Annotated in this window: 428 protein-coding genes, 7 tRNA genes and 1 pseudogene (2 of these 436 only partly in view); 226 read left to right on the forward strand and 210 right to left on the reverse strand. The window is 34.9% G+C overall.

Annotation, left to right across the window (positions count from 1 at the left end):
* The 9 genes from K0U91_RS05930 to hflX form a co-directional block, all read right to left on the reverse strand.
* Positions 1-922 carry the 5' portion of a calcium:proton antiporter gene (locus tag K0U91_RS05930; protein ID WP_220178752.1) on the reverse strand. It extends 152 nt beyond the left edge of the window, so 922 of the gene's 1,074 nt are visible here — the first part of the coding sequence; the start codon lies at positions 920-922; the stop codon falls past the left edge of the window.
* Between the two features lie 63 nt (positions 923-985).
* Positions 986-1,324 carry a DUF6122 family protein gene (locus tag K0U91_RS05935; RefSeq protein WP_219969961.1) on the reverse strand — a complete coding sequence of 113 codons (339 nt, stop codon included), beginning with the start codon at positions 1,322-1,324 and terminating at the stop codon, positions 986-988.
* A 16-nt stretch (positions 1,325-1,340) separates the two neighbouring features.
* Positions 1,341-2,576, reverse strand: coding sequence for a hypothetical protein (locus K0U91_RS05940; RefSeq protein ID WP_220178753.1), 1,236 nt, complete (start codon positions 2,574-2,576; stop codon positions 1,341-1,343).
* Positions 2,577-2,617: 41 nt separating this feature from the next.
* Positions 2,618-4,615, reverse strand: a complete 1,998-nt coding sequence (locus tag K0U91_RS05945) for a hypothetical protein (RefSeq protein ID WP_258561817.1) — start codon at positions 4,613-4,615, stop codon at positions 2,618-2,620.
* A gap of 92 nt (positions 4,616-4,707) precedes the next feature.
* On the reverse strand, positions 4,708-5,376 hold the full coding sequence (locus K0U91_RS05950) for a hypothetical protein (RefSeq protein ID WP_220178755.1): 669 nt from the start codon (positions 5,374-5,376) through the stop codon (positions 4,708-4,710).
* Between the two features lie 69 nt (positions 5,377-5,445).
* Positions 5,446-6,165 (reverse strand): DNA alkylation repair protein, encoded by a 720-nt coding sequence (locus K0U91_RS05955; protein ID WP_220178756.1) that lies wholly within the window; start codon positions 6,163-6,165, stop codon positions 5,446-5,448.
* Positions 6,162-7,466 carry a cation:proton antiporter gene (locus K0U91_RS05960; RefSeq protein WP_219969956.1) on the reverse strand — a complete coding sequence of 435 codons (1,305 nt, stop codon included), beginning with the start codon at positions 7,464-7,466 and terminating at the stop codon, positions 6,162-6,164. The genes K0U91_RS05955 and K0U91_RS05960 overlap by 4 nt, the downstream gene beginning before the upstream one ends.
* An 11-nt stretch (positions 7,467-7,477) precedes the next feature.
* Positions 7,478-8,113 (reverse strand): DUF4919 domain-containing protein, encoded by a 636-nt coding sequence (locus K0U91_RS05965; protein ID WP_220178757.1) that lies wholly within the window; start codon positions 8,111-8,113, stop codon positions 7,478-7,480.
* Positions 8,113-9,342, reverse strand: coding sequence for a GTPase HflX (gene hflX / locus K0U91_RS05970; protein ID WP_219969954.1), 1,230 nt, complete (start codon positions 9,340-9,342; stop codon positions 8,113-8,115). The genes K0U91_RS05965 and hflX overlap by 1 nt, the downstream gene beginning before the upstream one ends.
* A 203-nt stretch (positions 9,343-9,545) precedes the next feature.
* Between hflX and K0U91_RS05975 the strand changes: the two genes are divergently transcribed.
* Genes K0U91_RS05975 through K0U91_RS05985 form a run of 3 tightly spaced genes read left to right on the forward strand, consistent with a single transcriptional unit; the run spans position 9,546 to position 12,986 of the window.
* Positions 9,546-10,019, forward strand: coding sequence for a T9SS type A sorting domain-containing protein (locus tag K0U91_RS05975; protein WP_220178758.1), 474 nt, complete (start codon positions 9,546-9,548; stop codon positions 10,017-10,019).
* Between the two features lie 5 nt (positions 10,020-10,024).
* Complete coding sequence (locus K0U91_RS05980; protein ID WP_220178759.1) at positions 10,025-12,574, forward strand: beta strand repeat-containing protein; 2,550 nt, start codon at positions 10,025-10,027, stop codon at positions 12,572-12,574.
* A 7-nt stretch (positions 12,575-12,581) separates the two neighbouring features.
* On the forward strand, positions 12,582-12,986 hold the full coding sequence (locus tag K0U91_RS05985; protein WP_220178760.1) for a hypothetical protein: 405 nt from the start codon (positions 12,582-12,584) through the stop codon (positions 12,984-12,986).
* A gap of 67 nt (positions 12,987-13,053) precedes the next feature.
* Here K0U91_RS05985 and K0U91_RS05990 read toward each other — a convergent pair whose 3' ends face one another.
* The gene (locus K0U91_RS05990) at positions 13,054-13,488 is read right to left on the reverse strand and encodes an META domain-containing protein (protein WP_258561818.1); all 435 of its coding nucleotides are present in this window, start codon (positions 13,486-13,488) and stop codon (positions 13,054-13,056) included.
* An 86-nt stretch (positions 13,489-13,574) separates the two neighbouring features.
* Here K0U91_RS05990 and K0U91_RS05995 point away from each other — a divergent pair, with 86 nt between their 5' ends.
* From K0U91_RS05995 to K0U91_RS16230, 3 genes are all read left to right on the forward strand, one after another.
* Positions 13,575-15,776, forward strand: a complete 2,202-nt coding sequence (locus K0U91_RS05995) for a S46 family peptidase (RefSeq protein WP_220178761.1) — start codon at positions 13,575-13,577, stop codon at positions 15,774-15,776.
* A 79-nt stretch (positions 15,777-15,855) separates the two neighbouring features.
* Complete coding sequence (locus tag K0U91_RS16225) at positions 15,856-16,050, forward strand: DUF1905 domain-containing protein (protein WP_258561819.1); 195 nt, start codon at positions 15,856-15,858, stop codon at positions 16,048-16,050.
* Between the two features lie 59 nt (positions 16,051-16,109).
* Entirely contained in the window at positions 16,110-16,331 is a 222-nt protein-coding gene (locus K0U91_RS16230) for a YdeI/OmpD-associated family protein (RefSeq protein WP_258561820.1), read from the forward strand.
* 47 nt (positions 16,332-16,378) lie between these two features.
* Here the strand turns inward: K0U91_RS16230 and K0U91_RS06005 are convergent, their stop codons facing one another.
* Positions 16,379-17,914 (reverse strand): YifB family Mg chelatase-like AAA ATPase, encoded by a 1,536-nt coding sequence (locus tag K0U91_RS06005; protein WP_220178762.1) that lies wholly within the window; start codon positions 17,912-17,914, stop codon positions 16,379-16,381.
* A gap of 128 nt (positions 17,915-18,042) precedes the next feature.
* Here K0U91_RS06005 and K0U91_RS06010 point away from each other — a divergent pair, with 128 nt between their 5' ends.
* Genes K0U91_RS06010 through K0U91_RS06020 form a run of 3 tightly spaced genes read left to right on the forward strand, consistent with a single transcriptional unit; the run spans position 18,043 to position 19,449 of the window.
* Positions 18,043-18,390 carry a tRNA-binding protein gene (locus tag K0U91_RS06010; RefSeq protein WP_219969943.1) on the forward strand — a complete coding sequence of 116 codons (348 nt, stop codon included), beginning with the start codon at positions 18,043-18,045 and terminating at the stop codon, positions 18,388-18,390.
* A gap of 28 nt (positions 18,391-18,418) precedes the next feature.
* Positions 18,419-19,114 carry a 3'-5' exonuclease gene (locus tag K0U91_RS06015; RefSeq protein WP_220178763.1) on the forward strand — a complete coding sequence of 232 codons (696 nt, stop codon included), beginning with the start codon at positions 18,419-18,421 and terminating at the stop codon, positions 19,112-19,114.
* Between the two features lie 8 nt (positions 19,115-19,122).
* Positions 19,123-19,449: an SUF system Fe-S cluster assembly protein gene (locus K0U91_RS06020; protein ID WP_047443270.1), complete on the forward strand. Its 327-nt coding sequence runs from the start codon at positions 19,123-19,125 to the stop codon at positions 19,447-19,449.
* A gap of 78 nt (positions 19,450-19,527) precedes the next feature.
* Here K0U91_RS06020 and K0U91_RS06025 read toward each other — a convergent pair whose 3' ends face one another.
* Positions 19,528-19,929: an OsmC family protein gene (locus K0U91_RS06025; protein ID WP_220178764.1), complete on the reverse strand. Its 402-nt coding sequence runs from the start codon at positions 19,927-19,929 to the stop codon at positions 19,528-19,530.
* Positions 19,930-19,956: 27 nt separating this feature from the next.
* Positions 19,957-20,805 (reverse strand): hydroxymethylglutaryl-CoA lyase, encoded by an 849-nt coding sequence (locus tag K0U91_RS06030; protein ID WP_220178765.1) that lies wholly within the window; start codon positions 20,803-20,805, stop codon positions 19,957-19,959.
* Between the two features lie 186 nt (positions 20,806-20,991).
* Here K0U91_RS06030 and pepT point away from each other — a divergent pair, with 186 nt between their 5' ends.
* Positions 20,992-22,239, forward strand: coding sequence for a peptidase T (pepT, locus tag K0U91_RS06035; RefSeq protein ID WP_220178766.1), 1,248 nt, complete (start codon positions 20,992-20,994; stop codon positions 22,237-22,239).
* Between the two features lie 45 nt (positions 22,240-22,284).
* Here the strand turns inward: pepT and K0U91_RS06040 are convergent, their stop codons facing one another.
* The 3 genes from K0U91_RS06040 to K0U91_RS06050 all read right to left on the reverse strand — a co-directional run bounded on the left by K0U91_RS06040 (position 22,285) and on the right by K0U91_RS06050 (position 24,904).
* Complete coding sequence (locus K0U91_RS06040; RefSeq protein WP_220178767.1) at positions 22,285-23,286, reverse strand: hypothetical protein; 1,002 nt, start codon at positions 23,284-23,286, stop codon at positions 22,285-22,287.
* Positions 23,286-24,347 carry a thiamine-phosphate kinase gene (thiL, locus tag K0U91_RS06045; RefSeq protein WP_220178768.1) on the reverse strand — a complete coding sequence of 354 codons (1,062 nt, stop codon included), beginning with the start codon at positions 24,345-24,347 and terminating at the stop codon, positions 23,286-23,288. The genes K0U91_RS06040 and thiL overlap by 1 nt, the downstream gene beginning before the upstream one ends.
* Before the next feature lie 62 nt (positions 24,348-24,409).
* Positions 24,410-24,904: an acyl-CoA thioesterase gene (locus tag K0U91_RS06050; RefSeq protein ID WP_219969936.1), complete on the reverse strand. Its 495-nt coding sequence runs from the start codon at positions 24,902-24,904 to the stop codon at positions 24,410-24,412.
* A gap of 280 nt (positions 24,905-25,184) precedes the next feature.
* Here K0U91_RS06050 and K0U91_RS06055 point away from each other — a divergent pair, with 280 nt between their 5' ends.
* From K0U91_RS06055 to K0U91_RS06070, 4 genes are read left to right on the forward strand one after another with little or no spacing between them, the layout of a single operon-like run.
* Positions 25,185-26,390 (forward strand): BaiN/RdsA family NAD(P)/FAD-dependent oxidoreductase, encoded by a 1,206-nt coding sequence (locus tag K0U91_RS06055; protein WP_220178769.1) that lies wholly within the window; start codon positions 25,185-25,187, stop codon positions 26,388-26,390.
* Between the two features lie 6 nt (positions 26,391-26,396).
* Positions 26,397-26,810, forward strand: coding sequence for an energy transducer TonB (locus tag K0U91_RS06060; protein WP_220178770.1), 414 nt, complete (start codon positions 26,397-26,399; stop codon positions 26,808-26,810).
* Positions 26,811-27,449, forward strand: coding sequence for a DUF2306 domain-containing protein (locus K0U91_RS06065; protein ID WP_408912589.1), 639 nt, complete (start codon positions 26,811-26,813; stop codon positions 27,447-27,449).
* 6 nt (positions 27,450-27,455) lie between these two features.
* A complete protein-coding gene (locus tag K0U91_RS06070) occupies positions 27,456-28,376 on the forward strand; it encodes a YARHG domain-containing protein (protein WP_220178772.1) in 921 nt (306 codons plus the stop codon).
* A 12-nt stretch (positions 28,377-28,388) separates the two neighbouring features.
* On the opposite strand, the gene K0U91_RS06075 is transcribed toward K0U91_RS06070, so the two are convergent.
* From K0U91_RS06075 to K0U91_RS06085, 3 genes are all read right to left on the reverse strand, one after another.
* A complete protein-coding gene (locus K0U91_RS06075) occupies positions 28,389-28,787 on the reverse strand; it encodes a ribosomal maturation YjgA family protein (RefSeq protein ID WP_220178773.1) in 399 nt (132 codons plus the stop codon).
* Positions 28,788-28,882: 95 nt separating this feature from the next.
* Positions 28,883-29,539 (reverse strand): thioredoxin family protein, encoded by a 657-nt coding sequence (locus tag K0U91_RS06080; RefSeq protein WP_220178774.1) that lies wholly within the window; start codon positions 29,537-29,539, stop codon positions 28,883-28,885.
* A 16-nt stretch (positions 29,540-29,555) separates the two neighbouring features.
* Entirely contained in the window at positions 29,556-30,056 is a 501-nt protein-coding gene (locus K0U91_RS06085; RefSeq protein ID WP_220178775.1) for a TlpA family protein disulfide reductase, read from the reverse strand.
* A 198-nt stretch (positions 30,057-30,254) separates the two neighbouring features.
* Here K0U91_RS06085 and K0U91_RS06090 point away from each other — a divergent pair, with 198 nt between their 5' ends.
* The gene (locus K0U91_RS06090; protein WP_219969928.1) at positions 30,255-30,701 is read left to right on the forward strand and encodes an energy transducer TonB; all 447 of its coding nucleotides are present in this window, start codon (positions 30,255-30,257) and stop codon (positions 30,699-30,701) included.
* 3 nt (positions 30,702-30,704) lie between these two features.
* Here K0U91_RS06090 and mutS read toward each other — a convergent pair whose 3' ends face one another.
* From mutS to K0U91_RS06105, 3 genes are all read right to left on the reverse strand, one after another.
* Positions 30,705-33,293, reverse strand: coding sequence for a DNA mismatch repair protein MutS (gene mutS / locus K0U91_RS06095; protein ID WP_220178776.1), 2,589 nt, complete (start codon positions 33,291-33,293; stop codon positions 30,705-30,707).
* A gap of 90 nt (positions 33,294-33,383) precedes the next feature.
* Positions 33,384-33,803, reverse strand: a complete 420-nt coding sequence (locus tag K0U91_RS06100) for a hypothetical protein (protein WP_220178777.1) — start codon at positions 33,801-33,803, stop codon at positions 33,384-33,386.
* Between the two features lie 60 nt (positions 33,804-33,863).
* Positions 33,864-34,745, reverse strand: a complete 882-nt coding sequence (locus tag K0U91_RS06105; RefSeq protein WP_220178778.1) for a cupin-like domain-containing protein — start codon at positions 34,743-34,745, stop codon at positions 33,864-33,866.
* A gap of 144 nt (positions 34,746-34,889) precedes the next feature.
* On the opposite strand from K0U91_RS06105, the gene K0U91_RS06110 reads away from it, so the two are divergent.
* The 9 genes from K0U91_RS06110 (at position 34,890) to K0U91_RS06150 (ending at position 42,679) form a co-directional block, all read left to right on the forward strand.
* The gene (locus tag K0U91_RS06110) at positions 34,890-35,708 is read left to right on the forward strand and encodes a bestrophin family protein (RefSeq protein ID WP_259429451.1); all 819 of its coding nucleotides are present in this window, start codon (positions 34,890-34,892) and stop codon (positions 35,706-35,708) included.
* Between the two features lie 70 nt (positions 35,709-35,778).
* Positions 35,779-36,315, forward strand: a complete 537-nt coding sequence (locus tag K0U91_RS06115) for an RNA methyltransferase (RefSeq protein ID WP_220178779.1) — start codon at positions 35,779-35,781, stop codon at positions 36,313-36,315.
* Between the two features lie 226 nt (positions 36,316-36,541).
* Entirely contained in the window at positions 36,542-37,192 is a 651-nt protein-coding gene (locus K0U91_RS06120) for a CBS domain-containing protein (RefSeq protein ID WP_219969923.1), read from the forward strand.
* Position 37,193: 1 nt separating this feature from the next.
* Positions 37,194-38,060: an NAD kinase gene (locus K0U91_RS06125; protein WP_220178780.1), complete on the forward strand. Its 867-nt coding sequence runs from the start codon at positions 37,194-37,196 to the stop codon at positions 38,058-38,060.
* 71 nt (positions 38,061-38,131) lie between these two features.
* On the forward strand, positions 38,132-39,202 hold the full coding sequence (gene fbaA / locus K0U91_RS06130; RefSeq protein WP_220178781.1) for a class II fructose-bisphosphate aldolase: 1,071 nt from the start codon (positions 38,132-38,134) through the stop codon (positions 39,200-39,202).
* Positions 39,203-39,275: 73 nt separating this feature from the next.
* The gene (gene accD, locus K0U91_RS06135; RefSeq protein WP_219969920.1) at positions 39,276-40,130 is read left to right on the forward strand and encodes an acetyl-CoA carboxylase, carboxyltransferase subunit beta; all 855 of its coding nucleotides are present in this window, start codon (positions 39,276-39,278) and stop codon (positions 40,128-40,130) included.
* Positions 40,131-40,183: 53 nt separating this feature from the next.
* Positions 40,184-40,696, forward strand: coding sequence for a DUF6973 domain-containing protein (locus tag K0U91_RS06140; RefSeq protein ID WP_219969919.1), 513 nt, complete (start codon positions 40,184-40,186; stop codon positions 40,694-40,696).
* Positions 40,697-40,871: 175 nt separating this feature from the next.
* The gene (locus K0U91_RS06145; RefSeq protein WP_220178782.1) at positions 40,872-42,275 is read left to right on the forward strand and encodes a nucleoside recognition domain-containing protein; all 1,404 of its coding nucleotides are present in this window, start codon (positions 40,872-40,874) and stop codon (positions 42,273-42,275) included.
* A 17-nt stretch (positions 42,276-42,292) separates the two neighbouring features.
* A complete protein-coding gene (locus K0U91_RS06150) occupies positions 42,293-42,679 on the forward strand; it encodes a hypothetical protein (RefSeq protein WP_220178783.1) in 387 nt (128 codons plus the stop codon).
* 109 nt (positions 42,680-42,788) lie between these two features.
* On the opposite strand, the gene K0U91_RS06155 is transcribed toward K0U91_RS06150, so the two are convergent.
* The 4 genes from K0U91_RS06155 to K0U91_RS06170 form a co-directional block, all read right to left on the reverse strand.
* Positions 42,789-43,667 carry a ferric siderophore ABC transporter substrate-binding protein gene (locus tag K0U91_RS06155; protein WP_220178784.1) on the reverse strand — a complete coding sequence of 293 codons (879 nt, stop codon included), beginning with the start codon at positions 43,665-43,667 and terminating at the stop codon, positions 42,789-42,791.
* Positions 43,668-43,672: 5 nt separating this feature from the next.
* Positions 43,673-44,068 (reverse strand): ExbD/TolR family protein, encoded by a 396-nt coding sequence (locus tag K0U91_RS06160; protein WP_220178785.1) that lies wholly within the window; start codon positions 44,066-44,068, stop codon positions 43,673-43,675.
* Positions 44,069-44,077: 9 nt separating this feature from the next.
* On the reverse strand, positions 44,078-44,782 hold the full coding sequence (locus tag K0U91_RS06165; RefSeq protein ID WP_220178786.1) for a MotA/TolQ/ExbB proton channel family protein: 705 nt from the start codon (positions 44,780-44,782) through the stop codon (positions 44,078-44,080).
* Positions 44,783-44,954: 172 nt separating this feature from the next.
* On the reverse strand, positions 44,955-45,416 hold the full coding sequence (locus tag K0U91_RS06170) for a hypothetical protein (protein WP_219969913.1): 462 nt from the start codon (positions 45,414-45,416) through the stop codon (positions 44,955-44,957).
* A gap of 166 nt (positions 45,417-45,582) precedes the next feature.
* Between K0U91_RS06170 and K0U91_RS06175 the strand changes: the two genes are divergently transcribed.
* The 3 genes from K0U91_RS06175 to K0U91_RS06185 are packed head-to-tail and all read left to right on the forward strand — an operon-like array spanning position 45,583 to position 48,414.
* Positions 45,583-47,379 (forward strand): DUF885 domain-containing protein, encoded by a 1,797-nt coding sequence (locus K0U91_RS06175; RefSeq protein WP_220178787.1) that lies wholly within the window; start codon positions 45,583-45,585, stop codon positions 47,377-47,379.
* A gap of 1 nt (position 47,380) precedes the next feature.
* Positions 47,381-47,917 (forward strand): hypothetical protein, encoded by a 537-nt coding sequence (locus K0U91_RS06180; RefSeq protein WP_220178788.1) that lies wholly within the window; start codon positions 47,381-47,383, stop codon positions 47,915-47,917.
* A gap of 50 nt (positions 47,918-47,967) precedes the next feature.
* Positions 47,968-48,414 carry a DinB family protein gene (locus tag K0U91_RS06185; RefSeq protein WP_220178789.1) on the forward strand — a complete coding sequence of 149 codons (447 nt, stop codon included), beginning with the start codon at positions 47,968-47,970 and terminating at the stop codon, positions 48,412-48,414.
* An 87-nt stretch (positions 48,415-48,501) separates the two neighbouring features.
* Here the strand turns inward: K0U91_RS06185 and K0U91_RS06190 are convergent, their stop codons facing one another.
* Entirely contained in the window at positions 48,502-49,122 is a 621-nt protein-coding gene (locus tag K0U91_RS06190; RefSeq protein WP_220178790.1) for an endonuclease III domain-containing protein, read from the reverse strand.
* 33 nt (positions 49,123-49,155) lie between these two features.
* Here K0U91_RS06190 and bcp point away from each other — a divergent pair, with 33 nt between their 5' ends.
* On the forward strand, positions 49,156-49,605 hold the full coding sequence (gene bcp, locus K0U91_RS06195) for a thioredoxin-dependent thiol peroxidase (protein ID WP_219969908.1): 450 nt from the start codon (positions 49,156-49,158) through the stop codon (positions 49,603-49,605).
* Positions 49,606-49,696: 91 nt separating this feature from the next.
* Here the strand turns inward: bcp and K0U91_RS06200 are convergent, their stop codons facing one another.
* Genes K0U91_RS06200 through K0U91_RS06220 form a run of 5 tightly spaced genes read right to left on the reverse strand, consistent with a single transcriptional unit; the run spans position 49,697 to position 53,910 of the window.
* Complete coding sequence (locus K0U91_RS06200) at positions 49,697-50,236, reverse strand: GNAT family N-acetyltransferase (RefSeq protein WP_220178791.1); 540 nt, start codon at positions 50,234-50,236, stop codon at positions 49,697-49,699.
* Positions 50,199-50,840 (reverse strand): hypothetical protein, encoded by a 642-nt coding sequence (locus K0U91_RS06205; protein ID WP_259429452.1) that lies wholly within the window; start codon positions 50,838-50,840, stop codon positions 50,199-50,201. Before K0U91_RS06205 ends, K0U91_RS06200 begins: the two co-directional genes overlap by 38 nt.
* A 58-nt stretch (positions 50,841-50,898) precedes the next feature.
* Positions 50,899-51,981: a mannose-1-phosphate guanylyltransferase gene (locus K0U91_RS06210; RefSeq protein WP_258319595.1), complete on the reverse strand. Its 1,083-nt coding sequence runs from the start codon at positions 51,979-51,981 to the stop codon at positions 50,899-50,901.
* A gap of 2 nt (positions 51,982-51,983) precedes the next feature.
* On the reverse strand, positions 51,984-52,574 hold the full coding sequence (locus K0U91_RS06215; protein WP_220178793.1) for a SprT-like domain-containing protein: 591 nt from the start codon (positions 52,572-52,574) through the stop codon (positions 51,984-51,986).
* A gap of 1 nt (position 52,575) precedes the next feature.
* Entirely contained in the window at positions 52,576-53,910 is a 1,335-nt protein-coding gene (locus K0U91_RS06220; RefSeq protein WP_220179056.1) for a TolC family protein, read from the reverse strand.
* A gap of 179 nt (positions 53,911-54,089) precedes the next feature.
* Here K0U91_RS06220 and K0U91_RS06225 point away from each other — a divergent pair, with 179 nt between their 5' ends.
* The 3 genes from K0U91_RS06225 (at position 54,090) to K0U91_RS06235 (ending at position 55,556) form a co-directional block, all read left to right on the forward strand.
* Entirely contained in the window at positions 54,090-55,334 is a 1,245-nt protein-coding gene (locus tag K0U91_RS06225) for a bifunctional folylpolyglutamate synthase/dihydrofolate synthase (RefSeq protein ID WP_220178794.1), read from the forward strand.
* A 39-nt stretch (positions 55,335-55,373) separates the two neighbouring features.
* A tRNA-Val gene (locus tag K0U91_RS06230) sits at positions 55,374-55,448 on the forward strand.
* A gap of 33 nt (positions 55,449-55,481) precedes the next feature.
* Positions 55,482-55,556: transfer RNA gene (locus tag K0U91_RS06235), tRNA-Val, on the forward strand.
* Between the two features lie 75 nt (positions 55,557-55,631).
* Here the strand turns inward: K0U91_RS06235 and K0U91_RS06240 are convergent.
* The 5 genes from K0U91_RS06240 to K0U91_RS06260 all read right to left on the reverse strand — a co-directional run bounded on the left by K0U91_RS06240 (position 55,632) and on the right by K0U91_RS06260 (position 59,485).
* Complete coding sequence (locus K0U91_RS06240; RefSeq protein ID WP_220178795.1) at positions 55,632-56,534, reverse strand: glycosyltransferase family 2 protein; 903 nt, start codon at positions 56,532-56,534, stop codon at positions 55,632-55,634.
* Between the two features lie 4 nt (positions 56,535-56,538).
* Complete coding sequence (locus K0U91_RS06245) at positions 56,539-57,501, reverse strand: glycosyltransferase family 9 protein (protein WP_220179057.1); 963 nt, start codon at positions 57,499-57,501, stop codon at positions 56,539-56,541.
* 5 nt (positions 57,502-57,506) lie between these two features.
* Positions 57,507-57,926: a SufE family protein gene (locus tag K0U91_RS06250; protein WP_220178796.1), complete on the reverse strand. Its 420-nt coding sequence runs from the start codon at positions 57,924-57,926 to the stop codon at positions 57,507-57,509.
* A 231-nt stretch (positions 57,927-58,157) separates the two neighbouring features.
* Positions 58,158-59,261 (reverse strand): glycosyltransferase, encoded by a 1,104-nt coding sequence (locus tag K0U91_RS06255; RefSeq protein WP_220178797.1) that lies wholly within the window; start codon positions 59,259-59,261, stop codon positions 58,158-58,160.
* Positions 59,261-59,485, reverse strand: a complete 225-nt coding sequence (locus tag K0U91_RS06260) for a uroporphyrinogen decarboxylase (RefSeq protein ID WP_220178798.1) — start codon at positions 59,483-59,485, stop codon at positions 59,261-59,263. The genes K0U91_RS06255 and K0U91_RS06260 overlap by 1 nt, the downstream gene beginning before the upstream one ends.
* Before the next feature lie 158 nt (positions 59,486-59,643).
* Between K0U91_RS06260 and K0U91_RS06265 the strand changes: the two genes are divergently transcribed.
* Positions 59,644-62,175, forward strand: a complete 2,532-nt coding sequence (locus K0U91_RS06265) for an ATP-dependent Clp protease ATP-binding subunit (protein ID WP_219969898.1) — start codon at positions 59,644-59,646, stop codon at positions 62,173-62,175.
* Positions 62,176-62,250: 75 nt separating this feature from the next.
* Here K0U91_RS06265 and K0U91_RS06270 read toward each other — a convergent pair whose 3' ends face one another.
* Complete coding sequence (locus K0U91_RS06270; RefSeq protein ID WP_220178799.1) at positions 62,251-62,778, reverse strand: hypothetical protein; 528 nt, start codon at positions 62,776-62,778, stop codon at positions 62,251-62,253.
* Between the two features lie 150 nt (positions 62,779-62,928).
* On the opposite strand from K0U91_RS06270, the gene mnmA reads away from it, so the two are divergent.
* Positions 62,929-64,116, forward strand: coding sequence for a tRNA 2-thiouridine(34) synthase MnmA (gene mnmA, locus K0U91_RS06275; protein ID WP_220178800.1), 1,188 nt, complete (start codon positions 62,929-62,931; stop codon positions 64,114-64,116).
* Between the two features lie 46 nt (positions 64,117-64,162).
* On the opposite strand, the gene K0U91_RS06280 is transcribed toward mnmA, so the two are convergent.
* A complete protein-coding gene (locus K0U91_RS06280; protein WP_258561823.1) occupies positions 64,163-64,573 on the reverse strand; it encodes a winged helix-turn-helix transcriptional regulator in 411 nt (136 codons plus the stop codon).
* Between the two features lie 120 nt (positions 64,574-64,693).
* Here K0U91_RS06280 and K0U91_RS06285 point away from each other — a divergent pair, with 120 nt between their 5' ends.
* Together K0U91_RS06285 and K0U91_RS06290 are read left to right on the forward strand one after the other, a co-directional pair.
* On the forward strand, positions 64,694-65,449 hold the full coding sequence (locus K0U91_RS06285) for an SDR family NAD(P)-dependent oxidoreductase (RefSeq protein ID WP_220178801.1): 756 nt from the start codon (positions 64,694-64,696) through the stop codon (positions 65,447-65,449).
* 16 nt (positions 65,450-65,465) lie between these two features.
* The gene (locus K0U91_RS06290) at positions 65,466-66,236 is read left to right on the forward strand and encodes an SDR family oxidoreductase (RefSeq protein ID WP_220178802.1); all 771 of its coding nucleotides are present in this window, start codon (positions 65,466-65,468) and stop codon (positions 66,234-66,236) included.
* Between the two features lie 61 nt (positions 66,237-66,297).
* On the opposite strand, the gene K0U91_RS06295 is transcribed toward K0U91_RS06290, so the two are convergent.
* The 8 genes from K0U91_RS06295 to K0U91_RS06330 all read right to left on the reverse strand — a co-directional run bounded on the left by K0U91_RS06295 (position 66,298) and on the right by K0U91_RS06330 (position 74,880).
* The gene (locus K0U91_RS06295) at positions 66,298-67,041 is read right to left on the reverse strand and encodes a LytR/AlgR family response regulator transcription factor (RefSeq protein ID WP_220178803.1); all 744 of its coding nucleotides are present in this window, start codon (positions 67,039-67,041) and stop codon (positions 66,298-66,300) included.
* Positions 67,042-67,092: 51 nt separating this feature from the next.
* Positions 67,093-67,365, reverse strand: coding sequence for a 2TM domain-containing protein (locus K0U91_RS06300; RefSeq protein WP_220178804.1), 273 nt, complete (start codon positions 67,363-67,365; stop codon positions 67,093-67,095).
* A 22-nt stretch (positions 67,366-67,387) separates the two neighbouring features.
* Complete coding sequence (locus K0U91_RS06305; RefSeq protein ID WP_219969891.1) at positions 67,388-67,684, reverse strand: 2TM domain-containing protein; 297 nt, start codon at positions 67,682-67,684, stop codon at positions 67,388-67,390.
* 172 nt (positions 67,685-67,856) lie between these two features.
* Entirely contained in the window at positions 67,857-68,156 is a 300-nt protein-coding gene (locus K0U91_RS06310) for a 2TM domain-containing protein (protein WP_220178805.1), read from the reverse strand.
* Entirely contained in the window at positions 68,146-69,471 is a 1,326-nt protein-coding gene (locus K0U91_RS06315; RefSeq protein ID WP_219969889.1) for a 2TM domain-containing protein, read from the reverse strand. Before K0U91_RS06315 ends, K0U91_RS06310 begins: the two co-directional genes overlap by 11 nt.
* 138 nt (positions 69,472-69,609) lie before the next feature.
* Positions 69,610-70,263, reverse strand: coding sequence for a hypothetical protein (locus K0U91_RS06320; protein ID WP_220178806.1), 654 nt, complete (start codon positions 70,261-70,263; stop codon positions 69,610-69,612).
* A gap of 52 nt (positions 70,264-70,315) precedes the next feature.
* On the reverse strand, positions 70,316-72,559 hold the full coding sequence (locus K0U91_RS06325; protein WP_220178807.1) for a TonB-dependent receptor: 2,244 nt from the start codon (positions 72,557-72,559) through the stop codon (positions 70,316-70,318).
* Between the two features lie 191 nt (positions 72,560-72,750).
* A complete protein-coding gene (locus K0U91_RS06330; RefSeq protein WP_219969886.1) occupies positions 72,751-74,880 on the reverse strand; it encodes a carboxy terminal-processing peptidase in 2,130 nt (709 codons plus the stop codon).
* A 146-nt stretch (positions 74,881-75,026) separates the two neighbouring features.
* Here K0U91_RS06330 and surE point away from each other — a divergent pair, with 146 nt between their 5' ends.
* The gene (gene surE, locus K0U91_RS06335; RefSeq protein WP_220178808.1) at positions 75,027-75,797 is read left to right on the forward strand and encodes a 5'/3'-nucleotidase SurE; all 771 of its coding nucleotides are present in this window, start codon (positions 75,027-75,029) and stop codon (positions 75,795-75,797) included.
* 289 nt (positions 75,798-76,086) lie between these two features.
* On the opposite strand, the gene K0U91_RS06340 is transcribed toward surE, so the two are convergent.
* From K0U91_RS06340 to K0U91_RS06350, 3 genes are read right to left on the reverse strand one after another with little or no spacing between them, the layout of a single operon-like run.
* On the reverse strand, positions 76,087-77,490 hold the full coding sequence (locus K0U91_RS06340; RefSeq protein ID WP_219969884.1) for a radical SAM protein: 1,404 nt from the start codon (positions 77,488-77,490) through the stop codon (positions 76,087-76,089).
* Between the two features lie 12 nt (positions 77,491-77,502).
* Positions 77,503-77,730, reverse strand: a complete 228-nt coding sequence (locus tag K0U91_RS06345) for a hypothetical protein (protein ID WP_258319591.1) — start codon at positions 77,728-77,730, stop codon at positions 77,503-77,505.
* Positions 77,731-77,732: 2 nt separating this feature from the next.
* Positions 77,733-78,500, reverse strand: a complete 768-nt coding sequence (locus tag K0U91_RS06350; protein WP_220178809.1) for a prolipoprotein diacylglyceryl transferase — start codon at positions 78,498-78,500, stop codon at positions 77,733-77,735.
* Between the two features lie 65 nt (positions 78,501-78,565).
* On the opposite strand from K0U91_RS06350, the gene K0U91_RS06355 reads away from it, so the two are divergent.
* Positions 78,566-79,606, forward strand: coding sequence for a GMP reductase (locus K0U91_RS06355; protein ID WP_219969881.1), 1,041 nt, complete (start codon positions 78,566-78,568; stop codon positions 79,604-79,606).
* Positions 79,607-79,667: 61 nt separating this feature from the next.
* On the opposite strand, the gene fabG (K0U91_RS06360) is transcribed toward K0U91_RS06355, so the two are convergent.
* The 3 genes from fabG (K0U91_RS06360) to K0U91_RS06370 form a co-directional block, all read right to left on the reverse strand.
* Positions 79,668-80,411: a 3-oxoacyl-[acyl-carrier-protein] reductase gene (fabG, locus tag K0U91_RS06360; protein ID WP_219969880.1), complete on the reverse strand. Its 744-nt coding sequence runs from the start codon at positions 80,409-80,411 to the stop codon at positions 79,668-79,670.
* Positions 80,412-80,504: 93 nt separating this feature from the next.
* Positions 80,505-81,182, reverse strand: coding sequence for a 16S rRNA (cytidine(1402)-2'-O)-methyltransferase (gene rsmI, locus K0U91_RS06365; protein WP_219969879.1), 678 nt, complete (start codon positions 81,180-81,182; stop codon positions 80,505-80,507).
* A 2-nt stretch (positions 81,183-81,184) separates the two neighbouring features.
* Entirely contained in the window at positions 81,185-82,693 is a 1,509-nt protein-coding gene (locus tag K0U91_RS06370) for a ring-infected erythrocyte surface antigen domain-containing protein (RefSeq protein WP_220178810.1), read from the reverse strand.
* 60 nt (positions 82,694-82,753) lie between these two features.
* On the opposite strand from K0U91_RS06370, the gene K0U91_RS06375 reads away from it, so the two are divergent.
* The 6 genes from K0U91_RS06375 to K0U91_RS06400 all read left to right on the forward strand — a co-directional run bounded on the left by K0U91_RS06375 (position 82,754) and on the right by K0U91_RS06400 (position 91,375).
* Positions 82,754-83,341, forward strand: a complete 588-nt coding sequence (locus K0U91_RS06375; RefSeq protein WP_219969877.1) for a thymidine kinase — start codon at positions 82,754-82,756, stop codon at positions 83,339-83,341.
* A 54-nt stretch (positions 83,342-83,395) separates the two neighbouring features.
* The gene (locus K0U91_RS06380) at positions 83,396-85,843 is read left to right on the forward strand and encodes a bifunctional UDP-N-acetylmuramoyl-tripeptide:D-alanyl-D-alanine ligase/alanine racemase (protein WP_220178811.1); all 2,448 of its coding nucleotides are present in this window, start codon (positions 83,396-83,398) and stop codon (positions 85,841-85,843) included.
* 2 nt (positions 85,844-85,845) lie between these two features.
* The gene (locus K0U91_RS06385) at positions 85,846-88,002 is read left to right on the forward strand and encodes a patatin-like phospholipase family protein (RefSeq protein WP_219969875.1); all 2,157 of its coding nucleotides are present in this window, start codon (positions 85,846-85,848) and stop codon (positions 88,000-88,002) included.
* A gap of 4 nt (positions 88,003-88,006) precedes the next feature.
* On the forward strand, positions 88,007-88,414 hold the full coding sequence (ybeY, locus tag K0U91_RS06390; RefSeq protein WP_220178812.1) for an rRNA maturation RNase YbeY: 408 nt from the start codon (positions 88,007-88,009) through the stop codon (positions 88,412-88,414).
* Between the two features lie 177 nt (positions 88,415-88,591).
* Complete coding sequence (gene mnmG / locus K0U91_RS06395) at positions 88,592-90,454, forward strand: tRNA uridine-5-carboxymethylaminomethyl(34) synthesis enzyme MnmG (RefSeq protein ID WP_220178813.1); 1,863 nt, start codon at positions 88,592-88,594, stop codon at positions 90,452-90,454.
* Between the two features lie 99 nt (positions 90,455-90,553).
* A complete protein-coding gene (locus tag K0U91_RS06400) occupies positions 90,554-91,375 on the forward strand; it encodes a class I SAM-dependent methyltransferase (RefSeq protein WP_220178814.1) in 822 nt (273 codons plus the stop codon).
* A gap of 183 nt (positions 91,376-91,558) precedes the next feature.
* Here the strand turns inward: K0U91_RS06400 and K0U91_RS06405 are convergent, their stop codons facing one another.
* Complete coding sequence (locus K0U91_RS06405; protein WP_220178815.1) at positions 91,559-92,749, reverse strand: phosphoglycerate kinase; 1,191 nt, start codon at positions 92,747-92,749, stop codon at positions 91,559-91,561.
* 708 nt (positions 92,750-93,457) lie between these two features.
* On the opposite strand from K0U91_RS06405, the gene rpiB reads away from it, so the two are divergent.
* From rpiB to tsaB, 11 genes are all read left to right on the forward strand, one after another.
* A complete protein-coding gene (gene rpiB, locus K0U91_RS06410) occupies positions 93,458-93,892 on the forward strand; it encodes a ribose 5-phosphate isomerase B (protein WP_220178816.1) in 435 nt (144 codons plus the stop codon).
* 232 nt (positions 93,893-94,124) lie between these two features.
* Positions 94,125-95,096 carry a hypothetical protein gene (locus K0U91_RS16365; protein ID WP_375336400.1) on the forward strand — a complete coding sequence of 324 codons (972 nt, stop codon included), beginning with the start codon at positions 94,125-94,127 and terminating at the stop codon, positions 95,094-95,096.
* Between the two features lie 4 nt (positions 95,097-95,100).
* The gene (rnr, locus tag K0U91_RS06420) at positions 95,101-97,251 is read left to right on the forward strand and encodes a ribonuclease R (RefSeq protein WP_220178817.1); all 2,151 of its coding nucleotides are present in this window, start codon (positions 95,101-95,103) and stop codon (positions 97,249-97,251) included.
* Positions 97,251-97,766 (forward strand): hypothetical protein, encoded by a 516-nt coding sequence (locus K0U91_RS06425; protein ID WP_220178818.1) that lies wholly within the window; start codon positions 97,251-97,253, stop codon positions 97,764-97,766. The genes rnr and K0U91_RS06425 overlap by 1 nt, the downstream gene beginning before the upstream one ends.
* A gap of 160 nt (positions 97,767-97,926) precedes the next feature.
* On the forward strand, positions 97,927-98,613 hold the full coding sequence (locus tag K0U91_RS06430) for a LysE family translocator (RefSeq protein WP_219969863.1): 687 nt from the start codon (positions 97,927-97,929) through the stop codon (positions 98,611-98,613).
* Positions 98,610-99,542 carry a S66 peptidase family protein gene (locus K0U91_RS06435; protein ID WP_220178819.1) on the forward strand — a complete coding sequence of 311 codons (933 nt, stop codon included), beginning with the start codon at positions 98,610-98,612 and terminating at the stop codon, positions 99,540-99,542. Before K0U91_RS06430 ends, K0U91_RS06435 begins: the two co-directional genes overlap by 4 nt.
* Before the next feature lie 50 nt (positions 99,543-99,592).
* Entirely contained in the window at positions 99,593-99,892 is a 300-nt protein-coding gene (locus tag K0U91_RS06440) for a DoxX family protein (protein WP_259429455.1), read from the forward strand.
* A complete protein-coding gene (locus tag K0U91_RS06445) occupies positions 99,892-100,263 on the forward strand; it encodes a YraN family protein (RefSeq protein ID WP_220178821.1) in 372 nt (123 codons plus the stop codon). The genes K0U91_RS06440 and K0U91_RS06445 overlap by 1 nt, the downstream gene beginning before the upstream one ends.
* Before the next feature lie 54 nt (positions 100,264-100,317).
* Positions 100,318-101,067, forward strand: coding sequence for an SDR family NAD(P)-dependent oxidoreductase (locus K0U91_RS06450; RefSeq protein WP_220178822.1), 750 nt, complete (start codon positions 100,318-100,320; stop codon positions 101,065-101,067).
* A 120-nt stretch (positions 101,068-101,187) separates the two neighbouring features.
* Entirely contained in the window at positions 101,188-101,508 is a 321-nt protein-coding gene (locus K0U91_RS06455; RefSeq protein ID WP_219969858.1) for a hypothetical protein, read from the forward strand.
* Positions 101,509-101,529: 21 nt separating this feature from the next.
* On the forward strand, positions 101,530-102,210 hold the full coding sequence (tsaB, locus tag K0U91_RS06460; RefSeq protein ID WP_220178824.1) for a tRNA (adenosine(37)-N6)-threonylcarbamoyltransferase complex dimerization subunit type 1 TsaB: 681 nt from the start codon (positions 101,530-101,532) through the stop codon (positions 102,208-102,210).
* 15 nt (positions 102,211-102,225) lie between these two features.
* Here tsaB and porW read toward each other — a convergent pair whose 3' ends face one another.
* The 4 genes from porW to K0U91_RS06480 all read right to left on the reverse strand — a co-directional run bounded on the left by porW (position 102,226) and on the right by K0U91_RS06480 (position 106,742).
* On the reverse strand, positions 102,226-104,835 hold the full coding sequence (porW, locus tag K0U91_RS06465; RefSeq protein ID WP_220178825.1) for a type IX secretion system periplasmic lipoprotein PorW/SprE: 2,610 nt from the start codon (positions 104,833-104,835) through the stop codon (positions 102,226-102,228).
* Positions 104,836-104,922: 87 nt separating this feature from the next.
* The gene (locus K0U91_RS06470; protein ID WP_220178826.1) at positions 104,923-105,477 is read right to left on the reverse strand and encodes a Maf family protein; all 555 of its coding nucleotides are present in this window, start codon (positions 105,475-105,477) and stop codon (positions 104,923-104,925) included.
* A gap of 7 nt (positions 105,478-105,484) precedes the next feature.
* Complete coding sequence (locus K0U91_RS06475) at positions 105,485-106,003, reverse strand: KdsC family phosphatase (protein WP_219969854.1); 519 nt, start codon at positions 106,001-106,003, stop codon at positions 105,485-105,487.
* Positions 105,993-106,742, reverse strand: coding sequence for a Rossmann-like and DUF2520 domain-containing protein (locus tag K0U91_RS06480; RefSeq protein WP_219969853.1), 750 nt, complete (start codon positions 106,740-106,742; stop codon positions 105,993-105,995). Before K0U91_RS06480 ends, K0U91_RS06475 begins: the two co-directional genes overlap by 11 nt.
* Before the next feature lie 185 nt (positions 106,743-106,927).
* On the opposite strand from K0U91_RS06480, the gene K0U91_RS06485 reads away from it, so the two are divergent.
* The 5 genes from K0U91_RS06485 to lepA all read left to right on the forward strand — a co-directional run bounded on the left by K0U91_RS06485 (position 106,928) and on the right by lepA (position 111,755).
* A complete protein-coding gene (locus K0U91_RS06485; RefSeq protein WP_220178827.1) occupies positions 106,928-107,479 on the forward strand; it encodes an RNA polymerase sigma factor in 552 nt (183 codons plus the stop codon).
* Positions 107,480-107,490: 11 nt separating this feature from the next.
* On the forward strand, positions 107,491-108,117 hold the full coding sequence (locus K0U91_RS06490) for a hypothetical protein (protein ID WP_258561825.1): 627 nt from the start codon (positions 107,491-107,493) through the stop codon (positions 108,115-108,117).
* Between the two features lie 7 nt (positions 108,118-108,124).
* On the forward strand, positions 108,125-108,637 hold the full coding sequence (locus tag K0U91_RS06495; RefSeq protein WP_220178828.1) for a hypothetical protein: 513 nt from the start codon (positions 108,125-108,127) through the stop codon (positions 108,635-108,637).
* Positions 108,638-108,815: 178 nt separating this feature from the next.
* Positions 108,816-109,847: a hypothetical protein gene (locus tag K0U91_RS06500; RefSeq protein ID WP_219969850.1), complete on the forward strand. Its 1,032-nt coding sequence runs from the start codon at positions 108,816-108,818 to the stop codon at positions 109,845-109,847.
* Between the two features lie 111 nt (positions 109,848-109,958).
* Entirely contained in the window at positions 109,959-111,755 is a 1,797-nt protein-coding gene (gene lepA / locus K0U91_RS06505) for a translation elongation factor 4 (RefSeq protein ID WP_219969849.1), read from the forward strand.
* 61 nt (positions 111,756-111,816) lie between these two features.
* Here the strand turns inward: lepA and K0U91_RS06510 are convergent, their stop codons facing one another.
* The gene (locus K0U91_RS06510) at positions 111,817-112,605 is read right to left on the reverse strand and encodes a hypothetical protein (protein ID WP_220178829.1); all 789 of its coding nucleotides are present in this window, start codon (positions 112,603-112,605) and stop codon (positions 111,817-111,819) included.
* A 63-nt stretch (positions 112,606-112,668) separates the two neighbouring features.
* Positions 112,669-113,304 (reverse strand): DUF1579 domain-containing protein, encoded by a 636-nt coding sequence (locus tag K0U91_RS06515; protein ID WP_220178830.1) that lies wholly within the window; start codon positions 113,302-113,304, stop codon positions 112,669-112,671.
* A 111-nt stretch (positions 113,305-113,415) separates the two neighbouring features.
* Here K0U91_RS06515 and K0U91_RS06520 point away from each other — a divergent pair, with 111 nt between their 5' ends.
* From K0U91_RS06520 to K0U91_RS06540, 5 genes and pseudogenes are all read left to right on the forward strand, one after another.
* Positions 113,416-113,928 (forward strand): O-acetyl-ADP-ribose deacetylase, encoded by a 513-nt coding sequence (locus tag K0U91_RS06520; RefSeq protein ID WP_220178831.1) that lies wholly within the window; start codon positions 113,416-113,418, stop codon positions 113,926-113,928.
* 146 nt (positions 113,929-114,074) lie between these two features.
* The gene (locus K0U91_RS06525; protein ID WP_220178832.1) at positions 114,075-114,761 is read left to right on the forward strand and encodes an SIR2 family NAD-dependent protein deacylase; all 687 of its coding nucleotides are present in this window, start codon (positions 114,075-114,077) and stop codon (positions 114,759-114,761) included.
* A 214-nt stretch (positions 114,762-114,975) separates the two neighbouring features.
* Positions 114,976-115,319, forward strand: a pseudogene (locus K0U91_RS16240) (RNA 2'-phosphotransferase).
* Between the two features lie 142 nt (positions 115,320-115,461).
* The gene (locus K0U91_RS06535) at positions 115,462-115,743 is read left to right on the forward strand and encodes a hypothetical protein (protein ID WP_219969845.1); all 282 of its coding nucleotides are present in this window, start codon (positions 115,462-115,464) and stop codon (positions 115,741-115,743) included.
* Complete coding sequence (locus K0U91_RS06540; protein ID WP_220178833.1) at positions 115,733-116,137, forward strand: hypothetical protein; 405 nt, start codon at positions 115,733-115,735, stop codon at positions 116,135-116,137. The genes K0U91_RS06535 and K0U91_RS06540 overlap by 11 nt, the downstream gene beginning before the upstream one ends.
* A gap of 78 nt (positions 116,138-116,215) precedes the next feature.
* Here K0U91_RS06540 and K0U91_RS06545 read toward each other — a convergent pair whose 3' ends face one another.
* Complete coding sequence (locus tag K0U91_RS06545) at positions 116,216-120,994, reverse strand: T9SS type A sorting domain-containing protein (protein ID WP_220178834.1); 4,779 nt, start codon at positions 120,992-120,994, stop codon at positions 116,216-116,218.
* Positions 120,995-121,180: 186 nt separating this feature from the next.
* Between K0U91_RS06545 and K0U91_RS06550 the strand changes: the two genes are divergently transcribed.
* Positions 121,181-121,492 (forward strand): winged helix-turn-helix transcriptional regulator, encoded by a 312-nt coding sequence (locus tag K0U91_RS06550; protein ID WP_220178835.1) that lies wholly within the window; start codon positions 121,181-121,183, stop codon positions 121,490-121,492.
* A gap of 77 nt (positions 121,493-121,569) precedes the next feature.
* Here the strand turns inward: K0U91_RS06550 and K0U91_RS06555 are convergent, their stop codons facing one another.
* Entirely contained in the window at positions 121,570-122,451 is an 882-nt protein-coding gene (locus K0U91_RS06555; RefSeq protein ID WP_219969841.1) for a cupin-like domain-containing protein, read from the reverse strand.
* 433 nt (positions 122,452-122,884) lie between these two features.
* On the opposite strand from K0U91_RS06555, the gene K0U91_RS06560 reads away from it, so the two are divergent.
* On the forward strand, positions 122,885-125,587 hold the full coding sequence (locus K0U91_RS06560; RefSeq protein WP_220178836.1) for a hypothetical protein: 2,703 nt from the start codon (positions 122,885-122,887) through the stop codon (positions 125,585-125,587).
* 159 nt (positions 125,588-125,746) lie between these two features.
* A complete protein-coding gene (locus tag K0U91_RS06565; RefSeq protein WP_220178837.1) occupies positions 125,747-126,511 on the forward strand; it encodes an FkbM family methyltransferase in 765 nt (254 codons plus the stop codon).
* 58 nt (positions 126,512-126,569) lie between these two features.
* Here the strand turns inward: K0U91_RS06565 and K0U91_RS06570 are convergent, their stop codons facing one another.
* A complete protein-coding gene (locus K0U91_RS06570; RefSeq protein ID WP_219969838.1) occupies positions 126,570-127,067 on the reverse strand; it encodes a DinB family protein in 498 nt (165 codons plus the stop codon).
* Positions 127,068-127,192: 125 nt separating this feature from the next.
* Between K0U91_RS06570 and K0U91_RS06575 the strand changes: the two genes are divergently transcribed.
* The 5 genes from K0U91_RS06575 (at position 127,193) to K0U91_RS06595 (ending at position 133,730) form a co-directional block, all read left to right on the forward strand.
* Positions 127,193-128,110, forward strand: coding sequence for a GLPGLI family protein (locus tag K0U91_RS06575; protein WP_220178838.1), 918 nt, complete (start codon positions 127,193-127,195; stop codon positions 128,108-128,110).
* Positions 128,111-128,262: 152 nt separating this feature from the next.
* Complete coding sequence (locus tag K0U91_RS06580) at positions 128,263-128,517, forward strand: FeoA family protein (protein WP_220178839.1); 255 nt, start codon at positions 128,263-128,265, stop codon at positions 128,515-128,517.
* Complete coding sequence (gene feoB, locus K0U91_RS06585) at positions 128,517-130,550, forward strand: ferrous iron transport protein B (RefSeq protein WP_220178840.1); 2,034 nt, start codon at positions 128,517-128,519, stop codon at positions 130,548-130,550. Before K0U91_RS06580 ends, feoB begins: the two co-directional genes overlap by 1 nt.
* 291 nt (positions 130,551-130,841) lie before the next feature.
* A complete protein-coding gene (glmM, locus tag K0U91_RS06590) occupies positions 130,842-132,224 on the forward strand; it encodes a phosphoglucosamine mutase (RefSeq protein ID WP_220178841.1) in 1,383 nt (460 codons plus the stop codon).
* 126 nt (positions 132,225-132,350) lie between these two features.
* A complete protein-coding gene (locus tag K0U91_RS06595; protein WP_220178842.1) occupies positions 132,351-133,730 on the forward strand; it encodes a tetratricopeptide repeat protein in 1,380 nt (459 codons plus the stop codon).
* Between the two features lie 83 nt (positions 133,731-133,813).
* Here the strand turns inward: K0U91_RS06595 and K0U91_RS06600 are convergent, their stop codons facing one another.
* From K0U91_RS06600 to K0U91_RS06610, 3 genes are read right to left on the reverse strand one after another with little or no spacing between them, the layout of a single operon-like run.
* On the reverse strand, positions 133,814-134,698 hold the full coding sequence (locus K0U91_RS06600; protein ID WP_219969832.1) for a DMT family transporter: 885 nt from the start codon (positions 134,696-134,698) through the stop codon (positions 133,814-133,816).
* Positions 134,685-135,338: a leucyl/phenylalanyl-tRNA--protein transferase gene (gene aat / locus K0U91_RS06605; RefSeq protein ID WP_220178843.1), complete on the reverse strand. Its 654-nt coding sequence runs from the start codon at positions 135,336-135,338 to the stop codon at positions 134,685-134,687. The genes K0U91_RS06600 and aat overlap by 14 nt, the downstream gene beginning before the upstream one ends.
* Positions 135,339-135,393: 55 nt before the next feature.
* Positions 135,394-135,777 (reverse strand): DUF3127 domain-containing protein, encoded by a 384-nt coding sequence (locus K0U91_RS06610; RefSeq protein WP_219969830.1) that lies wholly within the window; start codon positions 135,775-135,777, stop codon positions 135,394-135,396.
* A gap of 175 nt (positions 135,778-135,952) precedes the next feature.
* Between K0U91_RS06610 and K0U91_RS06615 the strand changes: the two genes are divergently transcribed.
* The 3 genes from K0U91_RS06615 (at position 135,953) to K0U91_RS06625 (ending at position 136,208) form a co-directional block, all read left to right on the forward strand.
* Positions 135,953-136,034: transfer RNA gene (locus K0U91_RS06615), tRNA-Leu, on the forward strand.
* Between the two features lie 8 nt (positions 136,035-136,042).
* A tRNA-Gly gene (locus K0U91_RS06620) sits at positions 136,043-136,118 on the forward strand.
* A gap of 6 nt (positions 136,119-136,124) precedes the next feature.
* Positions 136,125-136,208, forward strand: a tRNA-Leu gene (locus K0U91_RS06625).
* Positions 136,209-136,365: 157 nt separating this feature from the next.
* On the opposite strand, the gene K0U91_RS06630 is transcribed toward K0U91_RS06625, so the two are convergent.
* The 4 genes from K0U91_RS06630 to dinB form a co-directional block, all read right to left on the reverse strand.
* Positions 136,366-138,837, reverse strand: coding sequence for a S8 family peptidase (locus K0U91_RS06630; RefSeq protein ID WP_220178844.1), 2,472 nt, complete (start codon positions 138,835-138,837; stop codon positions 136,366-136,368).
* A 7-nt stretch (positions 138,838-138,844) separates the two neighbouring features.
* A complete protein-coding gene (locus tag K0U91_RS06635; RefSeq protein WP_220178845.1) occupies positions 138,845-139,840 on the reverse strand; it encodes an AAA family ATPase in 996 nt (331 codons plus the stop codon).
* Between the two features lie 135 nt (positions 139,841-139,975).
* Positions 139,976-143,029, reverse strand: a complete 3,054-nt coding sequence (locus K0U91_RS06640; protein WP_220178846.1) for a DNA polymerase III subunit alpha — start codon at positions 143,027-143,029, stop codon at positions 139,976-139,978.
* Between the two features lie 8 nt (positions 143,030-143,037).
* Positions 143,038-144,180: a DNA polymerase IV gene (gene dinB, locus K0U91_RS06645; protein WP_220178847.1), complete on the reverse strand. Its 1,143-nt coding sequence runs from the start codon at positions 144,178-144,180 to the stop codon at positions 143,038-143,040.
* 61 nt (positions 144,181-144,241) lie between these two features.
* Between dinB and K0U91_RS06650 the strand changes: the two genes are divergently transcribed.
* Positions 144,242-145,003 (forward strand): XRE family transcriptional regulator, encoded by a 762-nt coding sequence (locus tag K0U91_RS06650; protein WP_220178848.1) that lies wholly within the window; start codon positions 144,242-144,244, stop codon positions 145,001-145,003.
* 232 nt (positions 145,004-145,235) lie between these two features.
* Here K0U91_RS06650 and K0U91_RS06655 read toward each other — a convergent pair whose 3' ends face one another.
* Positions 145,236-145,832 (reverse strand): Crp/Fnr family transcriptional regulator, encoded by a 597-nt coding sequence (locus K0U91_RS06655; RefSeq protein ID WP_220178849.1) that lies wholly within the window; start codon positions 145,830-145,832, stop codon positions 145,236-145,238.
* Positions 145,833-146,462: 630 nt separating this feature from the next.
* On the opposite strand from K0U91_RS06655, the gene K0U91_RS06660 reads away from it, so the two are divergent.
* On the forward strand, positions 146,463-147,041 hold the full coding sequence (locus K0U91_RS06660; RefSeq protein WP_220178850.1) for a Crp/Fnr family transcriptional regulator: 579 nt from the start codon (positions 146,463-146,465) through the stop codon (positions 147,039-147,041).
* A 252-nt stretch (positions 147,042-147,293) separates the two neighbouring features.
* Positions 147,294-147,941, forward strand: coding sequence for a hydrolase (locus K0U91_RS06665; RefSeq protein WP_219970186.1), 648 nt, complete (start codon positions 147,294-147,296; stop codon positions 147,939-147,941).
* A 299-nt stretch (positions 147,942-148,240) separates the two neighbouring features.
* On the opposite strand, the gene K0U91_RS06670 is transcribed toward K0U91_RS06665, so the two are convergent.
* From K0U91_RS06670 to K0U91_RS06725, 12 genes are all read right to left on the reverse strand, one after another.
* Positions 148,241-148,726 carry a lipocalin family protein gene (locus tag K0U91_RS06670; protein ID WP_220178851.1) on the reverse strand — a complete coding sequence of 162 codons (486 nt, stop codon included), beginning with the start codon at positions 148,724-148,726 and terminating at the stop codon, positions 148,241-148,243.
* Positions 148,727-148,738: 12 nt separating this feature from the next.
* Complete coding sequence (locus K0U91_RS06675; RefSeq protein ID WP_220178852.1) at positions 148,739-149,434, reverse strand: hypothetical protein; 696 nt, start codon at positions 149,432-149,434, stop codon at positions 148,739-148,741.
* Positions 149,435-149,789: 355 nt separating this feature from the next.
* Positions 149,790-150,431, reverse strand: coding sequence for a hypothetical protein (locus K0U91_RS06680; protein ID WP_220178853.1), 642 nt, complete (start codon positions 150,429-150,431; stop codon positions 149,790-149,792).
* Between the two features lie 705 nt (positions 150,432-151,136).
* Positions 151,137-153,833 carry a PAS domain-containing protein gene (locus K0U91_RS06685; protein ID WP_220178854.1) on the reverse strand — a complete coding sequence of 899 codons (2,697 nt, stop codon included), beginning with the start codon at positions 153,831-153,833 and terminating at the stop codon, positions 151,137-151,139.
* Between the two features lie 371 nt (positions 153,834-154,204).
* Positions 154,205-155,296: a sensor histidine kinase gene (locus K0U91_RS06690; protein WP_220178855.1), complete on the reverse strand. Its 1,092-nt coding sequence runs from the start codon at positions 155,294-155,296 to the stop codon at positions 154,205-154,207.
* 1,058 nt (positions 155,297-156,354) lie between these two features.
* Positions 156,355-157,236, reverse strand: a complete 882-nt coding sequence (locus K0U91_RS06695) for a hypothetical protein (RefSeq protein ID WP_220178856.1) — start codon at positions 157,234-157,236, stop codon at positions 156,355-156,357.
* Between the two features lie 80 nt (positions 157,237-157,316).
* On the reverse strand, positions 157,317-157,661 hold the full coding sequence (locus K0U91_RS06700; protein ID WP_220178857.1) for a hypothetical protein: 345 nt from the start codon (positions 157,659-157,661) through the stop codon (positions 157,317-157,319).
* Positions 157,658-157,930 carry a helix-turn-helix domain-containing protein gene (locus K0U91_RS06705; protein WP_220178858.1) on the reverse strand — a complete coding sequence of 91 codons (273 nt, stop codon included), beginning with the start codon at positions 157,928-157,930 and terminating at the stop codon, positions 157,658-157,660. The genes K0U91_RS06700 and K0U91_RS06705 overlap by 4 nt, the downstream gene beginning before the upstream one ends.
* 107 nt (positions 157,931-158,037) lie before the next feature.
* Entirely contained in the window at positions 158,038-159,099 is a 1,062-nt protein-coding gene (locus tag K0U91_RS06710; RefSeq protein ID WP_220178859.1) for a site-specific integrase, read from the reverse strand.
* A 281-nt stretch (positions 159,100-159,380) separates the two neighbouring features.
* Positions 159,381-160,094 carry a hypothetical protein gene (locus K0U91_RS06715; protein WP_220178860.1) on the reverse strand — a complete coding sequence of 238 codons (714 nt, stop codon included), beginning with the start codon at positions 160,092-160,094 and terminating at the stop codon, positions 159,381-159,383.
* Complete coding sequence (locus K0U91_RS06720; RefSeq protein WP_258561827.1) at positions 160,091-163,225, reverse strand: Eco57I restriction-modification methylase domain-containing protein; 3,135 nt, start codon at positions 163,223-163,225, stop codon at positions 160,091-160,093. Before K0U91_RS06720 ends, K0U91_RS06715 begins: the two co-directional genes overlap by 4 nt.
* A gap of 25 nt (positions 163,226-163,250) precedes the next feature.
* The gene (locus K0U91_RS06725) at positions 163,251-163,529 is read right to left on the reverse strand and encodes a DUF6150 family protein (protein WP_220178861.1); all 279 of its coding nucleotides are present in this window, start codon (positions 163,527-163,529) and stop codon (positions 163,251-163,253) included.
* 504 nt (positions 163,530-164,033) lie between these two features.
* Between K0U91_RS06725 and K0U91_RS06730 the strand changes: the two genes are divergently transcribed.
* Both K0U91_RS06730 and K0U91_RS06735 read left to right on the forward strand, forming a co-directional pair.
* Positions 164,034-165,032: a hypothetical protein gene (locus K0U91_RS06730; protein WP_220178862.1), complete on the forward strand. Its 999-nt coding sequence runs from the start codon at positions 164,034-164,036 to the stop codon at positions 165,030-165,032.
* Between the two features lie 8 nt (positions 165,033-165,040).
* Positions 165,041-165,445, forward strand: a complete 405-nt coding sequence (locus K0U91_RS06735) for a hypothetical protein (RefSeq protein WP_220178863.1) — start codon at positions 165,041-165,043, stop codon at positions 165,443-165,445.
* A gap of 310 nt (positions 165,446-165,755) precedes the next feature.
* Here K0U91_RS06735 and K0U91_RS06740 read toward each other — a convergent pair whose 3' ends face one another.
* From K0U91_RS06740 to K0U91_RS06760, 5 genes are all read right to left on the reverse strand, one after another.
* Entirely contained in the window at positions 165,756-166,157 is a 402-nt protein-coding gene (locus K0U91_RS06740) for a hypothetical protein (RefSeq protein ID WP_220178864.1), read from the reverse strand.
* A gap of 2 nt (positions 166,158-166,159) precedes the next feature.
* A complete protein-coding gene (locus tag K0U91_RS06745) occupies positions 166,160-166,567 on the reverse strand; it encodes a hypothetical protein (protein WP_220178865.1) in 408 nt (135 codons plus the stop codon).
* Positions 166,568-166,571: 4 nt separating this feature from the next.
* The gene (locus K0U91_RS06750; protein WP_220178866.1) at positions 166,572-166,889 is read right to left on the reverse strand and encodes a helix-turn-helix domain-containing protein; all 318 of its coding nucleotides are present in this window, start codon (positions 166,887-166,889) and stop codon (positions 166,572-166,574) included.
* A 172-nt stretch (positions 166,890-167,061) separates the two neighbouring features.
* Entirely contained in the window at positions 167,062-167,706 is a 645-nt protein-coding gene (locus tag K0U91_RS06755) for a site-specific integrase (RefSeq protein WP_220178867.1), read from the reverse strand.
* Positions 167,703-168,368, reverse strand: coding sequence for a phage integrase SAM-like domain-containing protein (locus tag K0U91_RS06760; protein WP_220178868.1), 666 nt, complete (start codon positions 168,366-168,368; stop codon positions 167,703-167,705). The genes K0U91_RS06755 and K0U91_RS06760 overlap by 4 nt, the downstream gene beginning before the upstream one ends.
* A gap of 395 nt (positions 168,369-168,763) precedes the next feature.
* Here K0U91_RS06760 and K0U91_RS06765 point away from each other — a divergent pair, with 395 nt between their 5' ends.
* From K0U91_RS06765 to K0U91_RS06780, 4 genes are read left to right on the forward strand one after another with little or no spacing between them, the layout of a single operon-like run.
* Positions 168,764-169,324, forward strand: a complete 561-nt coding sequence (locus K0U91_RS06765) for a hypothetical protein (protein ID WP_219969829.1) — start codon at positions 168,764-168,766, stop codon at positions 169,322-169,324.
* Positions 169,325-169,326: 2 nt separating this feature from the next.
* Complete coding sequence (locus K0U91_RS06770) at positions 169,327-169,983, forward strand: hypothetical protein (protein WP_220178869.1); 657 nt, start codon at positions 169,327-169,329, stop codon at positions 169,981-169,983.
* The gene (locus K0U91_RS06775) at positions 169,980-170,756 is read left to right on the forward strand and encodes a sensor histidine kinase (protein WP_220178870.1); all 777 of its coding nucleotides are present in this window, start codon (positions 169,980-169,982) and stop codon (positions 170,754-170,756) included. Before K0U91_RS06770 ends, K0U91_RS06775 begins: the two co-directional genes overlap by 4 nt.
* Positions 170,753-171,397 carry a response regulator transcription factor gene (locus K0U91_RS06780; RefSeq protein ID WP_219969826.1) on the forward strand — a complete coding sequence of 215 codons (645 nt, stop codon included), beginning with the start codon at positions 170,753-170,755 and terminating at the stop codon, positions 171,395-171,397. Before K0U91_RS06775 ends, K0U91_RS06780 begins: the two co-directional genes overlap by 4 nt.
* Positions 171,398-171,512: 115 nt before the next feature.
* Here K0U91_RS06780 and K0U91_RS16245 read toward each other — a convergent pair whose 3' ends face one another.
* A complete protein-coding gene (locus K0U91_RS16245) occupies positions 171,513-171,635 on the reverse strand; it encodes a hypothetical protein (protein WP_258561828.1) in 123 nt (40 codons plus the stop codon).
* Between the two features lie 92 nt (positions 171,636-171,727).
* Here K0U91_RS16245 and K0U91_RS06785 point away from each other — a divergent pair, with 92 nt between their 5' ends.
* Complete coding sequence (locus K0U91_RS06785) at positions 171,728-172,573, forward strand: caspase family protein (RefSeq protein ID WP_220178871.1); 846 nt, start codon at positions 171,728-171,730, stop codon at positions 172,571-172,573.
* Between the two features lie 69 nt (positions 172,574-172,642).
* Positions 172,643-173,650 carry a trypsin-like serine peptidase gene (locus K0U91_RS06790; RefSeq protein ID WP_220178872.1) on the forward strand — a complete coding sequence of 336 codons (1,008 nt, stop codon included), beginning with the start codon at positions 172,643-172,645 and terminating at the stop codon, positions 173,648-173,650.
* 338 nt (positions 173,651-173,988) lie between these two features.
* Here K0U91_RS06790 and K0U91_RS06795 read toward each other — a convergent pair whose 3' ends face one another.
* The 3 genes from K0U91_RS06795 to K0U91_RS06805 are packed head-to-tail and all read right to left on the reverse strand — an operon-like array spanning position 173,989 to position 175,876.
* Complete coding sequence (locus K0U91_RS06795; RefSeq protein ID WP_220178873.1) at positions 173,989-174,438, reverse strand: GNAT family N-acetyltransferase; 450 nt, start codon at positions 174,436-174,438, stop codon at positions 173,989-173,991.
* Positions 174,431-175,054 carry a ribosome biogenesis GTP-binding protein YihA/YsxC gene (gene yihA / locus K0U91_RS06800; RefSeq protein ID WP_219969822.1) on the reverse strand — a complete coding sequence of 208 codons (624 nt, stop codon included), beginning with the start codon at positions 175,052-175,054 and terminating at the stop codon, positions 174,431-174,433. Before yihA ends, K0U91_RS06795 begins: the two co-directional genes overlap by 8 nt.
* Before the next feature lie 60 nt (positions 175,055-175,114).
* A complete protein-coding gene (locus K0U91_RS06805) occupies positions 175,115-175,876 on the reverse strand; it encodes an alpha/beta fold hydrolase (protein WP_220178874.1) in 762 nt (253 codons plus the stop codon).
* Positions 175,877-176,149: 273 nt separating this feature from the next.
* Here K0U91_RS06805 and mraZ point away from each other — a divergent pair, with 273 nt between their 5' ends.
* The 17 genes from mraZ to K0U91_RS06890 all read left to right on the forward strand — a co-directional run bounded on the left by mraZ (position 176,150) and on the right by K0U91_RS06890 (position 195,773).
* A complete protein-coding gene (gene mraZ, locus K0U91_RS06810) occupies positions 176,150-176,608 on the forward strand; it encodes a division/cell wall cluster transcriptional repressor MraZ (protein ID WP_220178875.1) in 459 nt (152 codons plus the stop codon).
* Positions 176,609-176,628: 20 nt separating this feature from the next.
* Positions 176,629-177,522 carry a 16S rRNA (cytosine(1402)-N(4))-methyltransferase RsmH gene (gene rsmH, locus K0U91_RS06815; RefSeq protein WP_220179061.1) on the forward strand — a complete coding sequence of 298 codons (894 nt, stop codon included), beginning with the start codon at positions 176,629-176,631 and terminating at the stop codon, positions 177,520-177,522.
* Positions 177,523-177,588: 66 nt separating this feature from the next.
* Positions 177,589-177,954: an FtsL-like putative cell division protein gene (locus tag K0U91_RS06820; protein WP_219969819.1), complete on the forward strand. Its 366-nt coding sequence runs from the start codon at positions 177,589-177,591 to the stop codon at positions 177,952-177,954.
* The gene (locus K0U91_RS06825) at positions 177,938-179,929 is read left to right on the forward strand and encodes a penicillin-binding transpeptidase domain-containing protein (protein WP_219969818.1); all 1,992 of its coding nucleotides are present in this window, start codon (positions 177,938-177,940) and stop codon (positions 179,927-179,929) included. Before K0U91_RS06820 ends, K0U91_RS06825 begins: the two co-directional genes overlap by 17 nt.
* Before the next feature lie 19 nt (positions 179,930-179,948).
* A complete protein-coding gene (locus K0U91_RS06830; protein WP_219969817.1) occupies positions 179,949-181,409 on the forward strand; it encodes a UDP-N-acetylmuramoyl-L-alanyl-D-glutamate--2,6-diaminopimelate ligase in 1,461 nt (486 codons plus the stop codon).
* A 39-nt stretch (positions 181,410-181,448) separates the two neighbouring features.
* Positions 181,449-182,690 carry a phospho-N-acetylmuramoyl-pentapeptide-transferase gene (mraY, locus tag K0U91_RS06835; protein ID WP_220178876.1) on the forward strand — a complete coding sequence of 414 codons (1,242 nt, stop codon included), beginning with the start codon at positions 181,449-181,451 and terminating at the stop codon, positions 182,688-182,690.
* A 56-nt stretch (positions 182,691-182,746) separates the two neighbouring features.
* Positions 182,747-184,093, forward strand: coding sequence for a UDP-N-acetylmuramoyl-L-alanine--D-glutamate ligase (gene murD, locus K0U91_RS06840; protein WP_220178877.1), 1,347 nt, complete (start codon positions 182,747-182,749; stop codon positions 184,091-184,093).
* A 10-nt stretch (positions 184,094-184,103) separates the two neighbouring features.
* Positions 184,104-185,342: an FtsW/RodA/SpoVE family cell cycle protein gene (locus tag K0U91_RS06845; protein WP_219969813.1), complete on the forward strand. Its 1,239-nt coding sequence runs from the start codon at positions 184,104-184,106 to the stop codon at positions 185,340-185,342.
* Between the two features lie 11 nt (positions 185,343-185,353).
* Positions 185,354-185,596, forward strand: a complete 243-nt coding sequence (locus tag K0U91_RS06850; protein WP_220178878.1) for a hypothetical protein — start codon at positions 185,354-185,356, stop codon at positions 185,594-185,596.
* 10 nt (positions 185,597-185,606) lie between these two features.
* Complete coding sequence (gene murG / locus K0U91_RS06855) at positions 185,607-186,710, forward strand: undecaprenyldiphospho-muramoylpentapeptide beta-N-acetylglucosaminyltransferase (RefSeq protein ID WP_220178879.1); 1,104 nt, start codon at positions 185,607-185,609, stop codon at positions 186,708-186,710.
* Between the two features lie 104 nt (positions 186,711-186,814).
* The gene (murC, locus tag K0U91_RS06860) at positions 186,815-188,173 is read left to right on the forward strand and encodes a UDP-N-acetylmuramate--L-alanine ligase (protein WP_220178880.1); all 1,359 of its coding nucleotides are present in this window, start codon (positions 186,815-186,817) and stop codon (positions 188,171-188,173) included.
* 65 nt (positions 188,174-188,238) lie between these two features.
* A complete protein-coding gene (locus tag K0U91_RS06865; protein WP_220178881.1) occupies positions 188,239-189,210 on the forward strand; it encodes a cell division protein FtsQ/DivIB in 972 nt (323 codons plus the stop codon).
* Between the two features lie 105 nt (positions 189,211-189,315).
* A complete protein-coding gene (gene ftsA, locus K0U91_RS06870) occupies positions 189,316-190,704 on the forward strand; it encodes a cell division protein FtsA (protein WP_219969808.1) in 1,389 nt (462 codons plus the stop codon).
* Positions 190,705-190,810: 106 nt separating this feature from the next.
* Positions 190,811-192,721: a cell division protein FtsZ gene (gene ftsZ, locus K0U91_RS06875; RefSeq protein WP_220178882.1), complete on the forward strand. Its 1,911-nt coding sequence runs from the start codon at positions 190,811-190,813 to the stop codon at positions 192,719-192,721.
* 91 nt (positions 192,722-192,812) lie between these two features.
* On the forward strand, positions 192,813-193,259 hold the full coding sequence (locus K0U91_RS06880) for a GatB/YqeY domain-containing protein (RefSeq protein ID WP_220178883.1): 447 nt from the start codon (positions 192,813-192,815) through the stop codon (positions 193,257-193,259).
* Positions 193,260-193,738: 479 nt separating this feature from the next.
* Positions 193,739-194,149 (forward strand): BrxA/BrxB family bacilliredoxin, encoded by a 411-nt coding sequence (locus tag K0U91_RS06885; protein WP_220178884.1) that lies wholly within the window; start codon positions 193,739-193,741, stop codon positions 194,147-194,149.
* A 103-nt stretch (positions 194,150-194,252) separates the two neighbouring features.
* Positions 194,253-195,773 (forward strand): GH3 auxin-responsive promoter family protein, encoded by a 1,521-nt coding sequence (locus K0U91_RS06890; protein WP_220179062.1) that lies wholly within the window; start codon positions 194,253-194,255, stop codon positions 195,771-195,773.
* Positions 195,774-195,816: 43 nt separating this feature from the next.
* On the opposite strand, the gene K0U91_RS06895 is transcribed toward K0U91_RS06890, so the two are convergent.
* The 17 genes from K0U91_RS06895 to K0U91_RS06975 all read right to left on the reverse strand — a co-directional run bounded on the left by K0U91_RS06895 (position 195,817) and on the right by K0U91_RS06975 (position 214,469).
* On the reverse strand, positions 195,817-195,984 hold the full coding sequence (locus tag K0U91_RS06895) for a hypothetical protein (RefSeq protein ID WP_219969804.1): 168 nt from the start codon (positions 195,982-195,984) through the stop codon (positions 195,817-195,819).
* 84 nt (positions 195,985-196,068) lie between these two features.
* Positions 196,069-196,443, reverse strand: a complete 375-nt coding sequence (locus K0U91_RS06900) for a hypothetical protein (RefSeq protein ID WP_220178885.1) — start codon at positions 196,441-196,443, stop codon at positions 196,069-196,071.
* A gap of 22 nt (positions 196,444-196,465) precedes the next feature.
* Positions 196,466-196,807 carry a hypothetical protein gene (locus tag K0U91_RS06905; protein ID WP_220178886.1) on the reverse strand — a complete coding sequence of 114 codons (342 nt, stop codon included), beginning with the start codon at positions 196,805-196,807 and terminating at the stop codon, positions 196,466-196,468.
* Between the two features lie 152 nt (positions 196,808-196,959).
* Positions 196,960-197,895: an endonuclease/exonuclease/phosphatase family protein gene (locus K0U91_RS06910; protein ID WP_258561830.1), complete on the reverse strand. Its 936-nt coding sequence runs from the start codon at positions 197,893-197,895 to the stop codon at positions 196,960-196,962.
* A 63-nt stretch (positions 197,896-197,958) separates the two neighbouring features.
* The gene (locus tag K0U91_RS06915; RefSeq protein WP_220178888.1) at positions 197,959-198,693 is read right to left on the reverse strand and encodes a rhomboid family intramembrane serine protease; all 735 of its coding nucleotides are present in this window, start codon (positions 198,691-198,693) and stop codon (positions 197,959-197,961) included.
* A gap of 5 nt (positions 198,694-198,698) precedes the next feature.
* A complete protein-coding gene (mutL, locus tag K0U91_RS06920; protein ID WP_219969799.1) occupies positions 198,699-200,477 on the reverse strand; it encodes a DNA mismatch repair endonuclease MutL in 1,779 nt (592 codons plus the stop codon).
* 171 nt (positions 200,478-200,648) lie between these two features.
* On the reverse strand, positions 200,649-201,497 hold the full coding sequence (locus K0U91_RS06925) for a YoaK family protein (RefSeq protein ID WP_220178889.1): 849 nt from the start codon (positions 201,495-201,497) through the stop codon (positions 200,649-200,651).
* 30 nt (positions 201,498-201,527) lie between these two features.
* Positions 201,528-202,025, reverse strand: a complete 498-nt coding sequence (locus tag K0U91_RS06930) for a hypothetical protein (protein ID WP_219969797.1) — start codon at positions 202,023-202,025, stop codon at positions 201,528-201,530.
* Between the two features lie 143 nt (positions 202,026-202,168).
* The gene (locus K0U91_RS06935; RefSeq protein WP_220178890.1) at positions 202,169-203,578 is read right to left on the reverse strand and encodes a sensor histidine kinase; all 1,410 of its coding nucleotides are present in this window, start codon (positions 203,576-203,578) and stop codon (positions 202,169-202,171) included.
* Positions 203,579-203,580: 2 nt separating this feature from the next.
* On the reverse strand, positions 203,581-204,285 hold the full coding sequence (locus K0U91_RS06940) for a response regulator transcription factor (RefSeq protein WP_219969795.1): 705 nt from the start codon (positions 204,283-204,285) through the stop codon (positions 203,581-203,583).
* A 152-nt stretch (positions 204,286-204,437) separates the two neighbouring features.
* Positions 204,438-204,995: a peptide-methionine (S)-S-oxide reductase MsrA gene (gene msrA / locus K0U91_RS06945; protein ID WP_220178891.1), complete on the reverse strand. Its 558-nt coding sequence runs from the start codon at positions 204,993-204,995 to the stop codon at positions 204,438-204,440.
* Between the two features lie 210 nt (positions 204,996-205,205).
* Positions 205,206-206,174, reverse strand: a complete 969-nt coding sequence (locus K0U91_RS06950) for an ROK family protein (protein WP_219969793.1) — start codon at positions 206,172-206,174, stop codon at positions 205,206-205,208.
* 82 nt (positions 206,175-206,256) lie between these two features.
* Positions 206,257-207,468: a PepSY-associated TM helix domain-containing protein gene (locus K0U91_RS06955; RefSeq protein WP_220178892.1), complete on the reverse strand. Its 1,212-nt coding sequence runs from the start codon at positions 207,466-207,468 to the stop codon at positions 206,257-206,259.
* A gap of 128 nt (positions 207,469-207,596) precedes the next feature.
* On the reverse strand, positions 207,597-209,747 hold the full coding sequence (locus K0U91_RS06960; RefSeq protein WP_220178893.1) for a TonB-dependent siderophore receptor: 2,151 nt from the start codon (positions 209,745-209,747) through the stop codon (positions 207,597-207,599).
* Between the two features lie 153 nt (positions 209,748-209,900).
* Entirely contained in the window at positions 209,901-212,972 is a 3,072-nt protein-coding gene (gene secA / locus K0U91_RS06965; protein ID WP_219969790.1) for a preprotein translocase subunit SecA, read from the reverse strand.
* Between the two features lie 114 nt (positions 212,973-213,086).
* A complete protein-coding gene (locus K0U91_RS06970; RefSeq protein WP_034709134.1) occupies positions 213,087-213,308 on the reverse strand; it encodes a DUF2795 domain-containing protein in 222 nt (73 codons plus the stop codon).
* Between the two features lie 138 nt (positions 213,309-213,446).
* On the reverse strand, positions 213,447-214,469 hold the full coding sequence (locus K0U91_RS06975; protein WP_220178894.1) for a GDP-mannose 4,6-dehydratase: 1,023 nt from the start codon (positions 214,467-214,469) through the stop codon (positions 213,447-213,449).
* Positions 214,470-214,556: 87 nt separating this feature from the next.
* On the opposite strand from K0U91_RS06975, the gene K0U91_RS06980 reads away from it, so the two are divergent.
* Together K0U91_RS06980 and K0U91_RS06985 are read left to right on the forward strand one after the other, a co-directional pair.
* Positions 214,557-215,354 carry a DUF2797 domain-containing protein gene (locus K0U91_RS06980; RefSeq protein WP_219969788.1) on the forward strand — a complete coding sequence of 266 codons (798 nt, stop codon included), beginning with the start codon at positions 214,557-214,559 and terminating at the stop codon, positions 215,352-215,354.
* Between the two features lie 7 nt (positions 215,355-215,361).
* The gene (locus K0U91_RS06985) at positions 215,362-218,001 is read left to right on the forward strand and encodes a hypothetical protein (protein WP_220178895.1); all 2,640 of its coding nucleotides are present in this window, start codon (positions 215,362-215,364) and stop codon (positions 217,999-218,001) included.
* A gap of 34 nt (positions 218,002-218,035) precedes the next feature.
* On the opposite strand, the gene K0U91_RS06990 is transcribed toward K0U91_RS06985, so the two are convergent.
* The gene (locus K0U91_RS06990) at positions 218,036-218,386 is read right to left on the reverse strand and encodes a hypothetical protein (protein ID WP_219969786.1); all 351 of its coding nucleotides are present in this window, start codon (positions 218,384-218,386) and stop codon (positions 218,036-218,038) included.
* Between the two features lie 159 nt (positions 218,387-218,545).
* On the opposite strand from K0U91_RS06990, the gene K0U91_RS06995 reads away from it, so the two are divergent.
* Together K0U91_RS06995 and K0U91_RS07000 are read left to right on the forward strand one after the other, a co-directional pair.
* A complete protein-coding gene (locus K0U91_RS06995) occupies positions 218,546-218,737 on the forward strand; it encodes a hypothetical protein (protein ID WP_219969785.1) in 192 nt (63 codons plus the stop codon).
* A 127-nt stretch (positions 218,738-218,864) separates the two neighbouring features.
* Complete coding sequence (locus K0U91_RS07000) at positions 218,865-219,908, forward strand: PA0069 family radical SAM protein (RefSeq protein WP_220178896.1); 1,044 nt, start codon at positions 218,865-218,867, stop codon at positions 219,906-219,908.
* A gap of 52 nt (positions 219,909-219,960) precedes the next feature.
* Here K0U91_RS07000 and K0U91_RS07005 read toward each other — a convergent pair whose 3' ends face one another.
* From K0U91_RS07005 to K0U91_RS07030, 6 genes are all read right to left on the reverse strand, one after another.
* Positions 219,961-220,125 carry a bacteriocin-like protein gene (locus K0U91_RS07005; protein WP_220178897.1) on the reverse strand — a complete coding sequence of 55 codons (165 nt, stop codon included), beginning with the start codon at positions 220,123-220,125 and terminating at the stop codon, positions 219,961-219,963.
* Between the two features lie 126 nt (positions 220,126-220,251).
* Positions 220,252-221,109 carry a thiopeptide-type bacteriocin biosynthesis protein gene (locus K0U91_RS07010; RefSeq protein WP_220178898.1) on the reverse strand — a complete coding sequence of 286 codons (858 nt, stop codon included), beginning with the start codon at positions 221,107-221,109 and terminating at the stop codon, positions 220,252-220,254.
* Positions 221,103-223,346 (reverse strand): lantibiotic dehydratase family protein, encoded by a 2,244-nt coding sequence (locus K0U91_RS07015; RefSeq protein WP_220178899.1) that lies wholly within the window; start codon positions 223,344-223,346, stop codon positions 221,103-221,105. Before K0U91_RS07015 ends, K0U91_RS07010 begins: the two co-directional genes overlap by 7 nt.
* A gap of 3 nt (positions 223,347-223,349) precedes the next feature.
* Positions 223,350-225,449 carry a CocE/NonD family hydrolase gene (locus K0U91_RS07020; protein WP_220178900.1) on the reverse strand — a complete coding sequence of 700 codons (2,100 nt, stop codon included), beginning with the start codon at positions 225,447-225,449 and terminating at the stop codon, positions 223,350-223,352.
* A 164-nt stretch (positions 225,450-225,613) separates the two neighbouring features.
* Positions 225,614-225,802, reverse strand: coding sequence for a hypothetical protein (locus tag K0U91_RS07025; protein WP_220178901.1), 189 nt, complete (start codon positions 225,800-225,802; stop codon positions 225,614-225,616).
* A gap of 120 nt (positions 225,803-225,922) precedes the next feature.
* On the reverse strand, positions 225,923-227,656 hold the full coding sequence (locus tag K0U91_RS07030) for a helix-turn-helix domain-containing protein (RefSeq protein ID WP_220178902.1): 1,734 nt from the start codon (positions 227,654-227,656) through the stop codon (positions 225,923-225,925).
* 331 nt (positions 227,657-227,987) lie between these two features.
* On the opposite strand from K0U91_RS07030, the gene K0U91_RS07035 reads away from it, so the two are divergent.
* The 7 genes from K0U91_RS07035 to K0U91_RS07060 all read left to right on the forward strand — a co-directional run bounded on the left by K0U91_RS07035 (position 227,988) and on the right by K0U91_RS07060 (position 232,120).
* A complete protein-coding gene (locus tag K0U91_RS07035) occupies positions 227,988-228,437 on the forward strand; it encodes a hypothetical protein (protein ID WP_220178903.1) in 450 nt (149 codons plus the stop codon).
* A gap of 1 nt (position 228,438) precedes the next feature.
* Positions 228,439-229,266, forward strand: coding sequence for a GLPGLI family protein (locus tag K0U91_RS07040; RefSeq protein ID WP_220178904.1), 828 nt, complete (start codon positions 228,439-228,441; stop codon positions 229,264-229,266).
* Between the two features lie 12 nt (positions 229,267-229,278).
* Positions 229,279-229,761, forward strand: coding sequence for a hypothetical protein (locus K0U91_RS07045; RefSeq protein ID WP_220179066.1), 483 nt, complete (start codon positions 229,279-229,281; stop codon positions 229,759-229,761).
* Positions 229,762-230,009: 248 nt separating this feature from the next.
* A complete protein-coding gene (locus K0U91_RS07050; protein WP_220178905.1) occupies positions 230,010-231,518 on the forward strand; it encodes a vitamin K epoxide reductase family protein in 1,509 nt (502 codons plus the stop codon).
* Positions 231,519-231,617: 99 nt separating this feature from the next.
* Positions 231,618-231,761 (forward strand): bacteriocin-like protein, encoded by a 144-nt coding sequence (locus K0U91_RS07055; protein ID WP_220178906.1) that lies wholly within the window; start codon positions 231,618-231,620, stop codon positions 231,759-231,761.
* A gap of 42 nt (positions 231,762-231,803) precedes the next feature.
* Positions 231,804-231,950 (forward strand): bacteriocin-like protein, encoded by a 147-nt coding sequence (locus K0U91_RS16370; RefSeq protein ID WP_408912590.1) that lies wholly within the window; start codon positions 231,804-231,806, stop codon positions 231,948-231,950.
* A gap of 11 nt (positions 231,951-231,961) precedes the next feature.
* Positions 231,962-232,120, forward strand: coding sequence for a bacteriocin-like protein (locus K0U91_RS07060; RefSeq protein WP_220178907.1), 159 nt, complete (start codon positions 231,962-231,964; stop codon positions 232,118-232,120).
* Between the two features lie 93 nt (positions 232,121-232,213).
* On the opposite strand, the gene K0U91_RS07065 is transcribed toward K0U91_RS07060, so the two are convergent.
* Positions 232,214-232,489, reverse strand: coding sequence for a helix-turn-helix transcriptional regulator (locus tag K0U91_RS07065; protein WP_220178908.1), 276 nt, complete (start codon positions 232,487-232,489; stop codon positions 232,214-232,216).
* A gap of 467 nt (positions 232,490-232,956) precedes the next feature.
* On the opposite strand from K0U91_RS07065, the gene K0U91_RS07070 reads away from it, so the two are divergent.
* The 7 genes from K0U91_RS07070 (at position 232,957) to K0U91_RS07100 (ending at position 239,917) form a co-directional block, all read left to right on the forward strand.
* Positions 232,957-233,616: a DUF6624 domain-containing protein gene (locus tag K0U91_RS07070; RefSeq protein ID WP_220178909.1), complete on the forward strand. Its 660-nt coding sequence runs from the start codon at positions 232,957-232,959 to the stop codon at positions 233,614-233,616.
* A gap of 122 nt (positions 233,617-233,738) precedes the next feature.
* Complete coding sequence (locus K0U91_RS07075) at positions 233,739-233,921, forward strand: hypothetical protein (RefSeq protein WP_220178910.1); 183 nt, start codon at positions 233,739-233,741, stop codon at positions 233,919-233,921.
* A gap of 18 nt (positions 233,922-233,939) precedes the next feature.
* Entirely contained in the window at positions 233,940-234,131 is a 192-nt protein-coding gene (locus K0U91_RS07080) for a hypothetical protein (protein WP_220178911.1), read from the forward strand.
* A 77-nt stretch (positions 234,132-234,208) separates the two neighbouring features.
* Positions 234,209-235,210, forward strand: coding sequence for an ATP-grasp domain-containing protein (locus K0U91_RS07085; protein WP_220178912.1), 1,002 nt, complete (start codon positions 234,209-234,211; stop codon positions 235,208-235,210).
* Positions 235,211-235,315: 105 nt separating this feature from the next.
* Positions 235,316-236,416 (forward strand): grasp-with-spasm system SPASM domain peptide maturase, encoded by a 1,101-nt coding sequence (gene gwsS, locus K0U91_RS07090; RefSeq protein WP_220178913.1) that lies wholly within the window; start codon positions 235,316-235,318, stop codon positions 236,414-236,416.
* A gap of 11 nt (positions 236,417-236,427) precedes the next feature.
* Positions 236,428-238,623: a peptidase domain-containing ABC transporter gene (locus K0U91_RS07095; protein WP_220178914.1), complete on the forward strand. Its 2,196-nt coding sequence runs from the start codon at positions 236,428-236,430 to the stop codon at positions 238,621-238,623.
* Positions 238,613-239,917: an HlyD family secretion protein gene (locus K0U91_RS07100; RefSeq protein ID WP_220178915.1), complete on the forward strand. Its 1,305-nt coding sequence runs from the start codon at positions 238,613-238,615 to the stop codon at positions 239,915-239,917. Before K0U91_RS07095 ends, K0U91_RS07100 begins: the two co-directional genes overlap by 11 nt.
* 126 nt (positions 239,918-240,043) lie before the next feature.
* On the opposite strand, the gene K0U91_RS07105 is transcribed toward K0U91_RS07100, so the two are convergent.
* The 3 genes from K0U91_RS07105 to K0U91_RS07115 are packed head-to-tail and all read right to left on the reverse strand — an operon-like array spanning position 240,044 to position 243,557.
* Positions 240,044-240,994 carry an isopenicillin N synthase family dioxygenase gene (locus tag K0U91_RS07105; protein ID WP_220178916.1) on the reverse strand — a complete coding sequence of 317 codons (951 nt, stop codon included), beginning with the start codon at positions 240,992-240,994 and terminating at the stop codon, positions 240,044-240,046.
* 41 nt (positions 240,995-241,035) lie between these two features.
* Positions 241,036-241,512, reverse strand: a complete 477-nt coding sequence (locus K0U91_RS07110) for a hypothetical protein (protein ID WP_220178917.1) — start codon at positions 241,510-241,512, stop codon at positions 241,036-241,038.
* A 14-nt stretch (positions 241,513-241,526) separates the two neighbouring features.
* Positions 241,527-243,557, reverse strand: coding sequence for a hypothetical protein (locus K0U91_RS07115; protein ID WP_220178918.1), 2,031 nt, complete (start codon positions 243,555-243,557; stop codon positions 241,527-241,529).
* Between the two features lie 124 nt (positions 243,558-243,681).
* On the opposite strand from K0U91_RS07115, the gene menD reads away from it, so the two are divergent.
* Positions 243,682-245,358, forward strand: coding sequence for a 2-succinyl-5-enolpyruvyl-6-hydroxy-3-cyclohexene-1-carboxylic-acid synthase (gene menD, locus K0U91_RS07120; RefSeq protein WP_220178919.1), 1,677 nt, complete (start codon positions 243,682-243,684; stop codon positions 245,356-245,358).
* Between the two features lie 170 nt (positions 245,359-245,528).
* Here the strand turns inward: menD and K0U91_RS07125 are convergent, their stop codons facing one another.
* Positions 245,529-246,155 carry an aminotransferase class IV gene (locus K0U91_RS07125; RefSeq protein WP_219969757.1) on the reverse strand — a complete coding sequence of 209 codons (627 nt, stop codon included), beginning with the start codon at positions 246,153-246,155 and terminating at the stop codon, positions 245,529-245,531.
* Positions 246,139-247,116: an aminodeoxychorismate synthase component I gene (locus K0U91_RS07130; RefSeq protein ID WP_220179063.1), complete on the reverse strand. Its 978-nt coding sequence runs from the start codon at positions 247,114-247,116 to the stop codon at positions 246,139-246,141. The genes K0U91_RS07125 and K0U91_RS07130 overlap by 17 nt, the downstream gene beginning before the upstream one ends.
* 47 nt (positions 247,117-247,163) lie before the next feature.
* On the opposite strand from K0U91_RS07130, the gene K0U91_RS07135 reads away from it, so the two are divergent.
* The 4 genes from K0U91_RS07135 to K0U91_RS07150 all read left to right on the forward strand — a co-directional run bounded on the left by K0U91_RS07135 (position 247,164) and on the right by K0U91_RS07150 (position 250,048).
* Complete coding sequence (locus K0U91_RS07135) at positions 247,164-247,886, forward strand: DUF2189 domain-containing protein (protein WP_220178920.1); 723 nt, start codon at positions 247,164-247,166, stop codon at positions 247,884-247,886.
* Positions 247,887-247,953: 67 nt separating this feature from the next.
* Positions 247,954-248,685: a beta-carotene 15,15'-monooxygenase gene (locus K0U91_RS07140; RefSeq protein WP_220178921.1), complete on the forward strand. Its 732-nt coding sequence runs from the start codon at positions 247,954-247,956 to the stop codon at positions 248,683-248,685.
* Positions 248,685-249,779 (forward strand): AI-2E family transporter, encoded by a 1,095-nt coding sequence (locus tag K0U91_RS07145; RefSeq protein ID WP_220178922.1) that lies wholly within the window; start codon positions 248,685-248,687, stop codon positions 249,777-249,779. The genes K0U91_RS07140 and K0U91_RS07145 overlap by 1 nt, the downstream gene beginning before the upstream one ends.
* A gap of 14 nt (positions 249,780-249,793) precedes the next feature.
* Positions 249,794-250,048 (forward strand): DUF3820 family protein, encoded by a 255-nt coding sequence (locus K0U91_RS07150; RefSeq protein WP_220179064.1) that lies wholly within the window; start codon positions 249,794-249,796, stop codon positions 250,046-250,048.
* Positions 250,049-250,111: 63 nt separating this feature from the next.
* Here K0U91_RS07150 and uvrB read toward each other — a convergent pair whose 3' ends face one another.
* Positions 250,112-252,103 carry an excinuclease ABC subunit UvrB gene (gene uvrB / locus K0U91_RS07155; RefSeq protein ID WP_220178923.1) on the reverse strand — a complete coding sequence of 664 codons (1,992 nt, stop codon included), beginning with the start codon at positions 252,101-252,103 and terminating at the stop codon, positions 250,112-250,114.
* A gap of 268 nt (positions 252,104-252,371) precedes the next feature.
* Here uvrB and K0U91_RS07160 point away from each other — a divergent pair, with 268 nt between their 5' ends.
* Positions 252,372-253,571 carry a PQQ-dependent sugar dehydrogenase gene (locus K0U91_RS07160; RefSeq protein ID WP_219969752.1) on the forward strand — a complete coding sequence of 400 codons (1,200 nt, stop codon included), beginning with the start codon at positions 252,372-252,374 and terminating at the stop codon, positions 253,569-253,571.
* Positions 253,572-253,605: 34 nt separating this feature from the next.
* On the opposite strand, the gene K0U91_RS07165 is transcribed toward K0U91_RS07160, so the two are convergent.
* The 5 genes from K0U91_RS07165 to miaE all read right to left on the reverse strand — a co-directional run bounded on the left by K0U91_RS07165 (position 253,606) and on the right by miaE (position 258,124).
* Complete coding sequence (locus K0U91_RS07165) at positions 253,606-254,763, reverse strand: pyridoxal phosphate-dependent aminotransferase (RefSeq protein ID WP_220178924.1); 1,158 nt, start codon at positions 254,761-254,763, stop codon at positions 253,606-253,608.
* A gap of 1 nt (position 254,764) precedes the next feature.
* Positions 254,765-255,850 (reverse strand): FAD-dependent monooxygenase, encoded by a 1,086-nt coding sequence (locus tag K0U91_RS07170; protein WP_219969750.1) that lies wholly within the window; start codon positions 255,848-255,850, stop codon positions 254,765-254,767.
* 4 nt (positions 255,851-255,854) lie between these two features.
* A complete protein-coding gene (locus K0U91_RS07175; protein ID WP_220178925.1) occupies positions 255,855-256,781 on the reverse strand; it encodes a DsbA family protein in 927 nt (308 codons plus the stop codon).
* 134 nt (positions 256,782-256,915) lie between these two features.
* Positions 256,916-257,533 carry a DUF502 domain-containing protein gene (locus tag K0U91_RS07180; RefSeq protein ID WP_220178926.1) on the reverse strand — a complete coding sequence of 206 codons (618 nt, stop codon included), beginning with the start codon at positions 257,531-257,533 and terminating at the stop codon, positions 256,916-256,918.
* Positions 257,534-257,542: 9 nt separating this feature from the next.
* Positions 257,543-258,124 carry a tRNA-(ms[2]io[6]A)-hydroxylase gene (gene miaE, locus K0U91_RS07185; RefSeq protein WP_220178927.1) on the reverse strand — a complete coding sequence of 194 codons (582 nt, stop codon included), beginning with the start codon at positions 258,122-258,124 and terminating at the stop codon, positions 257,543-257,545.
* Between the two features lie 131 nt (positions 258,125-258,255).
* Between miaE and K0U91_RS07190 the strand changes: the two genes are divergently transcribed.
* Positions 258,256-258,498 carry a hypothetical protein gene (locus tag K0U91_RS07190; protein ID WP_219969746.1) on the forward strand — a complete coding sequence of 81 codons (243 nt, stop codon included), beginning with the start codon at positions 258,256-258,258 and terminating at the stop codon, positions 258,496-258,498.
* A gap of 32 nt (positions 258,499-258,530) precedes the next feature.
* Here the strand turns inward: K0U91_RS07190 and K0U91_RS07195 are convergent, their stop codons facing one another.
* Positions 258,531-259,619, reverse strand: a complete 1,089-nt coding sequence (locus K0U91_RS07195; protein ID WP_220179065.1) for an acyltransferase family protein — start codon at positions 259,617-259,619, stop codon at positions 258,531-258,533.
* A gap of 126 nt (positions 259,620-259,745) precedes the next feature.
* On the opposite strand from K0U91_RS07195, the gene rplU reads away from it, so the two are divergent.
* Complete coding sequence (gene rplU, locus K0U91_RS07200; RefSeq protein WP_219969744.1) at positions 259,746-260,123, forward strand: 50S ribosomal protein L21; 378 nt, start codon at positions 259,746-259,748, stop codon at positions 260,121-260,123.
* 28 nt (positions 260,124-260,151) lie between these two features.
* A complete protein-coding gene (rpmA, locus tag K0U91_RS07205; protein ID WP_162087950.1) occupies positions 260,152-260,409 on the forward strand; it encodes a 50S ribosomal protein L27 in 258 nt (85 codons plus the stop codon).
* A gap of 458 nt (positions 260,410-260,867) precedes the next feature.
* Here the strand turns inward: rpmA and K0U91_RS07210 are convergent, their stop codons facing one another.
* From K0U91_RS07210 to K0U91_RS07230, 5 genes are all read right to left on the reverse strand, one after another.
* On the reverse strand, positions 260,868-263,393 hold the full coding sequence (locus tag K0U91_RS07210) for a DUF5686 family protein (RefSeq protein WP_220178928.1): 2,526 nt from the start codon (positions 263,391-263,393) through the stop codon (positions 260,868-260,870).
* Between the two features lie 594 nt (positions 263,394-263,987).
* Positions 263,988-264,061 (reverse strand) — tRNA-Asn (locus K0U91_RS07215).
* Between the two features lie 181 nt (positions 264,062-264,242).
* Positions 264,243-264,316 (reverse strand) — tRNA-Asn (locus tag K0U91_RS07220).
* 79 nt (positions 264,317-264,395) lie between these two features.
* Positions 264,396-265,742 (reverse strand): RIP metalloprotease RseP, encoded by a 1,347-nt coding sequence (rseP, locus tag K0U91_RS07225; RefSeq protein ID WP_220178930.1) that lies wholly within the window; start codon positions 265,740-265,742, stop codon positions 264,396-264,398.
* A 104-nt stretch (positions 265,743-265,846) separates the two neighbouring features.
* Positions 265,847-266,287 carry a DUF6646 family protein gene (locus K0U91_RS07230; protein ID WP_219969741.1) on the reverse strand — a complete coding sequence of 147 codons (441 nt, stop codon included), beginning with the start codon at positions 266,285-266,287 and terminating at the stop codon, positions 265,847-265,849.
* A 98-nt stretch (positions 266,288-266,385) separates the two neighbouring features.
* Here K0U91_RS07230 and K0U91_RS07235 point away from each other — a divergent pair, with 98 nt between their 5' ends.
* Positions 266,386-267,141, forward strand: coding sequence for a nitrilase-related carbon-nitrogen hydrolase (locus K0U91_RS07235; RefSeq protein ID WP_220178931.1), 756 nt, complete (start codon positions 266,386-266,388; stop codon positions 267,139-267,141).
* A 7-nt stretch (positions 267,142-267,148) separates the two neighbouring features.
* On the opposite strand, the gene K0U91_RS07240 is transcribed toward K0U91_RS07235, so the two are convergent.
* Positions 267,149-267,448, reverse strand: a complete 300-nt coding sequence (locus K0U91_RS07240) for a thioredoxin family protein (RefSeq protein ID WP_219969739.1) — start codon at positions 267,446-267,448, stop codon at positions 267,149-267,151.
* 52 nt (positions 267,449-267,500) lie between these two features.
* A complete protein-coding gene (locus K0U91_RS07245) occupies positions 267,501-268,910 on the reverse strand; it encodes an MBL fold metallo-hydrolase (RefSeq protein ID WP_220178932.1) in 1,410 nt (469 codons plus the stop codon).
* A 286-nt stretch (positions 268,911-269,196) separates the two neighbouring features.
* Between K0U91_RS07245 and K0U91_RS07250 the strand changes: the two genes are divergently transcribed.
* Together K0U91_RS07250 and K0U91_RS07255 are read left to right on the forward strand one after the other, a co-directional pair.
* Complete coding sequence (locus K0U91_RS07250; protein ID WP_220178933.1) at positions 269,197-270,723, forward strand: helicase HerA-like domain-containing protein; 1,527 nt, start codon at positions 269,197-269,199, stop codon at positions 270,721-270,723.
* Between the two features lie 107 nt (positions 270,724-270,830).
* Positions 270,831-272,054, forward strand: a complete 1,224-nt coding sequence (locus K0U91_RS07255) for a 3'-5' exonuclease (RefSeq protein ID WP_219969736.1) — start codon at positions 270,831-270,833, stop codon at positions 272,052-272,054.
* A 3-nt stretch (positions 272,055-272,057) separates the two neighbouring features.
* On the opposite strand, the gene K0U91_RS07260 is transcribed toward K0U91_RS07255, so the two are convergent.
* Positions 272,058-273,827 (reverse strand): T9SS type A sorting domain-containing protein, encoded by a 1,770-nt coding sequence (locus tag K0U91_RS07260; protein WP_219969735.1) that lies wholly within the window; start codon positions 273,825-273,827, stop codon positions 272,058-272,060.
* 380 nt (positions 273,828-274,207) lie between these two features.
* Between K0U91_RS07260 and lysA the strand changes: the two genes are divergently transcribed.
* The 10 genes from lysA to K0U91_RS07310 all read left to right on the forward strand — a co-directional run bounded on the left by lysA (position 274,208) and on the right by K0U91_RS07310 (position 283,752).
* Entirely contained in the window at positions 274,208-275,407 is a 1,200-nt protein-coding gene (gene lysA, locus K0U91_RS07265) for a diaminopimelate decarboxylase (protein WP_220178934.1), read from the forward strand.
* Between the two features lie 83 nt (positions 275,408-275,490).
* Positions 275,491-275,979, forward strand: coding sequence for a hypothetical protein (locus K0U91_RS07270; RefSeq protein WP_220178935.1), 489 nt, complete (start codon positions 275,491-275,493; stop codon positions 275,977-275,979).
* Between the two features lie 50 nt (positions 275,980-276,029).
* On the forward strand, positions 276,030-276,818 hold the full coding sequence (locus K0U91_RS07275; protein ID WP_220178936.1) for a hypothetical protein: 789 nt from the start codon (positions 276,030-276,032) through the stop codon (positions 276,816-276,818).
* A gap of 87 nt (positions 276,819-276,905) precedes the next feature.
* On the forward strand, positions 276,906-278,345 hold the full coding sequence (miaB, locus tag K0U91_RS07280) for a tRNA (N6-isopentenyl adenosine(37)-C2)-methylthiotransferase MiaB (protein WP_220178937.1): 1,440 nt from the start codon (positions 276,906-276,908) through the stop codon (positions 278,343-278,345).
* A 3-nt stretch (positions 278,346-278,348) separates the two neighbouring features.
* On the forward strand, positions 278,349-278,507 hold the full coding sequence (locus K0U91_RS07285) for a hypothetical protein (protein ID WP_220178938.1): 159 nt from the start codon (positions 278,349-278,351) through the stop codon (positions 278,505-278,507).
* 9 nt (positions 278,508-278,516) lie between these two features.
* On the forward strand, positions 278,517-278,948 hold the full coding sequence (locus K0U91_RS07290; RefSeq protein WP_220178939.1) for a hypothetical protein: 432 nt from the start codon (positions 278,517-278,519) through the stop codon (positions 278,946-278,948).
* An 87-nt stretch (positions 278,949-279,035) separates the two neighbouring features.
* On the forward strand, positions 279,036-280,319 hold the full coding sequence (locus K0U91_RS07295; RefSeq protein WP_220178940.1) for a sigma-54 interaction domain-containing protein: 1,284 nt from the start codon (positions 279,036-279,038) through the stop codon (positions 280,317-280,319).
* Between the two features lie 26 nt (positions 280,320-280,345).
* Positions 280,346-281,047, forward strand: a complete 702-nt coding sequence (locus K0U91_RS07300; RefSeq protein WP_219969727.1) for a hypothetical protein — start codon at positions 280,346-280,348, stop codon at positions 281,045-281,047.
* Positions 281,048-281,063: 16 nt separating this feature from the next.
* Entirely contained in the window at positions 281,064-281,585 is a 522-nt protein-coding gene (gene lptE / locus K0U91_RS07305; protein WP_219969726.1) for an LPS assembly lipoprotein LptE, read from the forward strand.
* Between the two features lies 1 nt (position 281,586).
* A complete protein-coding gene (locus K0U91_RS07310; protein ID WP_220178941.1) occupies positions 281,587-283,752 on the forward strand; it encodes a hypothetical protein in 2,166 nt (721 codons plus the stop codon).
* A gap of 44 nt (positions 283,753-283,796) precedes the next feature.
* On the opposite strand, the gene K0U91_RS07315 is transcribed toward K0U91_RS07310, so the two are convergent.
* From K0U91_RS07315 to K0U91_RS07330, 4 genes are all read right to left on the reverse strand, one after another.
* Positions 283,797-284,405 (reverse strand): DUF4126 domain-containing protein, encoded by a 609-nt coding sequence (locus K0U91_RS07315; RefSeq protein WP_220178942.1) that lies wholly within the window; start codon positions 284,403-284,405, stop codon positions 283,797-283,799.
* 183 nt (positions 284,406-284,588) lie between these two features.
* On the reverse strand, positions 284,589-284,963 hold the full coding sequence (gene rnpA, locus K0U91_RS07320; RefSeq protein WP_219969723.1) for a ribonuclease P protein component: 375 nt from the start codon (positions 284,961-284,963) through the stop codon (positions 284,589-284,591).
* On the reverse strand, positions 284,950-285,687 hold the full coding sequence (locus K0U91_RS07325) for a tRNA threonylcarbamoyladenosine dehydratase (protein WP_219969722.1): 738 nt from the start codon (positions 285,685-285,687) through the stop codon (positions 284,950-284,952). The genes rnpA and K0U91_RS07325 overlap by 14 nt, the downstream gene beginning before the upstream one ends.
* On the reverse strand, positions 285,680-286,306 hold the full coding sequence (locus K0U91_RS07330; RefSeq protein WP_219969721.1) for a TatD family hydrolase: 627 nt from the start codon (positions 286,304-286,306) through the stop codon (positions 285,680-285,682). The genes K0U91_RS07325 and K0U91_RS07330 overlap by 8 nt, the downstream gene beginning before the upstream one ends.
* A 90-nt stretch (positions 286,307-286,396) precedes the next feature.
* Between K0U91_RS07330 and K0U91_RS07335 the strand changes: the two genes are divergently transcribed.
* From K0U91_RS07335 to K0U91_RS07375, 9 genes are all read left to right on the forward strand, one after another.
* Positions 286,397-287,026: a TetR/AcrR family transcriptional regulator gene (locus K0U91_RS07335; RefSeq protein ID WP_219969720.1), complete on the forward strand. Its 630-nt coding sequence runs from the start codon at positions 286,397-286,399 to the stop codon at positions 287,024-287,026.
* Between the two features lie 97 nt (positions 287,027-287,123).
* Positions 287,124-288,119: an outer membrane protein assembly factor BamD gene (locus K0U91_RS07340; RefSeq protein WP_220178943.1), complete on the forward strand. Its 996-nt coding sequence runs from the start codon at positions 287,124-287,126 to the stop codon at positions 288,117-288,119.
* Between the two features lie 42 nt (positions 288,120-288,161).
* Positions 288,162-288,485, forward strand: coding sequence for a DNA-directed RNA polymerase subunit omega (locus tag K0U91_RS07345; protein ID WP_129535667.1), 324 nt, complete (start codon positions 288,162-288,164; stop codon positions 288,483-288,485).
* Positions 288,486-288,608: 123 nt separating this feature from the next.
* On the forward strand, positions 288,609-289,811 hold the full coding sequence (gene coaBC, locus K0U91_RS07350) for a bifunctional phosphopantothenoylcysteine decarboxylase/phosphopantothenate--cysteine ligase CoaBC (protein ID WP_220178944.1): 1,203 nt from the start codon (positions 288,609-288,611) through the stop codon (positions 289,809-289,811).
* A 72-nt stretch (positions 289,812-289,883) separates the two neighbouring features.
* Positions 289,884-290,786: a type IX secretion system protein PorD gene (gene porD, locus K0U91_RS07355; protein WP_220178945.1), complete on the forward strand. Its 903-nt coding sequence runs from the start codon at positions 289,884-289,886 to the stop codon at positions 290,784-290,786.
* Positions 290,787-290,857: 71 nt separating this feature from the next.
* Positions 290,858-292,507 (forward strand): DNA repair protein RecN, encoded by a 1,650-nt coding sequence (locus K0U91_RS07360; protein ID WP_220178946.1) that lies wholly within the window; start codon positions 290,858-290,860, stop codon positions 292,505-292,507.
* A 595-nt stretch (positions 292,508-293,102) separates the two neighbouring features.
* A complete protein-coding gene (locus K0U91_RS07365) occupies positions 293,103-294,695 on the forward strand; it encodes a hypothetical protein (RefSeq protein ID WP_220178947.1) in 1,593 nt (530 codons plus the stop codon).
* Positions 294,696-295,060: 365 nt separating this feature from the next.
* The gene (locus K0U91_RS07370) at positions 295,061-296,527 is read left to right on the forward strand and encodes a DUF5687 family protein (protein WP_220178948.1); all 1,467 of its coding nucleotides are present in this window, start codon (positions 295,061-295,063) and stop codon (positions 296,525-296,527) included.
* Positions 296,528-296,531: 4 nt separating this feature from the next.
* Positions 296,532-297,263 (forward strand): ABC transporter ATP-binding protein, encoded by a 732-nt coding sequence (locus K0U91_RS07375; protein ID WP_219969714.1) that lies wholly within the window; start codon positions 296,532-296,534, stop codon positions 297,261-297,263.
* A gap of 57 nt (positions 297,264-297,320) precedes the next feature.
* Here K0U91_RS07375 and fumC read toward each other — a convergent pair whose 3' ends face one another.
* Both fumC and K0U91_RS07385 read right to left on the reverse strand, forming a co-directional pair.
* Positions 297,321-298,715, reverse strand: a complete 1,395-nt coding sequence (fumC, locus tag K0U91_RS07380) for a class II fumarate hydratase (RefSeq protein ID WP_220178949.1) — start codon at positions 298,713-298,715, stop codon at positions 297,321-297,323.
* A 1-nt stretch (position 298,716) separates the two neighbouring features.
* Entirely contained in the window at positions 298,717-299,160 is a 444-nt protein-coding gene (locus tag K0U91_RS07385; protein ID WP_220178950.1) for a hypothetical protein, read from the reverse strand.
* Positions 299,161-299,315: 155 nt separating this feature from the next.
* Between K0U91_RS07385 and K0U91_RS07390 the strand changes: the two genes are divergently transcribed.
* The 12 genes from K0U91_RS07390 (at position 299,316) to K0U91_RS07445 (ending at position 315,353) form a co-directional block, all read left to right on the forward strand.
* A complete protein-coding gene (locus K0U91_RS07390) occupies positions 299,316-300,923 on the forward strand; it encodes a fumarate hydratase (RefSeq protein ID WP_220178951.1) in 1,608 nt (535 codons plus the stop codon).
* A 93-nt stretch (positions 300,924-301,016) separates the two neighbouring features.
* Entirely contained in the window at positions 301,017-301,307 is a 291-nt protein-coding gene (locus K0U91_RS07395; protein ID WP_219969710.1) for a hypothetical protein, read from the forward strand.
* A gap of 243 nt (positions 301,308-301,550) precedes the next feature.
* Positions 301,551-304,388: an alpha-amylase family glycosyl hydrolase gene (locus K0U91_RS07400; protein WP_220178952.1), complete on the forward strand. Its 2,838-nt coding sequence runs from the start codon at positions 301,551-301,553 to the stop codon at positions 304,386-304,388.
* Positions 304,389-304,472: 84 nt separating this feature from the next.
* Entirely contained in the window at positions 304,473-305,558 is a 1,086-nt protein-coding gene (prfA, locus tag K0U91_RS07405) for a peptide chain release factor 1 (RefSeq protein ID WP_219969708.1), read from the forward strand.
* A 93-nt stretch (positions 305,559-305,651) separates the two neighbouring features.
* Positions 305,652-307,763, forward strand: a complete 2,112-nt coding sequence (locus tag K0U91_RS07410; protein ID WP_220178953.1) for a prolyl oligopeptidase family serine peptidase — start codon at positions 305,652-305,654, stop codon at positions 307,761-307,763.
* A 121-nt stretch (positions 307,764-307,884) separates the two neighbouring features.
* The gene (gene scpA, locus K0U91_RS07415; protein ID WP_220178954.1) at positions 307,885-310,008 is read left to right on the forward strand and encodes a methylmalonyl-CoA mutase; all 2,124 of its coding nucleotides are present in this window, start codon (positions 307,885-307,887) and stop codon (positions 310,006-310,008) included.
* 67 nt (positions 310,009-310,075) lie between these two features.
* Positions 310,076-310,582: a hypothetical protein gene (locus K0U91_RS07420; RefSeq protein ID WP_220178955.1), complete on the forward strand. Its 507-nt coding sequence runs from the start codon at positions 310,076-310,078 to the stop codon at positions 310,580-310,582.
* Between the two features lie 532 nt (positions 310,583-311,114).
* The gene (locus K0U91_RS07425) at positions 311,115-312,506 is read left to right on the forward strand and encodes an RtcB family protein (RefSeq protein ID WP_220178956.1); all 1,392 of its coding nucleotides are present in this window, start codon (positions 311,115-311,117) and stop codon (positions 312,504-312,506) included.
* An 86-nt stretch (positions 312,507-312,592) separates the two neighbouring features.
* Positions 312,593-313,138: a nucleotidyltransferase domain-containing protein gene (locus K0U91_RS07430; RefSeq protein WP_220178957.1), complete on the forward strand. Its 546-nt coding sequence runs from the start codon at positions 312,593-312,595 to the stop codon at positions 313,136-313,138.
* 2 nt (positions 313,139-313,140) lie between these two features.
* Positions 313,141-313,839 (forward strand): peptide chain release factor H, encoded by a 699-nt coding sequence (gene prfH / locus K0U91_RS07435; RefSeq protein ID WP_220178958.1) that lies wholly within the window; start codon positions 313,141-313,143, stop codon positions 313,837-313,839.
* Complete coding sequence (locus tag K0U91_RS07440; protein WP_220178959.1) at positions 313,826-314,335, forward strand: tetratricopeptide repeat protein; 510 nt, start codon at positions 313,826-313,828, stop codon at positions 314,333-314,335. The genes prfH and K0U91_RS07440 overlap by 14 nt, the downstream gene beginning before the upstream one ends.
* A 25-nt stretch (positions 314,336-314,360) precedes the next feature.
* A complete protein-coding gene (locus K0U91_RS07445) occupies positions 314,361-315,353 on the forward strand; it encodes an enolase C-terminal domain-like protein (RefSeq protein WP_220178960.1) in 993 nt (330 codons plus the stop codon).
* Between the two features lie 20 nt (positions 315,354-315,373).
* On the opposite strand, the gene K0U91_RS07450 is transcribed toward K0U91_RS07445, so the two are convergent.
* Entirely contained in the window at positions 315,374-315,661 is a 288-nt protein-coding gene (locus tag K0U91_RS07450; protein ID WP_220178961.1) for a c-type cytochrome, read from the reverse strand.
* A gap of 22 nt (positions 315,662-315,683) precedes the next feature.
* Positions 315,684-315,977 (reverse strand): c-type cytochrome, encoded by a 294-nt coding sequence (locus tag K0U91_RS07455; RefSeq protein WP_219969698.1) that lies wholly within the window; start codon positions 315,975-315,977, stop codon positions 315,684-315,686.
* A 180-nt stretch (positions 315,978-316,157) separates the two neighbouring features.
* On the opposite strand from K0U91_RS07455, the gene meaB reads away from it, so the two are divergent.
* Positions 316,158-317,141: a methylmalonyl Co-A mutase-associated GTPase MeaB gene (gene meaB / locus K0U91_RS07460; RefSeq protein WP_220178962.1), complete on the forward strand. Its 984-nt coding sequence runs from the start codon at positions 316,158-316,160 to the stop codon at positions 317,139-317,141.
* 2 nt (positions 317,142-317,143) lie between these two features.
* Here meaB and K0U91_RS07465 read toward each other — a convergent pair whose 3' ends face one another.
* Positions 317,144-317,692, reverse strand: coding sequence for a DUF4251 domain-containing protein (locus tag K0U91_RS07465; protein WP_219969696.1), 549 nt, complete (start codon positions 317,690-317,692; stop codon positions 317,144-317,146).
* Positions 317,693-317,796: 104 nt separating this feature from the next.
* Here K0U91_RS07465 and K0U91_RS07470 point away from each other — a divergent pair, with 104 nt between their 5' ends.
* Together K0U91_RS07470 and K0U91_RS07475 are read left to right on the forward strand one after the other, a co-directional pair.
* On the forward strand, positions 317,797-318,600 hold the full coding sequence (locus K0U91_RS07470; RefSeq protein WP_219969695.1) for a M48 family metallopeptidase: 804 nt from the start codon (positions 317,797-317,799) through the stop codon (positions 318,598-318,600).
* Between the two features lie 38 nt (positions 318,601-318,638).
* On the forward strand, positions 318,639-318,950 hold the full coding sequence (locus tag K0U91_RS07475; protein ID WP_219969694.1) for a hypothetical protein: 312 nt from the start codon (positions 318,639-318,641) through the stop codon (positions 318,948-318,950).
* A gap of 37 nt (positions 318,951-318,987) precedes the next feature.
* Here the strand turns inward: K0U91_RS07475 and K0U91_RS07480 are convergent, their stop codons facing one another.
* From K0U91_RS07480 to K0U91_RS07520, 9 genes are all read right to left on the reverse strand, one after another.
* Complete coding sequence (locus K0U91_RS07480) at positions 318,988-319,626, reverse strand: outer membrane beta-barrel protein (RefSeq protein ID WP_219969693.1); 639 nt, start codon at positions 319,624-319,626, stop codon at positions 318,988-318,990.
* Entirely contained in the window at positions 319,610-320,428 is an 819-nt protein-coding gene (locus K0U91_RS07485) for an ABC transporter ATP-binding protein (RefSeq protein WP_219969692.1), read from the reverse strand. Before K0U91_RS07485 ends, K0U91_RS07480 begins: the two co-directional genes overlap by 17 nt.
* Positions 320,428-321,180 (reverse strand): MlaE family ABC transporter permease, encoded by a 753-nt coding sequence (locus K0U91_RS07490; protein WP_219969691.1) that lies wholly within the window; start codon positions 321,178-321,180, stop codon positions 320,428-320,430. Before K0U91_RS07490 ends, K0U91_RS07485 begins: the two co-directional genes overlap by 1 nt.
* Before the next feature lie 28 nt (positions 321,181-321,208).
* On the reverse strand, positions 321,209-322,579 hold the full coding sequence (locus tag K0U91_RS07495) for an exopolysaccharide biosynthesis polyprenyl glycosylphosphotransferase (RefSeq protein WP_220178963.1): 1,371 nt from the start codon (positions 322,577-322,579) through the stop codon (positions 321,209-321,211).
* A 39-nt stretch (positions 322,580-322,618) separates the two neighbouring features.
* The gene (locus K0U91_RS07500; protein WP_219969689.1) at positions 322,619-323,248 is read right to left on the reverse strand and encodes a 7-carboxy-7-deazaguanine synthase QueE; all 630 of its coding nucleotides are present in this window, start codon (positions 323,246-323,248) and stop codon (positions 322,619-322,621) included.
* A gap of 6 nt (positions 323,249-323,254) precedes the next feature.
* Positions 323,255-324,139, reverse strand: a complete 885-nt coding sequence (locus K0U91_RS07505; RefSeq protein WP_219969688.1) for a bifunctional 5,10-methylenetetrahydrofolate dehydrogenase/5,10-methenyltetrahydrofolate cyclohydrolase — start codon at positions 324,137-324,139, stop codon at positions 323,255-323,257.
* Positions 324,140-324,156: 17 nt separating this feature from the next.
* Positions 324,157-324,993, reverse strand: coding sequence for a class I SAM-dependent methyltransferase (locus tag K0U91_RS07510; protein ID WP_220178964.1), 837 nt, complete (start codon positions 324,991-324,993; stop codon positions 324,157-324,159).
* 5 nt (positions 324,994-324,998) lie between these two features.
* Positions 324,999-326,639, reverse strand: coding sequence for a glucose-6-phosphate isomerase (gene pgi / locus K0U91_RS07515; RefSeq protein ID WP_220178965.1), 1,641 nt, complete (start codon positions 326,637-326,639; stop codon positions 324,999-325,001).
* 247 nt (positions 326,640-326,886) lie between these two features.
* On the reverse strand, positions 326,887-327,795 hold the full coding sequence (locus K0U91_RS07520; protein WP_220178966.1) for a DUF4349 domain-containing protein: 909 nt from the start codon (positions 327,793-327,795) through the stop codon (positions 326,887-326,889).
* 201 nt (positions 327,796-327,996) lie between these two features.
* Here K0U91_RS07520 and K0U91_RS07525 point away from each other — a divergent pair, with 201 nt between their 5' ends.
* Positions 327,997-329,355, forward strand: coding sequence for an acyl-CoA dehydrogenase family protein (locus tag K0U91_RS07525; RefSeq protein WP_220178967.1), 1,359 nt, complete (start codon positions 327,997-327,999; stop codon positions 329,353-329,355).
* A gap of 85 nt (positions 329,356-329,440) precedes the next feature.
* Here the strand turns inward: K0U91_RS07525 and K0U91_RS07530 are convergent, their stop codons facing one another.
* The 3 genes from K0U91_RS07530 to lon form a co-directional block, all read right to left on the reverse strand.
* Positions 329,441-329,818 carry a DoxX family protein gene (locus tag K0U91_RS07530; RefSeq protein WP_219969683.1) on the reverse strand — a complete coding sequence of 126 codons (378 nt, stop codon included), beginning with the start codon at positions 329,816-329,818 and terminating at the stop codon, positions 329,441-329,443.
* A 91-nt stretch (positions 329,819-329,909) separates the two neighbouring features.
* Complete coding sequence (locus tag K0U91_RS07535; RefSeq protein WP_219969682.1) at positions 329,910-331,022, reverse strand: AI-2E family transporter; 1,113 nt, start codon at positions 331,020-331,022, stop codon at positions 329,910-329,912.
* Between the two features lie 77 nt (positions 331,023-331,099).
* Entirely contained in the window at positions 331,100-333,505 is a 2,406-nt protein-coding gene (lon, locus tag K0U91_RS07540; protein ID WP_220178968.1) for an endopeptidase La, read from the reverse strand.
* A 256-nt stretch (positions 333,506-333,761) separates the two neighbouring features.
* Here lon and K0U91_RS07545 point away from each other — a divergent pair, with 256 nt between their 5' ends.
* The 11 genes from K0U91_RS07545 (at position 333,762) to serS (ending at position 347,184) form a co-directional block, all read left to right on the forward strand.
* Entirely contained in the window at positions 333,762-335,903 is a 2,142-nt protein-coding gene (locus K0U91_RS07545) for a peptidylprolyl isomerase (protein WP_220178969.1), read from the forward strand.
* A 126-nt stretch (positions 335,904-336,029) separates the two neighbouring features.
* On the forward strand, positions 336,030-336,980 hold the full coding sequence (locus K0U91_RS07550; protein ID WP_220178970.1) for an MlaD family protein: 951 nt from the start codon (positions 336,030-336,032) through the stop codon (positions 336,978-336,980).
* Positions 336,981-336,988: 8 nt separating this feature from the next.
* A complete protein-coding gene (locus tag K0U91_RS07555; RefSeq protein ID WP_220178971.1) occupies positions 336,989-338,317 on the forward strand; it encodes a (Fe-S)-binding protein in 1,329 nt (442 codons plus the stop codon).
* 64 nt (positions 338,318-338,381) lie between these two features.
* On the forward strand, positions 338,382-339,167 hold the full coding sequence (locus tag K0U91_RS07560; RefSeq protein ID WP_220178972.1) for a (Fe-S)-binding protein: 786 nt from the start codon (positions 338,382-338,384) through the stop codon (positions 339,165-339,167).
* A gap of 31 nt (positions 339,168-339,198) precedes the next feature.
* Positions 339,199-340,338: a hypothetical protein gene (locus K0U91_RS07565; protein ID WP_220178973.1), complete on the forward strand. Its 1,140-nt coding sequence runs from the start codon at positions 339,199-339,201 to the stop codon at positions 340,336-340,338.
* 25 nt (positions 340,339-340,363) lie between these two features.
* Complete coding sequence (locus K0U91_RS07570; protein WP_219969675.1) at positions 340,364-340,852, forward strand: hypothetical protein; 489 nt, start codon at positions 340,364-340,366, stop codon at positions 340,850-340,852.
* 47 nt (positions 340,853-340,899) lie between these two features.
* On the forward strand, positions 340,900-342,042 hold the full coding sequence (locus tag K0U91_RS07575; protein WP_220178974.1) for a glycosyltransferase: 1,143 nt from the start codon (positions 340,900-340,902) through the stop codon (positions 342,040-342,042).
* The gene (locus K0U91_RS07580) at positions 342,039-343,295 is read left to right on the forward strand and encodes an MATE family efflux transporter (RefSeq protein ID WP_220178975.1); all 1,257 of its coding nucleotides are present in this window, start codon (positions 342,039-342,041) and stop codon (positions 343,293-343,295) included. The genes K0U91_RS07575 and K0U91_RS07580 overlap by 4 nt, the downstream gene beginning before the upstream one ends.
* 83 nt (positions 343,296-343,378) lie before the next feature.
* Positions 343,379-345,277: an asparagine synthase (glutamine-hydrolyzing) gene (gene asnB / locus K0U91_RS07585; RefSeq protein ID WP_220178976.1), complete on the forward strand. Its 1,899-nt coding sequence runs from the start codon at positions 343,379-343,381 to the stop codon at positions 345,275-345,277.
* 34 nt (positions 345,278-345,311) lie between these two features.
* Positions 345,312-345,818: a hypothetical protein gene (locus tag K0U91_RS07590; RefSeq protein ID WP_220178977.1), complete on the forward strand. Its 507-nt coding sequence runs from the start codon at positions 345,312-345,314 to the stop codon at positions 345,816-345,818.
* Positions 345,819-345,915: 97 nt separating this feature from the next.
* Positions 345,916-347,184 (forward strand): serine--tRNA ligase, encoded by a 1,269-nt coding sequence (gene serS / locus K0U91_RS07595; protein WP_220178978.1) that lies wholly within the window; start codon positions 345,916-345,918, stop codon positions 347,182-347,184.
* Between the two features lie 267 nt (positions 347,185-347,451).
* Here the strand turns inward: serS and K0U91_RS07600 are convergent, their stop codons facing one another.
* The 8 genes from K0U91_RS07600 to K0U91_RS07635 form a co-directional block, all read right to left on the reverse strand.
* Positions 347,452-348,216 carry a sulfite exporter TauE/SafE family protein gene (locus K0U91_RS07600; RefSeq protein WP_220178979.1) on the reverse strand — a complete coding sequence of 255 codons (765 nt, stop codon included), beginning with the start codon at positions 348,214-348,216 and terminating at the stop codon, positions 347,452-347,454.
* Complete coding sequence (locus K0U91_RS07605) at positions 348,207-348,659, reverse strand: FixH family protein (RefSeq protein ID WP_220178980.1); 453 nt, start codon at positions 348,657-348,659, stop codon at positions 348,207-348,209. Before K0U91_RS07605 ends, K0U91_RS07600 begins: the two co-directional genes overlap by 10 nt.
* Positions 348,660-348,670: 11 nt before the next feature.
* Positions 348,671-350,125 carry a cytochrome c oxidase accessory protein CcoG gene (gene ccoG, locus K0U91_RS07610; RefSeq protein ID WP_220178981.1) on the reverse strand — a complete coding sequence of 485 codons (1,455 nt, stop codon included), beginning with the start codon at positions 350,123-350,125 and terminating at the stop codon, positions 348,671-348,673.
* A gap of 95 nt (positions 350,126-350,220) precedes the next feature.
* Positions 350,221-351,099: a c-type cytochrome gene (locus tag K0U91_RS07615; protein ID WP_219969662.1), complete on the reverse strand. Its 879-nt coding sequence runs from the start codon at positions 351,097-351,099 to the stop codon at positions 350,221-350,223.
* Between the two features lie 94 nt (positions 351,100-351,193).
* On the reverse strand, positions 351,194-351,391 hold the full coding sequence (locus K0U91_RS07620; protein ID WP_219969661.1) for a cbb3-type cytochrome oxidase subunit 3: 198 nt from the start codon (positions 351,389-351,391) through the stop codon (positions 351,194-351,196).
* Positions 351,392-351,401: 10 nt separating this feature from the next.
* Complete coding sequence (ccoN, locus tag K0U91_RS07625) at positions 351,402-353,663, reverse strand: cytochrome-c oxidase, cbb3-type subunit I (protein WP_219969660.1); 2,262 nt, start codon at positions 353,661-353,663, stop codon at positions 351,402-351,404.
* A 5-nt stretch (positions 353,664-353,668) separates the two neighbouring features.
* Complete coding sequence (gene ccoS, locus K0U91_RS07630; RefSeq protein WP_219969659.1) at positions 353,669-353,893, reverse strand: cbb3-type cytochrome oxidase assembly protein CcoS; 225 nt, start codon at positions 353,891-353,893, stop codon at positions 353,669-353,671.
* 109 nt (positions 353,894-354,002) lie between these two features.
* The gene (locus K0U91_RS07635) at positions 354,003-356,381 is read right to left on the reverse strand and encodes a heavy metal translocating P-type ATPase (protein WP_219969658.1); all 2,379 of its coding nucleotides are present in this window, start codon (positions 356,379-356,381) and stop codon (positions 354,003-354,005) included.
* Between the two features lie 90 nt (positions 356,382-356,471).
* On the opposite strand from K0U91_RS07635, the gene K0U91_RS07640 reads away from it, so the two are divergent.
* The 7 genes from K0U91_RS07640 to K0U91_RS07670 all read left to right on the forward strand — a co-directional run bounded on the left by K0U91_RS07640 (position 356,472) and on the right by K0U91_RS07670 (position 365,610).
* Positions 356,472-357,185, forward strand: coding sequence for a Crp/Fnr family transcriptional regulator (locus K0U91_RS07640; protein ID WP_219969657.1), 714 nt, complete (start codon positions 356,472-356,474; stop codon positions 357,183-357,185).
* A 59-nt stretch (positions 357,186-357,244) separates the two neighbouring features.
* Positions 357,245-358,060 (forward strand): 3-methyl-2-oxobutanoate hydroxymethyltransferase, encoded by an 816-nt coding sequence (gene panB, locus K0U91_RS07645; RefSeq protein ID WP_219969656.1) that lies wholly within the window; start codon positions 357,245-357,247, stop codon positions 358,058-358,060.
* Positions 358,060-358,386 (forward strand): hypothetical protein, encoded by a 327-nt coding sequence (locus K0U91_RS07650; protein WP_219969655.1) that lies wholly within the window; start codon positions 358,060-358,062, stop codon positions 358,384-358,386. Before panB ends, K0U91_RS07650 begins: the two co-directional genes overlap by 1 nt.
* 2 nt (positions 358,387-358,388) lie before the next feature.
* A complete protein-coding gene (locus tag K0U91_RS07655; RefSeq protein WP_220178982.1) occupies positions 358,389-359,078 on the forward strand; it encodes an RluA family pseudouridine synthase in 690 nt (229 codons plus the stop codon).
* A gap of 139 nt (positions 359,079-359,217) precedes the next feature.
* Positions 359,218-361,254 carry an Ig-like domain-containing protein gene (locus K0U91_RS07660; RefSeq protein ID WP_220178983.1) on the forward strand — a complete coding sequence of 679 codons (2,037 nt, stop codon included), beginning with the start codon at positions 359,218-359,220 and terminating at the stop codon, positions 361,252-361,254.
* Positions 361,255-361,422: 168 nt separating this feature from the next.
* Positions 361,423-363,519: a T9SS type A sorting domain-containing protein gene (locus tag K0U91_RS07665; protein ID WP_220178984.1), complete on the forward strand. Its 2,097-nt coding sequence runs from the start codon at positions 361,423-361,425 to the stop codon at positions 363,517-363,519.
* A gap of 246 nt (positions 363,520-363,765) precedes the next feature.
* Positions 363,766-365,610 carry a T9SS type A sorting domain-containing protein gene (locus K0U91_RS07670; RefSeq protein WP_220178985.1) on the forward strand — a complete coding sequence of 615 codons (1,845 nt, stop codon included), beginning with the start codon at positions 363,766-363,768 and terminating at the stop codon, positions 365,608-365,610.
* 103 nt (positions 365,611-365,713) lie between these two features.
* Here K0U91_RS07670 and K0U91_RS07675 read toward each other — a convergent pair whose 3' ends face one another.
* The 3 genes from K0U91_RS07675 to K0U91_RS07685 form a co-directional block, all read right to left on the reverse strand.
* On the reverse strand, positions 365,714-367,930 hold the full coding sequence (locus K0U91_RS07675) for an outer membrane beta-barrel family protein (RefSeq protein WP_220178986.1): 2,217 nt from the start codon (positions 367,928-367,930) through the stop codon (positions 365,714-365,716).
* 194 nt (positions 367,931-368,124) lie between these two features.
* Positions 368,125-370,392 (reverse strand): aconitate hydratase, encoded by a 2,268-nt coding sequence (locus K0U91_RS07680; protein WP_220178987.1) that lies wholly within the window; start codon positions 370,390-370,392, stop codon positions 368,125-368,127.
* Between the two features lie 315 nt (positions 370,393-370,707).
* Complete coding sequence (locus K0U91_RS07685; protein ID WP_220178988.1) at positions 370,708-373,488, reverse strand: bifunctional aconitate hydratase 2/2-methylisocitrate dehydratase; 2,781 nt, start codon at positions 373,486-373,488, stop codon at positions 370,708-370,710.
* A gap of 375 nt (positions 373,489-373,863) precedes the next feature.
* Here K0U91_RS07685 and K0U91_RS07690 point away from each other — a divergent pair, with 375 nt between their 5' ends.
* From K0U91_RS07690 to K0U91_RS07725, 8 genes are all read left to right on the forward strand, one after another.
* On the forward strand, positions 373,864-374,625 hold the full coding sequence (locus tag K0U91_RS07690) for a WG repeat-containing protein (RefSeq protein WP_220178989.1): 762 nt from the start codon (positions 373,864-373,866) through the stop codon (positions 374,623-374,625).
* A gap of 231 nt (positions 374,626-374,856) precedes the next feature.
* Complete coding sequence (locus K0U91_RS07695) at positions 374,857-376,959, forward strand: TonB-dependent receptor (protein WP_220178990.1); 2,103 nt, start codon at positions 374,857-374,859, stop codon at positions 376,957-376,959.
* Positions 376,960-377,149: 190 nt separating this feature from the next.
* Entirely contained in the window at positions 377,150-377,914 is a 765-nt protein-coding gene (locus tag K0U91_RS07700; protein ID WP_220178991.1) for an HU domain-containing protein, read from the forward strand.
* Positions 377,902-378,423 (forward strand): acyl-CoA thioesterase, encoded by a 522-nt coding sequence (locus K0U91_RS07705; protein ID WP_219969645.1) that lies wholly within the window; start codon positions 377,902-377,904, stop codon positions 378,421-378,423. The genes K0U91_RS07700 and K0U91_RS07705 overlap by 13 nt, the downstream gene beginning before the upstream one ends.
* Before the next feature lie 24 nt (positions 378,424-378,447).
* A complete protein-coding gene (locus K0U91_RS07710) occupies positions 378,448-379,401 on the forward strand; it encodes a 2-hydroxyacid dehydrogenase (protein WP_220178992.1) in 954 nt (317 codons plus the stop codon).
* A 93-nt stretch (positions 379,402-379,494) separates the two neighbouring features.
* A complete protein-coding gene (locus K0U91_RS07715; protein ID WP_220178993.1) occupies positions 379,495-380,757 on the forward strand; it encodes a serine hydrolase domain-containing protein in 1,263 nt (420 codons plus the stop codon).
* Between the two features lie 25 nt (positions 380,758-380,782).
* On the forward strand, positions 380,783-382,543 hold the full coding sequence (locus tag K0U91_RS07720) for an Ig-like domain-containing domain (protein WP_220178994.1): 1,761 nt from the start codon (positions 380,783-380,785) through the stop codon (positions 382,541-382,543).
* Positions 382,543-383,001 carry a heme-binding domain-containing protein gene (locus tag K0U91_RS07725; RefSeq protein WP_220178995.1) on the forward strand — a complete coding sequence of 153 codons (459 nt, stop codon included), beginning with the start codon at positions 382,543-382,545 and terminating at the stop codon, positions 382,999-383,001. Before K0U91_RS07720 ends, K0U91_RS07725 begins: the two co-directional genes overlap by 1 nt.
* Before the next feature lie 53 nt (positions 383,002-383,054).
* Here the strand turns inward: K0U91_RS07725 and K0U91_RS07730 are convergent, their stop codons facing one another.
* From K0U91_RS07730 to K0U91_RS07750, 5 genes are all read right to left on the reverse strand, one after another.
* A complete protein-coding gene (locus K0U91_RS07730; RefSeq protein WP_219969640.1) occupies positions 383,055-383,570 on the reverse strand; it encodes an NUDIX hydrolase in 516 nt (171 codons plus the stop codon).
* A complete protein-coding gene (gene xerD, locus K0U91_RS07735; RefSeq protein WP_220178996.1) occupies positions 383,567-384,484 on the reverse strand; it encodes a site-specific tyrosine recombinase XerD in 918 nt (305 codons plus the stop codon). The genes K0U91_RS07730 and xerD overlap by 4 nt, the downstream gene beginning before the upstream one ends.
* A gap of 16 nt (positions 384,485-384,500) precedes the next feature.
* Entirely contained in the window at positions 384,501-384,932 is a 432-nt protein-coding gene (locus K0U91_RS07740) for a deoxycytidylate deaminase (RefSeq protein WP_219969638.1), read from the reverse strand.
* Positions 384,933-384,964: 32 nt separating this feature from the next.
* On the reverse strand, positions 384,965-385,732 hold the full coding sequence (locus tag K0U91_RS07745; protein ID WP_219969637.1) for an enoyl-CoA hydratase-related protein: 768 nt from the start codon (positions 385,730-385,732) through the stop codon (positions 384,965-384,967).
* 100 nt (positions 385,733-385,832) lie between these two features.
* Complete coding sequence (locus K0U91_RS07750; protein ID WP_220178997.1) at positions 385,833-387,320, reverse strand: catalase; 1,488 nt, start codon at positions 387,318-387,320, stop codon at positions 385,833-385,835.
* Between the two features lie 128 nt (positions 387,321-387,448).
* On the opposite strand from K0U91_RS07750, the gene K0U91_RS07755 reads away from it, so the two are divergent.
* The 6 genes from K0U91_RS07755 (at position 387,449) to K0U91_RS07780 (ending at position 392,617) form a co-directional block, all read left to right on the forward strand.
* Positions 387,449-388,399 (forward strand): LysR substrate-binding domain-containing protein, encoded by a 951-nt coding sequence (locus tag K0U91_RS07755; RefSeq protein WP_219969635.1) that lies wholly within the window; start codon positions 387,449-387,451, stop codon positions 388,397-388,399.
* A 231-nt stretch (positions 388,400-388,630) separates the two neighbouring features.
* Positions 388,631-389,911, forward strand: a complete 1,281-nt coding sequence (gene metK, locus K0U91_RS07760) for a methionine adenosyltransferase (protein WP_219969634.1) — start codon at positions 388,631-388,633, stop codon at positions 389,909-389,911.
* Positions 389,912-389,992: 81 nt separating this feature from the next.
* Positions 389,993-390,484, forward strand: a complete 492-nt coding sequence (locus K0U91_RS07765) for a hypothetical protein (RefSeq protein WP_220178998.1) — start codon at positions 389,993-389,995, stop codon at positions 390,482-390,484.
* Between the two features lie 187 nt (positions 390,485-390,671).
* Positions 390,672-391,259, forward strand: a complete 588-nt coding sequence (locus tag K0U91_RS07770) for an RNA polymerase sigma factor (RefSeq protein ID WP_219969632.1) — start codon at positions 390,672-390,674, stop codon at positions 391,257-391,259.
* A 198-nt stretch (positions 391,260-391,457) separates the two neighbouring features.
* Positions 391,458-392,153 (forward strand): YjjG family noncanonical pyrimidine nucleotidase, encoded by a 696-nt coding sequence (locus tag K0U91_RS07775; protein ID WP_220178999.1) that lies wholly within the window; start codon positions 391,458-391,460, stop codon positions 392,151-392,153.
* Positions 392,153-392,617: a hypothetical protein gene (locus K0U91_RS07780; protein ID WP_220179000.1), complete on the forward strand. Its 465-nt coding sequence runs from the start codon at positions 392,153-392,155 to the stop codon at positions 392,615-392,617. The genes K0U91_RS07775 and K0U91_RS07780 overlap by 1 nt, the downstream gene beginning before the upstream one ends.
* Before the next feature lie 101 nt (positions 392,618-392,718).
* On the opposite strand, the gene trpS is transcribed toward K0U91_RS07780, so the two are convergent.
* From trpS to ileS, 7 genes are all read right to left on the reverse strand, one after another.
* Positions 392,719-393,687 (reverse strand): tryptophan--tRNA ligase, encoded by a 969-nt coding sequence (gene trpS, locus K0U91_RS07785; protein WP_220179001.1) that lies wholly within the window; start codon positions 393,685-393,687, stop codon positions 392,719-392,721.
* 97 nt (positions 393,688-393,784) lie between these two features.
* Positions 393,785-394,429, reverse strand: a complete 645-nt coding sequence (locus K0U91_RS07790; RefSeq protein WP_220179002.1) for a SanA/YdcF family protein — start codon at positions 394,427-394,429, stop codon at positions 393,785-393,787.
* A gap of 42 nt (positions 394,430-394,471) precedes the next feature.
* Complete coding sequence (locus K0U91_RS07795) at positions 394,472-395,110, reverse strand: lipoprotein signal peptidase (RefSeq protein WP_220179003.1); 639 nt, start codon at positions 395,108-395,110, stop codon at positions 394,472-394,474.
* Entirely contained in the window at positions 395,110-395,307 is a 198-nt protein-coding gene (locus K0U91_RS07800; protein ID WP_219969626.1) for a DUF2683 family protein, read from the reverse strand. Before K0U91_RS07800 ends, K0U91_RS07795 begins: the two co-directional genes overlap by 1 nt.
* A gap of 58 nt (positions 395,308-395,365) precedes the next feature.
* Entirely contained in the window at positions 395,366-395,611 is a 246-nt protein-coding gene (locus K0U91_RS07805) for a DUF6576 domain-containing protein (protein WP_219969625.1), read from the reverse strand.
* 85 nt (positions 395,612-395,696) lie between these two features.
* Positions 395,697-396,077, reverse strand: a complete 381-nt coding sequence (locus tag K0U91_RS07810; RefSeq protein ID WP_219969624.1) for a TraR/DksA family transcriptional regulator — start codon at positions 396,075-396,077, stop codon at positions 395,697-395,699.
* 59 nt (positions 396,078-396,136) lie between these two features.
* Entirely contained in the window at positions 396,137-399,535 is a 3,399-nt protein-coding gene (gene ileS / locus K0U91_RS07815) for an isoleucine--tRNA ligase (RefSeq protein ID WP_220179004.1), read from the reverse strand.
* A 384-nt stretch (positions 399,536-399,919) separates the two neighbouring features.
* On the opposite strand from ileS, the gene K0U91_RS07820 reads away from it, so the two are divergent.
* Positions 399,920-401,212: a phenylacetate--CoA ligase family protein gene (locus K0U91_RS07820; RefSeq protein WP_220179005.1), complete on the forward strand. Its 1,293-nt coding sequence runs from the start codon at positions 399,920-399,922 to the stop codon at positions 401,210-401,212.
* Between the two features lie 87 nt (positions 401,213-401,299).
* Positions 401,300-401,917: a hypothetical protein gene (locus tag K0U91_RS07825; RefSeq protein ID WP_220179006.1), complete on the forward strand. Its 618-nt coding sequence runs from the start codon at positions 401,300-401,302 to the stop codon at positions 401,915-401,917.
* A 92-nt stretch (positions 401,918-402,009) separates the two neighbouring features.
* Here the strand turns inward: K0U91_RS07825 and K0U91_RS07830 are convergent, their stop codons facing one another.
* Positions 402,010-403,254, reverse strand: coding sequence for an NAD(P)/FAD-dependent oxidoreductase (locus K0U91_RS07830; protein WP_220179007.1), 1,245 nt, complete (start codon positions 403,252-403,254; stop codon positions 402,010-402,012).
* Between the two features lie 97 nt (positions 403,255-403,351).
* Between K0U91_RS07830 and K0U91_RS07835 the strand changes: the two genes are divergently transcribed.
* The 7 genes from K0U91_RS07835 to K0U91_RS07865 all read left to right on the forward strand — a co-directional run bounded on the left by K0U91_RS07835 (position 403,352) and on the right by K0U91_RS07865 (position 411,731).
* Entirely contained in the window at positions 403,352-404,872 is a 1,521-nt protein-coding gene (locus K0U91_RS07835) for an HAL/PAL/TAL family ammonia-lyase (protein WP_220179008.1), read from the forward strand.
* A 48-nt stretch (positions 404,873-404,920) separates the two neighbouring features.
* Positions 404,921-405,652, forward strand: coding sequence for a 3-oxoacyl-ACP reductase FabG (gene fabG, locus K0U91_RS07840; RefSeq protein ID WP_219969618.1), 732 nt, complete (start codon positions 404,921-404,923; stop codon positions 405,650-405,652).
* 67 nt (positions 405,653-405,719) lie between these two features.
* Positions 405,720-406,940 carry a beta-ketoacyl-[acyl-carrier-protein] synthase family protein gene (locus K0U91_RS07845; protein WP_220179009.1) on the forward strand — a complete coding sequence of 407 codons (1,221 nt, stop codon included), beginning with the start codon at positions 405,720-405,722 and terminating at the stop codon, positions 406,938-406,940.
* A gap of 4 nt (positions 406,941-406,944) precedes the next feature.
* The gene (locus K0U91_RS07850) at positions 406,945-407,199 is read left to right on the forward strand and encodes an acyl carrier protein (RefSeq protein ID WP_219969616.1); all 255 of its coding nucleotides are present in this window, start codon (positions 406,945-406,947) and stop codon (positions 407,197-407,199) included.
* Between the two features lie 103 nt (positions 407,200-407,302).
* Complete coding sequence (locus K0U91_RS07855) at positions 407,303-408,187, forward strand: LpxL/LpxP family acyltransferase (protein WP_220179010.1); 885 nt, start codon at positions 407,303-407,305, stop codon at positions 408,185-408,187.
* A gap of 246 nt (positions 408,188-408,433) precedes the next feature.
* Entirely contained in the window at positions 408,434-409,978 is a 1,545-nt protein-coding gene (locus tag K0U91_RS07860; protein ID WP_220179011.1) for a phytoene desaturase family protein, read from the forward strand.
* Positions 409,959-411,731, forward strand: a complete 1,773-nt coding sequence (locus tag K0U91_RS07865) for a C45 family autoproteolytic acyltransferase/hydolase (protein ID WP_220179012.1) — start codon at positions 409,959-409,961, stop codon at positions 411,729-411,731. Before K0U91_RS07860 ends, K0U91_RS07865 begins: the two co-directional genes overlap by 20 nt.
* 121 nt (positions 411,732-411,852) lie before the next feature.
* Here K0U91_RS07865 and K0U91_RS07870 read toward each other — a convergent pair whose 3' ends face one another.
* The 18 genes from K0U91_RS07870 to K0U91_RS07955 all read right to left on the reverse strand — a co-directional run bounded on the left by K0U91_RS07870 (position 411,853) and on the right by K0U91_RS07955 (position 425,279).
* The gene (locus K0U91_RS07870) at positions 411,853-413,025 is read right to left on the reverse strand and encodes a DUF2062 domain-containing protein (protein ID WP_220179013.1); all 1,173 of its coding nucleotides are present in this window, start codon (positions 413,023-413,025) and stop codon (positions 411,853-411,855) included.
* Positions 413,026-413,028: 3 nt separating this feature from the next.
* The gene (locus K0U91_RS07875) at positions 413,029-413,514 is read right to left on the reverse strand and encodes a hypothetical protein (protein ID WP_220179014.1); all 486 of its coding nucleotides are present in this window, start codon (positions 413,512-413,514) and stop codon (positions 413,029-413,031) included.
* A complete protein-coding gene (locus tag K0U91_RS07880) occupies positions 413,511-413,888 on the reverse strand; it encodes a 3-hydroxyacyl-ACP dehydratase (RefSeq protein WP_219971699.1) in 378 nt (125 codons plus the stop codon). Before K0U91_RS07880 ends, K0U91_RS07875 begins: the two co-directional genes overlap by 4 nt.
* A gap of 3 nt (positions 413,889-413,891) precedes the next feature.
* A complete protein-coding gene (locus K0U91_RS07885; RefSeq protein WP_258561834.1) occupies positions 413,892-414,362 on the reverse strand; it encodes a hypothetical protein in 471 nt (156 codons plus the stop codon).
* Between the two features lie 130 nt (positions 414,363-414,492).
* Positions 414,493-415,116: a LolA family protein gene (locus K0U91_RS07890; RefSeq protein WP_220179016.1), complete on the reverse strand. Its 624-nt coding sequence runs from the start codon at positions 415,114-415,116 to the stop codon at positions 414,493-414,495.
* Entirely contained in the window at positions 415,109-415,861 is a 753-nt protein-coding gene (locus K0U91_RS07895; protein ID WP_220179017.1) for a polysaccharide deacetylase family protein, read from the reverse strand. The genes K0U91_RS07890 and K0U91_RS07895 overlap by 8 nt, the downstream gene beginning before the upstream one ends.
* A 156-nt stretch (positions 415,862-416,017) precedes the next feature.
* Positions 416,018-417,079: a beta-ketoacyl synthase N-terminal-like domain-containing protein gene (locus tag K0U91_RS07900; RefSeq protein ID WP_220179018.1), complete on the reverse strand. Its 1,062-nt coding sequence runs from the start codon at positions 417,077-417,079 to the stop codon at positions 416,018-416,020.
* Positions 417,079-418,275 (reverse strand): beta-ketoacyl-[acyl-carrier-protein] synthase family protein, encoded by a 1,197-nt coding sequence (locus K0U91_RS07905; protein ID WP_220179019.1) that lies wholly within the window; start codon positions 418,273-418,275, stop codon positions 417,079-417,081. Before K0U91_RS07905 ends, K0U91_RS07900 begins: the two co-directional genes overlap by 1 nt.
* Positions 418,276-418,357: 82 nt before the next feature.
* Positions 418,358-418,615, reverse strand: coding sequence for a phosphopantetheine-binding protein (locus tag K0U91_RS07910; protein ID WP_220179020.1), 258 nt, complete (start codon positions 418,613-418,615; stop codon positions 418,358-418,360).
* Positions 418,616-418,659: 44 nt separating this feature from the next.
* The gene (locus K0U91_RS07915) at positions 418,660-419,220 is read right to left on the reverse strand and encodes a hypothetical protein (protein WP_220179021.1); all 561 of its coding nucleotides are present in this window, start codon (positions 419,218-419,220) and stop codon (positions 418,660-418,662) included.
* Between the two features lie 14 nt (positions 419,221-419,234).
* Positions 419,235-419,774, reverse strand: coding sequence for a 3-oxoacyl-ACP synthase (locus tag K0U91_RS07920; RefSeq protein WP_220179022.1), 540 nt, complete (start codon positions 419,772-419,774; stop codon positions 419,235-419,237).
* Positions 419,775-419,785: 11 nt separating this feature from the next.
* Positions 419,786-420,919, reverse strand: a complete 1,134-nt coding sequence (locus K0U91_RS07925; RefSeq protein WP_220179023.1) for a beta-ketoacyl synthase N-terminal-like domain-containing protein — start codon at positions 420,917-420,919, stop codon at positions 419,786-419,788.
* Entirely contained in the window at positions 420,916-421,335 is a 420-nt protein-coding gene (locus tag K0U91_RS07930) for an acyl-CoA thioesterase (protein ID WP_220179024.1), read from the reverse strand. The genes K0U91_RS07925 and K0U91_RS07930 overlap by 4 nt, the downstream gene beginning before the upstream one ends.
* Complete coding sequence (locus K0U91_RS07935; protein ID WP_220179025.1) at positions 421,325-422,587, reverse strand: ABC transporter permease; 1,263 nt, start codon at positions 422,585-422,587, stop codon at positions 421,325-421,327. The genes K0U91_RS07930 and K0U91_RS07935 overlap by 11 nt, the downstream gene beginning before the upstream one ends.
* Positions 422,577-423,329: an ABC transporter ATP-binding protein gene (locus K0U91_RS07940; protein WP_220179026.1), complete on the reverse strand. Its 753-nt coding sequence runs from the start codon at positions 423,327-423,329 to the stop codon at positions 422,577-422,579. Before K0U91_RS07940 ends, K0U91_RS07935 begins: the two co-directional genes overlap by 11 nt.
* 1 nt (position 423,330) lies before the next feature.
* Positions 423,331-424,326, reverse strand: a complete 996-nt coding sequence (locus tag K0U91_RS07945; RefSeq protein ID WP_219971715.1) for a BtrH N-terminal domain-containing protein — start codon at positions 424,324-424,326, stop codon at positions 423,331-423,333.
* A complete protein-coding gene (locus K0U91_RS07950) occupies positions 424,326-424,730 on the reverse strand; it encodes a hypothetical protein (RefSeq protein ID WP_220179027.1) in 405 nt (134 codons plus the stop codon). Before K0U91_RS07950 ends, K0U91_RS07945 begins: the two co-directional genes overlap by 1 nt.
* 162 nt (positions 424,731-424,892) lie before the next feature.
* Positions 424,893-425,279: a VOC family protein gene (locus K0U91_RS07955; protein ID WP_220179028.1), complete on the reverse strand. Its 387-nt coding sequence runs from the start codon at positions 425,277-425,279 to the stop codon at positions 424,893-424,895.
* Positions 425,280-425,588: 309 nt separating this feature from the next.
* On the opposite strand from K0U91_RS07955, the gene K0U91_RS07960 reads away from it, so the two are divergent.
* Together K0U91_RS07960 and K0U91_RS07965 are read left to right on the forward strand one after the other, a co-directional pair.
* Entirely contained in the window at positions 425,589-428,501 is a 2,913-nt protein-coding gene (locus tag K0U91_RS07960) for a M16 family metallopeptidase (protein ID WP_220179029.1), read from the forward strand.
* Positions 428,502-428,636: 135 nt separating this feature from the next.
* On the forward strand, positions 428,637-429,290 hold the full coding sequence (locus K0U91_RS07965) for a hypothetical protein (protein WP_220179030.1): 654 nt from the start codon (positions 428,637-428,639) through the stop codon (positions 429,288-429,290).
* A 246-nt stretch (positions 429,291-429,536) separates the two neighbouring features.
* Here the strand turns inward: K0U91_RS07965 and K0U91_RS07970 are convergent, their stop codons facing one another.
* The 6 genes from K0U91_RS07970 to K0U91_RS07995 form a co-directional block, all read right to left on the reverse strand.
* Complete coding sequence (locus tag K0U91_RS07970) at positions 429,537-429,806, reverse strand: hypothetical protein (RefSeq protein WP_220179031.1); 270 nt, start codon at positions 429,804-429,806, stop codon at positions 429,537-429,539.
* A gap of 241 nt (positions 429,807-430,047) precedes the next feature.
* Positions 430,048-430,491: an ABC transporter permease gene (locus tag K0U91_RS07975; protein ID WP_219971722.1), complete on the reverse strand. Its 444-nt coding sequence runs from the start codon at positions 430,489-430,491 to the stop codon at positions 430,048-430,050.
* Positions 430,492-430,551: 60 nt separating this feature from the next.
* Positions 430,552-430,983: a hypothetical protein gene (locus K0U91_RS07980; protein ID WP_219971723.1), complete on the reverse strand. Its 432-nt coding sequence runs from the start codon at positions 430,981-430,983 to the stop codon at positions 430,552-430,554.
* The gene (locus tag K0U91_RS07985; RefSeq protein ID WP_220179032.1) at positions 430,983-432,122 is read right to left on the reverse strand and encodes a beta-ketoacyl-ACP synthase III; all 1,140 of its coding nucleotides are present in this window, start codon (positions 432,120-432,122) and stop codon (positions 430,983-430,985) included. The genes K0U91_RS07980 and K0U91_RS07985 overlap by 1 nt, the downstream gene beginning before the upstream one ends.
* A 2-nt stretch (positions 432,123-432,124) precedes the next feature.
* The gene (locus K0U91_RS07990) at positions 432,125-433,039 is read right to left on the reverse strand and encodes a dialkylrecorsinol condensing enzyme DarA (protein ID WP_220179033.1); all 915 of its coding nucleotides are present in this window, start codon (positions 433,037-433,039) and stop codon (positions 432,125-432,127) included.
* Between the two features lie 42 nt (positions 433,040-433,081).
* Positions 433,082-436,735: an MMPL family transporter gene (locus K0U91_RS07995; RefSeq protein ID WP_220179034.1), complete on the reverse strand. Its 3,654-nt coding sequence runs from the start codon at positions 436,733-436,735 to the stop codon at positions 433,082-433,084.
* 190 nt (positions 436,736-436,925) lie between these two features.
* Between K0U91_RS07995 and K0U91_RS08000 the strand changes: the two genes are divergently transcribed.
* The 5 genes from K0U91_RS08000 (at position 436,926) to topA (ending at position 446,821) form a co-directional block, all read left to right on the forward strand.
* Positions 436,926-437,930, forward strand: coding sequence for a hypothetical protein (locus K0U91_RS08000; RefSeq protein ID WP_220179035.1), 1,005 nt, complete (start codon positions 436,926-436,928; stop codon positions 437,928-437,930).
* Positions 437,931-437,933: 3 nt separating this feature from the next.
* Complete coding sequence (locus tag K0U91_RS08005) at positions 437,934-439,073, forward strand: EpsG family protein (RefSeq protein ID WP_219971729.1); 1,140 nt, start codon at positions 437,934-437,936, stop codon at positions 439,071-439,073.
* Between the two features lie 12 nt (positions 439,074-439,085).
* A complete protein-coding gene (locus K0U91_RS08010; protein ID WP_220179036.1) occupies positions 439,086-440,132 on the forward strand; it encodes an acyltransferase family protein in 1,047 nt (348 codons plus the stop codon).
* A gap of 379 nt (positions 440,133-440,511) precedes the next feature.
* On the forward strand, positions 440,512-443,961 hold the full coding sequence (locus tag K0U91_RS08015; RefSeq protein ID WP_220571818.1) for a T9SS type A sorting domain-containing protein: 3,450 nt from the start codon (positions 440,512-440,514) through the stop codon (positions 443,959-443,961).
* A gap of 289 nt (positions 443,962-444,250) precedes the next feature.
* Entirely contained in the window at positions 444,251-446,821 is a 2,571-nt protein-coding gene (gene topA, locus K0U91_RS08020) for a type I DNA topoisomerase (protein WP_220179038.1), read from the forward strand.
* 87 nt (positions 446,822-446,908) lie between these two features.
* Here topA and K0U91_RS08025 read toward each other — a convergent pair whose 3' ends face one another.
* The 3 genes from K0U91_RS08025 to K0U91_RS08035 all read right to left on the reverse strand — a co-directional run bounded on the left by K0U91_RS08025 (position 446,909) and on the right by K0U91_RS08035 (position 448,408).
* Complete coding sequence (locus K0U91_RS08025; protein ID WP_220179039.1) at positions 446,909-447,427, reverse strand: hypothetical protein; 519 nt, start codon at positions 447,425-447,427, stop codon at positions 446,909-446,911.
* 91 nt (positions 447,428-447,518) lie between these two features.
* Positions 447,519-447,899, reverse strand: coding sequence for a hypothetical protein (locus K0U91_RS08030; RefSeq protein ID WP_219971734.1), 381 nt, complete (start codon positions 447,897-447,899; stop codon positions 447,519-447,521).
* A gap of 65 nt (positions 447,900-447,964) precedes the next feature.
* Positions 447,965-448,408: a hypothetical protein gene (locus tag K0U91_RS08035; protein WP_219971735.1), complete on the reverse strand. Its 444-nt coding sequence runs from the start codon at positions 448,406-448,408 to the stop codon at positions 447,965-447,967.
* 610 nt (positions 448,409-449,018) lie between these two features.
* On the opposite strand from K0U91_RS08035, the gene K0U91_RS08040 reads away from it, so the two are divergent.
* Both K0U91_RS08040 and K0U91_RS08045 read left to right on the forward strand, forming a co-directional pair.
* Entirely contained in the window at positions 449,019-450,167 is a 1,149-nt protein-coding gene (locus K0U91_RS08040; RefSeq protein ID WP_220179040.1) for an alpha/beta hydrolase, read from the forward strand.
* Between the two features lie 221 nt (positions 450,168-450,388).
* Complete coding sequence (locus tag K0U91_RS08045; RefSeq protein WP_220179041.1) at positions 450,389-451,471, forward strand: family 43 glycosylhydrolase; 1,083 nt, start codon at positions 450,389-450,391, stop codon at positions 451,469-451,471.
* An 11-nt stretch (positions 451,472-451,482) separates the two neighbouring features.
* Here the strand turns inward: K0U91_RS08045 and K0U91_RS08050 are convergent, their stop codons facing one another.
* Positions 451,483-452,103 carry a hypothetical protein gene (locus tag K0U91_RS08050; RefSeq protein ID WP_220179042.1) on the reverse strand — a complete coding sequence of 207 codons (621 nt, stop codon included), beginning with the start codon at positions 452,101-452,103 and terminating at the stop codon, positions 451,483-451,485.
* Between the two features lie 116 nt (positions 452,104-452,219).
* On the opposite strand from K0U91_RS08050, the gene K0U91_RS08055 reads away from it, so the two are divergent.
* From K0U91_RS08055 to bamA, 8 genes are all read left to right on the forward strand, one after another.
* Positions 452,220-453,290: a formimidoylglutamase gene (locus K0U91_RS08055; protein ID WP_219971739.1), complete on the forward strand. Its 1,071-nt coding sequence runs from the start codon at positions 452,220-452,222 to the stop codon at positions 453,288-453,290.
* 3 nt (positions 453,291-453,293) lie between these two features.
* The gene (locus tag K0U91_RS08060; protein ID WP_220179043.1) at positions 453,294-454,295 is read left to right on the forward strand and encodes a glycosyltransferase family 2 protein; all 1,002 of its coding nucleotides are present in this window, start codon (positions 453,294-453,296) and stop codon (positions 454,293-454,295) included.
* A 104-nt stretch (positions 454,296-454,399) separates the two neighbouring features.
* Entirely contained in the window at positions 454,400-455,530 is a 1,131-nt protein-coding gene (locus K0U91_RS08065; protein WP_219971741.1) for a glycosyltransferase family 4 protein, read from the forward strand.
* Positions 455,531-455,563: 33 nt separating this feature from the next.
* Complete coding sequence (locus K0U91_RS08070) at positions 455,564-456,406, forward strand: polysaccharide biosynthesis/export family protein (protein ID WP_219971742.1); 843 nt, start codon at positions 455,564-455,566, stop codon at positions 456,404-456,406.
* Between the two features lie 2 nt (positions 456,407-456,408).
* A complete protein-coding gene (locus K0U91_RS08075; protein WP_220179044.1) occupies positions 456,409-458,919 on the forward strand; it encodes an exopolysaccharide transport family protein in 2,511 nt (836 codons plus the stop codon).
* A gap of 258 nt (positions 458,920-459,177) precedes the next feature.
* The gene (gene porG, locus K0U91_RS08080; RefSeq protein WP_259429325.1) at positions 459,178-460,026 is read left to right on the forward strand and encodes a type IX secretion system protein PorG; all 849 of its coding nucleotides are present in this window, start codon (positions 459,178-459,180) and stop codon (positions 460,024-460,026) included.
* Positions 460,027-460,033: 7 nt separating this feature from the next.
* The gene (gene uppS / locus K0U91_RS08085; protein ID WP_219971747.1) at positions 460,034-460,783 is read left to right on the forward strand and encodes a polyprenyl diphosphate synthase; all 750 of its coding nucleotides are present in this window, start codon (positions 460,034-460,036) and stop codon (positions 460,781-460,783) included.
* A gap of 26 nt (positions 460,784-460,809) precedes the next feature.
* Positions 460,810-461,373 carry the beginning of an outer membrane protein assembly factor BamA gene (bamA, locus tag K0U91_RS08090; protein WP_220179045.1) on the forward strand. It continues 1,977 nt past the right edge of the window, so the window shows 564 of its 2,541 coding nt (coding positions 1-564); its start codon is at positions 460,810-460,812; the stop codon falls past the right edge of the window.

A 461,373-nucleotide genomic window follows, 5' to 3' on the forward strand; every position in this document is an offset into this window, starting at 1 on the left:
CCAGGGGAATATCATATATAATACTTACAATAGAAATTGCGGGAATACTTAGCCCAATGCTTGCCAACGCCGATCCCAAAGCCAGATTTAAGCTCGACTGAATCTGATTATTCCTCGCAGCACGAATTGCTGCAAGACCCTCCGGAAGCAGTATAACGGCTGCAATAATCACGCCTACCAAAGATTTTGGCGCACCCATACTTTGTACCATATCTTCAATCGTCCCCGATAGACCTTTAGCCATGAAAACAACAATGACAAGACATATAACTAAAAAGAAAAAGCTTATAAGTGCCTGTATTTTGTTTGGGATAAAATGTTCTTCTGCGTTACCTTCTGCAGGTACAAAGTAACTTCTGTGTCTTACGGTCTGCACCATCAGAAAAACCCCGTAAATCACGAGACAGGCAATTGAGACAAATATCAGTTGGGCATTGTTATAAAACGGTCCGTTGACGCTTGATGTAAAATTGGGAAGCACTAAAGTAATCACCAGAATAGAAACGATACTTACCAGATAAGTCGTTGCGGATGTACGTGCAAAATACTGCTCAAAATATTTTACACCGCCAACCAGAATACAGATACCAATAATCCCGTTGAGAATAATCATTACAGCAGCAAATACCGTATCTCGTGCTAGAGTAATTGCCTGCTCACCGCCTGCAACCATCAGTGAAACAATCAATGCAACTTCAATGATTGTAATGCAAAGCGCTAATATAATCGTTCCGTAAGGTTCGCCCACTTTATGTGCGACTACTTCTGCGTGATGTACGGCAGACAATACACTTCCTGTCAACAAAACGCCGGCAATAACATCAAAGACAACTGTAGTAGTTCCCATCAAGCCACTGAAGTAATAAATTACCGCAACAATCGGGAAGATATATGTATAATTTAAAAATTCTCTAAGCTTCATAAGTCTGTAAAATACAAAAAAACTAAGGAATTTTAATTACAAAAAGATGAAATTAATCTTATTTTAATGATTCCAGAGCTCGAAATCCTGAAAATCAGTGAGCATATGAAAGAGCAGGCCAATCCCAATGATTCTAAGATTACCTTTAAAAAATAAGAGCAAAAAATACACCGCTATCGCATAATAAGAATGCAGGAAATGGAAACCCACACTCATTCTGTTGGGATTAAAAATAGGATCTGCAATCAGATGGTCGACATCCACAAACATTGTAGCCAAAAGAATTAGATATACTTTCTTCCAGTTTTCTCTGTAAAACACATAAGCAAAAGCCGCTGGGAAAACCAGATGCAAAAAATAATGAATAAACGATTTTAATAGAATAATATCAGACGGATTCATCAGTATTTGGCTGGATTTATCTTAAAATTAACGGAAGATCTCGTTTCACAAATTTTATCTCACCATAATAATCTTTATTTTTACTGGTATAAAAAAGATATTCGATGTCTTTTAAAAAGTTGATGTTAGAACCGAATAAAGGTTTTAAAGATAAATATAATAATGGATGATTTTTCACAAAGATATAATTCTTCTTTAAGACTGCATTTTCTTTAATTCTTTTCCTTTTAGATTCTATTATAATTCTATTTTTATTCTGACTGATTGAATTGGGCTGAAACGGAATAGCTGTAAACTGATTCTGAGCATTGATCCACTTTTTATTCTGGAAATGTTGCCGGGTTATTGCAGGATTAGAACTTTGCAGCACAATTTCGTAAGCCGGCTGAATGATTTTCTGATAGCTTACTTTTTCAATTTCATTAAAATTATCGTCATAGCCATAACTCATGATCGTGTCATTTTCCTCTGTAAGATTTGCCGACATTTTTAAGTAATTGATATTTGCAGAATCATTCAAATTTATATTCAGTAGCTGGCTGAATTTTTTGATATTTTCTCTGTCCAATTCTGCTTCTAGAAATTGAGTCTCTTTTTTTAAATCAGAAATCAATATGGCAAAATTTTCAAGATTCGAATTACTTTTGATCTCTATCTCATCATCATTCAGATCAATAGAAAAATTTTGATTATGCGGTTGCGTTATCAGTGAAATGCTTCCTAAACCACCATCCATAAAAGAATCTGCATTTAAAGTTTGTTTCCTGACATTCTGCAAAAGTAGATTTTTAATGTCAATAAAAACCTTATTCGATGTACCTACAGTACATTTTTCGCCAAAAATTTTTATATAAACCTGATCTTTTTTAAATAGGTCTTTGCCGTTACTTATAAATTTGCTGTCTTTTAGAAATGCCAAAAATTCCTGCTTATCATTTATTTCAAATATGGTGTACCATTCGGTAATTTTAGTATTTTTCAGATGAGAAATCTGTACATAATCTGGAATTTTTATCCCGGAATCTCTGAATTTAATTCTACGGGCGTCTGACTTTCCTTTTTTAAACCATTCAGACGGATGCTGAAGTAAGCTTGTAATATATTTTCTCGTGACCTTTTTGGTATCAATCAATACAATAACATCGGCATTTTCAGGAATATATCTTAAGCTTTTATCTTTACGGAAGATCAAAAACCAGACTGCCGCCGAAAAAAGAAAAATGGCAATGAGAATAATATATTTTTTCTTCATTAAGAATTTAAATAAAAACTATTATGAATTATGCCTTCATTTTAAAGCGTCTGCAGCTTTTTGTCGGATTCCATACTTTTAAAAATCTCGTCAAACAGATCAAAGAAATACATCAGGCTGTTTTCCGAAGAATTTTTAATATTGTAATTCATTTCAGACTGAATGCTTTCTCCTTTTACTTCAGTTTTAAAATAGACATCACCCACATTTTCCCTTAATGAATTCAATGTTTTTCTTTCAGAAACGCTCTTAAATTCCGATTCAAGGCCCACTAATAATTTTTGAAGATCCAATCTCCCTGATAACGGATATTTCGCAGAATCTTTCATCCACTTTTCTGAAACTGATGATTGTTTTTTGATTGTCAAATTTTCTTTAGAAGTCGTCAGATAAACAGTTCTATCTTTTACCGCGAAAAATAACTGGTCGAGATATCCGTTGCTTTTACCTTCTTTAAAAGTATAAAAATCTCCGTTTTTTGTAAATTTTTTAGCTAAATCTTTATTGGTAGTCATCGCATCAAAAATACGCTTCCAGTATCCTTCATTTTCTGTAGCAAAAGCAAAAACGAAATCCGGAACCATCACATCTTTGGTCTTTTTTATTTCTTTCTCGTTGTAGTCATCATCGTAATCATAATCAGTGTACTCTACTTTTTTAGATTTCAATTCGTTTAAAACTAAGATTCCGTTTCCGGGTGCTATTTTGGCAATGGCCTCTTCATCCAGTACAATTTTCATGGTTTCGATCATCAGCTCAAGCTCTTTCTGATATTCTCCTTCACCAGCATCCTGAAAGAAGCTGTACATCATGTCAAAAGTCTTATAACCATCGATATTGATGGCATAATACCCAATACTTTTATCGTTGATTAACGAATTAAGCTTCTTGTTTTTCTTCCCTTTAAAAATGTTAGAAATATTCTTCTGCATATCAGAATTTTTGTGCTGATAATTATTAATCAGCCTTACTTTGTCTTTATCAAAATACAGATTATACGAAGAATTTGAATTGTACATTTTACCTAAAAACTTTGTGAAATCGTAACGACTATACAAATTTTTGTACGGTCCTTCGTTGATAATTTTACCATAATCTGCAAATACGAAAACATCTGAATCTGAATCCCGGAAACTCAGCATTTCTGCAGGAGTCTCAATTTCAAGATTAGAATCGAAGTATCTGTCAAAATTACTTTCTGCAATCCCTTTTATAATTTTGAATTTTATTGCCCTTAAAGAATCCATTTCTTTCTGATATTCGGAATCAACTGGGTAAACTTCAGTTTCTATGTAATCGTCACCAGAAGTCGGAGGCATCACTTCTACAGTCTCTTCAGAATATACAGAATCTGTTATAGGTTCCGGCTGTTTTTTTTCTTCCGGATATTGGTGATGCTTCTCAAGATATTTGATGTCTTTCTGATGTTTGGCAATATCTTCATTATTTGATTTGATGCTAGATTTCAGATATTTTATTTCATCCTTCAGGTATTGTATTTCCTCTTTATAATCAAAAGGCTTTTCTGTATCGTAAACAGTGGCGGCACTATCAACATCTACATATACACTGTCTACAACCGCAGTTGCAGTGCTGTCGACTGCATACACCCTATCATTCCAAATATTTTTAGACGGTTTTTGATAGTTTATCATTGTAATCACCGCATGCTGATCATTCCATGCCACGAAAAGATCTTCGTCAAGGTCAACATATGAGTAATTGTTTTTCTTAGAAATTTCCAGCCCTTTTTTCTTAGTCGAATTGATAAATTCCTGAAACTTCTCTTTGTTATCTATTATTAAATGAGCGTTATACGTCTGTAGAGAATCATTTAAAGTAGCATAATGATATTGCGTGGCATCATACTTTATCCCTGTTTTAGAATAATCCATCCAAGACGGTTTTTTATCCTTGTCTTTGCCTTTATCTTTACTGATCTCCTGTAAAAACGGATTGAATTTCTCCCAGTTGACTTTTTTATTCAGCTGTTTGCCATTGATTTCCATATAGAATAATGTATTCTGAGGAATTTTCATACTGTTTTGGGCAAAGGCAAGTGTAAAGCAAAAAAACAGGAAAGCGAACTTTTGTATTTTTAGTAAAATTGATTTCATATGTAATCTGGTAATTATTGTAATATGATGTTGTTTTGAACCTGTTTTTTCTCAAAGATAAAGTCTAAAATATTTCCTTCAAGCTTCATCGCTTTTTTGTTAGGCGAAAGCTGGTAAAAGGTATTTGATTGAGATTTTACCCTATTTTCGAACTGGAGTACAGAAATATATTTTGCGTTATTAAAAACTTCTTTATCAGCGGCACTCAGTTTGTCGTAATCACTTTTGAAGGTATTGATTTTGTTTCTGGTAAAAGTTTTTTTGACAGGATTATGACTATAAATATGAGTAGGTGTCATCTTCCCGAGAATATTTTTGGCTTTCAACTGTTCTAATCCCGCATTGATATTTTCAATTTTTTTGAAATTGCAGCTCAGTTTGATGATGTAATTATCAAAATCCATCGAAGTTTTCACATTGGAAATTCCGGGAACGCCTTTAAAAATTCTTGCCCCTTCGTTGATTTTGGATTCAATTTCAGATTTTTTTGGAACTTTCTTGCCGTTGATGGTTTCCATTTTTGAGATGGAGGCTAATCGTGTCTTGCTTTTGCTTGCGTTGAGAATAATTGAGTACTCACCGCTTCCGTCAGCTTTAACGTTGACTTTATCTAAAATATCAAAACAACTTGTAAGAAATAATAAGGGAAGCAGTATTAGTAACCGCTTTAGAGTAATTTTCATGATTCTGTTTTATAGATGACAAACTTACTGAATTTAGCCGTAAATATTCATGTTGTAAGCAAAATGACTTTAAATTCTGCCTTTCAGATAGTCCTGTCTCAGACTTTCGTCTAATTTTTCAATTGCATAACGGAGACACGTTCTTGGCATCACTTTGTAATATTGATTGAGAAAACTGATCAATTCTGTTTCGTTTTTATTTCCCATCTCTCTCAAAAGCCAGCCGTTTGCTTTATGCATTAAATCGTGTGGATGATGCAAGTTGTGCGTTACAAATTCTTTAGTTAATTCAAAAAAACCATTTTTTACGTAATACATCGTTCCTACAACAGCAATTCTTTTGTGCCACATATTTTCTGAATCAGTAAGCTTCCTCAGAAGGTTTTCGTTCTGATTTTCAAAAGCATATCGTCCCAGAATCTTATAGCAGCTTGTATCAACCAAATCCCAATTATTGACGTATTGAATATGATTCAGATAAAATTCCACAATCTCATCATTTACCGTTTGATCTTTGGATTTTTCAAATTTAAGGATCAGCATAAATAATGCAGTCAGTCTGTGCTCATGAATTTCTGAAGAAAGAAGTTCACTTAACTCCCCTAAATCGATTTTCGAAAAATATTCTTTGGCAACTTTTCTCTGTTCCGGAACAACCACGCCAATAAACTGATCACCTTCGCCATATTCTCCTTTTCCGGTTTTGAAAAATTTAGGCAAAAAAACGGCCTTTTCAGGAATGGAAAGAAGGCTGAGTGCTGCTTTTATTTCTTTTAAAATATAATTCATTGTCTATCAGGTGTATATTTTGCATGATCTAAAGCGACACTTCCCAGCTTCTGCTCTTCCTCTTCAATCCTCTTCGGATTGGCTACTTTTGCAATGGTAAGTCCCTGAACAATAATTGAAAAAACAACCACACAGTAAGTAATGCTTAAAATAGCATTGCTGTATTCATTTTTCGGGATAGACATTGCCAAAGCGATAGAAACACCACCCCGAATTCCACCCCAAAATAAAACTTTTATGGTTTGCGGACTAAATCTTGTTCTGAATGACATAAATTTTGTAGGTCCCCAAATTGATATAAATCTTGCAATCAATACTACTGCAATTGCCAAAAGACCCGGAATGATATAGTGATTCAGATCTTTGATCATCAACAATTCGAAACCGATGAAGAGAAATAAAACCGCATTGAGGATTTCATCAATAAGCTCCCAGAATTTAATTAAATAATCCTGCGTAATTGATTTCATTTTAAATTTCACATTGAAATTACCCATAAAAAGACCTGCCGCAACCATCGTCAAAGGTCCGGAAACGTGCATTTGTCTTGCTATTAGATAACCGCCCATTACAACTGCCAATGTAACTAAAACTGAGATAATATAATCATCAACTTCCCTCATTAATCTTGAAGTGACCCAACCCAAAAGAATACCCAAAAGCAATCCTCCACCAGCTTCTTTAATCAATAAGATCGTGATATTTTCTATGCCCAAATCTACTTCGCTACCGATTGCAAGCTGCAATACAACGGTGAAAACTACAACTGCCATACCGTCGTTAAACAAAGACTCTCCGGCGATTTTTGTTTCGAGAGATTTTGAAATGTTGGCTTGTTTCAAAACGCTTAAAACAGCTACCGGATCGGTGGGTGAGATCAATGCTCCAAACACCAGACAATAGATAAACGGTATTTGCAACCCAACAAGAGGTAAGAAATAGAACATTCCAAAACCCACGATAAAAGTTGAAATAATCACTCCGGCCGTCGAAAATATCAAAACGGGACGGAACTGTTCCTTTAAATCATTGATATTAATGTGGATTCCGCCTGCAAAAAGAAGGAAATTCAACATGGCTCCCATCAGAACTTCAGTGAAATCAATACTGTTCATGAGATCATTCAGATGCCCGAATGTTTTAGGAAGAAAATTTTCACCAAAGAAGACCAGGATGATCGATACCACAATGGCAATGACCATTATTCCGATGGTGTTCGGAAGCTTCAAAAATCTGTAGTTGATATATGCGAATATGGATGCTAAAACGATAAGAGCCGAAAATGAATAATATAATTCCAATGAATTGTTTTTTAAAAAATTAAGTCCAAATAAAGTACTTTAATATAAATTCTGCTTTCTTCTTTCTCCCAAACGTCGAGCATTCCATCTCTAAGAGTTTTGGAATCTCTATTATAATCCTGCCCGATATTCATCACATTCAGGAAAATGTATTCGTCGCCGACATTATTTACTTTGTACGCTGTCTTTTCAGATTTCCCGTCACCTGAATTTTTGATTGCGTCGGTAAGCAGTCTCAATTGAGAAAGATGGTGGGTAAAATTGCTTACATCTTTGGTCTGATCGTAGGCACGAAGCAGAATAAGAATAATATCAAGATTGCTAGGATCTTTACTGTAAAGAATTTTCCCGAGTCTGATGCAATCTGCAAAATTATTGTTTTTGAAAGCTTCTGCCAGACTTTTGAACTCATCGCCGGTCTGGGAAACTTTATCTTTTATGAAATTTCTTCCGTAGTACAGATGCTGTGCTTCTACACTGTCAAGAGATTTTGGAAGACCTTTGAATTTGAAAATAAGCTTTTCATGATTGTAAAGTGAATTGGGATTGCTGAGATTTTTCTCTATACTTTTCAAATCAAGCTTTGCCTTTTGGCTATATCCAAAAAACGGAAGAAAAAGCAGAAGAACGAGTATTCTGTAATTCATTAATCTTCTTTTTCAGACTCTTCTTCGTCATTATCAAAATATTCAAAAAGAAAATCGTTATAAGGAAATCTTGAGATATGAATTTTCATCACTTCATCGTAGATCAGCCTTTTCATTTCAGGGAAATTTTCTTTCGTCAATGCAGAAATAAAAACTGCGGGATGTTTAGATTTGTTCATCCATGTTTTTTTCCATTCTTCAAGAGAAACATTTTTGTTTGAACCCGGGGTAAGATCGTCTTCGTCTTTTTTCTCGTAGCTGAAATCATCAATTTTATTAAAAACCATAATCATCGGTTTCTGATGCGCATTGATTTCCATTAAAATCTGATTCACAGATTCGATATGATCTTCAAAACTTTCGTGCGAAATATCGACTACATGAATCAGCAGATCAGCCTCTCGCACTTCATCCAATGTAGATTTGAAAGATTCTACCAGCTGAGTCGGCAATTTTCTGATAAATCCTACCGTATCCGTCAAAAGGAAAGGTAAATTTCCAATTACTACTTTCCTTACTGTGGTATCCAGTGTTGCAAAGAGTTTATTTTCAGCAAAGACATCAGATTTAGAAATCGCATTCATCAATGTTGATTTTCCAACGTTGGTATAACCTACCAAAGCAGCACGCACTACTTTTCCACGGTTGTTACGTTGGGTAGCCATCTGCTTATCGATGATTTTGAGTTTGTCTTTTAGTAATGATATTCTGTCACGGATGATCCTTCTATCGGTTTCAATCTCCGTTTCACCGGGACCTCGCATTCCGATTCCCCCTTTTTGCTTATCTAAGTGAGACCACATTTTGCTTAATCTTGGCAGCAAATATTGGTATTGCGCCAATTCTACCTGCGTTCTTGCATAAGAAGTCTGTGCTCTCTGTGCGAAGATATCGAGGATGAGGTTGGTTCTATCAAGAATTTTTACTTCAATTTCTTTTTCAAGGTTTTTGAGCTGTGATGGAGAGAGTTCATCATCAAAAATAATGGTTCCTATCTCGTTTTCTTTTACATATTCTTTTATTTCCTGAGCTTTTCCGCTTCCTACAAAAGTTTTGGAATCTGGCTGGGTTAAATTCTGTGTAAAACGTCTATCAATTGTGGCGCCCGCTGTGAGAGCTAAAAACTCCAGCTCGTCCATATATTCCTGTAACTTATCAGCATCTTGGTTTTGAGTGACAACCCCTACCAAAACCGCTCTTTCATAATTATGTTGTTTCTTTTCTAACATTAAGTCTGCAATTTATTAAGATTACAAGATAACATTTTTAATTAATAAATACAAACCGGTCTACGAAACAGGTGTTTTCCCCTTTTTTATTCTAGTTCTTTTCCTCTGGTTTACTACTGTCGTCCCGATATACCTTTACACCGTAAAAATCTCAATAACAGATCATAACATAAAACATTTATTAACCAGAAATTTATCTTAATATGAAAAGAATTTTTTTCTACAGCTTCTTTTTGATTTTTTGCTCGGTATCTGAAATCAATGCACAAAAAGCACTTCTCGCGACAGGATCAAACGCTGCAGGTGGCAACGGTTCTGTTTCCTATAGTGTAGGACAGATTGATTTTACCACCAAAGGAAATCAGATCATGGAAGGTGTGCAGCAAGCTTACGAAATCACTACTCTTTCTACAACAGAAACAGCAGGCTCAGACAAGAAAGACATTTTATTGTATCCGAATCCATTCAAAGATTTTTTGTTTGTGGATTTTACTACAAACGACCATCGAAATTCTGAATTCCAACTATTCGATTCTTCCGGAAAACTTTTAAAAGAAGATAAAATAAAAGAATCAAAATCAGAATTTAATTTTTCAGCGCTTCCTTCTGCGATGTACATCATCCGGATCAATCAGAATGGAAAAAACATTAAAACATTTAAAATCATTAAAAAATAATCAACATGAAAAAAATTTTACTCACCGTAGGAATGATGCTTGGCTGCCATTTAGTTTCAGCACAGGCACCTGAAAAAATGAGTTATCAGGCTGTAATGAGAAATACATCCGGACAATTGCTTACCAATCAGAACATAGGAGTTAAAGTAAGTGTTCTTCAGGGCTCACCCGCAGGAACCGTTGTATATTCTGAAAGACTGACAGGAACAACGAATGTAAACGGACTTATCAGTCTGGAAATCGGAACGGGAACCGTACTTTCCGGAACTTTTGCAACCATCAACTGGCCATCTGGCAATTATTATTTAAAAACTGAAACTGACCCTACAGGCGGAACGAGTTATACAATTGCAGGAACAAGTCAATTATTAAGCGTTCCTTATGCCATGTATGCAAAAACTTCCGGTAGTTCCGGAGGTGGTGGTTTTACTTTGCCTTATACAGCAACAGTTAATAATGCCAACAATCTTTTCTCAATAACAAATGATGGCGACGGAACTTCTTTAGAAGGAAACAACAATACTACAACATCAAGCATTGCAGCCGTAAGAGGAACTGTTACCAATGTTGCTCCAGGAGGTTTTTCTTCAGGTGTAAGAGGAATTAACAATGGTACCGGCGGTTTAGGTGTAGGTGTTTGGGGAAGCCAGAACGGAAGCGGATGGGGAGTTTACGGAGTTACACCTTCAGGATTGGGAGTTTATGGAAATTCTTCAGGCGCAGGGTACGGAGTGTATGCCAACAGCAATACAGGAACCGGACTTAACGCAACAAGTACAAATGGTCCTGCAGCTAATATTTCAATTTCAAATAACGCAAATAATAGCGCTGTTCTTACCGCAAATACCCTAGGAAACGGAACTGTAATTAATGTTTCGACTACTGGATCAGGTACAGGTGTTCTGAGTAATACAGGAAACGGATTTGCTGTTCATGGGATTACGACCGCGCAGAGCTCAGCCGGAGTTATCGCTGATAATAATGGAGCCGGAGAAGCAGTAGTAGGAAGAACCACTAGTGACATTGCAGGAGCCGTAGTGGGGAGAAATGATGGCGGAGGTTATGGATTACATGGTTTTGTATCTACAAACACTTCAGGTACAGGAATTGGGGTTTATGGGCGAGTGGGACTCAATAACAGCAAAGGACGGGCAGGAAGGTTTCAAAACTTCTTGGCAACCAATGACAGAAACACTTTCGAAGTAGAATCTAACAGTACGGGAAATATCCCAGACAATACTCAGGGTAATGTTTCTTCTTTTCTTGCCAGTAACACAAACAGTGTAAGTGCAGCAGTGCGAGGTGAAGTAAAAACAATCTTCGGAAACTTTGGAGCAGCCGGGATTTTCGGAGTCTCTTCCGGAACGGGAGGTTTTGGCGGATTATTTTATTCTTCAAATGTCACCGGAAACGGACGTGCTTTAGTTGCATTAAATGACGGTAATGGTGACGCAATCGTTGCCAACGTAGGGAAAGATGGTGATGCAATCGAGGCCAATGTTGACGGAACAGGACGAGCAATTTACGGTTGGGTTCCTACATTCAGTACAGGAAAAGCCGCGGAATTTAAAAATTTCAATACTTCAAATACATCTACAGCACTGTCTTCCACAACATTAGGAAACGGTATCGCAGGAGATTTCTTCGTAGACAATACCAATGGCACTTCTCCGGCGGTTAAAGGAAAAGTAAATTCTCAGTTTGCTAACTTCGGAACCGCCGGTGTTTATGGCGAATCCGCAGGAACAGGAGGTTTCGGAGGTTTATTTTACGCAAGTAATGCTTCAGGTAACGGACCTGCATTAATTGCTCTTGCCAACGGAAACGGAAACGGGATCACCGCCAATGCAAAAAATTCCGGTGATGGTATAGAAGCAACGGTAGACGGAACCGGAAGTGCAATTTACGGTTGGGTTCCTAATTTTGGAACTGGTAAAGCTGCTTATTTCAGAAACTTTAATACCGCAAATTCTCAGGCAGTAGTATCTGTAACCAACGTAGGAACAGGAACAGGGATTTTTGTAAATCATACCGGAGCTTCAGGAAACCTTGCAGTTTTTCAAAGTGGATCAGCCAATGTCGCCAGAATCAATAAAACAGGAACAGGATTTTTCAACGGCGGTACCCAAAATAGCGGTGCCGATTTAGCCGAGGCATTTGATGTTGAAGGAAATATTTCCGAATACGAAATGGGTGATGTTTTGGTCATCTCCACTTCAAGTGACAGAGCGGTAGAAAAATCATCAAAACCTTACTCTACTTTAGTTTCAGGAGTTTACGCTACAAAACCTGGAGTTCTTTTAACTGAAGAAAATGTAGATGCAGATCTTTCGGGTAAAGTTCCGATGGGAGTGATTGGTGTGATCCCTACTAAAGTTTGCCTTGAAGGAGGAAAAATAAAAAGAGGCGATCTTCTGGTAACCTCATCAAAACCTGGAGTCGCCATGAAAGCTAATCCTAAGAAAGTAAAAATAGGACAAGTGCTCGGAAAAGCTCTTCAGGATTATGACCAAAACTCAATCGGAAAAATAAAAGTATTCGTTAACATTAAATAAAACTATTATGAAATCATTATATATCATCCCCTTTTTACTTCTAAGTGTTACTTTTTATGCTCAAGAAAAAAAAGCAGCCGAACTTCAGGATCAGGAACAGGTTTTGAAAGATGCAAAAGCATTCAAACAAAAAATGCAGAAGCAAAACGAAGCCAATTCTACAAAAAAAGAAAAACAAACCGTTTTAGCTTCTGAACAAGGGCTCGAAGCGAAGCAGGAAACTCAACAAATGCAAAATGAAAATAATCCGGGAAAATTATTACCGAATACCGCAAGCTTTGAAGAGGTTTTGGCAACCATTCCCAACAGAAAGGTAGCAGGAAAAACGATGAGCTCAAAAAGTGCTATCGTACAAGGTTTGCCTAATACAGCGACTCTTGAGGAAATTAAAAAAACGATTCCAAAAAACTAACTAACCTTTTTTACTAAAGAAGTCCGCAAATTATATTTGCGGACTTCCTGCTTTTTATGTAAGAAATCTAATCCCAATCTGCAGCGATAAATTGCATCTCATTTCCATCATGATCGGAAAGTATTAATTGATGGCCTTCAATTTTATAATTGGTCATACTTTCAAATTTTTTCGTAAAAGCATTTTCAAGTTCCATGTTTTTACACGCTGTCATGGTACTCCCTACTTCTGAAATACTTATTTTGCCATTATTTTTTAATTCAGCTAAGAAAAATATGCTGTTGCAACCCATTGTTGCAGTTCCTTTTACTTTATTTCGTGATTTTTCACCGGTTAAATTAATTTCTGCTTTATTTTCGATCATCTGCTGCTTTGTAAATTGATCAAACGAAACCATCATCCATTCTCTCTGGTAGTGCTGATTATTCATCTGTGAAGCCGAACAATTCAAAACAGATAGGAAGATAAAAAATATAAAAGGACCAGATAAAATGTTTTTCATACCACCCAGGCTGCCATTTTTGTACCAATTACCAATAGATTATCGTAAAAATTACTAAATTAGCCCCACAAAAATTATTTAATAAAATGAAAAGAATATTTTTACTATTCACTTTCTTGTTAGGTTTTGCCCAAATGAGGGCAGACGAAGGGATGTGGCTTCTGATGCTTATTAAAAGACTGAACGGCGTTGATATGCAGAAAGAAGGTCTGCACCTTACTCCGGAAGAAATTTATTCTGTAAACAATTCGAGTTTAAAAGATGCCATCGTAAGCTTTGGCGGGTTTTGTACAGGAGAAATTGTATCAGACAAAGGTTTGATTTTCACCAATCACCACTGTGGTTATGGTGCAGTTGCAGCGGCTTCTACACCGTCAAAAGATTATTTGAAAAATGGTTTTTGGGCGGCGAAAGAAAAAGATGAGTTTAATGCAAAAGATCTTTATGTAAGATTTTTGGTAAGAATGGATGATGCATCGCAGAGAATCAATTCAAAATTAAACAATAACATGACTGCAGCTGAAAGAAAAGCTGTGATCGATGCTGAAACAAAAGCAATACAGACAGAAAATTCTGAAAACGGAAAATATACTGTTGTAGTTAGAGATTTCTTTAACGGAAATGAATTTTATTTCTTTGTTTATCAGGATTATAAAGATATCAGATTAGTAGGTGCACCACCATCAGCATTAGGAAAATACGGTGGAGATACAGATAACTGGGAATGGCCAAGACATACTGCAGACTTCACGGTTTTCAGAGTATATGCAGATGCAGCGGGAAATCCTGCAGAATTTAAGCCAACCAACGTTCCTTTGAAGCCTAAGCATTTCTTACCGGTTTCTCTTAAAGGAATAAAGCCTGGTGATTTCTCAATGATTCTAGGGTACCCGGGAAGAACAAACCGTTACCTGACTTCTTACGGTATCAACCAAATGGTATCAAAAGACTATCCGGCGTGGGTAGAAACTTCTAAACTGGCAATGGACGTCATGAAGAAGTATATGGATAAAGACAAAACAACTCAGTTAAGTTATGCTTCTCAATATGCTTCCGTAGCCAATTATTGGAAAAACAGACAGGGAACAATTGACGCTGTTGAGAAAAATGGAACAATTGCCGATAAACAAAATATAGAAAGTACTTTCAGAACATGGGCTGCACAGCCGGGTAACGAAATGTATGACGGTGTTCTTGAACAAATCGCTACTTATTACAAGCAGGTTACAGACAGAAATGTTGAAAGAAATTATGCTTCTCTTTTGACAAGAAACGCAAAATATATTGCTTTAGCTTATCAATTGGCTCCAACTCTTGATGCTTACGCAAAACAGGATATGGCAGGAAGACTGGCTATGAAGCCTAAAGTAGAAGCAGCGATCAAAGATGCTTACGACAACATCAATCCTGAATTGGAAGGCGAAATGCTTAATTCTTTAGTTAACCTTTACAAAACTAGAGTAAAAGAAGATGTTGCTTCACCAACGATTATGGCTTTGGATGCTAACAATTTGTCAACCGTTGCGTTTTCTTCATTATTTGCAAACAAAACCTCTGTAACCAACTATATTTTAAACCCAGACCGTTTGAAATTAGATGCAGATCCATTGTTGAAAATTGCAAAAGGTATTGCAGAAGATCAGAGAGTTTCTGGTGAAAGATTTGTAAAAATCGATGACAATTTTGCTAAAAACAACCGTCTTTTCTTAGCCGGATTAATGAAAGCAATGCCAGAGAAAAAATTCTATCCGGATGCAAACTCTACCATGAGATTAACGTACGGCCAGATTGCTACTTTACCGGTAAGAACAGACAGAAACTATTTTGGTGTTACAGATAATTATTACACAACAATGGAAGGTTTGGTAGGTAAATACAAAGCCGGTGACGAAGAATTTGATCTTCCACAAAGAGTGTTGGCGCTTCAGGGAGCAAAAGACTATGGTCAGTATGCAGATAAAGCAGGTTATCTTCCGGTAAACTTCCTTTCAGATAACGATATCACAGGAGGAAACTCTGGATCTCCGGTAATCGATGGGGACGGAAACCTGATCGGTATCGCATTCGACGGAAACAGCGAAGCACTTAGTGGTGACATCGTTTTTGAAGACAAATGGCAGAAAACCATCAGTGTAGACATCCGTTTTGTTCTTTGGACGATCGATAAATACGCTGGTGCAAGAAGATTGGTAGATGAGTTGAAATTAGTAAGAGACGAAAATACTCCTGCTGATACAGGCGCATCTAAAATCAAAACTGCAGTTCCTGCAAAAAAGAAAAAGAAATAATTTTTTCTAAAAAATATTTTAAAAACCGTGGAATTTTTTTCACGGTTTTTTTATTTTTGATGATTCAATTTTAATTAAAATGAAAACACAAAAGATCAATTTTAAAGCAATCATCCAACAAAATGGAACGATGAATGCTGCCTTTGTAGAATTTCCGTTTTCTGTGGAAGAACTTTTCGGGAAGAAAGGTCAGGTAAAAATCAAAGCTTTATTTGATGAAACAGTTGAATATCGTGGAAGTTTGGCTAAAATGAATCTGACTGCCATATTTTAGGTTTAACACAGGAAATCCGAAACAAGCTTGGAAAAACTTTCGGTGATGAGGTTTCTGTTTTGCTCATAGAAGATAAAGAAGAAAGAACCGTTGAAATTTCAGAAGATATTCTTGAAGTTTTTAGTGAAAATCTTGACGCTAAAGTCTTGTTTGACAAAATGAGTTATACCCACAGAAAAGAATACATTCGTTGGATTCAAGAAGCCAAAAAACCTGAAACAAGAGAGAACAGAAAAACAAAAATGATTCAAATGATTTTGGACGGTAAAAAAGGAATTTAAATAGTTAATAAAAGCTCTGAAAACTTGAATTCAGAGCTTTTTTAGATTTAAACATTCCAAAACTCACGATCCAAACTTCTGTACTGTATTGCCTCAGAAATATGATGTGACAAAATATTTTCAGATTCTTTAAGATCAGCAATTGTTCTGGCAACTTTCAAAATTCTGTCATATGCTCTGGCTGAAAGATTCAGTTTTTCCATGGCCATTTTGATGAGGTTAAAAGATGCATCATCTAATTCACAAAACCGTTCCAACTCACGAGAACCAATTTGAGCATTATAACTGATAGACAAATCCTTATATCGTTCATTCTGAATCTCACGCGCAATCAAAACACGTTTTCTTATATCTTCACTTTTTTCGCCTTTTCTTTTTTCAGCCAATTGCTCAAACTCAACTTTCTGAACTTCCACATGAATATCAATACGATCTAAAAGCGGTCCCGAAAGTTTATTCATGTACCGCTGCATCTCAAAAACTGACGAAGTGTTATTCGGATCATCCGGAAAATATCCGCTGGGACTTGGATTCATCGAAGCCACTAGCATAAAGCTCGAAGGATAATTAACCGTGAATCTTGCCCTGGAAATCGTCACTTCACGATCTTCCAAAGGTTGTCGCATGACTTCCAAGACGGTTCTTTTAAATTCGGGCATTTCATCTAAAAATAAAACGCCATTATGCGCAAGAGAAATTTCTCCGGGTTGAGGATAACTCCCTCCACCAACGAGTGCGACATCGGAAATAGTATGATGAGGTGATCTAAAAGGACGAACTGTCATTAGAGAAGTTTCCGTTCCCATTTTTCCCGCAACAGAATGTATTTTTGTGGTTTCTAAAGCTTCCTTCAGCGTAAGCGGCGGCAAAATACTAGGAACTCTTTTTGCCAGCATTGTTTTCCCACTTCCGGGAGGTCCAATGAGGATAATATTATGGCCGCCTGCAGCAGCAACTTCCATTGCTCTTTTTGCGGTTTCCTGACCTTTCACTTCAGAAAAATCAAAAGGGAAACTGTTTATTTTATCCTGAAACTCTTTCCGGGTATCTAGAACTACTTTTTCCAGAGGTTTTCCTTCATTAAAAAAATCGATAACTTCTTTAATATTTTCTACACCGTAAACATCAAGATTATTAACAATGGCTGCTTCTCTTGTGTTTTGTTTCGGCAAAATTATTCCTTTAAAACCTTCTTCACGAGCCTGAATAGCAATCGGCAACACCCCGCGGATCGGCTGCAGACTTCCATCAAGAGAAAGCTCACCCATGATGATATAGTCTTTTACGTTTTCTGCGAAAATCTGGTCTGAAGCAACCAGGATACCAATCGCAATACTTAAATCATATGCAGCCCCTTCTTTTCTGAGATCTGCGGGAGCCATATTAATCGTAATTTTTTTACCTGGAATTTTGAAGCCTACATTTTTTAAAGCAGCGGAAATTCTATAACTGCTTTCCTTAATAGCATTATCCGGCAGACCTACGAGATGATAGCCAACACCTCCCGTATCAACATTAACTTCAATGGTTATGGTTTGTGCAGAAACACCAAAGATGGCACTGCCGTAGATTTTAATCAACATTATATGTGTGTTTTAAGTAAAAATAAGCTTTTTTTCTTTTTTTAAAGAAAATCTTCAACTTTTTTAAATATATTTTTTAATACTTTTGCTTGAAGCAGATCAAATTATATTTAAAAATCAAATTGACGATGAGCTTAAAACCTGAAATATCTTGGAAAGATTTCGAAAAGATTGACATCCGATGTGGCACTATTATTTCTATAAATGAATTTGAAAAAGCCAGAAATCCTTCTTATCAGCTGGAAATTGATTTTGGAGATTTAGGCATTAAAAAATCTGCGGCTCAGATTACTACTTTATACAAAAAAGAAGATTTAGTCGGTAAACAAATTGTCGCAGTAGTTAATTTTCCGAAAAAACAGATTGCCAATTTTTTCAGTGAATGTCTGGTTTTAGGAATTTACGGTGAAGATGTAAAAGACGTGACCATTCTCACACCCTCTTTAACTACAAAAAATGGGTTGCAGGTTGGATAATAAATTTAAACAAAGTTGAAGCACAAAGATGATACAGAACATTCCATTAGAAAAAGTCTTATTTCTAGATATAGAAACGGTTCCGAATTCAGGTTCGTGGGAAGCACTATCTGAAACCGAACAAATCCTTTGGGATAAGAAAACAAAATATCAGCGAAAAGATGAAATTTCAGCAGAAGATTTTTATGAAAGAGCAGGAATTATGGCTGAATTTGGCAAAATCATCTGCCTTACCATTGGAATGCTTGAGAAAAATGAAACTTTAAAAATAAAGAGCTTTGCTAATGATGATGAGAGAAAATTGCTGTTGGAATTTGGAGAACTCTTTAACAGCCCTAGACTTCGCGACGTGATATTATGTGCTCATAACGGAAAAGAATTCGACTTTCCGTGGATTGCAAGACGTTTTCTGATCAACGGGATGCAGCCCCCTACTCCGTTTCAGATGTTCGGGAAAAAGCCGTGGGAAATTCCGCATCTTGATACAATGGAACTTTGGAAATTCGGTGACTACAAAAGCTTTATTTCTCTGGAGCTTTTGGCTCATGTTTTTGGTATTCCGACCCCGAAAGACGACATCGACGGCTCAATGGTTTCATCAATTTACTACATAGAAAAAGACTTGCAGCGAATAGTTGACTATTGTGAAAAAGATGTCTTAACTTTGGCAAACATTTTCCGACGTATGCGTCAGGAAGACTTATTGCAGAGAAATATCAATTAGATTTACAAATGAACTTTACAGACGATCAAATTGCCGACATCGGTGAAGAAATTATAAGAGTACTGAAAACCGTTTATGATCCGGAAATTCCGGTAGATATTTACGAATTGGGATTGATTTACGACGTTCAGATTTCGGAAGAAGCCGATGTTAAAATCATCATGACCTTAACAAGCCCTAACTGTCCAGTTGCGGAAAGTCTTCCGCAAGAGGTTAAGGACAAAGTAAAAGAGGTAGAAAATGTGAACGAAGTAGAGCTGGAACTTACTTTCGAACCAACTTGGAACAAAGATATGATGAGTGAAGAGGCAAAATTTGAGCTGGGAATGCTTTAATACCCTATTAAAATTTTTGAAGATAAATTCAAATTTAAAATAAAAATAACCGCAGAAATTTCTGCGGTTATTTTATTATCATTGGTAGATAAAAATCATAGTCTGTATCAATTCCGGATGAAGGCTTCTAGCTACCGGACAATTGTGTGCGGTTTCTTCAATGAAAGCTTTTTCTTTGTCTGAATAGGTATCTGCAAAAACAAAATTACATACAATTTCCCCGATTCTTCTGGGTTCCGTTTTCATAATTTTCTGCAGTGTACAGTACGCTCCGTCGATATTAATATTTTTTTCTTTGCCTAAAATGGCTATTGTTGTAAGCACACATTCTGCTAAAGAAGTCGCACAAAGATCGGTTGGTGAAAACTTCTCACCTTTTCCATGGTTATCGGTTGGCGCATCACTTTCGATGAAGGTTCCTGACTGTAAATGTTCTGCTGAACATCTGAGTCCTCCGATGTATGTTATTTTTGATGTCATAATACTTTGAATAAAAAAGACGATCTCTTAGAAATGAAAAATATCTTTCGCTATGTTATAAGAACTTTCGAAATTCAATAAGTTCAATTTGTGTTCCGCTTTTTCTACGCTCATAAAATTGATTACCTGTTCGGTCGGCATATTTCCTACCAGATCATCTTTCGCCATCGGACAACCACCAATTCCTTTGATGGCAGAATCAAATCTACGGCAACCTTTGTCGTAAGACACTTTCAGTTTTGAATAAGAATCTTCGTAACGATTATGAAAATGCGCTCCAAAATCAATATTTGGATATTTTGAAGGAATCTTTTCGAATAAAACAGAGATCGTTTCCGTCGTTGCAACTCCTGTAGTATCAGACAATAAGATATTTTTAATTCCGATTTCAGAAAAACGGTTTGTCCAGAAATCTACATCTTCCCATTTCCACATTTCGCCGTAAGGATTTCCAAATGCCATCGAGAAATAAAGATTCAGGTCTTTGTTTTCACTTTTCGTCAATTCAAGCATTTTAACAACATCATCAAAAGCTTCTTCCTGATTTTTATTGGTATTTCTGTGCTGAAAAGTTTCAGAAATAGAAAACGGAAAACCTAAAATATCCACAGATGGATGCGCCAAAGCTTTTTCGGCACCTCTATAATTTCCAATAATGGCAGAAACTTTGGTGTTGGATAAAGATTTGTCTATGTTTTCGGCGACCTCAGCAGAATCAGCCATTTGCGGAATTGCTTTTGGGGAAACAAAGCTCAGGCAATCTAAGACATCAAAGCCAACCTCCATTAATGAGTTGATATAATCTATCTTTTTGGCAGTCGGGATAAATTCTCCCCAACCTTGCATGGCATCTCTGGGACATTCTGTAAGAAACATGTTCACTTTTGATTTTCTCAAATATAATAAAACTAAAACAATTAGTTCTTTGTACAAAACAAAGCTAAGATTCTTTTGATAACCAATAATTTATATGTGATTTATAATTTCGATACCTCATATTCAATTACAAAAAACTGTTCTCAGCATCAAATTTGCTAACTTTGTTAAAATTTTATACATCTAATGAGTACAATTGAATTCAACGAAATGTGGAGAGAAAAATTACTGAACCGTTTTCTCAGCTATGTAAAAATATATTCAACAAGTGACGCAGAAAGCGAATCGACACCTTCTACGGAACGACAGTGGGATATCGCCAATTACATTGTAGAAGAACTAAAAACAATTGGCCTGGAAGATGTCACTATTGACGATCATGGGTATATCATGGCGTATGTGCCTTCTAATCTGGAGAATGGCAGCCAGCCAACGATCGGATTTATTTCCCATTACGACACGTCACCAGATTTCAGTGGTGAAAATGTAAAACCACAGGTTTGGGAAAATTATCAGGGAGAAGATTTAATTTTAAATAAAGAAAGCAATTTTACTTTATCGCCTTCAAAATTTGAAAGCTTAAAACAATATATCGGACAGACGATTATTACCACTGACGGAAACACGCTTCTCGGAGCAGACGACAAAGCCGGCTGTGCAGAAATCGTAACCGCCGCGGAATATCTGATCGCGCATCCTGAGATTAAACATGGAAGAATGGCAATCGGATTTACTCCGGATGAAGAAATAGGAAGAGGTGCACATAAATTTGATGTTGCAAAATTCGGGGCAGAATTCGCCTATACAATGGATGGAAGCGAAGTTGGTGAATTGGAATATGAAAACTTCAACGCAGCCGGAGCTGTGGTGAAAATCCACGGATTGAGTGTACATCCAGGTTATGCGTTTGGAAAAATGGTGAATGCAAGTCTTTTGGCTGCAGAATTTATTCAGTCTTTACCCGCAAACGAAACTCCTTCTACCACAAAAGGTTTTGATGGTTTTTATCATTTGATGGATGTAACTTCTGATGTTTCAGAATGTAAACTTCAATACATCATCCGTGATCATGACGATGAAAAATTTGAGGCAAGAAAAAAATTCATGGAAGAAAAAGTAGCCGAATTTAATCAAAAACACGGTGAAAAAACCGCTGAAGTGGAGATTAAAGAGCAATACAGAAACATGAAGCAGCAATTCGAAGGCAAAATGCACATCGTAGATCTTGCTGCAAAAGCCATGAAGGACGCAGGAATTGAGCCTAAAATCAAAGCCATCAGAGGCGGAACGGACGGAGCGCAATTATCTTACATGGGATTACCTTGTCCGAATATTTTTGCCGGCGGAATGAATTTTCACGGGCCTTATGAATATGTCGCGCTTGAAAGTATGAAGAAAGCTGTTGAGGTGATTGTGAATATTGTGAAGGAGTAATTTTTTTTATATAAATTGAAATCCAACTCAAAAGAGTTGGATTTTTTAATCATTATCTGGAATTAACCCTGTTGACATTCCACTATTTCTTTCCGACTCAGAAACAGACTTCATTTTTTTCTTTTCGATAAATTCTCCAGTCCAAGGATTAAATACGTAAACATTGAATTTATAAACTTTTCCCGTTCTATTAAATTTCTTATAATTTTCAATCTTAATAAGTTCAGTTATAGAAAATATAAAACGACCACTGTAAAAATCTTTTGAATTAATCTTCTCCCAATCTAAAAAATGATTTAATTTGTTTCTCTTATTAAGACCTTTTGTTATAGCAATATTATAAGATTCTGAATTGTTTATTTTGAATTTTTTATCTTTTAATTTAACATCTTCAAAGCCATAAATACCTACTAAATCATTATTAACTACGTAATTCCCCAAAGAATCCAATTCAATTCCAATCATATCACTTTTCCAATCTGAATCAGAAACTTTAACGGCATACTTAAAATTAAATTGGTCTGGTTTAGCTTTTAAGGGTTCCGTCCAAGAACCCACATATTTTGATGAGTAGAATTTTGTTCCATCATTCCATTCAATCAGTTGTTTTTTATATGCATTCCCATCACATTCAAACCTGACATAATTAGCCAAAAATTCAGTGCCATAAGCCTTTTCAATCAATTCATCAGCCTTTCGCTTCATAGTTTCAAACAGCTGATGATAAGGATAAAGAGATTTGTTGATTATGCACTTTCCATTCTTATAATCACGAGAATAAAGCCAATCACCATTTTCATTATATTCCTTCCAAGAGATTGTTCGATGATATTTATCCATTATTCCTTCAGAACTAACTTTAGTTGTATCATTTATAAACCAAGATTTATGAATGATATAATCTTTATCGTTAAGTTTTTCTTCCCAAATTTTATATTTTGAATTTTTAATAATTTGAATTTCAGAAGAATCGGTTTTAATTTTCCTCTCCGAATATTGTGAAAAGAAAGCCTGACTAATGAAGATAAAAAAACAAAGAAATTTCATTATGAAATCTGATTGCCTAAAAAAGCATCCCAACCTTGCGCCGTCAACGCAACCAATTGGTTAGAACCTCTTGCCACCATAAAATTGCCTTCTTCTTTTTCAACCGCATGACCGATAATCGTAAAATCCGGATGATTTCTCATCTTTTCAAAATCGTTTGGCGAAATCGTAAATAACAATTCATAATCTTCACCGCCGCTTAACGCTGTCATGACAGGATTTAAATTCAAATCATCCGCTGTTGTAATCGTCAGATTATCCATCGGAATTTTCTCTTCATACAATCTGAAACCAACTTTCGACTGGTCTGAAAGATGCAGGATTTCCGAAGCCAGACCGTCTGAAATATCAATCATAGATGTTGGTTTAATATCCAATTGCTCTAAAATTCCTTTGACGTCGGTTCTTGCTTCCGGCTTCAACTGTCTTTCCAAAATATAATCAAAACCTTCCATTTCAGGCTGCATATTTGGGTCTGCTAAGAAAATAGCATGTTCTCTTTCCAAAATCTGAAGTCCCATGTAAGCACCACCTAGATCTCCGCTTACAACAAGCAAATCGTTTGGTTTTGCGCCGCTCCTTTTCACAATATTTTCTTCATCTTCAATTCCGACTGCAGTGATGCTCATCACCAAACCTGCGTTAGAACTCGTCGTATCACCACCGATTAAATCGACATTATATCTTCCACAAGCCGCCTGAATTCCTGAATACAGTTCTTCCAAAGCTTCTACCGGAAAACGGTTCGAAACCGCCAAAGAAACCAAAATCTGTGTAGGTGTTGCATTCATTGCTGCGATATCGCTGAGATTCACCACAACGGCTTTGTAGCCTAAATGTTTCAACGGCACATATCCTAAATTGAAATGCACTCCTTCAGCCAAAACATCAGTCGTTAAAACCACTTTTTTATTTCCAGGGTTGATAACCGCGGCATCATCCCCTACTCCAAGTTCCGAAGATTTGTTGGATAAAGGAAAAAATTCCGTTAAGTGTTTTATCAGTCCAAACTCTCCTAATTTAGAAATGGGCGTCAATTCTGGTTCTTTATCTTCAAACATATTTATTTTTATAAGTAATGGGTAATTGGCAATGAATAATATTAAACTTTGAATTCAAAACTTTAAATACTAAAAATTGCCGGGTCTATATTTTCCGGACGGAAAGGAAGTTTTTTAAAATCTTCTCGCGTCATCAATATGGTTTCAGCCGTTTTGTATTTATTCATTGCTTCAACAACATCATCCGGCGGCGAAGTCATTTTTCTCAGCATTGTATCAATCCAAACACCTGTTGCTTCTGAAGTCGCACAGTGTGAACCATCAGGAAGATAAAACTTATGCACAAAACGATAGATTGCAGCATCTTCCGCGCATCCGTCAATTTCAAGACTCACAATGACTTTTTGGTCTGCAAAAATTTCTTTAAAGAAAGAAAATCTTTCATGCATAATTACCGGTCCGATTCCCCAACGGCTCATTTGGGTAACGCCCATTTTTTCTTTTTTCATAAAAGCCATTCGGGTTTGCGCGCAATAGGCTACGTAAGATGAGTTGGCAAGATGTTTATTAGCGTCAAGGTCGCTCCAGCGAACTTCAAATGTATGGTAGAAAGTCATTTAATAATAGTTTTTATATGAACATCTTTTTTTTAAAAAACAAAATAAAATTGAATCTCGTGTTTATCATTCGTGGGAATCTAAACAGTCAATTCAAAACTTAACTTAGATTAACTAATTGAATATTGATGCTCAAGGGTTAAAAAAAGTAAGTTGTTTTTTGGTGGTTATATTTTGAGTTTAAAGTTCAAAAATTATAATCCTCAAAATTACTCAAATAAGATGGTTTATAAAAATTGTAGTTTTGCAAAAATAATCTTCAGCATAAGATTACATAGTTATGAAGCAAATTATTATTATCGGAGGCGGAGCAGCGGGTTTTTTCTGTGCAGCAAATCTTGACGAAAAGAAATATAAAATTAAGATTTTAGAACAAAATTCTGACGTTCTGCAAAAAGTAAAAATCTCGGGAGGCGGAAGATGCAATGTTTCTCACGCTTGTTTTGACCCAAAAGATCTGGTTCAGTATTATCCTCGCGGAAACAAGGAATTGTTGAGTGTTTTTACTAAATTTCAACCTGGTGACACGATGGATTGGTTTGAAAAACGAAAAATTTCGTTGAAGATAGAAAATGATAATAGAATTTTTCCCGAAAGTAATTCTTCACAAACCATTATCAATGCTTTTCAGCAGGAAATTCAGCAAAAAAATGTTGAAGTGAAAACAAAATGCTCAGTAAGAGAAATCACTAAAAAGGATGATCAATACTTAGTTTTGACAAGTTTGGGAGATTTTCTGGCAGATTATGTCATTTACACTACTGGAAGTTCGCCGAAATCTTTAAAGATGATTGAAAATTTGGGTCATAAAATCATAGATTTGGTTCCTTCTCTTTTTACATTTAATATCAAAGATGATTTGCTGAAAGATCTTTTGGGAACGAGTTTTGAAATGGCAGAAACGTCAATCCCGAAATTAAAAACCGAAGAAAGCGGACCATTATTAATTACACATTGGGGACTTTCGGGTCCGGCAATTTTAAAAATTTCAGCTTGGGAAGCTATTAATCTGGCAAAAGTAAAATACAATTTTGAAATTCAGGTCAATTTTATTTCTAAAAATATTGATGATGCTGAGGAATTATTTCAGAATTTTAAAATTTCAAATCCCAAAAAGGTAATTGGATCGTCGAAAATATTTGAGGTGACGAATCGTTTTTGGCAGAGAATTCTGGAGGTTTCAAAAGTTGATCTAAATAAACAGATTGCCAATATTTCCGGAAAAGAAATGCAGACGATTTTGGAAAATTTATGTAAAAAGAAGTTTCAGGTCAGCGGAAAATCGACTTTTAAGGATGAATTTGTCACGGCAGGTGGCGTAGATTTGAAAGAAATTAACTTTAAAAACATGTCTTCAAAACTTCTTCCAAATTTTTATATCGCAGGTGAAGTATTAAATATTGATGCGGTGACTGGCGGATTTAATTTTCAGGCATGCTGGAGTGAGGCTTGGCTGATTGCGCAGGATTTGAATAATTTAAACTAATATATTATGAAAAAACTATTTGTTTTTGTTTTATTAATTGTTTCAGTACAAATTTTCTCCCAAGAAAAATCTTCAGCAAATCAAGAAAATGCAATCGCAGATTCTTCCATTTATGAGGATATTCCAGATAAAGCAGAATATCCGGGAGGAATTAATGCATTTCGAAATAATTTCTCAAAGACGTTTAAAGCAGGAAAAGTTTCTGGGCGAGGTAAAATAAAGTCTGAAATAAGATTTGTAGTTGATCAGCAAGGTATGATCACTGATATCATTACCATTGGCGATAATAAATCAATGAATAAAGAAATGGAACGTACAATAAAAGCAATGTCTAAAACAAAATGGGTTCCCGCAAAAATTGATGGGGAACCTGTAAAATTCAGGTTTAAACTTCCTATTACAATTAATATCGAAAACTAATTGCTTTCAGCCAAAAGAAATATCTCAACTTTTATAAAAATCCTTTTAATCATAGGATTTGGATATTTTTTTTGGTTAATGCTCACCATTACTTTAGAATACATTCCTTTTGATCCCAACGCCAGCTTTTTAATGATCAAACAAACGGAAGTTCATAATAAATCAGAATATATTTGGTTTTTCTATACTCACGTTTATACAAGCATATTTGTTTTGTTGGCTGGTTTTTTAGCGATTTTAAGAAGAAATTTCGGTATAAGAAACTTTCATAAAAATGCAGGTAAAATTTATATTTTTCTGATTCTACTTCTCGCGGCACCATCAGGAATTTATATGGGAATTTTTGCCAATGGCGGATTTTTATCTAAACTTTCTTTTGTGATTTTGGGCTGTTTATGGTGGTTTTCAACATTTAAAGCGTATCTATTAGCACGACAGAAAAATTTTAAGAAGCATAAACATTGGATGTGGAGAAGTTTTGCACTTACAATTTCAGCCATCACTTTAAGAATGTGGAAGGTAATTATTGTATATTTATTCCAGCCAAATCCGATGGATGTTTACCAAATCATTGCCTGGCTGGGTTGGGTTCCCAACATTATTTTAATAGAATATTTAATAATGAAAAAACACTTGTAAACAGATATGAAAATTTTAAAATTAACTTTTGCCTCACTATTGATTGCTTTTCTTTCAGGTTGCAAAAAAGACGGAACAGTTACCGAAAACTCAAAAGATTCTTTGATAACAAAAAAAGATTCAGTGGTTGTGCCGGAAGTTCATCAGGAATTTTACGGAATTTATACCGGAGAATTTTCGGGAAAAGAGATGATGCATGATAATGAAGTAGACGAAGATTATGAAGGTGTCAATATCAAAAAACTGTCATTAAAAATCAACAGAATCACCCAAGATTCTGTGTATGGACAAAGTATTGTAAACGGAACTCAAAGGCCTTTTAGAGGCGTTTTCAATGAAGGTACTCAATCTTTTATTTTAGACGAGCCAGGAAATGATAAAACCGACGGAAGATTTGAAATTAAGCTTAAAAACGACAGCGTCATTGGAAAATGGACTGCTTTCAATAAATCTGCGGTAAAAGCTCCTTTAAAAAATTTAAAACTGATAAAAAAAGATTTCGTCTACAATCCAAATTTTATGATGGATGAAAACTCGGATTTGATTGATTGGGAAAATCCTAAAGATTTTAAAGAAAAATACACTGACGAAGAAACAGGAAAAACGGAAACTTATACTGCATCAAAAAACAGAATTGCTTCTGATGCCGTTTTTAAAATTAACGCATCCAAACAAAAACTGAGCGAAAAAGATCTTAAAAATCTTAGAAAGCTCGATATGGAAATTATTAAAAATGCAGTTTTCGCAAGACATGGTTATTCATTTAAAAAACAAACGTACAGAAACTTTTTTGAGCAGACCGATTGGTACATTCCGGTTTCTAACAATGTCGAAAGTGAGCTTACTCCTTTGGAAAAAGATAATGTGGCTTTGCTGAACCGTTTCATCAAATATGCCGAGGATAAATATGATTCTTTCGGAAGATAGTTTTTATGGGGGTTAAACGGGTTTTTTAGATTTTTTATGATTCGATTTAATTTTAGTCAGAAGATAAATGATCAAACATCCCACTCCGTAGCATACAATATCAATCCACGAGAAAGAATTTCCTACGATAATATACATTAGGCTTCCAGGTTGGAAGTCTAATTTTTCTGCAATATTGAAAAACTGGGCAAACTCTATCAAGCAGGAAAAAGCAAAAATTCCTAAAATTAACTTTGTGTCGTTGGTTACGAAAAAACTTTTTACAAGAGTATACAATAGTATCACAACGATGACATCTCCCAAATAAGCTCTAATAAAGAATTGGTCTTTCAAAACTGTTGCAATTAAAACTTCAACAAGGAAAATGAGGGTGGTTAGAAGGAAATATTTCAGGTTAATTTTAAATTTCATCATGATTAATTTTTGTTAAAAGACTTGATTTGTGTTTATAAAAAGAGCGGACAAAAGCCCGCCACAATATCTGTATTTTATTCAGATATCCAAAATTATTTTTTCACTTTTATGGTACATCCGATAGCAACGGTCTTATTCATTTTTATCGGTTGATTTTTGACTAATGCATCCACAGCATCTTCTACATAACGTTCTGAAACATCGTTTGGATCTTCATAATTGTTGTCGACCGCTCCAATATATTTCACAATATTTTTACCATTTTCTTTCTGAAGAACAAAAACATGCGGTGTTTTTGTCGCACCGTATTGAGGGTAAATTTTCTGGCCTTCATCCAACAAATACGGAAATGTAAAACCTTTTTCTTTGGCTCTGGTAATCATTTGCTGATAACCATCTTCAGGCTGTACATTTGGGTCATTTGGGTTGATGGCAATCACTGGATATCCCTGAGATTCGTATCTTTTATCGAGTGCTACAATTCTGTCTTCATATTTTTTTGCGTATGGACAATGATTGCAGGTAAAAACAATAATGAATCCTTTGGCTTTTTTAAAATCGCTCAGTGAAACCATCTTTCCATCGATGTTTTTTAGTTTAAAATCTGCTGCTTCATCTCCAACTTCATATCCTTTTGCAGAAGAACTTTCCCGCTTGGGATTTTCATTTTTATCGCGGTTGGTTTTCGTAAAACTCAATAATCCGAGAGCGATAACAAATGCTGTCATTATAATTTTAAGGCTTTTCATAGTATTTCGATTTTGTTTAATTTAAATTTTTCACGATGATGTTTTCTAAATCTTCCCGGCTCATTTCGCCGTCGTTGAAATGTATTTTCTCATTATTTTTGTAGAAAATCGTCACCGGTATATTTCCTTCCCAGCTTTTCTCAAATTTCGGAATCCAAGTATTCATTCTCTTAATATCGTCCAATAAAAGCACTTCTGCAGTAAGTTTTTTATTTTTAATAAACTGAATTACTTTTTCCTGATCTTTTACGCGGTCCAGAGAAACCAAAAGCATTTTAAATTTTGGATTGTCTTTAAACTTTTCATTTACTTTCATAAAATCCGGAAGCTCTTTGACACAAGGTGCACAGGTTGTAGACCAGAAATTGACCACCAATAAAACATTTTTGTTTGTCTGAATTTCTTGCTCTAGCTGCTCATATTTGACTACAGAAAGATCATTCACAATATTTTTCTGCTGTGAATAATAAAATGAAACACAGAAAAGGAATGCAATTAAGCCAAAAAATTTCTTCATTCTCAAATTTAGCAAAACCATTCGTAACTTAATGAAAAACAGTTTGTTAAACTTTGTTAATAAATTTAATTCCGTGAATAAAATATTACGTGATTTTACAATGAATCAATTCAATGGTATCTTATTTGCTGAATTTTTAAAATTATCTACAAGTTTAATAGGAATTTTTATAGTCAATATTTATTAAAATAAAATTTAATGAAAAAAACGGTTTTTTTCCTCTTGTTTTTCACTACATTATTTTCTGCACAAACTTCAGGATCAAAAACTGTAGTTCAGAAAAACGGACCTGCAATTCCTGACTATGCGATTTTACAGACAAAAATGAGCCTGAAGGATGTTGTCACCAACGCAGATACTGCTCCGGAATTTCCAGGTGGACTTAAAGTTTTTAAAAGAAAATATTTTGAAAGCATTGAAACTTTAGATGTCAAGATCAAAGAAAAGGTAGATACCCGTCTTTATTTTATTATAGAAAAAAGCGGGTATGTGCGAAACGTAACAGCCATTGGCAGTAATAAAAAACATACAGAAGCCGCTGAATTGGGCTTAAGAAGAATTTTTGCCCGATGGAAACCGGCAACAATAAAAGGCGAACCTGTACGTTACCTGATGTATTTTCCTTTGACGAGTAAAGAATTTTAATCTCTATTTCCCAATCATTTTTTTAATAAAATTCAGCTTCATTAAAGCTTCAATTGGTGTCAAAGTATTGATGTCAATCTTCGTCAGTTCTTCTCTGATGTTTTCCAGAACAGGGTCGTCAAGCTGAAAGAAAGACAGCTGCATATTTTCTTCGGTCACTCTTTTGATGCTTTCAGATGAACTACTTTGCGAACGACCTGCTTCCAGAGTTTTCAGAATATCATTGGCTCTGTTGACTACTTTTGAAGGCATTCCAGCTAATTTTGCCACGTGAATACCGAAACTATGCTCACTACCTCCTGGAATTAGTTTTCTTAAAAAGATGATATTTCCTTTATTCTCCTGAATCGAAACATGGAAATTTTTTATTCTCTCAAAATTGACGGTCATCTCATTCAACTCATGATAATGCGTTGCAAATAGAGTTTTTGCCTGCGTAGGATGCTGGTGAAGATATTCTGCAATCGCCCATGCAATAGAAACCCCGTCATAAGTGGAGGTTCCGCGACCAATTTCGTCTAGTAAAATCAAACTCCGGTCTGAAATATTATTTAAAATATAAGCCGCTTCGTTCATTTCCACCATAAAAGTTGATTCGCCAGCAGAAATATTATCTGAAGCTCCGACTCTTGTAAAAATCTTATCTAAAACTCCTATTTCAGCGTGTTTAGCAGGAACAAAACTTCCGATTTGAGCCATCAGACAAACAATCGCAGTCTGACGAAGAATTGCCGATTTACCCGCCATGTTGGGACCGGTTACCATAATGATCTGCTGAGAATCTCTGTCTAAAAAGATGTCATTCGGAATGTATTTTTCACCTAAAGGAAGAGCATTTTCAATAATCGGATGTCTTGCTTCCTTTAAATCAATTGAAAAACCCTCATTTAAGACAGGTTTTGTATAGCTTTCAGAAACCGCCAGTTCCGATAAACCGACTGCAACATCAAGCTGTGCTATGATATTTGAATTCTCCTGAATTCGGTCCATGTAAATCATCGTATCCGAACATACTTTTCGGTACAGTTGATTTTCCAGAACACTTATTTTTTCTTCAGCACCTAAAATCTGGCTTTCATATTCCTTTAATTCTTCTGTAATATAGCGTTCAGCGTTTACCAAAGTCTGCTTTCTGATCCAATCACCAGGAACTTTATCTTTATGGGTATTTCTTACTTCAATAAAATATCCGAAAACATTATTAAAATCAATTTTCAGACTGGTAATTCCTGTTCTTGTCACTTCTCTTTGGCACATCTCATCCAGAAAACCTCTTCCTTTGTTTTGTAAACCTCTCAAATAATCGAGTTCTTCTGAGATGTTTTGTTTGATGACATTTCCTTTAGCAAGATTCACAGGAAGTTCTTCATTTAAATGATTTTCAAGCAACTGAATTAATTCATCTAAAGAATTTAACGGCTCCAACCATGCCAAAACATCGGCGTGAGGATGAAGCAGACCTTTAATTTTCTGTATATTAATAAGGCTTTGACGTAAATAGCCTAATTCTTTCGGGCAGATTTTTTCTGACGCCAGTTTTCCCATTAACCGTTCTAAATCTGAAATAGCTCTCAATAACTGTGAAATTTCATATTTCAGCTGATCGTTTTCGTTTAAAAAATCGATTAACGAGAGGCGTCTTCCAATTTCTTCAACAGACTTTAATGGTAGGATGATTCTTCTTCTCAATAATCTTCCGCCCATTGGTGTAGAAGTTTTATCAATAATATCCAGTAAAGATTTTCCCTTCGTATTGCTTGGGTAAACAATTTCGAGATTTCTCAGCGTAAAATGATCCATCATCAGGTAATCTTCCTGCGGAATGATCTGAATTTTGGTGATGTGTGCCAGTAATTTGTGATGGGTATCTTCCACTAAATAAGCGAAAATAGCTCCTGCAGCAGTAATTGCTAAAGGCAAATCTTCGACCCCAAAGCCTTTTAAAGAATTAGTTCTGAATTGATTTGTCAGTTTTTCGTAAGCAAAATTATATTGATAGGCCCAGTCTTCAAGTTTAAAAGCATTCCTATTTTTTAGCTGATCCGGGATCTGAACACTTCTTTGGTAGATAATTTCACTTGGATCAAAAGTATTGATGATGTGTAAAATTTTATCTAAATTTCCTTCACTTACCAAAAATTCTCCGGTAGAAACGTCAACCATAGCGATGCCGTATTTTTCTTTTTCTTTGTGAAGCGAAAGAAGGAAATTATTTTTTTTAGAAGTCAAAACCTGATCATTGAACGTCACTCCCGGCGTAACCAATTCTGTAACCCCTCGTTTTACAATTCCTTTGACGGTTTTCGGATCTTCCAATTGGTCACAAATGGCCACACGAATTCCGGCTCTGACCAATTTAGGCAAATAAGAATCCACCGAATGATGCGGAAAACCAGCTAACTCAATATGGCCGTCACCGTTGGCTCTTTTAGTTAGAACAATTCCTAAAATCTGGGAAGTTCTCACAGCGTCCTGCCCGAAGGTTTCATAGAAATCTCCCACCCTGAAAAGCAAAAGCGCATCAGGATATTTCGCCTTGATGGTATTGTACTGCGTCATTAACGGGGTTTCTTTCTTCGTCGCCTTTGCCATTAAAAATTGTCTTAAAATTGGGATGTAAAAGTATGAAATAAAAAAGAAGGATTAAAGTGCAGATTTTAGTTTCATCCAAAAGTTCTGTCATCAATTAAAATCAAATAGTCCAGATTTTTCAATAAATGGTCTGAGACTTTTGATAGCATTTTCGCCTTTGTACCATAGTATGAATGTATAATCCCAATCTTCAGATAAAACACAGTCTAGTTCAGGAATAATATAAATTGAAAATTCATTGGAGTTTTTATTCCCCGAATCCTCGTAATCGCAAAGCAAGTCTTCAATATTTTTGACGTTAATCAATCTTCTTTTTTTAAAATCAACGACTTGCAGTCTATAATGCTTAAAAATAATTTTTATTAAAGAATTAAATTTAGACCAATCAGCTTCAGTCACTTCGTCCAATAAATGATCGTTTTCTTTACCGAGCCAGCCTGGCCAAAGTGAAATGAACTTTTTTTTATATTCATTTTTGATTTCATCATCTTTAAAATATTTTTCGAACATGTAGATTTGAAAATTGTTTAAACAACATTATAATATTTTATCTGTGAAAATCTGAGAGAATTAAATCTGATTCTTACTCGAATATTTATCCAACGCTTCCGTTGCTTTCTCATACGCCCATTTCTGCTTATAATCAACCCATTGAGCTTTAAATAACTTTCGCAAAATCTTATCTGTGTATCTCATGATGAAAACATGGTACAACATATTGGCAAAAACTTTGGGTTTACCGGGTAAGGCTCTTAATGACATTGAAAAGCCCGGTTCTAAATATCTGTTGAAATGCCAAAAAGCTCCGGGAATGAAAAGTGCGTCACCATGTTCCATAAAAATCTCAATGCCTTTTGCATATTTCAATGCAGGAAATTTCTCGTAATCCGGGTTTTCGTAATCTATATCGTAAACCGTGTGAACCGAAAGCGGAACTTTATATAAAAACTTCGACTGTTTTTGGTCAAACAACAAAATTCTCTTCTTGCCTTCAAAATGAAAATGCATAAAATCTCCTAAGTCAACATCATAATGCATTAAAACATGCGCATCACTTCCGCCAAAAAATAGAGTCGGTAATCTTTTGAAAAACTTAATTCCCAAATCGGGATAAGTAAAATTTTTAAGCAATTCTGGAAGACGGTCGGTGATGATATAGAAGAAAATTCTCAGATCCGAAGGTCTAGATTTTATCGTGTCTATATAATCTTTCATTTTCATCGTTGTCACAGGAGCATCTGAGCTTTTAGAAGCACTTGCCGGTTTGTTGTCATATAAAGGAACTTCTTGTTCACCCGCTTTTTCTTTAATAAAATCAAAATTCCATTTATCGAAAGCTTCCCAGCGGCTCGCATAGTTTTTGATCAGAAGGGGTTTCTGTTTTTTGAAATAGTTTTCCTGAAAATCTTCTTTACTGATATCAGTGACAACATCTACGTTTTCGAGAATCATGGGATTGTAATTTAATGCGAAATAAAAATAGTGTTTTTTTGAAGTTTATAAAAATTTATCTTTGCAATACAGACATTCAATATGAGAGTTTACAATACCAAAAATTTCCTGAAAATATTGGTCAGCTTACACAAAAGCGACACTTTGAAAATTCTTTTTCCAACAATGGTTTTAATGGCAATTTACTCCTATGGAATTCAGTATCTGGAAGTTGAGTATCTGCATTTGACAGTAAAATCTAAAATCAGTAATGTCGGACTGATTCACTCGTTATTGGGATTTGTGTTGTCTTTGCTTTTGGTTTTCAGAACGAATACCGCGTACGACAGATGGTGGGAAGGCAGAAAACTTTGGGGAAAACTCGTGAATGACACAAGAAATTTTGCAGTAAAAATTAATATTATTCTTACAGACGACCGAAAATCTGCTGATCAGATTTCGAGATACCTGAAATATTTTCCTCATTTTTTGGCAAAACATCTTTCTCAGGAATCGACGAGACTGGCTTTGGACGAAGATTATTCTGAGATTGAACAATCACTGAAACATCACGGACCAACAGAACTAATCACCCTTCTTACCCATAAACTGTATAAGCTAAAAAAAGAAAGCAAGATTTCTGATGTCGAAATGCTTTATTTGGATACCCAATTAACAGGTTTTCTGGATGTCTGCGGTGGCTGTGAGAGAATAAAAAATACGCCTATTCCCTATTCTTACTCTTCATTTATAAAGAAATTCATCATTTTATATGTATTGGCTCTACCGGTTGCCTACGTTATCAATCTGGGTCTCTTCATGATTCCGCTGACGGTTTTTGTCTATTATGTTTTGATGAGTCTGGAATTGATCGCAGAAGAAATAGAAGATCCTTTTAACAATGATGAAAATGATATCCCAATGGAAGCAATTGCACAGAATATTGAGAAAAATGTGCACCAGATTATGAGTGTAAAAAGATAGAAACAAAACGGAATTTTTAAATCCGTTATGAAAGAAGAAATCGTAAGTTATAAATAGAAATAAATAAATTTTGATAAACAAATTAAAACTTGAAGAACTCAACAGAATTGATGTAGAAGCTTTTAAAAAAGCAAAAAAAATTCCGTTGGTGGTTGTTTTAGATAATATAAGAAGTATGCACAATGTGGGCGCGACTTTCAGAACGGCAGATGCTTTTTTGGTTCAGAAAATTATTTTATGTGGCATCACACCACAGCCGCCACACCGTGAAATTCACAAAGCAGCACTGGGAGCCACCGAAAGTGTAGATTGGTCGCATGAAAAAGATATCAATGTCACCATAAATGATTTAAAGAGTCAGGGGTTTGAAGTTGTAGGTATTGAACAGACAACCAATAGCCAAATGATTACCGATTTTATGATTGACAATACAAAAAAATATGCTATGATTCTGGGTAATGAAGTGGAAGGCATCAGCGACGAAGCTTTACAGAATATAGATTCATTTATTGAAATTCCACAACTCGGTACAAAGCATTCTTTAAATGTAAGTGTCTGTGGTGGAATTGTAATGTGGGAGTTTGCAAAAGTTTTAGGAATTCAGTAATTTTTTTTCAAAGTTAATGAGTTGCAAAAGCTCTAAAATAAAAAACTGCGGCTGTCTAAAAAGACAGTGCAGTTTGAAATAAATCTAATAAAAAGTAAAAATGAAAGGCGACAAAGATAATTTATTATCATTTACCAACAAAATATTTTTTCGTTTTTTTTATTTTTATGAAAAAAAACTGCAATAAAGCAGGAAGGTTTCGTTTAAAATTTTATAAATTAGCACAATGTTTATCAAGGACTATATCTCAAAAGATTTTCCGTGTTTTCATCTGACTGACTCTATCGAATCGGCTAGAGAAACTCTAGAAGCTTTCGGATATACACATATTTTCATCAAAAAATCACATCACTTTTACGGGGCCATCGCCAAAGATTTTTTATACGAAGACGAAGGCACGCTAAAAAATCTCGAACATCAGATTGAGCGATTTGCGATCTTGGAGGATAACAATATTATGGACAGCATCCGTTTGTTTTACACATTCAACGCCAACGTGATTCCCGTGATCAATAAAAGTGAAAAATATCTGGGATACATCTGTTGTGATGATGTTTTTCAGACCTTTTCAAAATACCCTCTGTTTTCAGAAACCGGAGCTATTCTTACCGTTGAAACGCCGGCAAGAAAATACTCTATGACGGAAATTGCGAATATCGTAGAAAGCAACAATTCTAAATTCTACGGCGGGTTTATTACGTTCATGTCTGATGATGTCATTCATATTACCATCAAAATAAGCAATGAAAATTTAGCATCAATCGACGCTACTTTTGATCGTTATGATTACAGAATTGTTGAAAAATATTATTCTGATGAAAAATCAGATCTTTTCAAAGACCGTTTAGGTTTTTTACAAAAATTTATCGAAATATAATATGAAGGCAGCCATATATTCTCAGAAAAAAGATCTTGATACTTTTTTATATTTAAGCAAATTTATTTCTGAATTGGAAAGCAGAGGCGTAAAATCTGTTTTGTTTGACGAAATGGCTGAAGCGTTACAGTTTTCTAAAATTTTTGAAACTTTTTCCAAAAAGCAAGATCTTATTGATAAAGAGGTCGATCTTTTCTTCACTTTTGGTGGTGACGGAACGATTGTAAATTCACTGACTTTCATTGAAGACCTGGAAATTCCTGTTGTAGGTGTCAACACCGGAAGACTTGGGTTTCTGGCAAGCTTTACTAAAGAAGAAGCCTTTAAAGAACTGGATTCTATATTAAAAGGTGATGTGAAAACCAGCCGAAGATCAGTGATTGAAGTCGTTTCACCAAAATCTGGCGAATTTTTTCCATATGCCTTAAATGATGTAACGATTTCCAGAAAAGAAACTACATCAATGGTGACGGTAGATTCTTATATCAATAATGAATTTCTAAATGTTTTCTGGGGCGACGGCGTGATTGTTTCTACTCCTACAGGATCTACAGCTTACTCTTTAAGTTGTGGCGGACCCATCATTTCTCCAAACAACGAAAACTTTGTGATTACTCCGATTGCTCCACATAATTTAAATGTAAGACCTTTGGTTGTGAATGATAAAGTAGAAATTAAATTTAAAGTAGAAAGCAGAGTTCCTCAATATTCCCTTTCATTGGATTCAAGATTAATTCATATCGAAACCGATAAAGAAATTGTGATCAGAAAGGCGAGCTTCCAGTTGTTATTGGTACAGCCCAATAATTTAAGTTTCTACGAAACCATTCGTCAAAAGCTACTTTGGGGACGAGATAAAAGAAATTAGTAATTTCTCAAAATTGATTATCTTTACAAGAATTTTCAAAAATTACCCTAATATTTTATAAAAAGTAAAACATGAGCAGAATTTTCCCGGCAGGAGTTGCCACAGGTCAGTTAGTTACAGATATTTTTCAGTATGCTAAAGAAAACAAATTTGCATTACCAGCAGTAAATGTAATCGGATCAAGCAACGTAAACGCAGTAATGGAAACTGCAGCAAAATTAAACTCACCTGTAATCATTCAGTTTTCTAACGGTGGAGCATCTTTCAACGCCGGAAAAGGTTTGAGCAACGACGCTCAGAAATCAGCTATTTTAGGTGGTATCGCAGGAGCAAGACACATCCACACCCTTGCTGAAGCTTATGGAGCAACAGTAATTTTACATACCGATCATGCTGCAAAAAAATTATTGCCTTGGATCGATGGTTTGATGGATGCTAATGAAGAATTCTTCAAGCAGACCGGAAAATCGCTGTACTCTTCTCACATGCTGGATCTTTCTGAAGAATCTTTAGAAGAAAACCTTGAGGTTTCTGCTGAGTATTTCGAAAGAATGGCAAAAATGCAGATGACTCTTGAAGTTGAAATCGGAGTAACAGGGGGTGAAGAAGACGGTGTTGACAATTCTGATGTTGACAATTCTAAATTATATACTCAGCCTGAAGATGTAGCTTATACTTACGAAAAATTAAAGGCAATTTCAGACAACTTCACAATTGCAGCAGCTTTCGGAAATGTACACGGAGTTTACAAGCCAGGAAATGTGGTGTTGACACCAAAAATCCTGGATAACTCTCAGAAATTTGTTCAGGAGAAATTCGGAACGGCAGACAAACCGATTAATTTCGTTTTCCACGGTGGTTCAGGTTCTACTTTAGAAGAGATCAGAGAAGCAATTGATTACGGAGTTATTAAGATGAATATCGACACTGATCTTCAATTCGCTTACACAGAAGGAATCAGAGATTATATGTTAGAAAACGTAGAATATTTAAGAACTCAGATCGGAAATCCTGAAGGAGAAGAAAAGCCTAACAAAAAATTCTATGACCCAAGAGGATGGATCAGAAAAGGAGAAGAAACTTTCTCTAAAAGATTAGTTAGAGCATTTGAAGATTTAAATAACGTAAATACGCTTAAATAAATTATAAATTTTGAATGATAGATTTTAAATTGTTTAATCTATCATTCAAAATCTAAAATCTAAAATTTCATAAATGGCATTTGACTGGTTTAAAAGAAAAGCACAAAATATTACCACTTCTACCGACGAGAAAAAAGATGTTCCGAAAGGACTTTGGCATCAGACTCCCTCAGGTAAAGTTGTGGAACATGAGGAACTGAAAAAAAACAACTACGTTTCCCCTGAAGACGGGTTTCATGTAAGAATTGGAAGTGCAGAGTTTTTCAGCATTCTTTTTGACGAAGGTAAATTTACAGAACTGGATGCGAATGTTGAAAGTATAGACATGCTTCAGTTTAAAGATACAAAATCTTATACCGACCGTCTGAAAGAGGTGAAAGCCAAAACAAAACTTACTGATTCTATCAGAAACGGAGTTGGAACTGTCAACGGAACCGAAATGGTGGTTTCCTGTATGGATTTTGCTTTTATCGGCGGGTCTTTAGGCTCTGTGATGGGTGAAAAGATCAGAAGAGCGGTTGATTACTGTATTGCAAAAAAACTTCCTTATATGATTATTTGTCAGTCCGGAGGTGCAAGAATGCAGGAAGCAACGTATTCTTTGATGCAGCTTGCAAAAGTTCAGGCGAAACTGGCTCAGCTTTCCGAAGCCGGACTTTTATATATTGCTTACCTCTGTGATCCCACTTTTGGTGGAATTACCGCCTCCTTCGCCATGACGGCAGACATCATTATGGCTGAACCGAAAGCATTGATCGGATTTGCCGGACCAAGAGTAATTCGTGAAACAATAGGCAGAGATTTACCGGAAGGTTTCCAAACTTCAGAATTCCTTCAGGAAAAAGGTTTTGTAGACTTTATTGTGAAAAGAACTGAAATTAAAGAAACCGTTTCTAAAACAGTGAATTTATTAACCGTAAAGGCTTAAGATTAAACTAAAATTTATCAGTCTCTCTCTTTTTCGGGAGAGATTTTTATTTTATGCGAACTTTTAAAGTAATTTTCAATACAGTCAAAAGCATGAGTTTTAAGAAAATTCTTAAACTCTTATTGGCTGTTGTGCCTCATCCTCTGTTTTCTATGTTAAGTTTTTACGCCACGGTAAAGGCTTTTTCGATTGCGCAGAAATTATATCCGGAAACTGCATCTAAGAACGGTGAAGGCAATGCATTTCGTCATGCATTTTGGTGCTGCCTGATTATGATGTACTGCAGTAAAATTTCTTCTCCGGAAAAGGCATTGGTTTTTTGTAAGAAAATTACAGATCTGCACGAAGATTTATTCCCCAATGAGCCTCTGGAAACAAAAATGGATCTGCATAACAATAAAGTAGGTATGGATTATTTCATGGAACTTTTACCCGGAATTCACCGCCAGTTTTTTGAGAAAAATTTCTTTATTGAAGAATTGAAGAAGAAAACAGCTGCTGCAAAAGTTTTGAAAAATTTAGATGATGATTTTAAAGGAGAGTTGGTTTATTTAGACGAAAAGTAGAAATATTTAATTTATATTTTAAGTTTGTTGTTCCGTAGGAATCTCAGACATTTTTCCTTTAAGATAATAGTTTAGATTTCTACGGAATGACGAACAATGTGCTTATTTACTCTTCCTTTTTAATTATTGCAGTTTATAGTAATTTTAACTAAGTTTAATCAATTAATTTAATCAAATGGTTCTCAGCAGAATTTGGTCGGCTTTCATTATCATCGCCATTGCCATTGCCAGTATAAAATACATTTCGTCAAGTCACTACAAAACCATTTTTAATGATATGGTTGTTGGAAAAGGTGGTGATACGGTGCAGATTGCCACAAAAAAAATCACTACACTTTCTCCTATTGTAAGAGACAGTTTGATAAAAAAAAATGATTTTGCAGACAGCAGAATTCACTATAAAACCGATTCTTTAAAACAAAATGTAAAAGTTTATCGAGTTCAGGAGGCAGATGGCGTCATAGGAACTTCAGAAACAGCCGTAAAAATCTGTCTGGGTTTGATAGGAATTATGGCATTGTTCATGGGATTTATGAGTATTGCTGAAAAAGCAGGCGGAATCAATTTATTAAGCCGATTAATTCAACCATTTTTTTCAAAATTATTTCCTGAAATTCCAAAAAATCATCCTGCTTTCGGGCACATGCTGATGAATTTCAGTGCTAATCTTTTAGGATTGGATAATGCTGCCACTCCGTTTGGATTAAAAGCGATGGAAAGTTTACAGACTTTAAATCCCAATAAAGATACTGCAAGCAATTCTCAGATTATGTTTCTTTGCCTTCACGCAGGTGGAATGACGCTGATTCCTGTTTCTATCATCGCATTAAGAGCAACAAATGGATCAAAAAGTCCTACTGATATTTTTCTCTACTGCATGATTGCAACTTTTGCGGCAACATTAGCGGCAATGATTATCGTTTCTATTTACCAAAAAATAAATCTTTTACAGCCTGTACTTTTAGCCTACGTTGGAGGGATTTCTATATTGGTTGGACTTCTTGTTTATTATCTTACAGGACTTAGCAAAGATAATTTAGACATATTCAGTCAGGTTTTAAGTAATGGATTGATCCTTTTTATCTTCTTAGCAATTGTTCTTGGAGCTGTTTATAAAAAAATTAATGTTTTTGATGCATTCGTTGACGGGGCAAAAGAAGGTTTTACAACCTGTGTAAAAATTATTCCATATTTGGTAGGTATGCTGATTGCAATTTCGCTTTTAAGAACTTCAGGAGTTTTTGAAGTGATTATCGACGGTATGAAATGGCTTGCTAATTTTTCCGGCTTGGATGCTAGATTTGTTGACGGACTGCCTACTGCTTTAATCAAACCTTTATCCGGTTCCGGAGCGCGAGGAATGATGGTTGATACAATGAGAACTTTTGGAGCAGATAGTTTTCAAGGGAAATTGGCGGCGGTTCTTCAGGGAAGCTCAGATACCACATTTTATGTGATTGCAGTTTATTTTGGAGCAGTTGCTGTAAAGAATACAAGATATACGGTTATTGCTATGCTTTTGGCTGATTTGGTGGGTGTGATTACTGCGATTGGATTGGCATATTTGTTTTTTGCTTAAATTTAATAATATAAAAAATGATACACGATAAAGATTACATTCTTCGCATTGTAAGACAGTTTTCTGAATTTCTTACAAAAAGAATTTTAGGTGAAAATGAAGAAAGTATTTCTGATCAGCAAAGGATTTTCGACACCAATATGAACGACACCTTTAAAATGAGCTTTGATGAACTTTCTTCAAAATCTGCTGAAGAAATTACACAATCGATTCATGAAAAAGAAAGCAATCACCATATTCCGTATTTTGAACTTTTAGGTCATCTTTTTTATGCGAAAGCAAAAGAAACTGACATTAAAGATTTTTCAGAAAAAGCCATCGTTTTTTACCAATTATATCTCCAGACCAGCGGAATTTTTTCTCTTCCTATAATCAATAGGATTAACGAAATCGCCAAAAACTAACGTTCCAACAAAAACCAATAAAGATTAGGCGATTATATATGACAATTAAAAAGAATACATATTTACATATAAAATAAAAAAAGCACTTGAATAAAGTGCTTTTGTATTTTTAGAATGAAATTTTATAACTTCCGGTGGAAGAAACACTGGCTTTCTCAGCTTTCACATATTTTTTAACCCAAGAAACTGAGGTAGAAACTACACAAGGATCTGAAACTCCGCCTGATCGTCTTGCAGAAACTACGTTTCCAGCCTTGTCTACAGTATAAGAAATTGTGATGGATCCTCCTGCAGAACAGCTGTGACTCGGTTGTGCGCCTCCTCTTCCCATCGTTCCGGGAATGTAGCCTACCAATCTTCTGTCGATCCCTATTTTGCTGTCACCGTTTCCATCACCTCCTAAAGGATCACCATTATTTCCGATTCCGTCTCCTGTTCCCTGGCTCCCTGCTTTTGTTCCACGGCCTTTGATTAAATTTCCAATTGCGGCAGTTCCTTTTCCATCACCATTTCCTGTTTTTGAATTGGCTGTTGTTGCAGAACTTTTAGCTTTGTTTTTTGTGGTAGAACTGGCTGTTGATTTTTTATTGGTTTTTGAATCTTCTTTTTTCGGAGCTGTAACTTTAGAATTGTTTCCGTTAATAATTTTATCTTTTACTTCCGTCTTTTTTGTTTCAGGTTTTGGCTCGGGAGTGATTACTGTTTTAGGTTCAGAAATAGTATTTACCGGTTCTGGTTCGTTCTCTTCAGCTTTTGCAGCCAGACTTCCTTCCTGATTGGCCGGTTCGTCAATTCCTGCTCCATTCCTGTTATCTCCAAAATTGACAAGCATTGTGGTAACAACTTCTGTTTCCTTAGGACGCTCTGTGGGTTTCATTTTATAGATGAAAACGAACAACAAAATAGCAGACCAGATCATCACAGAAAGTATTGCACTTTTTGCTTTGTCTTTATTTTCTTCGGCTCTGTTTATCGTGTAACCTCTCATTTGCTTTATTCTTTTACCGTGGCAATGGCAATATTTAATTTATGCTTTTCTGCAATTTCCATTAAAAAAACTACATCTTTATGCATAGTGCTTTCATCTGCTCGTATGGTAAATGATTTTGAAGATTTACTATTAAGATCATTCACAATGGTTTGTTCTACCAATTCTCTTGCAACCGGTTTATCATTCACATAATATGAACCGTCTGGCTTTACGCTCACGGTCATCGGATTCGGGATATTATCTTCCACACTTCCTGTTTGAGGAAGTTTAACGTCAATAGCACTCTGATTAGCTGCCGAAGAAGTGATCATAAAAAAGATCAGCATCAGCAAAATAACGTCTGTCATCGCCGCTAAGCTGAATTCCGGATGTGCTTTATTTCTTCTCTGAATTTTCATACTCGAATATTACAAAGGTTTATTAATAAGATCTAAAAATTCGCCGGAGACATTCTGTGTTCTCAAAACAAACTTATCGATTCTAGTCAGCAAAATATTATAGAAAAAATTCGCAGGAATTGCCACCGCCAAACCAACAGCTGTCTGTCCTAATGCCGTATAAATACCTTCAGACAAAGTTTTTGGTGAGAAAGCTCCTTCAGCATGAGACAAATCAAAAAAAGCAATAATCATCCCGATAACAGTTCCTAAAAGCCCCAACATCGGCGCAATACTTGGTACAACTGCCAAAAGATTCAGGTTTTTTTCCATATTGGCAACTTCTATCTGCGCTTGAGATTCCATGGCGCTTACAATGTCTGAAACCGGTCTTCCTAATCTTGAAATTCCTTTTTCTAAAATCCTTGATTCCGGAGAATTCTGGGTTTTGCAGTAATCTGCCGCTGCCTCTATTTTTCCGTCTCTTATAAAATCTTCAATATTATTCATGAAGTTTGAATCAGTCTTTGTAGTCATTCTTTTGATGTAGAAAAATCTTTCAAAAAAAAGATAGACCGAGAATACTCCTAAGGCCAAAACAATCGCCATTACTATTTTAGCAAAAGCACCCCCATGAAATAGGATATCCCAAAATGAAAATTCAAGTTTATTGGCTACCACAGCGGGAGCAGCAGCCTGTGCGATTAAAATCTGAGTAAGTTCCGTTAACAGCATCAATTAGTTTATTTATAATGGTTTGAACGACAAAAATAAAGGATTATTATTAATACTTATCTTAAAATAAGCTTAAAATATAGGTCTACAATAATATTCCGCCTAAAAACAGCAAATTTCTTTCCAAAAATATATTTGAAAAGAAATTTAGACGTGTTTTTTTGTTAAAAAGTTAGTCTTCGTCTACGATAATTTCATCGGGTGTAAACTCACATTTAAGCCTGAATGGAAGCGGATTATCAGATCCTGTGTAGAAATCGTCAATATTCCCTTTCCAGACTACCTGAAGTTCACCTTCTTCATTTTTATCAAACAAAAGCTCGTTGTCGTAAATGAAAGCATCTTCATCATCAAACAAATCAACTTCAGTATAAATTTCGTCTTCAGTATCATTAATCATAAGAGATTTGCCCTCAATTTCAGGTGAATCAATTGGAAAATCATTGACCTGCAGCAAAAGCTGAGGAAAATTATACTGCAGAGAATCATCATCCACATGATCCAAACTGTCATCTGTAATGATCTCGACTTCCAGAAAATGCTTTTGATTGCTATAAACAGCCTTACAGTAAGTGCTTTTTATGTCGTACTTCAATGTTTCGTCCGGATGGTAAATTTTTAAAATCCCTTTCATTATATCTTAAAAAAGAACTGTAATACTATGATTGTTAAACGCTTTAGGCAAAGATAAAAAATTGTATGAATGTTTAAAATATTTTCAAAATTATTTTTTTATAAATAGCAATTCTACAAATGTACCTTATTCTAATATTCTCTATTTTTGTGTTAAAGATTTTAAAATGAAAAATAGTATATCAAATGCTGTACTGGGATTAGGTTTAATCCTAAGTCTGGCTTCATGCAGAAAGACAGATTCTCCGTTAACTAAAATTACACCTACCAATCTGGATTCTATTGCTGCAAATTATTATGAACAATATTTAAAACTGTATCCCTTGGAAGCTACCTCTCAAGGAGATTTGAGATATAATGATCAATTACCTATTAACATTGATAAAGATTTTATTTCCGGCGAAATTGCTTTCTACCATTCTGTACAGACGCAGCTGGAAAACGTTGATTACAAAGACCTTTCAGACGACGACAAGGTAGTCTATGATGTTTTGGATTATACTTTGAAAGATAAAATTGAAGCATACGCTTATCATCCGGAATATATTCCGTTTAACCAGTTTAACGGTTTACCGCTGAATTTTCCTTTATACGGGAGCGGACAGGGAAGCCAGCCTTTTAACACTGAAAAAGATTATGAAGACTGGCTGAAAAGAATGGAAAAATTTCCGGAATGGATGAACGCTGCAACAGACAACTTCCGTGAAGGAATGACTAATAAAGTGGTACTACCAAGAAAATTGGTTCTGAAAATGATTCCGCAGATGAAAGCCGAAGAATTGATCACATCAGATTTTGATAAAAATATTTTTTCGGGTCCGGTAAAAAATTTCCCTAAAAACTTTACTGCTGCACAGAGAGAAAAATTTACTAAGCTCTACCAAGATGCGGTTTCACAAAATATCATTCCTGCCTACACCAAAATGGGAGAATTCTTAGAGAAAGAATATTTGCCTAAATCCAGAGAAACAGACGGTTACAACAGCCTTCCAAAAGGAGACAACATTTATAAATATTACGTAAAAAGCTGGACGACCACCAATAAATCTCCTGAAGAAATCAATAAAATCGGGCAGCAGCAGGTTGCAATGCTTCGTGCCGAAATGGAAAAAGTAAAAGAGCAGGTTGGTTTTACCGGAACACTTGAAGAATTTATTACTTCAGTAACAACAGATCAAAAAGCAATGCCTTACACAACCTCGAAAGAAGTTTTAACTGGTTTTAACGGAATTCTGGCTAAAATTACTCCGAAGTTAAAAACAATGTTCAGCGTAACACCAAAAACTAAATTTGAGATCAGACAGACCGAAAAATTCAGAGAAGCAAGTGCAAGTGCAGAATATATACAGGGAACTCCGGACGGAAAAAGACCGGGAATTTTCTATATGCCGATTCCTGACCCTTCAAAATTTAACGTCACTTCCGGTATGGAATCATTGTTTTTGCATGAAGCCATTCCGGGACATCATTATCAGGTTTCTCTGCAGCAGGAAAACACAAAACTTCCAAAATTTATGCGGTTTGGCTGGTTTGGTGCTTATGGTGAAGGCTGGGCACATTATTGTGAAACTTTAGGACCGGAATTCGGATTGTACACCGATCCTTATCAAAAAATGGGATATTTAAGCGATCAAATGTTGAGAGCTGTTCGTTTGGTTGTTGATACCGGAATTCACAGCGGAAAAATGACGAGAGAAGAAGCTATTACTTATTTCCTAAACAACATCGCTTACGACGAAGCCGGAGCAACGGCCGAAGTAGAAAGATATATGGCAATGCCCGGACAAGCTTTGGGGTACAAAATCGGCTCATTAAGAATCCGGGAACTGAGGGACCAGTATCAGAAACAATTGGGTAAGAAATTCAGTCTGGCGAAATTTCATGATGAGCTTTTGAATCAGGGATGCCTTCCATTGGACGTTTTGAATAGAAAAATGGAGCTTTGGGCGAAAAAGCAGAAGTAAATTGATAAAAAATTATTTAATCTTATTTGTTTTAACAATGATAATCAGCTGTAAAACTGATGAAAAGAAGTCTTACGATAAATTTATTGTTGATCAAAATATAATTAATAATGATACGATTAAACTCCTTTCAAAATATCCCGAATTAAAATTATTTGAAGACGAAATATTCGAAAGTAAAACAAGAACAGCTTATATTATAGAAACAACTAATCTTTTTAAGATCGATAATTATAAGTGTGAGACTTTCTATAAAAATGACACACTTAATATTTTGCTAAATAATAGTAACGAGTATTTTGGAAATGGTATTTTAATTAAGGTTTTTGACGGTGAGTTTTTCATTAAGGATATTGATCCAAAAACATTACATAGAGAAAGAAAATTTATAAAAACCAGCCTTGTTTATCAAAAATTAATTTTAAATAAAAATAATTTTCAGAAAAACGACTCCATTTATGGTTTTATACATTACAATACAAAAGTAGAATCGTTTACAAAAGATTTCAGAGGATATTTTAAAGCAGTTATTAAATAAGACTTATCTAAAATATTAATTTTTATATACAGAAGGTACAATCTAAAATTATGACACAATCTTTAAAATCACTATACACCAGAGATTTAAATAAATTAAAAACAGAAATTGAATCTTATCAAAACGAAGAAGCACTGTGGAAAATTGATAAAGACATTTTAAATTCCGGAGGAAATCTTTGCCTTCATTTGGTGGGAAATCTTAAACATTTCTTTGGAGCAATCCTTGGAAATTCAGGATATGTAAGAAATCGTGAAGAAGAATTTTCATTAAAAAACATTCCAAAATCTGAATTGATTCAACAAGTTGAAGAAACTTTAAATGTTGTTATTTCGACACTTGATCAACTTTCTAAAGAAGATTTGGCAAAAGAATATCCTATTGAGCCATTAGGTTACAAAATGACGACAGAGTATTTTCTGATTCATTTGTTTGGGCATTTGAGTTATCATTTGGGACAGATTAATTACCATAGAAGGTTGTTGGATGTGAATTAATTTAAATTATTTATTCTGAAACCACCCCGTCAAAAATTCTTTGAATTTTCGCCACCCCTCCAAAGGAGGGGAATTTTGCGACTTTTTTTATTTCTCAAACAACATTTTAGTCAGAAAATCTTTCTCTCCCTTTCCTCTTGCGGGAGAATATTCTCTTCCGTAAAAAATAATCTGAAGGTGAAGTTTATTCCAGACTTCTTCTTTCCAAATATTTTTTGCGTCTCTTTCCGTTTCTACGACGTTTTTTCCTGATGTCAGCTTCCATTGCGTCATTAATCTGTGAATGTGCGTATCGACGGGAAAAGCTGGAAATCCAAAGCCCTGACTCATGACTACAGAAGCAGTTTTATGACCAACTCCGGGCAAAGCTTCCAATTCTTCATAAGTTTGAGGGACGATTCCATTATGTTTTTCCAAAAGAAGTTCTGCCATCCTTTTTAGATTCTTGGCTTTTGTATTTGAAAGTCCGATTTCTTTAATGAGTTCTTTGATTTGAAATTCTTCAAGTTTTGCCATTCTTTGCGGAGTTCCCGCCACAGCGAAAAGATTTGGTGTCACCTGATTCACCTTTTTATCTGTAGTTTGTGCAGAAAGCGCAACCGCAACCATCAAAGTAAACGGATCTGTGTGCTCCAAAGGGATGGGAACGGTAGGATATAATTTCTCTAATTCTATCTGAATAAGCTCTGCTCTTTGCTTTTTTGTCATGTAACCCTTAAATTTGAGCAAAAATAAATCATTATGCTGAAAGTAGGAGATAAATTACCGAGTTTTGAAGGAACCAATCAAGATGGAGAAACCGTAAATTCAGAAAAATTACTTGGGAAGAAACTGATTATTTTCTTTTACCCACAAGCAAACACACCCACTTGTACGGTGGAAGCCTGTAACCTCAGCGACAATTATTCTCGGTTAGAAAAAGCGGGTTTTCAATTGTTGGGAATCAGTGGAGATTCGGTAAAAAAGCAAAAGAACTTTCATAACAAATTTGCTTTTCCTTATGATCTGATTGCGGATGAAGACCTTGACATCATCGAGAAATTTGGGGTTTGGCAGGAAAAGAAAACGTTCGGAAAAACCTATATGGGCATCGTAAGAACGACTTTCCTTTTTGATGAAAAAGGAACCTGCACCCGGGTGATTGAGAAAGTAACTTCAAAAACGGCCGCCGAACAAATTTTAGAAGGATAGTTTTTGAAGGACCAACTCACCAATGTTTTCAAAAATAACACGAATATTACAGTGTCAATCCGTTTAAAACATTTGAGTAATTCGCAGTTAACTAATCCGTTTCATAATACATCAATTCTTCATCTTCATTAGGAAGCGTGACGTATTTCTGAAATTTCAAACCTAATTTTTCGATTAATTTCTGAGAAGAAAAATTGTCTTTTGTAGTGATTGCTGAAATTTTAGTCAGACCGAAGTCATCCATGCCGATTGATTTGATTTTCTGAGCTGCCTCATACATATATCCTTTTCCTTCAAATCTTTCCAGAACTGAGAAGCCAATGTCTGTAATATCTAAACCTTCCCTTTCAAATATTCCGACTCCGCCTATTTTTTGGTTTCCTTCTTTTAGAACAATAAGATAATTTCCAAAACCTGATTTTTCAAACTGAGGGAGAAATTTTTCTTTAATATAATTTTCAGCATCAGAAAGAGTCTTGATGTTTCGGTTGCCAATAAATTTGATAAAATTCGGCATATTATAAAGCTCCAGAATAAGATCTGCATCATCCGTAGACATCGGACGAATGATCAGCCTTTCGGTTTCGTAGTTATTATTTTCTTTTTCTGACAGGTTTTTTCTTTGGCTCATCTTTCGGTTCTTCTTTCTTTTCGATTTTTAAAAGACGTGGATTGTTCGGGCACTTTTTGGTATACAATTCAATATAAGTTCCGTTTTCTTTCACTTCAGAAATCTGTGATGTTGCTTTATTTACGGTCACTGTAAAATGCTTTTTCTCATAAGGACACTCCTTTGACGTAACTTTTCCCAGATCCAGATAATAATTGGCCTTATCTTCATAGTAGTTTCCGGCAACGTGAGCGAACTGCTCATCAATAACATAACCTTCCAAAACCTGTGCAAGAGCAGCTTCTTCTACATTATCAACCTTGCCGATAAAATCTTTTAGACCAGCGATTTCGGTGATATAATTTAATTTTCCTGCTTCTGAATAGACTATGTAATAAAAACTATCTTCAGTAGGCGTGATATTAAAACCAGAAGACTGAGGTGCGTAATCTTTTTTGGCACCGGAAGTCTTGATTTCTTCATTTTTTCCGTAGTTATTCTGAACTAAAGTCCAAAAATCAATTTTATCGTTGGGTATAATTCTCGCCAAAACATTCTGAGTGCTGAAATTTTTCTTTTTCTCCTGAGAAAATATAAAAGTTCCTATAGCTAAAAAAAAGATCATGCTAAGTCGAGGTGTATGTATCATAATTCAGAATGCGGCAGATATTATGCCAATATTTTTACATGAATTTATCTCCTTTTTTTATGCTTTTTAAGTCTAAAACATATTCTTTAATCAGCTGATCATGATCTCTGGGACAAATTAAAAGAACTTTCTCAGTATCTACTACAATGTAATCCTTCAACCCGTCAATAACGATTGCTTTACTGTTATTTTTTATATGAATAATATTTCCTTCAGCCTCGTAAGTCATCGAATTTTTTGTGTTGATCGAGTTTTGAAATTCATCTTTTTCACTGTTTTCAAAAACTGAAGTCCACGTTCCCAGATCGCTCCAGCCCAAATCTGCAGGAATTACATACACATTTTTTGCTTTTTCTAAAATTCCGTTGTCGATTGAAATTTTCTGCACTTTAGGATAAATGAGCTCAATACAGTTTTTTTCTGCTTCTGAATTATATTCACAAGCTGTAAAATGCTGGGTCATCTCCGGAAGATATATTTCAAAAGCTTTTTGTATGGATTTTACATTCCAGATGAAAATTCCTGCATTCCATAGAAAATCACCGCTCTCTAAAAAGCTTTTTGCCAATTCAAGGATTGGTTTTTCGGTAAATGTCTTAACTTTAAAGTAGTCTGAATCTTTTTTATCAACAAACTGAATATATCCGTATCCGGTGTCGGGACGGGTCGGGGTAATTCCTAAAGTCACCAGATAATCGTTGGCAGCGGCCTGTTGAAACGCCAATTTTAATTTTTCTATAAAAATATCTTCCTTTAGGATTAAATGATCAGCGGGCAACACCACCATCGTAGCATCAGGATTGATTGCTGCAATTTTATTTGCCATGTAAAGATTGCACGCCGCAGTGTTTTTCATCAAGGGCTCACCGACAATATTATCTTCCGGAATTTCCGGCAGTTGCTGGTGAGACAGACTCACATATTCTTTATTGGTGATGACAAATATATTTTCGTCAGGAATCATTTTACTTATTCTGTCATAAGTCTGCTGAATCATCGTTCTGCCTGTTCCTAATATATCCTGAAACTGTTTTGGGAATTTTTGTGTGCTCAGAGGCCAGAATCTGCTGCCGATTCCTCCCGCCATAATCACACAGTATGTATCTGATTTTGACATATTTAACTACATTTTTTCACTCTAGCCAAAGGTTTGAAAGCATACTTCCTTCCTGTTGCCAGATTGAGACAAAGATAGTTTTTTTTAATCAGACCCTCCAATAAATACTTTTCTGAACGATAGATAAAGTAATCACCTTTCGAAAGCTGCTCAACGTAAATTTCATCATCCTGATGATTTTTAATATGAAAATATTTTACCAGATCCGGACTTGCCATAAAATTGGCTTTCGGAGATTTTGAAAATTTAATGATGATTGGTTTAAAATCATCTTCATATACATCTAAGCTTTCCAGCAGCATGATCCTGAACGTATTTTTCCATTCCTGTCCATGGGAAGAAATTCTTCTGCCGAATTTTTCAAAAGCGATAAGATGCGCCAGTTCGTGGGTCAAAACAAAGAAAAAAAGCTGTGGCGCCAATGTTGAATTGATTGTTATCTCATGTGAGAGATCCCGGAGCTTTCTGTAATCTCCAAGTTTAGAATTGCGATTTCTTGTAATTTTAATATGAACTGAATGATCTGAAAACCAATTCTTTAAATACGGAAGTGTATTCTGTGGTAAAAATTTTTCTAATGAATGAATAGACATTTTACAAACTTAATGGAATTTCTGCATAGAAATTCAATAATTTCAGGCTGAAAAGATAATTATATTTTGCCTGCTCTACCGACCCCTGTGCATTTGCATAATTATTTCTGGCAATATTTAAATCATAAATCGTTCCTCTTCCTGCAACGTAGCTTTTGTCTGCAAAATCCATTGCCAGTTTTGTACTTTTTTCGGCTTCTACAGCAGCAAGGTAGACTTCGTAATTAGCATCCACATCAAACTGGGCCTTTTGTACATTTTGTTTTACAGCTTGTTTTTGTTGGTCTAAAGAATTTTTGGCAATGCTTTCGTTAATTTTTGACTGTTCTACCTGCAGCTTGGTAATTCCTTTGTTAAAAATAGGAATATTCACAGAAACTCCCCCCTGCTGACCAAAATTATCTTTGTACTGACTGAAAAATGTAGGATCAATAATTGAATTACCAAATTGATCAGTTCGCGGTAAAATATTATTGTAAAAACTTCCTATACCGATGCTTGCAGTTACTGTTGGCCAAAATGCTGTTCTGGTCACTTCTGTCTGTGCAATGGCAGATTTTATTCTGCTTTCTGCTGCTTTTACCTGTGGCTGATTTTCGTATGCTGTATTTAAAACCTCATCAACAGAGATTAGCTGCGGACTTAGCTGCTCACCGATTTCAACATTTTCAACATCAAAATCTTTATAATCCTGCAGTTGTAACAACTGAGCTAAAGCAAATAAGCTTCTTCCTACATTAATTTCGGCGGTTTTCAGGTTTTGTTTTTCTCTTGCCCATGCCGCTTCGGCTTCCGCCACAATGGTTTGAGCAGTCGTTCCTACTTCTGTTGTAATTTTTGCTCTATCAAACTGTTTTTTTGCGTTTTCGGTAGCGCTTTGTGCAATTTTTACAATCTCCTTATTCAATAAAGTAGTTAAGTATTGCTGAGCAATCTGAAGGGAAATATCATTTTTAATTGTTTCAATATCATATTGGCTTGCTTCTACATCAAACTGTGTTTTTCTGATGGTCTTCTCTAATCTTCCATAGTTAAAGATCAAAACATCAGCTCCGATATTGATATTATTGCTGAATCTGTCGTTTCTGATACTTCCTGTTCCTAAAGACGCTTGCCCGAAACTTACATTGTTCCCTAAATTTGCAGAGACTGACGGAAGATAGTTATTCTGAGCAATTTTAAGATTGGCATCCTGAATTTGTTTTGAATATTGATTTTGGATCACCTGAAGATTATGCTCAACTGCATAATCTACACATTCTCTTAAAGACCATTTCTTCTGAGCGCTTAGGCCCAGACCAGATAATCCTAAAATAATCACCAAAACTTTTTTCATCTGTAGATATTTATTTTTAAGGTTACATTCTTTCGCATTTCCAAGTATTTTCATTTACAAAACAGATTGAATGCGATTTCGTATCAGCTTTTTATCCATTAGACGTAAAGAATGTAAAAAAGTTACAATTATGAAAAATTATTGTTTCATTTTAATGAAAGTTTTGAGAATTTTGCATTATGACAAACGAAGAATATAAGGAAGCTGTTGATTGGCTTTTCGTTCAGGCTCCGAATTATCAGACCGATGGTGAAAAGGCTTATAAACCCGGACTTGAAAATATCATCCGGCTTTGCGCATTCTTTGGCAATCCGCAGGAAAATATAAAATGCATTCATATTGGAGGTACCAACGGGAAAGGTTCTACGAGTAATATGCTCGCTTCGGTACTGCAGGAGTCGGGTTATAAAATTGGTCTGTACAATTCTCCTCATTTAATTGATTTTACAGAAAGAATCAAAATTAATGGTGTAAACTGTGATAAAGAGTTTGTTTTTCAGTTTATTCAGAAGCTCAAAACACTTCCGGAGGATATTTTTCCTTCCTTCTTTGAGTTCACAACGATTATGGCATTTGAATATTTTTATCAGAAAAACGTAGATTTTGCGATTATTGAAGTCGGGTTGGGCGGAAGGTTGGATTCTACGAATATTATTACCCCTTTGGTGTCTGCGATTACCAATGTTCAGCTTGACCATCAGAATATTTTAGGAAATACCATTGAAGAAATTGCTTTTGAAAAAGCCGGAATTATTAAGCGCAGTGTTTCAATAGTTTTTGGAGACGATGATAAGGTGGTGCAAAATATTATTAAAGCTAAAGCCGAAAATGAGAATGCCAATTTAATTGACGCCACTTTAATACAGACAAATCTACAATCAGATTTAAAAGGAAATTACCAGGAAAAAAATATTAAGGTAGTTCTTGGCTTGGTTGACGAGCTTAAAAAATTAGGGTCAAAAATTTCTGAATTAGATGTAGAAAACGGGTTGCTAAACGTGCATCAAAATACCGGTTTTATCGGCCGCTGGTTTGAGTTTTCACAAGATCCGCTGACAATCTGTGATACGGCACATAATCAGGCAGGTTTAGAACAGGTTTTTTCACAGCTTAATTCGATGCCGATGCACAAACATGTAGTTTTAGGATTCGTAAATGATAAAAATATAGATGAAGTAATGGCCTTACTCCCTAAAAATTCTGTTTTTTATTTTGCTAAGCCATCCATCAACAGAGGGCGTCATCCCAATGATTATGCTGATTTGTTAGCTAAAGCTAAAATTATTTACAAAATTTTTAACTCTGTACAGGAAGCCTATCTTTCTGCAAAACAACAGGCTACACCAGAAGAAATGATTTTTATTGGAGGAAGCAATTTTGTCGTAGGAGAATTTTTAGAAAAAAATTTGATTCATAAAGAATAAGTGTGTATATTTGCACCACTCAAAACGAGAAATCGTCTAGGGCTCTTAGCTCAGTTGGTTCAGAGCATCTGGTTTACACCCAGAGGGTCGGGGGTTCGAATCCCTCAGGGCCCACAAAGGTTTACTGAAACCTTTCAAAAAAATTCAGGGCTCTTAGCTCAGTTGGTTCAGAGCATCTGGTTTACACCCAGAGGGTCGGGGGTTCGAATCCCTCAGGGCCCACAAAAACTCTCGGATTATTTTGAGAGTTTTTTTATTTTAAAAAGGTCATTATAATTTAGGTCCTTTCTTTTAAAATTAATTTTTCATTTTCCCAAGCAGCAACCCTAGTTTATACATATCTAAATTCCGAAGATTAGGATTCCCAGATAGCAGATTTTTTTTTATTCTGCTATTTATTAAATTAAATACTGCAAGAAATAAAAATTCAGAATGTGTTTTTTTTATAAAATGATAGGCACGAACCAATTTGATCTCCGATAACTTATCTTTGATAAAAGTATTTTTGAGCATTCTTGCCAGACTTTCTATAGATTCATTTACCTTTTTAATATAGACCTTGCTTGTCTCAATATCATTATTAAAAACAGGATTTTCAATATGATTTATTTTAATGGTTTTGGATTTCAGTTCCATGGCGAAAAGTAGATCTTCATAACCGTATTTTTCAAATTCAGAATTAAAATTGATCTTTCTGAGTGTCTCTTTTTGAATAACAAAGTTATTAGTCTGAAAAGACAGATACGCCTTACGAGCGCGCTCTGACACGGCAAGATTTTCACGTTTTACGGCAAATTTCCATCGAAGAATATAATCATCTTCAGGTAGGTTTTTACAAACCGTTCTGCCACCATAAATTACGTAGGCATTAGGATTTTGTTCTATAAATTGTATGTATTTTTTCAAAAAATCAGGATCAATTATTTTGCCGTCACAGTCGAGAAAAAGAAAATACTCTCCCACTGCATACTCTAAAAAAAGATTACGGATTTTAGATCTGCCAATATTTTTTTCTAGGAAAATAAAGTCTCTTACTTGATTTTTAAGCGTCTCGTTGATCGATTTAAACTGACTTTCAGAAGCATCATCAATTAAAATGATTTCAGCATTGATTTTGTTTCTTTTAATTTCGTCGTTCAGGTTGTAAACAAGTTGCCGAACATCAAAATTATAAACCGGAATACATACAGATAGCTTCACCGGATTATATTTTATTAATGATTTGCTGCACGCTGATTTCTCCCAAACAAGCCCAGTCACCACGATAACATTCTTTATCTCCAAAAACTGAACAAGGTCTGCAGGTAAGATCATTAATTTGTACAACGTCTTTCTCACTTTGACCAAAACCGAGAAATCCTGCGTATGGATGAGTGGAACCCCAAATAGAAACACAACGTGTGCCTACAATGCTTGCCAGATGCATATTCGCAGAATCCATAGAAATCATTACTTCAAGCTGAGAAATTTTGTCTAATTCTTCTGAAAGAGTGAGTTTTCCTGCCAAACTTTTGGTATTTGGAATTTGTTTTTCCCAATTTTCAAGTGTTTCAGTTTCATTTTTTCCACCTCCGAAAAAGTAAATAGTATGTTTTTCGGCTAATATTTTTACCAGTTCGAAAGATTTTTCCAAAGGAAGCATTTTTCCCTTATGCTGGGCAAATGGTGCAAAACCAACTCCGGATTTTTGATTGCAGATTGGTCTTAATTGGTGGGAAAGTTCAACTTTAAAACCCATTTCACGAAAAACATCGGCATACCTTTCGACCGTAAGCTTGAGTTTTTTTTTATCTAAATTCCAGACATCGGTAAGCTCTTCTTTTTCCTCTTTGCCTTTGTTGATTTTAAAAACCTTTAATCCTTTTCGTACATAAATTTTATCCAAAATTTTTGAACGGATAACATCGTGAAGATCAGCAACATAATCAGGCTTAAGGTCTTTCAGAAGTTCTTTTGCCAACCTGCGGATTCCTAAGAAACCTTTATAATCATCAAAATCAATTCCTTTAAATATAACATTCGGAATATCAGCAAATAAGCTCTCAAAATTCTTTCTGGAAACCATTACAATTTCAACATTGGGATTTTGTTCCAAAAACTCACGGAATACAGGTGCCGTCATGGCGACATCACCGAAAGCGGAAAAACGATATGCTAAAATTCTGATCAAAACTAAGATTTCAGTTGGTATGCGACCGCATAGAATTTAATTTGTTTAGTCATTGCCATAAGACCGTTGGCGCGGGATGGAGATAAAAATTCCTGCAACCCGATTTTAGAAATAAAATCAAAATCCGAATCGAGAATTTCCTGCGTAGAATGGCCACTGTAGATGCTTACCAACAAAGAAACGATCCCTTTTGGAAGAATTCCGTCAGAATCTGCGTTGAAAAAAAGTTTTCCATCTTTAAATTCAGCATCAATCCATACCTTACTCTGACAACCTTTGATGAGATTGTCATCTATCTTACGCTCTTCAGGAAGGCCTTTCAATTCTTTACCCAAATCTATGATATACTCATATTTCTGCTCCCAGTCTTCAAGAAACGCAAATTCATCAATAAGCTCCTGCTGATTTTCTTTAATGGTCATTTTTACATTCTTTCTGCAAAGATAACCAATTTTAAAAAGATAAATTATGGCAGATTTAAGCTGGAAAAAAATATTACTTGTACTTGAAACGCAAGGTTAGACTTATGTTTTTTGAGAGTTTTGGAAATATTTAAGATAAATAAGGCCACTTCGCTTATTTTCGAAATACAATTTTAAATCTTAAGCAAAGCTAATCTTATTAATTTTTTTTTCCATTAATTCTCTTAATGGTTAAAATCGAGTTGATGCTTTTTCAAAAACCCCCAACAATTTTACTTCTTCGTTTTCCCAGCAAAGAATATTTGAAGCTTTCTGCAATTCAGGCTGATAATTTTTTCTTCCTTTATTCAGAATTAAATTAATTGAGGAGGCAATGTTTTCAGGTTGATGATTTTCGATAATCTCGCCTACATTAAATTGTTTTTTGATATTAATCATTTCAGGAAGCGGTGATAAAATTAATGGAACTCGTGCCTGAATACAATCTAAAACCTTATTTGGAAGTGAAAATTCATAACTTTCACCGCCATTTTCCTCGATGCTCATTCCAACATCAGCGGTTAAAGTGATTTTTCTTAAATCTTCCGGAAGCAATTTTCCTAAAAACACCACTTTATTCTGAAGGCTTTCTTTTAAAACCAAATCTTGATATTCCTTCTTCTTTGGTCCGTCTCCTGCAATTTTAAAAATAACATTTTCAACGTGATGCATTGCCAAAACGGCCTTATCAATTCCTCTAAAAGGGTTGATTGCACCTTGATATAAAAGTATTTTCGGATTGTTGTTCGGAATTTCAAATGAAAAATTAATCTTTCTAGGAGCATTTTGAACGACAACAGGTTTGACTCCATATTTATTCTGAAACCATTTTGCATAGCTTCCGCTTGCGGTAATCATAAATTTCAGATGCGGAACAATTTTATTTTGCAGATAACGCCATAATTTCTGAGACATTTTCCCTTGAACTGCGGGCATTTCTGAGAAAATTTCGTGACTGTCGAATACCAAAGGAATATTTAATTTTTTAGATAAAAGATAATTTGGCAGCAACGCATCCAGGTCATTCGCATGAAGTATGGTGTTTTTGTCAGCTTTTTTCTTCAGTTCTTGGTATAACTTCCAATTAAATTCAAAGTAAGCCGTTTTTAAAGTTTTGGAGACCATTCTTATTCTTACAAATTGATAAGGACGTTGCATTTGCTCTTCACCTCCCCAATTATTGCCGATTAATTCAACCTCATAGCCATTTTCATGCAGGGTTTGGCAAACTTTTTCAATTCTCTGGTCCGTGTAAAGGTTACTGAAAGCGGAAGTCAAAATTTTTTTTCTTACCATTACTTTTTCTTAGCTGTCAATAAATGATAAATCTGTACAAAGCAAATAATTGCGTTTGGAATAATAACCGGCCAGAGCATCCCGCTGAAAATTCCATAAACGACAAAACAGATACATCCAATCAAATTGACAATTCTGATTTTTCTTAAATCTTTAAGTATAAAACTCAATATGGTAAAAAGTGATGCGGCATAGCCAATGTAGATAGCAATCTCGGGAGTCATGAGAATAATTTGAGAGTAACAAACTTAATCATTTTCAATAAGATAAAAAACTTTTCTCTGCCATAAAGTCATTAATTGCTTTTTGGTAAAATATTTGTAATTTAGATTAAGAGTAAACGATAAATGTTATCGTTATTCCAAATTTGAGATACAATATTATGGATTATAAGTTTTCACAAGGTTTGAGCCAAGTGTTCAAACAAAGCAAAAATGAAGCTAAGCGGCTGAAGAGTGAATTTCTTAATACAGAACATCTACTTTTAGGTATTATAAAAACAGAAAACTCTGCAAAAGAAATCCTTCAGGGGCTGAATGCCGATTTAACACAGATCAGAAGAAAAATTGAAACTTTAAATACAGCAAGTCTTAATCCTATTTCTGAAGAGGTTACCAATATTTCTTTCACCAAAATGGCAGATCATTCCATTAAACGTGCGGAATTAGAATGCAGACAATATAAGAGCAACGAGATCAATACCGTTCACTTGCTTTTGGGCATTTTATACAAATATGAGGATCCAACTTCAAGTATTTTAGGAGCTTATGATATTGATTATGAAGGAGTTTCAAGAGAATATCAAACCATGCTAAAAAATTCCGGTCAATCTGCACCTCAAAACTCTGCGTATGACGATGACGATGACAGAGAAGAATTTGAGCAAATGAGAAAACCTACAGGAAATTTAGGTTCTGCAAAAAGTAAAACTCCGACTCTGGATAACTTTGGTAGAGACTTGACTTCATTGGCTAGAGACGGAAAATTAGACCCGGTTATCGGTCGTGAGAAAGAGATCGAGAGAGTTTCTCAAATCTTATCAAGAAGAAAGAAAAATAATCCGTTGTTGATTGGTGAGCCTGGAGTTGGTAAATCTGCCATAGCTGAAGGTTTGGCTTTAAGAATTCAACAGAAGAAAGTTTCAAGAGTTCTTTTTGGTAAAAGAGTTATCACTTTGGATTTGGCAAGTCTAGTTGCCGGAACAAAGTACCGTGGTCAGTTTGAGGAAAGAATGAAAGCGATTATGACGGAACTTGAAAAGAACCGTGACGTAATCTTATTCATCGATGAGTTGCACACAATTGTAGGAGCAGGAAGTTCTACCGGAAGTTTAGATGCATCCAATATGTTTAAACCGGCTTTGGCAAGAGGTGAAATTCAATGTATTGGTGCTACAACTCTTGATGAGTACCGTCAGTATATTGAGAAAGATGGTGCTTTGGAAAGAAGATTCCAAAAAGTAATGGTAGAGCCTACCAATATTGAGGAAACGATTCAGATTTTGAATCAGATTAAAGATAAGTATGAAGAGCATCACAATGTAGTATACACAGATGAAGCAATTCTGGCTTGTGTCAATTTGACATCAAGATACATTACCGACCGATTCTTACCGGACAAAGCGATTGATGCGATGGACGAAGCAGGATCTCGTGTTTATATTAAAAACATGAAAGTTCCTACCGAAATTATTGATTTTGAAAAGAAAATCGAAGATATCAAAGAACTGAAACAAAAAGCCGTAAAAGCTCAGGATTATCTGGAAGCAAGAAAGCTGAAAGATGAAGAAGAGCGTTTGCAGATGGAGTTGAATTCTGCTCAGGATCAGTGGGATAAAGATGTCAAAGAGAAAAAAGAAACCGTTTCTGAAGAAAGTGTTGCAGAAGTAGTATCAATGATGAGCGGAGTTCCGGTAACGAAAGTAGGTAAAAATGAGTTGGATAAATTGGCCGGAATGGACAGTAATCTTAACGGAAAAGTGGTCGGTCAGGAAGACGCTGTGAAAAAGGTAGTGAAAGCAATCCAAAGAAACAGAGCGGGATTGAAAGATCCAAATCGTCCTATTGGAACATTTATTTTCTTAGGAACAACGGGTGTTGGTAAGACTGAGCTTGCAAAAGTCATGGCGAGAGAACTCTTCGATTCTGACGAAGCTCTGATTAGAATTGACATGAGTGAGTATATGGAGAAATTCGCAGTTTCAAGATTAGTTGGTGCGCCTCCGGGATACGTCGGATACGAAGAAGGTGGACAGTTAACTGAAGCGGTAAGAAGAAAACCTTATGCAGTAGTTCTTTTGGATGAGATAGAAAAGGCACATCCTGATGTATTCAACATCTTGTTACAAATCTTAGATGAAGGTCACGTTACGGATAGTTTAGGAAGAAAAATTGACTTTAGAAATACAATTATCATCCTTACTTCAAACATCGGAACCAGAGATATCAAAGACTTCGGTGATGGCGTAGGATTTGGAACAAATGCTAAAAAATCGAACTCAGATTCAAGGACTAGAAGTACGATAGAAAATGCCCTTAAAAAAGCATTTGCTCCGGAATTCTTAAATAGAATTGATGATATCGTGATTTTCAACTCTCTTGAGAGAACAGATATTTCTAAAATTATCGATATCGAATTAGGTAAACTGTATTCAAGACTTGAAAAATTAGGGTATAAAGTTGATTTAACCACTGAAGCCAAAGATTTCATTTCAGAAAAAGGTTGGGATAAAGATTTTGGTGCAAGACCATTGAAGCGAGCCATTCAGAAATACATTGAAGATTTATTGGCTGAAATGCTGGTCAACAAGCAATTAACTGAAGGCGAAACGGTCACTTTAGATGTCAATGAAGCTAAAGACGGACTGGAAGGAAAAACTCACAAGACTAAAAAGTCTGCAGAGAAATCTTCTTAAAATCAATTTTAAATAATATAATGAAAGCATCGGGAAATTCTCGATGCTTTTTGTTTTACAGAATTGTTGCAGTTATTAAAGTCCAACCACAAAGCCAACACTAGGAATCAATCCACCAGAAAAAACACTGCTGTTTTCTTTATACAGAACATTGTACATCAAGCCAATTTGCATAAAAGAATTATTCCCTATCTGTTGCATATAACCCCCTCCTAAATACAGTGCAGTTTCCTGTTGATTACTTTTAAAATCATAAAGCTTATCTTCATAATTGACGAAAAAGTGCTGCAGATTTCCACTTACATAGAAAGATCTTGCGAAATAATAATTGACAAAGGGTCCGAAACCAAACAGCTTTGACTTATAGAAATCAGAAGTCTGCCACGAAACACTTCCCATCAAACCAGCTTCCAAATCATTAGTCAGTCGATAACCTACCCTCGGTGAAACCTGAAGATTGAAATAAGAATTGCTTCCAAAGCCAACACCCAAACCTCCACCGAAAGTCCATTTATTGGTTTCAGCTGCTGGTGTTCCTAAAGAAACCTGAGAAAATGATAATCCCGAGATAAAGATGAATGAGAAAATAAATAATTTTTTCATATCTAATGTTTTTGGTGAAATTAAAGTTGCGACTTTTGATACTATCGTTTTTATCAATGCATAAAATTATCATTTTTTTTGTGAATAGGATTATCGTAATTTTGCCGCTCAACTAAGAACTCCCGTTAAGAGTTTCGTAAAATTGAATACATGAAAGTAGTAGTAGGCCTCTCCGGAGGCGTAGATTCGAGCGTTACAGCGTATTTGCTGCAGCAGCAAGGTCATGAAGTCGTGGCTTTATTTATGAGAAACTGGAACGATGCTTCCGTAACTTTGGAAGATGAATGTCCATGGATTGAGGATAGCAATGATGCTTTAATGGTAGCTCAAAAATTAGGAATTCCGTTTCAGGTGATCGATATGAGCGAGCTTTACAAAGAAAGAATCGTCGATTATATGTTTGATGAATATCAAAGAGGAAGAACTCCAAATCCCGATGTTTTGTGCAACAGAGAGGTGAAATTCGATGTTTTCATGAAGACTGCAATGTCGCTTGGTGCAGAAAAGGTGGCAACAGGGCATTATGCACGAGTAGATTCCACAATTGATGAAAACGGAAAAGAAATCTTTCATTTATTAGCCGGAAAAGACAATAATAAAGATCAGTCCTATTTTTTATGTCAGCTGAATCAGGATCAATTGTCAAAAGCATTGTTTCCCATTGGTGAGCTGACAAAGCCACAGGTAAGAGAAATTGCCAAAGAAATTGGCTTGGTAACTGCCGACAAAAAAGATTCACAAGGATTATGTTTTATCGGAAAAGTAAGTTTGCCTCAGTTTTTACAGCAACAGTTGGTTCCGAAAGAAGGTGAAATCGTAGAGATTTTTAAAGATTCGCCTTTGTTTTCTGAAGAAATTCCAACATTTTCATCTAAAGAAGAAGAGCTTGAATTTCTAAGCCGAAAAATTAATTATAAAAAATCTGACGGTAAAATTATAGGAAAACATCAGGGCGCTCAGTTTTTCACGATCGGACAAAGCAAAGGCTTAGGAATCGGCGGCCATAAAGAATCATGTTTTATTGTTTCCAGAGATATGGAAAACAATATCATTTTTGTCGGAGAAGGTCATAGTTTCCCGGGTTTACACAAAAAAGCCTTAAAAGTTGATAATACCGAATTACATTGGGTGCGTGAAGATTTAAGACTAAAAAACGGAGAATCGATGGATGTTTTAGCAAGATTCCGTTATAGACAAGATTTGCAGAAAGCAAAAATTTATCAGTTTGAAAATGTTTTCTTTGTGGAATTTGTTGAACCGCAATCAGCCATCGCAGAAGGACAGTTTGCAGCTTGGTACATTGATGATGAATTGATTGGAAGCGGAGTCATTTCGTAAATATAAAAGACCTTCAGAGAAGGTCTTTTTTTCTTTTAGAACCTCATTACATTATATCTGCGGTTACCGTTTTTTGTAATTCGAAATTACTTTGTTCTTCAGAAATATTCCCAATAATCTCTTTTCTATGCTTAATTCCCCAATCTGTCAGGTTATTGATAATCGTTTGAAGAGATTTACCGTGTTGTGTAAGTTCATACTGAACAGTTATCGGCTGAGTATTTAAAACCGTCCGTTTAATTAATTTATTGATTTCCAATTCCTTCAGCTCTTTACTCAGCATTTTATTCGAAATACCGACAACATCATTCAAGATATCCGAAAATCTTCTTTTGTTGTAATAACAAATAGACGAAATAATAGCTATTTTCCATTTGCCGCTCAATACATCCATTGAATCCTGAACAGCCATCATTTCTTTTTTGTGCTCTTCTGTTTTTAGGGGTTGACAACTCATAAGGTGGTTACTTTTATGTTACAACGTAACTCGGTTGTTACTGTTACTTTTCGTTACAAAGTTACCAAAATAAATTTAAGAGTCATAATTTTGTCCTTCAATTTTATAACAAACAAATCAATGGACAAGTTAAAAGACAAGGTAGCTATAGTTACAGGTGCTTCAAAAGGAATTGGAGCATCAATTGCAAAATATTTTGCGGCAGAAGGAGCAAAAGTGGTAGTGAACTACGCATCAAGTAAAGAAGATGCCGATAAAGTAGTAAATGAAATTACCAGAATCGGTGGAATTGCAATTGCAGTACAGGCCGATGTTTCAAAAGAAAATGAAGTCATCAGAATGTTTGATGAAACTAAAAATGCTTTCGGAACACTAGATGTTCTGGTAAACAACGCCGGAATTTACAACTACGAACCCATCGAGCAAGTATCTGCAGAAACATTTCATCAGCAATTCAACATCAATGTTTTAGGATCAATTTTTGCCATCCAGTCTGCTTTAAAATTATTTGGAGAAAAAGGGGGAAACATCATCAATATCAGTTCCGGAGCAAGCAGGTCACCCTTGCCGACAGGTGCTGTTTATTCTGCAACAAAAACAGCATTAGACGCTTTTACTAGTGCTCTGTCAAAAGAATTTTCTGGCAGAAACATTCGAATTAATTCTATATTGCCTGGAATTGTAGAAACAGAAGGTTCTCATAGTGCCGGATTTATCGGTAGCGAAGCCGAAACTAAATTTGTTTCTAACACACCACTTGGACGTACGGGACAACCGGAAGATATCGCAAAGGTTGCCGTGTTTATTGCCTCTGACGATGCAGGATGGATTACTGGTGAACAGATTGCCGTTTCCGGTGGAATTTATGGTTTTTAATTATTAAAATTTAAAGATGAACAGACTTAAAAATAAGGTATCCGTCATTACAGGCGGAAACAGCGGTATCGGTTTGGGTATTGCAGAAGCTTTTAAAAATGAAGGAGCTGTAGGAACCATTACCGGGAGAAATGAAAAAACGCTAAACAATTCTTTAGAAATTTTAGGCAAAGAATTTATTGCTATTCCGGGAGATGTGACCAATCTTGACGATTTAGAAAATATTTTCAAGAAAACAGCAGAAAAATTTGGCAAAATTGATGCATTGGTCGTGAATGCGGGAGGAGTTGTTGATGGTATTGCAATGGGTACTGTAGACAATGTGAACGAAGAAAGCTATGATAAATACATGGATCTCAATTTGAAAAGCGCCTATTTTACAGTACAAAAATCACTTCCGTATCTAAATGATGGAGCATCAATCATCCTCATCGGATCAAGCGCAGCGCACCGTGCTGCACCGGGAATGGCCATTTATTCAGCGGCAAAAGCTGCAGTTATTTCCTTAGCCAAAGGCTTATCTCTTGACTTACTGCCTAGAAAAATAAGAGTAAACGCACTTTCACCAGGTTCGATCGATACGCCTGTTTTTGGAAAACTTGTTCCACAAGAACAGTTGGATCAGGTAAAGCAAATGTGGATAGATATTACTCCTGTCGGAAGACAGGGACTTCCATCGGATATGGGAAATGCAGCAGTGTTTCTGGCTTCGGATGAATCATCTTTTATAGTAGGAACGGAAATACTTTCAGATGGCGGATTGACGAATATCAGCCTGATGAAATAAATTAATTTCATCATATAAAACTTTAAACTAAAAAGTTCGGGATAATATATTCCGGACTTTTTTAACCAACCAACCAGTCTTTAAAATCTTTTACACGATCTCTGCTTACCGTAATTTCTCCCACAGGCTGAAAGTCGAGCTCCACTTTATAGTTTGGCGATGTGTGAATGTTTTTGATATATTCAGAATTAATAATAAACTGCCGGTTGACACGGAAAAATTTCTTTTCATCCAAGACATCTTCCAGTTCATCCAAAGTAAAATCTGATGGGTAATGACGGTCCGGAGTCTGGAGATAAACAATTTTATTTTCGCTGAAAAAACAGCTGATCTCATCTGTCTGAATAATTTTCAGATTATACCCTATTTTAACCAAAACTCTCGAAAGTGTAGATTTCTCTTTTTTAATTAACTGCTTAATATTCTCTGAGTTAACAGACTGATCCGATGGTAGAAATGATTTGAACTTTTCAATGGCTCCTGCAAGATCGTCGTTCATAATCGGTTTCAAAAGATAATCGATGCTGTTGAGCTTAAAAGCTTTTAAAGTATACTGATCAAAAGCAGTCGTATAAATGATAAAAGCTTTTGTAGAAATTTTCTCGAAAATATCAAACGAAAGGCCGTCACCCAAAACAATATCAGAAAAAATCAGCTGCGGATGATCGTTTTCTGAAAACCATTTTACAGCATCTTCCACAGATTCTAGGTTTGCAACCAGCTGTAATTCAGGAAACAAGCTCAACATTCTTTCCAGTTTTCTTGCGGCGGGTTTCTCGTCTTCGATGATAACCGTTGTAATCATTGGGTTGGTTTTAGTTTAATCTGAAATAAAAATAATTAAATCTTTTCAGCTTTAAAAATTAATCGGTCTTTTCTCCTTGTTAAGTTCTTCTTGCAGGATTTTATTTTCCCAATCTGCATTCAGAAAAAATAATTTTATCGCTTTTATCGTCAAAATAATTCCCCAGACAGCCAATACAATTGATCCGCGAAAAGAATGATCTGTCTCAGCATATTTCACAAAATTTCTGATCAAAATAATTGATGCTACAATGGCAAAACACATGCAGTTTTTATAGAATGATTTTAAATCTTTTACTTTTTTTTGCGCGATGTTGTAATCCATTTTTTTAGTTTTATGATTCTAATTAAAGTGATTTTGTGTTTTTCATTTCCTCTTCCATCAATTCTCTTATTTTCTTCTCTTCCCAGTTTTTTCCGATTCCGAAAGTTCCTACTGCATGAAGTATAATTCCTAATCCCCAACCTAACATAGGCCAGTAAAACCAAAGATGTTCCGGAGATGTTAAAAGATTCAGAATCAATAAAAACGGAATGACGAGGCAGTATGATGTAAGATTTCCATAAAATCCTTTCAGATCTTTTACTCTTTTGGCGGCTTTTTCGTAGGCTCTGTTTTCTTTGTTGAATGATAGATTTTCCATGATGTTTTATTTTTTAAGTTTTAATATTTTTATTTTTTCCTGAGTCAAATGTAGGATAAGAACCATAGATGATTCAACTTTATATCACCGAACGGTTGTTTTTTGCACCTGAACAGGAAAAATCCCGATTCAATGGAATCAGGACTTTTTTTTAGATGAAACTTTTTAAAATTTACTTATCTTTTTCCATCAGTTCTCTAATTTTTTTCTCTTCCCAGCTTTTGCCAAGGATCAATGTGGGAAAGAAAACGCTCACTCCGTGGGCTGCAAGACCAATACCCCAAAATAAAGGAAGTTTAAGATATTCCCAGCTCCAAAAATTTTCTTCCGGGTATAGCTTGGTCATTTTTAATACAAGAATGAGTACATTCACAAAGACAAACACAATAGAATGAATGTAAAATCCTTTGAGTTTTTTCACTCTTTTTTCTGCTGCCCGATAACGGATTCTCTGCTCTATATTATTTTCCATAACGATTATTTTCTTTTTCTAAAATTTCCTTGATTTTTTTCTGTTCCCAGTTGGTTCCAACAGCAAAAGTACTCATCCCATGAGCAGCAAGACCAATTCCCCAACCCAGCATTGGCCAGTAAAACCAATAGTTATTCGGATTGGTAATTAAATTGACGATAATCAAAAACGGAATCACAATGCAGTACGAAATCAAATTCCCATAGAAACTCTTCATTTCCTGCACCCGCTTTTTAGCTCTTAAGTAAGCCTGATCATCCTCCGCAATCAAATCAGTGATTACTTTTGGTTGATGATTGAGAACCGGAAGTTTAACTTTAAAATAATCTTTCGATTTTTCTATGAACACATTTTTATCTGTAAGTAATGAGTAACGCTGTACAATATTGGCTAAACCAATACCGGCGCTTTCTTTAATCTGCTCCCTAATCTGCAAATTATTTTCGACGCATAAAGTATCGCCTTCTGTGAAGATTCTGATTAGTAATGGTTTTGATGATGTGGCTAAATTATGCTTGATGCAATTTTCTAACAGCAGCTGCAGCGAGAGAGGAACAACAAATCTTTTTAAATCCTGATCTTTCACTTCAAATACAAAATCTACACTATTTTCAAAACGGGTTTTTAGTAGATCGCAGTAGGTTTTCGCAAATTCCATTTCATCTTCTACAGTTACAAGCTCTTTATCTTTCTGCTCCAAAACATACCTGTAAATCTTTGACATTGAGGCAGTAAAATCCTGAGCCTTATGTGGATCTTCATCAATTAATGAGCTCAAAACATTTAAAGAATTAAAAAGGAAATGTGGATCTAACTGGTTTTTTAAACTTTCAAACTGGGCGTTCGCAGATTTTGCAATCAGTTTCTGCTCTACAACTTCTTTTCTTGACGTTTTTTTCAGCTCTTCCATAAAGCCTTTTGCATGCAGAAAAGCCGAGATCAGCAATGCGATATTCACCATAAACCAATTGATGAAATTATATTTTCCTCTAAAAAACTCCTCTGTTGTTGCGCTTTTTTGAAATACAACAAAATTGATGTAATTGCAAAAGTAAACCAGGATAAAATTGGCAATAAGAATCGAAATAATACTTAAAACTGCTCTCTTTTGCGTAGCTTCAGACCAAGGAAGGCGTTTGTTGAGAAAATCGTTGATCAGCCCATTTCCCGCACCGATCAAAAAAGAATACATCAATGAAATAAGAAGACTCAATAAAAAATTACTGATGGTTTTCTCATCTGTGAAAAATATAAAGAAGAATAACGCTGTTGCCAGAGAAACCCAAAGTAAGATGATGTTATTTTTTCGTTTCATGATCTATTTTCTGATTCAAAATTAGTCGATTTTCTAGGCAACAAAAATTATTTCCTGCCGAATGGTATTTTTTGCTATCTGAAGGGCATTAAAAAAAACCTTCCGGATCTGGTGGAAGGTTGAGGTTATTCGTTAAAACTATTTTGTGGGAGCAGACATTCCTATAAAATATTCAGCTTCAGATTTGCCCCAATTAGGATCTAAAGCGGTTTTTGGTTGAAAAGAATTGAACTGTTCCAAAGCCTTTTTGAATTGTTCCATTCCTTTTGTTTTGCTTCCTCCATATTGTTCGGGTGTGAAGTAGGTATCTTCTGCTTTGATCAATGTTACTCTCGGATTGTTGGGATTCAGTTTTTCGGCAATAGTCATTTCTTCCTGAGCCTTCATTCCAAAAGTCATGTATCTTTCCTGAGGGTTGACCATCATTTTTAGAGAATAAGCCATCTTTTGAAGCAGATGGATTTCAGAATTTTCCTTTTCTATACTCGCAGCTGCCTCAATATATTTCTGGGCCTGATCAGCAATAGCATCGAGTTCCTGCAATTTTCCTTCCTGCATCAAAGCTCTTCCTTTCTGGATGTATGACAATGCGGTGTAATAATTTGGCTGCCATTTTTTCTGTTCCTTTTCGGCAATTCTTTGAAAATCATTTGCTAAAGCCTGAAAATCTTGTGGGGTTTTTGCAGCTTCAACTTTCGATATTTTTTCAGTCATTATTTTTTCGTAATTAGCCTGAGCAAATGATAATAAGCTCACACATACTAAAGCAAAACTTAAGAAGATTTTTTTCATAATTTCTAAATTTAAGGTTGTTTTTATTAAAGGTAATTGTTTTATTTAAATTTTATAGATTGTTATTGACAGCATCCTCCGTCTTATCGACCCCAAAACTGATAAACATTCCGACAAAAACAAATGTGTTAACCGGCGGAACAACTGCTGAGCTGTAACTTCCGTTTTGTGAGAAATTATAACCGTAAATATTCTTATTTCCCAATACATTTGAGATACTCAAAACGAATATTGTAAAAGCTTTAGCATCTTTCTTGCCTAAGTTTGGCAAATAATTGAAGCTTAGATTAAGCGAACTGTAATCTTTTAATTTTCCTTCGTTTCTGATATAATTAAAAGTTTCCCCATTCATTTCCTGAGTAGCAATATCATAGTACGGCCGTCCTTTTGCGAAAGTGTAAGATAGATTCACCCCCGTTTTCCACTTGGGAATAAATCTTTTAGCAACTAAAGAAAGCGTATGTTCGGAGGCAAAATTAGGTTTTAAACTGACTGGATAATTCAGAAAATCTCTTTTAGAATCTAAAAATGAATAACTTACCCAGTAATCTATATTTTCAAATGTTTTTTTATCTCTCCAGAATAGTTCGAGGCCTTTTGCAAAACCATTTCCGTTATTATTAAAAGCAGTCTGTACTTGTTGATTCTGGTTTGTATCCTGGAAAATATTCTGAGTTTTGATTAGTTCATCATATTTTTTGTAAAATGCTTCAAATCTCAAACTTCTTCCTTCTGTAGATCTTTGAACCTGAAAAATATAATGCTGTGACCGCTGGAAATCTAACTTTGCGGACGAGTTAATGTATTTACTCTCAGGGTTTTGGTAGAATAATCCATAAGCGAAAGAGGTAGTCCAGTCTTTTGTTAAGCGGTAAGCTATCGCAACACGAGGTGCAATGTTGGCTTTACTCAAATAGGAAGAATTTTCTGCTCTGACACCAATTTTTGCTGATAAATTATTGCTGAAGCCCAAATCTGTTTCTACAAAAGCAGATGAAATAAGATCGCGGTAATTTTTTGTTATCTCGCCAAACTTCAGCTTTTCATCAGCACTGTTGAGTTCAAAACCAGCTCGAAGCGCACTGATTTTATTGATTTTTCTTTCTAAAACTGTTTTAAAATTGATGTAATTTCCATCGTTCGAGAGTTGTGATCTGTCTGATTCGATATCATTTTTTTCTGTTGAAAAATTTAAATCCGACTTATTGTAAGAGTAAGAAGTTCCTGCATTCAGGAGATATCTCCCAAATTTTTGTCTGAAAGATAAATTATGATAGGTATTTCTACCTTTTAACCGTACCAGTGCGAAATCTGAATCGGGTTCTAAACTTTCGGTTTTCACACCCATCTTGTTGGTATCAAACATTCCGTAATATTTAAAGAATCCGCCGGATTTTGTTTTAATCCTGAAGTTTGCATCTCCATTAAGCCCTTGTGGAGCATCAATAAAATCGGTGTTAAAATTAAAAATTTCTTTCATCAGATTAAGATTAGAATATCCTGCTGTTGCTCCGAAAGAATAATTTTTATTATCGCTTAATTTCTGGAAACCTCCATTTAAAAAGATCGGTGCAACACCAAAATCGTATGAACTCTGATCGGGAAGATCTACGCTTTCGAGCATCAAAGCTCCAGAAAGCGCCTGACCGTACAAAGCAGAATATCCACCGCTCGAAAAAATATTTCCTTTGAAAAGAGACGTGTTAAAACGATCTCTTCCAGCAATTCCAGGAACTGAGCTGGAGAAATAATTGTTGATCAGACTGCCATCCATAAAAATTTTAGATTCCGTTCCTGTCCCTCCGCGAACGAATAATCCTTCCGTCTCACCTACCTTCTGAACTCCCGGAAGATAATTTAATGCTGATGAAATCTGCCCATCTGCTCCTGCGGTGGTGTAAATATCAATCGGCGTAAGTAATGCTGTAGCTCTTTTTTTGTCGCTTGCTTCGATAGAACCTGCGGAAACTACAACTGCGTCTATTTCGTTGATCTGTTCTTTTAATTCTGCGTTTAACGAAATGTCTTTATCTTCTATGAGAATAGATTTTTCAATGTCATTGTATTTCGGATGTACGAAAGTAAGAGTGTGTGTTCCTCTTTCTGAGGTTTCAAAAGAGAAATTTCCGCCCGAATCGGTGGTTGCGCCATCATAAGTGTCTTTTAATGTTACATTCACCTCAGCAATTCCTTTATTTTTAAAAGTGACTTTCCCGGAAATTTTAAGTTGAGAATAACTCATGAAAAAGCTAAAGAAGGAAATGATGATGATTAATTTTTTATAATTCGTCTTCATGTATATTTGTTTGACAGCAAAATTATATCGAATTGATTGAATGATTGCTTTTTTTTCTACTGAATGGTTATTTTTTTGGACTGAACAGTTCTTATTGTTGTACAAAATTTAGAATTTGTAAGAATTATTTTTCAAAAAGAGGCGGCGCAAATCTTCGATTTGCGCCGCCTTTCAATATAATTATAATTGTTTTACCCTTTCATTTTCATTTCAGCAATGATGTTCATTGCTTCTTGAAGGTAAGTATCTTTCTTAAGGTTTTTGATCCACATTTCAGATTTCTTCTTGAAAGCTTCATCCTTTTTTTCTCTTTCGATTTCTGCAGGATACATTGAGAATTTTAGTCCGTTTTCAAATTTAGTTAGTGCTTTAAATTTTTCGATCTGAGCTTTTCTCTGCTTCATCAAGTCATTGAATTTATTGATATTCAACGTAATGGTTTCTTCTTTATCCAATTGCTCTCTCCATTTTGCAGATTCAAGCAGCAGCTGATAATTTTGATTTTTTGCCATTCTGTCATTGCTTGATTTTTCTAGGGCTTTCACATCAAAATAGCTAAGCTTCTGATAATTTGAACTAGGAATTTTATCCCAAGCCAAAGCGAAGTCGTCATATCTTTCGCCAACCTCTGCATACGTAAAGAAGTCTTCCATTCGTACATCAGAAACAATTCCCTTTCTCTGATTAGACTCTCCACTGATTCTGTAGAATTTCTGAATTGTCAGTTTTAATGAACCGAAATCATCTTCAGTATTTAAGAACCTGTTTAGATCAACAAAAGTCTGTACGGTACCTTTTCCGAAAGATTGTGGCGAACCAACAATGATTCCTCTTCCGTAATCCTGCATCGCTCCTGCCAAAATTTCAGATGCAGAAGCTGAAAGTTCGTTCTGCATGATTACCAAGGGACCCGTCCAGATCGGAGTTTCCTGTTTGTTTTTTAAAGTCTGAATTTTTCCGTTTCCGTCTTTCACCTGAACATAAGGTCCTGCATTCATAAACAATCCCATGATATCACCAACTTCCGTCAGTGAACCACCGCCGTTATTTCTAAGATCTAAAACGATTCCTTCAATTCCCTGAGCTTTTAGTTTTACGATTTCGTTTTTGATATCATCAGAAGCATTTCTGCCTTTTTCATCTTCAAAATCGGCATTGAAACTTGGTAGATTGATAATTCCGTATTTTTTTCCGTTTGGTGAGTTGACAATAATACTTCTTGCAAAGGTATCTTCAATAGCCACTTCTTCACGAATCATCGTCACTTCTACGATGGTTTTATCTTTTTTCTGAACTGTCAAAGTCACTGGAGTTCCTTTTTCACCTCTGATCAGTCTTACAGCTTCGTCAGAAAGCATTCCCACCACATTAACGTGATCTTCTTTTGGTTTAGACCGTACTTTCAAAATTTTATCCCCCTCGGAAAGTTTTTTAGATTTCCATGCAGGCGCACCGATTGTTAATGCTCCCAAATAAAGATTTCCTTTTTTCTCCTGAATGATGGCACCGATTCCTATTACTTTTCCCTTAAACTGAGTATCAAAATCTTCTTTGTCCTTCGGAGAATAGTAGTTTGTATGCGGATCAAAAACTTCTGTATAGGCGTTCATATAAACTGTAAACCAATCCATTTTCTTTCTCTTTTTAAATCTCGTAAAGGTTTCTTTTACCAGATCTTTTACCTCGTCAGTTGCTTTTGTCAGTTTTTGCTGAGGAGAAAGCATTTCAAGCTTTATGGTATCTTTCAGATTAAATTTCTGCACAGAATCTTTCTTTTCTTTCTGAGATTCTTCTTTACTATTCATCGACTCAATCTCCTGAAGAATGTTGTATTTAATGAATTTTTTCCACTCATTATATTGTTCCTGCTTGTCTTTAGGAACATTTTTGAGCTTTGATTCTAAGGTCAAGGTTTCATCTTCTTCTAAGTTAATAGGTTTACTGAAAATATCCTGGGTGATCTTATCGATTTCGTCGACCCTTTGGTATAATCTGTCAACCGTAAGCTTATAGAAAGAAAGATCACCCAAGTTCAGATAATCATCAAGCTTGGTTTCATGCTTTCCAAATTCTGCCATATCCGATTGCAGGAAATATCTCTTTCCAGGATCGATCATTTCAAAATAATGCTTGTACACATCTTTTGAATAGGCATCATTGATGGGCTTCGGGCTATAATGTAAGTATGAAAGAGTGTTTTTAACGCTCACCATTATCGTCTGCATCTTCTCATCGTCATTCTTTGGCGAATTGAAACAAAACATAAGACTGGTTAATGGAATAAGGAGTAGAAATTTATTTAGTTTAAAATTTTTCCACATAAATCTGTATTGTATATTTTATTAAATTAAAAAAAAGCATTCAATAAGTAGCATTTATTAAATGACTGTTACAAACTATCAAATTTAATACCTTATTTATAATTATCAATTAGTTTTAAGTATTTTTGTTAAAATTTAAATCTTTTATGGAAAAGCCGCTTATTCTGGTAACCAATGATGATGGAATTACTGCTCCGGGTATCAGAAATCTTATAGAATTTATGAACGAAATCGGAGAGGTGATTGTGGTTGCCCCGAATTCTCCGCAAAGTGGAAAAGGTCACGCCATTACCATTAACTCAACATTGAGTTATGAGGAAGTTCATCTCGAAGGTCCTCAAAAAGATTTTTCGTGCAGTGGAACGCCTGTAGACTGTGTAAAAATGGCTTTGGATAAAATTCTTCCGAGAAGACCGGATCTTGTGGTTTCAGGAATCAATCACGGTGCCAATTCTTCTATCAATGTTATTTATTCGGGAACAATGTCTGCAGCTGTAGAAGGCGGTGTAGAGGGTCTACCTTCGATTGGATTTTCTTTACAGGATTTTAGCTGGGAAGCAGATTTTACACAGGCGAAAGAATATATTCAGAATATTGTAAGAAAAACTTTGGAAAACCCGATGCCTAAAGGTGTTGTTTTAAACGTCAATATTCCAAAGCTTTTAAAAGAAGAGATTAAAGGTGTTAAAATCTGCAAACAGGCCAATGCAAAATGGGAAGAAAGTTTTGACGAGAGAGTCAACCCGCACGGGAAAAAATATTACTGGCTTACTGGTTATTTCAACAATATGGATGAATCTGAAGATGCTGATGAAACGGCTTTGGCAAACGGATATATTTCAATTGTTCCGGTGAAGTTTGATATGACGGCTTATGAGTATATGAATACGCTGAATGAGGTGATGAAGTTTGATTAAATAAATATTCTTTTGTCTTGAAACAAAATAATCAAAAATTCAAGACTTGGAATCTGAAGGCTAAAAATTAAAATTTAATCCTAAAATCCCCAAAACTTGCGCGAATTCGCTATTTGTTCTTCGATTCAAAATTTGTCTCGCACTTCGAACAGTGGAAATTTTCAACGGATTAAATTTTAATTTTCTTTACGCTTCAGCTTCCTATGTCATAATTGATTCATTACAGTAAAAAATCTGTACAAATCTTGGGAACTCTTATTTTACTTTTAAGCTCTATTTCTGTGAGAATTTAAAACAAAACCTTATCATCCCTTCTCAATTCCTCCAAATACTTCATTTTATCATCTCTGTAAAACAAATTCATGGTTTCGAACGGGATCATTTTCAGATCTTTATTCACAATATGAACGCATGATTTTTTTACTGCTCGAACATCAAAATCGTGTGCATCCATAAAATTCATAATGATAATCCTAAACAAATTGTCGTAATCTAAATTCGGGGCCGAAACTTCCGGGAGACAACACAATAACTGATTGACCTTCGGCTGAACCTGATCTACAGAAATTCCGGTACTGAAAATATCTAATAGCTGCATTTGCAAACCGGCATCCTGTTCGTAGACGATCGTATTTTTCGTTTCATTATTCAGCAAATCAGCAGGATTGATATATCGCGTCAAAGGTATCGTTTCACCTTCCAGCTTTAGAATATACCCCATTGCCAAAGAATCCGGATTACACGGAACAGGAATTATATCATCACCGTTCAACAGCGGAAACTGGTTTAAAATTTCCTGTCTTACTTCTGTCAATGTAATTTTTTCGTGAACTGAATCTTCACGGTTTCTTCCTGCAACTTCAACAGGCTGAAAAGTGATTCCACGAACGCATTTTTGTTTTAAAGCAAACTCAATCAGCTTTCCGATCTCGTCAATATTTTTTCCTTTCTGAAGGACAATAACCAATGTTGTGGAAAGATTTAATTCATTTAATTTTTCTAAAGCTTTCATACGGACATTCGTCAGATCTTTCCCCCTGAAATCTTCCAAAACTTCAGGCTTAAAAGAATCAAACTGAAGATAAATTTCAAATTCCGGAGCATAAGTTGCGAGCTTTTCTGCAAAACCGGGATCATTGGCAATTCGAATTCCGTTGGTATTGAGCATTAAATGTTTAATAGGCTTCGACTTGGCAATATCCATGATTTTAAAAAATTCAGGATGAATTGTAGGTTCTCCACCACTGATCTGAACGACATCGGGTTCGCCTTCGTTTTTAACAATGGTATCAAACATTGCCTCAATTTGCTCCAAACTTCTGTGACTACCGTAATGCGGTGATGACATTGCATAACACGTGGGACAGGTCAGGTTACAGCGGTCGGTCACTTCCACAATAGAAAGACAGCTATGTTGCTCATGATCAACACACAAGCCACAATCATAAGGACAGCCAAATTCTACATCTGTCCCAAAATGAACAGGCATTTCCGATGCTTTATTATAGTTTCTAATATTTTTGTAATACTGAACGTCTGCAGCAATCATCGTTTTAAAGAAACCGTGATCAGGGCATCTTTTGGTCATAAAAACCGCTTCATCTTCAATGATGATCTTTGCGCCTACTCTTTTCAGGCATTCTGGACAAAGGCTGATTGTATAATCGTAATAGGTATAATTTCTTACCGGCATAATTTTAATTTTTTACATTCCTCCACATACAACCCCGCTTATCAATCCACAGATTAACATAGAAATAAGCATCGTCATCCAAAACTGTTTTTTAGAAAATTTTCGACCGTCTTTACTTTCATAAATCAATTTTACAAAAACGGTAACAAATAATGATACAAAGGCAGCTACACCAAGAATCATCAGAATAATGATGGCGACCAAACCTTCTAACCCACCAACTTCCAAGAGTGTAAGCATTTTCATAATTTAATTATTTTTTTAGGTTGAATTAAATTTCTCTCGCTTTTTAATACATAAATATAATAAATAATCATTGAAAGACAGACTAGTTGAATGGTTCCCAAATTCCCGATCATATCAATTTTAGGTTTAATAAAATCTAAAAGAAATCTGAATGAAAAATAACTCAGCATAAAAAGTTTAAACAAAAATCCGGAAACATATTTATTCTTCCGAGCAATCATTTTCAGTTCAAACCACATGAAAAGTAAAAATGCAATCTCATATAATGCGACAGGATGTCTGAGATATTCATCACCAAGATGCATTCCGAAAATAGATTCTGTGGGTAATCCGTAAGTTTCTTCATGAACTCCCATGAAAAAACAACCTATCCGTCCGATAATGATCGCTAAAATTAAAGGAAAAACGATCAAATCTCCTGTACTTTCTTTGTGACCGACAACTTTCTTGGCTATTTCTACACCGATTAATCCGAAAGTTAATCCGCCAACAATGGTATTATTCGTCCAAAATCTTTTAAAGCTAAAATTTTCAAACAAAACATACGGGTTTTCGAGATTTCCGATCAATTTTGAACCGATCAAAGCTCCTGCTGTTGCACCAATGAGTACGGCAGCCGAAGTATTAAAAGACATTTTTTCAGTAGATTTTCTTTTTAAATAAAAATAATAACGCATTGCTACGAATATCCCTAGTGTTTCAAACACAGGGTGCGCAAGAATCGTTTTTCCAAAAATTTGAAATGTAACAGGAAAATCCATCATTTCAAAAGTAGTATATTTAAGATAAATTTCTAATTTTAATTTTTAAACATTAATCAAATTATAAAATGCGGATAGAAAATGATATAAAGCTGGGCTTTAAAGATGTGATGTTCAGACCAAAACGTTCAACTTTAAAATCAAGATCAGAAGTTGACCTGGAAAGAGAGTTTACCTTCCTTCACACTCAAAAAAAATGGAAAGGCACCCCCATTATTGCAGCCAATATGGACACCGTGGGAACTTTTGAAATGGCTGTTCAACTGGCAAAAGATAAAATTATCACCGCAGTACACAAACATTACACCGTTGAAGAATGGTCAGAATTCCTTGAAAATCAAGACAAAAGCATTCATCAATACATCGCTCTGAGTACCGGAACAGGAAAGGCTGACGAAGAAAAAATTAAAGTAATTCTTGATCAACATCCTCAGATTGAATTTCTGTGTATTGATGTAGCTAATGGCTATTCTGAACATTTTGTGCAGTTTGTAAAAAAAGCAAGAGCCAATTTTCCTGATAAAATAATTATTGCCGGAAATGTGGTAACCGGAGAAATGGTAGAAGAACTTCTTTTGGTGGGTGCAGACATTATCAAAGTGGGAATTGGTCCAGGATCGGTATGCACAACGAGAGTAAAAACCGGTGTTGGTTATCCTCAGCTTTCCGCCATTATCGAATGTTCAGATGCGGCCCATGGATTAAAAGGTCATATCATTGCAGACGGCGGGTGTAAGGTTCCGGGAGATGTTGCGAAAGCCTTTGGCGGTGGAGCAGATTTTGTAATGCTCGGCGGAATGTTTGCCGGTCACGATGAAAGCGGTGGCGAAATGATAGAAGAAAATGGTAAAAAGTTTAAACTGTTCTACGGAATGAGTTCTAAAACCGCAATGGATAAACATGCAGGCGGCGTTGCTGAGTACAGAGCTTCGGAAGGAAAAACAGTAAAAATAAAATACAAAGGTCCGGTATCCGAAACTGTGAAAGATATCCTGGGCGGAGTGCGCTCTACCTGTACATATGTTGGCGCTTCTACACTCAGAGAATTATCAAAAAGAACAACTTTTATAAGAGTCCAGGAGCAGGAAAACCAAATTTTTAATGATTAAACAAAAAAAATCCCTTTCATTGCTTTTATGAAAGGGATCATATTTTAGATTAAAATCTTCATTAAGTAAGCATTCCGCCGTCTACATTCAATACCTGTCCGGAAATATAAGACGACATTTCGCTTCCAAAAAATACACACGCATTGGCTACGTCTTCCGGTTGTCCTCCTCTTTTCAAAGGAATACCTTCTCTCCATCCCTGAACTGTTTTTTCATCTAAAGCGGCTGTCATTTCGGTTTCAATAAATCCCGGAGCAATAGCGTTGCAACGGATATTTCTTGAACCTAATTCAAGCGCTATAGATTTTGTAAAACCAATAACTCCAGCTTTAGAAGCAGCATAGTTTGCCTGTCCGGCATTTCCTTTTACACCAACCACAGAGGTCATATTGATGATAGAGCCCGATTTTGCCTTCATCATTGGCTTAATTACAGCCTTGGTAAGGTTGAATACAGAATCTAAATTGACTTTGATGATGGTATCCCAGTCGTCTTTTGACATTCTCATCAATAGGTTATCTTTTGTAATTCCAGCATTGTTGACCAAAATATCAATCTTGCCGAACTCAGCCATTACTTCTTCTACTAACTTTTGAGCGGCATCATAATCTGAAGCATCAGACTGATATCCCTTAATTTGAGTTACAGAACTTAAAGCAGTTTCTAATTCTTTTGCCTTTTCCACAGAACCGGCATAAGTAAAAGCTACTTTAGCACCCTGTTGAGCGAAAATTTCAGCAATTCCTTTTCCGATACCTCTTGTAGCTCCGGTAATTAGCGCTACTTTTCCTTCTAATAATTTCATATATTTTGATAGTTATTTAAATTTGATATTCTTGTCGGCAAAGATATTATTTATCTTAAAATATTGTACTGTTTATGAATTCAAAATCCTCAATTACTTGATTGAATTATTCACAATGAGGACAATTTCGCCTTTTAAAGTTTTACTTTTAGAAAATTCAATTAACTCATCAATTGTACCTCTTTTTGTTTCTTCAAATTTTTTTGAAATTTCCCGGCTCAAACTTGCTCTTGTTTCTTCCCCGAAAAATTCTTTGATCTGTTCTAAAGTCGTGTTGATCTTATGCGGACTTTCGTATAAAACAATGGTTTTTTTCTCTTCTGCTAATTGTTTCAGTTTTGTTTGTCTTCCTTTTTTTGGAGGAAGGAAACCTGCAAACAAAAATTCATTATTTGGTAATCCGGAAACCACCAGCGCCGGAATCAAAGCGGTTGCTCCTGGAAGACAGATCATTTCAATACTGTTATCCGAACCGGCTTTTGCCAATAAATAGCCGGGGTCAGAAATTCCCGGAGTTCCTGCATCGGTAATGATGGCGATATTTTGACCGCTTCTAAGGTCTGTAATTATTTTTTCAGTAGCTTGATGCTCATTGTGCAAATGATATGATTTTAAAGGCTTTGAAATCTCGTAATGTTTCAAAAGCACTCCCGAAGTCCGCGTATCTTCGCATAAAATATAATCTACTTCTTTCAGCACTTTTATCGCTCTGAAAGTCATGTCTTCTAAGTTCCCGACAGGTGTTGGAACAAAATATAGGATTCCGCTCAAAATTATAAGAATTTATTTTCTACCAATATCCAAAGTCTCTGAGCATATTCATCTACTTTATTCCATTTTCGGTCATAATAAAGTTCGCTCAGATATTCTTTAGCCTCTTCCAGATTCTTGCATTTGTTCAGTTCCGAAACAGCGTGATTAAGATCTGTCTGGCTTCCTCCGAAAAGCAATTTTGTGAAAGCCATTCTGTCGTTCAGATCTAGTCTGAACTCTGGCTTTTGCTTTTCAGCTTCCATATATTCTGTTGGAATATTGGTTTTCAGTATACTTCCTGTATCTTCTTTAGATATCGAATCCTGCTTTTCCTGCGGAATTTCTCTTGAAAGAGGATCGTCATCAAATAAGGTCTGAATTGTTTTCAACCCTTTTATATTTGCCAACCTTATTTTTTTCTCCCGCTGATAGGCCTCAAGGTTTTCAAAGCTTTCATCAGATGCCGGTTTTTCTTTTTCTGCTTCTGGCAAAGGTCTGTCTATATCAACGATTTTTCTCCTGTCAGTTTCTTCAGCTTTTAATACCGAACTTTCGTTATCCGATTCAGTATCTCTCTTTATTTCTGTAAGAATGCTTTCTACATTAGAATTTTCTGTGATCATTTCATCTTCATCATATTTAAAATCGTCTGAAACAGAGTCATTTTCAGACTCTTCAATCAAAATTTCATCTTCGAGCTGCTCAGACTCAAACATATTAGGAATTTTTTCAGCTGAATTTTCATTTGTTCTCAGAGACTCATGATTTTCCTGAATTTTTTCTTCCTCTTCAAATAAATCTGAAACGCTTTCATCTGAAATTTCATTTTCAAACTCATCAATTTCGTTTAACTGATTATTAAAAATAGCCTCTTCTTCTGTCACTTTCTGGTCAAATGTTTCCTCATCACTGGAATCATCTTCTGGAACAGAATTTTCAAGAATTCTTTCTTCATCCACAAAGCTTAAAACTTTTGAAGTTTCTTCAGATACATCTTCTTCGATTTCATTCATCTGATGGTCAAAAATTGATTCTTCTCTAGCACTTTCTATATTTAAATCTTCCTGAATTGTATCTTCTTCATTCAAAATTTCAGAATCTTCTGCAATATTCTCCTCTTCTGCAATACTGACCAGATTTTCATGGTATTCATTTTCAACAATTTCATTGAGTTGATTATTGAAAATGGCCTCTTCTTCCATCACATTGCTGGGGAGATTGCTTTCACTTACTCCAATCTCATTCAGTTCGTTGTTAAAAATAGCTTCCTCTTCCATGATCCCGTGTAAAAAATCCTGAGACTCTGCTTTCATTTCAACTGTTTGATTATCTGAAAACTGTAAATCATTATTTTGGTAATACTCCACTTTAGAATTCAGCAGTTTTAAAAATGAAATTCTGTCTGCAAGCTCATCGATAAGATTTTGCTTAGAAAGTAGCTCGTCAATATGGTTTATTTTGTCAAGAATACTAATGATATTCTTAGATTCAAAAAAAATTTTTTCCTGTAAATCTTGGATGTTCTGCATAGAAGAATCTTATTAAAATTGCTTACTTTTGATCTTAAAATATTACGGCTAAAATAACAAATGTTTTTAGAAAATACAATTAATCATTCCAAACAAAGCGGTTGGATGGAAGTTATTTGTGGTTCGATGTTTTCCGGAAAAACCGAAGAGTTGATCCGAAGACTCAGAAGGGCTGAAATGGCGGGGCAGAATGTGGAAATTTTCAAACCCAAAACAGACACAAGATATTCTGATGAAGATGTTGTTTCGCACAATAAAAATAAAATCCGAAGTACTGCAGTAGAAAATCCTAACGAAATTATTCTTTTGGGGTCAAATTGCGATGTAGTGGGAATTGATGAAGCGCAATTCTTTGACGAAAGCATCGTTGAGGTAGCTAATCAATTGGCTAACAACGGTATTCGCGTGGTAATCGCCGGCTTGGATATGGATTTTCTCGGGCGTCCTTTCGGACCAATCCCTAATCTGATGGCAACTGCAGAATATGTGACCAAGGTGCACGCTATTTGTAAAAGAACAGGAAATCTGGCAAATTATTCAATGAGGATCTCCCAGGGGAATGATCTGGTAGAATTAGGAGAAACTGAAAGTTATGAAGCGGTGAGCCGTCGTGTTTTTATTGAAGAAGTGCTTTCTAAGAAGAAATAATGATTAAATTAGATTGAATTTAAATCATCAACTACACAACAAGTTCGGAGGCTAATGAATTATACAATACAGCAAATTGCAGACATTACTGATACGGAAGTTATTGGAGATAAATATTTATCAATCAAAAACATAGCTTTTGACAGCAGAATTATTTACTCAACTAAACATACTGCGTTTGTTGCAATCAATACAAAAAAAAATTCTGGTGAAAAGTTTATAGAATCGGCTATAGACCGAGGAATTAATGTGATTATTTCTGAACACCATTATCCGCAATTTGAAAATGTAACATGGATTATTGTTAAAAATTCTATTGAATTTCTTCAAAAGTTAGCTCAATTTCATTTCGAACACTCAAAAATACAATCCATCGGAATTACCGGTAGCAATGGTAAAACAATTCTTAAAGAATGGCTCTATCAATGCTTATGGAACGAATTTCCAACGGTAAAAAGCCCGAAAAGCTTTAATTCGCAGATTGGTCTTCCTCTTTCTTTGCTGCAAATAAATTCAGCTCACCAGCTAGGAATTTTTGAAGTAGGTATTTCAATGCCTGATGAAATGCAGAGATTGGAAAATATTTTTCATCCACAAATTGGATTGCTGACTCATATTGGTACCGCTCATGCAGCCAATTTCACATCTGAAGAAGATTTAATTGATGAAAAATTGAAGCTTTTTAAAGATTCTGAGGTCATTATTTTTAATGGAGACAATCAAATAGTTTTCAATAAAATAAACAGCCTGTATTCAGGTAAAAAATTAATCTCATACGGATTTGATGAAGCTAACGATGTTCGTATTAAAAACAATAATTCAAAAAACGAAAATGTCGTTGTACAATATCTGGGTGAAGAGATCATATTCCCTGTTCATCAAAGAGATGAAGCCACTTTGATCAATGCTTTGGCACTGATAACGGTTTTGAAACAGCTGAAAATCAGCAATGAAAAAATTGTGGATAAAATCAATTCTTTGAAAGCTGTAGAGATGCGCTTGGAAGCCATTGAAGGAATTAAAAACAATATCATTATCAATGATTCCTTTAATTTAGATCTGGATTCTTTAAAGACCTCCTTACAATTTCTTAATGAATATAAAAAAGCGAAAAAATCTCTGGTGTTAACTGATATTATTGGCGTCAATGCCAATTCTAAGGAGTTGTATGGAGAAGTTTCAGAATTAGTCAATGACCAAAATTTTGACACTGTCTTTCTAATTGGTGAGAAAATTACTCAATTTAAGTATTTGTTTAAATCTAAAACATTTACTTTTATTGATGCCCAGGAATTGATTGATAATAAACATCTTACAGAAATTGAAAATCAAATCATTCTTTTAAAAGGTGCAAGAAAGTTTCAGATTGAAAAACTGAAGGATCTGCTCGAACTCAGAAAACATGATACGGTTTTAGAGGTCAATTTAAACGCTATACTTCATAATATTAATTATCATAAATCTTTGCTGAAACCTACAACCAAAATGATGGCAATGGTAAAAGCAAATGCTTACGGATTAGGAAGCTATGAAATATCTGAGTTTTTACAGCATCACCATATTGATTATCTGGGAGTTGCTTATGCAGATGAAGGGGTTGAGCTTCGGAAAAAAGGAATCACCACCCCCATTGTGGTGATGAATCCTGAACAGCATAGTTATGACGCAATTATCCAGTACAATCTTGAGCCGGAAATTTACAGTTTAAGAGTTTTGGAATTGTTTTATGATTCAGTACAGAAATCAGGATTTGATAAGAAATACCCGATTCATATCAAACTTGAAACCGGAATGCATCGCCTTGGGTTTAAAGAATATGAGCTGGATCAGCTGATCCAAAGTTTAGTACATAAAAACTTGACAATTCAGAGTGTTTTCAGTCATCTATCTTCCTCGGATATTCCGGATGAGAAGGAATTTACAATGAAACAGCTAAAGATATTTGAAAAAAACTCAAGTTATTTAATTGAAAAATTAAATAATCGCCCGTTCCGCCATATTTTAAATTCCTCAGGAATCACTAATTATACTGATTATCAGTATGACTTGGTAAGAATTGGAATTGGAATGCTAGGAGAATCATCCGATTTTGAAATTCAGAAGCAGCTGCAGTCAACAGTCAGCTTTAAAACGGTTATTTCGCAGATTTCTTTAGTAGAGAACGGAGAATCTGTAGGTTACAGCCGAAAATATAAAACAGATCATTTAACAAAAATTGCAACTATTCCTGTAGGTTATGCAGACGGAATACCAAGATTAATCGGAAATGAGGTTGGAAATGTAGGAATTCATAAAACTCTTGTTCCAATCGTTGGAAATATTTGTATGGATATGATGATGATTAATGTCGACAGTGTCTCAAACGTAAAAGAAGGTGATACCGTCACGGTTTTTAATTCAAAACCAAGTCTCAAAGAATTTGCAGGGTACTGCAAAACAATCACCTATGAAGTTTTAACCTCAATTTCTCCTCGTGTGAAACGGATTTATATAAAAGATTAATTATGAAGAAACTCCTTGTTTTTTTATTCGCATTTCAATTGCTATTTGTCCAGTCGCAGGTGAAAAAAGGTTTGGTCATTCCAAAAAATCCAAAAATTGGACTTTCTCTTGCGGGTGGTGGTGCAAAAGGTTTTGCACATGTCGGAGTTTTGAAGGTATTGGATTCCTTAGGAGTAAAAGTTGACTATATCTCAGGAACCAGCATGGGAGCGATCGTTGGAGGCTTATATGCAGCAGGCTATACGGGCAAAGATATTGAGAAAATTATAACTGATACAGACTTCTACTCTTTAATCAGAGACCCAAAATCACGTACTGAGAGCACATTTTTCAATAAATCGGTTGATAAATATCTGCTTTCTATTCCTTTAAAAAACGGAAAGATCAATCTTCCATCTTCAATCAGCTCAGGACAGAAAAATGTGTATTTGCTGAAAGAATTATTTAAAAATGTATCCACAATCGAGGATTTCTCTAAACTTCCCATTCCCTTTTTATGCGTTGCCACTAATTTAGAAAGCGGTAATATGCAAATTTTTGAAAAAGGAGATCTGGTGCAGTCAATCATGGCAAGCTCTGCTTTTCCCTCATTGATGGATCCGGTAAAGATTGGCGATAGCATCTATATTGATGGAGCAATGACCGTCAATTATCCTTCAAAACCTCTAAAAGATAAGGGAATCGACATCGTGATAGGGGTAGATTTAAATCAGGACCTTTCAAGAAGAGAAGATTTAAATAACATCATTTCAATTTTAAATCAGGTAATTGATTTTGGAATCCAAAAAGATACTCGACGTCAGTATAAATTTACCGATATCAATATAAAACCGAATCTTAAAGGAATGACCGCTACTAGCTACGATGACAAGAAAAAAATTCTTGACAGCGGTTTTGTAGAAGGATTAAAATATGCAGACATCTTAGATCAGCTTCCAAAAAGAGATTTTGACCGTTTGAGACAAGCCGTAAATCCTATCTATTCTAACGTTTATAAGATAGATAGCATTGATATCGTAGGAAGCAGAATATATGGTAAAAACTACGTTCTAGGTAAGATGAATCTCAGGCTCCCATCATTACAAACGTATGGCAGTGTAAATAGAGGAATTGATAAGTTAGTAGCCACAAATAATTATCGTTTTATCAATTATGATATCGTAACAGAAGATGATATCAGTTATCTGAAATTATATGTTACAGAAGATGATGCGAGACATTTTCTAAAATTTGGATTGCATTATGACGAAATTTTCAAAACCGGGTTGCTTCTGAACTATTCTGCGAAAAGATTACTCTTCAAAAACTCTAATCTTTCTTTAGACATTGTAGTTGGGGATAAACCTAGATATTACCTCAATTATTTCGTTGATAACGGCTATATTCCGGGATTTGGGCTTTACTCTTCCGGGATGAGTTTTGATTTAAAAGGAGACAATAATATCAATGTTGACAAATGGGAGTGGCTAAGAAATGAAGTGTATATACAATCTATCTGGAAAGACAAATACGCCATCGGAACTGGATTAAGCCATGATTATTTCGAAGCGGAAATGAATGGTACCAACAAAAGATACAATCGTTTTTTGAATCCCTATGTATTTCTGAAAAGTGATACCCAGGACGATAAAGATTTCCCACGAAGAGGATTTTATTTAAATGCTGAAGGCAAAGTCATTGATTTGTTAAAATCTGAAGTTGAAAAAAGAGTTGTACAGGTAAAAGCAGATATCAGAGTAAATGTTCCAATATCAAAACAGTTCAGCTATCACCTTAATTTATACGGAGGGATTACCATTGGCGATAATCTTCCACAATTTTATCAATACAGATTAGGTGGAATATTTGAACAAAATGTTGTGAATTTTAAAACATTCAATGGTTTTTATTTTGCACAGTTAAACAGCAGCAACGTTGCCATGATTTCAAACGATATTCAGTTTAAATTTTATAAAAACTTTTTCCTGAGCGGAAATTTTTCTTTTGCCAATCTTTCAGATGATATCAGTTTTGAAGATGCCGTAAAAGTGAATTACAGCTCATTAGGCATCATGGCTGGCTACAAGTCTCCTTTTGGGCAGATCAAATTCAATTTCAGCCATTCACTTAAAAATAATCAAAAAGGTATATTCAGTGTTATTCTAGGACATTGGTTTTAAAATTATGATACAATTCTTTTACGAAAGCTTACCGGATTCTGTGAATACAGATTACAAAAAATGGCTGGAAGAAATTATTCTTTCGGAAGAAAAAAAAGTAGGTGATATCAACTATATATTCTCCGATGATGAGTATTTACTCAAAATCAATCAGGATTATTTACAGCATGACTATTATACCGACATCATTACTTTCGATTCTGTGAAAGGCAAAACAATTAGCGGAGAGATTTTCGTATCTTTGCAACGCATTTCAGACAACGCCTCTACCCTATCCAAAAACTACGATGAAGAATTAAGAAGAGTCTTAGCTCACGGTATTCTTCATTTATGCGGTTATAAAGATAAATCAGAAGCCGAAGAACAGGAGATGCGGAGCAAAGAAGATTTTTATATTGCAAGATATAATTAAGAGCTATTTCCCGCTGTCCGCACTTGCTTTTTTCTTTTTCAAAGAAAAAAGGCCAAACAAATGCTATCATCGGGGCTAGAAATACAAAGTACAGGCGCTTGTAAGCCTCATTCAGCATAATGTTTCACGTGAAACATTTATACAGATTTTAAAATTAAAGCTTAAGAAGCGATTGAAATGATTTCAGAAATATATGATGTAATTGTAGTAGGTGCAGGTCACGCAGGTTGTGAAGCTGCTGCTGCTGCTGCCAATTTAGGTTCTAAAACCTTATTGATTACCATGAACATGCAGACCATCGGACAGATGAGCTGTAACCCTGCAATGGGAGGTATTGCAAAAGGACAAATCGTAAGAGAAATTGATGCAATGGGCGGTTACTCCGGAATTATTGCGGACAAATCTGCAATACAATTTAAAATGCTTAACCTATCAAAAGGTCCTGCAATGTGGTCTCCTAGAACACAAAATGATCGAATGCTTTTCGCAGAAGAATGGCGTTATGCATTAGAAAATACTCCGAATCTTGATTTCTTTCAGGATATGGTGAAAAGTTTATTGATTGAAAATAATCAAGCTGTAGGCGTAGTTACTTCTCTTGGAATTAAGATCAGATCAAAATCTATAGTTCTTACAAACGGAACCTTTCTTAATGGATTAATCCACGTAGGTGATAAACAATTAGGAGGAGGAAGGATGGGTGAACCGAGAGCTTTTGGTATTACAGAACAATTGGTTTCTTTAGGATTTGAAGCAGGAAGAATGAAGACAGGAACTCCACCTAGGATTGATGGTAGAAGTCTAGATTACTCTAAGATGGAAGAACAGAAAGGAGATGAAAATCCAGGTAAATTCAGCTATTTAGATAGTCCGAAACTGACTAAGCAATTAAGTTGTCATATCGTTTATACCAATGAAACTGTACATGACGTTTTGCGTGAAGGATTTGACAGAAGCCCCATGTTTAACGGTACGATACAGAGTTTAGGGCCAAGATATTGCCCAAGTATTGAAGACAAAATTAATCGTTTTGCAGAACGTACCAGACATCAGCTTTTTGTAGAGCCGGAAGGCTGGAAAACCGTAGAAATCTATCTGAATGGTTTCAGTTCTTCGCTTCCTGAGGATGTTCAGATCAAAGCCATGAAACATATTCCGGGATTTGAAAATGTAAAAGTATTCAGACCTGGCTATGCTATTGAATATGACTATTTCCCTCCTACCCAACTGAAGCATACTTTAGAAACAAAACTGATTGATAATTTATATTTTGCCGGTCAGATTAACGGAACTACAGGATATGAAGAAGCTGCCGGACAAGGTCTGATGGCGGGTATTAATTCTCATAATAAAGTTCATGAAAAGGATGAATATATTCTTAACAGGGATGAGGCTTATATAGGCGTTTTAATCGATGATTTAATTACAAAAGGCACCGAAGAACCTTATAGAATGTTTACCTCCAGAGCTGAATACAGACTGCTGCTAAGACAGGATAATGCAGATATCAGATTGACCGAAAAAGCGTATCAGCTAGGTTTGGCAAAAGAAGAAAGATTGTACAGAGTTGAAGAAAAAATTGCTAAAAGCCAGGAACTGGAATCCTATCTTAAAGAAACCTCTTTAAAACCAGGATTGATCAATCCCATATTAGAAGGCATTGAAAGTAACCCAGTAGATCAAGCTTACAGAGCATCTCAGTTTCTTACAAGACCTAATATAACTTTAGATAAATTAGATGAGATCGATTCTATCAGAGAATTTACTTCTCAATATAGCGATGAAGTAAGAGAACAGGCTGAAGTCAATATCAAATATAAAGGCTACATTGAAAAAGAAAAAGAAAATGTAGCAAAACTAAATAGACTCGAAAATGTGAAAATTCCCGAAGATTTCGACTATATTAAAATATCAAGTCTTTCTGCAGAAGCTAAGCAAAAAATGACGAAAGTGAGACCTAAAACATTAGCTCAAGCCGGCAGAATCAGTGGTGTTTCACCGTCTGATGTCAACGTTTTAATGGTATATCTAGGTAGATAGTCAATTATGTTTCACGTGAAACATTAAAATATATTAAGGTATTAGAAAGCTTTACATGCTTTTCTGAATGCCTTTTATTGTTAAAATTCAATACTTAAAATGAAAATAAAAGATCATTTTCTTTCTCAGGAAATATTTGAAATCAAAGAAACTGAAACAGAAGGAGTTTTTAAAACCTCTCCTATCCCATCAAATATTTCTAAATATTACGAAAGTGAAGATTACATTTCTCATCATCAGGACTCCGGAAGCCTGAAAGAAAAACTTTATAAATTTTTACAATCTTTCAATCTGCAATACAAGAAAACGATTTTGATTGACAGAATAAAAAAGAATTCTAAAGTTTTAGATTACGGTTGCGGAGCCGGAGAATTTGTGAAATATATAGAGAATGATTTTCAAACTTTGGGTTTTGAACCCGATGCAGATGCGAGAAAAGCAGCTCAAAATAAATTGTCGAAAGCAAAAATTTTAGATGATATTCAATTGATCAAAGATGAAAGTTTAGATGCAATTACACTATGGCATGTATTTGAACATGTAGAAAATCAGAGCGAGATGCTTTCTACTTTTCATTCAAAATTAAAGGAAAAAGGACTTTTGATTATTGCGGTTCCCAACCCTACTTCATATGATGCAAAACACTACAGAGAGTTTTGGGCAGCTTACGATGTACCTCGACACATCTTTCATTTTTCGAAAAAAGGTATGGAAAATCTAATTGCTAAAAATCATAATTGGAAAATGAGAAAAATAAAACCTCTGATTTTGGATTCGTATTATATTTCCATGCTAAGCGAAAAATATAAAAAATCACCTCTTCTTTGGCTAAAAGCAATCATCTACGGAACAATTTCTAACGTAAAAGCACTTTTTTCGGACGAATATTCAAGTTTGATATATATTATCGAAAAAAAGTAGAAAATCGATTTTCGGCGTATTACTGTAAGTCAATTTCAACCATATTCTCACTAAAAATAAAAAACTCAAGATATATCTTGAGTTTTTTATTTTATTACATCGTGCAGTAAATTTTTAAATTTATTTATTAATAAAAAAATCTGTTGTAAAAATCTGCAGACTAAAAATATTTAAAATGATGAATTATTTATTAATCGCAGCAATACCCGGAAGTTCTAAACCTTCTAAACTTTCCAACATTGCTCCACCTCCGGTTGAAACATAACTTACCTTATCTGCATAACCGAACTGTTTGACAAAAGCAACACTATCGCCCCCTCCTACTAATGAAAAAGCACCTAATTTTGTTGCTTCAGCAATACTTTCTCCTAAAGCTTCTGTACCGGCTGAGAAATTTGACATTTCAAAAACTCCGATAGGTCCGTTCCAAAGAATCGTTCTTGAATTTAATAAGACATCATTGAATTGCTCTCGAGATTTTGGTCCTGCATCCATTCCCATCCATCCCTCAGGAATATGATAGATATCAGAATCTTTTTTATCAGCGTCATTACTGAAACTTTCAGCAATAACAGCATCTGAAGGAAGATATACTTTTACATTATGTTCTTTCGCTTTTCCTAAAATTTCCAAAGCCAAAGCCAATTTATCTTCTTCAACCAAAGAATTTCCTATTTTTCCACCAAGAGCTTTAATAAAGGTGAATGCCATACCTCCACCGATAATTAAATTATCAACTGCCGGAAGAATATTTTCTATAATGGTAATTTTAGTTGAAACTTTAGAACCACCTAATATAGCTGTAATCGGTTTTTCGCCACTCTTTAACACTTTATCAATCGCTTTTAATTCGTCTGCCATCAGCAAACCGAAAAATTTAGTTGATTCAAAATAATTCGCTATTACTGCTGTAGAAGCGTGAGCCCTATGTGCTGTTCCAAAGGCATCATTTACATAGGCATCACCTAATTTTGACAGCTTTTTCGCAAAGGCATCATCTCCTTTTTCTTCTTCTTTATGAAAACGTAGATTTTCTAACAATAAAATTTCTCCGGATTGAAGCTCAGACGCCGCTTTTTCAGCTTTCTCCCCTACCGACTCTTCAGAAAACTTTATTTCATGACCCAATACTTTTGAGACTTCATCTACAATATTTTTCAAAGAAAACTCAGCTTTTACTTCGCCTTTAGGTCTTCCAAGATGAGTCATTAAAATTACAGAACCTCCGTCTTTAAGAATCTTCTCTACAGTAGGCTTTACTGCAGTAATTCTCGTGTTATCAGTAATTTTAAGCTGATCGTCCTGTGGAACATTGAAATCGACACGTACTAATGCTTTTTTATCTTTAAAATTGAAATCATTGATTGTTTTCATATGTAGATATATTATTTATTAATGGTCATATGGAATCGCCTTTTGAATTATATTTAAATTTTAAAACTTATTCGATTTCATAATTACCTTTGATTTTTTGTTTCACAAATGTAAGATTTTAAACTTTCGGAAGAGATTCAAAAAGATAAAAGTTTTCAAAAAAATTCCCACAAACTAATCATTCATTAATCAACATAATTTCTTTATTTATAAAAGAAAGAATGATGGTTGTTGTTGAGTGTTGTGAGTTTCGGGGATAACTTTTTGGTTAAAATTTCATAACATACAGTTCTAATTCAATTCATATTTCATTAACAGTGTAAAATACTGAAAATCTGAATTATCTGATACTTATTAACAGATATTAATAACTTTGAAAAATACAAAGTATCAGTTAAACAACTATTGAAAACCTAAAGATTAGTCCTCCGAAAGATCTTGAAAGTTTTCTATTGATTTTTTCAAACTTTAGTTCATTAACAAATTTTCGTATTCAAAAATATTTTAGTTCAGAAAAGTTTTCCACAGTTATTCACAGTTCTTTTCACATTTTATAAGCGTGTAAATAACAATTTATATTTTAATACTTAAATTTGTAGAATTATGTAAGCAGATGTATTGCAGAACAAAGAACATCAGTATTTTAAATATTAAACATCTGACTATTAAATAATTACATATTGTCTTTAGATAAACTTAAATCTATATATGAAAAGAAAAATTGCTATTGCCGGAGATCATGCAGGTTTTGAATATAAAGAAATCCTGAAAAAACATCTTGAAGAGAACTTTGAAGTACAGGATTTCGGAACTTTTTCTACCGATAGCGTAGATTACCCGGATTTTGTGCATCCTGCAGCAACCTCTGTTGAAAATGGAGAGAACGAATTAGGAATTTTAATCTGCGGAAGCGGAAACGGGGTTCAGATTACGGCCAACAAGCACCAGAAAATCCGTTGTGCATTATGTTGGATGCCGGAAATTGCAGCATTGGCGAGACAGCACAATGATGCAAATATGATTTCGATTCCTGCAAGATTTATTTCTAAAGAAGTTGCGATAGAAATTGCGAACAGATTTCTTTCTACCGATTTTGAAGGTGGAAGGCATCAGACAAGAGTTGATAAAATAGCATTCTGCTAAAGTATAAAGGCTTGTAATTCAGTTTGCAAGCCTTATTTATTTTTTATTTCTTATATTTGCATCATCATACAGAAATTACCAATCTGTTTATTCCATCCAAAGCCTGAAAATAATTTAGATATTTATTGAAAGGTTTTCCTCCCACTTCTCCTTTTTTATATTAAATTTATACGGACTAAAGTCTTAGATAAAAGAAAATTGATCGATTTCAATATTAGTTAAACATTAAAAAATGAAAAGTAAAGCAGCTTTTATTTTATTATTTACTCTCAGTATTTTCTATGCTCAGGAAATACAAGATAAAAATGCTTTTAAAAAATGTAGAAAGGAATTCAGTAAGAAGATATGTCTTTCAGATGACGATAAAGACCGCATCTTATTTTATTTAGACAATTGTCCAAAAATTGTAGGAGCAATTGAAAATGATGGCTGTCCATGGCTGGATATTGATGGAGATGAGATATTTGATAAAGATGACGCGTGCCCAACTGTTGCAGGTCCTCAACAAAATAATGGTTGCCCTTGGCCTGATACAGATGAAGATGAAATTTTAGATAAGGATGATGCGTGTCCAACTATTTATGGAATAAAAGAAAGAAATGGATGTCCTGATCCGAGAATAAGGTGTTTAGAAATTTCTAAAAAAGATAGTATTTCCTATAAAAATTTTAAAATAGAAAATCGGAATTTATCCAAAAATTATGAAAATCTTGGAGATTTAATTGTAAAGAAAATTTCCGAACAGAAAGATATTGGTTTAGTTTACATAAAGTTATTTGATATAGGACCTGGATGTTATTATGAGCCTTCAGGAATTAATCCACAGTGCAGTAGTACGTTAAGATCGGATAAATATAATTTTTTAATAAGTAGGCTATTCTCAAAGTATGTTTTTGAAAATATAAAGAATAAATTAAGTTTATCAATACTAACATCAAATTTTTTTCTAGCAAGTCAACAAGAAATGAATAATTATATCGATATGTCATCTGAACAATATAATTATTTCGCAAAAAATTTCAATAATACTAGAATCAAAATAAATGGACCAAAAACCGACATTTCTCCACAACATCTGGAAGTGAATGTTTCTTTTGTGGAAGAAAACCCTTATGATGTCATACTTGATTTGAATAACAAAAAATATAATTACCAATTTGTAAATAATCAATGGAAATTGATTGAAACAACAAAGCAAAATTAAAAAAATGCCAAAAAAAAATAAATACATAAGTCAGAAAAATGACTCAAAACTCTTGGAAATCGGAAGGCTGATTCTCCGTTTCATGAATCAGAACCAAACCAAAATATACAATTACAAACAGATTTCAGACGGAATTGACTATAAAAATCCGAGACAACGTGAGTTAGTGATTCAATCTTTGCATAAGCTCTTAGCGAATCAAAGAATCAAAGAAACTGAAAAAGGAAAATTCAGCATCAATCTAAACATTGAAGGTACTTTAACCGGAATTATAGACTTTAATCAAAGTGGAAATGCTTACGTAACAGTCGAGAATTTAAAAGATGATGTTTTCGTTCACGCAAAGAATGTAAAAGATGCATTGCAAGGCGATAAAGTTCTTATCGTTACTTACAATTTTAAAGGAAAGAAAATGGAAGGCTCTGTGCTTGAAGTTTTAGAAAGAAGCCGCACAGAATTTGTAGGAACTTTCCAGCTCGTTCAGCATAAAGAATTCGGGTTTGTCGTTTGCGATAAAAAAACGATTAACACGGATATTTTTATACCAAAAGGTAAAATTAACGGTGCAGAAAACGGCGATAAAGTCGTAGTAAAAATGCTGGAATGGAAACCTGGAGATAAAAATCCTGATGGTGAAATTATTAAAGTTCTTGGAGCTCCAGGAGAACACGAAACAGAAATTCACTCTATTTTAGCTGAATACGGTTTGCCGTACAGCTTTCCTGAAGAAGTAGAGTCGGATGCCGATAAAATTGACAGAAGAGTGACCGATGAAGAGGTTGCGAAGCGTAGAGATATGCGTAAAATCTGTACGTTCACGATTGACCCGAAAGATGCAAAAGACTTTGATGATGCCTTATCGATCCAAAAATTAGACAATGGAAATTGGGAAATCGGAGTACACATTGCCGACGTTTCTCATTACGTAGTTCCTGGAACAATGTTGGATGATGAAGCTTATGAAAGAGCAACTTCAGTCTATTTGGTTGACCGAGTTGTACCGATGTTGCCCGAAGTTTTAAGTAATGATGTTTGTTCGTTACGTCCGAATGAAGATAAATTTACATTCTCAGCGGTTTTTGAGATGAATGATAAAGCTGAAGTGGTGAAAGAATGGTTCGGAAGAACTGCTATTCATTCAGACAGAAGATTCACTTATGAAGAAGCTCAGGAAAGAATTGAGACTCAGGAAGGCGATTTAACGGAAGAAATTCTGACGCTCGACAGACTCGCAAAAATCATGCGTGATCAGAGAATTAAAAATGGTGCGATTACCTTTGACAGAAGCGAAGTTCGATTTAATTTAAATGAAAAAAGCGAACCGATTGGAGTTTACTTTAAAGTCAGCAAAGATTCAAACCATTTGATTGAAGAATTCATGCTTTTAGCAAACAGAAAAGTTTCTGAATTTGTTTCACTTAAAAAAGGAAGACCAAACGGAAATACCTTTATTTACAGAGTTCACGACGATCCTGATCCAGCGAAATTAGAAGCTTTAAGAGATTTCGTTTCGACTTTCGGATATAAAATGGATCTGGCAAACACCAAAAAAGTTGCAGAATCTCTGAATAATTTACTTTCTGAAGTAAAAGGGAAAGGCGAAGAAAATATGATCGAAACTCTGGCTATGCGAAGCATGAGCAAAGCGGTCTACTCTACCGAACCAATCGGTCATTACGGTCTTGGGTTTGATTATTACTCACACTTCACCTCTCCTATCCGTCGTTACCCCGATTTGCTTGCTCATCGTTTGCTTCAGCATTATTTAGATGGCGGAAAATCTCCCGATAAAAATGAACTGGAAGAAAAATCTAAACATTGCAGTGCAAGAGAACGTTTGGCTGCCGATGCAGAAAGAGATTCCATCAAATTTATGCAGGTTAAATTCATGGAAAAACATTTGGGAGAAACCTTTACCGGAGTGATTTCTGGAGTGGCTGAATTTGGTTTCTGGGTACAGATTCCTGAAAACGGCGCGGAAGGTTTGATTAAATTACGCGATTTGATGGATGATTCTTACACGTATGATAAGTCTACACATGCTGTTTACGGCTCAAGAACAGGTAGAAAGTTTCAGCTGGGCGAAGAAGTTCAGATTAAGGTAGTGAAAGCCAATTTAATTCAGAAACAACTGGATTTTAAGATTGTTGACTGATGACAAAAGTTGATAAATACATTGTTTTTAGTATTTTGAATGTAGTTTTATCAGCAACCATGATGTTTAAAACTGTCCTTAACTTTTATTTCTTTGTTCTTATTATCAGCATAATTTGCATCATTACAAATAAGTTAATCAATAAAAACATTATTAAGATTAAAGACGGAGATAAAAAGTACTTTTTTGGAGTCGTATTTCCTTTAATTGTAAATTGTTTTTTTCTTATAAATTATTTTACAGGAATGAATCCAAAAAAAGAAACATATTGTTTTAAAAGCAAGATTGCTGTAGTTGGAGGTAGGAATAGCCACCAAAAAGGAAAAACTACTTACATTTATTTGAGTGGGGATGCCTACAAATATTCTTATATGACAAGAAGTTTTTTTATTGATTATAAGAAAATGTGGGGTAATAATCAAATTATTTACACTTTTGAAAGAGGTATATTTGGTTTAAAAGTCAGAAAAGATTACAAATTTGTCTACAGTGAGTCTTGTCCAGATAACTACTAAATTTTAAGCGAAACATTTCAACTTAACAATGAAGACTGTCACATTTGCACAGTCTTCATTGTTTAAAAAGTTTTTAAAAATACAATTTATGCTTAAAAAAATCATTTTTAAACTCAAATAAAAATATAATCTTTAAATTTGAATTTGAAACAAATTGTAAATGTTTGAACTTGTATTGTCGGCCGTTGGTCTGGGTTTTATGTTGAGCCTGGTTTTCATTGGTCCTATTTTTTTTCTCTTGATAGAAACCAGCTTTACAAGAGGCCCGAGACATGCTTTAGCGCTGGATTTCGGTGTTATTACAGCAGATTTGTTGTGTATCATTGCAGCGTATTATGCCAGTGCAGACATTGTGAGTCTCATCGATAAACATCCCGGGTTTTATAGAATTACATCAATTTTAATTCTTTCATACGGTATTATTATGTTGGTTACCAAAACCAAAATGCATTTGCCGGGAGAAGAAAAAATCATCAGTCAAAATTACATTAAAACGTTCCTGAATGGCTTCCTTTTAAATTTACTGAACGTAGGAGTTGTGCTTTTTTGGTTGGTGACTGTGATAGGCGTCAGAAATCAGTATCCCGATACAGGAAATATGATTCTTTACTTAGGTTTAGTCCTTACAACTTATCTGATAATTGATTTCCTTAAGATTTTTCTGGCAAAACAATTCCACGACAGGCTGACTCAGAGGCTGGCGAATAACATACGGAGAGGCGTTGGTGTAGTTTTAATCCTGTTCAGCTTTTTTATTTTCCTGCAAAGTTTCAAAAAGTTTAATCAGTTTGATAAAAAACTGGAAGAAGCTGAAAAGAAAGAATTAATCTACAAAAAATACAGATGAAAAAAATATTCCCAAATCCTATCAAAAAAGGTAATTATATCGCCATCATATCTCCTGCCGGTGCTGTAGATCCTTCACAGCTCGAAAAAGGAATTGAAATGATCAGGAAGAAAGGTTTTGAGCCTATTTTAGGTGAAAATCTTTACAGTAAGTATTCTAAAGGGTACAATTACGCCGGAACCGAAGAGCAAAGATTGAAAGATATCAACTGGGCATTAAACGATCCTGAAATTTCCGCAATATGGGCTTCCCGTGGCGGTTATGGTTGCCAGCATTTGATTGAAAAACTGAATTTAAAAGGCTTCGCTAAAACTCCTAAATGGTACATCGGCTATTCTGATAACACAGTCATACAAAGTTATTTGCTGAAAAAAGGATTTGCTTCGATTCACGGACAGACTATTAAAACTTCCAGTTTCGGTGTGACCGATGAAAGCTATGATTTGACCTTTGAAATATTAAAAGGAAAACCTTTAAAATATGCATTAAAATCAAATCAATTTAATAAAGAAGGAATCATTGAAGGTGAATTGGTTGGCGGCAATTTAGCCCTTATTTATGCGCTTTTAGGAACTAAATATTCTTTTGAATTTAAAGATAAAATTTTATTCATTGAAGATATTGGTGAAAACTTTTATGCTCTCGACAGAATGATCATGAGTTTGGAGCTCGCAGGAGTTTTCAGAAAAATAAAAGGACTTATTGTTGGCGGAATGACCAATATGGGTGACGAAAAAGAAAATAAACAATATGAAGAAAGTTTTGATGATTTTGCCTATCAATTGATCTCAAAGAAAATTTCAAAATACGATTTCCCTGCAGCTTTCGGCTTTCCGAATGGTCATATTCACGATAACAGGCCATTGATTATTGGGGCAGAAGTTTCATTGACAGTCGGTAAAACAGTTTCGTTAAATTTTAAAAATTAATGTTTCACTCAAAATTTATACTTGCATTTCTTTTAGTTGTAGCTGGAATTATGCACTTTATAAGACCGCATTTTTTTATGAAAATAATGCCCGATTACATACCTTTTCATTTGAGAATGGTTTACATCAGCGGTGCAGTAGAAATTTTGTGTGGCATACTTCTGCTCTTTCCGGAAACGCAAAAATTGGGAGCTTATCTTTGCATAGCCTTATTTATCGCGGTTTTTCCTGCAAATATTGAGATGACGAAAAAGTTTTATCAGATTCATCATAAATATTTTTGGCTGACTGTTGTACGGCTACCTCTGCAGTTTGTGTTAATTTGGTGGGCGTATCAATTTAGAAGGTAATGGCAGATCACAACGAACTTGGTAAGAAAGCAGAAGATTTGGCCGCCGAATATCTTATAAAAAATGGGCACAGAATTCTTATGCGGAACTTTCGTTACCAAAAAGCCGAAATTGATATTATTTCAGAAAAAGACAACTTAATTATAGTCACAGAAGTGAAGGCGAGATCGACCGATTTTTTTATCCTTCCCCAAGAAGCCGTTACAAAAGGGAAAATCAAATCGATTGTTACTGCAGCCAATCACTTTATGGAGGAATTTAATAAAACTCAGGAAGTAAGATTTGATATTATATCAGTGCTTCCAGACTACAACGGAAAACTGACCATAGAACATATCAACGACGCATTCGAAGCTTTCGATGCCAATTAATCTCGCTGCGGGTATAGCTTTTTGCCAATTGCCAACAGCCAAACGCTAAAGAACATGAAAACAATACTCATCACCGGAGCGACGTCCGGAATAGGAAAATCTACCGCAGAACTTTTCGCAAAACAAGGAAACAGGATCATTATCTGTGGAAGGAGAGCAAACGTTTTAGAATCTATAAAAAAAGAATTATCAGCTTTCACTGAAGTTTTTAGTTTAAACTTTGATGTTAGAAATCTTGAAAAAGTTGAAAACGCCATCAAATCTCTCCCGGAAGAATGGAAATATATCGATGTGCTCATCAACAATGCAGGAAATGCACACGGTTTAGATCCCCTCTCCGGCGGGAAAACAGAGGACTGGGATTCTATGATCGATGGAAATGTAAAAGGACTTTTATATGTCTCAAAAACGTTGATTCCGATGATGAAAGAAAGAGGTTTTGGGCATATTATCAACATCAGTTCGGTCGCTGCAAGACAGACATACGCAAATGGCGTTGTATATTGCGCTACCAAAAAAGCGGTGGATGTTATTTCTGAAGGAATGCGTATTGAGCTCACAGAATTCGGGGTACGGGTGACCAATATTCAGCCGGGAGCGGTAGAGACAGATTTTTCTCTAGTAAGATTTAAAGGAGATCAGGAAAGAGCAGCAACGGTTTATGCAGGTTATGAGGCGTTGAAAGCCCATGATATTGCTGATGCCATTGCTTATTGTGTGAATGCTCCGCAACATGTAACGGTTTCCGATATGACGATTTATCCGAGTGCTCAAAGCGAACCACGAACCATCTACAGGAAGTAGTAGTTGAAAATGAAATTCCTCCACTGTTTTTTTTTATTTTTCTTTGTGTTTGGATATTCTCAAAGCTATTCAAATGAGGCACGGTCCGTTTTATTACAGGCAAAAACACTCGATTCTCTGATGAAAAACAACGACTCTGAAATTGTGAATCTGCTATGTTCAGATGTATCTTTTGGGCATTCAAACGGATGGATTCAAAGCTTAGAAGATTTTAAGAAAGATTTTACTTCGAAAAAAGTCATTTATAATGAAATTTCACAACTTGAACTGTTAGAATTAAAGCAAAATAGAAATAGGATCAGCCTAAGAAGAACTGTGAAAGTCAGTGGTCTTTACAAAAACCAAAATTTTGAAATGAAACTGGCTTTACTTGAAATATGGATCAGGAAGAAATTTATATGGAAATTGTGGAGCAGACAAAGTGTGGAAATAAAGCCATAAATTTGCACAAATTAGCTTAGAATGAAAATCCTATACCTTGAAACCTCTTCCAAAAACTGCTCGGTCGCAATTTCTGACGATGATAAGCTTTTGTGTATCTGTGAAGAAGTTTCAGAAAATTATAAACAGTCTGAAAGTCTACATTCATTTGTAGAATGGGCTTTAGAAGGAGCCGAACTGTCAATGAAAGATATTGAAGCAATTTCTTTAGGTAAAGGTCCGGGTTCTTATACCGGATTAAGAATAGGTGCTGCTTCGGCAAAAGGATTTTGCTATGGGTTGAAGATTCCATTGATCGCGGTTAATTCTTTAGAAAGCATGATAGAGCCTTTTTTAGGGCAAAACTACGATTTGGTTGTTCCTTTGGTTGACGCAAGGCGAATGGAGGTTTATACTGCCCTTTATGATGGTGAAACAGGGCAAGAACTCTTTCCTACCGAAGCAAAAGTTTTAAACGAAACATCTTTTCAGGAATTTAAAGATAAAAAAGTGTTGTTTGTAGGTGATGGAGCGAAGAAAGCAAAAGAAATTCTCCAACTGCCGAATGCAAATTTTAATGAAGACCTCTACCCTTCTGCACAGTACTTGGTCAAGAAAACATTAGAGAAAATTAACAATAAGGATTTTGAAGATATTGCGTACTTCGAACCTTTTTACTTAAAAGAGTTTCACGGTGTTAAAAAGAAAAAAAGCGAAGATTAGCCTTCGCTTTTTTATTTATTTTTTTTGTGCCGGAATCGGAGCTGTCATTTCTGATTGCGGAGCATTCATTACTGGTTTTTTAGGAAGACCACTTTGTATCGCATTATTCACTGGTTGTGAACTGTTTGGCAACGGGTTATTCTGATTTCCTGGTGCTGTAATATTCTGAGATTGTTGCATATTCTGCGTCGGCTGACCATAACCAGCAGGATTTTGAGGCATATTGTTGTTTGGATTTTGAGGAACTGTATTTCCCTTGTTGTCTGTTGACTGAAATGCAATATCACTTTTCAGATAATTAAGCATTTCTTTAGCCTTTTCACCCTCCGGGGTTTTACCGTAGTTGAGAACAATCTGCTCAAGCTGTAAAATCATCACTTCCTTTCCGCTGGATTTTCCTGCATTAAAAGCATTTAGGAGATAAAGCTTAGGAACGAGTGCATCTTTAGGATTTTTCTGAATTGACTGATCAATAATATTCTGGCTTTCTGAGAACTTTTCAGATTCAAATAAAGCATAGGCCGTTTTGTAAGCCGTTTCTGTTTCCGGAGAGGATTTTACGAACGTATTGTTTTTAGGATTTCTGGCAAATTCTGCATAAGATGTGTAAGCATAATCTGTCAGCAAAATCTGTTTTGCTTTCGCAGCAGCCTGTGAATTTTTCTCATAATTCATCGCAAAAATTTCATACAAAGCTTGTAGCATTACCTTTTCTTCGGGTTTTGCATCTACCAGATCATATAAAGTTTTTGTGGCTAACGGAGTATTGGTAAAATAATTCTGATACATGATTCCCAAGCCCAGCGAAGCGGTATCTCTGTCTTTTTTCAGTTGTGACAACTTTCCTGCATCACTAGGGATCTGCTCAATGTAATATGCAGGCTCAAAACGTCTTGGGTTGGGTGCACTATTTACTCCTAAAGCTTCATTTTTCAGATCTTCAATAGAAGCCATTTTTTTAGAATAGCGCCAGTTATCTACCAACGCTCTGTCTCCCCAGACTTGCTTAAAGGTCGAGGTTCCTTTACTTACTGTACCAGTATTTCCGAAGTAAAAGCCTTTCGTAGCCGTTCCAAAGTCTTCAAAAGAGGTTGAGCTGTTGGCAAAAATCGAATTCGAATTATAATCTCCCGTATCAAATCCTTTGTTTCGTTCTGCACGCAGTCTTTCAAGTTCTTCTTTCTCTTCTTTGATTTTAAGCTTCTGTATGTATTTGGCAAAATATTCTGTTTTCTGAGCTTCTGGCATTCTCGCGATTGAAAGAATACTGTCATTTTTCTTGATGAAATAATAATTTCTGGAGATCTTTTTAATATTTTCTGACTGATCTTTTAAGAGAATTTTTGAGGGCTCATACGTCATCGTTGCCAAAGCAGAATCGTAATAGGCACCGGCACCGATGTAGTCGTTTTTATCTAAATAACTTCTTCCGATCTCATAATAAGTCAAGCCGCGCACCTGTGGATCTGAAACTTTTTCTAAAAGGGATTTTCTGAAAAATTCTTGTCCTTCATCAGATTTTCCGGCTTTGCTGGCCATTAATCCTAGTGCATAGTAAAATTCGTTCTTTCTAGAGCCATAGGTACCTTTTTTACTAATATCCTCCAAATATTTTTTTGCACCTGCGTAATCACCTTTTCCATTGAATGTTTTGGCAATCTCGATTTGAGATTTAACTTCAAATTCAAAATCATTCGCATATTTGTAAGCGGCTGCGAAGCTTTCACGTGCAGGCTCATTTCTCCCTAATTCTGAAAGAACCTGACCGCGCAAAAATGCGATTCTGCTTTTCAGTTTTCTGTTTCCATTAAGTTCAAAAGCACGATCCAGCTCTTTTACGGCCTCTTCTTTTTTTCCTGCATCCAGTAGTAATTCTGAATAATAAATACTCAAAAGCTTATCATGGTCTTTGCTGATTCCTTCACTTTTTAATTGGGAAAAAATCTGGTCAGATTTAAAATAATCTTTAAGCTGCGCATATGCTAAACCTTCATAAACTTTTGCCAAAGGAAGCCTTTTGTCTTCTTTCATGTGGGTGAAAACATAATTCAGCGCATCCAGAGCCTGCCGTGATTTTCCCTGATAAATTCGTGATTGTGCAAGGATGATATACGCATCAAAAATTGTATTATTTTGCTCCTCTCCTTTTCTTATTACAGAATACTTTCCGATAGCCTTCAGTGCCTTTGCTTCGGCAATTTCTAATGTAGTTGCGCCTTTATTGTCTGCTTGTTGATTAGGATCCTGTGGCATTCCCGGAACCTTATTTGGAGAGTTCGGTGGCATTCCGGGTGCGCTCCTTCCATTAGAATTTGATGGAGCTGGTCTGTTAATCTCAGCCATTTTACTCGAGTTTTCTGCAAACGCAGAAGATTGTCCCAAATCACTTCCTATAGGCTGTTCTTCGTAAGTAAGAATAGGAATATAAGGTGCATAGAAATTATCTTTATGTGCCTTATCTCTACCTTCAAATTCACTGTTTAATGCATCTTTGGCATTAAACAATGTATTGTAGTATGTTGAAAATCCTTTTAAAAACTTTGATCGGGCTTCCGGTTTTTTCACTTTGGTACTACAGGAAACAACGATGATCGCCGTCAAAAGGAGTAAAATATTCTTTTTCATTATTCAATATAACTCGCTAATCTGCTTTTTATTATCAAAACAGGTTGATGATTCTGTAAAAATAATAAAAATTTATGGGGAAATTATTTATATTTCTTTTAAAATTTTGTAAATCAAATGGGTAGGCAGTCCCATAATGGTATAAAAGCTGCCGCTCATCTTTTTAATTTTTGCCATTCCGAGCCATTCCTGGATGCCATAGCTGCCTGCTTTATCAAAAGGTTTGTAGTTTTTTACATAAAAATCAATTTCCTCCTCTGAAATTTCTTCAAATTCCACATCAGCAACATCAGTTTCGGTAATGGTTTTGTTTATAGTTTTAATGGAAATTCCGGTGTATACTTGATGTGTTTTGCCGGAAAGTTTCTGCAGCATGCTTTTGGCGTCGGCTTCATCTTTTGGTTTTCCTAAAATCTGATTATCAAAGGCAACAACGGTATCAGCAGTAAGTAAAACTTCATCGTGTTCTAGTTTTCTGAACGCATCGGCTTTTAATTCAGATAGATAAGTGGCTGCATTTTCAATGTTAATATTTCCGGGTAAAATTTCTTCACAGTCAATTTTCACCACTTCGAAATCAAATCCTAAACTGGCCAGTAATTCTTTTCTTCTCGGAGATTGCGATGCTAAAAGTATTTTCATATTCAATTTAAACTGATTGTGTATTGTCATCATGCCATTTTCCCTGAACTTTCATCACCTGTTCAATCACATCTCGTACAGCTCCGCTCCCACCCTGCTTTGGCGAAATATAATCTGCAATATTTTTTATCTCAGGAACGGCATTTTCGGGGCAGGTAGAAATTGCAGAATTCTGCATCATATGAATATCCGGAAGATCATCGCCCATAGTAAGAATTTCTTCGTTTTTAAGATTATATTTTGTTTTAAAATCCTCGTAATCAATCATTTTATCATGTGATTTTGCATAATAATCTTCAATTCCGAGATAATTGATACGATGCCTTACCATTTCATCGTTGCCACCGGTAATCACACCTATTAAATAATTGTTTTTTAATGCTTTAACAACGGCATAACCATCCAGAACATTCATCACTCTGCTCATGTTTCCTCCGGGCATCAGATAAACGCTTCCGTCTGTGAAAACTCCATCTACATCAAATACGAAGGCTTTTACATCTTTCAACTTCTTTTTATAGCTCATACATTTTTTTAATCGAGTGATTCATTGTTTTATAGATTTCGAGACTTTCATCTGTCAATAGCTGCTCATGTAATTGTAAAACTTTTATATCGTTTCTTACTGCGGGTCCGGTCTGGGCTGATCTGGGCTCGATTTCATGGATCTTTTTTACCGTCTCATCTATTAACGGCAGAAAATAATTAAACGGTATTTCCTGACCGTCCGAAATTTCTTTAGCCCTTGAAAAAAGATGATTCACAAAGTTACAGGCAAAAACGGCGGTAAGATGAATGTATTTTCTCTTTTCGTGACTGCTTTCTATGACGTTTTCTGAAATCTGAGAAGCCAATTTAAAAAGCAAGTTTTTGTCTTCTTTGTTTTCAGTTTCTATGAAGAAAGGAATTTTTGAATAATCCAATTCTTTAGATTTTGAAAATGTCTGTAAAGGATAAAGGCTTGACTTTCTGTATTTTCCGGATAAGATTTCTTTAGGTAAAGAGCCGGAAGTATGTGCAACCAGACAGTCTTTTTTAGTTATCAGACGAGAAACATCTTCTACCGAACCGTCATTTACACAGATGATGTACAAATCTGCATTTTCTAAAATGTCAGTAGAAAAAGGAACGTGGAATTCCTGTGATATTTTGTTTAAATCATCAACATTTCTTCCAAAAACCTGAGCTAATGGAATGCTATTCTGTGTGAAAGCTTTTGCCAAATGATAAGCAACATTTCCGGAACCGATGATTACAATTTGCATAAAACAAAGATAGGATTTTAGGTTGATTACCGAAACAAGCTAAAAAGGAGCATAAGACATTTTATGGGATTTATTTATTTTAATAATTGTTTTAAATTTAATAAATTGCTAACGAATGGACTCAAAATTGAATAAGTAATTTAACTTTTAAATACTTTTGTAATCCAAAACAATGAAAGCATCTTATGAAGATTAAAGACGCAGAGATTATTGCGCTGATGCAAAACCCTCGAACTCAGGAAAAAGGAGTTCGTATGATGATGGATGCTTATCAGAGTAGATTGTATTGGCATATCAGAAGAATTATTGTTGATGGAGACCTTGCTCAGGACACTTTGCAGGAGACTTTCATCAAAGCATATCAGAATTTTCATCAGTTTAAAAATGACAGTCAGCTTTATACCTGGCTATACAGAATTGCGACCAACGAATCTTTACAGCAGATCAATAAGCTGAAGAGAATGCAGAAAACTGACGAAGACCCTGAGTATTATATGCAGAATCTTGTAGCAGACAATACACACAGCGATGCAGAAGAGATACAGATCTTCTTGCAGAGAGCCATACAAAGCCTGCCTGAAAAACAGAAACTGGTATTTATGATGCGGTATTATGATGATTTACCTTATGAAGAAATATCTAAAATTGTAGATATGTCAGTAGGTACTTTGAAAACAAATTATCACTACGCCAAGCAGAAAATAGAAGAATTTATTAAAGAAAATTACGAAAGATAATTTTTAGCGACATGAAAGATTTTGATCTAGATAAATTAGAACGGAAGAACATTTACAAAGTTCCTGAGAATATGTTTGAAAATATTCAGGATAGAGTATTGGGAAAGATGAATGATTTTGATCTGGAATTACTGGAACGTAAAAACATTTACAAACTATCGGATGATGTGTTTGAAAATGTTCAAAAAAGGGTATTTAATGAGATTAACGCAGATAAAAAAGCACCGATCTTTAAATTAAACTGGGGATATGCAGCTGCGGCTTCACTAGCACTGATCTTTGGCTCAGCTTTTTTATATAATTCTTACTCTGATCCGAGTTCGGATAAGAATTCAACGAAAAATTATGCAGATAATCCTGCACCGAAAAAGGAAAGTGAAATTGCTTACGAAACTTTAAAATCTGATTTAACTTCTGTTGAAAATAATAATCAAACATTTGACAATCAGCAGGTAAAAGCAGTGGCTTATGTTCCTGATCATTCAAAAAACAATGAAGAACCGGCCAGGAAGCCAAAAACTGTTTCGAAACAGACTGAAGCTCATGTGGCAGAATATTTGGATTCATTCTCAAATTCTGAAATCGCTGAGTTAGCCAATAATTCCACTCAGGATGTTTATTTAGATTTATATAATTAAAAGAGAGATGAAAAAGATATTATTTACACTTCTTATTATTTGCGGTTTTGGCTTAAATGCTCAAAGGACAGACTATGACTGGAAAAAAATGGACCCTAAACAAAGAAAAGAAGTTATAAATAATCTTTCTCCTGAAGAAAGAAAAACGCTTCTGACACAGTTTAGAAATAATATGGTGCTGGATAATCTTAACGTCGATCCAAAAGATAAAAACGAATTTACAGCAATGTATAACGAGTATCTGGATAATCAGAAAAAGATAAAGAGTCAGTTTGATTCTAATTTCAATCCGGAAACTTTGTCAGAAGAAGAAGCAAAAGCAAAACTTCAACAGAGCTTTGATGTAGGTCAGAAGTTGCTGGATAACAGAAAAAAATATGCGGAAAAGATGCAGACCGTCATTCCGTGTCAGAAAGTTTTGAAGTTGTTTCAGTCAGAAGGCATGATGAGAGATAAAATGAATGAAAGAAAGCCTCGAGAAGGGAATACTAAGGGCTCAAAACCCAGACAAAACCCATAATAGTTTATTTTTTTAATGTTGGACGACCCTTGCAATTTATTGTGAGGGTCGTTTAATTTTAAAGAGGTATAAAAATGTTTAATTCCAATATATCATAGCTAATTATTATTTTTGTGAAATAATTAATTAAATTCTGAGTTTTTACTTACAGCGAATCTCTTTTTATAAAATCATCGGTATGAAAAAAATATTTTTCTTTCTAATACTTTCTGGTTTATTATCCGCCCAGAAAACGGAAGTTATTGACTTGTCGAAATCTATAAAAGACAGCAAAAACACGTATAAAAGTTTCAGGGTAATCGATCAGCGTCCCAATAAAGACATTGGAAGCATATTATTTCATAAAAATCAAGTGAATATTATTTTCGAAAATGATGCAAGTAAAGATCTTTCAGACTGGTTTTATAAATACAATATAGTTAAAGGCAGTGATGACTTGGTGCTTTTATTGGAAAATTTAAATATTTCTGAAGACATTAAAGAGAAATATTCTATCGGAAAACTTGAGCTGCGAGCAAGCATTTTTAAAAAGAGAGAAGATGGTTATCATTTTGTCAACAAAATTGATACTGTTGCAACGCTTTCATCACGCGATACACCCTATTTAGCTCAGAGTTTGGCAAAGAAGATTACATTATCTTTAGCAGATTTATTGAAAGATTCATACACTAAAACGACTTGGGAATTTGGTATTTCAGAAAATGATCTGACCAATTATAATTCTGTTTTAATAGATAAACTTGACATTTTGAAATCAGGCACATTAAAAGAAGGAGTTTATAAAGATTCTTACAGTTTTTTTACCCATAATCCCGAAACAGGGTATACAATTGAAACCAACAGTAAGGGTGTTGCGACAAAAGCAGTGAAAGGCGATGACAAAAAGCCAATCAGAAATTTTTATGCATTTGTTCATAATGGAGTTCCTTATAAAGTAATTCCGGTCGGTTATGTTGAAATATTCAGAGATGATATGGGGCTTTTCATTGAAGTAAAAAAAGAAGAACTATTTCCTGAATCTAATTCTACGATGGTAATGTTAGGAGGCGGTATAGGAGGTTTGATAGGCAGTGTTGTAGCCAATGTAGCCTTTGTAGCAATCGACGCCAGTATAGCGAAGAAAAGAAGAGCAATGGCAGGAACTGAAGTTTCACTTGATCCTTTAACCGGAAATTATATATTGCCGGAAAATTTTGGTAAATCTAAATAAAATATTATATATGACCTGCCTTACTTTTTATTGAAAGATCAGCATTTGTCGCTAAAATTAAAAATGAATTTCTCCTGCATTTTTTTATCTTTGCAGATTACAAGTTCTTAAATGAAAAACATACGAAATTTTTGCATAATCGCCCATATTGACCACGGTAAAAGTACTTTGGCAGACCGTCTTCTTGAGTATACCAATACGGTAACTCAGAGAGAACTGCAATCTCAGACGCTTGATGATATGGATCTGGAGAAAGAACGCGGGATCACGATAAAATCTCACGCCATCCAGATGGATTATGAGCTGAATGGCGAAAAATATATTTTGAATTTAATTGACACACCAGGACATGTAGATTTTTCTTACGAAGTTTCCCGTTCTATTGCTGCCTGTGAAGGAGCGCTTCTTATAGTAGATGCTGCACAAAGTATTCAGGCACAAACGATTAGCAATTTATATTTAGCTTTAGAAAATGATCTGGAAATTATTCCGATTCTGAATAAAATAGATCTTCCTTCTGCAAATCCGGAAGAAGTTACCGACGAAATTATGGGGCTTATCGGTTGTAAATATGAAGACGTTCTACGTGTTTCCGGGAAAACAGGCGAAGGTGTACATCATTTGTTAGAGCAGATCGTTGCGAGAATTCCAGCTCCCGTAGGAGACCCGAAAGCACCACTACAGGCATTGATTTTCGACTCCGTGTATAATCCTTTCAGAGGAATTGAAGCTTATTTCAAAGTGGTAAACGGAAGCATTTCTAAAAACGAAAAAATTAAATTTTTCGCAACTGGAAAAGAATACGGCGCAGATGAGGTGGGAACATTAAAATTAAAACAGCTTCCTAAAAAAACGATTGAATGTGGCGATGTAGGCTACATTATTTCCGGAATCAAAGATGCCCGTGAAGTAAAAGTGGGAGATACGATTACCTCTTTCGTGAATCCTGCTTCAGAAGCGATTGACGGTTTTGAAGAAGTAAAGCCAATGGTTTTTGCCGGAATTTATCCGATAGAATCTGAAGATTTTGAAGAACTGAGATTTTCATTGGAAAAATTAAGACTGAATGATGCCTCTCTTGTTTTCGAACCGGAAAGTTCAGCAGCTTTAGGTTTTGGTTTCCGTTGCGGATTTCTGGGAATGCTTCACATGGAAATCGTTCAGGAACGTCTGGACAGAGAATTCAACATGGATGTCATCACGACGGTTCCCAACGTGTCGTACCACGGGTATTCTAAAAAAGATCCTGAAACTACAATTTTAATCAACAACCCATCTGAAATGATTGATCCCAATCTTTTAGACAGGGTTGAAGAGCCATATATAAAAGCATCCATCATTACTAAATCTGATTTTGTAGGATCTGTAATGACGCTCTGTATTGAAAAAAGAGGTGAAATCGTTAATCAGAGTTATCTTACTGCAGATAGGGTAGAACTAACGTTTAATATGCCTCTTGCTGAAGTTGTTTTCGATTTCTACGACCGTCTGAAATCTATTTCTAAAGGATACGCATCTTTTGATTATTCCCCAATCGGAATGCGTTCTTCTAAATTGGTAAAAATGGATATTCTGATCAATGGAGATATGGTAGATGCGCTTTCTTCATTAATTCACGATTCTAATGCATATTACATCGGTAAAAAGATGTGTGAAAAACTTCGCGAACTGATCCCGAGACAGCAGTTTGACATCGCTGTTCAGGCCGCTTTGGGAGCGAAAGTTATCGCAAGGGAAACCATTAAAGCATTAAGAAAAGACGTTACTGCAAAATGTTACGGAGGTGATATTTCCAGAAAACGTAAGTTATTAGAAAAACAGAAAGAAGGAAAAAAGAAAATGAAGCAGATTGGTAGAGTAGAAGTCCCGCAATCGGCGTTCATGGCTGTTTTGAAACTGAATGATTAGAAATAGCTGATAAAAAGGCTAAACATAAAATTGAAATCCGCAGATATTTTCTGCGGATTTTTTATTTCAGATAGTGAGTTGATCTTTGATTTTTAATGATTTTTTCATCAATCGAAATTTCAAATTCTTTCGAAAAGGCTTTAAAGAATACAATTTTCGCTTTTCTTTTGCTCCCATTTTCAAGATGTGGAAAAGAATAAATCAATATTTCATTAGGTTTTAATTCAAAATATGGGTTTAAGTTGGTTTCCATTCCGCATATTATATAGTTGCTATTTCTAATAAATTGAAACTGAATATCATTTGTAATATACAAAGCCACACCAGAAGCATCAATCGGAATTTTTAAAATTTTAGTTGAAATGTTTTTAATATAAATAGGATAAGCTTTATAGGCCTGTATTTTTTTTGTACCATAGTCCATTTTATAGAGTGGTATTGTGTCTTTTTCTTTTATAATAATTAAAAGATTTCTGTTCGATAAGAAATCCGTCAAATCCTCTTCTGTATCTAAAATTTTAAGCCGTTCGTTTCTAAAATAAAAATTTTTAATATTATCTATTGAATCATTTAATTTCTTTATTCTTTCATTATGATCTATTTGTGTTTCATTGTATTTTGGCGGGGGTAGAGGTTCAGGATAAATATTTTTAAAATATTTCACGTTAATATCAGTTTTAAATTTACCTTTATACATTAAGTTTTCTCCTTCTTCATTTGCATCCTCATTGAATCTCTGAATTTTCATCATTGTATGATTCGGAAAGCTCAAAACAATATCATCCGCAAAAGTTTTTTCTTCTTCGCAACTCACCAATAAAACCATTAAAATCAAAAGATATTTTTTCATTCAGATCTTTCTAAGAATTATGAATTTACAAAAAAACCGTTTCAACTGAAACGGTTCCTGTTTTTATTTTTTAGTAAATTTTATCTCCATCGTTTTAAATTCTTTTCCCGTTTTAGAATCGGGACCATACATTTCTAAAGTTTGATGGCCGTCATCATTAAAAGTATAGACTTCCCTCACATCACAGTCTTTTCCGGGTCTTGAAGGATCGGTCATTTTTCCTTTAAAATCTATTGATTTTTTAGAAGGATTCCAATCGCCCTCCATATGCATGATTCCTGTTCCCATATTGTCAATCCAGGTGCTTACAAATTTTTTCTTACTGTTGTCGTATGCAGTAATGCTCATTCCTTCAAAAGGCATTCCCATAAAATTCCCTTTATGATTGCTCACTTGATAGCGGCCGTCAAACATCATTTTATTGGTTGCTTCAGACTTACTCATCATAGGTTGTCCTCCATTTTCCATCCACATTGTGGTTTCGCCGGACCACGTTCCGTCAGATTTTGCCAGCATTTTGTGCATTTCTCCCGGAGTAGCATATTCCATCCATGCCTTTGTTGCAGCTGCAGAATCAACAGGTTTCCACTCTTCTTTGGCTGTAGAATCCGCCTTATCATTATTTTTCACATCAACTTTTACCTTATCACAGGCAAAAAATAAGAAAGCAGTACAGGTTCCGAATAATAAATTTTTCATAATAGTTTAATTTTAAGTTGATTATAAAATTACTAAAATTTATTATCACTAAATTTAATATTTTAATGTCTAATTAAAAAAACCTAGAAATATATAATTTAAAACATAAAAATGGAACCTACAATTGAATTAATAAGCGGAGACATCACCAGGATAAAATCAGATGCCATTGTCAACGCAGCTAATTCATCTTTATTAGGAGGAGGTGGAGTTGACGGCGCAATTCATCGGGCCGGAGGTCCAAAAATTTTGGAAGAATGTAAAGAAATAAGAGACCGACAAGGAAAATGCAAAACAGGAGAAGCAGTGATAACGACAGCCGGAAACCTTCCCGCAAAATATGTCATCCATACCGTCGGTCCAATTTGGAATAATGATGAAGAAAAATGTTCTCAACTTTTGGCAAACTGTTACAGGAATTCTTTAAAATTAGCCGAAGGTTTAGATGTAAAAACAATTACTTTTCCAAATATCAGTACGGGAGTTTACAGATTTCCAAAAGATCTGGCTGCGAAAATTGCTATTCAGGAAGTTAAGAATTTTAACTCTGAAATCATTGAGAAAGTTATTTTTGTATGCTTTGATGATGAAAATGAAGAAATCTATAAGAAACTATTAAATTAAAATCCTGTGGTTTGAAACTTTTAAAACGTTGTGCTCTTTGCTAGTGAAACGCCTTTGTGACCTTTAAACGGGGGAATAATAAAATTCTCTGTAAACTTTGCATTAAAAAAGATGATGAAAAACAATAAGAACTCAAAATTAAAACAATGGAAAAACTCACCATCCTCAGCGGCGCCGGGATCAGTGCCGAAAGCGGAATAAAAACTTTCAGAGACGGTGATGGTCTTTGGGAAAATCACAATATAACCGATGTCGCAAGTCCGGAAGGCTGGAGAAAAGATAGAGAATTGGTTCTCGAATTTTACAATCAAAGACGCCGACAGCTTCATGAAGTTGAACCTAATGATGCACACAGATTAATTGCAGAACTAGAAAAGTATTTTGAAGTTCAAATCATTACCCAAAATATTGATGACCTCCACGAAAGAGCGGGTTCAAAAAATATCATACATCTTCACGGAGAATTGTTTAAATCTTGTTCATGCAACAATAAATCTTTGATCTACGAACAAAAAGAGGATATCAATATAGGCGACAAAGCAGAGGACGGAGCGCAGTTACGGCCATTTATCGTCTGGTTCGGAGAAGACGTTCCATTGATGAAAGAAGCTGCGGAAAAAGCAAGAGAAGCAGATATTTTCCTGGTCATCGGAACTTCGCTGCAGGTGTATCCGGCTGCAGGATTGATTCACGAGATTAAAGATGATTGTTTACTGATTGTTATTAATCCCAACGAAACAGGTTTTGGATACGGCGAAAGGGCTGTAGTAATAAAAGAAACCGCAACAAAAGGAATGAAATTGCTGTTTGATAAATTGATTAATATGAAATAAAATTAAAACTTATGAACGAAACACAAAAGAAAAAGACAAGCAAATGCCTGAGCTATATGCTCAGAACATTAACCTGAGTTTATCGATTTTGAGTCTGGATGAAAAATGGATGGGCGAATGTTGATAAACCGATTTTAAAATCAACAAATGATTCTCAAAATTCACCTTTGAAGAATTAGATGAAATCGTACAAACCAATGATAAAAAACGGGTTATTTTTAATGAAGATAAAACCAGAATCAGAGCCAATCAAGGGCATTGATTAATATTAATTTGGCTTTAAAACGACAAAAACCACCGGAATTTTTTTATCACGGAACGCCGCAAAATAGTATTGATTCTATTTTAGAAAAAGGTATTGAAAAAAGAAACCGACAACATGTTCATTTAAGTCAGGATAAAGAAACCGCAACCAAAGTCGGAATGCGTCACGGAAAACCATTTATTTTAATTATCAACACAAAAAAAATGTCCGACGACGGAATTGAATTTTATCTTTCTGAGAATGATGTTTGGCTCACGGATTTTGTGGATGCTAAATATATTTATCAAAATTGATTTTTATTTCAGTCAATTAATATTTAACTTTTTAATTAAAATAAATCCAGTCTTTTTCCTTCTTGATTCGGGTGTTTTTCCTTTAAGTTTTATGTTTTTATAAAGCGAAATTTGTTCTGTTAAACCATTAAAACCAAAAATCATGGCAACTAAAAAACATTTTTTCGTTTCATTAGAAGGAGTAGATCTTAGCGATGAACAATTGAAAAACATCGACAAAGGAATTCAGAATGTAGTACTTTCTGAGCTGTCAAAAGTTGATAACACGCATTCCTTTTCTGCTCAACGAGATTTCAGAGCAATTACAAAACCCCTTCGCATCAAAGACTGGTTTCCCTATGGAATCATCATCTTCAAACCGCAGATTGATATTCAGAGTCAGTTGAAAGACATACAGTCTCAAATCAAAGCTTATGGAGGCTAAAAATAGCTCATCAAAAAAGATGTGTCCCAGTTACTTAGGAAAAACCGGGGCACAGCTTTTTGGAGTTTTAGGAAAAAACGGCAAAGTGAATTTTATTACGCCGCTTACCGTCACAGAAGAATTTCTTGAGCTTAATAGAGAGAAAAATAATCTTGAACAACGGTTTCGTTTTACCGGGAAATGTGTAGAAAAAGGTTGTTTACAATGGAACCATGGAGAATCAAAATGTTCGCTCTCAAAAAAAGTTCAGGATTTTGCTACAGATATAGTAGAAGAATTATCCTTTTGCCCGATTCGTTCGCGATGCAGATGGTTTTTTCAGGATGGTGAAAATGCCTGTTACTCATGTAACGAAGTCACACGGAATATGGAAGAACTATTAGTAAGTGAATAAATTATGAACAAATATATTTCACAAAAAACCACGCCCGAAAGCGTGGTTAAATTTATTTATTCTAATACTGAAATAAGGCTATTGTTTTATTATTTTAACAATAGTTTCAGAATTATTTATTCGAATTAAGTAAACTCCACTGACTAAAGAAGAAACATTGGTTTGTTTGCTGTCAAATTTTCCTTCCTTTACAAGCTGACCAGACATATTATAAATCTGATAATAGTAATCTTTATCATCTTTTGCATCAATATGCAGAATATCTTTTACAGGATTAGGGAAAACTGTTAATTTTTCTGCTCTTTCTTTTACTTCTGTTTTATCCAATGTATTGCTTGCTTTTCTATTTGCATTTGGAGGTACCGGGATCGCATCAGGATTGTACCTTCCGATCTCATTACCATTTGCGTCATATTCTATTTTTGCGCAACGGCAAGACATGGCTGCTTGTGGCTTGAATACATATGAAGGGGTTAAAAAATATAGGCTGGATTCACTTTGTGTAGTAGATGATACATCAGCGTTGAAAAACATACCAAAAGAATTTCCACTTCCGTGATTGGCAGCTGTCCAGATTCCGGATTTCATAAAGGTAGGATTGCTTCCCCCTTTTGTTGCGTCCAAAGTATTTCCTCCATTTAATCCTCTGATTCCATTATTTGGAAACAAACCGATATTAAAGTTAGGCTTATTCAATACGAATCCATATCTGAATGATCCGTATCCAGATGCATTTCCGTAAACAAAACTACCGGGATATTTCATTTTAGTCATGTCAAATGGCTCATTACTTACCATTGCATTCATATTACCTGGATCCATTCCATATGCATTTGTAAATTTGGCATTATAGAACCAAGGTGTGTTTCCTTTCGAAATAAGATTTCCTAAAACGGCACCTAAAGATAAACTATGAACATCTACAATTCTCCAACCAGCAGGACAAGGGTCATATGGTGATTTCTCGGAGGCATGTCCCCATCTCTCCGGCATATTTCCATTTTCTTCAGATAACCAGTCAAATTTTGCTGTGTCAGTCTGATATAAAAAGTTGAATGGATTGGAAACCGAATACTTTAATACTTTTTTCAATTTGTCTATTTTTGAATCAGATGCTGATACATTTGCAGCGGCAGAATATGTTGCAAAAGATTGAGTATTTGAATTTAAATATTCAGTTTCTGTCATATTGGCGGTGTATAAAGCTGCTGTCATAAGACCTGTAGCTGGTGTTGCCGACTTCTGTCTATAAACATAATAGATATTGAATGGTCTCCCATTGTTGATGAAATAATTGTAAAAAATCCCTGGGTTGTAGAATACTGGTAATGGATCCTTCCTTCCCCATTGAAAATGCAATCCTCCACTATCCCTTATTTGCTCTAATCTTGCTACAGCAGACGGGTTATTATTATTGTATGACCCCAATGGACCTGTAAAGGTTGCATTGTCAAAACCGAAAAAATGTTCGTTGATAAATGGCATTCTGGCTCCTAAGTCCCGATCCATAAAAGTAGTCTTCATAGGTGCTCCGTATCCACTTGTGGTAGGATTTAAAAACTGTTCATTTGCTGGTTTTATTCCTCCATTGTCAATAGTTTCAGGATCAACAGAATAGGCTGTTATTACAGATTTAGGCGCCCAAATGTGCCAACTCCAGACTACTGGGTCATTATGTTTACCATTGGACCAAGCACCACTTCCTACATGGAAAGCAACTACCGCATTTCCTATTTGATTTTGATTAAGAGTGATTTTTAGTAAGGCAGTTTCAATAGAACCATCTATAATCTCCATTTTTTGAATTAAACTTGTATTGCTTGTCCAAACAACAGATGAAGACTTAGTACTTTCTGCAGGGAAAGAAAAATCTGTGTTTAAATAAAGTTTATTCATTGCATATGCCTTCTTCAAAGGAATCTCAATAATTCTGTCATTATCTTTGTTTGTATCTATACTGTTTCCGTTGGGATTTGGTGTTACTAAAGCAGGATTAGTATATTCTACATAACTATTTGGTAATTTTGTCCACGATTTTAAAAGATCAAGCGAATAAAGTTCTGAAGATGAAGTAATGTATTCCGTTTCAAATTCCTGCGGAGTTGATGCACTATTTGGATCATATATACAACGTACACCTGTGCTTGGATATCCATAAGCAGTTTCTCTAAAACTATTCCATCCTATAGAAGTATGATAACTTAAAGGGTCTGAATATAGTAATAAACCGTTTGCACCAAATGTCGGATAACGTTGTCCATCAATAACTTCCGTAGCAGTAGTAAATGTTGAGGTAAATAATCCTCCATCTGCACTAGAGTCTTGATATGCAAGCTCTGGAGTTGCCCAACCGGTGCCATTCCTTGTAGGAGAGGTATTATTTGGATACGCTTCATAATTTCCATTGATTGGAAACTTACCTAAGTTCATACCAGGAACAGCTGAAAAGTCAAACCCGAATTGAGGATATATTTTAATATTAGGATAGTCGGTATTTAAAACATCTGGTTTAAATTCGGGCTCTACAGTTTCTCCTGTATGTTTTCCCCATGGGCTGTATCTATTCTGATTAGGCATTGCTGTACTAGAGTTTCTTCCTCCAGAAAAATATTTGGAAGGAACTCTCCAATTGCATGGACACGGATCATATGGCGATTTTAAAGCATAACGACTGCTTTGATTAGCAATTGCTGCCTTCGAATCATCAATGTCCGAATAGAATCCACTACGTGTATCTCCCCACAAATCCCATGCAACAATATTCTCACGATATGGCGGATTATATACTTTATACTTGTTTTTTGAGAACCATGTAGTCATACTTACAAGAGGCATCCAACTGTTATCGTCTCTTTGCTTTAAAAAATCTTCACCATCGTTTAACAAAGGTTGACCTTTTGTTGCTACATATATGGGAGTGGTAATAATATTAATAGGATTATGTATTGAAAATCTTATATTCCCGTTTGGTGTATCAGTACCGGTGTTGAGCTGTGCAGAGTATTTATTCCCTCTTATTCTTAAAAATTTATTTCTAAAATCGGAATCGGTTGGCTTTAAATTTACCTCCCCACTAATTCCATAAGTGTCTAAATCCTTGTGAGAAAATGAAGGGATTGGATCTTTTCTTCCCCATTGGTATTGCAATCCTGCGGATTTATGCCAATCATTTCCTACAAAATTTACATTTGTTGCTCCAAGGTTTCTGTCCATCCATTTCCAATTAGCTACAACATTTCCGTCCTTATCTTTTTCAAAGCCATGATGATAGGTACTGCCGTTAGTGGGATCATCTGTAGCCCAAATGTGCCATGTCCAATATATAATACTATTTATTCTATATGAAATCACAGCATTTCCTTCCTTCAATTTATTTACAAGCACTTTTATCTTTGCATTTTCACCTGTTCCCTCTAATGCCACCGATTTTACTAATCCTACTTCATCTTCCCAGTACAGTCCCGCTGTAGCAGCTCCGGATGGAATAGGAGTGTAATTTCCATTATCATTTCGCATGAATTCGCCTCCGTTTTTCCACATTTCGTAGGCTTTTTTCACAGGAATATATAGTCCGTCTACATTGTTGCCATTCTTGTCTTTGCCTGTGAAAATATAACTGTTAGGCGCTTTTGTCCAATCAACAGCATCGGGCTGTGCTCCCGGATTAATTGTGATACAGGCCGCTGTATCGGGATTAATTGTATTGCCAAAAATACCTACATAATTAATAAATTTATTAATTTCTGTTTCTATCTCTGCTAAAGGTCGCGAAGTTCCGTTCCAACCTGGAGTGACTTGCCTGTTTCTGATAGCTCCGACTCCATATATAGATGCTTTTGAAGTGTTGCTCAGAAAGAAGTTTTCAGATCCTGGTCCTCTGTCTTTATCATACAAAGGAGGATAACCGTAATCATTCGTGGTATTATAATTACTTAAGGCATTAATGGTAACATAGCTTCCATTAGCCTTATATATCCTTAAACCTGTTACTTTACTGATAATAATTACTACAGGTTCCTGATTTGTGATTACATCAGTCAATTTTTCATTGATATAATTGTAAAGGTTATAATATCTATTGACTAAAGCATTCGGATTTTTAAAATCTAAATAACCTCTTCCCCAATCTTCTCCTCCTTCTTCTGGAGGCAAAAACCAGTTACTGAAATTGATGAAAAAACCGGCACTTGAAAATTTACCTGCAAACATATAAACAGGATCATGATAAGAATATTCCCATGGACTTGTATCGCTTCCCTGATAAATAAATTTTTGAGAACTTGCTATAGTTGCAAGATTATTAGGGTTTTCGATATTGATAACAGGTGCTTCGGGGTTTGAATTGTCTAATGTACCGTTGGCATTGATTGATAAAGCAATATTGTCTAGCTTTTTGGGTAATTGCAGAGATGTTACTCTGTCTTTCACGCTTTGTACAGTTCCGTCCGGATTCAACACAACGGTTCCGCTTGTTTTTGGTGTAAACAAATAAGTATATTCATTTTCGTCTAATTGACATTTTCCTGTGGTATAATCCGATTGTTTGTAATGAGCTACCGTTTTTTGCCAAATAATAGACTGCCAGTTTGAAAGGCTGGAATTAGAACTTAATTCAATTTTAATATTTTGTATACCAACACTAGAAGCAGGTAATTCAAAAGTTGCGGTCAAAATTTGACTAAATTCATTAGCGGCAATAAATGTTCTGTGCCATACGGAAATCCAATTTCCCAAGTCGTTTTTGTACTTGATTATAAGAACTACATGATCAGAGGTTACAGGTTTGCTAAAATTACCTTTTATCACAACAGCTCCTTTCTGGTTTACTGTTTGGGTAATTTCAATATTCGGGTCCATATCCACTATATTTTGAGAATATATAGGGTTATACATGAGACCCAAAAATAAAAACAGAAACTTTAAAAAATATTTCTTTTCCATTTCATTAATGTGTTTTTAAGTTAATTGTTTCTTTGTTTTTTGTAAAAAAAATTCATACAAATATGATTTTTTTAGAATAACTTTACAATAAGTAAAAAAAATATGATTATTAAAAACACAAATGATAAGTCTCATATTTGCCCGGTACAAAGCTTTCTGAAGCTGTTTTCAGGTAAATTGAAACCAGAAATTTTTCTTCTGGCTACCAAGTCTTTCCTTCGGTTTAACACTCTTTTGCGTGAAATAGAAGGTGCGAATAAACAATCTTTAGCCATCGCATTAAGAGATTTGACAGAAGCAGAAATATTAAAAAAAGTTGTAATTAAAAATAAGCCATTGCATATAGAATATCACCTTACAGAAAAAGGCAAATCAATAGCACCTATTTTTGAGAAATTGGAACAGTTCTTATAAAAAGTAATATCCCGATTATTGTATGCAAAATATTTGTCCTAAAAAAATACGCTCCAATTTTGAAGCGTATTTTGTTATTATTTAGGCAAACCTTTTTTCAGAGCATAATGAGCTCTTTCAACTGCTTTTTTCTCCTTCCAGTCCATATATCTTTTTTTGTAGCGACCTTTCATAAAATTGTCAAAATTTCTCTGAACTGTCAGATTCCACAAAGAGTTTGCTTTCACTGCCCAGGATTTATCCCATGCGCGAAGCGAAATAGAGAAGCTTCCGTCAAGATATTTCATCCAGTGCCACCATCCGGTCGGCATAAATAGAGTGTCGCCATGCTCAAGAAAGCATTCTATTCCTTCGATCCCATTTAGGGCAGGAAATTTTTCAAAATCAGGGTTTTCGATATCAAAATCTTCCAAAGCATACGTTGCATAAGGTAATTTATATAATCGGTCTCTCCATTTCTGCTCAAAAAGCAGCACATGCTTTCTTCCGTTAAAATGAGTATGGAAAATATGAGCTAAATCGATATCGTAATGTAAAAATGTGACAGATCCCTTACCACCGAAAAACATTCCCGGATATTTATCCAAAAAGCCTCCCATCAGTTCTTTTGGCGGAATATATTCGTCAAGCAGTTTTGAAGCGTGCTTTATTGGATCGAAAAAGAAAATTCTAAGATCAGTAGGTTCCCGCTGAATAAGATCTATGTAATCTGCGAATTTCATTTCTGTTGTTGGCGCATTGATGGGCGCAGCGGGGTCGGCTTTAGCGCTGTCATACAAAGGAACTGTAATGTCACCCACCACCTCTTTCACATATTCCATCGTCCATTTTTGATAGGCTGGCCATTTTTTAGCCATATTTTTTATCACTACCGGTCTTCTCGGTTTAAGATATTTTTCGAAAAACTCTTCTTTGCCAATATCATCAACAATATCTATAGGTCTTAGAATAACCCCCATTATGTATAATTTTTTATGTTACAAAATTATTAAATAAATAATAACCACAAATGATTTAAGATTTTTTTAATCTATTGTCTTTATGACTATTTAATCGCTAAAGGTGAGCGTTGTTCAAAATTTAATATTTTACGACGTCATTAATAGAATTTTAATTGTTTTTTATTACCTGTGATCTTACGGATGTATATATTTTATATTTAAAAATGTATCCAAAATAAAAGAGTAATATAATTAAATAAAAAATATAACTAATTTTGTAGTGATAAAATAATGCTTTAACTTTTCTTGATAAAAATCATCTTTAACTAAGTGTAACAAAAACCAAAGAGCCATTACTAATTAATCAAATAATAAACAACGAATCTGTGTGATTGGTAAAATACCAACATCATTTTCGAGTCATAAGACCTTAAAAAAATAAACATTGTATATGAAAAATAAAATCTCCTTATTTCTCATGGTTTTTTTCTCTATAATTGCTTTCTCTCAGAAAACAATTTCGGGTAAAATTACTGATGAAGACGGCATTGCGATTCCAAGCGCAAGTGTAACGGTTGAAGAACCAGGAAAAGATGCTATCCTTGCATACGGAATTACAAATTCTAAAGGAGAATATAAAATAACGTTTACTTCTGCAGAATCTTTTGTTGATCTGAAGGTGAAAGCTTTTAATCAGAAGCCTTTAACAAAACAAATCAGCAATATTGATCAGACAATGACATTCCAATTACAGTCTGAAGCAACAGAAATAAAAGAAGTTCAGCTGAAAACCAAAATGATTACCGCTAGAGGCGATACCATAGCTTACGATTTGAAAGCATTCGACAGCAAGAACGACCGGACTTTAGCAGATGTTATGAAAAAAATTCCCGGAATTGAAGTCAATGCAGATGGCTCAATTCTTTATCAGGGAAATGCAATCAACAAATTTTACGTCAACGGCAAAGATTTAATGGAAGGCGGTTACGGTACCATCAACAACTCGCTTCCAAAAGATGCTGTACAAAAAGTTGAAGTTCTAGAAAATCACCAGCCGGTAAAAATGCTTCAGGGTAAAATACCTTCAGATGCAGCAGCAATCAACATCAAGCTGAAAAATTCTGTGACCATGACAGGTCGAGGTGAAGTAGGAACCGGTTTTGGAGACCCGTGGCTTTGGAATGTAAAATTAACACCGATGTTTTTTGGTCAGAAAAGCCAGTGGGTCGTTAATTACAAAACAAATAATGTAGGTGAGCAAGTAGAAAATGAAGGGAATATTTTAGGATTTGGAAGCAGGTATGAAGGAAGAAGAGTCAATGCTTCTCAAAATGACTGGCTGAATGTAGAAAATGCAATGAGCCCAAATCTGCCTGTTAGGAGATATTTATTTAATAATGTACATTACTTGTCAGCAAACTATTTGACTAATATTGATGCGAAGAAAGAGTGGGAGCTAAAAGCTAGTGCAAATTATACAAATAATGCCGTTGAAAGAGAAGCGTACAGCCAGACAGACTTCTTCGCAACATCGGATATTCCTGCATCTAGGGTAACTACGAATATTCTTAATAACTTTTATACCGATAAGGTAAAAGGTGAATTGATTTTTACTAAAAATGCAAAAAAAGGCTTCTTCAAAAACACCACCAGTTTTTCACAATTCTGGAATGCTGACAGAGCTGTAGTTGACAGAACAGATCCTATTGCAAACAGAAACGGAAGTCAGGCTATTGAATCTCCAACTTCTTCTTTTCAGAACTCATTGAGCACAATCATTCCGTGGAAAGAAAAAATGGTGAATGTGCTTTCATTTGTAAGTTATCAGAACGACAGTCAGAAATTAGATATTACACCTGCAACATATCTTAATATACCAGGATTTAATCCCGGAGGTGCTGCAGAATCAGTGAGACAAAATCTACAGTTGAAAACTTTTGAGGCTAATCACTCTGCAAATATTGGTTTTTCTACGAAGGGATGGACCTTTACACCAGAATTAGGTTTCAATTATAAAATGACCAATCTAAGATCTGCTCTTACGAATTATCAGGATGGTGAAGCTTTCGGATATGGGTTTGATTTTGACAATGATCTTAAATATACTACAGCAACACCATATGCGAGTGTAGGAATTAATTTTAAAAGTGATTCTTGGATGTTGTACGCAAATGTTCCGGTAAATTCAAATATTATACAGGCTGAAGATCCTTTAAGAAATGTTTCAAAATCTGTCAATAAAGTGACTTTTGAGCCTAATCTTTTTGCTCAGTATAGCTTTGCATCATTCTTCAAAGCATCTTTGAATGGAAACATCAGCAATAATTTTGGAGAAGTAAATACGGCTTATTCAGGATATCTGATGACTTCACCGAGCGGATTAAATGCAATGGCAGCCGAAAATCCAATACCGGAAAACAATACAAAGTCAGCAGGCGCAAGATTAGAATACAGAAACCCATTGAATAATTTGTTTTTTAACGTAAACTACCGTTTATCGGATAATAGACGTAACCTTATTTCTTCTCCGACAAGAAACGCGGCAGGTTATACCGTAATTGAATATCTGGAACAAGAAAACAATACTACAAACAGTGGTTATAGCGCTGAAATAGGAAAGTATTTCCCTAAATTTAAAACCAATGCATCAGTAAGCTATAGTAACAATACCTCTACGCAAGATGCTTATCTAAACTCGGATGAATATAAAAGTAAAAATAACTCACAATCCGTAGGAGTTAAATTTAATAACACCTATTTTTCTTGGATGAGTATCGATTATACTTTAAACTTTTCTAGAACCAATCAGAAAAACACAAGTTTTGTATCTCAACTGAATAGTGAAAATTCCAGATCAGGATTTAATCATAATTTGGCTGCGTTTTTCTATCCTTTAGAAAATCACACTTTAGGTTTTAGCTGGGATCAGGTAAATACAAATGCAGCCAGCCAAAAATACAATAACGGATTTTATGATCTTTCATACCAATTCACCTGGTCAAAAAAGAAAATTGATTTTGAATTGAAATGGATGAATATAGCAAACAAAAAAGTATTCGAAACGTATGATATTAATACAACAAATATTACATACACCAGAGTTTTACTTCGCCCAAGCCAAGTCATGTTCACTGTAAAATTCAATTTTAAATAAACAAGACACAAATAAAATTAAAAACCAATCTCGATGAGGTTGGTTTTTTTGTGATATCAATAAAGGCAATTATCATAAAATTAATCGTAGTGCACATGTAAATTTACTTAAAAGGTTTAAAAAGGAAAAATTGTATTATTTTAGCAAAAAATTCAATAGATGAGAAAAAATTTATACCATAAAATTAAAAAATTTTTACCCTATTATAATGAATATGGATTCAAAGAAGGATATAAAATTTTTAATAAACTATCATCTTCAAACTGGGATAACATACACATTTATGGTGTAAAACATCCGGTTCATCTTCGAATAAATGAAAAATCTGATTTAGACGTTTTTAATCAGGTCTTTATAGAAAAACAATATGACCCGAATTTTTATAAAAGTCCGAAGATTATCATTGATGCAGGAGGCAACGTGGGGCTTTTTACAGTTTTGATGAAGAATACCTTTCCCGACGCAGAAATTATAACCATTGAGCCAGATCCGGATAATTTTCTGATGGCAAAAAAGAACCTTCAAAACTATCCGAATATTAAAGTATTGAATAAAGGGCTTTGGAGTAATGACGTTAGATTAAAAATTCTTGACGAAGATGTTGCAAAATGGGGGATTCAGGTGGTAGAGGATAATGAAAATGGTAAAATTGAGGCAATTTGTATTAACACTATTTTTAAAGAAAATAATTTTGACAGAATAGATTTATTAAAAATGGATATAGAAGGCAGCGAAAAAGAAGTATTCTCCAAAAATTATGAAGATTGGTTGCCAAAAGTAAAGATGTTGATTGTTGAGCTTCACGATTCTATGCAAAAAGACTCTTCAAGGACGTTTTTTGAAGCTTTGAATAAAACTTGGCCCCATTACCGTCTCTTTGTAAGCGGAGAAAACCTGGTGGTAGAAAATCTTTCTTTTAAATAATTTTTAAGATTTAAATTAAAAAACCAATCTCAATGAGGTTGGTTTTCTGTTTTTAAAACTAAAAGCTTTGCAAATCTGCTGTCGGGCCATAACTTCCGGGGAGGTCAATATCATTCAATCTGTAATAAACACCAAGCTGAGCTCTGTGATGAGTTATTTGACTTAAGCTGTGCCGTATAGCTCCATATTTAGTCCATGAAGCTAAAGTATGACCATCATTTTTTAATGCCCAGCTCGGATTAAGATCTTCTTCATTGGCTTTATTTAATGCTTCTTTGCTCGCCAGATAGTTTTCTTCAAATACTTTAAGAAGATCTTCTTTAGTAGTGAGAAGTTTTGGCCTCAAATCGTTCTTCGCAAAATCAAGCTCTGAACTGTTGAGCATAAATCCTGCCCAGCCAAAAATTTCTGCAATGTGAGTAACAAGATGTGCCATTTTCATGCTTTTTGGATGCGGAGAATAATCATTTTTATCTTCAGGATAAATTTCAAAAAACCTTTTTGTTGTCTGATATTCGGCTTCCAGTTCGTCTCTGAGTTGTTTTAAAGTGTCCATACATATTTGTTTTTTAGGTTATTTAAATTTAAAACTTTAGAAAATATAAATGAAAGAAATATTAATTAAAAAATTCTGTAACAAAATTATAGAACAGCTAACTAATTATGTAAACGTTATTAAAAATGAAAAATTTATTTTCAATATTATTTATCGCAGTTTTTACAATTGCTAATGCACAGGAAAGTGCAAACAGATTCTTTTATGAACTGACTTTCAAACCTAAAAAAGATTCTACAAAAATCGATAAGGTGATTTCAATATTAGATATTACAGGCAAAAAGTCGATTTATCAGGATTATACTGTTCCTGCACAAGATTCTATTATTAAAATTGCAGTAGAAGAGATGGAAAAAACGAAGTCTTGGAAAGACATGTCGAAGATGATAAGAATGCCAAAATTCTCGTATAAGATTATTAAAACATATCCTGAAATGAAGCAGCAGTATGTTGACAGAATAAGTATGAATATGTTTGGTTATGAGGATGATATTAAATTTAAGTGGAACATTCTTCCAGAAAAAGAGAAAGTGGGTGAATATAATACTCAAAAAGCAACGACAGAATTTGGTGGACGAACTTGGAATGCATGGTTCAGCACAGATATTCCGTTTCAGGATGGGCCATACAAGTTTTATGGACTTCCGGGATTGATTGTTAAAATTGAAGATACCGATAAACATTACTCGTGGAAGCTTAGCGGAAACAAGAAAATTGCCGACTACGCGGAGTTGTCTTACTCTGAGCAGATTAATGCCAAGTACGGAATGTCAAATACAGTAACACCAACTACGAAAGAAAAATTTGAAAAAGCGTACGCAACTTTCAAAAAAGATCCTATGGGTGAGTTTCGCCAGAGAATTACGCCGGAAATGTCTAGTATGAAAATGCCGGGATCTGATATTACAATTGGTGAAATGATGAAAAAACAAGAAAAAATAGCGAAAGATTTTTTCAACTCTAATGATAACCCGATAGAAAAAACTGCACAGGTAAGTGTAGGTAAACTTGAAAAAGTAGGAGTAGAGAAAAACAAAAAGTAACATTCATATTTAACTCGACTATATTGAAATAAACCCAGATGCAGCAATTTGTCTGGGTTTATTGTTTATGATAGTTTCTATAAATCTCTAAAACCATACTTATTTAGATTAAATTTAAATAGAGTATCTTTGCAGATACAAAATTATAGGTATTGAAAGATAACTATTTACAAACATTAAGCAGATTTCCTAAGAATAGACTTGGGAAAATTTTGGGCTATGATAATGATCATCTGAAAATGCCCAATAAAATAATAGAAATGGGGCTTCTACCTGAAACTGTTTTCAGAATTCTGTATCAGGCTCCTTTCAATGGTCCTTTGTATGTAGAATTTGGCGATGAAAAAAGCCGCATTGCCTTGCGGAAGGAAGAAGGAGAGTATATTATGGTAGAAGACTGGAATTAATGCAGGGAAATAATAAAAAACAGATACTTTTAGTCGGGAATCCCAATGTAGGAAAGTCAACGGTTTTTAACGCACTTTGCAACAAAAAACAGAAAACCGGGAACTATGCAGGTGTTACCGTTTCTAGCCATTCCGGAACTTATACGTATAAAAACGAAGAGGTGGAGGTGGTAGATCTCCCGGGATCATACAGCATTTATCCAAGTTCAGAAGATGAGGCAATTTTTTCTAAATTCCTTCTGGAAGGTCAAAAAGATTTTGCCGGGGTCGTTTATATTTTAGAAGCATTGAGCTTAAAAAGAGGATTGCTTTTATTCCAGCAGATTCAGGATCTGGGAGTGCCGATGATTTTGGTCATTAATCAGGTCGATCAGGCAGAAAGAAGAGGAATCAGCATCGATATCGGAAAGTTTTCCAAAGCATTGAATATCAAAATTATCCAGACGAATGCAAAAGAGCAGTTAGGAATCGAAGCAATTCAGGAAGCTGTTTTAAATAATGATTTTGCTAAAATACATAAACCTTCATTTGAAATTCCTGCTGAGCATAAAGACTTTTTAAATAAAGTTTCTTTGTACAATCAGTTTGATAACGAATATAAAGCCTGGATGAGTCTTTCGACAGGAGCGGATTTAAATAAATTAGATTCCGCAGCAGACTTAATTTATAATTCCGAAGCTAAAAGCTTAGTGCCGAAAAGATTGCAGGTTCAGGAAGTAGTAAGGAGATATCAGAATATTGATAAGATTTTAGCTAATGTAATTTCTAAAAAACCTCAGTTCAAAGAATTATTAACAGAAAAATTAGATAAAGTTCTCGTTCATCCGATTTTAGGCTACCTTGTTTTTATTGGAATTTTGCTGATCATTTTCAACAGCGTTTTTTTTATTGCCGAATATCCGATGAACTGGATCGATGAGTTTTTCGCCTGGCTTTCAGCATTTAGTAAAGAAAATTTACCGGAAGGCCCGATCAATTCACTGATTTCTGACGGAATCGTACCCGGATTAGGCGGAATCATCATTTTTGCACCACAGATAGGTATTTTATTATATTTTCTTTATCTTTTGGAAGATTCGGGATATATGGCAAGAGTTATTTTCCTGATGGACAGGTTTTTACGTCCGTTTGGATTGAATGGAAAAAGTATTGTGCCTTTGGTTTCAGGAACGGCCTGTGCAATTCCCGCAGTGATTTCAACAAGAAATATCGAGAATTTCAGAGAAAGATTGCTGACGATTTTGGTGACACCTTTTATGACGTGCTCGGCAAGGCTTCCTGTATACAGCATTATCATCGGGTTGATTATTTCAGATAAAACATTCTTTGGGATTCAGTACAAAGCTTTAGTCCTTTTGGCGATGTATCTTTTAGGTTTTTTTGTAGCGCTACTTTCAGCAGCAATTCTAAAAGGTTTCATCAAAAATAAAGGCAAAACTTATTTAGTTATGGATTTGCCAACTTACAAAAAACCGCTTTTTGGCTATGATCTGAAAATGGTTTTGGGTAAAGTCTGGGATTTTATTACAGGAGCCGGAAAGATTATTTTTATTGTAAGCATCATTATTTGGTTTTTAAGTTATTTCGGTCCAAAACAAAATCCACAGGAAATGGTTGCTACCAATGTAGAGCTTGACCATTCTTACCTTGCTAAAATGGGGAAAGCAATTGAACCGGCCATTGCACCTTTGGGTTATGACTGGAAAATGGGCGTGGGAATTCTCACAAGCTTTGTGGCAAGAGAGGTTTTCGTAGGAACGATGTCTACCTTGTATAGTTTGGATGATGACGCGCCGGAAGGAAAAGTAATCGATAAAATGAGAAAGGATGTAAAACCAAACGGAGAAAAAGTATTCAGTTTTGCAACGGGTATTTCAATACTTTTGTTTTATGCATTCGCTATGCAGTGTATTTCTACTGTTGCAGTGGTTTATAGGGAAACAAAAAGCTGGAAATGGACCGGCTTTCAAATGGTCATGATGACCGGTTTGGCATATTTTGTGTCGATGATAGTGTATCAAGTTTTAAAATAAAATGGATTCTTCGTTAATTTTTCAATACATAATTGTCGCACTTTTGGTGCTTTTTGCCTGTTATTCTTTATTTAGATTGATCAGGAAAAATTTTGCACCGAAGAAATTCGATTCTAAAAGATCGGATTGCGATAAAGATTGCGGTTGCTCTTAGCACTTTGCCATAGTTAAAAACCTTTGACAAAATTAGAATAGCTTCTTTTACACAAAACAATAACTTACTAACGTTAAGCATATTTCATTATTCAATCTTTGTTTTATTCGTATTTTTGCAAAAACATTTTTAATAGTATGTCATTAATAAAAAGTATCTCCGGAATCAGAGGAACGATTGGCGGAAAAGTAAATGATAACTTGACACCGCTTGATGTTGTAAAATTTGCATCAGCTTTCGGAACATGGCTTCAGAATAATAAAAATAAAAAGGATTTAACCTTAATTATCGGTCGTGATGCAAGAATCTCGGGTTCAATGGTCAATTCTCTGGTTTGCGCAACTTTGCAAGGTTTGGGAATTCACGTTGTAGATTTAGGGCTTTCTACCACACCAACTGTCGAGATTATGGTTCCTGAATTAAATGCTGATGGTGGAATTATTTTAACAGCGTCTCACAATCCAAAACAATGGAATGCATTGAAATTGTTAAACGAAAAGGGTGAATTTATCAACGGGGAAAACGGTGCCGAGGTTTTAGCATTGGCCGAAAATGAAGATTTCGATTATGCCGAAGTGGATAACTTAGGAAAATACGAAACAAGAGATGATGCTTTTGATATTCATATTCAGCAGATTCTTGATTTGCCGATGGTGGACGTAGAAGCGATTAAAGCCAAAAACTATAAAATCGTTTTAGATGCCGTAAATTCTACAGGCGGAATTGCAATTCCTATGCTTCTAGATAAATTAGGCTGCGAAACAATAAAATTGTACTGCGAACCCAACGGACAGTTCCCGCACAATCCTGAGCCTTTGAAAGAGCATTTAGGAGACATCTGCGAATTGGTTATCAAAGAAAAAGCAGATTTTGGTGTTGTAGTAGATCCGGATGTTGACAGATTGGCTCTGGTAGACGAAAACGGAGAAATGTTTGGTGAAGAATATACGTTAGTTGCCGTTGCAGATTATTTGCTGAAGAACAAAAATGGAGTGGCGATTTCAAATCTCTCATCGAGCCGTGCTTTGAGAGATGTTGCGAAAACACATAATTCAGAATATTTTGCCAGTGCGGTAGGAGAAGTGAATGTGGTAAATTTAATGAAAGAAAAAAATGCCATAATCGGTGGTGAAGGGAACGGTGGAATTATCTATCCTGAACTTCATTACGGAAGAGATTCTTTGGTGGGTGTAGCCTTGTTTTTAACACATTTGGCTAAAGAAAACAAAACGGTCTCAGAATTGAGAGCCGACTACCCTGGTTATTTTATGGGGAAAAAGAAAATTGAACTGACTCCTGAAATAAATGTGGATGATCTTTTAACTAAAATGGAAAAAGAATATCAAAATGAAGAGGTTTCTACGGTAGACGGCGTAAAGATAGATTTTGAAGACAACTGGGTTCACTTAAGAAAATCAAACACAGAACCTATTATCAGGATTTATACGGAGGCAAAATCTCAGGAAGAAGCCGACAGATTAGGTGATGATATGATTGCAAAAATCAGAAGTTTTATTTAAAAAATTTAACATCTCTTTTCATCATTTTAATCGTAATTATTATTAACTTTAAAGTAATAAGATTTTCAGAAACGAGTATTTGTACATCTCATATCTCTGGTCTTAAATCTTAAAACTCTTTTTATATTGGAAGAATATTTTGGAAATGAACTTGTAAAAAAGTTCGAGGAAATGATGGAGAATAATGATGAATTCTACTTCGATACAGAAGAATTAGATGATATCATTGTCTATTATCTGGAGCTGGGAGATTTTAATTACGCCGATATGGCGGTAACTTATGGTCTCAAGCTTCATCCCAATTCTTTGGATATCAAGATAAAAAAACTTGAGGTACTCTTAGAATGGGAAGATTATAATACAGCGAAGGAAATGATCGATGAGTTAAAAGGTTCTTCTATGGAGAATACAGACTTTTTGGTATGCTACGCAAAGTATTATTCGAATTTAGGAAATCCTAAAAAAGCAATTGACATCTGTAAGAAAGCTTTAGAATTAAATGAGGAAGAAAACTTTCTTAATAATTTTATTGCAGACGAATATGTCAATTTAGGAGATCCTTTTAACGCTCTTAAACATTATCAGCAGGCATTAAAAGATGATCCTACGGATGAATATTCCCTGGAAAATGCGATGATCTGCTTTAGTGATCTGAATAAGAGCGAGGAAGCAATAGTTTTTCTGAACGATTATCTCGATAATTTTGCATATTCAGAGGTGGCTTGGAGCGAATACGGACAGTTTTATTTTAACAGGAAAAACTATGAAGAAGCCATTAAAGGGTTTGATTATCTGTTAGCAATTAATTCCAGCGCTGTCGGTGTTTATGCAAGTAAAGCCGCCTGTTATGAAGCCCTGAATCAGTACAAAAAAGCAGTCGAAATTTATGAAGAAATGCTTGAGCTGGAATATACAAAAGCATTTACGTTTTATAAAATAGGATTGTGCTATAAAGCTTTAAAGCAGCCTACAATAGCATTAAGTTATTTTCAGAAATCACTACGGGAAGATCCTCAGTTTTATCTGGCAATGATGGAGCAGTCTTACTTATATGAAGAAATGGGTGGAATGCCGGAAGCGCTGCATTTTGCAAAAGAAGCTACATTGTTGAATGACAGCAACCTGGATTATCAGAAAAGACTGGCGTTTTTATTCATTGATTCAGGAAAGTTTGAGGAAAGTCTTTCTTGCCTGAAAAAATTGGTAGATGCAGAGCCTTCAAGATTTTATAATTGGTATGCTTATACAGAAGTTTTGATGCTTTTAGGTGAATATGAAGAATCTATAAGTGTTCTGATTGCTGCTTTAGAACACCACAACCGTGCAGAATTGTATTATCAGATGAGCAATTGTTATTTTAATTTAAAAGATAGCAACAAAGGCGCAGAATCATTGCAAAAAGCATTGAAACTGGATCCGTCATTAATTACTGATATGCAGAAAAAATATCCTTACATCAAAGATGAGGTAAGAAAGGTGAAAGCTAAAGTGAAGAAAAAAAATTAAGCTGAAAAACTGAAACGTAAATTTTAAATATTTAAATAAGAGAAATTTAAAATCAAATAAATAATCCTGCAGCAATGTGGGATTTATTTTTTTGCAACGGCTTTGGCTCTTAAAAAGATCAACCCAGCAATAATAATACTTGCGCCAGCAAATTGTAAAACCGTCAGCTTTTCACCATCTAAAATTCCCCAAATGATTGCAACAATCGGCATTAGCAATGTAACGGTCGATGCGAAAAGCGGAGTAGAGACTTTTAATAACCGATAATTCATCATCATCGCCAAGCCGGTTCCGAAAACAGATAATAAGCTTACAAACAGCAATCCGATCATGTTTTCTTTTGAAAAAGTAAATGTAGAAGCAAAACCTGTCGATAATAAAGAAACAAGTGAAGGGAGAAATAAGATAAAAGAAAATACAAAAGCTGACAAAACTGTTGAAGATACATCCATCAGTTTAGATTTTACAGTTGTTGTACTGATCGCATAGCATAACGTGGCTAAAAGCAGAAGTAGGATGGGAAATATTTTAAATTTTGAATCATCGCCGCCACCGAAAGCAAGCAAACAAACCCCAGTAAAGCTGATGAAAATGCCGGTCATTTGTCTTTTGGTGGTTTCAAATTTCCAGAATAATGTTCCGACGATAATGACAAAAATGGGCATCATCGAATTGATAATTCCTGCAATGCTGCTGCTGACTTCTGTCTCAGCAATAGGAAATAAGAACATCGGAATAAAGTTACCCGTAAACGCTGCCAAAATAAGCCATTTTAAATGTTTTTTGGGAAACAGCTTGTATTTTGAAATGGCAATAGGCATCAAAATGATTCCGGCAATCAAAACTCTTAGTGCACCGACCTGATAGGGAGTGAAATGATCCAGCGATTTTTTGATCAAAATAAATGATGATCCCCAAATGATGCTGAGAATAACCAGAAGAATCCACTTTTCTTTATCTGCGTTCATTATTTTCGTGTAAAGTTTTTAAAAATTTTTTTTTGGAAATCATGGTAGCGCCTAAGCTTTCAAGATGCTCGGTGTGAGATTGGCAGTCGATTAATGCAAGCTGATCTTTGTGGGTTTCTACAAAATGGATAAAACCTGCTTTTGAAGCATTGCTCACTTTTGCAAACATACTTTCTCCGCAAAATACTTTCCCAACCAGTAAGCCATAAAATCCACCAACCAACTGGTCTTTTTGCCAGACCTCAATACTTTTAGCAAAACCAAAGTCGTGAAGTTTAACAAACGATTCTATCAGTTCATCAGAAAGCCATGTACCGTCTTGCCCCTTTCGATCAACTTCCCGACAGTTTTTGATAACGTCCCTGAAATTTTTATTTTCCGTAAAAGTAAAAAGATTGCTTTTTAAAATTTTTCTCATCGATTTGGAAACTTTCAGGTCATTCGGGTAAAGTACAAATCTTGGATCCGGGCACCACCAAAGAATTTCCTCATCGGGATTAAACCATGGAAAAATACCGTTCTGATATGCAAACCAGATTCTTTCTACAGACAAATCTCCACCGAAAGCAATTATGCCTTCATGTCCGTCGTAATGCTGAGGATTGGGGAATGAGATTTCGTTGGGGTCTAATCGGATCATAGGTGAAAAAAATCCCACTTTAAAAAGCGGGATTGTATTTGATTGTATGCTTTAATTAAAAAGGTAAATCATCGTCATCGTCTCCGGCAAAAGGATTCTCATTAGAAACCGGTGTTGCTGCTTGCTGCGATGAAGCCTGAGTAGGTTCTGAACCCGTTGCGTTTTCAAAAACTTTTTCAACTTTCCATCCTGTAATAGAATTGAAGTATTTGGTTTCTCCCTGTGGTGAAACCCATTCTCTTCCTCTTATGTTGATTGCCACCTTCACATTTTCACCTTCAGTTACATTATCCAGTAAATTTATTTTATCAGATAAAAACTCAATGTTAATAGGCTGAGGATACTGCTCCTGAGTTAAAATAACCATTTCTCTTTTCTGAAAACCACTTGTAAATGTTTGAACTTCAGAGATTTTCTTTACCGTTCCTTGTAATTCCATATCGTAAATATTAACTTTGTAAAAGTAGTAAATTGAAATGTAATAAAAATGCCTCGCAGATAAATTTTGCAAAAAAATATTTTTTTTCCTGAAAACTCTTGCAAATAAAAATAATTGCCCTATATTTGCACTCACAAAAACGAAAGAAGTTCTTTAAAATAAACTCAATAATAATGCGGATGTGGTGTAATTGGTAGCCACGCCAGACTTAGGATCTGGTGCCGTGAGGCGTGGGGGTTCGAGTCCCTTCATCCGCACAAATTATGCGAAAATAGCTCAGCTGGTAGAGCACAACCTTGCCAAGGTTGGGGTCGCGGGTTCGAGTCCCGTTTTTCGCTCCACACCATGCCCTGGTGGTGGAACTGGTAGACACGCAGGACTTAAAATCCTGTGTCCGCAAGGACGTACGGGTTCAAGTCCCGTCTGGGGTACTTTAAAAGCCTGATAATCGTTTGATTGTCAGGCTTTTTTGTTTTAGCGTGCAGTAAATGTGCAGTAATTTTATTTTTACTTGGCTTCCTCAATAGCATAAAAGTATGATTAAAGGATCTAGATATTTTTAAAATTCTAGAAAAGTTGCAGAATCAATTATATCTCAGATTCTATTTCAATCTCATTTTCTATTCTAATCAGTTCGTAAATCGGAATATTAGAGCCTAATATCTCCAATGAAACGGTTAAGGCATACGGAATCTCCTCCTTATCTAGATCCCAGCCCTGATGACCTAAAACAGCAATATGAATCTCTTCAGGTAATTCATATGACTTTATAATTGCCCAATCTTTTTGCAAAGAACTTCGATTCCTATTAATATCTTTAACTGCACCCCAGTTTGATTGTTCTCGGATTTTGAATTGTATTACCTCACTAGAAAAATTCTCATCTGATTCTCCATCATGTACAAAATCACTTAAAGTACGCTTTCTAAAGTCGTCGTAAGTATCATTTAAATTTGAGCATTTCCATTCTAACCAAGTTGATAGATATGATTTAGTCTTTTGCCTAGTTCTTCTATTTTTGGCTGTAAATCCTAACGTGATCTCTAATAAGACATCATATGAATCTCCAGGATCTCGAAGCTCGGCAGGAATTTTTAGCGAATAAATTTGTGCTTCCTTGGCTTTAACAAAATTAGTATTGTATAATGTTATTCTATGTTCAGTGTTATTAGTTACTCTTTCTAGTGAAGGTATGCCGTAACCAAAATGTTTTATGCTAACGGTAGTAGGATTATAGAAATGGTCATTTGGCAATCTTGCCCCCTGTACTAGTAGAGCCCTTATTAAATTAACATTTTCGTCTTTATACAGTTTAGAAAGTTCCGCAGCAATGTGAGTAACCTTCGGCGTGGCATAAGATGTCCCGACACTCTCTTGATTAAAGGCACTCCCTCCATCTGTAGTTGTTCGCAAAAGCTCCGATGATGTATCCTTATAACTTATTGTAAATAAACCATTTTTAGATACTTGCATCCCTCCACCATATTCAACAACATCTGGCTTAATGTGTCCCCAAATGCCAGTTCCTATTCGAGAGTAAGGAGCGACCTCATTTTCGTTACCTATTGAAGCCCAATCAACATTGTCTAACGAAAGATGGTTAATTGATCCTACAGAAATGGAGAAGCTACTTTGAGCAGGGTTTGCAAGCCTACAATAATTTCGTTCTAAATAATGTGGATATGGATATTTATTCAAAGAAAGATAGTGTTTTATTACATGTGAGTTTATATTGCCAACAGCATTAATAAATAATACATTTCTTTCGTAAATCAATTTATCAAGCATTGCCGCCCAATTGCTCATATGTTTAGTCCTGAAAGATGCTGTCGAAGAAATCGAAAGATTAAAGATTTTACAATCATCATTTTCTTCAACAATTCTTTTCATTAACTCCGCAGGGAAATGGTGTTCAAAATTATTGTTATGATCGAGAACTCTCAGGTTACGTACAAAAAATGGTAATTTGTACTCAGAAGTTAAATTAGACAATCCTTTTGGATATAATGCTGCTCCAGCGACTTTTGTACCATGTCCCCCTCTACTTACTTTATCAGCTGTAGAGCTATCACTTGTTAAATATGATCGTGAATTTTCAGGCTTAATTGCTGAACTTAAATATTTATGTCCTTCCATAATACCACTATCAATAATGCCTATTTCAGGAGAATCTTCTTCTGGTGGCAATATCTCCGCATTACAATCCAATGTTTTAGCTTCAATTCCTAAGTCAGAATTAATTGATTCAATTTCTCCGACTTCGAAAACAAAAGGATAATTTATTACAAGATCTTTCAATCCCCTTCCCGAGAGAGAGATATGGCAACCAAAACTATCCTCAAGATCAATCAATCCACTGTGTAGTTCGGCGTTATAAAAACGTATGAATTTAAGAAAATGTGCTTCTCTTTCATCATACTTTAACATCCTATCATCATATTGCTGGTAGTACTTCGCTAACCTTTTTTTACCACCATGCTTAGTTGCATCAGGCATCGCACCTAATGGCATATCGAAGGCGATAGAAACTTCTAATTTGTATATTTCTTCATCATTAATCGTTTCCCATTTTTTCTGAAGCTCTGGAGTTAGAATGTGCTGAGGTTTCCAAATTTTTCTATCTCCAGTTATTATTTGCCAAAATTCGGCAATCTTTTCACCACCTCTTTCTTGTGAGAAAAAAAGTGAAATTTTTTCCTGTAAACTTCTTAGACTATCAGTGGATGCTCCAATTATAAAACCGTCATTTTCTTCGGATATAATTTCAATGCCAAATTTATGTAAATCAAAATTTGCATCAGAAAACAATGAGGGATTTAATTGCAGATAAACAGGGAAAACATCTGCTGCCAATGGTGCAAGATTCAATTCTTCTCTCTGCACAATGTACCCAGTCCATTCCTTGTTCAAAATGGTTGTTTTCCGTAATAATTCTATACTATACTCTTTCCTATTACTTTTATTTTTTAATGTTTTAGGGTTTATAGGAATTATACTTCTATCAAATTTTGCTGTACCAACTATCTTTTCCGAAAATTTTAGATGAGGGAATTTATTCATTTGTATCTTATCTGTTTAAGGCGAGGTTCTCTTCCAAAGCATTGTCTAAATCTTGTACCGAAATGTCTTTTTGAGAGTTTATGACTGCTTTCTTAGCAGCATCATTAGCAATTTTCACGATAATCGCATAAGACAAGCCTAACATGCTAGTTGCATATTCACTGAGATCTATTTCGGAACTTAAATTTAGTGCTGAAAAAGACATCCTCAGCAATTCAATGATTTCTTTGTCCGTTGGTCTTGGAAATTCTATAAAGTCATCAAATCTCCTGAAAAGTGCTTTGTCTAAACTCCCTTCTAGATTTGTGGTTGCAATAAGAATTCCTTCTCCATCATATTCTTCTAAAAGTCCTAAAAGAATATTAACAATTCTATGAATTTCACCTACATCATTTGACTTAGTATCTCTTTGCTTTCCAATTATGTCAAATTCGTCTAGTAATAAAACACATGGGTAATCTTCCATACTTTCAAATAGACTTTGTAGATTTGAAGCAGATTCGCCTAAATATGAGGATATAATCGAATCGAATCGTACCTTATAAAAAGGTAATCCTAATTCCCATGCAATTCTTTCGGCAGCCATACTTTTACCACAACCGGAAGAACCATAAAGCAATATTTTTTTTCGTGGTTTCAAGCCGTGATGCGCCAATCTTTCTCTGCCTAGATATTCTTTTTCAATTCGTAAAATTTTGGTTTCAACATCCGGTGTTAAGATCATTTGATGTCGCAGTTTGTCATGATCCAAATGTGAAGCTAATGGTAATTTATAGCGTCTATCAACGGGTACTTTGTAAATTTCTTTTGCTAGCTTTAAGACAGGTTGGTTAAATTCAATCTTTGATTGATTAGTGATCAAAATAGAATTTAGTTTTTCAGCTAATTTTACATGTCCTTTTTTCCTTTCTTCTTCAATAATACTATATGCAACTTTCATCAAAGAAGTATTTTTGTCTCCTTCGATAGTTTTAAAAAGTCGTGTTAGTAATTCCTGATTCATTAGATTTTATTATTTTGCAAAATTACAAATAAGCTTTAAGTACTTGATAAATAAATTCATAAATAAAAAATAATATTAGTGAAAATTTCGCTAATACTCTAATTTAATTTTCCAAATTATTTGGCAGCTATATTGTTAAAGCATTTTTTGCCTAGGTAGCCCAATTTCATGTTCCTGTGGATAAGGTTTTCTAAACGTCATGCTTACATCTTCCTTTAAGCTTCTTGCTGCTTCTCCAGATTTTTCCTTGTCCATTGAATATCGAGGGTCAGGAATAAACGGCATCTTTGCCATCTTATGAATTGTAATCGTTGGAAAATGAAAATCAACTTCCACAGTTCCGAGAAGTAAATAACAACCACCTCCCTGAAAAGGATATTGCTCTAAACAGTTGGGAAAATGTGCTGTATCGAAGTATTCTCCTTCAGCATCAATCCATGTTCCGAAAAACATTGTCCCTCGTTTAGTAGGCACATGCTTTCGAGAGATTAAGTACGCCAACATTTTAACTTGCCGTTTATGGTGCTTTACAAGATCCTTTGCCATCACACTACCACGGTATTTAGTTTGAAGAAGATCAAAAGGCGAATGGGAAACCGGAAAACCAAGAATTTCAATTTCGTCAAAATCATCTTCAAAAGGAAGTCTCTTTATTTCCGGAAGCTTGTATTCCCGTTGTGGCTCTTCAAGCAAAGTTAAATGCCTATATTCAGGCTTAGAATTAGTCAGCAGAAATCTAGCTTGTATAAGTAATTCGTGCTTTTGTTTTCCTGTAAACCTGAATGCTCCAACAAAGATCAAAGTTTGTATGGTTTCAATACCAATGGGGATTCTTTTTATTAAATTTTCTAGCGATGTGTATTCCCCATTTTTCTTTCTTTCAGTAGGAATCATTTCAGCAAGACGAACTTCCAGACTTTCGATGTGCATCAATCCTAAATAAACATCTTTATCATAAACAGTAGTTTGAAACTCACTGCGGTTTACACAAGGATTGTTTATTATTGCCCCTGACATTTTAGCTTCATGTACATAGACTTCTGTTCGATAGAAACCACCACCATTATTAATAGCACACACCATAAACTCAATAGGATAATAAACTTTGAGATATAAACTCTGATAACTTTCAACCGCATAAGAAGCCGAATGAGCCTTACAAAAAGAATACCCGGCAAAAGATTCGATCTGTCTGTACACTTCTTTGGAAAGCTGTTCAGGATGTCCAAGTTGCTTGCAGGATTCGAAGAAGTGATCTTTTACTTTTTGCAATGCTGTCAAAGACCGTCCTTTTCCGCTCATAGCTCTTCTTAAAACGTCACCATCAGGAGCGGAAAGACCTCCGAAGTGGAGAGCGATTTTAATTACATCTTCCTGATAAACCATAATTCCATAAGTCTCTCCAAGCTCTTTTTTAAAAACATCATGAAAGTATTCAAATTTCGTAGGATTATTATGCCTGAAAATGTATTCTTTCATCATTCCACTCTGTGCTACACCCGGACGGATGATCGATGATGCAGCAACCAATACTTTATAATTCTCACACTTTAATCTTCTTAGAAGACCACGCATCGCCGGACTTTCGATATAAAAGCATCCAATTGTTTTTCCGATGCTCAAGAATTCATTACATCTTGCTTCATTTTTAGAGATCGTTGTATCTTTAATGTCAACTGTAATCCCTTTTTTTTCTTTTATAAGATCAACAGTATCTTTGATTGTCCCCAACCCTCTTTGAGAGAGAATGTCAAATTTTTCGAATCCTATATTTTCAGCAACGTGCATGTCAAACTGAACAATGGGAAATCCTTTTGGTGGCATTTCCAGAGCCGTAAAATTTGTGATTGGTTCTTCAGAAATAAGAATACCACAAGAGTGCATACTTCTTTGATTAGGAAATTTTTCAAGTAGTTTTCCATATTTATGAACAAACCTGAATACGGAATTATCATCATGCTCACTCATAGGTCTTGTTGCAAGAGAATCAAGTTCTTCTTTCGGTAAACCAAAAGCTTTTCCTACTTCCCTGAAAATGGAACGGTACTTAAATTCTACATTTGTTCCACAAAAAGCAACGTGATCTTTACCGTATTTTTGAAAGATGTATTCTAAGATGATGTCTCTCGTCTGCCAACTCCAGTCAATGTCGAAATCCGGTGGCGTTTTCCTATTAAGATTCAGGAATCTTTCAAAATATAAATCAAGCTCCAACGGACAGATGTCTGTAATTCCTAAACAGTAGCTTACAATAGAATTTGCACCGCTTCCCCTGCCAACATGCATAAATCCCATTTTGCTGCTGTACTGCACGATATCCCAAGTGATAAGAAAATAGCCGCTAAATTTTAATTCGTCAATTACCGCCAATTCTTTCTCTACTCTCGCTTTAGCTTCAGCATTGTCACAGGAGTATCTTTTTTCTAAACCTTCGTACGCGAGTTTTGTAAGAAGTTTAAAATCGTTCTCACGGCTGTCAGTAAAGAATCTTTTGTTCTTAGGTGTTGAAAAATCAAATTTAAAACTGCACTTTTCAATCAATTTAGCTGTATTGGCAATTATTTCCGGAAGATTTTCAAACGCTTTCAAAATCTTCTTCTTCGGTAAAAATGTTTCCGTTTTTCCACAACAGTCTTTTTCGGTAAGCATTGAGATAAGTGTATTGTTATCTATAGCCCTGAGAATACAGTGCAGATTATATTCCTGCTTTGTTTTAAAAGTAACAGGTTGTAAGATGACCATTTTTCCAACCAGTTTTTTCAGTTCAGGTTTGAAGATAAGATTAATTTCTTCAGATCGTATTCCAATGTATTCATCTTCTGAAAGTTCTTCTGGAATATTATGGATGGGGTAAATAATGATGGTGTTCTTAAGTTTTGGGTTATGTTTAGGAATTTCAACCTCATCACAATTGTAAGCAGTGAGCATTCTGTTGATCTCACCAATTGCTGTTTGATTCTTTGCAAGGCAAATGTATAATTGCTCATCTTGTACCCTGACATCAACTCCAACAATAGGTTTTATTGAATGTTCTTTACATAGATTGTAAAAATCATAGATTCCGGTAATGGTGTTGATGTCGGTTAAAGCTAATGCTTTAAGCTTGAACTCTAGTGCCTGCTGAACCAATTCTTCGATAGAAATAGTTCCATATCGCAGGCTGTGATATGAATGACAATTTAGAAACATAATAAAATTTATTTTAGTAATCCTGAAGCCCGACCGACACTAGCAGTGCCGAACCTGTTTTTGATATTGTCCATTGTCTGATACAATGAGATCAATTCTTCAGTATCTTCGAACAGATTCATTTGATGACAACCGTGAACCAGTCCGGTAAACTTAACTCCTATCAACCGAATTCTTATTCGTCTTGTATATAGTTTCCTAAAAAGCTCAAGTACATATTTCAAAATTGAATGATCTGCTGATGTGTACGGAATTTTGCACTGCTTCGTTTCGGTATCGAAATTACTGTACCTGATCTTCACGACAATCACTGACGTAAGCCATTTTTCTGCTCTCAGTTGGTAGCATAATTTTTCTACCATGCCGGACAATATACTTCTCACATTAACAATATCTATGGTGTCCTGAGAAAATGTGTCTTCAGTAGAAATCGATTTTCTCTCTGAATACTGAACAACAGGCGTATCATCAATGCCATTAGCTTTCTTCCATAGATCACTTCCGCTTTTTCCGATGAGCCTATGCAAGACATCAACAGGCATTGCGGATAAAGTCTCTATTGTCCTAACTCCTAATCTTGATAAAAGTTGGTACGTTACATTACCGACCATTGGAATCTTCTTAACGGAAAGAGGATTTAAAAATGATTGAATGTTCTGTTCTTTGATCTCGAATCTTCCTGTAGGCTTTGATTCGCCTGTCCCTATTTTTGAAACAGTTTTGTTTGCTGACAAGGCAAAGCTGATTGGTAAACCGGTGTTTTTTTTAACGGCTTCAGCAATCTCAGTCGTCCATTTGTAACATCCAAAAAACTGATCCATTCCAGAGAGGTCAATGTAAAATTCGTCAATGCTAGCTTTCTCTAAAACGGGCACTCGCTCCTGAATAACATCAGTTACCATATGAGACATATTCGAATACATTTCCATGTCCCCTTTGATCACCCTTGCTTCCGGACATAATCTTAAAGCCATCTTAATAGGCATTGCGCTTCTAACCCCAAAGTATCTCGTTTCGTAAGAACAGGATGCTACTACACCACGATCTCCACCGCCGATAATTACAGGCTTATTCTCAAGTTCTGAGTTCTTCAGTCTTTCACATGACACAAAAAAAGTGTCTAAGTCCATATGTACAATCGAGCGATTCATTTGTCAAAATTAGATACTAATTATCTCAAAATAGTTATATTTGCTGGTATAAATTATACCAATGTCAATTTTTTCAGATAACATCAGGTTTCTAAGGGGTCAGAAAAATCTCTCTCAAGCAAAAACAGCAGAAGAACTTTTAATTACAAGAGAGCGGTATGCTAAGTATGAGGACGGTCGATCTGAACCGCCCATTGAAATCCTTTTGCGGATCTCTAAATACCATAAAGTGAGTATTGATTTGCTGGTTGCTATTGATATACAGAAATATCCGCTTGATGATATTGTTAAACTACCGGAAAACAGGATTGTCCTTCCAATCAAGGTTGACAAGACAGGAGAGAATAAAATTGAATTGGTAACTCAGAAAGCGAAAATGGGCTATGTAAATGGTTACGATGATCCTGAATTTATCGAAGCTCTTCAACATATTTCACTTCCGTTTTTGAGAAATGGGAAATTCCGGGCGTTTCCCGCTGAAGGTGATTCGATGCCACCGTATAATGACGGGACATATTTCGTTGGGAAATACATTGAAAGCCGGGATGATTTAAAGAAGGGAAATACTTACATTTTTGTTACAAAGGATGGAATCGTTTACAAGCGTTATTCAGCTCAAAACGATAAAGGAAACTTTGTAAAATCAGACAATCAATTTTACGAACCGTATGAAATTGAATGGGCAGAGGTTAGAGAAATTTGGCAGTTTGCTGCAAGCATTAATACTAAAGAGCTGACCGTTGAAAATTTTGAATTTCAGACAGTGAAAAATATGTTCGAAGAAATTAATGCAGGAATTAAATACTTAAAAACATATTCATAAATCTATTACTATCTCTAATTTCAATTTCCGCAGTAGTTCTGTCACAAAGAAAAATAGTCATTTGCAAAGGGATACTAAATGATCTTTCAATAATATAATTTAGTTTAGTTTATGAATTCATGCTAAAATCAAGCTATATCAGTGCGACTATAAAATTTATCTAATAGTTGTGATGAAATCATGTGGCAAGAAATTGAAATTCTAATATAGCTACCCAAAATAAGGTTCTACTTTAAAACATTATCTTACGGTTTTTGATATGAAGTATTTTATCTCGCTCCATCTTTTTGATTGTTCTGATGGTTGTTTCTATGCACAGACCCGTAAGTGAAGCCAATTGTTGTCTTGTAAGGGGAACTTCAAATGTATACCGTTCTTGATTTTCCTGTTCTTTCTTCATCATTTCTATGACTTCCTTTAATCTCTCGGCCGCATTATGACTTGATATTTTTTGCATTAAAACAAACTTTCTGTATAGTCGCTCTGAAAGAGATTTACAGACTTCGATGTAAATGTCAGGATGTAAAGCTAAATAAGAAAATAGAGTAGTTTTGCAAACCTTCATGATGGTACATTTAGTCAAAGCAATAGCATTTATAGGATATGGCTTTTCCGTAAAAAGCATCGATTCTCCTACTGCATCTTCATTGGTTAAAATGTTTTGAATGAATTCTTTTCCGTCAGTGTTATAATTGTTTAGTTTCACATCGCCTTTTACTACCTGATAGTAGAACTGCGGGCTGCCGCTCTCACGGAAGATATAATCTCCGGGGTTATAATCTTCTTCTGTCGCTCCCATGGAGTGCAGAAGTTCTTCTTTGATAGACATAATATAATTTTTATGGTTGGTGTAGGAATATTGCCGTATACGATGTTCAGCGGAGTACGAACATCGTCATCCTGTATGTTACCAAATTTTTATGGCAACAATTTAAAGAGAAAGTATAAAGCGTGTCATGAAGATCAGGTGTATTGTCTCTTGCATTTTTATGTACGAGACGACTTCGCTTCTAAAGATTGCCATTGCTCCTTAGTTAGATCGGAGACGAGATATTAAATCGTTAACAATAAGTATTTTAGAAAGATACAATAATAAATTAGACATAACGTAATATTTCGAATCATAATATTAATTATTAATATCGACCGTTTTTTCTGATAGTTTCGTAAATTAGTAGGTACGGTTTTCACAATCAGTTTACTGTAATTTATAATCGACATTAAGTTAAATTAGCAGAAAGAATGTCTCAAAAAACGATTAAATAAGTTAGATAACTAATAGTTTAATTTGTTTACATCAGCTCTGATTCAGAAGGGGCTGCAGCACGATTTAAGTGCAACTAAAGATTCCCTTACCTGCAACCACATTAGATAGGGTTTTGTTTTAGAGTAAGCAGATGTAAAACTCAGATTTTCTCAATATCCAAAAAATGCGTAATTTTATCGTGAGGAGAAAAAAATGAAAAAATTATTTGACTACATAAATAGTCATTCGACAGAAGGGATTTCAGAGCAAGATTTCGAACTTGTTAAAAAGTACTTTATCCCTAAACGACTACGAAAAAAGCAATACTTTTTACAAGAAGGTGAAGTATGTAAATATTTTGGCTTCATTTTGAGTGGTGCAATGCGTCAGTATACCCTTGATGAAAAGGGATCTGAGCATATTTTACAATTGGCTGTCGAAGACTGGTGGGTCGGAGACCGTGAAAGTTGGACTTTGTCCAAACCATCTATTTACAACATCGATGCTTGGGAAGATACAGAATTATTACTGATGTCACACGCTAATTTGTTAGAGTTGGTTCAACGTTTTCCTGCTTTTGCTGCTACTAAGAAAATGATGGACGACAGGAATAATATTGCCAGCCAAAGGAGAATTACATCAACTATAAGTTCAACGGCCGAAAAACGCTACACAACTTTTCTTGATTGTTATCCGGAGTTGGCAGAACGATTTCCCCAGCAACAAATAGCATCGTATTTAGGCATGACGAAAGATACTCTAAGCCGCATAAAGGGTAAGCTTATGAGGTAAGAATAAGACCACAGTTGTTAAAAAGTAGATCTACATCTACTTTTTTTTTAGTTATATGTCATTTTTATTTTAAGGGATATGGTTGAATTTTGTAAAGAGAGATCCAAGGGTTATTGACTTATTGTTTCAATTCATGACATCTTAGTTGTTCAATTATATTTTTAGTTATAGATAGCTAATTACAAATGTCGTCACTTGAAAAGGTATAGTCAAGCAATTCCTTGTCTCATCATTAACTTAAATTAAATATCTATGAGCAGTTTACCAATTCGTGACAAAGAAAAAGATCATTTGCTTACAGCAGAAAATGCGCTATTGATCGTAATTGATTACCAACCACCACAAGTTAATTCTATTGGTTCGATGGACAGACAAACATTAGTGAACAACATATGTGGTACGGTAGAAGCGGCTAAATTATATGGGATGCCTATCGTAGTATCCTCTGTAAATGTAGCGACAGGACTAAATAAACCAATAATTCCCCAGTTGCAAAAGCGTTTGGAAGGTATTACACCTATCGACAGAACTGGCGTTAATGCGTGGGAAGACAAAGAATTTGTAGAAGCTGTAAGGGCAACAGGCAGAAAGAAGCTAATTATTGCCGCATTATGGACGGAGGTTTGCCTTGCATTTCCAGCTTTGGATGCCTTGAAAGAAGGCTTTGAAGTTTATGTGCCAGTAGATGCTGTTGGCGGCACTTCGGTGGTTGCCCATGATGCGGCAATCCGACGCATGGAACAAGCAGGTGCAGTATCTATCAGCACGGCACAATTGTTTTGCGAATTACAGAGAGATTGGAGCAGGACAGAAACTGTTACAGGCTTCATAAAGCTATACATTGAAACTGGTGGCAACGCAGGTATTCAGTTTTCAAATGACACCGCAGAAAAAAAGTAAAAACAAAAAGGAGCCTTCTTCATTGAAGGCTCCTTTTTGTTTCTTTATAAATAATAGTTATTTTGACGCTTTCCACCAAAAGGGTTAATCAATTTAATACTTATCTCCAATTATCGTAATACGTAGTTTTTATTATTGTCGAATAGTTGCTTTTTACTTAGATTCTACTGTAAAGTTTAGCAGTTGTGCGATATTAAACTCAAGGATAAGGTTTATGTTCAGTGATGATCTTCGGTAAAGGATTTTAGAAAAAATACCCGCAATAATATCGTGGGCATTTTACAAGTATTCCAACAGTTTTATTTTGTTAGAACGGTTACAACTTTATCTATGACACCATCATTATTGTAATCTTTATCAAAATAATCCACGTAGCCTTCATCAAAACTCTCTATCTCTAATTGCGTATTGCTAACCGATTTCACCTTATAATCAGCATCACCGTAAAATGTGATCATTTTAGAACCTGAATTGTAAGTCCATTGACCATCATCATTAGTCGGCGTATCTAAACACGCGCCATTCTGCGTACTTTTATACATCCTAATGTTCAGGAAATTGTTTGCCTTCAATTGATATAAATTTTTGCCGGAACAATCAGGATTTGCAGAACCTATCTGCTGACCATTTAGGTTATTGATGAAGAGATATTTCGATATTTTCCAGTCTCCGATTAACGCATTAGCACCTGGTGTTTCTTCCGGAGTGTTATCATCATTGCTGCTGCAAGAGAAATTAAAAACTGAAGCCGTTATAAGGCTGAGAATAAAAATTGTTTTTTTCATGTAAAAGATTGTTTATGTATTTATGACTTTATAGATTTGCTTCTGAGCTATTGACTTAATCCACTCTTGATAGATTGAGATGTCATAATCAGAAGAAAAAATATCTCCTGACCTTGCGTGATTAAAAATACCTCGATTGGCTTTAGACACGATTGTTGGTACTTCGTAATTGAGTGTATAGTGCTTAACCATTATGTCGTAATTAGATTTATCTATCGATTTACGTCCACCATAATATTTTATAGCATAAAATAAATCCGCAAATAAGTTTGATAAGTAAGTGAAAATATTAATTGGAACAAATCTTCTTGCGAAAAGTAAATTATGAAGTTCTTGATCAGACAAATCCTGCGGTGAATATTGTAATCCAAAGGAATATGATTTTTTCTGAATCTCATTCAAGCTGTGGATTATTATCTTCGCATAGCTTTCATTGTAACACTTGGTTAAGTTTAAAATTTCGCTGTTATCTAAATGCAGCTGCAAAAATTTTATGATCTTATTTTCGTAAAAGGCTACTGCAAGTTCTGGATGCAATATTTCTTCACCTTGTCCACACTTTAAATATAGATTATAAAATTCTTTATCTAAAGGAAGCTTTTTCTCTTCGGTTGAAGGTATTTCAAAACTATCAAAAAGAAAGTCGTTTAATAGTTTCTCTATCACATGATAATGTTCATCAACATTTTCAGGAAGTAAAGATGTCATAGATATCTGTTTTCAGGCACAGTCCCAATGCCATTATTAGAATGCAAAAAGCGTGGAACTACAGCTTAATTTGCAAGGAGAGGTTCTGGTTAACCTAATACTACAAACAAGTGTAGCCCACGCCATTACAGGCGAGGGCATTAACTCGTTCCGCAGTATTATTTGAAATGTACCAGATTTCTCCTTGCAGAATGAAACTAACGCTTCGTTATTTTTCGATAAATTTTAGGATGTAAATTTAACACTCTTAAAACATAAAAACGCACTATTATTTTATTTTTTTAAAAGAAAATGTTTCTATCATTGAGATATAGTAGAAAAACTATTAGATTTCGATGATCAGAATTTGGCTCCATTAAGAAGCAGATGTTAAGAAGGCAATAGTGTCCCCCGTTAATAAAATAATTTCTTTCGGTTCTCTCTTATATCTTTCCAGATTTTCGCTTTCCAAAATGATGTACGAGCCATCCAAATAAGATCTTAATGTTTTACCTTCGAGCGTTTTTGATTTTTCAAGTAGGTTTCTTAAATTGATGAGATCCTCCTGAATCTTTTCATCGGAAAAAATTGTAAGTAGGAGTTTTAGAGATAAATAATTGTATTCAGACCGGGGAATCTTTACTTGATCCTCTATTTGGTTGAAAAAATTTGAGTGTATAATCATATCACCTTGGTAGTTATGATGCTGTATTTTGCGTGAGAACTCTGGACTGTAAAAAAAGTTTTCGGAAACTGTACCATTATGCTCATTGATTAAATCCGCAGCAAGTCCGGCTAAGAATGATAGGCATAGCAAATCTATTTCAAACTGATTAAGATTTTCTGGATTTATTAGGTGTTTAAATAGCACCCCACCGTCTGAATGTATGTCGAAAGTTTTACTGTACTCAGGATCGATTGTAACATGGTGTATTTCGATAATATCACTGAATAGGTAACTGAGAAGGGCGTGTCCTGCTTCATAAAAAGCAACATCGTTTAATTTTGTTAGAGCCATCGGTTAAAGTTTCGCTCATAGTAAATATAAAAATTTTTTAGTAATCCTGATTACTGATCAAAAAAATGGTAGTTAAATTACTTTTTACACGCTCTCCTGTCGGCTTTTGCGGTTTCATCTTTGAACACGAAAATCATTTATATCTGGTGCTCATCATTTACTTGTGATTTGGTTCTTTCATCGGTTCACAAAATTTACCTAAATAATATTCATACGAAATTGATACGGTCGTAATTAAAAGATGGAAGGCGGGAAATAACCACGTAAAAGAAGTATTCAATTCTATAACTCTATACACAAGATAACATGTGCTAATTAAGATGCAAAAGCAAAACACTACCATTAATGATGGATAACACATACAGATTTTTCTATTTTTCATAATATAAAGATAAACAGCATGTACAAAAATCTACTTTTGCTTAATTTAATAGAGTACTACTAATTCAAATATTACTAGAATATATCTGGAAAAAGGCAACCATGATGATATATTCTGATAGTCTAGTTGTGTTAAAATAAAATGGTAACAGCAAAAGCTGTTACCATCTTCTAAACAAATTAGAGTATAGATAATTTGTGCGGCTAAATATACAAATAATAATTATACTGGTAAGGGATTTAAGCTCCTGCTAAATGTAGGAATGAAATAATAAAAGTGGCAGCAATATTAGTGGTTAGTATGCATAAAAGTTTATTAAATTGCTATAGAAGAGGTAATTCAAAATATAAAACAGATCCTTTTCCAAATTCACTCGTAGCCCACATTGTACCTCCATGTGCCTTAACAATTTCAGCACTCAAATAAAGTCCTATCCCAAAGCCTGCAATCTGGCTGTTATTTTTAACTCTATAGTATTGTTCAAAAAGCTTCTTTAGATTTTCAGCTTTTATTCCCATTCCCTGATCTTTAACAATAACTCGAATTCGGTCTTCAAAAGTTTCATAAGAAATTATTACATCAGTACCATTTTCAGAATATTTAACAGCATTACCGACTAAATTATTCATTACCTGTGCTATTTTGAGACGATCTGCATTTACAATAATAGATTCAGCTGGTAAAAAAATAAAATGATGGGTTGAATAAAGCAATTTATAATCGATACATACTTCTTCAATGAGTTCAGAAAAGTCGAACTCTGATTTCTCTATTTGTAATTTTGCAGATTCTAATCGTGACACGTCAAGAAAACCGTTAATCATATCAGTCATATGCTTAATCTGTTTCAGCGATTGTATATAAGCTCTCTTTAAAAATTCGTCATCCGTTTTTTCTGCTTTCCGAAGTAGCAGCTGCAAATATGTGTTGACGGAAGTTAGCGGTGTTTTAAGCTCATGCGAAACCATTCCAATAAAATCATTTTTTCGCTGTTCTTCTTCCTTCAACCATTGAATATCAGTGGTTGATCCGATCCACATTGTAAGATTGCCTTGCTCATCGAAAATAGGAGTAGCTATATTCAAATGCCAAATATATTCTCCATCTGTGTTTTTAAAACGCATTTCAGATACATAAGCAGTTTTACTAGAAGATGCATCTGCTAAACCTTTGTGAAATTTAGAGATTTCGTCAGGATGCATCATTTGATAATATCCAAAATCACGAAGGTCTTCAAAACTCATCCCCGCAAATTCCAGCCACCTTTTATTGAAAAATGTCACCTCACCGGTTGGGAGCGCATTAGAGATTTTTGCAGGTACTAAATCAGCGAGCATTTTAAAATAAGCTTCACTTTTTTCTACTATTAGACGTGCTTTAACCTGTTCTGTAACATCAGCAGCAACTACTAAAATATCGGCAATATTTCCTTCAGCATTTGCGATGGGTTGGTAAACAACATTAAAAAATAATTCTTTAAGCTCATCATCATGCATTAACATTGCCTTTATTTCATTAGCATAAAATGGCTTTCCTGTAGCATATACTTTGTCCAAAAAAGCGATAAACGGCTGATCTTTTATCTCGGGAAGAGCTTCCGCTAATGTCAGACCAACGATATTTTCTGTCTTACCCCAAACCTCTAGAATCTTTTTGTTAGCAGATTCGATAATGAAATCTTTCCCTCTTAATAAACCAATGGCAACAGGAGCTTTCTGAAATACAAGCTTAAATCGTGATTCACTCTTTGACAATTTATTGATCAAAATAGATAATTGATCATTAGCCTGCGATATCATATTGGCAGATTGCTCCAATTGTCTTTGGGCGAGTACTCGATCTGTAATTTCAAATGACATTACAAGTACACCATCCCGCTTTCCGTCCACTCCTGTTAAAGGTTGATATGTATAATCTACAAAGGTTTCTCTAACCGTACCATCTGATTCGATAAATAGAACAGGACTTTCCTTCACGTCAATAATCTCACCGGTCTCCATCACTCTTCGTAATTGACCGGCAAATGGCTGATCAGAGAGATCAGGTAAAATTTCAAGGAAAGGTTTTCCAATAACTTCATCTCTGGTCTTTTTCCAATATGCCAGATTAGCATCATTAATCATCTCAACGATCAGGTTATCATACCTGATAATTACAACAGATGCAGGAAGCATATTGATGATTTGGTTTAAATTATTACTCGTACGTTCCAGATTCACCTTATCGTCAATCGCATGTGTAACTTCAGACGTGAATATAAAAATACCGTCAACTATTTTTTCGTTATTAAAACGTGGTATTAGTCGGTACGTAAAATAACGTTGTTCCAGTGCATCCAATTCCGTATTGGATAGTGGCACAAGGTCATCACTGAAATTTAAGGCAATACCTTCAGTATAAACTTTCTTAAGCGAGCGCTCAAGATCTGATCCGACTAACTCGGGCAATGCTTCCAAGAAAGGTTTTCCTAACAGTTCTCTTCCTGGCACTAAATTCTGATAGGTTGAATTAATAAACTCGAATATGAGATCCTTTCCTGATAATATAGCAAACGCAGAAGGTATTTCCTTTAATAAAGAATTGGCATGCTCATTTTCTAAGTCAATAGCTGCTTTTTCTACATTTCCATTTTGAACATCGACTGAAGCAAAATCATTTTCAACAATCCAGATAGCAACTTTTTTTATCTCTCCCTCATTATTTAAAACGGGCGAATAAATTACTGAGATATTTACTCCCTGCTGATCTTTTAACGGAACAAAATTTAAATAGACAGGAGCAGTTTTAATCGTTTTTTTATAGAGAATTACATCAGATACAATTTTCTTATCTAAATGATGTCCTTTCGCAATAAGATAATCCACGGATTCTCCGAGAAGAAATTCTGTAGATTCGCCATAAATTTCGACGTATCTGTTATTAAGCATCTCAACTGTCAAAAGATCAGTATTAACAATGCATATTCCAAAAGGTGATGATTCGATAATGGTGCTTAGAAGCGGGGTATCAGTAAATTTCATTCCTAAAAAAATGCTAATATAAGATAAAGATACATATTAATTTGATTGGTTTGTTATGGAAAATGATGCGTTTTTTTTAAAATGAATATTTGCAAACTAACCTAATTGGGACTTGTTGAGAAGACTTAGTCATCTAGTGTTAGTCACTATCTGTATATAGATACCATAAAAAAGTCAGGTATTTTAAAAACATTTTAACACGCGCCCCCGGTTTGCTCGGTTCCGTTTTCAAAAAAAATATCTACAGTATATCAACTGAAGATTTATTTAAAACTGACATCTTTAATTGCCGGCAACGCATAATCACGGGACGGTCTAGATCAAATACGCTGCATACTTTTGAAATAGTTCCTGTAAACGACTGAATATATCTAAATTGATGACGACCCCATCTTTATAAATATCTTAAAAATAGAGCCTTTCCCCGGTTCGCTTTCCAATTCAATTCTGCCCCCTGCTGCATCGACCATTGTTTTTACTAAGTATAAACCAACGCCAGAACCTTCATTCGTATTCTTTACCCTTTGGAACTTCTCAAAAATAAGTTTGCATTCCTCTTCGTTCATGCCTATTCCCTTATCAGCAACACTAAATACAGTATATTCTTTTTCTCTGACACTTGTGATCGTAATTTCAGGATTATGGTCTGTGCTTGTATATTTGATTGCATTACTCACCAGATTATAGACAATACTGCGAAGCTTTCGTCTGACAAATGTGACTTCTGAGCATTCGAGGTTCACATTAATAACGGCTTTTGATTCCTGAATTTGTGGGGCAAGGGTTAACCTTACATCTTCCAGTATACTCTCCAAGTCAATCAATTCTTCTGCTGCCACTTTGCTATGTTCCTTCCAACGGGAATCCATCAAATCACTAATTACTTTCTTCATAGATTCCAAACTATTCTCTATATTATTAAGTAATACCGGAAGTTTTTCCATGTTTTTCTTTTCCTGCAATCTTCGCAGAAGCTCAGTTACCATCCCAATTCCATGAATAGGATTTTTTAAATCATGGGCAACGGTATCGAGTAACAGTTCGTGTTCAGTAATCATACTTTCCTGCTCTTTCAGATCACGTATGCGGGAGGTGATGTCAACAAAAGTGATAATAACACCATTCATTTTATTTTCTTTACGAACGATATAAGGCAGAATGTTCATCTGATACCAGCGAAGATCCGTTGTCTGTATCTCCTTTTCTAAAATTTTCCTTGTAGCAATAACTACTTTGATATTATCAATGATCGAGTGGTAACGAAAATTTTCTTCTACTTCTTCCAGTGGCTTTCCGATAAACTCATTTTTCAGGTTAAAATGCTTCATCGCCGGAGGGGTAAATTTTCGTAGTATCAAATTGGCATCTACGAAAAGCTGGGGGATGATCGTATTGCTAAAATAGTTTTCCAGCTCTTCATTGAGTTCGATTAATGAGACTATTTGTTGACTTTTATTCTGCATAGGAAAAGTTGGTATTTGGCGTTTACATTACTAAAGTACAAAATTAAGGTGATGTTATATAATTCCAATGAGATTAATGCAGTGATTTAAAAACCAGCACTATACTTATAGCTCAATTTCTCACAGTGTTGCTAGTTAGCAGAGACCATAACTTTATCTTTGTAAAAGACCCTATCTTCCTGCTAAGCAGCAATAACCTACGATACGACATTCCCCACTTCCTTGCGATTCATCGTGTAGTAAAGCAAATTCACCACAATTGCCGTGGATTTGCGTGGTATAATGGTGCGTTATTATTAATTAACGCTAAAATTTTTGTTCGGTAAAAATCGAGAGTGGAGAGTTGTTAGGTTAAGTATATATATACATAGTACAATAAAAATCAACCAAATTGAAAATCCACTTTAGCCCGCCCCCCTTCGATTTGCTTGGCTTCATTTCAAAAATGAAAGTCGATTTATCTAGGGGCTTGCCGTGTGCGCTGTGGATCTGTTTAGTAGTTTCGTTTTCTACTTGGAAACGAAACGAACCTTAAAGAAATCAGGAGAAAAAATAAATTTCTAATACCCCCCCGTATAGAAAAAAATATTTCTATACGGGCTAAGCCGATCAGCATGAGTTCTACAAATCCACACTGTTTTCACATGTATAAAACTAAATCTTTAGTTTAGTGACGTTTTAAAGTATGCAAGTATTACTAGAAGGCATCGTAGCTATAAGTTTTCTTAACATGATAATTAAATCTCTTACTTATATTATTTAACGCACCTCCCGCTTTAACTACCAGCTATATAATAAAAATGTAATTCTCATGCAGTCGTATGCGCATGTTACTGTATGGTCACGCCATACTATTTAAAAGTATTTTGTAAATGAACATCTATCTTCCTACTGTTATAACTTCGAACCATTAACGGTAAATTCTATTGACGTTCGAATTATAATGTAGAAGCTGGATTTTTATCATTGTTCGCCGTAAACATATTTTCATGCCCTCGACTTCTATATCCCTCCATTTTTACATAAGTTGGAATTTGTTAGATTAAAATTTAATAAAATTAGAGCTGAACATAGTTCAGGTTAGATAAAACTGTGGAAAACGTAACATGATTGAAATCTTGCACCTTTTTCAATATTTGCCTGAATGTTTTAGAATGTATACTATTACGTCCAAGCAACTGATAATATCTTTTTTTCTTTCTACTAAAAGTTTCTCTACAGCTGTTGTCCAAGATATTAAGCCAGAATTCAGTATAGAAGTATTCTTTTCCTGATTTAAGTGAATCAAAAATTATTAAATCATTCCATTTCTTAAGGATAATCTCGGAGCATTTTATGTAGGTTTCAGGGTTTAGTAGGTCGTCTAATGTAAATATTTTATTACTGTTCAAAAATTTTGATTCTTTAGTCGTCCATTCTATACGCAACAGATTAGGAGGTGTGAACTTTGGAAACTGGATTGATTTATTATAAATTTTTAAGCCGAAATATGATGTTCCTACAAAATATGCATCATCATAAACTTTATCTCTTCTAAATTGTTTCCTCCCCAAAAATCGTAGGTGGCTAAGAAAATCCTTAATATTCATTGGGAGCTCAATATTTAAACCAAATTCTAGTGCTGTAATTTTACAAAGCTCTGGGGTAATGCCGAATAAATTGCAGAAGGAAATAATTGTGTTAATACAGTCCAAAGGTGTGAAGTCATCACAATTGTGAACACCATCATTTTTAAGGTAATGTAAGCTGCCGGAAATTTCGAGCCTGTTTTCAAACTTTTTAAACATCATATTTTTGTACATTTTTGTAAAAATAGTTTTCCATTCTCCAGTTTCTTCGACACCGTATGAATACTCTGTTAATTTTGTTAATTTAGGATTACTCCATATCAAGTCTATTAGCTTAATGTTCATTAAGCAAATCTTTATGTAATCAGCCATATAGGTATATTTGTCTTCGACAAAATAATTGTCGAAAAGAATTAATGTAATTTAGTAGGCTAGTAGAATAGCCTTTTAGTTTAAAATGTAAAGCCTGTATTGAATGGTCGTGTCCTATGACGATTAAGGGAATGGCTACGAAGTACTTCTCTAAGGTTTTTTTTCAGCAAATACATTATAGCAGTTGCCACATTACACGTGGTAACTTTTTGTTTACTGTAATCCACCAAAGCTTCGTTTTTTAGTAAGGCATACTTCGCAATGAGGTATGAAGTTGGTGAAAAATGTAACTTTACAGAAAATTTGAAAGAAGTTTCGATATCTGGAAGCCTATTTACGGTATGCTCCAAATCTTTTGCAAATTTGTGAGCTTTGTAAATTTCTTGTATTCCGTGATCGATCAAAGATGCAGGAATTGCAATCATCTTCTTAAATTTTTCTTTTTAAGTAAAAACTTCGATGCTTCCGTTTCAATTTCATCGTTAGAGCTGATTCTGTTTTTAAATAAATAATCATCAACGTCTTCTTTTTTAAAGTAAATAACTTTACCTCCGGGCTTATAGTGCGGTATTTTCCTATTAAATATTAGTTTGTAAATATGCTTTTCAGATAATCCTGTGTAAAGTGATAGCTGTTTCACAGTCATTATATTCCGTAAAAACTCGAGATTTATCATATCTGTTATATCTGTCATTGTGTAAAATTACTCACTTTTTTACGCAATGTTTTCTTTTTTTATTAACATAAACTGCAGTATTAAATGTTATATCGCTATAAATGAGAGGTTTATGTATTTGATAACTAATCTAAATTCGAAGTCGCGGCATCTTTTATTGAATTCACGTAATTAAGATATTTTACAGTATTTTGTATAGACTTATGACCAAGACACTGTGAAACAGTCTTTAAATCTGCCCCTTTTATCAAAAGTCTTGTCGCAAATGTATGACGCCCGCAATAAAATGTAATGTGCTTATCAATGCGGGCTTTTTTTAGCCAATTGCTAAGGGTTTTATTGATACTTGTTTCGGATATGTGCTTCCCTTGGAAAGTTATATCGAAAATTTTTTCATCTGTGGAATTTGGTGTACCGAGTAAACTTAATGCTTTTTTGCTAAGAGCAATGTTTATTTCGGTTCCTGTTTTTATACGCTTAATAATAAGCCTATCATTAGTAACATGGTGCTTCCAACTAAATGTTTTGATTTCTGCGTAGCCTAATCCTGAATAACATGCAAATAGAAAAGCTCTTTTTATTTCATTGTTTCCGCATTCTGTTTCAAAAAGTGTTTGCAGTTCTTCTTCCGTAAGAACTTGCTTGGTAAGCATTGTATCACTTAGATCACCTCGTTTTTTAAAGTGAACTTTTCTATAAACAGATTCGTCAATGAGTTTATCTCTATTTGCCTGTGTAATTATCTTTTTAAACCTTTTCCAGTAAGAGTGGGGGCTATCACCTTTAAGCTTTGGGTCATTATTAAGAAAGTGACCAAACTTTAAAAAATGCGTTTCTGTTAAATCTTTAATTTTAAAATTAGGGTTTTTTATAAATTCTTTTAATTTATTGGATGCACTTTTTATCATCCTAATATCAGCTTTATCATATGTTTCGATATAATTATCTATATAGTCGAAGAGAGAGATCTTGTCCAGATGCTTAGGTTTGAAAATAGTATCATTTGACAATATTTCAAGCTCTCGTTGATTCCTTATAGATTCAGCGATTAGCTTTTTTTCTTTGAGATTTTCCGGCTTAACAGTAAAAAGGGTTTCATTTTTTTTACCTTCGGTTGGGGAGTAGATCGCGAGATAAAACTGAATGTTTCCGCTCGGAAGCTTTCTTTTACATAAAGTTACGCTCATATTTTTTCAAGATTAAAAGATGATCTGCGTGGCGTGCAGTAAATATGCAGTAAAAATATGAAAAAAAAGAGTAACAAAAGATAATAAAAAGTATAACAAATCGTTTATTTATGAGGGTTTGTGTAGTAGAGTATATATGTGCTATAGTTATATGAATACCCGTCTGGGGTACTTTAAAAATCCGTAACTGTTTAGAAATAAATAAGTTACGGATTTTTTTGTTTAAACAATCCCGGCATAATCCCGATTATTTGTTTCCGTATTGAAAAATACAGATATTCTTAATTTATAATTATCTTGGAATAGTCAAAGAATATATGGAAAACTGAGAAATTTGATTTGTCTTTTTTTCTATGACTAGAAATGTAAGATCCGTCATATTTGTCTATCAAAATATGAGGCTGTAAAGATTTTGTTGTTTCTATCTTTGTATTTGAGGAAAGATTTTTATTTATTTTTTGGTAAACTAATTCATAAGAGTAAGAAGAGTTTTCTATAAACCCTAATTGCCCTTCAAAAGGCAATCGTAACTTCGGATAATTTCTTTCTGTAAACTTTTGAGTATCTTCTATATATTCGCTAAATCCTGAATTTATTCTTTTGCATTCAATAGCAAAATATGGCTTAGTGTTTTTTCCCCAAGAGTCTTTTTGTGCCTTATCTACTATATGAATATCAATAGGGTCATTATGCAATTTTTCATCTACCAAACTCCTGTATTCTTCTGCTGTTTCTTTATTAATTGTAAATCGATCAGTTCCATCTTCCAAAATTGATAACTCATTCTGTAAATAATCATCAACTAAACGATTTCTTAAATAATCCTCTTTTTTAATACTTCCAATGTTTTTTTGGGATAAATCGAAAACGACTTTGTCAGCAATTATTTTATCATAACTATTAATAACACAAATCAAAATATCATTAATCCTTTTTTGAGTTAATGCAATTTTGTCACGCCTGTTTCTAATAAATTTTGATGCATTGATATTCATTCGGCAGATTCGTTTTTTAGTTCGTTTAATTCTGCTTCTTGCATAATCTCTTTAAATTCTGCTACATCATACCATGCCATTGCTCTATGCCAGCATTTATATTCATTTGGCTTTATAATGTAAAATGAATGATCCTCAAATCCTTTTATATCTTTTTGTATGAATAGATTTTTCTCTGGGTCGTTTGTGCTTATAATTTCTGAAACACTTAAAGTATTTGCTAAAGTTTTTAAAACACTTTCAATGTTTTTATTTTTAGAATAAATAATTGGTTCTTCTGGTTTTTCATTTTTCATTACAAAATTCATTGCAATAAATTGATTTAAAGGATAAACCTCAACTTGTATATATTCTTCGATGTAGATTTTAGAAAACTCTTCTAAATAGACATTTGCATATTTTTTGAGAAAAGTAATATCATTATTTACTTCTTTCGTATATAAATCTTGTTTACTTTCTTGAAATTGGTATCTCGAAACATTTAAAACATAGTCTATTAAATCTTCTTCATAATCTTTAACATCGTACAAACTATTAATTATATCATTAATTTGTTTTAGTGTGTTTTGATTTATTGGCGGAATGTCAGAATTTTTAGTAAAATTTGTAGGGATTAACTCAAATTCTTCAACTTCATTATTTGATTGATATTCGTAAAATTGTTTTATTGGTTCTAAAAAATCATTTACCAAAGAAACTAATTTATTGTTCGTATTATCAGCTTTAATTATCGGGAATGAAAGATATTCGTCGTTCCATCTTATTTGAGGTCTCGTTGAGGTTCCCCAAGAACCTGAAATTAAGAATATATAATAAGTATAAAGATTGGTTATTAGATATGAATAAACTTCATATAATTGTTCCTTATTTTCAAAACTTATTCCAAAAATTCCTTTTTTGAAAATCAAAGAATTTGAAATTGATGTTATAATCTCTGATTCTTCTTCTGCTTGTTCCTTAAATAAGATCTGATAATTACTGTATAAACCGTCAATTTTACCACTTTTTAAATAACATTTTTTCTCATTTAATTTCTGATTATCCACTTTTAAAGTGAAATATTTTTCTATTTGAGAGTTTTCAATATATTCTTTATCAACAATGCTTTTATAAAGAGGAAATCTCTTTTCCTCACCAGATAAAATACCCGCCCCCTTAATATTATTTTTTAAAATACTTTTTAATGATTCATTGTCGTTAAAAAGTTTTTTCAAAAAATGAAAATCTAAAGTATTACCATATAATGCAACTTTAAACATCCAATCATTTTCAATAAAATGTTTTTGAAGTATTTCTTTTTGATCAAATTTTTCAATTACTAGAATTTTAAAATTTTTAAGAAATACATTTGATTTTACAGATTGGTGTTTTACAATATTAGAACGATAACTTTTATCCTTTGACAAACTAAAATTAACAACAGTTGCAGGGCTAATTTTCTTTTCAAAAATTAATTTTCTTACTGGAGACAAATCAAAGAATTTATTGAGATTATATGATTTAAGAAAATCTGACTTAAACTCTTTTGCTGTTGTAGAAACATTATAAAAAACGGTACTGGTAACAACCAAAGAACAAGTCGTATCTTCTTGCATAAATTCTTTTGCTCTTAATAAAAAAGATTGAGCAATTTCTAATTCCCCGTCAATTTTTTTACTATACGTTTTAGTCGAATTTACCCAACTTAAATGTTCTTTTGATTTGTCTTTTTTCCAAGGTGGATTTCCGAGAATGAATTTTGGTTTTATCTTTTTAATGACTTCTTCAAAATCAGCAGGTTCTAATCCATCTATTTCATTTAATTTCCCAAAAAAATTAGATTTAAAAAGATTCGTTTCTAAAAGTTTTGGAAATAAATATTGATTAATATCCGCTGGATCCAAATAATCTAATAATGCAATATAAATTGAAAAACACGTTACTTTTAATGCCTGTGGATTTATATCAATTCCGTAAAGATTGTTTTCTGCAAAATTTTTTATTTTTTCACTGAATGATTTTTTATCTTCGTTACCGTTCAGTTCAATTTCTTTTTCGATCATTCTTCTTAAAGATTGAACGAGAAATATTCCTGAACCAACTGCAACTTCAAAAATCGTACAGTCTTCAGGTTTATTATTTTTCAAAAATTCATCAACCGTATCTTTTAGAATATAATCTACCAAGAAGGACGGTGTATAAACCGCAGAATCTAATTTTCTTTTTTCTTCATCAATTAGAGACTCATAAATTCCTGAAATTACTTCTACTGGAATAATTGAGAAATCAAAAATTTCAAAATAAAATTCTTTATAATTACTATACAAAGAGTTTTCTCCATCAAATTCCCCTGTAAAAACATAAGATAGAAATTCTGATTGATTTTCGGTTAAAATAAAATCTTCTTCGTTAAATAAAACACCATTGAAACGGTCATTGAGTAATCTAAATAATTGATTTAGTCTTTCGGGTTCTCTAATAAGTTGGATGAAATTTTTACGTCTTTCATTCGTATTCTCAACATCTCCGGGAATTAATTGATCGTCAATTTTAACCTTTCTATCTATCAAGTAACGAACGAAAATCAATCTTAAAATCAAAGAATTAGCCTCATTGTCATTTAATAAATTATCACTTGTTAAATAGCTTCTAACATCCTTAATATTGCTAAATAACCTTTCATTTACTCTTTTTTTGTGGTTTTTTCCTCTCTGGTTATCTATGTATTTTTTTTGAAACCAATTCCATGTTTTTCCACTTTCTAATTCCCAAATATTGAAAAGTCTTTTTATTTCTTTTTCAGATAAATCAATTTTTTCGAGAGTGTTTTGTTTATTTTCTTTAACATAATGCAGGGCATTGAAAATTTCAATTCCTGAATTTTTTAATATAAATATGATAGAAGTATTATCAAACGACCATACTTTTTTATATAAATCATCTAATTCTCTATTTTCTTCTGTAAGGTCAAAAAATAAAATTAGAGGTTGGGAATTAAAGATGTAAACAGCATCTGGTAAAATAGATTCTATTTTTTGTTGAATATCTTTATGAAAATCAATAGCATAACTATTATTATCTCTATTTTTAAAGATAACCTTCTCTTCCAAATTTAATTGAGATAAGAAATTATGTAATTGAGTTTTTTTCAAGAAAAATTTTTACAAATTTAATATATTAAAACTTTACCTCATCCCCAAATTTTGTAAAATAAACTTTTTTAATATCGGTTGTATTCTGTTTGGAGATAAAGACAATTAATTCTGCATCGGCTTCCAGCTTTGCCTCTTTCCAGAATCCCGGTTTTACCTCATCATTATGAGAAACTTTTTTTACAATTAGATCTGCTTTGCTCTTATCTTTCGTAATGTAAATAACCAAGTCAGCATCATTTTTAAATTTGGTATAGTAGACTTTTTGAGCGGAAATTTTTGAACTCCCAAATATTAGGATCAAGAAAGTAATTTGAATAATTTTTCTCACAATTCTTATTTTAATCAAATCTAATAATTAAAGTCTGATTTGCATTTTATAATTCAATTGCAATTAAATTATATTATTGCAGATGAGATTACTGTGATTTTCAAAAAATGGCTGGCGGAAAATATGTTATTTAATTTTTCAGTGTTACTGTTCTTTTTCTCATCTATTAAAATTTAATTTCAATCAAATTATATTCTGCGAATTGTTATATTTGTGATTGAAAATAAAAACCATTCGTTTGGTTAAATAATATTCGTACTAAAATAGTCTTGTAAGTAGAAATCGGCAAAATTTCAATTATAGAACAAGACGGATTTGTTAGTACGCCTGTAAAGGCGTATTCGTTCCGTTGTTCTATATGGCTTTGCCGAGCCTCTACTTACAGCGTGATATGGATACGCTGTTTTTTATTCTAAAATACGGTTTCCCTCAAAGATTGTTTTAGGCGTTTCAATAGCTTTGAAAATTAAAACAAATATGGGAACAAATGATTCACAGACTCAATCTAAGGCATGGTATGACAATAAAGTATTGTTGATTATCCTCTTTTTTATTTTACCTCCGGTAGGCATTTATGCAATAGCGAAACACAAAACGGATATTTGGAAAAAGATTGTTTATATCATTCCTGCTTCTCTTTCTATTTTTTTGCTTTTTATGATAATCATTGTTACTATAACTACGGATGATTACAAAACCGCTATGACTTTTTACAAAAGTAAAAACTATATGGAGGCGTATAAATATTTTAATAAAGTATCTCCAGAAGATGAAAATTACAATGATGCTGTAGCAAGATTGAAAGAATTACAACCGAAATTTGATAGTATAATTTTGGAAAACAGTAAAAAGGAATTAGCTGAATCTTCTAAAAAAGAAATTAATCTCCAAAAATTAACTGTAGATGAAATTGAAATTCTTAAAGATTTCCAACAGAAGTGGGCGGATAGTCTAATACAAATTGAGAATACTCCGATTAATGGAAATCATCTAGTTAATAATAAAGTTTTATCTCCAGATAGTATTTTGTTAGAATATTCCAAAGGAGTTACTAAAGAGGGGTTTGATGTTAATATTGAGCAGGACAAAGAATTGTATATGAAATTTTATAAAGAGGCTATTTCTAAAAAGCTGGGTCAAAAATATGCTGATTATCCAGTTTATATTTCTCCTACTGCCAATAAAGAATTTCTTTCTAAAATGGATCGTAATATTAAATATACTCATCCGGTACTTGCTTTCCGTGGAATTGATATTTATAGAGGTAACAGTGTCTACAAAGAAAAGATCGGATACATTGAATGTGTATTTGATGATCCGGACAAAGACAGATTTGATATGTATAATGAAATCGTAATCGTGCGGAGTAAAAATGGTATTATAAAAATTCCTTCTGCAAAACTCAGGAAGAATTATTGGACTACAGTTAAAGAAAATGATGTTACAAAGACCGTTCAAAAATGTATTAATTTTTAATCTATAATATGAAAACAACAGTTACAATTTTTTTAGTTCTACTTTCCTCGTTTGCCTCATCTCTCTTTTGTCAGAGTACAAGTACAAAAGAATATTTAAAGGCTACAAATAACCTTTGGAATATCTGTTATGATTTTAGAATTATAAAAGACTCTGAGGAATCAAATACGGATCGAAATTCTGCTCTACCTACGATTAAAAGGAATGTTGAAAATGCAAAAAAAGAATATGGTTTGTTGAGTTCTAAATTTCCAAATGATCCAGATGTGAAAAAATTAGACACATGGATTAAAACGGTTGAGAGCTGTTATGTAAGTTTGAAAGGGGAGAAGTGGCAAACTGAGCCTGTTTGGCAATTAGGTTTTTCTCTAATAGAAATGGATCTCAAAGATTTCGTAAATGATAATCTTTAAAAGCTGACATTAAATATTAACTTTTAAATCCGGAAAAATTTCAGCAATATGTACTTTACCTAGTTAAGGGATTGAGGTGTCTTTTTATGTTTAAAGGGTGGGGTGTAAAATATTACTGTACTTTTTAGATTTTCAAAAAATAAAAATTCATTGATTTCACCTAGTGTAATTTAAAAATCTCATAGACAAGAGTGTCTTTTTCTATCAGTAATATGCTCTTGTCCTAGGTAATTAGCTGATTAACATTGAAAGGTATAAAAAAGAGGTTTACTAAAATGTAAACCTCTTCTTTTGTGCTTGTCCCACCCCTTTAAGGTTTAGGCTTCCTTTTATTAATGGTAGTTGCAATGTTGTTTTGCTGTGTAGATGTAAGATTCAGGGTTTTTACAAAAGATAGTAAAATTGTTGCTTTTTTATCCATTGGAATTACATTTAGGTAAGAAGTTAATTTTTTAAATTCTGGATATATCTTTTCATAAATAAGATTTTGTATTTCGCTCTCTTCTTGTGTTAGATTTGCTTTAGGTAATACATAGGGTAGAATGCCTATCAATAATCTCATTCTCTTCTCATAATCCATAACAGGGAAGTTTCTTACTTCTTTAGTAAAATGTTCCATAAATAACTCTGTGAGTTCCTTTCTCAGTTCTTGTCTGATGATGTTTTTGGATCCCGGTTTTCTGCCGGAATTTCTTGAATTTTTTGCGCTCATTTTTAAATGTTGTTTGGCAGTTTTCCTATATGCCCCAAATGGTAGACAAAATCATTTGCAAAATCAGCTTTTTTTCTTGGACTTCGATTTTCAAAAATGTATAAGTGAATAACACTTCTTATACTGTTGTAATAAATAACCAGAAAATCTTTCTTATTGTTTGGTTTTACATTGTCACCATAGTAATAATTATGTCCTATAGGAATCAAACCTGTAAATAATATTTTCTTCCGGTTTTTAAAACTTTGAATTACGAACTTTGCCCGCTGTTTTTTCAAAAAATCCTCGTTAGGGGTTTCAACTCTGATAAAAGGAATATCAGATACTATCTTGTCTCCTACAATATCATAGGTATTCAAGATTTTACTTTTTTTGTATTGGCAATGTACATATACAATACTTTTACTCATTTGATTAATGTTTAGAGTTAACTTCTTGCTTTAACATTGCTTTCTCCACATCTTTAGCATTGTAGAGAATCCTTTTTCCAATTTTTAAAGGAATAAGAATTTTGTTTTTTTGCCAATTGTTTAATGTAACTAAAGATACTTTTAACTTTTGGCTGACTTCTTTTCTTGTTAGAAATTCGTCTTCAATTGATTTAACGCAGGTGGAAAAATTTTCTTTTTGGGAATCAACCTCTGTTGTTTTTTCCATTATTTCCTGTACTACTTCCCTGATAGCAGATTTGAGTAATTCTTTACCCTCATCTGTCAGAAGTAAAGAAAACATATTACTTTACTTCTTTAGATTAGAATTGTTTTCATTGTGGGATAAAATTAATCTAAAAAAAATTAAATGCCAAAATTTTTTAATCTTATTTTATTTGCAATTATCTGATAGTTATGTACTTGTCCTAGGATAAGTATTTGGAGATACGTATAAACAAAGAGTTTTTAAAATATTAAAAATTTACACTTTTTAATATTGGTTTTGCGTTTTTAAGTTCCTCTTGTTGTTCCCAAAGTTTAGCAACTTTCTCTATATGTTCTTTGTCAGTGGTCTTTATATATTTCAAAAATTGAGTATGACTTTTATGTCCTGTTATAGACATTATTGCTTTGTCTGATAGTTCTGTGCCGTACAAATTTGTAGCAAAACTTCTTCTGGCTGTATGGCTAGTAATTAATAGATATTTAGGATAATGTCCCTTTTCTTTTCTATTCGTTTTAGGGTTTTTAATATTGCCTAAAGTTATTTCTGTAATTCCGGCTAATCTGCATACTTCTTTTATATAATCATTAAATTTTTGGGTTGATATGTTTTTGGGCAACTCATTATTTCTTTTAGTGAGGGTATTTCTTACTTGATGATGAATTGGAATTTCAACCTTAATTCCTGTTTTTTGTGTTTCTGAAATTACTATTGTTTTCTTCGTAAATAAAAACTGATTAATCCTTTTTAAATCACTTATTCTTAAACCTGTCCATAATCCAATAATAAATAAGTCTCTTACATTATCTAAACTGTTATCATTAGTCAGATCAAGATTGTAGATGAGGTCAATTTCCGAAGGGTTTAGATAGGTATCTACAGTTTCATCGGTCAAGTAAGTGAATTTTTACTTTCAATATCCGGATTTGTTTCTAGTCTTTTTTCCTTTGCTTCTCGTACAAACAGTTTCACTTGACTAATAACTTTAGCAATAAAAGTATTAGAATATTTAAGGTCTTCTTTTAAATAATGAGTTATTTTATTGTGAAAATCAAGATTTACGTCTGTAATTTTTAGTTTTATATCGGCAACTTTCTCAAATTCCTTTATCTTATTTAAAGTTGTTATATATTTTTTAATTGTATTTTCTGCGATCTTTTTTCCCGATACGGGATTTCTTCTTGCTTTAGAATCTTCTATAAATTTTTCTATAAACGAAACAAAGTAAATTTTAAATTCTTCTATTCCTTCCGGTCTTTTATGAAAATCTTGAATTATTTTTTTGAGCCATTTAGAGTTTATGATTACACCATTACTATATTCAATATTGAATTTTCCCAATATTTCTTTTTTAAGATCCTCTATTAGAGGGTTGTACTTGCTTTTGATTGTAATATCCGTGTTCGGTTTAAAATTTTGCATTTTCTCGCTCCAGTCACTTGGGTTTATTAAAATATGAGACTGAGCATTACAATCAATATTTCTACCGTGATAAAAACGAATATTGAGATTAGAGGGGTTGCTCTTTTTAATGCAAGAAAATTTAAAATTAGCCATCCTTAAAAATTAGATATATCAAATATAAATAAATCCCGACATAATCCCGACATTTTTATTTGCTTTAGTTAATTTAAGTTTTTCTAATTTACTTTTTTATCCTCTAAAATGCCTATAAATGAGGCGTTTTGAAAATGGAAACAAAAACTATGAAAAATTTAAGAAAACCAAATATAGTCCCGTCTGGGGTACTTAAAACGCTGTTAATTTTCTGATTAGCAGCGTTTTTTTTGTCTTGTATATTTGAGCACCTAAATTTCTTGGCTCTTCAAATACTCTTATTCTTTCTTCTTTCTTACAATTATTTCCCCGATATTTAATAAATAGTGTTTTTCCCCTTTTGTATATATCAGGAGTTAACTACTTTTGTTACATAACCTTATAAACTTTTATCTATGAAAACTCCTTTTTTATTTAAAAATGTAAATTCGTTTTTAAGCGTATTTATTTTAAGTGTTGTATTGCTCTGTTGCATACAATGTACGCCGCCGCCTGTTGAAACTCCTATAGATGATAGTTATAAAAAGAAACTGATCACGCATGAGGAAGCGCAGGTTCTTTTTGATGAATATACAAATACCAATAACAAAATTCTTACAGAATCAAGAAATGGAGAACCCGATTCAAGGTGGTATTCATTTTCTATTGAGGAGATGGAAGGTTACATTAAATATGTAAAAGAACAAGCTAAAGAAAAAAACCTGAAAAACGTGGGAATCAAAATTTATCTGGGGAAATATCCGGTAAATCATCCCGCCAATAAAATGGCAAAGCCAGAATTCGCAGGTTATCAGACCATTTTTTTAATGCCAACTGCAAAACGGGAAGAATCTCAATTAATGCGTCGTGGAACAACCAGTGAAGACGAAAATATACAGTCTATTCAGCCGATGAATATGACCAATCTGTCACCACCACCCAATCATATATCTGCAAATTCTTTGAACGGAAACTAATTATGATGGCTTGGAATGTAGAATTAGGGAAACAGATATCGATGGCCATTTTGGTCATCATGATGATTTTGATTATAGCAAAATATAAAAAAATCGAAAAAGTGAATCTGTTTTTCTTTTTAGGATATATGATGTTATCACTAAACGATTTCTTTTTCTACTTTTTCGCTAAGCTGACGAATTCGATGACCGAAAAGTACTACAGCATTTGTATTGCAATTGTTTTTTTTATGTATTTAGTTTATTATTATAAATTACTGTATATACCTTTGCTTAAAAAAATACAATCGATACTTTTACTTTTGTATTTTATAAATGTTTTTGGAATATCTTTTATAGAAGAAAGTTTCTTTCAGCACTTATCTTTTAATATTCTTTACATTAATATCCTTTTATTAATATTTTCAATTATTTTATTTTTGTATCAGACGTTCAATTCAGATAAAATATTTGAGATAAAAAATTATTTCCCGTTCTGGATTTCCGTCGGGTCACTTATTTTTTATGTTGGGATTATTCCACTTTTTTTCTTTAGGACAAAAGTTTCATATGACATTTTTGCCATCATCATATTTATATTAAATCTGATCAACAATGGAGTAATTGTCTTTGGATTATTTTGGAACAAACCAGATATTGCTAAGCCGGAAGAATTATGAATGACGATCAGAATAATTTGGTGATAATTTTTACAGTTACACTGCTGATAATTGTTTTAACGATGATTTTCGTTTATATGATTTTCATCCGGAAAAAGACAACACTTTTGATCGAGCAAAAGGAAAAAGACATGCGCTTTGAAAAAGAGTTGGCCACTTCACAGATCGAAATGAAAGAGCAGACTCTGAATTATATCGGTCAGGAACTTCACGATGATTTAGGACAAAAACTTTCAGTGGTGAGATTACGTCAAAATCAGCTTATTCCAAAATTAATTGGTGCCGAAAAAGAAGAATTATCCGAGCTTAATGAATTATTGGGCGAATGTATTCAAGATATCAGAAATTTGTCTAAAACATTAATTACCGAACAAATCATTCATTTCGGCTTGGTAGAATCCATAGAAAGAGAAATTAAAAGAATCCAAAAATTAAAATTGCTTGAAATTGAATTGATCACGTTAAAAGAAGACATCGATATTACCCCAAAACACGGTTTGATTTTATTCAGAATCATTCAGGAAAGCATCAATAATATTTTAAAGCATTCCAGAGCCAAAAATGTCACTATAGAATTGAAAGATAATCATGCGCAATTGCAGATTACCATTACAGATAACGGAAAAGGATTCAATACAAACAGCATAAATGATGGTTCCGGACTAAAAAATATGGAGTTGAGAGCAAAGCTTATTCACACAGAGTTTTCTATACAGTCAAAGCTTGAGGAGGGTACAAAAACATCAATCACCTATCACAAAAATTTATCATGAAAACAATTCCTATTGCAATTGTCGACGATCACACCTTAATGTCCAAGGCATTAGAAAATATGATCATGGAAAATCCTAAATATCGGGTCGTCATGAATCAATCCAACGGAGAAGATTTTATTTCCGGTTTAGAAAATGCACCAGAACTACCTGCTGTTGTTCTGATGGATATCAATATGCCTTACAAAAACGGGATCGAAACCACAGAATGGCTTACCGAGCATCACCCGCACATCAAAGTCATTGCACTTACTATGGAAGATGACGAAAATGTGCTCATCAGAATGCTAAAAGCCGGTGCAAAAGGTTATTTACTGAAAGATATGCAGCCTTCGATACTTTTTCAGGCAATTGATACAGTGTTTGACAAAGGAAGTTTCTATACCGATTTCGTAGCCCAAAAACTGTTAAAGGTGAAAACAGAAGACGCCAAAAATGCGTCACTTCTTTCAGATTTGAAGGAGCGTGAAAAAGAATTTATTAAATGGGCGTGCAGCGAGCTTACCTATAAAGAGATCGCAGATAAGATGTTTCTCAGCCCCAAAACGATTGATGGATACAGAGATTCTGTTTTCGTTAAATTAGAAATAAAAAACAGGGTAGGTCTTGTTCTTTTTGCTCTGAAACATAATTTGTGTTGAGGTAATAATAGAGTAATAAACTATATATTCTTGCTCCGTAGGAGCAGTACGTTTGTAGCAAAATTTAACCTGTCAGAGTGAGTTCCGTAGGAACGGCACATTATCCCACCCTGTTTTATAAATAATAATCCTTACCAATTTTCTGGTGAGGATTTTTTTGTACCAAATCCGACAATTTAAATTTTAAAGGTGCTTTTCCTGTAACAATTAAGGCATTCTCCTCTGTTTTTGTGCTCATGAATATCAGAATTTTGTCATGTAAAATTAAAGTTACAGGCAGATCCCGAAAAGCCAAAAAAAAATAGTAGGGAAATTAAAAAAAACAAGACAATGAAAAAAGCACTAATCGTAGGAATCAATGACTACGCACCCATCGGAATGGGTGGTCCGGATTTAAACGGATGCATCAATGATGCAAGAGACATGGCAAACACGCTGGTAATTTGTGGTTTTCTACCTTCACAAATCAGAATTTTGACCAACCAAAATGCTACTAGAGCCAATATTTTAAATTACCTGAAAACCCTTGTTAACAACAGTGTGAAAGGCGATTCTCTAGTATTCTATTACTCCGGTCACGGGACCCGGGTTGCCAATATAAGTGTGGATTTGGAAATTGATGGTCTGGACGAAGCTATTTGTCCACATGATTACGCAACTGCAGGGGTTATTCGTGATGATGATTTTAAAGCGGTTCTCAGCAAACTGAAAGCGGGAGTAAATTTGGAAGTCATTTTCGACTGCTGCCATTCTGGAACAGGTACCAGAAAAATGGATTTGGGATTGGATATGGATTTCTCTTATGAAGCCGCACGCTTTATCCCTCCCATGCTGGAAGATGAGTTCTACATGACGTATGCAAGCGAAATTCCATCAGCAAAAAGTTCTAAAAAAGCAGAAATTACAACGAAAGCCCTAGTTCCGGTTGCCGGATTGAATCATACGTTGTGGGCAGCTTCCAAAGACAACCAGGTATCTATGGAAGGTAATATGAGTGGCCAGGTAAGAGGCTATTTTACCTATCACTTCTGCAAAATACTGCGTGCAACCAACGGAAGTATTGTCAGAAAAACACTCGACAAGCAGATTGCTATCGCATTGGCGGCGATGGGAGCAGCTCAAATGAATCAGACGGAAAGTATGACTGCAGAATTTTCTCAAAAAATATTTTCATAAGAATAAATTGGCGGAATCCGAAAAGCCATCCAAAGAGTAGGAAAAAACTGATTAAAACACCAAATAATCATGTCTAATATCGAAAACAACAACCCGATGACAGCCGAAGAAGTTTCAAGACTTAAAACTGTCAAAGCAAAATCAACGGAAAAATTAGTTAACGACAAATTGAATGACCGGGAGCCTGAAATGGAAGTCATTGACGGCAGATCTTATCCAAAAGGAATGAAATCTGTGGCCATCACAATGAACGAAAAATCAGCTGATGACAAACTTGTGGAAACTGATTTCTTCTATCCGACTCACGCAGATTTTGAGTATCAACCAAGATTGGAACCGAAAAAAGACCGTAAGCCAAAATTTATTGAAAGAGAAAACTTCCTTACCATGGATGGTGCAAGAACTATTTTTGGAGTTGATCAAAGAAAGGTATTTAATTCTACAGCTTACCCATGGCGTTGTGTGGGAAGAGTAGAAAGTTCACTGGGTATTGCAAGCGGAGTAATGATAGGTCCACGACATCTTTTGACCTGCGCCCATATCATAGACTGGAAGCCAAACAACCAGACAGGCTGGTTAAAATTTACACCGATGTATTACAACGGAAGCGCACCTTACGGAAGTGCTTGGGGAATACAAACCTACTACAAACATAAAGTTGCCGGGCCTACGATTGATGGTACAGAAGTACAGTTTGACTACGTGGTAGTAGTTCTTGACAGACCTATTGGAAACAGCACAGGTTGGCTAGGTTCCAAATCTTATTCTGATTCTTGGGACGGACAAGCTTCTTTTACACACGCCGGTTATCCTGCAGATTTGACGGGAACCCAGAGACCGACTTATCAGACAGGAATTGCTTTAGATGGCGATTTCTGGAGCCCCGATGATAATCAAAGTATTCAGCATAAAGCTGATATCTGGCCCGGACAAAGCGGAGGTCCGTTTTGGGGATATTGGAACGGTTCACCGTATGCGGTTGCCACTCAAAGTGCACACAACTCAAGCATTAATTTTGCGAGTGGAGGTTCAGACTTAGTAGGTCTCGTGACGAGAGCAAGAAATGAGTATCCTTAAACATTTTTGTTTTATAAATGGAGAGTCTGGTTTTTAATCGGGCTCTTTTTGTTCTTATAATCTATGGTGTATTTTCAATTTTTGTATTTCGAAACTAATTGAAACGGCTTTGTTTCAATTAGTTTATTAATGAAGTGTTTAATATTCTTTGTATACCTTGCGTTTTAATCGCAATGAAAGACAAAGTTTTTGTAATAATGCTGCTTTATTAAGATATACAAAGGCATTTTAAAAGTGAAATACAAAGATTAAAGGTTTATAGTATTCTAAATAATAATTGGTTTTTCTAAATGTAAAAAACAGCATCTTGAAAAAGCACTGTTCTTATTTAAATAAAATTATTTTCTAAACATTTCTGTATGCGGAATATTGTCTTCCAGATATTTTTTTCCGGTATCTTTAAATCCAAATCCTGAATAAAATCTCAAAAGATAATCCTGTGCAGAAATTCGTACTTCGCTTGTATGAAAACGATTTTCGATGGTTTCAACGGCATATTGTATCAATTGTTTGCCTAAACTTTTACCTCTTGCCTTTTCTGTAGTTAAAACCCTACCAATAGAGGTTTCTGTATATTTTATTCCTTTGTTGAAAATTCTGCAGTACGCTAAAACATTGTTATCTTCTTCAGCCCATATGTGAATAGCCTGTTGATCATATCCATCAAGATCATGATAAGGACAGTTTTGTTCAACTACAAAAACATCGACCCTAGCTTTGATGATCGCATAAAGTTCGGAAGTAGTAATTTCTTCAAAACTTTTGATTTTCCAGATCAAATTACTCATTGAAAGTCACGCTGTTATTAGCCAGAAATTCATTGGTTTTTTGAATGAAACTTAAAATCTCATCAGTTCCCGTTTTCTTTTCTGCAGAGGTTACATAGATTTCAGGCAGATCTTCCCACGTTTTGTGAAGTTCAGCTTTGTAATCTTCAACGTTTTTAATGACGATGTTTGGTTTAAGCTTATCAGCTTTCGTAAATACAATTGAAAACGGAACACCACTTTCTCCACACCACTGGATAAATTCCAGATCAATATTCTGAGGGGTATGACGAGAATCAATCAGAACAAAAAGATTCACCAGATTGTTTCGGTTTAAAATATAATTGTTGATAAGCTTTTCAAAATCTCTTCTCATCACTTTTGAAACCTTTGCGTATCCATAACCCGGTAAGTCGGTAAGATACCAGCTTTCATTTATAATGAAATGATTGATCAGCTGAGTTTTTCCTGGAGTTCCTGAAGTTTTTGCTAAATCTTTCCTGTTGAGCATTCCGTTGATCAATGAAGATTTTCCTACGTTTGAGCGTCCGATAAAAGCATATTCCGGGATGGTTCCTTCAGGGCATTCCTGCCATTTTCCGCTGCTTTTTACAAACTCTGCTGTTTTTATAATCATTTTGTCTTGATTTTATTTAGAAATAAACCATTAAGAAATTCTTAATGGCTTACTGTCAATTTATATTTTATCTTTTACCCAACTGTATAGAATCTCGTTGAATTCATCGGGCTTTTCCATCATTGCAGCATGTCCGCATTTATCAATCCAGAAAAGATCTGAATTCGGGATAAATTTATGCATATCGATCGCTACTTCAGGAGGTGTTACATTATCTTGCTTCCCCCAGATTAAGCAGGTCGGGCGCTCAATTTTTGGAAGGTCATTCAGCATATTGTGTTTAATGGCGCTTCTTGCAAGCATCACCGTTTTTATTCCCTTCATTCTGTCGTTCACCACACTGAAAACTTCATTAACTAAATCTTCAGTAGCTACCGCAGGATCGTAAAAAACCTCTTCAGCCTTCTTTCTGATATAAGAACGATCGTTTTTTCTTGGGAAGCTGTCACCAAAAGCTCTCTCATATAAGCCTGAGCTTCCTGTAAGAACTAAATTTTGTACGAGATCTGGTCTTGCCAAAGTCAAAATAAGCCCCACATGACCACCCATAGAATTTCCTACAATGGTTACGGGTTTACCAATTTCACTTTCGATAAATTTAATTACATATTTGGCAATTGTTGTAAGATTGGTATTCAGTACCGGCAGATCGTAAATTGGTAATTGAGGCACAAAAACCTTAAAACCTTTGCCTGAAAAAAAATTCACCATCTTGTCAAAATTGCTCAACCCACCCATCAAACCGTGCAATAGCACCAATGGATGTCCTTCCCCAGCTTCAATGAAGGTATATTTCTTATCTTTTTTTGTACTAAATATCATAAAATCGCTTTAATAAAGCATTGCAAAAATACAAATTATACACCAAAAATTTTTTGATATCTCTAATTTAAAATAAAAATAATATAATAAGCATTTTCACCTTACTTTTTTTAAAATTCTTTTTATTATTCGATGAATAGTAGCATGTGTAACTGTTTTCATATCAAATATTTAAAGGCTTTCTGATGAGTGTAGTGTAAAACTTATTAACATTAAGTCAAAAAGTGGGAAAAAGTGGGAGGTTTTGGAAATTTTTGTATAATTTTGTCCCAAATGAGAAATTTCATTGGAACATATGAGTGCAAAATAGACGACAAAGGTCGCCTGAAAGTACCTTCATCGCTTACCAAGCAGATGGAGAACTTTGACGATAAGACCTTTGTAGTAAAGCGTTCTGTGTTTCAACCTTGTCTCGAAGTTTATCCTATGAAAGCGTGGGATAGAATGATGGAAAAAATTAACAAACTCAACAGGTTTATTAAAAAGAATGCTGATTTTATCAGGATGTTTACTGCAGGCGTAAAAACTGTGGAACTGGACAGCGCGGGTAGATTGCAAATCTCAAAAGATCTTACTCACTATGCGGGTCTTACGAAAGATATTGTCGTGACAAGCGCAGGTGAACTTTTTGAAATTTGGGACAAAGATGCATACGAAGAGGTAATTGCAACCAACGAAGAAGATTTTGCAAGTCTGGCAGAAGACGTAATGGGCGCATTCGGCGAAGAATAAATAAATAATCACAAATGAGCATATATCACAACCCGGTTTTATTGAAGCAAAGTGTGGATGATTTGGTAACGAATCCGGACGGAATATTTGTAGACTGCACATTTGGAGGTGGAGGGCATTCACAGGAAATTTTAGACAGGCTTTCTGAAAAAGGGAAACTGTATGCATTTGACCAGGATTTGGATGCGCTTAAAAACACCTTAGATGATCCGAAATTTACATTAATCAACCAGAATTTCAGATTCTTGGAAAATTCTCTTTTAGCGTACGGTATTTCACAGGTTGATGGTGTTTTGGCTGATCTGGGGGTTTCTTCTCATCAGTTTGACGAAGCAGAAAGAGGCTTTTCGACAAGAAATAATGCTCCACTCGATATGAGAATGAATGTGATGCAGAGTCTTGATGCTAAAAAAGTCATCAATGAATATGAAGAAGATGCTCTTGCAGATGTTTTTTATTACTATGGAGAATTGCGAGAGGCTAGAAAATTAGCAAGAGATATCGTTCATCACAGAAAAATCAAGAGTATCAATACAACAGAAGATCTGAAAAAATTGTTCAGTTTTCTTCCGCCGCATAAAGTGAATAAATTTTATGCCCAGCTTTTTCAGGCGGTAAGAATTGAAGTCAATCAGGAATTAGAAGTTTTAAAGGAAATGTTGGTTCAGGCTTACAATATTTTAAAACCGGGCGGAAGATTGGTAGTGATCTCTTATCATTCTTTAGAAGACCGTTTGGTCAAAAGATTTCTGAAAAACGGAATGTTTGAAGGTGAGCCGCAGCGCGATATTTACGGAAACTATGCAAAAGCATTTGAGCTCGTGAAAAGCAAGGCTATTATTCCTGACGATAAAGAAATTGAAGAAAACTCTAGAGCACGCAGTGCTAAAATGAGAACAGGAATAAAATTATAAATGATGAGCAATGGGTAAGCAATTATAATATTACACATCACTAATTACCTATGACTAATAAATAAAGTGGCAAAAAAACCAACATATCGCCCTCAGAAAAAACTCACTTTTATAGATATTATAAAAGGAAATTTCCTGAATCGGGATGAGCTGAAGGATCATTATAAATTTTTCTTGTTGATTTTTGTCCTGATGATGGGAATGATTTATTCTAACCATCTGGTCAATAAAAAAATAAAAATTGTAAACGCACTAAAAGAACAGACAGAAGAATTCAAATCAAGAAATGCTTACGCTCAAAGTAAGCTGATTAAAGTAAAAATGGAATCTGAATTGGGGAAGCAAGTCGCAGCAGACTCTTTAATGACTTTAGAAAGTCACCCGCATAAATTGTTAATAAAACTAGACAGTACAGATGCAAAAGCAAAGTGAATACGACAACAAACGTAAAAAGACGTTAAGATGGGGCTACCTCTTTGCAGTGGGAGTTTTGTGCGTATTTGTGCTTTTCATCACCAGAATTATCATTCTTCAAAACACCAATGTTCAGGAGATCAAAGACGATTATATCAACAATAATTACCGTACTGCAACCTTAAAAGCGGCCCGCGGAAACTTATACGCTTCAGACGGTTCCATTCTAGCCACAACCGTAATGCGATACGATGTTTTTCTTGATTTTAAAACTATTAAAGACACGGTATATACCAATAATATTGGCCCACTCACAGATTCTTTAAGTAAAATGTTTGGCAAGCCGAGAGCTGATTTCAGAAAGAGATTTGATGAGCAGAGAAAAAAGAAAAACCAGTATTATTCTTTAGTAAAAGGTTTGGATTTCGATCAATATGACAGAATTAGAAAATTCCCAATCTTTAAAAGAGGAAAAAATAAGGGTGGTTTTATCATCGACAGAAACTATAAAAGAGAACTGGCAACTTCTGAAATTGGTTCTGGGACGATAGGGATGGATCAAGGTGGCTTAAAATCTGGTTTGGAAGGTGCTTTTTCAAAATATCTTACGGGAAGCGATGGCGAGAGATTAGAACAAAGAGTCAATTCATCACAATGGAAACCTATTGATTTCTGGAAAGTGAAAGAGCCGATAGATGGACAGGATGTTTACACCACTTTGGATCTTAGAATTCAGGATATTGCCCATTCAGCTTTAGAAAAGCAACTCATCAATTTTGAAGCAAAACACGGAACCGTAATTGTGATGGAAGTGGCAACGGGGAAAGTTCGGGCTATGGTAAATCTAAGAGAAACCGAGCCTGGAGTTTATGAAGATGCATATAATTACGGATTAAAAGATAATATCGAGCCGGGATCTACATTCAAAACCATCTCGCTTCTGGCAGCAATGGATGACGGTTTTATCGACGAAAATACGACTGTCAACGTAGGAAATGGCATCTGGACGTATGCAAAGCAAAGAATTTCTGATGGTCATGGTGGCGGAACTTACGAAATTAGCGATGTTCTGGCAAAATCAAGCAACGTAGGAACTGCTAAATTGATTACCAAATTTTACGCAGATAAGCCGCAGATCTTTCTTGATCATCTAAGAAGATGGAAATTGTTTGATAAAATGGATATCGAACTTCCGGGAATTACAAAACCCAGAATTTTAACTCCAAAAAGCAAATCATGGAACGCAGCAACCTTAGCTTCAATATCTTACGGCTATGCGACAAACATCAATTTACTACAGTTAACCACATTTTACAACGGAATTGCCAATAAAGGTAAAATGCTGAAGCCGCTTTTCATTGACAAAATAATGAAAGACGGGAAAACGGTTTTCGAGGCAAAAGAAGAAGTGATTGTAAAGAAAATGGCATCAGAAAAAGCCATTCAGATGATGACGAGTGCCTTGACAAAAGCTGTAGAAAAAGGTACTGGTAGAAGTATTTTTACACCCAACCTAAAAATGGCGGGAAAAACAGGAACGGCAAGATTCGAATATTGGTTGCCGGGTCCGATGAAATATAGAGCATCATTTGCAGGGTTTTATCCGGCAGATAATCCGAAATATACTTGCTACGTGATGATCAGTGAGCCAAATGTATCAAAAGGATTTTATGGAGGAACAGTTTCCGCACCGGTTTTTAAGGAAATCGCCGGAAAAACTTTTCTGAAAACACCTCAGAATGTAGAAAAAGAAATGCTTGTCGACAGAAAGGTCAATTTGAACAAAATGGTTGAGCCCAATGTGAAAATAGCAGTTAATAATAAACAAATGCCAAGTGTAGTAGGATTGATTGGTAAAAACGCAATCCCACAATTGGAAAATTTAGGATACCGTGTAGATTTCAAAGGAGTTGGAAGAATTAAAGAACAATTTCCTTTGGAAGGAACAACAATAAGCAGAAATCAAAGAATTTATTTGACTCTGCAGAATTAAAAGATAAAGCATCAAAGCAATGCAATTAGTTGAATTATTAAACAGAATTCCGGTAATAGAAATTCAAGGCGAAAATAGCCGTGAGGTTTCTGAGTTGGTATTCGACAGCAGAAAGGTTTCCAAAAACTCTTTGTATATCGCACTGAGAGGAACAGTTGTGGACGGACATTCATTTATTGCAGCTTCTATTCAAAAAGGAGCGACGACGATTGTTTGTGAAGAACTTCCTGAAAATTTAGATGAAAATATTACTTACGTTAAAGTAAAAGATGCGTCTAAAACTTTAGGACATTTAGCTTCCAATTTCTACGGAAATCCGTCTGAGAAATTAAAACTAATCGGAGTTACCGGAACCAACGGAAAAACTTCTGTTTCGACTTTGCTTTTTGATGTATTTAAAAATTTAGGCTACGATTCGGCTTTATTGTCAACGGTAGAAATCAGGATTGGTGAAGAAATTATTCCGGCCACACATACGACTCCGGATGTGATTACTATCAATAAAATCTTAGCAAAAGCTGTCGATCAGGGTTGCGAATTTGCCTTTATGGAAGTAAGTTCTCACGGAATTGCCCAAAACAGGATTGAAGGTCTTACTTTCAAAATTGCCGGCTTTACCAACCTTACCCACGACCATTTAGATTATCATAAAACGTTTGATGAATATTTGAAAATCAAGAAAAGATTTTTTGATGAATTAAACGAAAATGCAATCGCTATCACGAATGTTGATGACAGAAACGGAAGCGTGATGCTGCAGAATACAAAAGCTGCAAAAAGGTCTTATGCTTTGAAAACGATGGCAGATTACCACGGTAGAACTCTGGAAGTTGATTTCAACGGAATGCTGTTGAATTTTAACGGAAAAGAATTCTGGACGACTTTAACAGGAAAATTCAATGTCTATAATTTGCTTCTGGTCTTCGGAATTGCTTCCGAATTAGGTTTCGAGCAAGACGAAATTCTTCAGGCGATAAGTATTTTAAAAAGAGTTTCCGGAAGATTTGAAACTTTTAAGTCTGATGGTGGAATTTTCTTCATTGTTGATTATGCTCACACTCCGGATGCATTAGAAAATGTGTTGGACAGCATCAACGATATCAGAACAAAAAATGAAAGACTGATCACTGTTTTCGGTTGTGGAGGTGATAGAGACCACTCCAAAAGACCTGAAATGGGAAACATTGCTTCAAAGAAATCGACTTTGGCAATCATCACTTCAGACAATCCAAGAACGGAAGACCCGAACCAGATTATAAAAGAAATTGAAGCAGGCGTTGAACCTCAAAACTTCAGCAAATACACTTCAATTCCGGACAGAAGAGAAGCCATAAAAATGGCCATTAAATTCTCAGAACCGAAAGATATTGTTCTTGTAGCCGGAAAAGGTCATGAAAACTATCAGGAAATCAATGGTGTGAAACATCATTTTGATGACAAGGAAGTAATTAATGAGCTTTGGAAGCTGATGAGTAAGTAATAATTTAAGCTTTAAACCATAAACCAAAATTTGAACTAAATGTTATACTACTTATACGAATACTTAACGAGTCACGGCATTCACATACCAGGAATGAATTTGTTGAGGTACATTTCGTTCCGTGCAGGAATGGCAGTTTTGTTGTCTCTCACGATTGCTCTTATTTATGGAAAAAGCATCATCAATTATCTGAGAGGCAAACAAATGGGCGAGCTGGTTCGTGATTTAGGTTTAGACGGGCAAAAGCAAAAAGAAGGAACACCTACAATGGGTGGTTTTATTATCATTATTGCCACATTGATTCCTGTTTTGCTGTTTACGAGAATTACCAATGTGTATATTGTGCTTTTAATGGTTACAGTTGTTTGGATGGGCGCGATAGGTTTTATAGACGATTATTTAAAGAAAATTAAAAAAAATAAAGACGGATTAAGCGGAAAATTTAAAATCGTCGGGCAGGTAGGTTTAGGGCTAATTATAGGAGTGACAATGTATTTCCATCCCGATATTACGGTTAAAAGAAAATATGCAGATACAAAAGGGGTCAATAGAAACAATGTAGAGCAGAATTTCATGCCTGCCGAGAAAATCACGGTTTCTACGGTTCCTTTTGCTAAAAATAATGAATTTGACTATAGTGGAATTCTTTTCTGGATGAATGATAAAGATGCTCACGAATGGGCTTGGATTGTATTTATCCCTATTGTAATATTCATCATAACAGCCGTGTCAAACGGAGCCAATATTACAGATGGAATTGATGGTCTCGCCGCCGGAACCAGTACAGTTATTCTTTTGACGCTGGCGTTTTTCACCTACGTTTCCGGAAACATCATCTTTGCAGATTATCTCAACATCATGTTCCTCCCAAATATGGGTGAAACCACGATTTTTGTCGTCGCCATGGTGGGCGCAGTTATCGGATTTTTCTGGTACAATACTTATCCGGCACAGGTTTTTATGGGCGACACAGGAAGCTTAATGTTGGGAGGAGTAATTGCCGTTTTAGCGGTTATTTTAAGAAAAGAATTAATGATTCCTGTGCTTTGCGGAATTTTCCTGATAGAAAATGTTTCGGTAATGCTTCAAGTCGTAGTTTTTAAATACAGAAAAAGAAAATTTGGGTTAGAATACGCCCAGAATAATAGATTGTTTAAAATGTCTCCATTGCATCATCATTATCAGAAAGATGGTTTTCACGAAAGTAAAATTGTCAACAGAATGATTATTATTGGTGTAATGTTAGCGATTGTATGTCTCATCACATTGAAGATGAGATAAAATTAGCAGTAAGCGATAAGCTTTAAGCTTAAAGCCTAATGCATAAAGCAAATTATATGAAAATAGTTGTTTTAGGAGGTGGAGAAAGTGGTTGTGGTGCTGCTTATTTGGCTAAAAAGAAAGGTTTGGAGGTGTTTCTTTCAGACAAGGGAGCCATTAAGGATAGCTACAGGCAATTTCTTATCGATAATGAAATTGAATTTGAAGAAGGAAACCACGATGAAGCAAGAATCTTAAGCGCAGACTGGATCGTAAAAAGCCCGGGAATCCCGAAAAAGGCAGATATGATTTACAAAATTCATTTGAAAGGAATCAGAATTTCTTCGGAAATAGAATTTGCTTCAGAATTTACCAACGCCAAGATCATTGCCATCACCGGGAGCAATGGGAAAACGACGACAACCTCTTTGATCTATTACATTCTTAAAAAAGACGGAATGAATGTAGGTTTAGGCGGAAATATCGGATACAGCTTTGCAAAGCAGGTTGCTGATGAAAACCATGAATATTATGTTTTGGAGGTAAGCTCTTTCCAGTTAGATGATATTCAGAATTTCAGACCGTATATTTCTTTGTTGCTGAATCTGTCTAAAGATCATTTAGATCAGTATAATTACAACTACGAAGAATATGCTTTGGCAAAATTCAGGATCGCTGAAAATCAAGAGAATGACAATTTTTTCATCTATAATAAAGATGACGAAATGAGCAAAAATATTCTGGAAAAATTTGAGATTAAAGCAAAAATGATCCCTTTTTCAACCAAAGAAAAGCTGAATGAAGGGGGTTTTATTGATGATGAAGAATTAATTGTACGGCTAAAAGATAAATTCTCGATGAAAATAGAAGAATTGTCTTTAATGGGAACCCACAATGTTGCCAACAGCTTAGCAGCGTCAATCGCCGGTAAAATATTGGACATTAATAATGAAAGCATCAGAAATTCATTAATGACCTTTCAGGCAGTTGAACACAGACTAGAATTAGTTACTGAGGTTGACGGAGTAAAATTCATCAACGACAGCAAAGCAACCAATGTAAATGCAACATATTACGCTTTAGAAAGTATGAAAACCCCAACCGTTTGGATTGTTGGTGGACAGGATAAAGGAAATGACTACTCAGAAATTGAAGATTTAGTCAAAAGAAAAGTAAAAGCAATTGTTTGTTTAGGAATTGACAATCAGAAAATCATAGACTTCTTTAAAGATAAAAAAGAATTTATTTATAATACTTCCAGCATGGAAGAAGCGGTGACCATTTCAAAATCATTGGCCAAAAACGGCGATACGGTTTTATTATCACCTTGCTGTGCAAGCTTCGATTTATTTAAGAATTATGAAGACCGCGGTAATCAGTTTAAAGAACAGGTTTTAAAAGCAACAGCTCATAGCAATAGCTAAAGCAAAGATTATGAACGAACAGTACACAGAAAACAAATTTGAATATCTGAAAGGCGATAAAGTGCTTTGGATGGTCATTATTGTGATCTCCATTTTCTCGATTTTCCCTGTGTATTCTGCAAGTTCAAATCTAGAATACATTGTCAATAACGGAACGACAACAGGTCACGTTATGAAGCACATGTTTTTCGTAGTCCTTGGTTTGGGGATTATGAGATTGGCAGGAACGGTAAAATATGAGTACATCGGAAAGCTGAGCAGTATTTTACTGGGTTTAATGGTCGTTCTATTGATTGTGACCATGTTTACAGGCCAGACTATCGACGGCGCGAGTGCTTCAAGATGGCTGAAAATTCCGGGAACGCCGATTTCGTTTCAGCCGTCCTCATTTGCTTTCTTAATGTTGATCATTTATCTGTGCAGATATTTAACGAAGAAAATAACAAGAGAAAGGCTGCCGATCGAGAACATTATGTACATTTTCGGGCCGATTTTATTAGTTTTTGTACTTGTTGCTAAAGATAACGGCTCTACAGCTCTGATGATTTTAATGGTTTCAGTAATCGTTTTGATTATCGGGCAGCTTCACTGGAAGTATATTGCAGGATTTATTTCAGCATCATTTGTTGCGATTGCTTTGTTTTTGTTAATTGCTTTAAATACCAATATGATCGGCGGAAACCGTGTACATACATGGATGAGCCGTATAGAAACATTTACTTCAAGCAAAGCAAAAACGGCTGATGTAGATGATGAAAGCGTAAAAGCAAAAAACTATCAGGTTATGCAGGCGAAAGCCGCAATTGTTCATGGTGGAGTTACCGGAATGGGTCCCGGAAAAAGTGCTTTAAAACAAATGCTTCCGCAGTCTGCATCCGACTTTATTTTTGCAGTAATCGTAGAAGAATATGGAGTGATTGGTGCTGTGTTTTTAATCAGTATGTATCTGATAATGATTATTAGAATCGTGATGATTGCCAGCAAAATGCCCGCATTTTTCGGATCGTTGCTGGTCCTCAGTCTCGGGGTGATGATTTTTATACAATTGGCAGTTAATATTGCTGTTGCGGTCAACTTGATTCCAGTAACGGGACAGCCATTACCACTAATAAGTTACGGAGGAACCTCAATGCTGGTAACCTATTTACAGCTGGGAATTATTTTAAATATCAGCTCAAGAATCCAGATATATGATGAAGAAGGAATGGGAAAAAAACAAAGTATAGTTGAAATAAACGACATCGCTTAAAACAAAACAAAATGGAAGTAAGAAAAATTACGTTTACCGACAATAAAAATTCAAATAGTAAGATAGTTATTGAAACAAACGAAAATATCGTCAGTTTTCTTGAAACTTTCAGATTGGAAGTTGGTGAAGTTATAGAACTCAACAATGCGATGTATACCGTGAAAACGATATCGGAAAAACAGGTTGACGGAAAAAATGAATTTTTGGTCGATGTAGAATTTATTGATTTGATTGAAAATCAACCTACCGCTTAAAATTGATATGATGAGCAAAAAACTAAAAATATTATTGAGCGGTGGCGGAACAGGTGGACATATCTTTCCGGCAATTGCTATTGCAGACGAAATCAGAAAAAGGTTTCCTGATGCAGAATTTTTGTTCATCGGAGCCAATGGGAAAATGGAAATGGAAAAAGTTCCACAGGCAGGCTACAAAATAGAAGGAATTGACATCGCAGGAATCGACAGAGGAAATATGTTATCCAATTTAGGTCTGCCTTTCAAAATTTGGAAAAGCTTGTCTAAATCTAAAAGAATCATTAAAAGTTTCGCTCCGGATTTTGCGGTAGGAACAGGTGGTTTCGCAAGCGGACCCGCTTTATATGAAGCAAGCAAAATGGGTATTCCAATTTTTATCCAGGAGCAGAATGCACATGCAGGAGTAACGAATAAAATATTAAGTAAAAAGGCAAAAGCAGTTTTTACCGCTTATCCTAGAGTAGATGGTTTTCCGAATGAAAAAATCAAGTTCCTGGGAAATCCTATCCGTGAGAATATCATTTCAGGAATGCAGGAAACTTCTGAGGCAAAAGAAAAAATGGGTTTAAATAAAGATAAACTCACGATTCTTTCAGTTGGTGGTTCTTTGGGTTCAAGAACTTTAAACAACGGCTGGAAAGACAATTTAGATAAATTAAAAGAAAAAGGCTACCAGTTAATCTGGCAAACCGGAAAATTGGATTATAGCGAATTGAGCAGCGAATCTCGAATCTCGAATCTCAAATCTCAAATCCAGTTAAAGGAATTCATCAAAGACATGGAAACTGCCTATTCAGCAGCTGATATCATTGTTTCAAGAGCGGGTGCAATTGCCATTTCTGAGCTGGCGGTAGCGCAAAAGCCGGTTTTATTGGTTCCGTTTCCATTTGCTGCGGAAGATCATCAAACCAAAAATGCGATGACTCTCGTTGAAAAAAACGCAGCTAAAATGGTAAAGGACTCTGAAATGCAAGACAAATTCTGGAGTGCATTATCAGAAATCTGCGAAAACGAAAATGTCAGAAAAGAAATGTCAGACAATCTGAAATATTTTGCTAAACCCAATGCCGCAAAAGAGATTGTGGATGAAATTTTTAAAGTGATAAAATAGATAAAGCGTTTGTCATTCTGAATGAAACGCAGTGAATGAAGAATCTATCATATTGACATTCTTTATTCCTCAGAATGACAAAGTGAATTTTTTTAATTAAATAAATGAACAATTTAGAAACATATCAAAATTTTTACTTCGTCGGAATCGGAGGTATCGGAATGAGTGCTTTGGCGCGCTATTTCCACGCTTCGGGCAAGAATGTTTTGGGATACGATAAAACCAATACAAAACTGACTCAACTTTTAATGAGCGAAGGAATTGATATTGTTTTTGAAGATGTTATTGATGAGGAAATTACTTCTCTCGAGAAAGAAAAGACATTGGTCATCTATACTCCGGCAATCAAAAAGCTTGGAATTTTAGATTATTTTAATGACAATCGGTTTCAAGTTTTAAAAAGAGCAAAAGTTTTAGGTTTAATCACCGACAATACAGACTGCATCGCAGTTGCAGGAACTCACGGAAAGACAACAACATCCACTTTGGTTTCGCATTTATGCAAAGAAGCAGATCTGCCATTTTCATGTTTTTTAGGTGGAATTTCTGAGAATTTTAAATCAAATTTCCTGTATAACGGAAATCAATATTCTGTAGTGGAAGCCGATGAATATGACAGAAGTTTTCTCAGCCTTTCTCCGGATTGGGCAGTCATTACTTCTACAGATGCAGATCATCTAGACATTTATGGCGATAAAAATACCATTGAGGAAGGTTTTAGACAATTTGCGGCATTAGTTCCTCAAGACAAGCAACTTTTTGTAAAAAAAGGAATCGAGATTGGGAGAGATCATAAAACTTACGCTGTAAATGAAGTTGCAGACTATTATTCAGATAACCTTCGTATGGATTATGATAAAATCTATTTCGATTTTCATACGCCAACAGAAACGGTAAAAGATTTCGTCTGGGATGTTCCGGGAATTCATAATGTTGAAAATGCCACGGTTGCCTTGGCAATTTTATACAATTTAGGAGTCAGTTTTGAAACTTTAAAGAAAGCGATTGCCAATTTTAAAGGCATAAAAAGAAGATATACAAAACATATTTATCCAAGCGGGAAAATTTATATTGATGATTATGCACACCATCCGACAGAAATCAATGCGGTAGTGGGTTCTATTAAAACATTTTATCCGGATAAAAAACTGCTTGTTGTGTTTCAGCCGCACTTGTTCAGTAGAACAAGAGATTTTGCAGATGGTTTTGCTGAGAGTTTAAGCAATTCTGAAGAGTTGATTTTGCTTGATATCTATCCCGCAAGAGAACTTCAGGAAAATTTTGAAGGAATTACTTCAGATTGGCTTTTAGAAAAAGTGACTTTAGATAAAAAAGAAATTTCAGATTTGTCTGAAGCTTTTAATAAAATAAAAGAAAAAGAATTTGACATTTTGCTCACGGTGGGTGCAGGAAATATAGACACACTGTATGACCCGATTTGTGAGTGGCTTTCAAATAATTAGTAATAAAGAAATTAAACAGTTTGAATGTCTGAAATCTGACGTCTGCAATCTGTTATCAAGATAAAATGAAAAACAAATACAGAATTTTAAAAATTGCCATCACAGTGATCATTCTTGGATTCCTGCTGAGTTTCTCATTGAAGAGATTCAGCGCCCAGAAGATTACAGACAGCAAGATTTCTGTGAAATTGAATGAAAAAACTCCGGTATACTTTATTGACGAAAAAGATATTAAACAAATCGTCCTTAAAGAAAACCCTTCAGGACAAATAGGAAAATTGAATATTCCGGAACTGGAAAAGAAAATCAATGCACTTCCCGCGGTTGACAGCGCCAATGTGTATTTAAATTTAAATGGAAAACTCAATTTAGATATCAAGCAGAGAGTTCCGGTTTTCAGATTAAATAATGACGGAAAAGATTTTTATGTAGACGAAAAGGGAACAGAATTCCCGATTTCCAGAACCTACTCTCATCCTTGCATGTTGGTGACGGGAGATGTAAAAAAAGATGAGTATGAAAAGCTGGCTGAGCTGGTTGATAAAATCAACAAAGATGATTTCAGTAAAAAATATTTTATTGGAATTTCAAAATATAAAGACAGCTACAATCTGCTGACAAGCGAAGGAAATTATAAGGTGGAGATTGGAGATTTAGAAAATATTGAATTAAAGGTAAAAGGTTTTAAAACTTTTGTTGAGAAATATTTAGTTTTTCAGGATCCTGAGAAATACAATATGGTTTCGGTAAAATATCAGAATCAGATTGTAACGACTTTAAATCCTTATTTTAAAGAAAACGACAGTATTTTAAAAACCGGGCATAAAGATTTAGCAAAAACACCAATGACGGTTGCTCCTGCAAAAAAAGCAGAGGTTAATCTGAAACCTAAGGTAAAAAAGGCCAGTTCAGTTTCTTTAAAACCAAAAGAAACCACTACGCCAAAAGCTGTGGTCAAACCAAAGGAAAAGAAAAAAGCTCCTGAAAAGAAACCGGCAGCAAAACCAAAGACAAAAGCGAAGGTTAAAATAGAATAGGAAAAAAGAGTCCTGAAAAGACTACTTAAAAAGGATAAGAGAATCCTATCAAAGAAAATAATAGGCTATAAAATAAATAAGTAACAAATCAAATCGATATACACAATGGAAAATCAAGAGTATTCAGTAGGTCTTGACATCGGGACGACCAAGATTGTCGCCATTGTCGGAAGGAGGAATGCACACGGGAAAATAGAAATCCTCGGTGTTGGTAAGGCCAAAAGTCTTGGAGTACATAAGGGTATTGTGAATAATATTTCACAAACCATCAACTCTATCAAAGCAGCTGTGGCAGAAGCGCAGTCAAGCGCAGGTGTACCTATTCATAAGGTCACCGTGGGTATAGCCGGCAAACACATCCGTTCGCTGCAGCACTCAGATTACATTATGCGTGAGAATCCCGACAGATTCATCACAGATGATGACATCGAAGCGCTGAAAGACCAGGTGAAAAAGCTTGTAATGCTGCCTGGTGAGGAAATTATTCACGTTTTACCACAGGAATATAAGGTTGATTCTGAAGGTGAAATTCAGGAACCTGTAGGAATGCACGGAAAGCGCCTGGAAGCCAATTTTCATGTGGTTGTAGGGCAAATGGGAAGTATCAGAAATATTGCAAGATGCGTAAGAGAAGCTGGTCTGGAGATGGAAGCACTTACTTTAGAGCCTTTAGCATCTTCTGAAGCAGTTTTAACTAAAGAAGAAAAAGAAGCAGGTGTAGCAATCGTAGACATCGGTGGTGGTACTACAGATATTGCTATTTTTAAAGATAATATCATCCGTCATACGTGCGTCATTCCTTACGGTGGCGGAATTATTACAGATGATATCAAAGAAGGCTGTTCAATTATAGAAAAACATGCGGAGCAATTGAAGGTAAAATTCGGTTCTGCAGTTCCGGAACTGGAAAAAGACAGCACATTTGTAACCATTCCGGGACTTCACGGAAGACCCGATAAAGAAATTTCATTAAAAACTCTGGCACAAATCATCAATGCGAGAGTGGAAGAAATTTTGGAAATGGTCAACACAGAATTAAAAGCTTACGGAGCATTTGAACAAAAGAAAAAGCTGATTGCCGGAATTGTTCTTACAGGTGGTGGTTCCAATCTGAAACATCTTCGTCAGCTGGCAAATTATACCACAGGATTTGACAGCAGAATTGGTTTTGCTAATGAATATATTGCAAACGATAAAAACCAATATCTGAAAGGTCCTGAATTTGCAACATCTATCGGTTTGCTGATGGAAAGCTTAAAGATCAGAGATAAAAAAATGGTCTCCGTAGAAGATGAAGCCGAAATTGAGATCGAAAATAAGACCGAACAAACTGAGCAGCAAACAGTTTCTGCTGTTGAATCTCAAAGTCAGGCTCTTCAGCAGGTTGTGCAGGAATATGAAACTCCGGCTCAGCAGCAGCAAAGAAAAGTTAGATTGACCTTCGGACAGTCTCTGATGGAAAAAGTAAAAAAATTCTTTGAAGAAGTAGAATAATAAATATAAACGATAAAAGATCAATGATAATAGATAATCACAAATATAGATTATGAGTCATTCATCAGTTATCATTCATCAATTATCAATTATTAAAAATATAAGCATGGAAAATATAGGTACACAAGGGTTTTCATTTGATCTGCCAAAAGGAAATTCTTCAATCATCAAGGTTATTGGTGTAGGAGGCGGCGGAAACAACGCGCTAAAGCACATGTATGAAAAAGGAATTCACGGAGTAGATTTCGTCATCTGCAATACAGATGCGCAGACTTTGGATAACAATCCTGTTTCAAACAAGGTTCAGCTAGGAATTACTATTACAGAAGGTCTTGGAGCGGGCGCAGATCCTGAAGTAGGTGAAAAGGCAGCAATCGAAAGTATTGAAGAAATCAAGGCAGCAATGGGGCAAAACACCAAAATGGTTTTTATCACCGCAGGAATGGGTGGTGGTACCGGTACAGGTGCGGCTCCCGTGATTGCTAAAGTGGCAAAAGATATGGGAATTCTTACAGTAGGTATCGTTACCGTTCCATTCAGTTTTGAAGGAAAAAGAAGGCTCGATCAGGCAGAATTAGGACTTGATAAACTAAGAAATAATGTTGATTCATTAATTGTTATCAACAACGATAAATTGAGACAGCAATTCGGAAACCTTGGTTTCAAACAAGGGTTTTCTAAGGCCGATGAAGTTTTAACCAATGCGGCAAAAGGAATGGCAGAGGTTATTACGGGTTACTTTGATGTGAACATTGACTTTAGAGATGCTAAATCTGTGCTTCAAAATTCCGGTACGGCATTAATGTCTACAGGAACTGCTTCAGGTGAAAACAAAGCCGAAGAAGCCGTGAGAAAAGCATTAGATTCCCCATTATTAAACGATAACAAAATCACAGGGGCTAGAAACGTATTATTGCTGATCAGAAGTGGTGTAGAAGAAGCAACCATGGATGAAATCGGGATTATTATGGATTATATCCAGAAGGAAGCGGGCCACACAGCAGACATCATTTTTGGTGTCGGTGCTGATGAAGAGCTTGGAGATGCAGTAAGTGTATTGGTGATTGCTACAGGTTTTTCAAACGATAACCAGAAGTTTGCAGGACCTACTGAAAAAATCAGAATCGGTCTGAATGATGCTTTGGAAACACCAAAATCTTCGCCTTTCAAAACCAGAGACGAGAGAGAGGTTACTCCTGAACAAGGATATGATTTTGGAGGAAAAAATCTTTTCAGATTAGATGACGAAGATCAGTCTACGCCACAATTTAGATCGTCTGTTGAAAAAAAAATGATGATCGACGATGAAGATGTTAAAACTCAGGTAAAATTCTCTGATAGAGAGGAAGATACATTACAAAGCCCCGTTCAGAGCTGGAGAAATGAAGAATCAAATGCAGAAGAGAATGTCAATTTATTTTCTCTTGAAGATGACAATGATCCAAACGATCTCGAGATTCAGTCTTTCTCTTTCGATTTTGAAAATAAGAAAGAAGAGTCAAAAAATGAATCATTCAATAGTTTTTCTGATGAAAAATCTGTTGAATTCAGCTTTACGGTAAACGAACCGATCATTGAACAAAAATCTGATTTCGGACAGCCAAAATACGAGTTTGAAAGTTCAGGGATTATTGAGAAAAAAACAGAAGAAACAACTCATAAAGTTGAAACATTCTATCAGACACAAGAACAGCCGAAAGCAGAAGAGCAATCTGTTATTGAAAAAAGAATAGAAACAGAAACTACGAGACATACAGAATCTGAATTTACTTTCGTCAATAAGCCTGCAGATCAGGAAAGAGTGGTAGAAAGAAGAAACAAACTGAAAGAATTCAACTCTCGTTACCAGAATTTCGATCATGTAAATGAGTTTGAATCTGTACCTGCTTTCAAGAGAAAAAACATTTCAATTGACGGTGCCAATGCATCAGACCAAAATATCAGTACGTATCTGTCTGATAACAACGGAAATATGCAGGTCAGAGAAAACAGATTTTTAAATAAAGATGTAGATTAAATTGCTGCATGCAATAAACATTAAGCAATAAGCTTTCAAATTCGAAAGTTTGTAGCCTACTGCTTATCGCCTAAAGCTTAAAGCCAAAACAATGAGTTTAGAATTTACCATAAGTGAAGCAATAAAAACGGCGATGAGAGCAAAAGACAGAGTAGCTTTGGATTCTCTTCGCGCTGTAAAATCGCAGATATTGTTGCTGAAAACCGAAGCCTTAGGAGCTGAAGTTTCATCCGAACAGGAAATTGCAATTTTGCAGAGAATGATCAAGCAGCGTAAAGATTCATATGAGCAGTTTACCGCTCAGGGAAGAAACGATTTGGCAGACGTGGAAGACGCTCAGATGAAAGTCATTGAGAAGTTTTTACCTGCACAATTATCTTCCGAAGAATTGGAAGCTGAAATGAGGCAGATTATTTCAGAAACCGGTGCCGAATCAATGAAAGATTTAGGCAAAGTAATGGGATTAGCCTCTAAAAATTTAGCTGGAAGATCTGACGGAAAAAGCATCTCAGAGATGGCTAAGAGATTGCTCTCATAGTTGATTATTGGCAGTTAAAGATTGATAATTATAATCAACCGACAACCAAAAATCCTCAACCAATTTTAAAAAACGGATATTCAATTTCTACATATCGATTTGATTGACGAAGCCCGAAACATTAAGTTTCGGGCTTCATTTTTTAATACTTATAAGAGTTACCATAAGATATTCTAAAAACTGATGAATGGCAACCTTATACAAATGGGAACTCATTCCATATCCTATCACTAAAAGATGGTATCAATATGAATTTTATTAATAATGTTTTCTCACGGGTATTAGTTTTTAGAATCATTTCAAAATTAATAAAAAAATATCAATATTGGAGATATGTTTATAAAAATAATTAACAAACAATGCGATTTATATATGTGATTACCATTTTTCATTTTGTTTTGCGAACTAATCAATAGTTTTTATAAATTGACTGATCAGCGAGAATGTTGTAAATTTGTAAATAATTAAAATAATAAGAAATGTATCCATCAGATTTAGTAATGCCAATGAAGGCTGAGCTTACAAATAAAGGTTTTCAGGATTTAGAAACTCCGGCACAGGTAGAAGATGCTTTGAAGCAATCAGGTACTACGCTTTTAGTAATCAACTCAGTTTGCGGATGTGCGGCAGGAGCTGCAAGACCGGGAGTAGTTTATTCTTTGACAGGAGAGAAAAAACCAGATCATTTGACCACTGTATTTGCAGGTTTTGATAAAGAAGCTGTTGATGCAGCCAGAAAACACTTAGCTCCATTTCCTCCGAGCTCGCCATGTGTGGCTCTTTTCAAAGACGGTGAATTGGTTCACATGTTAGAAAGACATCACATTGAAGGTAATCCTGCAGGAGCAATCGCTGCAAATCTTCAGGCCGCTTATGATGAATATTGCTAATAGTTAGTAATTAAAGGCTTTATACAGAAACCGTTACAAATTTGTGACGGTTTTTTTATTTAAATCATTCGCAGGAAATTCAAATATGATTATATTTGTTGAAATGGCAACGAAAGCACTTTTCAATACGGTAGTCAATTGGTTTATCCGCCAAAGGATAGATCAGATACAGAATTTTATGGATCATCCTATCGAAACGCAAAACGGAATTCTGTTTTCACAGTTGTTTCATGCAGAAGATACGGAATATGGTAAGAGATACGGTTTTAATTCGATCTCAAGCTATCAGGATTTTAAAAACAAAGTTCCTGTAGTAACCTACGAAGATTTTGAACCTTATATTGAAAAAGCCAGACAAGGGCATAAAGATGTTAGCTGGCCGGGATATATCAAACATTTTGCTAAATCTTCCGGGACGACCAATGCTAAGAGTAAATTTATCCCAATTTCTGCCGAAAGTTTGGAGTACTGCCATATGAAAGCGGGAAAGGATATGGTTTCCATTTATGCTAATAATCATCCTGAAAATCAGCTTTTTACAAATAAAAATCTTCGTCTGGGCGGAAGTTCAGAATTGTACGCAGATTTTAATACCAAATTTGGAGATCTATCTGCAATTCTGATTGACAATCTTCCTTTTTGGGTGGAAATTACCACTACTCCGAGTAAAAAAGTTTCCTTAATGGGTGAATGGGAAAGTAAATTGAAAGCTATTACTTCTGAAGTGAAAAATGAAGATGTAGGAAGCATACTTGGAGTACCGAGCTGGATGATGGTACTTTTGCAGCGAGTTATCAAAGAAACTGATGTCGAAAATATTTCAGAACTCTGGCCAAATCTGGAAGTCTTTTTTCATGGCGGAATCAGCTTTAAACCATATAAAGATCAGTTCAAAAAGATTATCGGTAAAAATATCAACTACTACGAAATTTATAATGCTTCTGAAGGTTTCTTTGGAATTCAAGACAGGCCAAACAATGATGAAATGCTTCTGATGCTCGATTATGGAATTTTCTATGAATTTATTCCGATGGATCAGTTCCACTGTTCAAATCCGAAAGTTGTAAGTCTGGAAGAGGTGGAGATCGGAAAAAATTATGCTATGGTCATCACAACAAACGGTGGATTGTGGAGATATCTTATTGGAGATACCGTCATTTTTACGTCAAACAATCCTTTCAGAATAAAAATTACCGGCAGAACAAAACACTACATCAATGCATTTGGTGAAGAACTGATGATCACCAATGTAGAATCTGCACTGGCAAGAGCATGTGAAGCCACAAAATCTGCTGTAAAAGACTTTACCGGAGCCCCCATTTTTATGAAAGAAAATGAAAGTGGCGCTCATGAATGGATTTTTGAATTCAGCGAAAAGCCTGAAAGTCTGGAAGAATTCACAGATGTTTTTGATCAGCATCTGAAGGCGATCAATTCTGATTATGAAGCCAAAAGGTACAATAATATTACTTTGAAAAAGCCGGTTATTCATGTTGCAAAACCCAATCTTTTCTACTGCTGGCTGGAATCTAAAGGAAAGCTCGGAGGTCAAAATAAAGTGCCCCGTTTGAGCAATGACAGAGAATACATCGATCCATTATTACAACTGAATAATCAATCATAAGAAAGACTCACTGTTAAGGTGAGTCTTTCTTATTTAAATTTGATTAAATAGATCCTGGACATGCAAAAACGGAACATCTTCCGAATGCGTTTCTGCACATATTCCATGCACATCCATCATCTTCATCTTTCGGAACGTAAATTCCTCCGGCTACAGTTTTCAAAGTTTCTCTGGTTAGCTTTTTAGCTTTAAGTGTGGCTAATTTTTTCATAATAATTGTTTTGATAATTTAGTACTCTAATATACAATTATTATGCGAATAATGTTATGTTTTGGCCAGAAACTTGTGAAGTATTTATTTTTTTAAATCTTCTTTCAGTTTTTTTGCGCCTTCCTCTATTTTAGCAGCTCCTTTTGCGGCGGCATTCTTTACATCTTTACCGACTTCTTGCGCTCCTGCTTTAATATCTTTTCCCGCTTCATTCAGATTTTCTTTTGTTTTTTGGGCGGTTTGATCTATTTTTTCTCCCGTTCTGTCTACTGTCGATTTTACATCAGACTTTGCTTTGTCTACTTTTGCGGTATCTACCAAGCCGGTGTGGCTTTCAGTTACGGTAGTCGTTATTGATGATCCGTCCGGATTTTCTATCTTTTCTGTTTTGGTGGTAGATTGTGTGCAGCTTACAATAAGTGTTGAGACAGCGATCGCCGCTAAGATTTGTTTTTTCATTATGTATATTTTTTGTTGAATTTTAATTTATCGCCGCCGCAGGAATGGCAGCATTTTCTTTAGCTTTCTGTTTTTTTTCTTCGTCCTGCTTCTTTTTGTTCTCTTTTTCAAGTTCTTCTGTGATGCGTTTTTCCTCTTTTTCTAATTGTATCGCTTCTTTTAAAGAATCCTGATATTTTTGAGAAGACATTCTTATCTGGCGTACGATGTCTACGGTAGTTGCTCCTGCTGAAAAAGAGTCTATAGCTGTTGTGTCATACTGAGGCTGTACTGCCTGAATCTGATCAGCATTTGCTGGTTCACGTTTCGAACAGGCAACTAAAAAAAAGGAAATGATATATCTTCCAGCCAATACTTTTTTCATAGAACTAATTTAAAAAGAAATTCTGCAATTATAGGATAGTGTTCAGATAATTTTACAAAACACATAACATTTCCTGTTTTTACGTTTGGCATCCAGTGCTGTATTGGTTGGGTATCTAAATACTGTTGCGCAGCAAGTTTTAAATCATACAATCACTCAATGTTAAATGTAGCAATTACCGGAAAATGATCAGAAAGCTTTACCGAACGGTCAACTTGGTAGCTTACAGGCTGTATCGTAGGTGACGTAAATATAAAATCTATTCTGATAGGAAATTTGTAATCATGAAAACTGGTTCCGCTACCTTTCCCTACTTCAAAAAAGGCATCTTTTAGACCGCTTCCTAAATGATAATATTCATAGGAATTCGGAACTGAATTAAAATCTCCAGCCAAAATAACGGGATAGGGAGATTCATCAATACTTTTTCTTATGATATTCACTTGCTCTTGATGCATTTTAAAAGTGGGGATCAATCTCCGGACAACATTTTTTATTTTCCGTTCATCTTCGTCGGTGTTGCCGTTAAGTTTCACCATATTTTTTTCAAACTTGAAAGGCTGGAGGTATATGTTGATGATACGATATGTTTTCCCTTTGATTTGTATATCGCTCTGCTCTGCATAGGCATTAAATTCTTCATTATACATTCCCGCAAACAGTTCTTTATATCCTGTGGCATTATATCTTGAGTAAGTGGAAACGATAGGTGCTGTATGATTTTTTTCAAGATTTTTAAATATGTAGCCTGATCCGGCATCTTCCTGCAGCAAGACGATGTCTGCATTCTGTCGATTGATAAACTCTTGGATGTTTTCAATTCCTAACTTTCCTCCTTTTACATTTAAACTCACAATCTTTAAGTTAGCGGTTGCTTTACTGTCTGAGGAATAATTAATCCATCTTTTAACAGGATTCAGAAAAAACAAACCTAAAAACATAAAGACAAACGCCCGCTTTTTCCATGAAAAGATCCAGAAAAAAGTAAATACGCCATATCCTATCATTAATACAGGGAATCCTAATGACAGCAGATTAAACCATGGGAAAACCTTTGGCGGAATATAGGCATTTAATAAAACGGCCATCAATAAAAATAATATTCCCAGATGCAGAATGAGAAAAAAGAGTCGAAAGATTTTCACAATATTTTAATTAAATCTATATAAATGTTTCCTCCAAATCCTTGCGAGAATAAAACCGACAATCGCTCCTCCAACGTGTGCGAGATGGGCAATATTTCCACCACCACCGAAAATTCCCAAATAAATTGATCCTACGATAACGATAGGAAGTACATATTTTACTTTTACTGGGATGGGAATAAATAGAATTCCGATTTTTGAGTCCGGATATAGGGTTGCAAATGCAGCAATGACTCCGAAAATGGCTCCTGATGCTCCAACCATTGGAGTTCTGAGAGCTACATATAGAGTTTGTGATAATTCTTGACCTTTTGCGGTAGTTGCATTAATTTTTAAATCTCCTACATAATTAATATCTGCTTTGGTGAAAATTTCAGAAGGGTTTAAACCTAACAGTTCCATATCACTAATAATCTTTTGAACTTCTACAAAATTCCATAAATTAAATAGAAAAAATGCTCCTAAACCACTTACGAAATAAAGAATTATATATTTTTTATCTCCAAGTGATTGCTCCAGAATAGGTCCGAAACTGTATAGAGTAAACATATTGAAGAGGATATGCATAAAACTGCCATGCATAAACATATGAGTAACAATCTGCCATGATTTGAAATTTGGAGAAAATGGATAATAGGCAGCAAATATATCGTTGAGCTGAGGTAATAGAAATGACGCTATAAAAACAACAACATTTAAAATAATTATATTTCGTGTAATCGGCGGTATATTGTTAAACATCTCTCTTAAAATTTATTTTTAAAATCATTAAACGGAACTTCATAAAAACATCTTTTTCCGGTGGGTAAAAACTCGGGAAAGCCCAATGCCGTGAAGTCTTTGATCACCTGCTCTGCATCGGCCTTGTAAATAAAATCAAACCGTGATTTCGACTGCATTTTTGCCCATTGATTGTGGTAAAACTGCATAAATTCGTCTTCGGTTCGATATTCCAGAATGTCAAAAAGATTTTCGAGAAACTTCATGACCTGGGTTTCTTTCAAACCTTCGGGAACGGCGTCTATTCTGAGCACGTTTTCGTGTGCAATTTTCATGTCAAAACCCAATTCCGGGAGAAATTTTTTGATTGATTTATATTTATTTTTCTCAATTTCATTCATGTGATATTCTAAGGAGAACAATAGAGCGTGGCTTACATTGCCTTTTTTCTGAGTTTTATTGTTTTCTGCAATCACCAATCGATGCATTCTGCCCAAATCAAGCATCAATGTTCTGTCTCCTTTGTTAAACAACCAGTATCCGTTTGGAAGCCGCATCAGATCTTCGTCAAAATCTTCGTCTTCAAAAAGATTGATCTTTGAAGGCTCGGCAGAAATATTCTGATGGTACATCTCTGTGAGATTCTGAATTTCGTTTTTTGTAACGCTGCGTTCTTCCAAAAAAGGATTATAGTCCCGGTCTACCGTAATCTCGGGTATTTTGAGATTTCCGGCATTATTGCTTTTACTTGGGAAGCTTTTCTGCATCATCTCATCGAGATGCGGATCTCTCTCAAAATCTAAACTTGGCGCAATATTGTAAATTCCGAGTGATCTTTTGATTGTAGAGCGAATCAATGCAAAAATAAGGTGCTCATCTTCGAATTTCACTTCCGTTTTCTGAGGATGAATATTTACATCGATTTTTTCAGGATCTAGTTCCAGGAAAAGAAAAAACGTAGGAATATATCCGGGTAAAAGCAACCCTTCAAAAGCTTCCTGAACCGCTTTGTTGAAATACGGACTTTTAAAGAATCTTCCGTTGACGAAAAGAAACTGTTCGCCACGGGTTTTTTTTGCGCCTTCCGGTTTGGCAACAAACCCATGAAGTTTACACCAGAGAATGTCTTCTTTAATAGGAATCAGCTGCGGATGTAATTTTCTTCCGAAAACATCGACAATACGCTGCATCTGTGTTCCTTTTCGCAATCTGAAAACAGGGTCGTCATCATGAAACATAGAAAATTCTATATTCTCATGAGCTAAAGCAACACGCTGAAATTCATCAATAACATGTCTGAATTCTATATTGTTATTTTTCAGGAATTTTCTTCTTGCAGGAACATTGTAGAAAAGATTTTTTACTAAAAAATTAGATCCCTCTGCAGTTTGCACAGGCTCCTGAAACTGGAAAGTTCCGCCTTCTATATAAATATTGGTACCTAGCGGCGATTCCGGCTTTCTTGTTTTAAGCTCTACCTGAGAAACGGCAGCAATAGATGCTAAAGCCTCCCCACGAAAACCTTTGGTAGAAATTCTAAATATATCGTCTGTAGCTCTTATTTTTGAGGTGGCATGTCTTTCAAAAGCCATTCTGGCATCGGTATCAGACATTCCTTTTCCGTCGTCAACCACCTGAATAAGGTTTTTCCCGGCATCTCTTATGATCAGTTCTACTTTTGAAGCTCCTGCATCAATGGCGTTTTCCAAAAGTTCTTTTACAATCGAAGCGGGGCGCTGCACCACTTCACCTGCTGCAATTTGGTTGGCTACATGATCCGGTAAAAGCTGAATAATATCTGACATAAAAGGTAAATGAACTTACAAAAATAGTCAAAGGAAATAAGAATTAAAATAATTAAGGGATGAATTAAAAATTAAGTCTGCTCATCAGCCGGTTAGAATAATAAAAGCCCCCATTTGCAAAGCAAATAGAGGCACAAAACTAAAGTATATACGATTTGTGTTGTAATTGATTTAAGTCTTTTCCAAGATAAGCTTAGACTTCTTTTTAGGACTGGTGTTGATAAAGACTTCACCATTACCGTGAATCTTATCATACATAAATGCCATAAAATTTGGCTTGTTATACATTTTCGCATAACGGTAGTTGGTTCTGAAATGTCTGATATTAATCTTATAAAAGTCATATCCTATTACAACCAATAAACATAAACTTATGATGTAAAACACGCTAAATTCCAATGAGTAATAAACCAATCCTGAGAAGATCGCACCTAAAACATATGCAAACATAACGCTTGATAAAAGCTTTGCTCTTGCAATCAACTCAGGATTTTTTCTGTATTTTTTATGGGTAAACATAGACATCAAAATTCCTAAATCGGTAGTTGTTCCGGTAAGGTGGGTAGTTTTTACCAAAAAGTTGGATATACTTGCTGTCAAACCATTTTGTAAGCCAGTTGCAAAAAGCATTAAGGCTACCAGAACTTCGGCTTCTTCAAGAGTTTTTTGGTAATAAAACTGTCCATAAAAACCAACCCCGACGAGACACAGAATCTCTAAAACAATTGGCATTGCGTGTGCGAAATATTTACTTTTCTTGTTAAAATTGATGACGAAAAAGTTTGCTGTAAAACTCCCGAAAAAAAACAGTAAAATCCATGCGCCAACGATGGCAACCTGCGACCAGTTTCCTTTACTGATCTCTGCTGCAAAAACAGCGTAGTGTCCCGTTACATTTGTGGTGAAGGAAAGGAATATCAATAGAGATGCAATATTTATAGTTCCTGCCGTAAAAGCAGTCAGCGTGCCCAGTCTTATATTGTCTCCCAATGTCCTGCTGTTACTATAATTTCTTAACATTTTTCTAATTTTAAATAGTTATTATTCAATTTAAACTTCAACAAAAACTTCTGCCAACCTTCCTCTTTCAGGCATGGATTCAGGAACTTCAAGTGGTATTTCCTTTACCTGAATGTTCTTTGCCTTTTTGATGTAAGGAGCTAGATCAAATCTGCCATTAGCATTTTTATTTTTTAAAAAAAGTGTGTAATATGCCTCCTGAATATTTTCGGCTTTTAGATAATTATCAAATGCTTTTTGGAAGCTTCCCGAGAATACATCGCAAAATATTTTGTTAACCAGATGTGGGTATTTGTTTTTGATAATGCCGTATGCATCGCAGAATTCTTTTGATCTGATTTTACTGAAAACTGTTCCTTTGGTATTAAATAAAAGATCTCTGATAGAATCTCCCATGTCGTAACCCGTTACAAGCAAAATGTTGTATCGCGTGTCCAGTTCTTCAGTGTTTTTTTGTTTTAAAACTTTCTTTAGAATATTTAGAGATTCTAGGGAAAAGTCTGTTGCAATTAAAATAGTCCTGATCATATCTTTAGATTTAGTGATTATCGATTTTGATAATACAAAACTATATCTGTAAGATTAGAAAATCTTTGGAACCGAATTAAAATGTGATTAAAGAGATTAAAATGAGATTAGAATTTTCATTTCGAAATTGCTTCGTTCTGAAGCTAAGATTGGTTTTCTGTATGCTGAGTTGCATCAATAGTAGGAAAACGAAGCTGTACGGTGGTTCCCTGATTTTCCTGTGAACTCACTATTAGTTCGCCGTTATGCATTCTCACGATGTTTCTGGCGAGCGGAAGACCAATGCCGTAGCCTTCATAATTTTTGGTATTTGAAGCCCTGAAAAAAGGATCGTAAATTTTGTCCATTTCCATTTCCGGGATACCGATTCCGGTGTCTTTTACGATGATGTAAACATCTGTATCTGTTGCGCCTAGTGAAACTTTTACTTGCTGAAAATTGGAGTATTTGCAGCCATTATTCACAATATTTGCAACCGCGAGGTGAAGAAGTTGTTCATTTCCCTGCACTTTCAGTTTTTTAGGATTGTCGGGCAGCATGCTGATGTCGAGATAAATATTATTTCGGGAATCTATTTTTCTGATGGTTTCAATAACATCCCAAAGCAACTGATCAATTCTCACTTTATCAATTTTCTGAATTTTCCCGTCAAAACCGGTTTGGGCAATAATAAGTAAAGCTTTGATTTTTTTATCCAACTTTTCGGCTTCATCGAGGATAATTTCCAAAGTCTCCTTATATTCATCAGCAGTTCGGTTGATAGATAAGGCAACATCAGCTTCTCCCATGATTGAAGTTAACGGCGTTCTGAGCTCATGAGAAACATTCCCGATGAGGTGATTTTGAGTTTCGAAGGAAGTTTCAATTCTTGTCAACATGGTATTGAAGGTATCTACCAACTCATTTAGTTCTCTGTTGTCCGGTTGAGGCTCCAGCCTTAAGTGTAAATTTTCAGAGCTGATCTGCTTTACTTTTCCGGTGATTTTAAGAATAGGTTTAAATAAAGTTTTAGACAAATAAAAGGAGAAAATCATACTGAAAAAGATAGAGAGTACCATGCAGGTAATGATTGTTCTCTTCAAAAAGCCTAGATAATAAACGACATAATGATTTTTTGCAGAGGCAATGGCTATGTATTCTTTCTGATTAAATTTAAAGGATTGGCCGATATAATAGAACTCTTTATCATTGTAATTAGCTTCTCCTTTTCTGATGATATTTTTAAAAAATGTATCGGGAATATGGACTTCCTTAGAAATATTTTTGAAATTTGAATCTGCAGGAACTGCAAAAACATAATCGCGTTCCATAGGAAGTTCTTCGTCATTCAGGCCGTTGAGAATATGATTCTCCGGAAGATCAAGGCGCTGTTTACTTTTCTCAATCTGAACGATCGTCGTTGTACGGATTTTCAGTAATTCATAAAACCTCTGGTGCGAAAAATTAACAATAGAAAAATAGACCAAGCCGCCAAACAGCGAAATGACAGTTATAAAAACAACCATCAAAAGCACCATCGTTTTGGTCTGATTTGTCATCACTTTATTAGGCATTTCTACGGTTTTTTCAAAACATAACCCATTCCGATCACGGTGTGAATGAGCTTTTTATCATCCTGATTATCAATTTTCTTTCGTAAATAATTCACATAGACATCTACTACATTGGTTCCCAATTCATAATTGACGCCCCAAACTGCATCCAGAATTTCGGCTCTTGAGATCACTTTTTCGGGATTGTTGAGGAAATACATCAACAGTTTGTATTCGGTGGTTGTTAGAGAAATTTCTTCTCCTGCGCGAGTTACTTTTTTTGTGTAATCGTTTACTGTTAAGTCTGAGAATTTAAAAAGATATTCATTATAATCTTCTTCCTCTTCTTCCTGTGCAGCAATAGGAACGCTTCTTCTTAATAATGATTTGATTCGTGCAACTAGTTCAATAAACTTAAACGGTTTTACCAAATAATCGTCACCACCGCTTTCTAAGCCAAGAACTATGTTTTCCGAACTTCCTAAAGCCGTTAAAAAAAGAATAGGAACGTGTTTGTTAGTTTTTCTGATCTCTTTACAGACATCCAAACCGTTCATTTCGGGAAGCATGATGTCTAAAATCACCAGGTCAAAATCATTTTCCTGCACGAGACTGACTCCCGTGCGACCATCAAAAGCCACAGAAACTTCATATCCTTTTTCCTGAAGTCCTTTTTTAATAAAAGAAACTACGCTGGTTTCATCTTCGATGAGAACAATTTTTTTCATAATGCAACGAGTTTCACAAAAATAGGGAAAAGAGAATTAATGCGGAAAAAGACGAAGCAAGATTCGCCTTGAAATAAATAATATGTGGAAGAGTGTGAGTGTGGATGGCGAAGGGTAAAAACAAAAAAAGCGAAGAGAAATCTTCGCTTTCCTTATTCTGAATCCTTCAACATTCCGAGTTCTCCAAAATGTTTTTTGAATTTCTGAATTTTTGGACCAACCACCGCGCTGCAGTAGGGTTGATTAGGATTCACATTATAATATCCTTGATGATATTGCTCTGCTGCCCAGAATTTTTCAAATGGTGCCAATTCTGTTACGTATTCTCCTGACCATTTTCCTGTCGCTTCAGATGCTTTGATGGCGTTTTCAGCTCTTTGCTTTTCTGCATCATCTTTGTAGAAAATTACAGAACGATATTGAGTTCCGATGTCATTTCCCTGTCTGTTAAGTTGGGTAGGATCATGAAGGAAGAAAAAGACATCCATCAGTTGATCATAAGAAATGATTGCCGGATCGTAAGTAATCTGCACAACTTCAGCATGTCCCGTTTCTCCGGTACAAATCTCTTCATAGGTCGGATTGTCCTTATGGCCACCCGAATATCCGGAAATTGCAGATTCTACACCTTTCAACATATTAAAACAGCTTTCCACACACCAGAAACATCCTCCTCCGAATGTGATTTGCTGTAAATTATTTTTATCCATTTTGTATTGATTTTAAGTATAAATAGATCTTTTAAGAACTTTTTTAGGTTGATTTTAAACTTTTTAAAAATAAGAAAAAATTGAGCCAAACAAAGGTTTAAACACAAATTGCAATGATAGATTTGGCAAATAATCTAAATGAATTAATTAATAACAACAACAAAAAAAGCATCCTCAAAAAGAATGCTCATATATTTTTATTTGATTAAATTATTTTTCCCAAACCAAAGCACTTGCTCCTAAAATTGCAGCGTCTGCTTCGTCCAGTTCACTGAAAACCAATCTCACCTTATTCCGGAAAATAGGTAAAAGATTTCTTTCCATGTGAAGTTTTGCAGGTTTTAAAATGAAATCTCCCGCTTTGATCACACCTCCGAACAGCAAAATAGCTTCCGGAGAGGAAAACATTACAAAATTGGCTAAAGCCTCACCTAATTTCTGACCGGTATACCTGAAAACTTCAATAGCCACAGGATCTTCTTTCACAGCACATTCATGCACAGTTTTAGAATTGATGGCATCTTCAGGATATAGATTGAGCATAGAATCAGGAAATTCTGCCCTCATCTTCTTGGCCGTAATGGTAATTCCGGTTGCAGAGGCATAAGCCTCGAGACTTCCTTCAGAACCTGTGCTCCAGTGTTTTCTACCACCCGGTTTTACGATGGTGTGCCCGAGTTCTCCGGCAAACCCATCGTGTCCATAGATTAAATGTCCGCTGGAAACAATTCCGCTTCCTACACCTGTGCCTAAAGTAATCATGATAAAATCTTTCATGCCTCTTGCGGCACCATACATCATTTCACCAAGAGCAGCGGCATTGGCATCATTGGTCATTTTGCAGGGTTGTCCGAATTTTTCAGTCATTAAATCTGCAAACTGAATTATACCTTTCCATGGGAGATTAGGCGCCTGCTCGATGGTTCCTCTGTAGTAGTTTGCGTTGGGCGCCCCTACTCCGATTCCTTCCATCATTTTTCCTTCTGCATGCTCATCAATTAATGGCTGAATATTCTCATGCAGCGCATCAATAAATGCTTCCGGAGTTGCATATTCATCCGTTGAAATAGAACCTTTTGCTAAAATCTGGCCTCGGTGATTCACTAAACCAAATTTAGTATTGGTTCCACCGATATCGATACCTAATGCAACCTGTTTTGACAAATCTACTACTGACATTTTCTTATTGTATAATTTCGAGGCAATAAATTTATAAAAAAGATTGTATTAACAATGATTAATATAGAATATTATTAAAAAATTATGAGATCGCTTTTTTTGTCTTTTTCCTCCGTCCCCACCAGATCATGAAGCCTGTAACCGGAAGTGAAGCACAGATAATGCTGACCACGAATGCGATAATTTTTGTAGGTAAACCTAAAACAGATCCTACATGAATATCATAATTGGCTGCAACCGCTTTCTCTCCTAAGTCTTTATCTTCATGGTCATGCGTGTGTAATAGTTCACCAGAATTTTCGTCAAAAATCAAACTGCTGTTTTTATGATAAGAATAAGATAAATGTTTTACAAAAACCGAAAAATTAGGATGCTCATGATCGTCCATATGAGGATGTCCCAAATCTACTGAGAAACCATAAGAATGAGGATATTTTTCTTGTACGGTATGGATTACTTTATCTAAGGTGGTTGCCGTTCTTGTCTCGATAGGAGCTTTGGTAGTAATGTGTGAAAAATCCGGATATGCAGTATTTCCTCCCGAAAAAACAACGTAGATCATCGCCTGAACAACAAAGAAGGCATAGAATAAACCTGTGACGGAAAAAATTAATGCAAATATCGAAGCGTAAAACCCTAAAATATTGTGAAGGTCATAGTTTTTTCTCTTCCAGCTTTTGATATTGTTCCATTTAAATGAAAATCTTTGTTTTCGCGCTGCTTTATTTTTTGGCCACCACAGGATAATTCCTGAAATAAGCATAAAAATAAAAATGATGACCGGAATTCCTACAACATATTTCCCCCAGTCTTGTTTTAGTAAAAAGCTCCAGTGAATTGACTTTACAATCTGAAAAAAACCATTTTTTTCGTCATATGTTCTTAATACTTTTCCGGTATAGGGATTGACGTAGGCAACCTTGTATATAGGAAATTCGTCAAAATAATTCCATGCTGTGGTATTGTGCTCGTACCAATAAAACTGGTAAGACATTGTTTTGTCTATAGGAACGTTAACCCAATGGATTTTATATTTTTCCTTAAGTTGAGCGTCTACTTTTTTTTCTAGGACACGAATCGGTAAAATCTGTTTCTGATTAATATTTACTTCATGATGATAAATGACATCTTTACGGGTGAAGTTTTCGATTTCGTCTTTAAATACAAATAAAGTTCCCGTTACAGAAACAATAAATATGATCAAACCGATTGAAAGCCCTAACCAAAGGTGCAATCGGCCCATCCATTTTTTTAAAAGGCTTGGTCTCTTTTTATGGTGATGTTTTTTCTTCATTAATTCCTGGAGTTGTCAAATATATCAGTTCTGCTTTTATTTAGATTAAATACAATTTACGAAAGCTGTGAGTTTTAATCTGAATAAATCTGCCAAACTTATTTGCTGAGTTTGGCAGATGGATTTAATTAAAATTTGTAAGCGATTGTTCCTAAGAAGTTCGCTAAAATTTGCGGGTTAGCGGTTGAGTATCCTGTCCAATAGTGCTCACTGGTAATGTTGTCTACTTTAACTCCAATTCTGAATTTCTTGGCATCGTAAAATGCGTTGGCATTCAAAACGAAGTATTTTGGTAAAATGAAATCTCCTGTTACATTATTGTCACTGGCATAATTTCCACCAAATCCGAATCCAAGACCTTTTGCTTTTCCATCAACAAATTGATAGGCTAGGTTGAAATTTGCATTCCAGAAAGAACCCGCTGTTGTTGGTCTAAAATCTGTTGATTCATCCACCGTATCGTTGTAAGCCAAACCGCCGACCAGTGAAAAACCTTTTACAAGGTATGCATTAACTTCCAATTCAAATCCTTTACTGAGTGTAGATGCGGCCTGCTGTTGTACTGAAACAAAGTTCGGAGCATACTCTCCCGTGTACAGGAGTTGATTTTTCACTTTAATATTATAGTAAGAAACCGTTGCATTGAATCTATTTTTGAATAAACTCGCTTTGAAACCACCTTCAAACTGATTTCCTGTTTCAGGATCAGAAAGTGATGTATTGCCAATTACATCAGAAGTATAGTATCCGTTAGACTTGAAAGAGTTTTGATAGTTTCCGAAAACAGAGAAGGTACCTTTCACTATTTCGTAAACAATTCCTGCTTTTGGTGAAAATGCGGATTGGTTGAATGCTTTCTCAGCATTTGGTCCGGCCGTTCCTCCCAGATAATCGTTATTTTCATAACGAAGGCCTGCCATAATGTGCAAATTTGCGATCGGAGTAAATAAGTTGGAAACATATCCTGAATAAGTATTCAAATCTCTTAAATAATCATAAGTAGAAAAATTTGCAGAATTTGCATAAAGTGCAGACAAAGCGTCGGCATTCATTCCGGAATAATCTGCACCTGAAGCTGCTACAGCATCAAAATTAGAGTTCAAATATTTGTAACGTAATCTTTCTGTTGTTCTCATATAATCAAAACCAACAACGGTTTTGTTTTTCATCCCATTTGAAAAATCATAATTGAAGTTGAAGTTTTGTTGAATTTGGAACCAAGATTTTTTACTGTCGTTTGTAGATTGGTCGGCTCTTGCAACATTATATGAAGAAGATGCAACATCATAAGCAATCGAAAAATAAGGGTTGTAACCGTCAGAATAAGAATCAGAATTATTGATGTAAGTATTTGAGGTGATATTGTCGGTAATCTTCCATTTTACATTTCCGAAAATATTAGAATTTCTTGCAGTCATATACAAATCTTTTCCTGTATAAGATTCTTTATAATCTAAACCTGCAACTTTTTCCAAATCTTTCATATTATCAATTCCGTTCAAAGATTTCGGCGAAAGATAGAAGAAATAAGGATTTGCCGTTACTCGGTTTCGAAACAACTCATAATCAACATTCAGCTGAACTTTGTCGGAAACATTCCATGTCAAACTTGGAGCAAACGTTGTGTACTGATTTCCTGCATTAGGTTTCGTGAAATTCCCTTCGTTGGTATAAGCTGTATTTACGCGGAAAAGTAAGTCTTTTGTAATCGGAGCGTTGATATCTGCTGTTGCTCTGTAGGTGTTATAACTTCCTGCAGAAGCAGAGACTGCACCAAAGAAATTTTGCTGAGGCTTTTTTGTCACTCTATTAATAAGGCCCCCATAAGAGGCTACCGTACTTCCGTATAGTGTTCCTACAGGACCTTTTAAAAATTCCAGAGTTTCTACATTGATAGCATCAATTGTAGAAGTAACGGGAGCAACTACGCCATTTCTTGTAGAAGCCTGAGAAGGAAAACCTCTCAAAACAAAAAATGAACCACCGTCTCCGGCTCTTCCTGTTGGATTCCACATTTTCTGCAAACCAGTTACATTTCTATAAGCATCATCTACAGTGAAAATATTCTGATTTTCCAAAATTCCTTTGTCAATAGAAGAATAAACTTGCGGGTTTTCGATGAAACTTATCGGCATTTTGTTAGAAGACTCGGTATCAAGTTTTTTTACCATCTTATTGATGATTACTTCTTCTATATTTTTTAAATTGACAGAATCTTTTTCTTGTGCAAACGATATCATTGAACCTAACAGCGATGCGCAAACCAATAGTTTTTTCATGAAGGTTATTTTTTTGCAAATATATAGTTTTTAATTATTCTAAATAAAATATAGTATTGATATTTGTCATAATATTTGTAAAGTTGTATTTACTGAATAACAAAAAACCGCTTCAACTGAAGCGGTTTTTTGTTATATTTTATAATTGATCTCTTATGCTGGAATTTCTCCTCTGTATAAGAATGAAATTATTTCTTTATTCATTTTGTCAACCATTTCGCTGAACAAATGGAAAGATTCCTGCTTGTAGATTACTAATGGATCTTTTTGCTCGTACACCGCTCCCTGGGAAGATTTTCTCAAATCATCCATTTCACGAAGGTGTAGTTTCCAGTTTTCATCGATGATTGATAAAGTGATGTTCTTTTCGAAATCATTGATTAAGCTGTCACAATTGGTGTCGTGAGCTTCTTTCAAATCTGTAACAATCGTTAAAGTTTTCACTCCGTCTGTGAAAGGAACCTGAATCATTTTAAACATTGAACCCTGGTTCTGATACACATTCTCAATAATAGGGAATGATTTTTCTTTCAGAAGATTCAGCTTCATATCGTAGTCAGCCTGAGCTGCTTTAAAAAGAAGATCTGTCAGTTCAGGAATCTGTTTAGATTTAAAATCGTTTTCAGAAACAGGAGATTCCATCGTGAAGTTTTTAATCACTTCAAATTCAAAATCTTTAAAGTTTCCGGTTGCTTTTCCTTTTGCTACAATAGAATTTGAAACGTCAAAAATCATGTTGGTAATATCGTACTTCAAGTGATCTCCGAATAAAGCGTTCTTTCTTCTCTTATAGATTACGTCACGTTGCTTATTCATTACATCATCGTACTCAAGAAGTCTTTTTCTTGTTCCGAAGTTGTTTTCTTCCACTTTTTTCTGAGCTCTTTCGATAGATTTAGAAATCATAGAATGCTGAATAACCTCACCATCTTTATGACCCATTCTGTCCATCATTTTAGCAATTCTTTCAGAACCGAATAAACGCATTAAGTTGTCTTCCAAAGAAACATAAAACTGAGAACTTCCAGGATCTCCCTGACGTCCTGCTCTACCTCTTAACTGTCTGTCAACACGTCTTGAATCGTGTCTTTCTGTTCCGATGATCGCTAAACCTCCAGATTCCTTTACTTCTTTGGAAAGCTTGATATCGGTACCACGACCAGCCATGTTGGTTGCAATCGTCACAACTCCCGGCTGACCTGCTCCCGCAACAATTTCTGCTTCTTTCTTGTGAAGCTTAGCATTCAACACCTGGTGCTGAATTTTTCTTAATTGAAGTGCCTTTGAAAGCAATTGTGAAATCTCAACTGACGTAGTACCTACTAAAACAGGTCTTCCTGCTGATGTTAGGTTCTCGATTTCTTCAATTACCGCGTTATATTTTTCTCTGTTGGTTTTGAAAACCAAATCCTGCTTGTCATTTCTTTGGATCGGACGGTTGGTAGGAATTACCACAACGTCCAGCTTATAAATCTGCCAAAGTTCACCGGCTTCCGTTTCTGCTGTACCCGTCATTCCCGCAAGTTTGTTGTACATACGGAAATAGTTTTGAAGGGTTACCGTTGCAAAAGTTTGAGTTGCTGCTTCGATTTTTACGCTTTCTTTCGCTTCAATCGCCTGGTGAAGACCGTCTGAATAACGTCTTCCTTCCATGATACGACCGGTTTGCTCATCAACGATTTTCACTTCACCGTCAATCACGACATATTCGTCATCTTTTTCAAACAACGTATATGCTTTCAATAATTGACTCATCGTGTGAACACGCTCAGATTTTTCTGCAAATTCGGAAAACAGTTTTTCTTTAGCTTCAAATTCCTCTTCTTTAGATAAATTTTTAGCTTCTACTTCTGCGATTTCTGTTCCGATATCCGGAAGAACAAAGAAATTGTTGTCTGAATTTCCTTGAGACATGTATTCAACGCCCTTATCCGTAAGATCTACCTGGTTGTTTTTCTCTTCGATAACGAAATAAAGATCTTTATCAACAATTGGCATATCACGGTTGTTATCAGCCATGTATTGAGCTTCAGTCTTCTGAAGCAATGCACGGTTTCCGCTTTCGGATAAGAATTTAATCAATTGTCTGTTTTTGGGCAAACCTCTGTAAGCCTGAAGTAATTTGAATCCTCCTTCTTTCGTGTTACCTGCAGCAATTAATTTTTTAGCTTCATTAAAAATTGCAGAAACTGTTTTTTTCTGAACCTCAACAATTCTGTCGATAGATGGTTTAAGAACATCAAATTCCTGTCTGTCTCCTTGAGGAACCGGACCAGAAATGATCAAAGGTGTTCTTGCGTCATCTACCAATACAGAGTCAACCTCATCCACAATGGCAAAGTTTAATTCTCTTTGTACCAGTTCGGTAGGTGAAGCCACCATATTGTCTCTCAGATAATCGAAACCAAATTCATTATTGGTTCCGTATGTAATATCTGAATTGTATGCTTTTCTTCGTCCGTCTGAGTTGGGTTGATGGTTATCAATACAGTCGATTGATAATCCATGGAATTGGTATAATGGTCCCATCCACGCGGAGTCTCTTTTTGCCAAATAGTCATTCACGGTTACTACGTGAACACCTCTTCCGGGAAGTGCATTCAGATAAATAGGAAGTGTACCAACCAAAGTTTTACCTTCACCGGTTGCCATTTCGGCAATTTTACCACTGTGAAGAATCACCCCGCCGATAAATTGAGTGTCGTAATGCACCATATCCCATAAGATTGGGGTTCCGGCTGCATTCCATGAGTTTTTCCAGACTGCTTGATCCCCCTGAATTTCAACGAAATCTTTAGTTGCAGCAAGTTCTTTGTCCCAATCTGTAGCCGTTACGCGAATTTCTCCGTTCTGAGCCCATCTTCTGGATGTTTCTTTGATCAACGCAAAAGCTTCCGGAAGTACCTGTAAAAGAACTTTTTCTTCAATCTCATAAGATTCTTTTTTCAAAGTTTCTATTTTAGAGAAAAGAGCTTCTTTTTCATCAACATTTTTTGAGTTTTTGATCTGCTCTTTAATTTCTTCTATTTGAGTTGTAATCGTGTTGGTTGCTGTTTTTATTTTATCTTTAAATTCAGCGGTCTTTTCTCTCAAACCGTCATCAGACAATTGCTCAATGCTCGGCTCAATCGCTTTAATTTTTGTTACAACTTTTTTTACTTCTTTTAGGTCCTGCGCTTTTTTATCTCCCAAAAACCCTTTAAGAACTTTATTTAAAAAACTCATAGAATTTGTTTTTAGCTCAAAACCTCAGGTTTCAAGCATATTAAAATTACACTCGCTGGTGTATGTTTGTATTGAAAAAGCTTTAAGCGTATTGCCTAAAGCCTGATGCTTTTATTAATATTCGTCTTCGTTCCAAAGATAATCTTCGTCTGTAGGATAATCGCTCCAGATCTCATCAATAGCATCGTAAACTTCTCCTTCATCCTCAATCGCCTGAAGGTTTTCTACAACTTCCATCGGTGCACCAGTTCTGATTGCATAGTCGATAAGTTCTGCCTTCGTCATTGGCCAAGGTGCGTCACTTAGGTATGAAGCTAATTCTAATGTCCAGTACATAATTTTTTATTTTTGCAAAAGTATAAAAATAGGTTATATTATAAACTTTTTTTATGACTTGATTTTCAATTCTTTTATTAAATTTTATCTATACTTAACAACAAGTGCTTCTGCAAGCAAGATTGCGATAGATTGAAGTCATTTTCTCAAAAACCATTCCATAAATTTTTTTATGCCATTTTGGAAGTTTGTTGTTGGATGGTAGCCGATTAAATTTTTTGCCTTGGTGATATCTGCATTCGTTTTTTTTACATCTCCGGGTTGTAATGGGAGAAATTTTCTATGTGCGGTCTTATTAAGGTTTTTCTCAATTTCAGAAAGCATTTGAGAGAGTGTGATGACTTCGCTTTCACCAAGATTAATGATTTCATAGATGTTTGCGTGCTTTTCTAAATATAGAATTGATTTTAAAACTCCATCAATAATGTCATCAATATAAGTGTAATCTCTGGCTGTATTACCGTCCCCGTAGAAAGGAATTTCCTGATCCTCAAAAATGAGTTTTGCAAACTTATGTATCGCTAAATCAGGTCGCTGTCTTGGGCCGTAAACAGTAAAAAACCTCAACTGTATCATATCAATCTGATAAAGGCTATGATAAACGTGGCCTAAAATTTCACCACATTTTTTGGTAGCAGCATAGGGCGAAATGGGTTTGTCTACATTGTCAGATTCTGAAAAAGGTATTTTTGTATTGTTTCCGTAAACGCTTGATGATGAAGCGCAAATAAACTTTTTAATTCCAAACTGATTGCACAATTCCCAGAGATTTATTGTACCTCGAATGTTAACTTCTTCGTATTCTAAAGGTCTTTCAATGGATGGGCGTACCCCGGCAAGTGCAGCCAAATGGATAACTAAGTCAATTTTATGATTTGCAAAGATTTCTTCTAAATTTTTTTTGTCTCTGATGTCTGTATGATATAAAGTGTAATACTCTGATTTAGAGCTGGAAATTAGATTTGTAATATCACTTTGTTTATCAGAAAATTTAAAATCAGTATTTTTTTTTATGGAATGTAGAGAATTTTTAATTTTTATTTTATAATCGTAAAAATCATCGAAATTGTCAATGTTTATGACAGAATGTCCATTTTCTAATAATTTTTCAACTAGATGGGAACCAATAAATCCACTTCCTCCGGTTACAAGATAAGTCATCAATGTTTTTTAATATGCAAAAGTATAAATTTAAACCATTTAAATAGATAATTGATTAATTTTACTTCAAATAGTAATATATATAGCATGCAGTTTCGAGGACAAATTTTAAAAATGACAAGCTTCAACGATCAGCCGATTCAATATTATCTTAATCTTTCGGGCGATTTAATTCACATGAATGAATTATTAGGAAAAGAACTGAATGTCAGACATACCGGTTTCCAATGTGTGCATTGTGGGAATGACAGGCCTATTTACCGAATGGGCTTTTGTAAAAGCTGCTTTTTTGAAAGTCCGTACGCAAGTGATACCATCATTCGGCCGGAGCTTTCTACTGCTCATCTGGGAATTGGGGAACGTGATCTTGACGTGGAGAGGCAAATCCAATTGCAGCCTCATACCGTATATTTAGCATATACCGGTGATGTAAAAGTGGGAGTGACCAGAAATACGCAGATTCCGACACGATGGATCGATCAGGGCGCGACATTTGCTCTACCGATTGCCAGAACTGAAAACCGATACGAAGCAGGAATGATCGAAGTCGCTTTGAAAGAACATCTTGCCGATAAAACCAACTGGAGAAAAATGCTGCAAGATGATTTCGAAGATGATATTGATTTGGCAGATTTTCAGCAAAAAATAAAAGAATATTTTCCTGATGATTTCCAAAAGTTTTATTCTGAAGGAGAAAATATGTGGAAGTTTGATTATCCTTTTTCAAAACCAGAAAAGGTAACTTCTTTTACTCTTGATAAAAAGCCTGAATTTACAGGAAGACTTACGGGAATTAAAGGACAGTATTTAGGCTTTGATGGTGGAAATTTTATGAATGTGAGAGGACATGAAGGATATGTGATTGAACTTGATATAAAGAATTAAATATAATATGAAAAAACCCTGGGTTAAAAAGCTTTTAATAGGTATAGCAATTTTGTTCGGCATTATTTTGCTTGCAAACTTCGGACTCAATATCTGGCTAAAAACCCAGCTTCCTGATTATATTAAAAAAAATACTGATTACAAGGTTTCTTATAAATCTTTGAATGTTGATTTGGCAACAGGCAATATTTATGCTTATGGTATTACCGTTAATAATAAAAACCCACAGAATGTAAGTGTCATTGGGCTACAGGGCACCATTGACACCTTAAAAATAAGCCGTTTTGGGATTTATGATGCGGTTTTTAATAAAGTAATTGCATCAGACGATCTGCTTTTGGCTCACCCCAATCTCAATATTGTTTTAGCAAAGCCGGTTGATAAAAAAACCGGAAAGAAAACCAATCCTGTACGCTTTGAAAACATTAGGATCAATAGAGGTACTATTAATATTTTTAAGCACACCAAGCAAAAGTTCTTAGGGGTTACAGATTTAGATATGTATGTAGAAAATCTCCAGCTGACAGAAAAATCTGTTGAAGATCAGCTTCCGGTAGTTTTTGATCACTACAGCATCAAAGGAAAAGACTTTTTCTTTCAGCCCGATAATGTGTACACCATCAGAATCAATAAAATAACAACTAAAAACGGTCAGATGTCGGTTGAAGATTTCAGGTTGACGCCATTGATCGAGTTTAATCTTTTTAAAAAATTATATCCGAAAAAGCCTCAATTGTATCAGTTTAAAATTCAGAAAATGGATTTTAAAGATGTTGTCCTGAAAAAAAATAAGGTGTCACTTGCAAATGCTACTTTCCAAAATCCTGATATTTTGGTATACACCACCAACGCAATTCCGGATAAACTAAAGAAACCGTTTAATTTTGAATTGAATCTTGATGGTATTAGATTAAACAACGCAAAAATTCAGATTAATAAACCAGACGGAGAAAAACTTTTGTCAGCAAAAGAAGTCAATTTGAAGATTGATCATTTTGAATTTGACAAAGATATTTCAAAGGAGATTATTCCTGTAAAATACAAAGATTTCAGCTTTTCCGGAAAAGATATTCAATATTATAACCATCAGGATATTAACATTGGAAGTATCGCTATAAATCCCAAAAAAGGGAACATACAAAATGTTTCAATAGTTCCTAACGGCTCAGTCACAGATAAGTCAACGATGAATCTAAAGGCGCGTCAGATCGCTTTTAACATTAATAAATGGGAAATTGTCGATAAAAAACTCAATCTTGATGTGAAAGATGTCCTTGTAAATGAAGTTAACGGAACAATAAAATCTGGATCGCCAAAAAAAACAAATAAGAAAGCAGATTTCAACGGAATTCAGTTTCCTGTTCTGGTAAGAAATGTTACGCTTAAAAATTCAAATATTACGTATGATAAAGACAACCAACCTTTATCTTTTAATAGTCTCAACGCTACAATAAAAAATATCGAACTTACTCAAAATACGAAGAGTGGAGGATTAGCAGTCAACATAAAAGATTACCGATTTGCGACAAAGAATTTTGCATACAAAACAAAGTTTTATAACATGACGGGCGGACTGTTGACATTTGATAAAAATAAAATCAGGATCGATCAGTTTGCAATGAAACCTCTTGTTTCCAGAGCTCAGTTTATCAGGATGATTCCGGTGGAAAGTGATTTGTATGATCTGAAAGCCAGCCAGATAACGGCAGTTGGCAATTGGGAATTGTTTTCAGAGGATAAGTTTTTCCATGCAAACAATGCAACGATTATATCTGCGAACGCTAATATTTTCAGAAGTAAAATCCCGGCAGATGACCCGAAAGAAAAGCTGCTGTATTCAAAACTTTTAAGATCGATTAAGATACCGATGTTCATTGACCAGTTTCAGTTGAAAAATTCAGTTTTAGAATACGAAGAAGATACACCGAAGAGCAGCGGACCAGGAAAACTGACGTTTACCAACTTTAATATGAATGTGAAAAACCTGAATTCTGCAAAGATGAAAGGAAAACCTACGCAGGTAGATATCAGAATTGACTGTACGTTTATGAAAACTTCAAAACTTTTTGTAAGCTGGGGATTCAATACCGCAGATCAAAGTGACCGGTTTTCTATAGCCGGGAAGCTGAATAATATTCCTGCAGCAGCACTCAACGCCTTTGTTGTTCCTTATATGAGCATTACAGCAACAGGAACAATTCAGGAAATGTTATTCAATTTTAAAGGAGATCCCCGCGGAATTGGTGGAACATTTAATTTAAAACATCAAGATCTTAAAGTTTCAATACTAGATAAAAAGAGCAAAGAGAAAAAGGGAGTGTTGAGCGCAGTAGCCAATATTTTCATTAAATCTGATTCAGGAAAATTCCCGGAGTCGGTCGTGGTTGAGGACGTGAAAAGAGATCCCACCAAATCGTTTTTTAATCTTTTCTGGAAAGGTATTGAAGACGGTCTTAAGAAAACTCTGATCGGAATCAATGTAGAAAAAACCGAAAAGGCTGTGAAAGGTACCGTTAATACGGTAAAGGAAGTAAAAGGTGCAGTAATAGAAACGAAAAAAGAAGTGTCTGATGAAATAAAAGATGAAAAGAAGAAAGGCATCTTCAGAAAAATGTTTAATAAAAAAGAAAATCCTAAAACTCAATAGGTTTCGGGATTTTTATTATTCCTTTAAAAATCAGTTAAAAGTTGTATTCGTCACTTTCATTAATAGGAATATCTCTCAAAAACTTATCGAATTCTTCACCTTCATAATTGCTGTCTGCTCCGTAAGAATCTATGATGATCCCTTTGTTTCCAGTATTGTCTTCAAGAAGATATAAAACCGCATTGTCATCAGGATTGCTGTCACCTTCAAAACGATATGTTTTCAAAATTGTCAATTCATTAGGTTGATAGTTTTTTTCAGAATCTTCATATTTCATTTCGCAAGATTCATTCATTCTGAATTCTCTGTGAATTCCTCTCTTTCTCAATGTTTCCATGACCTGGCTTAGTGTAGTCATTCTGTCGATGTTTTCCGGATTTTCCATAATAATATTTTTTTAAGTAAGTACAATTATTAAACCACAATGACATCTGAAATATATTTGAAGAGGAGTTTAACCGACTATAGATTAACAAATATTATCATTTCGGTGGTGAAGAAAGGTATACTATTTGCTTGATGAGTTTACAAAATTGTACTAGATATGAAAAGAGAGGTAGGAGTTTTACTGGCAGGTGGAGTTGGTCTGCTGGCAGTGCTTAGCTTTTTAAGCGTTAAAAAAATATTGAGTAAAAAACATAAGAGGTATAGCGATTATTATGTAGATCATCACAGACATTTTGATAAAAATTTCGATGATGACGATCATGGTATAGAATATTATGCATTCAAATAAAAGGAAAAGAATATAAATTTTTCAAAATCCGGCATCCCATTTATTGGGTGCCGGATTTTTTTTGTGGAAAACTTTAGTGTTAAAACTCATTATTTTCTGATGAAAGCTTTATAATTTTACATCAGAAATGCAAAACGAAAATATCATAAAAGGTCAGGGAGCTCAGCGAAATGTTACCAACCGTTTCGACAGATTTACCTTTGAGCCTGAAGATGAAGATTTCGAAACGGTAAAAACGTCTTTTACAGAAGTTTTCCCTAAAAGTATTGTCAATCAGGTGAAAAGCGAAGATTTACCGATGCAATATTCTATGAACCCTTATCAGGGCTGTGAACATGGATGTTCTTATTGTTTTGCCAGACCCACCCACGAATATTGGGGATACAGCGCAGGAATTGATTTTGAAAGAAAAATCATGGTCAAAAAAAATGCTCCGGAATTGCTGGAGAAATTTTTCAAAAAAAGAGGTTATAAACCGGAGCCAATTCTACTTTCCGGCAATACCGACTGCTATCAGCCGGCCGAAAGACAGTTTGAAATTACCAGACAGTTGCTGCAGGTCTGTCTTGATTACAGACATCCTGTCAATATTCTGACAAAAAATGCAATGGTTTTAAGAGATCTCGATATTTTACAACCAATGGCAGAGCAGAATTTGGTTTCCGTTTCGTTAAGTATTCCGACTATTAATGAAGATCTGCGTAGAAAGATGGAGCCCCGTACAAGCTCTTCCAAGAATAAACTGAAAGCAGTAGAAATTCTCTCTGAAAATAAAATTCCTGTCCATATAATGGTTGCACCGGTAATTCCGGGATTAAACAGTGACGAACCTTTGGCAATTTTAAAATCAATTTCAGATGCAGGGGCTTTAAGTTTCGGTTATACTTTGGTGAGGCTCAATGATACGGTAGAGCCGGTTTTTGTGAAATGGATTGAATCTAGTTTCCCGGACAGGGCACAAAAAGTTTTAAACCTGATTAAATCAATGCGTGGCGGAAAATTAGGCGAAAAAAGGTATTTTGAAAGACAAAAAGGTGAAGGAAATATTGCAGAAATGATTCATAATACTTTTAAAATAGGGAAGAAGAAATATTTTGAGGGTAAAGAATTTCCTATGCTTTCAGTTCAGAATTTTACGGGAACGAGAGAACAGCAGCTTCGGTTGTTCTAAAATAAAAAACCGCTCCAAGTCGGAACGGTCTCATTTTTTTGATGATGATTGCTTACATCGAATCATCCGGACATTTAAAATCTTCGCTACAGGTTGCACATATTACAACGCCGTTGCAATAATACATACAGAAATCTGGTTCTGGTAAACCTTTGATTCCACCTGCTCCGGTAATAGATTTTAACTGATCTTTGTTTAGTTTTTTTAGATTTTTCATAACGTTTTGTTTTAAAATTTGATGATAAAGTAAAGATAATTAAAATATTTAAACGCTGTTTACTTTTAAAATAAATTATTTTAAACATTTTCAGGACAATCAAACTTCCATTCAAAAGTTATTTGCCTAATTGTAAGCTTGGCTTGAATTTATATGGCACTTCATCTTATAATATCTCTGCATGTAATCGTAAATAATCATTTCGAATAATCGTTGATTGGAAACAAAAAGACGGTTGATATTCATGTGGAATATGCTTTGGAAAAAGCTTTGTAGATAAATTTCTAATAAACCATTTTCACTAAATTGAATAATACTTTTCAGGACCGACGCATTTTCTTCAACATGAGAAGCGATGGCTTGTCTTTCGTCTGAAAACGCATCTTTTTGAATAAAGCTCATCAGTTTTGGCTTAAATTCTCGGTATTTCTTATCCAACTGACTGTTGAGCTTTTTATCAGCATTAAATTCTTCTTTGAATAAATGATTAAAGCCTTCAATCCAATTTAGCTTTTGCTGATCCGAAAGATTGAGCTGATCTAATGTCTGATCGATATAAAATATAGTAAATAAGATTTTTTCTTCGTCAGCATATTGCAGACACTGCAGAGTGAAATCACTGTTTTTATAAAATAACGTTTCTGCTTCTTCGATTGTGCTTTGTCCGTATCGCTCAATTTCTCTGCTGTAGGTGTCAATGATTAGAGATGAAATTTCTCCGCTTTGTATAAATTCCTGAAGGTTATTATGGATTTCGCGCAAGACATTATTGTAATATTCAGTATTGCTTAAACAAAATCTGATCCGCAAATGAGGTTTCGGATCATGATAACGTATAAAAAACCATTTTGAGATGTAATTATTTTTCTGAAAATATTCTGCTGAAGGTTTTATCAGGTCTTCTAATATCAGATCTGAAGTTTTGATGCCGGTATAGATTTTCAAATACAGCCATTCTGTTCCGGGAATAAATTTTCTTACCATGAGTTTCTATCTTTATGCATTAAGAAGATGAATTCTTTTTTGAAATCATCATTTTCATTGTATAAAAACTCTTCAATCGTAATTGATTGTTCATTTTTAAGCGTTTGTATAAAGAGTACAGCCATGTCATAGTTTTCAAGATTCATCGGTAGGGTATTGTCAGATTTTGTCCACTGTATCCACTGTGGAATGTGTCTTTTATTTCGCCAGACTTTTAAAGAAGATAAAAATTGGCCTTTATCGTTGATTACTGATGCTAATGCTGAAATATCTTTTTCTGTAATATTCCATTGGGCTTTAGATAAAATGATGTTTTTATATTCTATCCTCGGGAGAAATTTGTGAATATGACTTAGGCCTCCCCAACTGAAATACAATCCGGTACGTGAATTTTGTGAGTGCAGATCAGACAGAAAGTGATAGACAGGCAATGAGTTAGCGTGGTAATTATGGGCGTTGGTTAGATAAGGTTTGATCTCTCTGTTCAATTTTTTAGAACGTAGCACAATTCGGTTATTTTTTACTGAAATAAATAAGTCTTCAACAGCAATTTGATTTTTGTTTGATACAACAGATTGTGCCAGATAAGGAATTTCATATGGACGTAATGTTGGTCTCCTAATGATATTACCTATCCTTGCTTCGGGCAGATGTATAATTTCGGCTAAAATTTCACTGTTGTCCTTCTGACTTGAGTTTATCCTGATCTTGTCGAAGGAAAGCGTCTCTTCCTTTTCTGTAATCTGTTGTGCTAAATTTTTCACTTTAGACTTTTCTGAACAGAATCTTCCCAGGAGATTGGCGGCACTGCTACCTCCAACACTCCCGATACATAGTTTCTTATCACCGTTTTCGGCAGCTATTTCTGCCATGACGGATATCGTATCGGGAATGTCATTCCAGTTTTCTTCAAGATCTTTTACATCTTCATCACATAATTCGATAATGAAATGATTTTCGATCAGGGATTCCTGTACCTTCTCATTAAGAATTTTCTGAAAAGGTGTCAATTCAATCATAAGATTTTGCGTGTTCTTACGAGCAGGAAGCTGCAGATTTTCTAAATAAGGATGAATTCCTTTAGCAGTTTGATCCTGTAGATAACCAATTCCGATTTCTGTATCTAAAACATAGAATAAGGGCATTTCCTGAGTTTCAAACCGTTCAGAAAACGCTTTTTTGAATTTTTCAGTTGGAGTATCTCTGTGTGATGAGGTGATTTTATTCAGAAAACTTAAAGCCTTTCTTATTTCTTTTTTCCACTGAACGGGCAGAGTGAATTCATCTTCAAAATACAGATCAGTCTGAAAAAGGTATTTTTGCTCGTAATCTGCATTGAAAGACTTTATCAAATCCTCAATTTCGGCATATAAGGAAACCGGGTTTCCGATCTGTACATCCAAGTGATTGAGTTTTAGTTTTATCGAAATTAAAATATCAGCTTCTTTTTTTGCTTCAATTTTAATTAAAACAGAAATTATCCTGTCTAAAAAATCAATTCCCGAAACTGTAGGCTCCAGCTCACTGACCAAAACCTGATTATCAATCAATTCTTCAACAAATTCTACTGTCTCATCCTTTGTAATTTCATCATTGATAAGAATATCTGCAATCTGACTAATCGTTCTGCCGTGTTTTGTAAAATCCAGAACTTGCTCTAGCTCTTCAGACAGTGGAGCCGATGAAATAATGTAGTCTCTTTTCCCAGCATTATATTCATACTCTACATACCGGATTTTTTTGCCTACTTTATAGATACTGTTATTAGGAAAATATAAAAGCTTTGCTGCAATTTCGGGTGTTTTTTCAAAACTTTTTGCTAAAGAAACCAAGAAGTGCATATCTAGTTTTGTATCCCGACATATTAATGGGTGCTCATCTGATCTTTTTGGGATTTCTGGTTCTGCATGAAATTTCCCCAGGCCAACTCCTGAAAATAATCCGAAAGGAGTACATCGGGTACTCATTCTGGTATAGTATTTCAAAATTGTGTTTTTAAGCCTTTGGTTTTGACCTGAGGATAATTTTTTTTCTGAATGCAACCATTGACTGATCTCCCAATGCAGATCGGGTGAAGCCAGGTAAATTGCTTCCTGAAAAGTCTCATCACTGCAAATTTCTTTGAAATCTGCATCTGAAATTCCATCAGCATTTAATTTTTGTCTGAAATTTTTATGCGGAAATAGCGGAGTACGAACGACATACTCTTCAAAAAATTGATAAGGGAACCGGGGCATTTTTTATTTTTCTGAGATAGGAATTTCAATGTAACTGTCGTTGTACCACTTTATCTCCAAAGGTTCTTTTGCATCTGCGATGGTTTCTTCACTTACGTCTTTTCCGGTGCCGTAGTTTATTTGATCATAAGGAGTTTTATTTACTCCTAAAACTATTACTAATTTACTTCCCACATTTATTTTTTTGCTCACAAAATAGGTGTTCTGAATTGGGATCTTTTCTCTTTTGCCAGGAGTAAGAAGCTGCCTTTTTTCTTTGTCTTTTGCATAGCTTGCTCGCCCTAAATAACTTGATAGTAAAAAATATTTTCCATTAGACATTGATTCATAAAGTTTTATTGTAATGTCTATATCTTTTTTATTTATTGATGCTATAATATTTCCAATAAAACTTCCATTTATTTCAAAGGACTTATCAAACTTTTCACTTTCAAAGACCAATTTATCTTTTAATATTCGAGGATCAATTACATTATCCACTATTTTGTATCTATCAAAATTTTGTAGAGTATCATCTCTTTTTGAAAAGTCAATTCTCTGAAAAGTAAAATCTGAATCAGGTTTAGATGTTTGCAATTTCTTCTTACTCAAAAATAATTTCATCTTTTTATTGCTGATTTTATCAATGCTGGCTGCGCTTTTCCATTGATTAGAACCAATGACAAGATAATTTACTTTATTTTTTAAAAAATCTGGTTTTTCTTTTCCTTTCAATATATAATCAAACCACTGATAAGATAATGCATCTATATCTATTTTAGCAGCAGAATCTAATATATATCCTCTTAGATCATTTTTTATATTGCCTTGAGCGCCAAAATGATCATAAGGACCAATAACTAAATAATGATTGGCTTTTTTGTTATATTTATGGTGCTCATTATAGTAGTAAAAAGCACCTCGTTGGTCGTCATCAAAATATCCTGTGAATGTTAAAACCGGAATGTCAATTTTTGCAAAATCTTTTTTGTATGGTATTTTGGATTGCCAAAATATATCGAAAGTGGGGTGTTGCAACCATTTTTGAAAAATAGGATTGGTATTTCCATTTAAATTATCTAATTTTTTAAATGGGTCGCCTTTTGCATATAACTTATTAACAAGAGTTTTCCATTTTTCTGAATTAGAATCATCATAATCGATATATCTACTATTTATCACATATTCTGCCCATCTTATCATATAAGTGTTAAAAACATTATTTTCCATTGGAAAATCTATTCCAAATCCCACAGATACTGCTGGGATAATTGTTTTTAAAGCAGGATGTAAATTTTTTGTAGCTGCCCATTGGCTAAAACCGTTATAACTTCCACCTATCATTCCGACTTTTCCATTGCTCCAGGGTTGTTTTATAATCCAATTTATAACTTCGTTTATATCTTCTGTTTCATATTCAAAAGGTGCAATTTCATCTTTACTTAAATAAACACCTCTACTAAATGCATTAATGATTGCATATCCCCTTATTGAGTTGAGTTTTTCAGTAGAATTAAACTTTTCTGCTTTATAAATACCGAAATTTAATATTGCTGGAATTTTAGCTTCTTCTTTTTTATATTTTAGGAAACACAATGAAATTTCATTTCCTTTTTTGGTTCTGATAATAAGACTGTCTTGAATTACAAATTCGTCTCTCTCTAATTTTTTTAATAAAGGAATAGCTGTAGAAAAAGTTTCTTTAATAATAGTATGATAGTTATAATTTCTACATAATAAAATGGCATTATTTAAAGAAATACTATCAGATGTAATACTGTCTTTTAGAATTTTATTTATTTCATTTTTATTATAACCCTCTTTAAAATTAAATGAATCGCGAATTAAATTTCTGGATTGTACAGATAGTTCATTATATTTTTTTTCTAGAATCTTTTTATAAGCTAACCGAATATCCTCATTCGACTTGGATTCTTTTTTAGCTAAAATAAAAAGTTCAAACTGAATACCTGCTATTTTTGCATAATCCGGATATGAATCTTTATAAGAATTTCGTATCTTATTTAATGTTTTTAAAGCTCCATCATAATCTGTGCTAAGTACTTGGAATCTAAGGTAGTTATTATTGTATTGGAGAGAATCATTGTCTCTATATACTTTCATAACCTCCTTATTTAGTATAAGAATCTTATTTTCAAATTCGGAATTTTCAAATTCTATTTTCTTAAAATATAGTTTTTGGGAAAAACAACAAGAAAAAAAGATTAGAAAAAAGAAACAAAAGAAAATTTTATTATTATTATTCATTTTTAAATAATAATATCTATTTATATGAGTGAATAATCAGTCATAATTATACTAACTGTTGGTTTTTGTGGCTTTGGCGGACAATATCTGCTGGTTGTATCTCCATTTGTAGTATCACTAATTCCATCACCACCTCTGATAGAATCTAATTTTGTGATTTGTAATTTTTTCAGAGATAATTTTTTTTCAAATTTGGTTTCTTTTTTCATTGTAATTAATTTTAGTTAATGCGGCAAAATAACAATCTTTTAAAAAAGAAAGAAAGAAGTTGATGTCTAAATTTATCAATATCGTATTATTAAAAATATTAACTATTGATTTTCAGACAATTATATTCTGTTCTTTTCTTGTAATAATTTAATGTAATAGGATGGAAGTGTTCCTGTAATTTTTTTAAAAGCATTAGAAAAGGATTCAGAATTATTAAAACCTACATCTTCGGCAATGGCAGAAATTGTATACTTTCTAATTCTCTCATTATTATTTAATTCTATTACAATATGGTTAATACGTAATTCGTTTAAATATTGTGAGAAATTCTTCCCTTTAAGTTCATTAACCGATTTTGAAAGATAATCCCGGTTTGTTCCTAATTCTTTTGCTAAACTGTCTACAGTAATGCTTTTACGCAAAAAGGACTTGTTTTTTTCAAATTCATCAAGCTTTATTTTTATATCCTGCAACCTTTTATCGGGTATTACAATTCTAGCTTTTTCTTGATGAATGTTTTCTTTTATAATGTTATCATCTTGAGAAGGTAAACCTAATTCACGTTCTTTCGATTTTTCTATTAAAAGTTCTGCCTGTCTTTGATACTCTTTTATCTTCTTTTTATTTACCAAATAGATGTAACTAAGAGTAATGATGATTATAAAACCAACGGATAAACACCAAAATAATAATAAATTCTTATTGTCCAACTCAGCTATTAATTCTTCTTTCTTTTCCAGCAATATGGGAGTATCGTATTTTTTGTAAATTTCTTTGGAGAGATATTGTTTACTGTTATTAATGATGCTGTCTGCGTAAAATAATTTATCAATATATTTCAGTTGTCTTTCCTTATCTCCAGTTTTTTTATAATAATCTATAAGTACTTCGTATCCATCACGTGTGATTGGATAAAAGTCCTTTGAAAGAACTAAGACTGAATCTGCTTTGACAAAATATTTCACAGCGGTTTCTTGCTTATGAGTATCATAATTGATTTTGCCTAAAAAATAGTAGGTAATTGCCAGATTGCCATAATCATTGTTTTTGATGAAACTTTTTTCTGCATCTAAGTGACCTTCAGCAGCTTTTTGATAATTCTTCAAATAATAATTAGCAATCCCAGTAGCAGAGACAAAGTAAGGATAGTGTGTATAATCTTTAAACTTATTGCATTCTTTAATTCCAATATCAATAAAATGTAGAGCATTTTTATATTGTTTGTTTTTACTGTATGAATTTGCTACAGAAAATATAGAACCTATATAGCTTTTAATATCTTTATCTGGTGTATTGATTTTCTGTTTCTGGTAACTGTAATATTCTAAAAAAAGAGGAAGTGCCTCTTTATTTTCATCAGTTGCAGTTTTTAAAATCCCTAGAAGCTTCTTTATATAATATAATTGATCGGGATTTTTATCTTTTGATAATTTTTGTGCAATGATATAATGATCCAGCGCTTCACTATATCTCCAATCGTAATTAAATAGAATGCCTTTTATAATATGTGCTTTTGCAGGATAGTCTTTTGTGTTTACATTTTTAGTAAGATTTAATAATGTATCTGCATAGATTTGTCCGTTTTCGTTCTCTAAACCTTTTGTATGAGCAATCTTGTAATAGCCATCATATATAAGATCATTATTTTTCTCTTTTTTTCCTTTAATTAAAATTGAATTTGCATATAATTCTGCTTTAGTATTGTCAATTCTAAAAACTTTGTCATAAGCTTTCTGTAATTGCTCACTATTTTTATTTTTTAGAGAATCTGGAACACGGAAATGCTTTATACTTTGAGAAAAAAATAAATTAAGACAAAAAAGTAAAAATAATATGGAGTAAAACCTGAACATCTGTGTTTTTCAATGCAAAAGTACATTTTTTTCAGTATTAAATTTTATTTTTTCAATTTTATATAAATGTTGTATTGCCAATATCTTATGTGTTTTAATTTTAGGGTATTGGTAAATTTCGATTCCTTAAAATCCGAAATTGATCAATTCCGATATGCTTGATTTGTAATATTTAAAAATCTCCTGCATCTTTGCTTCAACAAAAAACACAAATGTTTATTTTTTGTATGTGTACAGTACAAAGTATAAATTAGATGCGCTGATCAGCAAAACCCCTGTCAAGGTTTGTGTGACAAAACTTATCAAAAAAAAACAATTAACAATTAAAATTATGAAAAAACAATTCTTTTTATTCGTAGCATTATTAGCTTTCAGTTTTCACTACTGTAACGATAATATTCTTTTTTATAAAAATGATCTTAAAGAGACTAAAATCAATACTATAATCATTCAGAAAAAATACAATGAAAAAGTATATGATTTGAAAGTTTCTATAGGAGAAAACTTTTTAGGGAAAATAACATCTTTCTCTGTTGAAGTTTTAGGCAATGATAATTCTTTAGAAAAAATATTATTATTTAACAAAGAAAATATAAAGAAGAATATTATAACTATTATTTCAAATAAAAATTCTGCAAGAGGAGGCTCAATAGGACCTGTATCAACAGTAGGAAATTGTATTTCAAATTGCACAGGTACATGGCATTGTTATGATCAGCCTACAGAAACAGGTACAGCACTATGTGCATTAGATTGTGTATTAGAATGTAGCGGAGCATAAGATGAAGAACAATATTATACTTTTTCTATTAAGCCTTTCTTTCTCATATCTTGCAAAAGCACAATCATTTGTTGTACAGTATATCTATTCCAAGCATATCATGAAAGACAGTACAAGAATTGTTTCACAGAGTACTTTTTTGAATTTTGAAAAAGATCATTCTACATTTTTTAGTGAAGCACCATATTTAGCTGATTCAATTATAGCAGCAGACGAAAAGTTAGGTAGAAAAATTAATTTTAAAGCTTTGCCCGGCGATTTGCTTGGTTGTTATATTCAAAAAGAACTTTCATCTAAAAAAGTAATTTATTACTCCGATGAGTTTGATGAACACGAGTATAAATACAGCGAGGAACCTAAGCTTATATGGAAAGTAAGCAAAGTAAATAAAGAAATATTGGGATACAAGGTGTTTCTTGCTTACACAAAATATGCAGGAAGAAAATATGAGGCATATTTTACTCCGGAAATCCCTGTTCAGGACGGGCCATATAAATTTTTTGGACTGCCCGGTTTAATTCTCGAGATCTATGATGAAAAAAAAGATCACCATTTTTTGGCGACAGGTATCTCAAAGAAAAAGAAAATTTCTATAAATGATCGGATCTCAAAGAAAAAGTATATTGAAACTTCAAAACCAAAATTCATCGAAATGAGAAAAACCCATATTGAGACACCTCTAAAACGGATGTTTGAGTTGATGGATAATACTCAAACTTATGAAAAAAAAGATGCAAGCGGAAACATCATTGATCTGAGGAAAACATTAAATGAAACACAGAAAAAAATGATTGAAGAATACAAAAATGAAAACAAAATTGAATTTTAAAAACAAAACATTATGAAAAATAACTTTTTAATAGCATTAGCATTTTTATTATTAGGCTTCACTCTGAGTAAAGCAAACAGCAACTATACAGATAGAGATGACAAAGAATATTTCAGCTCTTTTAGGAAAAATGAAGAACCAAAGCATAAGAAATTCAATATTTTGAATAAGAAATCTGAAGTTGCTGGTGAAAATTTTTATGTGATTTACAAAGAAAATTCGCTAGGTGAAGGCTTTTATTTTAAAATTGTATTAGATAAAAACGAAAAACCAATAGCTACTTATTATGCGAATGAAAGTGACAATAAGATTTCAGATTCAACCATTAAAAACCTTCAAAAAGTGATATTTGGACCTGAAAAAGCAACAGATGCTATAGGAGAGACAACTACTCAATGTGTAACAAAATGTCACAGAGCAAATGGATGTTACAGCAAACCAACTTCAACAGGAGTTTTATTATGCTCTGCTGAATGTGGTATTGAGTGTGCTTAGAGAATATAAAAGAAAGTATACTTTATTTATCGAAAAATGTCTATATAGAAGTTTTAATTTCAAATAAACAGACATAATCAGAGGTTTAATATAAAGTTTCAGAAGAATCTTTAATGACGATAAATCGTTAATGAATAATATTAATCGCTCTCTGTACGAGAGCGATTTTCTTTTGAGATTATTCTGGCAATACAGATGAACTTAAAAATTATTTATTATCTTCATAAAGTAATAAACCAAATCACCACATGAATTTCGACAAACTCATAGACCACTTCAGACTCGATAGGCAGGAATTCTATTTCCAGTTCAATTCTCATCCCAATTATCCTTCGGCACTGGCTTTCAGTGACACCCTGAATTTTTTAGGGATAAAAAATGATGCGTATGAATTAGACAAGGAATATTGGGAAGAATTGCCGGATGAATTTATGGCTTTGGTTAATGACTCATTTTCTCTGGTAAAAAAGAAAGGAAATGATTTTACCATTTATTCAGATAAAATCAGGAATCTGAGCAAGAAAGAATTGTATGAAAATTCCGGTGATTTTGTGTTGCTTTTTGAGAAAACAGAACATGTAAAAACTACAGCGTTTTTCAATTTTAAGCCGTTTATTTATTTGATTTTCGGGATTGTCATCCTTTTTTCATTGATTCAGCTTACGTGGTACGAGAGTCTTTTTAATATTTTGTCTTTGGCCGGTGTTTATATTTCAATAGAACTTTTTAATCAGAAATTCGGTCAGGAATCTGCTGTCGTCAGCAATATTTGTGGCGGAGGATCAGGTAACATCTCTCAAAGCGCATGTTCGAAGATTTTTTCTTCAGATAAAACAGATGTTTTAGGGTTAAAGCTTTCAGATCTTAGCTTAATTTATTTCCTCGGAATCAGTTTTATAGGACTTCTGTTCCCGGATGCTCAGTTCGTTTTACGAGTTTTGGCTCTGATCTCTGTTCTGGTGATTGTATATTCATTTTATATTCAGGCTTTTGTGGAAAAATCATTGTGCCGGATTTGCCTGGTCATTATTTTTATTTTGCTGGCTCAGATCACGATCAGCACTTTATTTTTTACCTGGGGAATGTCTTTAGCAATTATTTTTGTTGTAGCGATATTATTCATTTCTTTATTTATTACTGTTGCTTATTTAAGTAATCTTCTGAAGCAGAAAGAAGAACTCAAAAAATCCAATGCAAAAAATCTCAGGTTTAAAAGAAATTATGATCTGTTCAAAAGAGAACTTTTAGACAAAGAAAAAATTGAGTTTACAGACAAGCAAACGTTTTTCTTAGGAAACAGGGATGCCAAACTTCATATTGCGGTCGTTTCTAATCCGTATTGCGGCTTCTGCAAAGATGCGCATAAGATTGTAGAAGATCTGCTGGCACAATATCCGGAAGATATTTCTGCGCAGATGAGGTTTAATTATTCAGGCGAAAGAGCTGACGAAAAATACACCCGGCTGATCTTAGATTTTTTGAGCATTTACCAAAACAAATCACAAAAAGAATTTTTAAATTCTGTTGATACATGGTTTAAAAATAAGGATGAGAGTGAAATCAGGAGAAAATCGGGAACAGAAAATACTGAAGATCTTACAGAAATTACTCAGATGACTGCAGAAAACAGTGCTGCCGGAATTACTTTCACACCCGTCTTTATCATCAATGGTTATCAGTTTCCTGATAAATATGACCGTGAAGATATTCATTATTTTATAAGTGAAATGATTGAAGATGAAGATTTTCTGTCCTGATCATTTTCCATTTAATTTAAATTGATTAATTTTAAATTGATTAAAAAAGCGTGATCCGAAAAGCTTAAAAAGAGTAGGAAATTACCAAATTCAATTTTTATGAAAAATTTAAAGAAAATCAACCGACAGGAAATGAAAACGATTCAGGGTGGTCTCACTTGCAAAGGTAGTCAACTTTGCCTGATCGACGGAAAATGGAAATGCACCGCTTACGACGGATGTGGCGGAGGAAATCAGCCATAATTTAATCATCAAATCAAACTAAATCAAATCAAAATCATTATTATGAAAAATTTAAAAAAAGTATCAAGAAATCAGATGAAAGACATTAATGGTGGAGCTATAGGCTGCTCTCAGGCATGCTGTCCTCCTCCGGGAATAAAACGATGCCCTAATGTTATTTGTATTGTACCATGTCCCGTAGAATCTTAAAAAATAGTTTTATGAAAAATTTGAAAAAATTAGCAAGAAACGAAATGAAAGATATTTCGGGATCAGGACCAATCCGCATCGGTTGCTCAACAGCTTGCTGTCCTACAGATGGCAGACCGAGATGTCCGAAAATTTACTGTACGGATGTTGTTTGTCCGCAGTATGTGTAGAGGATTTTAGCAACAATTCATTTTTCGTCTAATATCTGAAAAATTATTTACAAAAAAAGAGACTGTTTATCAGTCTCTTTTTTTGTAATAATATTATGCTAATTTTTGTTCTAGAATTTTAATTTTTTCTTTCAAGATTTTTAATTCTTCTTTTAAGCTGATAACATTTATATCGATATGATCCTCATAGATTTCATCAACTTCAACATCTAAAAGTTTTGAAATTCTTTGCCATTCCAGATCAGTCATTTTTATCTTTCCAGATTCTCTTTTTTGATATTGGGTTTGGCTTATTTTAAGATAGATGGCAATATCATTTTGTGAAATTTTCTTTGCTTTACGGGCAATGATTAGTTTTTCTTTCTTCATTTGGATGTTTGTGTTCTTACAACGAATTTATGAATAATTTTCTTATGTCCAAAAATATAGGCTATAAAAAACAATAATTTCTATTCTTTTTGGTGAATTATGTTCTGTAGATTTGTCAAGTCAATAGTGATGAAAAATTTTTTAAAAAATGTTAAGTTAAAATTTTTTAAAAACTTAAAAAATGAAAACTGTTCAGCTGGAAGCTTAAATTCTGCACTTACCTTTTTTATTTTTCTAAAGTTATACTTTCGATATACTTAAAAAGAAATTGAAAAATTGAACAACTCAAGATTCATATAAATAATCTAAGTAACCGTTTTATTCAATTTAAAATTAATGAATTTAGAAGATGGCTACTTATATTTTTATTTTAAATTTTTCATATCTATTTCAGATAAATATATTTTTTATCGAACAAAAGTCATAAAGATAATTATAGATTTAAACTGATTAATAATAATATAATTATGAATAATAAATTAATTAATTTGATATTAATCATATTGGTGAATATGGTAGTAAGTTGTAAGAATAATATTACAGATCATGAAAAAAAAGATATTAAAAATGATTTAGATCGAATGTATAAGATAGATCAAATTGCCGCCTTTATCCCTGAAGGAAAATATAAAAATTATACTCAGCAGCAATGGGAAACTTTTAAGGATAGCGTTTTTACAAAGAATACACTACAAGCAAAAAAAATATTTGACAAATATGGCTATCCTGGTTTCAGCTTATTAGATAAAGAAAAAGAAGCTAAATTTTGGGCAATAATACAACATTCTGATAAGTTTCCACGTTTTCAAGAAAAAGTTTTAAGATCGTTGAAAAAACAGATTAAGAAAAATAATGCGTCTCCTGAGCATTATGCATTATTATATGATCGAATTAAAGTGAAAAAAAATGAAAAGCAACTTTTTGGAACACAGTTAGATTATAAATCGAATGGACAAGCTATTCCGAAAATTGGTTTGATGGATAGTGTAAATATAGATAAGCTAAGGAAACAATACCATTTAGAGCCTCTTAAAGAATATTTAAATTTCATGACTGAAAGACATTTTCAAATGAATAAAAATATTTTTGCAAAAGAAGGTATCATAGAGCCTATACTCTATAAGTAGATCACAATCTTATAATCCCAAGGACAATTAATTGAAAGTTTTGAAAGAGTAATTTTCTTTTGACAGCCGTTTTGTGCTCAAAAATAAAAAAACAGAATCTTCCATAATAAAAAAAGAAATTTATGAAAAAATTAGAAAAGTTACAAAGCAAAGCCATTAATAAGGCAAGTTTGAAGTTTTTTTCTGGTGCTTTAGCGGCAATAACCTCGCTTGAAGCAGATGGAAAAACTTACGTAAGTACGGGATGTGTTAGTACAGGTAATACAGGTGTATATGATTGTCCCGATCATAACTGGGATAAATAATAAATAAAAATTATTGTTATGAAAAAATTAGAAAACTTACAAAGTAAAAGTATCAAAAAATCAAATCTTAAACATTTCGTAGGTGCATTAAGAGCTATAACAGAGTTAACAGATGCAACATTAACATTTGTTGATACAAATTGTACAACCACAGGAAAGAATGGTTCAATCGACTGTGAAGATTCTGGAGGAAAAGACGCAGATAAATAATAAAATAATCCTTGGAAGATTCTGTAACTGGAGTATGAAAATACTCCAGTTTTTAAAATAATTTAATTATATATGTAATGATTTTAATTTTTAGCCAAGCCGAATTTGAATATACTACCGATGTAATTTACGAATGGATTGTACATTTAGGAGGAAACGTAAGAAGAGTTAATGGAAGAAGCTTAATGGAAAGTAAAAACTTCAAAATATCTTTTTCTTCTTCAGACAGAGACTTAACTTTAAATGACATAAATCCTGATGATGTAAGTATTATATGGTATAGACGATGGATGGGACAATATTCATTCGATAAGAAGAATGATGTAAATATCTTTTTAAAAAGAGAGTTTCACTCTCTGTCACAATACTTTTTTTCCTGCTTCAGTACAGATAAATGGTACAATAAAGATAGTTACCAAAAAGATTACGCTTCAAAATCTGAGCAATTATTTTTCGCAAATAAAAATGGGTTCAAAATTCCTACAACCATTATCACTACAAGTAAAAAAGAATTATTAAAGTTTATTGAACAACATAATTCTGTTATTATGAAGCCAATTGGTGATATTGATACTTTCCATGACAAAGTTCAAAAGAAAAATTTAGCTCCATTTACGGAACGAGTTGACAAATGCATACTTAGTGAACTAAAAGATACCTTTTTTCCTACTCTTTTTCAGAGAGAGATAAAAAAGAAACTTGAAATTAGAGTGTTTTTTGACAAGGGAGATATTTACAGCATGGCTATATTTTCCGCGGCAAACAAGGAAACAGAAATTGATTTCCGTCAATATGATAATCAACTACCTAACCGAAATGTTCCCTTTCGTCTTACTACTAAAGAAGAAAAAAAAATAAAAAAATTCATGAAAGATGTAGACCTCCAAACTGGATCATTAGATTTGATTTTTGATTTAAATAATGAATTGTATTTCTTAGAAGTTAATCCACTTGGACAATTTGGAATGGTGTCATCTCCATGCAATTACAATATAGAAAAAGCAATTGCAGAAAAATTAATACTAATAGATAATGAAAAAAATAAAAATACCACTTTTAAAAAAAATGAAGCCCGTTAAAGGGGGAAGTGCAATTATTATAAAATCAGACAGACATAATTCTTTACAGACGTTTAGTCTATTATTTTATAAACCCATAAGTAAATTTAAAATAAAAGACCCAAAGTGAAAAAGTATATATATTTATTTTCTTCTTGCGTACCTGTTAAAGGAGCTTCCCAAAGTTTAATTTGTGATTTACAAAGAAAAGACTTTGAATTTATACCTAATAGTCTTTTTGATATATTAACTGATTTAAATAATGGAAGAGAGTTAAACACAATCAGATCAAAATATAAGGACAAGGACGATATTGAAACTTTTGATTCATATATTGAATTCTTATTAGAGAAAGAGTTTATTTTTATTGATAATTCTCTACTAATAGATCGATTCCCCAAAATTAATTTTGATTTTAAAATTCCAGCTGTTATTAGCAATTCAATTCTTGATATTCCAGCTGAATATAATCTTAATAATATAAAAAATACAGTTAAACAGCTTGACCAATTGGGTTGTGAATCAATTGAAATACGATTTTTGGGTGACTTCTATCAAAGCTATACTGATATTTTAAGATTATTTGAGACTTCAGGTATTAGATCTATAAAAATTATGCTGAATTATTTTGATTTTAGTGATGATTTCTTTTTAATGATTGAAGAAAAATATAGCAGAATTCGAGAAGTATATATATATAATTCTCCAGATGAAATGCTCGAAATTGAAACAAGAATGATGCTGATTTATTTTCTACAGGATACTACATTTTCTATAAAATCTTGTGGTTTTATTTCTGATTTTTATTTTTCTGTAAATATTAAAACATTTAGTGAGAGTAGTAAATACAATTCGTGTCTCCATAAAAAGATTTCAATAGATTCTGAAGGTAACATTAAAAACTGCCCTTCGATGCCACAAAGCTTTGGTAATATAAAAGATACAACCTTAGAAGAAGCGTTAAACCATGAAGATTTCAAAAAATATTGGAATCTTACAAAGGACAAAATAGAAGTTTGCAAAGATTGTGAGTTTCGTTATATTTGTACAGATTGCAGAGCTTATACTGAGAGAACACATGAAGATAAAGAAGGATTAGACACTTCAAAGCCTTTAAAATGTGGCTATAATCCTTACACCGGAGATTGGGAAGAATGGAGTACCAACCCACTTAAAGAGAAAGCGATAAAGTATTATGGGATGCAAGACTTAGTTAAGAAAAATTAAATCACGATTAATTGGCAAAAAAATTCCCTTTTTACCTTCAACCGGATTCCAAAGATTGCGGTCCCACATGCCTCAGAATAGTCAGCAAACATTACGGAAAAAGTATTTCGTTACAGCAAATCCGTAACCTTTCAGAAACGACAAGAGAGGGAAGTAGTCTGCTTGGTTTAAGTGATGCTGCAGAAGATTTGGGCTTCCGTTCTTTGGGTGTACAGATAGACTTTAATACGTTGGCTGAAGAAGTCCCGTTCCCGTGTATTGTACACTGGAACAAGAATCATTTTGTAGTTGTTTATAAAATTGATAAAAATAACATTGTTTACATTTCAGATCCGAGTTATGGTTTGATTACCTACACAAGAGAAGAATTTATTAAACGATGGATTGGCGAAAATGCCAACGAAAACACAGAAGAAGGAATCGTATTGATCCTTGAGACGACTCCCGCATTTTTTCAAACTGAATTTGACGATCAGGAAAGTAAAGCCAGTTTTTCTTTTCTTTCAAAATATTTGTTGAAATACAAATCACTTATCGTTCAGTTGGCGGTGGGTTTATTAGCGGGAAGTTTACTTTCTTTGATTCTTCCTTTCCTTACCCAAAGTATTGTAGATGTGGGAATTCAAAATCAGGATCTGAATTTCATTTACCTTGTCTTATTGGCTCAAATAATGCTTTTCTTAGGAAGAATGGGAATTGAGGTTATCCGAAGCTGGATTTTACTGCACCTGTCCACCAGAATCAATATCTCGATCATCTCCGATTTCTTTATCAAATTAATGAAGCTTCCGATCAGCTTTTTTGATACGAGAATGACTGGAGACATCATGCAGAGAATCAATGATCATCACAGAATCGAGCAGCTTCTGACGAATTCTTCTTTAAACACCTTGTTTTCACTCGTCAATCTGATCATTTTCAGCATCGTTTTACTGTTTTATGATTACAGATTATTTGTTGTTTATCTTGTCGGAGCGATTTTATATATCGGATGGATCACTTTTTTCCTCGGAAAACGAAAAGAACTCGATTATAAAAGATTTTCACAGGTTTCCCAGGAACAAAGCAAAGTGATTGAATTAATCAACGGGATGCAGGAAATCAAAATGTACAACGCCGAAAAACAGAAACGCTGGGATTGGGAGTTTCTTCAGGTTAAATTGTTTAAACTCAGAATCAAATCTCTATCACTGGAGCAATGGCAATCTGTCGGCGGAAATTTTATCAATCAGATGAAAGATATTTTGGTAAGCTTTCTTTCTGCTAAACTTGTGTTGGAAGGAAAACTTACTTTGGGGATGATGCTTTCCGTACAGTATATTATCGGACAATTAAACAGCCCTTTATTACAGCTCATTGACTTTATCAAGCAAACTCAGGATGCCAAAATTTCTTTGGAAAGATTGGGCGAAATTCATGATAAGGAAGATGAAGAAAGCAAAGATGAGCAATATGCCACCGAAGTTCCGGAAAAAGATATTGAAATCAATAATATGTCTTTCAGATACATCGGTTCGGATGTTCCGGTTTTTGAAAATTTAAGCTTAAATATTCCTTATCAAAAAACTACAGCAATCGTCGGAGCCAGCGGAAGCGGAAAAACAACCCTTCTAAAATTATTAATGAAATTTTATGAACCCAATGAGGGCGAAATAAAAATTGGAAATACCCAGATGAAAAATATTTCGCCAAGATTCTGGAGAGATCAGTGCGGTGTTGTGATGCAGGAAGGATATGTTTTCAATGACACAATTGCCAATAATATTGCTGTAGGTGAAGATTATGTAGATAAAACAAAACTGAGAAAAGCAGTAGAAATCGCTAATATCAAAGATTTTATTGAAGGGTTGCCATTAAGTTATAATACAAAAATAGGTAATGAAGGTCTGGGCGTAAGTGGCGGACAAAAACAAAGGCTTTTTATCGCAAGAGCAGTTTACAAGTCCCCGGAATATATTTTCTTTGACGAAGCTACCAGTGCTTTAGATGCAAATAATGAAAAAATAATCATGGAAAATCTCGAGCAGTTTTTTGAAGGTAAAACGGCCATTGTGATTGCTCACAGATTGTCAACCGTAAAACATGCCGATAAAATTATCGTTTTAGATAAAGGTAAAGTTGTCGAAGAAGGAAATCATGCGGAATTGGTATCTTTAAAAGGTGAATATTACAGACTCGTTAAAAATCAGTTGGAACTTGGAAACTAAAAAAGATATCTTAGATAATATTGAACTCCGCTCAGAAAGCGTACAGGATATTCTTACAGAACCGCCACATTGGATGTTCCGTTGGGGAAACACGATTATACTAATCATTTTATTAATGATTCTTGCAATGAGCTATATTATCAAGTATCCGGAATTTGTTCCGGCGCCTATTGTGGTAACTTCAAAAAATCCTCCTGAAAAAATTGAAGCCAGAAGCAGCTCAAAGATTGAGAAAATATTCATTAAAGATCATCAGAAAGTCAAAAAAGGAGATGTATTGCTGGTATTACAGTCTACAGCCAATTATCAGGATGTTTTAAAACTAAAAAAACTCGTAGATTCCATCGCTTCGGATCAGCTGCTTTCTTTTCCCGTGAACGAAGCTTCTCATTATAAGCTAGGCGAGCTTCAGGGCGATTATAATAGTTTTGCCAAAGCTTTTCAGGACGAGAATTTATTTACCAGGCTGCAGCCTTATGCCCCGGAAAGCATTGCGGCCAATCAAAGTATTTTCGAATCAAGAAACAGGATAACCACCTTACGACAGCAAAGAAATCTTGAAGCGGCAAAAACTGAGTTGACACGCAAGAATTATCAGCGGTCTCAAGAATTATTCAATCAGGGAGTGATTGCAGCTGTCGAACTGGAGGGTGAAAAATTAAAATATCTTCAGGCTCAGCAGAATTTAGAAAATATCAATATTTCTATGTCTCAATTACAGGAAAGCATTTCAAATTTCAACAAAACAAAAAGCGGAACAGCAATCAACACTGAAAAAGATAAAATTAATTATTCTTCTCAGACTCTGCAGTTGTTTGAACAGCTGAGAAAATCTCTCAAACAGTGGGAACAAAACTACCTTATTATTTCTTCTACCGATGGAATGGCGAGTTTTCAGCAGTTTTACGGTGAAAATCAATTCGTAAAAGCAGGAGATCCTATATTGTCAATATTACCTGATCATACGGATGAATTGGTTGGAAGAATGTCTGTTCCGACAGTTAATTCGGGGAAAATTATTCAAGGAGAAAAAGTATTGATCAAGTTAGATAATTACCGTTTCCAGGAATACGGAATCATTGAAGGAAAAGTGCAGAATATCTCACTGATTCCCGATGACAAAGGAAATTATTATGTAGATGTTGTGCTGCCTAAAGGTTTAAAAACCTCTTACAATAAAACCCTGAAGTTTGATAAAGAACTAAGAGGAAATGCGGAAATCGTTACTCAGGATCTTAGATTGATTGAGCGGTTTTTCTACCAGATCAGAAAATTGCTGGGATATCAGTCATAAATTCGAATAATAGGTCAAAAAAATTTGTGAAAATCTATGGGAAGATTTACTCTCCGTAGATTTCACAGATTTTCACAGATGATATTTTGAAAATAAAAAACCGAACTCAAAAGTCCGGTTTTAAAATTATTTTTTAATCAATCCCAATTCAATTAATCTTTCGTGTAAAAACTCTCCTGCGGTTGTATCTTCATACAATTTCGGATGATTTTCATCTACACAGTTTTCAAGTGCATTTAGCGACATTTCGCTTACCGGATGCATAAAGAAAGGAATAGAATATCTTGAAGTTCCCCACATTTCTCTTGGCGGATTGACTACCCTGTGAATCGTAGATTTCAATTTGTTGTTGGTATGTCTCGAAAGCATATCTCCCACGTTGATCATCAATTCGTCAGGTTCTGCAATCGCATCGATCCATTCGCCTTTATGATTTTGAACCTGAAGACCTTTCCCTTGAGAGCCCATCAAAAGAGTGATCAGGTTGATGTCTCCATGAGCTGCTGCTCTTACCGCATCATCAGGTTCCTGAGTGATCGGCGGATAATGGATGGGCCTTAAAATAGAGTTTCCTTCTGCAATTTTATTATCAAAATAAAATTCATCCAGACCCAGATACAACGCCAAAGCTCTCAAAACATATTTCCCTGTTTTTTCAAGCATTTGATACGTTTCCTTACCTACTTCATTAAACTTTGGAAGCTCTTCTACGATAACATTGTCGGGATACTGGCTTTTGTATTTTGAGTCATCCGAAACATACTGTCCGAAATGCCAAAACTCTTTCAAATCACCTTTTTTAAATCCTTTTGCGGTTTCTTTTCCGAAACCTACATAGCCTCTCTGTCCTCCAATTCCCGAGATCTCGTACTTTTGTTTGGTTTCTGTGGGAAGTTCAAAGAAGTTTTTTACTTCTCCATAAAGATCATCTACGAGTTTGTCATCCAGGAAATGTCCTTTTAAGGCAACAAAACCAATTTCTTCGTAAGCTTTTCCGATTTCATTTACAAATTTCTGTTTGCGTTCCGGGTCACCCGAAAGGAAATCACGCAGGTCTACACTAGGTATTTTATCCATTTTATAGAAATTTTACGTGGGGCTAATTTACAGATTTTTGTTTATTGATCTACTGCATTTTCCAATTCTTCTATTATTTTATCCATTACCTCTTGAGTGGTTAAATATAAAATATCATTATTTGCATCATTGTAATTCTCATTTTTATCTTGAACTAACAATTTTGTCATATCTGGAACTTCATCTTTAAAATTCAAACGAATACAACCTCCGTAACCTTTTGGAATAATTCCTATATTATCATTCTTTTTTAATGATAAAAAGTCTATTTCACAATCTGTCTTTTGATAATTTTTAGGTTCTTTTCTATTATAAATAACGTTATATTTTGTTCCCAAAATTATATCATTATCATTGCTGTAATTTTCCACATAAATAGAAGTGTTTCTATTTATTGGATTTAACTCATATTTAGAAATATCATTGTTAGAATACATCCTATGAAACGCAAGAAATGGATATTTATTGATGAAATCTTCACGAATATTGTCGTATAAATCATTTGTAATTGCTGTCATATTAATTTAAGTTTTTATTTAATAGCTTTTTTATAAAATTCTAATGCTTCTTTGGGAGTTAGTTTTTTTGTGTTTTCTAACAAAAATAAGCTATTTGGAAATCCATCTTTGGTGATTTTAGCAGGAATATCTAATCCATACATTTCATTCAATAATTTTCTTGCATCTTCAATAGGAATCTCTTTTACAGCAAAAGTAGATAAATTTTCTGGCGAAGTGTTGACAATAGCTTCTAATTCTAAATCAAATCTGTACTGATTTGCTGATTGTAAATTTAAACCTTTTAAATTTTTTGGTACATAAACTTGTAAAACTCCCTTTGTTCCTGGTTTGGATGATGATTCTATACCAAAAATAACAGCTCTTATCGGATCTGTAGAAGTTGAAGCCCCATATTCTATTGAGTTAAGATTTCCTGTAAAGATTTCTCCATTTATACTTTTAGTTGTTCCTCTGAAAAGTGCCTGTATTCCTACTTTTTCCAAATCTTCTGCCATTACATTCTGATCTACTTTTCCTAAGAATTCTATAAGTTCTTCTACGGTTTTTATTTTTCTACCACTTAAAATCCTTGATAAAATAGTTGCTCCTCTTGCAATTCCTGCTCCTACTTCTGGTAGTAACCCTGAAGCAATATTATTAAGAATTATCCAAAATTCTTCGTCTATTTTTTTATTAGTAAAATATTCAGCAACAAAGCATGGGATATGTAAATCTTTTCCATCTAATACAATTTTTATAGGACTAAAAGGCAACTCAATTTTATTTCCGATTTCCTTTTCATTATATGGCATTACAATAGAAGTGTTATCATACCCAAATAACGCTGTTCCGACTCTATATTTTTTTTCTTTTTCCAGATAATATGCAAAACCAGTATACCTTATATATGGATCATTAACATCATCAGAAGGTTTATAATCTTTATAATCAATATCAAATTTCCATGCTTGTTCAAGTTCTTTAATTGCCCAGTTTTTATAGCCAATTCTCGAAAAAGTAGTAATTAATTCCTCAATATATTTATTATTAAATTTTTCAAATACTTTACGGACAGGTTCAGGATTTTTATTAATTTGATTGTACCACCAGTTTGGATTTTTTACTCCCTTCAGTAAGTTAATAACTGAAAGATTTTCATTTGTCCCAGATGCATTAATAGCTTTTTCAGAAAGGGAAACAAAATCTTTCCAAAGCATTTCATCAGTAAGAACTTCCAAAACAAAATCAGGAATATTTTCATATAAACCATCAATAATATCAGGATTGTTTTTGGCGGTTGCAAAAAAATCAAGATAATAACGAATAATAGATTTTTTCACTGATTCCACATTAGAATCTCCCTTGACAATTCGTAAAAACTCTATAAATGTGTCGACATTTGACGTAAAGAGTTTAATCGCTACATATTCATCGTTTAGCTTAAAATCTGTGGGATTGGATGTTTGCTTAGTTTCTGTATCTTGAAATTTTTTATCTTCTCCATCTTTATAGATGAAATTTAGATTATAACTTACCTTATAATTGTCAAAATAGATCCCAAACGTGTAAGAATTGCTTAATAAATTCTTTCTGGTATTCAATTTGGCTAAGTCAAAAGTTGCCTGAACTTCTTGCTCTCCTTTTTTATAAACAAAAGGATTGTTGTTTTTAATACTACTGAATACAGGAATACCCATTGAAGACGAACCTGAATAAATAGTTTTGTCTCCTAAAAAGTAAATTTCTGGATCAAATAAAAATGCTTCTATCAACCCTAATTTCCCTTTTAAATGTTCTGCAAGAAGGTCATAATTAATTCCACCTGTATAAAAATCTTCGGATAATGCATCGTAATCTTCAGTAGTAGGTTTGTAAAAAGCACTTTTCTTTCCAAAAGGTGTATTTAATGCATATTCATTAGAAATTTCATCAAATGTTTTGCTGGTTCTTATTTCTGCAAAAGGGTCTTTTCCTTTGCCTAATATTCCTCTGTTTAAATCTTCAAAGGAGATGATTTTAAACTCTGAGAGATCATCACTCCATTCATCATCAAATAGTTTCATATGTTATTTTTGAAATTAATATTTTTCTAATATTTCTAAAAACAAAACTAATTCTAGAATACGACAAAACTCGTCGTAATAAAATTTACTTTAAGAACTCAACAAAAACCACTAATTTTGTCGCATGAAAAAATATTCCTCCAAGAGAAGTATTCAGGTACTTGCCAATCTTTTTCAGCAATACAATATTTTAGACTTTGTCATATCTCCGGGATCTCGAAACGCTCCTTTGGCGATTCATTTTTCGGAAGTGGATGATTTCAACTGTTTCAGTATTGTTGACGAAAGAAGTGCGGCATTTGTAGCTCTTGGAATGGCAAAAAGTGAGAAAAAACCGGTTGCAATTACATGTACAAGCGGTTCTGCTGCGGCAAATTATTATCCCGCAGTGACCGAAGCTTTTTATTCAAACGTTCCGATGTTGATTTTGACGGCAGACCGACCTACGGATTATGTTGATTTGTTTGACGGACAAACCATCAGGCAGAAAAATCTGTATCATCAGCATTCGTACGGCGACTTTGAATTGGTGGAAGACAGTAAAGATGATGCGGAAAACATCAATTCTGATATTATAAAGAAAGCGATTGAGCTTTGTTTTGAAAAACAGGGTCCAGTGCATATCAATATTCCCTTGGAGGAACCTTTGTATGACCTCGTTTCTGAATTACCGACTTTTCCGGAGGTTGAAAAAACAATTAAGAAAAAAGAATACGAGATTCCGTCAAATTTAGTAGCCGACTGGAATACTTCCCAGAGAATCATGATTCTCATAGGAACCAGAGATTACAGCCCAGAATTGGAAAATCAGCTGACGCAGCTTGTAAAAAATCATTCTGTTGTCGTTTTGAGTGAGGCAAATTCAAATGTATATCATGAAAAGTTTTTCAGACATATCGACCGTTACATTTTTGGTTTTTCTGAAGAAGATTTTAAAACTTATGCTCCGGATTTGCTGATTACCATCGGGCAAAACGTGGTTTCAAAAAAAGTAAAGCAGTTTTTGAGAAATGCACATCCGAAACAACATTGGCATTTGGATGAGGTTTGGCAGCCCGATACTTATTTTTCTTTGACACAAAAAATAGAAATTAAGCCGGAGGTTTTCTTTTCAAAATTATTAAATTTCATCAACTTAGAACCAAAACCTTACTTTAATTTATGGGATGTTTTAAGGGATAAAAAAGATAAAAAGCATCATGATTTTTTAAATCTGGTAGAGTTTTCAGATTTTTATTTTTTCAATAAAGCTTCACAGAGCATTCCTGAAAACTATAATATTCATTTTAGCAACAGCTCGGCGATCCGTTATGCGCAGCTATTTGATTTCGGGAAGCGAAAAATGTACTGCAACCGAGGAACCAGCGGAATCGACGGCTCAACTTCCACCGCTATGGGTTTTGCAATTAAAAATGCAAATCCGACTGTGTTGATTACGGGAGATTTGAGCTTTTTCTACGATATAAATGGGCTTTGGAATCAATATATTCCGCCTTTTACAAGAATCATTATTTTTAATAATGGGGAAGGGAATATTTTTAAGATTATTCCCGGGCCGGGAAATGCCAATTCAAATGCAGTAGATGAATTTATCTCAACAAAACATCATAAAAATGGAGAGTTTTTAGCCAAACATTTCGGATTTACTTATGTAAAAGTTGACGACGACGGAGCGCTCGACAGGGTTTTTGATAATTTCTTTAAGCCTGATGTACAGCCAAAAATAATGGAAGTCAACACCCAAGGGAAGAATAACGCAGATACACAGAAGGCTTATTTTAATTTTTTAAAGGATAGCTGAGAAATATTGAACCATTAAGAAAGTTAACCAGTTAAGATTGGTTAAGAAAAATCTATAGATTTCTAAGTATGAATCTTCTAAACTCTTTAAAAATCTTAATGATAAAAAAAAGCAGGTTTATTTAAAATTATAAATCTGCTTAATTCGTTTAATCTGCGAGAATATTTAATTTACATATCCAAATAATCATCATTCCCCGGAAGATTGGTAATTTTCGAAATCGGATAAATAAACATATCGTCAAAGTCATTCAACGCATTAATCAACTGAAAATGTGAGAATTCCTTGATGTTTTGTAAAGTGATTTCTGCTTCTTTGATTTTCTTTTTCTTTAAAAGGTGCTGTCTTTGAACTCCGTTTAAAAGATAAGTTGAAGGCGTAAACCAATCTTTTCCTTTTTGGAATAAAAGATTGGAAAAAGAAGTGTCTGTGATGTGGTTGTTTTTCACGATGATGATTTCCTCAGCTTTAGATTTCATCTTCATTTTTTCCAGCTCTTTACGATCTTCAAACTTAAAGGAATAGTCGTAAATATTGTTCTCAACCAATTGAAAGTCATTGATTTCAGGAATGGCATAAGGAATCATCATGGTTCTGAATTTCTTGTCCAGATCATAGGTGAGCCTTAGTTTATACAATCCGTCTTCATCATGATTCAGGTTTTTGAAGATTTTTTCCAAATCGATAGAACCTTCTTTCCCAAAATGGGCAAAAGTATCATTGACACGTTTTTGGTGAAATTCCAGCAGGAACAATTCCTGATCTTCTACTTTAATACTTTCAATGAATTGGGACATAGATTTTGTTTTTCATTTCCTGATACTCGTCTTCTAATTTGCTCATGTGTGTAATTCCGCCGCCACTTTTGAAATAAAGATGATCGCCCTCTTTTTCTATAAAGCGGATCATCACACAACTATCTAGATTTTCACCATCAAACCATCCGCAGACTCCGGTGTAAAAACCTCTGTCAAAATCTTCAGCTTCTAAGATGATTTCTAAAGTTTTAGGTTTTGGCGCACCTAAAATAGATCCTGCAGGCAAAAGTTTTTGCATAATGCTTCCCACTTTTCCTTTAAATTCAGTTTTTAAACTTCCCGAAATCTCAGAACTCATGGCGTACAAATCTTTTTGGTGAGTCTTTAGAAAATCAATATACTGAAATTTATCAACTTTCACATCATCTGCTACCATGCTGAGATCATTTCTAAGTAAATCTACCACAGTGTAATGTTCGGCTTTTTCTTTTTTGTCATTCTTCAAAACATCTGCTGCATTCTCTAGAGATGCATCAATAGTGCCTTTCATGGGATACGTGAAGATTGTATCACTGATTATCTTGACGAAAGTTTCAGGAGAAAAAAATACGAAAAAATCTTTATATAAAACCTTGTATTTTGCCTTAGAATGATGAAAGATTTCTTCTAAACTCAGATTGGTGTCAATTTTTGTTTTTCGCGTATAATTGGTAAGATACGAATTTCCTAGACGAATATTTTTCTGTACATGGTCAAAGCCTTTTTTAAAGCTTTCGAGTGATTCAGGATAAGATTTTAATTCTGCTTTTTTAGTTAACGCTTCCTGTATATTAGTGTTTGAAAAAGACTGAAAATCAATTAAAAGGCTGTTTTTTTTAATTTCATGCTCTTTGAAAATTTCAACATTGTCAACTAAGAAATCTATCATAAAGAAAAAGGGAACTTTCTTGATTGAAAGTTCGTCCATTTGAATAAATTTTTGATGATTCGCAGAAAACATTTCGCAAAAGTAGTTATTGATGATTACTTTTGCACAAAATATTTTCAATGCAGGAGAAATATCCACAAAAACCGGGGCTCGACTTTATCTTAAAACAGGCATTTTATTACTGGAACAGAACATTGCTCTTTCAGGTAATGTTTTCAATTATCTATTTTGCAGTATTTTTTACAGCATTTTTTTTCTTTTTAGATTATTATGAGATTTCTTCATACAATGCCGAACTTATAGATGCATTTAGACAAGGTCAGGAGGCTTATCTTGAGCAGATTCAAAAAATGAGTACGACAGAAAATGTTATTTATTTTGACTACGCATTTTCAGGAATTTTAATATTTCTTTATCCTTTAAATTTAGGATTTTTTCAAATTTATAGAAAGATAGATTTAAAGGAACCAATAAGTTTAGGTGATTTATTTGCGGGATACAATGGTTTAAACTTTTTCCGGTATGTCAGCTATTTTCTTTTTTGGTTTATGTTTTTCAGATTAACTACGGTTACGGTGATTGTTCCTATTTTTTGGGTAATGGTAACACTTTTTGTCGCTCCACTAATGTTTTTCCAGAACAAAACAATATTTGAAGCCGTTTCTATGAACTGGAAAATATTAAAAACAAATTTCCTAGAAATGTTGATCTGCGTGATTGTTGCTTTTATTTTCAGATACATTGGTTTTGCACTTTTCTTCGTTGGAATACTATTTACTTTTCCTTTTTGGAATGCAATGATTTACTCACTTTACAAGACAATTTTTAAAGAAGAAAATTAAAGTTTTGAATGGTAATGCTTTTGTTCTCAAAAAAAATTAAATTTGAGAAACATTAAAAAACAATACCATGTCCGACTTTAACGAATTTGACCAGCAGGGTTCCGTTCCAAACAGAGATACGGGATCTATTATTTCGCACGCATTTGAAATGTATAAAGGCGTTATTCTCTATGCATTAGTAGTTTCCATTCTTTTTTTTATTGGAGATTTGATTATACAAGCTGTATCAAAATACAATATGTGGGGTTCCTTTCGTGATTTCAGAGATCTTGACGGTGATTACTCAAATTATAGCTGGAATAGACCGGGATTGTCACTGTATTATACATTTTCAGGCATTTTGGGAATTTTTCTTTCACCTTTATACGTTGGCTTAATCTATATAACCAATAAATTTAATACTAAAGTTCATATTGAGTTTTCAGACCTTTTTATAGGCTATCGTCAGAATCTGGGAAATATTCTTTTATATAGTTTGCTCACAAATATCATTTTGTGGATTTCACTTGCCATGTGCATTATTCCTGTTTTCTTTGTATTTCCGCTGTTTTTGATTGGTTATCCAATTTTATTATTTGAAAATTTGTCTGCAGTTGATGCCCTGAGCAAAACCTATCATATTGCTAAAGAAAATTACGGAGTATTTTTAGGATCAGCTATTTTAGGAGGACTTATCAGCATCGCCGGATTTCTGTTATGTTGTGTTGGTATAATTTTTACTATACCGTTTATCTCTATCGTAATGTACTCCGCATACTGCGCATATCAAGGTAAACCAAGACAAATAACATATAAATAATGTCACACAACGAAAAACAAATTAGCAGCACGATCATCAAGCAGGTTGCTTTGCTTGCTATCATTCTGATTTTAGCAGCATTGATCTGTTTTAATCTTGCGCTTTTCATTCCCTCTCTTTTAGGAGCAATTACGATCTATGTCTTGTGCAGAAAATATAATTTTTATCTACAGGAAGAAAAAAAATGGAAACCATGGGCTGCAGCATTAACTTTAATGTTGGCAAGTTTAGTCATTATTATATTACCGATCTACTTTATCGCTGATCTTATGATTGAAAAGCTTGGGAATGCACAAGCCTATATGGAAAAATTTAATGTTTTTATAGATAAAATTCATGATTTTGTTTACAGTAAAACTAAATTTGACATTTTGAGCAAAGAAAATATGGCGAAGCTAAAAGGTTTTGCCGGCAGATTTTCAACCACAGCATTGAGCGGTACTTTCAATACTTTGACTGTTATCATGTCGATGTATTTCATTCTATATTTTATGTTTGAAAAGCCAAGATTATTCGAGAGAATTCTTGCTTCATCAGCACCTCTAAAAAGAGCCAACGTTTCTCTAATTGGTGAAAAAATGAGAAAACTCATTATGGCAAATGCGATAGGAATTCCTGTTGTTGCGCTGGGACAGGGGATTATCGCTTTAATAGGATATTTTATCTTCGGTGCGCCGAGTCCAATTTTGCTTTTTGCGCTGACTTCTGTTGCATCCATGATTCCTATCGTGGGAGCGGCAATTATTTATGTTCCTATATGTATTTTTATGATTGCTGAAGGGCAAACAGGACCGGGTATTGGTTTAGGAGTGTATTGTTTAATCGTTGTAGGATTGACGGATAATATTCTACGCTTCACTTTGCTGAAAAGACTTGAAGATATTCACCCTCTTAATACTGTCTTTGGGATTATCATGGGAATGAAGCTGTTTGGTTTTATGGGGCTTATTTTTGGACCCATTCTCGTATCTTTTACTCTTTTATTGATTCATGTTTACAGAAATGAGTTTTCTGATGATGACACCCCCGAATTGGAACTGTCAAGCAAAGACAAAAATGAAGAACTTGAAAATAAAATTGATTTAATCGTTTAAAGATGGAGCAGGGTATAAATCCGGAAATACTAAAGGAAATTTGCATAGCAAAAATGCCTTTCGGAAAACATCAGAATACGATTTTAGCAGATCTGCCCATCAGTTATCTTGAATGGTTTCATCGACAAGGGATGCCAAAAGGAAAATTAGGGATGCAGCTTTCAACGGTTTATGAAATAAAATTAAATGGACTGATGGATTTGCTTACTCCTCTTCGTGGCGGGAAAACAGAGTATGAAAAACCTAAAACGAAAATTTATAAGTTTTAATAGAATTAATTTTAGCTATTTTCGGGCGGCACCTCCGGTGCCGCCCGAAAATAGCTAAAAGAATTACCCTTTCAAAGCTGCAATTTCATCTCTTAGCTGGGCTGCTTTTATAAAATCAAGATTTTTCGCAGCACTTTCCATTTCTTTCTGTTTTTGTACCACCAGTTTTTCTACATCTTCTGTTGCATACGTAGCTTTCACGTCCGCAACTTTTTGAAGAATCTGTTTCTGAGTATATTTTTCGTCGGGGAAATCCTTACTTCTTCCAACCAGATTTTCTGAAATCTTTTTATTCAAAGCCATCGGAACTTTACCGTGCTCAACATTATAGGCAATCTGTTTTTCACGGCGGTATTCGGTTTCATCAAGAGTTGCCTGCATTGATTTGGTCATCTTATCGGCATATAAAATAGCTCTCCCATTCAGGTTTCTCGCTGCACGACCCACTGTTTGTATCATTGATCTTCTGCTTCTCAGCATTCCCTCCTTATCAGCGTCTAAAATCGCTACCAAAGAAACTTCCGGCAAATCTAAACCTTCTCTCAATAAGTTGACTCCAATCAAAACATCAAAAATTCCAAGACGCAGATCCTGCATGATCTGTATACGTTCCAGAGTTTCAACATCTGAGTGGATATATCTTGTTCTGATTCCGAATTTTACAAAGTATTTAGTCAGTTCCTCTGCCATTTTTTTGGTTAATGTGGTGACCAAAACCCTTTCGTCGATTTCTGCTCTTTTCCTGATTTCTTCCATTAAATCATCAATCTGATTCAACGAAGGTCTTATTTCAATGATCGGATCAAGTAATCCTGTTGGTCTTATAATCTGCTCAATATATTCACCTCCTGTTTTTTCCAGTTCATAATCTGCAGGTGTTGCAGAAACATAGATGACCTGATTTTGTATACCTTCAAATTCTTCAAATTTAAGAGGTCTGTTATCCATCGCAGCGGGAAGCCTGAATCCGTATTCCACCAAAGCTTCCTTACGGCTTCTGTCACCGCCGTACATCGCATGAACCTGCGGAACAGTAACGTGGCTTTCGTCAATGACCATTAGATAATCTCTGGGAAAATAGTCTAAAAGACAGAAAGGTCTGGAACCGGGTAGTCTCCCATCAAGGTAACGTGAATAATTTTCAATTCCTGAGCAGTATCCCAGTTCTTTAATCATTTCAAGGTCAAGCTCAGTTCTTTCCTGAAGTCTTTTTGATTCTAAAGGTTTTCCGATTTCCGAGAAAAAATCGACCTGCTTCACCATATCATCCTGAATATTTCTGATAGCGCCATTCAGGGTTTCTTTGGATGTTACAAAAAGATTGGCAGGATAAATCTGAATATGTTCAAAATTAGAAGTCACGTTTCCAGACACAGGATCAAAGCTCTGTATCTTCTCAATTTCGTCACCGAAAAATTGAATTCTAACACCATTATCAGCATACGCTGGGAAGATATCAATAACATCACCTTTTACCCGGAATGTACCTCTGGAAAAGTCTGCTAATGTTCTGGAATATAAAGCATTAACTAAAGAATGGAGAAGTGCTGTTCTCGTAGTTTTTTCTCCAATCGTCAGTGAGATCAACGACTTGTGAAACTCCGCCGGATTTCCGACACCGTAAATACAGGATACTGAGGCTACAATCAATACATCTCTTCTTCCTGAAAGCAAGCTTGCAATCGCTGAAAGACGAAGTTTTTCGACTTCTTCGTTGATGCTCAGATCTTTTTCAATATAAGTTCCTGAACTTGCGATATAGGCTTCAGGCTGATAATAGTCGTAATAGCTGACAAAATATTCAACAGCATTTTCAGGAAAGAATTCTTTAAATTCCATAAAAAGCTGAGCAGCTAATGTTTTGTTATGAGCCAGAACCAAGGTAGGCTTTTGGGTATTGTGAATGACATTGGCGACTGTAAATGTTTTCCCTGAACCCGTCACCCCAAGCAAAGTCTGATATTTTTCACCGATTTCTATACCTTCAGTCAATTTTTCTATGGCTGTCGGCTGATCTCCGGTTGGTTTATATTCTGATTGCAGATTAAATTTCATCTGATGATAATTATTTTATGTTCGGTTAATGAAACACCTCTCTATCATTGCCATTTAAAAGATAATCTTACCGGGCGTTTCATACGATCAAATTTATGAAATAAAAAAGAGCCCTAAAAGGGTTTGATAACTATTTTGAATGAGTAAATTCAAAACTTCCATACTCCAACTATTTGTTATTTAATAATATATTTTCAATAAACTTTTCTGTATAATTTTTATGGCATTATTTTTACACTCACAGTCACAACCACTTTAAATAATTATTATGAACAAAATTCTCATACCCATTTTATTGGTCTCAGCTACCATGATTGTCTCATGTCAGGGAAAAGGAAAGCCCAGCAAGCCATCCGCAAGTGTAGAAAAAGCAAATACGGACTACAAACCCGCATTTGAAGGACAAACCCGGATTGCAACCATAAAAACTGAAACTCCATATAAAGTTGACATTTTAAATGCATCTCTCGGAAAACCGTGGGGAATCATCAATTTGCCGGATGGAAGATTTTTAATTACAGAAAAATCAGGATTTATTAACGTCGTTTCAGCCGACGGAAAGCAGGTTTCTAAAATTGAAGGCTTTCCTAAAGTTGATGCTAAAGGTCAGGGCGGAATGTTGGATGTTGCATTAGATCCTGATTTTAAAACAAATAATATGATCTTTTTTGTTTTTTCTGAACCTTTCGGAGATGGAAATTTAACTTCAGTTGCAAAAGGAAAACTATCCGATGATTTGAAAAGTATTTCTGACGTAAAAGTGATTTTCCGTGCGACACCTTCTTATGATGGCGACAAACATTATGGCAGCCGTTTGCAATTTGACAAAGACGGAAGTCTGTTTGTAAGTACCGGAGAAAGATCTGATAAAGAAACCCGAGTGTATGCTCAGAAAACCGATAATTATCTGGGAAAGATTTTAAAGATTACCAAAGACGGAAAACCGGCGCCCGGAAACCCTTTTATTGGAAAAGACGGATATAAGCCTGAAATTTTCGCATACGGAATCCGAAGTCCTCAAGGCTTGGCAATGGACGAAAAAGGTCAGCTTTGGGATATCGAAATGGGACCGAGAGGCGGGGACGAAATCAATTTGATCCAGCCCGGAAAAAATTACGGTTGGGGTGATGTAACGTATGGAATCGAGTATTCAGGTGAAAAAATCAACAATGGAACCACACAAAAAGCTGGAACCGAACAGCCAGTATATTATTGGGATCCCGTAGTTTCACCGAGTGGGGTTACTTTCTACACCGGAAACATTGAAGAGTGGAAAAATAATTTATTCATTGCATGCCTCAGCGGTCAGCACATCAACAGAATTGTAATGAAAAATAATAAAGTGGTAGGAGAAGAACGATTACTTCTCGACCAGAAAGAAAGATTTCGTGACGTTTTGAACGGAATGGATGGAAATCTCTACGGAATTACCGATAGCGGAAAACTCTATAGAATTTCAAAAAAATAAAACAATGCCTGAAAAATTTTTCAGGCATTGTTTTTTAAAAACTTTTAATGATTCTGTTTAGACCTTCAGTCAAGAGTTCCTGTGAAGTGGAAAAACAAATTCTGATATGTCCTTCTGCGCCTTTTCCGAACCATCGTTCAGACCCGGGAACTACAGCAACTTTACCTTGTTTTAAAACATGTTGTGCGAAATCATCACTAGACATTCCGTTTTCTATTTTAGGAAAAATCACAAACGTGGCTTCTGGAGAGTTCGGTGTCAAAATACCGGAATTGCTCAGCATATTAAACGCAAGATCTCTGTTTTGCTGGAGGTGCGCCAGAAAATCATTAAACCACGGCTTTCCTTTTTCGATACCTACGCTTGCCGCAATTTGTGATAGTGTAGAAACCCCTTCAATGGTAGAATTGAATTGAGATTTTTCTGTAAAATCATCCAGAAGTTCCTGATCATTGCACAAAACCGCTCCGATTCTTAAACCTGCAATACCATAAGATTTCGAGAAACCAAAAACGGTAAAGCTTTTATTTTTTGCTTCTTCAGAAACAGAAGAATATGTGTTAAATTCAATATTATCGTAAATAATGTCACTCCAGATTTCGTCACTCATCACCCATAAATCATGTGCAGCGGCAATTTCGGAAATCTTTTTTAAAACTTCCTTTGAATACACTCTTCCAACCGGATTGTGAGGGTTGCAGATACTGATCAGTTTAGTTTTTGGACCAATTAGAGAAATCAGCGTCTCAAAATCAATATCGCCGGTTTTAGAATCAACAGGACATAATTTCAAAACCCCACCTACGGCATCGACAGTTTTTTTGAAAAGAAAATCTACAGGATCAAAAATGATGGCTTCATCACCGGGATTTAATACATATTTTGCAACCATAAACATCCCCATTGCAGCACTGTTAACAGCTAGAACATTCTCAGGTGTAAAGTTTCCGTTTTTTTCTGTATTAAAATGTTTCGCAACACTTTTTTTAAATTCCGGAAGCCCGGAAAAAGGGCCGTAGCTCAAATAACCGTCTTTTATATAGTCGATAATTCCCTTTTCGATCTCATGTGACATTCTGAAATCTGGATCTGCAGCCGTTAACGGAATAATTCCTTCTTCCAGCGTTGCCCATCTGCCGTTGTAGGCTTTTCTTTTCAGGGCTTCGAAATTGATATCTTTATTTGTAAACATATTATTTGTAAGAGATTGGTAAGGTGTCTTTTGGCTGTTGATCTAAAGGTAAAAGAAACTGATTGAGTAATATTCTTCCGTTTTTTATATGAGTTTCTATTTCAGGTTTTCTTTCTTCCTCATATTTTTTGAACGCCGTGTTGATATTATTTTCTTCCAAAATCAGATTTGTCAGAATATAAGAATCCTTAAGAGCAGAGGTAACGCCCTGGCTGGTAAAAGGAATCAGAGGATGCGCTGCATCACCAATAAACGCTATATTTTTGTAATAAAAATCATTCAGCTTTTCCAGCTCATACACTCTCCAGATATGAGCGTTTTCGTAGCTTGACTGGTTAATTATAGAAGAAACCAACGGGTTCCAGTTTCCAAAATTATCCATCATAAATTGTCTGATGCAATCCGGAGTGTAATCTTCATTAATGAAAAATTTAGAAATATCAAACTGGCAGTACCAAAGAATTTTTGTGGAAGAAAGCTTTAATACGCCGAATGTTAAACCACCGTCTTCATGATGAAATTTAAGAAAATTGTGCTCGATTTGATTGGCAAGTTCTTCATTTTCAATTATATTGACCACTTCATTTTCAAGAACAGCTTTCATCACTTCGTCCTGAAAGATTTGTCTTCTGATCCTGCTTCGTGAACCATCCGAGGCAATTACGATATCTGCCTGCAAAGATGAATAATCTTCAAACTGCATAGTCGCTTTACCGTCAGAAAACCCCGAAAGAGCAAGGGTGTTTTCGTAAGAAATCTTTTGAAGCGGAATATTTTTACTCAAAACTTCAATCAATGTACTTCTGGAAATCACGAAAACGTTATCCAGATCTTTTTCTGAAATCACATCTCCTTTATGACCATAATGCACATACTTTTTTAAAAAGCTTCCTTTCGTGTAAAGCTCATCAATATTGATGATCTGTGAAAGATACTCTATGCCCTCTTTTGGGAGAATAAAGCCGTGACCTTTTAAATCATCCTTGGTTCTACGTTCATAAATATGGTAATCGACATTATTTTTTTCTAAATAATTTGCCATGCTTAAACCCGAAACTCCGGCTCCTATAATTGCAACTGTGCTCATTTCTTTAATTGCTTGTTTTAGTTAGCCAAAGATCTCCATTCTTAATTTTTTTACGAGAGATTTTTGATTCATCAGAGAGGTTCAGTAAAAATTCCTGGGCTTTTTCAAAAGAAATATCGGCTAAAACTGCAAATTCCTGAGTCGTCAATGTAGGATAAGCGGCGAATAAATTTTGCCATTCTTTCGAGTATTCTTTTTTCTGAACTTCAGGATTGATTTTCTTCAGTCTTTTTTCAAAATCCTCATAAGGCTTGAAACCGTACAAAATATCGGTCATTTCGTTGTCTTTTACAAAAATTAAAGTGGGGAAACCTCTTACGCCTAGCTGTCTGCCCAGATCAAGGTCTTTTTTAAACTCAATCTGAGCAGCTGATTCATAATCTTCTTTCCATTGAGTTACGTCCAATCTAGCTGCTTCAGCTGCTTTTTCTAAATGTTCTGTGTTGGTAATATTTAATTTATCAAGAAATACCATTTCCCTTATGATTCTCATAAACACAACAGCTTTCTTTTTATCCTGCATTTGTGCTGCTTTGACTGCTATAGAAGGAGGATATGAAGAGTTAAGCGGGTCTTCCATCCAGACACCGCCGTCGATAGGCATTCTGTAGTGAGGGCTTACTTCTTCCCAGTGACCGGCAACATCACTCGGTTTACTGATTCCTCCGGAATTGTAAATGTCCCATGATGGCAATAACCCGCCCATACGATAATCTATGTCAATAGCTTCTCCGTATTCTAGTTTCAGCTTTCTCAGCTGAGGTTCTATTCCCCAGCAAGATGAGCAGATAGGATCCGTATAATAAATGATGCTTATTTTATCTGTATTTGTCTGTTCCAATTGATTAGAAGAAGATTCTGCACCAGGTGTTTCTAAAATTTCGCACACACCTTTTTCGGCATCGCAATTAAGGAGAGGATTATTATTCATATGATTAGAATTTATTAGATTAAAAAATAAAGTTAAAAATGTCACTAAAGTAATATCCACGGTAAGATGAATTTTGATTTAACATAATATTTAAGAAAGTAAAGATAATAACAGGAAGTTATTGTGAAAGAATTTTACTCCGGAGCCTTAAATACGTTGTCATCAGAATGAAAACCTGCCACACCGCCGCTTACCGCAAATTTCATTGCTGTAGCAGCTGTCATTCCTAAGACAGGCTTTATGTTTTTTTCTTCAGTTACAATAACCCAGCCCGAAATAGCATACGAATGCGGAAGATATACTGCTACAAAATTGTGTTTATCAACATCAGCCATTTCTTTTTGAGTAAGAAAGCCAATTCTCCATATTTCCGGAGTTTCATTAGTTTTTACCCATACAGGATCATTGAATTTTTTCTTATCACCCACAAATGACGACATTACGTCTTTTGTTGGCGAATAAATATGCTTTATACCCGGCGTTCTTTCTAAAACCAGGTCAATGGCATCCACGAAAAATCTGCCGACTACAAATTTGTTTCCGAGATAGCCTAAAAGAGCTGTGAAAAACAAAGTTGAGATAAAAACTAACCCAGGAATGTGCTTTGCGATGGATGGGATGATATTATCAATTGAAGAAATCACGTACCATATCACAAAGATCGTCAACCCGATTGGCCCGATAATTAATAGTCCCTGAAAGAAATTTTTCAGGAAAAAATTGGTGATATTTTCAAAAGTCAGTTTTTTCAATTGATTTTTTTAGCCGTGTATGGTTTCTTTATTTCCGTAAGATTTTATGATTTTGGCCTCATATTCTAGCCATTCTTCCCAACGTTTATTTACTTTTTCGGGATCACCCAATTCTCTTGCAAAGCCAATAAAAGTTGTATAATGATTGGCTTCAGAAATCATGAGTTCTTTATAAAATGTTTTTAGCTCTTCGTCTTTGATGTTTTCTGTTAAAACTTTAAACCTCTCACAGCTTCTCGCTTCAATCATCGCGGCAAAAAGCATTTTATCAACAATTAAAGTGTCTCTGTGGCCTCCTTTTTGGATAAAATTGACCAATTCGTTGACATAATCGTCTTTTCTGGTACGGCCAAAAGTGTAATCGCGTTTTTTGATGATCTCAAGCACCTGACCAAAATGTTCAAGCTCTTCCTGAGCAATTGCCAAAAGCTCTGTAACGATATCGGGACGCTCCGGAAGCATAGTAATAAGTCCGATCGCGTTAGTGGCGGCTTTTTGCTCGCACCAGGCGTGATCAGTTAAAATTTCCTGAATGTTGTCTTCTGCAATGTTTGCCCACCTTGGGTCAGTAGGAAGTTTCAACTTAAACATGATTTAAAAATTTCTGTAAATTTAATTAATAAAATCTACATTTAATAATGCTATTTTTATTTGTAAAATTCCTCATTTTTTAATTGTGGCATAAAGTTGGTTTGCAATATTTAACATTAAATTTATATACTATGGAAATTAGACAAATTACTAAGAAAATGCAGAATTTTGCATTAACGATGATCACATTACTATTTGGTATCGTAGCATCAGCTCAGGAAGCAGTAACTGACTCAAAAGTGAGTTCTTCTACAACTACTACCACCACAGAAGAATGGTATACAAATCCTACTTACATTATTATCGGAGCAATTCTTTTTATTGTTTTGGTAGCAGTTCTTGTAAGAAGTGGAAACAACAGAAAGGATATTTAATAACTTTCTGAAAAAAGCTAGCCGCTCAATAGTTATTGAGCGGTTTTTTTACGCAGAAATTCTAAAATTTTCCAGCCAAAAGCATCAAATTTCTTTAGGCCTGTTGCGATAAAGAAGGCTAAAACAATGTTGATAGTATAAATTAAAATCATTAAAACCCACCAAGGCATCAATTCTTTCATCGGAACTACCAGAAAATAAACCAGAGAGGAGCTGAGTCCCTGTCCGAAATAAAAGAAGATCGCGTTTTTACCGATATGGGTGACGAAATTTTCTTTCGTAATTTTTAGCCTGTTGTACAAAACAAATAGAGTGGTTAATGAAAACAAAGTCCAGATAATATACGGAGTCTGCGGTGGGAATTTCTGTTTATTGATTTTGAAAAATATCTCATTTCCATAATGCCAGAACATCCAAAATAATGCAGCTGCGACCAATCCGTAAAGTACCGGAATCATCTTTGTAGGTATTTTTTTGTCTCTCAATCTGTTACCAACTAAGAAAACCGTCATGTAAAATGCAACATAACCTACCTGTCCTGTAGGATATATTTCCGGGAAAATATTAAATATTAAAGTTAAGGCAATACAGATTCCGATAAACCAATTGACGTGTTTCGGAAAGAATTTTAAGATTAAAACTCCAAAAACCGTCAGGATAAAATAAACTTTGAGATACCAGAAACTTCCCATCACAACAGGAAATGTATCTGCGTTTGAATACTCGTGAAGATACCAATTTCCCAAATTCTGCCATTGCGGGACTGATGAAATGCTTGTCGCAGCATATTTTGAACCGAAAGTGGAGTAGAAGCTTTGCAGCCACTCGAGTGAGAAAAAAGCAAGCCCGAAAATTTTGAAGAAATAATCTAAAAAGAACAGAAGGGTTACAAAAATCATGTACGTAATCTGCAGTTTTAATAATCGATACAGAGTTTTTTCTAGATTGTTGCCAGAAGTAATTCCACTCAAAGCATAGAAAAGTGCGACATCAAAAACCAACGAAAATACCCGGATTTCAGGAATTATATAAAACTGGCCGGACCAAAATGCCGTGTGAATAAAAATAATGGAAAGTGTGGCTAAACCTTTCGCAAAATCAATGTAGAGATCTCTGTTCATTTTAGGTGTGTAATAATCTCTCAAATGTAAATATTTTAGATTAACGAAAAAATTTAAAATTTGTATTATATAATCTAAAAATAATCAGTACATTTGCACCTCGAATTAACTAAAAATTTATAGACAATGTTTGCAATTGTAGAAATAGCAGGGCTTCAATATAAAGTTGAGCAAGACCAGAAGTTGTTTGTGAACCGTTTGAAAGGAGACAAAGGAGGAAAAGTATCTTTTGATAAAATTCTTCTTACTGTAAACGGAGCAATCACTGTAGGCGCCCCAGCTGTAAGCGGTATCACTGTAGAGGCAGAGATCTTAGACCACGTAAAAGCTGATAAAGTAATCATCTTCAAAAAGAAAAGAAGAAAAGGTTATGAAGTGAAAAACGGTCACAGACAATCTTTAACTCAAATCAAAATTACTGGTATTACAGGTTTTGAAGGTAAGAAAGAAGAAAAACCTGCGAAAAAAACAACTAAAAAAGCTGACGCTGAAAGCGCAGAATAATTGTTAAACCAAAAAACCTTAAAATAAAATGGCACACAAGAAAGGAGTTGGTAGTTCCAAAAACGGTAGAGAATCTCATTCTAAAAGATTAGGTGTAAAGATTTTCGGTGGACAAGAAGCTATTGCTGGTAACATCATTATCAGACAAAGAGGCACTCAACATCACCCAGGTAACAATGTGGGTATGGGTAAAGATCACACTTTGCACGCACTTGTTGACGGTAAAGTAGTTTTCAGAAAGAAAGCAAACAACAGATCTTACGTATCTATTGAACCAAACGCATAATTAAGTAAGCGTTTTATAAAATAAAAAATCCTCAGCATTTTTGTTGAGGTTTTTTTGTGTCCTGCTGTGTTGTGTTTAGTTTTGGGTTTTGGCGGCGGGCGGAGCCCGCCGCCAAAACCCAAAACTAAACTAGCTGTTATAAAAAAGTTTGTCCTAAAATTTTAGATAAAAAAGAATTTTTAAAACTCCAATATATCAGGTCAGAATTTAAAAATGGGGTATAAAGACTAAAACCATTTGTAATTTGAAATATTATATAAAGCTCTATCTCATTTGAAATATAAAGTGTTGAAATAAAAAACGATAAAAAAAACTAAAGCCTTGGAATTATGTTAGTTTATCTTGTCGTTTTTAATGTAATAAAATAAGTGATATTGTACTGAAAAAATATGATTTCCGATAGGTAAAGCATGTGAAAAGTTCAGCTGTCTCATCATTAAAGAATAAAATGCTAACCTTTAAAAATTAAACTGGAAACCCGCTTTAATTCCAAATTTCGAAGCATCCGGTCTGTCTAAATAATTTCCTCGCCAGTTAAAATCTACACGGAAAATTCGGATATTTCCGAAACCGATATTCTCAATACCAAATCCGTATTCATAGTAAATCTGCTCATCGGGTGCAGAATATTTCAGATTTTCTACATTGATGTTTTTTGATGCATCACTTAAAGATCCGTAAGCACCTCTTATGAATGCAACCTCTCTCAATTTTAACTTCTTAATAAGAGGGATGAAAGAAAGTATTTTACCATTAAAGTGATGCTCTACGTGAAGCGTAGAATAGGTGTCAGCCACAAATTCATAATAATTGAGCTGTGCAAAAGTATTTGCAACCAATCCATATGACTGGTTTCCTGGTATCACGTTTTGTAATGCCAATGGAACAGTATCAAAGTTTTTCCCGGCTTCAAAATTAAGCAATGTTTTACCCCAGCTTCCCAGAAGAATAGGCTTATAAAACATAAACTGCAATTTATTATAATTAAAATCTGCATTAAACAAACCTTCAATACCTCTAGTATATTTTAAAACAATCGTTGGCGCTAACGTTCCATGTTCGTATCGGTCAACTCCGGTTTGTGAGAATTTTGCTCCAGGTCTTGCAATTAAACTGATGGTTACATGAGAATCATTGGTCGTTTTTCTCAAATCGCCGTTTCGATAATACATCAAACTGAAGGCTGATGGATTGGCAGATTTAATGCTTTGCAAGGTTCCGTCAATTCTTACCTGAAAGTTTTTCCAGGGCTCAATAGAAGTAAAAATGCTCGTCTGATTCACAGAACTTAGAGAAGCGTTTTCTCCTCTTGCAAAAACGGTCGAGGAAGCAAATGAACGGGACATAATACCATCTTCGGTTGTCAACTGTACACCTAACTGGGTAATGTCTCTCTTGGTTCCTGCTCCTACCATAAAGCGATTGACCCTATTGAACATATATCGTCCTTCAACGCCGTATTTGAATTGGTGATCTTTAAAACCATAAGCATTGTAAAATTGAATTCTCCACGGATCGTTCTGTCCGAAATACGTTCTTGCACCCAATCTTATTCTATCGCCTTCTACTTCATTCTTTCCATAAATCGAAAAGATAGGACCAATGTCAATGCCTTTTGTAATGTTATAATGTTGTGAGGCAAGGGTTTCGTAGAGTTTTACAATACGTGTAAATTTTGGGGTTTGTTGTAGCTTATCGAGCATTTCATACACACCCTGTTCTGTTTTTGAAAGTGAATCTGGTCGTGCTTTTACCCAATAGGCATCATCTTTATCTACAAATTTGGGGTCGTATTCTTCTTCTTTTCTAGTGAAAACTGAGTCATCAAGAGGTTTATTAAAGTCATATTCAGAAAAATCAACGGTCCGTTTGGCAACCAGACCTTTTGCTGTTTTCTTTTTTGAAAACGGAGTCATTTCGATTTCTGTAATAAATTTTTTAGGCAAAAAAGTTTCATCGTCAGGATTATCATATTCCAGTTCAGTAGATATAGAATTGATAAAGTTGACATTAATTTTATTAGTAGATTTTAAAGTTGCCCCTAAAACTGCATAAGAATCAGTATCAATATAAAGATATCCCTGAAAAGCCAACACTTCAGTTCTTCTTGGCAGATACCGTATTTTGTATGCCTGTTCGCCCCGTACAGAGATCGTATCAACCAAATTATAGTCGTATGTGCTAAAACCATCAGTCCCCACCGGACTAGGAAATCCGATATCGAAATAATTTAAAGTATTATCATAAATATTAATATCACGATAAAGGTTTTTCGCTGTAATGGCAATCACCTGATTATCTTGAAACCCGGATGTTTTTTGTGCTATGAGAAGCTTTTTAGTTTTCTTGCCGGGCTTATTTTGTCCGAAATTGGTATAGATAGATTCATTTAAAAAAATAGGAAGCGCCATTTTTCCTCTTGCAGTAGAATCGGCATAATCAAAGATGAAATCTAGTTTGTTAAATATTTTTCGATGCATAAAAGCACTGTCGAGATTATTGGCATCAAACTGAATCTTTTCGTACTCTTTATAGGTGTACGTATCAAATTTATCAAGTCCATTGTTTCTTTTACGTTTCCAGACTTCCTGCATAATTCGGTATGCCGGATTTTCTTTTTTGTTTTTGAATTTTGTTTTTTCGTTGTGAATAACGACTTCTTCTATGCTGCTTACCTTTTCAGAAGATAGCTTGATGATAAGATTGCTACTTTTTTCAGGAGTAATTTCTATACTTTCGGGAGCATAGTTTTTTTTCTGAAATTTAAGTTTGTAAATGATGCTGTCAGACTGTATGATAAAACTTCCTGACTTGGTAGTGAGAACCGGAACATTACTGTCGTTGATAAAGATCTCAACTGCGATGATTTCTTTATTATTTTTTGCATCTACAATCTTTCCGTTTGCTGTATTTTGAGCATGAAAAAGACTGGTGATAAAAAGAGAAATATATAAAAAACTGTATTTAAGTTGATTGGTTGACATCATTCGTATCTTCGAGCATTTAGCTAAACAAAAACTGTGCTGTTTATGATTAAAATTTAAAGTTTTTTAAAGACGTTTACAAAACTGCAAATGTAACAAAAATTAAACTACGAATAATGCACTCAGGTAAAGCTTAAAGGCGATATTTAATAAATAGAAGAAGTGTTGCTGTATGAAAGTATTATATCAAAAAAGATATACATTCCTGTAAGTCCTTTGCGCCTCCTCTTGGGCTCCGTAACAGCGGGAGACCTCTGAATAATCCCAAAGGTTCCAGGGCTCTTACCAACTGAGCTAAAATTCCAGACAAACGAGAATCTTTGTCACAAAGCACTTCTCTAAATTTTCTGGATTTTTGTTTTTTATAAAACTTTCAATCTGCATCGCATAGTTTATCATCGGAAACCTCAAAAGTGCGGCTGTTTTCCACGGAAGGAATTTCGTGTGAATGTATTAAGTTTTCCTGCTGGTTATCTTTCATAAGTCGTTCCTTCGAAGATTGTATATCCGATGTAGAATTTATCATCAGTTTCTGAGAATAGACTGTAAGGGCAATACATAAAAAAACCACAATCATTGTAGATTGTGGTTTTGCTCCTCCTCTTGGGCTCGAACCAAGGACCCTCTGATTAACAGTCAGATGCTCTAACCAGCTGAGCTAAGGAGGAATTTCCCTCTTTTAAGGTGATGCAAATATAATATGAAAAATAATATCAAACAAATATTTTTTCATCAAAATTACCTGAAATAGGCTATCAGATTATTTTTCAGGAATTTAAATTTAAAAATAAATTGAAACAGGAAAGTATTGAAATCAAAAAAGACCTACATTGCTGTAAGTCTTTTCTGCTCCTCCTCTTGGGCTCGAACCAAGGACCCTCTGATTAACAGTCAGATGCTCTAACCAACTGAGCTAAGGAGGAATGTCCCTATTTTTAGGTGGTGCAAATATAGGACTGATATTTATACCACACAAGTTTTTTATTTATTTTTTAAAAAAAATTAGAATTTATCTGTTACTATCTTGAAGATATCACTTCCGAAAATCAGTAACATCAATCCTAACAGGAAGATAACTCCAACCATTTGTGCATTTTCTAATATCTTTTGTGGAACCGGTTTACCGACAATCATTTCGTATAAGGTAAAAATAACATGTCCTCCGTCCAATCCCGGGATAGGAATCAAGTTCAAAAATGCCAACCAAACCGAAAACATTGCTGTAAAACTCCAGAAAGCTGCCCAATCTACAGAAACGCTACCGTCTTTTGCTTTGTCAACAGGCATATTTTTGATGATTGCCAAAGGACCGCCTACTTTTTTGTAGCCCTGAACTTTTTTGTTGAAGATGAGTTTAAACTGTTTTACCTGATACGTCAAACTTTCAATACTTCTCGTGAAGCCTCTTCCGATTGATTCTCCGAAAGTAAAATGTTTTGTTTCGTAATACTTTTGGATCTGTTTATAAGATGAAACTCCTAACGTCCCTTCTTTTGAAACAGGAAGCGTCAATGGCTGAACTACACCATTTCTTACAACTTCAACATTAAGATTTTTATTGGCATTTTTTGTAATTACGGCTTGCAATTCATCGTAATAATTAATTTTCTGATTGTTGACAGATACCACCTGATCTCCAACCTTCAAACCTGCTGCGGCTGTTTTAGGATTGATAATCGTGTCGATTACCGCAGAAAAGCGTGGTGTAAGAAATGCTTTGGGATTTTCGTCTCTGAAAGCCATTGCTTTACCATCATCATTGGTTGGAAAAGTAATTTCTTTACCGTTTCTCAAAACAGTAATTTCGTCGCTCAATAAGACGTCTAAAGCTAGTTTGTCAAGGTTATTCTGAGTTTTGCCGTCAACTTTTAAAATTTTATCTCCATCCTGAAAACCCATTCCCTTGGCAACACTTGTATAGTTCATCGGAGCATCAACTTTCGCCGTGTCAAATGAAGTCTCACCATTGAAAAATGAAAGACATCCGTAAATTATCCAGGCCAGGAAAAAGTTTACTGTAACCCCGCCCATCATAATGATCAGTCTTTGCCAAGCCGGTTTTGCTCTGAATTCCCAAGGCTGAGCAGGTTGCTTCAATTGCTCGGTATCCATGCTTTCGTCTACCATTCCGGCAATTTTTACGTAGCCTCCGAAAGGAAGCCAGCCGATACCATATTCTGTTTCACCAATTTTCTTTTTTACTACAGAAAACCATGGATCAAAGAACAGATAAAATTTTTCTACTTTGGTTTTGAAATATTTGGCGGGTAAGAAATGCCCAAGCTCGTGAAGAATGACTAAGATAGATATGCTTAATATAAATTGAAAGATCTTAATTGCTAATTCCATTAATTGTTTTTAGATTTTAATTGCAAAGGTAATAATTATCAAAAGGATGCCAAATAAAAAAACTCCTCTAAATGAGAAGCTTTGTCACATATTATATTTAATTTTTAGAAATTGAAAGAAACTCCAAGGCTTCCATTGTTTCCTACCTCTGCAAAAACGCCCACTCTTTCTGTAAAGAAATATCTTGCGCCGATATGAGCACCGATTCCGAAGTCACGTCCGAGAACTCCTAAATCAATTCCGGGATAGATATCCAGCTTTTCAGGAAGATCTAAAGCTTCTTTTAAATGAAAATTAACTCTTCCGAAAATAAACACTCTATTATCTTTATTGTTGTCTTTGTAGCCGTCAAAATACGCATTTGCTCCTGCTCCAACAGATAAAAACTGATTCAGACCGTAATCGTATGTAGCGGTAATTCCTGTTCCGTAACCCCATGCGTTAAGACCCAAATTTACTTTCTGATCTCCTTTTCCTGTCCAGGCTTGTGCGTTGACTGTTGCTCCCGAAAGCATAAGCATCAACATAAAAACCAATTTCTTCATAGATTTTATTTTAAATTATTACTAATGACAATTTGCAGCAAAAATAAAACCGAAACCAATTAAAAGCTGTAATTTTATACAAGTTTTGAAATCGAAATATGAAAATTACAGGATTAAATCAGGATATTATCTGGAAAGATAAGGCAGAAAACTTTAAATTAATTGAAAATCAGTTTCAAAATCAAGAAGCGGATTTATTTCTTCTTCCTGAAATGTTTTCTACTGGTTTTTGTATGGATGCAGCCGAAGTTTCGGATAAAAATGAAGAATCTCTTGAATTTCTAAAAAAGATTTCAAAAGAGAAAAATACTGCTTTTTGTGGAAGTGCTTCTGTAGAATCTGGCGGAAAATTTTATAATAGAATGTATTTTGTAAAACCAAATTCTGAAGTTACTTTCTACGATAAACGACATTTATTTTCTTTTTCTGGCGAGGATAAAATTTACACTCCCGGAAAAGAAAGAGTGATTGTGGAATATCTTGGAATTCGTTTTCTGCTGCAGGTTTGCTATGATTTAAGATTTCCTGTTTTTGCAAGAAATAATGATGATTATGATGCAATTTTATATGTTGCAAACTGGCCGGAGAAAAGAGTGGAAGCTTGGGAACATCTTTTAAAAGCGAGAGCGATTGAAAATTTATCTTATGTTTTTGGTTTAAACAGAATCGGAACAGACGGGAATGATCTTTTTTACAGAGAAAGTTCGCACTGCTTTTTCGCTGACGGAAAAGAAATCGGTGAAAAAAGTGGAAATTTAGTCTCTGCGGAATTGAATTTAGAAAAATTAAAAAATGTCAGAAATCATTTTCAGTTTTTGAATGACAGGGATGATTTTGAAATTAAGATTGATTAGCTAAATCCTAAATATACTGCTCCAAAAGCTGTGTCAATCGGTTTACATCATGCACGCCGCTTTCTTTATACAGCAATTCTCCTTTTTTGAAAACTGCCAAAGTCGGAACCCCTCGCACACCGTACTGAGATGCGATTGCAGGGTACTGATCGACATCTATTTTCACAATTCTTGCACCTTCACCTATCTTTTCTTTTACAGTCGTTAAAACTGATGACTGCACTTTGCAAGGTTGGCACCATGTTGCGAAAAAGTCGATCAATACGGGTCTTTCCGAATCTATCAGTTCCTGAAATTTTTGTGACATAACAAATTTTAAAATATTTTGTGCAAAAATAATTCCAAATAATCTTTCTTACTTATAATGTTTTAGACTGACATACAAAGTCAGAAGTAGTAAGTTTACCTGTTTTCTTAATTCCGTTAAATCCACCTTCTATTTCAGTAAAGTTTCTGATTCCGTGTGAGTTAAGAACGCTTGCCGCAATCATGCTTCTGTAACCGCCTGCGCAATGCACGAAGAAATGTTCAGAATCATCAATCGTTGAAACCCAATCGCTGATTTCATCTAAAGGTTTATTGTATGCATTATCAATATGTTCTGAGAAATATTCTGTAGGTTTTCTGACGTCGATAATTTTTGAATTTTCATTAAATTTTTCAGCAAATTCGTCTGGGGAAATTCTTCTTACTTCGTCAATTTCTTTTGTAGAGTTTTTCCATGACTGAAAGCCACCTTTTAGATATCCTAAAACATTATCAAAACCAACTCTGCTTAGTCTTGTGATAACTTCTTCTTCTGTTCCTTCATCTACAACCAAAAGTAACGGGTATTTAACATCTACGATGAGGTTTCCGACCCATGGCGCAAAATCCCCCTTTAATCCAATATTAATAGAGTTCGGAATAAATCCTTTATGAAAGTCTGAAGGACCTCTTGTGTCTAGAATCAAAGCTCCGGTTTCTTCGGCAAAACTTTCAAAATCTTCTACAGAAACAGGATTTAATCCCTTGGTCATCACATCATCAAGACTTTCGTAGCCGCCTTTATTCATTGCGACATTCATTCCGAAATATTTCGGTGGAGCTGTCAAGCCATCAAGGACTTCTTTGATAAAAGATTCTTTATCCGGCTGATTGAGGGCATAATTGGTTTTTCTTTGGTTGCCCAGAATGTCAACGGTTTCTTTCTGCATATTTTTACCACAAGCCGAACCTGCACCATGAGCCGGATAAACTGTAATGCTGTCGTCCAGCGGTAAAATTTTGCTATGTAAACTTTCGTATAAAATTCCTGCAAGATCCTCCTGGGTCAGAGTTCCTGCTTTTTGAGCAAGGTCCGGACGTCCCACATCACCCAAAAATAAAGTATCTCCTGTGAAAATTGCGGTTTCTACACCATTTTCGTCGATCAGAAGGTAAGTCGTACTTTCCATTGTGTGACCGGGAGTGTGGAGTACTTTTATCTTTATTTTTCCGATTTCAAAAATCTGGTTGTCTTCTGCAATAATTGCTTCAAAATCTGGTTCTGCAGTTGGACCATAAACGATGGGAGCATCAGTTTTTTTGCTTAAATCTAAATGTCCCGAAACAAAATCTGCATGAAAATGAGTTTCAAATATATATTTTAAGGTAACATGATCTTTTGCAAGACGATCAAGATAAGGTTTTACTTCTCTCAGTGGATCTATAATTGCAGCTTCGTTTCCTGATACAATATAATACGCACCTTGTGCCAAACAGCCTGTATATATTTGTTCAATTTTCATTGAGTCTAATTTAAAATAATTATAAAGATACAAAGTAATGGATTTATTATAAAGAAATGATAATTCTGATTGATAGTTTCTTTCAATATTAAAATTCCCATTTTTTCAATCTATATGGAAGTTGTTAAATGTCAGACAGAAAGAAATAAATTATAACTATATTATAATGACAGACTGTATTTATCATATTTAACTAGATTCATTTAAATTTAGTGACTAAGAAATTCATAAGATTGAAACTCCAGATTTTGAAAAAATAATTACCTTTAAAATCTAAAAATATCAAATGGCAGAAAAAACAAAATTTATTGACGAGCTTACACAAAGATATACTCCCAAAGGAGAACACATCATTTTAGGAAAAGGAATGTTGGATGGTGATGTAATTACAGAAGTCAACGTTACGATTCCTTTAAAAACCATCAACCGTCACGGTCTGATTGCCGGAGCTACCGGAACCGGAAAAACCAAAACGCTTCAGGTTTTCGCAGAACAGCTTTCTCATGCAGGAATTCCATCTTTGGTTTTAGATATTAAAGGAGATTTTTCAGGCATTGCAGTATCTGGGCAAATGAATTCGATTATTGAGGAGCGCTATGCAAAAACACAGCTTCCGTATAATCCGCAGGCTTTTCCTGTTGAATTGATGAGCATCTCCGGTGAAAAAGGGGTGAAATTGCGTGCTACCGTCACCGAATTCGGGCCTGTTTTATTAAGTAAAATTTTAGAGCTGAATGATACCCAGCAAAGCATCATGTCAATTGTCTTTAAATATTGTGATGACAAAGGTTTGCCTTTAATCGATCTGAACGATTTAAAAAAAGTCCTTCAATATGTAACGGATAATCCGCAAGGGAAAGCCGAATTGTCAGCTAATTACGGATCTATCGCTTCTGCATCTCTGGGAACAATTTTAAGATCAATTGTGGCTTTGGAACAACAGGGAGCTGCAGATTTTTTTGGAGAATTAAGTTTTGATGTTCATGATTTGCTTGAAACAAGAGACGGAAAGGGGGTGGTCAATATTTTAAGAGTTGCTGATATTCAGAGCAAACCGCAGCTATTTTCAACATTTATGCTTTCTCTTTTTGCTGAAATTTATATGACTTTTCCTGAAGAAGGTGACCGTGGAAAGCCAAAGTTAGTCTTGTTCATCGATGAAGCGCATTTGATCTTTGATGAAGCTTCAAAAGCTTTGGCTTCCCAAATAGAAACAATGGTAAAGCTTATTCGTTCTAAAGGAGTCGGAATTTATTTTATCACCCAAATTCCAGGTGATGTTCCAGAAAATGTGCTTTCTCAATTAGGCTTAAAAATTCAACATGCGCTGAGAGGCTTTACGGCAAAAGATAAAAAAGAAATTTCTAAAGCTGTTGAGAACTATCCCACGACAGATTTTTACAATGCTTCCGAATTAATTCAGAATTTAGGTATCGGCGAAGCTTTCATCACCGCCTTGGATGAAAAAGGCATACCAACACCTTTAGTTCATACCTATCTTATTTCTCCGGAGTCAAGAATGGATGTTTTGAATGATGCTGAAATTTCAGATTTGACATCAAGATCTGCACTGGTTTCTAAATACGAAAAACGAATTGACAGCGATTCTGCATACGAAATTTTAATAAAGAGAATGGAGCAGGCAGTTGAAAATTCTGCGCCTGCGCAAAAAACAAAGCCCATTAAAGAAGAACCCGGAATGTTTGAACAGGTACTGAAAAGCCGCGCAGGACGAACCTTCGCCAATACGTTGATGCGCGAAGGTGCAAAAGCAATTCTAGGAATGTTTGGATTAGGCGGGAGAAAGAGATAATCATTCATCTTTTGCAATATTTAATGTATTTTGATTATTTTAGCAGAATATGATTGTATGCTGGGATTGTATGCTTCAGGTTTTTATTAGTTAGATAAGGAAAATAAATGTATTCAATAATAGATATAGAAAGTAATGGTGCAGGTTTTAGAAAAGAATGCATCATCGATATCGCCATTTTTAAATATGATGGTCATAAAATTGTTGATCAGTTTATTTCTCTTGTCAATCCTGAAAGTGATATTACGCCTTTTGTGCAAAAATTAACCAATATCAGCCCAAAAATGGTAAAAACTGCCCCAAAATTTCATGAATTGGCTAAAAGGGTCATAGAAATTACGGAAGGCACAACCTTGGTGGGTCATAATATAGATTTTGATTTCAGAATGCTGCGCCAGTCGTTTCAGCGTCTTGGTTATGATTTCAAAATCAATACTTTAGATACGATTCCTTTGGCTAAAAAACTGATTCCGGATGAGGTAAGCTATTCATTGGGGAAATTAGTGCGGTCATTGGGAATTCCTCTTGTCAATGCCCATCGTGCAGAAGGTGATGCAAGAGCGACTTTGGAATTGTTTAAACTTTTGGTTTCAAAAGACACTGAAAATGAAATTATCCAGGAGCAACACGATGAGACCAATGCAAAAAGTTATATCAACAAAATCAAGCTTTTAACCCAAGATTTACCAAGCGAAAAAGGATTTGTATATTTTCAGAACGAATCTGGGAAAATAATTTTTTCTGATCATGTGCAGGATATTAATAAGTTTTCTAAAAAGCTCTTTAATTCTAAATCAAAAAAGTTTGAAGAAATACAGCAGGAAGTTGAGCAGATTAATTTTGAACTGACGGGCACCAACATCATTGCAAAACTGATACAAAATTCTAAATACATCAAAAAACGGGAAATTCTTCCATTTGGCTTATACTTCAGAAATCACAAATACATTGTAGAAAAAAATACGCTCAATAAGCAGGAAAAGCCAATTTTGAAATTCAGCTCTTTTACACAAGGTTCGAAAGCCGTTCAGTTTATCGGAAAAATTGACGAATTTGCTGATGTCGAAATATTTAAAAAGAAAATCGATTTCAGAAGGAGGAATGAACTTTGGCTTGGGCCGGGAAGAAAATTAGGTGAAAAATTATTCCTGATTATAGAAAACGGGAAGGTTGTTTCTTATGGTTTTTATGATTTATTTACCCAAATACAGTCATGGAGCAAAATATCAAAATTGAAGGTAGATCTACCCTTGTCTTCTTCTGATCTCACTAATGAATTGCAATTAGGATTACTTCGCGGTGATTTTGAAACTTTACCTTTGCCGAAATAATCTTTATTTCACGATCATTTTAAAATTTTTGATCATATTATTATTCGAATTTAGGACCGACAAAACATAATTTCCTGTTTTTAAAACAGTCTGATAATTAAACTGCTGTATCTCACTATTAGATAATTTTTCTTCTGCAACAAATCTACCAGACATATCATAAATTTTGAAACTGCAGTTTTCCTTTTTAAGAACATTCCCTTTCAGTGAGAATCTTCCGTTGTTGGGATTATCAAATAGTATTAAATCTCCTGCTAATGAAGTTTCGGAAGTAGATAAAGACTTAGCTGAAAATTTTGTAATAAACGCTGAAATACCTGCATTACCTGCATTTGGAAAAATTATGTTTTGCTGTAAAGCTCCGGGTGTGGTGTGCCCAGACTGAGCGTTGGTGGTTCCGAAAAGATAAAAAGCATCTTCTGTCTCAGAGAATTCTGCACGTACTGCCCAGCTGATGTTGTTGTTCGGGGGAGGAGGTCCACCATAATAAGAGGTTACAAGTCTGTTTCCGTTTGTATTAAACATTGTAAAAGTGATATCGGGTGCATTGCTTGGTTTTGTATTGAGATATGCTCCTGGTGTAGAATGGTTATAAGTTCCGGATTGTAAATACGCATATAGTAATTTATCACCCGAAAGGCAGAGATTTCCTGTCGCTCCGTAAAAATATTCATCAGTAGGAGTTCCATAATAGGTTCCCCAAACTCTGTTTCCCGACTGGTCAAATTTAGCTAAGAAGTAATCTGAGTTTCCATTAATCTGAGCTTGAAATGCTCCCTGTGTAGCAAAATACGAACCTGGATTTCCGTATGTCGTGCTGGTTGTTCCCAAAACAAAGACAGCATCTTCCGAAGCTACTAATCGATCTACGGTTGAGCCATTTGAAAATCCGTAATAGGTTCCCCAAGTTCTGGCGCCGGTAATAGCATTGAGTTTGGTAATCGCCCCTCTGACTTTTGTTTGCTGAAAAGTTCCTGCTGTAGCAAGATTGGCATCACTTGCATTAATTTCATCATTGGTGATTACAAATACATTTTCACTATTCACGTCAAAACCAGCGTAATTTTGTGACGGAATGTAGGTTGACCAAATTTTTTCACCCTGAGCATTGAGTTTTGTCACATACACATTAGATTTTACAATATTTCCTGCAACATTTGGTAAAGTGAAAGAGGGAAATGCGGTTCCCGGATCGCCCAAATTCTGCCATAAAGTACTCCCTGAAAGATATATATTTCCCGCATTGTCTGTTTTTATCTCACTTATTGCAGGTATATAGGTCTTCCACTGTAAAACATCGCTTGCATTATATTTGGCTAAGATAATCTGGTTGTTTCCGGGTTCGACATTAGATGTTAACCAGACATTTGAATTTACAGTAACCGGTGAAGTATAAAATTCTCTCTGATAATAGTTGCCGTTTTTTTCGCGATGATATATTTTTTTCACCGGAGGATTATAAGAATAACTTAAAATAGCAGTTGCGCCGGATGATATTTTGGCAGAAAAATTATTGGTAGTGCCCGGAGTAAAATTCTGTAATCCCGGACTTACAAATTGATTGTAATACGATACCGGGACAGAAGAGTTCCCGTTGGTAAAATTATAAGCAATGCCTTCAAGATATATATTGTTTTGAGTATCAAAAAAAATTCTGTCAATAATTGAATCTACAGGACCTATGTGAGTTGCCCATGTTCTCTCATAATTAAATGTTTGTGCGGCGATTGTAACAGAACAAAAAAAGACCAGGACTTTAAAAATTTTTTCCATATAATTTTGTTGATGAGATGAAACACGAAAATAATAAAATATCTTCATTCAATTTTATCCAAATATAGTGAATAACAATTCTTAATCTTGACACGAATATGTTTTTTAAGCTTTTATTATAAAATAGTTTGACTTTTAATGCAAGATTTGTACTTAATTAAACAAGAAAATCCATTTCAAATACGATTTCTCAAAATAAATAGTATTTTTGCAAAAGAATAAAATAGCAATGCAAAATTTTAAACAAAAACAAACCGGAAAAAAGGGAGCTGTAAAGTTTTCAAAGGTTTGGAATACCTAAGAGTTGCGTTGCATAAAAAATAATTAATGTGGCAGACTCTTTTCGAAGAATCTGTCTTTTTTTATGCTAAATTAAAATTATGAACCCAAAAGAATTATTAAAGATTGCCAATGAATTTGGAACACCGTTGTATGTTTACGACGCAGAATCTATTAAAAATCAATACGAAAAGCTTACATCCTCTTTTTTAAAGCACACCAAGTTCTTTTATGCTGCAAAAGCTCTAACGAACATCAATATTTTAAAATACATAAAGAATCTAGGCGCTTCTTTGGATTGCGTATCGATCAGTGAAGTGAAATTGGGTTTAAAGGCAGGTTTTACTAAGGAAAAAATACTTTTTACACCCAATTGTGTTGATCTGGCTGAAATTGAAGAAGCGATGCAACATGGAGTTCACATTAATATCGACAATATCTCGATTCTTGAGCAGTTCGGGAACAAGTACGGAAATACCTATCCCATTTTTGTAAGAATCAATCCACATATTTACGCTGGTGGAAATCATAAAATCTCCACCGGACATATCGATTCAAAATTCGGAATTTCAATTCACCAGATGCGTCACATCGAAAGACTCATGAAAAGTACAAATCTGAATGTGGAAGGGCTTCATATGCATACGGGAAGCGAAATCAAAGATCCTGAAGTGTTTCTGCAGGCTCTTGAAATTATGCTTGAATTATCTGAGCATTTCCCGAATCTGAAATATCTGGATATGGGGAGCGGTTTTAAGATCCCATATCAGGAAAGCGACATGGAAACTGATGTGAAGGCGTTAGGAAAGAAGGTTGAAAAAGCAATTTCAGATTTTTCTAAAGAGACCGGAAAAAAGTTTGAGCTTTGGTTTGAGCCGGGGAAATTTCTTGTAGGAAAGTGCGGATATTTATTGGTAAAAGCAAATGTGATCAAGCAGACTACAGCGACAGTTTTTGTGGGCGTGAATTCAGGATTTAATCATTTGATCCGTCCGATGTTCTATGATTCTTACCACACCATTGAAAATTTATCAAATCCAAAAGGTGCTGAAAGAATCTATACGGTAGTCGGAAACATCTGTGAAACTGATACTTTTGCCTGGGACAGGAAACTTAATGAAGTGAGAGAAGGTGATGTTTTGGCTTTCCACACAGCAGGAGCATACGGTTTTGAAATGAGTACCAACTTCAATTCAAGATTAAAGCCAGCCGAAGTTCTTTTCTTAGAAGGAAAAGCGCATCTGATTAGAAAAAGAGACGAATTTGAAGATCTTTTGAGAAATCAGATTGAAGTACTATAATCCACGTTAAAAATATTTTATAAGAAACTTTACAAGTCTGTGAGGTTTCTTTTTTTGCCGTAATTTTGTTTTAAAATAATCTTATGAAAACACTTGCATTATTTTTAGGAATTTTCATATCAAATCTTGCATTGGCACAGTATGATGTTGAAGAAAGAGACGATCATAATATGATGACCGAAAACAATAAGAGTATTTTAAAAATAGACATTCGGGAGCCTCTTTTGCAGGTTGCAGTGAAAAAGTGTAATGATTTTAAAGCGCTTCATATAGAAGGAGGAATTCCGGCTTATAAAGAAATACTGAAAAATTACATGTATGATTATCTCAATTCTGAATTTTATGTACTGAACGGAGATTTTACATTCACATTAATCATTGACGAAAACGGAAAATTGACTCATATGGAAGGTTATCCAAAAGTTTCAAATAGTGAGATTTTTTTTGACGATATGAAATATATATTGAGAAGAATCAAAAAAAACTGGATTCCGGCAAGCTGTAATGGGAAATCGGTCACCTCACAGATTAAAATTAAAATGAATTTAACTTCTATAACTACAGATTTATAACATTGATAAGCGTTCAATAGTTGTGAAATTTTGAAGAAACATATTATAAAATGAGTACAATGATATATCGTGTTATATTATTTATTAGTATTCTTTCAGGCAATCAAGTATTTGCCCAAAGAGATGTTTTAGATCAATATCCCATTGGTCAGGATTTTTATGCAGGCGGAATAAATGAATTGAATAAAGAGTTGGTAAAAATTGTTAAAGAACATAAATTTCTACCTTGTGAAAACATTTCTGAAGAATACACAGTTCAGATTCTTGTAAATGAAAATTCGACCATTAATTATGTGAAAGATTTTGACAGTGTAAATATTCAAAGAAATAAATGTGCTTTTGATTTCAGTCGTAAATTGATTCCTTATCTGAAAAGATGGATGCCGGCAAAAAAACAAGATAAATTTGTTGCAGCCATTGCAAAAATTGGAATAAAACCGTTCTATTTATATTATTCAAAAGATGATCCGCGTAAAAATGAAACAAAAAATCCGGTTTACTCAAAAGGAATGGAAGATTTTGGAAGTGAAGTAAGTTCTATTTTTCAGGCTAAAATAAATAAAAACGAAGATAAACGTACTGTACTTACATTTGTAGTGAATGAAAAAGGTGAAATGGAAGATTTCAAAATTGATGGTGATTATACTGCAAGTGACAAAAATAGTATGATAAAAGCACTGTCCAGAATAAAAGGAAAATGGCAACCCGCTACTTTTAATGGTATACCGTTTAAGACGAGACTTAGACAGCCATTGCGTCAAAATTTTGATATCCAGACCCAAGTTGAAGGACTGAGTACATCTACAAATCAAAATAAGTACAATAATGGATACCGATAATCTTCTGCCATTCTGTCACAAGATTTTGTATCTTTGCAAATAATTTGAATTTATAATTTAAATTCAAAAATTTTAAATTTTACAATAGTGCAGGAAAAATATATAGACGAAACAAAACAAGGCGAAGCTTTTGCCATTGCAGAGAAAACCGGAAATTCTAAAAAATTATTTTTAGAAAGTTATGGCTGTCAGATGAATTTCTCTGATTCTGAAATTGTTGCCTCTATTCTTAATGATCAGGGTTACAATACCACATTGAAAGTTGAGGAAGCAGATTTGATTTTATTAAATACCTGTTCCATTCGCGAAAAAGCTGAGCAGACCGTAAGAATGCGTCTTGCACAGTTTAAAAATCTTAAAAAAGAAAGACCCAACATGACCGTTGGCGTCTTAGGTTGTATGGCTGAAAGGCTTAAAACTAAATTTTTAGAAGAAGAACAGCTTGTGGATTTAGTAGTCGGTCCCGATGCATACAGAGATCTGCCCAATCTTTTAAAGGAAACCGAAGACGGAAGAGATGCCATCAATGTAATTCTTTCTAAAGAAGAAACTTACGCGGATATTAATCCTGTTCGTTTGGGAGGAAATGGTGTTACCGCTTTTGTAACGATTACCCGTGGTTGCGATAATATGTGTACATTTTGTGTCGTTCCTTTTACAAGAGGTAGAGAAAGAAGCCGTGATCCACACTCAATTTTAGAAGAATGCAAAAGTCTTTGGGAAAGCGGTTATAAAGAAATTACCCTTCTCGGACAAAACGTAGATTCTTACCTTTGGTACGGAGGCGGTCCCAAAAAAGATTTTTCAAAAGCATCAGAAATGCAAAAAGCCACCGCGGTTGACTTTTCAAAACTTTTAGATTCTGTTGCGAAAGCTGTTCCTCAGATGAGAATCAGATTTTCTACATCAAATCCTCAGGATATGAGCCTCGATGTTTTCAGAACAATGGCAAAACATGACAACATCTGTAATTATTGCCATTTGCCGGTTCAGAGCGGGAGCAACAGAATGCTGGAAGCTATGAACAGGCAACACACCCGTGAAGAATATTTAGAATTAGTAAGAAAAGCAAAAGAAATCGTTCCTGATATTTCGTTTTCTCAGGATATGATCATCGGTTTTTGTGGAGAAACGGAAGAAGATCATCAGGATACTTTAAGTCTGATGAGAGAAGTAGAATATGACTACGGCTATATGTTCTCTTATTCTGAAAGACCGGGAACTCCGGCCCATAAAAAAATGGAAGACAATATTCCTGCAGACATTAAACAAAGCCGTTTGGCAGAAGTAATTGCTTTACAAGGCGAATTATCAAGAAAGAGAATGGAAGGCTACGTAGGAAGAGTTCACAGCGTTTTGATCGAAGGAGTCTCAAAGAAAAATAAAAACCAGTGGAAAGGCAGGAATTCCCAAAATGCTGTTTGTGTTTTTGATATGCTGGAGGGTCAGAAATTGGGTGACATTGTGGATGTTTTTGTGTTTAATAATACACAGGGCACACTTTTAGGGGAAACGGTTACAAAGTAAAATATGGATAAAGATTTAACTAAAAAACAAATTTTTAAAAATATTTCTGCATTATCGAAAAATGCAAGAAATAAAACTGTTTTTGGTTTAGATCAAAAAAGACAGACACTGTCTTACCTTTTTATGTTGTTGCTTAATAAGAAGATTTTATTAATATTTTAAACTCAGACAATGGAAAAATTTCATAAATATTGCCTGAGTGTATTACTGGTCATAGTTTACAGTAATATTTCGGCACATACAAACAACGAATCTATAAAAAATATTGACTTTAAACAGTTTCAAGAAATTTATAGTCAGTTTTTGAATTACGAGTTTGATGATTCACAAGAGTTTTGTTTAAATGAGGAATCTGCATGCAGTTTTGCAATACATAACAAAAAGAATGCGGCCGATCTTATTGGAAACTCTATTTTAGAGAAACAACAAAACAATCCTTATTATAAAAAGTGGGGAGGAGATTTTTCTTCAAAAGAAAAGCATCAGAATATCCTGATAAACTTTGAAAAACAAAATAAGCGGAACGATTTTGCTGATCACATTGATCTTAAAAGTAAAGTTGCTAAAATTAGAAATAAGGATGATTTAAATATTAAAAAATAATACTTAGAAAACAGCAAGATGAAAAATCACAAAGCGATTACTCATCAATTTCAAAAATCATTATTTTTTAATATTTAAATCAAGAAAATGGCAGACTTACAATCTATAAAAGCACGTTTTGGTATCATCGGAAATTTTCCGGCTCTGAACCGTGCTTTAGAAAAATCTATACAAGTTGCACCTACCGATATTTCAGTTTTGGTTATCGGGGAAAGTGGTGTAGGAAAAGAATTTATCCCCAAAATCATTCATTCAGAGTCAAAAAGAAAACATCAGCCTTATATCGTTGTCAACTGCGGTGCAATTCCTGAAGGAACCATCGATTCTGAACTTTTCGGACATGAAAAAGGAGCTTTTACAGGCGCAACAGCAACCCGTAAAGGGTATTTTGAAGTTGCAGATGGCGGTACAATTTTCTTAGATGAGGTAGGCGAATTACCTTTGCAGACGCAGGTTCGTTTATTGAGAGTTTTAGAAAGCGGTGAATTTATGAAAGTAGGTTCTTCGCAAGTACAGAAAACCAATGTGAGAATTGTTGCGGCTACCAATGTCAATATGATGAAAGCGATTCAGGACAGCAGATTCCGGGAAGATCTGTTTTACCGATTGAATACGGTGCAGATTGATATGCCGGCTTTAAGAGAGAGAAAAGGTGACATTCACTTGCTTTTCAGAAAATTTGCGATTGATTTTGCCGAAAAATACAGAATGCCTGAATTACAGCTTGAGGCAAGTGCAGTTCATTATATCGAAAATTACACATTTCCCGGAAATGTGCGACAACTCAGAAATCTAGTTGAGCAAATGACGGTGGTAGAAACAGATCGGAGTGTGACTGTCGCAAAATTAGCAGAATATATCCCGATGGATTCTCATCTGCCAATGGTTGTCAATCATCCGAATTCGCAAAAACAAACTGATTTTGGAAACGAAAGGGAAATCATGTACAAAATTCTCTTTGATATGCGGAATGATATTAATGATTTAAAATCCTTAACTTCGGAATTGATAAAAAATAGAGGTGTAAATGACCTGAGCAATCAGGAAAAGAATTTAATTAATCGAATTTATACGCCTGAGCCACAGCAGAATACAAGTCCGAATTCTTTATTGTTTTTTGAAAATAATAACGTTCAGAATATTCAGAATCCAACGATTGTGTCAAACACAGAAGATAGTTATGAAGATTTCGAAGACATTGAGATAGAAGAAAACAGACCAGAATCTTTGTCGCTTCAAAATAATGAAAAAGATTTGATTATCAAGGCGTTAGAAAAGCATAACGGACGAAGAAACAGAGCTGCAGATGAGCTCGGAATTTCGCAGAGAACCTTATACAGAAAAATAAAACAATATAACTTAGAAGACTAAACCATTAAATATTAAAATCAAAAATTATGAACGTAAACTTTACCGCAAAACCAATCAATTTTAAATTAGGAGAATACCTGAGTAAAGGTTTTGAACTTTTGAAAAAAGATTTCGGAAACATTTTCGTAGCATTTTTATGCTGTCTTGTGATGGGAATCATTCCCTTCTGTGGAATGTTGGGAGCAGGAAATTTCTATGAGTATTTAAGAAAAGTGAATAGAGGTCAACAGGCAAGCCCGAGTGATGTTTTTAATTTTGATAAATTTATGCCTTACTTTATACTTCAATTGATTTTGATAGGCGGATTCATGTTAATTTATATTCCGTTTATGATTTTGATGCCGGTCATAGCCTATTCACAAGGTGATGATCCGTCACCGTGGATTATGTTTATAATGATGCCCATTTTTGCAATTATTTACATAGCGTTTATTTATATTATGTTAAAAGGCTTTTACATTCCGGCTTTGATCTCTTTGAAAGATGTAACAGATATTAAAACTGCTTGGAACACTTCAAAGGTTATGACTAAAGGTAATTTGCTCTCCATATTTTTGTTTTCACTTTTATTGGTGATCATCATGTATGCAGGTATTCTTGCTTGTGGTATTGGTTTATTTGCTACTATGCCTTTCGTATATGTGGCCAACTATTTTGCTTATGAAGATGCAATGAGTCAGATTGAGCACGACGAGATTTCAGAAATTGGAATTCAGGAAAAATATTAAGTTTTAAAAATTTATGATGAGTCAGTTGAAAAGCTTCTTTCTATTAATTATTTGTGTCGGATTTTTAAATTCCTGCTACAGTTTTACAGGCTCATCGCTCGTTGATGAAAAAACAGTGCAGATCAATGAATTTCCCAATAACTCACCATTGGTAAATCCTACCTTATCACAGCAGTTTTCAACGGATATTCAGAATAGGTTTTTGCAGAGAACGACTCTCAAAGGAACAAAAGAAAATCCGGATATTCTGATTGAAGGTGAAATCACTGATTATACGATTACGCCTACAACAATCAGTTCTACCACGCAGAATACAGCTGCAGGTGTTATTCAGGATTCACAGAATAAACTGACAATTACGGTTAAAGTTCATTACGAAAATAAGCTGCATCCAGATCTGAGTTTTGATAGAACGTACTCTGATGAAGCGGTTTTCAACAGTAACTTATCACAAAATGACATTGAGGTTTCGCAGGTGAAAATTGCAACAGACCGGATTATCAACAAAATTTTTAACGACATCGTAGCGAATTGGTAAGATGATACATACTAGAGTTTTAGAATTATTAAAAAATCCGAAAAATATTCAATCAGAAGATCTCCATCTTTTGAAAGAGGAAATTAGTTCTTTCCCCTATGTTCAAAACATCAGAGCATTGCATTTATACGGGGTTCATTTGTATGATAAAGAAAATTATCAGAAAGCACTTTCTGCGACTGCTGCTTATACCACAGACAAAAAAATACTGTATCAGCTGATTAACGGTAAAATCCATCAGATGAGTCCTGAAATTGTCGGAGAAAAACAGGAAAAAGTTTTTGAAAATCCAGTCGAAGCTCCTCTTGAAGACAATAAGACATCTTTAGAAAATAAAAATAAGCAGGAAGAGATTTCCATAAAGAGAGAAGCCATAAGTTTCTCAAATCACGACTATGAAGCTGCTTCTGAAGGTTTGATCGCCCAAAAGCCTGAAATCAAACATTTGGTTGTAAGAGGCGAAAGAAACAGGATTTTATTTGATGGCGAAGAAAATTTCTTAGATGAAGTCAACAACGAAACCATCGATCTTGAATCCACTTTAGAATCAGGGGTTATTGTCACTCACAAACCAGTCACTAATCAAGATAATCTGACTAAAACGGATGACGAACAAGCAATTGTTGCCGAAGAATTAGCCGGAACATCTTCTGGAGCAGAAGTTAAAACTCCAATTAAAACAGAAATTCAGGCTGAAGAAATTACAGATAATGCTGAATTAAATTTAGAGGAAATTTTACCTGAATCAGATGTAAATTTAGCAGAAAAGATTGCTGAAGCTCCGAAATCTGAACTCATTGTTAATGAAAACAAGATTGAATCTGAAAATGTTTCTAAAAAATTAAGCAATGAAAACGAGTTAAGTTTTCAATCAATCCAATCTTTAGAAACTCAAATAAAAACCGAAATTTCAGGAGAAGAAACTCATCAGTCTCAGCCAAATCAGACCGAAGAAACTACAGAAATTTTAAATCCTGAATTGATTGTTGAAGAAGAAAAACTTGAATCTGAAAAAGTTGCAGGTAAAATTAATGATAATGCCGAATTGAGCTTTCACGGAACAGATTCTTTCTTCCCGGAAGTTACCATAAGGTCAAATAAAAGCCAGGAAACCGCACAGCCAAAGTCTGAAGCTCCAAAATCAAACATTAACAAGCATGAGGACGAAATGCGCCGTCTGATAGAGGAAGTGGAGAAGAGAATGAAAGCGAAAAAAGAAAGTGTACCGGAAAAGAAGGAAATTGTTGATGAGGAGACAGGCCACGACATCAGCTTTGCAGAAACACAGGCATTTCATGTAGGTGAAGAGCAAAAAGCGGCGGAAGAAGTGGTTGTAAAAGAAGCTGAGCTGATTGTAGAAGAAAAGCTTGAAGAAGAAAAACCTGAGGAAATTAGTAAAGTAAAAGATGAAGTTTTAGAGTTAGAATCAAATACAGAACCCGTTTCCGCTTGGAAACCAATGAGTTTTGAAACAAGTTGTCCGGATTCTTTGCTAAATAATCCTATTGAAGCTTTTCAACCCAAAGAAATTCAGAAATCTGAGGAAAGCCTTACCTCTGAAACAGTAATCGAAGAAAAAACAACAGAAATTCTGGAAGAAACTCATTCTGGAACTGTTGGCTCTGAAATTCCTGATGAATCGAAGAACACCGGAACAGCAGAAGCCCCGGAAAAAAAGGACGGTGAAGCTCCTGTAATGAATGTTTCATTTTTCGGATCAGATATTGCAAGCTTAGGTCTTTCTTATAAATCTGACCAAAAAGCAAAAGAAGAAGCCAAGCAAGAAGAAAAAAAGGCTGCTCAACAAAAGATCGACGAAAGCAATGTTCCAGGATTTATTAATACCTGGCAAAGCTGGCTGAAAATCGATCGTGCACAGGAGGCCCCAATTGATAAAACTGAGATCAAAAATAAAGTCATTGAATCATTCATTGAAAACAATCCGAAAATCAGTCAGTTAAAAGATGAGGTCAACTTTGTTGTAAAAGAAAAGACCGATGATATCTCTCATCTGATGACAGAGACTTTGGCCAATCTGTATATCGAGCAGAAACTGTACTCGAAAGCGGTAAATGCATTTTTGGTTCTGGCCAGTAAATTTCCAGACAGAAAAGAATATTTTGAAGCAAAAATTCAGGAAATTAAAGATAACAGAGGTAAAAGCTAAACCCTAATAAAAGCAAAAGTCAGAATCAATTTCTGCCTTTTTATTCAGTTCATAGAATTCGATTGTCTTCTGTTTCTTAATTTTCGCCACGCTTTTCGGCCTAAAATAATCACTATAATTAATATGGCTATTGTTAATACAGCAGCAATAATGGGTGCAGTCATTGCCAAAACAGACATCAATCCTGCTCCTGCTGTTTCAGTAGTTCCCACAACAGAGTTTCCAAGTCCGCCGGTTGTTGCCGTAGAAGCTGCTCTGAGTCCTGCAAACCCGGAACTTATTGTAGCAGCAGTTCCGCCACCTGCAATCAGCGCTAATGCCCACTGCGGAAAAGTGCCCAATTCTGTAAACTGACTTGCAAATAATAAAGATCCGGCAACGGTCGCCATCGGTACAGAGATTGTATCCAGTAAGTGATCGACAAAAGGAATATAATAGGCAAGAATTTCTGCAATCATCGCAATTCCGGTGGTGATTAAAGCAGGCAGGCTCGACAGCCATTCAAAACTTTCACTCATCGGAATCCAATGAAAATAAGAGGCTACACTTACTGCAAACATCGGTAAAAATACCCTGAAACCAGATGCAGCAGCCAAACCGATACCTATAAAAGCACTTAAGATATAAGGTAAATAAGGAATTTGATCTAGCATTTTAATTCGTCAATTGTTTGCTTAAAGCTACAAAATTATAAAATGTCAATCGGGATTTATTTTTTGTTAAGATTTCGGTGTAAAAAAATAAAAATTTGCGTTATCAGCTCAATCTGCGAGATATAAATAGTATAGCTCAGCTTCAGTACAAAAAAATCTCTGAAAATTTATAATCAATTGAACTTAATCTTTCTTCTGAGACTGACACAATTTTACAAACTGTTCTTCAACTTCCTGAAATTTCTCAGGCAATTCAGGAGAAACCCAAAACAGCATAGCCACCGTTTTGTCTCCGAAATATTCTTTAAACAAATCTTTATTTAAACGATAGCATTCTCTCAAAAGTCTTTTGATACGGTTTCTGTGAACCGCTTTCTTGAAATATCTTTTTGAAACTGACACGCCCAGTTTCACATTTTCTGTTGCAATGTCGGGATGGTTTTTCAGGATAATGATTCTCAGATTCCCATTGTTTTTCCATTTGCCTTTTTCGAAAAGCAAAGTAATGTCATCTTTTTTTTTAAGTTTCTCCTCTTTAGGATATTTAAAGTTCTGCATCAGTCTTTTTCACTAAATGATTGATGACTTCCGCAGCCGCGTACAATCCGAAAATTGCAGGAATATAACTGATGGTTCCGTAGAATGATCTTTTGTAATTGCTTCCGTCGGTCATTTTCAGGCTGTCTTCATCCTGAATTTCACTTGAAAAAACACATCTGATGCCCTTATCTATTTTTTCTTTTTTCAATCGTTTTCTTACTTGTTTTGCAAGATGGCATTCAGCAGTTTTGTGGATATCTCTCACCATCACCTTTGAAGGGTCAGATTTTCCACCGGCTCCCATTGAGCTTACAATTTTTATTCTTCTTCTTTTCGCGGCAATGATCAGGCTCACTTTGGGTGTGATGCTGTCGATGCAGTCTAGTATATAATCGAACTTACCGGCATCTAAAACTTCACCCATTCTTTCAGGGTTCAGAAATTCATTGATTTTTACCAGTTCAAGCTGCGGATTAATATCCATCAGTCTTTCTGCAACCACTTCCACTTTATGTTTGCCAACTGTTGAATGTAATGCAGGAAGCTGTCGGTTGATGTTTGTAATATCTACTGTATCGCCGTCTATAATGGTCATTTTTCCGATCCCGGCTCTTGCCAGAAATTCGGCAGCAAAAGATCCTACACCGCCCAAACCTACTACGAGAACACTCGCACTATTTAATATATTTATGCCTTCTTCTTTGATCAGAAGTTCCGTTCTTTCCAGCCAAAACTTATCCATTTTTTATCGTTTCTAAATTTTCTATAATCTTTTTTTGAAGTTGTTCTATTGAGATTTTCTTAATTTCCGAGACTTTCTGATACAATTCTTTGATATCAAAATCGTCGTTATCAGTCTCTAAAAATAGCTTATCTAAAGGAACAGTTTTCAAAGTGTCTTGCAAAGATAGATGATACAAAACGGCTTTCCCAAAACTCAGATAAAAATTATTTCTCAGGAGATCATTTGCAACGCTTTGTTTTTTATTAAAACCATGAATGATCATTGCTTGTTCAGACTTTTTCCTGAAAGAAATGACCTCATAAAATTTCTTTACACAATGAATGATCAAAGGTTTTTTGAATTCATTAGCTATTTTGATCTGCCTTAGGAATACGTCTTCCTGAATTTTCATATCAAGAGAAATCAATCCATCCAAACCGCATTCTCCAATAGCGAAACAGTTGTCAGTTATAACAGATTGTAGCCAATCAAATTGATTTTTAATATTTTCTTGTTGAATATCTTGCGGATGAATGCCTGCGGAAAAAGAAACTGCTGAAGGTTGGCTTCCTGTTTGCAGATTATAAATTCCACCAGGAATATTTTTTTTGTGATGATGAAAATCAAAAAAATCCATATTCAAAAATACAATAAATAAATTTTAATAAATTATTAAACGTTCGTTTATAATCATATTAAAAATTTCTTAACTTTACTAAAACAGCACATGGGAAAAAAATTTACAGATAAACAAATCCATATTTTAGATATTGCAGAAGAGTTGATTGCTAAAAAAGGATATGAAGGGACTTCCGTACGTGATATTTGTTCTAAAGCCAACATCAATGTGGCGATGATTTCATATTATTTTGGGTCCAAAGAAAAGATGATGTCGTATCTTTATCAGTATCGTGTTTTGAAAACGAGAGAAAATTTTTCTGAATTTGCAGACACTATTAAAGATGGAAAACCGGAAATGCAGATGAAAGAAATGATTAAATATATCGTTGGACAGCTATTTAAATACAATTATTTCCATGGTTTTGTCACTCAGGAATTGCGCCATACCGAAAACCTGAAAGATGAACTTCTAGATTTTTATCAGTTATTTGTCAGAAAACTGGATGACGTCATAAAAAAAGGAGTTACTTCCGGAGTTTTTACTTTTACGCCAAAACCGGAAGACATCTTGACTACTATTATAGGTTCTACGCTATTCGTGATTCGCAATAAAAACTTTTACGAGCTGTATGTTCCTCATAAGGATGATGAAAATTATACCAAAGAGGCTGAAAAAAAGGTGAGAATGAATCTGTTGATGAATGTTTTTGCCGTTTTGGGATACGCAGCCGACTAATTTTGCGTTAAATAATCATAAAAAAAAATCTTTTAGCAAAAAAGTTATATTTTTGCAAATTAATAGATCGGTAAAACCGAAAACTGTTGAATTTTATATGAAGAAATATATTTTAGGTATTTTTGCCATAGCTGTCATCTCGGCATGCACAAGTCAGCAAGATAAAGCGATGAAAAGCGCGGATAAAAATTTTATCCTGAAAGCCGCTAATGAAAATTTCGCTAAAAAGAAATGGAAAAATGCTTTGGCTCTCTACGACAGACTTCCTAATCTGGTTGCTGGTACTGATGATGCCCCGAATGTGGTTTTCAATTCTGCATATGCCAATTATTATGATAAAAACTATAAGCTTGCAGGTCACCAATTCAAAAACTTTGCAGTAAGTTTTCCTCAGGATAACAGAAAAGAAGAAGCATCTTATATGTCAGCTTTATGTTACTACAATGGGTCGATGGATTATAATCTTGATCAGACGAGTACAGAGTTGGCCATCAATGAACTTCAGGATTTCCTTACCAATTACCCGAATTCTGAAAGATCAAAAAATATCAATACCCTGATTGAAGAACTGTCGTATAAATTAGAATTTAAGGCCTACGAAAATGCTAAACAGTATTACAAAATGGCTAATTACAAATCTACAGACGCAGCATTTGAGAATGTTTTAGGAGATTTCCCAAGTACAAAACTTCGTCCACAGATTTATGATTACATGATGAAGTCAAGATATCTTCTTGCGCAAAACTCTGTTTATGAGTTGAAGGATGAGCGTATAGAAAGTGCATTGTCATTTACAAGATTAGTTGAAAAAGAACTGCCGAATACAGAATACTCTAAAACAGCTGTAGATATAAGACAGAAGCTTGAAAAAGAGAAAAAGGATTTTGTAATTGTAAAGAAACTGAACGAAGAGAGAATTGCAATACTTACGGCCAAGCAAAAGAAATTAGCTGATAAATTAGCACAAGACTCTAAAACCGAGCAGCAGATCAAGGATCAAGTGTCTAATGAAAAGCAGGCAATGCAGATCCAGAGGGATAGCGCAGCGTTGCAGACACCTCCTCCGGCAGCGACTTTCAAAATCCAAAGATAATTCGTAAATTTGCCATCTTATAAATAAAATAATTTTCTGAAAATGAGCGTAAAAGATACAAAAGCAGAAGTAAATACTATTACTTACGATAAAGATAAGATTGAAGAAAAAGTAGGTTCAATCTATGAAGCTATTGTTATCATGGGGAAAAGAGCAGAGCAGATCAATGCAGAAATCCGTACTGAGTTACACAATAAGTTAGACGAGTTTGCGGTTCACAATTCCACATTGGAAGAAGTTTTTGAAAACAGAGAGCAAATCGAGATCTCTAAACATTACGAAAAACTTCCAAAACCAACTTCTATCGCTATCCAAGAATGGCTAGACGGTGAAGTGTACTTTAGAAAGACTGAAGAGAGAAACTAATCACTCAGGTGATTTTTATACATGAAGGTCATAAAGAAATTATTTTCTTTATGACCTTTGCTGTTGCTATAGGTTTCTATTCTTAGAAAAAAGAAGTATTTTAGTGCTTTAAAAATAATCTACATGGATATTTCCGGGAAAAAGATTCTCATTGCCGTTTCTGGTGGAATTGCTGCCTACAAAATTCATTTTCTCATCAGGGATTTTGTAAAAAAAGGAGCAGAAGTTCAGGTGATCATGTCTCCTGATGCAGAAAATTTTGTAACGAAACTGAGTCTTTCCACTTTATCTAAAAATCCGGTTTATACAGATTTCTATGGCGATAACGGAGCGTGGAACAGTCATGTAGAATTGGCACTATGGTCAGACGTGATGATCATGGCTCCTTGCACAGCCAATACTTTAGCCAAAATGGTTCATGGGATTTGTGATAATTTAATGATTGCAACCTATATGTCTGCAAAATGTCCAGTTTTCATCGCTCCAGCAATGGATTTGGATATGTATCAGCACCCTTCTACGAAACAAAATTTAGAATTGGCAAAAGATTATGGCCATATTGTAATTCCAGCGGAAAGTGGAGAACTGGCAAGCGGATTGATCGGTCAGGGGAGAATGTCCGAGCCGGAAACTATTTCAAAAGCAGTGGAAGATTTTTTTAGTCTCAATGAAAATAAATCTCTGCTGGGAAAAACAATTTTAATCACAGCGGGACCAACGTATGAAGCAATCGATCCTGTGCGGTTTATCGGCAATCACTCTTCAGGCAAAATGGGATTTTCTTTAGCTGAAGAAGCCGCAAAACGTGGTGCGAAAGTAATTTTGATTTCCGGACCGAGTTCTTTAAACTCAAAACATGAAAACATTCAGCTTTATAAAGTGACTTCTGCAAAGCAGATGTTCGATAAAGTGTTTGAGTTTTATGATGAAATTGATATTGGGATTGCGAGCGCAGCAGTTGCTGATTACGCTCCAAGAGAGGTTGCTTCAGAAAAGATTAAGAAAAATGAAGATACTTTCACTATCGAATTGATTAAAAATCCCGACATCCTTAAAACGATGGGTGAGAAAAAAACAAATCAGTTTTTGGTTGGTTTTGCACTTGAAACCCAAAATGAAGAAGAAAACGCAAAAGGTAAGCTGGAAAAGAAAAATCTTGATATGATTGTTCTCAATTCGCTTCGTGATGAAGGCGCAGGATTTAGAAACGATACCAATAAAATAAAAATATTCACCAAAACAGATACAACAGAATTTGATCTAAAATCAAAAGAAAATGTGGCAAAAGACATTCTCGATTGTATTGAAGATCAGCTTTTAAAATAATTTTTATAAATTTCCGTTCTCAACAATTAAATTATACTTGGTTTGGCTTACAAACATTTAAGATAGATACACATGAAAAAATATACGATACTTTTATTTTTACTTCTGTTTTGCAACTTTGGTTTCGCTCAGGAGCTTCTAGCAACGGTTCAGGTAAATGCACAGCAATTGGGGGGCAGTAATCAGCAGGCTTTTAAAGCTTTGGAAAAAAGCCTTAGAGACTTTGTAAATAATACAAGCTGGACTGGGAAAAAGCTTCAGAATTTCGAAAAAATAAAATCTAATTTTTCTATTGTTCTCAGCGAAAGAGATGGGAACAAATATAAAGGGAGTATTGTTATTCAGGCAGTTCGTCCGGTTTTCAGCTCATCTTATGAATCGCCGCTAATCAACCTTCAGGATACAAAATTTGGTTTTGACTACGTTGAAAACGAAAATCTGATCTTCAATGAAAGACAGTTTTCAGGAAAAAACTTAATTGATGTCATCAGCTTTTATGTGTATCTCATTTTAGGCTACGATGCCGACAGTTTTCAGGCTTCCGGCGGAACACAATGGTTTACCAAAGCGCAACAGATTGCACAAAATTCCCAAAATCGTGGCTATGATGGGTGGGGACAAATCAATGATCCGAGAAGCCGTTCTATTTTGATCGGAGAAATTTTAAATCCAAACATGAGCCAGCTTCGCCAGTCGATGTACACGTATCACAGAGCCGGATTAGATGGATTATTTAATCAGGATCAGACCCAACCCAAAAAGATTATTTTTGATGCATTGATGCAGCTAAGAACATACGAAAACTCTTTCCAGCAGAATTATTTCTTCAATACATTTATCAACACCAAGTATGATGAGATTTTCAATATATTTAATTCAGGAAACAACGGCGGAATTGTAATGAATGACTTAAAGCAGCTGATGATCACTTTTGCACCCAAGTATGCCGATACGAGATGGAATAAGTGGAGGTAAAAACACCTTATTCTTGAATTCTGAATTCTAAAATTTTATATTTGCAGTAATAAAGTAATCTGCTACTGATCATGCTTTCGAGAATATACATTAAAAATTTCGCCCTTATAGATGCATTAGATGTGTCTTTAAAAAATGGTTTACAGGTGATTACTGGGGAAACAGGTGCCGGAAAATCGATTATTTTGGGTGCGCTTCGGTTGATATTGGGCGAAAGGGCAGACTTAAAATCAATTTCCAAAACTGAAGAGAAGAGTATTGTAGAAACAGAGTTTGATCTAAACGATCAGTTTAAAAAATTCTTTATTGAAAATGATCTCGATTATGAGCATCAGACGATTATAAGACGTGAAATTTTGCCTTCAGGGAAATCCAGAGCATTTATCAATGATGTTCCGGTGACATTGGATGTGCTGAAAGAATTGACTTCACAGTTAATTGATATTCATTCACAGTTTGAAACGTCAAATCTTTTTACCGCAGATTATCAGTTTAAAATTATCGACGGACTGTCGGAAAATAAAAAATTCATTGAAGACTATCAGCAGGATTTTTTAGAATTTCAAAATTTAAAATTACAGCTTAAAAAACTACAGACTCAGCTTTCTGAAAACACAAAAGAGAGCGACTATAAACAGTTTTTACTGAACGAACTGGAAGATCTGAAGCTGGATGATGTAGATTATGATGATTTGCAGAATCATCTTTCCGTACAGGAAAATGCGGAAATGATTTCTGAAAATATAGCCCAGATTCTGGCAAGATTTCACCAGGAAGAAATCGGGATTCTGTCTTTCTTTAATGAAGCTAAAAATAAACTGTCGAAAATTGCCGAAGTTTCTCATTCTTTTTCTGAATTGGATGAAAGATTGGAAGGCACTTTTGTTGAATTAAAAGATATTCTTCAGGAGTTGGAAGACGAAGCGGAAAAAATAGAGATCAATCCTGAAAATTTAGCTTTACTTTCTGAGCTGAATAATAAAATTAATACCTTATTTTTAAAACATAACGTTTCAGATCTTAATGAGTTAAAAGAAATCAGAGATCAGTTATCAGGCGAACAAAAAGGAACAGCGGAAATTGAGGCAAACATTTCTGAAATCGAATTGAATATTTCAAAAAAGGGAAAATCGCTTCAGTCTTTGGCTGAAAAACTTTCAAAAAACAGAAAGAAAAGCGTTCCTGTTTTCATTAAAAAAGCAGAAGATCTGTTGAAAAAATTAGGTCTCGAAAAAGCAAAAGTAGACATAGAATTAACTGAAATTCCGGAATTTAATCAATTTGGAAGAGAAAATATTCAGCTACTGTTTCAGGCAAATTCAGGTTTTCCTTTAAAACCTATTCAAACTGCCATTTCCGGGGGTGAAAGATCGCGTGTCATGTTGGCAGTGAAGAAAATTATTGCTGAAAGCGATATGCTTCCGACTCTTATTTTAGACGAAATCGACACAGGAGTTTCAGGAAAAGTTGCTGAAGAAATCGGGAATCTGATGCGTGAAATGTCTCAGGATATGCAGCTGATCGTTATTTCTCACCTTGCGCAGGTTGCCGCAAAAGGAAATGATAATTATAAAGTTGTCAAAGAAGATATCAACGGCAAAACACAGTCGACCATCATCACTTTAGGCGAAGAAGAAAAACTGAATGAGATTGCACAATTGCTTTCCGGAAGTAAGATTACGGATGCTGCTTTGGCGCAGGCTAAAGAGTTGATTGGATAATTTTTTTGAGAAATTTAAATGTTTTAGTATTAGAGATGTCATCCTGAGCTTGTCGAAGGAACTCATTTTATTTTTCTAATTCTTCAATTCTTTTCTTCAACAAATCGATTTCTATGCTTTTTTGCTGATTCTCTTTCAACATCTCCATCAATTCTTTTTAGTTTTCTAAAAGAAACTCAGGGACATTGCAATAATAATTTCCGCTAATACTTCCATTATTACTCGTAATAGTATTTTAAAAATAATTGTAATATTTTGATTTTCATTACTTTCTTTTATTTCTTCAATATTACTTTCCAGTAATTTTGAAATCCTTTCCTATTCTTCTTCAGAAATTTCGACTTCCCCTTTTTCTTTTGGCTGGATTGGGTTTGGCTGATGTTCAAATATTCTGCAAAATCTCCTGTATAAAATATTTTCGCTTATTTAATTAATTTTTACTTCACCATAAAGAATTTTTTTAAAAATATAGAAATTATTCAAGTATATCCGAATATAGTGGAGTAAAAAATATGTTTGAATTATTATGAAAATTGTTTTATTATTGCAGTGTTAAAAAATTAAAAACAACAAAGATGAAAAAACTAGTTCCCTGATGCTTTTGGCATTGGCATTCTTATTAAGCTGTAGGACAGATCAATTCCCGGAAAAAGAAACCTACAACAACACAAGTGCATTTCAGCTCACTTCCAAAAGAATTTCTTTAAATGAATCTAAGCACAAAGCAAAGCTTCTTCCAGAACTTGAAAAGGTTGAGACTAAGTTTAAGACTTTTGCCAAAAACAATGCACAAGGCAAGCTTGTGAATTATTCGGACGGAGTTTCTATAGATACAGAAAGCGTGATCTATATTGAAAATGGACCCAATTACTACACCTACACTTTTTATATCATCAGAGAAAACGCTCCTGCTGATGCGCCCATAGAAAATTTAGTCTTAAGCCCGCTTTCAGATGGTACTTATAGGGAAATGCTGATAACATACGATCTTATTGCCCAGGAGAAGCAAATTATACAATCAGGTGGCGGAGTTGATCTTTCAGGAAAAATAGGTTATACCCCTTTACAAAGCGGAACCTATTCATCGGGGATTATGCAGAAATCAAATGATAATTGTTATTGGGTAGTAGATTATTCTTTTACAACTTGCAGTGAAGGGGTTCATAATCACGGTGAGATGGCTGATGAAAATGGCGGAACATGCGAGGCTGATGTGCAGTCTGTAATAGTTGTGAACTCTGCAGATTATGTATGTCCTACTCCCGGAGGATCAGATCCTGGAACTATATATAATCCGGGCAATACGACATATCCCGGAACTAATCCGAGTACAGAACCGGGAGCTCCTACCGGAGGTTCTGCAGGTTCTTCAGGAATATCTAATCCGTGTGAAGGAAATGGGGTGCCTGTACAGCCGCAAGATCCTAGTGCTACATTAGAAACCCAAGAAGGCTGTAATACCGGAACACCTACATTGCCCAATTTATCAATTTCATTTTCAATGATTGTCAGAAGCTTACCAATTGAAGTTAAAACGCTTATCAATTCTAATACAGAATATTATAATGGTCTAAATGCTTATTATACTGCAAACCAAACTACGGAAGGAGGAAATTTTGTAAAATGGGCAGCGCAGTTTAGCTGGGAAAATCAAAGTGTTACTTGGACTCAATTTAAAAAGTGGTTTATAAAGGCTGATGGAAATTCGAAAATTATTATTAATACAATTAGCAATAGCAATGCGTTAACATTTAATAATATGGAAGAATTTAAAAATTATATTGTAGATTTTAAAAATTCTTTTACGACAGATAATTTAAGTTTGGAAAATAGTGCAAATAACACTAAAATAACAAAATTTAAAGCTAAATTTGATATTGTAGTACCTGTTTATTTAAACGTTCATGCAAAATCAGTATTAGATGATATTAATACGTATACAAATGAATTTGATTTGTTAGAAGTAAATTCTTTTAAATCTGGAATTTCAACATTTTTAACCTGGAATCAAGACTCATACGGTCATACTGTAGATGGTCATGTTGTAGAAATTAATTTGAATGGACATTTTGATATTGGTGTAAAAATTGGAGATTTGGATTTTACATATGCAGATAGCTACCTTATAAAGACAAAGTATAATAATATTACAGGAAATGCTATGAGTATTAGCGGAACACCTGATTAATAAAGAGTAATTATGGATATAATACAGAGTGGAAGCGGCTTGATTATTTGGCAGAGTTTTTTAATACTTTGTTTAGTATTGTTAATATTTTTACTTTTCAAGATATATAAAGACTTGAAAAGTAACAAATAGTAAGTAGTAAACCGCAGAAAATTTCTGCGGTTTTTTATTGCTGTAATGCTTCTGCAAAACTCCTCTAAAGGATTTTGCCAAAAGCTCTCGACGGTTTACACAAATCCTCGAGAGCTTTTCAAAAAAGCAGGCTTACAATTTCTAAAAGCACGCCTGCTTTTTATTTTTGCTTACTTAGCTTTATAATCTGTAACAAAAACTACATTCCATTTACTAATGTAAAAAAGTAAACAATGTTTGTACAATTTCTGAGGTTAGAAATCAAAAGTTTTTTTAGAGGCACTTCGGTCGGAGTCAATCTGGCGATGAAGATCTTCCGGTTTCTCGGGATTCTCTCTTTTATCGCTTATTGTATTGGTGCAGCTTTCCTGGCTTTTTTCTATGTAAGAGAAGAGATGGAGCAAGACCCAATCAAGATCGTCTCGAGATTTATGATTCTTTTATGTGTTGCAGATCTGGTTTTCAAATATCTTCTGCAGCAAATGTCTACACAGAATATCAAGCCGTTTCTTACGCTCAATATTCCAAAGAAAACACTGGTCAATTATACATTGATCAAAACTTTTCTCTCACCATTCAGCTGGATGAATTCTTTTTTCCTGGTAACATTTGCCATCATCTGTCTGTTCAATGGTTTTGGCTTTATAGGAATTGTATGTTGGTTTATTTCGCTATCTCTGCTTTTTTACCTTAATAATTTCATTAATGTTCTCGTCAACAACAGGGAAAATGTCGCCATAGCGTTAGGAATTGTTTTTGCCATCATCGGAGGTTTGGGATATTACAACATCATCCCTCTTCTTGATTATGCTGAGAAATTTTTCTATTCATTTTATTCAAAGCCTTATCTGGTTCTGCTACCAATAGCTTTATTTGCAGGATTATGGTGGATCTGTTTCAGATATATTTACAAAGAATTTTATCTTGATCAGGGTCTTGAGGCTAAAAAAACTTTCGGGAAAACAGAAAACATCGCTTTCCTTAATAAATATGGAGCAATCGGAAGTTTTATCAACAATGATATCAAAATGTTAAGACGAAATAAGGTCACCAAAGGTGTTCTGATCGGGAGTTTCATGTTTATTTTTTATGGTTTACTGATGTTTACTTCGCCCATTTACAAAACACCTTATATGATGATGTTGATGGGATTGTTTGTGACAGGCGGTTTTCAGTTTCTGTTTGGGCAGAGAGTGCCTTCTTTCGATAGTTCCTATTATCCGCTGATGATGACGCTCAATGTTCCTTACAAAGAATATCTGAAAGCGAAATGGTGGCTGATGAATATTGTAACAGCGGTTTCTATCCTAGTTGCTCTTTTTTATGCAATCATCAGTTGGGAAGTGTATTTCAGTTTCTTTGCTGCCGGATTGTACAACATTGGTGTAAATTCTCAGTTTACGCTGTGGTCAGGAGCTTTTACCAAAACTCAGATTGATCTCAACTCTAAAGAAAAAGTAATGGGACAAAAAAATAGTTTCAATTTAAAAAGCCTTCTCCTGCTTATTCCTAAAATGTTGTTACCTATTGCTGTTTTCGGAGCTACAAAATACTTCTACGGGATGACTCCCGCCGTAATGAGTATTGCAGTTCTGGGATTAATAGGATTTTTATTCCGGGAAAAAATATTCGACATTATTGTAAAACAGTACAAAAGAGAAAAATACAGCACATTAGACGCATTCAAATCAAAAAATTAATTCCATGATCACTATACAAAATTTATCTAAAACATACGGAAAAGCTACCGTTCTCAATATTGAAAATCTTGAAATTCCAAATGGAGAAACATTCGGTTTGGTTGGCAACAACGGAGCAGGAAAAACTACATTATTCAGCTTAATGCTCGATTTAATACAGCCTACAAGTGGTTTTGTAAGTATCGACGGGATCAAAGTGAATGAATCTGAAGCCTGGAAATCAAAAGTTGCCGCTTTCGTAGACGATACTTTTTTGATCGGATATCTCACACCTGAAGAATATTTTTACTTTATCGGAGAATTGAGAGGTCAGAATAAAGCGTCCGTTGATGAGTTCCTAAAGCAGTTTCATGATCTTTTTAATGGCGAAATTGTCAATTCAGGAAAATACGTGCGTGATCTTTCAAAAGGCAACCAAAAGAAAGTAGGAATTGTGGGTGCGATCATCGGAAATCCCGAAATCGTTATTTTGGACGAGCCTTTTGCAAACCTCGATCCTTCCACACAGATTAAGCTTAAAAACCTGATTAAAGAATTAGCAAAACAAAGTGGAGTAACATTCCTCATTTCGAGCCACGATCTTTCTCATACGACCGAAGTTTGTAACCGGATTGTTGTAGTGAATAAAGGACAATTGGTAAAAGACATTAAAACTAATCCCGAAACACTGAAAGAATTAGAACAGTATTTTGAAGATCAGGTCAACAAACCACAAGAAGAGACTTCTATTGAATAATAAAAAATCCTCGAAATTTTCGAGGATTTTATTTTATAAACTTTAGTTCGAAAATGATTATTTCAAACTTCCCACCATATCTTCAGGCTTCACCCATTGGTCAAATTGTTCAGAAGTCACAAAACCTAGATTGATCGCTTCTTCTTTCAACGTTGTGCCGTTTTTGTGGGCTGTTTTTGCAATTTTTGCAGCATTTTCATAACCAATATGTGTGTTTAAAGCCGTTACCAGCATCAAAGATTTATCTACCAGTTCTTTAATTCTCTCGTGATTAGGTTCTATTCCCACTGCGCAGTGATCATTAAATGAGATACAGGCATCGGCAATCAATTGTGCAGATTGCAGGAAGTTATAAGCCATAACGGGTTTGAAAACATTCAGTTCGTAATTTCCCTGAGTTCCTGCAAAAGAAATCGTAGTATCATTTCCTAAAACCTGCGCACAAACCATCGTTAAAGCTTCATTTTGTGTAGGATTTACTTTTCCGGGCATGATGGATGAGCCCGGCTCATTTTCCGGAATGTGAATTTCACCAATCCCCGAACGAGGCCCTGAAGCCAATAATCTGATGTCCTGAGCAATTTTATATAAAGAAACAGCCAGCTGCTTCAATGCGCCATGAGATTCTACAATCGCATCATGAGCTGCCAGAGCTTCAAACTTATTTTCTGCCGTTACAAAAGGAAGATTGGTGAATTTTGCGATATATTCTGCCACTTTTACATCATAACCTTGAGGAGTATTCAATCCAGTTCCTACAGCAGTTCCGCCTAAAGCAAGTTCAGAAAGATGGGGTAGAGTGTTTTTTAAAGCTTTAATTCCGTAATTCAACTGAGCAACATAACCCGAAAATTCCTGTCCTAAAGTCAAAGGAGTGGCATCCATCAAATGTGTTCTTCCGATCTTTACGATATTTTTAAAAGCTTCTGTTTTTTCAGCTAAAGTGTCTCTCAGTTTTTCAACCGCAGGAATTGTGGTTTCAACAACCTTTTTATACGCTGCGATGTGCATTGCTGTAGGGTACGTATCGTTTGAAGACTGAGATTTGTTGACATCATCATTCGGATGAACGTCTGTTTTATCTCCAAGATTTCCTCCTACATTGACGTGCGAACGATTGGCAATTACCTCATTAACATTCATATTCGACTGCGTTCCAGAACCAGTCTGCCAAATCACTAACGGGAATTGATCGTTTAATTTCCCTTCCAAGATTTCTTCACAAACTTTTGCGATCATATCTCTCTTTTCAGCAGAAAGAACTCCTAAATCGGTGTTAGTAAATGCAGCAGCTTTTTTTAAATAAGCAAAAGCTTCAATTATTTCATGAGGCATAGAACCTTCCGGGCCGATCTTAAAATTGTTTCTTGAACGCTCTGTTTGTGCACCCCAAAATTTTTCTGCAGGTACCTGCACTTCACCCATGGTGTCTTTTTCTATTCTGTAATTCATTTTATTTTTCTTTAGTCAATTTTAAATTATTAATATCTGGCATATTCATTATAACATCGTAACTCAGAAAACAGTTTGGTCCCACTGATTTTAGATCTAATTTCATATTAGTTTGGGTTACGTCTGAAATAGTTAGAATACCTTGGTTATATACACATTTCTCATAGTTTGGATCAGAAAATTTTGCATTTTTAATATTAATGACAAACTCGTTTTTTTTATTTGCAGAGATGTCAGATTTAAGAATGCTGAACTTTTCATTTTGGAAATTAGTGAATATCAATATAGTCGAATTTTTTTTGTCTTGAATAATTTCAAGCCTTATTGGATGCTTTTCAACCTCTCCCATCCAAATTCCTGACAGTTGAGTTTCGTTGTCATGCAAATTTTGAGCAATACTTTTATTAATGAACAGAATAAAAATGATTAATAAAATATTTTTCATTGGCATAGAAAGATAATTAGATTGTTGATCTATAAATTTAATCAATAATTGAATAACCCGCAATTTATAATGATTATAAATACAATGTAAAATTGTTGATTTTGCTCATGCTTTTTTCTCGATGTTTTATTTTTGCACCGAAAATAGAAAGTAAAATGGATTTTAGATATCAGGATCCGTATCCAATTTTGAAAGATGATACGGTTTATAAAAAATTGACTTCAGATTATGTGAAAGTTGAGCAGCATGGTGAAAGAGAAATTTTAACCATCGATCCGAAGGGTCTTGAGCTATTGGCTGAAGAAGCGATGGCAGATGTTTCTTTTATGCTTCGTTCTTCACACTTGGCAAGCTTAAAAAGAATTATTGACGATCCTGAAGCTACGGATAATGACAGATTTGTTGCTTATAACTTACTGCAAAATGCTGCGGTTGCAGTAGAAGGAGCTTTACCTTCTTGTCAGGATACCGGAACTGCAATTGTGATGGGAAAGAAAGGTGAAAACGTTTACACCGGAGTTGAAGACGGCGAATATTTAAGTAAAGGAATTTACAATACATATCAAAAAAGAAATTTAAGATATTCTCAGGTTGTACCTTTGACGATGTTTGATGAAAAAAATTCTGGTTCAAACCTTCCGGCGCAGATTGATATTTATGCTAAAAAAGGAAATTCTTACGATTTCTTATTTTTAACGAAAGGTGGAGGTTCTGCCAACAAAACTTTCCTTTATCAAAAAACGAAATCTTTATTAAACGAGAAATCTCTTGAAGCTTTTGTAAAAGAGAGAATTTCAGACTTGGGAACAGCGGCTTGCCCACCTTACCACTTAGCTTTAGTAATTGGGGGAACTTCTGCAGAAGCCAATTTGGCTGCAGTAAAAAAAGCATCTGCAAAATATTATGATCATCTTCCTACAGAAGGTAATGAAGCTGGTCAGGCTTTCAGAGATCTGGAATGGGAGGCGAAAGTTCAGAAAATCTGCCAGGAAAGCGCAATCGGGGCTCAGTTTGGAGGTAAATATTTAACGCACGATGTTCGTGTAATCAGATTGCCTCGTCACGCGGCTTCTTGCCCAGTCGGAATGGGAGTTTCTTGTTCGGCAGACAGAAATATCAAAGGAAAAATTACCAAAGAAGGAATTTTCTTAGAGCAATTGGAACAAGATCCGAAAAGATTTTTACCTGCAACATCTCCACATTTAGAAGCAGCAGTTGATATTGATTTAAATAAACCAATGCCTGAAATTCTGGCTGAGCTTTCAAAATATCCGATCAAAACAAGATTAAAATTAAACGGAACTTTAATTGTTGCAAGAGATATTGCTCACGCAAAAATCAAAGAACTCTTAGATTCCGGAAAGCCCATGCCTGACTATTTTAAAAATCACCCGATTTATTACGCAGGACCGGCGAAAACTCCAGAGGGAATGGCATCAGGAAGTTTCGGGCCTACGACTGCGGGAAGAATGGATGTTTATGTGGATGAATTCCAAAGTCATGGCGGAAGTATGGTGATGCTGGCAAAAGGAAACAGAACAACTGATGTAACCAATGCCTGTCATAAGTACGGAGGCTTCTACATCGGTTCAGTTGGCGGGCCGGCTGCAATTCTGGCAAAAGAAAATATTTTGTCAGTCGAAGTGGTCGATTTCCCGGAATTGGGAATGGAAGCAGTAAGAAAAATCGAGGTAAAAGATTTCCCTGCATTCATTATTACCGACGATAAAGGAAATGATTTCTTCGCCAATCTTGCGCATTAATCGTTTAAATAAAAATAAATTGCGAAATTTACGTTCTATATCTTTTGATAAAAAAGAAAAAAGTTCTATTTTTGCCTTAAATATATAAGAAAAATGATGTTATCAGCATTTTGGCCGTTTTATCAGTTCCTTTGGACAATCTATTTTGTTACAATGTTCCTAGTGGGATTCTGGTGTATTTTTATGTTTTTCGGATTTGTTATCCCATTATGGTTGACGGAAGGTTTGAAGGAATATTTCGGAAAGATAAAGCCTTTTGATCCTGAAGATATCAGAAGAAAATTAATTTACGAACAAGAAGGTGTAGAGGTAATTTTCAACGAGCCTAAAGGTCACGGCCCTTTCTTACACGATAATCATATACACGATAAAGGACATCATTAATGAATGTCATCGCTTTTTCACCATAATTCTGAAAAAGTGATATCATAGCAAAACAACATATATAAAACCACTGATTTATCGGTGGTTTTTCTGGTTTTGAGTCTAATCATTGTGTTTATTTTTTACATCTAAATCTGATTCTTTGTAATCTTTTTTATATTAATGGTTTTTATAGAATAACAAAATTCAAACTTTATCAATACATTTAAGAAATTTATTTTATTTTTATAAAAAATATGCAATATGAAAAAAATGTATTCGTTTATTTATCTTTTCATTACAGGAATTGTATTCGGACAGATAAGTTACACTATTAATCCTAATCCATTTAATGAAACCGACCCAATAACACTATCGGTTCCGGGAAATCAAATTGATGAATCCGCTTGGGGCGTTGCAAACAATGCTATTTATATCTGGACGTGGTCTTTAGATTTAAACTATACCAACAGCCAGGATTGCCCTACCAACGGAGCATGGACAAATTCTAATGAATTGAATAAGTTATCTTACAATTCAGTTACAGATATTTACTCTTTAACCTTTACCCCAACTACATTTTATAACAGAACAGGAATTGGCAGGATCGGATTTTTGCTAAAAACCAAAACAGGCAGTCATCAGACTTCGCCCGACATTTTTGTGAATGTAGGTACATTAAGCCTAAGCTTAACAAATCCTTTGGTTAATAGTTTAACTTCAGTTCCTGTGGGAAATTCGGTGAACGTAAATGCAAATACCAATACAGGAGCTACTTTTCAGTTAAAGGCAAACGGAACAATTGTAAATTCTACTTCAATACCATCTACTTCGTACAACTACAGCTATACAGTGGCAGCAGATGCAGACATGGAATTGATTGCAACAGCCGGTTCAACTATTAAAAACGCAAATTTCACTTTACAGGTTCCAAGGAATGTTGTATCGCAGGCAATTCCAAGTTGGATAAGACAGGGAATAAATTACCACCCTACAGATAATACAAAAGTGGGTCTGGCTTTGTATGCGCCGTTTAAAAATTTCGTTCATGTTATTGGAAGTTTTAATAACTGGATGGTAAATGATGCTTATTTAATGAAAAGAGACACTGCAAATCCTGATTTATATTGGATTGAGCTGAACGGAGTAACCCCACAGCAGCTCTATACTTTCCAATACAGAACCAATGATCTGAAGAAGGTAGCCGATCCTTATTCACCGCAGATTTTATCGTCCTATGATGATCAGTATATTTCGGCAGCAACATATCCTAATTTACCGGCATTTCCTGCAGGACAGGGCTTTGAAGTTTCTACGTTCAAAACCGGACAAACGCCATATAATTGGCAGGTCACTAATTTTACAAGACCAAACAAAGAAAATTTAATTATCTATGAACTCTTGTTAAGAGATTTCACCCAGGAAAAAAACTGGCAGTCTTTAATCAATAAAATCAATTATTTAAAAGATCTAAAAATTAATGCTATTGAATTGATGCCGATCATGGAATTTGAAGGCAATCTTTCATGGGGTTACAATACGTCATTCCATTATGCATTAGATAAAGCCTACGGAACTCCCGAAAAATTCAAAGAATTTGTTGATCTCTGCCACCAAAACGGAATTGCTGTTATTTTAGATGTTGCTTTCAATCATGCAACGGGAAGATCTCCATTAGCGAGACTTTGGAATGTAGATCCGGACGGAGACGGGTATGGAGATATTGCGGCTAATAACCCTTATTTTAATACCGTTCCGAAGCATTCTTATAATGTTTTCAACGATTTTAATCATTCAACAACTGCTACAAGATATTATGTTGAAAGAACTTTACAGCAATGGCTTACAGAATATAAAGTGGATGGCTTCCGTTGGGATTTGACGAAAGGATTTACCCAAAACTGTTCTGCTAATGATGAACCGTGTACTAATGCTTATCAGCAGGACAGAGTAGATGTTTTAAAGTATTATGCGGACAAGCAGTGGGCACTCGATCCGAATTCTTATATGATTTTTGAGCATTTGGGCACCGATGCCGAAGAACAACAGTGGGCAAATTACAAAGTGGCTGAAGGAAAAGGTGTTATGATGTGGAATAATCAGAACGGTCCGTACAATCAAAATACTATGGGCTATAAAGACAACAGCAACTTTGACCGTATGGATCACGAACTTCATGGTTTTAGCAATATGCATGGAGTTGGGTATGGTGAAAGCCATGACGAAGAAAGATTAATGTTTAAAAATCTTTCTTATGGAGCTGTAAATGGAGCATATAATGTGACCAATCTCAATACCGCATTAGAAAGGATGAAAGCCTTCGGAGCTACATTTTTTACAATTCCCGGCCCTAAAATGATCTGGCAGTTTGGTGAATTAGGTTATGAATTCAGCATCAACAGATGTGCAGACGGAACAATTAACAATAATTGCCGTACAGATGAGAAACCTGTTGCTTTTACATTAGGTTATGATACCAATACCAACAGAAAAGCTATTTATAATACTTGGGCTCAAATCATTAATGTCAGAAATGCGCATCCTGTTTTCAGATCAAAAACCTATACCGTAGAATCTAATAATCTGACCAATGATCCGAATGGTTTGATTACAAGAATTTATATTAATGATCCTTTACTGACAGGAGGAGTGAAAAATGTAGTTGTTTTGGTAAATTATGATACTTCGGCTAAAAACGTAGTTCCTTATTTTCCTTTTACAGGACAATGGCAAAACTTGATGGATAATACTGCGTTTAATGTGACTTCAACTACCGCTCCGATCACGCTTCAACCTGGGGAATTCAGAATTTTCGGAAATCCTTTCACTACTTTGTCGACTGCTGAAGAAAATTTAGATAAAAGATTATCGCTTCAGATTGCAGATAATCCTGTGAAAAATGGTTTGGCTAAATTGATTTATCATAAAGCTAAAAACGGAGAAATCGCAATTTACGACATGAGCGGAAAAAAAATGGATTCATTTAAACTAAAAGATGAAGACGGAACTTATCAATTAAGAACAAATTATCCTGCAGGAACCTATCTGGTTCACCTGAAGACCGATAACGGAGTTGCCATTCAGAAAATGATCGTTCAATAAAATCAAAACAATAGGTAAAGCTCATGAAAATGAGCTTTTTTTATTAATCATCAAATCCGTATCTTTGCCTACTAAATTTTTAATATGTCTAAGTCATTAATTCCAAAATTAGAAGCGATAAAACAGAGATATAATGAGGTGGCAGATCTTATTATACAGCCAGACGTAATTTCGGATCAGAAAAAATATTCTTCATTAAACAAAGAATACAGCGATTTAGGGAAAATTGTACACGTTTACAATCAATATAAAGGTGCTTTAGACAATATCGCGGAGTCTGAAGAAATCATTGCCGATGGTTCAGACAGAGACTTGGTCGATATGGCTAAGGAAGAAAAAGTAGAAGCACAAGGCAAGCTTCCAGGCTTGGAAGAAGAATTGAAAGTTCTTTTGATACCGAAAGATCCTACTGATGATAAAAACGTGATTGTAGAACTTCGCGCCGGAACCGGTGGTGATGAAGCTGCCATTTTCGTGGAAGATGTGTACAGAGCTTATGCGATGTTTTTCAAAACTAAAGGCTGGAAACACGAGATTACAGATTCTAGTGAAGCTGCAAAAGGATATAAAGAATTAATTCTAAAAATTGAAGGAGACGGCGTCTACGGAATCATGAAATTCGAATCCGGAGTTCACCGTGTACAGCGTGTTCCTGAAACTGAATCTCAAGGTAGAGTACATACTTCAGCAATTACAGTTGCTGTTTTACCGGAAGCTGAAGAAATTGATTTTGAATTAAATCCTGCAGATATCGAAATGCAGACTTCACGTTCAGGAGGAGCAGGTGGACAAAACGTAAACAAGGTTGAAACCAAAGTACAGTTGACCCACAAACCTTCAGGAATGGTGGTTGTTTGTCAGCAGGCTCGTTCTCAGTTGGCCAACAGAGAATTGGCAATGGAAATGCTTCGTACCAAATTATACGATATTGAAGTTCAGAAATCTGTGGGAGATATTGCTGCACAGCGTAAATCGATGGTTTCTACCGGTGACCGTTCTGCTAAAATCAAAACCTACAACTATCCACAAGGAAGAGTGACTGATCACAGAATCAACAAATCAATGTACAATCTTGATGCCTACATGAATGGTGACATCGGAGAAATGATCGATGCTGTTATCATGGCAGAAAATGCCGAGAAAATGAAAGGGGAGGAAGAGAATTATTAATTTTTTTTCTTTTAAAATATGTAAAGCTTCCGAGAAATCGGGAGTTTTTTTTTATTCCCACAACTTTCCGTATTTTTGGTAAAATCCATCACAATGAATTTCAAATTAATCTTATTAACAGCCGGAGTATTGTTTTCAGCAACTTTTTATTCTCAGAAAATGAATTATCCTAAAGCAGTAAAAGGAAATCAGACCGATACTTATTTTGGAACTGCCGTGGCAGATCCGTACAGAGATTTAGAAAATGATTCTGAACCAACAAGAAAATGGGTAGATGAAGAAGTGGTGTACAGTCAGAATTATCTTTCAAAAATACCTTTCAGAGAACAGATCAAAAGTCAGCTGACCGATATCTGGAACTACGAAAAAATATCTGCACCCTTTAAAGAAGGAGATTATACCTATTACTATAAAAATAACGGACTTCAGGCACAATCGGTTTTATATAGAACCGACAATAAAACAAAAACAACAGAAGTATTTTTAGATCCAAATAAATTTTCAGAAAAAGGAACCACTTCATTATCCAGTTTGTCATTCAACAAAAAAGGAAATTTAGCAGCATACTCAATCTCAGAAGGTGGAAGTGACTGGAATAAAATTATCATCCTCGATGCCATTACAAAAAAACAAATCGACGAAACAATCGTTGATGTAAAATTCAGCGGAATTTCCTGGCAAGGCGATGAAGGTTTCTACTATTCAAGCTACGACAAACCAAAAGAAGGAACAGTTTTGTCTGGAATGACAGATAAACATAAAGTGTTCTTCCACAAATTAGGTACAAAACAATCAGCTGATCAGCTCATTTTTGGAGGAGATAAAACTCCAAGAAGATATTTGGGAGCGGTTGTTTCTGAAGACCAAAGATATTTAATTATTTCTGCAGCGAATGCAACCAACGGAAATGAATTATACATTAAAGATTTAAAGAAAGGCGGGGATTTCGTTCAAATCAACAAAGGTTTTGATATCAACGTAAATCTGGTGGATACAGAAGGCGACAATCTTTTCATTTTTACGGATAAAGATGCTCCCAACATGCGTTTGGTAAAAACAACCATCCAAAACCCGTCTCCCGAAACCTGGAAAGATGTTATCCCTGAAACAGAAAATGTGTTAGGAATCTCTTCTGGTGGCGGTTATTTCTTCGCAACCTATATGGTTGATGCGATTGATAAAGTAAAACAGTTTGACAAAACCGGAAAACTGATCAGAGAAATATCTTTGCCAGGGAAAGGTAATGTCGGAGGATTTGGAGGTAAAGAAAAAGAGAAGGAAATGTACTATTCTTTCAGCAACTACATTACGCCTGGAACGACATATAAATTCAATGCAGATACCGGAAAATCTGAGGTCTATCAAAAACCTAAAGTAAAATTTGACCCTGAAAATTATATCTCAGAACAGGTTTTCTACACGTCAAAGGATGGAACAAAAGTTCCGATGATGATTAGCTATAAAAAAGGAACAAAGCTCGACGGGAAAAACCCTACGATGCTTTATTCTTACGGAGGTTTCAACATCAGTTTACAGCCATCGTTCTCAGTCGTTAATGCCATCTGGATGGAAAATGGTGGGATTTATGCCGTTCCAAACATTCGTGGTGGTGGTGAATACGGTAAAAAATGGCACGATGCAGGAACCAAAATGCAGAAGAAAAACGTCTTTGATGATTTCATCGCTGCCGGAGAATACCTACAAAATAAAGGGTATACTTCAAAAGAATATATGGCACTTTCAGGAAGATCCAACGGTGGGCTTTTGGTTGGTGCAACCATGACCATGCGTCCGGATTTGGCTAGAGTTGCTTTCCCTGGAGTTGGAGTTTTAGATATGCTGAGGTACAATAAATTTACAGCCGGAGCAGGCTGGTCTTACGATTATGGAACAGCAGAAGACAACAAGGAAATGTTTGATTATCTTAAATCATACTCACCCGTTCACAATGTAAAAGCAGGAACTTGTTATCCGTCAACAATGATTATCACGAGCGATCATGATGACAGAGTAGTTCCGGCACACTCATTTAAATTCGGTGCTGAACTGCAGGAAAAACAAAAATGTGGCAATCCAATTTTGGTAAGAATCGAAAAAAACGCGGGCCACGGAGCGGGAAGAGCCACTGATCAGGTCATCAGCGAAAATGCAGATTTGATTTCTTTTGCCTTGTTTGAAATGGGAATTAAAAAGCTTGGTAAATAATTAAAAATTAAGATTTAAAAAAATGTTTTTGCAACATTGTAATTTCACTTTTTCTTAATGTGAAGTGGTTTTAAAATTATTCTCCCAAAAATGCTTACTTTTAAATCTTAAATTTGAAATCATGAGAAGGGAAATTCAGAATAAAAATCCCCAATTTACCATATCAGAAAAACACCTGGAAGTCTATCAATTTGAAAAAGACGGTCTCGAGCTAAAGTCTAAATATACCGTAGAAGATATTAAAGATGAAACTATCAGTCAGGTTTCACCCGGAATTGAACCTTTTTTAAGAGGCCCTTATTCTACAATGTATGTTCAGAAACCATGGACGGTACGTCAATATGCAGGATTTTCTACGGCTGAAGAATCCAATGCTTTTTACAGAAGAAATTTAGCGGCCGGACAGAAAGGACTTTCAGTAGCATTTGATTTGGCAACGCATAGAGGATATGATTCTGATCATCCGAGGGTCGTTGGTGATGTGGGAAAAGCAGGCGTTGCCATTGATTCGGTTGAGGATATGAAGATTTTATTCAATGAAATTCCTTTAGATGAAATTTCGGTTTCCATGACGATGAATGGTGCAGTATTGCCAATCTTATCTTTTTATATTGTCGCAGCTGAAGAACAAGGAGTTTCTCAGGATTTACTTTCCGGAACTATTCAGAATGATATTTTAAAGGAATTTATGGTGAGAAATACTTACATTTATCCGCCGACCCCTTCCATGAAAATCATTGCAGATATTTTTGAATATACTTCTAAAAATATCCCGAAATTTAATTCTATTTCTATATCAGGCTATCACATGCAGGAAGCGGGAGCAACACCGGTTCTGGAAATGGCCTATACTTTAGCGGACGGTTTGGAATATGTAAGAACTGGGATAAAAGCGGGAATGAAAGTAGACGATTTTGCCCCGAGATTATCATTTTTCTGGGCGATCGGCATGAATCATTTCATGGAAATTGCAAAAATGCGTGCCGCAAGATACATTTGGGCAACGCTTTTAAAGCAGTTCAATCCTCAGAATCCAAAATCTTTAGCATTAAGAACACATTCTCAAACTTCTGGCTGGTCTTTAACCGAGCAGGAACCGTTTAACAATATCACAAGAACTGCCATCGAAGCTTTATCTTCAGCATTAGGCGGAACACAATCTCTACATACAAACGCATTAGACGAAGCAATTGCTCTTCCAACAGATTATTCAGCGAAAATTGCAAGGAATACGCAGATTATTCTCCAGCAGGAAAGCGGAATCTGTGATGTTGTAGATCCTATGGGCGGAAGTAATCTGGTAGAAGCTTTAACGCAGCAGATGATCGAAGAAGCAATGAAATTCATCGACGAAGTTGAAAAAGAAGGAGGAATGACAAAAGCAATAGAAGCAGGAATTCCGAAAATGAGAATTGAAGAAGCTGCTGCCAAAAAACAGGCAAAAATCGATAGCGGTGAAGAATTTATCATCGGTGTCAATTCTTTCAAATCAAGTTTAAAGCAAATGGAATTGGAGATTTTGGATATTGATAATTCCGAGGTTCGCAGAAAACAGATTGAGAGATTAGAATCAATTAAATCAAATAGGAATTCTGAAGCCGTAAAAGAAATTTTAAATCAAATCCGAGAATCTGCAAAGACAGGAAACGGCAATCTCTTGGCGTTATGCATCGAAGCAGCTCGCAGAAGAGTTACTTTAGGCGAAATGAGCGATGCGATGGAAGAAACGTACGGACGTTACAAAGCAAATATCAGAACCATACAGGGAGTTTACGCAATGAATGCAGGTAAAAACGAATATTTTAGTCAGGCACTTCAGCTTACCCAGCAATTTGAAGGAGAAGAAGGGCGTCGCCCGAGAATCATGGTAGCCAAGATGGGTCAGGATGGTCATGACCGAGGTGCGAAGGTAGTAGCGACAGCCTTTGCCGATATGGGTTTTGATGTTGATGTAGCTCCGTTATTCCAGACGCCGGAAGAGGTGGCAAAACAGGCTGTGGAAAATGACATTCATATCTTGGGAGTATCTTCATTGGCTGCAGGACACAAAACTTTGGTGCCGCAGGTTGTCGAAGAGCTTAAAAAGCTTGGTGCAGAAGATATTACCATTGTTGTAGGCGGTGTGATTCCGCAACAGGATTATGAATTTTTATACGCAAATGGGGCAGATTTCATTTTCGGTCCGGGAACCAATCTTCCAAAATGTGCGGTGGATATTCTGAACAGATTTTTAAAAAATAGTTAATAAACTTATAATTATATTTTTTTGCATAGGATTTGTACTGTAGTCCATAACCACAAAATAAAATAATATGGCTTATACAGTAATTTCCGTATTTCCTGCGACAGCAGATACAGAAGAGATCAAATCAGAATTAAAAAATCAGGGATTCAGCGAAGAAGATATCATTGTTTCAAAATCTAAATTTGAAAACGAGTCCATAGATGATGATTATCAAACTGACGAAAGAACAGCAGGCTTTTGGAATCATATTTTCGCAAATGAAAATGAAATGCTGGATGCGTACAGCAGAGAAAGTGTAGGCAAAATTAATGTCGTGGTCTATGCCCCAAATATTGATGCAGCTCAACGTGCAAAGGCTGCGTTAAATGATAAAGGCGCCATTGAAGTTCAACGAAGACAGGCAGAAGATCAACAAAATACTCAAGCTGGCACTTCCGGCCTGTCTGAAGATGCTTATAACGGCATCATTGCCAAAGCAAAACACAATCTCTATTTCTTAGGCTCTGAAAGAACGTACAGTTCCCCAACTAAAGGAATGAATGATGAAATGGATAGTTTGGGATCCAAAGATTAATCTCAAAATAAATAAAAACTGGATAAGAAATTGTTCAGTTTTTTTTGTTAAAATTTGTATATTCAAAAAAATGTATATATTTGCATCACAAATTAACGTTTAACCAACTAAAAAAAACGAAGCAATGTTCAAATACAATCAACATTCATCAGTAGGATTGCCTTTTGCAAAGGCGAGGCTTCGTGGTTTGGTACATTCTTAGAACAATAGTATAATGAAATATCAAAACCCGAAGTCGTAAGATTTCGGGTTTTTTGCGCAATATTTCAAACTCAAACGTTTCCCCGGAATCAAAATTTTTATCAGGAGCTATTTCCCGCTGTCCACTGTATCTTTTTTTGCCAACGCTTTTTTTCAAGCCCACGCAAAAAAAGGATGCCGTTTCCATCGGGGCTAAAACAAACTCTTGCCATAAAACCTAAAGGGTTTTTAAAACCCGTCAGGTTACTAAACAAATCAACTATAAATTTAGTTGAAAACATTCGATGCTGGAAATCTATCATCCCACATCTATTATCTAAAATCTAAAAAGATGGGAAATTTAAAACTAAAAGGAAAAGATATACTAAAGCTAGGCTATCCAAACAACCAGAGTGTCAACATCGCTTTGGAAGTGATGAAAAGAAATTTTGCAACCAAAAATATTCATTATGTAAAATCTCTTCTAAAGGAAATCCAACAAAATCCGGAGAACTTCGAAAAAGATTTAACATTCGGACAAATTGCAGAAGCCTTGCTTTCATCCAAGAAAACAGAAAAAAGAACGCTCCATACAAACCGAGCTTCATTTCAAATTTTTGGAAACAACATTTCAGATGAAGCAAAAAACCAATTGTACACCGCACTGAAACTGCCGATTGCAACACAAGGAGCTTTAATGCCCGATGCACACAGCGGTTACGGACTTCCAATCGGAGGAGTTCTCGCCGTAGAAAATGCCGTGATTCCGTACGGAGTCGGGATGGATATTGGCTGCAGAATGTCGCTCAGTATTTTGGATACACCAATTTCATATCTGGACGGTGCAAGAGATAAATATGAAAAAGCGCTTGCCGAGCACACCAAATTCGGAATGTACGAAACGCACAAATCTCACGTTGACCACGAAATTTTCGATAGAGAAACGTTCGATTTAATTCCGATTTTGAGAAGATTAAAAGGAAAAGCCATCAAACAAATGGGAAGTTCCGGCGGTGGAAATCACTTTGTGGAATTTGGGGAAGTGGAAATTACGGAAGAAGACCAACAAATCAATCTTCCGAAAGGAAAGTACCTTGGAATACTTTCACATAGCGGTTCGCGTGGTTTGGGAGCAGAAATCGCTCAGTATTATTCGAGAGTGGCAACCGAACAATGTCCGTTACCAAAAGAAGCACAAAACTTTGCCTGGCTGGATTTGAACACGCATCTTGGACTAGAATATTGGACGGCAATGAATCTCGCAGGAGATTACGCTTCAGCTTGTCACGATGACATTCACAGAAGATTGGTGAAAGCAGTTGGGGGAAGAGTGAAAGCCAGAATCGAAAACCATCACAACTTCGCATGGAGAGAAATTCACAATGGAAAAGAAGTGATTGTTCACAGAAAAGGTGCCACTCCAGCCAATGAAAACGAATTGGGAATGATTCCCGGTTCTATGACGGCAAAAGGTTTCATTGTTCGTGGAAAAGGAAATCCTGATTCGCTGAATTCAGCTTCACACGGAGCGGGAAGAGCATATTCGAGAGGAGAATGCAGAAGTCTTTTCACTCAAAATGACATCAAAAAAGAATTACAACTAAAGAATGTTACTTTGATGGGCGGAAATACGGAAGAAGCACCGATGGCGTACAAAGACATCAACGAAGTCATGAATGCACAAAGCAAATTGGTTGATATTCTCGGAACTTTCCAGCCAAGAATTGTGAGAATGGATAAGTAAAATGGTTGTTAGTCTGTAGTTGATGGTTGTTAGAATTTTTAACGCCATCAACTGACAACCATCAATAAAAAACAAAAATTAGTAAAATGGGAGCACCACATAACATAAAAAGATACGGTGAGGTCTGGCCGGAATTTAGAATTCAACACGGACTAAAAATATTAGAAAAATTAAAAAATAAAGTCATTTTATCAGGAGGTTGGGCGTGGCATTTTATGTCTGAAGTAGGGCATACGGAATACAAACATGCACATGATCATAAGGATATTGATGTTTTTGTAAATAAAGAAAATGTGGCTGAAGTGGTTATGATTCTTCATCAGGAAGGTTTTCAGAAAGTCTGGACAAGATATGATCATCTTCCAAGCGAAGAAAATTTTCGCAGATATGAGAAAACAATCGAAATGGAAAACGGAAAATTTCACAGAATTACAATTGATTTCTTTGAAAGAAATGATTTGGAAACTGTCGAAGCAAACGGATTCACTGTTGTGAAACCTGATGTTTTGCTTTCATTTTACAGAAACATTCATTCCAGCGATAAATGTTGGGCGGTAATGGCTGCAAAAGATTTATTGGAAAAAGGAATTGATCCTGTCGGTCATCCAAGATTAAGTGAAATACCAAAATAACAATGGACAAAATAATACAAATCACTTCGGGAAGAGGACCTTTGGAATGTCAATGGGTAGTTGCCAAAGTTCTGAAGGTCTTTCTTGAGGAAGCAAAACAAAATAAAATCGATTACGAAATCATCCACCGTGAGAATGGCGATGAAAATCTGACATTGAAATCTGCGACCTTACTTTTAAAAGGAAAAAATTTAAATGAATTTCTTAAAAGTTGGCTTGGAAGCATTCTTTGGATTGGGAAAAGCACTTTCAGAAAATTCCATAAAAGGAGCAACTGGTTTATCGGGGTTTTCGAACTGGAAGGTTTGGAGAAAATTGAATTTAATGAAAAAGAAATTCAGTTTCAGACAACGAGAAGTCAGGGGAATGGCGGACAAAACGTGAATAAAGTAGAAACTGCGGTTCGTGCAACCTATCCGAAAACCGGGCAAAGTGTTTTGGTTCAGGATTCCCGTTCGCAACTGGAGAATAAGAAACTTTCGATCATCAGATTAAAAGAAAAAGTAATGGAATTTCATATTCAGCAATTGGAAAAACAAATGCAGGATACCTGGAACAATCATTTGAATGTTCAGAGAGGAAACCCGATCCGAACATTTGCGGGAAACGATTTTAAAAAGAATCATCAGGAGAAATCTTTTAAAAAAGAAAGACATCAACTGAAAAACGAATTGAAAAACTACAGAAATGACCTTAATTAAAAGCAAATATTATTTTGAAGCGCTGGATAATTATCCTTACAGCTTGCCGGATTGTCTGGAAGCGTTGAATTATGCGCTTTCTTACGACCCTGAAGATGCAGATTCTCTTTGTCTGATGGGAAGAATCTACAGCGAAATGCTCAACGATTATGAAAAAGCAAAACTCTATTTTGAGGAAGCGATGCAATGTGATGTGACCAATCTGAATACGCCAAAATACTACATCAAATGTCTTTTGGATAACGAAGATTTTCAGGAAGCTGAAAAACTGATCAATTATTCTTTGAAAATAAAAGGAATTGATAAAGCAACTTTATGGTTTTATAGATCAATGCTTTCAGAAAAAAGAGGAAGTTTAACAAATGCTTTAAAGTTCTTAACTGAATCTGCAAAGTATTGCTTCTCATCACAAAGTCTTGATGTAGTAAAAGATCGTAAAAAATTCATCAAGTCAAAAATGCCTAAAAAATCTAAAAACAGGGAGGAGACGAAATAAGTCTCCTTTTTTTGTAAATTTAATAATGGAATTACGCTTTGAACTTAAAAAACTTCATTTAAAAGAAACATTCTCCATCGCTTACGGAAACTACAATCATCGTGATGCATTACTCATTGAATTATCTCACCAAAATTGCAAAGGTTACGGCGAATGCGTTGCGATTGATTATTATCAAATTGATCTTCAAAGTTTTGTTTTAAAATTAAAAGAAATTCAATCTAAAATTGCGTTACAGAAAATCATTCATCCGAAGGAGTTTTTCAAGTTTTTGTTCAATTTAAAGCTTCATCCATTTTTACTTTCTGCATTAGATTGCGCTTATTGGGATCTTTTCGGAAAGCTGGAAAACAAAAGTTTTATTGAATTAAATCAACTTCCTTCCGAAAATTTAGTCGAAAGTTCAATTACCATTTCTGTCGCAGATATTGATAAACAGATTCAAAAAATTGAGAAAAACAGTTGGAATAAATTCAAAGTAAAATGCAAAGGTTTAAATAAAACTCATGTTGGAAAACTGTTACAATTAAATCGAAATATCGCATTAGATTCCAACGCAAGCTTTACCGATGAAGATTGTATCTGGCTTCAGGAAAGCGTTGAAGTTCAGAAGTTCTCGTATTTAGAACAGCCAAGACCGATTGATCAATATAAAATTCTTAAAAAAAAGGGCTTTGCCAATTGGATGGCGGATGAAGATTGTCAAAATTTAGCTTCTTTGGACAAATTAATTCCTTATTACAAAAGCATCAATATCAAGTTAATGAAATGTGGCGGATTAACACCTGCTTTGGCCATGATAAAAAAAGCTAAAGAGCTCAATTACGAAATCATGATTGGTTGTATGACAGAATCAACTGTTGGAATTTCCGCAGGATGTGTTTTTGCAGGACTTGTTGATTACATAGATTTAGACGGAGCCAATCTTATTTCCAACGATTATGCAACGGGAAATTATGTAGAAAACGGTAAAATAATCTTATCCCCAAAATCAGGTTTAGGAATAGAATTAAAATAAAAATAGACTTTAAAAGATATCTATTTTTTGTTTATAGAAATCAGATAATCATACACCATTTGGTGCTGATCATCATTTAGTTTTGCTCTAGGAGCCATTCTGCTTAGGGTGTTAATCCAGCCTTGGTCGTCATGCTTTTCCGGATTTGGCAATCCGTGGCATTTATTACATGAGTTTTCAAAAATGGTTTTCCCTTGGGCTAATTGTTCAGATGACTTATATTTGGGCCCTGTCACCGCTATACTTTTTGGTCCGCAGGAAACCATCAAAGCGGAAAATGCGATTGTTGCTAAAATTACCTTTTTCATACAATTTATTTTGGTGTTAAAATTATTTTTTCACAGAAACTACATAATCATATACCCATTGATGCTGCTCGTCCGTCAGTTTTGCTTTTGGCGCCATTGCATTCATAATTCCTACCCATTGTACTGATGTAAACTGAGTTGGTTCGTACAATTTGTGGCATCTGTTGCAGGAGTTTTCAAATATTGTTTTTCCTTGTGCAATCTGCTCTGCGGTACTGGCTGCAGATTTTGGAGCCTCAGCAACCGGGGTAGATTTTGGTGTACAAGATGTAAATAAAACAGATGCAAAAACTGCGGCAACAAATATATTTTTCATGAAGTTTATTTTTGATTATAACAAAAGTAAGCAATTCCTGAAAGGCTTTTATATCGTAAAGTTTAATTTGGACCCAATAAAATTAATACTGCATTTTTGAGGAATTTGATGGTTATTTTTATATTTTTGAATCAATGAACCAAAGGCTGTATGTGACCTTTGATAAACAGAAGCAATCTGATGAGATTTTCTACAGAAGATTTAATAGAAGGAATACAGTCGGGCAATAAACGCCTGATTGCGAAAGCTATTACCTTAGTCGAAAGCAAAAAGCCTGAACATCGGGAACAGGCAGAAGATCTGCTCAAAAAAATTATGCCTCTTACCGGAAATTCAATCCGGGTGGGGATTACAGGCGTTCCGGGAGCTGGGAAATCAACTTTTATAGAAAATTTCGGAAGGTTGGCTATTGTAAATGGAAAAAAAGTGGCGGTTCTTGCTATTGATCCCAGTTCGGCAATTAACAAAGGAAGTATCTTGGGTGATAAGACCCGAATGGAAGAATTGGCAAAAGAAGAAAATGCCTTCATTCGTCCTTCGCCAAGTTCTGGCTTTTTAGGTGGAGTAGCCAACACTACTTTTGAAACGATGCTGATCTGTGAAGCTGCCGGTTATGATTATATTTTAATTGAAACCGTGGGAGTAGGACAATCGGAAGTTTTGGTTTCCGATATTACTGATGTTTTTTTATTTCTGAAAATTGTCGGCGGTGGCGATGAGCTTCAAGGCATTAAACGTGGCATCATGGAAATGGTAGATGTCATTTTCATCAACAAGGTGGAAGAAAGCAATCTGCAAAAATCAAAAAATACAAGACTTGAGCTGAAGCGTGCTCTAGATTTTCTTCCCTCTAAAGAAAAAGACTGGAAGGTTCCTGTATTATTAGGTTCAGCACTTAATAATGAAGGTCTGGAAGAGGTTTTCCGTAAAATCAATGACTTTATAGATTTAAAAAAGAAAAAGGAACGTTTTGAGCTTGTACGAACTCAGCAATCTGAAAAACGCTTTGAATACTGGGTTCAGGAATATATTTTAAATATGATGAAGCGGAATGAATCTTTAGAGGAAGCTTATATTCAGCACAAAAAAAATGCTTCAGCATTGGTTTCAAACCCAAGTACTGAAGCAAAATTATTTGTTGAAAAATTTCTTAATAATAAATAACATTATTTACTATTTGTGGGCTTAATCTCTTCGTTTTTAGAAATATATCCGTCATAAGTAATAGGCTGTCTGTCGTTACTCCTTATCGAGGTAAATGCTTTACCGTTTTTATACACTTCAATATTGATATCTGAAACATTATTCACGTCGTTGGGTTTAATTTTAAAAATCCAATTTCCTTTTTTACTCTGAGATTTTGTAACTGTATAATCTTTTGAGGTAAATCTATAGCTGTTATCAGAACGCCCATAGGTGGAATTAAAAGCGCGTCCAAAATAAGGTAATACAACTTCCATTTTTTCCTTTTTTAATTCGATCGAATAACTTCCTGCATCCAACTGAAGAATTCTTGTCGACGGATTGTTGGGCATAGAACCAAGAGCATTGATCACATCATAATTCATCGGATTGGCCCTTTCTGCATGAAAGGTAAACTCCTCTGAACTCACTAGTGAGTTGACGATCTGAGAATCTGCTGTATTTTGTGCAGAGCAGCTTTGAAGCGATAATATTAATGTGAAGATTGATAATATGGTAAGATACTTTTTCATAATTGTTATATTGTTTGAATAAGATAGCAAAATGTATGCAAATCTAATATTTAAATTTATTTTGGAATAGATATTGTAAGGTTGAAACTATAATACGCAATACAATGAAAATTACACATCTTTTAGGAATAGGAGCAACAGCATTAGCAGTTGCAGCATGTACGACAAATCCTATAACGGGGCGATCTTCTTTACAGATTGCGAATAATTCTGAAATTGAAGCCATGGCTTTACAGCAATACAGACAAACTCTGACTGAATCTAAAGTTGTTACAGGATCACAGGCCCAGAGTGTGAAAAATGTTGGAAACAGAATTAAGAATGCTGCCGAAAAATATTACGCAAGTATAGGGCGAAGTGCCGATTTGGCAAACTATAAATGGGAATTTAACCTTTTGCAGGATAAGCAAATTAACGCCTGGTGTATGCCTGGTGGAAAAGTTGCCGTATATTCAGGTATTTTACCTATTACCAAAGACGATACAGGATTAGCCGTGGTGATGGGTCATGAAGTTTCTCATGCTCTGGCTGGGCATGGTAACGAAAGAATTTCTCAGGCAATGGTGGCACAAGGGTTGGGTACAGCATCTGGCTTGGCGATAAAAAATCAAAAAGCTGCAGCGATTTTCCAGACTGTATATCCTATTGGCTCGCAGGTAGCATTGTTGAAATATGGCAGAAATCAAGAATCTGAGGCCGACAAAATGGGCTTATATCTAATGTCAATGGCGGGTTATGACCCAAGACAGGCTATACCTTTCTGGAATAGAATGGAAGCATCATCGTCAGGAGCAAGACAGCCGGAGTTTTTATCTACCCACCCAAGTCCGGGAACTAGAGTACAAGGAATTCAGAATGATTTGCCACAGGCTTTGGCATATTATAAAGCTGCCGGAGGAAAAATTTAATTGAAATAGTTTAAGACTCATCACCAAAATACAATCTTATGAAAGGCATTTCAATAACAGGACTTATACTTTTAGCAGTATCAGCCTTGCTCTTTTATCTGACAACGGATTTTACTGTTAATAGAATTGAAATTTCTCACGTAATGGGAGTAATGGCAGGAATCGGAATTGGTCTTATCATTGGTGGAATGATTGGTTATGTAAGCAAAGGCTCGGCGATTAAAGCTGAACAGCAGAGAAAAGAATTTAAGCAACTTCAGAAAGATAAAGAAGAACTAGAAAAACAAGCGGCAATTATTGCACAACGCGAAGCAGAGCTTGAATATCAAAATAAAAATCCTCAAATTTAATTTGAGGATTTTTATTTGTATTTATGTAAGATTAGAATTAAAACTTATATCCTACACCAAGCATAAAAAGACTTGATCTGTTGTCGTAGTCAATCTCCTGACTCGATCCTGCAATATTATTGATGAATTTTCTCTGATCTTTTGAAAATGCACCTTCATATTTTGCAGAAAGAATTACTTTTTTAATTTCACTTTGGAAACCCAGCTGATAACCAACCGTAAACTCTTTAGCATCTACCTTTTGTACAAAATCTCCGAAGTTATCGCCTTTTGCCAGATTAAAGCTTCCTACGGGACCAGCATAAGCACTTAGCAAATCTCCTAAAACATTCACACCCACCAACACAGGAATATCTATTCTGCTGCTTTTTGCTTTGATGGTAGTCTGAGCTGAATTTACGTCATTCGCTACTGTAAACTCATTGCTGAAATTGGTGTAGTAAATCTCAGGCATAACATATAATGCTGTTGGTAAATCGATTTTTAAAGATAAACCTGCATTAAAGCCGGTAATATTTTTTCCTTCCTGTTCTACAGCATTGGTAGCAGCAGTTTTAAGATTTTTCCATGATGCTGAGCTTGTCGGGATCAGAACATTTGCCTTTGCTGCCAAAGAAATCTGCGCTGATGCAAAAACTGAAAAGCTTACTAATGCGATACTAATTATCTTGTTCATTGTCGTCAATTTTAGTGATTGTATTATCTAATGAAGTCTTATTGTTGTCAAGTAAATACTCTCTTAATTCTTTAAATAATTCGGATGAATAAACGAAATCAATCAGATTTTTATTTCCTGCAGTGATCAGAATATCTTTATTACCCTCCCATTCTTTAATCCCTAATCTTAAATAAACAATTTTCTCGCCAATTGTCATTACCGAGTTCATATCGTGAGTGTTGATAATGGTGGTAGTATTGTATTCTTTAGTGATTTCAAGTAGCAAATCATCAATTACATTTGATGTATACGGGTCTAGGCCTGAATTGGGCTCATCACAAAACAGGTATTTTGGGTGGTTTACAATTGCTCTCGCAATGGCAACACGTTTCTGCATACCTCCTGAAATTTCAGACGGAAATTTTCTGTTGGCTTTATCTAAATGTACTCTTCCGATTACTTCAAAAACTCTTCTTTTCTTTTCTCTAAAGGTCAGGTTAGTAAACATATCCAGAGGAAACATGATGTTTTCTTCCACGGTTAATGAGTCAAACAATGCACTTCCCTGAAATAACGTTCCGATTTCTGATCTCAGCTGCTGCTTTTCTTCACGATTCATCACATTGATATCCCTCCCGTCAAATAAGATTTCTCCGGATGAAGGCTGATAAACATTCAATAAACTTTTAAGGAAAACTGTTTTTCCGGAACCACTTTGCCCAATAATAAGGTTGGTTTTTCCTTTTTCAAATGTAGTCGAGATTCCTTTAAGCACTTCGACATCACCAAAACTCTTTTTAAGATCTTTTACCTCAATCATCAGCTTAATATTAATTGTGTTAAAATTAATTCGGAAATAATGATAAAAACCATTGTCCAAACCACGGCCTGTGTACTTGCTCTACCTACTTCGAGTGAACCACCTTTTACGAAATATCCGAAATAAGATGGCACTGTAGCAATAACGAATGCAAATACAGTTGTTTTTGTAAAAGCATAAATGACAAACAGATTGGGCATATACATCTGTATACCGGAAACATAATCTGCTGTCGTCCAATTACCCGTAAGAATACCTGCTAAATAACCACCGGCAATACCAAAAACAATACTGATTGCAATCAGTAGGGGGTTAAAAATCATACAGGCTAAAATTTTCGGAAGGATCAAAAAGTTCGGTGAATTTACTCCCATAATATCCAAAGCGTCAATCTGCTCAGAAACACGCATGGTACCAATAGTTGAAGCGATGTATGAACCTACTTTTCCTGCTAAAATTAAACTGATAATGGTTGGTGCGAACTCAAGTACCAAAACTGCTTTTGTGGCATATCCTACAAATGAAGGCGGAATCGGGAATGATGATGCATCAAAATTGTTAAACATCTGGATGGCAACAACTGCTCCTACGAATATTGACGTGAAAATCACCAACCCAAATGAGTTGACTCCCAAATCATTAATCTCTCTCATAAAAAGCTTCCAAAAAACCCTCATTTTTTGAGGTTTCTGAAGAGATTTACCAATGAGGATCATATATTCTCCGATGGCTGTAAAAAACTTTTTTAACATTCTGCTAAATTAGACTATTTTTTATTATTTATCTGGCGTTTTTGTCTCCTCTAATTACCAATATAATGGTTTTCAAAATGATAACCAAATCCAGCACAAAGCTCCAGTTTCTGACGTAAAACGCATCTGCGAGTATCCGTTTATTCATTTCTACCTCCACATTTCCCGAATCTCCACGTAAACCACTTACCTGTGCTAAACCCGTAATCCCGGGGTTGGCTAAACTTCTTAGAGTGTACCTTCCAATTTTCGGTTTGTAATAATTGTCAACCGCCAACATATGGGGTCTTGGCCCTACAACAGACATTTCACCTTTCAAAACATTGATAAACTGAGGCATCTCGTCAAGACTTGTTCTTCTCAAAAACTTTCCAAGTTTGGTAATTCTTGAATCATTATTGCCCGTCGTTTTTGTGGCCGACTCATCATTCACAATCATTGTTCTAAATTTAATACAATTGAAAACCTCTTCATGAAAGCCATATCTTTTCTGAACAAAAAAAACAGGACCCTTGGAGTCTTTTTTAATTAAAAAAGCAATGATAGGAAACAGCCATGAACAAATCAAAACTAAGACCAATATTGAAAATACAATGTCAAAAGTTCTCTTCAGCAGAAATGTAGAATAAAAATCCAAAGGATATTTGGCCTGATTAAGAACAGGCTGTGTCTCAATATATTCTAAGTCAAAAAACAGATAATCGTTTTGCGAAATATTGGGAATAAGAGATATATGTACTTTGTTAGCTTCTGCCAACCTGAAAATTTCATCTCTTGTATCGTCTGAAAAAGTATTTGTTGTGGGAAGGAATAATGTATGTATGCCGTTTGACTTCCAAAATTTTATAAGGCTGTCAGAATCGATTTCCGAAGAATTATAATTAAAAATTTTATAACCGTAATCTTTTCTCTCTTTGATGATTTTTTTGAGAACTTCCATTGTACCGTCGTCGTAGAGGAACATTACATTTCTATGATTGATTCCCAATGAGCGAAGATATTTTATTCCAAAATAAACCAATGATTTTGTTAAGACGATGAAAAAGAAGAAATAGAGTGAGAGCCATGTAAGTTCTGAACTGAAAAACTGATTGTTGCTGACTTTTCTGATGAGCACCAGACCAATCATAAATATCAAAAAATGGATGATTAATCGTTCTATAAAAACAATATAGGTGAGATTTCTGCCAATATTGTAAATTTTTGTTCTTCCGCTTAAAAGTATCCAGAAAGAAACCAGGAGCAAAAGGGAAAATAAGTTTTGCGACCACAGATCTTGGTCATGAATCAGATCTTGATTTCTGCTTAAAAAGAAGAATATAAATACGCATGCAATCACCAAAAGGTCAAGCAATATGATAATCGATTTTAAATATCTGGAGTATCTGATTCTTTGCATCTACTTTTTTTAGGATACAGAGGCTAATCTAAGAAAATTTTATGGAATATTAAGATATTTATGGGTCTGAACTGATGCCTGCCAGCGCGGGTTAGCAAGAATAAAGTCTGTGATTTTCGGATATATTTCTTCACGCTTGCTCCATTCACTCTGAAGATAGAGCCTGCAGCTTTCTGAGACTTTTGCAGCCTGCTCCTGAGCAAATTTTAAATCATTATTGTTAAAAATAATCATTTTCAGTTCGTGTGCTTTAGCATAGATTTCTTCTTTTGGAAGTCCTGTTTTCTTAGGAGAAAGTGTGATCCAATCCAACTGTCCGCTCATGGGATATGCTCCGGAAGTCTCAATATGTACAGTACATCCTAATTCTTTTAGTTTTGAAGTTAAAATATCTAAATTCCACATCAATGGTTCACCTCCCGTCAAAACAACGATTTTACAATGTCTTGCGGCGGTTTCTGCAATTTCTTCAGCATTAATAAGGGGATGTAATGCAGGATCCCAGCTTTCTTTCACATCACACCAATGGCAGCCGACATCACAACCTCCCAATCTGATAAAATACGCTGCTTTTCCGGTATGAGCACCTTCGCCCTGAATGGTGTAAAAATGCTCCATCACCGGGAGCATTTTACCTTCTTTTAATAATATATCTTCTACTAAATCCATTTCCAATTAGTCGTTATAGACTGAAGTTTTGTAGGCAATGATGGTATTCTTCATCAACATTGCTCTTGTCATAGGACCCACTCCTCCAGGTACCGGCGTTATCCAGCTTGCTTTTGCTGCGCAGCTGTCAAAATCTACGTCACCAGCCAGATAGTATCCTTTAGGAGAATCGTCGTCTACTCTTGTAATACCTACATCCACAATTACTGCTCCGTCTTTGATCATTTCACCTTTTAAGAAGTGAGGATCGCCTAAAGCGGTAATTACAATGTCTGCTTTCTTTGTGTATTCTTCGATATCTTTGGTGTAAGAGTGTGTAAGAGTAACCGTTGAGTTTCCCGGGAAATCTTTTCTTCCCATTAAAATACTCATGGGTCTTCCGACAATTTTACTTCTTCCTATGATGACACAGTCTTTACCTTTTGTCTCAATATTATATCTTTCAAGTAAAGTTAAAATTCCAAACGGAGTGGCTGGTAAAAACGTGTCCATTTCCAAAGCCATTTTCCCAAAATTTTCCGGGTGAAAACCATCAACATCTTTTCTGGGATCGATCGCCAAAATAATTTTTTCCTGATCAATCTGTTCTGGTAAAGGCAGCTGTACGATAAAGCCGTCTACAGATTTATCTTTATTAAGCTCCTCAATTTTCTCAAGCAATTCAGATTCTGAAACCGTACTTGGAAATTTAACCAAGCTCGACTGAAATCCTACTTCCTCACAGTCTTTTACTTTAGCATTTACATAAGCCTTACTGGCCCCATTATTTCCTACAAGGATTGCAACCAAATGGGGTGCTCTTCTCTTGTTTTCAAGGATTCTTTCTACTTCAACCTTGATTTCTGCTTTTATTTCTTTGGAAACTTTTAGTCCGTCAAGAATTTCTGCCATTTTACTTTTATTAGATATTATTTACTTTTTTTCTGTAATATAATGATATCCTGAAAATCTCTGTCAGGATGTTTTCTGGAAAAATCACTCCAAAAGCCTTTTATTTCATCTACTTTCTCCAGTCCGCTTGCATGTATCATTTCCAAAAGTTTTTCATTTTCAATGGCAATGTTTGCTTCTTCAAGATTTTCATCCAAAAGACGGTATCCTTCCCGTAAAAAAGGGAATTTAAAGCCGGGAAAATTTTCTAAATTATCACTTTTATCGTAGGTGAAAAATGTGGCGCAACACCATCCGTCGTCTTTAAGAACTCTGTGGATTTCGTTTAAATAATTCTGAATATCTTCAATTTTCATGTGTGTAAAAACAGAAAAAAGAAATGCTTTGTAAAAACTATCATCATTATAGGGGAATTTAAAATTTCCCGATTTTGTCTGGTACGAGTTATATAAAGAATTATTGAGAGGAATATATTTAAAATTAAAATTCGGAAATCTTTTATGTATGTTTTTGTTGCACCATTCAACACCTTTTTTTACTACGTCAAAACCTTCATATTTTCCGTGGTGGTTTAAAAACTTAGTGAGAGGTACTGCTGTTCTGCCGATTCCGCTTCCAATATCTAAAACACTGTCGCCTGGCTGTAGATGGATATATTTTTTAAGCAAATGCAACTGGTTTTCTCCTTGTTTTTTAAAATCTCCGGAACCAATAAAAATATCTCCTTTGGGTGGAGTCAGCTTATCCCTATTTCCAATAATCTTCTCAAAAATATCTACAGGAAAATAATACATTTTCCTGGCATAAAACCTAAATTCCGGAGAAAGCTTATAATAAAGATTTCGTTTAATCATTTTAATTATTTGAAATTTTTATAATAATTAATCAATCCATTGGTAGAACTGTCATGAGTACTGATGGTCTCAGTATTTTCTAATTCCGGTAAGATCTTATTGGCTAAGACCTTTCCTAATTCAACACCGAATTGGTCAAAGCTGAAAATATTCCAGATTATACCCTGTACAAAAATTTTGTGCTCATACAAAGCTATGAGCTGACCTAGTGAAAATGGAGTTAATTCATTGAACATAATTGAATTAGTAGGTGTATTTCCGTGGAAGACTTTATAATTTATCAAGAAATCAATTTCGTCATCAGATTTTCCTGCAGCTTTTAATTCTGCCTCCACTTCTTCTTCCGTTTTTCCGAAGGCCAATGCTTCAGTCTGAGCGAAAAAGTTAGCTAAAAGCTTATCCTGATGATCAGAAAGCTTGTTAGGACTTTTCGCGTACGCAATAAAATCAGCAGGAATCAGTTCTGTACCCTGATGAATCAGCTGATAGAAAGCGTGTTGTCCGTTGGTTCCAGGTTCACCCCAGATGATAGGTCCGGTTTCATATTCGACAAACTCGCCGTTTCGGTCTACACATTTACCGTTACTTTCCATATCACCTTGCTGAAGATATGCTGCAAACCGGTCTAAATATTGAGAATAAGGTAAAATGGCATATGTTGTTGCCGCATAAAAATTACGGTACCAGATTCCTAACAATCCCATTAAAACAGGAACGTTTTCTGAGAAATCTGTATTTTTAAAATGCTGGTCTGTATTTTCAGCACCTTTCAATAGTTGTTCGAAATTTTCATACCCAACAGAAAGCACAATGCTTAAGCCAATTGCGCTCCAGAGAGAATATCTTCCGCCAACCCAATCCCAGAATTCGAAGATATTTTCTTCTGCAATTCCAAACTCTTTAACTTCTTTTATATTAGTAGATAAGGCTACGAAATGCTTTGCTACGTCTTCCTGTTTCCCGGCTTGTAAGAACCAGTCTTTGGCAGAGCGGGCATTGGTCATCGTTTCCTGTGTCGTAAACGTTTTGGATGCAATGATGAATAAAGTGGTTTCAGGATTTAAGTTCTTTAAAACTTCAGCAATATGATTACCGTCTACATTGGATACAAAATGAACATCTAGTCTTGTTTTGAAATGTTTCAGAGCCGAAACTACCATTACGGGTCCCAAATCTGAACCTCCGATTCCGATATTTACAACATCAGTAATTTGTTTCCCGCTAAACCCTTTGTGATCTCCTGAAATAATGCTTTCAGAAAAAGATTTCATATGATCAAGCACCCTTTTTATCTGAGGTTTAATATTTTCGCCGTCAACCAAAATTTCGTTATCGGAAAAATCCCTTAAAGCGGTATGTAAAACTGCTCTTCCTTCTGTTTCATTGATCTTATCTCCCGAAAACATTTTAGAAATAGCATCTTTCAGCTGACATTCTTCTGCTAAATTCAGTAAAAGCTGTTTTGTTTTTAAGTCAATCAGATTTTTAGAATAATCAAACAGATAGTTTTCTTTTTTAACTGAAAACTCTTCAAAACGGTTTGTGTTGTATTGAAAAAGGCTTCTCAATTCAAAATCAGTGTTTTCAAAGTGCTCGTCAAGTGCTTTCCAGCTATCGGTTTGTGTAGGATTTGTTTTTGATAACATATAACAGAAGTGATTATAGGATTAAGAATTATTTTGAAACTAATTCTCTAAATCATATTTATTTAAATTCAATCAGCAAATTTACGGATTTTTCGTACAATGAGGTGAAATTGATGGTTAAAAATCCATCTGCAATTAAAAGAATCGCGGAATTCTTTCAATTTAAATAAATTAAAAGAAAACCTCTACAAGGTGCAGAGGTTCAATAATTATATATATGAATAACCAAAAGGTTAGGATGCCGGATTTAGTCTTTGCTAATGGATAATGATTTCTTGTTAGATTTATTTTTTCGGTAAAAGTAAAAGGTGAGACCTGCGATAATTACAATAGGCCAAATAGTAACCAACCCCACAAGAATTTTCTGAATTAAATAAAAGCCCTCCACAAAAGCGTTTTTAATGTCATATACAAAATTGAATTTATATTTGTTGTCAATACTTTGAGAATTGCTCACTGCAATTTCTGCAATTCTAAGTTTCGGTTCTTTGATGTAGATATCGACAGTGCTGTATTTCAGATGATCAGTCACATCCATATTAGCCAATTGTTGTTGGTTTTCTTCTGACATATTTTCGTTGCTCATATTCACTTTGTCTTTATTAGTTTTGAGCTGAGAAATATTTTCGCTGGTTTTTTTGATCCTTTTTCCTTCCAGCTCTGCGTATTTGATGTCTGCGGTCACATCTTCAGCATTGATCATTCGGGAATTCAGGAAAAGTTTTTTATTGTTGATTAGAATCAGAAGTTCACCAAGTTTTTGTGTGGGAACCCTTACCTGCATGGTGTTCTCCGTCTGATATTTTTTCACAAGCATTGCTTCTTCGCCCGACGTATTAAAAGTTTCTTCAGAAATAATATTGGTGTGCAAATTGCTGTGTGTAACAAACCCGCCCAATTCCTGAACAGATTTTTCCATCGAAATTGTGGCATCATACACATCTTTTACTTCCATGTTGACGTTTGCGGTTTTGACAAATTGCTTGTCTTCTACTTTCATTGTTGCTACTGAAGAAACACTGTCGGATATAGTCGCTACGGAATCTGTTGTAGCATAAGCTTCAAGATCGGATGAAGAAACTTCTCCTTTTTTACATGAATAAATACCCATTAAAAGTGTTGCTGCAATTGATAATCTGACGTAAGAGGTTTTCATAATATTGATTTTTAAATGTTTGCTTACTTCAAAGTTCTGTCTGAACCGTTTGTAATGTTTGAAAAACTCACGTAAAAAAATTGTAAATAAAATAACGGCGTATGTATCTTTAAATCAAATACTTGTAAAATTGGGTTTGTGTTTGGTGTGGTATTTCGGATTGATTTTTGCTTAAATTTTACAAATAAAAACCATTTCATTATGTCTAAAACTTTTTCAAAAATCAGAAATGCCATAGAATTATTTAAAGCAATCGATTTTGATCAACTGGGCGAGATCTCACAAAAGGTTAATCTACCAAAACTCATGGAGAATTTTTCTAAGCTGGATGATAAACAGCTCAGTGGAATGATGAAAATGCTTGACCCGAACAAAAAGAAAAAAGAGCTCCCGCCGGTTGATGGAGATTTTTACGACATTTATCATACACTGACGCCTGAACAAAGAGAAATTCAGCAGAAAGTGAGAGAATTTATGGAAAAAGAAGTGAAACCTCTGGTTAATCATTATTGGTTGCGGGATGAGTTTCCTCATGAATTGATTTCAAAATTTCAAAAGCTTGATATTTGTGGAGTAACGTATGAAGGATATGGCTGTAAAGGAATGCCCTTTCTCATGGAAGGAGTGATTGCTATGGAAATGGCTAGAATTGATGCGTCGATTGCCACCTTTTTCGGAGTGCAATCTGGTTTGGCGATGGGCTCCATATATATTTGTGGTTCTGAAGAACAGAAACAAAAATGGCTTCCTCAAATGCAGAAATTTGAAAGAATAGGAGCTTTTGGTTTGACAGAGCCTGAAGTAGGTTCCGGAGCAGCAGGCGGCTTGACGGTGACCTGCAGAAAAACTCCCGAAGGCTGGTTTTTGAACGGACAAAAAAAGTGGATTGGTAATGCTACATTCGCAGATGTCATCATTATCTGGGCAAGAGATTTAGACGATGGTGAAGTGAAGGGTTTTATTGTAGAAAAAGACAATCCGGGATATTCTGTAGAAAAAATAAGAGGAAAAATGGCATTGAGAATCGTTCAGAACGGTTTGATAACATTAAAGGATTGTTTGGTACCTGAAGAAGACAGATTGCAATACGCAAATTCATTTAAAGATACCGCAAAAGTTTTAAGAATGACAAGAGCCGGCGTTGCATGGATGGCGACCGGATGCGCAAGAGGTGCCTATGAAAGCGCTTTGGATTACACCCGGAAAAGAGAACAGTTCGGAAAACCTATTGCTTCTTTTCAAATGATTCAGGGACATCTGGTTGAGATGCTTTCTAATCTCACCGCCATGCAGACGATGGTTTTCAGATTGTCTGAAATGCAGGATGAAGGAATTTTGCTTGATGAGCATGCGTCTCTGGCGAAAGTTTTCTGTACCATGAGAACACGCGATATTGTTTCAAGAGCAAGAGAAGTCCTCGGCGGAAACGGGATTTTACTTGAATATGATGTCGCCAGATTTGTAGCTGACGCAGAGGCAATTTATTCTTACGAAGGAACGAAAGAAATCAACTCACTGATTGTCGGAAGATCCATTACGGGTTTCAGTGCATTTGTATAAAAGTTAGTGGTGAATTGTGGATTTTACTTTGCATATGAATTTAAATTTGACGTGCAAAGCAGATTGACAATTCACCACTCATTTTTTATTTCACTAAAGCGCTGTATTTTTCTTTATTGTCTATAATCATCCAAAGATTGATAAGGAATAAAATTCCCGCAATTGCCATTCCCTGTGTAGATTTATCAATAGTAACCATATGGAGAACAATTCCTACCATGACCGGTAAAATCACAATAGCTCCCAGAGCACGAGTTTTCGGAAAGATGAATAACAGTCCGCCGATAATTTCCACCGCTCCCACTAAAGGCATTAACCAACTGATCTCTTCAAATGCCGCAAAAAGCTTCATTTGTTCAGGTGTTGGTTTCGGCATCGGCATGTAATTAAAAAATTTGTTTAATCCGGAGTTGATAAACATTAATCCGAAAAGCAAGCTAAGAATAAATTTTACAATTTTCATGATATCGATTTTTTTTCAAATTTAAATAAAAATTTGACCCGCTGATAAAATTGCAATAAATTTTCATTTTAAATTATTGATTATCTACATTCTAATCGATTTCTTTTAAAGTGATATTCTTTGAAATTTTGTAACTCTTTTTCTTTTTGTTTGGCTTTTCATCCTCACCCAGAAGGTTTCCCCATGGTCGTAATCCTTCTACTCTTTCAAAAATAATTTTTATAATCGCAATGGCAGGGATACAGAGAAACATTCCGGAAATTCCCCATAAATGTTCACCTAAAAGAATTCCGATAAAAGAAAATAAAGCATTGATTTTTACTTTCGAACCTACAACGAACGGAAGAATAATATTTCCGTCTATCACATGTACGATAACATACCCTATTGCTACATAAACGCATGTAGAAACTGTTCCGGTAGCAAATGCAATGAAGCACGAAATCAAAAGTGAAATGCAGATTCCGATGTAGGGAATTACATTTAATAATCCGGTCAGAACACCTAAAAGTATCGCATATTTAACCCCTAAAATGGTAAGTACCGTTGTAGATAAAACAGATACAATTAATACCTGAAGACATAGACCGATAATGTATCTTTTTGTCATCACTCTTACTTCAGAGACGACTTCCTGAACGCTTGTTTTATGCTTTTCATTGAATACATTGACGATGAAGTTATTTAAGATCCTTCTGTAATTTAAAATAAAGATGAAAAATAAAATGAAGAATGCTAAAAATCCTAAACTTGAAGAAAATATTCCTAAAGTAAATCCTAAAATTATTCCTGAAGAAGACAAAAGTTTGTTCAAACCCTGATCGAGATAATCAAGCTGCTCATCAATTTTCACATTAAAAGTATGCGAAACCCAACTTTGGAGGTTATGAAATACCATATTAAACTGTTTCGTCAGATGAGGCAGATCTCTGCTGAAGCTCGAAATTTGGGAACCGAAGAAAAAGATGAGCCCCGTAAGCATTACCAGCATCATCGTTACAGAAATAATGGTAGAAAATGACCTTGGAAATTTCATTTTTTTTTCCAGAAAATTTGCGATAGGCAAAAAAAGCATGGCCATCAAAAAAGCAAGGAAAAAAGGAGCCAGGATACTCTGTCCTAATTTTATAAGATACCCTATTCCGATGATTGAGACGACTGCAAGCGCAAGTTTAAGCAGGAAAGGAAGTTTAAAAAAATTCATAATTAAAATATGTGATGGATAAAAATAATAAAACCTCACCGTTTATCGGTGAGGTTTTTAGATATATTCTTAAATAATTATTTTTCGATGGCCAGTTCCAAAACTTCGGTCATCCAATTAACGTAATTGACTTGTAAATTTTTCAGATAATCCTGTTTTATTTCTTCGACGTCTTTTCTGTTGGCTTCACAAAGGATCACCTCTTTTATTCCGGCTCTAGTTGCGGCAAGCAGTTTTTCTTTAATTCCGCCTACAGGAAGCACTTTTCCTCTTAGAGTAATCTCGCCGGTCATTGCAAGATGAGGTCTTACTTTTTTATTTCTGAATGTAGAAACCATCGAGGTTAGCATAGCTATTCCAGCAGAAGGACCGTCTTTCGGGGTTGCGCCTTCAGGGACGTGTACATGGATGTTTTTCTTTTCAAGATCATCTTCCGTAATTCCTAAATCTTCATGTTTGGCTTTAATATATTCCAGAGCAATCGTTGCAGATTCTTTCATTACTGTTCCCAGATTTCCGGTCATCGTAAGGTTGCCTTTTCCGTTGCTGATGATGCTTTCGATAAATAAAATATCGCCGCCAACGCTCGTCCATGCTAATCCGGTTACTACTCCGGGAACATCTGTCAATTCAGATAAACTTTTCGGTCTCGGAACTCCCAGAATTTCGTCTACTTTTTCAACAGAAATTTTAGCATCATATTCTCTCACCAAAGCAGTTTGCAGAGCTACCCATCTTGCAATTCCTGCAATTCTTTTTTCTAAAGTTCTCACACCGCTTTCAGAAGTGTGGGCTTCAATGATGTGTTTTAGTTCAGCGTTTCCTAGTTTGAAAGATTTTGCCGTTAAACCGTTTTCTTCCTGCTGTTTTTTAATTAAATGTCTTTTAGCGATCTCTATCTTTTCCTCCAAAGTATATCCTGCAATCTGAATGATCTCCATTCTGTCCAAAAGCGGAGTCTGAATTGTTGATAACGAGTTTGCGGTTGCCAGAAACATCACTTTAGACAAATCATAACCCATTTCAAGGAAATTATCGTAGAAAGCATTGTTTTGTTCAGGATCAAGAACTTCAAGAAGAGCCGAACTAGGATCGCCATGCATTCCTTTTCCTACCTTGTCGATTTCGTCTAAAACAATCACAGGATTTGATGTTCCCGATTTTTTAATGGACTGAAGAATTCTTCCGGCCATCGCACCGATGTACGTTTTTCTGTGACCACGGATTTCACTTTCATCATGCAGCCCGCCCAGAGAGACGCGAACATATTTTCTTCCCAATGCATCGGCAACAGATTTACCTAGAGAAGTTTTACCAACTCCCGGAGGTCCTACCAATAATAAAATAGGGGATTTCATGTTGTTTTTAAGTTTCAGAACAGCCATGTGCTCTAAAATTCTTTTTTTGATATCTTCCAAACCGAAATGTGCTTTGTCTAAAACTTTTTCAGCTTTTTCTATATCGAAAACGTCTTTGGTAAATGTTTCCCACGGAAGGTCAGTGAAAAAATCAAGATAGTTTCTCTGAACATTATAATCCGGAGAATTCGGGTTTTGTCTTTGTAGCCTGCCGATTTCTTTCTGGAAATGTTCTTCCACTTCGGGTTTCCACTTTTTTTCGCTGCCTTTTTTTAATAAATCTTCTACATCACTTTCCGGACCGCCACCCAATTCATCCTGAATAGTTCTGATCTGTTGGTTCAGAAAATATTCTCTTTGCTGCTTGTCAAGATCTTTTGATGTTTTTTGATGGATCTGATTTCTCAGCTCGAGCTTTCTGAAATCTTCGTGCATCATTTCGTAGCACTTTTTGGCTCTTTCAAGCAAACTTTTTTCTTCCAGGAGTTTTTGTTTCTCCAGATAAGGAAAACTAGCATTCGTACAGATAAAATTCAGTAAATCATCATTATTGTTGATGTTTTTGATTGCAAAATTAGCTGCATTCGGAATGTTTGGATCTAGATCAATTATTTTTAAGGCTAAATCTTTTACATTTTCCAGTAAAGCCTCATATTCCTCCTTATTTTTTGCCTTAGTATCTTTGAGTCTTGTGATTTCTGCTTTAAAATAAGGCTGGCTGTCGGTAATTTTTTTTATTTTAAATCGATGAAAGCCCTTGGTAATTGCTGTAACGTTTCCTTCAGGAAGTTTAATAATCTTTATAATCTTGGCTAAGGTACCGATCTGGTAAAAATCTTTTTCTGCCGGTTGCTCAATATCAGAGTTTTTCTGGCTTACTATTCCAATGAAATCGCCGTTTTGCTGCGCCTCTTCAAGAAGCTGTATAGACGTTTTTCTTCCTGCAGTAATCGGGATAACCACGTTGGGAAACATCACCATATTTCTTACCGGAAGTATCGGGAAAATGATTTGCTCAGAGTTTTTTGCGCTTTCGTCAATATCAGAAAGATTAATCTCTTCGGCTACAATATCAAATCCGTTGCCTAAGATTTCATCAAAATTTATATCTTCAAATTCTGTCATAATAAGTTAAATGACAAATTGTCATTTATAGTTTTAATCGTTAAAGGATAAATCAAAATATGTTTAATAAAAGCTTTACATATAATGTGTACGTAGTTTTGACAATACCTATGCCATTTGTTTTTTAGTAAAAAATACGGTCAAAATTTCCATATCATGAGGTAAAAAATTTTAAAAATTAAAAAAACGTCTTATATTTCTGTAATTTCTTAAAAATGTGTATTTTCGCACACTGATATAAAACTATATTTATAAAATGGCAATTTTAGGACAAATTAGGAGTAGACCTTGGCTTTTGATGGGAATGATCGCACTGGCGCTGTTAGCGTTTTTGGTAAACCCGGAAAGTCTCGATAAAGTTTTTGGAAAAAATCCTGATGTTTTAGGGAAAGTAAATGGTGAAAAAATTACCCGTGAGGAGTATAATGACCAGCTTTTCGTACTACAGCAGCAAGCTGAGCAGCAGCAACAGCCAAAAAATGGACTTGAAGAACAGGCTTGGCAATTGCTTGTACAATCGAAACTTGTAAAGCAGCAGTTTGAAAAAATGGGATTTGAAATGACAGACGATTTGTTCTGGAATCAGATTCAGTTTGATCAGATGTTTGCTCAGAACCAACAGCTTTTTGACGAAAAAGGCAATTTCAAACTTCAGGAATTGAAGAAAGAAATTGAGACTTTACAGAATACAAACCCTGAAGGATACAATCAATGGCTGAAAACCAGAAAAACGATTGAATACAGAATCATGGCAAGACAGGTTTTTGCTAATGTTTCTGCAGGTATCACTACAGGTAAGAAAGAAGCTGAAGAATTGATGAAAGAAAGAGATCAGCTTGCTGATATCGATTTTGTGAAAGTTGATTATGCTTCTTATATTCAAAAAAATAAAATTAAAGCGACTACTCAAGATTTATCAGATTACATCAGTAAGCACCCTGTGATGTTCAAAACAGAACCGAGCAGAAATCTTGGTGTTGTGTTTTTCCCTTCTCTGCCGAGTGCGGCAGATGATGCTGCAGTGCAGAAAGAGATCACAAAAATATTCTCAGTAGGTACAGACGAAAGTAACGGAAAAGAGAACTTTATCAACACTACAAACGATTCTATGTTTGTAATGGCAAATTCTGATATTCCTTTCAATAACCAATATGTTCCGGCTAATCAAATGCCTCAAGGAATAAAAGGACAAATTGAAACTGCTGCAATTGGTCAGACTTTTGGTCCGTACAAAGAGCAGAATTTATACGTTGTTTCTAAACTGATCGACAAAAAAGCGTCAGATTCTACATTATCTAAGCATATCTTAATTGCATATAAAGGTGCTGAAAGATCTACAGCAACAAGATCTAAAGAACAGGCAAAGAAAATTGCTGACAGCTTAATGGCTGTAATTAAAGGAAATCCTGCAAAATTTGCAGAAGGTCTTAAATTATCTGATGAACCAAACGCCGTTGAAAGAAATGGTAGTGTTGGCTGGACGACGCCTCAGAGTCAGTTTGCTCCTCCATATTTAGCTTTCCTGGCAAACAATGCTAAAGGAGCTACAGGTTTAACTGAAACAAGTTTTGGTTTCCACATCATCAACGTTGAAGATAAAAAAGCAGGATCAATGGGTTATAAAGTAGCTCACCTTGTAAAATCTATTAAGCCTTCAGAAGCTACTGAAGCTATAGTTGATAAAAACTCAAGAAGATTTATTCAGCAGGTTCAGGGTAAATCATTCAATGATTTTGTGAATATTGCCAAAAAATCAAACTACCAATACTCAAACGCAAAATCTGCTAAGAGATTTGATGGTCAGCTTCAAGGTTTAGGAACTGATAAAGATGGTGAAATCATTGCGTGGGCTTTTGATAAGAAAAGAGAAAAAGGAGATTCAGAAATTTTCACTGTTGACGGAACTGGCGATAAAATCGTTGTTTACCTAAACGGAAAACAGGAAAGAGGCCTTGCTGATCCGGAATCTGTAAGAGATCAAATTGAAACAATCGTAGTTAATAAAAAAGCAGCTAAGCAAATTTCTGATAAAATAGGTAAGGCAGCGAGCCTGGACCAGGTTGCTAAAACTTTTGCTACTTCTAAACAATCTGCACAGGTAAATATGTTGAACCCATCAGTAGCGGGTGCAATGGAGCCTAAGGTTGCCGGTGCTGCATTCGGTGTTAAAAAAGGTGTAGTGTCTAATCCAATCGAAGGTGGGACAGGAGTATATGTTTTAGTGAAAAAGAACGAAACGATCAATAAGCAGCCGGGAGATGCCAAACAATTTACAGAATCTGTTACACAGAGAAATGCAGGAATGTTTGGTCAGGCTTGGTTAAAGAGCTTGCAGGATAATGCAGATATCGATGATTACAGAATCGAAATCTGGAGCAAACTGGGGAATCAGCAATAAGTGATCTAATATCAATAATATAAAGTGGCAGAGTTTTTGCCACTTTTTTTTGCGTTTAACCCAAAGCAATACAGAAAAACATTAATTTAAATGTACTATATTTGCTTACTAGAAAAAATAAAAAAAGTGAAGTTCAGTAAAGAAATAAAAGCCGGTTCAATAGGTATTCTTGCCATTGTAGGCTTTGTCATTTTGTTTCAATTCATGAAAGGCAGGAGTCTTTTCACTACCGATAATATATTTTACGCCAAATATGATAACGTTGAGGGTCTTACACAGTCTTCACCGGTTTCGATTAATGGCTTAAAGGTTGGTCAGGTAGACAAAATTACTCCGCAGACATCAAAAGATGGTAAAATTCATTTTATCGTAAAAATTACTGTAGATGATAATTTTGAATTTTCGAAAAATTCTAGACTTGAAATTTTCGAACCGAGTTTAATGGGCGGTAAGGAAATGAGAGTCAATCTTGCCTATGGCGGATCAACAGCTAAAGACGGTGATACTTTACAAGGTGCATTCAAACTTGGTATGATGAACAGTCTTTCTTCTCAGGTAGGTCCCGTTAAAGATCAGCTGCAAGTCGTTTTACATAGAGTAGATTCTTTAATGGTGAATGCCAATCAGGTGATGAATGAGCAGAACAGAGAGGAAATAAGACTTTTGCTTCATAACCTTAATAAAACGGTTGGTGCATTACAGACTACAGCCGGAAGCGTAAATCAGTTGGTTGGAAACAACGATCCGAAGCTTCAAAAAGTTCTGGATGATGCAAGCATTACCATGCAGACCGGTAAAGTAACTTTAGACAAGTACGGAAATCTGGCCGAAAGTATCGATACCAAACAACTGAACCAAACGATTGCCAATCTTGATGCAACGGTAGGAAAACTAAATAGTGTAGTTTCAGGAATAGATAGAGGGGAGGGAAGTTTAGGTAAAATTATGAAAGACGACCAGTTGTATAATAATCTGAACGCCGCATCTAACAATTTAAATGCTTTGATAGAGGATTTAAAAGCTAATCCTAAGAAATACGTTAATTTCTCAGTATTTGGTAAGAACAGTAAAGACTAATAAGGCTTATGCAATATCTTGACAATATTATTTTTCTGATTCTATTAGTTGCAGGTTTTGGGTTATTCGGAAAAAGCCTTTCTAAAATTTATAGAAATATCAGGTTAGGTAGAGAAATCAATCGCAGCGACAGAAAGCCTGAACGCTGGGAAACAATGACTCGTGTTGCGCTTGGACAAAGCAGAATGGTAAAAAGACCTATTGCAGGTATTCTTCACCTTTTTGTATATGTTGGTTTTGTAATCATCAATATAGAACTGATCGAAATCGTTGTTGATGGTATCTTCGGAACCCATCGTTTTCTTGCAACGATATTCGGGCATACTTTTTATAATATTTTCACGGTAACTCTTGAAGTTTTAGCGATTCTTGTCGTTATTGGCGTTGTTTTATTTTTTATCAGACGTAATTTTTACGGTGTTAAGCGATTGACAATGAAAGAGCTTTTCGGATGGCCAAAAAATGATGCCAATTGGATTTTGATCATCGAATTTGCTTTGATGGTAGCTTTCTTCTCAATGAATGCCGCAGATCATCAATTGCAAGGTGCTTATGCAGCCCATCCCATTCCTGGAAGTTTCCCAATCAGCGGAATTTTACTGGGATGGTTTTCTGGTTTTAGCGAACCAACGTTACATTTGATAGAGAGAACAGCTTGGTGGTTTCACTTCATAGGAATTCTATTTTTCATGAATTACCTTTATTATTCTAAACATTTACACATTATCTTGGCGTTTCCGAGCACTTGGTATGCAAACTTAGACTTATACGGGAAGTTTAATAATTTAGACTCAGTAACCAAAGAAATCAAATTAATGATGGATCCCAATGCAGATCCTTATGCTGCTCCGGCTGAAGGTGATATTGCTGAAGCTCCGTCTAAATTTGGTGCAGAAGATGTGTTTGATTTAAACCAGGTTCAGTTGCTGAATGCCTATTCTTGTACAGAATGCGGCAGATGTACTTCTGTATGCCCGGCAAATATTACCGGCAAAATATTGTCTCCGAGATTGATTTTAATGAAAACAAGAGATCGTTTGGAAGAAGTCGGAAGAAATATTGATAAAAACGGAAAATTTGAAGATGACGGCAAAAAATTGCTGAATGATTATATCACAAAAGAAGAGCTTTGGGCATGTACCACGTGTAATGCATGTACGGAAGCTTGTCCGGTATTGCTTGATCCACTATCTATCATTTTCGACATGAGAAGATTCTTGGTGATGGAGCAGTCGGCCGCACCGCAGGAGCTAAATCTGATGATGACCAATGTCGAAAATAATGCTGCACCATGGCAATATAATCAGGCAGACCGTTTGAATTGGGCAAAAGATTAATTAGAAAATGAGATAATTTGAATAGTACAATCAATTATCAATCATCACTTATCATTAATAAATCATGGATTTCACTATAAAAACAATGGCAGAATATGCTGCCGAAGGAAAATCACCAGAAGTTCTGTTTTGGGTTGGCTGTGCCGGAAGCTTTGATGACCGTGCAAAAAAAATCACCAAAGCATTTTGTAAAATTCTCAATAAAATAGGGGTTGATTTTGCTGTACTCGGACAGGAAGAAAGCTGCACCGGTGATCCTGCAAAACGTGCCGGAAACGAATTTGTTTTCCAGATGATGGCATTGACGAATATTGAAGTACTGAATGCTTATGAAGTTAAAAAAATCGTCACGGCTTGTCCACATTGTTTCAATACGATTAAAAACGAATACCCGAGTTTAGGTGGAAATTTTGAAGTGATTCATCATACGCAGTTTCTGAAACAGCTAATGAATGAAGGCAGACTGAAGATAGAAGGTGGCGCTTTTAAAGGTAAAAAAATCACTTTCCACGACCCTTGTTATCTTGGCAGAGCAAACGGTGAATATGAAGCGCCAAGAATGCTTCTTGAAAAACTGGATGCCGAATTAGTCGAAATGAAACGTTGCAAGACCAATGGTTTGTGTTGCGGTGCAGGGGGCGCACAGATGTTCAAAGAACCTGAAAAAGGAAATAAAGATATCAACGTAGAAAGAACTGAAGAAGCTTTGTCTTTTGAACCAAAAATCATAGCAACAGGCTGTCCTTTTTGTAATACCATGCTGACGGATGGTGTGAAGCATTTCAATAAGAATAATGAAGTAGAAGTAAAAGACATTGTAGAACTTTTGGCTGAGGCTGAAGATTTGTAAGTGAACCAAATTCCTTTTATACGAATCTGTAATGAAAATACAATGGAGACTTGCTTTTTTAGTTGTACTTTCTGTATTAATATATCTTACGGTTAGCAATTACAAAAACAGAGTTTATGACTGGGATATGCCGGGATATCTTGCTTGTCTTTATGAATTAGAGTTCCCAAATTCCGCAGAGAAAGTACATCAATTAACCTATTCGTCTATAAAAAAAGAAGCTTCACCGCTTCAATATAAAGATATCTCAGGACTCGTAATACCTAATAAAGCAATACAGTTTTTTGAAAAGAATCCTAAAGGACTGAGTGAGCAGATTCCTTATTACAAAATCAAAGTAGGTTATAATTTGGTGATTTTGGGGCTATATAAATCAGGATTTTCGGGTCCGCATTCTGTCTTGTTGGTGAGTTGCATTTTTTATTTTTTATCAGGACTTTTACTTTTTTATATCTTACAACAAATTTTTCCTCAAAACTATATTATAGCATCTGTATCTACTTTGGTGATAGTTTTATTGCCAACAGCGAAATTTATGGCAAAAACTCCCAGTCCGGATATGTTGGGATTTCTTTTTTTACTGCTTTTTGTTTTGGCTTTATTTAAAAAATGGAACCAATGGATTGTATTTTTAATTTTATTACTTACCATTCTTATCCGCCCGGATTACATTATTTTTGCCCTGACTTATTTGTTAACAGTAATCTTTTTCAGATTTATTAAAGAAAATAAAAAATTTGATTTTAACCTTGTTTTTCAAGGTATTTTATTGACAGGAATATATATCTTCATCTTAAAATATTATAGTTATCCAGGTTGGAAAGATCTTTTTTATGATACTTTTATCGAAAGAAGACCATTGATCTCTGCGCAGCAAGCCAATTTTTCACTACATGCTTATCTGGAAATTCTTTTTAATAAGTTTATCTATTTTAAGAAAGTCAGTGTGTCAGCATTGCTGATTTTCATATTTATTTTTTATTTTTCCAAAGATTTTTATGTACGTTTGATTTCTTTCTTCCTTTTTGCGAATATTTACATTAAGTTTTTAATCTTTCCGGATTCTGCTAGCGTAAGATTTTTTTTTGGTTTTATAATCCTTCTTTTTTTGATGCTTTTATATGCTTTGAGCAAAAAATATAATGGCTTTCAACTCAACAAAATTGCGTAATTTTACTCTTTAAAATTAGTTTAAGATGAAAATTGAAGAATCAAATATAGTAGAGGCAGAAGATTACAGAGTGATTATATATCCTGCTTCAAGAGCTTTTACAACCAAAGAAGCAAAAGTAATTACCGAAAAACTGTATGATTTTCTTGCCGGCTGGGCTGCCCACGGGAAACCGCTTTCTTCATCATTTAAAATCGAAAAAAATCAGTTTATTGTAATCTGTGTAGATGAAGAAAAAGAAATGGCTTCAGGCTGCAGTATTGATGCCTTAGGAAAGATCATGAGAGAAATCGATGAAGAATATCAATTAGGATTGTTTGACAGAATGAAAGCCAGCTTCATAGAAAATGGCGAAATAAAAACGCTAAAACTTTTAGATTTTAAGAACAAAGTGAGAAGTGGAGAATTATCAAATGAAATAGAGGTTTTCGATTTTTCTAAAAATACATATTTAGAATTTCTGGGAAATTTCCTACTTCCTTTTAATAGAAGCTGGGCTGCCGGTATCAAATAATTTTCTCAGGATTAAATCAAAATCAAGAGAATGCATGAACATTTGTAATGCCGAAAATTCTATTCTTAACGACCGCTCACAACTATAACGATGACCGTATTTTTTATCATCAGGCTCATGAACTTTTAACAAAAGGTTTTGATGTCAAAATCTGTAGTCTGTATTCGGAATTTAAAGGTAAGATCGATGGAATTGATATAGAATCTTTTGATCTTATAAGAGAATCTTCAGCTGTCAAAATTAAAAAATTCAAGGAAATTTGTGATTCTTATCAACCGAACTGCATTATTTGTTCTGAACCTCTTGCCGTGATTGCCGCAAATCAATTTCGTAAAAATAAAAAAGCGAGCATTGTTTATGATATTACAGAATGGTATCCTTCAATGTCGATGCTTCAGCATGATCATGTTCTGATGAAATTCATTCACGGAATAAAATTTTTTCTGATTCAGCTATATGCAGGATTCTTGAGTACGCATTTCATATTCGGAGAAGAAACCAAAAAATTTCCGCTCGCTTATTTTTTTCCGTTTAAAGAAAAACTAGTGGTTCCTTATTATCCTGATGAGAAATTCATTCATGAAAACCGTAAAACGCTAGAGAAAAATAAGATCACTCTTTGTTATACCGGAGCTATTTCTGAAGATAAAGGGATCGGAAATTTTTTCAAAGCAATTGACAGGCTTCAAAAACGGAATTCTGATTTGAATATAAATATTCTGATTGTAGGCTCTACAAGAATAAAAATTGATGATTTGTATTTTTCAAATCTGCTTTCTCAATTTTCGTTTAAAAATATTGAAATCAGAATGCCTGTCTCATTTGAAAAATTCACCGATGCATTTGCTGATGCAGATATATGCTTTGATTTACGAGAATTTAATTTCGAAAACCATCATTCGCTTCCGATCAAACTATTTTATTATATGGGAGCAGGAAAACCTGTAATTTATTCAAATTTGAAAGGGATTAGAAAGCATCTGGATATTTCTGATTTCGGATTTCTGGTTAATCCTCAAAGTTCTGAGACAATAGCCAAGCAGATCGAAAAGTACCTAAAGAGTCCCGAACTTTATCAACTTCATGCGGAAAATGCTCTTAAAGCATTCCACGAGAAGTATAGTTGGAAAATTATCAAAGAATCTTTTGTTAATTTTATACAAAATTCTTTACCAAAAAATATCAAATGAAGCAACTGAAGATCGTTCAGACTTTTATTTCTCGGTTTTTAATTTTGATACTTAGCTTTGGTTTGGTCGTCTTATCTACGAATATGTGGGGAAGTGAGGGAAAAGGTACCATTTCAATCGTTATTGCCAATGCAGCGATAGTAAGCTTTTTTAGCAGTATTTTTTCCGGAAGCAGCACTTCCTATTTTGCAAAAAAGTTTAAAGTCGAACAGATTCTTATCTATTCGTATATCTGGTCATTATTTATCGGATGTACTGTACCATTAGCTTTTGCTTTTACCTCTATTCATAACGAATATCTGTACTCTTTGATTGGTATTTCAATATTATCTTCACTTCTTGCAACTAATATCAGCCTTTTTGTAGGGACACAAAATATCAGATTGTTTAATATATATACAGTTTTACAACAACTGGTTCATGTTATTTTTATTGTTGTTTTTATCTATTTTTTGAATCTAAAAGATGTTTCTGCCTACTTCTTTGCTCAGATATGTTGTCTCTTTTTCTTATTTGGAATAAGTTTTTTCCAGATTATGAAAAAGTGCACTGTTTCAGAATTCAAATTCTCGAGATCAGTACTTAAAAATATGTTTGAATACGGCTGGAAAAATCAATTAAGCACATTCATTCAGTTTTTAAATTACCGATTGTCATTTTATTTCCTGGAACACTTTGAGGGATTAGCTGCTGTCGGAATATTTTCTATTGGAATTACCTTCTCAGAAGCCATCTGGACGATTACCAGAAGTATTGCAGTCGTTCTTTATTCTGATGTAATCAACAGCAAAAGCAAAGAAGAATCGATTATAAAAGTCAAATCTTCATTAAAACTTTCATTTACCATGATGCTGATTTTTATTTTAGGAATTATCGTCATTCCGGCACAAATGTATGTACAGATTTTCGGCCGTGAGTTTACCAATACAAAATATATTATGCTGATTCTATCTCCGGGAATTTTTGCGATTGCAGTCAGTGATATGATAGGATATTATTTCTCCGGAATTAAAGAACTTAAGATTTTAAATGTAAAATCATTGGTTGGGCTGTCCATTACCATTATATTTTCTCTACTGCTCATTCCTCGTTGGGGAATTTTTGGAGCTTGCGTAGTTACCTCGGTTTCGTATTGTTTGTCAGCTGCCATTTTATTCTGGAAGTTCTATCGTTCAACAGATTTGCGCTTAAAGGATTATATTATTTCAAAAACGGACATTAATAATTTACTTCACGTATTTAAAATTAAATAAGGAAACTAAGATAATCGAGAAATAATAAGTTTTGTAACTAAATCTGTAAAACAATTTTATATTTTTACCTTTCAAATTTGATTATGTGCGGAATCTGCGGTTATTATTCATTCAGGAAAGACATTTCTTCTAAAAATATTTTAGAAATGAATAAATCTATTCGGCATCGCGGTCCTGATGATGAAGGTTTTTGGCTGTTTGATGGAGTAGTAGGAAAATCTTTTTCAGGAGTAGATTCTACACAAAAAATCAAAGAAGCATTTCCAGTTTTAGAAGGAGAAAAATCAAAAATTGCATTAGGTTTCAGGCGGCTTTCAATATTGGATTTATCTGAAAAAGGACATCAGCCGATGCTTTCAGATCATGAAAAAATCAGCCTCACTTTCAATGGTGAAATTTATAATTTTAAAAAATTACGAAAAGAGCTTGAAGATCTTGATCATACATTCAAAAGTCATTCTGATACTGAAGTTATTCTTAGATCTTATGAAGAATGGGGAACAGAAATGTTTGCCAAGTTCGATGGAATGTTTGCGATTGCTTTGATCGATTTAGAAAAAAATAAATTACTCTTAGCAAGAGATCGGGTAGGTTTAAAACCCTTATTTTACTACAAAAATCAGGATACCATTCTGTGGGCATCTGAAATAAAATCGCTTCTTAAACATGAATTCTTGACTCCTGAAATCAATTGGCAGGGCGTTTATACGAATTTTCTTTTTCAGACGACTTTAGCTCCGGAAACTTGCTTTAAAGATGTTTTTTCTTTAGAGCCTGCATCTTTTATAAATATTGACTTAAATAATTTTAAAACAGAAAAAGAATTTTACTGGAAGTTTCCTCCAACCAATCAAAATATTTCAGAGGATGAAGCAGCAACAAAAATAGATCAGTTGCTTTCTGAAAGTGTTCAGAAGCAGCTTTTTGCAGATGTTCCGGTAGCAAGCATGATGAGCGGCGGCATAGATTCTACCTTGATTACGGCCAAGTCTAAGCCTTACAAAAATGACATCAATGCATTTACTATTGCTTATCCTTTTTCAGAAGACGAAGTGAAAAATGCTGCTTTGGTAGCTGATAAGTTTGATGTTCTACATCATATAAAAAAAGTTTCGGACGAAGAAATTTTAAGCCAATTAAAAGAAAATATCCAGCATTTTGAAGAACCTTACAGCAGTCTGGAAGTCTTGATGAACGCTGCAGAATACGCTAAAAGTTTTGGTTTTAAAGTGGTATTAAGCGGCAACGGCGCCGATGAATTATTCGCAGGATATTCTCATTCTCTGAAACTGAATAGATGGCTTTCGATGAAGAATTTTAATTTTATAAGAAATTTTATTTTCACTAATGACGATTTTTCATTGAAGGTTAAAAATTATTTTTCACAGGATTCTCTATTTGATTTTTTCAGGCAGAGTCAGGCCGGGATGAAACCTTTGCAGGCTGGAAAAGTTTTTAAAAAAGAAATTTACAATCAGATCAATTCAGATTTAAAACAGTTTCATTTATCGGAAACCTATAATTATAGTGGACTTTTTGAATATGATATGAAGTATTCTCTATCTTCGCATCATGTCTTCCGTGATGATCTGAGCGCAATGAAATATGGTGTTGAATTTAGATATCCTTATCTAAGCAATGATTTGATTGATTATGTTTCTAGTCTGCCGGAAAAATTCAGATTCAACGGAACTCAAAATAAACCGTTGCTGAGAAAAGTGGGCCAAAAATATTTGCCATCTGAAGTTTTGGAAATGCCGAAGCGTGGATTTTCTTTTCCTCTCGCTTATTTTATTAAAAAGGAGAAGAACATGCAGGATTTTATTGTTGAAAATTTAGAAAGTTTAAAAAAACGGAATTTTTTCAATTCAGAAGTCATCGATGAATGGTGGAAAAACCAGAAAGATGAATATGACTATGTAAAAATCTGGCAATTGGTTACTTTTGAGCTTTGGTACCAAAAATATTTTGAAGAGCAATAAACTTCAATTTCATTTTATATTTTACCTTTGCAGTATGAAAAATCTGCTTTTTGGAATTTTATTGGGATGTTTTGCGCTTATGGGATGCAGGAGTGATGAGGATTCTGTTCAGAAAATAGATCAGATCATGAGTTTCTATATAAAAGATGCTGCCGGAAACGATTTGCTGTTGCCAGATAAAATCGGTTCTTATACTACTGTTTCGATGAATGATATCTTAGCTCCGGTAGATAATGCTCCGGTAAGCAATTCAAGAAAAATGTCCGCAGATTCTACCTTCTATCTGGAATATATTGCAGGTGCAACGCGGCAACTTGTAAGTGGTGCAGATTCTGACGATAGAGTTTACCGTTCAGAGATCAGTGTTGCTCTTGTAAAAAAACTTACGGACTCTACAGTTAGTGAGCCAGTAAATGATACGCTCGAAATTCTTTATCGGTGGACGCCGTCGATATTTGAAGTTTCAAAAGTGAATTATAACAAGCAATTGATATTCACTAAAGTAACGGATCAGCCAAATAATGTTACGATCATAAAATAATCTTTAAATTTGCATATCTGTTGGATGACGGAAGCTGGATGATGGAAGTCCTGCAACACCCAACAACAAACATCTAACACCCAACAACAAAACAAAAATGTTACAAGTCAATTTTTTGCGCGAAAATAAAGAACGCGTTTTAGAAGGTCTTCAAAAAAGACAATTCAAAAATCCTGAGTTAGTAGGCGAGGCAATCGCTGCTGATGAAGAAAGAAAAAGAATTCAGTTTGAATTAGATTCACAGCTTTCAGAAATCAATAAAATCTCCAAAGAGATTGGTATATTGATGAAAGAAGGAAAAAAAGACGAAGCTGAAGCATCAAAATCTAAAACAGCACAATATAAGGAGTCGAGCGCAGAATTGAAGTCTCAGTTGGAAGTTTGCGAAAAAAAGCTTTTAGAAATATTATATCAAATTCCAAACGTTCCTTACGAATTAGTAAAAAGCGGAGCTTCTGCAGATGATAATGAAATTATCTACCAGTCTCATGATGTGGAAGGCTTGGGCGAAGGCGCAATTCCGCACTGGGAACTGGCGAAGAAATATAATCTGATCGATTTTGAATTGGGTGTAAAAATTGCCGGTTCAGGTTTTCCTGTTTACTTTGGAAAAGGAGCGAGATTGCAGAGAGCATTAGTTCAGTATTTTTTAGATAAAAATGTGGATGCAGGTTATCTGGAAGTCAACCCGCCTCATGTAGTCAATGAAGCTTCAGGATATGGTACCGGTCAGTTGCCTGATAAAGAAGGGCAGATGTACTACATCAATGCTGATGAGTTGTACTTGATACCAACAGCAGAAGTTCCCGTGACGAATCTGTACCGAGATGTTTTACTGGATGAAAAAGATCTTCCGATTAAAAATACAGCATTTTCTCAATGTTACAGAAGAGAAGCGGGAAGTTATGGAGCTCATGTAAGAGGTCTGAATCGTCTGCACCAGTTTGAAAAAGTAGAAATTGTAAGATTAGAAAAGCCTGAAAATTCTTACGCTGTTTTGGAAGAAATGGTAGAACACATCAAAGAAATCCTGACTGATCTTGAATTACCGTACAGGGTTTTAAGATTGTGCGGCGGTGATACTGGATTTGCTTCTGCGATGACCTACGATTTTGAAGTGTGGAGTGCGGCCCAGGAAAAATGGCTGGAAGTAAGTTCAGTTTCAAATTTTGAAACTTTCCAGGCGAATCGTTTAAAATGCCGTTACAAAGCTGACGGGAAAACTCAGCTAGTACACACACTGAATGGTTCTGCAATGGCTTTGCCAAGAATTATGGCTGCTTTGCTGGAAAATAATCAGACTGAAAATGGAATTAGGCTGCCAAAGAAGATTGCTGAGTATGCGAAGTTTGATTTGATTAATTAAAATTTTGATAGAAAAATATAGAGCCATCCCTAAAGATGGCTTTTTCTTTTATGATTTCCTTACTTATCTACTGAGAATATTTGCTAATTTTTTTTATTATAAGCAGAATAAGAATTCCAATGATATAAATGAATAAAAAATTTTTCAAATCAACAAGGCTGATACCTTTTGTATGTGGATTTTGAAACAAGTAATAGAGAACAGGTATTAAAAAAAGTATTGTCCAAACTGTAATTAAAATTTTCATTTTAAGTTTTAATCGTGTAATCAATGACAATTCGCATTATGCGGATGCGTGCTGTGATCTCCCGGTAAATGGCATTCACCTTGATTGTCTTTAGAAATCGTCATCGCTTCAGCTCTTGGTGAAACATACGGAATTCCCAACTCCAGACCTCTCAAAATAAACAATCCGCCGAGAATAATCATAATCACCGGAATTGCTTTCAAAATTTTAAGCCTGAAAGCCTGATTCACGAGGTTTCCGACAAGAACTACCGTAAACATGAACGGAAGTGTGCCCAAACCGAATAAGGCCATATATGAAGCTCCCTGCCAAATTCCACCTGCAGCTAAACTTGCGGTTAAAGCCATATAAACCATTCCGCATGGAAGGAATCCGTTGAGGACTCCAGTGGTGAATCTTGAGCGGTAATCTGCTTTTTGAAGAAGTTTACCTAAATTAGATTTTACTTTAAATAAAAATTTAGAAAAGAAGGGAATTTTTGAAGCAAAATCTTTTCCACCAAATGAGAAAAGTGCCATGACAATTAGTAGAATTCCGACAGCAATCGTGAGATATCGCTGAAAACCAGCCATCTCAAAACCTTCTCCAATGATTCCTAAAACTCCGCCTAATAAGGCATAAGTAAATATTCTTCCGAATTGATAGGTTAAATTCTGAAGATAAAAATTGGTTGCCTGCTTTTTTGTCAATCCCATCGATAATGCAATAGGGCCGCACATTCCGATACAATGAAAACCGGAAGCAAAGCCTAAAGCAATTGCCGATATGACCAATGCTATTTCCATATTACATCATAATCGAGTCGGTAGTCTGTTTTAGCGGTAGTCCACATCAGTCGTAAAGTATAGTTTCCTTTAGTTAAAACTTTCGCAGGAATCGTGAATGACTGATTGGCATCAAGCTGCTCAGACCTTTTGATGTCTAAATTCTGATCATCAGATCGGTTCAATACAAATTTAATCTTAGAGTTTGCATTATTGATATTTTTTGGAAAAGTCATTTTAATTCCCTCTGTATTCTGAGAAAATGCAGGTTTTTCTTTCAGTGTGTCTGCTCTTCTTTTCGCATCGATAACCGTTTGATATTCCAACTCTTCTTCGTAATATTTATCGGTTACCATTTCCGAGTTTTTCTGTCCGCTCGGAAATAGGAAAAGCATTGATAAAATAAAAATTATAAATGAACCTAATGCGATCAATACACCGTGTCCCCAAGTGAAATTTTTCATCTTTAAAAAGTTTAAAATTGTAATTTAAATGGTCCTTCAAAATAAGTTTTATAAGAATCTATAAGTTCCCCTTTCATATCGTAAACACCAATGGTAATGTTCTGCTTAGACAGCTTCATTGCGTTTTCCGGGAAACTGATATTCACAGTTCCTTTTGTAATCTTATCTCTTTCTACCGTAATTTTGCTTGAAGCGCTGTAGCTGATTTCTCCTTTTGCAGGCTCTATTACTTTGATGGTAACGAGTTTTTTATCGTTTGTTTTATTTAAAAAAGTATAGTTGTAGGTATTAGTGATTTTGCCGTCTCTTACAAAAAAGGTGCTTCCTGCAGGTTTGATGAATTTAGCTTCCATTTCGCCGCGGCTTGAGAGGAGATATCCTAAAAATCCAATCAATAAAACCAGTACCACAGCAAAACCTTTCATTCTACCTGTAAATTGATAAGGTGCGCCGGTTTCTATTTCTTTTTCTGAAGCATAACGAACCAAACCTTTTGGCAAGCCCACTTTTTCCATGACCTCGTCACAGGCATCGATACAAGCGGTGCAATTGATGCATTCCAATTGCTGCCCGTCCCGGATGTCAATTCCTGTAGGACAAACGACCACACATTGATAACAATCAATACAGTCACCTTTTCCGGCAGCTTTCCGGTCTTCACCTTTTCTCCATTTTGAGCGGTTTTCGCCTCTGTTGAAATCGTAAAAAACATTGATGGTTTCTTTATCGATCAAAACTCCCTGCAATCTTCCATACGGACAAACCAATGTACAAACCTGCTCTCTGAACCATGCAAAAACAAAGTAAAATGCTGCAGTAAAAAGAATCATCACCATAAAATTGGTAGGATGTGCAAATGGTCCGTCAGAAATAATATCAAGCACCTGCTCGTAACCCACAATGTACATAAACATAAAATGGGTAATAATCAATGAAATTACAACGTAAATCGACCATTTTAAGCTTCTTTTCCATATTTTTTCGCTATTCCATTCCTGTTTGTCCAGCTTCATCTGCTTGTTCCGGTCTCCTTCAATCAGGTATTCTATTTTACGAAATATAGATTCCATAAAAATTGTCTGAGGACATATCCAACCACAGAAAATTCTTCCAAATGCAATCGTAAAAATAATAATGAATAAAAGAGAGGCAATAGCACCTAAAGTAAGAATGAAAAAGTCTTGAGGATAGAAAGGCTGCCCAACGATGAAAAACTCTCTGTCGATCACATTAAATAAAAAGAAAGGATTGCCATTGATCTTAATAAATGGCACAATAAAATAGATTGTCAGTAATAAATAACTAACAATGTTTCGGTAATTGGTATACTTACCTTTTGGTTTTTTAGGAAAAACCCATTTTCTCTTTCCGGATTGTTCCATTGTGCCTATAGAATCTCTATAGGTTTCAGGATCTAAAACCTGCCCCTGTCCGCCGCGTAGAATATCATCTCCTTTATCTGACATGTAAGTCTGGTTTATAAAAAAGAAAAAACATAATTCGTTACTATTTTTTAATTTAATAACAAATTATGTTTAATCATATATTTTTAAGTTTTAATTTACTGTTTCTCCCATTTCGCTTCATCACCGTAAGCTGGTGCACCGCCCTGAGCCGGAGTAATTGGTGGCTGCTCCTGGTTGATGTGATATACAAAAGCTGCTACATTCTGAATATCTCTGCCTGTGAGTACTCCATTTTTACCCCAAGCCTGCATTGCTGTTCCTGTAACTCCGTTTTCTACTACGTGGAATACGTTTTTGAATAATGTTTTTTCAGGCTGGTTGTGCCAGAAGTTATCTGTAAGGTTTGGTCCGATACCTCCTTTACCACCTTCTGAGTGACAAGATACACAGTTGGTTTTGAAAACTTCTTCACCAGCTGCAATGTTGTCTTCAGAAAATGCAGCTGACTCTATGGTTACCTGTGGCTGAGTTTCTTCATATATTTTAATACTTGCAATCTGTTCTTTATATTCAACGTCATATTCTTTAAGTGGATGTGCAAAATCGGTAAATGAATAAGCACAGATATAAACAATACAGAATGCAGTCCCAAACCAAAATAAACCTACCCACCATTTCGGCAACTGGTTATCTAATTCCATGATACCGTCAAATCCGTGATCAATAAGAATATCTTTTTCTTCAGTTTCAGACTGCTTTTTGAAGGCTGCGTCATACTGTCTTTTTAGAAAAGGAATTTTCTTTTCGTTCAGATATGCCGACTTTTCTTCAGCAGTCAGTTTTTTAAATTTATTGTTCTCAATCAAATCTCCGATTGCACTGTGAATGTATGCTAAAATTGCACTGATTACTACAGTTCCCCAAAAATAGGGCGAAGCTAAAAACGAATAGCTTTGTACAAATAAATAATAAAAGACGATAAGAAGCCCTGTTATTATCAAGATGTTTACAAAAACCGGTGTTCTTTGTTTCATATGTGAAGTTTATTGTTTAAAGTCAAATGCAATCGCTATTTTCTTAAATTATTAAAGCAATAATTGAGCTAACTGCGATTGCATTATTAAATGGTTAATCTTTCAAGTTAAAATCATCCTGGTCATCCTCCAGCGGTGCATGTTCTTCTTCTTTGTAATATTTTTTAGGCCTGCTAAAAACGTATATAACTAAAGCGATGAAGAACATCATAAAGAAAATCAGAGCCAATGTTTGATACAAACCTGCGTTTTCCGTATTGGATAATATATCTTTAAAGTTCTGAGGAATCATGAGCTTTTAATTAATTATTACTGGCTGTTTTTATTTCTGTTGTTTTGATATCTGTACCTAATCTTTGCAGATAAGAGATTAACGCTACAATTTCTTTTTTCTCAAGCTGTACGTCTGGTCTTTTTGCATATTCGGTTTTTAAATCGGCTGCTTCAGAGAAGATATCTTTTACAATTTTTGCAGCCTGGTTGTCTGCCCATTTATCTGCAGAATCTATCTGAGCCTTTGTGTAAGGTACATCAAAAGATTTTTTCATCAGCGTCATTTTGTCAACCATCTTGCTTCTGTCTAAGTTTGTAGCAATCAACCAAGGGTAACGAGGCATAATAGAACCAGCAGATGTAGATCTTGGGTTATACATGTGTTTGTAATGCCAAGAGCTTGGGTTTTTACCACCTTCTCTATGCAAATCCGGTCCTGTTCTTTTAGATCCCCAAAGGAAAGGTCTGTCATAAATGAATTCCCCCGCCTTAGAATATTGTCCGTTTTTACCGTTGAATCTTACGATCTCATCTCTGAATGGTCTAACCATCTGAGAGTGACAAGCGTTACAGCCTTCCCGGATGTAAATATCTCTACCTTCCAATTCTAATGGTGAATAAGGTTTTACAGCTGAAATTGTAGGGACACTTTTGTCTAGTGAAAGAGTAGGAACAATCTCTATCAAACTTCCGATAGATATCGTGATGAAAGATAAAATACCTAATAATACCGGCATTCTTTCTAACCAAAGGTGAGTGCCTTCTCCTTCTTTTCTTTTCTTAGTAATAATTGCCAAAGCCGGAGCTTCTGCAGGAACTTCTTTCTGGAATGATCCTTTTCTAACCGTAGCAAATACGTTCACCACCATCAATAAACCTCCGGAAAGATATAAGAAACCTCCTACAAATCTTAGTTTGTAATAAGGAATAATTGCAGTTACCGTATCCAGCCAGTTTTTCCATAATAATGTTCCATCCGGGTTGAATTGTTTCCACATCAAACCTTGGGTAAATCCTGCAATATACATTGGAACTGCGTAGAAAATGATTCCTAAAGTACCTAACCAGAAATGCCAGTTAGCTAATTTTACGGACCAGATTTTTGTTCTCCACATGATCGGTACCAAATAGTAAATCACACCGAATGCCATGAAACCATTCCATCCTAATGCACCTAAATGTACGTGACCGATCACCCAGTCGGTAAAGTGACCTATTTTATTGATGTTTTTTGTTGCCAAAAGTGGTCCTTCAAAAGTTGCCATCCCATAACAGGTAACTGCAACGACGAAGAACTTCAATATCGGGTTTTCTCTCACTTTATCCCAAGCGCCTCTTAAGGTAAGAAGACCATTCAGCATACCTCCCCAAGATGGAGCGATAAGCATGATAGAGAATCCTGTAGAAACTGCCTGCACCCAAGCCGGAAGAGCTGTGTATTGGAGGTGGTGAGGACCCGCCCAGATATAAACGAAAATTAATGACCAGAAGTGAATAATCGAAAGTTTATAAGAAAATACGGGTCTGTCAGCTGCTTTTGGTAAGAAATAATACATCAAACCTAAAACCGGTGTTGTCAGTACAAATGCAACTGCATTGTGACCATACCACCACTGAACGATAGCATCTTTCACCCCTGCATAAACTGAATAAGATTTCCATCCTCCGAAAGATAATGGTACTTCAAGGTTATTGAAGATATGCAGCATTGCTACTGCTATCCAGGTACCGATATAGAACCAGATTGCCACATACAAGTGTCTTACTCTTCTTTTTGCGATCGTCAAGAACATATTCGCCCCGAAAATAATCCAGGAGAATGCGATTAATATATCAATTGGCCATTCATGTTCTGCATATTCTTTTGAGGTGTTGATCCCCATAAAGAACGTGATATACGTAGCAACAATCATCAACTGCCAAGTCCAGAAATGTAGCCAAGATAATGTATCACTGTACATTCTTGCCTTTAGTAATCTCTGCAATGAGTAATAAATACCGGTATAAACGATATTACATACAAATGCCCAAATTACAGTATTGGTGTGGAGCATTCTGATTCTTCCGAAACCAAATGCACCATGAGTGTTGATCAAACCTTGAATATCTCCTGATGACAGACTGTTGATAGTCGTATCATCGGTCCCGAATAAAAATTCAGGAAGCTCAGGGTAGAAAAGCATTAATGCCGCAGTAAGCCCAAACAAAAACCCTATGATCCCAAAAACTATGGTCGCATATAGGAATGCCCGAACAATACTGTTGTCATAACTAAACTTTTGTGTCTCCATATTAACTATTCACTTTTTTCTTCAATTTTATTATTTTCTCCTTTTTCCTCTTTATCGTTTTTGTTGCCAGAATCTACCTTTTCCTCTCTTACCTCATCTTCAAAAAGTATTCTTACAGCCGGAGATTCGTCATCTTCAAACTGTCCTCTTCTGGCGTTTACTATAAAAACGATCAGGAAAACTGCAGCCAAAGAAGCACTGCATAAGATCATTAAATATAGAATATCCATTTGACAACAAAATTAACCTATTTTCGGGGTTCAAAATTAATGAAAAATAATGACATTAATCACGAAATAACGGTTCTTGCTAATTTAAAATCAGTCTAAATAGCCGTGTTTACTTAGCTTTTTTAAAATATCTTCGTCCCAAAATCCAGGTCGAAAGTGTTGTGAAAGAAATCACCGTAATGGAACTTAGCGGCATCAGAATCGCAGCAAATAATGGCGACATATTTCCGGTTACGGCAAAGCTTAATCCGACAATATTGTAAAGAAAACTGATTACGAATGTTAATTTGACAATTGTCATAGATCCTTTACAAACATTAAGATAATTGTCTAAAGCTGAGACTCTTTCACCATTCATGATAACGTCTGATGAGGGAGTAAAGCTGTTGGTGTCATCGGAAATAGCAATTCCCACGTTGCTCTGTTTCAGTGCTCCTGCGTCATTCAGCCCATCTCCGAGCATAGCAACTTTCATCCCGCTGTTTTGCAGGTTTTGTATGTAATTCAGCTTGTCTTCAGGGCTCTGGTTAAATGCCATGGAACTGACATTTGGGATGATTGTTTTAAGTTGAGTTTCTTCAGAAGAATTGTCACCGCTTAATATGAAAATCTTGTAAAGATTAAGTTTTTTGAAGAGGCTTCTTAGGTTTTCGCGATATTCATTTTTAAAAATAAATTTACCTAAAAATTCATTATTCTTACTGATATAGACAGCGGTTTCGAGGTTTTTAGATTCCTGGTTGCTGTATTTTGCAGAACCTATTTTATATGTATTTCCTCTCACATTTGCTTCGTAGCCTTTTCCTGAGATTTCTTCAAAATTTTCTACAGGGAAATATTCATCATTTATTTCTATAAAATCATACAGAGATTTTGAGAGCGGATGATTAGAGTTTTTTAGTAGTGCTTTAATGTTTTGTAAGTCAAATTCAGGAATTTCTGCACCTTCAAATCGGATATTGGTCTTTTTTCTTTGCGTTATGGTACCAGTTTTATCAAAAACGATGGCATTAATTTTTGAAATTTTTTCAATCGTCAACGTATCTTTTACATAAAATTTGTTTCGGCCCAGAATTCTCATAATGTGTCCGAATGTAAATGGCGAAGAAAGTGCCAATGCACATGGACAAGCTATAATCAAAATTGCAGAAATTACCTGGAACATCTTTTCCAGATCGATAAATGACCAGTAAATTCCCGAAATCAAAGCAATTCCTAAAATAATAAACGTGAAATATTTGCTGATTTCATTGATCAGCGTATCCAGTCCTGTTTCATGCTTTTTAAATGCTTCCTTGTTCCACAGCTGGGTAAGGTAACTTTGATCGACATTTTTGATGACTTCCAATTCGAGAGAAGAACCAACCTGCTTTCCGCCGGCGAAAATTTTGTCTCCTGGCTGCTTGCTGATGCTTTCGCTTTCTCCCGTAATAAAACTGTTGTCGATATTTCCTTCACCGTTGATCAAAACAGCGTCAACAGGAATAATCTCCTGATTTCTTACCAAAATTCTGTCGCCAATTTTAATTTCAGAGAGTAGAATATTTTCCTGTTTTCCTCCAAAATCAACTTTCGTAACAGCAATTGGATAAAATGATTTATAATCTCTGTCGTAAGATAGCGAGCTGTACGTTCTTTTCTGGAACATTTTTCCTAAAAGCATAAAGAAAAGAAGTCCGCACAAAGTGTCAAAATATCCGGGACCATAATCCGTAAGAACTTCGTAAACACTACGTCCGAACAAAACAAATATTCCCAGCACAATCGGGACGTCGATATTCACAATTTTGTTTTTCAGACCATACCACGCAGATTTGTAATAGTCTGATGCGGAATAAAATACAACCGGAATAGCCAGCAAAAACATCAGAAATCTGAATAGATTTTTATATTGATCCATCCAGTAATCTTCACCGCCAATATATTCCGGGAAAGCAAGGAACATTCCGTTCCCGAAAGCAAATCCTGCAATGGCAAGTTTTATCAGCAGGGATTTGTCGAGATGATCTTCGTTTTTTTCTGCAGTTTCTAAGCTGATGGCAGGTTTGTAACCCAAATTGGTTAAAAATTTAGCTAATTCACTTAATTTTAAATCATTATGATTGAATGATACCTGTAAGGTCTTTCTTGTAAAATTGACCTGAGAATATTTAATATCTTGATGTAAAGTATGCAGACTTTCCAAAAGCCAGATGCATGAAGAGCAGTGAATCACGGGAATTTTAAAAGTCACCAGACTTGTATTTCCTTCAGAAAAATCTGTTATTTTTTCGAAAATTTCCGGAGTGTCAAGATAATCAAACTGAGAAGAATTTTCGTCGCTTGGGCGTATTCCTGCTCTTTTATTTAATTCGTAAAAATTACTTAAATTGTTGATATTCAGGATTTCGTAGACAGATTTGCAACCGTTGCAACAGAAAATTTTGTCATCAAAAGGAATTCTTTCCTTTTCTATGTCTTGTCCACAATGAAAACAGTTCTCGCTCACCTTCATAAATTATTGACTGACAAAATTATAACAAATATTTTTGTTTATCGAGTTAAAATGTTCTATTTTTGTGATAAATGTCATATTAAAATGTCGCAGGAACAACAGATTGCTATTGAAGAAAGATTTGCCAGGGTTTTTAACGATAAATCCTTCAAAGAGAGGCTATCCAATACTGATTTTGAAAGATACTTGAATGCTCAAAAGAAACTTAGTTTTCAGAAGCACGACATCATCTTTGATGATGGAGAAATTCCGAAAGGCGTTTACTTTATAGAAAAAGGTGCGGCTAAATTATCAAAGTCAGGGTCTTTCGGTAAAGATCAGATTTTAAGGTTTATAAAAGAGGGCGACATCATCGGATATCGTGCTTTGCTTTGTGGAGAAAATTTTCAGGCAAAGGCAGAAGCAATGACCGATATTGAATGTACTTTTTTACCGGCCGACGTTTTTATGTATCTGCTTGAGGTAGATCCTCAGCTCTCGTTTATTATGCTTCAAAAGATCTCTTACGAATTGGGAGAATCTTCTAATACCATCACATTTCTTGCCCAAAAAACGGTAAGAGAAAGACTGGCGGAGATTTTAATTCTTTTAGAACAAAAATTAGGCACAGATCCTGAAGGTTTCATCAAGATTTCTTTAACAAGAGAAGAAATTGCCAATATTATTGGTACTGCTACGGAAAGTGCCATCAGATTGATTTCCGAATTTAAACAGGACAGCCTGATAGAAGTTGACGGCAGAAACATCAAGATTCTGAATCACGATAAGCTCATGAAACTCGGTCACGTAGTTTTATAATTATACAAAATACAAGTCGGCGAAAGCCGACTTTTTAACTTTTAAACAATACATATATTATGTCTGTTCATTCTGAAATTAAAAGAGTTACCACTGAAACCTTGCGGAAAATGAAATTCGATAAGGAGAAAATTACGATGCTTACGGCGTATGATTTTACCACTGCAAAAATGGTTGATGCAGGAGGAATCGATGCCGTATTGATTGGAGATTCTGCAGCGAATGTGATGGCGGGTTTCGAAACTACTTTGCCGATTACATTAGACCAGATGATTTATCATACCCAAAGTGTAGTGCGCGGAATTGACAGAGCTTTGATCGTTGCTGATCTGCCTTTCGGAACTTACCAGAGCAATCCTGATAAGGCATTAGAATCATCAGTAAGAATGATGAAAGAGGGTGGTGCTCACGCCATTAAAATTGAAGGTGGAAAAGAAATATCAAAATCCATAAAAAAAATAATCAATGCCGGAATTCCTGTAATGGGACATTTGGGATTGACACCGCAGTCTATTTATCAGTTCGGAACATATAAAGTAAGAGCTAAAGACGAAGAAGAGGCTGAAAAATTAATCAGTGATGCAAAGCTTTTGGAAGAATTGGGTTGTTTTTCTATTGTTTTAGAAAAAATTCCTGCAGATCTTGCTAAAAAAGTTTCGGAAAGCATCACAATTCCAACAATCGGAATCGGAGCGGGTCCTGATTGCGACGGTCAGGTTTTGGTATACCATGATATGGTAGGAATGAACAAAGGTTTTTCACCAAAATTTTTAAGAAGATACCTCGATCTGTACACAGAAATTACCGGAGCTGTCGCTCAGTACGTGAAAGACGTAAAAAGTTCCGATTTTCCTAATCAAAATGAAAGTTACTAATGAGAAATAATTTACAAATGGCGCAGGGAATCATCTCTGTATTGGCCATATTATGTTTGGTTGCGGGATGGTTTCAATTATTCTCGCCGGAGGTAAATGATATCGTTTCACGAAAATTGTTTTATCTTTTAATAGGTTTAAGTTTCATTTTGCAGGCACCTTTGCTCTCTAATACAAAATTCATCTATCCAATGTATGGTGCGGCTGCTTTGTGCATTATTGGTGCGTTTCTCCCAATTGATTCTAATTTTTCGTTCATTAAAACAATAGGTCTGTTGGGCGGAGTGATTATTTCGTTTACCAACAGATCAGCGACCCGTCAGTAGTTATGGAGGAACAAATTGTTTATGAAGACAATCATCTTTTAGTCATCAATAAAAAAGTTGGACAGTTAGTACAGGGAGACAAAACCGGTGACGAATCTCTACTCGATTCCATTAAAAATTTCATAAAAATAAGAGATGACAAGCCGGGAAACGTTTTTCTTGGTCTGGTGCATCGTATAGACCGCCCGACTTCCGGTCTGGTCATTTATGCTAAAACTTCTAAAGCGCTCTCGCGTCTTACTCAGATGGTGAAAAACAGGGAAATCAAAAAAACGTATTGGGCTGTTGTTGCTAAAGAAATGATCCCTCAAAGTCAGAGACTTATTCATTACTTACAAAAGAACGAGAAAAATAATAAAGCGATTATTTTTACTAAGGTTACAGAAGGTGCAAAAGAATCGATTCTTACTTATCAGGTAATTAAAACGTTGGATAATTATCTCCTTCTTGAAATTGATCTTGAAACAGGAAGACATCACCAGATTCGTGCACAGCTATCAAAAACGGGAGTTCCTATCAAAGGTGATCTAAAATACGGAGCACCGCGTTCAAACCCCGATGGCGGAATCAATCTTCATGCTAGAAAGCTTGAATTCATCCATCCGGTTACGAAAGAAAACATTGTTATCATTGCACCGGTTCCTCAGAATGATGCAATTTGGCGGGCTTGCGAGGGTGATCATCAAATTTAAATTTGGAACAGTAGGAATGAATAAATCGTGATAATATTGAAAAATATATAATTATTATTTACTTTTTTAGTCTTTTTATTGTATATAATTGAAGTTATGTAAAAAATAGTATATTTGTTTTAATCTAATTGAAACTTATATGAAACATTTTTACAAACTCTTTTCATTAATCTGTCTTGTATTTTTACTTGTAGGCTACAGTAATTTTAATGCACAGGTGAGCGCTTACAGCTTTGCGCAATCTTCAGGAACTTATACTCCGATTGCAGGAACGATTTTAGGTTCTGCTACAGGAAATACCTCAGCGACTAATCTTAATAGTGAGGTATATTCTATTACTCTTCCGTTTGGATTTAAATTCAATGATACTTCCTATACATCATTAAATGTTTCTTCCAACGGATTTATTACTTTTGGTACTACACCGCCTCTTACAAGTACTACTGCCCCCATATCTGTAACTGTAGCATATAGCGGAGCTGTTTCGGCATTTGGCAGAGATATCAATAGTATTTTTGATGTAGCTGGAGTTACGGGTAATATCAGCTGGGAAGTTTTGGGCACTTCCCCAAACAGAGAAGTTGTGATACAATGGAAAGACTTTAGGCCTACCAATACGACAAGCACTACAGCGGCATATACTTTTTCATTTCAGATTCGTTTGCAGGAAACCACTAACATTATCAAGGCAATTTATAGCAATGGTTCTTATTTAGTAGGAAGCACATCGTATTCGTCTACTGTTCAGGTTGGCTTAAGAGGAAGCACCAATTTAGATTTTAATACCAGGCTGAATGCAACAACAACAGAATTTATAAATTCTACTGCAGGGACAGCAAACAGCAGTGTTCAGAATTTTAGTACAACCAGCGCAATTCCCGGAATGCCAACTGCGGGTCTTACTTATGCATGGACTCCGCCTGCGTGCTATGTACCGTCTGGGTTATCACTGGTAAGTACTGCCACTACTTCTGCGAACATATCGTGGAATGCTACGTCATCAGCTCCGGGTAGCGGGTATGAAGTTTATTATAGTACATTGAATACTGCTCCTACTTCTTCAACAGTTCCCCAGTTACAAAATATTAATACTGCCTCAGCGGTTTTACCTTCTTTATTGCCTTCAACAGTCTATTATGTTTGGGTAAGATCAAACTGTGGCTCAGGAAATATGAGTGTATGGTCTTTGGAGCCATTGGTATTTATAACCCAATGTCAACCACCTGCTTTACTCACTACTTCTGGCTCAACAGTATGCCCAAACCAGCCTGCTACATTGTCTGCCACAACAGCAAGTGGCGCTATATTGACTTGGTATGATGCCGCTACAGCAGGAAATGTCTTAACAACCGGCTCAAGCTATACCACGCCATCTTTGGTAAACACTACCAATTATTGGGTAACTGCATCTTCTATTGGCTCTGATCAATTCGTTGGAAAGACAAGCCCCACCGCAACAACCGGAAATTCTACCTTTACAAACTATGGTTTGGTTTTCGATGCTTTTGGCCCTATGACAATTAAAGAAGTAGATGTATACCCTATGCACGCAACGAGTACTACAGGTACAGTTACCATCAATTTAAAGAGTTCTGCAGGTACGATTTTAGCAACTCAGGTAGCAAACGTAAATGTATCTGTAGCTGGGATACTAAATACCATTACATTAAATTTTGAGGTTCCTTCTGCAGGTACCGACTACAGATTAGTAGTAGATGCTGCTACCGGAATAAGTAATTTAAGGAGAGAAATTACCACAGGCTTCGCATATCCTTATACATTACCGGGTGTATGTACTATCACTGCTGCGAGTTTTGGAGCAAATCCTAGCGCAAGTTATTACTACTATCTATATAATTGGAAAGTAGCCGGAAAGTGTGAATCATCCAGAACTATGGTAACTGCAACTGTAGACTCTAATTGCCTTTCAACCTATGAAACAGATAAAAAGGATGTAATAAAAGTATATCCTAATCCATTCTCGGAAGTTATAAATATCAACAAACCTGAATTGGTAAAAGCCATCAGCGTTTCTGAGCTTTCGGGGAAATTATTAAGAACAATTAACCAACCGGAATCTGTTGTAAGATTAGATGATCTTTCTGCCGGAATGTATATTTTACAGCTTGATATGAAAGATGGGTCTACACAGGCAATTAAAGTGATAAAAAAATAATTTTACTAAAAAGAGCTCCGGTTGTGGAGCTCTTTTTAATAATATTTGGAGTATGCAACTACAAAAAGATTATTTATGTTAAACAATTGACCTCATTAAGAAATAAATGTATCATTTACATTAGCTTTTAATCATAAAAATACACTTAAGAATACTAAAAGAAATATTATGAAACAATTTTACAAATTTTATATTAGCAGAAATACCACAAATTATCTCGAAAAAACGATGCTTATTGTTGTATTTTTCTTGATTTTCCAGTTCAATGCAAATGCACAAGTAAGTTCTTACACTTTTACACAGTCAAATGGAACTTACACCTCCATCACAGGAACTGTATTGGGAGCGGCAACGGGAAATACTGCAGCAACTAACCTCGATAGCAATGTCTATCCTGTTACGTTACCCTTCGGATTTAATTTAAGTGGCGTACCACAAAGCTCCATCAATGTTTCAAGCAACGGTTTCATTACTTTTGGTGCAACGGCTCCTGCAACTTCTAATACAACTCCTCTAAGTAATGCAGCAAGTTACGATGGGGCAGTATCCGCATTCGGAAAAGATCTCAGCAGTTTTTCTAATGTTGGTGGAAAATCTGGCAGCATATCTTGGGAAACCGTAGGTGTTGCACCAAATAGGGAAGTGGTGATTCAATGGGATAATTTCAGAACAAATTCTTCAACCTCAATAACATCAGTTTTTTCATTTTCTTTTCAGATCAGATTACAGGAAACTACCAATATCATAAGAGTTGTCTACAACAGCGGTTCTTTTTTGGTAGGAAGTACTGCAGTTAGCAGCACTGCACAAATTGGTTTACGAGGCAACTTAAATACAGATTTTAATACAAGATTAAATTCAACCTCGTTAGAATTTTTTAACTCAACTGCAGGAACAGCAAACAGCAGTTCTCAATCTTATAATACCTCAAATTCAGTTCCAGGGATGCCGAATGCGGGGTTAACCTATATATGGACACCACCTACATGTTTTCCGCCATCGGGAGTAACTCTTAATAACAGTTCGTCAAATTCTGCTTCTTTATCTTGGGCGGCGTCAGTGTCTACTCCGGCTGGGTATGATATTTATTACAATACGGATAATACCCCGCCTATTTCTTCTACGGCACCTATGGTTGTAAATTCACCCGGAACTACAGCCACTATAAACTCATTGTCTCCGGCGATTACTTACTATTTGTGGATACGATCTAATTGCGGAACGGGTAACGTGAGCGAATGGATAATAAAGCCTTTCATATTCAGGACTTTATGCGCGCCAGTAAATATACTGTCAACTACTGGGTTTACAGCCTGCCCCAATCAGCCTGCAACCTTATCGGCCACTGCAACAGCAGGTGCTAATATCATTTGGTATGATGCAAGTGGTAATTTGGTAGGAACAGGAAATAGTTTTACGACTCCCTCATTAGCTACTACAACAACATATTATGCAGCAGCATCTTCTGGTGCGGTCAGTTCATTGATAACGACGGGAAAAAACACGTACACCCCAAATCCTACAAGTGGATCCGGAACAACTGAATTCGGATTGGTCTTTGATGTTTTGTCACCATTTACATTAAAAGAGGTTACCATATTTCCCACAAGTAGTACCAGCGCATCAGGAACAGTAACGATTGATGTTGTAGACCGTGAGGGAACACTGGTACATTCAAAAATTGTAAACGTTGCCGCTTCTCCTACCGCTTCTCCGGTCGCGCAGGTAGTAACTCTTGATTTTCCGTTAGTAGTAGGAACAGGCTATAAAATAAGACATAGCGCGCGGTCAGCGGGCATTGCAGGCTTGCTTTTTGATCCTTCGGCAAATGCCCCTTCTTCAAATTATGGATATCCTTATGTCACTACAAATGTGTTGTCTATCAACACCAGCTCACTGACTGCAACCAATGTTCCTAGAAATGATTTGTACTATTATTTTTATAATTGGAAGATTGGCCCTGGGTGCGAATCACCTCGTGTAGCAGTAGTGGCAACAGTAGATTCTAATTGTCTCTCAACGTCAGAAACAGATAAAAAAGATGCCGTTAAAGTACATCCAAATCCGTTTTCTGATGTTGTAAATATCAACAAACCGGAATTGGTAAAAACTATTAGAGTATCTGATGTTTCCGGGAAATTATTAAGAACGATTAACCAACCGGAATCTGCTGTGAAATTAAATGAATTTTCTGCCGGAATGTACATTTTACAGCTTGATATGAAAGATGGCTCTAAGCAAAGTATTAAGATTATTAAAAAATAAAACCTTCTAAAAAATGGAACAATTCCGTTATTTTTAAATAGCTGAATTGTTCCATAATTTAAAATCGATGATAATTTATTAGTCTTTATAGGAATTATACATCACCTTTTTTTGTATGACTAGCACTTGTAAATTATATAATTCTTATCTATTAGTTATTTAAGGTATATTATTTATATTAAATTTAATATATTGATTATTATTTTACAAAATTTATTATATTTGGCACATACTAAATGAAGAATTATGAAACAATTTTATCAATTTTTTTCTAAACCCGGAAATGCAAAACGCATTTTACGAAATGTAACATTAGGCATTGGATTTTTGCTGGGAAGCTACCAATCTACCGATGCACAAGTGAGCTCTTATATCTTTGCACAGTCATCAGGAACCTACACTCCGATTACCGGAACTGTTTTGGGAACTGCTACCGGAAACACTACAACTACCAATTTGAATAGTGAAGTATATCCTGTGACCTTACCTTTTGGATTTATTTTCAACGGTATATCATATACTAGCCTGAATGTTTCGTCAAACGGTTTCATTACTTTTGGATCTACTGCTCCCACGACAACAAATACTACTCCAATAAATAGTACGGCAACTTATGAAGGTGCAGTTTCGGCATTTGGAAGAGATATTAGCAGTTTTTTTGATGTAAACAGCAGAACCGGAAATATTGCTTGGGAAACAATCGGTGTTGCTCCAAACAGAGAAATTGTCATTCAGTGGAAAGACTTTAAGACAAATAATACTGCGGCTGTTACCTCTGTTTACAGTTTTTCTTTTCAAATCAGGCTTCAGGAAACTTCAAATGTAGTGAAAGTAGTTTATGATGCAGGATCTTATTTAATTGGAAGTACTGCTGTATCATCAACTGCACAAATAGGTTTACGAGGAAGTGCAGCAGCAGATTTCAATAACCGGCTGAACGCTTCAACATTAGAATTTATCAATTCTACTGCAGGTACGGCAAATAGCAGTACTCAAAATTTTAGCACGACAAATGCAATTCCAGGCATGCCGACTGCGGGACTTACTTATTCCTGGACGCCACCTACATGCTTTATGCCAACAGGGGTTACTGTTACAAATATTTCCACGACATCAGCAGTTGTAAATTGGTTATCTCCGTCACCAGCTCCATCAAGTTTTGATGTCTATTATTCAACTTCCAATATTGCCCCAACGTCAGCAACAGCACCTACTTTGACGGGTTTAACTGGTTTGACTACACCAATAAGTCCATTGCAACCTGCTACAAACTATTATGTTTGGGTAAGATCAGCATGCAGTTCGTCAGATAAGAGCGTTTGGACAGCAGTTGCAAATTTTGCTACACAATGTACTGCATTATCGGGTGCTTATTTTGAAGATTTTGAAGCGTATCCAGGTGTTGGAAATGGTGCAACAGGGGGTGTTTTACCTATCTGCTGGAACAATTTTGGAACTGCACAGGGTGGTCATATTTCAAACAGTGCCTCATCAGTAATTTCAGGAACCAAAACTTTATATTTATGGACATCAGGAACCACTTACGTGGCCAATGTCGCTTTGCCTCCGATGACTACTTTGCAATCAGGTGATTACAGGTTAAAATTTGATGGAAAAGCAAGTGTTACAGCAAATGGAATTATTCAGCTGGGATATCTGGATTCTGCGAGTGCGTTTGTTCAGCTAACAAGTTTCAGTGTACCAACAACGGGAACCGTTTATAATTTTTCGTTTGATATTCCTGCACTTCCGGCCGGAGTTAATCAATTGATACTAAAAAACCCAGGAACTCCTGCAAACAGCTTGTCGATAGATAATCTTTCCTATGAACTGAAAGTATTGGGAACTTCTGAAGTTAATGGAAAAGTTAACCTTAAAGTTTATCCAAACCCATTCAGTGATTTAATTAATGTATCAGATATTGAGAAAGTAAAATCGATAACCATTGTAGATTTTTCAGGAAGAACGCTGAGAGTAATCAAGGATGTTAGCGCATCAATTAATTTATCAGATTTGAAAAGCGGAATATATATTCTTAATGTGGAGTATAAAGACGGAAACCAATTTTCTCATAAAGTCATAAAAAAATAAATTCTAATACTTTTAAATTAAAAATCGGCCCTGAATTTATTCAGAGCCGATTTTTTATTATGGAATTAGCATTAAACCTTATTCATTGCCGAATACTCATAAATTATTGTCCCTGCTGCATCACGCCGCCGGTTTCTTCTTTCTTACTGTTTAAAATATTGGCATCTTCTTTTGCCAGCTTATTTTTGGTAGGAATTTTATAGTTGACAGAAAGACCGAAGTTTCTGCTGTCATATTTCGTTCTGATGAAAAGACTTTCACCACCGGACGGATTGTTGGTTCTGATCTGCATCACCTGACCGTTTAATATATCGTTCCCGAATATGGAAACCGTAAGACGGTTATCAAGAAACTTCTTGGTTAATGTAATATCAACCGAATTATTGAATGGTTTTTCTGCAGTGAAGTAAAAATATCCGGCTCTCGGAGTCAAATAACTGTAATTAGCAGTCAATTTAATGTCTTTGGGAAGGAGAATCTGCGTCATCAAATTAAAAATCCAGAAACCATTGTTCTTTAAATTGTTGATGTCATGCTTTTGATAACCCGCGTACAGATACATGAAATTAATCTTATCGGGATTAAAATCAAACTTCATGATTTCACTCAATTGCTTTGTGAAAATCATAAAGGGAATCGGAAGTCCAACATTGAAGTTATGAATTTTCATATTTGAAATATTCACCTGCTCATTAAAGATATTTTTTCCTTCTCTTCTGATGATCTGAGCCACCTGATTTTTTGCATTGCTTACACTATACCCGATAAAAGCATAATCAAAAGCTGAAATTTTCACTTCGTAATTATCAAATATTGTAGGCTGTAAAAACGGATTCCCGGTTACCTGAGTATTTGGTCCTTGAAACGTACTGTTGTTCGGGTTTAATGCAGAAATACTCGGAAGGTTGATTTTCTTATTGTAGTTTGCCAGCGCATACACCTGTTTCATCACATTATACTGCACACTTGCATTCGGGAAAAGCTTAAATTTATTAAAAGGAATCAAATCTGCCTGCACCAGTTTATCATCATCCATCAATCTTGTCACTCCGGAAATGTCATAATTTTCTGCTCTTGCGCCTGCAATAAAATCAAACTTTTTCAGTTTCGCCTGAAATTCCAGATAGGTGGAAGCAGTTTGTCTTTGATATTCAAGATTTGTCAGACCTTTGCTCTCTGTATCAAAATTCTGTTTTTCATAAAGCCCTCCAAAACTTACTTTACCGTCATCCAATATTTTCAAAGGCTGAGAATAGTCGACTTTAAAATTGGCAACTTGCATATCTGAGCTGTTTTCCAAAACACTTCCTGCAGAAAAATCATAAGTCTCTGCCAAATTGCTGTCAGTAAAAATCCCTCTTCTGAAGATGTTATCCTGTCCAAATTTGCTGTCAGATTTTGTATAACCAAATTGAAAATCAAGCTTCTTCTGCTTATCGTCAAAACGGACCTGATAAGTTGCCACTGCTTCCTGTCGTAAATTATTTGTATTAGCAGCGTCAAATGCATCAAATGAAACTTCTCTGTAAATATCTGGATCTTTTTGGGTTAAAATATCAGCCAGCCCATTGCTAGAAGTATAATTGTCATTTTTATTATGGTAAATATCATAGTTTAATAATAATCGGTCTTCTCCAAGGTCAAAGGTCAGTCCGGATTTGGCAAAATATCCTCGGCCGACACGATCAGTATTGCTGAGCATAAGATCGTCTTGGTTGGTATTCAGCATACTTTCACGGTAGTTTTGCCCTATGCTCAATTGCCATCCAAACAGCTTATTTCTTGCATTTAAATTTAATGAATTGCTGGTTCTGCTTCGCAGTTTGTCTTCATGAGAAAAATTATAATTCCCGGAATAAGTGGCGGTTAAATATCTATTAGCATTTTTATTAGTAATAATATTCATGATAGCTCCCCCTGAAGTTGCCGGAAATTCTGCACCTGGCTGTGTGATCACCTCAATTCTTTCGACAGAATTGGCAGGCATTCCTTCCAAAAAAGAGTTGAGCTCATTACTTGAGATATTAAGCGGTCTTCCGTTGAGGTAAACATCCAGCATTTTACCCTGATACATCATTCCTGCAATATCGGTAGAAACCAAGCCCGGAAGTTTTTTGATGCCTTCCAATACATTACCGTTATTAAGATGCGACTGCTCAGAAAAATCAAAAATCGTACGATCTGCTTTTTGCTCAACGGCTTTTTTTGTTTTGGTGATAACAACGCCTTCTATTTGTTTTTCTTTAACCTGACTAGGTTTTTCCTGGGCAAATGCAATGACCGATCCTAAAACGGATATAGCTAATATAGTTTTCTTCATTGGGAGACTTAATTATGCCTAATTAGACTCTCAATGAACGGGATTGTTACAAAATCACAGAATAAAAAATTTTGGTAATTTTTTAGTTAAAAATTATCATCACAATGTTGACAACTAATTAATAAGAGACTTAATCATCAAAACAATAAAAGCAACTCCAAACGAAGTTGCTTTTATTAAAAAAAACTAAAATTTTAGTTTTCCTGTAATTTAATCAGATTCAGTGCAGAACCTGCCTTAAACCAATCAATTTGCTGAGCGTTATATGTATGGTTTGCCATTACAATATCTTTCGTTCCGTCTATATGACTGAATTCTAAGGTCAACTGTTTTCCCGGAGCAAACTGATCCAAATCTAAGAAATTGACAACATCGTCTTCCTGAATTTTATCATAGTCTGCTTCATCAGCGAAAGTTAATCCTAACATCCCTTGTTTTTTCAGGTTAGTCTCATGAATTCTTGCAAACGACTTTACTAAAACAGCTTTTACACCAAGATGTCTCGGTTCCATAGCAGCATGTTCTCTGGATGAGCCTTCACCGTAATTCTGATCCCCTACAACAATTGAAGGAATTCCTGCAGCCTTGTAAGCTCTTTGTACAGCAGGAACTTCGCCGTAAGTGCCATTCAGCTGGTTTTTTACCGTGTTGGTTTCCATGTTATAGGCATTTACAGCGCCGATCAACATGTTATTTGAGATGTTATCTAAATGTCCTCTGTATTTCAACCATGGTCCTGCCATAGAAATGTGATCCGTAGTACATTTCCCGAAAGCTTTAATTAAAACTCTCGCCCCTGTAATGTTTTTACCATCCCAAGCCGGGAATTCTTCTAATAACTGAAGTCTGTCTGAAGTAGGGCTGACTTTTACGATAACTGATGACCCATCAGCAGAAGGCGCCTGATAACCTGCATCTTCCACCGCAAATCCTTTAGCCGGTAATTCTGAACCGCTAGGCTCGTTTAATTTTATTTGTTCTCCGTTTTCAGCGGTTAACGTATCTGTAATAGGGTTAAAATCTAATCTTCCTGAGATTGCGATGGCAGCCACCATTTCCGGTGAAGCTACGAAAGCGTGAGTGTTTGGGTTTCCGTCTGCTCTTTTTGCAAAGTTTCTGTTGAAAGAGTGAATGATAGAATTCTTTTCTCCCTTTTCAGCACCTTCTCTGTCCCATTGTCCAATACATGGTCCACAAGCGTTGGTGAAAATTCTTGCATTTTCAAATTTTCTGAAAGAATTTAAGAAACCGTCTCTTTCGGCGGTAAACTTCACCTGCTCAGAACCTGGATTAATTCCTAAAATAGCTCTCGGTTTTACACCTTTTGCTACTGCATCTTCAACAATAGAAGCTGCTCTTGAAAGATCTTCATAGGAAGAATTGGTACAAGATCCGATCAAGGCCCATTCAACTTCGATCGGCCATCCGTTTGCTATAGCTTTTTCCTTAAATTCAGAAACTGGGGTTGCTAAATCTGGGGTAAAAGGTCCGTTCAAATGCGGAGCTAATTCTGAAAGATTAATTTCAATAACCTGGTCAAAATATTGCTCAGGATTTGCATATACCTCAGCATCACCTGTTAAATGTTCAGCGATTGTATCGGCTACATCTACAACATCCTGTCTTCCGGTAGAAGCAAGATATCTTCTCATAGAATCATCATATCCGAAAGTAGAAGTGGTGGCACCAACTTCAGCACCCATATTGCAGATGGTACCTTTTCCTGTTGCCGAGAGAGATTGTGCTCCTTCACCGAAATATTCTACAATGCATCCTGTTCCTCCTTTTACGGTAAGAATTCCGGCAACTTTCAGGATAACATCTTTTGCAGAAGTCCAGCCAGACATTTTACCGGTTAATTTTACACCGATTAATTTTGGCATTTTTAATTCCCAAGCCATTCCGGCCATTACGTCTACCGCATCTGCACCACCAACACCGATCGCAACCATTCCTAATCCTCCTGCATTGACTGTGTGAGAATCAGTTCCGATCATCATTCCACCAGGAAATGCGTAATTTTCTAAAACAACCTGGTGAATAATACCAGCTCCAGGTTTCCAGAAACCAATCCCGTATTTATCACATACAGAACCTAAAAAGTTAAAAACCTCTGAATTTTTATTGATACCTTCCTGTAAATCTGCTTTTGCACCCACTCTCGCCTGTATCAGGTGATCAGCGTGAACGGTTGATGGCACAGCTACTTTAGCTTTTCCTGCCTGCATAAATTGTAAAAGTGCCATCTGTGCAGTTGCATCCTGCATAGCTACTCTGTCCGGAGCAAAATCTACGTAAGAATTTCCTCTTTCGTATTCTTGTGTTGAGTTTCCTTCCCACAAGTGTGTGTAAAGAATTTTTTCTGAAAGTGTTAACGGTTTTCCTGTGATTTGTCTTGCTGCTGCAATACGTTCAGGATAACGCTCGTACACTTTTTTGATCATGTCAATGTCGAAAGTCATATCTTAATTTATTTTCTTATGTTAAATAAACTTTTATGTTTTAATTTACCTTTAAAACAAGCAATATTTTAATGAATCAAAATTTGTTCCTTCTATTTATAAAAGGAATAATAATGACAAATCATCAGGATATTTTATTTCTATCAAGTTAAGAAAAAATAAAATTACGGTTATTGATTTAGTTCAAAATAAATTAATTGAGTCTTAAATAGAAATGTTCTAAACAAAAAAATGAAAGATTCGAACCAAACTGGGTTTAAATCTTTCATTTTATAAAATTTTAATCAGTGTTCTGACTGATTTTATTGAAATCAATTAGTGGCCAACAGTTACCAATTCTTTGATAGATGGAACAAAAGTTGTCAAATCAATACCTTCAACCGCAGATTTGTACTCATCAATATTTGGAATTCTTCCGAAAATTGCTGAAAGAACAACAACTGGTGTAGAAGCTAACAAAGATTCTCCTTTCTTACGATCAGAATCTTCAACCACTCTTCCTTGGAAAAGTCTTGTGGAAGTTGCCAAAACAGTATCACCTTTCTCTGCTTTTTCCTGGTTACCCATGCAAAGATTACAACCAGGACGCTCAAGATACATCATGTTTTTGTACTCTACACGTGCTGCACCTTTTGGAGCATTATCGTCAAATTCAAAACCTGAATATTTCTCCAAAAGCTCCCAATCACCTTCAGCTTTCAGTTCATCAATGATATTATAAGTTGGAGCGGCAACTACAAGCGGAGCCAGGAACTCAACTTTACCATTTTGTCTCTCTATATTTCTCAACATTTGAGAAACGATTTTCAGGTCGCCTTTATGCACCATACAAGATCCTACAAAACCAAGATCTACTTTTTTGTCACCTCCATAATATGTCAAATCTCTAATGGTATCGTGCGTATATCTTTTAGAAACATCTTCGTTATTTACATCCGGGTCAGCAATCATCGGTTCTACGATAATGTCAAGATCGACAACGACTTCTGCATGATAACTTGCATTTGAATCCGGAGTTAACGCCGGTTTCTCACCAGATTTAATTTCTGTAATTCTCTTGTTTGCTTTATTGATTAATCCCTGTAGAACCTGAAGGTGATTATCCATTCCTTTGTCGATCATAATCTGGATTCTGCTTTTTGCAATTTCCAATGATTCGATCAAAGTATCGTCTTCAGAAATACAGATTGAAGCTTTGGCTTTCATTTCTGCAGTCCAGTCTGTGAATGTAAAGGACTGATCAGCTGGAAGTGTTCCGATGTGAACCTCAATAATTCTACCTTGGAAAACATTTTCTCCGCCAAACTGCTGTAACATTTGTAATTGAGTAGCATGAACAACATCACGGAAATCCATATGATGTTTCATATCACCTTTGAAAGTTACTTTCACAGATTCCGGGATTGGCATTGATGCTTCACCAGTCGCTAAAGCCAAAGCTACAGTTCCAGAGTCAGCTCCGAAAGCAACACCTTTAGACATTCTTGTGTGAGAATCGCCACCAATGATAATTGCCCACTCGTCAATCGTGATATCATTTAAAACTTTATGAATAACGTCTGTCATTGCATGATATTCACCTTTCGGGTCACGAGCGGTAATCAAACCGAAATCATTCATAAATTTCATCAATCTAGGAATATTTGCCTGAGCTTTTTTATCCCAAACTGATGCAGTATGACAACCAGACTGGTAAGCGCCATCAACAATTGGAGAAATAACTGTTGCAGCCATTGATTCCAATTCTTGTGCAGTCATCAAACCGGTTGTATCCTGAGATCCAACGATATTTACTTCTACACGAACGTCTGAACCTGCGTGTAAAACTTTTCCTGGAGCTAAACCAACAGCATTTTTATTAAATATTTTTTCAACCGCAGTTAGCCCAACGCCTTCTTTAGTAATTTCTTTTGATGGGGCATAAACTGTAGGGATTTCAATCCCTAAAATATTGGATGCCCAAGTCTGCAATTTTTTACCAAAAACGATGGCGTAAGATCCGCCCGCTTTGATGAATTCCATTTTTTGCGGCGTGAAAGATTTAGAAATATCTTTCAATTCCTGATCACCATTATATAGTTTTTTGGTCTTCGTATTAATTGTGAGAACGGTTCCCGTTGCTACAGAATAAACTTCCTCAAGGATGGGTTCATTATTTTCGTTACGAATAACATTTCCTTGTGCATCAAGCTTTTTAACCCAGTTTTGGAGATCAATACCAATTCCTCCTGTCACGTCAACAGTAGTTAAGAAAATCGGAGAAATGCCATTCGTTCCGGCCACAATAGGTGCAATATTGACGAATGGAATATAAGGACTTGCCTGCTTACCTGTCCAAAGTGCTACGTTATTTACGCCTGACATTCTGGATGAACCTACACCCATCGTTCCTTTTTCAGCGATCAGCATAACGCTCTTGTCAGGATGTTGTGCCTGTAAAGCCTGAATTTCTTTCTGAGCTTCAGGAGTCATCATACACAAACCATGAAGTTCGCGGTCTGATCTTGAGTGAGCCTGATTTCCCGGAGACAATAAATCGGTAGAGATATCACCTTCTCCGGCGATATAAGTTACCACTTTGATTTCTTCAGGAGCTTCAGGAAGTTTCGTGAAAAATTCAGCTTGGGCATAGCTTTCAACTATTTCTTTTGCAATTTCGTTTCCGCTGTGGAACGCTGCTTTTAGACGATCTGTATCTGCTTCGTAAAGGAAAACCTGAGTCTTCAAAATATTTGCAGCCTCTTTTGCAGTATGAGTATCATTACCTAACGCTAAATCTAACAACACTTCGATTGAAGGGCCGCCTTTCATGTGAGATAACAACTCAAATGCAAATGCAGGCGTTATTTCTTCTAATACCGATTCACCTAAAATGATTTCTTTTAAAAATTGAGCTTTTACACTTGCAGCAGGTGTCGTTCCCGGTAAAGTATTGTAAATAAAGAATTTCAGAGAATCTGTTCTGTATTCGTTAGTGGTATCTTTAATTTGTAAAATGATTGCGCTCAAAAGCTCTGCGCCATCAATTGGTTTTGGGTGAAGACCCTGAATTTTTCTTTCTTCAATCTCTTGGATGTAATCCTGATAAATATTCATAAATAGAAGTTCTTTTTATTTTAAGGTAGTTTATGGAATAGTTTGTACAGAAGCAAACAATATAACCTACATCATTTTCTAAAAATGTGAGATAATGATCTGTCCCGATGGGTAAGTTAAAAGGACTTTCTCTGAAAATGTAAGTGGTTACCTGCAATCTGTCTTGCCGCACAACTCTTTTCGGACCAAACGTTCGTGGTTTGATGTATTAAATCAAATCTAGTTGCTAAAAAACGTTTAAATTATCAAACATTTAAAAAATGTTCCCAAAAGTACGGAATTTTAATTTTTTTTTTGGTTTAATTTATTTAGAATTTATATAAATATGTATTTTATATTTTCTATTTTTGGCACATATTTCGAACGTAAATGATCATGAAAAAAGTCTTTAATGTTGTTTTTATTCTCATATCGATAAGTTTTTTTGGACAGTCTAAAACTTTAAACAATAATAAGTTAGCAAGTAAAAAAAAATCACCTACGAAATCTGTTAAAGTAATTCCGCAGAATAATTCAATTGTCCTTAATGAAAATGTTCCTTTATTAATTCCTCAAAAAATAAATGAAAATTATGGATATATTAATCAGAATGGAAAATTTATCATTGCACCGGAGTATCATATTGCCATGTTTTTTGCTGAAGATTGCAACCTTTTAAACTCACCTAATGCGAAAGCAAAAAAGTTTGGAACAGGACAATTTGCTACAGTAGAAAAAAATAACATTTCGTATAGAATCAATAAGACAGGCAAAAAAGTGTATCAATATAAAGCTGCCGACTTGGGAAGATGTAATATAGAATTTAAAAAACAGCTTTTCCACGCTTATATTTTGAATGGTTCTTACGGTATTATTGAAGATTCAAAATTCAGTGATGCTAAAAACCCATCTCATTTTAGAATTTATCCAAAATATGAATATTTACACATTTTGGAAGGTGATGATTTGTCAAATCCTATGATTGTGGCTTCAAATAAAGATAAATTTGGGGTTATTGATGTCAACAACAATATTATTATTCCATTTGAATATGCAGATATCAAACGAAACTACAGCTGGAAATTGGGGAAAATGTTTGAAGTAACCAAAGACGATAAAAACTATTATTATATTGATACCAATAATAAGTCGTACTAAATTTGGAAGGTGATTAAATTTTTGTAATTTCGCGCTGAAATTAAAGGGGTGCTCCAGTGGGGGCTGAGATTATACCCGATGAACCTGGAACGGGTAATGCTGTTTAGGGAAGTTAAAGAATGAGCAATCAGTAATTAGAATAGGTAATTCTTAAATTATTACACATCATCAATTACTCATTATTCATTATAATCGCCCCTTTTATTCCATTAAATTTTAAAATTTATAAGAATGAAAGGATTATTTTTTTTAGGACTTACTGTAAGTTCTTTAAGTTTTGCGCAAACGCAGAATGCAGATTCTCTGAAAATCAGAGAAATCGAAGCTGTCAACTTTACCAGGCGGCTTCCCGTAGCCAAAGAAATCATCAATGTACAGAAAGATCTTGACAGCCGAAATCTCGGACAGGATTTACCGATTCTCTTAAAAAATCAAACTTCAATTATCTCAACTTCCGATGCTGGAAACGGTGTAGGTTACACAGGTTTCAGAATCCGTGGAGTTGCCGGAAGAGGAATTAATGTCATGATGAATGGTGTTCCGTTCAATGATTCTGAAAGCCAGGGAACTTTTTTTGTCAATGTTCCGGATTTAACCAGCTCAGCATCACAGATTGTGATTCAAAGAGGGGTTGGAACTTCCAATACCGGGGTTTCTGCTTTTGGAGCAAGCATCAATGTAATTTCAAAGGAACCGGAAGAAAAGTTTTACCTAAAAACTGATGACAGTTACGGATCATTCAATACCTACAAATATTCGGCTGAGGTAGGTTCCGGGAAATTCTGGAAAAACCGCCTTTCTGTGATGGGAAGATATACTCATATTCATTCTGACGGATATATAGACCGTGCTTTTTCCGATTTAAATTCATACAATTTTACAGCTCTGTTTGAAGAAGGAAAAACCAAACTTCGTCTAATGGCTTTTGGCGGAAAAGAAAAAACCTACCAGGCATGGAATGGAGTCGACAGAAAAACATGGGAAACAAATCCTACATACAATATTTCAGGAGCGATTTATGATGCAAACTGGGAAAATGTTGTTGGATTTTATGATAACGAAACCGATAATTACAGACAAAACCATTATCAATTACTTTGGGAACAAGGGCTGAATGAAAGATGGAGTTTAGAAACCACTTTGCACTACACAAAAGGAAGAGGATATTACGAAAACTACAAGCAGGGAGATCCTTACGCAAGATACAATTTGCCTGATTTTAATGGTGAAGAGTATTCAGATTTTATCAGAAAAAAATGGCTGAATAATGATTTCTTCGGAATTGTTTCTACACTATACGGAAAATTTGAAAATGTAGATTTAAATTTTGGAGTGGTTGGAAATCAATATTATGGAAGACATTACGGTAATGTGACCGGAGTTTTTATTCCTCAGATTGACACCCACGAATATTACAGAAACCGTTCTGTGAAAAACGAAATGGCAGGTTTTGCTAAAGCTCTAGTTAAAGTAAATGATTTCGAATTCTTTGGAGATTTACAGTTGAGAAATATCGATTATGATACTAAAATATTAATGGAAGGAGATAGTGAAGGTGCAGATTTAGATAAAAACTGGCTATTTTTTAATCCAAAAGCTGGTGTGAACTACAAATTGGGCAACGGAAAAGTGTTCGTTTCTTATGCTCATGCCCAGCGCGAGCCGAATCGTGATGACTTGATTGCAAATCCGGATGTACAATCGGAAAAACTGCATGATTTTGAGGCGGGAATAGAAAAGCAGTTTGGGAAAATTGCTTTCACGGCTAATCTTTATTATATGTATTATCTGAATCAGTTGGTTCTCAACGGGCAAATCAGCAATATTGGAGAATTTATCAGAACCAATTCCGGGAAGAGCTACAGAAGAGGAGTTGAGATTGGTGCTTTGGCAAAACTTTCAAAACAATGGGAAATCTCAGGAAATGTAAGCGTGAGTCAAAATAGAAATCTTGATTTCAGAATTGAAAACGAAACAGGAATTACCGAATTAGGAAATACTGAAATTTCTTTTTCTCCAAACTTAGTTGCTAATCTGAGTCTTAAATTTAATCCAACCAAAAATTTCCAGTTGTCTTTGATGAATCAGTTTGTAGGGAAGCAGTATTTAGACAATACAGAAACTCAGGATTTGCAGCTTGATGATTATTTTCTGACTGACTTTAATGCACAATATGATTTTAAAATAGCAAAACACGATGTTGCGTTAAAACTTTTGGTCAACAATATTTTTAATCAGAAATATGTCAATAATGGTTACGTTTACGATGGACCCATCTATTTTTCTCAGGCAGGAACCAACTTTATGTTTGGGATCAGCTGGAAAATCCAGTAATTAACATAAACACCAATTCATATCATTATATTTTAGTAAAGTTCAGATTAAATTTTGGGAGGCTGCTTCGGCAGTCTTTTTTTTGTTTAAATCGCTGTAATTGAGTTCCAAAAGTTTCTTTTTTAAAATTAAATTTAACAGAAAACAAATCTCTGAAAAAGTCATGAAAAAGTTATAAATTTGCCGTCAAATGAATATTTCAGCTTACATTTTAGACTATCTGAAACAATTTCGGACTGTTACAGTACCGAACTTTGGAGTATTTTCTCTGGAAAATTCTAAAGCAGTCATCAACTCAGAAAACGGAAGTATTCTTCCGCCGTCCACAAAAATTGCATTTCACTCAGATTATCAGGTTTTTTCTGATGATTTGGCGAGGTTTATAAGCAATCAGAAGGCAATTTCAAAAGAAGCGGCAGATAATGAATTGCAGATTCAGACCGATTTTTGGAAGAAAAAACTTCAGGCCGAGCAGGTTCTGGAAATTCAGAATCTCGGGACAATTTTTATCGAAGACGGGCAGCTTCATTTTAAAGGAAACCGACTGGAATCTGATCATCCTGATTTTTATGGGTTAGAAGAGATTCATTTTTCAGACATCAACCGCGGAGAAACTTTAGAAAGTCCTCAAAATAATGAACAAGATTATCAATTCAACAAATCAATACTTTGGATTTTCCTTTTTATCGTTCCGGTACTAGGAATGCTCTACTTGGCATACACACAGCAGGAACTTATTTTTGGAAACAAATCTTTCGATTCTCTTTCTGCAAAGACAAAAACGAAAAGAATCGAAGAGAAAATTCCTGTAAAAATAGATTCTGCACAATTGAAAAGAGCAGACTCTGTGAAAGCTTTTAAAATAGATTCTTTACGAAAAGACTCTATCAGCAAAAAAGCTGTGAAAACCTGGAAACCCAAGTACAAAAAAAGAAAATCAAGATGGCAAAAATAAAAAAAGCGTCAGAATCTCTTACGATTATGACCAATATCGTGCTTCCCAATGATACCAATCAGCTAAGAAACCTTTTCGGAGGAGAATTGCTTGCAAGAATGGATCGTTGTGCGTCCATCTCAGCAACTAGACATTGTGAAAGAAGAGTGGTAACGGCATCTGTAAACCATGTTTCATTTGACCACCCCATTCCGGAAGGAGGTATCGTTGTGATGGAATCTAAAGTTTCTCGGGCATTTTCTACTTCAATGGAGATTTATGTGGATGTATGGCTAGACGATCCCATCAATCATAAAAAAATACAGACCAATAAAGGAATTTACACTTTCGTAGCGGTAGATGAATTCAACAGGCCTATTCCCATTCCTCAGATGGAGCCGGAAACAGAGCTTGAAATTGAAAGGTTTGACGCTGCTTTACGAAGAAAAGAACTTTCGTTGATTCTTTCAGGAAGAATGAAGCCATCCGACTCTGTGGAGCTTAAAAAGCTTTTTCAGGATCCTTCTTAAAATATAGCATAAGCATTCTGTTGTATGAAGATTCTCCTTTTAGATAAAAATCATCCGCTCATCACTGAGCAGCTTTTAGCCAAAAATTTTATTTTGGATACAGATTTTACATCTTCTTATAATGAAGTTTGCGAAAAAATTGAAGAGTATGAGGGAGTTATTATTAGAAGCAGAATTCCATTAGATAAAAACTTTTTAGAAAAAGCAAAAAATCTGAAATTCATCGCAAGAGTAGGAGCCGGAATGGAAAATATTGATATTCCTATTGCTGAAAAGTTGGGGATTCAATTAATTAATTCTCCGGAAGGAAATAGAGATTCTGTGGCAGAACATGTTGTCGGAATGCTTCTGATTTTAATGAACCGACTTTTCATCGCGTCCAACGAAGTAAAAAACGGAATCTGGCTACGTGAAGAAAACCGTGGTGATGAATTATTAGGAAAAACAGTTGGCATTATCGGTTATGGAAACATGGGAAAGGCTACTGCAAAAAGACTTTCGGGTTTTGGTTGTAAAGTGATTTTTCATGATATTCTTGCAAATCTTTCTGATGAATTTGCAACGCAGGTTTCATTAGAAGAATTAAAAGATAAGGCTGAGGTTTTGAGTCTGCATATTCCTTTGACGGATTCAACAAATTATTTAGTAGATGCTGAATTTATTTCTGAGATGAAAAATGACTTCTATTTGGTCAATACCGCAAGAGGAAAGAATGTTGATACAAGAAGTCTTGTTGAAGCTTTAAAATCCGGGAAGATCAAAGGTGCTTGTTTGGATGTTTTAGAATACGAAAAAGCATCTTTTGAAAATCTGGATGCCGCAACTTCGCTTAACACAAGTGAAAATGGAGTTCTACAATATCTTTTAAACTCAGAAAAAGCCATTGTAACACCGCATATAGCAGGTTGGACACATCAGAGCAAAGAAAAACTGGCACAGGTAATTGTTGATAAAATTGTGGCTTCGTTCTCACATTAATTGTCTGTAATTATGTTAAATAATTCATAATTTGAACACTTTTTTCAGGATTCATTTTGAGTTTTATTAAATTGCCACTCATTTTTGAAACCCATGAAGAAGTTTACTTTTGTACTCGTTGCAACCTTATTTTTATTCTTTTTTTCCTGTAAAAACAAATCTGAAAACAAAGATTTTCTCACAGAGAATAGTACAGATCTTCCAAATTACAGTAATGTAGATCTGGGGAAAGTGTTTTCACCACAAGACGGTATTCTTTCAAATAAAGATTTTATCATTAATTATATAGACCAATATTATAAAAAAGTATGGGAGGGAAGTGATCTCAGTGGCGGACTCTTAGTTGCAAAAGGGAACGATATTTTGTTTGAAAACTACAGAGGTTTTGGAAGAGAAGGTAAGCAGATGCCAATTGATAAAAACACACCTTTGCATGTTGCATCAGTTTCTAAAACATTAACAGCAATGGCAATGCTGAAACTGGTAGAGGCAGGAAAAATAAAATTATCAGATCATTTAACACAGTTTTTTCCGGGATTTCCTTATCCGAATGTTACTGTCCAGACTTTATTAGATCAAAGAAGCGGACTTCCTAAGTACGAATATTTTATAACAAAAATTCAACCGGCTCCGGCAGAACTGTCAAAAAAGTACATCACCAATCATGATATTCTGAATATGATTATCAAATATAAACCCGAATTGGCAAGAGATACCGACACGGGTTTTATGTACTGTAATACCAACTTTGCTCTTTTGGCCTTGCTAATCGAGAAAGTAACGAAAACTCCTTTTCCTCAAGCAATGCAGGAAATGATTTTCACACCGTTAAAAATGAAAAATAGTTTTATTTTTCAGGAGAAAGACGTCATTACGGCAGCGCAGTCTTTTTATTATGGTGGGAATAGACTTTATCCTTTAGACCGTTTAGACCTGATTTACGGAGATAAAAATGTATACACAACCCCAAGAGATCTTTTCAGTTTCTCTAAAGCCATGTATTCAAAAGATTTTTTGAAGCCTGAATTGATGCAGATGGTTTTTGCACCCTACAGTAATGAAAAAGCAGGACAGAATAATTACGGATTAGGATTCAGGATGAAAATTTTTGATAACGGTGAGAAATTAACGTATCATAACGGTTGGTGGCATGGTACAAACTCTGTTTTTGCCCACCTTTTAAAATCAAAAGTGACGATCGTTGCAATTGGCAATAAATATTCGGGAAAAGTATATTCTGCATTAGCACTTTCGGGACTGTTTGAAGATTTTCCACCTCAGAAAGATAAGCTTAATCATATCATGAATGATAATAAAGATACATTAAAAACCGGAACCGAGGTTTTTGGAGAATAATGTTTATTTTTGCTTAAATATATTCATGAAAAGATTTCTTCTCTTATTCATTATCGGTATTCTTGCGCATTCGTGTGCAAGAGTAGGCTCACCAGTTGGAGGTCCGAAGGATACTTTAGCACCGAAATTTTTAAGTTCAAATATTGATACAACCCGTGTAAATGTAAAAACAGATATCAAAGAACTGCGGATTGATTTTGATGAATATATCACACTGAAAGATATCAACAAAAACTTAATTATCTCCCCGCCAATCAAGAATATCAAAAGAATCCTGCCTTCCAATATTGCCAATAGATATCTGATTATTCAATGGACAGATACGCTTCAGGCCAATACCACCTACAATTTTAACTTCGGAAATGCCATCGTTGACAATAGTGAGTCTAATGTTTTAAGATATTTTAATTTTGCTTTTTCTACTGGAGAAAAACTGGATGATCTGTACGTAAGTGGTGATGTGAAAGATGCTTTAGCCATAAAAAAAGAAAATAGCAGCGAAAATAAGATGGTGGTAGGATTGTACCAACTAAAAGATACCATCAATTACAGGCAGAAGCCTTATTATATAACAAGAGTTGATGATGATGGCTATTTTGAGCTCAATTATCTCTCACCCGGAAAGTATAAAATTGTAGCATTTGATGATGAGAATGAAAACTCAATCTTCGATGCCGGCAAAGAAAAAATAGGTTTCAGAAAAGACACCGTGAATATTGAAAAATCAATTTCCGGTTTGAATATAAAATTATATCCCACAAAAAGACCTTTTAAAAAGCCTGAATTGAAAGAGTTTCCCGGTGGTATTCTGATGGCTTTTGAAGGAAATCCTACCGATGTTAAAGTCTTTTCTAAAAACGAGAAACTGCAGGATATTAAAGTAACACATACCCCAAAATCAGATTCTGTGAAGATTTGGTTTGATGCCGTGAAAAGCAATGTGGGTCAGACGGTAACCGAAAATCTTAAATTCGGCTATGAAGCTGACGGTAAAAAAGACTCCACTTCTGTTTTTTATAAGTACAATGCTAAAAACGCGATGGATATCAACAGTGATAACGGCGGAAATATGCTTCCTCCCAATACAGATTTTAAAATTACGTCTAACTATTTTGTTGATAAGATTAATCCGGAAAAATGGGTTTTAAAAAGCGACAGCTTAACAACTCAAAATTTTACAGCAAAAATTTCAGAGACAAATCCTTATCAGATATTGATCAGTTCAGACTTTATTGCAGGAAAAAAATATCAGTTGACAATTCCGAAAGAAACAGTTTCTTCTTTCTATGCTAAAAGCACGCAGTCAAAAAGGTTTGATTTTGAAGCTGATAAAATTGAAAACTATGGAAGTTTAACATTTAATTTGACTAATGCCCCATCTTCAAAATATTGGATTCAGCTACTCGATGCTTCTGAAAAAGCGGTTTATCAAAAGTATACGAGTGGAAGCACGGTTGTGTTTAATGTTGTAAAACCGGGTGAATACATTGTAAAAATATTAGTTGATAATAATGGTAATAAGCATTGGGATGAAGCTGATTTTGTAAATCAGACTTTTGCAGAAGACTCCTACCTTTACTATAAAATGGTGATCGCAAGACCTCTCTGGGAATCTAAAGAAGATTGGGATTTAAATGATAAAAGGGTTTTTGACGGAATTAAAGCAACAAAACCTGCAACAAAGGATGAGGAGCAAATACCAACAAACATCAATAAGAACAATATTACACCAGGTAACAGCAACCGTACAAGATTGAATGAAACACCCCGCCCATTAACCCGATAATGAAAACGTTTAAAAAAATAATTTTCTGGGTTCTGGTGTCCTTTGCATTGATTCAGTTTGTACCAACCGACAAAACCAATAAGCCCATTGATAAGAAAGTCAATTTTATTGATGTAAAAAAATCACCGCCGAAAGTTGTGACTTTACTAAAGAACGCTTGTTATGACTGTCATTCAAATGAGACAGTATATCCGAAGTACGCTTATATCGCCCCTTTTTCATGGTCTGTGAAAGATCACGTTAACGAAGGTAGGGAACATCTTAATTTTTCTTTGTGGAATAGCTACAATAAAGATTTAAAAGAAAGTATGCTTACAAAAACGGTACAGACTCTTGAGAATAAATCGATGCCATTGCCGGCGTATATTATTTATCACGAAGATGCCAATTTAACCGATGTGGAAAGGGGTGTTTTGAGTAATTATTTTAAAGAAATTTTGAAATCTAAATCTTATTAGATATAAATAAATTCCCAAACATTATAAAATGCTTGGGAATTGAATATAATAACTTAAAATGTTTTTAAATATTCTTTAAAAAATATTTTTTGCGAATCAAAAGCAAGTTCATCCAAATTCATTTCTTTAACTGGAATCCATTGAACTTCTGATATTTCTGAAAGTTCGATTTTCACCTCAAATTTTTCTGAAACACGGTATTCAAAAAATAAATCAATGGTATTGTAATCAATTTCTTTGTATTGATAAATATTGGGCAGACTGGTGAGATACTTTAGGTTTTCAACATTTATTTCAAGCTGCAGTTCCTCAAAAAGTTCTCGTTTACATGTTTTTTCTGCGCTTTCTTTTGGATCTACAAAACCGCCTGCAAGATCAAGCTTTCCCTTTTTAGGTTCCTGATTTCTTCTCGTAAGATATATTTCATCACCACAGCGGATTACTACTGCAACGGCGCCTGCAACATTATTGTATAACCTGAAATTGCAATTGGGACAGCTCCATTTTTTTTCGCCGTCCCAATTCAATGATTCTTTGCCGCAACTTGGACAAAATTTCAATATTTTCATTCAATAATTTTAGCCTTATTTCTCGGATGGAATGTTAAGATTACATCACGAAGCTCTTCGGTTTTCAGATGGGTATAAACTTCAGTTGTGGTAATGCTTGAATGTCCCAGCATTTCCTGAATAAAACGAAGATCTGCACCATTCTGCAAAAGATGGGTCGCAAACGAATGCCTGAATGTATGTGGCGATATTTTTTTGCTTACTCCGGCTTTGTCTGTAAGTTCTTTAATGATAATAAATACAATTACTCTAGACATTGATGTGCCTCTGCTATTCAGAAACAAAGTGTCTTCATATTTTTTATTTATTTTTATCGAAGAACGCACTTCTTTTATATAAGCTAAAAGTAAATCTGCGGTATATTCAGCTAAAGGTACAAAACGGGTTTTGTTTCCTTTACCAACTATCTTGATATAATTTTCTTTAAAATTGATATTAGATATTTTGATATCAATCAGTTCAGACACGCGCAATCCGCATCCATATAAGACTTCAATAATGCAGTGATTTCTTTTGCCAAGATCTGAATTTTGGTCTATGGCATCGATAATTTTAGTGATATCAGAAAGACTTAAAGTATCCGGAAGATACAGACCTAATTTCGGGCCTTCCAGTAATGCTGAAGGATTATCATCACGAATCTCATCTTCCAGAAGGAATCTGAAAAATGCTTTTATAGATGAAATCCATCTCGCTTGTGATCTTTCGCTGAATTTTTGTTTAGAAAGAGTGAAGATATACTCTTGAAGATTTTCGTAGGCAATTACATCTGGTCCTACATTATCAAGATCTTCCTCTGCGTAATCTTTTAGTTTTTTGATGTCGCGCACGTAAGCGTCGAGTGTGTTTTCTGAAAAATTTCTCTCAAACCTTAGAAACATTTCGAAATCTTTAATTTTTTCATCCCAAGTCATTGTGTTGTGTTTTTTTTTAAATTTTTAATTCATTCTCGGAAACCTGTATTATTTCAATTCCGTGTTTTTTTAAAAATGATATTCCTTCATTATCAGAATAAGCATTGATGAACACGAGTTTTTCAATTCCTGCCTGTAGTATCAGCTTACTGCAATCTTTACAGGGTGAGAGCGTAAGATATAAAGTTGCTCCTCTTGCTGATTGCGTTGATCCGGCTAGTTTTAAAATCGCATTTGCTTCTGCGTGCAGGACGTACCAGTGAGTTTGCCCGTTTTCGTCTTCACAGCAGTTTTCTGATCCAGAGGGAGTGCCATTATAACCATCTGAAATAATCATCCTATCTTTTACGATAAGAGCTCCTACTTGTTTCCTTTCACAGTAGGAAAGTTTTGCCCATTCGAGGGCCATTTTAAGATAAGCTTTGTCAAACTTATTATACTCCTGCATCCGTTTTTTCGAAATAATTTGTGATATGATATTTAGAAGTTAGGCTTTCTTTTTTCAATGAAAGCTGAAACTCCTTCTTTTTTATCGTCCATTTCAAAAAGCTCTCCGAAATATTTGATCTCGGTTTCAAAGCCTTCATCTGTGTCAGATAGATTGGTGGCATGTATTGCTTTAGAAATTGCCATTGGAGAATTGTTTGCTATGATCTTAGCTAACTCTTTTGTTTTTGTTAACAATTCTTCAATTGGGTAAACTTCATTTACCAGGCCTATTTCTTTTGCTTTTTGTGCAGAAATCATTTTAGCTGAGAAAATCATCTCATTTGCTAATCCTTTTCCTACCAATTTTGGAAGTCTTTGCGTACCTCCATATCCGGGAATTAATCCTAAGGTGACTTCCGGAAGACCAAGTTTAGCATTTTCTGATGCATATCTGATATGGCAAGACATTGCCAATTCTAAACCTCCTCCTAACGCAAAACCATTTATCGCAGCAATTACTGGCTTAGATAAATTTTCAATTTTATTAAAAAGAAAACTGTGGCCTTTTCTTGCTAACTCTTCAGCTTTTTCCCGATTAAAATCACTGAATTCTTTGATGTCGGCTCCTGCTACAAAGGATTTTTCTCCACTTCCTGTCAATATAATAACTCGTACTTCACGATCAGACCCTAGCTTATCTAACGCAGAACTGATTTCTATTATTGTCTGTGCATTAAGTGCATTTAGACTTTCAGGTCTGTTAATTGTGATGATTGCAATCCTGTCTTCCGTGTTTATTATTATATTCTCGTAACTCATTTACCGTCTATATCTTTAATAACCTGCAAATTAAAAAAAAATTTGCATAAAAAAGGGAAAAAAAATATTTTTTTCCCTTTTTAGTTTATTTTTTAAAAATTTACTTTAAATGATTCATCATATTTGAATCGATATTAATTGTCAAACCCGATGCTACTTTCATACCCAATTCGATATTTGCTCTGAAAAAATGGCACAGCTGTCGGTTGATTATTTCGTCTCTTTTAGGACCGTCAATTCCGCTCATGTGGTCTACAATATTTTGAACGAGGTGATCTCTATCTACCTGATTCATCGCTTTGGTATATAATAATCCCGGTTGCGTGTAATGATCATCATCATTTTCGTTACGGTTGTAGTTGGCGACGTGATTACTATCTAATTCATACTCGAAGTTTTTGTAGGATGAATCAGGTTTGATATCATCAAAACTATTTGGATGATAGTTGGGCTTATCCTGATATTCACTTGAATCTGCCATAAAACCGTCTCTCTGATAATTATTTACTGCGAAAGGGCATCTGTTTACTTCGAGCTGATGTGCATTCACGCCAACTCTGTATCTATGAGCGTCAGGATAAGAGAATAATCTTCCCTGAAGCATTTTATCCGGTGAAAAGCTGATGCCGTTGATTAAGTTACTTGGTGAGAAGATTGATTGTTCTACATGAGCAAAAAAGTTATTTGGAATCTCATTCAATTCCATTTCTCCGACTTCAATTAAAGGAAAATCACCTTGGAACCATACTTTGGTGATATCAAAAGGATTCCATCTGAATTCTCTTGCCTGATCTTCGGTCATTACCTGAATATACATGGTCCATTTTGGGAAATCTCCGTTTTCAATTGCATTGCAAAGATCTTCCTGAGCAAAATCCGGGTTTTCACCGGCCATCTTTGTAGCGTCTTCATTGCTGAAATTTTTAATTCCTTGTTTGGTTTTAAAATGAAATTTAACCCATGTTCTTTCATTGTTTTCGTTGATCATTGAGAAAGTATGAGATCCAAATCCGTGCATATGTCTGTATCCGTAAGGTGTGCCTCTGTCAGACATTAAAATCAGGACCTGGTGAAGTGATTCCGGATTTAAACTCCAGAAATCCCACATCATCGTAGCACTTTTTAGATTGGTTTTAGGAACTCTTTTTTGGGTATGAATAAAATCGGGGAATTTTTTAGCATCCTTGATAAAGAAAACCGGTGTGTTGTTACCCACCAGATCCCAATTTCCGTCTTCTGTGTAGAATTTTAAAGCAAATCCGCGGGGGTCTCTCGCTGTATCTGCGCTTCCTTTTTCACCGCCAACGGTAGAAAAGCGGGCAAACATCTTGCATGAATTTCCTACCTGCGAAAATAATTTTGCCTTTGTATATTGTGAAATGTCATGTGTAACCGTAAACTTTCCATATGCTCCGCTTCCTTTTGCATGCACAATTCTTTCAGGAATTCTTTCTCTCACAAAATGGGCGAGATTTTCCTGCAAAATGAAATCCTGTAATAAAACCGGACCTCTTGCACCGACAGTTTGAGAATCCTGATGCTCAAAATATGGGGCACCGCTGCCCGATGTTAATTTTTTAGAATCCATTGAATTAATTTTTATTTATTTTTTAGTTTTTAAAAGCTTTTATCTGCTAATATTTATCAAATTTAGTAGAAATTTTTAATTGGTTGTGCCAAAAACGTCATATCTTTGTAATAGATAATATTAATCAAATGAACATTCAGCAATTGGAATATCTTATCGCTGTCGATAAGTACAAACATTTTGGTAAAGCTGCTCAGGCTTGTTTTATAACCCAGCCTACTTTGAGTGCGATGATACAGAAGTTTGAAGATGAGCTGGATGTAAAAGTTTTTGACAGAACTACCCACCCTATTCGTACCACTGATGTGGGATTGCAAATTATTGATCAGGCGAAAGTTATTATTGAAGCCGTCAACGAGCTTAAAAACAAGGCAAATTTATTAAATAATATTTTAGGCGGAACCATCAATTTGGGAATTATCCCAACGGTTTCATCATTCATCCTACCTACTGAAATTTTTCACTTCCTGGAAGAGAATCCAAAGATTCTGATGAATGTAAAGGAAATGACTACCGATAATATTATTAAAGCATTAAAATCAGGAGAATTGGATGCAGGAATCATTTCTACACCATATGATAATGCCAACGAATTCTATCATGATTTTCTGTTCAACGAAGAGCTGATGATCTATAGTTCTGATACCGAAGCCAATAAAAAAAACACGTTTATTGTTCCTGATGAGTTGAATGTAGAAAAGGTATGGCTTCTGGAAGAAGGAAACTGCTTGAGAAATCAGTTTGAAAACATCTGTCATCTCAAAGAAAACCGATTAAAGCCTAAAAATCTTGAATTTCTGGCGTCTAATATTCAGACTTTAGTTCATATGGTTGATAAAGTAGGTGGAATCAGTATTTTACCGGAACTGGCTTTAAATCAATTATCTGAAGAGCAGAAAAGTAAAGTTTTTAGATTTAAAAAACCATTTCCTTACAGAGAGATCAGCATTATTTATTACAAACCTACTTTTAAACAAAAAATCATCGATGAATTAGGAACTTTTATTAAGAATTCTCTTTCAGAAAAGCTGAATTTTAATAAAAATTCTAAAGATTACGTGAGCATTAAGCCTCAGTAGTCCTTCTTAATATTGATATAAATCATTAATTTCAAGAAAATTATAATTACCGGATAAAAGTTTTGAGTATTAAGAAAATAGTACTTAAATTTGCCAACGTTATTAACGAGGAAAAATTTGACCTGATTGCAACCTCTCTAAAAAAATGCTAAAACAGTATATTCTTTTTAGCTTTTCTGGGCAATTATTCATTTTTTCTTCTACATTTAATCTAAAAAATACAAGAATAATATGTCTTATTTATTTACGTCTGAATCAGTTTCAGAAGGGCACCCAGATAAAATTGCCGACCAGATTTCCGATGCGTTAATCGATAACTTCTTAGCATATGATAAAGCTTCAAAAGTTGCTTGTGAAACATTAGTGACTACAGGTCAGGTTGTTTTAGCTGGAGAGGTGAAATCTGATGCGTATCTTGATGTACAGACGATCGCAAGAGAGGTAATCAACGGAATTGGATATACGAAAGGTGAATATATGTTCAACGGTGATTCTTGCGGAGTAATTTCTGCAATTCACGAACAGTCGCCGGATATCAATCAGGGTGTTGACAGAGCTGTAAACGACGAATCTTTTGAAGCCAAAGCAAATGCACAGGGAGCAGGTGATCAGGGAATGATGTTTGGGTATGCGACTAATGAAACGGCTAATTATATGCCTTTAGCTTTGGATCTTGCACACACTATTCTTAAGGAACTTTCTGCGATCAGGAGAGAAGATTCTGCGATCAAATATCTTCGTCCTGATGCAAAAAGCCAGGTAACCATTGAATATTCTGACGATCACAGACCGGTAAGAATTGATTCTATTGTAGTTTCTACTCAGCATGACGATTTTGCAGCTGAAGAAGAAATGCTGAATAAAATAAGAGAAGACATTAAAAATATTTTGATCCCGAGAGTTGTAGCTTTACAGACTGAAGAAATCAAATCTTTATTCAACGATCAGATCAAATATCACATCAATCCTACAGGGAAATTTGTGATCGGAGGTCCTCACGGAGATACAGGTCTCACAGGCAGAAAAATTATCGTTGATACTTACGGCGGAAAAGGTGCTCACGGTGGCGGTGCTTTCTCAGGAAAAGATCCTTCAAAAGTAGATAGAAGTGCTGCATATGCTACAAGACATATTGCTAAAAATCTAGTAGCTGCAGGTCTTGCTGATGAAGTTTTGGTACAGGTTTCCTATGCAATTGGTGTTGCTGAGCCATGTGGTTTGTACATCAACACATACGGAACTTCAAAAACCGGTTTGAATGACGGCGACATTGCTAAAAAAGTTTCTACAATTTTTGATTTAAGACCTTACGCAATCGAGCAAAATCTTAAATTAAGAAATCCTATCTATCAAGAGACAGCTTCTTACGGTCACATGGGAAGAGAGCATTTTATTGCCGATAAAACTTTTAACAAAGGTCATAAAAATGAGTTGACATTGACAGGTTTGGAATTTTTCACCTGGGAAAAATTAGACAAAGTAGAAGAAATAAAATCCGCTTTTGGAATTTAATCTTTTCTTTTAGATATTTAGACTGCTTTATCTTCATAAGATAAGGCAGTTTTTTTTAAATTTACGTTTTAAATAAATAGGATGAAGAATTTTCGTTGGATATTGGGACTAGTATGTGTATGTTTTCTGAGTGTTTTTACGAAAGCTCAGGTGACCGTACATAAAATGATCAATGTAGGATACGTTTATCAAAATCAGAGTTTTGCTGAAGTAGGAGGAAAATTGCTTTTTCTGAAAACTGATGATGTGATCTACAGGTTAGGAGCTTCTGCAATGATGGGATCTGCCAATTCTGAATTTGCCATCATGCCGAAAGTAAATGCAGATGTTTTGTTAAATTTTGAAAAAAATGTAGACTTTAAACATTCATATTATTTCTTAGCAGGTGTTGAAGGTACCAATAAATATGTAGCTCCAAAAATTGGCCTTTCATTATTTGGGATTTTAGATCTGACGGGAGGGTATGCATTCTCTATTACAGACTCGCGATTAAACGGAAAAGAACTAAAAGGCTTGAATGTTAATTTCACACTAAATATCCCTACAGCATTCTTACATGATATGTTTAAGTAAGTTTTTTTGCATAATTCTTTGAAATATTTAATAATTAGTTAACAGTTATTAAAATTTTATTTATATTTACAACATAATTTAATGCTTATTGATAAGACTTTACTCTAATACACTTGTAGCGAACAAAAAACCTGACAGAATGTCGGGAGACTGTTTTGTCTGCGGGTAAATACTGAGAAACAGAGTCATGAAATCAACAGATAGCCTATTAATTTCTCTTTACCAAAAAGGAGACGAAGAAGCATTATCAACCCTAATACACCGTCATCAAAAAGATCTTTTTTCGTTTATTCTTTATAAAATTAATGACGAAGATTTGGCAAATGACGTTTTCCAGGATACATTTATCAAGATTATTGTTATGCTGAAAGAAGGGCGTTACAATGAAGAAGGTAAATTTATTCTTTGGGCGAAAAGAATTGCACAGAATTTAATTATCGATCATTTCAGAGCAAAATCTAAAAACATCAAAGTTTCTGAAACAACTTTCGATAACGATGAGTTCTCTATTTTTGATTTAATCAGAGAACCCTCAGAGAATATTGAAGACCAGCTTGTAAGCAACCAAATTCAGGAAGATTTACTTAAAATGCTGCAGTGCCTTCCTGAAAATCAACAGGAGGTGATAAAACTCAGGTTTTTCGACGGATTAAGTTTTAAAGAAATTGCAGATCATACAGATATGAGCATCAATACAACTTTAGGAAGGGTTCGATACGCGTTGATCAACTTAAGAAAAATCATGGAAGAGAATAATATTATTCTGACAAGATAATAATTCACACCCTTTCACGTTTTAAAGAAAAAACAATTTTCGCCTATGAAAAATAACGATTCTTTAAAAATGAAATGTTTGAAGCCTAAAAAGCAAACCATCGATTTTTTGCTCAATTATTCAAAAAGTCTTGATGTGGTTAAGATTAAAAATAATCATTATCAACTTTCAAAAAATTAATCATTAATTTTGTGCTGTATGAAAATTCAGCACATTTTTTTTGACCTAGACAATACACTTTGGGACCACCGAAGAAACGCTTATCTCACGATCAAAGATCTTTTCAGTAAACAGGAAATTACTTTAAGATACAATATTGATTTTTCAGAATTTCATTCTGTATACCACGAAATCAACGAAAAGCTTTGGGCGCAGATTAGAGACGGCGAAATAGATAAAGAATATCTCAGAAAACACCGGTTTTACGATACCTTTAATCATTTCGGAATTGACGATCTAGAATTATCAATGTTTTTTGAAGAACATTTCTTAGACCATATTCTTAATTATAATTATCTTGTAGAAAGCGCAGATGTTATTTTGGATTATTTAAAGTCAAAAAATTACACGCTGCATATTATTTCAAACGGTTTCCAGGAAGTTACGGAGAGAAAATGTATACTATCCGGAATTGCGCATTATTTTAATACGATTACAAGCGCAGACTCCGTAGGTATAAGAAAGCCTCATTCTGCTATTTTTCAATATTCATTAAGTTTGGCTGAAGCTAAAAAAGAAGAAAGCATTCTGATTGGCGACGACTGGATTGCGGATGTTGTAGGTGCACAAAATTTTGGAATAGACGTTATTTTCTTTGATGTTCTTAATGAAAACCCTCAACAGGAGAATTTAAAAGCAATTAAGCATCTTTTACAGATAAAGGATTATTTATAATGAAAAATCAGAATATAGAACCGGCAAGTTTTTTCAAAATGATGTCTCTCATCTATAATGCGTTATTAGCTGGAATGATCATTATGGGAGGTATAATGTATCTCATGAATCCTAGTAAAAATTTAGATTTTGATCTTAGTAATCAGCTTTTGGCAATTATGTTGGTTGTTATGGTTACTGGAGTTTTCGGAAGTAATTTAGGATATAATTTTTTAAAAAATAAAATTGACAACAACGATTCAATAGGAGAAAAGATAGCTAAAGTTCAGGGCGCAACCATTGCCAAATTAGCATTTATCGAAGCTCCTGCTTTACTTGGGATCATTCTTTATATGGTAGAGAGCAATTTAGCATTTCTCATGCTTTCTGCAATTATGATTCTTTATTTTTTAGTATTAAAACCATCAAAAGATAAAATATTAGATGATATGAATCTGACTTCAGAAGAAAGAAGAAAATTTTAGATAAAAAAACAAAATCATCGAAATAACAGAATTATTTTATAAAAGTTTCGGCGGCACCAAAGGTGCCGCCGAAACTTTATTCATTAGAGAATGTTTTCAGACTAAATTCCCAAACTTTCTCTTACTCTATGAATGGTCTGCGTAGCAACTGCTCTTGTTTTCAAAGCACCTTCCTGAAGTTTAGCTTCCAGCTCATCAAGATTGTTCATGTAATAAGAAAACCATTCTCTTTCTTTTTCAAATCTTACAAGAATTAAATCTAAAAGTTCTTTTTTCGCATGACCGTAGCCGTAATTCCCGGCTAAATATTTCGCTCTTAATTCTTCTGTCTGTTCTGGTGTTGCGATTAATTCATAAATCGCAAAAGTTTTATCTGTGGAAGGATCTTTAGGTTCTTCCAATGATTTGGAGTCACTTTCAATGCTCATTACCTGCTTTTTCAATTCTTTTTCAGGTAAGAATATATTGATGATATTTCCCCTGGATTTAGACATTTTGTGACCATCTACTCCGGGAACGTATTTTGTATTTTCCTGAAGCTCAGCTTTAGGCAAAACCAAAACTTCACCCATCTGATTATTAAATCTTGAAGCAACATCACGGGCAATTTCCAAATGCTGAAGCTGGTCTTTCCCTACAGGAACGATCTCTGCATCATACAAAAGAATATCTGCAGCCATCAGAATAGGGTAAGTAAACAGTCCTGCATTTACGTCCTGCAGGCGATCTGCTTTATCTTTAAATGAATGCGCTAAAGTCAATCTTTGATAAGGAAAAAAACAGGATAAATGCCAAGATAATTCACAGGTTTCGGGGATGTCGCTCTGTCTGTAGAAAAATGTTTTTTCGGTATCCAATCCGCAGGCAAGCCACGCTGCAGCAATTTCATACGTGTTATTTCTTAATTCTTTTGCATCTTTAATCTGTGTAAGAGAATGCAGATTTGCAATGAATAAAAAAGATTCATTCCCTGTTTGCTTTGAAAGCTCAATTGCAGGAATAATAGCACCCAAAAGATTTCCAAGATGCGGGGTTCCGGTGGCCTGTATGCCGGTAAGAATTCTTGACATTTAAATTTAAATTTAGATTTTAGATTTTAGATTTTCTAAAATTAGTTTACAAAAGTATAAAAGATCTAAGATTCTACAAAGGAATGTTTTCTCTGACTTATTTTATAAAAACCTTCTCCCCACCATATTTCGGTTCAACATCAAAAATAAAATCCCAGAAGACTTTTGCTCTTGCCAGTTTTTCTCTTGCGTTGGTTTTAAAACCTGTATATTTATTAACGTCTTCAGCATTATAACCGAAGGCTTCAATTCCATTTTTTCTAGCCAGATAAACTGCTCGTTCGTTATGAAAACGCTGTGAAATGATGATGTAAGAATTTTGTCCGAAAATTTCTTTAGCACGAATAACAGAATCTAAAGTTCTGAAACCTGCAAAATCCTCAAAGATTTTCTCGGCGGGAATTCCGGCTTTGATCAGTTCGTTTTTCATTTCTTCGGGTTCATTATAATCTTTTCTAGAATTGTCGCCGCTTACAATAATATTTTGAATTTTTCCGGATTTATACAAGTCTACAGCAGACACAATTCGGTTGACGAAATAAGCATTGGGTGAACCATTAGAGAGCGTTTTACTCGTTCCAAGGAGTAGTCCCGTTTTTTTTGTTGGAACTTCTTCGAGGTATTTGGTGATAAAATCATGGCTGTATTTTCCAATAGACCAGTTCGCATAAATGACAAAAATAATTCCTGCCACAAAAAGCAGCAGGAAGATTTTGATTATATTTTTTATAATTTTTCTCATACATTTTGAAACTGAAAAGCTCTACTAAAAGTATGAAATATTTTAAAATTCAAGCCCATTCGGAAAAGCCTTTTTTCTGAAGATCAGTAAGAGCGCAGCTCCCACAGTAATTGCAGAATCGGCAACATTAAAAATATATTTGAAAAATTCGATGTGTTTTCCACCAATAATCGGCCAGCTTTCAGGAACGTTCCAGTCAACTAAAGGAAAATGAAGCATATCAACTACACAGCCTTTCATAAAGTTAGAATAACCTTCGCCAAAAGACGTTATTTTAGAAACTCCACCATAATCAATCCATCGGCCGATACTTTCGTCATAAACAGTACCGCTGTCAAAGATTAATCCATAAAACATTCCGTCAATGATATTACCGATAGCACCGGCAAAAATAATAGACATAGGAATGATCAGATAATTGGAAGCACCCTGTGAAAGCCATTTTTTAAAGAGATAAATCATACCTCCAATTAAAAAAAGTCTCAGAACAACCAAAAGATATTTTCCAATTAGTCCGCCAAAATGAAAACCGTAAGCCATTCCAGGATTTTCTACAAAAGTAAGTTTGAAAAAAGGCAATACAGAAACACTTTCGCCTAGACTGAAGTGAGTTTTCACGTAGATTTTTGAAGCTTGATCTATAAATAAAATAAGAAAAGTAATAAGTGCAATCTTTTTCATTACAAATTCGGCTTTGGTTTATCCTTAAAGTTTTTTACAGGCTTATCTTTTTTCACCGCAGGAGTACGAGGTTCAAAAGTTTGAGTTTTTGCGCCTCTTGTGTGAAATTTTTCATATCGAATTCCCATATCTTTCATCACGCTTTTCAGCGCATTCAGTTCCATTTGATTTTTGGGGTGTACAATTAATGCTTCCATTTTAATTTATTTGAAACGCAGCTATAGCTAAAAGTTTTAGCAACGCTTGATGTTTATGTTAATGATTAGAAAGTTCGTCTAATCTTTTTCTATCTCTTGCAGACAGGTCATTGATTCCGTTTTTACCCATTTTACCGAGCAGTCTGTCGATCTCCTTTTCCCTTTCTCGCTTGTCTGAATTGAATTTCTGATCAATGGTCAGATTCTTTGGTTTATCAGGATAGAATCTATTTTTGATCCGATCTCGGTTAAAATACCACAAAACTGCCACAAGGATAATTCCTAAAATCAAATATTCACTCATAGATATAATTAAAAATTAGGTTTATATAATGTTGTAAAACACCATATAAACCCAATTATTATTTACAAAAATAAGATAAAAATAATTATCTCTGCATATTTTTAGCTTCAATGCTCAAAGTAGCATGCGGAACTGCCAAAAGCCTTTCTTTTGGGATAAGTTTTCCGGTAACCCTGCAAACACCGTAGGTTTTATTTTCAATTCTGATTAAAGCATTTTTCAAATCTCTTACAAACTTCTCCTGTCTTCCGGCCAAAATAGAGTTCTGTTCTTTACTCAGCGTTTCAGCACCTTCTTCAAAAGCTTTGAAAGTAGGTGATGTATCATCAGTTCCGTTGTTTTGATCATTGATAAAGCTTTCTCTGATCAGCTGCAAATCTTTTTCAGCTTTCTCTATCTTATTTTTGATTAACTTCTTAAATTCTTGTAAATCAGAGTCGTTGTATCTTACTCTTTCGTCTTGCATGGTCTTTTTCTTTTTTAATAAAATTATGAAATGGGTTTTGAAAAAACAATAACTAAATATTAAACTTTTTCAACATTTACTTTAAAATTTAGTTCATCGATGTCAATTTCGTTAAAACTTGAAAGTGAAGATACAATTTCTATTTTATTCGACAAGACCTCCGATGAAATATATTCCTCATTTTGCTTAATCTGATCCAAAAACGGTGTGTTTTCTTCCAAAATGATGCTTATTCTGTCAGTTAAATCAAAATCTTTATCTTTTCTGAGATTTTGGATTCTGTTGATAAATTCTCTTGCAATACCTTCAGATTTCAACTCATCAGTCATCTTCAAATCTAATGCCACAGTTGTTTTACCATCAGAAGTTACCGTCCATCCCGGAATATCTTTTGTAGAAATCTCGACGTCAGCCATGGTAATTTCATAGCCCTGAACTTCAATTTTGCCTTCTTTTTCTAAAGATGAAATTTGCTCCACAGTAAGGTTAGTGATCTCATTACCAACCACTTTCATATCTTTCCCAAGTCTTGAACCTAAAGATTTAAAGTTGGGTTTTATTTGTTTTACAATTAAATGTGACGCTTCTTCAGCATTAATTAACTGTAATTCTTTAACATTAACTTCTTGTTTTATTAGTTCTGCAACCGCCAAAATCTGTTCTTCAGTTTTTTTATCCAAAACAGGAATCAATACTTTCTGTAAAGGTTGACGCACTTTTACATTTTCCTTTTTTCTCAGTGAGAAAACCATGCTCGTGATGCTTTGTGCCAAATGCGTTTTTTCAACAAGATCCTGATCGATCAAGCTTTCATCGGCAACAGGAAAATCTGTTAAATGAATAGATTCACATGTTTCTTTTGTTGTCACATTATTCAAATCCTGATACAGCTGATCCATGAAGAACGGAGCGATTGGCGCCGATAATTTGGCAACAGTCTCAAGACAGGTATATAAAGTCTGGTAAGCAGAAATTTTGTCATCAGAATAATCGCCTTTCCAGAAACGTCTTCTGCACAATCTTACGTACCAGTTACTCAAATTATCGTTCACAAAATTGCTGATTGCTCTTGCAACTCTTGTCGGTTCATAATCTTCGTAGAATGCTTTTACTTCTTTGATGAGAAGATTTAATTCAGATAAAATCCATCTGTCAATTTCCGGACGGTTTTCAATGTCTTTTTCAGAATAATTGAATCCGTCTACATTGGCGTACAAAGCAAAGAAAGAATAGGTGTTGTAAAGTGTTCCAAAGAATTTTCTTCGTACTTCATCAATTCCTTCAATATCAAATTTCAGGTTTTCCCAAGGATTGGCATTCGAAATCATGTACCAACGTGTCGCATCCGGTCCATAGACGGCTAAAGTTTCGAATGGATCGACTGCATTTCCCAATCGTTTTGACATTTTCTGGCCGTTTTTGTCCAAAACAAGTCCGTTACTCATTACATTTTTATAAGCAACAGAATCAAAAACGGCTGTTCCTATCGCATGAAGCGTGTAAAACCAACCACGGGTCTGGTCAACGCCTTCCGCGATGAAATCTGCAGGGAAGGCTTTATTGGTGTCAATTAATTCTTTATTTTCAAACGGATAATGCAGTTGTGCATACGGCATCGCACCTGAGTCAAACCAGACATCGATCAAGTCGGTTTCGCGTATCATTGCTTTTCCTGATTCTGAAACTAAAACTATTTTGTCAACGATATTCTTGTGTAAATCAACCAAAGAGTAGTTCTCTTCAGACATATTTCCGATCTCAAATCCTTTGAACGGGTTTTCTTTCATCAATCCTGCTTTGATTGATTTTTCGATTTCATTATACAATTCTTCTACAGAACCGATGATGATTTCTTCCTGTGCTGAACCTGTTGAAGGATCTGTTCTCCAGATTGGCAACGGGATTCCCCAGTATCTGGCGCGGGAAAGATTCCAGTCATTCACGTTTTCAAGCCAGTTAGCAAAACGGCCTTCTCCTGTAGCTTTTGGTTTCCAGTTGATTTCTTTATTTAAATCTACCAAACGATCTTTTACAGCCGTCATTTTCACGAACCAAGAATCTAACGGATAATATAAAAGTGGCTCATCAGTTCTCCAACTGTGTGGGTAACTGTGAACGTATTTTTCAACTTTAAAAGCTTTATTTTCTTCTTTTAAACGAATGGCGATTTCTACATCAACAGATTTTTCTGGTGCTGTTCCTGCGTCGTAATATTCGTTTTTCACATATTTACCTGCGAAATCTCCCATTTGCGAAGTAAACTTTCCTTGCATATTTACCAACGGAACTGGATTCCCAAATTCATTTAAAACCAACATTGGCGGTACTTCAGGGGTCGCTTCTTTGGCAACTTTCGCATCATCAGCACCGAAAGTAGGCGCAGTATGAACGATTCCTGTACCGTCTTCCGTTGTAACAAAATCTCCTGAAATAACTCTGAAAGCATTTTCCGGATTTTGGTAAGGTAAAGTGTAGGGCAATAATTGCTCATATTTTATTCCAACCAAATCAGAACCTTTGAATTCCCCAAGAATCTGGAAAGGAATGGTTTTGCTTGATGAAGTATAATTGGCAAAATCTTCGTCGGTTCCTTCGATGAATTTTTTTCCGAACTGCTTTCCAATCAAAGGTTTAGCCAAAACAATGTTGATCGGCTCAAAAGTATATTGGTTGAATGTTTTTACTAAAACATAATCAATTTTTGGTCCAACTGTTAAAGCGGTATTTGAAGGTAATGTCCATGGAGTGGTGGTCCATGCCAAGAAATGTACATCTCCAAAACCTTGTAAAAATGAAGGCAATGTTTCTGGAAGTGTTTTGAACTGTGCGACAATCGTTGTGTCGGTCACGTCACGGTAAGCTCCCGGCTGGTTGACTTCGTGAGAAGAAAGTCCGGTTCCTGCTTTCGGAGAATACGGCTGGATCGTGTAGCCTTTATACAACAAATCTTTGCTGTACAATTGCTTCAACAACCACCAAACCGTTTCCATATATTTTGATTTGTAGGTGATATACGGATCTTCAAGATCAACCCAATAACCGATTTTTTCAGTCAGATGATTCCAGACATCGGTGTACCGCATTACCGCTTCACGACAGGCTTTGTTGTAATCTTCAATCGAAATTTTTTTGCCAATATCTTCTTTCGTGATTCCGAGTTCTTTTTCAACTCCTAATTCTACAGGAAGTCCGTGCGTATCCCAACCCGCTTTACGGAAAACCTGTTTCCCGTTTTGAGTCTGATAACGACAGAAAATATCTTTTAACGCTCTTGCCATCACGTGGTGAATTCCGGGCATCCCGTTTGCTGAAGGCGGACCTTCATAAAATACAAACTCCGGATTTCCTTCACGGGTTTCCACACTTTTTTCAAAGGTTTTATTGGCTTTCCAAAATTCCGCAACATTCTCGGCTACGTCTATCAGGTTGAGGTTTTTATATTCTTTAAATTGGCTCATTGTAATTTATCAATTGTGATGATTAATCAAGTTGGCAAATTTAGTGATTTTTGTCGGTTTATAATATATGTTTTATTTTGATTCGGATTATTGAAAAGTTTGCGAAAATTGAAGCGTTTTTGAAAGTGAGTTGTAAATGGTTAAATGTAAATTTTCAAATTGTCTTACTAATAAAATCTGTGATTTTCATCAATAGGAGCGGGCTTTAGCCCGCTTTCAATATGGATATATAATTGGCTTTAGCCAAAACTTACTTTACTCTCGCAGATTTTTAATTTAATCTAAAAAGATCATCTGTGAAAATCTGTGCAATCTGCGGGAACAAAATTTCACATCCGACTTTTAATTTTAATTTAAATAAATTTGTAATCTAAATTTAAACTATTGGAACTCTATCCTTCAATCGAAAAATCAAGTATTCAGGAAATAAAAATTTTTCAGGAAGAAAAACTTCAGGAGCTTTTGAAATATTTGGAAGCAAATTCACCATTTTATCAGAAGTTATTTAAAGAAAATAATATTCTGGTTTCTGAGATTCAAACTTTGGTAGATTTACAGAAAATCCCGACGACTTCAAAGAATGACATTCAGCAGAATAATGAAGATTTTTTCTGTGTCTCGAATGATAAAATTGTTGATTACAGCACAACTTCCGGAACTTTGGGAGATCCTGTAACGTTTGGTTTGTCGGATAATGATCTTGAAAGATTAGCTTATAATGAAGCCATTTCTTTTGCCTGTGCAGGAATTCAGAAGGGTGATGTTGTACAGATGATCACAACGATTGATAAAAGATTCATGGCAGGTTTAGCTTATTTTTTAGGTTTAAGAAAAATGGGAGCAAGTGTTGTAAGAATGGGGCCCGGAATTCCTGAGCTTCAATGGGATTCAATTTTTAGATACAAACCAAAGTACTTAATTACCGTTCCTTCATTTCTTTTAAAAATGATTGATTACGCCGAGAAACACGGAATTGATTATGAAAACTCAAGCGTCTATGGAGCGATTTGCATTGGTGAAAGCATCAAAAATCAGGATTTTACTGATAATATTCTTTCACAAAAGATAAAAGAAAAGTGGAATATTAAATTATTCTCAACGTACGCTTCCACAGAAATGAGCACCGCGTTTACAGAATGTGAATTTCAAATCGGGGGACATCAACATCCGGAATTGATTATCACAGAAATTCTTGATGAAAATGAGAAGCCTGTAAAAGAAGGTGAAAGTGGAGAGTTGACCATCACAACTTTAGGTGTTGAAGCACTTCCTTTGTTAAGATTTAAAACGGGAGATTTAGTTAAAGCGCATTACGAACCTTGTCATTGCGGCAGAAATACAATGAGATTAGGTGCTGTAGTTGGGCGGAAACAGCAAATGATCAAATATAAAGGAACGACTTTATATCCACCAGCAATGAATGATATTCTGAATGATTTTGACGGGATTTTATGTTACCAGATTGTGATTCAGTCAAATGAAATTGGTTTGGACGAAATTATCATTAAACTGAGTGCAGAAAGAGAAGATGAAAGTTTTGAAAATGAAGTAAGAGATCATTTCAGGGCAAAATTAAGGGTAAGCCCGAAAATCGAGCTGATAGATTTTGAAATTTTATCGAAAACAGTTTTTAATCCAAACAGCAGAAAACCAATCAACTTTATTGATTTAAGATAGTTTAATCAAATGAAAAGGAAATATTATGTTTTAATTAAAATAAAATTTGTGCAGTAATATTATCTTTGCTGACATAACAATTAAACTATGAAAAAACTGTTATTAATGCTTTTCGTAAGCATGTGCATGATCGCTTATTCACAAAAAATAACACTTGTATCCGGAGATTTTTCTGTTCTTAAAGATCAAACCGAAGTGAACGTAGAATTGGTTTTTGATAATGTCTTGTTTCAGGCAGAAAATTTGAGCGAGACTAAATATCTTGAAAATCGCAAAAATGAGATCTTAGCAAATCCAAAGAATAGTAAAGATGATTGGGTAAAATGGAATGATGAATGGACAGCTTTTAAAGAAACTAAGTACATAGAAAAATTTTTAAAAGGAATAAATCATAAATCTAAAAAAATTGTTTTTAAAAATAATATTCAGTCCAAATATACTCTTGTAGTAAAAACACGTTGGATTTATGCAGGTTGGTCAGGAGGATTCGTGATGCAGCCCGCAAAACTTACAAGCGAAATTAAATTAGTAGAAACAGACAATCATTCAAAAATTTTATTTAACGTAGATTCGCCTATGATAGAAGGTGTTGGAATCAGAGAAAATCCTAATAAAGAATACATAATGGAATATGGAAGGATTTCTGTTGCTTATGAAAAAACAGGTAGACTCTTGTGGAAAGATATTGCAAAGCAAAATAAATAGTAAATTTCTTAGTACAAAATTTCTAGAGATTTTAACAAAAAATAACCTCTTAATAAACATAAAAACGGTCTGGAAATTTTCAGACCGTTTTTTTATGATTGTACTTTTTCAGTTTTTATAAACTCTGCAAGATTCTTTATCGCTGTATCGTGTATTCTTACAAATGTATTTTTTTTGTCCCAGACATAACCTGCTAAAACTGCGCAGATTTTTCTCTTCACATCAGGATTTTCCGGTTGGTGGAAAAATAATTCCTGTAGATTTCCGGTGTACCATTCTTTCACATAGGTTGTAAAAACGTTGACTCCGTATAAAATATAATCAGCAAATTCTGTCTGCCAATCGACTTTCTCGCCGTTTAACTGTCTTATCGCCAATTTTGCTGCGGTCATTCCGCCTTCTGTTGCGAATGCCATTCCAGATGAAAAAACGGGATCGAGAAATTCTGAGGCATTTCCCGTCAAGGCAAATCCATCACCGAATAATTTTTTCACTGAACAGGAATAATCTTTCAAATGTTTTGGTTCAAATAAAAATTCTACACCGCCAAAACGTTTTACATAATAATCAGAAAGAGAAATTGCTTTTCTTAATGCTTCTGCTGTATCTCCGTTTTCAGATAATTGATCAATATATTCAGTAGGACCCACAATTCCCACACTTGTATTTCCATTGGAAAAAGGAATTACCCAAAGCCAAACCTCGGTTTCAATAATATCAAAAGAGATCAAAGTTCCTTCTGTTCCTTCTTCTCTGTTGACGTCTTCAACATGAGCAAAAATTGCAGAATGCGGAGAAAGTTTTGAAGGTTTTTCTAAATCTAAAAGTCTTGGCAAAACTCTTCCGTAACCACTAGAATCGATGACAAATTTTGCGTGGATTTCTTTTGTTTCGCCTTCTTTATTTTTTACGGTGGTAATAGAATCAGTTCCGTTAAATTCAATTCCGATGACTTCAGTTTCAAACTCAAGATCAACTCCTTTATTGATGACCTCATTGGCTAAAGCCTGATCAAAATCAGCTCTGGGAACCTGCCACGTCCAATCCCAGCCATCACCGAATTTGTCACTAAAATCAAAAAGACAAACTTCATCACCTCTTAAAAAACGGGCACCCAATTTTTTCTCGAAACCTATTTTGTCTAAAGCCGGAAACAATCCTGCTTCTTCAAAATGGTCCATCACGCGCGGAATAAGGCTCTCGCCAACAACCAATCGCGGGAATTTAGTTTTTTCAACAACTTTTACATTGATATTATTCTTCTTTAGATAAGAAGAAGATACGCATCCGGAGGGCCCGGCCCCGATTACAAGTACATCAACAAATTCTTTGCTCATCTTTGGTTTTTATTTTAAGAATAACTTATATCTTTGCCGCAAAATTAGTGACAATAAATCATATTTTTACAAAATTATATATTATTACTTTTAATTGATGAAAATAATTAACTTTTTAGAACTGAAAGATTTTCAGAGAATCATTATAGAAAATGAAAATATAGAACTGGATGAGGTGCTGCTCAATCGTGTGAACGAAAGTTTTCAGTTTTTGAAAGAATTTTCAAAGAATAAAGTAATTTATGGTGTCAATACAGGTTTCGGTCCGATGGCACAATTTAAAATCAGTGACGAAGATACCCATCAATTACAGTATAATTTAATCAGGAGCCACTCTTCCGGTATCGGAAACCCACTTCCGGCAGACGAAGTGAAAGCCTGTATGCTGGCAAGATTAAATACATTATCTCTTGGAAATTCTGGCGTTCATGAGTCTGTTGTTTTTTTACTTAAACAATTGATAAACAAAGATATTATACCGCTGATATTCGAGCACGGCGGAGTAGGAGCTAGCGGTGATCTGGTGCAATTAGCACATCTTGCTTTGGTTTTAATAGGTGAAGGTGAGGTTTTCTATAAAGGGGAAAGAAAATCAACCAAAGAAGTTTTCGAAACTGAAGGTTTAGAACCAATTAAAGTAGAAATCCGTGAAGGTCTTGCTTTGATGAACGGTACTTCTGTCATGTCAGGAATTGGTATTGTTAATGCTTACAAAGCCAACCAATTAACTGAAATTTCAATTAAATTATCTTGTGCGATTAATGAGATTGTTCAGGCGTACGACGATCATTTATCGGAAGCTTTGAATGGAACAAAACTGCATTTAGGGCAGCGGAAAATCGCTGAAAAAATGCGTAATCATTTATCTGACAGTAAATTAATAAGAAAAAGAGCCGACCATCTATATACTCATTTCGAAGAGCAGGAAAAGGTTTTTAAAGAAAAAGTTCAGGAATACTATTCTTTGCGATGTGTTCCTCAGATCCTGGGACCCGTTTTAGATACTCTGGAATACACGGAGAAAGTTCTTGAAAACGAGATCAATTCCGCAAACGATAATCCGATTATAGATGTTGAAAATCAGCATGTATATCATGGCGGAAACTTCCATGGTGATTATATTTCATTGGAAATGGACAAGCTGAAAATTGTCGTGACAAAATTGACTATGCTGGCTGAAAGACAATTAAATTATCTGTTAAATTCAAAAATCAATGAAATCTTACCTCCGTTTGTTAATTTAGGTAGATTAGGTTTCAATTTCGGGATGCAGGGCGTTCAGTTCACGGCAACATCAACGACAGCAGAAAGTCAGATGTTATCAAATTCTATGTATGTTCATAGTATTCCTAATAATAATGATAATCAAGATATTGTAAGCATGGGAACTAATGCTGCTGTGATTTGCAGAAAGGTGATAGAAAATGCTTTTGAAGTGTTGGCAATTGAAGCCATCACTATTGTTCAGGCAATTGATTATCTTGATTTTAAGGACCAAGTATCATCTTCTACCAGAGAATTGTACGATGAGATTAGAAAAATTATTCCTACTTTTTCAAATGATATGGTAATGTATCCATATTTAGAAGAAGTGAAGAAATATTTAAAGACCATGTAATTATTTGTCAAATAAAAAACTACTACTAAACAATATTAACATCTACACATGAAATGTGCAATCATAACAGGCGGCTCCCGAGGTATTGGAAGAGCCATCTGTATCAAACTGGCTGAAGAAAAAAGTTATCATATTTTAATCAACTATACTTCTAATGAAGCTGCAGCAAAAGAAACCTTAGCCAAAGTTGAAGAATTGGGTTCTACAGGAGAAATACTTAAATTCGATGTAGGAAATGCCGAAGAAACCAAAGGAGTCTTAAATATATGGCAGGAAAATAATCCGAAATCTGTTGTTGAAGTGATTGTAAACAATGCCGGAATCACCAGGGACGGATTATTCATGTGGATGCCAAGTGAAGATTGGAACTCAGTGATCAACACCAGTTTAAACGGTTTTTATAATGTGACCAATTTCTTTATTCAGAAGTTGTTGAGAAACAAATACGGAAGAATTATCAATATGGTTTCAGTTTCCGGAGTGAAAGGAACCGCCGGGCAAACTAATTATTCAGCTGCAAAAGGCGCTTTGGTTGGAGTTACAAAAGCCCTTGCTCAGGAAGTTGCCAAAAGAAATATCACGGTAAACGCTGTTGCTCCAGGTTTCATTAAAACCGATATGACGCAGGATTTTAATGAAGACGAACTGAAAGCTATGATCCCTGCAAACCGATTTGGCGAAGCTGAAGAAGTAGCAGACTTGGTCGCATTTTTAGCATCAAAAAAATCTTCGTACATCACAGGAGAAATTATTAATATTAACGGAGGAATTTATTCATAAATCAGGTGGCGGATAAAAGGAAACAATTGTTGCAACTTAATGTCTAAAACCTACAACCTAAGTTTAAATGGAAAATAGGGTAGTTATAACCGGAATGGGAATTTATTCTTGCATCGGAACTTCTTTGGAAGAAGTGAAAGAATCCCTGTATCAAGGTAAATCCGGAATTGTTTTAATTGATGAAAGAAAAGAATTTGGTTTCAGATCTGGTCTCAGCGGAGTTGTCCCAAAGCCGGATTTAAAAAATCTTCTTAACAGACGCCAGCGTGTGAGCATGGGCGAAGAAAGCGAGTATGCCTACATTGCAACGTTTGATGCTTTAAAGCAAGCTAATATTGACCAAGATTTTTTAGACAATAACGAAGTCGGAATATTATACGGAAACGACAGCGTCTCTAAGGCAGTTGTAGAATCTATCGACATCGCAAGAGAGAAAAAAGACACTTCTTTAATGGGTTCTGGTGCGATTTTCAAATCGATGAACTCTACGGTCACCATGAATCTTTCTACCATCTTCAAATTAAGAGGAATCAATTTGACAGTCAGTGCGGCCTGTGCAAGTGGTTCTCATTCCTTGGGATTGGCTTATATGATGATCAAAAATGGTTTTCAGGATATCATTGTTTGTGGTGGTGCCCAGGAAACCAATAAATACTCGATGGCAAGCTTCGATGGTTTGGGTGTATTTTCAGTAAGAGAAAATGAGCCCACAAAAGCTTCCAGACCTTTCGATTCTGACCGGGATGGCCTAATTCCCAGTGGCGGAGCGGCCTCTTTAATTGTCGAAAGCTTAGAATCGGCGCATAAAAGGGGTGCAGCTATTTTAGGAGAAATTGTTGGTTATGGTTTTTCTTCCAATGGTGGCCATATTTCTACCCCGAATATAGACGGTCCTGCTTTGGCAATGAATCGGGCTTTGAAACAGTCAGGTCTGGAGGTAAAAGATATTGATTATATCAATGCTCATGCGACTTCCACACCTATTGGTGATGCCAATGAAGCAAAAGCAATTCACGAGATTTTCGGGAATGAAGTGCCTGTAAGCTCTACAAAATCGATGACCGGGCACGAATGCTGGATGGCAGGAGCAAGCGAAGTGATTTATTCAATACTGATGATGCAGAATGATTTTATTGCGCCAAATATCAATTTAGAAAACCCCGATGAAGAAGCCAAAAAGATTAATTTAATCTCTGAAACTAAAAATCAAAAAATTGACGTATTTTTGTCGAATTCTTTCGGATTTGGGGGAACCAACTCCGCATTAATTGTTAAAAAATTTGATTAAACAAATGGAAAGAGAGAAAATTATTACAATTGCTAATGATTTTTTGATCAACGAATTTGAGGTTGATGAAGATGAAATCAGCAGCGATGCAAATTTCAAAAAAACTGTGGGCTTAGACAGCTTAGATTATATAGATATGGTAGTGGTCATTGAGTCTAATTTTGGAGTGAAATTAGGTGAGGCAGATTTTAAAAACATCGTCACTTTCAACGATTTCTACTCGGTAATAGAAAATAAAATCATTGAGAAAAGCGCTTAATATCAATTAAATATTTACTCCTCAGTAATGTAACAATGTATCAATCTAGCAGTTTACCAATGTTTAAAATATTGTTGCACTGATTCATTGTTAATTTAAAATTATGAATAAGTGGAAAGGAAAATCTAAAGGTACCATCTTAGGATACAGAATTTTTGTATGGTGCATTAGAAATATCGGAATCAGGAGTTCATATTTTGTACTCTACTTCGTAGCAGCATACTATTCTTTCTTCGAAAAAAAAAGCAATCAGTATATTTCTTATTATTTTCAAAAGAGACTAAACTACGGGTATTTTAATTCAAAAATTTCAATTTTCAAAAGCTACTTTACCTTCGGGAAAATTCTCATTGATAAAACGGCAATTTCTGTTGGGTTAAGAAACCGGTTTACTTATGAATTTGACGGAGTAGAGAATCTTAAAAATCTTCTTACCGAAAAAAAAGGCGGTATTCTAATCAGCGCCCATATCGGGAATTTCGAAATTGCAGAATACTTTTTTGCAGATATTGATTTTGATTGTCAGATCAATCTGGTGACAACAGATCAGGAAGTTACAGCAATAAGAGAATATATGGACAGTATTGCTGTCAAAAAAAGCTCCATTAAATTTATCTATGTAAAAGATGATATGTCGCATATTTTCGACATCAATGAGGCTTTATCAAAAAATGAACTGATTTGTTTCACAGGAGACCGCTATTTTGAAGGTTCAAAATTCCTCGAAGCCGGTTTACTTGGAAAAAGCGCTAAATTTCCGGCTGGCCCTTTCTTGATAGCCTCCAGACTAAGTGTTCCTGTGGTGTATGTGTATGTAATGAAAGAGAAAAACCTTCATTATCATTTGTATGCCAGAGTAGCGCAAGAGGTTAAAAAACGCGATGCACCTGGGCTTTTAAGCTCATATACCCAAAACCTTGAATCAATGGTTCAGAAATATCCGCTTCAATGGTTCAACTATTTTGATTTTTGGGATGATGTAGAATGATTCTTTTCTTAGGCAGCTTTATCCGTTCTCCGTTCCCGCTTTTTTATTTCTAACGCTTAACCCTTCCAAAATAAAAAGAACTCCACTCGGGCCGGGCTGCAAGCAATCGACATAAAATGATTATGTACATAGAAAGATGATAGAATCTTTGTAAAAAGATACTTCCTTTTGAAGTATTTTAAAGATATTATTCTAAACTGTTTCATAAACTTTTGTACCTTTTGTGGTTAAAACCAGCAATCAAATTTGAAAAAAAATTACGACATATTGGTCATTGGCAGCGGATTGGGAGGTCTAGTTTCGGCACTTATTCTGGCGAAAGAAGGATTGAAAGTCTGTGTACTTGAAAAAAACAATCAATATGGAGGCAACCTGCAGACATTTTCAAGGGATAAACTTATTTTTGATACCGGTGTTCATTATATTGGTGGACTTTCAGAAGGGCAAAATCTTCGTCAGTTTTTTTCTTATTTAGAAATTATTGATGGTCTCGAGCTTCAGAAAATGGACGAAAACGGCTATGACAAAATCACCTTTGAAAATGATGATGTAGAATATCCTCATGCACAAGGATATGCTAATTTTGTAAAGCAGCTCGCAGTATATTTTCCGGAAGAAAAAGAAAATCTGGAAAATTATTGTGAAGAAATCCAAAGAGTTTGCAACAGTTTTCCAAGGTATAATGTGGTGGGAAAAGACAACTATAGCGAAGAAATTCTGCATTTAAATACCAAAAGGCTGCTAGAATCGATTACTTCAAACGAAAAGCTCCAGGCAGTTTTGTTGGGTTCAAATTTTCTTTATGGCGGAGATTCTGAAAATATACCTTTTTATATACATGCGCTGACGGTAAATTCTTACATTCAAAGTGCTTATAAATGTATAAAAGGCGGAAGTCAGATTTCAAAGATACTAATTAAAAAGCTGCGTGAATATGGAGCAGAAGTTTATAAACATGCTGAGGTTTCAGAAATGATTTTTAGTGAAGATAATGTGCTAACTTCAGTTAAAACCAAGTCGGGAAAAGAATATACAGCTAAAAAATTTATCTCCAATATCGAAATTCGTTCGGTAATTCGCTTAATTGGAGAAAAAAGGCTCAAAAAAACGTTTCTCAACAGGGTTTTAAGTTGGGAACCAGTTTCTTCCTGCTTCAGCGTTTATTTGGTTTTAAAACCTAACACAGTTCCTAACTTTAATTATAATATTTTCCATTATTCTTCTAAAGAGCTGGTTTGGAACGCATTTCACTATAAAAAAGAAAACTGGCCGGAAACCTATATGCTTTCGTCTACACCCTCAAAGCCTCATGGTGAATTTGCGGAAAGTTTAACTGCTATTTCGTACATGAATTTTGATGAGGTTGAAGACTGGCAAAATACCATAAATACCATTGCATTTGAGCAGGAAAGAGGTGATGCATACGAAAAATTTAAAACAGAAAAAGCAGAGAAGATGATTGATGCTTTGGAAAAGAAAATTCCGAGTCTTAGAAATTCCATTAAGAACATCTACACTTCTTCACCACTTTCGTATCGCGATTATATCGGGAGTTTTGAAGGTAATATGTATGGTTACATTAAAACTTCCGAAAATCCTTTAAAGACAATGGTTTCTCCACGTACAAAGATTGATAATTTATTCTTAACAGGGCAATCTGTTAATATGCACGGGATTTTAGGATGTACAATTGGTGCTTTTAATACCTGCGCAGAAATTTTGGGAAAAGAAGTGATTGATGAACGTCTTACACAAATGATTAATAAAAATAATGGTAAAAAAGGAAAATAATATACTGGCTTTTGTCATTCTGAATGAAACGAACTGCAGTGGAGAATCTCAACAAGTAAAGAAAGATTCTTTCTTTTGTCAGAGTAACAAGTGTTGGAAAATAAATACATTATTCTATTTATTGATAACAATAAATTTAATCTCCTGCGGTGTCAGAAAATCAATAAAACATACTCCCGATGTACAACAATATGCTTTAGAAATCCCAAAAATTAGTAATCTAAATGACTCGACTTTTTCATTTAATGAAAATTATTTAACTAAAAATAAGCAACAGCTATGGGAGCTGTACATCAAAGGTAGTCCTTTACAATTGGGCTATAACAACGGAGCTCTGACACAAAATTTAATGCAGAAACAGGAAGAGATTTTCTTTTCAAAAGTTGAAGGATTTGTGCCGTCAAAATTTAAACAGAATCTTCTACGTGGTTTGTTGAAGTGGTATAATAGAAAAATGTATCTGAATGTGAGGAATGATTTTCAGGCAGAATTATACGGTTTGTCTCAATACTCATCGGATAAATATGATTTTATTGCTCCAAAATTCAGAAGGGCAATGTATTTGCACGGCGCGCATGATATTGGTCACGCGATGCAGGATTTAATGGTGGTTGGCTGTACTTCGCTCGCGGTCTGGAATGAAAATACCGAAGACGGAGACTTGCTGATCGGAAGAAATTTTGACTTTTACGTTGGTGATGATTTTGCTAAAAATAAATTAATAGAATTTGTAGAGCCTGACGAAGGAATCGCCTATATGTCGGTAAGCTGGCCAGGAATGATCGGTGTAGTGTCGGGGATGAATAAGGAAGGTCTAACGGTAACAATCAATGCAGGAAAATCTAAAATTCCGTTGACTGCAAAAACACCGATTTCTCTGGTTACAAGAGAAATCCTTCAATATGCAAAAAATATTGATGAAGCAGTTGCGATTGCCAGAAAACGAAAAGTTTTCGTTTCAGAATCTATTTTGGTTGGAAGTGCAAATGATAAAAAAGCGATTATCATTGAAGTTTCACCTAAAAATTTTGGGGTATACCAGGTAAATAATACAAGCAAAGTTTTTTGTACGAACCACTTTCAGTCTGACGCTTATCAAGATGATAAAAGAAATCAAAAGCATATTGTCGAAAGCCATTCAGAATACCGCTACGAGAAACTGCAGGAGCTTATACAGGTAAATACAAAACTAAATCCTGAAAAGCTGGCTTCTATCTTAAGAGATAAGTCAGGCTTAAAAAATAAAAGTATTGGCTACGGAAATGAGAAGGCGATTAATCAATTGTTAGCGCATCATGCGGTCATATTTTCACCTGAAAAAAAAATGGTTTGGGTTTCGTCAAATCCTTACCAATTGGGCGAATTTGTCTGTTATGATCTAAATGAGATTTTCTCTGATGAAAGATTGAAAGATGGTAAATTTGCAAAATCTGAACTGAATATTGCAAAAGATCCTTTCGTAGATTCTAAGGAATTTCAGGATTATGAGAAATTTAAATTTTTAAGTTCTGAAGTTGAGAAAGCAATTGATGGTAGAATTCTTCTCACAGATAATTTTTTGATGAATTATCAATCTTTAAACAAGGATTTCTGGTGGGTTTATTACCAAACCGGGAAATATTATTACAAAGTAAAGGAATATTCAAAAGCGAAAAGTGAATTCGAAAAAGCTCTGACGAAAGAAATTACGACGGTTCCAGATAAGCAAAGTGTGGAGAAATATTTACATAAAACTGTGAAAAAATTAAGATAGAAGCTGATAAACCCTGACTGCGCAATGTTTAATTCCATTAACTTTTTTTAGAGTTTCGGCGGCGGCATAGCCGCCGCCGAAACTCTAAAAAAATACTGGCAGTAAATTAGTTCTATAAAAATCAATTATTCTTAGGACGCATTTTATTCAGAAAAAAGAAAGTAAAAGCTCCGCTAATGAAAGACATTGATGTGGCCAAAATCAAGCTCCCGATCACATATTGAAGAAGATTGTTTTTTACCAGATCAAAATTGAATTCCTGATTAAAAATATCGCCTTCTCCGGCAACGAAAGGAGCTCCCAAAAAAAGTGATACCGCAATAATTAAAGGAATAAATGGCGGTAAGCTCACATTAGAAGCAACGAATGCCAAGACTTTATTGAGTTTAAACAAAACCGATAAAGAAATTACTAAAATGGTATGATAGCCTCCAAAAGGCAAAAAACCTACAAAAACTCCTAGTGCTATAGAAAATGCTTTTACACGTGGGGTACCTTCGCTTTCTAAAATATCTTCCTGTATGAATCTTTTTAAACTTTTCTTCCTGAAGTTGTGAATAAAATTTCTCGGAATAATGAAAAATAAAGTAATAATCACCAAAATTATATTCAAAATGCTGATTCGTGTGAAATCTTTAAAAGGTCTGAAGTGCGTAACTCTTTCCGCAGGATCATACAAAACCTTGATCGGGACGTTTTTAATAGGAATTCGCCTCCATGCTGTTCTTACAATGATTTCAATTTCGAACTCAAATTTTGGTGTGAAATATTTTTTAGGAATTTTTTGTAAAGGATATAACCGGTAACCAGATTGGGTGTCTTCCAAGTGAATTCCGGTTTCAAACCAAAACCAAAAATTAGAAAAACGGTTTCCGAAGCTGCTTTTCTTAGGAATTCCATCTTGTGACATGTTTCGGTTTCCTATCAATAAAACATCTTGGTTTTCATCCAATAAAGCTTCCGTAAAAACAGGAATGTCATCCGGATAATGCTGTCCGTCAGAATCGATTGTTATGGCGTAATTGAAACCTAATGTAATTGCTTTTCTGAAGCCAATTTTTAAACCATTTCCTTTTCCTTTGTTTTCGGGGAGATGAATAACAGTGATTTGACTGTAATTTTTTAAAATATCTGAAGTGGAATCTGTAGAGCCGTCATTGACGACAATGATATTTTTGGCATATTCTAAAACCCCGTCTATCACTCTTCTCAGAGTTTTTTCGTTGTTGTAGGTAGGAATTAAAACGCAGATTTTCTTTTCTTTAATTACGTTTTGAACTTCAGAGAGAATCATGATTTATTTTAAACCGTTTTTTTCTGCTGCCGTCATCGTTTTAGACTGCATTGCAAATTTTTTGATATAGGTTTTCAAGGCAGCATTCTGCTTTGAATAATTACTAAGAATAAAAGCTTTATCTTCCTTTAAATTTTTAGAATAGCCAACAATTTTTGGAATATTTTCCTGAACACTCATTCGGATAACTCTTAATTCTGCATTACTGGGATTGTTTTTGATGACGCTTTCAAGGTGAGTAACTCCGGATTTTACAAATGATTTTCTTTTATTTTTTTCGGTTGTTACTTTTGCTTCAAGAATTTCCGCAGCAGCTTTATACGCTGAAATCACTGGATCAGAAGACGTTTTTTTATCAGCAATCTCAATGAAATTTTTTGCACCTTCCATAGAAAGATTTGCTTTAGAATAAGCATTTCTCAAAGCTTCAAGATCTGAGCTCTGGAAAAATAAAAATAAACCAGTGAATAATGATAAGATCAGTCTCATGACAATTGAATATAATGTACAGACATCTTTAATGCAATAGTCTCGCCAAATAAAGTCGTATTCTTTACTTTCACATCGTTTTCAACTTCTGTAATATCCAATTGCAAAGTCAATTCGGGAGTTTCAAAAGGGTTGATGATTGCCATGAATTTCACATTAGATGCAGATTTCAAAAATAATTTTTTACCGGTAAATTTTTCTGTTAGCTCTTTTACGATCTGCATCATACAAACTCCTGGTGTAACAGGGTTTCCCGGAAAATGACCTCTAAAAATATCGTGTTCTTTATTAAGGATTATATGGGCAATAAAGCTACCGTTGTCACTTTTATTGTGTGATTGCAAGGTATAAAAATCTGTTAGTATAGTGTTCATGATTTATTCGGTTTCAGTGATTTGAAATAGCTTGATAGTAATCTTGAAATCTTTGTGCTCTAGATTGATTGTCTCTGCAAAAGTAGGTTTTTTAGAGGCAAAGGTAAAATCTATTTTCTCTTTCTCATTTTTGGTGCAAACTATTTTTTTCAGTTGATGATATACTTTAGTATAATATAAATAGTAGGTTTTTTTATCAATTTTTGAGAGAAAGATATCAGAATCATCATTCTCAAAACTTTCAGCCACAGGATATTTTTGTCTTAAAAGTTCCTGAAAATCATTCTTTAAAAAGTTAATGACCATTTTTTTATCTAAATCGGCCAGAACATAATTGAGCTTAAAATCATTTTCAGAAATTTCAAAATCGATCATTTTGTTGCCAAAATCAGAAGTCATCACGACTCTGTGTGTTGTTTCGGTGATCTTTTTAATGATCAAAATTCCGCTCACGTGATTTTTATAAATATCCATCTGACATTTATACACATAATCTTCCTTTGATGAAAAGAAGAGATTTTCAACTATTTTTTTCGAGTTTGAAACTGATTGTACATCTGCAAGCTTATATGTTTTACAGGAAGTAAACAATAAGAAAATCAGGCTATAAAGAAAACTCAGAAGCAGGGATCGGCGCATTGGTCTTGGTGTTTTTAAAAACAATATTTGTTGTATCTCCCGATGCTTCAGTCATATTGACTTGTGAAACTGTTGTCTGATTTTTAGGAAAATGAAGTTCAATCTGTTTGATGTATTTTAGCAGTTGAGCTGATTTCGGAGTAAATTTTGCAATATTCGAATTTCCATTTTTAAAATAAGCGACAGAAAATTCAGGGTCACTAAACATTTTTCCGTTGGAGCTCCCGACAATTAATTTATTAATTTTTTCAAAGGTTTTACTTTTAGCGTCAACAGATGATTTTTTACCCTGATCATTGATGAAAATTTTATTCTCTTTAAAAATAATACTGTACTGATAAGGTTTTGTGTATTTCCAGCTCAGTGTGTTTGGAGATTTTAAAGACATTCTGCCTTGTGTAACAATGTTTTTATCCAGAAAATCCATTTTTTTGGTCTGAATGAAATCACTCTGTAAGGTTTTGATTTCTTTTGTTTCAGCGGAAATTTTTGTAACGAATGCCCTAGATTCTGCGCTCGTCATTGCTGAGTTTTGAGCAAAAACAAAATTTGAAATCAATAAAAGCAAAAAGGCAATATTTTTAATCATTATTTTTTGATTTAATCATTGGAATTGTAAAAGTCGAATAGTTTTCACGTTCCAAAAATAACAATAATTCGACCAAAATAGTGTACGTTTTTTCCGAAGTGTCGTGAAGAAGAATGACGCTGCCTTTTTTCAACTTTTTTGTTATTTTTTTCATGATTTTTTTCTCGTCATTCACTACGGTATCAAAAGAACGGACATTCCAACCGATGCTTTTTTTGTGACTTTTCCTGATTGCCTTTGCAATATTAGGATTGGTCACTCCGAAAGGTGGTCGGTACAAATTGGTTTTAATATCTCCAACATTTAAAATAGCATCATCACATTTCCTAATTTCCTTAATCATTTTCTGCGTTGATAAAAATCCGGTGTTGTTTGAGTGCGAATAAGTATGATTCCCAATCAAATGACCTTCGCTAATCATTCTTTGAAATGTCTCAGGATGTTTTTCAATCTGTTTTCCGATACAGAAAAAAGTGGCTTTGATATTTTTTTCTTTTAATAGATCTAAAAACTTCGGTGTAAATTCAGTGGGCCCGTCATCAAAAGTGAGAGCGATTTCTTTAATTCTTGTTCGTTTGTGGGTGAAACTGTTGACAAAATATCCTAATTGAATATCAAACGAACCCCAAACGACAACCGCAGAAAAGAGTATGAAACAGAAAGTGTAAACCCAAATTGTTCCTTGAAATGCATAAATAAATAGATTCAAGAAAAGATAGAATAGGATAAATGGATAATGTTTCATCTTTACTGTTTTTGGATTTTCATTTAAATATGAAGTTACTTTAGATGCCTTGTTTGTCATTCTGAATGAAACCAAGTGGAGTGAAGAATCTGAGATGAAAATGTATAGATTCTTCCTTCATCAGAATGACAAAGATAATGTCTTTACTATGTAGAATTAAGCTCTCTCCAATAAAACCAAACTGTGGTCAATTCCTCCCAAATGATTGTACAATAGAAGATTTTTAATGCCTTCCTTGTTCATATCATTAATTTTCATCACTTCGGGAATCTCCTGATTTTTCAAAATATGACAAGCCATGAAAGTTGAAAATCCGCTAGCTGTATTAAATTCCCCGCTCAAATGTTTGTAATACAGTAGTGAAGAATTTGGAAATAATTCCCATGTATTTTGATAATAAACATCCGATTCAGAATCTCCGCTGAAACCTAAAATCACAGCATCAATCTCTTCGCTTCTCAAATTGTTTTTAACTAAAAAATCTTCAATGAATTGTTGAGTTTCATTTAATTCTAATGAGTTTATGATTTGAATATCTTTTAATCGAGCATAAGAACTTTCGGTTTTATCTTTTCCTAAAACAAAAAAGCTAGAACCTTCGCCCCAAATCACACCTTCCGTTGTTGAATTTAAATAATCCGCTGGAAGATTTTCTTCTTTTTTTATGGAATTATTCAGTTTGTACAATTCCATCGTTCGCTCGGTTTGCTCGTCTGTTGAACCCACCAAAATAGTTGAAGCTTCACCATCTAAAATCTGAAGCTTCGCATCCAGCATTGAAAATTCTAGTGAAGATGAACTGTTGACGTACGTGAAATTATAGCCGTGACATTGTAAACCTAAAGCGATTTGTCCCGAAACGGTATTGTGAGTCGATTGGATAAAAAACGTTGGCGTCAAAAATTCTTCATTATTTTCCAATACATTTTTCAGGAACTTTTCGGAATCCTGAGAACAGCCCATACCGGTTCCGACGATGATAGCGTCGGGTTTTTCAATTCCGGCTTCCTGCAAAGCCTTTGTGGAAGCTACGGAGCTCATTTTTACCGTTTTAGACATTCTTCTGCTCATCGCTGCCGGAATGAATTCTTTGTAATTCGGCTCGATGGCCTTTAAAATCTGAACTGATTTTTCAGGTTTTAAAGTATCGAAGAAATTTTCGTTTAAAGTGTCCTGAACAGAGATACAGGCTGCACTGTTGATGTAAACTGCACCCATTATTTAGAAAAAATTAAAGTTGAACAGTTTCCGCCAAATCCAAATGAGTTGGAAAGTACGTGGTTGATATTTTTTTCTTTCAGTTCGGTAACCGGCGTCAAATCAAATTCTTCCATTTTAGTTTTGAAATTTAAATTCGGAAAAATCACATTATTCTGCATCGCCAAAATCGAATAAACCGCTTCAATTCCCGCTGCTGCAGCCAAAGTATGACCGGTAAATGCTTTCGTAGAACTGAATTCCGGAACCTGATTTTCGCCGAAAATTCTGATCATCGCGATACCTTCAGACAAATCATTATTTGGCGTTGCCGTACCATGAACGTTGATGTAATCAATATTTTCTTTATTTAAACCTGAAACTTTCAACGCTTTTTCCATTGCTAAATAAGCACCTTGTCCGTTTTCCGAAGAAGCGGTTTGGTGATGCGCATCGTTGGCATTTCCGTATCCAGAAAGATAAGCAAGGACTTTTTTATTTTCTTTTTTCACCAATTCATCAGATTCCAAAACGAGGAAAGCAGCTGCTTCGCCCAGATTGAGGCCTTTTCTGTCATTGTCAAAGGGCGTGTTATAGGAATCCGTTAAAATCATCAGTGTATTGAATCCGTTCAGCGTAAATTTTGAAAGAGAATCTGTTCCGCCGACAATCACGCGGTCAAGAACGCCATTTTTGATGAGTTTTGCACCCATCATAATCGCATTGGCTGCAGACGAACAAGCCGTGCTGATGGTTGAAACCATCCCTTTCAGACCTAATAATTCTGCAATCGCCAAAGATGAATTTCCGGCATCATGCGAGTCGATGTATTTTTGCTTTTCGGGGAAATCTTCGTAGGTGTAGAAATATTTTTCGGTAATATCCATTCCCGCCACACTTGTCGAGGAAATAAAACCGGTTTTATATTCATTGATATCCGAAATTCCGGCACTTTCTACAGCTTCTTTTGCGGCAATCATTCCTAATAAAGTGGTCCTTGTGACGTTGTTGTCTTCAGGAAGCTGAAGTTTCTGCACCAATTCTTCATTAGATAATTTTATCTCGCCTGTTTTGATGCTTCCCGCATGGCGAGTTTCAAACAGTTGAATGTCTGAAATGCCGTGTGTACCGGTTGTCAACGAAATAAAATTTTCCTCGACATTGTTACCAATGGAGGAAATAATGCCCATTCCTGTAATGGCAATTTTTTGACTCATTTTTTATAAATGTAACAAGAAAGCAATTCAACAATGTTCCAATAATTGCTAGACTGTTACATTGTTAGATTGGTAAATTAATTTATTTTGTTCTGTTTTCCTGGATATATTTTGCCATCGTTTCAATCGATTCAAAAATATCTTTCCCTTTTTTAGGATCGGCTAATTTGATTCCGTAGTCTTTATCCATTAGTACGATCAGTTCAAGGGCATCAATAGAATCTAATCCCAAACCACTGCCAAATAACGGGTCTGTGTCTTTGATTTCTTCTACTGCAACGTCCTCAAGATTAAGAACTTCTATGATTTTGTTTTTTAATTCTAACTTTAAATCTTCCATTTTTTATTTAATGTATTAATATTTACCCCTAACAAAACTTCTTATTACCTAGACATTGGAGGTGGAGGTAACTGTTTTTCCGGTAAATAATTATCAATTTTATTTTGTTTAATAATATCTTTTTCTAATCTGCTAAAATCAATATTAAATTTTGAAATCTTAGCTGAATCTTGCTGTGAATATATTTTACTTTCTAGCATTTTGAAAATTCCTTGAAACTCTTGATTCATTAGAGGAAGAATAAAGCACATCTCGATTTTCTTTTTATTTTTTTGAAATGAGATATAATTTCTACTTCCTGCATAAAAATGATTAGGCTCTAATTCTTTCTTTGAAATATATTCTCTAATATCGTCCTTTCCTAATTTATTTATAATTTTAATTTCCTCATCATTTAATTGATATGAGTAATAAGCTTCAGTTTTATAACCATTGATATAAACATCTAGCTTTCCGTTTTTATCTATAGTGGAATATGAGTTAATATCTATTTTATTTACCGATGCAACGTCATAACTAACCAGTTGGAATTTTTCAAGGTTAACTTTTTGAGCACAAATGCTGAAGCTGAATAAAATAGTTAAAAGGATAATAAGGTTTTTCATTAAAAATTAATTTTTCACAAGGTTAACAAATATACAAAAGCTTTATAACTTTCCTGATATAGTTCGACCCAGCCGCACAAGACTTTTTCAGCTTTTCCTGATTGCAGAATCTGTGCCGCGTATGAATTCAAAAATTCTTCATCGAATTCATCCAAAACGAAAAAAGCATTTTCGGTCTGCATTTTATGCTTGATGCTGATTTCGCCAACGCAAATATTCGGAAGTGTGTACACAAAAACGGCAGGACTCGGGAAATAATTTTCCTGAGAATTGATGCTTTCCTGATATTTAAAATCGGTGTCGAGGCTTGATGATTTGTTGGCGAAAACCAATGCGGTTTTGCTGTGGTCGTCATTTTTTAAAATCATTTCGGAAGCGAGAAATGCCAATTTACTCAAGTTATCCATCTTATGAAATTTCGGATAATTCAGTTCTAAACTTTTATAAGCTTCTTTAGCAAAGTCTATGAAACTTTCGGTTTGGCTTTCAAAAATAATTTGTTCGTTTACAACAATTTTTGAATTTTCTATAGTGCAAATGTCTGTTTTCTTCATCGTCTTCATTTTTAACATTTCTCTAAAACAATGGCTGCATTACATCCTCCAAAACCAGAAGCCGTTTTCAGAATATATTTAATTTCTGCAGACTGATTTTCTTTAATAATATTCAAATCCTGAGAAACGCCCATTTCTTCAAAGTTTTTAGATGGAATTAAGGTGCTTTTCAAAGCAGATTCCATAGAAATAAGACTTTCCAGTAAACCCGAAGCTCCCAAACAATGCCCGTAATAGCCTTTCATACTGTTGAGAGGTATATTTTGCAAATCCATTCGGTTGAAGGCAATGGCTTCCATTTCGTCGTTATAAAGTGTTGCCGTTCCGTGCGCGGAAATAAAATCGATTTGTTCTGAAGAAACTTTAGCTTCTTTCATCGCATTTTGAACGCTCGCAAACAATCCGTCGCCAGTTCTTGATGGTCCGGAAATGTGATTGGCATCATTAATCGCAGAATCGCCTAGAATTTTAAACTTGAATTTTTCTTTCTGATTTAATTCTGAAGTTATATAAGCACTTGCAGTCGCTTCGCCCAGATTAATTCCGTTTCGGTTTTTATCGTAAGGTTTACAAGGTTCGCTTCCAATTGCCTGAAAAGAATTGAAACCCGAAATCACAAACTCAGAAATTTCGTCTCCGGCAACCACAAAAGCATCCTTGTATTTTCCTGCCTGAATCATATTTTTCGCCACAGAAATCGCCATCACTCCTGAAACGCAAGCATTGGACACCACAATCGGTTTGGTTTTAAATTCAAAAAAGTCAGCCAGTTTTTGAGCTAAGTTTGAAAGGTAAACGCCGTCCGGTAAAGTGGTTTCGTTTTTTAATAAACTGATATTTCCTTTCGTCGTTGAAAGAATAAAAGCCGTTTCATCTGAAATTGGATTCCTTTCAATCAAAGGTTTTAGACTCAACAGAAGCATTTTTTCAAGTCTTGTGAAATTCTGATTGTCGAAGTTTGTACTGAACTCTTTTTCCAATTTTGCAGAATCAATTTTAGAGACAAAAAAAGCTTCGTGATTTTCGATGATTTTATGTAAAGCAACACCGGATTTTCCTTCTAAAAGGGCTTTCCAGTTTGATTCTACATCAAAACCCAAAGGCGTGACGCAGTTGTAATCTGTGATGTAAATATCCTTCGTCATAATCCCATTTTATCTTTCCAAGTCTGAAAAAACTCGGGATTGTACAGGCATAAATTATTCTCAGAATCCAGAAAAACCTGAATGGTTTCTCCACTGCAAACCAATTGATTATTTTGATTGAAAATCTCGTATTTATAAATCAGTTTTGCTGAAACAGAATTCACGAAAGTAGTTACGATCTTGAAGGTTTCGCCATATTTTAAAGGAAGAAAATGTTCGCACGTACTTTTCACAATAGGTGTTACGAATCCAGCTTTTTGAATATCAAGGTAGGTCAAACTGTGCTGTCTTCCGAAAGCTTCTCTTCCGTCCTCAAAGTACACGATGTAATGCCCATGCCAGACAATTCCCAGCGGATCTGTTTCGTTGAATCTCACGCGTACTTCTTCGGTACAAGTTAAATCTTTAGACTGCATTTTGTTTTCTTTCGTATAGTAAAGATATAGTTACCATCGCAATATAAAATAAAAATAAGAAAATCAGTTCTTTGGCAATTTCGCCAATGCCGCTGTTTCTTAAAATAATATCGTAATATGCGTTCAGCCCCCAGTTCATCGGGGAAAATGCTGCTATTTTCTGCATAAATTCGGGCATCAGGAAAACCGGAACCCAAATGCCGCCAATCGCTGCCAAAACCACCACGGAAGTCGCTCCAAACGGCGCCGACTGTTCCTGAGTATTTGACACTGTTCCTATTAAAACCCCAAATCCAATCGCTGCCAATCCTGCAAACAAAGTCACAATCAAAAGATGGAACATTTTTCCGGTCACCTCAAACTGAGGCAAATCCATCAAAGGGAAAAGCCAGATTCCCACTGCAACCATCAGCAAAAACTGGATGACGCAGATGATGAGATACGTGAATGTTTTTCCTAAAATATGAATGTAATACGGCGTCGGGCTCACGCGAACTCTCACGCTCGTTCCCTGACTTTTTTCTTTGACTAAATTAATCGACAACGGCACCACAATAAAGAAAATCGCAAACAACGCCCACGCAGGAACGTTGTGTTGCACGGAATTCGGCATCAATTCTTCTTTGCCCTTGTTCGGTGTGATTTCCTTGAAGGTGATTAAACTTTTATTTTCAAGGTCTTCCGTCGTTCCGAGCTGGTCTTGAAAGGCTTTGTAGATTTTTTTATTCTCGATTTCAAAAACCATTTTGTTGATGGCGTTCATCACAGAATTTTTGAAACCTGCGTTGGTTGCAGGATCAAAATACAGATGAATATCTTTCGCTTTTGAAGCTATAGCTTTTGTCGCAGCCGAATCGGTTTCCAATCCAAAAGAGCTTACGACAGTCTGAACTTTTGAATCGATGTTTGAATTTAAATCTTTCGTTAAGTTTTCCGGAATGACAATAGCCATTTGATAGTCTCCCGTAAAGACAGCTTTTTCAGCCGATTTTTCGTTGTAATCGGTAACGAGTTCAAATGTTTTGCTGGTTTCCAGTTCTTTTTTAATGACTTTGGAAACTTCAGAATGATCATTATCAATAAAAATAATCGGGATTTTTGAACCTTCCAGATTTTTAAAGGTAGAATCCTGTATTAAAGTAATCGTAATAATCAACAGCAACGGCATCAGGAAAATAATGACAATTCCGCCTGAATCTCTTTTCAGTAACTGAATTTCCTTGATGAAACTTCTCCACAATTTATACAACATCTCTCAATTCTTTTCCGGTTAATGAAATGAAAACATCCTCCAAGTTTTCTGCATTGGCAACTCTTTCCACCAATTCTTCAGGCGTTCCCGTTGCATGGATTTTCCCGTGGTCGATGATTGCGATTTTTGTGCAGAATTCCTCCGCTTCCGAAAGGTGATGCGAAGTGTAAATAATGCACGTTCCTTTTTTATTTAAATCTAAAAGATAATCGATAATCGCTTTTTTCGACTGAACGTCAACACCAACGGTCGGCTCGTCCAGAAACAAAACTTTAGGGTTGTGAAGTGTCCCTGCAATCAGGTTGCAACGGCGTTTCATTCCTCCTGAAAACTGGTCAACTTTTTTATTGGCAAATTTCGTTAAGCCCATTAATTCCAGAGCTTCATCGATTGCTTTGTGAAGGTAATTGTTTTTCAAACCATACAGACTTCCGAAGAACAAAAGGTTTTCTTTCGCCGTCAAAGTCGGGTAAAGCGCATATTCCTGAGGAACAACGCCGATGATTTGTTTGATTTTCGAATTGTCTTTTTTTGGCGACAATCCATTGATAGTAAAACTTCCTGAAGTTGGTTTAATCAGGCCCGAAAGCATAGAAATCAATGTGGTTTTTCCCGCTCCGTTGGGACCGAGAATTCCGTAGATTTCGTTTTTATCGATATTCAAAGAAATATCATTAACCGAAAAGTCTTCCGAGTTTTTGTATTTCTTGTAGAGGTTTTTTATTTCGATGATATTCTCCAAATTAAATCGCTTTTCTCAATTTCTTATAAAAAGCCTCCTCCAAATCTGCAATATGCAGCATCGATTTTGAAAGCTGATTGTAAATATCGCTTTTCGAATTTCTGTTTTTGTAAACTCTTGCAATATCCACAGCAAAATCTCTCCAAAGGTCACCGATTGCGGTGATTTCTTTAGATAATTCTTTCAATTCTTCATTTTTTAGAATCACTGCCGCTTCCTGTAAAAAAGCGCCATAAATAAACCTGAATCCGCCACCGCCGGTTCCGATTTCTTCCTGCATTCTGATCAATTGTCCGAGATAATGATTGGTCACTTTCGTACCTTTTTTATCCGCCCATTTCGGGATGCTTTTTGCGACCCAACGTATTGCTTTTACTCCGATAATCGGAACAGGTGCGAGCATATTTTTGCAGGTGTCTCTAATCCCTTTTTTGATGGCTTCTTCGAGATTTACATTTTCAGGAATGTGTGTCGGGAAGTACATATGACCTTTAGGAGCAAGCGCGCCTTTTGCATAACGTACTTTTTCAAGTTCAGCCTCGGTCAAAGTTGTAGCAAAATCCATTACAGGATCGCTGATAAGAAATTTTCCGTCTTCTTTTCCGTAAACCACAAGATTGTGGGCGTTGAAATGGAATTTGTATTCTTCAGGAAAATAAGTCAAGTTGAAAACCCCAACTTGTAAACCTGTCGGGATATTTTGTTCTAAATTTTTCTCCAAAGCAGCCTGAGCTTCTTTAGGATTAGAAAATTTAATTCTTTTGATTTTAATACCTAATCTTTTTGCCGCCTTGCTAAAAATAGCACCCGGCATCGGACGGTAACTGAAACCTGGTGCAAAATTTACTTTTAAGAAAGGTAAATACACGAAAAACAATCCGGAGCCGATTCCGAAAATCATGGGTTCGCTGAGTTTTAAACCTCTGTTGAGAAGTAAATTAGACGCAACACCGTTTTCGCAGTGGGCTGTCTGATGGTGCTCAAAATTCAATTTCATTATTTACCGTCGAAGTTTTTTAATTCATCTACTGAAATCCCGAAAGTGTCGGCATATTTTTTCAAAGTAGAATCGCTGAGTTTTTTAAATATTTTCGGTTTTGCGTGTCGTTTGACTGCCCATTGCCACTTTCCGACGTATGCTGCAAGAACCTGTAAATCCATTTTATTCAATTCCATAAAATAGATGATGGGACTAACGTTATTGTTGGCAACATTTTGTTTTGCCTCTTCAATTCTTTCATTAATGAGCTCCATCGATTCGTCGAGGGCAGCTTTTTTTGCTTCCCAGCCAATACTCTGAGCTGTAGTGTAATTGTTATTTTCATCAGTTACATATAACATTTCGGTCATATTTGCTGATTGAAGATTACTTTCGTCCTGTGGAATATCTTGTTTTTTCACCCGAAAATATTGATGGTTTAATATGCAGATGATGCTTTATGCATCTGTTTTCTCAATGTGCTAAAATAATAAAAATGCGGGACATGGGATAATGAAATGTATTGGAGTAAGTGCTGAGATTAATAGTAAATTATATCTAAAATATTGCTAAATTCATTTTATTCACATCATAAAAACATTAAATTTATGACCATCCGGATCTGAAAAAGTAAACCCATAATAATTATCTCCAAATTCTTTCGGTTCCGATTCTATTTTTCCGCCTTCATTTTTCACATTTTCTGCCCATTCATCGATTTCTTCTTTTGTTCCAGCTGACAAAGTGAAAATAATTTCGTTTAAATTCTCATTCTTTGAAAATAGTACGTTTGTGTTTTTTTCCAAAATATCTTTAAGGAAAAAATGGATGACAAAGTTGGTGTCGCTAAAGAAAAAGCTTGTCAGTTCATTGGACTTGCCATTAGATCTGAAGCCTAAATTTGTATAAAACTCGGTAGTACGGTCAAGATTTTCAACGGCAAAGTTTGCCCAGATCATTTTACTTTTCATAAAAATATTTTTTATTGGATTAGTAAGTTACCGACTGCAAAATCTATTCCCTGCGAGCGTATATTTTCATTAAAACATATTCTAATCTAAGATTTACTGAATATTTAAAGCTGACAAAAAATCTTCTATTAGAAATAAAAATTGCTCCAGCGGAGCAAAACGTTTGTAGAAAAAAATTTAAACGTAATTAAAGGAGAACTCTGTAGGAGTGGCATTTCGGTATAGCGAGATGTAAATTTCATAAGCTGTAACAAACACTTTCTTTTTAAGACTAATCATTTTAATTAAAATGATTTAATCAATTCTACTATGAAGAAAATTTTTATTTCTCTTTCATTCTTTTTCATGATCAATGCAGCTGCGCAAAAATTTGACACACAGACAGTGACCGACGGTCAAGGTTATACGTATGAAACTGTGAAAAATGATCAGGCGGGAGTGAGAGTCTATACTTTAAAAAACGGATTGAAAGTGTATCTCGCAAAGAACGACGATGCACCGAGAATCCAAACATATGTGCCTGTGAGAACGGGTTCAAACAATGATCCTAGTGACAATACAGGTTTGGCGCACTACCTTGAACATATGGTTTTCAAAGGAACTTCACATTTGGGAACGCAGGATTGGGCAAAAGAAAAAGTTTTGCTTCAACAAATCTCTGATCTTTATGAGCAGCACAAAGCTGAAAAAGATCCTGAAAAGAAAAAATTGCTTTACAAAAAGATCGATGAGGTATCTCAGGACGCTTCAAAATACGCTATTGCGAATGAATATGACAAAGCTATTTCATCATTAGGAGCAACAGGAACTAACGCTCATACCTGGTTAGACGAAACAGTTTACAAAAATAATATTCCGGCAAACGAACTGGAGAAATGGCTGAAAGTTGAAAAAGAACGTTTCTCAGAATTGGTTCTAAGACTTTTCCATACAGAACTGGAGGCAGTGTATGAAGAATACAACAGAGCTCAGGATAACGACAGCCGTCTGGTAAATTATGCTTTGATGGAAGCTCTCTTCCCTAAACATCCAAACGGACAGCAGACAACGATCGGTACTTCAGAACATTTGAAAAGCCCTTCAATGGTGGCAATTCACAAATATTTTGACACATATTATGTGCCTAATAATATGGCGGTTGTTTTAGTTGGGGATCTAGATTTCGACACAACGATAAAACTAGTCGATCAATATTTCGGGTCGTTCAAATACAAAGAACTTCCAATGAAGAAAATGGTTTCTGAAGAGCCAATGACTCAGGTGGTAACAAGAACTGTAAAAAGTCCGTCTGCACCTAGAATGACGATGGCTTGGAGATCTGATTCTTACGGGACCAAAGATGCGAGATTAGCAAGTATGGTTGGTGAAATCTTAAGCAACAGTGGAGACGCAGGTTTAATTGATTTAAATATTAGTCAAAAGCAAAAAGTGCTAAGCGCAGGTGCTTATGAATCTCCTTACAAAACTTACGGAGCATTTACGTTATACGTTGTGCCGAAAGATGGGCAAAGTTTTGATGAGGCTAAAAAATTGTTGCTTGGACAGATTGATTTAGTTAAAAAAGGTCAGTTTCCCGATTGGATGCTGAAAGCCATCGTCAACGATATGAAAGTTCAGCGAATGAAGGGCTGGGAAACCGCAGATGGTTTGGCAACAACGCTTTACAATGCCTACATTAACGAAAGAACGTGGCAGCAGGAATTAGACGAGATTAATGATTATGAAAAAATCACTAAAGCAGATATCGTGAAATTTGCGAATGAGTTTTTCAAAGATAATTATGTTGTCGTTTATAAAGAAAAAGGAGTGAATGACAAATTGGTTCGTGTACAGAATCCTGCAATTACACCTATCAAACTAAACAGAGAAGCTCAATCGCCTTTTCTTAAAGATATTTTGGGTACAAAAGCCGGAGACATCAAACCTCAGTTTGTTGATTACAAAACCGCAATCGCTACAAACGAAATTAAAGATAAGAAAGTAAGCTTTGTTAAAAACAAATACAATAAAGTTGCTCAGGTCAATTATATTTTCCCTTTCGGAACTGATAACGACAAAGAATTGGGTATAGCAGTCAGTGTTTTGCAGTATCTTGGAACTGATAAGTACACCCCTGAACAGCTGAAAGAAGAATTCTATAAACTGGGAATTTCCAATAATTTCAGAACTTCAAACGACCAGACCATTATCACTTTAAGCGGATTGGAAAGCAATATGCAGAAAGGCGTAGAATTGATGAATCATTGGATGATGAATGTAAAAGCTGACAAAGCTATCTATGATCAAACGGTGAAAACTATATTAGAATCGAGAGAAGTTGCTAAAAAAGATAAAACCAGAATTATGGCGGCTCTATCTAATTATGCTAAATATGGGAAGGATTCGAGAATGACGGACGTTGTGTCAAAACAAAGGCTGGAAAGCATTAACGTGAACGAACTGATGTCAAAAATTAAGACATTAAACCAATATCCTTACGAGATTTTCATCTACGGGGAAGACCAGAAAGGTTTGGAAAAAGCAGTTAAACCATTCATTGCTAATGCGAAAATACAGCCTGCAAAAGCTAAAGTATATGCAGAACCTACCACGGAAGGGAAAGTATATTTCACAGCTTACGATATGGTACAAATGGAAATGGCTAAAGTTGCCAAAGCTCAGAATGTTGACTTAACCAACTTTGGTAAAGTCAACGTATTCAACGAATATTTCGGCCGCGGACTGTCGTCTATCGTTTTCCAGGAGATCAGAGAAAGTAAGTCGTTGGCATATTCAGCATATGTTTCTTACGCAACGGCTTCTGAAAAAGATCACCCGAATTATGTGACCAACTATATTGGAACGCAGGCCAACAAATTACCTCTTGCGGTAAACGCAATGAGCGATCTGATGGCGGATTTTCCTCAGATTCCGGCACAGTTTGAAAATTCAAAAGGGTCGGCGTTGAAGCAGATTGCATCAAACAGAGTCAACAGAACCAATATTTTCTACAACCAATTGGCATTGAAAAAATTGGGTGTTGATTATGATATCAGAAAAGATATCTATGCAGAGATCCAGAATTTAAGTTTACCTCAACTAACAAGCTTCTACAACGCTGAAATTAAACCATTGAAGTACAACACTGCCATTATCGGGAAAAAAGAAAACCTGAATATGGAATCAATCAACAAAATGGGAGAATTCAAAGAAGTGACCCTTGAAGAAATCTTCGGATATTAATTTTTCGTTAATATAAATTGTTTGAAGTGAAGCAGAAATGCTTCACTTTTTTTGTGGAGTATTTTTCAAACATATTTGGTAAAGTTTGTATATTTCAGCGGTAACAATGATTCTAACAAATCAATTAGAGAATATATGAAAACATTTTTCACATTAATATTGAATTTATTTCTAGGAATAAACGTTTTTGCGACATCACAATATCCTGACAAAATAATTTATAATGGAAAAGAATATGATTTACTTAGCAATCCACTAAACGCATATTTTGAAAAGCATCCAGATAGAATCCCCAAAGGAGGAGTAATGTCATCAGCTTTATGGCGTGGGTATGTAGCGACTTTTGAAATTAAAGATAATCAACTATTTCTTAGGGATATCAAAATTCAATATCATGATACTACTTCAAAAGATAATTACCCGTATAAATGGCGTAGCATATTTAAAGAAGTGTTTCCAGATCAAAAAGATGTGAAAATAGATTGGTTGACAGGGCTTCTGGTTGTGCCGCACGGAGAAATTGTCAATTATGTTCATATGGGATATGGTTCTACTTACGAAAACTATATTTTGTTAGAAATAAACACAGGCGACTTAAAAAAAGAAAAAAGGTATAACTATAAAGAGTATGAAAAATTCAAGGAAAAACAATTCCAAGGGTTTAAACAGACAGACTACTACAAGAAAATAAAAACCGATTTACAAAAAGACGGTAGTTCAGAGGAATTTGTTGACTCATTTTTAAAGAATTTTGTAACAGAATACACCTCTAAAATACTGACAGAATAATATCTGTTGATGTCAAGGAATTGTAATCCATGACCGATACAATATTAATACGCTACGCTATCTTAAATTAAGATTTATATATTGGCTCAAGGGATTAAGGATTAGCGTTAGTAAGATAATTGTAAAAATTAAAAAGGATAGCTAAATTAGGTTAACATGTCACCTCAACCTCTCAATTCATATACGACTTCATGGTTTCGCAGATGATTGAGCTTTAAAGCATACTTTGAGATACTGAGTTTCTAATTATTTCCTCCTTTTATACTTTAAATGAACCAATAGATACACCTCATCTTTTTCTATGTCTTTGCACCAGGTACGCTCAGTAACCAATGCATTTTCATAGAGATAAAGATCTTCCATATTGTTTACGTATTCTAATCTTTCAGAAGTTTTGTATTTAAAAAAAGAAATCAGATTCACCTCATCGCCAATGGCGGGGGCAACAGGAAAATCAACAGAGTTTTCAAAATCAAATTCTATGTCGTAGGAATAAAACCTTACTTTAACGCTCATACTTTTATTTTGATCAAATATATTGAAAATAAAGGATTTTTTAAGAACATAAATTATGCTTAGAACTTTTGAAATTTCTTTTTTTTGATGTGTGTTTTAATTTTAGAGATAACTTTTACGCAAAGTTTGTCATTCGGAAGGAATCTAAACCACATTGTTAGATTCTTCCCGAATGACAAAAATGATGTGAAACTTTTAACATTAAAAAAAAGTCAGCCTTGTATATCTTAAAAACAATATTCTACGATTTCAATTCTTGGATAAACAGACTGATCTCTGTACGAATCAATAAATTATCTCCTAAAAACGTTTCACAGAAAATCTGGCAGATGTTTTCATATTGAGAAATCATAGAAGCCTTTGAAATAATTTTATCACCCACTTTCGGCAAACCAAAGATTTCAATCTTTTTGATATTCGTGATAAAACCAATCACTTGAGTATCTGATTCAGGATTTGCGAAAAAACTTTGTCCGAGAATCGAGGATGAGGTCTGTGCAGAATGCTCGATAAGACCAGCTTCTACAAATTCATTGTTGTGAACAAATATATTCTCTGCAGTGATCTCAAAAGAAGTTTCTGCTTTTTCCTGAGTCAGCTCAAGAATATAATCAACCATCAGCATCGGTTCACGATGAGGTAAAAAATGGTGGATATTGATCATGTTTTGTTCTTGTAATTCCATTTAATATGGTTTGAAATCAATTTTGCTTCCCAGCCTATAAGAAACAAATTGATTTTTTTATTATTTCACAACGGTTTTCATCTGCGATTTTGCAATCACGCTGCCGTTTAATTTAGTAATAATTTCTACTAAAGTTACACCCATCATTTCATTCAGAATGTTTGCCTCAGTGATTAACTGATCGTCAACTTTTGGTAATGCAGAAGCTTCAAAAGATTTTATTGCGCCGATGTAGCCAGTAGGAGCTTCTTTTCCTAGAAGAAAATATTTATATCCGGTGTGTAAAGCCACAGTTTGTGCCTGATGTTCAATCAATCCTGAAGCCTGAAAAATTCCGTCATATACAAACAGATTGCTTTCTTTAATGGTAAATCCTGAGATTACGTGGTTCTCGGAATATTCTGAAACTTCACCCACCATCACAAAAGGAAACTTCTGCGGAATAAGGTTTTCTACAAAACTTTGATCAGAATTGGGTAATGTGATTTCCATTAGCAAACCGTTAATAAAGCACATGAATAAGCAAATCTTCCGCTTTCAGGAACACAAAGAAGAATTCTTTCACCTTTTTTAAGTTTTCCTGAATTCATCAATTGCTCAACAGCAATAAATATAGATCCTGCACCTACATTTCCGACTTCTGAAAGATTATAGAACCATTTTTCCCAAGGGAAATCTAATCCTACATTCGCAAATTCTTCTTTCAAGCCTTCTTTGAAGTATCCAGAAGAAATATGTGCCAAAACGTGATCGATTGAATCGGGATCAAGCTCGTGCTTGTCGAATGAAGTTCTCAAACTTTCAGCACCTTTTACCAGAATGTATTTATCTAAAATCTTAGTGTCTTGTTTTAAAGCAAAAATAGATTGGTTCAGCCATTCTTCAGCAGGATATTCTGCCCAAGATTTCAGGCTTCCGTCTTCCTGTTTTTCGCAGCCGGAATACATACATGCTTCAATTTCGTGAGCGTAAGAGTAGAAATCAATCCATTCGATCTTCAACGAAGTTTCATTTTCTCTTGGTTGTGGTTCCAATAAAAATGCTGAAGCACCATCAGAAAGCATCCATCTCAAAAATTCTCTTTTGAAAGCTACGATTGGTCTTTCTTCAAGCAATTTTAAGTTTTCTGCCTCGTGATTGAATTTATCGGCAGTCATCCATGCAGACATTCTCTCAGAACCTACACAGACTGCATTGTCTTTTACTCCTGCTTTAATGTTTAGAAAACCATAGTTCAGTGCATTCATCCCTGAATTGCAAAGTCCTGTTGCAGTATTAATTTCTACAGACTTCCCGATGTTCAGTTCGCCATGCACCATTGATGAGTGCGACGGCTGAATCTGATCCGCAGAAGATGTTCCGCAAGATAGAAGCTGCATATCTTCTTTTTTGAAGTGCTCATCAAAAAGACCTTCTACGGCTTTGGCGGTGATCTGGGCGTTAGTATGCGTAGGTTTCCCTTCTTTATCTAAAGCGTAATATCTTGTTGTGATTTTATTATTCCTTAGAATCAAAGCTCGCGCTTTAGAAGGTGTATTATTTACCAGGCCAAGATAGCTTTCCATTTCGTCATTCGAAACCGGCTCATTCGGCAAGTATGTTGAAGCTTTTGTTATAAATACGTCTTGCATTTCTATTTTAAATTAATTCCTTGTAAATATTCTTTTTGTTTCTGTCTTTTAGACCATAAAACTGGTGCTAATAATATATGAAAAACCAAAACAATGGGTGAAATGATCCAAATTGCTGCCATCAAATATACCTTAAAGAATTTGATCAGCAAAGGTCGTTTTTCTTTTTTCTTCATAATCAGATTGCTCCATATGATAAAGATTTTATTACCTACCTTCTCCACGCGTACCAAGAACGGTCTGATCTCTACGGCTCCGTTTTTCACCAGATCGGGCTGAAGATTTGCAAAATCGTTATTGTCAAAATGATTTTCAATGATCTTCCCGTATTTGCCGGCTCCGTTAATTTCTTCATTAGAAACTCCGGCTGCAGGCAGCATTCCTGATTTTTCTTTTTGTCCGGTTGTCAGCCAGCGAAGAATCGTTAGAACACTGGTGTAATTATCATGCCTGTCGACCAATGCAATATTGCCGACTAATTTGGCATTCATGTTCTTTAAATAAACTTTTAGCTTTTCCTGAGAAAGCATCCACATATTTCGGGTTCCGGAAACGGTAACGACAGGCGTATCTTTTAACAATACCTCAGCATAACCGCTTTTCAGAAATGAAATGATCGGAATGGATGGCGTAAGGTACCAAACCTGATATCCGAAAAGGATAAGGTCATATTTTTTGTTCAGCACGTTTTCTGGTGGCGGTAGAATCTCGCTCGGAATCTGCAAATAAGATTCTGGAAAAGTGTTGAAAAAGACATCACTCGACCAAGGGAAAGGGAAATCCTCTTTCATCCGAATGTTGTAATACGTCACCTTATATTCGTCTTTTTTATCTTCAAACGGCCGGGCAATATTCTTCATAATCTCCTCCAGCTGGCCTGTTTGCGTATAATATAGAACAAGTACGTTTTTCTGCATTAATATTCTTTATGGATTACAAAAATATGCTTTTAAAATTTATTATTGTTGTCTGAACACTCTTATTGATTCGGAAGTGAGTACTAAGTTAAATGCAGTATCGTTAAAATCTGCATGGTGCGGATTGGTGAAAATAACGGTTTTTGGAAGATGAGTTATTTCTTTTACCTCAAAATTTGGATCTGAAACCAAAAGAACATCGATATCTTTGGTAACTTCGCCCATATTTTTAATGTATTTTATTTTTCTTCTTTTTACAACATAATTATTTTCGGCAACCTGTCTTTTTTCCTCATTTTTAATGGAACTGAAGATCTTTCTTCCCGCCTGTTGGAGTGTTAATAGTATATCAATTTGTCCAAAATCATCTGCGATATGTAAAATGTTTGCGTCCTTTGCAATGTGTTTATTTAGTTTAAAGTAAACCGATTTGTTCTTATTGAAATCTTGTTTGACCTCTTTTACAACTTCGGTTTCTTTATAGAGAAAATTTAAAAATAATTTCTTTTTAAAATAATTTTCGTCTTCAATTTCGTTTCTCAGTTTGGCAAACTCATTTCTGAAATAATAATTGATGTTTTTAGCACGTTCTTTATAAGTCGTTCCAAATGACAAATCGTCTTTACTAATCCTGTTGCCAACTTTTACGACAATATTGCCATCGTAAATAATGAAATCACCTTTAGGCAAAACTTCAGAATTCCCGTGAATGTAGAGCGGTAGAACGTCCAAACCAAATTCTTCAGCCAAATAAAAAGCCCCTTGATGAAAGCGTTTTACATCATTTGTATATGATCTTTCAGCTTCCGGAAACACAACTAAGGAATAGCCTTGTGCGATTTTTTCTTTCAGTTTTTCTTTTCCATTTTCAATACCTTGCGAAACGGGATAAAACCCTAAAGCTTTCACCAGTTTTCCAAAAACCGGAGAATCGTACACCCAATCATTGACTAAATAAACAATTTTGTGCGTTGCCATAGCAATCGCCAAAGTATCCAAAAACGAAGTGTGATTCGCAATGATTATAGCAGGCTTGCTGAAATCTTCTTTAGGATTGGTTATGACTTTCTTCTTAACAAATGGATTTCCGTATAAAACCGAGGTTAAAAATTTAGCTAAAATCAATTTGATAGTCTCTAAAGTTTTCCCTTTGGAATTTTTCACGAAAATACTTCCGATAACAGAAAATATCAATCCGCCCAACCCATAATAAATAAAAAGAATCACAGAATGTAAAAACAGCCTCAATGTAATTGGCGAAAGTCCTTTTTTAGTTCGGTTAATAATTAAAAATCTGAACCAAAACGGATATAAAGTCGAGGTAATGATAATCACAGAAAGCATTCCGATCAAAGCAACCAAAGCCAAAGAATGCAATGCCGGATGTTTTGCAAATATCAAAGATCCGATGGAAAGAATCGTGGTGAAAACTGCTAAGATAATAGAGATTCTATATGTTGGAAGTTCGTTTTTTCCCGTTGTATGTTCTTTCTGCATTGCTTTGGTGAGAAAAATGCTGAAATCGTCGCCTACACCAAAAACCAAAGTGCAGACAATGGTGCTGAAAATATTGAGTTCTAATCCTAAAAAGTAGAGAATTCCCGCTGTAACAACGCCCGTCAAAACAATCGGGAACATTGTGAGCATTGTCAATTCGAAATTTCTGAAGAAAACTATAATCGTAAGAAGAATGGCTAATAATGAATAATTGATCAACGTGCTGAAATCTCTTTTTAGCAGGCCCAAAAAATTCTCGTTCATTTGCTGACGGTCGATTGCGATCGCGTCGTGTTTCTTTTCAACATCTCTTATGAAAGCATCTCTTTTCTTTTCATCAACTTTTACCACATTTGAAACTGTGTAAAAACCATTTTCCTGACTAAGAAACTCTGAGATTTGAAGCGCTTTTATTTTTTCGTAATCTTTTAAACTTAAAGTGGAGTAGGTTTTGTTTAAATTTTCATTAAACTGGTCGAAAGCTGAAGAATTAAAGCCAAATTTATTTCCGTTGCTGAGCAACTCAGAAATTGTTTGACTTTTCTTGTTTTCGTTCCAGAATTTCTGCCAGATTTCTATTTTTTTCTGCTGGTCTTGTTCAGATAAAACAACATTCCCAAGTGAGTTGTAGCTTAATATTTTTCCTTCTTCTTTTTCCTTTTCTAAAAATTGGCTCAAATCTGAATTTCTTGCCAAAGCTTCTTCTTCAGAATTCCCGTAAGAAATGGTATAAATTGATTTTGAAGTGATGTCGGAAAGCTTTTCAAGTTTTGCTTCACTTATTTTTAAATCTTTCGGTATGTAATTTAAATCTCCGATATCTTCATTAAAACCAACGTGTCTGAAACCAAACAGACACGCAATAATTATTAGTGAGCAACCGATAATCAAAGGTTTGTTTTTCTCATAAGGATAATGCCCGATTTTGTCAATAAAATTTGTGTTTACTTTTCCCGATTTATCCTTCGGATGATACAGTTGCGGGACAATAATTAGAGCTGAAACAGAAGAAAACAAGACCGTGATCGATGCAAATAGTCCTAAATCTTTCAACGCTTCCGAACGCACGAAAACCAGACATAAAAATGAAACTGCCGTAGTCGCACTACTCAGAATAATCGGCTGGGTAATCTCTTTATAAAGCTCTTCGATATTGTTGTTGTGCTTGTAATGAGTAAGAATATGGAGCGCATAATCTATCGTAATTCCAATTAAAATGGCTCCAACACTCAATGAAATGGCAGAAATTTTATCTTTAATAAAATACAAAACCATCAACGCCAACAAAACTGAAAATAAAGTCGGCAGAAAAATAACGATGGGTGTGAAAAAACTTCTGAAATAATAAATCAATAAAATCATTAGAACAGTCATCGAAATAATCACCGTATTCTGAATGTCTTTCTTTATTTGCTGGGCGTTCGCAACGGCAATAACCGGCGACCCGAAATAACTTAGCTCTGTTTTTCCTTTGAATTCTTTGTTGAGGTTGCCTTTGATTTCATTGAGTTGATTGACGAAAGCTTCATTGTTTTTGGTGTCGTTGCTTTTGTTTTTGGGTTCGATGAAAAGCAGAAGGTTTTTGCCGTCTTTGGTAACGACATAGTTGTCTTCAAGCTTAAAATCTTTGCTGATGTTTAATGCGTTGAGTTTTTTGAGCCCTAAAAAAGTGATTCCCAGAGGATCCTTTTTAATGAATTCTTTTGTTACCAAACTTGTTGGCGAAACCAAAGAAACGTAATTGTTCTCAACTTGCTTGGCAATGCTGTCTTTTTTAAGCTTCCTTTCAATTTCGTTGTAATCAATTTCGTCTAAAAATAATGGAAGATTCTGATTGACAAAATCAAATGTTTCCGAAATCTCGTTATCATTTACTTTTCCCTGAATCGAGCCGATGTATTTGCTTAAAGGTTTTGTTTTCTCCAGAAATTGGTCGGCAGTTTCAGATAATTGGAAATTACTATCTTTTGATTTGTTTTCGATGATGACGATAATTTTATCCGAAAAGTTGAGTTGTTTCAGGACTTTTGCCGTCAAATCTGATTTTTCATTTTTGGGGATGATCTGATTGATATCTTCTTCGAAATTGATTTTCGATGCAAATAACAGGCACAATAAAGCAACTCCCAATGCAGATGCAATAGAAATAATTCTGTTTTTGGCGATCAGATAATATAAAAAAATGAAAAGGCGATGCACGATATTTTAAATCAAGTTTGCAAATTTAATTTTTTATAGAGTAGTTTAAAACATTTGTGACAAGTTTTCATCGAAAGTCAATAAAATATACTATTTAAAATGAAAAAAACTTTTACTTTTGCAGAAGTTCCCTTTTTTGCTTACAAACATTTAAGACACAAAATTATTCTTAATTGCGGAACGTGTTGATATGTTCAGAACATTAGATGAAAAATTAAACGGATTTCTTTTTGTAATCATACTTCCAATTTTGTTGTTTGTAATGTCTTATTATGGGTTTGAATCTTCGTATACGAGATTTAAAACTTCAGAAAGACCTCCTGATTTTTTGTTTTCATCGGTCTATTCTTACCGTATTATTCCAAATTATCTGAGTATTCATATAACAGATTTTATGGAGTACATGATTAATCATCACCTTTCATCCATAAAGGATTTGCTGTCTAGAAACGGTACACCCTTCTATCACGGGCTTTTTCTGACGAATGGTTTTTTTTTAATACTGTGCTCACTACTTTTAGATATCATTTTACGATACAAGGCAATTGATTTGCTTATCAACATTAACATCAGGAGAATGATTCATCTTTTACTGATTTTCTTCATTGTAATTACTCAATATACACCGTCAAACTGTGATACCATTGCTTTATGCTGTTATCTGACAGGTGTTTTACTGACACTGAAGTATTTTCATTCCGAAAAAATGATTTTTTTTTATACTCTGATTCTGCTTATTGCGCTGTCTACTCTGGTAAGAGAAACCGCATGTCTTAATATTGCCTTCTTTGCGTCTGTTTTCTTTAGCGTAAAGGAATTTAAACAAAGAAATTATAACTTCATTTTAAAAATTATTCCTTTAATAATTGCATTTTTGCTTCCTTATTTAAGCTTGAGAGTGATTCTAGATAGAGAGCAAACCAGTTTTGTAGAAGGATTTTATATTGGTAAAAATTTTTCGAGTCCTTTCAATCTTGCAGGATTACTTTTCGCAGCAATCGTACTTTATTATATGTACCGGCTATGTAATAGAGCAAAAAATCAGGTGGTTTTTAGGAAATATTTATTTTTTTCACTGCCTTATCTGGGAATGATAACTCTTGTAGGTCTTTTTTGGGAAGTGAGACTTTTTTTACCGCTTATTATTACAGGGGCACTTGTGGCGTGTCATGATTTTAAAAAACTTTATAACTAGGCCATGAGTTTACTGCATCCTTATTTTATTATAGCAATTGTCTACATGGTTTTCTTTAGTATTCAAGAAGTATATGGTAGAAAAGTCGAGACGAAATGGCTGTGGTTTTTGGGGATTTATCTGATCATTCTGGCGGGATTTCGTAAGAATGTGGGGCCTGATTACGGTAGTTATGTCAATATATATATATATTCAGACACCAAAGATTACATCAGCATTTTGCTTGCAGCTCTGTCTTTAGAAGGTGGGCAACCTATGGAATTGGAATGGCTTTTTGTATTTATAAATAAGGTTTTGCTGAATGTTTTTAATGCTCCGTTTTATATTTTGACACTGGTGGTGGCAGCAACGGCAATTTTTTTCAAAATACGGTTTATTAATGATAACACTTTTTACCCGTTTACGCTTTTAGCCTTATTATTTATACCTGGTTTCTTTGTGGGAGAATCTGGACAGATCAGACAAAATCTGGGCTCTTTTATTGTCTATTTTGCACTGAGATATATAAAAGAACGAAAACTTTGGTGGTATCTTATATGCGTTTATTTGGCTGGTGGAATTCATAATGTTTGTTATCTGTTTTTACCAATGTATTGGGTTGCAAGAATACCACTGAATAAATTTTGGATGCTTGCATTAATCATAACTTCCATCTTTTTATCTCCATTTGAAGTCTATAAATCTTTTGGTGGTTTTTTAAATAACATTGCAGGTGATAATGTGATCGCGATAGGATTTAATGGTTATATGGACGAGACTTATCAAAGGCTTAATGGAGGGTTTGGGATTCCGGAAGCTATGATGGCTATAGTAACTTTTTTCCTCTTTGCTTTTGATACGAAAATGGTTGAAAAATATCCTTATTATGAATATCATAGAAACTATGCCGTCATAGCAATTTGTTTTTATTTTATTTTTAGAAATAATCCGATTTTCTCTTCCAGATTAGCAGGAACCTTTATGATGTTTGCTTATCTATTGATTCCTAATTCAATGTATGTAGTAAATGACAGAACCAAAAAATTGATTCATGCATTCATTATGCTCCTTGTTATATTTTATTTTATTGTTTTCGCAAGTTTCAAAAATATGAAAGCAGGAAGGTTTACCAGTGAGCTATATCAAAACTATGTTCTTCCTTAAATCATCATCATCATGAGTGAAAAGAAAGACAGAATTTTTGTATTAGACGGATTAAGGGGTTTAGCCATCCTTTTGGTTTTGCTTTTTCACGGGTATTATATATGGACTGATTATTATCCGTATAAAAATTTATATGAAAACAATATTTTGTTTAAATACGGAAGTCTTGGCGTTCAGCTTTTCTTTCTGATCTCAGGTTTTGTAATCCTGATGTCTGTAGAAAGAACAACAACTTTTTTTAAATTTATTAAAAATCGCTGGATGCGTCTTTTTCCAAGTATGTTGATTTGTAGTCTGATCATTTATTGTACAGCAGGCTTTTTTTATGAAAGACCATTTGGTGTACCTGATTTAAAGTCTATTTTACCAGGTATTCTTTTTATTAATAATGGTATTTTAGAAAAAATTTTCAAAACAGACTTTCCCGTTTTAGAATTGTCATTTTGGTCATTGTTTGTAGAAGTGAAATTCTATGTAATTTTTGGATTCTTATACTATACTTTTAATAGAAAAGTTGGTTTAATAGGGATATTTTTGCTTTATCTGACCGCTGTTTTGATGCAGATTCTAATCTTCCACAAGTTTTTCTCTGAAACAGCATGGATGAAAATTTACATTGGATCTTTTATACACTTCGGATGGTTTGTTGTAGGAGCTTTAACCTATATTTATTATCAGAATCGAGAAAAAAAATATTTTTGGCTGATAGTTTTTACTGCAGTAAGCTCGCTTGCTTATACCTATAAATTTCAGGATCTTACAATGTTTACATACCTAGTGATTTTGAATATTATTTTCTTCCTTGCTCTTTTCTCTGAAAAATTTGGAGTTTTATTTAATTCACTATTTTTTAAATTTGTTGGCTTTATAAGCTATCCGTTGTATTTATTGCATGAGAATATGCTGATCTCACTGATTATTAAAATCAACAAAAATTTCCCACAAGTTCCACATTTTTTATTACCTCTCGTTTCTTCTATATGTATCGGGTTATTAGCATATATAACAGCTAAATTCTTAGAACCTTATTTTCAAAGGAGATTAAAAAAAATAATCTGATAGTTCTTATTCCTACTAATTTTTTATTCAACATTATTATCTGCTTGCTGGTATTTTAGGTGGCAGTTTTTGGTATAAGTAATAATACTCTCATAAAAGGCTGCGTTTTAGGCTGTATTTTTTCCATAAAATAATTAAAATTTTAACATATTTTAATATTAATAAAAGTTGATTCTGCGCATACCACATTGTTCACAGATTTTTGTACTTTTGCCCGCATAATACAAAATGAATTATTTATTAATAATGAAATAATTTTCGTTATTTCATTATAGAAATGTTTTATATTTATAGATATTTAAAACAAATGGATTATTGCTTGTTTTAGATCAAATTTGAAACTGTTTGATTAATCGCATTATTAATTATGAAAAGTACAATGAATAAAAATCTATTAGCTTTGCTCTGCTTAGTTTCTTTAAATGTGTATTCTAACAATAAGCTGGAAGCAGAAAGAAATTTTACAGGTACCGTAGATAAAGTCCAGAACCTGATAATAAAGGATACCTTAGTTAAGTCTTCTGATAATATAAATAGTCCGGAAAACAATCAGTTGAGAATAGCAGGAACTCCCGATTGGACAAAAGCCCCGAACAGTTATATCTTTGACCCAGCACAAAATGGGGAAGGGCTATTGATTCCTGTAAAAAAAGCCTATGAGATGTGGCGAAGCTATAAATATTTGGCAAGCGCTGGAACTATAAAAGGAAAAGTAACTGCCGATGTGCTTTGGGAAGATGTTCCGGGACTTATCAAATCAGGCGCCAATTACAATTTAGAAGTGATCGACTCCGGAGAGAACGGGAAAATCAAAGTCATGATCAACAAAGCAAAAAAAGGTAACGCTGTAGTCGCTTTCAGACTCAATGGCGTAATCTTTTGGTCTTGGCATATCTGGGTAACCGATGATCCCACTAATGGATCAACATATAAAAGTTTTACAGCGGTCAGGAGAGAGAGAAATAACGGTGTAATAGAAAATATTCCTGATGCCGACTGGAAGTGGATGGATAGAAATCTAGGAGCCATAACCAATAGCAATACAGGTGGAGAGTGGAACAGGAGTGGTGGATTACTTTATCAATGGGGAAGAAAAGATCCTATCCCGCCTTTGGTTTTAAGAGGGAATGATTTTTACGAAGTTTCAGGATCTATAGGAAAGGTAAGACACAGGAACGCAAAAAATTTCACCAATGCAATTAATTTTGATGTTCTCAGAAAATTTGTCTTGCTTTCTAATGCTACTTTAGATAACAATCTTCAGCTTTCCGTAAAAAATCCGTTAAGCTTAATATATGTCAATAAGGATGATAATTCGGGGCCGGCTTATTATAATAATAATGCGAACCTGATGATCAATTGGTTTGGGAGATCTGCAAATGTAGCTGACAGCAAATTGACAGAGCTCAACCTTTGGTCAGACAATTCAAGAGGATTACTGCCCACTAACTATAATTTTTATAGTAGCAATGCGCCATATCGTGATAAATCGCCGTTTGATCCGTGCCCGAATGGATGGAGAATTCCCTCTATGCTAGTACCGAATCTTGCTTCGGGTGCTTATGTTGACGATATTAGAATCGACTATTCGCCCTTCGGATTGCAGACTACTTTAGGTAAAAATACTTTCGAATCAAACGGATACCATATTATTAAGCCCAATGATTCTGGTGTTCCGGCTTTTATGACTGGTTTTAAATTGTACACAAATGTTGGCTTTGACCTGTCAAATGTAGGGGGCAATAATATGGGAATATTTCCAGGTACAGGACAGTTAGCAATTAATGCACAGGGAGGGCAATACACTGATCAGCATCATGTAGCTTTGTGGACCGCAACATTAACGCGCTTTTTTGATGCAACTCCCGCTGTAAGCGCAAGAGCGCTGTTTATGGTCTCTGATAAATATCAAAATGATATTCCAAATCCAGCGTTGCCAACCATAAAAGGCAGAAATTGGTATATGCCCACAGCAACAGCTAAAACTTCTGATGCAAATGGGTGCAGGTGTATAAAAGATCCTTTATACGTGGTCAATGGATATGATTTTCCAACACAATATTTAAATACAGATACTGAATATACAGAAGGCTTAAATAATCCTAATACCTATCAGGTCGTAAAAAGTGCAACATCTGCAACTGTAGAAATTCCGGTAACAAAAGCTTTTTCAGTTCAGAGTCAATTATTGAATAACCCCTCCATTTTAGATCCTGCAAATTTTAATAATCTTAAAGCAAATGTTTTATGGACAACAAATACAGATTTAATTAGTACGGTTTCTATAACAAATCCTTCTCCGGGTTCGGTTTCTGGTCTTATAAACTCTAAAATTGCAGTTTCATTAAATCCGAATCAGAGTGGAAATGCAGTCGTAACTCTACATAACGGAAGTATCAGCAATCCCGTATATTGGTCATGGCACGTTTGGGTGACAGATACAGCAGTTGGTTCGTATACTTATACTACAGAGCTTCCAAACTCTGTTGCAACAAACTATGTCAACTACATACCTTTAGGTGAAATTTTCAAGACAGAATTTATGGATAGAAATCTGGGTGCTACTGATGCATTTCCAGTGGTTGCAAATCCTCTTGCGCCTACTATCGATGAATATGAGAAAATCAGAGCATCAACAGGGTTACAATATCAGTGGGGTAGGAAAGATCCTATCCCGTCATTTCAATTCGCAGACAACCGTGCACCGTACAATGTATTTTTAGGGAATGCAAATGCAAATGGTGCAGTCGCATATACAACGCTTACCCCGGCGGTTTATAATGATTTGTCAGGGTCATACATCATTCCCTATGATACATATACGAATGGTTCTAACGCAAATATTTTGCCGACTGATAAAACTTCAGATAAAATAGCGAAGGTCTTATCATACTCTGTAAAAAATCCTTTAGCTTATATGATCCCGAGTGCATTGGCACCATACAATACAACTGTTCCAAATTACACCAACGGTACAGACTGGTTGTTAAATGAGCCTAACGCTGCTGCAGACAGATGGGGAAGGGGTGGAAAAAAATCTCCGTTCGATCCTTGCCCGGAAGGTTGGAGGATTCCGGATGTTACTGGCGTGGCCATTATTACCAACTTTGATTATGGTCTTTCTCCGTGGTATAAAAAAGATAAAAAAGCAGCAACAAGTTATAGTGTAATTAATGATTATGTAGGCGTAAGAGTTCAAAATACTACAGCTTCTACTATAGGATATACTTTTAATGATTTGAGTTATCCTGTGGGTAATTATCCTAATTCTGGTTCGCGTGGTATCAGAAGTGTTATCGCTAATCAAAGTGCACAAGGAACTTTTAATACAAATAATTTCCAATATCCAGCGATCTGGACAGCAGCTTTAAATTCAAATTATCTTGGAAGACCCATCAATTTACTTTTCAATGCGTCTTCAAACGCTATGATTGCCTTCCATGATAATAATGATCCTTATTTTGGAATAAACTGCCGTTGTGTGAAAGTTAAATATGACCAAAATGGAAATGAAGAAGGTCCTATTCCCGCACTTCCGGTAACACCTGGTGCGACAGTAAAAGCATCAAATATATTTTCTAAGAAAGAAATAGGAGAGATCAAAAGAGAAAATAAAATTATATTATTCCCAAATCCTGTAAAAGATATATTGTATATTAAAGCAACTGATGCCAAAGATTACTATTATCAAATCTACAACGCATCGGGTCAGATGGTAAAATCAGGTAAATTTGAAAACACTCAGACTGATGTTTCCTCATTGATTTCGGGAATTTATTTGGTGAGAATAAATAATTCTGAAACAGTGGTAAAAATCGTGAAACAATAAACATTCGTGGTTTATTGGTTTATGATTTGATAAAAATAAATATTAATTTACAAGCAGAACAGTGACTATTGTTCTGCTTTTTTTATGTAGATAACTGATCAGAAAAATTCATGACTATTCAATGTATCAAATATATAAAATGATAATATCTATTAGTTTAATGTAAAATGAGCTCTTTTACCTTAATTTTTTCAATAGAATCAATATCACAACAATCAATATTGTATAAAATTGGATGACTGAAAAATTCATCTAATAAAAAAGCTTTACTTTTGCAAAAATTTAGAGAATGTCGAAAAATTTAGTAATCGTCGAGTCTCCGGCAAAAGCAAAAACTATTCAGAAATATTTAGGGAAGGATTTTGAAGTCAAATCGAGCTTCGGGCACATCCGTGATCTTCCAAAAAAGGGAATGGGGATTGACCTTGCCACTTTCAGTCCGGATTACGAAGTTTCCGCCGACAAAAAAAAGCTGGTCACAGAATTAAAATCTGCCGTAAAGAAAGCTGAGATGGTTTGGCTCGCTTCCGATGAAGACCGTGAAGGTGAAGCTATCGCATGGCATTTGGCAGATGAATTAAAATTGAAACCCGAGAACAGAAAAAGAATTGTTTTTCACGAAATCACTAAAAATGCAATTCTAAAAGCAATAGAAAACCCGAGAGATATTGACCAAAACCTAGTAAATGCCCAACAGGCAAGAAGAGTTCTCGACAGGATCGTAGGTTTCGAAATGTCACCGGTACTTTGGAAAAAAGTAAAGCCGGGCCTGTCAGCAGGAAGAGTGCAGTCGGTTGCAGTAAGATTAGTAGTAGAGAGAGAAAAAGAAATCCGCCAGTTTGTACCAAAAGCGACCTTCAAGCTTGACGGTATTTTCTTGAATAAAGCAGGACAGGAGATTGCTTCCAAGCTTAAAAAAGATTTCGAAAAAGAAGCAGATGCAGAAAAATTCTTAGAATTAGCACGAAGCACAGAGTTCAAAGTCTTGAATGTTGAAACTAAGCCCGGAACACGCTCTGCTTCTGCGCCGTTTACCACCTCAACGCTTCAGCAGGAAGCTTCATCAAGATTAGGCTATAATGTTACCAATACGATGCGTTTGGCTCAGAGATTATATGAAGAAGGATTCATTACCTACATGAGAACCGATTCCGTAAATCTTTCACAGGAAGCCATTGACGGTGCTAAAAAGCAAATTACATCAGAGTACGGCGCAGAATATTCTGCACCCAGAAAATATACCACCAAATCATCATCGGCTCAGGAAGCTCACGAGGCGATCCGTCCGACAGATTTTTCTGTAAAATCTATCAGTGATGTTCAGTTGAGTAAATTGTATCAGCTGATTTACAGGAGAACTTTAGCTTCTCAGATGGCGAATGCCAAAATCGAAAAAACGGTTATTGAAATTGGCAATGCAAAGCTTCCGCAGCATTTTGAGGCACAAGGTGAAGTGATCATCTTTGATGGTTTCCTTAAAGCTTATGGAATTGTGAAAACCGAAGAAGACGACGAAGAAAGCAACGAAAAACTATTGCCTAAGGTTACCGTAGGTGAAGTGGTAGACTATAAAAAAATTACCGCTACTGAAAAATTTACCAGACCGAGTGCAAGATATACCGAAGCAGGTTTGGTAAGAAAATTAGAAGAATTGGGAATTGGCCGTCCGTCAACCTATGCACCAACCATTCAGACGATTCAGAATCGTGAGTATGTAGATAAAAGAGAGTTGGAACCGCAGACCCGTGAGGTGGTAAGAATTTCTTTAGCGAAAGATAAAATTAAAAAAGAAGTTCTTGAAGATAAATTCGGGGGCGATAAAAATAAATTTATTCCTACCGATATAGGTGAAGTAGTCAACGATTTTTTAACCAATAATTTCGCAGAAATTCTTGATTATGGTTTTACAGCAAGAGTTGAAGAAAGTTTTGATGAAATTGCCAACGGAGCTCAGAAGTGGAAAGAGATGATGACCGATTTCTACTCAAAATTCCATCCAAGGATTGAAGATGTAGAAGAAAATGCAGATCGTGCCAACGGAGAACGTCTTTTAGGTGTAGATCCAAAGTCAGGAAAGAATATTTATGCAAGAATCGGAAGATTCGGACCAATGATTCAGATTGGCGAGCAGGATGATGAAGAAAAACCGATTTTCGCATCATTAATGGCCGGACAGAATATTGCAACCATCGCTTTGGAAGATGCTTTAGAGTTGTTTAAACTACCATTTGAATTAAAAGATTTTGAAGACCAGTCGGTAACAATTGGTGTCGGAAGATTCGGGCCTTATGTGAAATGGGGTGAAACGTACATCAGTATTCCTAAAGGTGAAGATCCGCTTTCTATAGATCAAAAACGTGCAGAGGAAATTATTGCTGAAAAGAAATTAGCCGATGCACCGATTGCCAACTTCAAAGGAGAGCCAATTACTAAAGGCACCGGAAGATTCGGGCCTTTCATCAAATATCAGAGCATCTTTATCAATGTTCCGAAGCGATATGATTTTGAGAATCTTTCTCAAAGCGACATCAACGAACTGGTAGAAGCTAAATTAGAAAAAGAAGCCAACAGATACATCCAGCAGTGGGAGAAAGAGAAAATTTCTCTTGAAAACGGAAGATGGGGACCTTTCATCAAATTTGGAAAAGGAATGTTCAAAATTCCAAAGAAAAAAGATGACACCAAGTATGAAGCAGATGACCTGAAAGAAGTTTCTCTTGATGAGGTTAAAAAATGGATTACCGCACAGGATCCTAAAGCTTTTGCGGAGAAAAAGAAGACCGCAGCAAAAAAGCCGGCTGCTAAAAAGGCGACGACATCAAAGAAAGCTCCTGCTAAAAAGCCAGTTGCTAAGAAATAAGTCGTTTTAACCTGATATATATAGACCCCTTTTGATGATTTTCAAAAGGGGTTTTGTTTTATAGAATACATGATATAAAATTGTTTATTAATTATAATAAACCTGACTGCGTATTTCACAATGATTGTCTCCGTTGATTTTGCCCTGTACTACATGTATATAAAGACCCGGCGTCACATTCCATAAACCGTTTTGCAAAAAAAAGCCGCCCCCGCCTACTTTAAATAAACTGGTTCCTGTTATCTTAGAACTAGCACAGTTCGTTGAGTGAATAATCTGAATTTGTGGCTGAGTGATTGTGATTTGAGGACTTACCGAAGCACTGGGATTTGCTTGTAAATATGAAGCGCTTATATTAAGTGGTGGTTCTAGCAATTCCTCCATATTAAAAGATTCTGAAATGGTCAAATTATTTAGCATATCATCAGTGATCAGATTTTCGATGTCATCATTCACACTCAGAATGTTTTCTGCATATTGTATAGCTGAATTGTCATCATTCATAGAAAAAGCGTAATATTTTTTAGCGCCTAGATCATTAATGCATTCAACTGTATAATGACTTGGATTCGATCCATGTTTTTCTAAAATTTTGCACGTGTACATATTTTCTGATTTTTGTGGTGTTTAATTTAATTCGATGTTGAGCTTTCGTTATGATAGTTAATTGATGCTTCTGATTGAAATCACAAGATTCTTAGCATCCACATGGAATGGGACAATCAACCCACGAGCATGATCCGTCAACGGAACAAAACTGTGTCTGACATTTTACAGTTCCATGTGCAATTACGCAAAAGCAAGTTCCTGGTCCACAGCATTGTCTGTCTTCCATCTTTGTAATAGTTGCACCTTTTGTTACATGAGTTACTTTTCCCTCATTTAATTCTAACACATTAATAATTTTTTTATTTACCTCTTCACCAGATTCATTTTCGTCCATTTCATAATGGATGATAATGTTTTCATTCTGAGATTTGAAATGTCTCAATTGTGCCTTAACCTCACCAAAAGAAGAAATTCTATTCAGTTCTGTGAAGATTAATTTTTTTTCATCGAAGTTCAGGATGATATACATGTTTTTATATTTAAGTTATGCCAACTTTTAATTCGGGGTTGGCTTGTCGATTATTATTGTTTAATTTAATCCAAAGACATTATTGTCCCTGTGTAAGCGCATACACAGTCTTTCCAAGTTACACAACCATCATAGCAATAAATTATATTTTTGGGTGGATAGACATGGTGTTCTAGTAAAATTTGATAACCTTCGATATCTACACTTTGTCCTTTTGAAAGTATAAATGTATTTTTCCCTGGTTTTTTATTACTTAAATACACAACTAGTATAGTGGGAACATCTTTCCTTACCGAATTTTCGTATGAAATACGATAGCGATGATCCTCAGTTAAATCTACTAATACGGTATTTGGTGTTGGGTATTGAGCAAAATCAATTTTCCAATTTGTAGCTATTGAATTGTGCTTTTTTAAACTTAATGAATCTTTTGTATTAGATGTGCTAATAGATTGACCGTTTGTAAATGTCAGTGTAAAAATGACAGCCAGAAATAAATATTTGTTCATCGTTTATGATTTTATATTAGATTGATACTATAATCTTTATCGTTTAAATTCGTCTATTCAAAAAAACTGATGAGCGAATTATCCTTTCATTCATAACCCCTCAAAAAAATTACGATCCAATCAACTGCATTCAAAACCTGCTTTTAGCATCATTATCCATTGTTTGTGCACCTTTTGGCAATGTTCTGATAAAGTGAATATTTAAAATGTAGTTTAGTTTAGAAGATGAGCCCTAATCATTTTTTTTATAAAAAGTTACTTGCGCTTAGAGGCGATCTCAACAAAACTGCTAATCTATTTCAGAAATTATCAATTTGTCTGAATTTAATTTGTTTATTAATTAAAATTAGTAAATTTAAATATACAATTGTTATATTTTTGTTTAAAATTTTAAATTGTATTTGATTAATAACCAAATGATGTAAACTTAACACTTCTTTAAATTCTAAAATAAATGTCTTTCAGTTTGAATAAAATTCGAAAAAAGCAATATGCTTAAATATCTTAGATTGATAATGGTGTATTTTTCTAAGATCGTTGAAGACAACTTGAAATATAAAAATGAAAACTAGTTGCATGATTTAATCGTATGTTATTTCAAACCATAACTATGCTTCGTTTCATTCTCATCATTATCCTTTTCATTCTTTCACTCGTCAACTTTTTCCCGGTACCAAGCCAGAGCATATGGTATGTCGGGATTGCCGTTCCTGAATTTCCGTGGGTTTTTTTGCTGGTGTCATTGGCTTTATTTCTATGGAGCTTGTATTCCAAAAAATTCAGGAAAGCATCGCTTGTCATCAGTGTTGTTACATTTGCTATTCTCAGTTCGCCAATTGTGCGTGCCTATAATGTGGGAAGCCATTTGAGCGAAGACCTTGAAAATTCGTTTGGAGTGAAACATGCTGACATGAAAGGCTTTTATCAGGAAAAACCTTTCAGTTTTCTCCAAATGTTTACAGGTAATGGCGCAAAAGAGATTCCATTCAAAACATATCATTTTGCAAAACCTTCCGGGGTTGATCTTACTTTGAATTTCACACCTTCAGCAATTCCAGGTGTTCGTCCGTGTCTGATCGTTGTGCATGGTGGTTCTTGGAAACGGGGTGACAACAGTGAAATTGCAGCCGCTAATAATTATTTTGCCAATGCCGGTTATCAGGTGGCAACCATCAATTACAGACTGGCTCCCCGATTTCCCAGTCCGGCTCAGCAAGAAGATCTGCATTCTGCATTCAGATGGATTCGAAGACATGCAAGTGAGTTGAAAATCGATACCACAAATATTGTCCTGATGGGAAGATCTGCAGGTGCGTCCATCGTTTTGACTATGGCGTATACCGGAAAAGAAAATGGGGTAAAAGGTGTTGCTGCTTTTTATGGAGCGATCAATATGCCTTGGAGTTATAAAAATCCCGACAATCCTTTAATTATGGACTCTAGAGAAGTACAGCGAGATTTTCTCGGTGGCACACCAGAAGAAGTTCCTGAAAGATACATTGCAGAATCACCATTGTTTCATATCAATTCAAAGACAACTCCGACATTGCTTGCTCATGGTTGTCTTGATGCTCACGTTTGGCATATCCAAAGTGAAATGATGAAAAAAGAATTAGACAAACATCATGTGAAAAGTTATCTGCTCACTATTCCGTGGGGAACTCATGGTTTTGAATATAACCTAAATGGTCCTGCGGGTCAGTTGTCAATGTATTCGGTTGAGAGATTTTTCTATTCTGTGACGCAGATGAAGAGATGAGAAACTTTTAATTATTCAAGCTCTGATTTGTTTTATTTGAAAAACTTAGGGATCTTGGTTAAGTAGAACGCCTTTGCGAACTTAAAAACAGTTAGTATTTAAAAAAATCTTTGCGGACTTTGCGTTAAAAATAAGCTTTATGAATCAATAAATCAATAAACCCTAAGGCGCAGGACACTCAATTTCTATGCAACGACTAAATTAGCTCAAAATCAAATACAATGAGCCAGTCAAAATACACACGCAGAGATTTTTTACAAACTTCAGCTTTGGGAATCGCAGCGGTGTTTGTCGGCTCGTCATTTACCCGTGCATTTGATTTTTCAGACCAACCTTATTTTAATTTAAAACCTATCGGAAGGTCACTAGAATTGGATGGTTATTACATTTGGTGTTCTTCGCCGATTTGGGGTGAAGACGGTAAAGTACATCTTTTCTACTCACGCTGGAAAAAAGAAAAAGGAATGGGCGGCTGGCTCAACGGTTCTGAAATCTGCCGTGCGGAAGCCAATTCCCCTTTAGAAAAATTTCAGCATAAAGAAGTTATTTTAGCTCCGAGAGGCGGCGAATTTTGGGATGCAACAACCTGTCACAATCCGTTAATTAAAAAAGTGGAAGATCAGTATTATTTGTTCTTTATGGGAAATTCCAATGGAAAGACCAATACCAAAAGAATCGGACTTGCTACTTCAAAAAGTCTTGACGGAGAATGGACAAGACCGGATCAACCGCTACTTCTTCCGGGAAAAGAAGGTTCTTGGGACGATCATTGTACCACAAATCCAGCATTTGTCAAAGGAAACGACGGTAAATATTGGCTGTTTTACAAATCCTGGAACACCGAAGAATATGAAACCCAAAAAGGAGCCGTGCGTGGAAACCGAAAATATGGACTGGCAAAAGCGGATTCTCCGATGGGGCCTTACCAAAAAGTTTCTGAAAATCCGGTAATCGATTTTTCATCATTACCCAACAATGCTCAGTTAGAAGATGCATTTATATGGAAAGAAAACGGAAAATTTCATATGGTTGCCCGTGATATGGGATTTTACAATCATGAATATGGTTTGCATCTAACAACAAAAAACGGACTGCAATGGACAAAACCTGAAATCGCTTATCTGGAAATGAAGCATTACATTCAGGAATCCGAGCCACCTAAACATTTAAAAAGATTCGGAAGGCTTGAACGTCCAATGATTCTGATGAGTAAAGATGGAAAAAGACCTCAATTTTTATTCGGAGCCACGCAGGGTGGTATGTTTGAAACTTCTACGACATTTGTTTTTGAGATTTTGAAATAAATTTAATGATTTTAAAGTTCATTTTCCACGGTTCCATAAAGTATTCCATTGTCTTTAAATAGTTGTTTCATCAGATTATATTTTTGAGAACATTCTTCACCTAATGTTATTTTATTATTATTCGTTCTAAATTTACTACATCCAAAACATAACTCTACAAAACCTATTAGCTTTTCATCAGAACCGACAAATAAAATAGCATTTTGAGGAAAATAGCATTTTGTGCCTTCAAGAATTGTTGGTGTGGCATTATATCCGTAGTTGTATATAAGATCTAATAAGTTGAATTTTTGAATGTTATCTAAAATAATAAACTCTTTAAAATTGCCCAAAACAGTCGAGTCAATTTTTTTGTTAGACAATCCATCAAGAAGTTTCGTCAATTCTTCTCCCAATATTCCAGGTATATGATTTTTGTAAGAAGTGAATATTATTTTTGAAGAAGAATTGAAAGGATATAATGTCGCTAAGTCGTCTAAATTCACTTTATTAATTTTTTTGCAATTGAGTTTGTCAAGTTCTTTATCAAATGAATTTTTCTTAAGTTGAGAAAACAAACTTAAGAAACAAAATAGAAAGAAGAGTAAGAAAGTTTTAAATGTCATTTTGAGTAGAATTTCTGCTAATTTCAAATATATAAAGAATTCCAAAATGGAATAGATTTTCAATTTGAATTTACTTATTAATTTTCAAACCATTAATACTCATTTAATTTTAATATTTTTGAGCATTATTAGCATATTTGAGCATGAATTTTGAAGATTTTATCATTTCACCGAGAAATTTCAGGACAGAAAACTGGCAAATTGGCCATCAGATTACCAAAGAAATAAAAGAAGACAGCATTGTTTTGCTCTTTGTTTCCGATTACAGAGGAGCAAACGGAGAAGCTGAGGTACAGGATTTTACGGCCATCAGAAAAGAATTTTATCAGCTTTCGAAACTTGATTTTGAGATTCCGGTAGTTGATCTGGGAGATTTGGTTTCAGGGAAATCGGTGGAAGATTCACACTATATTCTGCAAGAAGTTTTGTCTGCTTGTCATTCTAAGAGAGCCATTCCGGTGATTATTGGTGGTTCTAATGATTTTGCTTTTTCTTTATTTTCAGGATTAAATTTTCATCAGCAAAACATCAATTATACTCAAATAAGCAATGTTATTTCATTAAAACAGGATGAAAGTATCAACGAGCATACATTTTTAAGCAAAATTTTGGGCTCAAAAAGTTTGTCTGTCAAAAATTATCATCATCTTGGATATCAGAAACATCTGAACGAAGTAGATTCTATAAAACTGATCAGAGAAGTAGAATTTGACATCGTTCGTTTGGCAGAAATGATGAATTCCACGGAAAAAACAGAGCCTTTTTTCAGAAAAGCCGATTTGGTGACAGTAAATTGTGATGCTGTTGAAAGTTTCAACGATGCTTTTTCGATAAATCCACAGGTAAACGGTCTCAACCGCAGGGAAATATGTGCTTATATGAAGGAAATCGGACTGAGTGAAAATCTAAAGTCTGTAGGAATATTTAATTATAATATTTATACTGAAAATCAGCTCAATCATCAGCTTTTAGCACAGATGATCTGGTACCTGATCGAGGGGATCAATATTCAGCACTCACATCCGAGAGAACGGCATTACGAAATGTTTTATGTTTTGATTGAAGACAGGCAATATGCTTTTAAACGTGATACATTCAGCAATCTTTGGTATTTTGGGGATGATGAAAATATAGAAAACTGTATTCCCTGCTCAAGGAGTGATTTTGATGAAGCAAAAAAGGGATGGCTGAGCGCAAGATTTACAAAAAGCTAGGCTATGATAAATACTTCTCCAAAAGTTTCTGTCATTGTTCCGGTATATAACGTAGAAAAATATCTGGCAAAATGTCTCGGCTCTTTGGTGAATCAAACTTTACAAGCTATTGAAATTTTGGTGGTCAATGACGGGAGCACAGATGATTCTGAAAGAATAATTCAGGATTACGCTCAGAAATTTCCTGAGAAAATTAAGGCTTTTAATAAAGAAAACGGTGGATTAAGTGATGCCAGAAATTTTGGAATTGATCAATCAACTGGAGAATATATAGGATTCGTCGACAGTGATGATTATGTTACGGAAAAGATGTTTGAGGAAATGCTGAATTTAGCATTAATACATCAGGCTGAAATAGTGATCTGCAACATTCAGAAAGTTGATGAGTATGGAAATACAATTCAGAGATTGACACAGATCCCCAATATGCCCGAAAAGATTGATCTCCGAAATAATTTTTCGGTGTTTTCTGATCTCAGCTATTTTGCCTGTAATAAATTGTTTAAAAAAGATCTTTTTAGTAGCAAAAGATTCAAAAGAGGGGTTCATTTTGAAGATATTCAGCTGATTCCGCAGCTTTTGTTGAAATGTGAAACTTTAGCACAGACGCAGAATTTTCATTATCAGTATCTTGAACGTACAAATTCAATTTCAAAAACCCATACCGAAAAAGGTCTTGATATTTTATCCGCAGTAGAAGATGTAGAATTTTTTTTTAAAAGTTCTAAATATGCAGAAAAGGAAAAGGAGCTCAAGAGTTTTCAAATTTTGGAGGGTGTTTACAGTTATCTGGCTTATCTTGCTTTTGTAAAAAATGAATCAGTTTTTTACAGAATGTCACATCAACTTGAGGTTTTTATGAAAAAAAGAAACATCAATTTTAAAGATATATTGTTTTACAGTCGTTTTGATAAAAATTATCTTTTATATTTGCCACTGAAAAAAAAGATTTTTTATCTGCTGTTTTTTACAGGACAGAAAAAGCTGATTAGAAAATTAATATAAACACAAGTGAAAAATTCGTTTTCTGATAGAAAGTTATCTGCAAAATGATTTATTAAGACTTTAGGGCAAAATAATGCCTCACAAAGTATTTTAATAGAAAAAAAATGAAGAATTTTGAATTGTTCCTTTATGAATCCGGGATTTCTATTTTTTATGTAAAAGTAGGTCTGGGATTTCTGTTTTCTTTTTTCATTACTTACATCTCAATCCCCACCATCATAAAAATTTCCAGAAGGAAAAATCTGATGGATGAACCCGGGGTAAGAAGTTCACACCTTAGAAAGATACCAAACCTTGGCGGAATTGCCATTTTTTACTCAATCGGAATCTGTACTTCCATTTTAGCTTACGAACTCTTTGATATATATAAATTTTTATTTGCTTCGTTGATTATTCTGCTGTATATAGGCGTGATGGATGATATTGTGGTAATGAGGGCCTATAAAAAACTGGTAGCTCAGATTGTCGTTTCTGCATTAATTGTCATTGGTTCAGATATACGGATAAGAAATCTTTTTGGCATTTTCGCAATTTACGAGATCAACTATCTCATAAGTATCATCATCACTATCGTTACATTTATTATATTGATTAATGCATTTAACCTGATTGATGGTATTGATGGGCTTGCCGGTGGGTACGCATTGATATGCAGTGCTCTCTTTGGGATCAGCTATTATCGTCTGGGCGAATATAATTACCCTTTAGTAATCTTATCTGTGGTAATCATAGGTACTGTTTTAGCTTTTTTATATTATAATTTATCAAATTATAGAGCAACCAAAATATTTATGGGAGATACTGGCTCTATGCTTTTAGGGTTTCTGCTCGCTTTCACATCCATATGTTTTATTGATATTTTTATTGATAAAGAATCCCCAAATATCCCAAGATATCATTTAAAATCGGCACCTGTGATTGCTATGGCGATCCTTATTTTACCTATAGTTGATACCCTGAATGTTATTCTTGTAAGATTATGGAACAAAAAATCTCCTTTTCTGGCAGATAAAAATCACATACATCACAAACTTTTAAAGCTTAATCTTACACACAGAAGATCAAGTTTTTATATTATTGTTTATTACTTATTTATAGTTTCAGTAGCTTATTGTCTGCGGCATACCAATGTCAATCTCCTATTGGTAATTGTTTTATTACTAGGGTTTTTAGGGGCATATCTTCCAGATTTTATATATAGGCAAAAAGATAATAAGTTAAAAAATAATAATTAAATCTCTATTTTTGCAAAACAACATTCAATCACGATGAAAATTTACAAATATTTATTTTTTTTAATCTTACCGTTCTCCCTAACATCCTGCATTACTACTAAAGATGTAAAATATATGCAACCCAGTGAAAGTCTTGTTATTAACGAAGAAGGCTTAATACCTTATAACATTCCGGTTTACAGAATCACCAAAAATGATATGCTGAACCTTAATATTGTAACCACGCCCAAAGGGGATGCTGCGCAGTTTTATTCATCATTAAATACTTCTGGTACAGGAGGCGGAAGCACCATCTCAATGACAGGGGGAACCAGCGGTACAGGAGGTAGCGCTGTAATTTATTTTAACGGACTGAAAGTTGATTCTAAAGGCGATATTAATATTTTTGGCATCGGCTATATCAAAGCAGATGGCAGAACAATAGAAGAAGTAAGTCAGGAAATTCAGGATAAAGTAAACGAAAATTTTCAGGAAGGCAAATCTGAAGTCAGACTTAATATTAACGGAATTACCTACTACATTTTAGGGGATATAGAAACGACAGGACTTACAGGAGAAAAAGTAGCTCACAAAAATACATTGACCCTTACTGAAGCAATTTCTATCAATGGAGGTCTAAACCGAACAATTGACAGGAAAAATATTGTAATTCATAGAAAGCTTCCTGAAGGTATTAAAATTGCCAAAATAGACCTTACCCGCGAGGATGTAATGAACTCTCCCTATTATTATGTGCAAAACGGTGATGAAATATTGCTGACAACCAACAGAAGAAGTTTAAACGGATTCGGAAAAGATCCTATACAGACTCTCATCAGTGGGGTTTCGGTCATTACAACCGCATTATCAATCTATCTACTCCTTAAAAACCTTTAATTATGATCCCAGGAAAAGAAGCTACGGTAGATAAAAGTGTGGCTCAGAAAGAAAGAATAGGTACTTTTGCTTTGTTCGATATTGAGCATTTTTTAAGAAAACTTTTACGAAACTGGTATTGGTTTGTACTGATGTTTTGTGTCGGATATGCGGCTGCTTGGTTTTACGGAAAATACTACGCCCAGAATATTTATTCCTCAAACCTTTCACTTAGTGTTTCTAGCAATACGGCAAGCTATTTTACGCCCAATCAGTCGATTAACTTTATTTGGGGACAGGGGGGTAATCAGGATGGTGTTTATTTAAAAAAGATGCTTTTATCCAGATCACACAATGAATTTCTGGTCCAGGAGCTAAACCTCTTTGTAAACTATAAAACAAAAGGTCTTATTAAATCAACCTATCTTGATAAAGATGATTCGCCCGTATTTCTAGAAATTGATAAAAAGCATCTGCAGCAAGTCAATTATCCTATAACCTTAACGCCGAAAGGTGGTGATTCTTTTGCAGTTTCCTTCCCGGAAGAAGGAGAATCTACTAACGTTTATAACTACGAGTTTGAAGGTTTTCAGACGATCCCGCATTATGCAAAGCCGGCTGGGAAAATTTTAAAAATAAATGAGTGGTATACATCACCAAATTTAAGATTCAGAATAGTTGCCAATCCGGTAGCAACGAGGATAAAACTTGAAAATATCATTGTAAGTTTGAGCACGGTAAATGATGCTGTAAATAGTATTATTTCATCAATAGGAGTTGATTTTGATAAGGAAATCAATAGCATAATGATTATTTCTAAAACAGGTCTGAACCTAAATAGTACCGTTAATTTTCTCAACAAATCTGTAAATGAATTGCAGAAAAAAAGGTTTGAAGATAAGAATACCGTAGATAAAAATACAGAAAAGTATTTGATAGTAAGTTTAAAGGAAATGAGAAAAAAGCTCGATTCGAGTGCTGCCATTCTCAATTACCTGAAGACTTCAGAAAAATTATATGATATTAAAGACAGAGACGAAAAATCTTTAAATAAAATCAAGGAATTAGAATCAAGAAAAGCAGACCTTTTGAGTAAAATGATTTCTCTAAACAGGATCAAAAACTCTGTTGAAACTCAAAACTTTGACAGAATGATTAGTCCCTCAGCTGCCGGTTTTGATGACGGAATGTTTTCTGCATCCGTTTCCGAATTGAAAGCGTTATATCTTAAGAAGAGAGAGCTTGCCTCAATTTACACTCCAAATTCTGAGCCTATCAGGGAAATTAACAGGCTGATTAATGAGGCAAAAATGAATTCGTCTGGCTCGTTGAGAAATATTTATACAGTTTATACAAGCCAGATCAATACAATTGATCAGCAGATTGGTGATGCAAATTCCGAATTATCTACTTATCCTGAGAAGCAAAGAAAATACCTTGATGCTGAAAGGGGTTACAATATGATTGAGGCTACTTATAATAGTTTGCTGAGCCGGCAAAATGAGAGCCAGATGAGATTGGCAACTACGCAGTCTGATATTTCGGTAATCGATCCTGCAAAAAACCTGGGTCAGGGTCCTATCGGTCCGAACGTAAAAAGTACAAAAATGGGTATCATTGCCACTTCACTGGCATTTCCTTTTGCAATTATCTTCCTGGGAGCAGTTTTAGACAGCAGAATCAGAAATATTAAAGAGCTTTTGAATGTAACAAAAATTCCTTTGCTTGGAGTTGTCGGTAACAATCCCAACGATGAAATGCTTACCGTTTTAAATCATCCAAAATCATCTATATCTGAGGCTTTCAGGGGAATCAGAGCGAATGTGAGATTCTTGGCAAATGATGATGATAAAAGTAAAGTATTATTAGTGACATCATCTGTTGGTGGCGAAGGAAAAACGTATGTATCTATCAATCTGGCATCAGTATTAGGCTTAAGCGATAAGAAAACCATATTGCTTGGAATGGATTTAAGAAAACCTAAAATATTTGGTGATTTTAATATTGATAATAAAAACGGTATTTCAAATTACCTTACAGGTGAGGTTTCCATTGATGCAATCATCAATAAAACGACAATTCCTAATCTTGATGTGGCTACATCGGGCCCTATTCCTCCAAATCCATCTGAGCTTTTGATGAGTGATAAAAATATTAAATTCATAGAAGAGCTCAAAACAAGATACGATTTTATTATTATAGATTCTCCGCCTGTAGGATTAGTTGCAGATTCATTTGAATTGATGAAACATTCTGATGCAAATCTGTATGTAGTGCGTCATGAATATACAGAAAAGTACATGCTGAAGATGATTGCCGAGAAATATAATAATGGTGAAATCAAACAACTTGGCTTTGTATATAATGATTATGTTGCTAAACAAGGGTATGGTTACGGTTATGGTTACGGCTATGGCTACGGCTACGGTTATGGCTACGGCTATGGTTACTTCGATGAAGATAAAAATTATAAAGAGCCGTTAATTATCAGGATAAGAAACTTAGTAAAAGCATTTTTAGATAGAAAAAAATAGAGATTTTAAACCCTCAAATCATGAGGGTTTACTGTTTGTAATCAAAATTGAATCTGACTAAAAAAGAATAATTTTGGCACTTTGTCGTTTACTTTATAACAAATTATGTTTTTTTGTTTATTTTTAACGAAACATTAAGGTTATCATTAATATAAAAATGTTTTATATTTGCAAAAATTAATTTTTAAAATAACCATAAATCCATATTCTTCTATGAATAAAAAATTATTGTTTAGCTTCCTTACCCTCTTTAGTATAATGGTAAGTATAAAGGCGCAAAGAAATGAATTGGGAATTCGTCTTGGGATGAGTAATTTAGTTGGGGATATAGGAAATACCAATTATATTCTTCAGCAGCCCTTGGATTTGGACAGAGCTTCAGAATGGGGAGTTCCTTTTTATGGTGGATTATTATATCGATTTAATTTTAATCCTCATCAGACGGTGAGATTAGATTTGGGTTACAATCAGCTGCAATTCAGTGATAAAGCTGCTAAAGAAGAATATAGAAGAAACAGAAACTCATTTGGTAAAAATAATGTGTACGAAGCAAGTGTAGTATTCGAGTACAACTTTTTCCCAGTGAATAACGAGCAGCTAAGTATGTTGAGTCCATACATTTTCGCCGGGATCGGAGGATTAATGTTTGATGCACCAAAAGCTACATTAAATCATGATTTCAGAAGAAATGCTGACGGAGTAGCACAAGCGCCTATCAACGAATTAGATTTTGTGACAACGACCGAGTATACAATGGGTAGAAAAACAGTAGCTCAAATTCCTTTCGGAGTAGGTCTGAAATATAAATTTAACCATGGCTGGGCAATTTTTGCAGAAGCTACATTTAGATATACTTTGACAGATCAGTTAGATCACAGCAAGATATTAGCAGAGGATTTGATTTCAAACTATAATGCAGATATCTTAAATCCTTCTACCGGCGGATCTCTTTTGCAGACAGGAGACTATTTTGCCGTTTCCAAAGAAAGAGAAGCTTCTTTCTTAGGCAGAAGAGCTGTTGGTGATACAGAATCAAGAGATTGGATGAATACCTTTAGTTTAGGATTGACCTATTCTTTCGGAAGACCACCATGTTATTGTGATTAATTAAATTATGTCATCGATTAAAGAAAAAATAAGTTCCGAGAATTTACCGCAGCATGTAGCCATCATTATGGATGGTAACGGAAGATGGGCAAAATCTCGTGGTGAAGAAAGAACGTTTGGTCATAAAAATGCCATTAATGCAGTAAGAAATGCCATTAATGCGTGCAATGAAGTTAACATCCCTTATCTTACACTTTATACATTTTCTTCGGAAAACTGGAAGCGTCCTACTGATGAAGTAAACACATTGATGAGTTTACTTACGGAAACACTGCTTTTGGAGGCAGAAGAGATCTTTAGCAAAGGCTTGAGAATGCATGTGATCGGAAATTTAGAAAAATTACCGGTTTTGGTAAAAGAGCAGCTTTTAAAGGTTGTTGATTTGACAAAAGAAAACACAAAAGGAAATTTGGTTTTGGCGATAAGTTACGGTTCGCAAAACGAAATCCTGAATGCCGTTAAAAACATCAGTTCCGACGTAAAAGAAGGAAAAATTGATATTGAAAGTATTGATGAAAAATTATTTGAAAATTATCTTTATACAAAAGATTTTCCACCTGTAGATTTGTTGATCAGAACCAGTGGCGAAATCAGAGTCAGCAATTTTCTGCTTTGGCAGATTGCATACGCAGAATTACAATTTCTTAATGTTTTGTGGCCGGATTTCACAAAAGATATCTTCTTCCAGTGTATTGTAGATTATCAAAACAAGGAAAGAAGATATGGCCTTACAGGCGAACAGATACAAATCCAGTAAATTTAGAAAAGAAAGATTACGATAAAATGAAGTTTAGACTATTACCCATCATTATGTTTGCCGCTTCTGCACATTTTTATGGACAGGTGACGCCACAAGACAGCACAAAGGTAAACAACACCTCTGTTCTTGCGGAAAATCAAACAGGAACTTACACTCTGAAAGACATTGTTGTTGATGGGGTCAAAAAATATACACCGGCACAGATTTTAAGATTTACAGGCCTCTCAAAAGGAGAAGAAGTAGATATTCCGGGGCAGAAAATCAGTAATGGTATCAAAAAGCTTTGGGATACACAATCTTTCTCTGAAGTAGAGGTATATATCGAAAGCATTGAAGGTAAAACTGTTGTTTTGAAATTTTATCTTGAAGATTTAAAAGATCTGGGTGAAGTAAAATTTACAGGGAAAGGGATCAGTAAATCTAAAAACGAAAAACTCGCCAAGGATAACAACCTGAAACCAGGTACAAAGATTACCCAAAATTTGATCTCGAGCCTGCAAACAAATATTCCGAAGGATTATGTGAAAAAAGGCTTTGCTGATGCCAAAATTACGATCGAAGATAAAGTAAATGCAGGTGATCCTAAT

This window comes from Chryseobacterium sp. LJ668, assembly GCF_019613955.1.
In the GTDB taxonomy this organism is placed as follows: Bacteria; Bacteroidota; Bacteroidia; order Flavobacteriales; family Weeksellaceae; genus Chryseobacterium.

Coding starts and splice junctions, on each gene's coding strand:
- K0U91_RS05935 (WP_219969961.1), bottom strand. CDS start 1,324: ATGAATCCGTCTGATATTATTCTATTAAAATCGTTTATTCATTATTTT.
- K0U91_RS05940 (WP_220178753.1), bottom strand. CDS start 2,576: ATGAAGAAAAAATATATTATTCTCATTGCCATTTTTCTTTTTTCGGCG.
- K0U91_RS05945 (WP_258561817.1), bottom strand. CDS start 4,615: ATGAAAATTCCTCAGAATACATTATTCTATATGGAAATCAATGGCAAA.
- K0U91_RS05950 (WP_220178755.1), bottom strand. CDS start 5,376: ATGAAAATTACTCTAAAGCGGTTACTAATACTGCTTCCCTTATTATTT.
- K0U91_RS05955 (WP_220178756.1), bottom strand. CDS start 6,165: ATGAATTATATTTTAAAAGAAATAAAAGCAGCACTCAGCCTTCTTTCC.
- K0U91_RS05965 (WP_220178757.1), bottom strand. CDS start 8,113: ATGAATTACAGAATACTCGTTCTTCTGCTTTTTCTTCCGTTTTTTGGA.
- hflX (WP_219969954.1), bottom strand. CDS start 9,342: ATGTTAGAAAAGAAACAACATAATTATGAAAGAGCGGTTTTGGTAGGG.
- K0U91_RS05975 (WP_220178758.1), top strand. CDS start 9,546: ATGAAAAGAATTTTTTTCTACAGCTTCTTTTTGATTTTTTGCTCGGTA.
- K0U91_RS05980 (WP_220178759.1), top strand. CDS start 10,025: ATGAAAAAAATTTTACTCACCGTAGGAATGATGCTTGGCTGCCATTTA.
- K0U91_RS05985 (WP_220178760.1), top strand. CDS start 12,582: ATGAAATCATTATATATCATCCCCTTTTTACTTCTAAGTGTTACTTTT.
- K0U91_RS05990 (WP_258561818.1), bottom strand. CDS start 13,488: ATGAAAAACATTTTATCTGGTCCTTTTATATTTTTTATCTTCCTATCT.
- K0U91_RS05995 (WP_220178761.1), top strand. CDS start 13,575: ATGAAAAGAATATTTTTACTATTCACTTTCTTGTTAGGTTTTGCCCAA.
- K0U91_RS16225 (WP_258561819.1), top strand. CDS start 15,856: ATGAAAACACAAAAGATCAATTTTAAAGCAATCATCCAACAAAATGGA.
- K0U91_RS06005 (WP_220178762.1), bottom strand. CDS start 17,914: ATGTTGATTAAAATCTACGGCAGTGCCATCTTTGGTGTTTCTGCACAA.
- K0U91_RS06010 (WP_219969943.1), top strand. CDS start 18,043: ATGAGCTTAAAACCTGAAATATCTTGGAAAGATTTCGAAAAGATTGAC.
- K0U91_RS06015 (WP_220178763.1), top strand. CDS start 18,419: ATGATACAGAACATTCCATTAGAAAAAGTCTTATTTCTAGATATAGAA.
- K0U91_RS06020 (WP_047443270.1), top strand. CDS start 19,123: ATGAACTTTACAGACGATCAAATTGCCGACATCGGTGAAGAAATTATA.
- K0U91_RS06025 (WP_220178764.1), bottom strand. CDS start 19,929: ATGACATCAAAAATAACATACATCGGAGGACTCAGATGTTCAGCAGAA.
- K0U91_RS06030 (WP_220178765.1), bottom strand. CDS start 20,805: ATGTTTCTTACAGAATGTCCCAGAGATGCCATGCAAGGTTGGGGAGAA.
- pepT (WP_220178766.1), top strand. CDS start 20,992: ATGAGTACAATTGAATTCAACGAAATGTGGAGAGAAAAATTACTGAAC.
- K0U91_RS06040 (WP_220178767.1), bottom strand. CDS start 23,286: ATGAAATTTCTTTGTTTTTTTATCTTCATTAGTCAGGCTTTCTTTTCA.
- thiL (WP_220178768.1), bottom strand. CDS start 24,347: ATGTTTGAAGATAAAGAACCAGAATTGACGCCCATTTCTAAATTAGGA.
- K0U91_RS06050 (WP_219969936.1), bottom strand. CDS start 24,904: ATGACTTTCTACCATACATTTGAAGTTCGCTGGAGCGACCTTGACGCT.
- K0U91_RS06055 (WP_220178769.1), top strand. CDS start 25,185: ATGAAGCAAATTATTATTATCGGAGGCGGAGCAGCGGGTTTTTTCTGT.
- K0U91_RS06060 (WP_220178770.1), top strand. CDS start 26,397: ATGAAAAAACTATTTGTTTTTGTTTTATTAATTGTTTCAGTACAAATT.
- K0U91_RS06070 (WP_220178772.1), top strand. CDS start 27,456: ATGAAAATTTTAAAATTAACTTTTGCCTCACTATTGATTGCTTTTCTT.
- K0U91_RS06075 (WP_220178773.1), bottom strand. CDS start 28,787: ATGAAATTTAAAATTAACCTGAAATATTTCCTTCTAACCACCCTCATT.
- K0U91_RS06080 (WP_220178774.1), bottom strand. CDS start 29,539: ATGAAAAGCCTTAAAATTATAATGACAGCATTTGTTATCGCTCTCGGA.
- K0U91_RS06085 (WP_220178775.1), bottom strand. CDS start 30,056: ATGAAGAAATTTTTTGGCTTAATTGCATTCCTTTTCTGTGTTTCATTT.
- K0U91_RS06090 (WP_219969928.1), top strand. CDS start 30,255: ATGAAAAAAACGGTTTTTTTCCTCTTGTTTTTCACTACATTATTTTCT.
- mutS (WP_220178776.1), bottom strand. CDS start 33,293: ATGGCAAAGGCGACGAAGAAAGAAACCCCGTTAATGACGCAGTACAAT.
- K0U91_RS06100 (WP_220178777.1), bottom strand. CDS start 33,803: ATGTTCGAAAAATATTTTAAAGATGATGAAATCAAAAATGAATATAAA.
- K0U91_RS06105 (WP_220178778.1), bottom strand. CDS start 34,745: ATGATTCTCGAAAACGTAGATGTTGTCACTGATATCAGTAAAGAAGAT.
- K0U91_RS06120 (WP_219969923.1), top strand. CDS start 36,542: ATGTTTATCAAGGACTATATCTCAAAAGATTTTCCGTGTTTTCATCTG.
- K0U91_RS06125 (WP_220178780.1), top strand. CDS start 37,194: ATGAAGGCAGCCATATATTCTCAGAAAAAAGATCTTGATACTTTTTTA.
- fbaA (WP_220178781.1), top strand. CDS start 38,132: ATGAGCAGAATTTTCCCGGCAGGAGTTGCCACAGGTCAGTTAGTTACA.
- accD (WP_219969920.1), top strand. CDS start 39,276: ATGGCATTTGACTGGTTTAAAAGAAAAGCACAAAATATTACCACTTCT.
- K0U91_RS06140 (WP_219969919.1), top strand. CDS start 40,184: ATGCGAACTTTTAAAGTAATTTTCAATACAGTCAAAAGCATGAGTTTT.
- K0U91_RS06145 (WP_220178782.1), top strand. CDS start 40,872: ATGGTTCTCAGCAGAATTTGGTCGGCTTTCATTATCATCGCCATTGCC.
- K0U91_RS06150 (WP_220178783.1), top strand. CDS start 42,293: ATGATACACGATAAAGATTACATTCTTCGCATTGTAAGACAGTTTTCT.
- K0U91_RS06155 (WP_220178784.1), bottom strand. CDS start 43,667: ATGAGAGGTTACACGATAAACAGAGCCGAAGAAAATAAAGACAAAGCA.
- K0U91_RS06160 (WP_220178785.1), bottom strand. CDS start 44,068: ATGAAAATTCAGAGAAGAAATAAAGCACATCCGGAATTCAGCTTAGCG.
- K0U91_RS06165 (WP_220178786.1), bottom strand. CDS start 44,782: ATGCTGTTAACGGAACTTACTCAGATTTTAATCGCACAGGCTGCTGCT.
- K0U91_RS06170 (WP_219969913.1), bottom strand. CDS start 45,416: ATGAAAGGGATTTTAAAAATTTACCATCCGGACGAAACATTGAAGTAC.
- K0U91_RS06175 (WP_220178787.1), top strand. CDS start 45,583: ATGAAAAATAGTATATCAAATGCTGTACTGGGATTAGGTTTAATCCTA.
- K0U91_RS06185 (WP_220178789.1), top strand. CDS start 47,968: ATGACACAATCTTTAAAATCACTATACACCAGAGATTTAAATAAATTA.
- K0U91_RS06190 (WP_220178790.1), bottom strand. CDS start 49,122: ATGACAAAAAAGCAAAGAGCAGAGCTTATTCAGATAGAATTAGAGAAA.
- bcp (WP_219969908.1), top strand. CDS start 49,156: ATGCTGAAAGTAGGAGATAAATTACCGAGTTTTGAAGGAACCAATCAA.
- K0U91_RS06200 (WP_220178791.1), bottom strand. CDS start 50,236: ATGAGCCAAAGAAAAAACCTGTCAGAAAAAGAAAATAATAACTACGAA.
- K0U91_RS06205 (WP_259429452.1), bottom strand. CDS start 50,840: ATGATCTTTTTTTTAGCTATAGGAACTTTTATATTTTCTCAGGAGAAA.
- K0U91_RS06210 (WP_258319595.1), bottom strand. CDS start 51,981: ATGTCAAAATCAGATACATACTGTGTGATTATGGCGGGAGGAATCGGC.
- K0U91_RS06215 (WP_220178793.1), bottom strand. CDS start 52,574: ATGTCTATTCATTCATTAGAAAAATTTTTACCACAGAATACACTTCCG.
- K0U91_RS06220 (WP_220179056.1), bottom strand. CDS start 53,910: ATGAAAAAAGTTTTGGTGATTATTTTAGGATTATCTGGTCTGGGCCTA.
- K0U91_RS06225 (WP_220178794.1), top strand. CDS start 54,090: ATGACAAACGAAGAATATAAGGAAGCTGTTGATTGGCTTTTCGTTCAG.
- K0U91_RS06250 (WP_220178796.1), bottom strand. CDS start 57,926: ATGACCATTAAAGAAAATCAGCAGGAGCTTATTGATGAATTTGCGTTT.
- K0U91_RS06255 (WP_220178797.1), bottom strand. CDS start 59,261: ATGGTAAGAAAAAAAATTTTGACTTCCGCTTTCAGTAACCTTTACACG.
- K0U91_RS06260 (WP_220178798.1), bottom strand. CDS start 59,485: ATGACTCCCGAGATTGCTATCTACATTGGCTATGCCGCATCACTTTTT.
- K0U91_RS06265 (WP_219969898.1), top strand. CDS start 59,644: ATGGATTATAAGTTTTCACAAGGTTTGAGCCAAGTGTTCAAACAAAGC.
- K0U91_RS06270 (WP_220178799.1), bottom strand. CDS start 62,778: ATGAAAAAATTATTTATTTTCTCATTCATCTTTATCTCGGGATTATCA.
- mnmA (WP_220178800.1), top strand. CDS start 62,929: ATGAAAGTAGTAGTAGGCCTCTCCGGAGGCGTAGATTCGAGCGTTACA.
- K0U91_RS06280 (WP_258561823.1), bottom strand. CDS start 64,573: ATGAGTTGTCAACCCCTAAAAACAGAAGAGCACAAAAAAGAAATGATG.
- K0U91_RS06285 (WP_220178801.1), top strand. CDS start 64,694: ATGGACAAGTTAAAAGACAAGGTAGCTATAGTTACAGGTGCTTCAAAA.
- K0U91_RS06290 (WP_220178802.1), top strand. CDS start 65,466: ATGAACAGACTTAAAAATAAGGTATCCGTCATTACAGGCGGAAACAGC.
- K0U91_RS06295 (WP_220178803.1), bottom strand. CDS start 67,041: ATGATTACAACGGTTATCATCGAAGACGAGAAACCCGCCGCAAGAAAA.
- K0U91_RS06300 (WP_220178804.1), bottom strand. CDS start 67,365: ATGGATTACAACATCGCGCAAAAAAAAGTAAAAGATTTAAAATCATTC.
- K0U91_RS06305 (WP_219969891.1), bottom strand. CDS start 67,684: ATGGAAAATCTATCATTCAACAAAGAAAACAGAGCCTACGAAAAAGCC.
- K0U91_RS06310 (WP_220178805.1), bottom strand. CDS start 68,156: ATGGAAAATAATATAGAGCAGAGAATCCGTTATCGGGCAGCAGAAAAA.
- K0U91_RS06315 (WP_219969889.1), bottom strand. CDS start 69,471: ATGAAACGAAAAAATAACATCATCTTACTTTGGGTTTCTCTGGCAACA.
- K0U91_RS06320 (WP_220178806.1), bottom strand. CDS start 70,263: ATGAAAAAAATCTTCTTAAGTTTTGCTTTAGTATGTGTGAGCTTATTA.
- K0U91_RS06325 (WP_220178807.1), bottom strand. CDS start 72,559: ATGAAGACGAATTATAAAAAATTAATCATCATCATTTCCTTCTTTAGC.
- K0U91_RS06330 (WP_219969886.1), bottom strand. CDS start 74,880: ATGTGGAAAAATTTTAAACTAAATAAATTTCTACTCCTTATTCCATTA.
- surE (WP_220178808.1), top strand. CDS start 75,027: ATGGAAAAGCCGCTTATTCTGGTAACCAATGATGATGGAATTACTGCT.
- K0U91_RS06340 (WP_219969884.1), bottom strand. CDS start 77,490: ATGCCGGTAAGAAATTATACCTATTACGATTATACAATCAGCCTTTGT.
- K0U91_RS06345 (WP_258319591.1), bottom strand. CDS start 77,730: ATGCTTACACTCTTGGAAGTTGGTGGGTTAGAAGGTTTGGTCGCCATC.
- K0U91_RS06350 (WP_220178809.1), bottom strand. CDS start 78,500: ATGATGGATTTTCCTGTTACATTTCAAATTTTTGGAAAAACGATTCTT.
- K0U91_RS06355 (WP_219969881.1), top strand. CDS start 78,566: ATGCGGATAGAAAATGATATAAAGCTGGGCTTTAAAGATGTGATGTTC.
- fabG (WP_219969880.1), bottom strand. CDS start 80,411: ATGAAATTATTAGAAGGAAAAGTAGCGCTAATTACCGGAGCTACAAGA.
- K0U91_RS06370 (WP_220178810.1), bottom strand. CDS start 82,693: ATGCAGAACATCCAAGATTTACAGGAAAAAATTTTTTTTGAATCTAAG.
- K0U91_RS06375 (WP_219969877.1), top strand. CDS start 82,754: ATGTTTTTAGAAAATACAATTAATCATTCCAAACAAAGCGGTTGGATG.
- K0U91_RS06380 (WP_220178811.1), top strand. CDS start 83,396: ATGAATTATACAATACAGCAAATTGCAGACATTACTGATACGGAAGTT.
- K0U91_RS06385 (WP_219969875.1), top strand. CDS start 85,846: ATGAAGAAACTCCTTGTTTTTTTATTCGCATTTCAATTGCTATTTGTC.
- ybeY (WP_220178812.1), top strand. CDS start 88,007: ATGATACAATTCTTTTACGAAAGCTTACCGGATTCTGTGAATACAGAT.
- mnmG (WP_220178813.1), top strand. CDS start 88,592: ATGATTTCAGAAATATATGATGTAATTGTAGTAGGTGCAGGTCACGCA.
- K0U91_RS06400 (WP_220178814.1), top strand. CDS start 90,554: ATGAAAATAAAAGATCATTTTCTTTCTCAGGAAATATTTGAAATCAAA.
- K0U91_RS06405 (WP_220178815.1), bottom strand. CDS start 92,749: ATGAAAACAATCAATGATTTCAATTTTAAAGATAAAAAAGCATTAGTA.
- rpiB (WP_220178816.1), top strand. CDS start 93,458: ATGAAAAGAAAAATTGCTATTGCCGGAGATCATGCAGGTTTTGAATAT.
- K0U91_RS16365 (WP_375336400.1), top strand. CDS start 94,125: ATGAAAAGTAAAGCAGCTTTTATTTTATTATTTACTCTCAGTATTTTC.
- rnr (WP_220178817.1), top strand. CDS start 95,101: ATGCCAAAAAAAAATAAATACATAAGTCAGAAAAATGACTCAAAACTC.
- K0U91_RS06425 (WP_220178818.1), top strand. CDS start 97,251: ATGACAAAAGTTGATAAATACATTGTTTTTAGTATTTTGAATGTAGTT.
- K0U91_RS06430 (WP_219969863.1), top strand. CDS start 97,927: ATGTTTGAACTTGTATTGTCGGCCGTTGGTCTGGGTTTTATGTTGAGC.
- K0U91_RS06435 (WP_220178819.1), top strand. CDS start 98,610: ATGAAAAAAATATTCCCAAATCCTATCAAAAAAGGTAATTATATCGCC.
- K0U91_RS06440 (WP_259429455.1), top strand. CDS start 99,593: ATGCACTTTATAAGACCGCATTTTTTTATGAAAATAATGCCCGATTAC.
- K0U91_RS06445 (WP_220178821.1), top strand. CDS start 99,892: ATGGCAGATCACAACGAACTTGGTAAGAAAGCAGAAGATTTGGCCGCC.
- K0U91_RS06450 (WP_220178822.1), top strand. CDS start 100,318: ATGAAAACAATACTCATCACCGGAGCGACGTCCGGAATAGGAAAATCT.
- K0U91_RS06455 (WP_219969858.1), top strand. CDS start 101,188: ATGAAAAACAACGACTCTGAAATTGTGAATCTGCTATGTTCAGATGTA.
- tsaB (WP_220178824.1), top strand. CDS start 101,530: ATGAAAATCCTATACCTTGAAACCTCTTCCAAAAACTGCTCGGTCGCA.
- porW (WP_220178825.1), bottom strand. CDS start 104,835: ATGAAAAAGAATATTTTACTCCTTTTGACGGCGATCATCGTTGTTTCC.
- K0U91_RS06470 (WP_220178826.1), bottom strand. CDS start 105,477: ATGAAAATACTTTTAGCATCGCAATCTCCGAGAAGAAAAGAATTACTG.
- K0U91_RS06475 (WP_219969854.1), bottom strand. CDS start 106,003: ATGAGCTATAAAAAGAAGTTGAAAGATGTAAAAGCCTTCGTATTTGAT.
- K0U91_RS06480 (WP_219969853.1), bottom strand. CDS start 106,742: ATGCAAATTGTAATCATCGGTTCCGGAAATGTTGCTTATCATTTGGCA.
- K0U91_RS06485 (WP_220178827.1), top strand. CDS start 106,928: ATGAAGATTAAAGACGCAGAGATTATTGCGCTGATGCAAAACCCTCGA.
- K0U91_RS06490 (WP_258561825.1), top strand. CDS start 107,491: ATGAAAGATTTTGATCTAGATAAATTAGAACGGAAGAACATTTACAAA.
- K0U91_RS06495 (WP_220178828.1), top strand. CDS start 108,125: ATGAAAAAGATATTATTTACACTTCTTATTATTTGCGGTTTTGGCTTA.
- K0U91_RS06500 (WP_219969850.1), top strand. CDS start 108,816: ATGAAAAAAATATTTTTCTTTCTAATACTTTCTGGTTTATTATCCGCC.
- lepA (WP_219969849.1), top strand. CDS start 109,959: ATGAAAAACATACGAAATTTTTGCATAATCGCCCATATTGACCACGGT.
- K0U91_RS06510 (WP_220178829.1), bottom strand. CDS start 112,605: ATGAAAAAATATCTTTTGATTTTAATGGTTTTATTGGTGAGTTGCGAA.
- K0U91_RS06515 (WP_220178830.1), bottom strand. CDS start 113,304: ATGAAAAATTTATTATTCGGAACCTGTACTGCTTTCTTATTTTTTGCC.
- K0U91_RS06520 (WP_220178831.1), top strand. CDS start 113,416: ATGGAACCTACAATTGAATTAATAAGCGGAGACATCACCAGGATAAAA.
- K0U91_RS06525 (WP_220178832.1), top strand. CDS start 114,075: ATGGAAAAACTCACCATCCTCAGCGGCGCCGGGATCAGTGCCGAAAGC.
- K0U91_RS06535 (WP_219969845.1), top strand. CDS start 115,462: ATGGCAACTAAAAAACATTTTTTCGTTTCATTAGAAGGAGTAGATCTT.
- K0U91_RS06540 (WP_220178833.1), top strand. CDS start 115,733: ATGGAGGCTAAAAATAGCTCATCAAAAAAGATGTGTCCCAGTTACTTA.
- K0U91_RS06545 (WP_220178834.1), bottom strand. CDS start 120,994: ATGGACCCGAATATTGAAATTACCCAAACAGTAAACCAGAAAGGAGCT.
- K0U91_RS06550 (WP_220178835.1), top strand. CDS start 121,181: ATGATTATTAAAAACACAAATGATAAGTCTCATATTTGCCCGGTACAA.
- K0U91_RS06555 (WP_219969841.1), bottom strand. CDS start 122,451: ATGGGGGTTATTCTAAGACCTATAGATATTGTTGATGATATTGGCAAA.
- K0U91_RS06560 (WP_220178836.1), top strand. CDS start 122,885: ATGAAAAATAAAATCTCCTTATTTCTCATGGTTTTTTTCTCTATAATT.
- K0U91_RS06565 (WP_220178837.1), top strand. CDS start 125,747: ATGAGAAAAAATTTATACCATAAAATTAAAAAATTTTTACCCTATTAT.
- K0U91_RS06570 (WP_219969838.1), bottom strand. CDS start 127,067: ATGGACACTTTAAAACAACTCAGAGACGAACTGGAAGCCGAATATCAG.
- K0U91_RS06575 (WP_220178838.1), top strand. CDS start 127,193: ATGAAAAATTTATTTTCAATATTATTTATCGCAGTTTTTACAATTGCT.
- feoB (WP_220178840.1), top strand. CDS start 128,517: ATGCAGGGAAATAATAAAAAACAGATACTTTTAGTCGGGAATCCCAAT.
- glmM (WP_220178841.1), top strand. CDS start 130,842: ATGTCATTAATAAAAAGTATCTCCGGAATCAGAGGAACGATTGGCGGA.
- K0U91_RS06600 (WP_219969832.1), bottom strand. CDS start 134,698: ATGAACGCAGATAAAGAAAAGTGGATTCTTCTGGTTATTCTCAGCATC.
- aat (WP_220178843.1), bottom strand. CDS start 135,338: ATGATCCGATTAGACCCCAACGAAATCTCATTCCCCAATCCTCAGCAT.
- K0U91_RS06610 (WP_219969830.1), bottom strand. CDS start 135,777: ATGGAATTACAAGGAACGGTAAAGAAAATCTCTGAAGTTCAAACATTT.
- K0U91_RS06630 (WP_220178844.1), bottom strand. CDS start 138,837: ATGAATAAATTCCCTCATCTAAAATTTTCGGAAAAGATAGTTGGTACA.
- K0U91_RS06635 (WP_220178845.1), bottom strand. CDS start 139,840: ATGAATCAGGAATTACTAACACGACTTTTTAAAACTATCGAAGGAGAC.
- K0U91_RS06640 (WP_220178846.1), bottom strand. CDS start 143,029: ATGTTTCTAAATTGTCATTCATATCACAGCCTGCGATATGGAACTATT.
- dinB (WP_220178847.1), bottom strand. CDS start 144,180: ATGAATCGCTCGATTGTACATATGGACTTAGACACTTTTTTTGTGTCA.
- K0U91_RS06650 (WP_220178848.1), top strand. CDS start 144,242: ATGTCAATTTTTTCAGATAACATCAGGTTTCTAAGGGGTCAGAAAAAT.
- K0U91_RS06655 (WP_220178849.1), bottom strand. CDS start 145,832: ATGTCTATCAAAGAAGAACTTCTGCACTCCATGGGAGCGACAGAAGAA.
- K0U91_RS06660 (WP_220178850.1), top strand. CDS start 146,463: ATGAAAAAATTATTTGACTACATAAATAGTCATTCGACAGAAGGGATT.
- K0U91_RS06665 (WP_219970186.1), top strand. CDS start 147,294: ATGAGCAGTTTACCAATTCGTGACAAAGAAAAAGATCATTTGCTTACA.
- K0U91_RS06670 (WP_220178851.1), bottom strand. CDS start 148,726: ATGAAAAAAACAATTTTTATTCTCAGCCTTATAACGGCTTCAGTTTTT.
- K0U91_RS06675 (WP_220178852.1), bottom strand. CDS start 149,434: ATGACATCTTTACTTCCTGAAAATGTTGATGAACATTATCATGTGATA.
- K0U91_RS06680 (WP_220178853.1), bottom strand. CDS start 150,431: ATGGCTCTAACAAAATTAAACGATGTTGCTTTTTATGAAGCAGGACAC.
- K0U91_RS06685 (WP_220178854.1), bottom strand. CDS start 153,833: ATGAAATTTACTGATACCCCGCTTCTAAGCACCATTATCGAATCATCA.
- K0U91_RS06690 (WP_220178855.1), bottom strand. CDS start 155,296: ATGCAGAATAAAAGTCAACAAATAGTCTCATTAATCGAACTCAATGAA.
- K0U91_RS06695 (WP_220178856.1), bottom strand. CDS start 157,236: ATGGCTGATTACATAAAGATTTGCTTAATGAACATTAAGCTAATAGAC.
- K0U91_RS06700 (WP_220178857.1), bottom strand. CDS start 157,661: ATGATTGCAATTCCTGCATCTTTGATCGATCACGGAATACAAGAAATT.
- K0U91_RS06705 (WP_220178858.1), bottom strand. CDS start 157,930: ATGACAGATATAACAGATATGATAAATCTCGAGTTTTTACGGAATATA.
- K0U91_RS06710 (WP_220178859.1), bottom strand. CDS start 159,099: ATGAGCGTAACTTTATGTAAAAGAAAGCTTCCGAGCGGAAACATTCAG.
- K0U91_RS06715 (WP_220178860.1), bottom strand. CDS start 160,094: ATGAATATCAATGCATCAAAATTTATTAGAAACAGGCGTGACAAAATT.
- K0U91_RS06730 (WP_220178862.1), top strand. CDS start 164,034: ATGGGAACAAATGATTCACAGACTCAATCTAAGGCATGGTATGACAAT.
- K0U91_RS06735 (WP_220178863.1), top strand. CDS start 165,041: ATGAAAACAACAGTTACAATTTTTTTAGTTCTACTTTCCTCGTTTGCC.
- K0U91_RS06740 (WP_220178864.1), bottom strand. CDS start 166,157: ATGAGCGCAAAAAATTCAAGAAATTCCGGCAGAAAACCGGGATCCAAA.
- K0U91_RS06745 (WP_220178865.1), bottom strand. CDS start 166,567: ATGAGTAAAAGTATTGTATATGTACATTGCCAATACAAAAAAAGTAAA.
- K0U91_RS06750 (WP_220178866.1), bottom strand. CDS start 166,889: ATGTTTTCTTTACTTCTGACAGATGAGGGTAAAGAATTACTCAAATCT.
- K0U91_RS06760 (WP_220178868.1), bottom strand. CDS start 168,368: ATGGCTAATTTTAAATTTTCTTGCATTAAAAAGAGCAACCCCTCTAAT.
- K0U91_RS06765 (WP_219969829.1), top strand. CDS start 168,764: ATGAAAACTCCTTTTTTATTTAAAAATGTAAATTCGTTTTTAAGCGTA.
- K0U91_RS06770 (WP_220178869.1), top strand. CDS start 169,327: ATGATGGCTTGGAATGTAGAATTAGGGAAACAGATATCGATGGCCATT.
- K0U91_RS06775 (WP_220178870.1), top strand. CDS start 169,980: ATGAATGACGATCAGAATAATTTGGTGATAATTTTTACAGTTACACTG.
- K0U91_RS06780 (WP_219969826.1), top strand. CDS start 170,753: ATGAAAACAATTCCTATTGCAATTGTCGACGATCACACCTTAATGTCC.
- K0U91_RS16245 (WP_258561828.1), bottom strand. CDS start 171,635: ATGAGCACAAAAACAGAGGAGAATGCCTTAATTGTTACAGGAAAAGCA.
- K0U91_RS06785 (WP_220178871.1), top strand. CDS start 171,728: ATGAAAAAAGCACTAATCGTAGGAATCAATGACTACGCACCCATCGGA.
- K0U91_RS06790 (WP_220178872.1), top strand. CDS start 172,643: ATGTCTAATATCGAAAACAACAACCCGATGACAGCCGAAGAAGTTTCA.
- K0U91_RS06795 (WP_220178873.1), bottom strand. CDS start 174,438: ATGAGTAATTTGATCTGGAAAATCAAAAGTTTTGAAGAAATTACTACT.
- yihA (WP_219969822.1), bottom strand. CDS start 175,054: ATGATTATAAAAACAGCAGAGTTTGTAAAAAGCAGCGGAAAATGGCAG.
- K0U91_RS06805 (WP_220178874.1), bottom strand. CDS start 175,876: ATGATATTTAGTACAAAAAAAGATAAGAAATATACCTTCATTGAAGCT.
- mraZ (WP_220178875.1), top strand. CDS start 176,150: ATGAGAAATTTCATTGGAACATATGAGTGCAAAATAGACGACAAAGGT.
- K0U91_RS06825 (WP_219969818.1), top strand. CDS start 177,938: ATGCAAAAGCAAAGTGAATACGACAACAAACGTAAAAAGACGTTAAGA.
- K0U91_RS06830 (WP_219969817.1), top strand. CDS start 179,949: ATGCAATTAGTTGAATTATTAAACAGAATTCCGGTAATAGAAATTCAA.
- mraY (WP_220178876.1), top strand. CDS start 181,449: ATGTTATACTACTTATACGAATACTTAACGAGTCACGGCATTCACATA.
- murD (WP_220178877.1), top strand. CDS start 182,747: ATGAAAATAGTTGTTTTAGGAGGTGGAGAAAGTGGTTGTGGTGCTGCT.
- K0U91_RS06845 (WP_219969813.1), top strand. CDS start 184,104: ATGAACGAACAGTACACAGAAAACAAATTTGAATATCTGAAAGGCGAT.
- K0U91_RS06850 (WP_220178878.1), top strand. CDS start 185,354: ATGGAAGTAAGAAAAATTACGTTTACCGACAATAAAAATTCAAATAGT.
- murG (WP_220178879.1), top strand. CDS start 185,607: ATGAGCAAAAAACTAAAAATATTATTGAGCGGTGGCGGAACAGGTGGA.
- murC (WP_220178880.1), top strand. CDS start 186,815: ATGAACAATTTAGAAACATATCAAAATTTTTACTTCGTCGGAATCGGA.
- K0U91_RS06865 (WP_220178881.1), top strand. CDS start 188,239: ATGAAAAACAAATACAGAATTTTAAAAATTGCCATCACAGTGATCATT.
- ftsA (WP_219969808.1), top strand. CDS start 189,316: ATGGAAAATCAAGAGTATTCAGTAGGTCTTGACATCGGGACGACCAAG.
- ftsZ (WP_220178882.1), top strand. CDS start 190,811: ATGGAAAATATAGGTACACAAGGGTTTTCATTTGATCTGCCAAAAGGA.
- K0U91_RS06880 (WP_220178883.1), top strand. CDS start 192,813: ATGAGTTTAGAATTTACCATAAGTGAAGCAATAAAAACGGCGATGAGA.
- K0U91_RS06885 (WP_220178884.1), top strand. CDS start 193,739: ATGTATCCATCAGATTTAGTAATGCCAATGAAGGCTGAGCTTACAAAT.
- K0U91_RS06890 (WP_220179062.1), top strand. CDS start 194,253: ATGGCAACGAAAGCACTTTTCAATACGGTAGTCAATTGGTTTATCCGC.
- K0U91_RS06895 (WP_219969804.1), bottom strand. CDS start 195,984: ATGAAAAAATTAGCCACACTTAAAGCTAAAAAGCTAACCAGAGAAACT.
- K0U91_RS06900 (WP_220178885.1), bottom strand. CDS start 196,443: ATGAAAAAACAAATCTTAGCGGCGATCGCTGTCTCAACACTTATTGTA.
- K0U91_RS06905 (WP_220178886.1), bottom strand. CDS start 196,807: ATGAAAAAAGTATTGGCTGGAAGATATATCATTTCCTTTTTTTTAGTT.
- K0U91_RS06910 (WP_258561830.1), bottom strand. CDS start 197,895: ATGGCCGTTTTATTAAATGCCTATATTCCGCCAAAGGTTTTCCCATGG.
- K0U91_RS06915 (WP_220178888.1), bottom strand. CDS start 198,693: ATGTTTAACAATATACCGCCGATTACACGAAATATAATTATTTTAAAT.
- mutL (WP_219969799.1), bottom strand. CDS start 200,477: ATGTCAGATATTATTCAGCTTTTACCGGATCATGTAGCCAACCAAATT.
- K0U91_RS06925 (WP_220178889.1), bottom strand. CDS start 201,497: ATGTTAAGAAATTATAGTAACAGCAGGACATTGGGAGACAATATAAGA.
- K0U91_RS06930 (WP_219969797.1), bottom strand. CDS start 202,025: ATGATCAGGACTATTTTAATTGCAACAGACTTTTCCCTAGAATCTCTA.
- K0U91_RS06935 (WP_220178890.1), bottom strand. CDS start 203,578: ATGCCTAATAAAGTGATGACAAATCAGACCAAAACGATGGTGCTTTTG.
- K0U91_RS06940 (WP_219969795.1), bottom strand. CDS start 204,285: ATGAAAAAAATTGTTCTCATCGAAGATGAAACCAGCGTAGTTTCTTTT.
- msrA (WP_220178891.1), bottom strand. CDS start 204,995: ATGGATAAAAATAATTTACAGCAAATCACATTCGGAGGAGGATGTTTC.
- K0U91_RS06950 (WP_219969793.1), bottom strand. CDS start 206,174: ATGTCAGTAGTAGATTTGTCAAAACAGGTTGCATTAGGTATCGATATC.
- K0U91_RS06955 (WP_220178892.1), bottom strand. CDS start 207,468: ATGAAGAAAAAACATCACCATAAAAAGAGACCAAGCCTTTTAAAAAAA.
- K0U91_RS06960 (WP_220178893.1), bottom strand. CDS start 209,747: ATGAAAAAACTATTGGTTTGCGCATCGCTGTTAGGTTCAATGATATCG.
- secA (WP_219969790.1), bottom strand. CDS start 212,972: ATGAGTTTTTTAAATAAAGTTCTTAAAGGGTTTTTGGGAGATAAAAAA.
- K0U91_RS06970 (WP_034709134.1), bottom strand. CDS start 213,308: ATGTACTGGACATTAGAATTAGCTTCATACCTAAGTGACGCACCTTGG.
- K0U91_RS06975 (WP_220178894.1), bottom strand. CDS start 214,469: ATGACTTATCTTGTAACCGGAGGAAGTGGATTTATTGGTTCCCATCTA.
- K0U91_RS06980 (WP_219969788.1), top strand. CDS start 214,557: ATGCAGTTTCGAGGACAAATTTTAAAAATGACAAGCTTCAACGATCAG.
- K0U91_RS06985 (WP_220178895.1), top strand. CDS start 215,362: ATGAAAAAACCCTGGGTTAAAAAGCTTTTAATAGGTATAGCAATTTTG.
- K0U91_RS06990 (WP_219969786.1), bottom strand. CDS start 218,386: ATGGAAAATCCGGAAAACATCGACAGAATGACTACACTAAGCCAGGTC.
- K0U91_RS06995 (WP_219969785.1), top strand. CDS start 218,546: ATGAAAAGAGAGGTAGGAGTTTTACTGGCAGGTGGAGTTGGTCTGCTG.
- K0U91_RS07000 (WP_220178896.1), top strand. CDS start 218,865: ATGCAAAACGAAAATATCATAAAAGGTCAGGGAGCTCAGCGAAATGTT.
- K0U91_RS07005 (WP_220178897.1), bottom strand. CDS start 220,125: ATGAAAAATCTAAAAAAACTAAACAAAGATCAGTTAAAATCTATTACC.
- K0U91_RS07010 (WP_220178898.1), bottom strand. CDS start 221,109: ATGGTAAGAAAATTTATTCCCGGAACAGAATGGCTGTATTTGAAAATC.
- K0U91_RS07015 (WP_220178899.1), bottom strand. CDS start 223,346: ATGCCCCGGTTCCCTTATCAATTTTTTGAAGAGTATGTCGTTCGTACT.
- K0U91_RS07020 (WP_220178900.1), bottom strand. CDS start 225,449: ATGAAAGTATATAGAGACAATGATTCTCTCCAATACAATAATAACTAC.
- K0U91_RS07025 (WP_220178901.1), bottom strand. CDS start 225,802: ATGAAAAAAGAAACCAAATTTGAAAAAAAATTATCTCTGAAAAAATTA.
- K0U91_RS07030 (WP_220178902.1), bottom strand. CDS start 227,656: ATGTTCAGGTTTTACTCCATATTATTTTTACTTTTTTGTCTTAATTTA.
- K0U91_RS07035 (WP_220178903.1), top strand. CDS start 227,988: ATGAAAAAACAATTCTTTTTATTCGTAGCATTATTAGCTTTCAGTTTT.
- K0U91_RS07040 (WP_220178904.1), top strand. CDS start 228,439: ATGAAGAACAATATTATACTTTTTCTATTAAGCCTTTCTTTCTCATAT.
- K0U91_RS07045 (WP_220179066.1), top strand. CDS start 229,279: ATGAAAAATAACTTTTTAATAGCATTAGCATTTTTATTATTAGGCTTC.
- K0U91_RS07050 (WP_220178905.1), top strand. CDS start 230,010: ATGAATTTCGACAAACTCATAGACCACTTCAGACTCGATAGGCAGGAA.
- K0U91_RS07055 (WP_220178906.1), top strand. CDS start 231,618: ATGAAAAATTTAAAGAAAATCAACCGACAGGAAATGAAAACGATTCAG.
- K0U91_RS16370 (WP_408912590.1), top strand. CDS start 231,804: ATGAAAAATTTAAAAAAAGTATCAAGAAATCAGATGAAAGACATTAAT.
- K0U91_RS07060 (WP_220178907.1), top strand. CDS start 231,962: ATGAAAAATTTGAAAAAATTAGCAAGAAACGAAATGAAAGATATTTCG.
- K0U91_RS07065 (WP_220178908.1), bottom strand. CDS start 232,489: ATGAAGAAAGAAAAACTAATCATTGCCCGTAAAGCAAAGAAAATTTCA.
- K0U91_RS07070 (WP_220178909.1), top strand. CDS start 232,957: ATGAATAATAAATTAATTAATTTGATATTAATCATATTGGTGAATATG.
- K0U91_RS07075 (WP_220178910.1), top strand. CDS start 233,739: ATGAAAAAATTAGAAAAGTTACAAAGCAAAGCCATTAATAAGGCAAGT.
- K0U91_RS07080 (WP_220178911.1), top strand. CDS start 233,940: ATGAAAAAATTAGAAAACTTACAAAGTAAAAGTATCAAAAAATCAAAT.
- K0U91_RS07085 (WP_220178912.1), top strand. CDS start 234,209: ATGATTTTAATTTTTAGCCAAGCCGAATTTGAATATACTACCGATGTA.
- K0U91_RS07105 (WP_220178916.1), bottom strand. CDS start 240,994: ATGGATAAAATACCTAGTGTAGACCTGCGTGATTTCCTTTCGGGTGAC.
- K0U91_RS07110 (WP_220178917.1), bottom strand. CDS start 241,512: ATGACAGCAATTACAAATGATTTATACGACAATATTCGTGAAGATTTC.
- K0U91_RS07115 (WP_220178918.1), bottom strand. CDS start 243,557: ATGAAACTATTTGATGATGAATGGAGTGATGATCTCTCAGAGTTTAAA.
- menD (WP_220178919.1), top strand. CDS start 243,682: ATGAAAAAATATTCCTCCAAGAGAAGTATTCAGGTACTTGCCAATCTT.
- K0U91_RS07125 (WP_219969757.1), bottom strand. CDS start 246,155: ATGTCCCAATTCATTGAAAGTATTAAAGTAGAAGATCAGGAATTGTTC.
- K0U91_RS07130 (WP_220179063.1), bottom strand. CDS start 247,116: ATGTTTTCTGCGAATCATCAAAAATTTATTCAAATGGACGAACTTTCA.
- K0U91_RS07135 (WP_220178920.1), top strand. CDS start 247,164: ATGCAGGAGAAATATCCACAAAAACCGGGGCTCGACTTTATCTTAAAA.
- K0U91_RS07140 (WP_220178921.1), top strand. CDS start 247,954: ATGTCCGACTTTAACGAATTTGACCAGCAGGGTTCCGTTCCAAACAGA.
- K0U91_RS07145 (WP_220178922.1), top strand. CDS start 248,685: ATGTCACACAACGAAAAACAAATTAGCAGCACGATCATCAAGCAGGTT.
- uvrB (WP_220178923.1), bottom strand. CDS start 252,103: ATGAAATTTAATCTGCAATCAGAATATAAACCAACCGGAGATCAGCCG.
- K0U91_RS07160 (WP_219969752.1), top strand. CDS start 252,372: ATGAACAAAATTCTCATACCCATTTTATTGGTCTCAGCTACCATGATT.
- K0U91_RS07165 (WP_220178924.1), bottom strand. CDS start 254,763: ATGTTTACAAATAAAGATATCAATTTCGAAGCCCTGAAAAGAAAAGCC.
- K0U91_RS07170 (WP_219969750.1), bottom strand. CDS start 255,850: ATGAGCACAGTTGCAATTATAGGAGCCGGAGTTTCGGGTTTAAGCATG.
- K0U91_RS07175 (WP_220178925.1), bottom strand. CDS start 256,781: ATGAATAATAATCCTCTCCTTAATTGCGATGCCGAAAAAGGTGTGTGC.
- miaE (WP_220178927.1), bottom strand. CDS start 258,124: ATGTTTAAGTTGAAACTTCCTACTGACCCAAGGTGGGCAAACATTGCA.
- K0U91_RS07190 (WP_219969746.1), top strand. CDS start 258,256: ATGGAAATTAGACAAATTACTAAGAAAATGCAGAATTTTGCATTAACG.
- K0U91_RS07195 (WP_220179065.1), bottom strand. CDS start 259,619: ATGAACAGAGATCTCTACATTGATTTTGCGAAAGGTTTAGCCACACTT.
- rplU (WP_219969744.1), top strand. CDS start 259,746: ATGTTTGCAATTGTAGAAATAGCAGGGCTTCAATATAAAGTTGAGCAA.
- rpmA (WP_162087950.1), top strand. CDS start 260,152: ATGGCACACAAGAAAGGAGTTGGTAGTTCCAAAAACGGTAGAGAATCT.
- K0U91_RS07210 (WP_220178928.1), bottom strand. CDS start 263,393: ATGTCAACCAATCAACTTAAATACAGTTTTTTATATATTTCTCTTTTT.
- rseP (WP_220178930.1), bottom strand. CDS start 265,742: ATGGAATTAGCAATTAAGATCTTTCAATTTATATTAAGCATATCTATC.
- K0U91_RS07230 (WP_219969741.1), bottom strand. CDS start 266,287: ATGAAGAAATTGGTTTTTATGTTGATGCTTATGCTTTCGGGAGCAACA.
- K0U91_RS07235 (WP_220178931.1), top strand. CDS start 266,386: ATGAAAATTACAGGATTAAATCAGGATATTATCTGGAAAGATAAGGCA.
- K0U91_RS07240 (WP_219969739.1), bottom strand. CDS start 267,448: ATGTCACAAAAATTTCAGGAACTGATAGATTCGGAAAGACCCGTATTG.
- K0U91_RS07245 (WP_220178932.1), bottom strand. CDS start 268,910: ATGAAAATTGAACAAATATATACAGGCTGTTTGGCACAAGGTGCGTAT.
- K0U91_RS07250 (WP_220178933.1), top strand. CDS start 269,197: ATGGCAGAAAAAACAAAATTTATTGACGAGCTTACACAAAGATATACT.
- K0U91_RS07255 (WP_219969736.1), top strand. CDS start 270,831: ATGTATTCAATAATAGATATAGAAAGTAATGGTGCAGGTTTTAGAAAA.
- K0U91_RS07260 (WP_219969735.1), bottom strand. CDS start 273,827: ATGGAAAAAATTTTTAAAGTCCTGGTCTTTTTTTGTTCTGTTACAATC.
- lysA (WP_220178934.1), top strand. CDS start 274,208: ATGAACCCAAAAGAATTATTAAAGATTGCCAATGAATTTGGAACACCG.
- K0U91_RS07270 (WP_220178935.1), top strand. CDS start 275,491: ATGAAAACACTTGCATTATTTTTAGGAATTTTCATATCAAATCTTGCA.
- K0U91_RS07275 (WP_220178936.1), top strand. CDS start 276,030: ATGAGTACAATGATATATCGTGTTATATTATTTATTAGTATTCTTTCA.
- K0U91_RS07285 (WP_220178938.1), top strand. CDS start 278,349: ATGGATAAAGATTTAACTAAAAAACAAATTTTTAAAAATATTTCTGCA.
- K0U91_RS07290 (WP_220178939.1), top strand. CDS start 278,517: ATGGAAAAATTTCATAAATATTGCCTGAGTGTATTACTGGTCATAGTT.
- K0U91_RS07295 (WP_220178940.1), top strand. CDS start 279,036: ATGGCAGACTTACAATCTATAAAAGCACGTTTTGGTATCATCGGAAAT.
- K0U91_RS07300 (WP_219969727.1), top strand. CDS start 280,346: ATGAACGTAAACTTTACCGCAAAACCAATCAATTTTAAATTAGGAGAA.
- lptE (WP_219969726.1), top strand. CDS start 281,064: ATGAGTCAGTTGAAAAGCTTCTTTCTATTAATTATTTGTGTCGGATTT.
- K0U91_RS07310 (WP_220178941.1), top strand. CDS start 281,587: ATGATACATACTAGAGTTTTAGAATTATTAAAAAATCCGAAAAATATT.
- K0U91_RS07315 (WP_220178942.1), bottom strand. CDS start 284,405: ATGCTAGATCAAATTCCTTATTTACCTTATATCTTAAGTGCTTTTATA.
- rnpA (WP_219969723.1), bottom strand. CDS start 284,963: ATGCAGAACTTTAAATATCCTAAAGAGGAGAAACTTAAAAAAAAAGAT.
- K0U91_RS07325 (WP_219969722.1), bottom strand. CDS start 285,687: ATGGATAAGTTTTGGCTGGAAAGAACGGAACTTCTGATCAAAGAAGAA.
- K0U91_RS07330 (WP_219969721.1), bottom strand. CDS start 286,306: ATGGATTTTTTTGATTTTCATCATCACAAAAAAAATATTCCTGGTGGA.
- K0U91_RS07335 (WP_219969720.1), top strand. CDS start 286,397: ATGGGAAAAAAATTTACAGATAAACAAATCCATATTTTAGATATTGCA.
- K0U91_RS07340 (WP_220178943.1), top strand. CDS start 287,124: ATGAAGAAATATATTTTAGGTATTTTTGCCATAGCTGTCATCTCGGCA.
- K0U91_RS07345 (WP_129535667.1), top strand. CDS start 288,162: ATGAGCGTAAAAGATACAAAAGCAGAAGTAAATACTATTACTTACGAT.
- coaBC (WP_220178944.1), top strand. CDS start 288,609: ATGGATATTTCCGGGAAAAAGATTCTCATTGCCGTTTCTGGTGGAATT.
- porD (WP_220178945.1), top strand. CDS start 289,884: ATGAAAAAATATACGATACTTTTATTTTTACTTCTGTTTTGCAACTTT.
- K0U91_RS07360 (WP_220178946.1), top strand. CDS start 290,858: ATGCTTTCGAGAATATACATTAAAAATTTCGCCCTTATAGATGCATTA.
- K0U91_RS07365 (WP_220178947.1), top strand. CDS start 293,103: ATGCTTTTGGCATTGGCATTCTTATTAAGCTGTAGGACAGATCAATTC.
- K0U91_RS07370 (WP_220178948.1), top strand. CDS start 295,061: ATGTTTGTACAATTTCTGAGGTTAGAAATCAAAAGTTTTTTTAGAGGC.
- K0U91_RS07375 (WP_219969714.1), top strand. CDS start 296,532: ATGATCACTATACAAAATTTATCTAAAACATACGGAAAAGCTACCGTT.
- fumC (WP_220178949.1), bottom strand. CDS start 298,715: ATGAATTACAGAATAGAAAAAGACACCATGGGTGAAGTGCAGGTACCT.
- K0U91_RS07385 (WP_220178950.1), bottom strand. CDS start 299,160: ATGAAAAATATTTTATTAATCATTTTTATTCTGTTCATTAATAAAAGT.
- K0U91_RS07390 (WP_220178951.1), top strand. CDS start 299,316: ATGGATTTTAGATATCAGGATCCGTATCCAATTTTGAAAGATGATACG.
- K0U91_RS07395 (WP_219969710.1), top strand. CDS start 301,017: ATGATGTTATCAGCATTTTGGCCGTTTTATCAGTTCCTTTGGACAATC.
- K0U91_RS07400 (WP_220178952.1), top strand. CDS start 301,551: ATGAAAAAAATGTATTCGTTTATTTATCTTTTCATTACAGGAATTGTA.
- prfA (WP_219969708.1), top strand. CDS start 304,473: ATGTCTAAGTCATTAATTCCAAAATTAGAAGCGATAAAACAGAGATAT.
- K0U91_RS07410 (WP_220178953.1), top strand. CDS start 305,652: ATGAATTTCAAATTAATCTTATTAACAGCCGGAGTATTGTTTTCAGCA.
- scpA (WP_220178954.1), top strand. CDS start 307,885: ATGAGAAGGGAAATTCAGAATAAAAATCCCCAATTTACCATATCAGAA.
- K0U91_RS07420 (WP_220178955.1), top strand. CDS start 310,076: ATGGCTTATACAGTAATTTCCGTATTTCCTGCGACAGCAGATACAGAA.
- K0U91_RS07425 (WP_220178956.1), top strand. CDS start 311,115: ATGGGAAATTTAAAACTAAAAGGAAAAGATATACTAAAGCTAGGCTAT.
- K0U91_RS07430 (WP_220178957.1), top strand. CDS start 312,593: ATGGGAGCACCACATAACATAAAAAGATACGGTGAGGTCTGGCCGGAA.
- prfH (WP_220178958.1), top strand. CDS start 313,141: ATGGACAAAATAATACAAATCACTTCGGGAAGAGGACCTTTGGAATGT.
- K0U91_RS07440 (WP_220178959.1), top strand. CDS start 313,826: ATGACCTTAATTAAAAGCAAATATTATTTTGAAGCGCTGGATAATTAT.
- K0U91_RS07445 (WP_220178960.1), top strand. CDS start 314,361: ATGGAATTACGCTTTGAACTTAAAAAACTTCATTTAAAAGAAACATTC.
- K0U91_RS07450 (WP_220178961.1), bottom strand. CDS start 315,661: ATGAAAAAGGTAATTTTAGCAACAATCGCATTTTCCGCTTTGATGGTT.
- K0U91_RS07455 (WP_219969698.1), bottom strand. CDS start 315,977: ATGAAAAATATATTTGTTGCCGCAGTTTTTGCATCTGTTTTATTTACA.
- meaB (WP_220178962.1), top strand. CDS start 316,158: ATGAGATTTTCTACAGAAGATTTAATAGAAGGAATACAGTCGGGCAAT.
- K0U91_RS07465 (WP_219969696.1), bottom strand. CDS start 317,692: ATGAAAAAGTATCTTACCATATTATCAATCTTCACATTAATATTATCG.
- K0U91_RS07470 (WP_219969695.1), top strand. CDS start 317,797: ATGAAAATTACACATCTTTTAGGAATAGGAGCAACAGCATTAGCAGTT.
- K0U91_RS07475 (WP_219969694.1), top strand. CDS start 318,639: ATGAAAGGCATTTCAATAACAGGACTTATACTTTTAGCAGTATCAGCC.
- K0U91_RS07480 (WP_219969693.1), bottom strand. CDS start 319,626: ATGAACAAGATAATTAGTATCGCATTAGTAAGCTTTTCAGTTTTTGCA.
- K0U91_RS07485 (WP_219969692.1), bottom strand. CDS start 320,428: ATGATTGAGGTAAAAGATCTTAAAAAGAGTTTTGGTGATGTCGAAGTG.
- K0U91_RS07490 (WP_219969691.1), bottom strand. CDS start 321,180: ATGTTAAAAAAGTTTTTTACAGCCATCGGAGAATATATGATCCTCATT.
- K0U91_RS07495 (WP_220178963.1), bottom strand. CDS start 322,579: ATGCAAAGAATCAGATACTCCAGATATTTAAAATCGATTATCATATTG.
- K0U91_RS07500 (WP_219969689.1), bottom strand. CDS start 323,248: ATGGATTTAGTAGAAGATATATTATTAAAAGAAGGTAAAATGCTCCCG.
- K0U91_RS07505 (WP_219969688.1), bottom strand. CDS start 324,139: ATGGCAGAAATTCTTGACGGACTAAAAGTTTCCAAAGAAATAAAAGCA.
- K0U91_RS07510 (WP_220178964.1), bottom strand. CDS start 324,993: ATGATTAAACGAAATCTTTATTATAAGCTTTCTCCGGAATTTAGGTTT.
- pgi (WP_220178965.1), bottom strand. CDS start 326,639: ATGTTATCAAAAACAAATCCTACACAAACCGATAGCTGGAAAGCACTT.
- K0U91_RS07520 (WP_220178966.1), bottom strand. CDS start 327,795: ATGAAAACCTCTTACGTCAGATTATCAATTGCAGCAACACTTTTAATG.
- K0U91_RS07525 (WP_220178967.1), top strand. CDS start 327,997: ATGTCTAAAACTTTTTCAAAAATCAGAAATGCCATAGAATTATTTAAA.
- K0U91_RS07530 (WP_219969683.1), bottom strand. CDS start 329,818: ATGAAAATTGTAAAATTTATTCTTAGCTTGCTTTTCGGATTAATGTTT.
- K0U91_RS07535 (WP_219969682.1), bottom strand. CDS start 331,022: ATGAATTTTTTTAAACTTCCTTTCCTGCTTAAACTTGCGCTTGCAGTC.
- lon (WP_220178968.1), bottom strand. CDS start 333,505: ATGACAGAATTTGAAGATATAAATTTTGATGAAATCTTAGGCAACGGA.
- K0U91_RS07545 (WP_220178969.1), top strand. CDS start 333,762: ATGGCAATTTTAGGACAAATTAGGAGTAGACCTTGGCTTTTGATGGGA.
- K0U91_RS07555 (WP_220178971.1), top strand. CDS start 336,989: ATGCAATATCTTGACAATATTATTTTTCTGATTCTATTAGTTGCAGGT.
- K0U91_RS07560 (WP_220178972.1), top strand. CDS start 338,382: ATGGATTTCACTATAAAAACAATGGCAGAATATGCTGCCGAAGGAAAA.
- K0U91_RS07565 (WP_220178973.1), top strand. CDS start 339,199: ATGAAAATACAATGGAGACTTGCTTTTTTAGTTGTACTTTCTGTATTA.
- K0U91_RS07570 (WP_219969675.1), top strand. CDS start 340,364: ATGAAAATTGAAGAATCAAATATAGTAGAGGCAGAAGATTACAGAGTG.
- K0U91_RS07575 (WP_220178974.1), top strand. CDS start 340,900: ATGCCGAAAATTCTATTCTTAACGACCGCTCACAACTATAACGATGAC.
- K0U91_RS07580 (WP_220178975.1), top strand. CDS start 342,039: ATGAAGCAACTGAAGATCGTTCAGACTTTTATTTCTCGGTTTTTAATT.
- asnB (WP_220178976.1), top strand. CDS start 343,379: ATGTGCGGAATCTGCGGTTATTATTCATTCAGGAAAGACATTTCTTCT.
- K0U91_RS07590 (WP_220178977.1), top strand. CDS start 345,312: ATGAAAAATCTGCTTTTTGGAATTTTATTGGGATGTTTTGCGCTTATG.
- serS (WP_220178978.1), top strand. CDS start 345,916: ATGTTACAAGTCAATTTTTTGCGCGAAAATAAAGAACGCGTTTTAGAA.
- K0U91_RS07600 (WP_220178979.1), bottom strand. CDS start 348,216: ATGGAAATAGCATTGGTCATATCGGCAATTGCTTTAGGCTTTGCTTCC.
- K0U91_RS07605 (WP_220178980.1), bottom strand. CDS start 348,659: ATGAAAAATTTCACTTGGGGACACGGTGTATTGATCGCATTAGGTTCA.
- ccoG (WP_220178981.1), bottom strand. CDS start 350,125: ATGTCAGATAAAGGAGATGATATTCTACGCGGCGGACAGGGGCAGGTT.
- K0U91_RS07615 (WP_219969662.1), bottom strand. CDS start 351,099: ATGAAACAAAGAACACCGGTTTTTGTAAACATCTTGATAATAACAGGG.
- K0U91_RS07620 (WP_219969661.1), bottom strand. CDS start 351,391: ATGATTCCTCAGAACTTTAAAGATATATTATCCAATACGGAAAACGCA.
- ccoN (WP_219969660.1), bottom strand. CDS start 353,663: ATGGAGACACAAAAGTTTAGTTATGACAACAGTATTGTTCGGGCATTC.
- ccoS (WP_219969659.1), bottom strand. CDS start 353,893: ATGGATATTCTATATTTAATGATCTTATGCAGTGCTTCTTTGGCTGCA.
- K0U91_RS07640 (WP_219969657.1), top strand. CDS start 356,472: ATGTCGCAGGAACAACAGATTGCTATTGAAGAAAGATTTGCCAGGGTT.
- panB (WP_219969656.1), top strand. CDS start 357,245: ATGTCTGTTCATTCTGAAATTAAAAGAGTTACCACTGAAACCTTGCGG.
- K0U91_RS07650 (WP_219969655.1), top strand. CDS start 358,060: ATGAGAAATAATTTACAAATGGCGCAGGGAATCATCTCTGTATTGGCC.
- K0U91_RS07655 (WP_220178982.1), top strand. CDS start 358,389: ATGGAGGAACAAATTGTTTATGAAGACAATCATCTTTTAGTCATCAAT.
- K0U91_RS07660 (WP_220178983.1), top strand. CDS start 359,218: ATGAAACATTTTTACAAACTCTTTTCATTAATCTGTCTTGTATTTTTA.
- K0U91_RS07665 (WP_220178984.1), top strand. CDS start 361,423: ATGAAACAATTTTACAAATTTTATATTAGCAGAAATACCACAAATTAT.
- K0U91_RS07670 (WP_220178985.1), top strand. CDS start 363,766: ATGAAACAATTTTATCAATTTTTTTCTAAACCCGGAAATGCAAAACGC.
- K0U91_RS07675 (WP_220178986.1), bottom strand. CDS start 367,930: ATGAAGAAAACTATATTAGCTATATCCGTTTTAGGATCGGTCATTGCA.
- K0U91_RS07680 (WP_220178987.1), bottom strand. CDS start 370,392: ATGACTTTCGACATTGACATGATCAAAAAAGTGTACGAGCGTTATCCT.
- K0U91_RS07685 (WP_220178988.1), bottom strand. CDS start 373,488: ATGAATATTTATCAGGATTACATCCAAGAGATTGAAGAAAGAAAAATT.
- K0U91_RS07690 (WP_220178989.1), top strand. CDS start 373,864: ATGAAAAAAGTCTTTAATGTTGTTTTTATTCTCATATCGATAAGTTTT.
- K0U91_RS07695 (WP_220178990.1), top strand. CDS start 374,857: ATGAAAGGATTATTTTTTTTAGGACTTACTGTAAGTTCTTTAAGTTTT.
- K0U91_RS07700 (WP_220178991.1), top strand. CDS start 377,150: ATGAATATTTCAGCTTACATTTTAGACTATCTGAAACAATTTCGGACT.
- K0U91_RS07705 (WP_219969645.1), top strand. CDS start 377,902: ATGGCAAAAATAAAAAAAGCGTCAGAATCTCTTACGATTATGACCAAT.
- K0U91_RS07710 (WP_220178992.1), top strand. CDS start 378,448: ATGAAGATTCTCCTTTTAGATAAAAATCATCCGCTCATCACTGAGCAG.
- K0U91_RS07715 (WP_220178993.1), top strand. CDS start 379,495: ATGAAGAAGTTTACTTTTGTACTCGTTGCAACCTTATTTTTATTCTTT.
- K0U91_RS07720 (WP_220178994.1), top strand. CDS start 380,783: ATGAAAAGATTTCTTCTCTTATTCATTATCGGTATTCTTGCGCATTCG.
- K0U91_RS07725 (WP_220178995.1), top strand. CDS start 382,543: ATGAAAACGTTTAAAAAAATAATTTTCTGGGTTCTGGTGTCCTTTGCA.
- K0U91_RS07730 (WP_219969640.1), bottom strand. CDS start 383,570: ATGAAAATATTGAAATTTTGTCCAAGTTGCGGCAAAGAATCATTGAAT.
- xerD (WP_220178996.1), bottom strand. CDS start 384,484: ATGACTTGGGATGAAAAAATTAAAGATTTCGAAATGTTTCTAAGGTTT.
- K0U91_RS07740 (WP_219969638.1), bottom strand. CDS start 384,932: ATGCAGGAGTATAATAAGTTTGACAAAGCTTATCTTAAAATGGCCCTC.
- K0U91_RS07745 (WP_219969637.1), bottom strand. CDS start 385,732: ATGAGTTACGAGAATATAATAATAAACACGGAAGACAGGATTGCAATC.
- K0U91_RS07750 (WP_220178997.1), bottom strand. CDS start 387,320: ATGGATTCTAAAAAATTAACATCGGGCAGCGGTGCCCCATATTTTGAG.
- K0U91_RS07755 (WP_219969635.1), top strand. CDS start 387,449: ATGAACATTCAGCAATTGGAATATCTTATCGCTGTCGATAAGTACAAA.
- metK (WP_219969634.1), top strand. CDS start 388,631: ATGTCTTATTTATTTACGTCTGAATCAGTTTCAGAAGGGCACCCAGAT.
- K0U91_RS07765 (WP_220178998.1), top strand. CDS start 389,993: ATGAAGAATTTTCGTTGGATATTGGGACTAGTATGTGTATGTTTTCTG.
- K0U91_RS07770 (WP_219969632.1), top strand. CDS start 390,672: ATGAAATCAACAGATAGCCTATTAATTTCTCTTTACCAAAAAGGAGAC.
- K0U91_RS07775 (WP_220178999.1), top strand. CDS start 391,458: ATGAAAATTCAGCACATTTTTTTTGACCTAGACAATACACTTTGGGAC.
- K0U91_RS07780 (WP_220179000.1), top strand. CDS start 392,153: ATGAAAAATCAGAATATAGAACCGGCAAGTTTTTTCAAAATGATGTCT.
- trpS (WP_220179001.1), bottom strand. CDS start 393,687: ATGTCAAGAATTCTTACCGGCATACAGGCCACCGGAACCCCGCATCTT.
- K0U91_RS07790 (WP_220179002.1), bottom strand. CDS start 394,429: ATGAGAAAAATTATAAAAAATATAATCAAAATCTTCCTGCTGCTTTTT.
- K0U91_RS07795 (WP_220179003.1), bottom strand. CDS start 395,110: ATGAAAAAGATTGCACTTATTACTTTTCTTATTTTATTTATAGATCAA.
- K0U91_RS07800 (WP_219969626.1), bottom strand. CDS start 395,307: ATGGAAGCATTAATTGTACACCCCAAAAATCAAATGGAACTGAATGCG.
- K0U91_RS07805 (WP_219969625.1), bottom strand. CDS start 395,611: ATGAGTGAATATTTGATTTTAGGAATTATCCTTGTGGCAGTTTTGTGG.
- K0U91_RS07810 (WP_219969624.1), bottom strand. CDS start 396,077: ATGCAAGACGAAAGAGTAAGATACAACGACTCTGATTTACAAGAATTT.
- ileS (WP_220179004.1), bottom strand. CDS start 399,535: ATGAGCCAATTTAAAGAATATAAAAACCTCAACCTGATAGACGTAGCC.
- K0U91_RS07825 (WP_220179006.1), top strand. CDS start 401,300: ATGAAAAAACTGTTATTAATGCTTTTCGTAAGCATGTGCATGATCGCT.
- K0U91_RS07830 (WP_220179007.1), bottom strand. CDS start 403,254: ATGAGCAAAGAATTTGTTGATGTACTTGTAATCGGGGCCGGGCCCTCC.
- K0U91_RS07835 (WP_220179008.1), top strand. CDS start 403,352: ATGAAAATAATTAACTTTTTAGAACTGAAAGATTTTCAGAGAATCATT.
- fabG (WP_219969618.1), top strand. CDS start 404,921: ATGAAATGTGCAATCATAACAGGCGGCTCCCGAGGTATTGGAAGAGCC.
- K0U91_RS07845 (WP_220179009.1), top strand. CDS start 405,720: ATGGAAAATAGGGTAGTTATAACCGGAATGGGAATTTATTCTTGCATC.
- K0U91_RS07850 (WP_219969616.1), top strand. CDS start 406,945: ATGGAAAGAGAGAAAATTATTACAATTGCTAATGATTTTTTGATCAAC.
- K0U91_RS07855 (WP_220179010.1), top strand. CDS start 407,303: ATGAATAAGTGGAAAGGAAAATCTAAAGGTACCATCTTAGGATACAGA.
- K0U91_RS07865 (WP_220179012.1), top strand. CDS start 409,959: ATGGTAAAAAAGGAAAATAATATACTGGCTTTTGTCATTCTGAATGAA.
- K0U91_RS07870 (WP_220179013.1), bottom strand. CDS start 413,025: ATGATTCTCTCTGAAGTTCAAAACGTAATTAAAGAAAAGAAAATCTGC.
- K0U91_RS07875 (WP_220179014.1), bottom strand. CDS start 413,514: ATGAGACTGATCTTATCATTATTCACTGGTTTATTTTTATTTTTCCAG.
- K0U91_RS07880 (WP_219971699.1), bottom strand. CDS start 413,888: ATGAACACTATACTAACAGATTTTTATACCTTGCAATCACACAATAAA.
- K0U91_RS07885 (WP_258561834.1), bottom strand. CDS start 414,362: ATGGATATTTATAAAAATCACGTGAGCGGAATTTTGATCATTAAAAAG.
- K0U91_RS07890 (WP_220179016.1), bottom strand. CDS start 415,116: ATGATTAAAAATATTGCCTTTTTGCTTTTATTGATTTCAAATTTTGTT.
- K0U91_RS07895 (WP_220179017.1), bottom strand. CDS start 415,861: ATGAAACATTATCCATTTATCCTATTCTATCTTTTCTTGAATCTATTT.
- K0U91_RS07900 (WP_220179018.1), bottom strand. CDS start 417,079: ATGGGTGCAGTTTACATCAACAGTGCAGCCTGTATCTCTGTTCAGGAC.
- K0U91_RS07905 (WP_220179019.1), bottom strand. CDS start 418,275: ATGAGTCAAAAAATTGCCATTACAGGAATGGGCATTATTTCCTCCATT.
- K0U91_RS07910 (WP_220179020.1), bottom strand. CDS start 418,615: ATGGAAGATTTAAAGTTAGAATTAAAAAACAAAATCATAGAAGTTCTT.
- K0U91_RS07915 (WP_220179021.1), bottom strand. CDS start 419,220: ATGAAAAACCTTATTATCCTTTTAACTATTTTATTCAGCTTCAGCATT.
- K0U91_RS07920 (WP_220179022.1), bottom strand. CDS start 419,774: ATGAAGAAAACAGACATTTGCACTATAGAAAATTCAAAAATTGTTGTA.
- K0U91_RS07925 (WP_220179023.1), bottom strand. CDS start 420,919: ATGACGAAGGATATTTACATCACAGATTACAACTGCGTCACGCCTTTG.
- K0U91_RS07930 (WP_220179024.1), bottom strand. CDS start 421,335: ATGCAGTCTAAAGATTTAACTTGTACCGAAGAAGTACGCGTGAGATTC.
- K0U91_RS07935 (WP_220179025.1), bottom strand. CDS start 422,587: ATGTTGTATAAATTGTGGAGAAGTTTCATCAAGGAAATTCAGTTACTG.
- K0U91_RS07945 (WP_219971715.1), bottom strand. CDS start 424,326: ATGAAATTGAATTTTGAGCACCATCAGACAGCCCACTGCGAAAACGGT.
- K0U91_RS07955 (WP_220179028.1), bottom strand. CDS start 425,279: ATGAAAAGTAAAATGATCTGGGCAAACTTTGCCGTTGAAAATCTTGAC.
- K0U91_RS07960 (WP_220179029.1), top strand. CDS start 425,589: ATGAAGAAAATTTTTATTTCTCTTTCATTCTTTTTCATGATCAATGCA.
- K0U91_RS07965 (WP_220179030.1), top strand. CDS start 428,637: ATGAAAACATTTTTCACATTAATATTGAATTTATTTCTAGGAATAAAC.
- K0U91_RS07970 (WP_220179031.1), bottom strand. CDS start 429,806: ATGAGCGTTAAAGTAAGGTTTTATTCCTACGACATAGAATTTGATTTT.
- K0U91_RS07975 (WP_219971722.1), bottom strand. CDS start 430,491: ATGGAATTACAAGAACAAAACATGATCAATATCCACCATTTTTTACCT.
- K0U91_RS07980 (WP_219971723.1), bottom strand. CDS start 430,983: ATGGAAATCACATTACCCAATTCTGATCAAAGTTTTGTAGAAAACCTT.
- K0U91_RS07985 (WP_220179032.1), bottom strand. CDS start 432,122: ATGCAAGACGTATTTATAACAAAAGCTTCAACATACTTGCCGAATGAG.
- K0U91_RS07990 (WP_220179033.1), bottom strand. CDS start 433,039: ATGCAGAAAAACGTACTTGTTCTATATTATACGCAAACAGGCCAGCTG.
- K0U91_RS08000 (WP_220179035.1), top strand. CDS start 436,926: ATGTTCAGAACATTAGATGAAAAATTAAACGGATTTCTTTTTGTAATC.
- K0U91_RS08005 (WP_219971729.1), top strand. CDS start 437,934: ATGAGTTTACTGCATCCTTATTTTATTATAGCAATTGTCTACATGGTT.
- K0U91_RS08010 (WP_220179036.1), top strand. CDS start 439,086: ATGAGTGAAAAGAAAGACAGAATTTTTGTATTAGACGGATTAAGGGGT.
- K0U91_RS08015 (WP_220571818.1), top strand. CDS start 440,512: ATGAATAAAAATCTATTAGCTTTGCTCTGCTTAGTTTCTTTAAATGTG.
- topA (WP_220179038.1), top strand. CDS start 444,251: ATGTCGAAAAATTTAGTAATCGTCGAGTCTCCGGCAAAAGCAAAAACT.
- K0U91_RS08025 (WP_220179039.1), bottom strand. CDS start 447,427: ATGTACACGTGCAAAATTTTAGAAAAACATGGATCGAATCCAAGTCAT.
- K0U91_RS08030 (WP_219971734.1), bottom strand. CDS start 447,899: ATGTATATCATCCTGAACTTCGATGAAAAAAAATTAATCTTCACAGAA.
- K0U91_RS08035 (WP_219971735.1), bottom strand. CDS start 448,408: ATGAACAAATATTTATTTCTGGCTGTCATTTTTACACTGACATTTACA.
- K0U91_RS08040 (WP_220179040.1), top strand. CDS start 449,019: ATGCTTCGTTTCATTCTCATCATTATCCTTTTCATTCTTTCACTCGTC.
- K0U91_RS08045 (WP_220179041.1), top strand. CDS start 450,389: ATGAGCCAGTCAAAATACACACGCAGAGATTTTTTACAAACTTCAGCT.
- K0U91_RS08055 (WP_219971739.1), top strand. CDS start 452,220: ATGAATTTTGAAGATTTTATCATTTCACCGAGAAATTTCAGGACAGAA.
- K0U91_RS08060 (WP_220179043.1), top strand. CDS start 453,294: ATGATAAATACTTCTCCAAAAGTTTCTGTCATTGTTCCGGTATATAAC.
- K0U91_RS08065 (WP_219971741.1), top strand. CDS start 454,400: ATGAAGAATTTTGAATTGTTCCTTTATGAATCCGGGATTTCTATTTTT.
- K0U91_RS08070 (WP_219971742.1), top strand. CDS start 455,564: ATGAAAATTTACAAATATTTATTTTTTTTAATCTTACCGTTCTCCCTA.
- K0U91_RS08075 (WP_220179044.1), top strand. CDS start 456,409: ATGATCCCAGGAAAAGAAGCTACGGTAGATAAAAGTGTGGCTCAGAAA.
- porG (WP_259429325.1), top strand. CDS start 459,178: ATGGTAAGTATAAAGGCGCAAAGAAATGAATTGGGAATTCGTCTTGGG.
- uppS (WP_219971747.1), top strand. CDS start 460,034: ATGTCATCGATTAAAGAAAAAATAAGTTCCGAGAATTTACCGCAGCAT.